Source organism: Ruegeria sp. K3 (assembly GCF_056531845.1).
This window is the reverse complement of sequence record NZ_JBQFMM010000004.1, coordinates 1-340,998: the sequence shown is the minus strand read 5'-3', so window position 1 is coordinate 340,998 and position 340,998 is coordinate 1. Positions and strand designations below refer to the sequence as shown.

The window sequence follows — 340,998 nt, the reverse complement described above, 5'->3', positions numbered from 1 at the left end:
AATGGTTGCCGATAAGCCCGCCAAAGAAGGCGCGGCACCTGCCGGCGGCATGCCCGACATGGGCGGCATGGGCGGCATGATGTAAGCTGCTTAAGCCTTAGTGCTTATTTATGGGGTCGCCTTTGGGCGGCCCCGTTTTTTTGTTCGGAACACCGTTGTGCCTTCGTACCATCGGCGACAGAACGTTCTGATCCGAGGAGGATCGGGATTGGTTTGGCAATCGGGAATGTAGTGTGCAAATCCCTTTGAAACGGCTATGCGGTTGATATGCGACTGTTTCTTCTGACCGCTTTAACCATGTGCGCCTTCGCTGCGAATTCGATCCTGAACCGCCTTGCTATCGACAGTGGCGCAAGTGATCCGGCGGGATTTGCCATCATCCGGGTTTTGGCTGGTGCCTTGGTTTTAACGGTATTGGTGGCGCTTCGGGGCAGCTCGATCCCTGTTTTTAATCGTCGACGTATTGTTGGGGCCGGGTCACTGTCGCTTTATATGATCGGGTTTTCAGTAGCTTATCTGACGCTTGATGCCGGGCTTGGTGCGCTGATCCTGTTCGGGGTTGTGCAAATTACCATGTTTGCGATTGGTGCTATGACCGGTTCTGCACCCACGTTGAGACAGATATTGGGTGCCGGTATTGCGCTTGGTGGACTGGCGTTTGTTCTTTGGCCTGCTGGGACGGTTCAGGTCGACCCGACAGGGGCCGGCTTAATGACGGCTGCCGGGGTCGGGTGGGCCATATATTCCATCGCGGGCCGGTCCGAACCAGATGCATTGTCGGGAACTGCAGCAAATTTCATCATGGCGTTGCCCGTCACGGGATTTGCCCTGTTCCTGCTGGGAAGCAATTGGCAAATGTCTCCGCTTGGCTATGGGCTGGCTGCGCTTTCCGGAGGCGTCACGTCCGGTCTCGGCTATGCGCTATGGTACCGTGTCGTGCCACAGCTTTCACCGGCGGTGGCCGCGATCGTGCAACTCAGCGTTCCAGTTATCGCAATTGCTGCCGGGGTCATCCTGTTAGCCGAGATGGCAAGTCTAAGGCTTCTGCTCGGCGCCGGATTTGTACTCGGCGGCATCGCACTGGCGGTGCTGCGCCGGAACCGTGGCTAGGGGTTCCCTCGGCCTGGGTTAGGCCTTATCTGGCGTGTATGAAATTTCTTGCTGTTCTCCTCTTGTGCCTTATGCCTGCGGTGGCCAATGCGAAATGCGTGGTCCTTCTGCACGGCCTCGCGCGCACAGAGGCCTCGTTTACCGTCATGGAACAGCTTTTTCATGCGCATGGTTACACTGTGGTTCGTCCAGGTTACCCTTCGACAGACCTACCAATACCAGACCTCGCCAACCAGACTTTACCAGCTGCGTTCGCCGCCTGCGGGGAGGATACGGTTAACGTTGTAGCGCATTCGATGGGGGGCATTCTGCTGCGCTATTGGTTGCAGGACAACGACCCCGAGAATCTGGGACGCGTTGTCATGCTCGGACCTCCTAATCAGGGCAGCCAACTGGTAGACGAGCTTGGCGCCTGGGAGGTTTTCGGCTTTCTGAATGGCCCTGCAGGGCTTGCGTTGGGAACCGGACCAGAGGGTATTCCACGCCGCCTGCCGCCCGTGGAGTTCGATTTGGGGGTGATTGCAGGCGAGAACTCATTGAACCCATTGTTCTCGTCTCTGATCGATGGTCCAGATGACGGCAAGGTATCGATAGAGACCACAAAGGTTGAGGGTATGGCTGATCACATCGTCTTGCCGGTGACGCATACGTTCATGATGAACAACCCGCGGGTCATGGCGCAGACCCTGCATTTCATCGAATTCGGACAGTTCGATCCACAAATCACCTGGCTTGACGGGGTGATGGATATCATCGACCAGATCTGTCTTGGGGAAGATTGCTCGGAACCGGACTCGGAGCCCACTCAATGAACTCATTGGAACTGACATTGACCGGCGCGAATGTTCTGTTGCCCGGCGAAGGGGTGTCGCGTGCTGAACTGACGATCGCCGAAGGTACCATTCAAACCGATAGGGCAGGGCGGCAGATTGATTTGTCAGGATACCTCATCCTGCCTGGCATCATTGATTTGCATGGCGACGGTTTTGAACGTCACATCGCGCCCCGGCGCGGTGCCATGAAGCAGATGGCAGAGGGCATTTTATCGGTCGAGGCGGAACTGGCCGCGAATGGAATAACCACAGCTGTTCTGGCGCAGTTCCACAGTTGGGAAGGCGGCGTGCGCGGGCCCGAGTTTGCTGGTCAGGTTTTTGACGCCATCGCTGCGGTTCGGGATGATGTTGTAACCCAACTGATCCCTCAACTGCGCTTCGAAACCCATATGCTGGACGACTATGACGGGCTGCCCGAACGTATCGCGGATTGGCAGGTGCCTTATGTGGTTCTGAATGATCATCTACCTCATGACCGGCTGGCTGAGGGGCGAAAACCACCCCGCTTGACGGGGCAGGCACTGAAGGCGGGACGGAATCCCGAAGTGCATTTTGAGATGCTGAAGGCAATGCACAACCGCAGCGCCGAGGTGCCAGCAGCACTGGACAGCCTTTGCACTGTCCTTGCGAACCGAGGAATTCGGCTCGGCAGCCATGATGATACAACGCCGCAGGATCGTGCTGAGTGGCGCGAGCGCGGGGTGATGATCTCGGAATTTCCGGAAACGCTGGAAGCCGCCGAATGTGCCCGGGCGGGCGGAGATCACATCATCCTCGGCTCACCCAATGTTGTGCGGGGCGGCTCACATAAGGGAAATGCCAGCGCGGTGGATCTGATCTCGATGGGTTTGTGTGATGCATTGGCATCGGATTACCACTACCCCAGCCCGCGCCGCGCTGCGCTGATGTTGGTAAAATCTGGCCTGCTGGATATTGCGAGCGCCTGGGCGCTTGTCTCGTCCGGTCCCGCGCGGGTTTTAGGCCTGAAGGATCGCGGAACGTTACAGCCCGGATATCGTGCTGATCTGGTGATACTCGATGCGACAACCCACAAAGTCGCCGCCACACTATCAGGCGGGTGTGTCAGCTATATGTCCGGTAGTATCGCAACACGTTTCTTGAGCTGATCCCGGCTTCATCTGGCTAAAAATACCTCCGCCGGAGGCATCGCGCTTAAGCGCGATTACCTCATCGCGAAATCCGGTTGAAATGCCCCATCTTGCGGCCGGCATTGACCTCGGCCTTGCCATAGAGATGCAGTGCTACGTCCCGTTCGCGTGAAAGCTCGGGTACGCGGTCCATGTCATGCCCGATCAAATTCTCCATCACGACGTCCGAGTGGCGCTGACCGTCGCCCAAAGGCCAACCGGCCACGGCGCGAATATGTTGTTCAAACTGATCCACGGCGCAGCCGTTCTGGGTCCAGTGACCCGAGTTATGAACGCGCGGCGCGATTTCATTCACGATCAATCCTTGTGGCGTCACAAACAATTCGACACCCATGACGCCGACATAATCCAGCGCGTTGAGAATGTTGGCGGCCAGCAATACCGCATCTGTCCGCTGCGCCGGAGACAGGCGTGCCGGTATTGTGGTCGTGTGCAGGATACCATCGCGATGGACGTTCTCTCCAGGATCGAAACAGGCAACTTGCCCGTCCAGACCGCGTGCTGCGATGACCGAAACCTCGTGGCTGAAGTCCACAAACCCTTCCAGTATGGACGGCGCGCCCGCCATATCGGCCAGTGCCGCCCCGGCATCTTCGGGTGCGCGCAGCCGGGCCTGACCTTTACCGTCATAGCCGAAGCGGCGGGTTTTCAGGATGGCGGGGGTGCCAATGTCATCAATTGCGGCGCGCAAGCTGTCCAAATCGGAGATGTCTGCAAAGGGCGCGGTTTGCAGGCCTAAGCCTTGTAGAAATGTCTTTTCGGTCAAGCGGTCCTGACTGACCCGCAACGCCTCTCGACCCGGGTGAATGGGGCGGTGTGCCTCAAGCAGATCCAGCGCCTGGGTGGGGATGTTTTCAAACTCGTAGGTGATCACGTCCACCGACTCCGCAAAGGCCTTCAATGCGTCGGCGTCATCATAGGCGGCGGTCGTCACCTGATTTGCAACTTGACCGGCCGGAGGATTTGCGCCCGGCTCGAATATGTGGGACTTGAACCCCAACCGTGCAGCCGCGATCGAGAGCATCCTGCCCAGCTGACCGCCCCCCAATATCCCGATTGTCGCACCGGGCGTAAGCATATCTGACATCGTCATGTCTCCAATCTCTTGCCAATCGCACTCAGTGCAGCACGCAAGGCATCATGCGCGCCCTCGGATTGCAAAATATCCGTCATCTGAAGGCTCAGTGTGCCCTCGGTCGCAAGCGCGTCACGCTCGGCTGCCAGTTGGCCCGCATGCTCTTTGTGCATTGATGTCAGAAACCCTGACACAAGCTGCGTGGTGTAGAATTCGGCCCGGTCTTTGTCGCCGGTCTGATCAGCCAACCAGTCGGTGCCTGTTGCCATAAGATCCAGGATACCTGGCACCATGGCGCAGATGGCGAAGTGGGCGTTCAACGCGGCCTCATTGGCAACCTTCACCACAGGATTTTCGGGCTCGAACAAATCTGCCAAGAGGCGATCGTTGCCGTAAGCGGCCAACGGGCAACCTCCTGTCTGAAGGAAACCCAGCGGAATCGTTTGCACAAAATCCGATGCCGGCGCGCACAGGCCGGATAGCTGCTCCTCAGAGACGGCGGCCATCACCGAAACAATCTTCTGATCTGCGCGAAAGCTTAGCGGGGCCAGAACGTCCTCGGCCACATGGGGGCGCAGGCAGAGAAACACGATCTCGGACGCATCAATCACGGCTTGCGGAGTGCCAACTTGGGCCCCAAGCTCGGCCTGCAGAGCCGAGGAGACTTGGGCATTGCGCTCGGTGACGTAAAGATCATGACCTTTAGCAGCCATCAGCCGCGCGATTGGCGCAGCGATGTGGCCTGTGCCGATGAAACCGATACGGCTCATTGCTGAGGTTCTTCCGGGATCGAAGCAGAGAGGGCCTCGCGCCAGGCGTCCAGCCGTTCCGCAAGCGCGGCATCCTGCAGCGCCAGAATGCCCGCGGCCATCAGGCCCGCATTGGCCCCGCCGGCCGAACCGATAGCCATGGTCGCAACCGGAAAACCTTTGGGCATCTGCACAATGGAATAGAGCGAATCTACGCCCGACAACGCGCGGGTTTGCACCGGAACGCCAATCACGGGCACACGTGTTTTCGACGCCATCATTCCGGGCAAATGCGCCGCGCCACCCGCGCCCGCGATAATGACCTGCAAGCCGCGCGACACGGCGGTTTTACCATAATCCCAGAGGCGATCCGGCGTGCGGTGGGCCGAGACGATCCGCGCCTCATAAGCGATGCCCAATTCATCCAGAATATCGGCGGCCTCTTTCATCGTGGGCCAGTCCGACTGACTGCCCATGATGATCCCTACTTTCACATCGCTCATCCGCTTACGTCCCTGCCATCGGAAAGAGCGCGCACTATAGCCAAATCCGCATATGTGGCAATGCGGTACGCGCGTCTCAGGCGATGATATCGGGGGTCAATCTGTCTTCGATCAGACGGATGATGTCTTTCAGGCGCAGTTTCTGCTTTTTTAGCCGCTTGATCGTCAATTGGTCCGAGGTCCCCTTGGCCTGCAAGGCCTCGATCGCTTCGTCCAAATCACGGTGCTGGCGTCGAAAGACCTCTAATTCCACCCGCAGGACTTCATCGGTTTTCATCGAAAGATCGGTGGGTGCGTTCATGGACGACTCAGTGTTTAAAGTGGTGCTTTTAACACAAGATAGTGTGTCAGGGTTTATCCGGCCAGACCTTGTGGACATCCCTGTATCTTCCCATATTCTATTTCAAGCGGTTGCCGACATCGGGACCGCAGAATACGTCGCTTTGACAATGAAGGACGAAAATACGTGTCGAAACTTACCTTAGGCTCATACCCGCATCTTTTGGGGTTCGAGCAGTTGGAACGCCTTCTGGAACGGTCTGCAAAGGCCGGAAATGAAGGATACCCGCCCTATAATATCGAGCAGACCTCGGATTTTTCCTATCGCATCACCTTGGCGGTGGCCGGTTTCGCGGAAGAGGACCTGTCGATTACAATCGAGGATCGCCAGTTGGTGATCCGGGGCCGTCAGCGCGACGACAGCGAGGGGCGCATATTCCTGCACCGTGGCATCGCGGCGCGTCAATTCCAGCGCATGTTTGTGCTGGCTGACGGGGTCGAGGTGGGCGAGGCGATCATGGAAAACGGTCTGCTGCATGTGGACCTGACCCGCGCCGTGCCTGAAACCGTGGTTCAGACAATCAACATCAAGAAGGGGTAAGAGCAATGAATACACCGATTGAGATCAACGCCGAAGGCAATCGGATTGTCTATGTAAAGGCCGTTGATGTGGCAGACCTTCCGCAGGATCTGCGAGAGCAGGCAGGCGATCTGGATCAGCTGTATGCTGTCCACGATTCCGATGGGCAGCAATTGGCACTGGTTGCCGACCGCAAGCTGGCCTTTGTACTGGCACGCGAACATGACCTGTCCCCGGTGGCCGTTCACTAGGCCACCAAACATTCCGCCGAATTGACGTGACATTTTCTGCCTCAGCGGTGATCGTGCCGCTGATTGAAACGCAGGAGTGCGCGATGAGCTGGTATGATTTCGATTGGGTGGATGCGTTCAGCGATCAGGCCTTTGGTGGCAACGGCTGCGCAGTTGTGCATGAGGGTGCAGGGCTGTCGGACGCGGTTTGCATGGCATATGTGCGCGAGACTTCTCTGGTTGAATGCACTTTTACCGGGCCATCCGATATCGCTGATATCCGGGTCCGGTACTTCCTGGCCAGCCGGGAAATCCCATTTGCCGGGCACCCGACCATAGCAACCGTTGCAGCGATGCGATCACGGGGGTTGGTTCAGGGTGATGCTCTGACGCTTGAGACCGGAGCAGGGATTGTATCGATCAAACTGAATGGTGATGACATCGAAATGACGCAGGTCGCCCCGCAATTCGGCGATCATGTGCCCGCAGATCTGGTTGCCGCCGCCATCAGCCTGCCGGAAGAGGTGGTAATTTCTCCACCGCAGTTCGTTTCAACCGGTCTGCCCTTTTGCATTACGGTCCTGCGCGATCACGAGGCGCTGCGCGCTGCCAAGCTGGATGTTGCTTTGCTCAGTCATATTACCGAAAAGGCCGGTTTCTCGGGGTCGGACATGGCTGAACCGTTTCTTGTAACACTGAAAGGCGCAACGACTACGGGCGACACATTCTCGCGCCTGATGATGGCGCCCCCCAGCCCGCCCGAGGACCCGTTCACCGGATCGGCCACCGGTGCGATGGCGGCCTATCTCTGGAAACACGGACTGATGGATAAAGAGACATTCATCGCCGAACAGGGCCATGACATGGGCCGCCCCGGTCAGGCGACCGTGACACGCGTTGGACCTTCGGATGCGATGACGGGGATCAAAGTTGCCGGGCGCGGCCATGTCCTGATGCGCGGGCAGGTGAATTTGCCCGACTGAACCAGACCCGCACCTGCGAAAAAGGCCCTCAGAAATCTGAGGGCCTTTGATGTATTTTTTCGTCTTAAGTGATCAGGATGCTGCAATCAGCCCCATGCTTTCCAGCTTAAGCAGAACCTGATGTGCGCAGTTGTCAACCTCGACATTCTCGGTCTCGACGCGCAGCTCTGGGTCTTCAGGGGCGTCGTAAGGGTCGGAAATCCCCGTGAACTCTTTGATCTTGCCCTCACGTGCCAGTTTGTACAGACCCTTGCGGTCTCGGCGCTCGCATTCTTCAATGCTGGTCGCGACATGCACCTCGCAAAATGCACCGAATTGTTCGATCTCTTCACGCACAGCACGACGGGTAGTTGCGTAAGGCGCGATAGGAGCACAGATGGCAATACCGCCGTTCTTGGTTATCTCAGACGCGACATAACCGATGCGGCGGATGTTCAGATCGCGATGTTCCTTCGAAAAGCCCAGTTCCGAAGACAGGTTCTTACGCACGATATCCCCGTCCAGCAGGGTAACCGGACGATCCCCGGTCTCCATCAGCTTGACCATCAAGGCGTTGGCAATGGTGGATTTGCCCGAGCCTGAAAAACCGGTGAAAAACACGGTGAATCCCTGTTGCGAGCGCGGCGGGAAGCGGTTGCGCAGTTCCTGAACAACTTCGGGGAACGAAAACCATTCCGGAATCTCCAGCCCTTCGCGCAGACGGCGGCGCAGTTCAGTGCCCGAGATGTTGAGGATCGTGACGTTGTCCTTGTCCAGAATCTCGTCATTCGGCTCGTATTGCGCGCGTTCCTGCACGTAGACCATATGTTTGAAATCGACCATCTCGACGCCGATCTCGTCCTGATATTTTCGGAACAAGTCTTGCGCATCATAGGGGCCGTAGAAATCCTCACCGGCAGAGTTTTTGCCTGGACCTGCGTGGTCACGACCGACGATGAAATGGGTGCAGCCGTGGTTTGCGCGGATCAAACCGTGCCAGACTGCCTCGCGCGGGCCAGCCATGCGCATCGCAAGGTTCAGCAGCGACATCGACGTAGTCGAGGCCGGATATTTATCCAACACGGCTTCGTAGCAACGCACGCGGGTGAAATGATCCACATCGCCCGGTTTGGTCATGCCAACCACGGGATGGATCAGCAAGTTGGCCTGTGCTTCTTTTGCGGCACGGAAGGTCAATTCCTGATGCGCACGGTGCAAAGGGTTACGGGTCTGGAACGCAACGATCCGGCGCCAGCCCACTTTGCGGAAATAGGCGCGCAGCTCGTTCGGCGTGTCGCGGCGGGCTTTGAAATCGTAATGCACGGGCTGCTGGATGCCAGTGACCGGGCCGCCCAGATAAACTTTGCCCGCTACATTGTGCAGGTAATTCACAGCCGGGTGCGCATCATCATCAGCGCCAAAGACCTTTTCCGCCTCACGCGCCTTGTCTGGTGTCCAGCGGTCGGTCACGGTCATGGTGCCGAGGATCACGCCTTCCTGATCGCGCAGGGCAATATCCTGGCCCAGCTCGATCGATGCGGCAAAATCTTCGTCAACATCCAGGGTGATCGGCATTGGCCACAGCGTCCCGTCGGCGAGGCGCATGTTTTCGACCACGTTGTCATAGTCTGCCTCGCTCAGGAAACCTTTGAGCGGGTTGAACCCACCGTTCATAAGCAGTTCCAAATCGCAAATCTGCCGGGGCTTAAGATCCCAGCTGGTCAGATCAGATGCTTCGATCTTCAGTTTTTGTGCAGATTCATAGGAAACATACAATTCAGGGATTGGGGCCAGATTGCTTAACATCGTCATCGGAAAACTCTTATTGCGTTACTGTTGGCATTTGTTTCAAGGGCGTGTGCCTCGGCCTGAGGGTGAAGTCCATAGACTCGCAAAAACTAAGGATGAAATGTGTGGTTTTTTCACGAAATGGAACGGTTTTCTGTTTTTTGTTTCAGGTTATTGAAAAAATCCCGCCGCTCAAGCTCATTAGGCACATTCTCAGGCAATCTGTTCCAAAGGCGAAGTCTGCGACTTAAGGTCGGCTGCGTGCCTGACGGGCAGGGCGGGGACAGGTTCAGAGACACCGCGCAGGCTGAATTCCCGTAGATCGCGGGGATCACATTGTAACCCAGCCGCGTCCAAAACCTTGTCCGACACAAGGAGTTCGACCCCCAACGCTTTGGTTTCAGCCTCCAAACGGCTGGCAACGTTTACAGCGTCTCCAATGATGGTGCGTGGCGCGTGTTTAGCTGCTCCGATTTCGCCCAGCACAAGATCACCAAGATGTAGACCCATACCAATGCGCACAGGTTGGCTGCCTTCTGCTTGGAGCTGCTGGTTGAAACGCTCCAATGCGTGTCCGATCCCAGCCGCCGCCCTCAGACCGGCACTTGCCGAACTTGCGGCGTTGGCTGTTTCGAACATCGCCAGCAACCCATCGCCCATGTATTTGTCGACAACCCCGCCTTGTGCCGTGATTGCTGGGACAATTGCGTCAAAGAAACGATTCAACAGAAAAACGATATCATACGGCAATTGCCCCGTTGTGCGGGCGGTGAACCCGCGCATGTCCAGAAACAGAACCGCCAGCTGCCGTTCTTGCCCCTGGCTCGCATGCGCACGATCACGCGCGCCGTCGGGGCGGAAAACACGAAATACAGTGAGCGGGTCGGACGGCCGCATCTGGCAGGCCAGGCGAGTCCCCTCTGGCGCGCTGATCGCTTTCAGGCTGCGGGCTTCAACTTCGGTTGGTGGGTGCAACTGATCGGCGCCATCTTCAACCACAACGCGACAGGTCGTGCAGCGCCCCTTGCCGCCACACAGCGCGGTATGTGGGATGCCGTTTGCGCGCGACATCTCCAAAAGGGTCATGCCTTTCTCCGAAACAACTTCTGGACCGTTGACATAGCGCACCCGCACCGAATGCCGCCGCCGCCAAAGCTTGCGCCCGAGATAGACCAAGCCTGTTAGTGCAAGCGCGGCCCAGAATACCCACTGCGTATAGTCTGTGACGGAAAACAAAGACTGAAACTCTTCTTGCGAAGGCCAGTTATAGTATTCGACATACTGTTCTCGTAGATCGGGGTCGGCAAAATCGGCCCAGATACGCCGCCCCTCGGTCAGAAGGCCTGCGAAGGCGAAGCCCGGTACAAAGACGGCGAGACCGATCAGATATGGAACCATCGCGCGCCACCATGTGGTCAACCGTAACCACATGTGTAGCCCAATACATCCGTGGACCCACACCAGCAGAAGTAATAGGCTTTGGAACCAGATCGCGGTGCTGGGCCACATCAGAATGATGATGTAACCCATTTCATCATTCACCCCAAAAATCTCATGCGCGTATCGGGTCTGAACCAAATGTGAGATAAGCTGCAGCGGGATCAACAGGCCAAGAATAACCTGAAGCGCGACGCTGAAAGGCATTCTGAGCGTCCGGCGCTGCGCGAGTGAGATAAGCGCCAGTCCCATGTGCATCAGCAATGCGCCATATATCACGACGCTGCCGATCTCATTACGGCTGACAGCTTTACGTCCGCCCTGCATCCCGTGCAGCAAATCAGTGTGAAACAGACCAAGGCCGATATTGATGAAATGAAAGAACGCAAAGACAAACAGCACGAGGCCGCTTGCGATTCTGAGCCGGCTCATCCATCCGCCGCGCCAAAGAACGTTTTCCAAAAGCTCACCTGTTCTTCGCGTTACTATGGTTGATCCTGATACGGTGCCGGGTGCCGGTCAAGATAGGCGCGGTCACCTTTCGGGGAACCAGTCGCAGGGGGCACCTGCGGTTTGTATCATCTGGTGTTCTGCGTTGAACAACACCAAATGGCTCAGTTTAGGACGCGAGCGCGAACTGTATAGCAGTCCATCCGCGCCGTATGTGCGGGCCTTGTCCGAAAATCGCCATGTTGGAGAGGGTATGCCGGTTGCCCGCATGTCTTGCCAGACGATCGAGGCAGAAGGTTGCCCCCGCAAATCCAATACTTGCGCCTTGGATATCTTCAAGCGATGGATCGTCCGTGGAGGGTCGCACTGCGAGACATAGCGCCGAATGGCGATCCCGGCCCCTTCAGCGCTAAGCGACGCATAAAGCGCGAATTGGCCAGAATGATGAAACCGTCCTTCGGGGGCACGGGCCGATGAGAGCGGGTCACCCGATTGGGTGCGGAACAAAATTCTCCAGACGAGGCCGGAGAATTCTGTGATCATCTTAGTCGTTCTCCGCCAAGAATCGTTCTGCATCCAGCGCGGCCATGCAGCCCATACCGGCGCTTGTCACAGCCTGACGGTATACGTGGTCGGTCAGGTCTCCGGCAGCGAAAACTCCCGGAACCGAAGTTTGCGTCGTGCCCGGCTTGGTCACGACGTAGCCACCCATGTGGGTTTCCAGCGTATCTTTGACCAGCTCATTTGCCGGAGCGTGGCCGATAGCGACAAATACGCCTTTGCACGGAATCTCCGTGATTTCGCCGGTCTTTACATTCTTGACCTTGACGCCTTCCACACCCAGTGGGGCATCGGTTCCGATCACCTCATCCAGTTCGTGAAACCAAAGCGGCTCGATCTTTTCGTTCTTGAACAGCCGATCCTGAAGGATCTTTTCGGCGCGCAGCTCATCACGGCGGTGGATCAGAGTGACCTTGCTGGCAAAATTGGTCAGGAACAGCGCCTCTTCCACGGCAGTGTTGCCGCCACCAATCACAACGATTTCCTGCCCGCGATAGAAGAAGCCATCGCAGGTGGCGCAGGCCGAAACACCAAAACCTTTGAATTTCTCTTCAGACGGAAGGCCCAGCCATTTGGCACGCGCGCCGGTGGCCAGAATCACCGCGTCGGCGGTGTAAACGGTGCCACTGTCGCCTTTGGCGGTGAAGGGACGCTGGCTCAGATCAAGATCGCTGATGATGTCGCCGATCACTTCGCAGCCCATTGCCTTGGCGTGATCCTGCATCCGAACCATAAGATCGGGGCCTTGAACCTCGGTGTCGCCGGGCCAGTTTTCCACCTCGGTTGTGGTGGTCAATTGCCCGCCCGGCTCGATCCCCTGCACCAGAATCGGTTCCAGCATGGCGCGGCTGGCATAAACGCCCGCAGTGTATCCGGCGGGTCCTGACCCAATGATCAGAACCTTGGTGTGACGTGTTTCGGCCATCGTATCCCCACTCAATTTGCCTCGGCGGACTTATTGTCCAGTGCGGATCGATATAGCGACCAGCGGGCGCGGCTTAAAGCCCCTTCCTATTGCAAGCCCGTGATGCGCGTGATGATTGACTTGGCGATCAAATATCTATCTCAAGTGATGAAAATTGCGCATCTGTGAAATATTATTGCGGCCTCCGGGGCTGCTGTTATAACAACTGAAAAACTCAGGAGCATTCGATGGTCACGACCCGGTTGGATGAAATCGACCGCAAAATCCTTGCGGAACTGCAGGCCGATGGCCGTATGACCAATGTTGAACTTGCCAAGCGCGTGGGAATATCCGCTCCGCCCTGCCTGCGGCGGGTGCGCACGCTGGAAGATTCGGGGTACATCCACGGTTATCATGCCGACGTGAACGCCCGCGAACTGGGGTTCGAAGTGCAGGTCTTTGCCATGGTCGGACTTGAAAGCCAGGCCGAATCCGAACTCAGCGCCTTTGAAGACCGGTGCCGGGAATGGCCACTGGTCCGCGAGTGCCACATGCTGAACGGCGAGGTTGATTTCATCCTGAAATGCGTCGCACCGGATCTCAGCAGTTTTCAGCAATTTCTGACAGGCGAGTTGCTGACCACGCCTAACGTGGCCAGCGTCAAAACTTCGCTTGTTATCCGAGGCGCAAAAGACGAGCCAGGCGTACCATTTGACGTACTGGAAGACCGGATGAACCGGACGGCCTGAACCTACCTTTTGTTTGATCCACAGGACAGGGTGGCAGCATCGCTGCCAGTGCCAGGGTTAAAACCCAACTCAGTAAAATCTGCATAATGCCCCACGCTTGCAGTACAGTAATAGTTAACCAGTTCACGCTGTCATAGCGTCAATTTCACCATCTCCGGCCCTTGGCAAGAGCAACGGACCAAAATCATTCAACGATTCGATATGTGAGAATAGATTCAAATAGATCGAACGCAAAGAGTGACTGATCATTCGGACCGCATTGATGCCCGGATGATAGGTTTCGAACTGCAAGCCATCGACCCGAATCACCGAATGCCGCGCGACGCAGATATGAAACAGCTCAACCGGTGTCGGTGGCAGCGTTTCCACGACACTCATTCCATCCTGAAACTCACTGACGGGTGTCAGCATGGGCTGCCCGCCGTTCAGATGACGCATATGCGTGGGCGTGCCCAGCAGACGTGCGGCGGGGCCGGTGATGACACCCGACATCGGTTTTTGCATCCCGAACGTGTCGGCCATGATCCGCGTCAGCGGCCGGGTTCGTCCGCGCGTATCCTCGCGTCCGGGAATCAGCGTGACAGATCCTTTCCAAAGCACAGTTTCCGATGATCCGTCCTGAGTGAGCACTTCATCACCCGGCAGCAGATCTTCGATGGCCATCTGGCCTTGTGGTGTCTCGACCAACGATCCGCGTGTGAACGCGCAGAACGCATCTTCAAACATTGGCAAGGCTGGTGCGATATGGCGCGTCTGTGAAATATCCCCGTTTTTCAACAGACTGCACACTTCATAACGTCGAAGCTGTGCCTTTTGTTTCGTTCCCGGACGAGGCGCATCGCGCAACAGCGCTGACGTCTCGACCGCGTTTCTGGCAGCGCGGGCCAGAGAATTTGGAATAGTCATGGTATTCCGTCCCCTCTAAATTCCGTCCGACGGCTTGAACCCCCGTGCAACATCGCCGGACGACCTTGTTCTTTGTCTGTAATCAGATGGGTAAACACAGGCTGGTCGCCGCGAATGCACAGCGCCGTAGCAGAATACACCAGTGTTTTGGTCAAGTTCTTGACCCCCCAGACAAACTCGTAAACCGCAGGCTGCAATTGCCTGCACACACACGCTCCGAAACCTGGCCGCAATCTTGACTGCGACCCCACATACCGAACCGGAGCTTCATCCGGTATGCGTTTGCCCGTTGAGACCGGCAGCTGGTCCCATGGGGTTGCTGTGTCAGCGTCGTGCCGCCAGACGGCGCGCAACTCTGACAGAGTGACTTGAAACCCGCTTCCAGGGCATTTCCGGTTCTTGATCCCTGACAGCCGCAAAAACGGCGCTGAGAAAGCGTGATTTCGATTTCATATCCATTGTCCTGCTTCGATAGGGCGATCGCCCTGTTCCCGTTTATGAAGCCAATGTGACGCTGATTTGCGGCGCCTATAAGGCTGATCCGGGTTGAATTGAGGACAAATTGAAGGTTTCAGGTACCTCTTAGTTGCTTCCGCCCATGCCATGACGAACCCACTTGGGGTAACCGTCTGTGCATTGGCGAAAATTTGAGACGATTCTGACTCTGATAAACACAAGAAATGTGGCAGAAACTGGGCAAAGCTGCCTTAATATGGGCCAGATTTACAACCTGATAGCGGAAATCAATCTGCCGTAGTCGGCCTCGTTGGCATGGGTCGATCGCCGGTAGGAATAAAACCTGTCGGGGTCGGAATAAGTGCAGTGACGGACCCACTCGGCCTGGCCGATACCAGCTTCGCGCAGACGATGCAGGCCAAAGGCGGGCAGGTCGAAATGCATCCGGTCACCTTTGCCATTTGCAAAAAAACGCGCGTTCTCTGGCGTGTCAGCAAGGAAGTCGTCCAGAAACTCTGAGCCGACCTCGTAAGCGCGTTGTGAAATCGTGGGGCCGATTACGGCAACTGTGTTATCCCGGTTGGCTCCCAGCGCTTCCATCGCGTCCAGTGTTGATTCCAGCACACCATCCAACGCGCCGCGCCAACCGGCATGTGCGGCCCCGATCACATTTGCGTCAGGGTCCGCGAACAGCACTGGCTGACAATCAGCGGTTAAGATTGTAAGCGCCAAACCCGGCGTTGATGTGACAACCGCGTCAGCTTTGGGTTTGTCACCCGTCATCGGCCCATCGACTGCAATCACGGTCGGCGAATGCACTTGATGCACACCGATCATCGCCTCAGGTGCCACTTCCATCGCGTCGGCGACGCGCCGACGGTTCAAAGCTACGGCCTCAGTCAAATCTGTCGACCCGGTTCCGCAGTTGAGTCCTTCGAAGATACCAGAAGATGCGCCACCGCGGCGGCTGAAGAACCCGTGTCGTACGGGGGACAGCATGTCTGAGGTAATGATTTCCAGTGTCATGGTTCCAGTCCCGGTGGCGGCGTGGCGTTTGGCGGATAAAGGCCCAGTACTTTGAACAGGTTTCCCATTTCGTCGGGGTGCGTCAACCGTCGATGTGCAGAGACCAGCGCCTCAAGCTGTGACCCGCTGAGAGGGGCGGCAAGCGATTGCGCGCGCGCGGTGATCCCGAGCCGCTCAAGAAACACACCCTGCGGGGTCAGTTTTGTATAAGCGCAGCCCGAAGTATGAGACGCCTTCGCCAAGACCTCAAAGTCGACATGTGTGGTCAGATCCGCCTGACCGGGCTGATCCAGGGGATCGACACGTTCATGCGCTTGCAACGCCTGCAATGTGTCGCCAAGCGAGCGCCAGTCACCATAATCGATGATCAGCGCGGCTCCGCCGTTACGAGCGATCTGCCCGGCAACAGAGTACATAATGGAACTGGCAGCAGCGCACAGTTCTACCAGATCTCCGTCCTGCGTATCCTCGACACGTTCGCTGAGCGCAGCTTGTGCCGATTGCGCACCAAGACCGAACGCAAGCGATGCACCATTTTTGCCAACTAACCTCTCGCGCCAACCTTCGCCTTCGCGCAGGAACTGGCGGATGGGCAGGGCATCAAAGAACTCGTTTGCCACCAGAAACAGAGGAAGATCTTCAAAATCAGAAATTGCCTCGATCCACTGAGGTTCATACCCTTGCAGTGCCTTGGCTTGTACGTCGCGCAAAACAGGTGAAGCTTCGAGCAATGCGATCTTGGCTGCTTTGTGAAAGCCAGGCACCCTCTGAGTGGCGCGCAGGATGTCTGCTATCAGGGTGCCACGACCAGGGCCAAGCTCGGCCAGAACAATCCGTTCAGGTTTGCCTTGCTCCAGCCAGGATTGCGCCAAACACAACCCGATAAGCTCCCCGAACATCTGACTGATTTCAGGCGCTGTAATGAAATCGCCCTGAGCGCCCAGCGGATCGCGGGTTGTGTAGTATCCATGTTCCGGATGCATCAGACACTCGGTCATGTAGTCAGCGATGGTCATAGGGCCATCATTCTGGATGCGCAGGAGCAGACGATCCTTCAGGTTCATGATCTGCGTCGTGCCCGAAATGCCAACCAAAGGCCAAGTGCAATCATTGGTAGCGACAAGAGTTGCCCCATCGTCAATCCATATCCGCCAACATGCCACGCCAACCCTAGCGGATTCCCGGGCGATACAAATTGCGCATCGGGTTGACGGAAGAATTCGACAAAAAACCGCGATGCGCCGTAGCCAGCCAGAAATACGCCCATAACCAGACCTGGTTTTTGAAACGCGCCGCGCCGGTAGGCCAGCCATATCAGAATCGCCCCGAGGACCAGACCCTCGAGTGCTGCCTCATACAGTTGCGAAGGGTGGCGGGCGCACATCCCTGCAACAACGCCGGGACAGTCTTGGGCCGTGGTTCCGGGAAAGATCACCGCCCATGGCAATTCACTGGGTCGACCCCAAAGCTCGGCATTAGTGAAATTCGCCAATCGTCCCAGCAACAACCCGGGCGGCACTGTGTAGGCAACCAGATCACCCAGCGAAAGAATCGGTGTAGCGTGGCGCCTGCCGAACAGATACGTGGCGATCACCACGCCCAACAGGCCGCCATGGAAGGCCATGCCACCCTGCCAAACCATCAGAATTTCCAGTGGATACGCAAAATAATATGCGGGTTGATAGAAAAGGACGAACCCCAATCGACCACCAAGAATTACACCCAGTATGATCCAGGTGACCAAATCCTCAAGCTGATCGGGTTGCATCGGTGGTGTGTCATCAGCCCAAAGCACAGGCCGCCTAAGCGCCATCAGCGCCATGCGCCAAGCAATCAGGATGCCGACGATATAGGCCAGCGCATACCACCTGAGCGCAAACTCCATCCCGAACAGAGAGATCGAGAAAATTTCGGGTGACAGATCGGGGAAATTCAAAACAGCCTGCATGTGCGTCTCATTGCCCGGGGTTTGCGTGGCAAGTCAACCTTGAGCCCGGGCCAATCTTTACCCATATAGAGAGCAATCGCGAAATCGGAGAAAGCCCATGCAAACCCGTAACAAGATTCTGGACGATATGTCTCAACTGATGACCAATGCCATGGGTGTGGCGCAGGGGGCACGAGAAGAGGCCGAGAATGCGATGAAATCCATGATGGACCGCTGGCTGGCCGACCGGGATTTCGTAACCCGTGAAGAATTTGATGCTGTGCGTGCCATGGCGCAGAAAGCGCGCGAAGAGAACGGTGCACTTGAACAGCGAATTGCCGCGCTCGAGGCGAAGCTGGACAAGTAACGTCCGCAGGAATTTAAGATTTTGGGTAAAAGCATCCGCCGCGCAATCCGAACTTGGATTGTGCGGTGTTGTGAATTTTGCCGCTCTGCAGAAATTTATCAAGACAAAGCTGCATCCAACGCCAATATTTTGATCGGCGTTGCCAACTGTCCACAACTTATTGCTGTTATCCCCAATAAATAGGGTTGCCAGAGCTGTGCTCACATCGCACCATATTTAGTACAGGCAGACTGGGGAAGCCCGGCTTGTAGAGCAGGCAACTAGCGCTGGGGCGCTGCCAGCCCCAAAATGCTAGAGATTAGTGAGGTGGCATTATGGCCCTTTCCGAGCAGTATCTCGAAGAAGACCTTCATCCGATCGACATTGTTGAACATCTTGCAGAACATCACGACTGGGATTTTGACCGGATCGGGGATGATCAGATTGCCATGGCTGTCGAAGGACAGTGGCGCACATATTCGATAACTTTGGCCTGGTCGAATTACGATGAAACGCTCCGCATGGTGTGTTCCTTTGAGATGGAGCCTCCGGCCGAGCGCGAAACCGAGCTTTATGAGCTACTGAACAAGATGAATGATCAGTGTTGGGCCGGGGCGTTTACCTACTGGGCCAACCAGAAATTGATGGTCTATCGCTATGGCTTGGTGCTGGCCGGTGGTCAGACGGCCAGCCCAGAACAGATCGATACCATGATCACCGCAGCGGTACTGAGCGCCGAGCGCTATTACCCCGCGATCCAACTGGTGACCTGGGGAAACCGAGACCCCGAAGAGGCGATGCAAGTCGCCATTGCAGAGGCCTACGGCCGCGCGTAAAGCTTTGCCCCGAACCATAGGGGAGGGGCAATCATGGATATCTCGCGCGTCGCCGAACAGGGGTTGGTGCTTCTGGGATGCGGCAAGATGGGTTCAGCAATGCTTGCGGGTTGGTTGGAACATGGCCTGCCCGCAGCATCTGTTTGGGTGATTGATCCTTACCCCTCGGATTGGCTGAAGGCGCAGGGCGTCAACATCAACACTCCTCTCCCCGAGGCACCCGCAGTTGTACTCGTAGCGGTCAAACCACAGATGATGGGCGAAGCCCTGCCAGCCATTCAAGCGCTGGGCAATGGTGACAGTCTTTTCATATCGGTCGCAGCGGGTACATCGCTGGCCACTTTCGAGAACGTCATTGGGGCAGATACGCCGATCATCCGTGCGATGCCAAATACGCCTGCGGCGGTTCGGCAGGGGATCACGGCGCTGATTGGGAATGCCAACACCTCGGACGCGGATATCCTACTGGCTGAAGACCTGCTTTCGGCCATTGGTGAGACGGTTCGATTGGATGATGAGACACAGATGGATGCCGTCACCGGGGTCAGCGGTTCGGGCCCGGCCTATGTATTCCACCTGATCGAAACACTGGCGCAAGCTGGCGAAGCGCATGGTCTGCCACCGGAACTGGCAATGAAGTTGGCCAAATCAACCGTCGCCGGGGCAGGGGCGTTGGCGATGGCCGCTGACGAGCATCCGTCGCAATTGCGAGTTAACGTCACCTCTCCCAACGGCACCACTCAGGCCGCACTGGAGGTGTTGATGCATGAAGAAGAGGGTTTCCCAGACCTGCTACATCGTGCCGTCAAAGCTGCAACCGACCGATCTAAGGAGTTGTCTCGTGAGTGAGATTTCATTCGACGAATTTCTCAAAGTCGACATTCGTGTAGGTGAGGTGATACGCGCCGAGCCGTACCCGGAGGCCCGCAAGCCCGCGATCAAGCTGTGGGTCGATTTTGGCGATGAGATCGGTGAGCGCAAAACTTCAGCCCAGATCACCGCGCACTACGATCCGGCGACGCTGGTGGGCAAGCAGGTGATGGCCGTGGTCAACTTTCCCCCGCGCCAAATCGGTAAATTCATGTCCGAGGTTTTGGTGTTGGGTCTTCCCGACGAAAACGGTGAGATCGTGTTGATAGGCCCCGATCGCGCTGTGCCCATCGGTGGAAGGATGCATTGATGAAACTGCTGATTGCCCGACCGATGACATCGGCTGTCCAAGTGCGCGCCCGTGCCGAATTCGATGTGGAAATCCGCAGTGAAACCACGCCTCTGACGCATGAAGAAATGTTGCGGGCGCTGACTGAATTTGACGTCGTGGTCCCGACGTTGGGCGATCAGTTCGTGGCAGAGATCTTTGCTCAGGTGCTAGAGCCTCGCTGTAAACTGCTGGCAAATTTCGGAGTTGGTTACAATCATATCGACGTGGACGCCGCACATGCTGCCGGAGTCGCGGTTACCAACACGCCGGGTGCCGTCACCGATGCCACCGCCGATGTTGCCATGACACTTTTGCTCACGACGGCCCGCCGTTCAGGTGAGGGGGAAAGGTTGGTCAGGTCAGGCCAGTGGCAGGGGTGGCATCCTACACAGATGCTGGGCCAACATGTGACCGGCAAAAAGGTGGGCATCATCGGAATGGGCCGCATAGGTCAGGCCATTGCCCGGAGGTGTCATTTCGGATTCGACATGACCGTTGCCTATCAATCACGCAGTCCAAAACAGCTGGACTTCCAAGCAGAGTACATCCCTGAACTCAATGCATTAGCTGCGGCAGTGGATTTTCTTGTCATAGCAGTCCCCGGAGGAGCTGAAACACAACACTTGGTCAACGCACAGATTTTGGCTTCGATGAAGCCCTCGGGCATTGTGATAAACATTGCGCGCGGTGAAGTTGTGGACGAAGCCGCCTTAATCCAAGCGCTTCATGCGGGTCGGATTGCTGGCGCTGGGCTGGATGTCTACGAGTTCGAGCCCAAGGTGCCGCAGGCCTTGTGTGACATGGGAAATGTGACTCTGCTGCCCCACCTCGGCACCGCGACCGAAGAGGTGCGCACCGATATGGGTCACATGGCGTTGGACAATGTCGCGGCGTTCGTGGCCGGGCGAACGTTACCCAACCCGGTTTAGGAACCCACCGCCTCGCGCCAGTGTTTGCGGCAGAGCGAGACATAAGTCTCGTTCCCTCCAATCTGTACCTGCGCCCCTTCAGTGATGGCGTTCCCGTTTTCATCCTGACGAATCACCATCGTCGCCTTTCGCCCGCATTCGCAGATGGTGCGTACTTCGCGCATCTCATCGGCCAGAGCCAACAATGCTGCCGACCCGGGGAACAGTTTACCCTGAAAATCCACCCGCAACCCGTAGGTCAACACTGGGACCTTCAGATCATCTACGGCGCGCGCAAGTTGCCAGACCTGCTCTTCCGAAAGAAACTGGGCTTCATCAATGAATACGCAGGCGATGCCCCCTTGTGTCAGGCGGTTTTCGATCATGGCAAACACATTGTCGTCGGGACGAAACATGTCCGCTCGTTCCGAGATTCCGATTCTTGATGCGATCCGCCCCTCACCGGCGCGTCCGTCAATGGCGGCTGTCATCAGGTAGGTATCCATGCCGCGTTCGCGATAGTTATGCGAGGCCTGCAGCAACACGGTCGATTTGCCAGCGTTCATAGTCGAATAGTTGAAATAGAGCTTTGCCATGCCGTGGGTCTAATTCGCATGTGCTGCCTGGGCAAGCCGTCTCATGGGGGTAAATCGACGCCACCATCGCTACAGCTGAGGTTGAGCAAATGCTCTTGGGGATGGATTACCTCGCCTTCGCGACAGTGGCGTCGTCGGCCTACAAGTGGCCTATACAATGCAAGGCTAAAATCCTGCCCCGCATACACTCTTTACCGGCTCGAACAGCCGCCACTCACTCACAAAATCCCTGCATATCTGAGGGATAGTCAATTATTGCCATTTCAATTATGAATCGAATATGGGAAATTTCCCTACCCTTTCCCCCAGCATGGACAGGCAGAGGGGGCAGGGCGCAGGTAACAAGGGTAGCAAAATGGCAGATATCGGGGCCTATCTGAAAAAGCATACCGAAGCATTGGTTAAGGATGTCGGAATCGAAGCAGCGTGCGAGATCACCGGGAAATCCAAAGCCACGCTTGGCAGGTACTATTCAGACAACGCAGAACATTCTGACCGGTTCATGCCGGTGGATGCTGTTGCCCGGTTGGAAAACGCGGCTGCCTATCCACACGTGACTGCGGCATTGGCGGATTTGAAGAATATCACGCTTTCTTACGATGGACGAAACTCGGACAGCCCACGTACGGGCGGGGTAAATTCCGATGTCATTGCGCTGAGCCAACGTTTTGCCATGCTGATGACGGAATACCAGTCGGCGATAGAAGATGGCATCATCACGGTGAACGAGGCGAAGCGGCTGCTGAAAGAAACCAGTATGCTGCAACAGGTTCTGATCGAAATGAAGCTGCATCTGGAAGAGGAAAGCGTCAGTTAAGGTGTCATGTCCCTGTACTGAATTGTTGTGAATGCGCAAAATAAAGGCGGCCCATGTGCCGCCTTTTTGTTTGTCTGCTGGGCAGATTAATATTCAGCGTTCATCATTGTTGGCGTTCTTGCCGCGCCCGGGGCTTGCCCCCTCTGGTCCGTTGCCGCCACCGTTATTGCCTTTGGCACCGCCTTTGCCTGGCTTGTCACCACCGTCGTGGCCACCTTTACCACCGACTTTGCCGGGCTTATCACCACCGCCGTGACCGCCTTTACCACCGCCTTTGCCGGGCTTGTCACCACCGCCGTGACCGCCTTTGCCGCCGCCTTTGCCGGGTTTGTCACCACCGCCGTGACCGCCTTTGCCGCCGCCTTTGCCGGGTTTGTCACCTCCGCCGTGGCCACCTTTGCCACCGCCCTTACCGCCGCCATCGCCAGGACTGCTTCCACCATCACCCGGATCACCGTTGCCGCCGGAACTCCCGCCGCCGTTGCCCGAGCTTCCGTTTTCACTCGAGCCAACGGAATTGGAGGATGGATCTCTGCTGCGCTCTTCACCGGCATTGGTGTTGGAAATCGACGCAGTGGGCAGATCGCTCAACAACTGAGTCAGACCGGGGCATTGCGCCGAGGTGTTCTGCAGGATCGAAGCAAAATCAGATCGTTTTTGCAGATGTGATACAAACCCTCGCGTGACCTGCGAACAGCCGCAGAGCGTGTCAAAATCGCCTTCATTGGCGGCAACACGCGCGGTGTTGACCGTGCAGGTTTGCGGTTCTGCGATTGCCGCGCCGGACGCCATGACCCCAATGAAAGGTGCGGCGACCAAGGCGGCCAGTCCAACGCGAGTATTATTTCCCATAACAGCGGGCTCCCATAACTACATCACTCGGATGCACAGGGCATCCGGATCTTGATGTGTCGGTCAGAGATGAAGGAGCGGTTGAGCCCGTCTGAATAATTCTTGAGAAAGCGGTTTGGTCTTGCAGCGATTCCAGCAGCGCAGTTAAGGCGCGCGCTTATTGATGCCGTTTGACGATCACAGAACCCACCGAATACCCGGCTCCGAACGAGCAAATCAGGCCCACATCGCCCGCATCCAGATCATCGGAATGCTTTGAGAAGGCGATAATCGACCCGGCGGATGAGGTATTGGCGTAGTCTTGCAGAATGTTGGGTTGCTCACCCGGTTCTGGCTCACGCCCCAGAACCTTCTTACCGATGAAGTCGTTCATCGTCTTGTTGGCCTGATGCAGCCAGAGGCGTTTTAGATCATCACTACTGATGCCCTCTGCCTCCATATGGTCACTGATATGTTTACTGACCATGGGCAGGACCTCTTTGAACACCTTGCGACCATTCTGCATGAACTGCATGTCGCGGCGATCCACCAGACCATCGGGGCGCGATCGGCGGAGGAAGCCGTTATTGTTGCGGATATTGTTGGAAAACGCAGTTGCGCACCGGGTCGAGACAATCTCGAAATGTGGGCCTTGGGCGTCTTCGATCCGCTCGATCAGCGTCGCGGTCGCGACATCGCCAAATATGAAATGGCAATCCCGGTCGCGCCACTCGAGATGACCCGAGCAGATCTCGGGGTTGACGACCAGCGCCGCCCGGACCGAGCCCGAGCGCACCATATCCGCCGCCGCCTGAATGCCGAATGTGGCCGAGGAACAGGCCACGTTCATGTCAAACCCGAATCCGCTGATCCCCAATGCCTGCTGAATCTCGATCGCAACTGCAGGATAAGCACGTTCATGGTTCGAAGCGGCGCAGATCACCAAATCGACATCCTCGGCGCTGCGCCCCGCTTGTGCTAGCGCCTTAAGGCACGCATCCACCGCCATCTCGGTCATGATCCCAGGCTCGTCGTCGCAACGCTGGCGCAGCGCGGGATGCATGATCTCGGGGTTCAAAACACCGGTCTTGTCCATCACATACCGGTTCTCGATCCCTGAGGCCTTCAGGATGAACTCTTCCGAGGAATGCTGCATCGGTTCCATGTCGCCCGCTGCAATCGCATCCGCGTTTTCGACGTTCATCCGGTCGGCATAGGCATTGAACGCTTCCACCAGTTCAGCGTTGGTGATTATGTTTTCTGGTGTATAGACACCGGTCCCGGTGATGGCAGGAGTGTACATGGCTGGCCCTGAGTTCATGATCTGCACAAAATGCAGTCCCTATTCGTATTGATCAAGACGTGTTGACCTAAGGGAATGCACCGCCTCTCGCTTCATAACTTGAATAGTTCAAAATTCGAAGTATATTTCGCCGCGACTCGCACGGAAAAGATTCATGTCAGACGATATCAGCATGCGGTTAGGACGCCTCAGCCCTGAGATTCAGGCGATGATGGGGGTCTACGCGCTTTATTGGAAACTGGAAGAGAGCTTTGACAGCATCGAAACAGACCTGAGCCATCAGGAATGCCACATGCTAATCAAGCTCGATGCGCCCAAACGTATGGGAGTGCTGGCCGCAGATATGTTGACAGTGCCGTCAACGATTACGGCGACCGCCGATGCACTTGAACTGGCGGGGCACCTGACCCGACAGCGTGATCCCGAAGACCGTCGCGCCTGGCTTTTGGTGCTGACCGAACAGGGCGAAGAGGCCCGCAATATGCTGGTGGCCGTGGCGGGTGAGCTTTTCCACAGCGCATCGGGTCTGAACACCGAAGAAACCGCCGAGTTCGCACGGCTGGCTCACAAAATCCGTGACAACATTCTGAAAACCGGAATTCCCGAGGGATTGACGAAATGAAACTCCTGACCTCTGTTTGCCTCGCACTGTCCTTGTTGACTGCGCCTGCCATGGCGCAAGAGCCTGCCAAGCCTGTGAAACTGATGCAGGTAAGCGAAACCTCTCCCGGCTTTTCGCGCCAATTCTTTGGTCGGATCGCCGCTCGTCAGACAGTTGATCTGGCGTTTCAGGTCGCAGGGCAGATCGTTGAGATGCCTGTGACCGAAGGCTTTGTAATCCCAAAGGGTGAGTTGATTGCCCGCCTCGATCAGGAACCGTTCGAACTGCAGCGCGACCGGACGCGCTTGCAAAAAGATCAGGCGGATCGAACACTCGCCCGCCTGTCGCGTCTGCGTGGAACCGCAGCCAGCCAGGTTGCCGTCGATGATGCCGAAACAGCTGCGCAACTGGCTGCGATTGCGGTTCGAGATGCAGAATATGAGTTGGAGCATGCGACGCTGACCGCTCCGTTCGACGCGCTGGTTTCAAGCCGTGCAGTTGAGGCGTTTACAACTGTTTCTGCGGGTACTCCGATCGTGCGGATTCACGATATGTCTGAACTGCGTATCGAGGTGGATGTGCCCGAAATCCTATTTCAGCGGTCCGGACAGCAGGACGACATCACGATTACTGCCAAGTTCCCTGTCAGCGATGAGATCTTTCCGCTGGAAATAAGGGAATTCGATGCTGAATCCTCAAGCGTGGGCCAGACCTTTCGCATCCAGTTCGGTTTGACACCGCCCGAGGGATTGCAGATTCTTCCCGGTTCCTCCGTGACCGTCACGGTGCAGGTGCAGGATGAACGCACCGGTATCATCATCCCGCCAACGGCTGTAGTTGCTGATGCCAGCGGCGCGCTGGGCGTTCTGGTCTTCTCGCCTGCTGGCGCCGACGAAGGCACCGTCCGCCGGGTTCCCGTGACTGTTGAACCTACGCAGAGCGGTGATGTCCGCGTGCTCACCGGCCTGATGGATGGAGACGAAATCGTCGTCGCCGGTGGGGGTGCATTGTCCGATGGTCAAACTGTCCGCCGCTTTGTCGGCTTCTCGAACTGAGGGCGGTTTCATGAGCATCGCACGCGCTTCGATCGACCGGCCTCTCTATACGTGGCTGTTCATCCTGATTGCCCTGTTCGGCGGCATTTGGGGTTTCACGTCGCTAGGTCGCCTTGAAGACCCGGCCTTCACCATCAAACAGGCGGTGATCGCCACGCAATACCCCGGTGCGACTGCCGAACAGGTAGCGCTGGAGGTTTCAGAACCGCTGGAATCTGCCATTCAGCAGATGGGCGAGGTGGATGTCATCACCTCGGTCAACCAGCCGGGACAGTCGCTGATCGAGGTTGAGATTAAATCCACCTATGACGGCAGTGAGTTGCCCGACATCTGGACCCGTCTGCGCGCCAAGGTGCGCGATGCAGCACGCGGTCTGCCTTCGGGCGTGGGTGCGCCTTATGTGAATGACGGGTTCGGGGATGTGTTCGGCCTGTTCTATGCCGTTACGGCAGAAGGGTTTTCTGACGCCGAGAAGCACGAACTGGCGACCTTCCTTCGCCGCGAATTGCTGACGGTAAGCGGTGTTGCAGATGTCGAGGTTCAGGGCTTGCCGGATGAGGCGATCTTTATTGAGCCGGACCTGTCGATCTCGGTCAATCAGAACGTTCCGCTGCAGGCGATCAACGAAGCTATCGCAAACGCGGACTCGGTCAACGCTTCGGGTTCGCTGCGATCCAATAGTGACCGCACCACGATCTTGACGGCCGAGGGCTCGGACAGCGTGTCGGCGATCGCCGGCCTGTCGGTTGGATCGCAGGGGCAGGTGATCAATCTGTTTGATATGTCAGATGTCTATCGCGGGCGGCAGAACGACCCCGATATCATGATCCGATTCAACGGCGCTGAAGCTTTCACGCTGGGTATCGCTGGGCTGGCCACTGAAAACATCGTCGAAGTCGGGCAGCGTGCAGATGCCAAACTGGCCGAACTGGATTCCGAAATCCCCTTTGGTGTCGAAATCCTGCCCATCTATCAGCAGCATGTTGTTGTCGATGAGGCCTCGAACGCCTTCCTGCTGAACCTCGCCATGTCAGTCAGCATCGTTGTTGCGGTTCTGGGCATTTTCATGGGCTGGCGCGCCGCAATTGTCGTTGGGTCCACCTTGTTGCTGACCGTTGTGGGTACTTTGCTCTTCATGTCGATGTTCTCGATCGAGATGGAACGGATCTCGCTGGGCGCTCTGATCATCGCCATGGGGATGCTGGTCGACAACGCCATCGTGGTGGCCGAAGGGATGCAGATTTCGATGTTGCGGGGAAAATCCTCGCGCGATGCTGCGGAAGAGGTTGCGTCAAAAACGCAGATCCCACTTCTGGGCGCGACGGTGATCGGGATCATGGCTTTTGCCGGGATCGGGCTCAGTCCTGACGCGACCGGGGAGTTCCTGTTCTCGTTATTTGCCGTGATCGGCATTTCACTACTGCTGAGCTGGGTTCTGGCCATCACGGTGACACCTTTGCTTGGGCACTATTTCTTCAAGCAGGGCAAAGAGGGTGAGGTGGATGCCTATGGCGGCATCCTGTTCCGCGTCTACGGTGCAATCCTGAACTGGGCGCTTCGGTTCCGATGGCTGGTAGTGGCCGGGTTGATCGGGGTCACAGTCGTCTGTTTTGCGGGCTTTGGATTGATGAAACAGCAATTCTTCCCAAACTCGAACACGCCGTTGTTCTTCGTGCACTACAAGCTGCCACAAGGTACGCCGATCGCCCGCACGGCGGAAGATATGGCCGTATTCGAGGACTGGCTGGCCGAACGTGATGACGTCGTCTCGGTTGCCACATTCGTCGGGCAGGGTGCCACGCGGTTCATGTTGACCTACGCTGCCGAGAAGCCAAACCCAAGCTATGGACATATGATCATCCGCACCGAGGCTTTGGACGACATTCCTGCCTTGCAAGCCGATCTTGAGGAGTTCGGTTCGGCCCAGTTCCCCGAAGGCGAGTTCCGCACCAAACGCCTGATTTTTGGTCCCGGTGGCGGCGATCCAATCCAGGCTCGGTTCTCGGGTAGTGATCCGGTTGTTCTGCGTCAACTGGCCGAAGAAGCGGTACAGCGCATGTCAGCCGCATCTCCGAATGCGCTACATGTGCATCACGACTGGCGTGAGCAGGAATTGGCCGTGCAGCCGATCTATGCCACGGAGCGCGCCCAAACAGCAGGCGTATCGCGCGAAGACATTGCAGCTACGTTGCAGTTTTCGACCGATGGCATCACGGGCGGCGTTTTGCGCGAGCGCGACCGCCAGATCCCGATCATCTTGCGCCGCCCGGCGGATGGAGACTATTCGATCGTCGATCAGGTAGTTTACTCCGATCAGTCGGAACGGTTCGTTCCAATCGAGCAGATGGTGGACGGCTTCGACTACAAGGCGCTCAATACGCTGGTTCATCGCCGTGACCGGGTGTTGACCATCACTGTTGGAGCAGACATCCCCCCTGACATGACCGCCGCGCAGGTCCACTCCGAAGTACGCAGTGCCATTGAAGCGATGGAACTGCCGATCGGCTATCGTATGGAATGGGGGGGCGAGTTCGAGGATTCAGGCGACGCGCAGGCCAGCCTTGGGCGGCAGTTGCCGCTGAGCTTGCTGATTATGGTGTTGATTTCCGTATTGCTGTTCAATGCAATCCGGCAACCGGTCATTATCTGGCTACTGGTCCCGATGTCCGTAAATGGCGTGGTTATCGGTCTGCTTGGAACAGGTCTGCCCTTCACCTTCACAGCGCTATTGGGGCTGTTAAGTCTCTCAGGCATGCTGATCAAGAACGGCATTGTACTGGTCGAAGAAATCGATCTGGTCCGCGCTACTGGCAAAGCCCTGCGTCCTGCGATTGTTGAAGCCTCTGTCTCGCGTCTGCGCCCGGTAATGTTGGCGGCGATCACGACGATTCTGGGTATGGCACCGCTTCTGACGGATGCGTTCTTTGTGTCCATGGCAGTCACGATCATGGGCGGTCTGGCCTTTGCCACGATCCTGACCATGGTTGCCGCACCTGTCTTCTACATGTTGTTTTTCAACCGTGAGGAAAAGCGACGTCTGGCTGCTGGTTGATCAACCGCCCGCATCCTCCTTTGGATCATAATGGTAGTAAAAACAGGATAGCTTGTTGCCATCAGGATCACGCAGATAGGCCACATAGAATCCGGGCTCGTAATGGGGGCGGACACCAGGTTTGCCTTCATCTGCACCGCCGTTTTTCAAACCCGTGGCATGGAAACGCCGGACCTGATCGGCACTTCTGGCGGGAAAGGCGATCATCGTGCCATTGCCGGTACTGGCGGGGGCTCCATCAAAAGGTTTGCAGATCCAAAACCCGGTGCCGCTGTCGGGGTCGGAACCCCATCCGGCCCAGCCATCAATCCAACCGGGCAGGCGCGGCTGGCCAAGAACCGCGAAGATCGCATCATAAAAGCGGATGGCCCGAGGCAGGTCGTTGCTTCCGTATGTGGTGTAGAGGTCCATGAGCAATCCTTCCCCGCCCATCATGTGGGCGATGGGCAAGGAGGGGAAGAAAAAAGACCCCGGCCGAGGCCGGGGTCCATTCATTCATATCGTTGCCGGGGCTTAGCCCTGCAGCGATTTCACCTCAACATCGCCTTCGGCCTGCGCCTTGATCGCCAGCGCGGCGGCATAGCTTGCTGCGGCTGTGGTGTAATAGGGGATCTTGTCATACAGCGCGATCGACCGGATTGATCGGCTGTCTTCCACCGCCTGTGCGCCTTCGGTCGAGTTCATGACCAGCTGCACGCCGCCGTCCTTCATCAGGTCGGTCACATCCGGGCGGCCTTCGTACACTTTGTTGACCACGCCGCACGGCACACTTTCTTCAGTCAGCCAGGCTTGTGTGCCGCGGGTCGCAACAAGCTCAAAGCCTTGCTCAACCAGAACACGCGCTGCTTCGAGCATATCCGGCCCTTTGTCAGCATCCTTGATCGAGATAAACGCACGACCTGCGCTGGGCAGCACCATACCGGCCCCCATTTGTGCTTTCAGGAAAGCGCGCGGGAAGTCGCGATCCCAGCCCATGACCTCTCCGGTCGAACGCATTTCAGGGCCCAGGATGGTGTCAACGCCGGGGAAGCGGGCGAAAGGCAAAACGGCTTCTTTTACCGAGAACCACGGCATGTCGGGGTCGGCCAGCGTCATCTGGTCGGCGATTTTGGTGTCATCGACCGTTTTGTAAGGGGGGCGTTTCGGGAAGTTCGCCAGTTTCTCACCGGCCATTACACGCGCAGCGATAGAGGCAATGGCGCTGTCAGTGGCTTTAGCCACAAAAGGCACGGTGCGGCTGGCACGAGGGTTGACCTCAATCAGGTAAATCTCGTCATCCTTGATGGCGAACTGCACGTTCATCAGGCCGACGACATTCAGCGCCTTGGCCAGCTTGAACGCCTGATCCTTAATCTGTTCGATGATCTCTTTCGACAGCGAATAAGGCGGCAGCGAACAGGCCGAGTCGCCCGAGTGCACGCCGGCCTCTTCGATGTGCTGCATGATGCCTGCAACATGCACGTCGTTACCGTCGCACAGCGCGTCCACGTCCAGTTCGACCGCACCGGCCAGATAGCTGTCCAGAAGAACCGGGCTGTCGCCGGATACCACTACGGCCTCATTGATGTAGCGGCGTAGCTGATCCATATCGCGCACGATTTCCATCGCGCGGCCGCCCAGAACATAGGAGGGGCGGATGACCAGCGGGAAGCCGATATCTTCGGCAATCTCCAGCGCCTTTTCGTCGGTCGAGGCGATGCCGTTCTTGGGCTGCTTCAGGCCCAGTTCATTGACCAGCGCCTGGAAACGCTCACGATCTTCGGCGAGGTCGATCGCGTCGGGCGTGGTACCGAGGATCGGGATACCTTCAGCCTCCAACGCATTGGCCAGTTTCAGCGGGGTCTGCCCGCCAAACTGAACGATCACTCCATGCAGCGTGCCGGCTTCCTGTTCCTTCGTAAGGATTTCCATGACGTGTTCGAAGGTCAGCGGCTCGAAATACAAACGGTCCGAGGTGTCATAGTCCGTTGAGACCGTCTCGGGGTTGCAGTTGACCATGATGGTCTCATATCCGGCTTCGGTCAGCGCGAAACAGGCGTGGCAGCAGCAGTAATCGAACTCGATGCCCTGGCCGATCCGGTTCGGACCACCACCAAGGATGACGACCTTTTTGCGGTCGCTTGGACGTGCCTCGCATTCGACCTCACCCATCATCGGGGCTTCGTAGGTCGAGTACATATAGGGGGTCTGCGCCTCGAACTCAGCCGCACAGGTGTCGATGCGTTTGAAGACGGCGTTCACACCCAGATTGCGGCGGGCGCGGCGGACGTTGTCTTCGTCACGGCCGGTCAGATTGCCCAGACGCGCGTCGGTGAATCCAAGCATTTTCAGTTTGCGGATACCGTCCTCGCTAACCGGCAGACCATCTTTGCGCACCTGACGCTCGGCCTCGATGATCTCGCGAATGCGGGCCAGGAACCACGGGTCGAACTTGGTGACGCCGAAAATCTCATCGTCGGTCAGGCCGTGACGCATGGCCTGCGCGATTGTGCGCAGACGATCGGGGGTCTGCTGGCTGATCGCCTTGATCACGGCGGCCTTGTCGTCGGCTTCTTCCCAGACTCCGACGTTCAGACCGGGGATTTCGATCTCATCAAAGCCTGTCAGACCCGACTCCATCGAGGCCAGAGCCTTTTGCATCGATTCGTGAATGGTGCGGCCGATGGACATGGCCTCACCCACCGACTTCATCGCGGTGGTCAGGTAGGGTTCGGAACCGGGGAATTTCTCAAAGGCAAATTTCGGGATCTTGGTGACAACATAGTCGATGGTCGGCTCGAACGAGGCCGGGGTGACCTTGGTGATGTCATTGTCTAGCTCGTCCAGCGTGTACCCAACGGCCAGTTTTGCGGCGATCTTGGCAATCGGGAAACCGGTCGCCTTCGAGGCCAGCGCAGAAGAGCGGGACACACGCGGGTTCATCTCGATCACGACCATACGACCATCAACCGGGTTGATCGCCCACTGCACATTTGACCCGCCGGTTTCCACGCCGATCTCGCGTAGCACCGCAATCGAGTGATTGCGCATGATCTGGTATTCTTTGTCGGTCAGCGTCAGGGCAGGGGCCACGGTGATCGAGTCACCGGTATGCACGCCCATCGGGTCGACGTTTTCGATGGAACACACGATGATGGCGTTGTCAGCGGTGTCGCGCACCACCTCCATCTCGTATTCTTTCCACCCCAGAAGACTTTCATCGATCAGGATCTGACCGACGGGGGACGCATCCATACCCGAGCGGCAAATATGGATATAATCCTCGCGGTTATATGCGACACCGCCGCCGGTGCCGCCCAGCGTAAAGGCGGGGCGGATGATGGCGGGCAGACCAACTGTTTCGAGGGTTTCAAGCGCCAGTGCCACACCGGCGTCGAGATCTTTCTTGCCGTTCTCATCCTTGGGGGCCGTCACGATCTCGGCTTTGGGGTTTTCGATGCCCAACCTATCCATCGCCTCGCGGAACAGGGCGCGGTCTTCGGCCATTTCGATCGCGTCTCGCTTGGCGCCGATCATCTCGACGTTGAACTTATCCAGCACGCCCATCTCTTCCAGCGCCAGCGAGGTGTTCAGGCCGGTCTGTCCGCCCATAGTGGGCAGTAGGGCATCGGGGCGTTCTTTTTCGATGATCTTGGCGACAACTTCGGGCGTGATCGGCTCGATATAGGTCGCATCGGCTAGCCCCGGGTCGGTCATGATCGTTGCAGGGTTCGAGTTCACCAGAATGACCCGATAGCCTTCCTCGCGCAGCGCCTTACATGCCTGAGCGCCGGAATAGTCGAACTCGCAGGCCTGACCGATAACAATGGGGCCTGCCCCGATGATCATGATCGACTGGATGTCGGTTCTTCTCGGCATGGCTTGGCCCCTTCAATTGTCCGCGAGTCAGGGCACCGCCCCAGCGCCCAAATTGTCCTGCGTTATAGGGACCGCGCGAAAAGGTGCAAGAGGTATCGGAAACGGGTTTGAAATTGCCGCTTTCCCCTCTTTCCCTTGGCGCGCTATTCTCTATACCGCGCAGCACGGCAAATGAGGATGCAATTGCGTATTCGTTTCGATCAAGGACCAGCTGGGCGCGGAACCCGGTTTGAGCGTCCGTCCCGGATTATCCGCGCGGATAACGCGGCGGAGGTGCCCCAGGCTCTGGCGGCGCTGGATCAGGCGCGCGCGGATGGGGCCTGGCTGGCAGGATACGCAAGTTATGAGCTGGGCTACGTGCTGGAACCACGTCTGGCAGACCGGCTGCCAGAAGGACGACGCCTGCCACTACTGTGTTTCGGTGTGTTTGACGCACCGGATCGCGTTGGACTGCCAAAGGCGTCGGGCAGTGTCACTGCGTTTCAGCCCCGCTGGGACGAGGCGCGATATACGCAGGCCTTTCGTACAGTGCATGAGGCGATTGGTGCGGGTGACATTTATCAGGCAAATCTGACCTTCCCAATTGATCTCGATGTAACCGGAGACAGCGTTGCGCTTTATGCGGCGCTTGCGGCTGGTCAACCCGTCGGCCACGGCGCCTTGGTTGAGCAGGAGGGGCTGCCTGATCTGCTGAGCCGCTCGCCCGAACTGTTTTTCCGAACCGACGCCGAGGGCCGGATCGAAACGCGCCCGATGAAGGGAACTCAACCGCGCAGCGAGGACCCAGTCGAAGACGAGCGTCGACGCGCTTTCCTGTCTTCGGATGAAAAGAACCGGGCCGAAAATCTGATGATCGTCGATCTGCTGCGCAACGATATTAGCCGGGTCGCGCTGGCCGGATCGGTGAAAGTACCCGAGCTGTTCAAGGTTGAGACCTATGCGACTGTCCATCAGATGGTCTCGCTTGTGCAGGCGCAGTTACACCTTGGCGTAGGCCTTTCTGATATTCTGACCGCCTTGTTCCCGTGCGGATCAATCACCGGAGCGCCAAAGATTCGCGCGATGGAGATCCTGTCCGAACTGGAACCTTGGCCTCGCGATGTTTACTGCGGAACCATCGGTTGGGCGGCCCCGGACGGTCGGTCGGAATTCAACGTGGCCATCCGGACCCTCATGGTTGAAGGCGGCAAGGCGACCCTTAACGTAGGCGGCGGGCTGGTCTGGGACAGCACCGCGCCATCGGAATATGAGGAGGCGCTATGGAAAGCCCGCTTCGCCCACCAACTGAGCCTGATTTCCGTCTGATCGAAACTTTGGCCTACAGGCCGGGGCAGGGGTTCGTCAGGCTTGATCGTCATTTGGCCCGCATGGCGCGCACAGCACAGAAGTTCGGCATTGATTTTGACCGAACCGCCGCTTGGACGATTTTGGATGCGAGTTTGGGTGAGATTGCATTGCGCTGCCGTTTGACCTTGGACGCGGATGGCAAATTTGAACTGACGTCCGGAGAATTGGCTGCCAATCCGTCCGTCTGGCGTGTGGATTTGGCCAAACAGAGACTATCATCATCGGATATCTGGCTGGGTTACAAAACGACCCGACGGGCCGTCTATGACATGGCGCGGGCGGGCTTGCCGCTAAGAGTTGATGAGCTTTTGTTTTTGAACGAACGGGATGAGCTTTGCGAGGGCACTATCACGAACCTGTTCCTGACCATGCCCGACGGCAGACGACTGACGCCCTCACTGCGATGCGGATTGCTTCCCGGGGTTTTGCGCGAGGAATTGTTGGATAATAAAGAAGTTACCGAATCCGTTCTGACCTTGACCGATCTAAAAAACGCGCAATCTATCCACTGTGGAAATTCCCTTCGGGGGCTGATCCGTGCGGAGCTTGTGGCACCTTGAGCAAAAATACCGAATGGGTGGAGACCCCTGTTACCAACTCACGCCTCAGGATTGAGTTTGTGCTCTTTTTTGTGGCGGTTCCCATAGCCATCGCGACATTGTTCCCGCCAAACTGGATGTTCCCCTCGCTTTTTGCGTTTACCGGACTGGGCATACTGCTGCTGCAGGATACGCCCGGTTTTTCCTGGGCGGAGCTTCGGTATGGCTGGCGAAACTGGTCGTGGACCGAAGTCTTTGCATTTACCCTGTTCATGGCTGCCTTCTGTTCCGCCCTGGTGCTGTGGGCGCGACCGGATGCAGCCTTTGTTTTGCTGCTGCATCGGCCGGAGATGTTGATATTCATCTGTATCGGCTACCCGTTGTTGTCCGCTCTGCCACAAGAGCTGCTTTTCCGCTCTCTCTTTTTCCGACGCTATCACGCGATCCTACCTGAAGGGCGGGCCGCATACCTTTTGAACGCTGGCCTGTTTTCGCTTGCGCACCTCATGTACTGGAGCTGGGTAGTAGCCATCATGACTTTCGTCGGAGGCCTCCTGTTCACCTGGGCCTACCGCAAGCGCGGATCATTCTTTTATGCAGTTCTTCTGCACGCAATTGCCGGTAATATTATCTTTGCGGCAGGGCTGGGCGTCTATTTCTACTCGGGCAACGTGCAAAGGCCGTTTTGACGGCGCGACCCGCCTTGACTTTCCAAGCCTGACGGGGTGTATCGGCGCGACGAATTCTGCGCCCGAAGGGATATGATCCATGCACGCCTATCGCAGCCACACCTGCGCCGCTCTGACCGCCGCCAATGTCGGTGAAACCGTCCGCCTGTCCGGTTGGGTGCATCGTGTCCGAGATCACGGCGGCGTACTGTTCATCGACCTGCGCGACCATTTCGGTGTGACCCAGGTTTTGTGCGACGGCGATAGTGCGGCATTTGCTGAACTGGAAAAGGTACGGTCCGAGTGGTGCATCCGCATCGACGGCACTGTCAAAGCCCGCGACGCTGATCTCATTAACCCGAAATTGCCGACAGGCGAGATCGAGGTTTATGTGCGTGAGCTGGAGGTTCTTGGTGCTGCCGACGAATTGCCGTTGATGGTGTTCGGCGATCAGGAATACCCCGAGGAAACACGTCTGCGCTATCGCTACCTCGACCTAAGACGCGAGGCGATGCAGCAAAACATGACCCTTCGCTCGGACGTTGTCGCATCTATGCGCCGCCGGATGTGGGATCAGGGATTCCGTGAATATCAGACACCGATCATTACCGCATCGTCGCCCGAAGGCGCACGCGACTTTCTGGTCCCCTCGCGACTACATCCGGGCAAGTTCTACGCCCTACCGCAGGCCCCGCAGCAATTCAAACAGCTGATCATGGTGTCGGGCTTCGACAAATATTTCCAGATTGCACCCTGCTTCCGCGATGAAGACCCGCGTGCAGACCGATCGCCCACCGATTTCTATCAACTCGATCTAGAGATGTCGTTTGTCGAGCAGCAGGATGTGTTCGACACCATCCAGCCCGTGCTGACTGGTGTGTTCGAAGAGTTCGGGGGCGGGCGCAAGGTCGATCAGGAGTGGCCGCAGATTTCCTACAAGGACTCAGCCCTATGGTACGGCACCGACAAGCCTGACCTGCGGAACCCCATTAAGATGCAAGTGGTCTCTGACCACTTCCGCGGTTCTGGCTTCGCGATTTTCGCGAAGCTGTTGGAGCAGGAAGGCACCGAAATCCGCGCTATCCCAGCGCCGAGCGGTGGCAGCCGCAAATTCTGTGACCGTATGAACGCATTTGCCCAGAAAGAAGGTCTGCCCGGTATGGGTTACATTTTCTGGCGTGATCAGGGCGAGGGTATGGAGGCCGCAGGTCCACTGGCCAAGAACATCGGCCCCGAACGAACCGAGGCGATCCGTCAGCAATTGGGTCTGGGCGTCGGTGATGCCGCGTTCTTCCTGGGTGGTAAGCCAAAAGCCTTTGAAAAGGTGGCCGGAAAGGCCCGTGACGTGATCGGAGATGAACTGAATCTCACCGAGAAAGACCGCTTTGCCTTTGCCTGGATCGTCGATTTCCCGATCTACGAGCAGGACGAAGAAACCGGTGCGATTGATTTCGAACACAACCCCTTCTCGATGCCGCAGGGCGGGATGGAAGCTTTGCAGGGCAACCCTCTGGACGTACGCGGGTACCAATATGATCTGGCCTGTAACGGCTACGAATTGGTTTCGGGTGCCATCCGGAACCACAAACCCGAGATCATGCTGAAAGCCTTTGAACTGGCGGGCTATGGTGAAGACGAAGTGAAGTCCCGCTTTGGCGCACTGTTCAATGCCTTCCACTACGGCGCCCCGCCGCACGGCGGCTGTGCCGCAGGTATCGACCGGATCGTGATGCTGCTGGCGGATGAGGCCAACATCCGCGAGGTCATGATGTTCCCGATGAACCAGCGCGCCGAAGACCTGATGATGGATGCGCCATCCGATCCGACCTCGGATCAGTTGATGGAACTGGGTCTCAGGATCATCCCGCAAGACTAAATCTAGCCGCCCGCCCTGAGCGGGCGGTTTACGTTTGGGGCAGTGCAATACAATCGGTGTATTCGCCGCGCCACGCAAATCGGAGTTGCGTGGTGGTCTCAAAACAAGCTCAACTCAATCCAGTGGATTTGCGGCATCCCGACGATTGCGGATGCTCCTGGCCGTCTGTCGTGTCAGGCGGTAGACCCAGATGCAAAGGATCGATGCGGTAATAAAGTACGCGGTCAGCATCTCAGATCGCCTCTTGCCGCTCGAGCCGATCCTGAACCAGACCCGCAATCCGTGCAGCCTGGGCGGTGACCGGTGTCCCCTGCGCACGAGATTGGGCAAGGTCCCGGGCTGCTTCGGCAAGCACAGTATCTTCGGCGTCTCGCGCAACGCTTTGCAGGAATTGTACCGCATAATCCAACGTGCGCTGATCAGTGGGGCCGGTAAGCACGTCGGCGATATGGGCCATGTCGTCCCGATAGGCCAGCGGATCGGGCTGAACGATATTATCCCTGACGGAATCCAGACCTCCTGGGCGGCGATCTTCGGGCAGAAGTTCAAGTATGGAGGTCTGGAAATAAGCGACCGAGGTCAGGGGTTTGGCCAGAAACCCATCTGCACCTGCGCGTCTGGCGATAACCTGCATGCTGTCATCGCCAGACAGCCCGAGAATGACACCGATGCGGGGTACAGCGTGGGTCATTTCGGCTATCAGGTCAGCGCCGGACCCGTCAGGAAGACCCATATCGACGATCAGGACCGAGGGACGATAGATTTGCAGATGGCGCCGCGCTGATTTCAGACAATCCGCACGACGGATACGCGCACCGCTATGCAAGCACATCAATCGTATTGCATCGCATGCATAGCGGCTGTCTTCGACCACAAGGATTGTTTGGCCCAGCAGCGGTCGCATCTTGGTGGCCAGCGCTGGAGAGGCGAAAGGTCCCGAATCGTCCATGGCAGAACTCCTGTTTAGCAGATGCCTCACGCTAGGAACTTCTGGCTAATACAGGGTTAACGACGATTTGGCGCACTTGTCCTTTGGGTATACTGCCCCCATAACCGCTGCAACGCAGAAGGAAGGAGAGTCCCATGATTGGTCGCCTGAACCACGTAGCCATTGCTGTTCCCGACCTGGAGGCTGCATCGTCCCAGTATCGCAATGCGCTTGGCGCTAAAGTCGGCGCTCCACAGGATGAGCCGGATCATGGGGTCACCGTGGTCTTTATTGAACTACCCAACACCAAGATCGAATTGCTGTATCCGCTGGGTGAGAACAGCCCGATCAACGGGTTTCTGGAAAAGAACCCATCAGGCGGCATCCACCATGTCTGCTATGAGGTCGAGGATATCATCGCAGCCCGCGATCATCTGAAAGAGACCGGTGCGCGCGTTCTGGGATCGGGTGAACCCAAGATCGGAGCGCATGGCAAACCGGTGTTGTTCCTGCACCCGAAGGATTTCAACGGATGCCTCGTTGAGCTGGAGCAGGTCTGAAGTCGATGACCATTACCGCCGCTCTGGTTCTTTTCGCTGTAATTTGGTTTCTGACCTTGCTGATTGTTCTGCCTGTGCGCATCAAAACGCAGGGGGATCTTGGGGATATTGTTCCGGGCACTCATGCGGGTGCGCCGGAAGTCCATCACATGAAGAAGAAGCTGTGGATTACCACCGGGATATCGGTGGTGCTGTGGGCGATCATTGCAGGCATCATTATCTCCGGCGTAATCAGCGTGCGCGATTTCGATTGGCTGAACCAACTGGAGCCGCGCGAGTAGCTCAGGTTCGGCTACCCGACAGACCGTGATAAATGTGTGTGAAGGTCGCCGCTCCTAGGATCGGGATCAACAGGTTGACCAATGGCACAGAGAGCGGGACCGCCATAAGAATACCGGCGACCCAAATGGTTGTCGCGTGCTTCGCGCGCAGCTTTCGCGCCCCCTCGCGCCCCAGTCGGCGCATCGCAGCCAGGGTGAAATATTCTCTCCCCAGAAGAAACCCGTTCATACCCCAAAAGATAAACAACGCGAATGGCGTGAAGAGTGCATAGAGGATCAATGCCAACAGGTTGGCAACAATCAGTACACCCAGAAAACTGAGCGTATCCCTTAGCGCATCGCCAAAGGGGATGCGCTGAGCCGGCGGCAGACCGGGGTAATGCTTATCCTCAACCGCCTGTGCGACCTCATCCAGAAACATCGAGGTGATGGCTGACGCAACGGGGACCATCAGAAACACCGACAGCACCATCATCAGCAGGAATGATGACACGCTGAGCAGGTCGTTCAACCATGTCACCTCACCCAGTATTGGCAAGGTGGCCTGATCGCCGACCAGCGCGTTGATCAGCCACAAAAATCCGGCATAGGCAGCCACCAACAACGCGAATGTCAGGCCAACACCCAACAGAAGTACCTTGCGGAATCTTGGGTCGCCGATCTGTCCCAGCGCCTGTAGAAACGACTGGATGATGATCATTCGGAAACCCATTGGGTTAGTGCCTCCACATTGGGGCGCGGTCGTTCGGGAGGGGTCGTACCTTCGGTTGCGATATGGATAAAGCCTGCAATCTTCTCGTTTTCGGCCAAGCCAAGCCCCTGTTCGCAAAACTCGCGATCATGCGATTGCCAGCCGGACAACCAATTGGCCCCCCAACCTGCGGCCAGCGCTGCGTTCAGCAGAGCCAGACATACCGCACCCGCTGAATAGGTCTGTTCAATTGCCGGTATCTTGTCAGAAGGTTTCTGCACCTCAATAACAGCAACCGCCAAATGGCCCATTTCGAATTGGCTGCGCGCCTTGGCGATATCTTCGGGCGATTTTCCCAAGGTGAGACCACAAGTTTCTGTAAGATCTGCAAGGCGTTGCATGGCCCCATGCTCGACAACAACAAAACGCCAGGGTTCCAGCTTTCCATGGTCCGGGCTGCGCGCTGCAGCAGTCAGCAGCGGCCTCAGCTCTTCCCGGGTCGGGGCCGGGGCTACCAGTGTTTTGGCCGGACGAGACCGGCGCGCGTGCAGAAAATCCAGCGCAGCTTGGTTCTTCAGGGTCATATGTTAACTTCCTTCACATGGCAGTCTGTATGTCGGAGGCATACTGTTCTCTTTCAAGGGCAAACTGCTCATCAAAAGGCGACAAATTCAATCTGAATTGCTGCTTGTGATCAGACGCAAGATCCAAAAGGAACCATTAGTCTTTGGTGCTCTCGGACTCACGTATCTGATAAACGCCCTCGGGCAAATCCAGCGCAGCGGCCAGATCGCGTACCTGCTCTGGTGACAGGGTAATCTTCTGAATCTGATCGGTCCGCGGGTCCAACTGCTCAAGTGTGACGCATTCAGCGAAGTTGTTGATGACGACATCCTCTTGCAAAGGCTTTGCGCCTTCGTCCACCAGCGTAATCACCGTCGAGTCGAATTCGTGTTCAATTGAAAACATATGTGCAGAGTGCAGGGCATAAGATCGCAATGCAACCCGTTGCAAGCTGTAATCGGCTGTGGCCCGGCCTTAAATGCCGCGCTATGCTTGTCTGCCGACAGAGTGACCGAAAGGAATGTGAATGCGCCGTCTTGCCCTGTTGCTGGTGATGCTGTTGGCGGCTTGCGATATGTCGCCTGTTATCGCGATCCCGGCCGATCAATGGCGGCCATCGTCATCAGAACAAAAGGACAGGGCGCGCGTATTCGAGCAGGTCAGCCGGGCTGTCGGAACGACCGCAAGCCGGGAATGCCGCCGCCAATCGAGGACTGCCAATTGTGATTTCGTGATTTTGGTTGATCTTTCGTCAAAGGCCCCAGCGAATGCGTTTCAGACCTTGGACAAGGATGGGCGGCCGCTAGTCGTTTTTACACAGCCGATGATCGATGCAACGCAGAACGCGGACGAGATGGCCTTTGTCATGAGCCATGAGGCCGCCCACCATATATTGGGTCACATCGCCCGGCAGGCGCAAAACGCCAAAGAAAGCGCGCGGATATTCGGTGAACTCGCGCGCAATCAGGGCGCGGACGATGCAGGTATTGAGCGCGCACAGGCGCTGGGTGCTGAGGTCGGGGTGCAGAACTACACGCGTGAGTTCGAATTGGAAGCGGATCGTCTGGGGACACAGATCACTTACGCGGCGGGGTATAACCCGCTGGCCGGGATGGCTTTCTTCCAACGCATTCCTGATCCGGGTGATCGTTTCCTTGCCACGCACCCTCCCAATGCCCAGCGGGTCGAAGTTGTGTTGCAAACGGCTCGGGAACTGGGATTACGGTAATGGTCAACTTAACCCGATTGGGTGTCGTTCTCAGTGATCGCGGGTCGAAATATGCTGTGACCGGCGCGGGGGTCACCAGTCGTGCTGATGTCGATGCGGTACTGGCGGAACTGAAATCCGACAAGGCATATGCGAAGGCAACTCACAACACTTGGGCGGCCATCTTGCCAAACGGTGCGCTCAAGGCTGATGACGGAGAGTCTGGCGCGGCAATGGTCATTTTGCGGATGATGGAGCGGGCTGAGCTGACGGATCACGTAATCATCGTGACACGCTGGTACGGTGGCAAGAAGCTGGGCGGGGACCGCTTTCGCCGCGTGCAGGACGCCACGCGGGCCTATCTGGACCAGCTGGCAACCGGGCATTGACCTGAGTCAAGGGCACTGTGCGGGGCATGCGTTACTCTTTCCATAGAGTGACTGGAAAAGGAAACCGCATGTCTGATCGTGAAACGCTGCGACGTCACGCCGACCTTGTAGATCGGATGGCCACGACGCTGGGCGTAGATTTGCAAGAAGTTGCCATCAAAGGGGCCTTACAGTTCGACGAAATCTCGGACGCGGTATTGCGGTGCACGGAATGCCCGAATCCGGGCCATTGCAAGGCGTTTCTGGCCAAGAACCTGACAGCGCCCGACACACCTGAATACTGCCGCAATCACGAGCTGCTGAACAGGCTCAAGCCGTAACGCCAAAGGGGGGGGGGTACCGTGCCACGACTTGGACGGATCATGACCCATCTTCGTCTTGTATTGCGAATGGCACAGGCGACGGGAACCGACCTTGCCACCGCACATCGCGACGGGCACCTGAGCCAACAGGAATGGGCAGATATGGTTCAGCTCTGCCGCGGGTGCGAATGGGCGCGGGCATGCCCAGACTGGTTGAACGAGAACGAAACGGCGGAAAGCGCGCCCTGCACCTGCCCAAACCGGCACAGGTTCGCCACCTTGAGGGTCAGCAAGCAAAGGTGATCAAATGGATCGAACATCTCTGGGCGAGATCGAAAAACACTTTTGGCTGACACGCTCGGTCGCGCGATCCTTAGGGATTTCTCTGACCGAAGCAATGGCCGAAGGGAAACTGACACCTGCCGACTACGCTCAGCTGGTGACCCGATGCCGGGGCGCAATATGCGACGAACGTTGTCAGATATGGCTTGCCGCACAACAAGGATTGGCTGGGGAAGCGCCTGATTTTTGTGCCAATGCTCAGGTTTTGAACGACTTGACCTGACCTTCAGAGCTTATTGTGCGTTCCGTCGCATAACGGCGGGTTGGCGCAATGCTTGCAGCCACAGAAGAAGACCTTCTTGCTGGCATCAGCAGTATATTTTACGGGTTCAAACGACGTATCTTTGTGCGAACCATCGCAAAACGGTTGCCGCTTGGATTTGCCACAGGCGCACCAGAAATAGGTTTTTCCTTCGGTCACTTCGACCGGATAGGGCGATTTCTGGGCGATGATCGGGGCGTCTGACATGTGGCTACTCCGTCTTTGGCTGATGTCGAAGTCAAAGTTTAGGGCTCTTTGTCAAAAAAGGTAGACTGCGAATGAAAACCCGCCTTCCAGCGTGGTTTCGCCTTTATTCACGAATGCGTTATCGATTCGGTTGCCATATGAAATTCTTGGTCCTATTCTGATACCGGCCCCGAAAAACTGGGCAATATCAGAAAAGTAATAGAGGATTGATGGACATGAAACTGAAATTTGCTGCTATCTGCGCCACGGCCGTTGTATTGACTGCGTGCTCGCAGCAAGAGGAACCGACCCCGGTTTACATCCAGCCCGACTATGACAAGTTTGGTACACCCAGTTGCTCGGCAGGCTATGAACTGGCCACAACCGAAGCAGGCCAGACCGTATGTAACCCGGTCACCCAATAAGTATTAAGCAGGCGGTTCTGATCGCAGGGCCGCCTGCACACCTCTAAAAAGAACACCGCCCTCGAGGCGGTTTTTTCTTGCCTTTCTGCTGTGGGTCGCGGACGTCTTCTTGAAGGACGACTGATCGGAAACCCCATGCGCAAATTCTTTGACCACCTAAAGGATCGTACCCGCTGGAGCTGGCAGGGCCTGGCTGCAACCTGGCGGCAAGAGTATTCGTTTCGTGGGTGGGTTTGGGCCAACCTGATTTCGGCTTTATTGGCGCTTGCACTCCCTCTAGGTACGGCAGAACGGGCGCTGATCCTTGCTTTGGGCATTCTGGTCTTGGTGGCCGAGTTATTTAATACGGCCATCGAGCGTGCCGTCGATCACACCTCGACCGAGCACCACGCGTTGGCGGGGCAAGCCAAGGATGCAGCAAGTGCAGCGGTGGCGTTGTCTGCAGTCGCTGCCGGAGTGGCGTGGATCGTGATTTTGATCGGCTTGCTCTAGAGACAGACGCCTTTCGTTACGCCGAGGGGTGCAAACGCCCCCACAAGTCGTATTCTCCGGCTTCATCTACCTCGACCGTGACGATATCACCGGGTTTCAGGCCTTCGAAGCCTTCGTCGATAAACAAGTTGCCGTCGATTTCTGGAGCATCGGCCTTAGTGCGGCAGGTCGCGGCCTCTTCATCCACCTCGTCTACGATGACATCGAGTTTTTGGCCAACCTTTGCTGCCAGCTTGGCCTCAGAAATGGCCTGAGCTTTCTCCATGAAACGCTCCCATCGCTCTTGCTTGACCTCGACCGGGACGTGATCCGGCAGGTCGTTCGAGCGGGCGCCATCGACATTTTCGTACTGGAAACAGCCGACACGATCCAACTGCGCTTCGTCCATCCAGTCCAGGAGCGTCTGGAACTCTGCCTCGGTTTCGCCGGGGTAGCCGACGATGAACGTGGACCGCAAAGTGATATCCGGACAAATAGCGCGCCAGTTGGCAATCTCGTCCAGAGTTTTTGCCCCGGCGGCAGGGCGGGCCATACGTTTCAGAACATCGGGATGCGCATGTTGGAATGGAATGTCGAGATACGGCAGCACATTGCTACCCGCATCTGCCATCAGCGGGATCAAATCGCGCACATGGGGGTAGGGATAGACGTAATGAAGCCTGACCCACGCATCGAATTGGCCGAGTTCCCGTGCCAGATCGGTGATATGGCTGCGCACCTCCCGATCTTTCCATGGGTTCACGTCATACTTACGATCCAGCCCATAGGCCGAGGTATCCTGTGAGATCACAAGCAGTTCGCGCACACCGCTGTCGACAAGTTTCTCAGCCTCGCGCAGCACTGCATGGGCCGGGCGGCTTGCGAGTTTACCGCGCATGTCGGGGATGATGCAAAACTTGCACTTATGATTACAGCCCTCGGAAATCTTGAGATAGCTATAGTGGCGCGGGGTAAGTTTGACGCCCGAAGCGGGCAGCAGATCGACATAAGGGTTTGGATCGGGTGGTACGGCTGCATGTACTGCGTCCAGCACTCGTTCGTACTGATGCGGTCCTGTAACCGCCAGAATGCGCGGATGGTGTTCCCGGATATAGTCAGGCTCAGCCCCCAAACAGCCGGTCACAATGACCTTGCCGTTTTCAACCAATGCCTCGCCAATTGCGTCCAGCGACTCGGCCTTGGCGCTGTCCAGAAACCCGCAGGTATTCACAATAACGGCATCAGCACCCGTGTAGTCCGGCGAAATGCCGTACCCCTCGGCCCGCAACCGGGTCAGGATGCGTTCGCTGTCAACCAGCGCTTTTGGACAACCCAGCGACACCATTCCAAGGGTCGGTTGGCCACGGCGGGGCGTCTCGGCGATCCGGGCCTCTGGGGCTAGATCGGGGCGGAGGTTCGGTGGGTTCGTGCTCATGGCCGGGCATATAGAGGGGAAAGCTTCCCCTTGCAAATCCCGCCCGCTCGGGGCTGACTTGAAACAGAGCAGAAAGGCCGGAAAGGCAGACCCATGAAGTGGCTCATTCGTTTTCTATTTCTCATAGTTGCAGCCTTCGGGCTGATCATTGGTGCCTTGCTGCTGATGCCGGGCGAAAAACTGGCGACAATACTCGCTGAACAAGTCAAGGCGCAAACAGGCCGCGATCTCGAGTTGACCGGTGACGTCAAACTGTCATTTTGGCCGGTATTGGGGATGGAAACCGGCCCTGTGACATTTGGCAATGCGCCTTGGGCCGGGCCGGAACCGATGCTTCGTGCCCAAAGCCTCGCGGTTGGGGTCGATGCCTCGGCGTTGTTGTCTGGGAATATCCGGATCAAACGGGTGTTGGCCGATAGCCCGGTTCTACGCCTTGAACGCGCCGATGGGCGCGGCAACTGGGAGCTGCATCAGCCAGGTAACTCCTCGCAAACGGGCGCTACGGCGCAAGCCGTTGAAAGCCGACCCATCACGCTCGAGCGGTTGGAACTGACCAATGCGCGACTAATCTATCTTGAGAATGGCGCGGTTAGTATGGATTTTGCCGATGTCGATCTTTCGGCCCGCTGGCCTGACCTAACGGCCCCTATGGAAATGCAAGCCAGTATATCCGTCCCCGGAGGCAGCGTCGCAGTGGACCTTACCATCCCCGACTTGCCCGCATTTTCCAGCGGCGCTGTCACGCCGTTGCAGCTGAGCCTAACCGCGCCTGGCGGAGATATTCAGTTCTCGGGCCGGGTGAATCTGGCCGGCGAAATGGATGGCAAGACGACGGTCACGGCCAAGGACACCCAAAGGATGCTGGCCGCGTTTGATCAGGGAGGAGTCACCGTGCCCGAGGGACTAGGACAGGTCGCGAGCGTATCCGGGCAGATGACCTATACCCGGGACGGGCGGATTTCATTGCGCAACATGATCGCGGTTCTGGATCAAAACCGGCTTGAGGGCGAAGCTGACATCCAGATTTCAAATCCGCCCCAGATGACTGCGCGTCTGAACGCGGGCGATCTCGACTTATCGAAGGTAAGCGGAGGCAACGCTTCTGACGGCACCTTAGATACGGAAGGGTGGTCAAAAGCCCCAATTGATGCGTCGTTTCTGGCGCTGGCAAATGGCAAGATCCGCTTGCAAGCCACCTCGATTGCGGTTCCGGGTATGACCTTTGGGAAAAGTGATCTCACACTCAGCCTTGATCGGTCGCGGGCTGTATTGCAGATGCACCCGGCCTCGCTGTTCTCGGGGCAACTGAATGGCCAGGTGGTCGCCAATAATCGCAACGGTCTGTCGGTTGGTGGAAATCTGAAAGCCGCCAATATCGATATCAACGAAGCGCTCGAAACGCTTGCGGATATCAAACGGCTTTCGGGCACCGGTTCAGGCAATCTTGAATTTCTGGGCGTCGGACAGAGCGAAGATCAGATCATGCGATCGCTCAGCGGCAACGGAGATATCGAGGTCGGGCGGGGCGTTATCTCGGGGCTGGATCTTGACCGCCTTATGGGGCGGGGAAAGGGATCGGGTGGTACGACCGTATTCAACAGCCTTACGGCCAGCTTTACGATGAAGAATGGCGACTTGACCAACAAGGACCTGTTGATGCAGCTGGATAATTTCCGGGCGGACGGTACGGGCCGCATTGGCTTAGGAGCTCGCGATATCGATTATCTGTTCACACCGGTCGCCCTGCGCGCCAACTCAGGGCAGGGGATATCGGTACCCGTCCGAATTAAAGGTCCGTGGAGCGACCCGTCGATCAAGCCGGACCTTACCAAAGTCATTGAGGCGGCAGCCGAAGGCAAAGTTAAAGAACTGGAAGACGACGCAAAGAAGAAGGTTTTGGAAAAGGTTGGTAAGGAATTGGATACCACGGTGACGGATTCCGATCACATCGAAGACGCGCTGAAGAACAAGCTTGAGGATGAGGCCAAGAAAGGCCTGCTCAAGCTGTTTGGCGGGGATTGATCTAAGCGCGATAACAAAGGGTGCCGAAATGGGTGCCCTTCATAGTGTCATTTAGATTGTCTGATCGTATTCGCCCACGCCGGGTTCAGTTCGAATGACGGCGTCGATATCTGCGAAGATCGCGCGCATTTCATCCTCGCTTTCGCTGCTTTCGCAGACGACGACCAGATTGGGTGTATTGGATGACGCGCGGACGAGTCCCCAACTGCCATTGTCCAGAATGACCCGGGCTCCATTGACGGTCACGACCTCTTTGATAGCCCGCCCCGCAAAGCGTTCGCCCGCATCGGCTTTGGCGACCAGTCTTTCGACCAAGCGCTGCAGGATTTCGTATTTCTCAGTATCCGCTGCGTAAGGAGACATGGTGGGTGTTGACCACGTCTTGGGCAGCGCCTTGCGCAGGTCCGACATGCTTTGATCCGGGTTACGGTCCATCAGTTTGCAGATTTCCACCGCCACGCGCATTCCGCAGTCGTATCCGCGCCCGACCGGTTCGGCCAAGAAATAGTGTCCCGATTTCTCAAACCCAGCCAGCGCACCGATTTCCTTGACGCGGCGCTTCATATGGCTATGGCCGGTTTTCCAGTAGTCGGCTTTGACCCCAAGCGCTTGCAACTCGGGATCGCTGGCGAACAGCCCAGTGGATTTCACATCGGCTACAAAGGTCGAACCTGGATGCAGCTTGGCCAGATCACGGGCCATGATGACGCCGACCTTATCGGCAAATATCTCTTCGCCTTCGTCATCCACAACACCGCAACGATCGCCATCCCCATCAAACCCTAGCGCCAGGTCCGCGCCGCTGGATTTGACTGTGTCGGCCATGTCATGCAGCATTTCCATGGCTTCCGGGTTCGGATTGTAATTGGGGAAGGTGTAATCCAGCCGTGTATGGCTGGGCACAACCTCAACCCCGATCCTTTCGAAAATCTCGGGCGCGAAGGCGGCGGCGGTGCCGTTTCCGGTGGCGCAGACCACTTTCAGCGGACGTGACATTCTGAAATCACCGACCAGATCGTCGATATAGGCTTCTTTCACACCGTCGACGAATTCATATGACCCGCCCGGGCGCGCGACGCCTTCCCCATTCAAGACGATGTCGCGCAGTTCCGACATTTCGTCAGGGCCGTGGGTCAGTGGGCGGTCAAAGCCCATTTTGACGCCGGTCCAACCGTTCGGGTTATGGCTTGCCGTGACCATCGCAACCGCCGGTACGTCCAGATGGAATTGCGCGAAATACGCCATCGGGCTGAGCGCTGGGCCGATATCTTTCACCTGAATACCCGCCTGCATAAGTCCAACGATCAGAGCGTTTTTGATCGACAGGGAATAATCGCGATAGTCATTTCCCACTGCAATCACGGGTTCGATCCCGCGTCTGAGCATCTGTGTGCCCAGACCCAAACCCAGGGCAGTCATGCCTGGCAGATTGATCTCATCGGGGTATTTCCACCGTGCGTCATATTCGCGAAAGCCCGTGGGCTTGATCATCGGATCGCGTAGAAAGCTCCAGGTGTTTGGGGTCACCTCAGGCAAAGGCTTGGTCATCACAAATCTCAATCGTTAAATCTGAATTGGGTTTTCTTTGGCCAGCGCATCAAATCGCATCAATGTGTCAACCAGATGGCCCATTTGATCCAGAGGGATCATGTTCGGCCCATCTGAGGGGGCGGTGTCGGGATCCTGATGGGTTTCTATGAAAACGGCTCCGACGCCCAGAGATACAGCGGCGCGCGCCATCACTGGCGCAAACTCACGCTGTCCACCCGAGGAACCACCTTGGCCGCCGGGCTGTTGCACCGAGTGGGTCGCGTCCATGACGACCGGATATCCGGTTTGCGCCATCTGCGGCAGCGATCGCATGTCCGCGACCAGCGTATTGTAGCCAAACGAAGTTCCACGCTCGGTCAGCAGGATGTTCTGATTGCCAGTGCTTTCGATCTTTGTGACGATATTCGGCATTTCCCACGGGGCAAGAAACTGCCCTTTTTTTACGTTGACCGCTTTGCCGGTATTGCCCGCCGCCAGCAGCATGTCCGTCTGACGACACAGAAACGCAGGGATTTGCAGAATATCGACGGCCTCAGCCGCAATCGCGCATTGCACTTCGGTATGGACATCGGTCAGTACCGGTATGCCCATGGTCTTGCGGATATCTTCCAGCACCTGCAGCCCGGAATCAATGCCCATGCCGCGCTTGCCGGACAGCGAGGTCCGGTTGGCTTTGTCATACGAAGCCTTGAATACATACTGCGCCCCGGCGGCGTCACATGCTTCTTTCATAGTGCCTGCGATCATCTGGGCGTGATCGGCGGTTTCAAGCTGGCAAGGGCCGGCAATGATGGTCAGCGGAAGGTCGTTGCCAACCGTCAGGTCGGCTATTTTTACATGTTTCATGAGTCTTACGAGGATACCTGTTCACGAAGGACCGACGCGGTAAGCGAGATCATCAGGTAGATACCAGCAAATAACAGGAATGCCAAAATCGTATTTTCGAACTTGCGCGGATAGCTAGGCTCCTGGCTGGCGACCGGGTTCACCGAGACGGTCAGATACCGCACTTTTCGATTGGCCTCGGTCCGCGTAGCTTCCATTTGCTGCATTGCCGTTTGCAGCATCATGTCACGCGCCGCCAGATCGGCCTGAGCCATCTGGATTCGCACGCTCAAACGCGCCAGCGAATTTTCGCCCGCTGACACATCCAGCATCTCGGCATTCAACTCATCAAGGACCGCTTGCAGCCGCGCGATATCTGCCCGTGTACCATCCACCTTGGCCTGGTTGGGGCGCGTATTATCGAGAAGCGCGGCCAATTGTAGTTCTTTGTCCTGCAGCTCGAATTCGAACTGATCGATCCTTCCTCGCAGGCTGGCGATCACACTTTGCGGGTCCAGTATCGCACCTTGTAGCTGCAGTTCGATCAGGTCTTCCTGAGCCTGTCTGCGTGCCTCTTGCGCAGCCTCAAAACTCGCCAAGGCATCGCGCATCTGGTCTTCGCGTTTCAATTCAGTCAGACCATTGATGGTCTCTTCCGCGTAAGAGATAAGCCGCCTGGACAAATCGACCGCTATCTCGGGGCTCGGCGCTGCGACCTCCATTCGGATGACGCCGTCACTAGGATCATATCCGATTGTGATCATACGCTTATAAAGCTTGTAGGTTTCTTCAAGCGTCGCATCAGCCGGCAATCGTTGGATCGGGTCTATCCAATCCTGCCGAAAAAACTCAGTAAATCCGACATCACGCTCAAGCCGTTCCAATGCATCCTTGGATTCCAGAAATTCCTGAGTGGACACGGAATCCTGCGCCGTCGCAAACTGCGTGCCCGCCAGAAATCCACCGAACGAGGCACCGCCGCCATCCGCTTGCAAGATCGAAAACACCGAGTCGCTGGCATACATCGGCGTCGCCACGCGATAGAAATAGTAGCCCACGATAAACGTTGGAATGAATACGAACACCGTCAATCGTGCGAATAGCCCGGCAAGCTTGCGGCGGCGGCGGCGGGCGATGTCTTTCTGGATCTGCCCGATTTCATATTCACGACGTTCGGCCGGGCTGAGTTCGGGTCCTGGCAGGTTCTTCTGCGAGTCCCTGGTCGTTTGCGGCAGGTGAATCTTTATATTGTCTTGCGCGGCGTCATCACCAGTTGGCTTACCTTGGTCAGGAGCTGCCAGATCAAGCAGGTTTGTGCGCTGAAACGGATCAATTCCTTTCTTTCGTAACAGCCGGACCGCATCGTAGTCTGACGTCGCCGCCAGCCCGTTCTTGTGCGCCAAACGCCGCGCGACGCGCAATTGCCGCCCTGTCAGACCTTCGCGTTTGATCGCATCCAACTCGTTGCCCGGTTGCTGAGTGTCGTCAGCCGAGTCTGTGCCTTGGGTCGCCTTTCGGATGCGCGAAATGGCGTCCGAGCGTGCCTCAGCAGTGCCAGAACCGCGTGCCGTGCGGTCGGGATTGTATTTCCTAGCCTTGGGTTTGGTAGTCATAGAGCTGCTTTGCCTCTTCCAAGGTTTCAAACATGTAAAGCTGGCCGTCTACCAAAACCGCAGCCTGCCGCGCGAATTTTTCAAGAAGCGAAGGGTTGTGCGATACGATCACCAAAGTCGTTGTCCGCAGCTTCTCTTTCAGAATGTCGCCCGCCTTCTTGTTGAACTCGACATCGGTTGTCGAGGGCATCCCCTCATCGATCAGATACATATCGAAATCCAGGGCCAGCATCAGTGCAAATGTAAACCGGGCCCGCATTCCGGACGAATAGGTTCCGAGCGGCTGGTCGAAATACTCACCCAAGTTGCACAGCCATTTGCAGTAGGCTTCGACATAGTCGGGATCCATGCCGTAGATCTTCGCGATATAGCGTGCGTTCTCCAGCGCGGACAGGCGCTTGGCCACACCTCCTGCAAAGCCCATGGGGAAGGATACGCGGCAGTCGCGCCGAATCACGCCTTCGTCGGGCTTTTCCAGCCCTGCCATCATGTTGATCAACGTGGTCTTGCCGGTTCCGTTCGGGGCCAGCACGCCAAGAGATGTTCCAAGCTCGACCCGGAACGAGACCCGATCCAGAATCACCTTGCGGCGGGTTCCGGTCCAGAAAGACTTGCTGACATTTTCGAATTCCAGCATGTGCGGCCTGCAGATCGCTCGGGGTTTTGACGGTTTGAGGATCGGTGTGCTACCGATCCATATTGGCCACATTATGTCGAAATATGAAACAAATGATCAATGCGCATCCGCGTTCATGACATTGATGTGTTGCAAGGACGGTTTCATTGGCTCGAGGGTAGATGATGCCTATCTTCATCGATGAACATTGCAAAAGCCTGTTGATCCGATGAATTCGCTGATTGAGGACATCCAAGCCTGCCGTTTGTGTGCGGACAGGTTCGCGCAGACCGCGACTGCGCACCAGCCGCGCCCGGTGGTCTGGTTTCGCCCCGGTGCGCGCATTTTGATCGCAGGTCAGGCACCGGGCGCGCGCGTCCATGCTTCAGGGAAGCCTTTCACCGACCCTTCGGGTGACCGGCTGCGGGATTGGCTGGGACTGGATGAGAACGCATTTTATGACCGTTCGCGCGTATCCATCGTGCCGATGGCGTTTTGCTTCCCCGGATACAATGAGCGCAAGGCCGACCTGCCTCCGCCGCCGATATGCGGGCGCACCTGGCATGACAAAGTGATGGCTACGTTGGGAGAAGTACCGTTGACGATCCTCGTCGGGGGTCATGCCCATAAATACCATCTTGGCGTGAACACACCGGTCACCGAGACTGTTAGTCTTTGGCGAGACCATGCGCCGCGCGTCTTTGCCTTGCCTCACCCGTCCTGGCGCAATACGGCTTGGCTGAAGAAAAATCCCTGGTTCGAGGCCGAGCTGTTGCCGGTGCTACAGAAACGGGTGCACGAGGTTCTGAATGACTGAAGCCACAGCTTTGGATGCTGCACATGACGCCATGCAGGCGGCCCCGGAAGACGACAACGCTCGACTACGCTTTTTCGAAAGACTGGCCGATAGCGAGCTGTTCCTGATGCTGACCGAGGAAGCGAAGGATGAAAACATCTCGCCCGAGCTGTTCGATGTGGCGGATGGTCGTTTTGTTCTGGTGTTTGATCTTGAGGAACGACTGGCGGCATTTGCGGGTCGGCCGGTCCCCTATGTCGCTCTGTCGGGTCGTGTTCTTTCAGGGATGTTGTCGGGGCAGGGGGTCGGGCTGGGTCTGAACCTTGATGTTGCACCCTCGTCGATGTTGATCCCCGCTGAAGCGCTCGGTTGGTTGTCTGACACGCTGCAGCATGGTCCTAAGGAGGTGCAGCAGCGACTTGCCGAATTCTATCCGCCCTCCGGTCTGCCAGATGTTCTGTTGACCGCGCTTGATGCAAAGCTGGCGACGGCTGCAGGTCTGGCTGCGGCGGCGTTTCTGGTTGGGACAAAGACTGAAGATGGGGGGCAGGGCCATTTATTGGGTTTTGTTTCAGCGGTCGAAGGTGCGCAGCCAGCGCTTGCACGCGCCGTATCCGAGGCATTGACCTTTTCGGGGATCGAGGCCGGAGCGCTGGATGTTGGCTTTTTTGAAGTGCAGGATCCGGCTACTTCTGCCTTGGCAAAGGTTGGGCTGCGGTTCGATTTGCCCCAGCCTCAAGCGCCCAAAATGGAAAGGGCCGCGCCGGGCAGTGATCCCGAGCGGCCCCCAATATTGAAGTAGCGCAGGACGTTAGTCTGCCGCTTCCAGTTTATCCTGCGTGCGCGTCTCAAAATCGCTGGCGTCATGGCGTTCGTGCAACTGCGTATGCGGCTCTCCAAACGCACGATTGACCATCCGGCCGCGCTGAACGGCGGGGCGAGCATCGATGGTTTTGGCCCAACGCATCACGTTTTCATAGCTTTCGACATCCAGGAATTCTGCCGCATCATATAGACGGCCCAGAACAAGCTGCCCGTACCACGGCCAGATCGCCATGTCGGCGATGGTATAGTCCTGACCTGCAATATAAGGCTTATCGGCAAGTTCCAGTTCCAGCACATGCAACTGGCGTTTGGCCTCCATCGCGAAACGGTCGATCGGATATTGCCATTTCTCAGGCGCATAAGCGTAGAAGTGGCCAAAGCCACCGCCCAGATATGGCGCGCTGCCCATTTGCCAGAACAACCAGTTCATCACTTCTGTCCGCTCGGCACCGCTGGCGGGCAGAAACTCACCGAATTTCTCAGCGAGATGCAGCAAGATGGAGGCGCTCTCGAAAACGCGCACAGGTGTTTCACCTGAATGATCCCACAGCGCCGGTATCTTCGAGTTAGGATTGGCCCCGACAAAGCCCGAGCTGAACTGATCACCTTCACCGATGTTGATCAGCCACGCATTGTATTCGGCCCCGGAATGGCCCAATGCCAAAAGCTCCTCCAGCATGACCGTAACCTTGACGCCGTTTGGGGTGGCGAGCGAATACAGTTGAAGCGGGTGCTTCCCGACCGGAAGATCCTTTTCGTGGGTCGCACCAGCTATGGGCCGGTTTATATTGGCAAAGCGTCCTCCGCTTTCGCTGTCCCAAGTCCAGACCTTTGGGGGTGTGTAAGTGGATTGTTCGCTCATCTTTTGCCTTTCTGCATCATTTGGCCAAAACGCGCCGCCTTCACAGCTAATATTGCAAAACTCAAAGTCCAACCCCGGATGTGGCGAGATATTTGTAACATTGCGCCTCGTTCACCTCACAAAACCCCTCTGGTTTTCACAGCGGCGCGAGGGGGTCTTCGCGCCGGGCCAAAATTACCTATTGTGTGACCAGACCCGCAGTTCGGGTGACCAGAAACCGTAAGGACATGAGGACCAATCACATGAAACGCTTTGCGCTGACCCTTGCCGCGACGCTGGCTTTTGCCGTGCCCGCGTTCGCCGGAGAACAATATGTTGATGGCACCGGATTTGCCGTATCGGGATACGACGTTGTTGCTTACCGCAGCCTGGATCAGGTTCCTGTAGGCCAGTCGCAACCCGAGGCTGTTCGCGGTCGGGCCGACATCACCGCAGACTATAATGGTGTTACCTGGGCGTTTGCGACCGAAGAGAACCGTGACAAGTTTCTGGAAAACCCGGCCTTTTACGCACCGCAATATGATGGCCATTGTGCATACGGCGTGTCGAAAGGCGGCAAGGTTCCGGGCAACCCAAATCTGTGGCGTATTGTCGATGACAAGCTCTATCTGAACATCACTGATGTTGTTGTTGGTTTCTGGGAAGAGGATGTTCCGGCCAACATCGACCTGGCGGAAGGCAACTGGCCCGGAATCGAAGGGGATGCCGCTTCGACCAGCGTGATCCCGAAATTCACATCAGAAGGCCCGATTTCCAACTGATTCCGATTAATGAAAGAAAGCCCGGCCACTAAGGCCGGGCTTTTTTCGCTGGCGGGTTCTCTCACCCCGCCAACTCGAACATATCCCGCATGTGTTGATCCGCTTCGAACCGTATTGTTACACTCTTGGCACCGGGAAATTTCCTCTCGCGTATCGGGTCAGGAATGACAATCTCACCGGAGCCCGAGCCCTTGGACCGAAAGGTCAGAATCTCTGTTTCTGACTTGCGGTAGCCGGAAAGGACCGAGGTTGGCAATGCAACGCGGTTAGACCCTTCGCAGACTGACGATGCAACGAAGTAGGTAAGATCGCGCCCGAAGCATCCGATTGCATCAGGAACATGGTCCGAAGATTCGCGGGCGCTTTTGTCGGCGTCCGGTTCACCTAGTTCCGATAAATCCTTCAGCGCGCGTTCGGGTTTTAACAGATCGTGACAAGCTTTGATTTCATCTGCGGCCAGTTCGATTACGCGTTTCTTCAGACGAGGACGGCGCGGTGTAGAAGAATCTAAACCGTTTTTGCGTGTCATCCCTTCTTTACGCAAAAAATCATAGGCTGATTTAGCATCCGAAAAACCGGAATAATCACCGTCGGTATGATCAGGATGATCGTGGAACGCGATTTTGCGCCAGGCTTCACGAATCTCGTTTGCGTTTGCATTTGGGGGCAGACCAAGAACCTGCAACGCTTCGGCCCGAGCCTGTACCTTGCTCACTGGCTTCATACTCAAAACACTCATTAAAACTACAACGGGGTCAGATTGCCATTGATCACATTTTTGTCAAATTTTTTCAGGAATTAGACTGAGGTAGGGCAACAGTTGACGGGTGCATATCGAGATTGTCGCCTGCGCAGCGGTTGTCGCAAATGAGCATGGCAGACGACTGCCATGCCCGGCGATACAGGGCAAACGCAAAAACTGTGGGATCAGGCGACGTTCTGCAATTCGGTCTGGGGTGTAATGCCCAGGGCAAAGCAAACATCCCGAGTAAGCTCAGGTCGGTTGAGCGTATAGAAATGCAGTTTGTCCACGCCGCCTTCTATCAGGTCCGAGCAGAGTTCGGTGCATAGCGCCGTCGCAAGAAGATCTTCGCGATCGTCCCGGATTGCTTTGTCAAATGCGTTCTCGATCCAGTCGGGAATGTGGGCGCCACAGCGTTTTGCAAAGTTACGCGCACCCTTCCAGTTCTCGATGGGAAGAATGCCCGGTACGATAGGCTTGTCGATCCCCGCTTTTTCGCAGGCATCGCGAAACCGGAAGAAGGTTTCAGCCTCGAAGAAGAATTGGGTCAACGCCTCGTCCGCGCCCGCATCCAGCTTGGCCTTTAACCAATCCACATCAGCGCGGGCATTGCGTGCTTCTGGATGTTTGTCCGGATAGGCGCCGACACGGATGCTGAACATCTCGGTCTCGGCCAGTGCAGAAATCAGTTCTACCGAGTTGGTGAAACCATCAGGGTGGGGGGCGAACCGGTCTTGACCTTTAGGGGGGTCGCCACGCAGGGCAACGATATCCTGAACGCCTGCGCGCGCGAATGTGTCTGCGATCTCAAGCGTCTCCTGACGCGAGGCATCGACACAGGTCAGATGCGCAGCAACAGGCAGCCCCGAGGATTTGTGCAAGGTTGCAACTGCATCACGCGTCAACTCACGTGTTGTACCACCAGCACCATAGGTCACCGATACAAACCGTGGGTTCAGCGGCGCCAAGGTCTGAACCGTATCCCAAAGGCGAAACGAGGCCTCCAGAGTCTGCGGCGGGAAGAACTCGAATGAAATCTCAGGCTTGGTCATGGTGGCCTCGTAGCTGTCATTTATGCCCTTGTGCCATCAGATGCATTGTGAGACAAACTCATATTGTTCAACAACAACATGAGTTGCGTGAGTAATGCATATCGAATTTCGCCACTTACGGACGATCAAAGCCATCCACGAATGCGGTGGGCTTGCGCGTGCAGCTGATCAGCTAAACATCACGCAATCCGCACTAAGTCACCAGATCAAGGGGTTGGAAGATCAGGCCGGGGTCGAGCTGTTTTTACGTCGATCCAAGCCGATGAAGTTGTCGGCAGCTGGTTTGCGGCTGCTGCGTCTCGCTGAACAAATTCTGCCTCAGGTCGAGGCGATGCAGGATGAGTTTTCATCGCTGCGCGACGGTCGCACCGGTCGGATGCACATTGCGATCGAATGTCACGCTTGTTTCGAGTGGCTGTTTCCGGTGCTTGAAGCTTTCCGTAAATCCTGGTCAGACGTTGATGTGGATATCCGCCCGGGCCTTGCATTCGACGCGTTGCCCGCCTTGCAGAAGGAAGAGGTTGATCTGGTGGTGTCCTCTGACCCCGAAGATCTGCCGGGTGTCGAATTTGTCGAACTCTTTGACTACCAGGCCGTATTTGTCGCGGCGTCTTCGCATCCATTGGCTGAAAAGCCCTATATCGAAGCTGAAGATTTCCGAGGTCAGACACTGATTACCTACCCGGTCGAACGAACCCGTTTAGATGTTTTCAGTCAGTTGCTGATCCCGGCCCGGGTCGAGCCTGCCACCATCCGACAGGTTGAACTGACCGCTGTGATCTTGTTGTTGGTGGCTTCGAATAGGGGCATATCCGTTCTTCCGGACTGGGTGGTGCGCGAGGTAAAGTATAGCTCGGACTACGTCACGCGCCCGCTTACCAAAGATGGGATTACCCGCAGGTTATATGCTGCGGTCCGCAGCGAAGACCTTGAAAAACCCTTTGTGCAAGAGTTGGTGAAACTGGCGCGGACCGAGGCGCGTAAGCTTCAGACTCAATAACACCGGACGCAGATCAGCCATGCGCATCATTCCTCTTGGCAAGGGCGCGTTGCCCCAGTATACGCGCGGCTTGACCGGACAGGAGCCTATGGAAAATGGTTGGCAGTGCAAATCTCAACATCATGATCAAGGCCGCGCGCAAGGCGGGGCGTTCTCTGGTCAAGGATTTTCGTGAAGTCGAGAACCTGCAGGTGTCGATGAAAGGTGCGGGCGACTTTGTGTCGAAGGCCGATATCGCGGCCGAAGCCATCCTGAAAGAGGAATTGCTGGGTGCCCGTCCGACCTATGGTTGGCTGGCCGAAGAGGGCGGCGCGATTGGCGGTGAAGACCCGACTCGTCGCTGGATCGTCGACCCACTGGATGGGACCACCAACTTCCTGCACGGGCTGCCGCACTGGGCCGTTTCAATCGCGTTGGAACATAAGGGCAAGATCGTTTCGGGTGTGATCTATGACCCTGCCAAGGATGAGATGTTCTTTGCCGAAAAAGGCGAAGGTGCGTGGATGAACGACATGCGCATCCGTGTGTCGGGCCGCCATCGCATGATCGAGTCGATCTTCGCGACAGGTCTGCCATTCGGTGGCCGTTCGGACCTGCCTGCGACCTTGCAGGACCTCGCCCGTCTGATGCCTACCTGTGCAGGTGTTCGTCGCTGGGGTGCTGCCGCGCTGGACATGGCCTATGTGGCCGCCGGTCGTTACGAAGGCTTTTGGGAGCGTCGCCTAAACGCCTGGGATCTGGCCGCAGGCATCATCATCGTGAAAGAGGCGGGCGGCTTTGTTCAGGCGCTGAACCCCGAAGGCAGCGTGCTTGAGGATGGCGAAGTGATCTGCGCCAATGAACCGATCTTTGACAATTTCGCAAAGGTAATTCGGGGCTGATACTCAACCCCGGTCTTTTGATCATGGTACGCGCGTCCGGTCCGGGCGCGCGTTTTGGTTTAGAAGTCGACCTCGATCGCGATCCCTTGCTGGACCGCCAGATCAACTGCCGCGCTGGCAACCGCAAGATCTTGCAGCCCCACGCCAGTACCGTCGAACACGGTCACCTCAGCCTCGGACACACGCCCGGGATGGGTCCCGTTAATGACCTCTCCGATCTGCCGGATATCGCCTTCGGCTTTCATTTCGGCAGCCACGGCATGCTGGCTTTCACCCAAGGTCACGGCCTGCGCGACTTCGTCGGTAAAGACGCTTGCGCGCGCGATCAGGTCTGTGGCGACCTCTTGCTTACCGACGGTATCGGTGCCCATACATGCGATGTGTGTGCCGTCGGAGACGTGCTCGGACATCAGTGTTGGCGCGAAGGAGGAGGTGATGGTGATAATCACATCCGCCTGCACCATGACGGGCAGATCCACAGCCTCAAAAGGCAGCCCCGCTTCAGCCGCGACCTTTTCGAGATTTGGCAGCATTTCTGGATGCAAGTTCCAGCCTATGACTTTCTCAAAGTTTCGCTGTTCCAATGCCGCGCGCAATTGGAATGTCGCCTGATGCCCGGCGCCAACCATTCCGATCACCTTGGCATCTTTGCGTGCCAAATGGTTGATCGAAACCGAAGAGGCTGCAGCGGTGCGCAGCGCGGTCAGCAGGTTGCCCCCAACGATGGCCCGAACGCGACCCGTATCTGGATCAAACAAAAACACGGTGGATTGGTGATTGATCAGCCCGTGCGTTTGCAGATTGTTTGGCCAATACCCGCCTGCTTTCAGGCCAAGGTTCATGCCCGCGCGATCAAACCCGCCCTTGAACCCATAGAGCGCATCCGCATGACCTATGGCCTCGCGCACGACCGGGAAGTTGTAGGCATCCCCAGCCGCCATCGCGGCAAACACCTGCTCAACCGCAGTATAGCTTTCCTGTCGGCCTAACAGAGCGCCGATTTCCTTTTCAGGAACGATGATCATCGCGTTTGTCTTTCTTTTTGATGGCATTAGAAAGGGCGGTGCTAAACGTCCGCCCCTGCATTCATCTGTAATTCAATAGGCCTTGCCACGGGCAGAGACCGGCCAAAGGGCTTCAACCTTGCCGCCGCGCACACCGACGTACCAGTCATGAACGTTGCAGGTCGGGTCACAGTGGCCGGGCACCAGCCGCAGCTTGTCGTTGACCTTCAGCACCCCATCCGGATCGCCAATCACCCCGTGTTCGTCCGAGCACTTCAGGTATTCCACATCGTCCCGCCCAAAGATGAAGGGCAGGCCGCTATCGACGGATTGCGCCTTCAGGCCCGCATCGCAGATTGCCTTGTCCGCTTTGGCGTGGCTCATCACGCTGGTCAGAATGAACAAGGCGTTTTCCCATTCACACTGATCGATCCGTTGACCGTCCTTGTCCAGAATTCGACCGTAATCAGCATCCATGAAGGCATAAGAGCCGCACTGCAGCTCGTTATAAACGCCCGAGTTGCTTTCGAAGTAATAAGACCCCGTACCGCCTCCCGAAACCAGCTCGCAGTCGATCCCTTCAGCCTTCAATCCGTCGACGGCATCCTTGACCATGGCGATTGCGGTATCCAGTTTTTCTTTGCGTGCCTCATACGTATCCAGATGCTGCATCGCGCCTTGATAGGCCTGAATGCCGGTAAATTTTAGGTTAGGGGCGGCCTCAACCGCCTTGGCGATTTCGATCACGGCGGGGGTCGTGGTGACACCACAGCGGCCCGCGCCGCAGTCGATTTCGACAAAAACCTCCAATTCAGTGCCATGCTTAGCGGCAGCAGCAGACAGGTCAGCGACGTTGTCCACATCGTCGACGCAAACGATTGTGCGTGCACCAAGCTTAGGCAGGCGCGCCAGTCGGTCGATCTTGGCCGGGTCCCGCACCTGGTTCGAGACCAGAATGTCTTTGATGCCGCCGCGCGCAAAAACCTCGGCCTCGGACACTTTTTGGCAGCAGACGCCGACCGCGCCGCCCAGTTGTTCTTGCAATTTCGCGACGTCCACGGATTTGTGCATCTTGCCATGCACCCGGTGCCGCATCCCATGCGCCTTGGCATAGTCGCCCATCTTCTTGATGTTGCGCTCCAGCGCGTCCAGATCAAGGATCAGGCAAGGCGTCTGGATTTCGGATTCATCCATGCCAATCGCGGCAGGGATGTCATAGCCAACTTCGAATTGATCACTGTTCATCGGTTTGTTCATCCTGTTTCTCCTTACCCTTTCAGCCAGGGCAGCTTGTCCAGATCCACGTTGCCGCCGGTGATGATGACGCCGACGCGCTTGCCCCGGAAGGTGTCGGGGTTCTTAAGAATGGTGGCCAGAGGAACGGCCGAAGACGGCTCCATCACCACGCGCAAGTATTTCCAGGTGAGTTTCATTGCGTCGATGATCTCTTGCTCGGACGCGGTGAAGATGTTGGTCACATTGTTCGACACAAAGTGCCATGTGTTTTCCTTGAGCGGGACCAACAGCCCGTCCGCCACCGTTTTGGGGGCATCGTCCGCAATGATATGACCCGCTTTGAAGGAACGGTACGCATCGTCCGCCTGCTCAGGCTCAGCCGCATAGATCGCGGTTCCTGGTGCCAGGTTCGAGACCGTCAGACAGGTGCCTGATACCATGCCGCCGCCACCGATTGGCGCGATAACTGCATCCAGGCCATCGGTCTGCTCAAGCAATTCAGCCGAACATGTGGCCTGACCAGTGATAACACGAGGGTCGTTGTACGGGTGCACGAACTCTCCGCCTGTTCGGGCCTGCACCTCGGCAAACGTTGCCTCGCGGGAAGAGGTGGATGGCTCACATTCAGTGATCGTACCACCAAAGCGTCGTACCGCGTCTTTCTTGGCCTGCGGCGCGGTTCGCGGCATCACCACATTGCATGGAATGCCCCGGCGACCAGCCGCATATGACAGCGACAGGGCGTGGTTCCCGCTTGAGTGGGTGCAAACACCCTTGGTCGCCATTTCATCGCTTAGGCCGAAGACCGCATTACTGGCACCGCGCACTTTGAATGCACCTGCTTCCTGAAAGTTCTCGCATTTGAAGAACAGCTGTGCGCCGGTCAATTCATTCAGATAGTCCGAGGTCATTACCGGTGTGCGCCGGATGTGCGGCCTGATCCTTTCGTGCGCAGCCTGCACGTCAGCATAGGTCAGTTCGGCGACGGGGATTTGATCCAACATGACTGCCCTCCCTAAGCTGCGGCTTTTGCGTGGCTGGTTGAGCTGGCGCGATAGAATTCCTGCGCCGCAGCGACCCCGCTGCCAAGCTTCACCGGGTAGTTCAGATCGGCCATGGCCATCTCGACCGTGGCCAGCCCCGACAGGACCATAACATCGGTCAGGCTGCCCAAGTGGCCAATACGGAACGCTTTGCCATTCAACTCACCCAGACCAATGCCGAAGGATACCCCATAGGTGTTGAAGGCATGGTCAGTCAGTTCGTTGCTGTCGAAACCTTCGGGCACAAAAATGGCGCTGACGGTATCCGAGTAGAGGTCAGGAGATTGTGCGACCAACTTCAGGCCCCAGGCCGCAGTCGCGTGGCGCACACCTTCGGCAAGGCGAGTGTGGCGGGCATACACATTGTCCAACCCTTCCTCGAACAACATCTTAAGGCTTTCGCGCATGCCGTAGATCAGCTGCAGCGGCGGAGTATAGGGAAAGCCGCCAGACGCATTTGCCGACATCATATCACGGAAATCAAAGAAGGTGCGTGGCAGTTGCGCGGTCTCTATCGACGCCAGTGCCTTGGGGCTAACGCATAGGATTGCCATGCCGGTGGCCAGCATGAACCCCTTTTGCGACCCCGAGACCGCAATATCCACGCCCCACCGGTCAAACTCGAACGGCATTGAGGCCAGAGAGCTCACGCAATCCACAAACATCATGGCCGGGTGATGTGCCGCATCCATCGCATTGCGCACAGCGCTGATATCGGAACGCACACCTGTCGCGGTTTCGTTATGCGTCACCAATACGGCCTTGATTTCATGCGTTTTATCCGCGGACAGGATGGCCTCGAACCTGTCGGCTGGCGCGCCTGCTCCCCATGGGCATTCAACAATCTGAACGTCCAACCCGTGTCTTTCGCACAGATCGATCCAGCGATGGCTGAAGACGCCGTAGCGGGCGACAAGAACCTTGTCACCGGGGCTGAGCGTATTTGTAATAGCTGCCTCCCAACCGCCCGTTCCGCTGGCTGGAAAAGTGACGATCTGGCCTTCGGTGGTTCCAAAGACCTGTTTTGTATCCTCCAGTACCGGGGCGAAGGTTTCAACGAAGTCCGGGGCGCGGTGGTCTTGCGTCTGAACCTGCATGGCAAGGCGCAAACGATCAGGAATATTGGTTGGGCCTGGGATAAAGACCGGGTTTTGATGCGACATAACTCAATCCTCTGCTTTGGACCCAAGTGTCGCTTGAACGGTTGTGTGTTGCAATTTTCTTGAAAAATATTTTCATTTTATCCGTTAAATTGATAAGGTGCTGAAACGGATAGGAATTCAGTTTATCAAAATGATCTCGGAGAATTCCGGACCAGAAAAATTGGTGCGGGTTTTCGGGGGAAAGTCCGAAAGCCAGGTGAGAAATGGAAACGCAAAAGCGGCCGCGCGGCAGACCCAAATCGCTGTTTAAAGAAAGTTCGGCCGGGACTATGCAATCATTGGATCGGGCGCTGGGCGTACTGACCACTGTTGCCCGGCTAGAGCGCGTCGCGCTAAGCGATCTTGCCCGCGAGGTTGATGTTCCGACAGCCACCACGCATCGCATTCTGGTGACACTGCAAAAACATGGGTTCGTATCCTTTGATGAGGAACGGCAGGAATGGCTGGTCGGAATCGAAGCCTATCGGACCGGTGCGTCTTTTCTGCGGCGCAACAGCGTTCTGGAAATCGGCAGGCCGATCCTGCGGCGTCTGATGCAAGACAGCGGTGAGACCGCAAATCTGGCCGTACCCGATGGAGCAGAGGTGGTCTTTGTCGGGCAGGTCGAAACTCAGAACCCCATCCGGGCCTTCTTTCCACCCGGTGCGCGGACGCCCATGTATGCGTCCGGTACAGGAAAGGCAATTCTCGCTGCGTTGAGCGAAGAGAGTTTAGGCAAAGTTCTGGGCCGGATTGATCCGGTTGCTTTCACTGAAAATACGCAGTTGCCCGCTTCGGGCCTGTATGCAGATCTGGCTGAAACTCGTACCCGAGGTTGGTCTTACGATCACGAAGAACGGTATGAAGGTATGTCTTGCATTGGTGCGGCCATCTTCAATGACAGGGCTGAGCCTTGCGCCGGTATCTCGGTATCCGGACCCACCGTAAGGTTCAGCCGAGAACGCGCGCCCGAGTTGGGCGATCTGGTCATGCGCGCGGCGCAAGAGATCACCCACCTGAGCGGCGGTAGGCTACCCAAGAGCTGACGCTTGATTATTTGCGCGGCACTCTGGGGATGCGCGATTGCGAGAGTTTGTACTTGTGTTCCGGATGCGGTGGATGGCCGTGGGTGCGGTTCCAGAACCCAGTCCCTCCGCGCCTGAGCCATAGGGGGATGCACAGGATCAGCCCAACAAAGAACCCTCCGGTATGCGCCCAATAGGCGACGCCTCCTTCATCGGGATTGCTGGAGAGGCTGCCAAGGAATTGCAGGCCCAGCCAGACACCCAGCATGATAAAGGCCGGGATGGTAAAGATCCGGATATAGACGATCAGAATCAACAAGATATCCACGCGCGCTTTTGGGAAAAGCAGAAGATAGCCGCCCATGACACCAGCGATCGCTCCAGACGCGCCAATTGTTGGCACCACCGAATCCGGTGCCGAAATGACGTGAATCAGCCCCGCTCCGATTCCCGCCAGCAGATAGAACACGAGAAACAGCACATGCCCCATTTCGTCTTCGAGGTTATCGCCGAATATCCACAGAAACAGCATGTTTCCCGCCAGATGCATCCAGCCCCCATGCAGGAACATTGACGTCACGAGTGTCTCGAACCCATAGCCGCCAGTTATCCGGGCAGGAATGACCGCGTAGTCAATATAAAGCTGATTGATCAGCCGTGCATTCTCCATGACACCCACATAGCTGAGGAAGATCAGTATGTTCGCAGCCATAAGGGCATAAACAACAAACGGAGTACGCCCCGAAGGGTTATGGTCTCGGATCGGAAACATGGCGCGACGCTGGGCTTTTAGCCGCCCAGCGTCAAGGTCCGGTTATGCCGCACCTCCCAAAAGGGCGGCGTTGCCTCCGGCGGCGGTGGTGTCGACACAGACATGGCGTTCCCCCAGCACCCGCGCACGGTCGGGCTGCCCGGGGATCAGCGGAATGATCGGGCCATCGCGCCGGGCCAAATGCTGCTCGATCTGGCGGGCAGTGTCGTCGTCGCCCCACCACAGAACACCCGAGAAACCGGTCAGGTTTTCAAGCCGGTGCAGATCCAGCATGCCCGTCATACGGATCGCTGTGCCGCCCAACGCTTTGACCGCATCCGCCTGAGCCTTGGCGGCCTCGTCCCCCGGACCCATGCACAAAAGCGGGGAGCGGGAATATTCGGTCAGGCGGTTCGATTCACCGGTGGGGCCAGGCAGCGATTGGGTGCTGGGCGTTGCAGGTTGCCCTTCGGGCGCACCTGGTTCAGCCGAACTGTCCCAGCGTCCCGAAGCATTCTGCCGATCAGGCGCGCAGAACCGTGCCATATAGTTCGGACCGCCCGCCTTGGGGCCGGTGCCGGACAGACCTTCGCCACCGAAGGGTTGCGAGCCGACGATTGCGCCGATCTGGTTGCGGTTGACGTAGATATTACCGGCATGGATCGCCTCGGTCACATGCTGCACCCGGTCGTCGATCCGCGTGTGCAGGCCGAAAGTCAGGCCGTACCCCGTGGCATTGATATCCGCAATGACCTTGTCGATATCTTGCGCCTTGAACCGGGCGACGTGCAGAACCGGACCGAACACCTCGCGCTCCAGCGCCGAGATGCCAGGTATCTCGATCAGGGTCGGTGCGATAAATGTACCCTCAGGAGGCGTTGTCATCTCCTTCAGTACCCGTCCTTCTGAACGGGCCTGGGCCACGTGGTCCGCGATGATTTGCCGGGCTTGCGCGTCGATGACCGGGCCGCAATCAGTTGAAATCAGCCAAGGATCGCCCACATGCAAAGCGTCTATCGCCCCTTGCAACATGGTCAGAACGTCCTCGGCAATGTCCTCTTGCAGATAGAGGCAGCGCAGGGCCGAGCACCGCTGGCCTGCCGATTGGAACGCGCTTTCGATAATCGACTGCACGGCTTGTTCCGGCAACGCGGTGCTGTCTACGATCATCGCGTTCAGGCCGCCGGTCTCAGCGATCAATGGCGTGCCCGGACGCATATGCTGTGCCATGGCGGATCGGATTTTCAACGCGGTCGCGGTCGAGCCGGTAAAGGCCACGCCCGAGACGCGTTCATCCGACGTCAACGCCGCGCCCACTTTCGGCCCACCCGGAAGCAGTTGCAGCGCATCGCGTGGAACACCTGCTTCGTGCATCAGCTGAACTGCGCGATGGGCGATCAGTGGCGTTTGCGGGGCAGGTGCCGCCAGCACGGCATTGCCAGTGGCCAACGCAGCCGATATCTGCCCGGTGAAGATCGCCAGAGGGAAGTTCCACGGGCTGATGCAGGTGAATATTCCGGCGGGTTTGGCGGCAGGAATATTGGCGGCGTAGTAGCGCAGGAAATCAACCGCTTCGCGCAGCTCGGCAACTGCATCGGGCACAGATTTTCCGGCTTCGCGGGCGAGCAGGGCAAACAGCTCTCCAAAATGCGCTTCGTAGAGATCGGCTGCTTTATTTAGAATGTCAGCGCGCTTCTCGGCTGAGGCCTGCCATGGGCAAGCGCTGGCCAACGCCAGTTCCACGTCTTCGGGGCTGGCCGCAGCAACCGAACCGGGGCGATCCTGCGGTTGCGCAGGATTGATCACGGGAGTGTCTGCCAAAGGCTGTGCATCATCCGACAATAAGGGGCGGGCGTACCAATGATGGGCGCGGAAGGCGTCGCGTGCGATGTCAATCTGGTCCAGCGTCGGCGTATGGTGCAGATCAAAGCCTTTCGAGTTTGGGCGTTCCGGTGCGAACAACTCAGGCCCGGTTGGCAGCGGTTTGCCAGGTGTTTGAACGGCCACGAACGGATCTGCGGCAACGGTTTCTGGGGCGACTTCCTCATCAACGATCTGATTGACGAACGAGGAATTTGCCCCGTTTTCCAGAAGGCGACGTACCAGATAGGCCAACAGATCCCGATGCGCGCCGACCGGAGCATAGATACGGCAGCGCGAGGTCCGCTTGTTGCGCACGATCTGATGCAGGGTCTCACCCATCCCGTGCAGGCGCTGGAATTCGAATGGCTGGCCGTCCGCCATATGTAGGATGGCGCTGACCGTATGGGCGTTATGCGTGGCAAATTGCGGATAGATACGGTCGGTCATTCCCAGCAGTTTGCGGGCGTTGGCGATATAGGACACATCCGTCGCCGCCTTATCGGTGAAGACCGGAAAACCATCGACGCCCTCGACTTGCGCGCGCTTGATCTCGGTATCCCAATAAGCGCCCTTTACCAGCCGCACCATCAGCTTGCGGTCGTGCCGCTGGGCCATCTCGTAGAGCGTATCCAGCACCAACCCGGCGCGTGGGCCGTAGGCTTGCACGACGATGCCGAACCCGTCCCAACCGGCCAGTGCAGGCTCTGCCATAACTTCTTCGATCACCTGCAGCGAGAGCGACAGGCGATCGGCCTCTTCCGCGTCAACGTTCAGCCCCATGCCCGCTGCCTTGGCCAGCAAAGCCAGCGCGCGCAGCCGGGGCACCAGTTCGTCCATCACCCGTTGTTCCTGTGCCAGCTCATAACGGGGGTGCAGGGCCGACAGCTTGACCGAGATGCCCGGATTTTCGCGAATGTCTTTATGGGTGCAGGCCTCGGCAATAGCGGCGATCGCGCGCGAGTAAGACAGGTGATAGCGGGCAGCATCGGCCTCGGTACGTGCCGCCTCGCCCAGCATGTCGTACGAGTAGGTATAGCCCTTATCTTCCATTCCTTTGGCGCGCTTCATGGCGGATTGAATGGTTTCGCCCAAAACGAACTGACGCCCCATTTCTTTCATCGCACGACCAACGGCGGTGCGGATCACTGGTTCACCCAGCCGCTTGATGGCCCCTCGCAGCGCGCCGACGGGCGAGGATTTGTCTTCGTCCAGGACCCGGCCTGTTAGCATCAACGCCCATGTCGACGCGTTCACCAGTGACGAGGATGATTGTCCCAGGTGTTTTCCCCAGTCTGACGGGGCGATCTTGTCTTCGATCAGTGCGTCAATGGTATCCGCATCTGGTACACGCAACAGCGCCTCGGCCAAACACATAAGCGCAACGCCTTCATCTGTGGACAGGCCGTATTCAGCCAGAAACACTTCCATCATGCCAGGCGACGTGCTTGAGCGGATGTCGCGCACCAGCTGTGCTGCAGCCTCACAAATGGCCGTTCGGTCGGCCTCTGACAGCTTGGCCTGAGAGATCAGCGCGTCCAGTATAGTGGACTGGTCGGCATAAGTCTGAGTGTCGATTTTGGTGCGTAGGCTGTGTGACATGTGTACTCCGGGGCTTTTGCCTAATATAACCGCCTATAGTCAGGAGAATGGACCGAATTTCCTCGAATTCTGGTCGAATTGACTGAAATATAGGAGCCTGATTATGCAAAACGACTTGTCCAGCCTTGATCGCTTTGACCGTGCGATCCTTACGGCATTAGCTGAAGATGGCCGCATCTCAGTGACGGACCTTGCGCGCAGGATCGGCTTGTCAAAATCGCCGACACAGGCGCGGCTCAAGCGGCTTGAGGCTGACGGGATCATCACAGGCTATCGCGCCATGTTGGACCCGATCCGTCTGGGCCTTGACCATGTGGCCTTTGTCGAGGTGCGTCTCACAGATACTCGTGAAAAAGCACTGGCCGAGTTCAATGCAGCGGTGCGCAGAGTTGCTGAGATTGAACAGGCTCATATGATCGCGTCCAACTTTGACTATCTGCTTAAAATCCGGACCCGATCGATGACAGAATACCGCACGGTGCTAGCCGAGAAAATCTCATCCCTGCCGCATGTTGCCAACACCTCCACCTTCGTTGCGATGGAGGCGGTGAAAGAAACCGGGTTGCTGGCTCCGCTATAAAGCAGTTGACCTAAACGCCTGATGGATCAGGTTAGAGAGGATGAAAAACGTACTTATCGTTGCCATACTCGCTGGTTCTGCCGCTCAGGCTTCTGCAGATTGCCCGGTTGCGCCGGATCATATTTCTGGCGTCGACGCCCTGATTGCGCAAGCCCAAACCGCGTCGTCTGAGCGCGAGGCGCGGGGCATTTCGGGACGGATGTGGCAACTCTGGACCGATGCGCCGGACGCCCGATCTCAAACCCTGTTGGATCGCGGGATGTCGCTGCGCGAGTCTTGGGATTTGACCGGTGCGCTGGCCGAGTTTGACGCTCTGGTCGCTTATTGCCCGGATTATGCCGAGGGGTACAATCAGCGGGCATTCGTCAACTATTTGCAGCAGGATTACGGTGCGGCCCTGATCGATCTGGATCGTGCCATTGAGCTGTCCCCGAACCATGTAGCGGCGCTTAGCGGGCGGGCATTATCGCTGTTGGGTCTCAAGCGGCTGGACGAAGCGCGAACGGCGCTGAACCATGCACTCGAACTGAACCCGTGGCTTTCAGAACGTGCCTTGCTTGCGCCGGGCGGGCTGCTTGATCCACTGGGTGAGGATATTTGAATTGAGACGAAAAAGCGGCCCGGAACCGAAGTTCAGGGGCGCTTTTGATGCAAGGGCTTGATTAGCCGACCAGCCCGTTGTCGGTGCGTTTGATCGCAATCACCGACGAACGCGGCGTACCGCCATCGGGCCAATTGCTGCCCGGATGCTGGATGCCAACAAACATGGTGCGCAGGTCGGTCGACCAGGCCAGACCGGTGACTTCACAGCCATTCGGGCCGGTCATGAAGCGCACAATCTCCCCGGTCACGGGATCGCCAACTAGCATCTGGTTATTGCCGTTTCCTGCGAATTCTTCCTCGTTGTCATCATTCCCGTCTGTCTGAATCCAGACCAGACCGGTCGAATCGATGGCCATGCCGTCGGGTGAGTTGAACAGGTTGCCTTCGTTCACATTTGCCGATCCGCCACGGTTATCCGAATGAACAGTTGGGTTTCCGGCCATGACATAGAGATCCCAATCAAAGCCAGTGGCCGCGTGATCTTCATCCGCTGGACGCCAGCGCACGATCTGGCCGTATTTGTTGGCCTCGCGCGGGTTAGGGCCGTTGACTGCAGTGTCATCACCCCCAGCATTTGGCTTAACTCCACGGTTCTTGTTGTTGGTCAGGCAGCAATATGCCTCGACCGCAACAGGGCTTGAGGCCACCCATTCCGGGCGGTCCATTGTGGTGCCGCCCGCAGCCGATGCGGCCATACGGGTAAAGATCAGAATTTCGGCCGCGTCCATGCCGGTTGTTTCCGGCGTCAGCGGCAGCCATTCGCCACTCATGTCATCATTGAACTTGGCGACATATAGCGTGCCGTCATTCAACAAGCCCTGAGTGTCGACACCGGGCGCATAGGCCGCGTTCGAGACGAACCTGTAAAGATACTCGCCACGTTCATCGTCGCCCATATAGACCACGACACGACCGTCCGCAGCCAGCGCGACCTCAGCATTTTCATGCTTGAAGCGACCAAGGCCGGTGTGCTTGACCGGAGTGCTGTCGGGTTTGGTCGGGTCGATTTCAACGATCCAGCCTGCGCGGTGCGGCTCATTGGGGTTTTTCGAGGTGTCGAAGCGGGGGTCAAACAGTTCGTAGCCATTCCAGCTTTCGGCTTTGATGCCATAGCGTTTCATGCCGTCCGCGACCTTCTGATCGTAGCTGGCATTCTCGTCAGAGGAACCAAAGTAGCCGTTGAAATTTTCTTCGCAGGTCAGGTAGGTGCCCCACGGTGTCTTGCCGGAACCACAGTTGTTCATGGTGCCCAGCGACGCGGTTCCTATCGGATCGGCCTCGGTCTTCAGTAGGTCATGACCAGCGGCGGGGCCGACGATCTTCATCGGAGTGTTATGGTGGATCCGGCGGTTGAAGGGGCTGTCCTTAACGACCGCCCAGCCCGCAGGGCCTTCCTTGATCTCCATTACTGTCACGCCCTGGATGTTCTGCAATTTCAAAACGTCATCGGCACTGGTCGGAACACCTTCTTGCGCGGCAGGCAGGTTGATCTTGCGGTTCGGGTACTCGTGGTTGATCGCAATCAGCTCGTGACCCCGGAACGAGAATGTCTCCATCCCATCCGTATTCTCGCCAAAAACCTTGTCCGAGTTTTCGACCGAACCGCCATCGGTCAAGTCATAGCCAACGGCCTCGGAAAACAGCGGATCGCCCCAGCGCATCAGCATCTTCCACTCATAACCTTCCGGCACGTGGACTGTCCCATCGGTCTGGGCAGGAATCGGCGTGAAGGCAAAGCGTTGTGCATCGACCGCCTGTGCTGAAGTTGAGCCCAACAAACCAGCGCCCATCGCCGCAGCGCCCGATCCAAAAGCCACAACTCCTGACAGGAAACCCCGTCGCGAGATAGCGCTTTCAACCACGCGGTCGAAGTCGTGTTCATCCGGGCGGGGGAAGTGCAACTCATCCCAATCGTCGGCGGAAAGGGTGGTAAGGTCGACGTCTGTCATGGATAGCTCCTGGCTGTCTGAACTAAGAATCGCACCGTGGGTTTAGAGCGATCACATGACAGGAAATTGACAGTCTGAGCAAAGCTTCTTTTGATCTGCGCCGCGTGCAGATTGACGCCGATCTACCTGCGGCGCTGATCAATGTTTAGGCGAATCTATCGCCTAACGACCAGAAGCCTAAGCCGCCTTTGCCTTGCTGCGGCAATAACATGAGGCATGGATAGGCACCGTGGCCCGTGCAGCAGCTTTGTCCAGTTGCAGCTTGATATGACGGGCCTCGGTCGTTTCACCGCGACGGATCAGGCATTCATGCAGGCCATGAAGGCTCCAGATATTGCCGGGATGCTGGCAAGCACGGGCGAGCGTGTCGTCCAGACCCAGATCGGCCCGATAGACGGCCTCGGCCTCATCGAATTGACCGTCTTCCATCAACAAGGCACCCAAAGCGTGCCTTGTTGGCTGCATCCATCCCCAAGGCTCGTCATAAACCAGATTGTCATCCAACTCGACCGAGCGGCGCAGATGATCAAGCCCGCCTTCGCGGTCACCGGATTTGAACGCGATCTCTCCATCCATCATCGCCTCGCCGATCATCAAAACATCCTCGGCGGTGTTATTGAATACCAGTCGACTTTCCGGGACGGCTTTCCTGGCCTGAACGGCCACTTCGCGTGCGTGCGTTGCGTCGTCCATACGACCCAAATTGGCCAGAGCCACAGCGCGCGCCTGATGAATTGCGGCGGTGGTATAGCTGTATAACTCCGCGTCGCCGGGCATGGGTTCATCCAGAATTTCCTGCCACATGCCGAAGCGAACCATGACATGGACCTTTTTGCCATAGAAGGATTCGAACAAATCCGGGAAGTAACGGATCACATTGTCCGGCAATAATCGCATCAATTCCTCGGACGCAGCCAGGGCCAATTCGGGTTGCCCAAGGAACATGGCCCCATAGGCTTCAAAATGTACGTTGTGGACGCGATAGACGGTATAGAAGTTCTCACCCCCGGCCATGGCTTCATATTTCTTGTCGACCGCTGCGGCTCGGTGATTGCGCCAGACCACATTCTGATAGTCGCCGCACAACACGTCGATATGCGTCGCCATGTGAACTAGATGCCCGCTGTCGGGCACCAGATCGACCAGCCGATCCCCGTGTCGCAGCGCCTTTTCCGGAGTGGGCGACATCTCCATCAAGTGGATATACATATGCAGCAGGCCGGGATGATCCCAGGCACCGGGAAGCGTTTCAAAGGCCCTTTCCAGAACGGCTTGTGCCTCGGTGGTGGATGCCCCTTCGGCGGGCACGCCCTTCTTGAGATCCCATAGCTGCCAGGGCGTTCGGTTCATCAAGGATTCGGCAAACACAGATGAGACATCCAGGTCGTCCGGATGATCGGAATAAACCGCGCGCATCGAATCGGCGAACGCGTCGTTCCACGGGGCGTAATCTTCGATCTCGGGGTCCGACGGGATATGTTGTGAGATCGCTTCGATCAGCGCCGCCTCGACCGGGGTAGAGGATGCGCGCAATGCCATCGCCGCTTCGATTGCCTGACGCGACCGATCAAGGGTTGCAACTTTTTCATCGGGCTCGAAGAACTCCCATGGTTTGTTGTAATTTGGACCAATCGCATAGGCGATGCCCCAATGGGCCATACCGCATTTCGGGTCATGAGTAATGGCCTGTTCGAAACAGGCGGCAGCGGCCTCGTGGTTATACCCGAACAACCAGATGAGCCCCTGATCGAACAGTTTCTGAGCTTCGCTTGATGAAGTGGTAACAGCACGGCGATACGTGCCGAGGTCAAATTCGGTCATCATTCAATCCCCCGCTAAAATTCCGCCGAGGACGGGCAAACAGCGCCGGACGACGGATTTTCGAACTATAGCACATTTTCGTGAATGGCGTCGCGGAGCGCGGAAAATGCTCTTTTGAGCGTTTGCAATGATCCAGCCCGCCTGATCAGTTAAGAACACTCGCCGAAAAGCACCCGGCTGTTCGCACGTGTCGATCCTGGCAAAATGGACCTTTCAAATCACAGTGCGAGGCGCATTTGATTGAAACATCCTCTTGACGTCAAATTTCGTATGAAATAGGTGGTGGGCTCGCTGAGCGGGCGTTGTGTAGTGGTAAGACCTTAGCCTTCCAAGCTAATGACGCGGGTTCGATTCCCGCCGCCCGCTCCAGTTGATCCCTCACACAAGTTGCGTCATTTAGCCCTTATCGGGTTGCAAAACTTTGTCTTCAGCTTGACCCCAAACGCCTCTGACGCCAAGAAGCTGGGAATGATGCCTGATCAGGGCGATCGACCAAAATACAAGGGCCAGACATGGCAAGAACCAGCGCCGCCAGTCCAGCGAACAATTCGGCTCCGCGTGCACAGGAAGAGCGTGCGCGGTCAAAGAAAATAGGCGTGCTGCGGTCATTGTGGCCGTTTATGAAGCCCTATCGACTGCTGATGATCGGCGCGACACTGGCGTTGATCCTGACGGCCAGCATGACGCTGACATTGCCCTTGGCTGTGCGGCGTGTGGTCGACAATTTCCGCATCGAAGATGGTGATTTGCTTGAATGGTACTTTCTGGCCGCCCTCGGTATAGCCGGGATTCTCGCCGTGGGTACGGGTATTCGCTATGCTTTGGTGACCCGGTTGGGTGAACGTGTGGTGGCCGATATCCGAAAGGCGGTTTTTGACCGCGTGATCGGGATGAGCCCCGAGTTTTACGAGCGCATCATGACCGGCGAAGTTCTGAGCCGTATCACCACCGACACAACGCTGATCCAATCGGTGCTGGGATCGTCTGTGTCCATCGCGCTCCGCAACCTTCTGATGTTCGTCGGTGGACTGGTGCTGATGCTGCTGACGTCGGCCAAGCTGACCGGAATGGTATTGTTGCTTATCCCGCTGGTGGTTGTGCCAATATTGGTACTGGGCCGCAGGTTACGGGTGATCAGCCGGGAAAATCAGGACTGGATTGCGGCGTCCTCTGGAAATGCCGGCGAGGCGTTGGGTGCGGTGCAAACCGTGCAGGCTTTTACTCATGAGGACGCCAGCAGGACGCAGTTTGGAGAGATGACAGAAACTTCGTACGAAGTTTCTCTGCGCCGGATCCAGACCCGTGCGATTCTGACCGTCATTGTGATCTTTCTCGTCTTCTCGGGCATCGTTGGCGTGCTGTGGATGGGTGCGAATGACGTGCGCAACGGGATCATGACCGAGGGTGTGCTGATCCAGTTTGTGATCTATTCGATCATCATGGCGGGTTCGGTCGCGGCACTGTCGGAAATCTGGAGCGAGTTGCAGCGCGCTGCTGGCGCGACGGAACGGCTGGTCGAGCTGCTGAACGCTGAGGATACCGTCAATGATCCGTCGCAGGCCAAGGCATTGCCTGTGCCCGTACGCGGAGAGATACGTTTCGACGATGTGACATTCCACTATCCCGCGCGCCCGGACGTTGTCGCGCTGGATCATTTGTCACTGCAGATAAAACCCGGGGAGACAGTGGCCTTTGTTGGCCCGTCTGGTGCGGGCAAGACAACAGTCATCCAGATGATTCAGCGGTTCTATGATCCCGATGCGGGACAGGTCAGCCTTGATGGGCTCGACCTGCGCGAGTTGAACCGTGACGACTTCCGCCAGCACATCGCGCTGGTCCCGCAAGACCCCGTGATCTTTGCCGCTTCGGCGCGCGAGAATATCCGCTTTGGCCGTCTGGACGCCTCAGATGCCGAAGTCGAGTCCGCCGCCCGAGCCGCCGCCGCGCATGAGTTCATCTCGGCTTTGCCCGAAGGGTATGACAGCTTTGTGGGCGAACGGGGCGTAATGCTGTCGGGTGGTCAGAAGCAACGTATCGCCATCGCACGTGCCATCCTGCGCGACGCACCGGTGCTGCTGCTGGACGAGGCGACCTCGGCTTTGGACGCAGAAAGCGAACGTGCGGTGCAGGGTGCGGTTGATAACATGAGGGCAGGGCGCACCACTCTGATCGTGGCGCACCGTCTGGCGACCGTTAAGAAGGCAGACCGGATTGTCGTGCTGGAAGCCGGGCGCATTGTGGCGCAGGGTACCCATAACGATCTGGTGGCGCAGGACGGTTTGTATGCCCGCCTCGCACGCTTGCAGTTCACCGACGGGGTGGCTGCAGAATAAAGTGACGCTCCGGCACATCTCGTTTCGCCGTAGCGTCATTCTACATATTCCCGGACCTGATCGCTAAGCCCTTGCTTGCGCATGGTGTGTTTTGCTTCCATCTTGGAGAGGACAAACAAACCTGTGCGCGACACGGGAGACAGATCAGGGGAGGAGCCACATGGCCTTTGTGGGATTGGAAGACAAGGCGCGCATCGAGCAGGAGATGACGTGGGAGGATCGGGATGTACCCGTCACCTTCCACCAGCTGTTGTCGCGGACGGCGGGCAAGTTCCCGAACCACAAAGCGATCAGCTTTCAGTTGTTGTCTGGACCGAGTGACAAGGCTGAGACGCTGACATGGTCCGAACTGCTGGGCAAAATCAACCAAGCGGCCAATCTGTTCCGTTCCCTTGGCATCGGAGAAAACGATGTGGTGGCTTATGTGCTGCCCAACTGTAACGAGACGCTGGTCACCATGATGGGCGGTGCGGTAGCTGGGATCGTGAACCCGATCAACCCATTGCTGGAGCCGGAGCAGATCGCGGCGATCCTGCGTGAGACCAAGGCGAAGGTCGTGGTCACGCTGAAATCCTTCCCCAAAACCGATGTAGCCCAAAAGGTTGAAGAGGCAGTACGCCACGCTCCGGGCGTCAACACGATCCTTGAGATCGACCTGAATCGCTATCTGACGCCGCCCAAATCCTGGCTTGTACCGTTCTTACGCCCAAAGATGGGTGATAAAGAAAAGCTGGCCCATGCGGATTACAAGAACTTCCTTGATGAGCTGAACAAGCAGCCTAAAACGCTGAACTTTGAGGATAGCCAGGAAGATCGGGTGGCGTGCTACTTCCACACGGGCGGCACTACGGGCATGCCGAAAGTAGCGCAGCACAAATACTCGGGCCTTATCTACAATGGCTGGTTGGGCAACACGCTGCTCTTTGACGAAAACGACGTCATCATGTGCCCTCTGCCGATGTTCCATGTCTTTGCGGTGCATGTCATCGTGATGGCGGCGGTGTCGTCTGGTGCACATGTGGTATTCCCGACGCCTGCCGGGTATCGCGGTGATGGCGTATTCGACAATTTCTGGAAACTGATCGAACGCTGGAAGGTTTCGTTCATCATCACAGTGCCGACAGCGATTTCAGCCAAGATGCAGCGACCTGTGGATGCGGATATATCCAGCGTTAAAACAGCATTTTCGGGATCAGCTCCGTTGCCGGTCGAACTGTTCCGTCGGTTTGAAGAAGCGACCGGCGTTACTATCGTCGAGGGCTACGGCCTGACCGAGGCCACTTGTCTGGTGTCATGCAACCCCGTGGATGGGGAAAAGAAGATCGGTTCGATCGGTATCCCGTTCCCTTATACGGATGTCAAAATCCTGCAGGACGGGCCGGATGGACCAACCGAGTGCGGCGTAGATCAGATCGGTGAAATTTGCATCTCGAACCCCGGCGTATACGCGGGCAATACTTATACCGAGACCGACAAGAATACGAACCTCTATCATTTCGATAAATACCTGCGCACGGGCGATCTGGGACGGTTTGATGAGGACGGCTATCTGTGGATCACCGGTCGCGCGAAGGACCTGATCATTCGCGGCGGACACAATATCGATCCTGCAGAAATCGAAGAGGCCTTGCTGGGCCATGATGCCGTCGCCTTTGCAGGGGCCATCGGTCAGCCTGATGCGCATTCGGGTGAGGTGCCTTGTGCCTTTGTTGAACTGGTCGAGGGGGCCTCGGTCACTGAACAGGAGCTGATGGACTATTGCAAGGTCCACGTCCATGAACGTGCGGCACAGCCCAAGCATATGACCATTCTGGATGAATTGCCGAAAACCGCCGTTGGCAAGGTTTTCAAACCCGAACTGCGCAAGCAGGCCATCACTCGCATCTACAACGGTGCTTTGGACGCCGCAGGCATTGAAGCGCGTGTCGTTTCGGTAATCGACGACAAGAAGAGGGGTCTTGTCGCGCAGCTTGACGCGAATGGGTCTTCCGAAGACGATGTCTCAAAAGTGTTGGGTTCGTTTACCCGGCCATGGGAGTGGTCTGAATAATTCGGAGGAACAATGGACTATGAACGTCTGATCGACGAGGAGACCTGGGGTTTCATCCGGCGCACAGCCGAGAGCTATCCGGATGATACAGTAGAGATGTCCATTGCTGACCAACGCCGGGTCTATGACGCGATGTGTCAGGACTTCCGCCAGCCGCGCCCACCTGGCATCGAGGTGCGCGACAGGTCCGCCGATGGCGTACCTGTTCGCATCTATAGTGCCGGTGACCCCACCCGGACTGTCGTCTACATACATGGTGGTGGGTTCGTCGTCGGGGGCTTGGATAGCCACGATGATGTTTGTGCTGAACTCTGCGCCCAGACGGGCTATCGGATCGTTTCGGTCGACTATCGGTTGTGCCCTGAGCACGTGCACCCGGCGCAGTTTCAGGATAGCTGGACCGCCACGAACTGGGTGGTTCAGGAATACGGCGAACCGATCGTGCTGGCCGGTGACAGCGCGGGTGGCAATCTGGCAGCAGCCGTTTCGCACCATGGTCGGGGGCGGTTGGAAAATGTGCTGGGGCAGGTCCTCATATATCCCGGCTTAGGCGGAGATATGTCGCAGGGGTCGTATATCGAACATGCCAATGCCCCGCTGCTGACATTGGACGATATCCGGTTTTATGAGACTGTTCGGTATCAAGGGACCACGCCCCAGAACGATCCTACCTTTGCACCGTTGCATGACGTCGATTTCTCGGGGCTACCGCCGACGGTGGTGGTGACCGCCGATTGCGATCCGCTGCGCGATGACGGGAAAGCTTATTGCGACCGGATCACAGCCGCAGGTGGGCAAGCCCAATGCATCAACGAGGCAGGTTTGGTCCATGGGTACCTACGCGCCAGAACATCTGTCGGGCGCGCAGCGGACAGCTTTGAACGCATTTCCGTGGCCATTGAGGCATTGGGGCAGGGGATTTGGTCCTACGACTGAACCGCGTCAGGTCAGGAACGGCTTGGCTTTCATCGTGTCCGCCACCGGCGCACCCATACGCTTAAGTATGGTTGGGGCTAGCTGAAGCTGGTCGATCACGGTATCCGGTTCAGGGCCTTTGGCCTCACCAAAATAGTAAAGCGCCGTTTCCTGCTGCAACGGGCTGCGACCACCGTGATGGCCGCGTTCGTCCTGACCATGATCAGCCGTCACGATGACGTCATAACCCAACTGCTGCCAACGCGGAATGAATGGGGCCAGCATTTCGTCCATGACGAAACAGGCATGGTCCATCTCGGCGCAATCGTGGAAGAAACGATGCCCCATGCTGTCCAGTGTGCAAGTGTGCAGGATGCCATAATCCAGTCCGAAGCGCAGACACAGGTTGGTGAGCGAGGCAAACAGATCGACATCGCTTGGCGTCATCTGGTTGGCGTTGCCATATCCCGTTATTGAATGAAAGCGACCATGGTTGATTGTCAGGTTGTCGGGCTCGTCATATTCAACATCGCGGACGTAGTCGAACGGGTGGCGATTGAAGAATTGAGACCAATAGCTGTGGGTGACCGCGCCGGTTACACCGCCTGCCTCACGCACCTGACTGAACACGTCCTTGTGGCTTAGTCGGAAGACGTTGCCGTTGCCTGTACAGCCATGCTCTTGCGGTGTGACCCCGGTGTGGATGGAGGCGTAGCAGCTGGCAGAGGTCGAGGGCAGCACAGAGCGGAGTTTCCAAACCCGGGCAGCACCGCTGTCGACCCACCCTTCAAGATTGCCAAACAGTCGACGAAAGTTGCGCCAGGGGACGCCGTCGAGGATGATCAAAAGCAGTTTGCGGTCCATGTTCCGGCCCTTGTTTCTGAGTATTCGTTCCGGCGAACCTATGAGATTCGTCCGGCTATGGCTGCGCATTTGCGCCCCAAATAGCAAAATCCCGACGTCTGCTTGTGTTCACAGCGCCGGGAATTTGAATGGTCTTCGGTGTTTCTATGAGAAGGGCGCGGATCAGTTCCCCGCGCTCTCCATTTTGCGGTGGGCGACAACCTCTTCCAGCCAGCCAAGATGCATCTCAGGCACCGAGCTAAGCAGCAAGTCTGTATAGTCGTCGAACGGAGGGCTTAGCACCTGACTCTTGGGACCGTAGCGAACCACCCGACCCTGGTACATCACCGCGATACTATCGCTGATCGCACGGACTGTCGCCAGATCGTGGGTGATGAACAGGTATGCCACATCCTCGATCTTTTGCAGATCCAGCAGCAGCTTGAGGATACCGTCCGCGACCAACGGGTCGAGCGCCGAGGTGACCTCATCACAGATGATCATCTTTGGCTTGGCTGCCAGCGATCGCGCGATACAGACACGCTGTTTTTGACCACCTGACAGTTCCGCCGGATAACGATCGATGAACTTCTCGCCCAGTTCGATCTCATCCAGCAGCTCAACGATCCGCTTGCGTTTCTCGGCGCCGCGCATGTTGAAGTAGAACTCGAGTGGGCGGCCGATAATCGTACCGACGGTCTGACGCGGGTTCATTGCCACGTCGGCCATCTGGTAGATCATTTGCAGCTCACGCAGGTCTTCACGCGTGCGGCCTTTCAGATCAGAGCTGAGCTTGCGGCCCGCAAAGGTAATCTCACCATCGCGGGGCGGAAGAAGCCCGGTGATGACCCGTGCCAGCGTAGACTTGCCCGACCCGGATTCACCCACAACCGCCAGTGTCTGCCCCGGATGAAGCTCGACGTTGACATTATGCAGCACGTCGAAGTTCAAGCCTTTGTAGCGCGCGGTGATACCATCGACGCTCAGGACGGGTTCAGGAGTTGGTTTTTTCTCTTCGTGCTCGATTGAGCGGACCGAAACCAGCGCCTGTGTGTACTCTTCTTGCGGGCGGTTGATGATCTGATCGGTATTTCCGTATTCGACCGTATCGCCCATCCGCAGCACCATGATGTCATCACTGACCTGGGCCACAACTGCCAGATCATGGGTGATATACAAGGCGGCAACGCCCGAGTCGCGAATGGCGTCTTTGATGGCCATCAGCACATCGATTTGGGTAGTCACGTCCAGTGCCGTGGTAGGTTCGTCAAAAACCACCAGATCAGGCTCAGGGCAAAGCGCCAGCGCCGTCATGCAGCGCTGCAGCTGTCCGCCCGAAACCTGGTGCGGGTAACGATCACCGATATTGTCAGGGTCGGGCAGACCCAGCTTGGCAAAAAGCTCACGCGCGCGGGCTTCAGCCTCTTTGCGCGAAAACTTCTTCTGCTCAACTGCGGCCTCGACCACTTGATCCATGATCTTCTTTGCGGGGTTGAACGATGCGGCGGCGGATTGGGAAACATATGTTACCTCACCACCGCGCAGTTTGCGGATATCCCCATGAGATGTCTTGAGGATATCACGCCCGTTTACCCAAACCTCGCCCCCGGTGATTTTCACACCGCCACGGCCATAGGCCATTGAGGCCAGACCGATGGTAGATTTGCCAGCCCCGGATTCGCCGATCAGACCCAGCACCTTGCCTGGCGCGAGGTCAAAGCTGACCCCGTGCACGATCTCGATGTCATGGGGCTTTTCACCCGGCGGATAGACGGTCGCGCCGATTTTGAGGTCGCGGACCTTGAGAAGGACATCACTCATCCCCGGCCTCCTTTCAGCGATGTGGTACGATTCAGGACCCAGTCAGCCACCAGGTTGACCGAGATTGCCAGCGTCGCAATGGCCACAGCGGGATAAAGCGCTGCGCCGATGCCATAGACGATGCCATCCTTGTTTTCTTTCACGATACCGCCCCAGTCAGCCAGCGGTGGCTGGACGCCCAGTCCCAGGAACGACAGGGTCGAGATGAACAGAACCATGAAGATGAACCGTAGCCCGAATTCGGCCACAAGTGGCGACAGCGCATTGGGCAGGATTTCCCGGAAGATGATCCAGGCGCGCCCTTCGCCGCGCAGCTTGGCGGCTTCAACATAGTCCATCACGTTGATGTCCACCGCTACGGATCGCGATAGACGATACGGGCGAGTGGCATCCAGTAAGCCCATAACAAGGATCAGGATCGGGACGGTCACCGGAACGATGGCCAGAATGACCAGTGCCAGGATCAGAGTCGGGATTGACATGATCAGATCCACCGTACGGCTGAGCGCCTGATCAGCCCATCCGCCCAGTACAGCAGCCAGCAAGCCCAGCGACGTACCGGTCAGAAAGCTGAGCAGCGTCGCCGCTGCCGCGATGAAGATTGTCGTGCGCCCGCCATAGATCATGCGGGTCAGCAGATCGCGGCCGATATTGTCAGTGCCTAGCAGATGTTCGGGGCTGCTCGGCTCCCAGACGTCGCCGACGACTTCTGCCATTCCATAGGGTGCAATCAACGGGGCGGCGATCGCCACAAAGAAATAGGCGAAGGTGAAGATAAGGCCAATCAGAGCCGAAAGAGGAATGTTCTTTATCATTTCGGATGCCTCAGTCTTGGGTTGGCAAGGATCGACACGATATCTGCAACCATGTTCAGACCGATATAAACGGCCGCAAACACCACGCCGCAGGCCAGAACAACCGGCACATCACGTTTGGTCACGGCATCCACAAGGTATTGCCCCATACCTGGATAGACGAACACAACCTCGACCACGACAACACCCACGACCAGATAGGCCAGGTTCAGCATGACGACGTTCACGATCGGTGAAATCGCGTTGGGAAAGGCATGGCGGGCAATAACCTGAAATGTGCTGAGGCCTTTCAATTCAGCGGTTTCGATATAGGCCGATTGCATGAGGTTCAGAATGGCCGCGCGCGTCATGCGCATCATCTGTGCCAGCACGACCAGCGTCAGAACAAAGGCAGGTAGCGCGATTGCATTCAACTTTTGTCCAAACGACATAGAATCATTGATCATCGCAAGCGACGAGAACCATCCCAATTTCACTGAGATATAGTAGATCACCACATAACCGATCAGAAATTCGGGGATCGAAACCGTCGTCAGGGTGATGGCTGAAATCAGTTTGTCGGGCCAGCGATTGCGGAACCGCACGGCAAGCAGCCCCAGAAAGATTGCAAGCGGTACGGAAACTATTGCTGCCACGCAAGCCAGGAACAGAGTGTTCCCAAGGCGTTTTCCAATACTCTCGGAGATATCAAGTTTGTTGGTCAGGGATTGACCCAGGTCACCCTGAAGTATGCCGCCCAACCACTCGAAATAGCGTGTAAGGGCAGGGCGGTTCAGGCCCATTTCTTCGCGTAGGTTTGCCAAGGCCTCTGGAGTTGCGGACTGCCCCAGGACGGCTTGCGCGGCGTCTCCGGGTAGGGCTTCGGTTAGGCCGAAAATCAGGGCCGAAGCGCCGAGCAGCAAAAGGAGTCCCAGCGCCAGGCGCTGGGAAACCAATTTGATGATGGGATGCATTATCCGTAGCCCGTTTTAGACGAACCACATTTTGCGGGATATGTTGCCGTTCATCATCTCTTGCGTCGGGTCAGATTCCCATCCGTCCAGTTGGTTGCTGATGCCCTCGACAAAGTCGTTGAACATCGGACAGATCAGGCCGCCTTCGTTGCGGACCATTTGACCCATCTGGCTGTAGATGGCTTTGCGTTTCTCAGGGTCGAGTTCCGCCTTTGCCGCGAACAATAAGTCGTCAAACGCCTGAACCTTAAACCTCGTGTCATTCCAGTCTGCGGTCGACAGATATGCAGTCGAGTACATCTGGTCCTGAACCGGGCGGCCGCCCCAATAAGACGCACAGAAGGGTTGAACGTTCCAAACCTCGGACCAGTAGCCATCATTGGGCTCACGCTTGATTTCAAGCGGAATTCCAGCCTGTGCTGCAGTCTGCTGGAACAGAGCAGCAGCATCTACAGCACCTGGGAACGCACCATCGGCAACGCGCAAAATAATCGGAGAGCCATCATGTCCAGATTTCTTATAGTGCTCTGCAGCCTTTTCAACGCTGAACTCGCGCTGTTCGATGGTTTCATCAAACAATGGATAGGCTGAATTGATCGGCATATCATTCCCGATCGAGCCATAGCCGCGCAGAACTTTGTCAACCAATTCCGCGCGGTTGATGGCGTACTTCAGTGCGGTGCGCAGTTCATTGTTATCAAACGGAGCCGTGTCGCAATGCATGATGAAGACATAGTGACCGCGACCAGCGGTTGAATGCACCGTCAGGTTAGGCGCACGGCCCAACAGGTCGGCAACTTTGGGTTCAACGCGGTTGACGGCGTGGACCTGTCCGGACTGCAGTGCAGCGGTCCGTGCCGTCGCATCGTTGATCACAACAACTTCTACGCTGTCAAAATTGCCGAAATCGCTGTTCCAGTGGTTTTCGTTCTTGGTGAACAAGTGGCGGACGCCGGGTTCGTCCACTTCTAGTTTGTACGGGCCGGTGCCGATACCTGCCGCCGGATTATCCATGCCGCCATCGGGCTGAATGATGAGGTGATAGTCGGCCATCAGATACGGCAGGTCGGCGTTCGGCTCGGTCAGTGTGACCTGGAAATTATCTCCATCGGCCTTCATCGACTCGATGCCTTTCATGATGCCCAAGGCACCTGATTTGGAATCTTCGTTCGAGTGGCGCTGCATAGTTTTCAGCACGTCTTCGCTGGTCATGGTCTTGCCGTTGTGGAACTCAACCCCTTGACGCAGCTTGAACGTCCAAACTTTCGCGTCTGCACTTCCTTCGACGCTTTCAGCCAGGCGCGGTTCGATGGTTCCGTCGGGCGCCACTTCGACCAGTTGGTCTCCGAACTGCTTGCCGTTCTGGAACGGGACTGAGCTTGCGTAGGTTGCCGGATCAAGTGAGTTGGTCGATTCACCACCCTGCAAACCGAATTTCAGATCGCCGCCCTTTTTCGGACCAGCGGCACGTGCGGCATCGGCAAACATAGTGCTTGCCATTGCGGCCGAGACACCCAGTGCCGCTGCTTTACCCATGAATTCACGGCGGGTCAGCTTTCCAGCTGTGACCTGCTTTGACATGTGAGTGAGTTGTTCGTTCATCCAGATTTCTCCCAGTTGATAGGATGTTCAGCCCGTTGGTGGGCTTTTTATTGACGCATGAGTCAACTTAGGTGCAATTCAGGGCAGCGGGCAAGTGCAAATCTCTTGAAATAATGGGGAGGTTCCGCCTTTGATCGCGCCAGATGATCTTGTTATGAGCCTTTGGAAATCCAAAACCCCTTATTCCTAACTACTTACTCTGACCTGAACAAATTATCCGATAGTTGCCTGGTCAGTTTTGCATGAACTTTCGTTCCACAGATCAAACGCCAGTCCGGCCTCTAAGTGATTCTATCGGGTGGGTTTTTCGGATGGGTGGGGTCAGGGTCCCGGATCAGTTTTTTATTGCAACAATCAGATCCATTACGTTTGTCCCCGTGGGTCCCGTGACCAACAGCGCCCCCGCCTTGTCGAGGAAACTGCCGCTATCTGCATTGTCCAGATACGCTTGCGCCTTATCAGACCAAGTGTCGCCGGTAACGATGGCGCCTGCTGCATCTGTTGGCCCGTCGGTGCCATCTGTTCCTCCGACGATGACGGTCAAATCAGATTGCCCTGCGATTTCGCGCGCGAGTGCTAGAGCAAGGGCCTGATTGCGCCCACCGCGCCCTGGCGCATCAGGTAGGACCACGGTTGGTTCGCCGCCAAATACCATGGCGCCCTTGGGCATATTCCGCAGCCGATCTCCTAATTTAGCTGCAACCGAGAGATAGTCATCGTGCATCGCTTCCTCGTTGTCGAGGACCTTGATGCCTGAGTTCTCGGCCGCAATTGCTGCAGCGTCGCGCGCGTGTGCGTTTGATGCGATTATCGCGGTGTGGGCAGAAAACTCCGGTTCTTCAGGCGACGATCCGATACCGGAGCCAATAACACCCAGATCATCACCCGGGACGTCCGAGATCGCCAGAACGATCACGCTTTTCCCCGAGAATGCCGACAACAAACCGCCACCCTTGATCCGGGACAGCTTGCGCCGTTCCGTGTTCATTGCACCGATGTCGAGGCCTTCACTCAGCAGTCTTTGGTTGAGGGCCTCAAGATCATCCAATGTCGCACCGGCCACGAGGTCCTCGGCAAGCGAAGAAGCCCCTCCCGAAACTAGCAGAAGCAGCTTGCTGTTGGGTTTCATCGCCTCAACCGTTTCGCGCAATGCCTGCCCACCCTTCAGACTGCGGGCATCGGGAACCGGGTGTGCAGCTTCAATCACCACAATATGCTTAGGCAGGTCGTGGCCATGGCCATCCTTGGTAACCACCAGAGTGGGCACTGGGCCAAACCGTTCGACGGCGGCACGGGCCATGGCCCCTGCGGCTTTTCCAACGGCCAATATCTGATCTGGGGCTTCGATCGCCTGAGTGGCCTCCAGCGTTGCGCGATATCCATCAACCGCCGCCACGCCTGCGCGCCAAATGTCCTGTGCCTTTTGCGAACTCTGCATCAGCTTTCCATCCAAATTGTGACTGGTCCGTCATTGACCAACTCTACCGCCATGTCAGCTCCGAACGCACCTGTCTCAACCGGAATGCCCCGCGATGAAAGGTTGTGTACAAACGCCTCGTAGAGGTGTTCGCCCTCAGCCGCCGGGGCGGCCCCGGAAAACCCAGGCCTGTTTCCACGCGATGTGTCAGCTGCCAAGGTGAACTGGCTGACCACCAGGGCCGAGCCCTCAATGTCCAATATCGACCGGTTCATCTTTCCCGCGTCGTCTTTGAAGATACGGAGCTTTGCGATCTTTTCAGCCAATTGATCAGCTTGTTTCTCTCCATCCCCCTGCATCGCACAAACCAGAATCATCAATCCGGGGCCCGATCGCCCGATGACTGTTCCATCGACTTTGACCGAGGCACTGGAAATTCTTTGAAGTAAGGCGCGCATCTGCAGATCCTGTATTTTATTGCTATTCGTGCCAATCGATCACTTCATCCAGCGCGGCACGTTCCGTTCTGAACGCGTTCGCCGGGTGATCCATATCCGCATATCCGAACGAAATCGCGCACAGAATCAAGCGATCTTCTGATATCCCGAAATAACGGTGAAGAAATGCGCCATGTGCCGCTACCGCTGCCTGCGGGATACAAGCCACACCAAGGGCCTGCGCCGCCAGTGAAAATGCGGTCACGAAGCCACCACAATCCATCGCGCCGTAAGGGCCCAGTTCAGCCGGGCTGGACAGTATGGCGCAATGTGGGGCGCCGAACAGAGCATAGTTTTCCATCATCTGTTGCGCCGAGGCCCTGCGATCACCTTTTTCGATACCAACCGCTTTGTAGAGGGCCCAGCCACAGGCGCGACGGCGCTCTTGATAAACACCAGAATAGCCGGTTGGAAAGGGTAGGTCCGGAGCAGGCGCAACGTGCGAGGCTTCGTGTTGCAACGCGTCCCGAAAATGGTCTGTCTCGGCCCCGCTGGTGATGACGACTTGCCAGGGTTGCGCGTTGCACCAGCTTGGAACACGCGCAGCACTGGCGACAATCTGTTCAATCTGTTCGCGAGGCACCAAGTCCGTGCGAAAGGCACGGCAAGAAAAACGATCGGCCAAGAGCGCGTTCAGAGCGTCAAGGTGCAATTCAACATCTCCTTTCAGGCATGCCGAGGAGTAGGTTCCATGAGCGTGCTCTGCTTATCAGCTTTATTGCTGTCCAGTTGCCACCAGATACCCGACGCCGGCCGCAACGAGAAGGCCCAGAACCACGGCGATCGTAATCTTGATTGCGGACCAGGGACGCTCACCCTGAACGCGGCCGGTCCGGCCATTGACCACAAAACGATAGGTCTGGCCGCGGTATTTGTAGGCCGCCATCCAAACCGGCAAAAGGATGTGTTTGAATGTGACATCTCGCACTTCGGTGTCGACAGCGTGAATGCGCTGACGATCACCTCCGATATCGAAGCGCACGTCACGCTCGATCACCCGTGCCATATGTGCGCGGGCCTCTTGATAACCTTCTCGCAGTTCGACCGTGTAAGCCTCGGCGCGGAAACCGGCCAGATATTCCGGCTGGTATGGCTCAAGCGCAGGCAGGTCCCATGGCTCCAGCGCATCGGTATAGGATTTGGGCAGCGATTGAGACGCCAAAACCAGAACATCGTCAAAGAACCTTGCGACCCGTCCGGATTTTGGAGTCCAGCGTACTTTGGGAACCTGTTGCTGCACGCGCTTTCCATCGCGCATCACAGTGCGAGTTTCGTAATACACCACACCGCGTTCCCCACGATAGCTCGACTTGGTATCAGCGTCGAAGGTCCAATACGGGACATAAATGCCCTGCATCTTGCGTCCCTTTCGGGCGTATTCCTTCAACCCGTTGGGTGCAAACCACAGTCGGCCCAGCCAATCCCCCATTGCCTTGTGGGCCGAGCGTTCATCCAGTGCAAAGGGCAACACTCCGCGAGGTTTGATATGGCGGCTGACGCCTGTATCGGTCACTACCGGAGTGGCACAGAACGGGCACTCCGCAGCATGGGTGTTCGGATCAAACTCAACCTGAGCCGCGCAGTTCGGACAGGTCAGAACACGGGTTTCTTCAATCTCGCTGTCAGGCAAGCGATCCGCGATGGCGGCGTCGAAATCCAGCTCTCGCAGACTCGCACCACCCCATGGGCCAGCACCGATCGTTCTGGTGTTGCCACAATGATCGCAGGTCAGCGTTCCGTCACCGGGATTGAACCGATAATCCGCCCCGCATTGGTCACAGGGGAAACGGTGTTCGTCTTTCGCCATGACAGAACCTCGAAATCAGGTTACCAAATGTCAGATCACGCGCCCGGAGGCGGCGGCGGTAAAATCGTGAACAGCTGCGCCAACTCCTGCACGTCGCCTGCCTTCTTCCAGCCGTCCTGTCCGGCGGTCCAAACGTGGGTATCACGCGTGATTTCACCATCGGTTGCCATACGACCCATCTTGGCCTTGGAGAACGGCCCGCTGGTCTGGCCATCCACCGCGATATGCCACACGTGCTCGACGGGTGGCGGGGGTGGCGGTGCCGCAGGCGCTGCGGCTTGCGGGGCAGCGAGGGCGGAACCGCCCCAAGGGCCGCTCGGCTGACCCGCTGCCATGTTCGACATCTGCTGCGCCATCGCCATGCCCATTCCCATGCCAAGACCCGCGCCCATGCCGCCACCCTGGCCAGGGTTGTTGGCTGCCGCAGTCATCGCTTCGGCTGCGGAATACTGCGTGAATTTACCCAGATCGCCCGCCAAGCCCATGGACGTGCGTTTGTCCAGCGCAGCTTCGACCGCAGGCGGCAGTGAGATGTTTTCGATATAGAATTCGGGCATGCTCAAGCCATACCCGTCCAACACCGGGGACACCTCAGCCGCGATCAACTTGCCCAGATCGGCGGTGTTCGCCGCCATATCGAGAACTGGAATGCCCGAGCCTGCGATGACGCGGCTGAATTCCTGCACGATGATGTTTCTGATCTGAAAGCTGATCTCGTCCATGGTGAATTCACCATCGGTGCCTACGATCTCTACTAGGAATTTCGCCGGGTCCTTGACCCGCACTGTATAGGTGCCGAAGGCCCGGATGCGTGTTGGCCCAAACTCGGGATCGCGCAGCATGATCGGGTTCTTGGTGCCCCATTTCAGGTCATTGAACCGGGTCGTGTTAACGAAGTAAATTTCAGACTTGAACGGAGACTGAAAGCCGTGATCCCAATGCTGCAGCGTCGTCATGATCGGCATGTTGTTTGTCTCAAGCATGTAGAGACCTGGGGTGAAGACATCCGCCAACTGCCCTTCATGCACAAAGACCGCCGCTTGACCTTCGCGCACGGTCAGCTTGGCGCCGTATTTGATCTCGTGTCCTTCACGCTCGAACCGCCAGACCATCGTGTCGCGCGTATCGTCGACCCAGTGGATGACGTCGATAAATTCGCCGGTCAGAAAATCAAAAATTCCCATTGGATTTCTCCTGTCTTCGGGGTCAGAGCGACTGCCCCATCAATTCGCGTGCAATGATACGGACCACCGGGCGCGCTTCTTCAGCGGTCATGCCAGCCTTAAGGCGCGGGTCATAAAGGATGGTCAGCAGCTTTTCGTCATGACTTGTCAGCAGGGCGAACTCGTCGTCATCGTTGAAGATTGATGGCCGGGCAGACGGGCTGTCATTCGGCAGCCCCAATCCCTGAGCGATCTCTTCGTGGACGCAACTCAGGCGCACCAGATCGGGATGTTCCGCCCGGATCAGGGCAACAGCCCGGGTATATGTCTGTGGCGCGCTGTTCGACGCCGAAGCGAATACAAAGCAATAGAAAGAGCGCGGCAGTTTGTCGAAGAGGTCAAGTTGTGCCTGCCCTATGCCCGGGATCAGTTGTCGCAGCCGGGCTTGCACATAAGCGGTATCATCTTCACCCGCCACGAAGACGTGGAAATTTGCATTCCGGGTGGTGGTTGAGACCGGGTGTCCAGTGAGCCGCGACAAGCGGTTGGCGTAGGCGCCAATTCGGGCGGTCTCTTGCTGGCGGACTTCAGGTGCAACCGATGGACCAAACTCGGGCTTTATGCGAACCGGCGACGACCAGCGACTAAGCTGTCGGCTGGTGCGGCTGCTGCCGCTGGCAACGCCTTGCCCCGGATATTCATTATAAAACGCTATGGTCTCAAAGTTCCGGGCCAGATCATCGGCATCATAGGGCGTATCAGGGCCACCGCCATCGGTTCTCAGCAACCCGCGCGTCAGCAAGTTGTTTTGTACGCTTTCATAGTATCGCGCGAGATCAAGGCTCGCTGGTGAGGGCGCTTGATATGCATTGCTCAGGCCTTGCGGCTGGGCAGGTTGAGGTTCAGGAGCGATCGTCGTCGTCAATGCCTCATCGCAGCCAGCAAATGCCAGCAGCGACAAGCCCAATACTGCAATCTTAGCGCGATGAAATGGCCGCACGCCCGCTGTTTCCATTATCCGGGAACAGCCGTTCCGGCATTGTCGCCGATCCCGTCCTGTCGCGCCTTGGCCGAGGCGAGCGTGTCGCGCAATTCGGCCTCCATCTTCTTCAGTTCTTCCTCGGCTGCGGCGCGTTTGGCCTTGCCTTCGTCTGCAATGGCGAGGCTTTCGTTGATGGTGCCGATCAGGTCTGCATTGGCTTGTTTGACGGCTTCGATATCGAAGACGCCACGCTCCATCTCTTCGCGGATCATTTTGTTGGATTCGCGCAAGTTGGCGGCGTTCGAGGTCAGCAATTCATTGGTCAGATCATTGGCATCACGTACGGCAGCGGCGGCCTCGGCACTGCGCTGTATGGTGACAGCTTGTGCCAGCTGGGTTTCCCAGAGCGGTACTGTGTTGACGAGGGTCGAGTTGATCTTGGTCACCAGCGACTTGTCATTTTCCTGCACCAGACGGATGGAGGGCAGCGATTGCATCGTCACCTGACGGGTAAGCTTCAGGTCGTGGACCCGGCGTTCCAGATCATCGCGCGCGGCACGCAAGTCGCGCAATTCCTGCGCTTTCATCACCTGTTGGTCTTCGGGCGCGGCCTGAACCTCGGCCTCTTTTTCAGGAATGTCGTGGCTGTCCAGCTCGGTCAGCTTCTCCTCTCCCGCTGCGATGTAAAGTGCGAGTTCGTCGTAGAACTCCAGCGTTTTTTCGTACAGCAGATCCAAAGACTTGATATCTTTCAGCAGTGTATGCTCATGCCCCAGAAGATCATCAGTGATCCGGTCGATCTGGCTTTGAACGTCTTCATACTGCGCTGTGAACTTGGCAAAGGGTGCAGCGCGGCCCAGCAGTTTTTCCCACCAACTGCGTTCGCGACGCACATCCAGTTCGCTGACTGAAAACCCCCGGATCGTTGTTACGATATTGCGAAGGCTGTCACCCGCCGGGCCCACATCCTTGTTGCGCACGTCGGCCAGCATGGCCTGACTGATCTCTTGCAATTCCGCCTGTGCGGATGATCCGAACGAGACGATCGAGTTTGTGTCGCCCATGTCGATCTCACCCATCCGCTTGCGGATCTCGGCACCAACCGGTTCGTCGGCCTCTTCCAACGGGACAATCTCGGCCTGCGGCTCGGGGAGGGCTACGGCGGTGACTTCCTGCACCAGCGTTTCAGCCTCGACTGCCTTGTTTTTAATCTCATCGGACATGGGGTAATCCTCGCTTACATAAAAGCCGGTCAGTCCAACCGGACGCCTTCGCGCTGCAGCCGGTCGCGCAGCACATCAATTTCAACCGTCAGATCACTGCGGTCATCCAATAGCATCTTTCGCGTCCGCGCCGCGAAATTCTGTTCAAGATCGTCCAGCAACGCCGAATAGTCCGCCAACGCCTGCGCATCACGCGTCCGTGCATAGACGTCCGAAAACTTCACCGTCGCATCGCGCGCGCCCTGCAAATAAACCGTCAGGTATTTTCGGGCACCAGCCAGATCGCGCGGGTCTTCCTCGACCGTGCGAAACAGATCGCGGGCTGTATCCTGAAAGCGTTCGACCCGCGCTTCGATCCGGCGGTCACCTGCGCGTTTTATTGCATCTGTCATTTGGGTCAGATGGGTTTCGGCGTCCTCGACCACGCGTGCGACACGGTCCTGCTGGAAGGTGTCGACACCCTCCATTCCTTTGTCCTTCATTGGGTCGAGGCCGAAGGAAACCGAATGTAGAACCGTTGCAGCGGCGCCAAACAGGATGGGGGCCAGCAGGCTTACCTGTGATGCTGTTTCGGCGTCCAGAAATTCGGTCCGGTATGAGGCTAGCGCCGCCCCCAAACCGGTCAGAACGCTGGAAAACACCTTGCGGGGAAACGCAGGTCTGCGTGCGGTGCGGCGGGCGTTGTAAGCGGATTCGGCCCTTAAACCTTCGCGCAGCAGAAACGCGGCAGCGGTCAGTAGCCCTGCCGCAACCAGGCCGATGGTCATTCCGATCGCGCCATCGTTCAGAGACAGAAACACCAGTGGTATCGCCGGGACAAACAGGATGTTCGCGCGTGCACCTGCCGGTTCGACACGGGCACCATCGAATTGGCCACGCGATGGCTGATCCTGCGAGGAAACATCGCCTTCTGGGCTGAATTTGCCGCCGTACCGTTTGGCCATTTCGCTACAGGCCCCCCAACAGACCGGTGCAGACGCCGAACAACAGCACCAACAGGGCCGCATAGGCCAATTTTTGTACTCCGGTCCCGGACATAGCGCCCCCCAACTGTGACCATCAGGGAAAATTTAGGCGATACGAGGGCTTGGCGCTAGGGGGAAGGTTGAATAACCCGCGTCACTTGCGAGGTTTCTTGCCGATTGCTGGTCTTTTGCGCTGCGGTCGAGCAGGGCGTTTGGCCGGGGGTATTCCGCTATCCTCAGCATCCAGCCCCAGTTGGTCGCGCATGACACGGCGGCGGATTTCTTCAACCTCGCCGGGTTTCAGGTTGCCCAGTTGGAATGGGCCGTAAGAAACCCGCAAAAGCCTGTTCACCACATAACCGATATCTTCGATAGCGCGGCGGATTTCGCGATTCTTGCCTTCGCGCAGGCCGATGGTCAGCCAAGCGTTCGCGCCCTGTTGACGGTCCAGTGTCACGGTCATGGGCTGAAACCGTTCACCATCGATTACCAGGCCTTTGCGCAGCGGTTCGAAATCCTCGTCTTTGGGGCGTCCATTTACCCGCACCCGGTATTTGCGCAGCCATCCAGTTGAGGGCAGTTCCAGCTTGCGCTTGATGCCGCCATCATTAGTCAGCAGTAGCAATCCTTCCGAGTTCAGATCGAGTCGCCCGACGCTCATGACCCGGGGCATATCCTCGGGCAGGTCGTCAAAAATCGTCTTGCGGCCTTTTTCGTCACGCGCCGTCGTCACTAGTCCCGGTGGCTTGTGATAGAGCCACAGGCGTGATGGCTCGGGCTCGGATACTGGTTTACCATCGACGGTAATCCTGTCCTTGGCGGTTACGTTCAGCGCAGGGCTGTTGATCGCCTTGCCATTCACGGTCACACGTCCGGCTTCGATCATGCGTTCAGCTTCGCGGCGCGAGGCGACACCGGCGCGGGCCAGCACTTTGGCGATCCGGTCGCCGGGAGGAGGGGTATTGGTCATCCTCCGGCCATAACCCATCCCGGCGGCTTGCGAAAGACGGGTTTCTGAGGCAGTCAGAGGCATGAAGTTCAGATCCCACATGAAACAGGCGCTGGAACAGGCACAGGCGGCAGCAGACCGAGGTGAAGTGCCGGTCGGCGCGGTGATCGTCGCGCCCGGCGGGCAGGTGGTGGCCGCAGATGGGAACCGCACCCGCGAGTTGAATGACCCCACTGCCCATGCTGAGATTCTGGCTCTGCGCGCCGCATGTGCCGCGGCCGGGTCCGAGCGTTTACCCGATCATGACCTTTACGTAACTCTTGAGCCTTGTGCCATGTGCGCCGCAGCGCTGGCCGCAGCCCGCATCCGGCGCATCTACTACGGCGCTTCCGATCCGAAATCTGGCGGTGTCGCGCATGGCGCGCGCGTGTTTTCACACCCACAGGCCCACCATCGACCCGAGGTCTATGACGGCATTGCCGCCGAAGAGGCTGCCGCGCTGCTGAAACGCTTCTTCGCGGCGCAGCGCGGTTAAGTTTTTACGACCATTTCACGTGGGATATCAGCCAGGGGCTTGCCCCCATCTGACGTCACCACAAAGCTTTCGGTAATCGCCAGTCCCCAGTCTGGGGTCCAGAGGCCGGGCATTAGGTGAAAGGTCATATTCTCTTGCAATTCCGTCGTGTCACCGGGTCGCAGGCTCATGGTGCGCTCGCCCCAGTCGGGCGGATAGCTGAGCCCGATGGGATAGCCGGTGCGGTTGGCTTTGACATACCCCGCGCGGGCGAAACTGTCATAGACACAAGCCGCGACCTCTTCGCAGGTGATGCCAGGGCGTGCGGCGGTCATTGTGTCGTCGATAGCGGTTAGAACGGCGGCTTCGGCCCGGCGGATATCATCCGGGGGATCACCCAGAAACAGGCTGCGACTGGCGGGGCAGTGATAGCGTCGATAGCAGCCGGAGATTTCGAAATAGGTCGCCTCATCCCGCGCCAGAGGTCGGTCGTTCCAAGTAATGTGCGAGGCAGAAGCCTCACGACCGGAGGGTGCAATCGGCACGATAGCAGGGTAATCTCCGGCTAGGCCGGGCAGTCCGGCGATGCCTGCCGCCTGCACTTCGGCGACAAGTTGGTTTTTGGGCAATCCTTCGCGATATGCGTCAAGCAGAACACCGTGCATATGTGCGGTCAGCTGACCCGCCTTGCGCATCATTGCGATCTCGGCATCGCTTTTTACGGCGCGCTTCCAATTCACAAGCCCTGTGGCATCAATCAATGCACCGAAGGCGCGTTCGAGGATGCGGTGACTGGCGGCTGAGTAATAATAGTTATCCATCTCCACGCCGATACCAGAGGTCCAGCCGCGATCCCGCAACGCAAGGACGAGCGCGTCGACCGGATGGTGGTCCGGGTGTTGCACATGCTCTTCGGGCCAGTCCAGCAGGTCCATCTGGTCCAGCCAGGTGGTCTGCGCAGCCCCCGCCTTGTCCTGCGTTCTGCCCCACCAAAGGGGCGATCCGCTGGCGGGCAGGATGACCATCTGCGTTACGTAAAAGCTCCAACCGTCATAACCGGTGAGCCACGCCATGTTCGATGGGTCCGTGATCAACAAGGTCTCGATACCCTGTTGATCCATCGCAGAACGGGTCTTGTGAATGCGGTCAGCGTATTCCTGCGCGCTGAAATCCGACGCGGGCATCAGAGAGAAATCGCCTGCATGACCTCGGGCTCGATTACATCGACACCGGGTAACCTGTCAGCCAATTCCTGAGCCGATTGCGCGAGAATCGGAAAGGTCTTGTAATGGCACGGGATCACTGTCTTGAAATTGAAATACCGCTTGGCAGCATAGGCAGTGCCCTTCATGTCCATGGTAAAGTGGCCGCCTGCCGAAAGGATGCCGATATCGGGTTTGTAATAATCACCCATCCACTCCATGTCGGCCATAATGTCGGTATCGCCAGAGAAATAGAGCATACGGTCCTCGGACGCGATCATATAGCCGACCTCGGTTCCACCCGTGCGAAGACCATCAGGCGTCGAGAAGGTCGAGCTGTGCGACGCAGGCACCATCGTTAATTTGACACCGTTTAGGTCAACAGTGCCACCCTTGTTGAATCCGACCGTTTCAATACCTTCAGCCTCGGCCCAGTAGCCCATCAGGTCGTATTGCCCGACCATGGGCACGTTTAGATGTTTGGCCAGCGGCAGCACATCGACGACATGATCGAAATGAGTATGAGTCAGCAGGATATGCGTCGCGCCCGCAACGGCTGCGTCATGCTGATCTTCGGGCAAAGACGGGTTGCCCGTCAGCCAGGGATCGATCAATAGAACTTGTCCTGCTGTTTCGATGCGAAAGCTGCCATGTCCCAGCCAAATGATATCCATAGAGAATCCTCCCATTTTCCGCTTGGAGTTAGCCTAGCATCGGCTATGTAAAAATCTATGGATTGGACGCAGTATGTTGATGGATATTGTGAGAGGCTCTCACCCGCGTATTGGGCCGAGCCGATAAACGCGATTACCAATGCGGCCTTTCTTATTGCTGCATTTGTGATGTGGCAAAGGGCGCGCGGGCGGGGCGCACCTTTGGCGATGGCTTTGGTTGTCATATTGGCGATGATCGGAATTGGCAGCTATCTGTTCCATACCCATGCGCAGGTTTGGGCGGCGATCTTGGATGTGACGCCAATTCTGCTGTACATCCTCGTTTACATCTACGCAGTGAATCGCGATGTCTGGCGGCTGAGCAACAGATACGCGCTGGGTTTGACCGCGATGTTCTTTCCGTACGTGGCGCTGACGATCCCGCTATTCCAGTTGGTGCCTAGGCTTGGTGGCTCGGCGGCATACGCCCCAGTCCCTCTATTGATTCTGATTTATGCGGTCCTGTTGCGCCGGAAAGCCCCGGACACTGCGCGTGGGCTGACAATAGGAGCAACTGTCCTGATCACCTCGATCACCTTTCGGTCACTGGACACTCCAATTTGCGGGTATCTGCCAACGGGGACGCATTTTATGTGGCACATTCTGAATGCAGTTATGCTGGGCTGGATGATTGAGGTTTATCTGCGGGCGATCCGAAATCCACCTGCCGGAGCTGCGGTGGCTGCAGGATCAGGACATTGATCAGAACCACCGAAGCATCATCCTGATTGGTTAATCCCTGAACGCAGCAGCCAAAGCCTCGTGCAGATCAAATTCAGCCAATACGCGCGCGCGGCCTTCGGCTGACATCTTGAAAGCCGTTTTTTCAACAATGCGTTGGATTTTTTCGGCGGAGTGCTTGGCGGCAAAAGGTTCAAAGTACCATTTCAGAAAAACGAAACAGATCACGTCCTCGAGCGCCTGTACCTCGGCATTGCGCTTGATCCCCTGTTTGCGCAGCATTTGCCCGACGGCTTCTATATCGTCCGCGCCATATTCCGCCAGTTCCATGAACCCCTGCACAACATCGGCGTGATAAACGCCCTGCGCCTTACGCCAGGCCAGATACCCTGCGCGTCCTTCGGGGTATTCCGTGCGCTTCAGCTTCCAGCGTTCAACGTGCTGGCCACGTGCAGCAATTTGCAAGGCATCGGATGCATCGGGAAACAGTCGGTTCAACTCTGCGCTCATGCGTTGGCCATAAAGCAGCTCGACCGGCTGGCCGTCCTCCATATTAGGGTCTTGCGCATTTGCTGCGTCAATTGCGTCCAGAACGGTTTGCTTGCGTGTGCTCATTCTCTGCTCCGTTAGCTCGCCTGAACTGCACCTAACGGGTGGTTCGGCGTTTGGTCCAAGACCATGCTAACGAGTTGTTGGAATGGGTGCAGTAGTCAATTGTAAAAAGCGCCGGATCGGGAGGGGGCGTACCGATCCGGCGCGCAGGTCAGGGTTATTTGCCTGCCTGGGTGTGGTCCCTCGTCACGGGCTCCGAAACAGGCGCGGGGAAGCTAAGGTTTCGGGTCAGATTGTTCATATCGATACCCAAAGCCAGGGCGGGCGAGGTCAGAACCAGAGCGGACAATATGAAGGCGGGAAGAAGGGTTTTCATGAGGTGTCTCCGATTTCTCGTTGCGTCACGATATTGAGGTGAACTGTTCGGTTCATTTTTTCAATGACAAAACTGAACTAATCGGTTTACTTATTTGCATATCAGCCATTCAAATATGCATGGCAGCTGGCGATATTGGGTTTGAATCCCCGTCTGCCGCCTGTCGCTCTTGCGAGTGTTGCGGCAGGCAGGTAAACGCCCCCTAACGTAGATGAGGGTTTCCGATGTCGATTGACCAAAGCACCGCCGCCAAGGTGGCCAAACTGGCCCGGATCAAGGTCGAGGATGATGCGCTGCCTGCGCTGGCGTCCGAGTTCAACAATATCCTCGGGTTTATCGAGCAACTGAACGAAGTGGATGTCGAAGGCGTTGAGCCGATGGTCTCGGTCGAGCCGATGCGCCTGAAGCGTCGTCAGGACGTGGTCACCGATGGAAACCAGCAGGACAAGGTCCTATCCAACGCCCCCGATGCGCGTGAAGGGTTCTTCGCTGTTCCAAAGGTTGTGGAGTAAGTCATGAGCGAACTGAACAAACTGGGCCTGGCCGAGGCCCGCGACGCGCTGCGTACCAAAGAAGTGACCTCGGTCGAACTGACCGAGGCCTGCCTGAAGGCCATTGATGAAGCCGACGCGCTGAACGCGTTTGTCCACAAGACGCCCGAGATCGCGTTGGAGCGCGCCAAGGCGGCGGATGAGCGGATCAAAGGCGGCGACGCGCCTTCGATGTGCGGCCTGCCCATCGGTATCAAGGACCTGTTTTGCACTAAGGGCGTGCCCTCGCAAGCGGCCTCGAAAATTCTCGAGGGGTTCAAGCCCGAATACGAATCCACCGTGTCGCAACAATTGGCGGATGCTGGTGCTGTGATGCTGGGCAAGCTGAACATGGACGAGTTCGCGATGGGTTCGTCTAATGAAACATCCGTTTACGGCAATGCGGTCAGCCCGTGGCGGCGCGGCAATGACGATGCACAGCTGACACCCGGCGGCTCGTCCGGTGGCTCAGCCTCGGCTGTCTCGGCTGACCTGTGTCTGGCCGCGACCGGTACCGATACCGGCGGTTCGATCCGCCAGCCTGCTGCTTTTGTCGGCATCACCGGCATCAAGCCAACCTATGGTCGTTGCTCGCGCTGGGGCATTGTGGCCTTCGCCTCTTCTCTGGATCAGGCCGGTCCGATGACCAAGAACGTCCGTGACGCAGCGATCATGCTGGAAACCATGTGCGGTCATGACCCCAAGGATTCCACCAGCGCCGAGCTGGCCGTGCCGAATTTTGAGGCAATGCTGACCGGCGATATCAAAGGTAAGAAAATTGGTATCCCCAAGGAATACCGCATGGACGGCATGCCCGCCGAGATTGAAAAGCTTTGGGCCGATGGCACCGCTATGCTGAAAGACGCAGGCGCCGAAATCGTCGATATCTCGCTGCCGCATACCAAATTCGCGCTGCCTGCCTATTACGTGATTGCTCCTGCCGAGGCGTCGTCGAACCTCGCCCGCTATGACGGTGTCCGGTATGGCCGCCGAGCGCAGTTGGCTCAAGGCGATGGCATCACCGAGATGTACGAAAAGACCCGTGCCGAAGGCTTCGGTCATGAGGTCCAGCGCCGGGTGATGATCGGCACCTACGTGCTGTCTGCAGGCTTCTATGACGCCTACTACAACCGCGCTCGTAAGGTCCGCACCCTGATCAAGAAGGACTTCGAAGATGTCTTTGCCGCAGGCGTTGATGCGATCCTGACCCCGGCAACGCCGTCGGCCTCGTTCGGCCTGGGCGAGATGACCGAGGCTGATCCTGTTCAGATGTACCTGAACGATGTGTTCACCGTGACAGTGAACCTCGCTGGCCTGCCCGGTATTTCGGTGCCTGCTGGTCTGGACAAACAGGGCCTTCCGTTAGGTCTGCAGCTGATCGGCCGTCCGTGGGAGGAAGGCGATCTGCTCAACACCGCCTACGCGCTAGAGAGCGCGGCTGGGTTTGTGGCCAAGCCCGGAAAATGGTGGTAATCCTCAATCCTGACACGGCAATAAGGAACCGGAGCAGCCAAATGCGCAAATTGCTTCTGATCCCGGCCCTTGGGCTGATCGCGGCATGTGATACCGTTACCCCTGTTTCGGGTACCGGTTTCAATACGCCGGAATATCAGGCGCAGCGCGAGGCCGAACTGGCTGGGCAGGGTCTTGCCGGTAATCCGCTTGCGCCACCCGAGGCGGTTTCCGAACAGCCGCTCTCGGCGCAGGGGGCTGTTGGTGCCGCACCGACAGGCGACGCCTCTGACATCGCCAACCAGACGACCATTGCCTTGGCGAATACGTCCGGTCAGGAGACGCGCGTCGCGCCTCTGACTGCAACAAACAACCCAAGTATCTCTGATGAGCAGGATTTTGAGGCTGTCTCAAACCGTCGCAGTATCGATGCCGACGCCGCTCGTATCGAACAGAATCGGCAGTCTTACGAGGTCGTCGCCCCTACTGCCGTGCCCGAGCGTGGCTCTGACGGGCAACCCAATATTGTGCAATACGCTCTGAGCACTTCGAACCCCATCGGTACCCAGTTGTACAGCCGAGCCGGATTTAACCTGCAGGCCAAGGCACAGCGCAACTGCGCTCAGTTCGCCTCTCCTGATCAGGCGCAGATTGAGTTTCTGTCGAATGGAGGCCCCCAGCGCGACCGCAAAGGGCTGGATCCGGACGGCGACGGTTACGCCTGCGGCTGGGACCCCAGCCCGTTCCGCAGTGCCGTCAACAACTAAGCTCTCCCCCATCTGGCACCCATCGCCCAATTTCGGCCCCCGCCGGGATGGGCTGTCACCCGAGCTGATCGTGCTGCACTACACTGCAATGGAGAGCGCTGCTGCGGCGCTTGAACGTCTCTGCGATCCGGGTCCCGAGGTCTCCGCCCACTACCTGATCGGTCGCGACGGTGCGCTCTGGCAGCTTGTCCGAGAGGAAGATCGCGCTTGGCACGCCGGGGCAGGGGAGTGGCAAGGGCAAGCCGACATAAACTCCCGCTCGATCGGGATCGAGCTGGACAATGGCGGAGACCACCCGTTTGCCGAACCCCAAATGCGTGTATTGGAACAGCTTTTGCCCGAACTCATGCAGCGTTGGACCATCGCGCCAGAGGGTGTGATCGGGCATTCCGACATGGCACCGGGCCGCAAGTCCGACCCCGGCCCCCGGTTCGACTGGCAAAGGTTGGAACACCAGCGCCTTGCCGCTCGGCGTGGTACTGCCCTCGAACCGAACGTCAACTTCCGCGAGCTGGCGCAGAACCGGGGCTACACAGCGACAAGCGACGAGAAGACGCTCCTAAATTCCACACGCCTGCGCTATCGCCCGTGGGCCTCAGGCCCCTTGCACCTCGATGATCTCATAGCCCTCTGTCCGCTCCCAAAATCGACCTGATCCGCCCTTCATCTGGCCAAAAATATCTCGGGGATGAATTGGCCGTAGGCCAAGAAGGGGCTGGCCCCTTCACCACCCCAACCCCTCTTGACGCCATCACGCACAGAGCCTACCCAACCCACGCGCGGAGGGCCGGATGGCCGCTGGGGTCGTTAGGCCCGAGAGGAAAGTCCGGACTCCACAAGGCAACGGTGCCGGGTAACGCCCGGGCGGGGAAACCCGACGGAAAGCGCCACAGAAATCAGACCGCCACACACGTGTGGCAAGGGTGAAACGGTGGGGTAAGAGCCCACCGCGCCGCTGGCAACAGTGGCGGCACGGCAAGCCCCACCGGGAGCAATGCCGAATAGGGTCCCCGCGCGGGCCGGTCGGTGCAAACCGATACCGCCGCTAGGCACGCCTTGGCCGAGAGGGACCGGGTTGGCAGCTCGAGCCGCGCAGCAATGCACGGCCTAGAGGAATGGTCATCGAAGGGGGCAACCCTGGAACAGGATCCGGCTTACAGGCCCTCCGCGCATCTCCTGTTACCCGCCCGGAGGTGTGTAGGTGCCGCCAAGTGCTGCAGCTTTTTCGGCGACGGCAACAAATTCCTGCGCCGACCATGCGCGAACGGTCTCGATCCTCGAAACCGCACCCGTGCCCGCGACGGCCATGCCAATTGCCACAGCATCACTGCCTTCAGGCAGTTCGCTGATAACTACGACATCATTGCCTCCAGTGGTTATATAAAATGAGATCAGTCTGCCGCCTGCTTTCTCAAGCAAGGCCTTGACGGGACCGGTGCGATCTTCCGGTTTTGCCAACATTCCTTTGACCCCATCTTGCGAATAAGACGCATAGGTAATGAAAACAGGCATATTTCTCTCCCTTGGTTGCAGTTTATTCGGAGCGCTAAATGCGGCCGACTCCTTGGCCGTGTCGCGTGCAGGATTGCGCGCAAACCGGAAAAGACCCGGCCAAATAGACAGCCGGGCGTTGCTATAGTTGTGAGCGGTGTTGTCTGCCGGAATTTACATCCAGCCCGGTATTACCTAAGTCCGCAAAACGGGCTTCGAAGGTTCCGGCGACACTATCACAGAATCGTGAGCGTTCCAAATCGACTGCTCTTGAAGCCGTGTCAGGAATTGTTCCCCCAACGCGGCGAATCCGGTTGACTTGGGCGCATGAGCGGTTAAAAGCGCACGCTCATAAGGATTCAACCGAAAGGCCCCTGCCTTTTCGGACGCAGGAGATAACCATGGCGAAGCCGACGACAATCAAGATCCGTCTGAACTCGACCGCGGGCACGGGCCACTTCTACGTGACCAAGAAGAACGCGCGCACCATGACCGAGAAAATGACCATTCGTAAATACGATCCGGTCGCTCGGAAGCATGTCGAGTACAAAGAAGGCAAGATCAAGTAATCTGCCCTCTGACATACTTTTTGAAGAAGGACTCTGCCATGCAGGGTCCTTTTTTGTATTGTTTTGGGGTATCTCTTGGTCGGCCTAAACCAAGCGGGGGCGTTGCAGGGGCGCATCAGAGGTTTGGGTGTTCTGAATCTCAGCGGCTTGCTTTTTCTAATCCCCTGCCGCTACGCTTCAGCAACCCTTTCCAAAATGTTGACCGCCATGAAAAAAATCTTGTTGCCCGCTCTTGCTGTTCTGACATTGTCAGCCTGCGAAGACCCCTTTAACCGCGAAGGTGTTGGTTTCACCGGGATTGATGGTGAACCGCGCACAGTGTCGGATGTAAAAGGCGCCGTAGCCTTTTTGCCGCCAGAAACCAACATCCCGGCGGAACTGGCCAAGCTGCCAACGGTCCAGGTTACATCGGACAAAGCCGAGCTTGAAAAGATCGCGGGTGTCGCAATCGATAATGGCGGTCGCTCAGATGCGAATTCAGTTCAGCTCACTGGCAGTGATACCAATCTGTACCTGAGCAATGTCAGTGTAAACGGTCAGTTGTTCGGCGTCCTGCGTACGGAAAACAACTCCACCAAAGTTGATACATCGGTGGGCTCGGCCTTTGGCGCTCAAACAGAACGCTTTACCGGATGCTTGCCCGCGGGTGATGTATACCGCAAAGGTTCGTCCGAGCGCAGTTCGGGTTTTGCAGTGCCACTGAACTGCCGTTAATTTAGCTTACATAATCTAAGTAAAAGCCCCCGCCATTGGCGGGGGCTTTCTAGTTTCAGAGTTTCTGCAAGTCTTACGAGGCGCTGAACAAGGGCCCAAACCCAGCAGCGGTCATTCAATCCATATGACACACCGGACGATGATCACGCGAGTTCAGAGGCCCCCGCCATCCGTAGGCATCCAAGCAAGCGCTATGCGTGTTCTCTATTTCGCCTCACCGCCAAAGAATAATCAGTGGTGAAACTCAGCCCCGATCAGCAGAACTGTTTAACCTCAACTGATAGGAAGCCACGTTCATTGCTCTACCAATGCCTGCCCATTCTCGTCAAAGAAATGAAGTTTGTCGGTGGGGAAATGCAGGCCGATCTTTGCCCCAGGCTTTAGAGCGGTGTCCCCATTCAGGCGCACGGTAACCTTCTCTTCGGCGCCGCAATCCACAATCAGAAAGGTATCTGCCCCCAGATACTCAATCACCTCGATGATGCCATCACATTGCCCATCGCCCGATGATACAACATCGATGTGTTCGGGGCGAATGCCGAGTTTGCTTGCTACACCCGAGCGTGCAAAGCCGCCGCCTCTGCCATGTTCCAGAGTGTAGCCATCATTCTGAGTCGTGCACGGCAATATGTTCATTTTGGGGCTGCCAATGAACTGTGCGACAAACAGGTTGGCAGGGCGTTCGTAAAGTTCGCGGGGTGTGCCGACTTGCGCGATCTTGCCGTACTCAAGCACGACGATGCGGTCGGCCAATGTCATCGCTTCAACCTGATCGTGCGTCACGTAGATCATTGTGCGCTTCAGGTTCTGATGAAGTTTCGCGATTTCGTAACGCATTTCGACACGAAGCGCTGCATCAAGATTCGAGAGCGGTTCATCGAACAGAAACGCCGTCGGGTCGCGCACGATAGAACGACCAATTGCAACGCGCTGCCGCTGTCCACCGGACAGGTCCTTGGGGCGACGTTCCAGAAAAGGTCCCAGCTTGAGAACCTCGGCGGCTTTATTGACCTGCTCTGCTATCTCGGCCTTCGGAACACCCGCGACCTTAAGTGAGAACCCCATATTTTCGGCGACCGTCAGGTGGGGATAAAGCGCATAGGACTGGAACACCATCGTCAGACCCCGCTTGGAGGGTGGGTGATCCGTGACATCATTGCCGTTGATTAGTAGCGATCCGCGCGAGATATCTTCAAGCCCACCGATCATGCGAAGCAGGGTGGATTTTCCACAGCCCGATGGACCGACGAAGACGATGAATTCACCTTCATCAATCATTAGGTCAACGCCTTTGATGACCTGGGCCGAGCCAAACCACTTTTCGACGGATTTTAGTTCGATGCTGCCCATTAGTTCCTCCCTGCCCAATGCAGCCAAACCGCGGCTGTCCAGGTGAATGAATTCCCTCCGGCAGGGCTGCCGGTCAGAGGATCGTAGTATTCAGCGAAGCCGTTCGTTGCGATCAGCTGCGACGTTTTCTGGCGCAGTGCCTCCGCTTCTTCCAGGTGCCCCATATCCGCCAATCCAAACCCGATCAGCATATTCATGAACCCCCAAGTGGGACCCCTCCAGTACCTGCGTTGGTCGAAGTTGGGCATCGCGGGGTCATAGCTGGGAACTGGAAAGGGTACTTTTGCAAGCGTCGCCCGCAGGCGCTCCAGCATGTGCTGTGAATCAAGTCCACCAAACCAGCAAAGATACGACGCGTTAGAGATGCTTCCGGCCCAATCACCAGTCAGCGCATCACGCGAGTCGAACGAGCTCAGCGTTTCGTTCCACAAAGATCGCGCGCCCGCTTCGAGCCTTTGAATGTCACTACTTAGTCCATCCGCAGCAATTCCAAGCCTTTCGCTGATCTCCTGCAGATCGCGTGCGGCGCGCAGAGTGATAAATGTCATCGTCGGATCTGCGACTCGGAAGGGATTCAGGCTCAGCAACTTCTGTTGGTCCCAGTCGGCCTGACAGCCGATCTGAACCAATTTGATATAGCGGTCATAGTCGTATTTGGTCGGTCGGTCTGCACTGTTGACGTGGCTTGTGTCACGGCGCTGGTAGTCTCCGACACCTGTGGGATCTACGCCCTCCATTGCTTTGTCCCAGTCCGGTGCATTGTCGCGACCAGCTTCCCACGGATGCGTGGTGCAGACCGCGCCGTGTTCGTCGAGTCGCCATCTCATGATCCAGCGATGCCACGCCAGCAGAGATGGGAAGAGCGCGCGAACGCGGTCCGCGCCTGCATCGCCATCTTTTTCCCAGATCTTCCGCGCCACAGTTGCAGCCACCGGGGGCTGAATGATGCCTGAGGATGGGATCGGCCCGTGGCCACCCCAGACATCCGGGCCGGGGTAATATCCGTCATCCTGTTTGTGGAACAGGATATGCGGCACCATTCCATCATCCCACTGGCCCGAGAACAGTGTTTCAAGTTCCACCCAGGCTCGATCAATGTCGAACTCGGCAAAACCAAGCGCCGCAATCGCGCTGTCCCAATTCCATTGATAGGGGTAAAGCCCTTCGGTCGGGATGGTGTAGCCGCCGCGATCATTGGCAACCAGAATGTTGCGCGCCTCGCGGTCGGGGTTTGTATGTTGGTTCATCTCAGTCATCCTTTGACGGACCCCGCAGTCAGGCCCTTAGTCATGAAACGTTCAAGTCCCAGGAACAGCGCCATGATCGGAACGGTGGCGATCACCGCACCGGCCATCAGATGCTGTCGGGGAATTTCCGAGGAGTTCAGCATCGTGACGCCTCGGGTCAGGGTAAATTTCGAAGGGTCGTCCAGCAGCATGAAGGCCAGCAGGAACTCGTTCCAAGCGATCATGAAGACGTAGAGCGAGACCGACGCCAGCGCAGGCAGGCTAAGCGGCAGCGTAATCTTCCAAATCACTGCCAGCCGCGAAAGCCCATCCATGAGACCGGCCTCTTCCACCTCAGTCGGCAAGCCACGGAAATAACCTTGCAGCATGTACAGCGCGACAGGGATCGTCGTGACCGGGTAGATCATCACGATGCCAAGTATCGAGTTGCGCAAGCCAGTCAGCGAGAACGCGATATAGATCGGCAGCGCCAGAACGATCATCGGCACCATGTAGATCAGCAGGATCGAGCGTGAGAACGCCTTTTGCCCCGAGAAACGGAACCGCGCCACCGCATAGGCTCCGGGGACGCTGAACAGCAGGGTGATAAAGACCGTCAGGACCGAGACGTAGAGCGAGGTCCAAAGATAGGTGCCGAAGTTGAAATCGCGAAACAGCTCGGTATAGCTGCGAAACAGCGCGGTGCCTTGTGACAGATCTACCGAGAAATCCAGCGGGTTCTGTAACAGGGCCTGTTGCGACTTCAGGCTGGTCATCACCATCACATAGAACGGAATGATCACGATCGCGGTGAAGAAGATGTAGCCAAAGCCCGTGCAGAACCGGATTACCGCCTCTTCGTATTCGTGACGGGTGAGCTCGCCGAACGGTGTCTCTTTCAGGATTGCGGCCATGGATAGGTGCATCACGACCGCCATCGCCACCACTGTGACCAGTATTGCCTGCAAGGATGTGTCAGAGCCGATCAGGACAGGTCCGAATCCGGTCAGGCAAGACAGGCCTAGCAAGGCGGAAACACCCAGTCGGGCCGGCGCGCGTTGCGCCGAGAAGCGGACATACACCAGACCGGCAATAGCCCCCCATATCAAGCAGAGCAAGACCTGTGGCCGGAACGCAGCCCCGGTCGAGAATGACATGGTGATGGCGACAGTAGTGGCGATCACCACCAGCCAGAGCGCGCCTAGAATCGAGGCGGTTATATACCCTTTGCGCATCACAAACCCTCCTCACGGCTGATGAAGCGGAAGAAGACGAAGCTGAAGGCAATCAGGCACATCAGGATCACAACGGCCACCGCTGCGCCAGCGCCGATGTTCGAAACCGCAAAGGCCTGTTCATAGACATTTACGGTCAGAGTACGGGTGCCGGCATTGCCGCCGGTCAGCAGGAAGATGTCGTCGAACTTGTTAAACGTCCAAATGAAACGCAGCAGGAATAGTACCGACAGGATGCCCAGCAGTTGCGGGATGCTCAGTAGCCAGAATTTCTGGAATGGTGAGGCTCCATCCATATCTGCTGCTTCATACATGCTGGAGTCGATTGATTGCATCCGCGCCAGAATGAACAGGAACGACAGCGGGAAATAGCGCCAGATCTCGAACACTGTCACCATGATCAGCGCCAAAGGGCGTTCCCCGAAGAAGTTGATCGGTTCACTGCTTAGTCCCATCTGCACCAACAATGCGTTGGCAGAACCCGAGAACGGGTCGAACAAGGTGACCCATGTGAAGGCCACAGCGATGACTGGCGCCACATAGGGGAACAGATAGAGGCCGCGTATGAACCCTTGTCCCTTGAAGCTTTTATTCAGTAACAATGCTGCAAACAGGCCCATCACCAAAGCTCCAATGGTGCCGACCACGGTGTAGAACAACGTGACCCACAGCACGCCCCAGAACTCGTCTCCATCAAAGACACGGGCGTAGTTTTCCAGACTGAATTCAAGGTTGGTCAGGACGCTGGGTCCGCTCCCGGTCACGCCGGGCTCTGATCCTTCGAGCAGCTCTTCGAAAGCGTCCGGATCTCCGTTCAAAGTGACTGGAATACGGATGCGTTCGCGTTGACCGCCTTCCAGTGTGCCGAAATCGCAGAACAGGTTTTGCCCGTCCAGAACACAGGGACTTGCAACTTCGCGCGCCGTCACGCCGTCCGGTAGAACATCTGTCAGGGTGACGCCGACAACGGCGATGTCCTGACTTGAGTTGCGGACGCGGTATTCAATCCGCAGATCGTCTCCCGATCCGCGCAGGCTTTCACGCACCACAGGTGCAGGCGGACGAAGGTCAGACAGGGTGAAGGGCTTGAAGCTGATCCAGAAGATCGCCAGCAAGGGCAGGATCACCACAAGCGATACACTGATCACTGTCGGAGCCAGCAGCGTCCAGGCCAGACGCGCCTCGCGTTTGGCTAGCGCCCCGGTTCCGGTCGGTGGGGTGGCCGAAGACATGGGATACCTCGAAGGGTTGGGTGCAGCGGCGTAATCGCCGCTGCATGTGTCACAAGGTTACTGAACCTTCGCGAGCTCGTCGTTCATTGCGGCCACTGCAGCGGCGGCATCGATTTCATCGTCGATATATTGGCGCACGACCCGGTTAATTGCCTGGCTGTTGATCATTTTGGACGCCAAAGCCAGCTGGCCTTCAGCAACGCCCCAGCGCTGCGCCACGTCCAGACCGCCGACGATCTCATCGATCATCGCCTGATCATACAGCTCGCCCAACGGGGCTTTGCGGTCCACGCCAACAGGCAGCTCTGCCCATGCTTCCGAGAACGCGGTCGGGTTGTCAGCATTACCGCGACGGACCGGAAACTTGCCCTCGGGTGCGATGGCCAGTGTTTGAGTATAGCCGTCGTCCATGGCGAATTTCACGAACTCCATCGCCGCGTCGGTGTCGGCGTCGTTGGTGATGCCAAAGTAACGAACGTCACCCCAAGCCGCGCCATCCGGGTTCGATGGGCCCGAGAAGTTAGTGACGATACCAGTCTTCGAGGCCAGATCGCGCGAGGTCGGATCATCGTTGATCGTCGGCGGGGCGCTGTCGCGCAGACCGGCCAGTTCGTCAAGGATGAAGGGCGACCAGATGATCATCGCTGCTTTGCCATCAAAATACAGCTCGCGCGATTGTTTCCAGAATAGCTCACCCGGGGGCGAGGCTTTCGAGATCGCCTTGTAGAAATCCAATACCTCTATGGTCTTGGCTTCATCCAGCGGCTGGAAGCCGTCCGCGCCAACAGGGGTCACGCCATTGGCGAGGAACACATGCTCCAAAACCTGACTCATGAAGTTTTCATCAACTTTGGTTGCAGCAACGAAACCGTACATCTCGGGCGGGTTGTGCAACTGCTCCAGCGCAGCAACGACGTTGGCGAATGAGTTCGGGGCCTCAAGGCCAGCTTCATCAAACAGGTCTTTGCGGTAGACAACCATTTGGGTCCATCCATCGACCGGTACCGACGCGGTTTCGTCATTGAACGCCGCCATACCAAGCGCGCCGGGGGCGAAGGTGTCGGCGCCCAGTTCTTCGATCACTTCGGTGGCGGCTTCGGTGTCCAGAATGCCCGCTTCAGCCCATGGCAGGGCATATTGCAGCGGATGATAGACCACATCTGGCAGGTCTCCGGCGGCAAATGCTGCTGTGGCGCGTGTACCCAGATCACTTTCGGTGACCGGGATAACCTCGACCGTGGTGCCGGTTTCAGCCTTGAACTGGTCAGCCATTTCCTGTTGCTTGGCCAGCCGCTCGGGCTGTTCTTCGGTGGTCCAGAAGCGGATCGTATCCGCCTGAGCTGACGTCGCCGCCAATACTAGCGCAAGCGATGTTCCAAGCATCATTCGCGATGCTAAAGGTGCAAGTTTCATAGTCGGTTTCCTCCCCGGTTATGATCTTTTGAAAGTTGAATTTTTCGGGCCAGTTCCTTGGCTGTAACGCTTGGTGGCCCGTCGGAATTGCGTTCGATCAGAACGGCCTCACTAATCTCACGCAGATCTGCGGGCGCTTCACCGCGAGTCTGACTGATCAGCATCGTCGCAAGGCGTTCTCCGGCCCGCTTAGAATCGACGCTGAACGTGGTGAGACCAGGGCTGACATATTGGCATTCAGGGATGCCGTCATATCCCAGAATTGATACATCTTGCCCGACCTCGAGGCCCAGTTCTGTACAGACCGAGTAACACCCCAGCGCAGCCAGATCCGTTGCAAACACTATTGCAGTAGGTGGGTGATTCAGCGTCAAAAGCGCGCGTGCCTCAACCGCACCCTCCTCGCGCGTACGAGCACCTTCCCGGATCAACTCGGGATCGGCAGGCAAGGCCGCGATCTTGAGACCTTCAAGATAACCGTCACGGCGCAGATGGCTGTAGTTGAATTTCGGATCGCTACCGACATAGCCGATACGCGTATGGCCAAAATCGACGAGCCGACCGACCGCATCACGGGTTGCAGATTCACCCGAAATGTCGAACCAGGATGTCTCATCCTGCCAGTCCGCCTGCCCATACCCCGTGCGGCCATACATGATGAAGGGAACCTTCAACTCTTGCAGGTATTTCACCCTCGCATCGTCGACCTCGGTCCGGGGCAGAATGAATCCATCGGCTTTGCGCTCTTCGACAAGCCGCCCCAATACATCAAGCATATCTTTTTCGGACTTCGCCGTAGAAATCGTCATCGTCCAGTCGGATGCGCTCGCCGCTTCGCATGCTCCGGCCAGAAAGTCCTGAAGAAATGGGTTATGCCGGTCTGGTTCTTCGCTGTTGATGACCATGGCAATGGCGCGCACCCGCCCGGTTCGTATCGCCTGCGCATGGCTGAGTGGGCGATAGCCCATCTTTCGCGCGGTGGTTTGAACGCGCTTTCTCGTGGATTCCGAGATGTCGGTATATCCATTCAGGGCGCGGGACACCGTGCTCTTAGAAAGCCCAAGATGATCGGCCAATTGATCCAGTTTTACCCTGCCGGGGCCAGAATGACTCCGGGGGCGAGACTGCGGTTGCTGGAGACTTGGATTCGTCATCATTCTTCTATTTGTTTTCTCCGAAACCGGTTTCGGCAACCAAAATTATGAAATTCTTTGATTGGATCGACCAAGTACACGAACGTACCAATGGCGAAAGGCGCTGATGAACGCACATGCTAACTTGCAAATGCGGCTTTCAGAGTGGTGCAAAATTAGGGTTGCGCCAAGAAGGATGACTGCCAACTGCTACAGTAACTGCACGCTGATCATTGTTCGCCGAGCTTTGATGGGAATCGGTGAGTCGAGCATGAGAACTATGCGTAAATACGGGCGACTATCCGGCTATGAGGGCGTGTAAAATTTGTGGAGGCAAAAGAAACTGGTCGGAACATCATGCGATTTCACCAAGGCTTGGTATGGGCTTTTGAAGAGCAACATAAAAAAACCCCGCTTAGCGGAGTGCCAAGCGGGGCTTTCTGTATTCTGTTGGAAGCGGTTTTATTCTCTGTTGCCCAGAAGTTGCAGCAGGAACATGAACATGTTGATGAAGTCCAGATACAAGTTCAATGCACCCATGATCGCCGCTTTGCCAAGCCATTCCTGATCGCCCGCATGAGCCATCTGCAGATAGGTGGTTTTGATCTTCTGCGTGTCATAGGCGGTCAGGCCGGCAAAGATCAGCACACCCAGGATCGACACTGCGAACATGATCGCAGGCGACTGCAGGAAGATGTTGATAACCATCGCGACGATCAGGCCGATAACGCCCATCATCAGGAAAGTACCCATGCCGGACAGGTCTTTCTTGGTCACATAACCGTACAGCGAAAGACCTGCAAACGCGATCGAAGTCACAAGGAATACCTGCGCGATCGAGATGCCGGTGAATGCTACGAAAATCCAGCTCAGCGACAGGCCCATCACGGCTGCAAATGCATAAAAGAACAGCTGTGCGCCGGACGCCGAGAGGCGGTTGATGGCGGCGCCAAAGCCAAACACCATCGCCAAAGGTGCAAACATCACGATCCAGCCCAGGATATTGGGGCTCAGCGTGACCGGATCACGGAAGATCGACAGCAGTTGCGGGCTCGAGCCCACGGCCCATGCCACGGCAAATGTGATCAGCATGCCTACGGACATCGTGCCGTATACTTTGTTCATATGGGCGCGCAGGCCCTCGTCTATCTCGGCAGCGCGCGCGCCGGACGCCGTCCGGATCGTGTCGAATTGTGCCATATAGGGGTCTCCCTTCAATATTCTGTTCGCAGCCCACGGATGCGAGCCGGTTTCCCGGTAAATATCGGAGAGTGTGGCCCTCGTTTCAAGGGTTTTAAGCCTGAAACTCAGCAAAACTGTCGGCAATTTTTGCAACTGTCGCCAAAAAACCGGCGGCTTGGTCGCCAAATCCCTCAAGCCGCCGGTATTTTCGAATTAATACAGATGTTTGTGCCAGCTGTCGGGCGCGTCCCAGAACGGGCGCTCTGCTTCGTTACGCGCGTCTTTGCGTGAAACGCCGATGTCATTCAGTGCATCATCATCAAGCTGGGCGAGTTCGCGACGCTGACGAGCGAGGCTAAGCAGGTCAAGTATCCGGTCGCCAATTGCCTTACGCTTGATGCGACGAGGGGTTGAGATGGCTATATGGGTCATGAGTATTGCCCTTTCCTGATTGTCTGATGAAACGTGGCGTTTCAATCAATTTCCTTGATCTATATGGAGCAGTCTGACATATTTTGGAAATGAATGTTTATGACGAGTCTCATAAGGAATCTTGAACATGCGAAATCTGGACATCACTACATTGCGGTCTTTCGTAGCTGTTGCTGATCATGGTGGCGTGACGCGTGCCGCTGGATTTCTTCACCTCACGCAATCTGCGGTCTCTATGCAGCTAAAACGGCTGGAAGAGCTTTTGGGCCTGGAATTACTGGATCGATCCGGTCGAACCATCGCGCTAACGGCGTCCGGAGAGCAGTTGCTGGCTTATGCGCGGCGGATAATTGCGTTGAATGATGAGGTAATCGGGCGGCTGACGGATCAGGCGTTTGAGGGCGAGGTCGTGCTAGGCGTACCGCATGACGTCGTTCATCCGTTCATCCCGCGCGTGTTGAAGCGTTTCAATGCCAGCTTTCCTCGGGTCAGCGTAAACTTGGTCACTTCCAACACGCGGCACTTGAAAGAAGAGTTCGCACGCGGAAGCTTCGATCTGATTGTGACTACGGAATCGGGTGCGGGCGAAGGTGCCGAAACCCTGCACCATATGCCTTTGCGTTGGGTTGGCGCGCTGAACGGATCTGCCTGGCGCCAAAAGCCTTTGCGGCTGGGGTTTTGCCGGAATTGCATTTTTCGCCCAGTCGCGACAGCGGCGCTGGATGATGCGGGAATCGAATGGGATATGAGCATCGACAGCGATTCCGACCGCACCGTTGAAGCCACCGTCAGCGCTGATCTGGCTGTGGGAGTTTTGCTGGAAGGCACCCAGCCCAGCCATCAGGAACTGATTGACCATGCCGGGGTTCTGCCGGATCTGCCTGTGCAGTTCATCAACCTCTATGGTGCCGAGCGGGTACGTGAGGAATACGTATCAGAGCTTGCGAACCTACTGCGCCAAAATTTCAATCATCCAACGGCGCAGCCGCTTAAAGTGGCGAGTTGATGCGGATCACCACCTTGCCAGTGGATTTGCGATCGCGCAGCAGTTCCAAACCTTTTGCTGCATCCTGCAAGGGCAGGACGTGGCTGATATGAGGCTTTATCCGGCCCTCAGAATGCCAGCGGAACAAGGTGCTGAAGCTGTCGCGCACGATCTCGGGTCTGAAATTCAGATAGCCGCCGATATATACGCCGATCACGGTCAGGTTCTTGACCAATAGATGGTTGGCCGGGATCTGGGGCACCTCACCTGCCGCAAATCCGATCGGTAACAAGCGGCCTTCCGGGTTGGTCGCGCGGAAGGCGGCCTTGAAGACATCTCCACCAATCGCATCGTAGACCACGTCAGCACCACCCAGAGCGAGAACGCGGTCGCGCAGGTCTTCGCTTGCGTCAAGCAAATGGTCTGCACCAGCTTTTTGTGCCACGGCCAATTTGTCCTGCCCGCGGGCTTGGGCGATGACTGTCGCACCCATCAGTTTTCCGATTTCAACTGCGGTCAATCCCACGCCACCGGCAGCACCGGTGACCAGTAGGGTCTCGCCCGGTTGCAGTCGCGCCCGGTGCGCAAGAGCAATATGGCTGGTGCCATAGGCAATTTGGATTGCGGCCGCGTCTTCGAAACTCATGGAATCTGGAAGGGGAATTGCCCGGTCCGCATCAAAAACGCCTGATTCGGCCAGGCCGCCTTGACCTGAATAGACTGCAACACGATCGCCCAACTTCAAATGCGTAGCATTGTTTCCAATTTCGGTGACAATCCCTGCAATCTCCATGCCCAGCGTAAACGGTGCTTCGGGGGTGTCTTGATACGTTCCTTTCTGCATCAGAAGGTCTGCAAAGTTCAGGCCGCAGGCGCGGATTGCGATACGAACTTGGTTCTCTTGCAGCGGTGCTTCGCGTGTTTCGCATAGCTGAGCGGGTGCCCCTTTGGTCTCGATACGAAATGCCTGCATCATTGGTCTCCGCTCTTTTGTCGCCATAGGCCGTTTGGCTTGACCGTTTGTCAATTCCATTCGCAATCTTAACAGCGTTAAACTGAATAGGGTGGATCAACTGTTTCCCATTTAGAAACTATCAATCTCTATGTTGGCCGTACAACCACAAACCACTGTTCGAATTCTCTGATTCAACCAGCTTGAAAAAATAACGGATTGCGGCAATATTGTACTATGGTGCTGTTCGGGGGGCACGATCCGAATTAGGGAGTTCTTAAGCAGCGACCCGCTAACTAAGCGGCGATGGCTGCTGTCGCGGTTTCCCGGACAGGTGTTTGTGTAAAGGAGACTACCAATGACCCATCACGTCGATGTCCATGTGGGCAAACGCGTCCGGCATCGCCGCTGGCTGATTGGCATGACTCAGCAGCAGTTGGCGCAGCAAGTTGGTATCAAGTTTCAACAAATCCAAAAATACGAAACAGGGGCCAACCGGATAAGCGCATCGCGTTTGTGGGACATTGCCGAAGCTTTGGATGTTCCCGTCAGCTTTTTCTTCGAGGGTCTTGAAGAGGCTCAGAAGTCGGATGCAGACAAGAAATCGGTTCCTGCGGATTTGATGGGTGATAAAGAAGCGCTTGATCTTGTTCGCTCGTATTATGCGATCCCGGAAAACCAGCGTCGCCGCCTGTTTGAACTGGCACGCGTGCTGAGCGACGTCGCCTGATACAAGCGCTTGACTTCGCGGGGTGTGGGGCGCACGGGTAAGCAATGCAAAACACCCTACGAAGCGATCTAGAGATTGCCGAAGAAATGGCCGACGCTGCGCGGGCGGCCATTCTTCCGTTTTTCCGCCAATCTAACCTGAAGACAGACAACAAACTCGATGCCGGTTTTGATCCGGTGACAGCCGCTGATCGCGAAGCAGAAAAAGCAATGCGTAGGGTGCTGGCTGATCACCGGCCTGAGGACGGTATCCTGGGGGAAGAGTTCGGTCATTCCGAGGGAACTACCGGACGAGTTTGGGTGCTGGACCCAATTGATGGCACGCGCGGTTTCATAAGTGGTACGCCCACATGGGGTGTTCTGATCGCCCTAAGCGATGAGACTGGACCGAAGCTTGGTGTGATCGATCAGCCCTATATCGGCGAACGTTTTATCGGAGATAAAGAGCACGCCTTTGTCAAAGGCCCTTTGGGACGCACCGAACTTGGGACGCGTGACACTCGATCTCTGGACCAGGCGATCATCTTCACCACCTTCCCGGAGGTTGGCAGCGCGGTCGAGGCCGCCGCCTTCAAGGCGGTTTCTCAGAAAACGAAGCTGACACGCTATGGGATGGATTGTTATGCCTACGCGTTGCTCGCTGCAGGTCAAACTGATCTTGTGGTCGAGGCTGGATTGAATTCCTACGATATCCAGGCCCCAATCGCGGTGATCAAGGCCGCGGGTGGTATTGTGACGGATTGGCAGGGTAATCCGGCTCACAATGGTGGGCGTGCGCTCGCTGCAGCCAATACTGAGATTCATGCGGCAGCGCTAGAAATTCTGAAGCAATACTAAACGGGTTGCCGACCCTTCTTTGCGACTTTAAACTGATCACGGCTGGTTCTTACGCCCGTTTTCCACCAGCCCATCACTCCATGCATGAGACGGGCAGTATGCGGGAGTGCGAAAATGACAGAATTTCTGATCCGTAACGCCGATATGATCCTGACGATGGATGATGATCGGCAAGAGCTTGCAGGCGCTGATCTGCTGGTTCGGGATGGTAAGATAGCCCAGATTGGCCACCGCCTTACGAGCGATGGCGAAATACATGATGCCACTGGGTGTGTTGTGACCCCCGGTCTGGTGAACACCCATCACCATCTCTACCAAACGCTCACCCGCGCGGTTCCCGGCGGGCAGGACGCTTTGCTGTTTGGTTGGTTGCGAACGCTCTATCCCATCTGGTCCCGCTTTGGTCCTGACGAGATGTTTATATCTGCCCAGATCGGATTGGCCGAGATGGCACTGTCCGGCTGCTCGCTTAGCTCTGACCACCTTTACCTATATCCCAATGGCGCGCGGCTTGAACACACGATCCATGCAGCGTCAGAGCTGGGGCTGCGTTTTCATCCCACGCGTGGAGCTATGAGCATTGGCGAAAGTGATGGTGGACTGCCTCCTGATGCTTTGGTCGAATCCGAGCAGGCTATTCTGGAGGATATGATCCGCGTAGTAGATGCCTATCACGACCCATCTGAGGGTTCGATGTGTCGCGTTGGTTTGGCGCCATGTTCGCCGTTCTCGGTTAGTCGGGACCTGATGCGCGATGCCGCGCTGTTAGCGCGCGACAAAGGTGTGATGCTGCACACCCATCTGGCGGAGAACGATGAGGATATAGCCTATTCTCAAGATCAGTTCGGCTGTAGACCCGGCCAATACGCCGAAGAATTGGGCTGGACCGGTTCGGATGTCTGGCACGCTCATTGTGTCAAGCTGGATGGCGCCGAGATTGACCTGTTTGCACGTAGCCGAACCGGCGTTGCGCACTGTCCATGTTCCAATTGTCGTCTTGGTTCAGGTATCGCGCCAGTCCGAAAAATGCGTGATCAAGGCGTGCCAGTCGGGTTGGGTGTGGATGGATCAGCCAGCAACGACAGCGGCAATCTGATGGCCGAGGCGCGCCAGTCTATGCTGCTGCAACGAGTCGCAAACGGCGCTGACGCCATGTCGGCCCGTGAGGCGCTTGAGATCGCCACCCGAGGCGGGGCGGATGTGTTGAATCGGCCCGATTGCGGCCGGCTTATGCCCGGTAAACGAGCTGATATTGCCATTTGGGACGCGCAAGGAATTGAAAGTGCAGGCAATTGGGACCCCGCTGCGCTCCTTCTGGCCGGACCAACGCGTGTCAAACACCTCTTTGTCGAGGGACGCCAGATTGTTCGTAACAGTCAGATCGCCACGATCGACCTGCCAAGGGTCATAGAAACCCAGAATCGTCTGGCACGCGCGCTGGCAGAATAGCGGATCCGCTCTTCATCTGGCTAAAAATACCTCCGCCGGAGGCATGGGCCATAGGCCCATTCCTATCGACCAGAAACAGCTCGTCCGGCGATCCAGGTATCGGTTACGGCACGGTCATCACCCATCATAATGGTCGGGAACACCGCTTCCCAAAGATCATCAGCATGAGCTTCGCGCTGGGCGATAGCAGGCGTCGATGCGAGGTTCAGCACCGCCAGATCGGCCTCCATGCCCACGGCGATGTTGCCAATACGGTCATCCATCCGCAGGGTACGAGCCGATCCCACCGTTCCAAGCCAAAGCAATTGCGAGGGGTGCAAGGGATGGCCTCGCAATTGACCAATCTCATAGGCCGCAGCCATTGTGCGCAGCATTGAAAAACTTGAGCCGCCTCCGGTGTCGGTGGCCAAGCCCACGCGGTGCCCTGAGTGGATCAGACCATTCATGTCAAACAGGCCAGAGCCGATAAACGTGTTTGATGTGGGGCAGTGGATCAGAGCTGCATCTACCTCGCGCAGACGATCGCGCTCCCGCTCTTCCAGATGGATCACGTGCCCGTAAAGGCCATTTCCACCCAGCAGCCCAAACTGCTCATAGGTGTCCAGATAGTCGCGCGCGTCGGGGAACAGGGATCGGACCCATTCGATCTCATCGGTCTGTTCGCTCAGATGGGTTTGCATCAGGCAGTCGGGATGCTCGGCCCAAAGCGCGCCCATCGCCTCCAGCTGTTCTGGCGTCGATGTCGGCGAAAATCGTGGAGTGATGGCGTAAGATATGCGATCAACCCCATGCCACTTTTCAAGCAGAGCTTTGGACTGGTCGTATCCGGTTTGTGCAGTATCTCGCAGCCCCTCAGGCGCATTGCGATCCATGCAGGTTTTACCCGCGACGACCCGCTGCCCACGCGCCTGCGCGGCGGTAAAGAAGGCATCAACACTCTCTGGATGAATGGTGCAAAAGCTGCACATGGTTGTGGTGCCATGGGCTGCGGTTAGGTCTAGATATCTGTTTGCAATTTCAGCGGCATAGGCGGGGTCGTCAAACTTCATCTCTTCAGGGAACGTGTAGCTGTTCAGCCAATCGATCAGCCGCTTTCCCCAGCTCGCGATCATCGCCGTCTGCGGATAGTGGACATGAGAATCCACAAATCCCGCCATGATCAGCTGATCGCCATAATCCTTAATGTTGGCTTCGGGATGCGCGTCAGACAGGTCGGACGCCTGGCCCAGTGCCGCGATGCGGCCATCTTCGATCAGGACGGCTTGGTGAATTTTGGTCGCATCGGTGGGCTCACCTTCGAACGGTGATCCGTTGAAGCTAAGCACACGTCCCTTCAGAAGCGTCTTTTGCGCCATTTGTTCTGTTCTCCGCCTGTTTTGGACCGCCAACCAGCATAGGGGCGCAAAAGATGCGGGTAAATTGGACCATTGTCATTGTTTTCCGGTAGCTGCTTCTTCTATCTAGGGGCAATCGACAAGATAGAGGGGCAGCGCATGACGACAGGCAACGACGAAGCCAGACCCGATCAGCCCCGTGACGAAGACGCCTATGCGCTGGACCCGCGAACCGTTGCAGCCATCCTGTATGCGGTTGATGTCGAAGATCGCGCCAAGCTGATTGAGCTGATGGAGCCGCTGCACGCGGCCGATATCGCTGACCTTCTGGAACAGATCAATCCTTACGACCGTGCGCGCCTGATCCGGCTGTATGACAAAGAGTTCGACGGCGATATCCTGTCGGAGCTCGACGAGTCAGTTCGGGAAGAAGTAATCAATGTCCTGAAACCGGACGTTCTGGCCGAAGCCGTTCGGGATATGGAAAGTGATGACGTTGTTGACCTTCTGGAAGATCTTGAAGAGCCGCAGCAAGAAACCATCCTGGGCGCGCTTGAAGACTCCGAACGCGTCGCGGCAGAGCAAGCCCTATCTTATCCAGAAAACTCTGCTGGCCGCCTTATGCAGCGCGAGGTGGTCATGGCGCCCGATCACTGGACCGTGGGGCAGGCCATCGATTTCATGCGTGCCACCGACGATTTGCCGGAACAGTTTTATCACGTCATACTTGTTGACCCGCGATTGAAACCGGTTGCTCAGGTCACGCTGGGCAAGTTGATGGCAACCCGGCGCGAGGTGCCGCTGCAGGACATTGCCGAAGATGAATTCTACACCATCCCCGTCGAACAGGATGAAGAGGACGTAGCCTATGCGTTCAATCAGTATCACCTGATTTCGGCTCCCGTCGTGGATGGCGACGGTCGTTTGGTCGGTGTCATCACCATCGACGATGCGATGGTGGTCCTGGACGAAGAATACGAAGAGGATATGCTGCGTCTTGCGGGCGTCTCGGACGAAAGCTCTCTGTCCGATAGTGTAGCGGCAACCAGTAGGCGCCGCTTGCCTTGGCTTGGTGTCAATCTGGTTACGGCGATTTGCGGATCGCTGGTGATTTCTCAGTTTGAGGCCGCGATTGATCAACTGGTGGCGCTCGCGATCCTGATGCCGATCGTCGCCTCGATGGGGGGCAATGCCGGGACCCAATCACTTACCGTTGCAGTGCGGGCGTTGGCAACACGCGACCTGACCGGCTCGAACGTAGGGCGCGTAATCCGGCGAGAACTGCTGGTGGGAATGCTCAACGGGCTGTGTTTCGCTATCGTGTTGGGAACCGTCGGGATGATGTGGTTCGACTCCCCGCTGCTGGGTGTCGTGATCGGATCTGCGCTGGTCGTGAACATGATCATCGCGGGCTTTGCTGGTACGGTAGTACCGGTAGTGCTGGACCGTCTGGGTGTTGACCCGGCGCTGGCGTCAGGAACCTTTGTGACCACGACAACGGATGTCATGGGGTTCTTCATCTTTCTGGGGCTTGCCAGCTTGGTACTACTGTGAACGAGACAACCGATCTGACCGAAATCAAGGCTGCAGCGCGCAAGGCGGCATTCGCGCGACGCAAGGTAGCGTTTGATATGCGCATCCCGGGCGCGGCCGGGCGCTTGTCCGAGGTTCTGGCGGGTCATCGCGGTGTTCCCATGTCTGGCTATATGCCGATCCGCACCGAAATCGACCCGCTGCCTGCAATGGCCGAGGCTTCTGCATATGGCCCAGTGGGCGTGCCTGTCATTCAGGCCGCAGGGCAGGCGTTGCGCTTCTCTCGATGGACGCCTGAGGGCATACTGAAAGATGGACCTTTCGGGGCAAAAGTGCCCGAGGTCGATGATTATTTCGACCCGGAGATCCTGATCGTGCCACTGGTTGCCTTTGATGCGAAGGGTGGCCGCTTGGGGTATGGCGGCGGCTTCTATGATCGCACGCTTGAAGGGTTGCGCGCCAAGCGCCCGACGCTGGCCATAGGATTTGCCTTTGATGCGCAGGAAGCCGAACATCTGCCGCTGGAGCCAACTGATCAACCACTCGATATGGTGATTACTGAAAGCCGGGTGCTAACTTTCTAATTTATCCCTCGCTATGCGCGATCGCGATTTCCTTTACATTGGCAGGCTTCAGGCTGAGTGATTGTTTGCTTCTGCCTTGTTATTGCCACTTCCAGCCCCTAGGACCGCAATCATGAGGATTTTGTTTCTTGGTGACGTAATGGGGCGCTCGGGTCGCGCCGCCATCCAGCAGCATCTGCCACGCCTGCGTGACGAATGGCGGCTGGATTTTGTCGTTGTCAACGGCGAGAACTCCTCGAACGGAATGGGGCTGAGCGGGGACCACGCCAAGCTGCTTTTGGACGCGGGGGCCGATTGTATCACCTTGGGCGATCATGCTTTCGACCAGAAAGACATGCTGCAGTTTATTGAGAAAGAACCTCGCATCGTGCGTCCGTTGAATTATGCCAAAGGGGCACCGGGGCGGGGGCATCGACTGTTCACCGCGCCGGGCGGTCGCAAGGTTCTGGTGGTGCAGGTGTTAGGGCAGGTCTTCATGAAACGCCCCTTTGACGATCCCTTTTCGGCCATTGAACCGATCCTGAAATCGCACCCACGCGGCGGCCAGGCGCAGGCGATCATCGTCGACATGCATTGCGAGGCAACGTCCGAGAAGATGGCGATGGGCCATTATTGCGACAAACGCGCGAGTCTTGTGGTTGGGACGCATACGCACGTTCCAACGGCAGATGCGCAGGTATTGCCGGGCGGTACAGGATATCTGACCGATGCCGGAATGTGCGGCGACTATGACTCGGTCATCGGAATGGACAAACAGGAACCGATGCGCAGGTTCATAACCGGGATGCCCAAGGCGCGGTTTACGCCTGCGACCGGTGAGGCGACCTTGAGCGGAGTTTTTGTCGAAACCGATGACCGCGATGGAAGCGCAAAATCCGTGCAGATGATTCGTGTTGGCGGGCGGTTGCAGCAGTCTACACCCTGAAAAGCACGTCAGACTTGCCCCGCCGCACGCAATACGTGAAACTACCTACTAGGCGCGTATGCCAGATCAGGGTTCGGACAGAATACCAAGAATGCAATTCCTTCAACTGACAGAGATGGGCAGCGCAATTCTGGCGCTGATGATCGTAGCGGGCATGTTCATCATGTTTCTGCGCGAGGTCTATCCGACCGAAGTTGTCGCAATCGGCGGGGCGGCCCTGATGCTGGCAACCGGTATCCTGCCCTATCAAAGTGCGCTTGCAGTCCTTTCGAATCCCGCGCCGTGGACCATCGGCGCGATGTTCATCATCATGGGTGCCTTGGTGCGCACCGGAGCGCTTGATGCCTTCACCTCGCTCGCGCAGAAGCAGGCGCAGGTGAACCCTCGGTTTGCTATCGGGTTATTGATGGCGTTTGTCGTCGTCGCTTCGGCGGTGGTGTCGAACACACCGGTTGTCGTTGTAATGATCCCGGTCTTTATCCAGATCGCCCGCACGCTGAACGTTTCGGCGTCCAAATTGTTGATCCCGCTCAGCTATGCGGCGATCCTTGGGGGTACGCTGACGCTGATTGGCACCTCGACTAACCTGTTGGTCGATGGTGTAGCCCGCGCCCAGGGTATGACGGCGTTTTCAATCTTCGAGGTTACCCCGCTGGGCATCACGCTGGTGATCTACGGTATGGTGTACCTGCGCTTCATTGCGCCACGACTGCTACCCGAGCGTGACAGCATGGCTGAGATGCTCAGCGACCGGTCCAAGATGAAGTTCTTTACTGAGGCGGTTATCCCACCCGACAGCAATCTGATCGACCGCGAAGTGACCGGCGTTCAGCTGTTCAAGCGCCCCGGTGTGCGCCTGATCGACGTCATCCGAGGCGATGACTCGCTGCGGCGGAACCTCAAGGGGGTGACGCTGAAAGTGGGCGACAGGGTAGTTTTGCGCACCGAGATGACCGAATTGCTGAGTCTTCAAAGCAACAAGGAACTCAAGCGCGTGGATCAGGTCTCAGCCGTTGAGACCAAGACAGTTGAGGTTCTGATCACGCCGGGCTGCCGTATGGTCGGTCGAACGCTTGGTGCGATGCGGTTACGTCGCCGATATGGTGTCTACGTCCTGGCGGTTCATCGCAGGAACCAGAATATCGGGCGTCAGTTGGATGCTTTGACCGTGCGTGTCGGGGATACGCTGCTGTTAGAGGGCTCGCCAGCGGATATCCAGAAGCTGGCCGCCGACATGGATATGGTCGATGTCACGCAGCCCTCGGCGCGCGCATTTCGCCGCAGCCATGCGCCGATAGCCATCGGTGCGCTGATCGGGATCGTCGCCCTGGCGGGGTTGGGCGTGGCACCGATCCTGCTGTTGTCGATCATCGCCGTTGCCGTGGTTCTGCTGACCCGATGTATCGACGCGGATGAGGCGTTCTCGTTTGTCGAAGGCCGCTTGTTGGCCCTGATCTTTTCCATGCTCGCTATTGGGGCGGCGCTGGATAAATCGGGCGCGGTTACATTGATCGTCGAAGCGGTTGCACCAGCGCTGGGCATGCTGCCGCCTTTCTTGATCATCTGGGCCGTATACCTGCTGACCTCGGTGCTGACCGAATTGGTTTCGAACAACGCCGTGGCCGTGGTGGTCACGCCGATTGCGATCTCTCTGGCGCAGGCTGTGGGCATCGATCCGCGACCGCTGGTGGTCGCGGTGATGGTGGCGGCATCGGCATCCTTTGCGACGCCCATAGGCTATCAGACCAACATGATGGTGTATGGCCCGGGCGGATATAGATTCACCGATTTTCTGAAGGTGGGCGTACCGCTGAACCTGACCGTGGGTCTGCTGGCGTCGCTGCTTATTCCGTTCATCTGGCCGCTCTGACACTGGCACGGATTCGCCGACCTGGTGTTTCGGGCCTTGTAAATGTCGATATCGTCACAATCTTTTTGCCTAAGATGAATGTGAAAGGATGGGATCATGCCTTTTCCAAAACTCGGGCAGGCCATTGTGGCCGGAGCAATCGTATTGGCCTTGCTGGGCAGCCAAAGCTCGGCAGGAACAGTCACTGGCACGGCAACCTACCGTGAACGGATCGCCCTGCCACCGGATGCGACGCTATTTGTCGAATTGCAGGATATCTCGCGTGCGGATGCTGCTGCGGTCACTCTGGCGGCGCAACGTTATGCGTTAAACGGAGTGCCCTCGGAGTTTGAGCTGACTTTTGACGACGCGCTGATCAGCGAGGGGATGACTTATGCAGTACGTGGGTCGATCTATCGCGAGGGTGAGCTGTTGTTCACGACGGATACGATCCATCCCGTACTGACCAACGGCGAAGGCAATTCGGCTGATCTTGTGCTGGTGCAGACCGGTGGTCAGGGGCCGGCGACGCTGGAAGGGACCGAGTGGACAGCCATCGGCATTGGTGGAACGGTGTTGGACGCGAAACGCCCGCCGCAGATTTCCTTCGCTCAAGGTGGGGCGTTCGGTGGCACAGGTGGTTGCAACCGGTTTTCCGGGCAAGCCGAGATCACGGGAAATAGCCTTGAGTTTCCAGACAATATGGCCGCGACCCTAATGGCGTGCCCGCCGGATTTGGAAGAGGTCGAGGATCAGTTTTTAGCAGCCCTGCAGAAAGTGACGAACTATGCTGTTGCCGGAGATAGCATGGTACTCCTCGACGCCGCAGGTGAGCCGATACTGAAATTCGTGCGCACGCAGTGATCAGGCCACTGCGCGGGACCTTCCTGCGTTGCGACCCGAGAAGATGCAACCGCCCAGGAACGTGCCCTCTAGCGCGTTGTACCCGTGATAGCCACCGCCGCCAAAACCTGCGACCTCTCCGGCTGCAAACAGGCCGGGGACGACCTGACCGTCGGCACCGATCATCTGACTGTCCAGATTGGTCTGTAGCCCGCCAAGTGTCTTGCGGGTCAGCACGTGCAGCTTAACCGCGATCAGCGGGCCGTTTGAGGGATCGAGGAACTTGTGCGGTTTGGCCGTCCGGATCAACTTGTCGCCCCGATAATTGCGTGCAGCAAGGATGGCCATCATCTGGGCATCTTTGGAAAACGGATTGTCGACCTGAGAATCCCGTGCCTCGATCTGGGCGCGTAGATGCGCCTCGTCAATCAGGCCTCCGCCCAACTGGTTCATACCGCTGACTAATTCAGTCAGCGTGTTGGCAACGACAAAGTTCTCACCTTTTTCCTTGAACGCCTCGACCGGGCCGGTTGCCTTGGTGCCTGACAGGATGCGCTGACGGATCACCTCTTTCCATCTGCCCGAAGTGAAATCCGGGTTTTGCTCGGACCCCGACAGTGCAAATTCCTTTTTGATGATCTTCTGGGTCAGAACGAACCAGCTGTATTCATACCCGGTTTTCAGGATCTCTTTCAGCGTTCCCAGCGTATCGAACCCCGGCAGGCAAGGGGGCTGCAGGCGATTGCCGCGCGCATCGAACCACATTGAGCTTGGGCCGGGTAGAATACGTATACCATGCGCGGGCCAGATCGGATCCCAATTGCGCACCCCTTCGGTGTAATGCCACATCCGATCGCCGTTTATGACATGTCCGCCGGCTTTCTCGCTGATCGGGATCATACGGCCATCGACATGAAACGGTACACCCGCCACCATATCCTTGGGCGGTTCACCCAGCCGGTCGCGGGGCCAGCTTTGTCTTACCATCTCAAAATTCCCGCCGATCCCACCAGAGGTGACGATGACCGAAGGCGCATAGACTTCGAACTCGCCCACTTCGTCCCGATTGGTCTTGCCGCCCCTTTGGATGCTGTCATCGGCCAGAATCTCTCCAGACACGCCTTTGGTAGTGCCATTTTGCATAATGATATGGCTGACTTGGTGGCGGAACTTCAATTGGATCAACCCGGCGTCAACATGCGCGCGGACGCGGCGTACAAAATGCTCAAGCACACCCGGGCCGGTTCCCCAAGTAATGTGAAAGCGTGGGACCGAGTTGCCGTGACCGTCCGCGTACGACCCGCCCCGTTCGGCCCAGCCCACGACTGGAAACCAGCGCAGCCCCATGTCATGCAGCCACGGGCGCATTTCACCCGCGGCGAATTCGACATAAGCTTCGGCCCATTTGCGGGGCCAGGCGTCTTCGTCGCGATCAAACTGCGCGCTGCCCATCCAGTCGCGCAGGGCCAGATCGTGGCTATCGCGGATGCCCATGCGGCGCTGTTCGGGAGTGTCGACCATGAACAGGCCGCCAAGGCTCCAAAACGCCTGTCCGCCCAGAAAATGCTCGGGTTCCTGATCCAGCACGATCACGCGCTTGCCCCGGTCGCCCAATTCAGCCGCCGCCGACAGGCCCGCAAGGCCGCCTCCGATCACGATCGCATCTGCAGTATTGTCGGTCATCTGGTGTCCTTTCAGCGGCTGCGGAACCAAAGGATGAAGGGAGTTACGACCACATACATCGTGATACCATAAACGGCGGCGGGAACGGCAAGCGGGCTGAATCCGGTCGTGGTGCCGGTGATCAGGGCCGCCAGCGTGATTCCCATCGCCGAATTTTGAATTCCGGTTTCAACCGAGATCGTTTTTGCCTCGCTCCACGTCAGCTTGGCGATGCGCGCCAGCCCCAGACCGATCAGCAACAGCACAACGTTCAACGTGATCAGAGCTGCCCCAATCGAGCTGAGGTTTTCGATGAAGAACTGCCAGTTTCCAGCCAGTGCCGCCGCAACGATCAGCACGAACAGGATCGATGCGAGCGTCGAAAGCGGGCCGTCGACCCGAATGGCGAACCCCCTTGCAAAGTGACGTATGGCGACGCCAATGGCGACTGGAAGGGTCGTGATTAGGAACAGCGCAGTGGCTAATGCGCTGATCGAAACTTTGGGTGCGGCCTCGCCCATGAAATGATCTATGGACCATGCGGTGAGAATGGGGACGGTCACGATGGACAGCAGGCTGATCACCGCTGTCAGGCTGACCGACAGCGCCACATCACCTTTGGCAAACTTTGCGAGGATGTTGCTGGTGACCCCACCGGGGCAAAAGCTTAAAAGCATGACACCCACGGCGATTTCAGCGGGCAATCCGAACAGAGTGACCGTCGCGAAGGCAGCCATTGGTATCAGCACAACTTGACTGATGGCGCCGATGGCGAAGGGGTACCCCCGCGCCAAAACCCGGCGGAAATCGGCGGCTTCTAGCCCGATCCCCAGTGACAACATGATAATAGCCAGCGAAATGGGCAGGCCAACGTTGATAAGCAGGTCCAAGAACAACTCCTCCCAAAGTCATTCGGGCCAGCGTATGCGAGGGGTCGTAGATCAGGCAACAACGCCGTTGGGTCACCCGTAGCGTTGAGCAAACCGGCGCAGGATTTCACCCGGCTCCGTAACGTCTGCGGCATGGCACATATCGATCAAGCTTTGCGCATCCTCCGGCGGAAAATAGCCGTGGTCCTTGTAGATATTGATCCGCTGCTCAAAATCTTTGGCGTCCGCTTCGGGGTGGAATTGGGTGGCATAGACATTCTGCCCCCAGCGGATCATCTGAAACGGGCAGGGGTCAGACGCTACCAGATGAACGCAGCCATCCGGCAGTAACTGTACGGCTTCCTTATGTCCCACAAACGCTTCGAATTTCGGCTTTAGGCCTTCGGTCAAGGGGTCTTGGGCGCCATCCTCTGTCAGACGGCAGTCGGACGGTCCGACCGGTTCGCCAAATTGCCGTTTGCTGACATCTCCGCCCAAATGTACGGCGAGAATACCCAAGCCATAGCAGCAGCCCATGAACGGGTGATCTTTCGCAGTGATCTGGGGCATCAGTCTCATGATCGCGCCTTCGATCTTTGCATCCAGCGCGGATTTGGTGGTCGGATCGTCACTGACGCAGCCGGGACCCCCACCCACGATGACACCAGCGTAATCGACGACATCCAGCCCTTCGGGCAGGTCTTCGCAATCCAGCCGGATGCGTTGAGTTTGCGCAGGGCTGAGCCCGGTTTTGTCCAGGATCGAGGCATATTCGGCATCCGATGCATCGGTTTCCGGGCGCAGTTGCAGGATCAGAAAGCGTTTCATAGGCAGCCTTTAGCCATCAAAGCGGCCAGAACACAAGGATCGCGGGGATCGAGACCGCGATGATCAGGATTTCCAGCGGCAGTCCCATGCGCCAGTAATCACCAAAACGGTATCCTCCGGGACCAAGCACCAGCGTATTGTTCTTGTGCCCAATGGGCGTCAGAAACGCGGCAGACGCCGCAACGGCCACCGTCATCAGAAACGGATCGGGCGACACCTCAAGCGTGCGCGCCATCTGAATGCCAACCGGGGCGGCGACAATGGCGGTGGCTGTGTTGTTCAACACATCGGACAGGGTCATCGTCACGACCATCAGTACGGTCAGGATTGCCCAGGCGGGCAGGCCGTTGGTCAGCTGAATCAAGGCGTTGGCGATCAACTCGGTTCCGCCCGAGGTTTCAAGCGCGCTGCCCAGTGGGATCATTGACCCCAGCAATACAACCACCGGCCATTCGATGTGGTTGTAGATATCCGCAATCGGCATGATCTTAGTCAGAACATAGGCTACGACCACGAACCCCAGTGCGATCGGCAGATAGATCAGCCCGATACTGGCCGCCAACACGGCAGCCGCAAATAGGCCGATGGCAAGCCAGGCTTTCTCATTCGCGGTTACATTCAAGCCGCGCTCGGCCAAGGGCAGGCAGCCGAGCCACTCAGTGACATCGGGTGCTCGGTCGCGCGGGCACAGCAGCAATAAGATGTCGCCGGGCTCGACCTCGGTTTTGCGAACCTGGCTGGTGATCCGGCGCCCTTGGCGTGAAATGCCCATCAGGACTGTACTCTGTCGCCAGGCCAGTCCTAACGCCTGTGCAGTTCGCCCAGTGATGCGCGCGCTTTCGGGGACAACGACTTCAACCACTTCCAGCCCTTCGCCTTCGGCAGTCAAAACCTCCTGCCGACGGGCGTCCGAGAAATCCAGATTGAGCGCGGCGCGGAACTCATCCAGCGCTTCGGGGCGTGCTTCCAGAACAAGCGCATCGCCTTCATGCAGGGTTGCGTGGGTTGATCGACCATAGCGTCGCTTTCCGTCCCGGATCAGGCCGATGATAGCGACGTCAGATTTCTCGGCGGCCTCATAGAGCTCACTGACCCGTTTCCCGATATGGGGCGATTCAGGCGGGATCGTCAGTTCGGCGATGTATTCGGCCAAAACTTCCGAGGTTTCTTCCTGCGCGCCGCGATTGGGGATGAGGCGCCAGCCGATCAGCGCGACGAACGCCAGCCCTGCAATTGCAGCCAACCCGCCCACCGGTGCGAAATCGAACATATGAAACGGTTCGCCCAGCGTTTCAGCCCTGATCGAGGCGATGATGATATTTGGCGGCGTACCGATCAGCGTGGCCATCCCTCCCAGGATCGTCGCAAAGCTGAGCGGCATCAGGCTAAGGCCGACCGGGCGCCCCGCTTTGCGCGCGGTCTGGATATCGACCGGCATCAGCAGCGCCAGCGCCGCGACGTTGTTCATGAAGGCTGACAGGATCGCCCCGATGCCGCCCATTAGCGCGATATGCGCGCCCAATCCGCGCGATGCATCGACCAGCGTGCGCGTGATCATGAACACTGCACCCGAGCGCACCAGACCGGCAGAAACCACCAGCACCAACGCCACGATGATCGTGGCCGGGTGCCCGAACCCGGCAAAGGCATTGTCAACGGGCACCACACCCAGCGTGACCGCGATCATCAAGGCGGTAAATGCTACAAGGTCATAGCGGAAACGCCCCCAGAGCAGCATTCCGAAAACGGCGATGAAAAGGGAAAAAAGAATGATCTGATCTGTCGTCATACCGCCACCATAGTCACGGGCGAAGACAGGGCAAGCCGCTCTCTTGATCCTTTGCCCCGCAAACGTCTATATGAGCGCCAAACACGCAATCACGATGACGAGGACGCACCATGGCAGGCCACTCCAAATGGGCCAATATCCAACACCGCAAGGGACGTCAGGACGCCGCGCGGTCCAAACTGTTTTCCAAGCTGTCGAAAGAGATCACGGTCGCCGCCAAGATGGGCGACCCCGATCCCGACAAGAACCCGCGCCTGCGTCTGGCGGTGAAAGAGGCCAAGTCGAATTCGGTGCCCAAGGACGTGATCGACCGTGCGATCAAGAAGTCCGTAGCAGGTGAGGGCGATGAATACGAAGAAATCCGGTATGAGGGCTATGGTCCCAACGGTGTGGCCGTGATTGTTGAAACGATGACCGATAATCGCAACCGTACCGCCTCGACTGTACGTTCGACCTTTTCGAAGAATGGTGGAAACTTGGGTGAAACCGGCTCGGTCGGGTTCATGTTCGACCGCAAGGGCGAAGTTGTGTATCAGGCAGACGCAGGCGATGCGGATACGATTTTCGAAGCCGCGATCGAGGCCGGGGCAGAGGATGTCGAAAGCTCGGATGACGGTCACATCATCTGGTGTGCAGATACAGATCTGAACGATGTGTCGAACGCGCTGGAAGAGGCGCTGGGCGAATCCGAATCCACCAAGCTGGTCTGGAAGCCGACAACGACGACCGAGTTGGGTCTGGAAGACATGCAAAAGCTGATGAAACTGGTGGATGCATTGGAAGACGACGACGACGTTCAGCGCGTGACCACTAACTTCGAAGCGACCGACGAGGTTATGGCGCAGCTCTGATGTACCGGACAAACGCCAGATGAACCAAACCCGGCCCAGCGGCCGGGTTTTTCTGTTGCAGTTGCGCGTCTTACACAAGACTTGGTCCTGAAGCCTCTTGCGATTAAACTCAGATCATTGAGGCTGAAGGACCTGAAAGGCAACCGTAGGCACATCATGCAGAGCATCGCAAATGGCGAGTAAATCGACTGATCCGGCCCGACGAAATGTCCCGGTTCTGGCTAGCCAAAGTATCCTTTCCCAGGTGGCGTGGACTTTGGGCAGCCCGTCTATCGTATTGCCATTCCTTGCGGTCTCGCTGGAGTTACCGATGTTCCTTGCCGGTGCATTGGTGTCGATCCGCATGGTTGGCAGCATGATCTCGGACGTGTTTTTCGCCCGCTCCATTGCTGCGCAGGCGCGGAAGAAACGCGGGATTGCCCTGACCGAGATCGGAATTGGTGGTTGCCTTCTGATGGCTCTTTTGATCGCGGCCACCGGCAGTGTCTCATTGACGGCCATTGCCTTTGTGATCGCCTTTTTCATGATTGGGCTTATTGAAGAAAGCCAATCCCTGATGCTGTCTGACTTGTTGGGCGATCATCTGAAATCGAAATCCCGGATGGTTATCCGTTATCTCCAATTGGGCGCGGGAGGTCTTTGTGCCATCGGCTTGGTGTTGCTGATACACGAGATCACGAAAGAGTACCCGCCATTCTCGCGGCATTCCGCGGTGATTGCGGCCTCGGTCGTGTTTTTCTTGTTTTCAGCATTATGCATTCTCGGCATGGCCGAGATCGCCCCCGATGAGTCCGGTAATGGAAAACCTAAAGGTGCAGGACGTCAATCGCTGCAGAACATCATCTCCGGAATCGTAAGTATGTTCGAACAGCCATGGTTCCGGCGCTATATGGCTCTGCGGCTTCCTTTGGTTGTCGTGTCTCTGTCGGTTCCGTTTTTTGCGCTCATCGCTGCCGAGGCACATCACAACTCGGCCAAGGGTTTGACAGCCATGATCATCTCATCCGCGTCCGGCTACCTGGTCTCGGCACCCTTGTGGCAACTGGTGAACATGAAATCACACCGTACCGTGATGGTCGCGGGCAACTTGTTGGTCGCAGTGACAGGGATCGTTTTGTTGGCGTTCCACTATGCCGGTATCGATCACGAAGTTCACTTGCACGCCATTGCCCTTTTTGTCGTCTCGGTGGCGACAACTGGAATTTCCAGTGCGCGCCAGCTTTATTTTTTAGACGTTGCGCCCAAGGAACAACGTATTCAGGGCGCAGCAGCCATCAAATCCATCTGCAGACTCGCTGCCGTTGCACTGTCTGCAATTTTGGCTGCGGTTGCACATATGCACGAGGTTGCAGCTGCCATCGTGTTTATCGTGCTGGCCAGCATCTGGGCGGCATTTAGCTGTTACCGCATCGCGAAACCGCAAAAGGCTGCAGAGTCGCAGGCCTAATGTGCCGCCGGCGCGATCAGTTGCTGCGTTGCCGCGCGGCGTACCGCTTGGGTCAAGGGTGCAAGGGCAGGGGCAAGGACGCGCCCGATCTGCCAGGTCAGTTCGATATCGAGCGGCGCATCGGGGATTACTTCGCAGATCTGCCCATTTGCGATCGCTCTTCTTACAAGGCTTTCGGGGTTCATACCCCATCCTAATCCGGCGATTGCCGCGTCAACAAAGGCATTTGTGGACGGCAGAAAGTGAGACGGTGGCGAAAGACGGCTGCCTGTCTGGGCATATATCCAGGATTTCTGCAGATTATCCTTGCGGTTAAAGGTCAAGCAGGGGGCCTGTGCCAGGGATTTGGCGGAAACCCCATCAGAAAACCACCGTTGCATGAAGCCGGGGCTCGCGGTCGGCAAATAGCGCAAAGTGCCCAACGCAATGGCATCGCATCCGGTAATGTTTTGACCACCCACCGTTATCGCCGCACTTACGTCGCCACGCCGCAGCCAGTCAGCCGAATGGTCCTGATCGTCAATTACAAGGTCGAACAGTATGTCTTCGGCGCGCGCCATCGCGTCGATAAACCATGTGGCCAGACTGTCAGCCGGTAGCGCGACGCGAACCCGCACCGGACCTTCACGCTGATCCAAAGTCAGCTCTCGCGCCAGCTTTGCCTCCAACAGGCCGATATCTTCGGCATGACGGGCGATCCGCAGACCCGCCGGAGTGCCGATGCATGGGGTGCCGCGATGAATAAGGGCCGCACCAACACGATCCTCCAACGCCTTGATCCTCTGCGAAATAGCCGACGGGGTGACGGATAGCTCTGCGGCTGCGGCCTCAAAGCTGCCGTGTCGCAAGATCGCCGCCAATGCTGAGAGCTGATGAGGGTCGAGGAGCATTAGAGTTACTTAATCTGGGTAATCATCATTAATTTGATAGATTCACACTGGCCATGTAGTCAACGAGCATCGACAGGAGGCTGCATGTTCCCATCAATGATTGCCGGGTTTGCCCTGAGTTTTAGCCTTATATTGGCGATAGGCGCTCAGAACGCCTTTGTTCTGCGCCAAGGCCTGCGGCGCGAGCACGTCTTTGCACTGTGTCTGACCTGCGCAGTGTCTGACGCGATACTGATCGGGGCGGGTGTTGCAGGGTTCGGCACCCTGGCTCAGGCCGCGCCGTGGTTTGAAACGGTGATGCGCTATGGTGGGGCGGTGTTTCTGATTTGGTACGCCCTACGAAGTTTTTGGTCTGCCTGGCAGGGAGGGGCGGTGATGGATACCGCAACAGGGCAGCGCACCAGCCTGCGTGCGGCCATGCTAACTGTGCTGGCCTTCACTTGGCTCAACCCCCATGTATATCTGGATACGGTCGTATTGATCGGGTCGATATCGGCCCAATATTCAGATCGCATGGGGTTTGCGATAGGGGCGATGACTTCGAGTTTCGTTTTCTTCTTTTCGCTCGGCTACGGTGCCAGAGTGCTTTCACCGATTTTTGCACGCCCGCGCGCATGGCAGATTCTTGATTTTATCATCGGAATCGCGATGCTTATGATCGCGTTGAAACTTGTTATCATGTGAAGGGTTGTCCCGGATCAGAATTCGGTGTTCAACCGTTTGTATGACCTCACCTAATGATCAGCACCGCCCGCTTGTTGGCATGTTTTGGATGCTTGCGGCCGGGCTGTCCTTTGTGGGCATGAATGCGCTGGTGAAGGTGCTGGGAACCAGCATGAACCCCATTCAAGCGGCATTCTTGCGCTATGTCCTGGGTCTGGTGTTTCTTTTGCCCGCAATCCGGGCGATCCTCGGAACTCCATTGACCCCGCGCAATCTAACGCTGTTTGGACTACGCGGAATGGTCCACGCCATCGCCGTCATGCTTTGGTTTTTTGCGATGACGCGCATCCCCCTCGCCGAGGTGACCGCGATGAATTACATGACACCTATCTACGTCACGGTGGGTGCGGCAGTGTTCTTGGGTGAAAAGCTAGCTTTTCGTCGTATCGCCGCGATTGGTGTTGCTGTGATTGGAGTAGTGATCATCCTGCGCCCGGGCTTTCGCGAGATATTGCCCGGTCACATAGCGATGCTGGGGGCTGCACTAGCGCTTGGTGGTTCCTATCTGCTTGCCAAAGTCATGGTCCGTGATATCCGTCCCTCAGCCGTTGTTGCCCATCTTTCGATATGGGTCACCATCGCGCTTATCCCTTTCGCCGTTGCGGTTTGGGAGCCGCCCAGCCTGCGCGATCTTGGTATACTTTTCATCGTCGCCAGCTTTGCGACTGCGGGGCACTATTTCATGACGCTTGCATTGCAGGCTGCCCCGGTGGCCGTGACCCAGCCGGTGACGTTCTTGCAGCTGATCTGGGCCACTTTGCTCGGCGCTTTGGCCTTCCATGAACGCATCGACATCTGGGTAATTGCAGGAGGCACTCTGATCCTGGCTGCCGTCAGCTTCATCACCTGGCGTGAAGCCGTGCTGAGCCGTGGCGGCACACCGCCGCAAGGTTCTGAGACCCCACCGGCGAAACCAAGAACCGTTATTGATTGACGAGTCAATAAAAACCGCTTAGCCTTCCTTGCACTCAGGTATGGCGAAGAGGCGAAGATGCCAAAACTCGGAATGGAGCCGATCCGGCGGGACGCGATCGTCAAGGCGACGATCGCCGAGCTTGGCGCGCAAAAATCCCTTGATGTCACCGTTAGCCAGATCGCCAAACGCGCAGGTATGTCCAGTGCATTGGCGCATCATTACTTTGGGGGCAAAGAACAGATATTCCTAGCCGCGATGCGGCGTATCCTGACGGATTTTGGATCTGAAGCGCGCGCACAACTCAGCACGGCAGATCCGGAAGAGCGCGCACAGGCCATCATTCGCGCCTGTTTCGCGCCATCATGTTTCACACCGGATGTTATCGCAGCTTGGATGACTTTTTATGTTTTGGCGCAAACCAACGATGATGCGCTGAGGCTCTGGCAAATCTATCAGGCACGCATCCGCTCGAACCTGATCCATGCGTTGCGCCCACATATGAGTGACCCGAGCGAGGCTGCCGAAGGTATGATCGCGCTGATCGATGGTTTGTACATCCACTCTGCACTGAATTCCCCACAAGAGCCGCAGCGGGCAGTCACCCATGCGCTGCGGGTACTGAGAGTTTTCCTAGAGGCCGAAAAATGACAAAGCCGAATATTCTGATCCTGATGGTGGATCAGCTCAACGGGACCCTCTTCCCCGACGGTCCAGCAGAATGGTTGCATGCGCCGAACCTGAAGAAGCTGGCGGCAAGATCAACGCGTTTCGCAAATGCCTACACTGCCTCGCCGCTCTGTGCTCCGGGACGTGCGAGCTTTATGTCGGGTCAACTGCCATCGCGCACTGGCGTCTATGACAACGCCGCCGAGTTCAGCAGCGATATCCCGACCTATGCCCACCACCTTCGTCGTGCAGGATATTACACCTGCTTGTCCGGCAAGATGCACTTTGTTGGCCCAGACCAGTTGCACGGGTTCGAAGATCGTCTGACTACTGATATCTACCCGGCAGATTTCGGTTGGACGCCGGATTATCGTAAACCCGGTGAGCGCATCGACTGGTGGTATCACAATATGGGCTCGGTCACTGGGGCAGGCATTGCCGAGATTTCCAACCAGATGGAATATGATGACGAGGTCGCTTATAACGCCAAGGCCAAGCTATATGACCTTGCACGCGGCAAGGATGATCGCCCCTGGTGTGTGACCGTCAGCTTCACGCACCCACACGATCCTTACGTGGCGCGACGCAAGTACTGGGATCTGTATAAAGATTGTGAGCATCTTGAGCCACAGATCGCGGATCTGGGATATGACAATCAGGACCCGCATTCCAAACGTATTTTCGATGCCAATGACTGGCGCAGCTTCGACATAACGACCGAGGATATTCGCAAATCCCGTCGCGCCTATTTCGCCAATATCTCATATCTGGATGACAAGATCGGTGAGATACTGGAGGTTCTGGAAACGACGCGTCAAGAGGCGATCATACTGTTCGTGTCCGACCACGGCGACATGCTGGGTGAGCGCGGGTTGTGGTTCAAGATGACTTTCTTCGAAGGCTCTTCCCGCGTGCCGCTCATGATTTCGGCCCCCGATCTTCCAGTTGGTCGCATCGATACACCAGTTTCGACGATCGACGTGACACCGACGCTTGGTACGTTGGCGGGCGTCGATATGGCTGAAATCTCACCTTGGACGGATGGTGAGGATCTTGTGCCTTTGGCAAAGGGCACAGACCGAACCGCGCCGGTTGCAATGGAATATGCCGCCGAGGCCTCATACGCTCCTTTAGTCTCTTTGCGTTATGGCAAGTGGAAATACAATCGCTGTACACTGGACCCCGATCAACTGTTCGATCTCGAGGCTGATCCGCATGAGATGGAAAATCTCGCTGGCCTGCCCGAACATGCAGGCACCTTGCAAACACTGCGTGCTAAATCCGAGGCGCGATGGGATTTGGATCGCTTTGATGCCGATGTGAGGGCCAGCCAAGCCCGGCGCTGGGTGGTTTACGAGGCATTACGGCAGGGTGGCTATTATCCTTGGGATTACCAGCCTCTTCAGAAAGCGTCTGAACGGTACATGCGCAATCATATGGACCTGAACGATGTCGAGGATAGCCAGCGTTATCCGCGTGGCGAGTAATCCTTTACATTTTTGAAATTGCACCCGTCGGAAGTGCGGAGATTTTTCGTCGAAAAATCTTGCCCCGAAGGTGAACGGAGACACGAATATGGAAGCAGATTTTGTCATTGTTGGCGCCGGTTCTGCTGGTTGCGCGATGGCTTACCGTCTGAGTGAGGCCGGAGCTTCGGTTCTGGTGATCGAGCATGGCGGCACTGACGCCGGACCCTTCATCCAGATGCCTGCCGCCCTAAGCTATCCGATGAATATGTCGCGATATGACTGGGGCTACAAATCCGAGCCCGAACCGCATCTGAACAATCGTCAACTTGCTTGCCCCAGAGGCAAGGTGATCGGAGGGTCGTCTTCGATCAATGGCATGGTCTATGTGCGCGGTCACGCTCGAGATTTTGACACCTGGGCCGAGATGGGTGCAGATGGATGGTCTTACGCAGATGTGCTGCCGTACTACAAACGCATGGAAACCTGGCATGATGGTGGCCATGGCGGTGATCACACTTGGAGAGGTACGGATGGACCTCTGCACGTGTCGCGAGGGCCTCGTGAAAATCCGCTGTTTAAGGCGTTCGTCGATGCAGGTCAGCAGGCTGGATATGAGGTCACTGGCGACTATAACGGTGAGAAACAAGAAGGTTTTGGGCCGATGGAGCAGACCGTCTGGAAAGGACGGCGCTGGTCGGCGGCGAATGCGTACCTTAGGCCAGCGCTCAAGCGGCAAAACTGCGAAATCATCCGGGGTCTTGCGGCGCGCGTGATTATTGAATCCGGGCGCGCATCCGGGGTCGAATTGATACGGGGTGGTAAACGGGAAGTGATCACAGCGCGGCGCGAGGTTGTATTGGCGGCTTCGTCGATCAATTCGCCTAAACTGCTGATGCTTTCGGGGGTTGGACCTGCGGCGCACCTGGCTGAGCACGGTATCAAAGTGGTCGCCGACCGCCCTGGCGTCGGCGCCAATCTGCAGGATCACCTAGAGCTTTATATTCAGCAGGCCTCGATCCAGCCGATCACGCTTTACAAGCATTGGAACCTGATCAGCAAAGGAATGATCGGAGCGCAATGGCTGTTTACCAAAACAGGCCTTGGTGCATCGAACCAGTTTGAAAGCGCCGCCTTTGTGCGTTCGAAACCGGGTGTGGAATATCCTGACATACAATATCATTTTCTGCCGATGGCGGTTCGCTATGATGGGCAGGCGGCAGCCGAAGGGCACGGATTCCAGGCGCATGTGGGGCCAATGCGGTCGCCCTCGCGCGGCGCTGTGACTCTGCGATCCGCCAAAGCCGAAGACGCGCCGGTGATCCGGTTCAACTACATGAGCCATGATTCGGATTGGGAAGACTTCAGAACCTGCATTCGCTTGACCCGAGAGATCTTTGGACAGCAGGCGTTCAAACCCTTTGCCGGTAAAGAGATCCAACCGGGGGCGGAAGTTCAGTCGGACGATGAGCTAGATGCCTTTATCGCCGAGCATGCCGAAAGCGCTTATCACCCTTGCGGGACTTGCCGTATGGGCCGTGCGGATGACAAGGATGCCGTTGTCGACCCGCAGGGGCGTGTGATTGGGGTGGATGGATTGCGCGTCGCCGATAGCTCGATTTTCCCGCAAATCACCAATGGCAATCTGAACGCACCGTCGATCATGGTGGGTGAAAAGATGTCGGACTATTTGCTGCAGAAAGACCCTTTGCCCAAAGCGAACGACCAACCCTGGATAAGTCCGAGATGGGCAACGGCACAGCGCTGACACATCCAAAACCCACGGCGTGCATTTATCCTGAAAGCTGGTTGATTGCGCTCAGAATTTGATCGGCGTCAAAGCGGAGTGCGACAGTCATGTTTAGCCTTGGGATGTAACGCTGAAACAAGGAGCCAACTGGATGTCTCATACCCCGCATGAACTGGCTGAAGAGTTCCCCGACAAGCTCGAAGTGATGAGCCAGCTCAAGCAAACGGATGCGCATTTTGCCCGACTTGCGGATGAGTATCATGAGGTCAACCGCACCGTGCATCGGGCTGAAACCAATGTTGAGCCGATGGAGGAATTGGCCGAGGTTGATTTGCGCAAGAAACGCGCGGCGCTCAAGGACGAGATCTGGGCGATCTTGTCAAAAAGCTAAGGATTAGGCGGGGGCTCTGCCCCCGGACCCGCAGGATATATATGGCCAGATGAAGATCAGGTGACCTCATAAGGCAGGGTGCCGCGGCTATGGGCGTCGATGGTCAGGCGGCGCTCTAACGGTGGGACCGATCTTTGGTGGCAGGTCTGGCGCTCGCAGATGCGGCAGGATATGCCGATGGGCTCGTAAGCGCTCGCGTTGTTTATGTCGAGATTATCGGCGTAGACCAATGCTTCGGCATGACGAACCTCACATCCCAAGGCGATGGCATAGCGGCGGACAGGAGCACCGAACGAGCCTCCGGATTTTGAAACATCACGAGCCAATGAGATATAGCGGACGCCATCCGGTGTCTCGGCTAGCTGTTGCAGGAAATGACCCGGGGTCTCGAATGCCCGGTGGACATTCCAGAGTGGGCAGGCACCGCCGAAACGGGCAAATTGCAAGCGCGTAGCTGAATGGCGTTTGGTGATCGTTCCGGCCTGATCGACACGGACAAAAAAGAACGGAATCCCCTTTGCGCCGGGGCGCTGTAGCGTGGACAGGCGGTGCGCCACCTGTTCAATCGATGCCCCGAACCGGTTGCTGAGCAGCTCCAAATCATGCCGATAGTCCTGCGCTGCGGATAGGAAAGCGCCGTAAGGCATCAGCGAAGCCCCGGCAAAATAGTTGGCGAGGCCAATCTTGGCGATGGCGCGGGCCTCATCGCTTTGGAAACGGGCGAAATCCAGCGTTGCTTCAAGCAGCTTATCCTGACTGATCAACGCCACCTGCAGCAGCAGTTGGAAGACCTGCGTTTGTGGTGCGGCGCGCGAGGAAAGGCGCAGGGTTTTGTCACCAGCATTGTAGCTGCGTAAGGTTTCTGTGTCGGCGAAAGTGACGTGAATGCCGCGTTCTGACAGGCTGTTCAGGGCGACTTGCCGAATATCGCTGGTTTCATCGGCACGGCTGGCGAAGCGTTCGGCGGCGCGGTCAACGGCGTCAATATAATTGTCGCAGTAGTGAAAGAAATCGCGCACCTCTTCCCATGGGCTGGCCTGAATACGGGCATCCTCGCGGCCCAATGCCTCGTCGAGCGAGGCGAGGCGTTCATGGGTCTGGCGATAGGCGCGGTGTAACTCGATGAACGCGCGTGCAAGCGCGGGCGCATTTGAAGCGGTGAGCCTGAGATCAGCCAGAGGGGGCGCCGTTTCGGCGAACACCGGATCGGCCAGTGCTTCGCGCATATCCGAAACCAATCGTTCGCTATCCCCTGTGCTGAGTTCGGTCACATCCATACCAAACTCTTGCGCCAGTGCCAGAACAACGGTCGTCGAGATCGGCCGGTTGTTATTCTCCATCTGGTTCAAATAGGGCAGTGAAACGCCCAGTTTTGCGGCGAAATCCTTCTGCGTGAGGGTCAGGCGTGTGCGCATTTCGCGCAGCTTGGCGCCAGCGTATAGTTTCTGAGTGGCCATGGCGGTTCTTTGCAGCTTTACTGAATCTGCAGGCTAACTTTGCAAACCCTGTCGCGCAAGCCGTCTACAGACCCAATTGCCGTTCGCGCCAGATAACAACGCTGATCGCGCAGATAGCCAGGGCGGCGGTTGCCAGCATCAGCCAAAGCAGAGGCATCGCGCCTGTCTCATGCGTCAGCAATGCGCCTGCCAATGCGCTGAGTGCCGCGCCGCCGCCCAACATGATCGCACCGCTCAAACCAGAGGCAGTGGCCGCCAGATGCGGGCGGACCGAAAGCGATCCGGCGGTTGCATTTGGGATCGCCATGCCGTTACCCAACCCGACGAAGGTCATCAGGCCAAAGAAGCTGAGCGCCGTTCCCAAATCCACTAGGAACAACAAAGCTGATAGGGCCACGCCAATTGCATTCAGCCAGCATCCCCAGCGCACCATTTGGTTGACGCCGAAGCGAACCGAGAATCGACCGCTGATGAAGTTGCCGAAGAAATAGCCAATCGCAGGCGCACCAAAGTAAATGCCGACCTCGGCGGCTGTCATGCCGAACACTTCGGTCCCGATAAAGGGTGCGCCCCCGAGATAGGCAAAGAACGCACCTGAAGAGAAAGCCGAGGACAGGGAATAGCCCCAGAAGCGGGGCGATTTCAGCAGTTCAGGGTATTCGCGAAATTGCTGCATCAGTGTTTTGCCGCTTGCGGCCGCGGTTTCGCCAAAGTCTTGGTAGGTCAGCACCAGCGCCAGCGCCGCAAGAGCGAAAGGCAGCCAGAAATTGGCTTTCCAGCCAAAAGTTTCTTCGAGAAGCCCGCCGACAGCAGGGCCGATCATCGGAACGACTGCCATCCCCATGGTGACATATCCGAGCATCGAAGCAGCCTGGTCCTGTTCGTACATGTCCCGCACAGCCGCACGACTTAAGACAATACCAACGACAATGACGGCCTGAAACATTCTGAAGGCCAGAAAGGTCTCGACATTTGGGGCGTATATACACCCCAGCGTTGCCAGCAAAAAAAGGGCGAGTCCCCACAGCAGTACAGGCCGACGTCCGGCCTTATCGGCGATGGGTCCTATTAAGATTTGCAGTGCCGCGTTGACCAGAAGATAAAGCGCGATCGAAAGCTGCATCACCTTGTAATCAGTCTGAAAATACGTCGCCATAAAGGGAAGGCTGGGCAGATACAGATTCATGCTCAGCGCCGACAATCCTGACAACAAAACGAGTGTTGTAAGCGTGGGGGGCGTGCGGCTGACAGAGGGTGAACTGAACTGCATGGTTTACCTTTAGACCCTGATCGCGCGAAATGCCATCGGCAGTTTGGCTTGTTGTGTTAATTAACAAATTTGCAGTTATCTCAAATAGTGTTGCCAAATATTTGCAAATTTGCCGAAAACTTCTTTGGCCGCCGATCCCAACTCGTTATGGTCGCGCAAATTCTCTTGGGAGACTACCGACATGAAAGACATCCTTTCCGAGCTCGAAGGCCGTCGCAACAACGCGCGATTGGGTGGTGGGCAAAAACGCATCGACTCACAACACGCCCGCGGAAAGCTGACGGCACGCGAACGGATCGAGTTGCTGGTAGACGAAGGCAGCTTTGAAGAGTTTGACATGTTTGTCAGCCATCGCTGCACTGATTTCGGAATGGAGAAACAAAAGCCTGCTGGTGATGGGGTGGTCACAGGCTGGGGTACGATCAATGGTCGAATGGTCTACGTCTTCAGCCAGGACTTCACCGTATTCGGCGGCTCGCTGTCAGAAACCCATGCGCAGAAGATTTGCAAGATCATGGATATGGCAGTTCAAAACGGAGCGCCGGTGATCGGGATCAACGACTCGGGCGGGGCGCGGATTCAGGAAGGCGTCGCTTCATTGGCCGGATATGCCGAGGTGTTCCAGCGTAATATCATGGCCTCGGGCGTCGTTCCGCAGATCAGCGTGATTATGGGGCCGTGTGCAGGTGGTGCGGTTTACAGTCCTGCGATGACCGACTTCATCTTCATGGTCAAAGACACCTCGTACATGTTCGTGACCGGCCCAGACGTTGTGAAGACCGTCACCAATGAGGTCGTGACGGCGGAGGAACTGGGAGGGGCTTCGACCCACACCAAAAAGTCGTCGGTCGCTGATGGCGCGTTTGAAAACGATGTGGAGGCGCTGGCCGAGGTGCGCCGTCTTGTCGACTTCCTTCCGCTCAACAATCGCGAGAAACCGCCAGTTCGTCCGTTTTTTGACAGCCCTGACCGGGTCGAGACATCGCTGGATACGCTGATCCCGGACAATCCGAACACGCCGTACGACATGAAGGAACTGATCACCAAAGTGGCGGATGAGGGTGATTTTTACGAGATTCAGGAAGACTACGCTAAGAACATCATCACCGGTTTTATCCGGCTTGAAGGGCAGACCGTGGGCGTCGTGGCCAACCAACCCATGGTATTGGCAGGATGTTTGGACATCGATAGTTCCCGAAAAGCGGCCCGGTTCGTGCGGTTTTGTGATTGCTTTGAAATCCCGATCCTGACGCTTGTTGATGTTCCGGGCTTTCTGCCGGGCACTTCGCAGGAGTATGGCGGCGTGATCAAGCACGGCGCGAAACTGCTATTTGCTTATGGCGAAGCGACCGTGCCAAAGGTCACCGTAATCACGCGTAAGGCCTACGGTGGCGCGTATGACGTTATGGCCTCCAAACACCTGCGCGGCGACTTCAATTATGCGTGGCCCACGGCTGAGATCGCGGTGATGGGTGCAAAGGGCGCGACCGAAATCATCCACCGCGCCGATCTCGGCGATTCCGATAAGATCGCACAACACACTCAGGACTATGAGGACCGGTTCGCAAATCCCTTCGTTGCGGCCGAGCGCGGCTTCATTGATGAGGTGATCATGCCACAATCGACCCGCCGCCGTGTATCACGTGCATTTGCGAGCCTGCGCGGCAAGCAACTGAAGAACCCTTGGAAAAAGCACGACAATATCCCGCTGTAAATGCCCGCCGAGGAGGCCCGAGCCGTAAATGCCCCGATTGACCGGACATAAGACCGTGCAGGTTGCAACCACTCTGCACGCTCCCCCGGAGGAAGGAAGCCGCCGCTGGCGGATCCGGGGATGCGCCGGGGTTTTTACGTTGCTGGTCGGAGTAGGTTCGGCGCTGGCCTCAAACCTGCTGCCCGTGCCGTCGGGTCAACCGGTCGAGCTTAGCGATGTGCTTCTGGACACCAATCCGGGTGAGCTTTGGGTGCGGTTTCGGTTCATTGCACCCAAGATCGGATCGACTGCAGGTCGTATCACATATGATGTCGCCGTAGTCGACATGGAGCATTTGTGTGAAACACTGGCGGTGCCTTACGTGGCCCAGCACGAATTGCAGCCTGCCCGGATTGTGATTTCGTTTTCGGACAGACCGGTAGCGTTCGGCACCTCCGAACCTGACGCAACGCAGTTCTTCGAAGCCTACCGGCTGGATCAATCCCGGTGTATCTGGGAGGGGCTCTGACCATGAACCAACAATGTCACGGTCTCAGAGTGTCCCGATACAGTGATGCAGCTCTGGAGGTTCGCATGATCACTTCAATCCCGCAGGCATGTCCGATGGCCTGCCATATCTGGAACTTGTCCGTTGAGGTTTCGCAATGCTGAAACATCGCGGTTTCCCCGGACGTTTGCCCGGAACAGACTTCCAGTTCACCATTCGGCGGGCCAATCCCAAGGGCGTTACGCCGCTGACCCAGCGAGAACGCTTTCGCGATCGCAAACCCGCCGACAAGCGCGCAGATGTCGCGTTTATCGAGGCGTTATGGGCGCATTTTGGTGATCAGCCCTTTGAGCGAGGCAATCTGGACGCGGGCCGTCTAAGTTGGCTGTTCGGGCGTGAGGTTGTCGCCGCCGAAGACCCGTTTGATCCTGCAAGCTATGATGCTCTGCTGGTGATCAATCTGGACGCCGCGCGCCAATCTTTCCCTGACGTGTTCGACGGAGTGCGCTGATTGTGACCGGGGCTGCCGCACATAACACTCAGATGATCAGTGACACTGGAACCCTGCCCGCTAATGGGCAGGGTAGGCTGTTTTCATCAGAAGTTGAGTTGCGCGGCCAACTGGACACGATTGCCGTCGAATGTGTCGCCGGAAATTGTGTCGTTCCGCTCTCCATAGATGTATTCGGCGCTGAGCGTCAGGTTGTCTGTCGCCTTGTAAAAGGCATTGACGTGGATCGTCTCAAGCTCGGTGAACGACAAAGTACCGGTCGATGTAGGCAGGTCGTAGTCTTCCTTGCCATAGGCGATGCCGACGTTCCATTTGGAACTCAGGTCCTGACGGAATTCGATGGTGTAGCCATCAACATCGTTGGCCTGACCCCCGACGACTGCGTCGCCCAAGCCGATCAGGTAGGGGCCAAGTGCCTCGCCGTTGACATAGTTGACCTGGAACAACCCACCTTCCCACGGTCGGATCGAGCCCGACAAAGAGAAACCGGTCTGATCGACCTCGACGTCGCCGGATTGCGCCTTGCCGTAGAGCGCCGAGGCACGAGCGATGTATTTGCCATCGTTGTATTCGACCGAACCAGTCAGCACGGGATCATCCGAATCCGAGCCGCCGACGTTTTCTTCAACGGAAACGGCGAAGGTGGTATTCGATCCGATATTGTTGGTGTAGCGCACCTGCGGAACGCGCGCGAAAGCGATCCCGACCGGCCCGTTAAATTCCACCGAGGTCGGGTAGGTGTCCAGAGGTTGGAAATTGGTCCAGTATTGTCCGATCAGCCATTGTTCCCCAATTCGGATATTGGCATGACGAATTCGGAATTCGGCGGTTCCGTCCGAGCCGAAGGCATCGACTTCGATCTGGCCCTGAATGTCACCGATTCCCGAAGGCGTGCTGGTGCGCAGGCCGATACGAGACTGACGGACTGTGGCGCCAAACGTACCATCTGTCTCGGCCGAGGGTTCACCTATCACGTTTACGAATGCGGTGTCGCCCTGATCGTATTCGAAGTCATAGAAGAAGTCGGCTTTGACATAACCGTAGATGTCCAGAGTGGTGTTTCCGATCTGCAGATCCCCAGTGCCAGACCCGGGATTGGACGCCTCCAGCGCTTCGACCCGGGCGCGCAGTGCATCCAGTTCTGCCTGAGTTTGTGCATCTTGCGCCAAGGCTTGTATACCGGTCACGGAAAGCGCGCTGGCAGCAAACAGGCTAGCAGTTTTACCCTTTGTTATCATATGGATAGTTCCTTGTGTGCGAGTGTGCAGGGGCACCGTTCCACGCAACTGAATTCTTGGGAAATCACCAAGTTGAGAGAAAATGCTCTCAATTTTTCAAGCAAAATTGTCGGTAAATATGCGGCGTTTCACGCTGCGGTGAAACCGGCAACTAAGTTGCTGTCGCCGGAAGGTTTTTTCCGTGAGTTTGCGACGTTGTTGCGTGAGGGGCCTCGCGCGCTGCCTCGCTACAAGTCTTCGATCTGTAACAGGAACGTGACGGATTTCAGACGTAGTAGCCGCTGTCTCGGCGATTACGATGTCGGCGCAAATCTGCGCGGAGTTTCGCTGGATGGGCAGGTTTCAGCCGGAATCTCAGATGGAAACAATAACCGGTTGGCGGCCAGAATTGTGCTGTGCACAGTGAGCGAGCCGTGCGGCTCTACTTTGCCTGCGTCGCACAAGCACCTACTATTCCGTACCCCTTCCTTCCGCGGGCAGGCTTGTGTTCCCCACAGAGTTCTGTCCGCGGTTTTCTTTTTGTCTGGTCCAGACAAAAAGCGGCAAAAACCTGCGCAATTCGCAGGTTTGCCATCTGTGTTATTGCATAACAACGCGCGAAATCGGCATCTGCTCTCAAAGACTGCAATAAATCCAGAAGGGCAGAAACCATGCGAATCAAACGAGCTTTCCTTGCGTTGGCAACCTGTGCGGGCCTGGCGGCCTGCGGTGGTTCGACCGGCGAACAGGCGATCCTTGGAGGCGGTGCGGGCGCTTTGGGGGCGGCGGTCCTCAGCGCGGATCCGTTGCTTGGGGCGGCTGTCGGGGCTGCGGGCAACGTGCTGTACTGCAAGACCCAGCACAACTGTAACTAAATCTGAAATTTGCGGGGCTGAAAAAGTCCCGTCCGTCATTGCGCATCACGCCGTCGTGGGGTCAACGCCCCGCGGCGGCGTTTTGCGTTTCCAGAACATCAAGCCAAAGGACGTTCCATGTTCGACAAGATCCTGATCGCAAACCGGGGCGAGATTGCCTGCCGGGTCATCAAGACCGCCCGCAAGATGGGTATTGAAACGGTTGCCATCTATTCAGATGCTGACAAGAACGCTCTGCATGTCTCGATGGCGGATGAGGCGGTGCATATCGGCCCGCCGCCCGCCAACCAGTCATACATTGTCATCGACAAGGTGATGGATGCCATCCGACAAAGCGGCGCGCAGGCGGTCCACCCCGGCTATGGCTTTCTGTCCGAGAACTCGAAATTCGCCGAGGCGCTGGATGCCGAAGGCATCGCCTTTGTCGGCCCCCCGGTCGGTGCGATCGAAAGCATGGGGGACAAGATCACCTCGAAGAAGATCGCACAGGAGGCCGGGGTTTCGACGGTGCCCGGTTACATGGGTCTGATCGAAGACGCTGATGAGGCGGTGAAGATTTCGAACGACATTGGCTATCCGGTGATGATCAAGGCCAGCGCTGGCGGTGGTGGTAAGGGCATGCGGATTGCATGGAATGACGAAGAAGCACGAGAAGGCTTCCAATCTTCTAAGAACGAGGCAGCGAACTCCTTCGGCGACGACCGGATTTTCATCGAGAAATTCGTGACTCAGCCGCGCCATATCGAAATTCAGGTTCTGTGCGACAGCCACGGCAACGGCATCTATCTGGGCGAGCGTGAGTGTTCGATCCAGCGCCGCAACCAGAAAGTTGTGGAAGAGGCGCCATCGCCTTTCCTTGATCCCGAAACCCGCAAGGCGATGGGCGAACAAGCGGTCGCGCTGGCCAAGGCGGTGGACTATGCAAGCGCAGGTACGGTGGAATTCATCGTGGATGGGGAAAAGAACTTTTACTTCCTCGAAATGAACACACGCCTGCAAGTGGAGCACCCGGTGACCGAACTGATCACCGGTGTTGATCTGGTGGAACAGATGATCCGCGTGGCGGCTGGTGAAAAGCTGACCATAACGCAGGATGACGTGACCCTGACAGGTTGGGCCATCGAAAACCGTCTTTATGCAGAAGACCCGTATCGCGGCTTTTTGCCCTCGATTGGCCGCCTTACCCGTTATCGCCCGCCGCAGGAGGTCGCAGCCGGCCCGCTGCTTGTGAATGACAAATGGCAAGGTGATGCGCCTAAAGGGGATAGCGCTGTGCGTAACGATACCGGCGTCTATGAGGGCGGCGAGATCAGCATGTATTACGACCCGATGATCGCCAAGCTGTGTACCTGGGCACCGACCCGCGAACAGGCGATTGAAGCCATGCGCGTGGCGCTGGACAGTTTCGAAGTCGAAGGCATCGGTCACAACTTGCCATTCCTTTCGGCAGTTATGGATCACCCGAAATTTGTAAGTGGTGAAATGACGACCGCTTTCATCGCCGAGGAGTATCCGGACGGGTTTGAAGGCGTCGACCTTCCCGAAGAAGATCTGCGTCGCATCGCAGCCTCCTGCGCTGCCATGCACCGGGTTGCCGAAATCCGTCGCACCCGCGTATCGGGCCGGATGGACAACCATGAACGGAAAGTCGGCAAACGTTGGAATGTCGCTCTGCAAGGGCAGGATTTCAGCGTCAAGGTTAAGGCTGACAAACAGGGCGCGACTGTCAAATTCAAAGACGGGTCAGCTCTGCGTGTGTCCTCTGACTGGACGCCGGGTGACCAACTTGCGGTGTTGGACGTGGATGGCAGTCCGTTGGTCTTGAAGGTTGGAAAGATATCGGGCGGGTTCCGTATCCGAAACCGAGGGGCTGACCTGAAGGTACATGTGCGCACCCCGCGTCAGGCCGAACTGGCCCGCCTGATGCCCGAGAAGCTGCCGCCAGACACGTCGAAAATGCTGCTCTGCCCAATGCCGGGTCTGATCGTGAAGATCGATGTCGAAGTGGGGCAGGAGGTGCAGGAAGGCCAAGCGCTTTGCACTGTTGAAGCGATGAAGATGGAGAACATCCTCCGCGCCGAGAAAAAAGGCGTGGTCTCCAAGATCAACGCAGGCCCGGGCGACAGCCTTGCCGTCGATGATGTGATTATCGAGTTCGAATGATCATGTGCGTACCTGCTTCATATTTCTCATGGATCTCGGCGGTTTCCGCTGGGTCTTTGAAGTGTGTTGCAGGTGCTCAGCCGCCCTCGCGCCGTTCGCGGATTTCGCGCTCGCGCAAAGGCGTCTTGTCAATGGACCGGCCAATCTCACGCACGCTCCATGGGCTGGGTTTGCGCAGTTTGACGACACCGTCCTTGTCAACAAACACCATCTGGAAACCACGCGGTCGCAGTTTTGATCGGATCGATGATCGCGCCGCCGGATCAGTATCGGTCAAGACAATCACGTCGCGATCCCGCATTGCGTCCTCGCCTTCGAGCAACATGTCAATCTGTTGCTGGAATCTTGGGTCTGCCGGGGTATCGGCAAAAACGACGATCGGGCGATGCGTCCAGAGAAAATCGCTTAGATCGCTGTCAGCTACTGGACGAACAAAGCTGTCATCCGCAGGGGCAGTCGCGTCGGCGGCCAAGGCGGCCAACGGGAATAGTGCCGAGAAAACAAAGGCAAGCGTGCGTGTCATAAGGCCTCCTGTTGTGATGAATATAGCCTCTGCTGGGGCGAATGCGACTGACGAAATGCGTGTGATCACCAAAAATTTGCTTCGTGGACGCCGCACCCACCCATGCGTACTTATCAATTTGCCTACAAAACGCGCCGTTCCCGCGGCCTTCGCGTTGGGAGAGTAGGCCGATGGAAGTGATCCTGCATTGTGGCGCACATCGATGTGCAAGCACCAGTTTCCAGAACTATCTGAGCCGGAACGTGCAGGTCCTTGCAGATCAAGGGCTGGCGTATTGGGGGCCGGAGCGAACACGTTCCAATGGCCTCAACAGCTTGAACAAATTGACGACTGAGGTCTGTGATGGATTACGCCGCGAGTTAGACGTATGTCAGCAAGACGGCGCGACGCAGCTATTGGTCAGCCAAGAGAATTTCGTGGGCTCGATGGAGCGCAATATCGCCTTTGCCTCGCTTTATCCCGGCATGCAGGAACGCGGGCAGCTTTTGGCAAAGGCCTTCGATGGCGGAGTCAGCAAAATTGCACTGAATATCCGCGCGTTGGATATGTATTGGTCTTCCGTGGCCGCCTATAAGTTCAAACGTGGCAGCGCCCCAATCGAGCCCACAAAGTGGACCCGCATCGCGCAAAGCAAGCGGAGCTGGCGCGACGTCATCACTGACATTAGCCTCGCCTTCCCGGGCGTCCCATTGCTCGTTTTGCCGTTTGAGGAATTTGCGGGTCATCAACAGGCGCAGCTTCAGGCGCTGACGGGTCGCACCGCGCCCGAATTCAGCGATGGCCTTGCGTTGAATGCTGCGCCCAAAGCCACGCCCCATGGTCTGACCGCTGAACAGGCGATGCAGCTTTGGGCTGATTATGCCGATGATCTGGAATGGCTTGCCTCGGGCGCCGATGGGAGGGCTGAACTGATCTGCCGGACAGATAGCAATGCACGCGGGGTCGCCCCCGCCGAAACCAGAATTGAACAGAGGAAATCGACATGACCGACACCAACGACTGGCAGGTGCTGGCTGAAAAAGAGCTGCGCGGCCGACCTTTGGGCGATCTGACCAAAGAGACGCTGGAAGGCATCGACGTCAAACCGCTTTATACTCAGGAAGACACGGCTGATCTGCCGCATATGGGCTCGCTTCCGGGCTTCGGGCCGTTTACGCGCGGCGTTAAAGCGACGATGTATGCAGGGCGTCCTTGGACGATCCGTCAATATGCAGGCTTCTCGACGGCTGAAGAATCGAATGCATTTTACCGCCGCAATCTGGCGGCCGGCCAGCAAGGTGTCTCGGTCGCCTTCGATCTGGCGACTCACCGGGGTTATGACAGTGACCATCCCCGCGTGGTGGGCGATGTCGGCAAAGCCGGTGTGGCCATCGACAGCGTTGAGGATATGAAAATCCTGTTCGACGGTATCCCGCTGGACAAGGTTTCGGTCTCAATGACGATGAACGGGGCGGTGATCCCGGTTCTGGCCAGCTTCATCGTTGCAGGTGAAGAGCAGGGGCATGACAAGGCCGTGCTCTCGGGCACCATTCAGAACGACATTCTGAAAGAGTTTATGGTGCGTAACACCTATATCTACCCGCCCGAGCCTTCGATGAAGATCATCTCGGACATAATCGATTACACTTCGAATGAGATGCCCAAGTTCAACTCGATCTCGATCTCGGGCTATCACATGCAAGAGGCCGGGGCGAACCTGGTGCAGGAACTGGCTTATACGCTGGCCGACGGGCGCGAATATGTGCGCGCAGCGACGGAATCAGGCATGGACGTGGACAAGTTCGCGGGTCGTCTGTCGTTCTTCTTTGCCATCGGCATGAATTTCTTCATGGAGATCGCCAAACTACGCGCTGCGCGCACCCTTTGGCATCGGGTAATGACCGAGTTCGGGGCGAAATCCGAACGGTCGAAAATGCTGCGAACTCATTGCCAGACCTCGGGCGTGTCGCTGCAGGAACAGGACCCCTATAACAACGTGGTCCGCACTGCCTATGAGGCCATGAGCGCGGTTCTGGGCGGCACACAGTCACTGCATACCAACGCACTGGACGAGGCGATCGCGCTGCCAACCGATTTCTCAGCACGTATCGCGCGAAACACGCAGCTGGTGTTGCAAGAGGAAACCGGCGTGACCGATGTGGTCGATCCGCTGGCGGGCTCTTACTACGTCGAAAGCCTGACCAACGAGTTGGTCGAAAAAGCCTGGGCTCTTATGGAAGAGGTCGAGGAAATGGGCGGTATGACCAAGGCCGTTGCCAGTGGCATGCCCAAGCTGCGGATCGAGGAAAGCGCTGCGCGCCGTCAGGCTATGATCGACCGGGGCGAAGAGGTCATCGTTGGTGTCAACAAGTATCGCAAAGAGCAAGAAGACCCGATCGATATTCTGGACGTCGATAACGTGGCCGTGCGCGAAGCTCAGGTCGCGCGGCTGGAGCGTATCCGTGCAACGCGCGACGAGGCGGCTTGCCAACAGACACTGGACGCCCTGACAACAACCGCCCGCGAGGGAGGCAACCTGCTGGCCGCCGCCGTCGAGGCCGCCCGAGCCCGCGCATCCGTAGGAGAGATCAGCATGGCAATGGAGAAAGAGTTCGGTCGTCACCGCGCCGAAGTGAAGACCCTGGCCGGTGTTTATGGGGCGGCCTATGAGGGTGACGAAGGTTTTGCCGCGATTCAGAATTCCATAGAAAAGTTCGCCGAGGCCGAGGGCCGCCGCCCGCGTCTGCTGGTGGTCAAGATGGGGCAGGACGGCCACGACCGGGGCGCCAAGGTGATTGCCACCGCCTTTGCCGATATCGGGTTTGACGTGGATGTCGGCCCTCTGTTCCAGACGCCTGCAGAAGCCGCACAGGACGCGGTGGACAATGATGTGCATGTGATTGGGATCTCTTCGCAGGCTGCGGGGCATAAGACATTGGCGCCTCAGTTGGTTGAGGAACTGAAAAAGGCGGGGGCTGAGGACATCATAGTCATCTGCGGTGGGGTCATTCCGCAACAGGATTACCAGTTCCTTTACGATCACGGTGTGAAGGCGATCTTTGGTCCGGGAACGAACATCCCTGAAGCGGCACAAGACATCTTGCGTTTGATCGGCGAAGCCAAAACCTGACGCCGGCGCCAAGATTTTTCGTACGAAAAATCTTGTGATTTCGCCCCTTTGCGGAAAACATGCGACCAGACCCAAATGGTCTGGTCGTTTGTCATCAGGAGGCGTCTTCATGTTACTGGATCATCTGGCTGTTGCGGGCGAAACGCTTGAAGAAGCTTCTGACTATATCGAACAGGCGCTGGGCGTGCGGCTTCAGGACGGCGGCAAGCACGAAAAATTCGGAACGTATAATCGACTTCTGGGCTTGCGGGATGGGCTCTATCTGGAGGCGATTGCGATCGACCCCGAAGCCTCCAAACCGCAAAGGACGCGCTGGTTCGATCTGGACCGGTTCACCGGATCACCCCGCCTGACCAACTGGATTTGCCGGGTTCCGGATATCGAAGCGTCACTGACCGTTTTCCCCGACGGCGTCGGACAACCTATCGATCTGAACCGAGGCGCGCTTCGCTGGCGTATGGCAGTCCCCCCAAATGGACGTCTGCCATTTGACAACCTCTTTCCGGCGCTTATCGAGTGGAAGGGTGATCTGCATCCGGCACAAATGCTTCAGGACAGTGGCTGCCGGTTACGCCGCCTGATTGTGTGCCATCCGGATGCAATCGACTTAGCCAAAGGTCTGGGGGCGTTGGAGTATGTCGCGTTTGACAGCGGCCCGGCTGCATTGCGCGCTGAAATCGAAACACCGCACGGGTTGCGCGTGCTGGAATGAACATCCGGCAGGCCAGTGCCCAAGATGCACCTGCGATTGCGGCGATAGCAAACGTGATTATCCGTGATACGCTGGTCACTTTCACCACCGATGAACGCAGCGTTGAAAGCGTGGTGGCAGAGATCGAAACCAGAGGTCCCGCCTTCTTGGTCGCCGAGCGCAGTGGTGCCGTCGAGGGGTTTGCGACCTATGGCACCTTCCGCTCGGGACCGGGATATGCGCAGTGCCGCGAACATTCGATACAGTTGGCACCCGAAGCCAGAGGCCAGCATGTTGGCCGTTCGTTGATGGAGGCTCTTGAAGCCAACGCGCGGGAGGATAACGTGCATGTCTTGGTGGCGGGCATTTCATCGGCCAACCCTGCAGCCATCGCCTTCCATAAGGCAATTGGCTTCAAGCAGGTGGGACGCATGCCTGAAGTGGGGTTCAAATGGGGGCAGCGGCTGGATCTTGTCCTGATGCAGAAAATACTCGGCCCGCAGTCATCTGTCGCACCTGACAGTCGTGACAAGGCACGCTAGGGTGCGCCCATGTCGATCTGGTCCAGAATAGCCGACGCGCTGAACGCGCTTGCCCAGGGCGAAAGCCTGACTGCGGTGTTTGAGAAACTGCGCACGCCGCCAGAACGTTCGGTGGCCTTTGCGATTGCTGTCGTGGCGCTTGGCGCCAAGATGGCCAAGGCCGACGGTCAGGTGACGCGGGATGAGGTGACGGCTTTTCGTGAAGTGTTCCAGATCGCGCCCGAAGATGAAGACGGGGCGGCCAAGGTCTTTGACATGGCACGGACAGACGTTGCTGGATATCAGGACTATGCCCGCCGGATTGCCCGCATGTTCGCCGAAGATAGCACCACCCTGTGCGATTTGATGGAAGGGCTGTTTCACATTGCTATGGCGGACGGGTTCTACCATCCGAACGAAAACGAGTTTTTGGAAGAAGTCAGCCGCATTTTCGGCCAGACCGACGCTCAGTTCATGGCCCTGCGCGCGCGTTTCGTACCGGATGCGCCGAAAGACCCCTATACGGTTCTGGGCGTTCCCCGCGACGCTCCTCTGACCGAAATTCGCAAGGTTTGGCGGCAACTGGTGCGAGAAACTCACCCCGATGCGATGCTGGCACGCGGCGTTCCGGAAGAGGCGGTGCGGCTGGCCGAGAAAAAGATGATCGATATCAACCGCGCCTGGGATGAAATCAACGGCGCCCGGGTCTGATCCGTGCGGTTGGCGACCTACAATATCGAATGGTTAGCCAACCTGTTTGATCGCAATGACAGCCTGATTGTCGATGACAGCTGGTCAGGGCGTCACGATGTGACCAAGGCCCGGCAGGTTGAGGCGATCGCAAAGGTGCTGACAGCGATTGATGCCGATGCGATGCTGATCGTCGAAGCCCCCAACACAGGCAAGTCTCAGAATACCGTCCGTGCCTTGCAGCGATTTGCCGAGGCGTTCGGTCTGCGTACAAGCCATGCAATCATGGGATTTCCCAATGATACACATCAGGAATTGGCCCTGCTTTATGATCCCGAAATTCTTACAGCCAAACACGACGCAAGGGAGGCTGAGAACGCGCCGCGTTTCGATGCCGAGTTCCGGATCGACCTGGATGTGGATGCGACCGAGGATCTTGTTCGGTTTTCAAAGCCTCCGATGGAATTGGCGATCCAAACAACCTCAGGGCAGGAGTTTCGACTGATCGGGGCGCATCTGAAGTCCAAAGCGCCCCATGGCGCTGCATCGCGGGATGAGATGATACGAATTTCGATTGCCAATCGCCGTAAGCAGTTGGCGCAGGCGGTATGGCTGGGTCGACGGGTCCAACATCATTTGACGGAGCAAGAGCCGGTGATTTTGCTGGGCGATCTCAATGACGGACCCGGACTGGACGAGTTCGAACACCTCTTCGGTCGATCGTCGGTCGAGATATTGTTGCAGGCGGGGCTCTATGATCCTCATGCAGCAAGGGCATTGGAACTGCGCCCCGGTTCTGTCCCAGCAACTGCACGATTTGCGCGGCCTAATGAGGGACGGTATCTTGAGGCGTTGTTGGACTACATCATGATTAGCGAGGATTTGCGCGCCCACCACCCGAACTGGCGCATCTGGCATCCGTTTCGCGATGCCGCCTGCTGGGGCAACCCTGAGCTGAGGGATGCCTTGCTAACCGCATCCGACCACTTCCCGGTGACGTTGGATATCGACCTCTGACCTTTCAACACTCGGCACGCTCGCTTATATTCAAGCTATGCTACGTCTCATGCTGATCAGCGCTGTTTGTACCGCCTTGGCCCTGCCTGCCCAGGCACAGGACGCTTCAGGTAAGTCGCTGATGGAGCGGGGTGCCGAGTTGTTTCTGGAAGGCTTGCGGCAGGAGATGGAGCCAACGATCGAAGACCTGCGTGGATTTGCGGACCAATTTGGCCCGGCTTTACAGTCTTTCATGCGGGAAATGGGTCCAGCGCTGGCTGATTTGGCTGCTCAGGTGCAGGATTGGAGCGCGTATGAAGCGCCCGAGATGTTACCAAACGGCGACATTATCATCCGCAAGAAGCCCAAAGATCAGCCCGAAGAAGTTGTGCCGGAAGAAGAGACTTCTAACGGTTATACCGATATCTGATTATCCCCGAATGATCACTTTGGGTTCTGATTTCAGCGCGCCGGCCAACGAGTTAAAACGGGCCTCGGCGACTTCGTTGAACAATGCGCCTGCCGATTTGGGCAGACGCAGTTCGAGCTTTTGTTTTTTGGGATAGTAACGCATCTTGCCCATGGCTGCGTCGTGCTGCATCCAAAGCATCGCTCCGAACCGTAGTGCTTTGCCCAGGATTTCGGCTTGTTCCTGGCCGCGTTCGTCGAGCAGTTCGTAAAGCTCGGTAAAGCGGCTCCCTTCACGTTTGTTGCGATATCGGTGTTGCAAAGCGAGCCCGATAAAGATCCGCTCGGAGTGTTTGATCCCGCTCATGTTGGCGCGGGTGACATATTCGAAACAGGCCTCGGCCCGGTAATCTGGATGCGCACGCCAACTGACGTCATGCAGCAGACAAGCTGCCTTGATCAGGCGCAGCATCGGTTCCGGCGCCGAACGGAACAAGGGCATGACAAAATCGAACAGGTGTTTGCCGAAACCGGGCAAGCGCGCGTCTTTCGCTTCGGCAAACCGGCAGGCTTCGATCAAAGGATCCCGGTCGCGCAGGCGTTGCGGCATCTGTTCATACAGCAATCCTTCGCGGATGCCGTAGCTTGAAATCGCGATGTCCTTTGGTTTGAACGTGCGGATCAGGCGTGAAAGCACATCCATTGCATAGGGGATCAATGCCATACGCGAGCCCGACACACCGGCCAATGCGCGCAATTCATCAGGATCATTCTGTTCGATGAACTTGATGGTCTCGCGTACCTGACTTTGTGTCATGCGGTATTCGTGCAGCACGTTCAGCGGATAGCCTCGGCGCAGCATGTCCAGACGTGCGAAGGCGCGCCAGCTGCCGCCGACCAGAAACAGCCGATCACGTTGAGGGCCCATCCGGTCGCGCATCTCTTCCAGCGTCTTCTTGATATGCTCCTTACGCGCCCGGCGACCGCCTTTGATATCGCGCAGTTTGAGCGGCCCCAGGGGCGAAGTCATGCGACGTCCGACCTTGCCGCCTCCGATCTCAGCGAGTTCGACGGACGAGCCACCGATGTCGCAGATCAGCCCATAAGCTCCGGGCCAACCCAGCAGCACGCCCTGAGCTGAGAGCCGTGCTTCTTCCTCGCCATCGACAACGTTGATGATCAGGCCGGTTTCGGCTTTTGCCTGCGCACAGAAATCCGGTCCATCGCTGGCCTCGCGCACCGCAGCGGTGGCGACCGCGTGCAGGGCGGGCAGGCCGAGGTCTCTGGCAAGATGCTGAAACCTGTGCAAGGCAGCCAGCGCCCGTTTGCGACCTTCAGGGTTCAATCGGCCGGTCTCTGACAGGCCGGCGCCCAGTTCGCACATCACCTTTTCATTGTAGAAATAGGCCGGTGAGCGCGCCGCGCCGTCAAAGATCACCATCCGGACCGAGTTCGATCCGATATCGACAACCCCGACCCGGGAAAGTGCACGGGCGCCCGGATCTTCGAACAGCGGCCTTCCGAACAGCCCGTGATCCGGGAAATCAGTCTCGGCAATCTTGGTCATGGTGTCCCCAGGTCTTTTGCGCGACAGGATGCGAGATCACCCTTGTCCGGTCAATTACAGGCATCCGATTGTTCGGCCTCTGTGTTCAATAGACGCACCGCCAGCGCACGGGTGATGTCGCGTTTTTCAGTCAGCGCAATTTCGTCAAGCTGCTCGACCACGCGGGCGGCGGTTTCAAAGCTTCGATTCATGTGCTTGACCAGATATGCCATGACATCCGGCCCCGGATTGAGCTGCCGGTCGGTGAATAGCTTCGCCAGCACTGCGCCCAGCAGCGCATCGTCTGGCCCTTCAAGCGACACATGATGCGCACCTTCGGCCCGGCTTTGCAGATCGGCCAGCGGCAGATGCCACAGTTTCGGCGTCGTGCGCCCGGTCATCAGCAAGGCGTGGCCCTCGGCCAGAACCAGATTGTGCAAATGGAACAGAGTTTTCTGCTGCTCGACGTCCGCCGCGATTACTGGCACATCTTCGACCGCCACCGGACCGCGCGCCAGGTCCGGCACGTCGTCATATCGAAGCGCGGCGGCTTGTACGATTCGACCGCCGGTCTCGCCGGCCCAGACATGCGCCAGATGGGTCTTGCCCGATCCTGCAGGGCCGCTCAGCACCAGTTTGTTGCCAGGCCATGAGGTGGCAGAGATCATCGCAACAGCTAGCGCATTAGCAGGCGAGACGAAAAAGTCTTCGCGGCCCAAGGCAGTCTTGGACGGCAGATCAAAGCTGAGCTGCATGGCCATTTATTCGTCTTCCTGATTGAGCCCTTCAAGCCCGGTATATAGGCGGCTGTGCAGATACTGCTCGGTCGCAAACCGTGCCAGCACGCCCAAGGCAGCCGCTACAGGTACTGCGATCAGCATTCCGACAAAGCCGAACAGCGCGCCGAAGACCGACAAAGCCAGCAGCAGCCAGACCGGGTGCAGGCCCACCGAACTACCGACGAGTTTGGGCGTCAGGAAGTTGCCCTCGGTCACCTGTCCGATAGCAAAAATACCGGCGACCAAACCGATATGTGCCCAATCCCCCCAGAACTGAAACAGGGCCAGGCCTATGGCTAGGGTGCCTCCGATCAGGGCGCCCAAATAGGGGATGAAGGTTACCAGTCCTGCAATGAAGCCGACGATCAGGCCGAATTGCAGGCCGACCAGCATCAATGCGACAGCATAGTAGGTGCCGAGGATCAGGCAGACGGTACCCATTCCACGCACGAATGAGGCAAGAACGGCGTCGATTTCACCAGCAAGTCGTTTGATCGTGGGGGCGTGATCACGGGGCAAGAGCTCTCCGATCCGGGTGATCATGCGATCCCAATCCATCAGCAGATAAACCGCGACAACCGGTACGATAACCAGCAGGACGACGACATTTATTGCTGAACCCAATGAGGCCAGAACGGTTTGCAGCACATCGCCGGTTTTTGATTTCAGCGTCTCGCCAAATGACACCAGCATCTGGTGGGTATTTGATTCGCGATCGAGCAAAGCCGGGAATTGTTTCTCAATAAAGGCGCGCAGTTCTTTAAAAAGGCTTGGCAAAACATCAATCAGATCCAGTAGCTGTGTGATCAACGCGGGCACAACCATAAGAATCATCAAAACAAAACCAAACACGCCGACAACGGTAATGATCCCGGTCGCAGCCATGCGCGAAAGGCCGAGTGTTTCCAGGCGGTCCGCAACGGGATCAAGGAAATATGCAATCGCACCACCGATCACAAAGGGCAGCAAGACATCGCCCAACAGGTACAAAAGCAGCACGAAAACAGCGGCGGCAATGCCCCAGTATCTAAGCTGATCCTTCACCGGCAAGGCCATGGCGCAATCCCTCGTTTGCACAGCATTGCCGTGTTCTTGGCCCATGACGCCCGGCGATGCAAGCGGTTCATGGCGCGCGATTTTTATACCCTAGTCTGTCAGAGTACCCAGTTCCGGTGTCTCATCTGTGGCCATTTCATCAGGCCAGTTGGTGCGCCAGATTTCCGCCGACCAGTGTCCGCAATGTACCTTCGGGCGATCAAAGCCGGGCAGGGCAGGCAGCAGTGGCGCAACCACCACATCGTGGCGCGGAACGGCGAAATAAGGGAAGGAATAGCGTTCACGCCCGGATCGATTAACCACGCGATGCGGGGTCGATTTCAACCGCCCGCCCGACCACAGTTCCAGCATGTCGCCGATATTGACCACGAAGCCGCCGGGCGGGCAGTCCGGTGTGATCTAGCCGCCGGTGCGGGTCTGCACCTCAAGCCCTCCGACCGGATCGGGAGCGATTATTGTCAGCGCGTCGGTGTCCTTATGCGGATGAATACCATAGCCACGCTCATCCGGGGATTGTGGCGGATAGTGTAGCAGGGTCATGTTGGTCATCGGGTCGCGGAAGGCGTCGCGTAGTGTGTTGGGCGGGATTTTTAACCCCACTTCCAATGCACCCAGCAAAAGATCTGCCACGCCATCAAGCTGTAGCCAGTAATCCAGTATTACCGCGCGGGCCTGGGGCACTTCTCGGGGCCAGATATTCGGGCCGTAAAGTGCGCATTCAACCCGGATCGGCGCATCTTCGGCTGCTTCGAAATGCAGCTTGTACCCTTCGTACTTATCCGCCGCGCCCGAGCCGTCATTGGGCGTGAAGAACCCCATCGGAATGTACCCACGATAGTTTTCGCGGGTGATGGCCTGATCCCATTTTCGGGCCTCGTCGATATCAAAGATCGCACTGACACACTCGCGCACCTGCTCGATGTGCTCAGGCGCGATGCCTGTCCCTGTGATCGATAGAAACCCGATGCTGGTGCAGGCATCCATGATCTGCGCGACCGTTGCCTGATACAGCGGACCAGAAGGATCAGTCAGCGGGCTGATATCTATGGTTGGAATACGCTCCATCAGTTAATTCTCACGCCTTGTCGTTCCAGTTCCTGGTGCACAGGAACAAGGTTCATGCTGTCGAGATCTTGATTGCTTTTCAAGGATAACGCCGCAGCGATCCCTGCGCCCTGACCCATCACCGCGCAGCAGGACATGTTGCGCGTCGCGGCGTGAGCGACCCGATCCGCGCCATGGGACCGGCCCGCAACCAACAGGCCCTTGATCCCTTTGGGCAGCATCGAGCGATACGGAATCTGCATATATCGCCCCGTGGTCGGCAAGATCAGAATGCCGTAGCCATCGATGAATTCAGGGTAGATACCGATGGAATCCTCGAACCGGCCCTGATGACGCGCGTCATTTTCGGTCATGTTGTAGACAGCATCGATCTTGCGCGTATCCCGAATGCCTATGGTCATGCCGAAATTGCGTAGACGTGCGTTTTCGCACCCCGGCATGAAACGGCGAAGGGCATCAATGGCCAGCATTGCCTGTCGGCGGCCTTCGATTTCACCAAAGGTCAGGCTGTCGGGGTCGGTTCCATCGATCTGGTCCATATGAATCAGGTTCATATAGGTCAGTTCTCCGGTATCGTGCATCGCCCCCCAGGTCCCCGCGATCGTGTTCAAATGAGCCGGTATCAGGCCCTCATCAATCGCCTGCTGGAAGGGTTTCTTGACGAAGGGCGAGAACATGTCGTCCTCTTTGCCCGAGGTTTCGATATTCCATTCGCCACCGCCACCCCAGTCTTTATAGGTCTGCGGGTCGGCTTTGACACCTTCAATAAAGGCCCGTTTGTCGACACCGGCCAGATGGAACATGACCGAGGCTGCCATCATGTCCTCACGCGGCGTCTTGTGCGTCGGGGCGCCCGCGCGATGCGCTACATCTGCATCCCCTGTGGCGTCGATGACAACCTTGGCCAAGATCGCCTCACGCCCCGCTTTGGATTCGGTAATCACCCCAGTGATGCGATCCCCTTCCATGATTGGGGCAACGAATTGACGGTGCAGCATCGGGTGAACGCCGGCCTCTTCGACCAGCTTGTCGGCCACCAGCTTGAAACCCTCGCTGTCCAGTTCGTAGCTGAGCGATTGGCTTTCAGGCACTGCTGCACCCATCTCTTTGGCGCGGGTTTCGAATTCCATGCCGATGCCTCCGGCCTCGACAGTTTGTTCGTGGCGATACCAGGCAAAGCCTTCGACGCCGACTGCCGTAATATTCCCACCCATGCAACCGAATCTATCCATCAAGGAAACTTCGGCCCCAGCGCGTGCGGCAGCCAGCGCTGCTGACAATCCAGCGGGGCCCGAGCCGACAACCAATACGTCTGTCTGATGAACAACGGGGATCTGGCGGGCGGGTTCGGTGATTGTTTGCATTGCTGCCTCGCGGTTTAACGTTTGCGCCAACATTGAAAACCCCAACGCTCGGGTCAATCAAAAAACCGACTGCGCATGGGTCGCAAAACACCGATGTGCGATTGCCCCCGGCTAGGCTTTGGAATAATCACCTTGCAGCGAAATTCTCACCCGTAAGGTTACGTTATGCGCCTCAGCCGTTACTTTCTGCCCGTTCTTAAGGAAAACCCCTCGGAGGCTCAGATCGTCAGCCACCGGCTGATGCTGCGTGCCGGGATGATCAAACAGGCCGCCGCCGGGATTTATTCTTGGTTGCCATTGGGCTTCAAGGTTCTGCGCAAGCTGGAGAACATTGTGCATGAAGAACAGGCGCGGGCTGGGCACATCGCGATCCAGATGCCGATTCTGCAATCAGCCGACCTGTGGCGCGAATCCGGTCGTTATGACGATTATGGCCAGGAAATGCTGCGCATGCAGGACCGCCACGGTCGCGATATGCTGTACACGCCAACCGCCGAGGAACTGGTGACCGACATCTTCCGCGGCCACGTGAGCAGCTACAAAGACCTTCCGCTGACGCTCTATCAGATTCAGTGGAAGTTCCGCGATGAAATCCGCCCACGTTTCGGCGTGATGCGGGGGCGCGAGTTCTACATGAAGGACGGATACAATTTCGATCTGACCAAAGAAGACGCGCTGCACGCCTATAACCGCCACTTGGTCAGCTATCTGCGTACTTATGAGCGGATGGGTCTGCAAGCCATCCCGATGCGCGCTGATTCTGGACCTATCGGCGGTGACTACACGCATGAGTTTCTCGTACTGGCCGATACTGGCGAATCCGAGGTCTTTTATGACAGCGCGGTCACCGATCTGACCTTCGGCGATCGCGAGATCGACTATGATAACCGCGAACAGTGTCAGGCGATCCTCGAAGAGTTCACTTCTAAATACGCCCGAACGGACGAAACCCACGACGAAGCCCTGTTTGACCAAATCCCCGAAAACCGCCGCCGCGTGGCGCGTGGTATCGAAGTGGGGCAGATCTTTTATTTTGGCACCCAGTATTCCGAAGCTCTTGGAGCGACTGTGCAAGGCCCCGATGGCAAGCCGGTTCCGGTGCATATGGGCAGCCACGGCATCGGCGTTAGCCGCCTGATCGGTGCGATCATCGAAGCCAGCCATGACGATAAGGGCATCATTTGGCCCGAAGGCGTGACTCCATTCCATTGCGGCATTGTGAACTTGAAGCAAGGTGATGAAGAGGCGGACGCGGCGTGCGATAAACTCTACAGCGCGTTGACTGCGTTGGGGCTTGAGCCGCTTTATGATGATCGGAATGAACGGGCAGGGGGCAAGTTTGCCACCATGGACCTGATCGGTCTGCCGTGGCGCATCACAGTGGGCCCGCGTGGTCTGAAGAACGGTGTGGTCGAACTCACCAGCCGCCGTACCGGCGAAAGTGAGGAACTCAGCCCCGAAGCGGCCGTCACCAAGATCGCAGAAATCTTTGAGGGCATCGCCTGAACAAGGCGGTGCAACCTTCGGCGGTTTAGCTCAGGAAGCTGAGGTCGGACGTGCGGTCAGGAAATCGCCGTCCGCTTCGCTGCCGCGTGCGACCACGATCGGGCGACCAAAGCGGCGTACAAGTTCCGCCAGTTCGAAGCCCAGAAACCGCAATCCACAGACGCGTTCGTCAGTGGCGCGATCCGTGATGCACAGCCGCCCCTGCCGGAAAGCAAGGCGATAGCCTTTGTCCCGCAGTATGTCGGCCAAACCGGCCCAGCTTGCTGCGCTTGTGAAAACTGGCCTGATCGCTGCCCGCAACAATGCGGCGCTTTCGCAATCCAGTTCTGTTGCTGCTGAACGGGCAGTAATCGGGCCCGTGCCTTCCATATGTTCTTGAATACCCATGAGCGTGCCTCCGCCCTTAAACTCTTAAAATGTGTCCCCCACACAAGTAGGGTGACAAAGTTTCTCACACTAATCAATTTGTGAAACAATATTTCGCACCTGAATGTTGCGATTGTGACTCAGTCGGGTGCTGATATCTCACATTGACTTCATAACTGAAACAATAAGCCCTTGTCTGTGAAGGGGTTCACAACCATTGGTATAATTTGCGGCCAGTGATTTCTCGCGTTGCCGGTGATGATTTGGCGCTTGGGGCAAATGATTCGTTTCAAACTGTTCTTTTCGCCCCTTTATCGGGCGCAGTAACGCCGAACCGGTGTCCGCACGATAACTGGCTTGACCATCCGGCGAAATGTCGAAAGGGTCGCGAAAAATCTGAACCCGAGGCAGAAATGGCCAAATCTCCCCCGCCCTTTGCCCCTTTCGAATGGAAAATCGCCTGGCGATACCTCCGTGCCCGTAGGGCCGAAGGGGGCGTTAGCGTGATGACCTGGATCTCGCTGATCGGGATTACGCTCGCTGTGTTCGCTCTGATCGCGACGCTGGCTGTTCGGTCCGGATTCCGGTCAGAATTCGTGGGCACTATTCTTGGGGCCAACGCACATGTCACGGTGTATTCCGCCGGAGAAATCGATGCGCAGGGGCGGCTAGACCGCACCATCACGGAATTCGATGAAATGGCCGAGCGGATCGCGCAGGTGCCGGGGGTCGAACGGGCAGCACCGCTTGTCAAAGGGCAGGTGCTGATCACCAATGCGGACCGCAGTTCAGGCGTGCAGGTCTTTGGCATTCGTCCCGACGATCTGGCCGAGTTGCCCGGTATTGCAGAAAGCGAAGAGGCCTATGGTGACCTGTCCCGGTTCCCGGACGGCATCGCCATCGGCTCGGGCGTGGCGCGGGCCATCGGGGCGACGGTGGGGGATCGGGTCAAACTGACCTCGCCCAACGGTGTCAAAACCGCATTTGGCACATCTCCCCGCGTGAACGCTTATGAGGTGGTCTATGTCTTTTCTGCCGGGCGCTATGACATCGACCGCACGCGCGTCTACATGCCGTTTGCCGAGGCGCAAAGCTTCTTCAACCGTGAAGGCGTGGCGGACGAGATCGAAGTGATGGTCGAGCGTCCCGAAGAGCTGACCCCGATCCTGATTCCGATACTTGAGGCCGCAGGTGAGCGCAGCCAGATATGGACTTGGCAGGATGCCTCTGGAGGATTCCTGCGGGCGCTGGAGGTCGAAGACAATGTGATGTTCATCATCCTGTCGATCCTCGTGCTGATTGCAGCAATGAACATCGTCTCGGGGTTGATCATGCTGGTGAAGAACAAAGGGCGCGACATCGGTATCTTACGCACCATCGGGCTCAGCGAAGGATCAGTGCTGCGGGTGTTCTTCATTTGCGGGGCCTTTACGGGAATCATCGGAACAGCGATGGGCGTCGTACTGGGCTGCCTCTTCGCTATCTATATCGATCCGATTTTTTCCTTCGTGAACTACGTCATGGGTGGCGGCGTCTGGGACCCGTCCATTCGCGGCATCTACGCATTGCCCGCCGAATTGCACCTGTCTGACGTCATGAAAGCGATAGGGCTGTCACTTGGCCTGTCTTTCCTTGTCACCTATTTCCCGGCTCGTCGCGCAGCGCGGCTGAACCCGGTTGAGGCGCTGCGCTATGAGTGATGTGACTTTGAGGCTCAGCGGTCTGACCAAGACCTATCTGCAAGGCACCCCAGGAGAGGTGCAGGTTCTGCGCGGTGCCGATCTGGAGCTGCGCGCGGGTGAGGCTGTGGCACTGGTTGCGCCATCCGGGGCGGGCAAGTCGACCCTACTGCATATCGCGGGCCTGCTGGATACCCCGGATACAGGCGAAGTCGAAGTCGCGGGGCAGGGCGCGACGGGCAAAGGGGATCGCACGCGCACAGCGATCCGTCGGCGCGATGTTGGCTTCGTCTATCAGTTCCACCATCTGTTGCCTGAGTTTACGGCGCTGGAGAACATCGTGTTGCCGCAACTGGCAAACGGTGCTTCCGAGAAAGCAGCGCAAGCCCGTGCGATGCAGTTGCTTGATCGCGTTGGCGTCGCTCCGCGCGCAGATCACCGGCCAGCAGCCTTGTCGGGCGGAGAGCAACAGCGCGTGGCCTTCTGCCGGGCACTGGCAAATCAGCCACGTGTGCTGCTGGCGGATGAGCCAACCGGCAATCTGGACCCCGATACCTCGGATCAGGTTTTTGCGGCCCTTATGGCGCTGGTCCGGGATGAAGGGCTTTCGGCGCTGATCGCGACGCATAACCTTGATCTGGCGGCGCGGATGGACCGGATGTTGCGGCTGGAGGGCGGCGTGCTCAGGCCAGCTGAGTGATTGCGACCCCGATTGCCATCACCGTAATGCCTCCGGCCCGCATTAATGTCAGCGGCGTAACCTGCGCGCCGAACAAGCCAAAATGGTCAATTGCGGCTGTGCTGATCAACTGGCCGAGTAAGACGAAAAACACCGCATTGCCCACGCCAAAATGTGGGGCCACATGGGTGATTGATAGCACATAGAAGGCGATTAATACGCCGCCCAGCAGCAGATGTTTGGGGGCTTGGGTGAGTTTGGCAAAGGCATCCGATCCACCGAGTACCAACAGCGCCAGCGCTGAAGCGACAAAGGCGATCGCGAACAGGATGACGGCGGCCGCATTGGGTGAGCCGATCAATTTGCCTAATGCGGCGTTCAGCGCGGCGAGGATGGGAACGCCGATTCCGGCGGCCAGCATGATGGCTGCGTATTGTGTCATTGCCTTTTGTCCCTGCGCCTATTTCGTTGATCTGGATCATTGCGCCAGCGCGACCTCCCGGCAAGTCTCGATTTGCCAGGCAGGAGGGAGAAAAGTGATGATCCGATCAATACTTGGCGCGGGCGCGCTGACTGTACTTACCATGATACCACAGGCCTCTTCAGCTCAGGAGGTGGAGACCGGGGCCGAGCTGTATCAGCACTATTGCGCTACCTGTCATGGGTTGGATGCAACGGGGCATGGGCCAATGGCCGGGGTGCTGGTGATCCAGCCGACAAACCTGAGAACGCTGGCCGATGCAAATGGTGTATTTCCGACGGCGCGCGTCGTGGCGCGGATTGACGGGCGCGAACCGTTGGTCAGCCATGGCAGCCCGATGCCGGTTTATGGCCCCTATTTCGAAGGTAACGACACCGCGATCAAAACGCCGGAAGGGCAGCCAATCCTGACCAGCAAGCCAATCGTGGATCTAGTGGCTTACCTGAAGACCCTGCAAGTGAACTAAAAAGCTCAGCGACAGATGCCATTAATCTCTGCGCCCGCCCAGGGTATCAGGACGGAGCTTTCGCGCCTGTTACCGGGCAATTTCGAGACTTCGAATTGGGCGCTTAGCATATCGTGCAGACGCTTGGTTCGAGGTGCGTCGGGGTCGAGCGCCCGGCAGCAAATATATTCCTCGACGATGGCGCCCTGCTGTTCGTAGCCATAGGCCAGAAAATCGGGCGAAGTATCAAGGTCGAACAGGTAAGGATCGTCCTTCCGGCCATGCTCTGCCGCAGCGCGGAACGGGTGATAACCAGTTGTCTTGCGATTTTGCCACTGCCAGACATGGGTTAATTCATGCGCAAGCAACATTGCCCCGATCAGGTTCACCTGATCGGGGTACTGGCTCATGTAGTCGTCCAGATACCAGTCCTTCGTGAAGTATACATGATTGAACAGCGCAACGCCCGCGGGTTTGCCGGTCACGGTTTCCTCTTTGACAGGTGGTAAGATTCGTTCACGGCAGGCAACCCGAGGGCGGGCTTTGCGGGTAAATGTAACCGCTGCGACGGGGGCACCCTCTACCAATCGCACACGATCCAAATTCAATGTGTCTCCGTGGATTTTACTGACAAATGCGCGCTCGTGATCGGTTAGAGGTCGACCACAGGCTACAAATAGAAACAGCAATGAAATCAACAGGGGGCGGATCATGGCATTAAGCCTAATGCGGCAGCTCGGCGCTGCAAGTCGTTTTCAAAGGCTCATCGCCAGAACCCGGCTGATTTCCGTCAGCGATCGCCCGGATTGTCCCATCCATGTATTGAACGCGGCCTGCACCGCGGCCATTGCTTTTTTGGAGGTTGCAGGTTTGTCGATAACGCCCTCAGCGATCAGACGAGCTGTTACATCTTGGGACAGAATAAAGCTGTCCCGACCGGCAAACCGCATAGCATACTGCGCCGAAGCACCGCCAAGCCGCGATCCGCGCTTGGCGAGCATCTGTAGCAAGCCGACATAATCCTGTGATGGCCACCCGCCCAGAATTTGCCCGACGCCACCTTCCGCGCGGAGTTCCAGCAGAAACGCGGCATTGTCGCGCACTGTGGCAATCTTGGTTCCGTTGCGGACAATGCGGGTGTCCTGCAGCAGTGCGTCGAATTTCTCGTCATCCATGAATGCGCAGCGTCCAATGTCGAAGCCGTCAAATGCCGTTTCGAATCCGTCCCACTTCGATTCGATCACTTTCCAGTTAAACCCTGCCTGGAACACGGTTTTCGTAATAAGCGATAACCAGCGATCATCTGACATCGCCACCAATTCGGCGATTGGTTTAGGCTTGCTTAGCTTGCTTTCCAGTTCGGCGGGGCCGCCGTGGCGATCAGCCGATATCTGGTAGATCTTTTCAAAGTGACGCATCTCCTAGACCCTCCCTTATCCAGATGCTGCCTTATTAAGAAGATTTGACAAGGCAAATCAGATCTTGAGATGAAGCGCGTGTTTTATATTGACTAGTCAATCAATATCTTTGACGGTTCCGAACTGACGGTGTTAAGTGTGTGTATTGCCGAGTGGAGCAGCAGGGATGGGTCGTGGTTTAACGCTAGATGAAGCGCGTCGGACCCGGAACAACTGTTCCCTTTCCTTTTTCGGCTAAACTTGTGCATGTTGCGAAATGTGCTGTGACCACAAATGATCCTGGGCGGGCTCGATATCGCCATGGGGCAAACGTAAAAAACAGGGAGTTGTTGTTATGAAAAAGCTAAGCGTAAGCTTTTTGGCTATCGCAGTGGCCGGGGCGGCCCATGCCGCAGATATGGGCGCGGTCGATGAACCGATCAAGCTGGCGATCAACGAATGGACCGGTCAACATGTGACCACCCATGTGGCAGGTGAGATGCTGAAGGCCGCCGGTTATAACGTAGAATACGTGACCGCCGGGATGATGAATCAGTTCCAGGCGTTGGCCGATGGGGACATTGACGCGACATTGGAAATCTGGTCGTCCAACGTGTCCGACGAATACGCCAAGAAGATCGACGAAGGCACCGTTGTTGAAATCGGCGATCTGGGGCTTGATGCCAAGGAAGGCATTGCCTACCCGGCACATGTAGCGGAGCTGTGCCCGGGCCTGCCTGCGTGGGAAGCGCTGAAAGAGTGTGCGCAAGTTTTTGCTACGGCTGAAACTCTGCCCGGTGGCCGTCTGGTCGATTACCCAGCGGATTGGGGTACGCCCGGCGCGGATCGTATGACCGGTCTTGAATTGCCGTTCAAAGCGGTCCCCGCGGGTTCCGAGGGCGCTTTGATCGCCGAATTGCGCGCCTCGACCGAGCGCAAGTCGCCGTTGCTGATCACCTTCTGGCAGCCACATTGGGCGATGTCGGCATATGACGTACAGTTTGTCGAACTGCCTGCAGGCGAAGAGGCGTGCTTTAACGATCCGTCTTGGGGCCCGAACCCCAACGCAGTGAATGATTGCGATTTCTCGCCGTCACGTATCTTCAAGGCCGGTTGGAGCGGCATGGCAGACAAGTGGCCCGCTGCCTATGAAATCCTGACTAACTATCAGCTGTCGGTCGAAGACCAGCAGCCAATGATGGGGGCGATCGACGTAGATGGTGGCGCGGTCGAAGAAGTCGTCGCGGCATGGATGGCCGAGAATGAAGACAAATGGCGCCCCGTCGTTGACGCGGCAACGCAGTGAGTCCGCTTAAGTGACTGAAGCGAATACGCCAGCCATCGCCTGCCAGAATCTCTGGCAGGTGTTTGGCCAAGGTGCCGACAAAGCTCTGACCGACGCGCTGTCTCGGTCAGGGAGTGACGCTGACAAAGCCGCCGCCGATTTGCGCGAACTGGGGTTTATCCCTGCTGTTCAGGATGCCAATTTCGAGGTCAAAGAAGGCGAGCTTTTTGTCATCATGGGTCTGTCCGGCTCGGGCAAATCGACGCTGATTCGTTGCATTTCGCAACTTCTGCCCGGTACGGGCGGCGAGATCCGTGTGGATGGCGAGAATGTCATCGGTGCATCGAAGAAAACCCTGACTGAACTAAGGCGCAAGAAGCTGGGCATGGTTTTCCAGCATTTTGGCCTGTTCCCTCATATGACCGTGGCTGAAAACGTGGCTTATCCGCTGCGTGTGCAAGGCGTCGGTAAAAAGGAACGTTTGGCACGTGCGCAGGAAGTAATCTCGCTGGTCGGCCTGGAAGGCCGCGAAGATAGCTTTCCCCGGCAGCTTTCGGGTGGTCAACGCCAACGCGTGGGGATCGCGCGCAGCCTTGCGGTGAATCCCGATATCTGGTTTCTGGACGAGCCGTTCTCGGCCCTTGATCCTTTGATCCGCCGCCAGCTGCAGGATGAATTCCTACGCATCCAGGCGACGTTGAAAAAATCCATTGTCTTTATCACTCACGACATTCAAGAGGCGCTGAAACTGGCCGACCGCATCGCCATTATGCGCGACGGCAAGATCGTTCAGATCGGCACGCCGACGGATATCGTGCTGCGTCCGGTAGACGACTACGTGCGCGAATTTTCTAAGGACGTGGCCAAAGGCCAGCATGCCAAGGTTGCTTCGGTCATGCGTGATGATGCTGAGCGTGGGCCGGATGATCCGGGCTTGACCACATCCATGACGCTCGACGCGGCGCTCGCACATTGCATGGAGCTGTATGAACCCGTGCCCGTCCGCGATGCAGACGGCAATATTGTCGGTACGGTTCATCCGTCCGATCTCGCCGCAGCTTTGCAGGTGGATGAAGCATGACCGCTGTGACGGATATCCCCGCGCGGCAGGCCCGCCTGACGGCTGGGGCGCAGGCCGCGCTGATTACCCTTGTCGTTGGTGCGGTTTGCCTTGCGCTGGAAGGCGTTGCGCCATGGCTGATCACATGGCCCAAAGAATGGGAACTGCCTGCAACGCAATGGGTTGGTGCGTTTCTCGACTGGTTTCTGAATGGCATTAAACCGGCGATGCGGTTGTTTTCGGACCTGATGACTTATCCGATGAATGCTGCAAACTACGTGCTTGGCAGCACGCCCTGGCCGATCTTGATTGGGGTCGTCACTGCGCTGGGTTGGTATCTGGGCGGTCTGCCGATGGCGGCGCTGGGGTTCTTTGGCCTCAGCTTCGTTCTGGCTTCAGGCTATTGGGCCGAGAGCATGAATACGCTGGCCCTTGTCGCCGTATCTGTCCCCGTGGCGCTGATTATGGGCGGGGCTATCGGTATTCTTGCCAATGAAGTGCCACGTGTGAAGGCCTTTGTTCAGGCAGTACTAGACATCATGCAAACGGTGCCGACCTTTGCCTATCTGACGCCGCTGCTGCTTCTGTTTGGCTTCGGTCCGGTGGTCGGCCTGATCGCTTCGGCCATCTACGCCGCGCCACCTATGGCTCGCAACGTTATGCTGGGGCTGGAACGGGTAGAGCCCGAAATCAAAGAAGCTGCGATCATGTCCGGCGGGACGCGCTGGCAGCAGCTCTTTCAGGTCGAAATTCCTGCTGCCACGACTCAGATCATGGTTGGTGTGAACCAATGCCTGATGGCCGCCCTGTCGATGGTGATCATCGCCGCGGTCATCGGCGGCTTCAACGACATTGGCTGGGAAGTCCTTTTGACCATGCGCAAGGCGCAGTTCGGTGAATCCCTCATGGCCGGTCTGGTCATCGTTGTCTTCGCAGTGATCATCGACAGGATGAGCGGCACTTTGGCGACCGAGCGCAAGCGATATGACAGCCGCGTTGTCTGGGCGATGCTGGGCTTTGCAGTGCTATTTACCGCTGCCTTCTGGTCCCGGTTGCCGAACCCGTCTGACCTTACAGTTCTGGACCCGATGGCCGAGGCGATTGACACCGGCCTGACCTCATTTACGCAGGCTAACGGGCCTTGGCTGGACGCACTCAAGAACAACTCTCTGTTTTATGTGTTGTTGCCCTTGCGGATCGGTCTGGACCAGGCTGTACTACCGTTCACCTGGGGGTTCCAGTGGACCCCGAGCATGAGCTGGGGTCTGTTCGCCGCTGGTGCGGCTATCGCTCTGCTGATGACATGGCGCGGGCATCTGACCGGTGGACTGATCGTTCTTATCCTGATCGGAATGCTGGAAACCGGCATATCAAACCTGCCTTGGCCGTTTGTCCTGACGGGCGCGGCTGCGCTGGGTTGGGTCGCGGGTGGCTGGCGTCTTGCGGCGCTGTCGGTTGGGCTGCTGTGTACCATCCTCGTTTCAGGCCTGTGGGAGCGGGCACTCCTGTCGCTCTACCTCAGCGGTGCCGCAGTGTTTTCCTGCGCAGTAGTCGGAGGGCTGATCGGTCTTGCCAGCGCAGTTTGGGGGCCGGTCTGGAAAGTGGTTCGCCCGATCTGTGATATGCTGCAGACGATCCCACTGTTTGTGTTCCTGATCCCGGTTCTGATGGTGTTTCAGATCGGTGAGTTCTCGGCCTTCTTGGCGATCTGTGCCTACGCCATCGTCCCGATGATCCGCTACACGCGACACGGGCTGGTCAACACACCCGAGGAAATGATGGAAGCCGCAATCTCCAGCGGCGCGACCGAGTGGCAGATCATGCGCGACGTCCGCGCGCCCTATGCCGCACCGACCATCCTACTGGGGCTGAACCAGACCATCCTCTATGCCTTCGCCATGCTGGTGATAGCGGCACTGATCGGGACAACCGGTCTGGGCCAGTCGATTTATCTGGCGCTGGGGCAGGCCGATGTGGGGCTTGGCATCTCGGCCGGTGCCGCCATGGCTATTTTAGCACTGATCGCTGATCGTATGGTGCAGGGTTTTGCCGAGGAACGCCGCAAGGCGCTGGGCCTGTAAGACAGGGCAGGGGCGGGTAACCGCCCCTTTGCCCTCACTTGATTTCGGACAAAGACCAGCGCGCTGTCACGGCCTAAACCGGGCGCAACACGTTCGGAGATTACGATGACTGGTTGGGGCCTCTTCCTCGCAGCACTTGCCACATTCCTTCTTAGCCACATGATTCCAGCACGCCCAGCAGTGCGCGGCTGGCTGATCGGTACGATGGGAAAGCGCGCATATTTCGCCAGCTATTCAATGATTTCTCTAGCAGTTTTGGCCTGGTTGATCATCGCCGCCGCAAATGCACCCTATGTCGAAGTGATCCCGCCGCTTCCAATCTTTCGCTGGGTGCCTTTGCTGGTCATGCCTATAGTCTGCTGGTTGGCCATTGCGGGCCTGTCGATCCGGAACCCGTTCTCATTCGGAGGGCTGGGGCACCGTCCGTTCAATCCCGAAAACCCTGGAATCCTGCGCACGACGCGTCATCCGATACTTGTGGCGTTGATGCTATGGGCTTTGGCACATCTCTTGGCCAATGGAAGCCTGTCGCATGTCATCCTGTTCGGCTTGTTTGCTGGCTTTGCGTTGATGGGCATGGCGCTCATTGATCACCGCACCGCGCGCAATTTGGGGACGGAATGGGTACGCCTTTCCCGCAATACCGCGCGCCTGTCACTCAGCGCGCCCCGCCCTTGGCCCAGCCTTTGGGTCTGGTTGACTGCTTTGGCTTCTTACGCGGTTCTCCTCCACCTGCACGCATCGGTGATCGGGCTTTCTCCGTTGCCTTGATGGATGAAGGTGGTCGGACAAGCCGACGCGTGCTATCTGAAACGTCATCGACTGAAATCTGAGGTCCAAAAAAAAATGCATCTGGCCTATGTAACGACAACCGATCGCGGTGCGACTGACCGCCTGCTTAGCGAATTTGCGGATGGTCTTGTGCAGGCCGGAACACCGATTGCCGGGGTTGTGCAGACCAACACCGAATGTGCCGACGGATATAAATGCGATATGGATCTGAAAGTCATTCCGACCGGGGAAACCATTCGCATCTCACAATCCCTTGGCAAGAACGCTCGGGGTTGCCGTCTGGATCCGGCTGAATTGGAACGGGCCGTCGGCCTCGTGACGCGGTCGCTTGAGGATGGCCCTCAATTGCTGATCATCAACAAGTTCGGAAAGCACGAGGCGGACGGGCGGGGCTTTCGCCCTATTGTCGCCGACGCACTAGAGCGTGAAATTCCCGTCTTGGTGGGCGTCAATCAGTTGAATATTGAAAAGTTTCAGGAATTCGCCGGCGGCATAGCCGAGGCGCTTGGCCCCGATGTCAGCAGCCTGACTGAGTGGTTTGACAAAATATCCCAAACTGACGTTCAACCCGCCGCGGCATCTGGCGGCTGAAGCCCAGGCATCCATCTGCTGAGCTGCGCGCATTGTTTCACGCGCCCAACTGCCGCAAAAATGGTGGACTTGAGCCCACACATCGGGTCTAGCTTCGGTCAAAGTTGCAATCCGGCGGCCAGATATCCTGGGCGAGTGCCGACGAAATGGGCTTATCCATGATCGAAGATCAGTGCGTCTCAGATGAGCGATCTCTGGAAGCCGCTTGCGGGGTCGATGACCCGGCAGCGAAGCAATCCCGTCTCGATGGGTTGATGTCGACAGATCGCTTCTGGTTAAGCATAGTCACGGCTTACTTTCTGCTTCATGTCGTATTGCGAGTTGCAACCGGCGGCGCGCTTGGTCTGGATGAGGCTGAGATACTTCTTGATGCGCGCCGCCTGGAATGGGGCTACGGCCCGCAACTGCCACTTTATGCCTGGCTGCAATGGGGCATCTTTCAGATAACCGGTCCCGGCATATTAGGGCTGTCACTGCTGAAGAACGGGATGCTGCTGGCGACGGTTGTCGCGCTGTACCTGACCATACGAACCCGTCATGCGCCACTGTGGGCAGGGCTGTCGGTCCTGTCACTTCTGATGCTCTATCAGTTTAGTTGGGAGGCGCAACGCGCGCTGACGCATACCGTTCTGGCCAATCTCTGCTCGGTTCTGACCTTCGCGGTGATTTGGTGGCTAATTCGCAAACCGACGACTTGGGGATTCGTCTTGCTGGGCGTAGTCGTGGCAATGGGAAGTTTGTCAAAATACAACTATGCGATCGCGCTGCTGGCCATGTTGCTGGCGGCTTTCAGTGCATCTGAGACGCGCAAGCCTCTCTGGTCGCCTCGACTGCTGCTTTCGTTGGGTGTCGCCGCATTGCTTGTCACACCACCGATGCTATGGGTTCTGAACAATCCCGAACACGCATTTGCAAGCGCGCGCAAGTTGGACATGAGCAGCGATGGCCCAACCACATTGATCGCGCTGCAAGGCTTGGTTGAGTTGGCCTTGGCGTCGGCTGGGTTTGTATCGCTCTTGCTAATCGTCCTGGGTGTTCTCTGGTTGGTCTACCTCAGACAAGGGGTGGCCGCCAAAGGCGATGATCTGAGGCGATTGATGACGCGTACTCTGGTCTGGGCGTTGTTACTTATGGCGGCTGTAGTGCTTGTGAGCGGAAGCACCAACGTAAAGGATCGCTGGCTGCAACCGATATTGATTTATGCCGGCCCCGTGCTGTGTTTGTGGCTACTACCCAGAACAGGTCGTAAAGGCGTAAACCGATTTGCTCAGGTCAGCGCCGTTCTAGCGGTGTTTATCGGACTGGCGATGCTGCATCACAATCTGGCAGGGGATGCCAAACGTGCGGCCCCTTTCGCTACTTTGACCTCTGAGATAATCGCGCAAACAACGCCCGAAAGTGCAATTGTTGCTGACAATTGGATTTCCGGAAACATGGCCTATTTTGCGCCCGATCATCCTGTTTACAGCGATCGGGACCCGCGCGCGCCAAATGCTGCTCTTCGGGTTTGGGAATCGGCTCGAAATGTCCCGAAGGACGTCGACCCAGCACAGGTGAAAACCTTGGTTGCGCCATACCGCTTTGACAACAACGACGAGATGACGCTGTCATTTGGACCTGTGTCGCAATAGCGCGGGGACCATGGCAACTGACAGCGCGCGGTGCAATCAAACAGTTATCGGCCTGAACGAATGGGCCAAATTTATCGGTGAGTAAGTGGTGGGCGACCCTGGAATCGAACCAGGCGTGCGTCTCCGCGAGGGAGTTACAGTCCCCTGCCACACCTTGCGGCCTGTCGCCCACTGTCAGGCGTTGCACCTGACGTGGAGGCGTGATTACTAGCGCGTCTAAAGGGCGTCAACAGGAAAATACCGCTTTGACGCAGGAAACCGAATTCCCGGCCCGGAGGCCCGTATCATGAAGAAACCAAAGTGGGTCGTTGAGAAGGAACAGGCGCGCAAAGCGGCTGCGGCAGAAACCGTCTGGCTGTTCGGTTTACACGCTGTACGCGACGCGCTGATGAACCCGAAACGGCAGAAGCTGCGCCTGATTGTGACGCGCAATGCCCGCGACAAACTGCTGGAAGCTATTGAATTTGCGGAGATTGTACCCGAGATGGTTGATCCGCGAAAATTCACCGCACCGATTGATCCGGGATCGGTTCATCAGGGTGCGGCACTTGAGGTCAAGCCGCTGGAATGGGGTGGGCTTGCCGAGAATTGTATCGGGCAGGAAAACCCACGTGTGCTTCTGCTGGACCGGGTGACAGACCCACATAACGTCGGGGCGATTCTACGCTCGGCAGAAGTGCTGGGCGCCAGCGCCGTCATTGGCACCCGCCACCATTCAGCGCCCGAGACCGGCGCTTTGGCAAAAACTGCCAGCGGCGCGTTGGAACGACAGCCCTATCTACGCGTGCGCAATTTGGCGGATACGATCATCGAGCTGCAGAACATGGGGTATTTAGTCCTGGGTCTGGATGGTGAGGCCGAACAGACGATAGAAGCCACGCTGGGCGACAAGCGTGATCGCCCGGTGGCGCTGGTGCTGGGGGCTGAGGGGCCCGGGTTGCGTCAGAAAACCAAGGAAACTGTCGATCATTTGGTAAAAATTGACGCGGCGGGGGGATTTGGTTCTCTAAACGTCTCAAATGCCGCGGCTATCGCACTATATGCATCCAAACCCAGATGACAGGAGGCCCCCATATCCACTCCACATAAAATTGCCACCTGCTGCTATTGCGGTACCCGTGCCGCATTGGTTCTTCGGGGAAAGCAACAGCACGAGCTGAGTTGCGCAAGCTGCGGCGCACCCCTGCATAATCTCAAGATGGTGCCGAAAGCCAAACTGGCAGATCGGCCGATCAAAAGTTACCAGCCGGCACAGAAGCACAAAAAATACAAAAAGAAGAAAAAGCGGGGCCTGTTCTCAAAGGTGTTGGACGAAGCCTGGGACGTGATCGAAGACGTTTTCGATTAACAACCGCACGCCAGTTCACATCGGCGTCATGGGGGTTTCAGATACGGTTTGAAATATGCATCTTGAAGCCCTCTAACCGCAATCCAGTGAATCACCTATGTTGTCTCGACGTTCCTTCTTGATCAGTCTCTCTTGTACCCCGTTTGCCTCTGTCGTCGGTGCGCAGGAAATGCCCATGTTCTACGTGGACGATGGGATGGCGGTCTCAGGCTATGATGCGGTTTCTTATTTCAAGGCTGGAGCACCAGAGTTGGGTCAGCCCGACATAGCGCTGATGTGGAAGGGTGCGATTTGGCGGTTTGCGTCAGAGGAAAATCGCGATCGATTTGAACGCAATCCGCGCGCCTATGCCCCGCAGTTTGGTGGTTACTGCGCCTATGCGATGGCGAAAGGTCTGCTAAGCAGTACCGATCCCATGGCATGGCAGATTGTGGATGGGCGGTTATATCTGACCCACTCGGAAGCGATCGAACGTATCTGGGAACGCGATGTCACCAATTACATCCGCGAGGCCGAGGGGCATTGGCCTGCGGTTCTTTACCAATAAAGCCTATTGCTCTTGGCTTAAGATCGGCGCGCGGCTTATGTAACGAGCCGTTCTGACCATGATCGCCGAAGGAAATGCGCACGGTTTCATTCGGCGGCATTCCGCCTTTTGTGATGTGTCATCACAAAAATGCGCGCGACCTCTTTTTTTTAGAAAACTCATGCTTAAATGTCACAGTGACCGCGGAATGGAACTGCCGCGGGTCATTTCACTGTCCCTCGTTCCAACAACTGGCGCTCAGGAGTTTCCTGGGCGCTTTTTTCTTTGCATGCGCTTGCTTATGGTGTGCTCATGAATGACTACTCCGACGATGTTCTGACCCAAATCCTTAGGCGCACCAAAGTGGTTGCGGTGGTTGGGGTTTCTATGAACCCGGTGCGGCCCAGCTATTACGTAGCGCGTTATCTGTCGCTCAAGGGATATCGGGTGATACCGGTCAATCCGGGCCATGCAGGCAAGATGCTGTTTGGCCAGACGGTGCAGGCTTCGCTGTCCGACATTCCCGAGCCCGTCGATATGGTTGACATCTTTCGCCGCTCCGACGCTGTGCCGCCCATTGTCGACGAGGCGCTGGATGCGTTTCCCGACTTGCGCACCATCTGGATGCAGATCGGAGTTGAACATGCCGAGGCCGCTGCTAAGGCGCAGGCCCGCGATATCGACGTAGTCATGAACCGCTGCCCCAAGATCGAATATCAGCGCCTGTTTGGCGAACTGCGTATGGGTGGGTTTGCGACTGGAGTGATTTCGTCCAAGCTGTGACGGCCCTGACGTTTGTGTCTACGTCCCGGCCTGAATTGAACAGAAATGGTGCATTTGTTGAGGGGGAGGTCCAATTGGCCTATACCCATTCAGCAAACCAATAAGACAGGACCATGCGGAATGATTGCTTATGTGACCGTTGGTGTTGACGATATCACGCGTGCTGAGCGGTTTTATTCGGCGTTCCTGCCCGCCCTTGGTTATGCGTTGGAGCGGTATCACGGAGACTTGAGCTATGCGCTGCCAGTGCCGCCGGGGCAATCCCCGGTTCAGCCCGAGTTCTATGTAAAATCACCCTTTGATGGAGGCGCGGCTTCGGCTGGCAACGGGGCCATGGTGGCGTTTGAGGCGCGCACCCAACAGCAGGTTCGCGACCTTCACGCCGCTGCGCTTGCCGCAGGCGGGTCTGACGAAGGCCAGCCGGGCTTTCGCGCCTCGTATGGTCCGAATTTCTATGTCGGCTATCTGCGCGATCCTCAGGGCAACAAAATCGCGCTATTTTCCAGCAATCCAAACGAGCCGGGGCGCGACGGGTAACGCTTTCGTCGGGTCGCTATGGCGCTTCGATCACTGCCCGCAGAAGCTCAGTCTCACGGGCTGGATGCTTGTTCCTGTCGCCGCTTTTCCAGAACCACTTCGCGTGGAACCCACTCGTAACGGGTGTCCTCAACCAGGGGCGACCAGAATAGCACTCCGCCATAGCGCCAGGGATCCAAGACAACGCCTTCGTACATGCTCTCTCCCTTGCGGCTGATAATGGCAGTGCTGTGGTCGATGCGGAACGGGTTATCCGCGTTGGCGATGGCGCGGTGCATTTCCAGAGTGCGGAACTGCTCCTGATCCAGTCGCCGCTCAATATCTTCAGCCCAGTGCCAGCACAGACCACGCGGACGCAGACCCTTGTTGACCTTGGCGTTGTGGATAAGCGGAGGGTCGGTGATCTCGTATTCCTGCGCCAGTTGCGCGGTATAGGCATAGGCGATGCGGGCGGCGCGGGAGGCCTCTTCCGGGTCGATATCGGGGCCGAGGCTTTGGATTTCAGCCGCCAGCCGCTGGACCTCATCTCCGGAAGACGGGGGAGGGGTGGCACAGGCGGCGAGGGTGGCAAGCGCTGCCGCGAACACCAAAGCTCTGATCATCTGCGCGTCCTTTGCCTCAATGCACCCGAAGCCGCAGTATAGCGGGCCGGGTCATCGCACGAAACCCGCTTAGTCTTTTGGTCGGGATGCCTTTTCCGTGATGCCGCTGGTGCCCTGTCGACGGGCCAGTTCGCCCAGCACATCATCCAGCGCAACATCGCGCGCGGCCAGCATCACTAGCAGGTGATAAAGCACATCAGCCGCCTCGGAGGTCAGTTTTCCCCTGTCCCCTTTGGCGGCTTCGATGATTGCTTCAATGGCTTCTTCGCCGAATTTCTCGGCACATTTCTCGGGACCTTTGGCCAAAAGCTTGGCGGTCCAGCTGCTGTCTGGTTCTGCCCCTTTACGGGCCTCAATCGTAGCCGCCAGATCGTGCAAAATACTCATGTCAGCCTCATCGGTATGCCGGCGGCGGCCATATGCTCTTTGGCCTCGTGGATGGTGTATTCGCCGAAATGGAAGATCGAGGCGGCAAGCACCGCGCTGGCCCCACCTTTGGTCACACCTTCGACAAGATGGTCCAGATTGCCTACGCCCCCGCTGGCGATGACCGGCACTTCCACCGCGTCACTGATCGCTCGGGTCAGGGGCAGGTTGAACCCGGCCTTGGTGCCATCGCGATCCATCGAGGTTAGCAGGATTTCACCTGCGCCCTTTGAAACGACGGTTTTGGCAAATTCAACGGCGTCGATGCCTGTTGGTTTGCGTCCGCCATGGGTGAAAATCTCCCACTTGCCGGGGCTGACCGTCTTGGCGTCAATGGCGCAGACAATGCACTGGCTGCCGAACTGGTCCGCTGCTTCGGCGATGACGTCCGGATTCGCGACGGCGGCCGAGTTAAAGCTGACCTTATCAGCCCCCGCCAGCAACAGGGCCCGCACGTCATCTTTGGTGCGCACGCCACCACCTACAGTCAGAGGCACAAAGCACTGCTCTGCCGTGCGTTGGACCACATCGAACATCGTGCCGCGGTTCTCATGCGTCGCATGGATGTCCAGAAAGCAGATCTCATCCGCTCCGGCGGCGTCGTATGCCTTGGCCGATTCCACGGGGTCACCAGCATCGCGCAGGCCAACGAAATTCACACCTTTGACCACACGGCCATCGGCGACATCCAAACAGGGAATGATGCGGGTTTTCAGCATGGGCTTTCCTTTGCTCGGGGCACCTGTACCGGCAAAGCCCCGCCGATGCCAGACTTGTGATTGTGATCTGTCGCGAAGCCATGGAAATTAGGGGTGAAATTTATGAAAAGGATTACCCAGATGCGACAACTTCTTTTGGCTTCAATTCTCACATTCGGAGGCGCCCTGTCCGCCATGGCTGACGACATCATCAAAGTGGAAACCAACAAATCCGTGGCCGAGGCGCTGGACGCGCTGGAAGCCGCCGTGGGCAATGCGGGCGCCACCGTGTTTGCCCGCGTGGATCACGCGGCGGGGGCGGAAAAGGTCGGAACGCCGATCCCGGCCAATCAGGTGCTGATATTCGGCAACCCGGCTCTGGGCACTCCCGCCATGCAGATCGACCCGCGCGCGGGGCTGTTCTTGCCGCTGAAGGTGCAGGCCTACGAAGACGCAAATGGACAGGTCTGGCTGGCTTATGAAGATCCGAAAGAGACGATGGACGAGCTCGACGAAGTAGAGAAATCCCCCGTCATCGAAAAGATGCGCGGCGCTTTGGCGAAACTGACCGCCGCCGCTGCTCAATAACTCAGTTCAGGGCGCGAATGGCCTCTTTCAGGTCAATCGCGCCATCATATAGCGCGCGGCCAGAGATCGCGCCGTTCAACTCGACGCCACAATCGCGCAGGGCGATCAGGTCGTCCAGTGAGCTGACGCCGCCCGAGGCAATCACCGGAATCGAAACCGCCTGCGCGAGCGCCGCCGTGGCTTCGATATTCGGACCCTGCATCGCACCGTCGCGGTTGATGTCTGTATAGATGATCGCTGCCACGCCCGCGTCCTCGAAACTGTGCGCCAGATCGGTGACCTGTACGTCGGTCTCTTCGGCCCAGCCCTTGGTGGCAACCATGCCGTTTCGGGCATCTATACCGACGGCTACCTTGCCCGGGAAGGCTTTGGCAGCTTCGCGCACCAGATCTGGGTTTTCGACTGCAACGGTGCCCAGAATCACCCGCGCCAGACCTTTTTCGATCCAGGTCTCGATTGTGGCCATGTCCCGGATACCACCACCCAGCTGAGCGGGCACATCACAGGCTTTCAGAATTGCCTCAACGGGTGCCGCATTAACAGGCTCCCCGGCAAAAGCACCATTCAGATCAACCAGATGTAGCCACTCGCAACCAGCCTCGACAAAGGCACGGGCCTGCGCAGCAGGGTCTTCGTTAAAGACCGTCGCCTTATCCATTTCACCACGCAGCAGGCGCACGGCGTTGCCGTCTTTCAGATCGATGGCGGGGTAGAGGATCATGTCGGGCGGCCCTATATCACTGTTACACGCGCGGGATATCGCACAGGCAGGGCAGGGGCGCAACGCGACGCTAAGTCATTCTTGCCCGGTGCCGAACGGCAGGTCAGACTGACCGGAAAGACAGGGAGATAACCATGAAGACATATTCTCTTGCAGCGGTCTTCGCTGCGATGGCCACCACCGCCTTTGCTGCCGATCCGGTAGACGGGCTGTGGAAGACCGCTCCGGGCGATACGGGCGGCTATTTGCATGTGTCGATTTCGGAATGTGGCAGCGCCATCTGCGGAACTATCGACAGCGCATTTGATGCCCAAGGCAACCAACAGCTGGAGTACGAAAACCTTGGCAAGCAAATCATCTGGGACATGATCCCCGAGGGTGACGGCAGCTATGACGACGGCAAAATCTGGGCCCCGGATCGCGACAAAACCTATAGTTCGAAAATGACACTGGACAGCCAGAACAAGCTGACCGTCAAGGGGTGTGCCGTGGGTGGTCTGGTCTGCCGGGGGCAGGTCTGGACGCGGGTGCAGTAAACCTCAGGGCTTCCAGGTCAGGAAATTGCCGATCATACGCAGGCCGACGTCCTGGCTTTTCTCAGGGTGGAACTGCATCCCAACCATCGTGTCGCGGCCAATCACGGCCGTGACCTCTTGCCCGTAGTCCACATAGGCCAGCCGTTGCGCCGGATCCATCACCCGGAAGTGGTAGGAGTGCACAAAATAGGCGTGATCGCCTGATTTTATCCCGTCAAAGACCGGATGGTCGCTTTCCAGAATCAGATCGTTCCAGCCCATATGTGGCACCTTGAGCGCGCTGTCCGAGGGCTCGATCTTCACAACATCACCTGCGACCCAGCCCAGACCGTCGGTCTCAGCATATTCATGGCCCTTGGTCGCCATCAGCTGCATTCCGACGCAGATGCCCAGAAACGGGCGGCCTTTCTGCTCGACGGCTTCTACCATAGCGTCATAGATGCCTTTGTGGCCGCGCAACTCGGCGGCGCATGCCGGGAAAGCGCCATCACCGGGCAGAACCAATCGATCAGCCCGCGCGACAACATCTGCATCCGATGTCACGACGACCTCGCCCGCATCCAGTTCGCGGGCCATCCGTTGAAACGCCTTCTCCGCCGAGTGCAGGTTACCGCTCTCGTAGTCAATGATGGCTGTCAGCATCTACAGCGCGCCCTTAGTCGAGGGAATCGCATCCGCCTTGCGTGGGTCGGTTTCGACCGCATCGCGCAAAGCACGGGCAACGGCCTTGAAGGCGGCCTCGGCAATGTGGTGGCTGTTGAAGCCATGCAACTGATCAATATGCAGGGTGATCCCGCCATGGGTGCTGAGCGCCTGAAAGAACTCGCGCACCAGCTCGGTGTCGAACGTGCCGATCTTTTGCGTCGGCAGGTCCACATTCCAGATCAGGAACGGACGAGCCGACAAGTCCAGCGCACAGCGTACTTGTGCGTCATCCATGGGCAGATGGCACTCGCCATAGCGGCGAATACCCTTCTTGTCCCCTAGCGCCTGCGTCAGTGCCTGACCCAGCGCAATCCCGGTGTCTTCGACCGTGTGGTGGTCGTCGATGTGGTAATCACCCTTGGCACGGATCGTCATGTTGATCAGCGAATGCCGCGCCAATTGATCCAGCATGTGGTCAAAGAACCCGACGCCGGTCTGGTTGTCATACTGGCCGGTGCCGTCCAGATTGACCTCGACCGAAATCTCGGTTTCGGCGGTCTGACGGCTGATCTTAGCGCTGCGCATGGGCGAATTCCTTTTGCTACAGGCGCGCTTATAGACCCGGATGAACGGCCTATCCAGACCGCTTTAAGCCTTCGTCGCAAACTGTTGCAGGGGATTGCACCCGGACGCGGCCCGTGCCAGCCTGCGGGCAACACGAACCAACAAGGCCCGGCCCATGTCCACCTGCGTTTTCATTCAGATCCGTTGCAAACCCGGTACCACTTACAAAGTCGCCGAAGAGATCGCGCTGCGTGAAATCCATTCCGAACTGTATTCCACAAGCGGCGAATACGACCTGCTGCTGAAGCTCTACATCCCCGAAACCGAGGATGTGGGCCATTTCATCAACGAAAACCTGCTGGTGATTCCCAATATCGAACGCTCGCTGACCACGATGACGTTCAAGGCGTTCTAGCCCAGTTCAAACGTCGTGATGCCGTATATCCGGTCAAGGTCGATGTCTGGCGCGTGACTGGAATACATGCGCCCCGTTTCAAATACCTTGGTCAGCCCCAACTGTTTGGCCAATTCCATGGCTTGTGCGTTTGGATTAGGCTTGTCGATGAATACCTCGGCCTTTGCCTGATCGGCGGGGAGCGTCGTCAGAAGGGAAACCAAAAGCGCCTGCGCGATTTGCGGATTGTCGGCAAACAGCGGCCCAACCTTGTACCCGCTCAAGCAACGCCGCAACGTCGCATAGCCTTTGATCTGCCCATTTTCCTCAAACACCCGCGAAATGTGGCTGGGTGCACCCAACCAGCCGCGCAAGAACGTGTCGCGCGCGGCGGGGAACAGGCCTCGGTCATACGACTTTAGATCATCGGTTAATGCGTTGATTGGACGAACCCGAGTGTCCTCCACGCGACCCAGGGCATCCAGGATGCCGCCGACGGTGCCCGCGAATCGATAATTGTCATACGCCAGTTCAAAACCGAATTTCCGATAGTTGTCCTGCTGTTCGACAACACCATCCATGCCCATGTTACGATCCTGGCAATGTGCCTTGACCGCTTCGGCGACCTGCAATCCGTATCCCGAGCCGCGAAACTCGGGACGCACGATGTAGAAGCCAAGAAATGCGTAGGCATCATCGTAGTTCACGGCGGATGCGGACGCGATCATCTGGCCGTCCAGGAAACCGCCCTTGAATCCTTCGGGGTCCGAACTGCGAAAACAGACCGCGTCGTGCAGCCCGGGGTTCCAGCCTTCCTGACCCGCCCAGTCAACGGCGGTTTGAAGTTCGTCTGCTGTTAAGGCGCGAATGACGTAATCGGGCATATCCGCATCTCCGTCGGAATTTCATGTAAATCAAAGATGCCGCAGCAATCGCGAAAGGACCAGCATGTTCGGAGAGTTTGGTATCTGGAGCGGGCGAGGCGATTCGAACGCCCGACCCTAACCTTGGCAAGGTTATGCTCTACCCCTGAGCTACGCCCGCATCAGATACTTATATGGTCCGTAGACCTCTCAATGGAGCGGGCGAGGCGATTCGAACGCCCGACCCTAACCTTGGCAAGGTTATGCTCTACCCCTGAGCTACGCCCGCGCCGTTGAGTGAGGAGGGATGTATAAATTCCCACACGAGGCTGCAAGCGGAAAAACACAAAAAACAGCAAAAAATCTTTCGACGGAAATTCGGGGCTGCGGTGTTCAAGAGATATAGCAGTGAACGAAATAAGGGATTGGGCAGAGGAAATGAAAGATATTGCAGATATTAAGATGGCGGCATTGGCGGCGCTGATTGTTCTTACCACCGTGATCTACAGTCAGAGCGATGAAACACTGGCAGAGGCGCAGCCTAGCCTCCCGCATGCTCCTTTGATCGAAACGCAGGTTTTGACGGGCTAAATCGCGCGCTCAAACAGCCAATGCGAGGTTCGCGATCGCGGCAATCAGAATTGCAGTGAAGGTCAGACCCATTCCGATCTGGCGCAGGATGATGACCTGTGGGGTCTTGCCAAAACCATAAGCGTGCAGAAGCCTGCCCGCCAAAAGTAACATCCCCAGCAGGTTCACAAGCCAGCCGCCAGCATCTTGCAGTTCGACCATGGCGATAAGCAGCAAAGCAAAGGGAGCGTATTCTGCGCAGTTCGCATGCGTTCGCATTGCCTTGATCATGGCTTTGTCGCCATGATCCCCGACCGATATTTTGCCCGCCCGGCGTTGCCGAATGACATTCACGCTGAGTGCGACGTACAGAAATGCGATCAACGCGGCGTAGATCGGGGTGATGGTCAGCATGCGGCCTCCTGATGTTGAAAGGGCCGCCCGGTTCCCCGAACGGCCCTTATTAGCTTAGAAGGCTAAACCGGTTATTCCAGTTCGACCAGCAGATCCTTGGCGTCGATTTGACCTCCAGGCTGGACGTGAACGGCCTTGACCACCGCGTCGCGCTCGGCGTGGATACCTGTTTCCATCTTCATCGCTTCGATGGTCAGCAGTAGATCGCCTTCTTTGACTTCTTGACCTGTGACAGCGGCAACAGTTGCAACGACACCCGGCATTGGCGCGCCGATATGGTTGGGGTTACCAACTTCGGCCTTTGGCCGCTGAGCGGTTGATGCTTTCACCAAACGGTTCGGCACGCGGATCACGCGGGGCTGACCGTTGAGTTCGAAGAACACGCGAACCTCGCCATTCTCGTCCGTCTCGCCGATGGCCTGACAGCGAATCTCCAGCGTCTTGCCGGGATCGATCTCGGCGGTGATCTCCTCGCCCGGCTCCATGCCGTAAAAGAAGGTACGCGTGGGGAGGGTACGGACCGGGCCATAGGTGCGGTGACGGCCCATATAGTCGAGGAACACCTTGGGATACATCAGATATCCATTCAGGTCCTCGTCATCGATCTCTTTGCCCTCAAGCTGTTTGGACAAATCGGCGCGGGTGGCCTCGAGATCGACCGCTTCGACATGCTTGCCGGGGCGTTCGGTGTTGGGGGCCTCGTCCTTCAGGACCTTCTGGATGATTGTATCGGGGAACCCGCCCGGAGGCTGACCCAGATTGCCGCGCATCATGTCCACCACCGAGTCGGGGAAGGCGACATCAGTGTTCGGGTCTTCGACCTGCGCACGGGTCATGTTCTGACTGACCATCATCAGCGCCATGTCACCGACCACCTTGGACGACGGCGTCACCTTGACGATATCGCCGAACATCTGGTTCACGTCCGCATACATCTGAGCGACCTCATGCCAGCGCTCTTCCAGTCCAAGCGAACGCGCCTGTGCCTTGAGGTTGGTAAACTGACCACCAGGCATTTCGTGCAGATATACCTCGGAGGCCGGGGCCTGCAGGCTGGACTCGAAGGCCGCGTACTGGCCGCGCACTGCCTCGAAGTAATCGCTGATTTCACGGATGGCTTTGATGTCTAGTCCGGTGTCACGCTCGGTATGGCGCAACGCCTCGACCACGGTGCCGAGCGTTGCCTGAGAGGTGTTGCCGCTGAAGCTGTCCATCGCGCAATCCACCGCGTCCACGCCGGCCTCGGAGGCGGCCAGAATGGTGGCGCTTGCAATGCCAGCGGTGTCGTGCGTGTGGAAATGGATCGGCAGCCCGACCTCTTCCTTCAGCGCCCGGATCAGGATCTTGGCGGAGGCCGGTTTCAGAAGCCCCGCCATATCCTTTAAGCCCAGCACATGTGCGCCCGCGTCACGCAGTTCCTTGGCCATGCCGACATAGTATTTGAGGTCATACTTGGCGCGGTCCGGGTCCAGAATATCGCCGGTATAGCAAACAGTGCCTTCACAGATCTTGTTGTTTTCGATCACCGCGTCCATGGCGACGCGCATGTTCTCGACCCAGTTCAGCGAGTCGAACACGCGGAACACGTCGACACCCTTGGCCGCCTGACGCACAAACTCCTGCACCACGTTGTCGGGATAGTTGGTATAGCCAACCCCGTTCGCCCCGCGCAGCAGCATCTGGGTCATCAGGTTCGGCATCGCCTCACGCAGATCACGCAGGCGCTGCCAAGGGCATTCCTGCAGGAAGCGATAGGCGACATCGAAGGTTGCACCGCCCCAGCATTCGACGCTGAATAGCTGCGGCAAGTTCGCAGCATAGCTGGGTGCTACTTTGATCATATCGATCGAACGCATCCGGGTTGCCAGCAGCGACTGGTGCCCGTCGCGCATGGTGGTGTCGGTGATCAGCAGCTGACGCTGCGCCTTCATCCAGTCAGCAACCGCCTGCGGGCCTTTTTGCTCCAGCAGGTTGCGGGTGCCCATCTGCGGTTCGGCCTTGGGCGCGGGGGGCCTGGCCTCTTTCAGGTCGGGGCGCGGCATCGGGCGATCCTTGGTTTCGGGATGCCCGTTCACAGTGATGTCGGCGATATAGTTCAGAACCTTGGTGCCCCGGTCGCGGCGCTTCTTGAACTGGAACAGGTCCGGTGTCTCATCGATGAACTTGGTGGTGTATTCATTCGACAGGAAAGTCGGGTGCTTTAGCAGGTTTTCGACAAATGCGATGTTGGTGGAAACACCGCGCACACGGAATTCCCGCAGCGCACGGTCCATCCGCGCAATCGCCTTTTCTGGCGTTGGGGCCCAAGCGGTCACCTTGGTCAGCAGAGAGTCATAATACCGCGTGATCACCCCGCCTGCATAAGCGGTGCCGCCATCCAGGCGAATGCCCATGCCGGTGGCCGAGCGATAGGCGGTGATGCGGCCATAGTCGGGGATGAAGTTGTTTAGTGGGTCCTCGGTGGTCACGCGGGTCTGCAGCGCGTGGCCGTTCAGGCGAATGTCGGACTGCGTGGCCTTGCCGGTGGCCTCGGTCAGGGTCTTGCCTTCGGCGATCAGGATCTGAGCCTGCACGATGTCGATGCCGGTGACTTCCTCGGTGACGGTGTGTTCCACCTGCACGCGCGGGTTCACTTCGATGAAGTAGAACTTGCTGGTGTTCATATCCATCAGGAACTCGACGGTGCCCGCGCATTCATAGTTCACATGGGCGCAGATACGGCGGCCCAGCTCGCAGATTTCGGCGCGCTGTTCTTCGGTCAGGTACGGGGCAGGCGCGCGTTCCACGACCTTCTGGTTGCGGCGCTGGACCGAACAATCGCGTTCATAGAGGTGGTAGATCTCACCATGCTTGTCGCCCAGAATCTGCACTTCGACGTGACGGGCGCGGGTGATCATCTTTTCCAGATAACCCTCGCCATTGCCGAACGCCGCCTCGGCCTCGCGGCGGCCTTCCAGAACCTTTTCCTCCAGCTCATCCTCGGACAGGATCGGGCGCATACCACGGCCACCGCCGCCCCAAGACGCTTTCAGCATCAGCGGATAGCCGATCTCGGCTGCCTCGGCCTTGATGGCTGCCATGTCGTCGCCCAACACCTCGGTCGCCGGGATAACCGGAACGTCGGCGGCAATCGCCACTTTCCGAGCGCTGGCCTTGTCGCCAAGCGCGCGCATGGTCTCGGCCTTGGGTCCGATGAAGGTGATGCCGTTCTGAACGCAGGCATCCACGAAATCCGGGTTTTCGGACAGCAAACCGTAACCAGGGTGGATCGCATCTGCGCCGCTTTCTTTGGCCACCCGGATGATCTCGTCAATCGACAGATACGCCGCAACCGGTCCCAGATCTGCGCCAATGCGATAGGCCTCATCCGCCTTGAACCGGTGCAGGCCCAACTTGTCCTCCTCGGCGAAGACCGCGACGGTGCGCTTGCCCATCTCGTTGGCTGCCCGCATCACACGGATGGCAATCTCGCCGCGATTGGCAATCAGGATTTTCTTGAAGTCTGTCATTTCAGGTCCCGGTCTTAATGGCTGTGGCCTTGTGCATAGGCGGACAATACGGCCTCGTACATATGTAGTTCTGGGTAGAACCGGCATGTTAACGCTCGCAAACGCCGCCCTTTTGCGCAAACTTATTGCACATGCTGCATTGCGGCATCAATCCCCCGTGGGAAAGAGCAAATAATGCCCGTTTCTCCGAATATCCTCGCTGCGCCCTTTGGAGGGATGATTCTATTTGATTTGAGCGAACAAGCCGTGAACAAACCCTTTCCCTCCGCGCCCATCCGACGTAGTTTACCGGCATGAGCAGTTTTAACGAAATGGACGCCTTCGAAGGCGCATCGCTGTCGGCGCGGGCGATGCCTGCGACCTCGGCTGAGTACCTCAACGATCTCAACCCGGCGCAGCGCGAAGCGGTTGAGCGGCTGGATGGTCCGGTGCTGATGTTGGCTGGTGCGGGCACAGGCAAAACAAAAGCTCTGACCGCTCGGATCACCCATCTGCTCAGGACACATAGGGTGCGCGAGAATGAGATTCTGGCGGTGACCTTCACCAATAAGGCCGCGCGAGAGATGAAAGAGCGAGTAGGGCGGATGCTGGGCCGACCCGCTGAGGGGATGCCGTGGCTTGGCACCTTCCACGCAATCTGCGTCAAGCTGCTGCGTCGTCATGCGGAACTGGTCGATCTGAAATCGAACTTCACAATTTTGGACACTGACGATCAGAAACGGCTGCTGAAACAGCTTACTCAAGCCGCCAACATTGACGACAAGCGCTGGCCCGCTCGGATGCTGGCCGGGATCATCGATGACTGGAAAAACCGAGCCCTGACGCCCGACAAGGTGCCTGCTGCGGATGCGGGGGCCTATAATCACAAGGGCATCGAGCTTTATGCCCAATACCAGACCCGCCTACGCGAGCTGAATGCGGTGGATTTCGGCGACCTGTTGCTGCACATGGTCACGATTTTCCAAACCCACCCGGATGTGCTGGAACAATATCAACGCTGGTTCCGCTACATCCTTGTGGACGAGTATCAGGATACCAACGTCGCTCAGTATCTCTGGCTGCGCCTGCTGGCCGGGGGGCACAAGAACATCTGCTGCGTTGGTGATGATGACCAGTCGATCTATGGCTGGCGCGGGGCCGAGGTGGGCAACATTCTGCGGTTCGAAAAGGACTTCCCTGGCGCCTTCGTGGTCCGGCTGGAACAGAACTACCGCTCGACCCCGCATATTCTGGCCGCTGCGTCCAACGTCATTCGTGGCAATGAAAGCCGCTTGGGCAAAGAGCTTTGGACCGACCGCGAAGAGGGTGAAAAGGTCCGTCTGATCGGCCATTGGGATGGCGAGGAAGAAGCGCGTTGGATCGGGGAAGAGATCGACGCGATGCAAGGTGGCACGCGCGGTGTGCGGCCGATGAACCTTGATGAGATCGCGATCCTCGTACGCGCTTCGCACCAGATGCGGGCGTTTGAGGATCGGTTTTTGACCATTGGTCTGCCTTACAAGGTGATTGGCGGCCCTCGATTCTATGAGCGGATGGAGATTCGCGATGCCATGGCCTATTTCCGGCTGGTGGTCAGCCCCGAGGATGATCTGGCCTTCGAGCGTATCGTAAACACGCCCAAACGCGGCCTCGGCGACAAGGCGCAGCAGACGATTCAGATGACGGCGCGCGAGAATGGCATGTCTTTGGTCGAGGGCGCGCGGATTGCGGTCGATAACGGCCTGATCAAGGGCAAGGGCGGCAAGGCGCTGCGTGAATTGATCGACGGTTTGGCGCGGTGGAATGCAATGACGCGCGGGCCTCGGATCGAGGTGGACGATGATACGGTGATTGATGACGGTGTTTCACCGATCCGATACGGCGCGCCCGAGCATACGCATATCGAGCTGGCGCAGATCGTCTTGGACGAATCCGGCTATACCGCGCATTGGCAGAACGAAAAGACGCCCGAGGCGCCGGGGCGGCTGGAAAACCTTAAGGAACTGGTCAACCAGCTGGACAATTTCGAGAACCTGCAGGGGTTTCTGGAGCATGTCAGTCTGGTGATGGATAACGAGCAGGACAGCGACGGGGCCAAAGTCTCGATCATGACGCTGCACGCGGCCAAGGGGCTGGAGTTTCCCGCGGTTTTCCTTCCGGGGTGGGAGGATGGATTGTTCCCCTCTCAGCGTTCGATGGACGAATCCGGTCTCAAAGGCCTCGAAGAAGAACGAAGGCTGGCCTATGTCGGTATTACCCGCGCAGAAGAAGTCTGTACGATTTCCTTTGCAGCCAACCGACGGGTGTTTGGACAATGGCAGAATTCGATGCCGTCCCGGTTCATTGATGAGTTGCCCGAAGATCACGTGGAAGTGCTGACACCTCCGGGGCTCTATGGTGGTGGTCAGCAGGCAGCTGGGATCGAAACCCGCGCAGCCGAGGCGAATGTCTATAGCTCTCCGGGCTGGAAGCGGATGCAGGCGCGGCAGGGTCAATATGGCATGTCTCAGCCAAAAGAAAGCCGGAATACTGTGATTGATGCGACAGCCGTGGCCAGCTTTACGCTGGGCGAGCGAGTGTTTCACCAGAAATTCGGCTATGGCGCAGTGATCGGCATCGAAGGTGATAAAGTCGAGGTCGATTTCGACAAGGCAGGGGTCAAGAAAGTGGTCTCGCGCTTTCTGACCAACAAGGATGACGTGCCGTTCTGAAGCTTACAACCCTTCGACCAGCACAAGATTCGCCGTCGCCGTTTTTTGCCTGATCTTGGCCAATTCGACATAGTCCGGATCGTCCTTCCACGCGTTTGCGGCAGCCATATCCGGAAACTCCATCAGGACGATCCCATCTTCTTCCCAACTGCCTTCGATCACTTCAACGGGTTTTGAGGATACGGTTAGAAGCCTTCCGCCATGCCGGTCAAAGATCGGCATGAATCCTTCGAGGTATTTCTGGTACCCATCCGGGTCATGAATGGAAATCTGGGCGATGAAATAAGCGGCCATGGGAGACTCCTGACAAATCGTTCACGACCCCAGCCTACATCTTGTGTGCAAAAAACGAAAAACGGCGGTTCCCAGGGAGGAGGAGGGGAACCGCCGTTCTTTTCTACATCAGGGCAGGGAGGAGGAAGCCCCGATGTATCCGTACCCGGGTTTGATCCCGGTATGAGGAAGACGCGGCGACGTCAGGGAGGAGGAAGACGTCGCCGCGCGCTTTCAACATCGAGGCAGGGAGGAGGAGAGCCCCGATGTATCAGGTTCCGGCGGTCAGGGCCGGTATTAGGTGCGGCAACGTCAGGGAGGAGGAGAGACGCTGCCGCTGAAATACAGGTCCGAAAGGGAGGAGGACGGACCTGATCTCGGTGTTCTTGTTGCGCTTACCGCGCGATCTGCTCTTCGGTGGCCTGTTGGGCCAGCCGGCGGATCATCGAGCGGTGCAAGCCCAGATCAGCCAATTCCCGATCTGACAGTCCCGACAATTCGTTGACTGTCTGACGGTACAGGCGATAACGAGCAACCCGGGTTTTCACGGTCTCAACCAGCGTTGAGATTCCATTTGCCGGTGTGCCTTTCAGAGCTGTTTGTGTGCTTGCGACTGCCATCTTCAAGATCCGTTCATTCTTACTGTTGCCGGCATCGACCGGCGTTTGCTTGAGACTGAAGATAGGCAAATGCTGCGATCGCACAATAGTTCGCGTCGTCAATGCTGCTATGCAGCAAATGCATGGATTGGCAGGATAATCCGGTACGCCCCAATAATTGCCTTTAAAATACTGGTTTTCACGTGTGGTTGACGTTTCGTGTGTCCAGACCCTGTGATGGTGACCGCTTATCTATTGAGCGGAATTGGTGTTTGTTTGGGCATGTTGTGTCAACTCAAGAGGGGCAAATCTTCTCACCGCAGGTCCGGCGCCTGGGGTGATGGTGCTATGGGAAAGCATGGGTCGCCTATGGGAATGGCCTGTAAAGGGACCGCGATTCGCCCTCTTCGGCTGTCATTCATGGGTGTCTGCGCCAAATAGTGCGTAATTCTAAAAATTATTGGGAATTCATGGGAGGAATAATCTAGGCGTCAATTCTTACATATTTAGTGTTAGTAAGCATTTGGAGCACAATTTGTGGCATATTTGATCCGAGTTTCGATTGCATTGGTCTTGATCTGAAGCCTGCATCAGGCCTCCATATGCAATTTTCCTATTGATTTCCATGAATTCCCATGGCATCCCTTGTGTACCCGATGAGGGCGAGGACAGTTGAGGGGCACCAAACGACCCCGAACCAAAAATACAAAAACAGGTTTCATACAGGCATCTCGCTTTCATCACTTAACAGATCCGGCGCGCGGGCGAGCAGACATCCCCCCAGGTGGCGCGCGCAGCTGGACATCCCGCAAAGCGGGTCAATGCGGCGGGTTGATCAGTGGCAGCAGATCAACCCGCCGTTTTACTTCCGGGGGGAACGTGAATTTTGAGGTGGGGCGCAAGCGAAAGGGACAGTCGTCTTGGCGCGCAGGTTTAGAGGCGAAAGCCAGCATAAGGTGGATACGAAGGGCAGGGTCTCGATCCCGGCCTCGTTTCGTCGTGTGCTTGAGGCCTCGGACCCCAGCTGGCAACCCGGTGACAATCCTGAACTCGTGATTGTCTATGGCGACCACCGCCGCAAATACCTTGAATGTTACACCATGGAAGCGATCGACGAGGTGGATGCCAAGATCGATGCGCTGCCACGTGGCTCGATGCAGCGTCGGATGCTTCAGCGGATGTTCCATGGTCAGTCCTTCCCGACCAATGTGGACGAAACGGGTCGTTTGGTGCTGCCCGCAAAGCTGCGCAACAAGATCGACCTTGAGAACGAGGCGTTCTTTATCGCTGCCGGTGATACCTTCCAGATCTGGAAGCCCGAGACATACGAGGCCGAGGAACTGGCCACGACCGAGGAATGGCTTGACGATCTGCCGGATGATTTCGATCCGATGCAGTATCTCGATGGCATCGGGGATGGGTGACGGCATGGCCGGCGCTCAGACCTCATCGGACAAACCTCATATCCCCGTTCTTCTGCGCCCGTTGTTGGCCGCCGTGGCGCCGGTATCCGGTGCCTGGCTGGACGGCACATTCGGCGCAGGCGGCTATACTCGTGCGTTGCTGGAGGCCGGGGCCGAGAAGGTCATTGGCGTCGATCGCGACCCACTGGCATTTGAAATGGCCGCTGACTGGGCTGGGGAATACGGTGACCGGCTGGTGATGCAGCAGGGCGTGTTCTCTCGCATGGATGAATATGCACAGGATCTGGACGGCGTGGTGCTGGATCTTGGTGTCTCATCCATGCAGTTGGATCAGGCTGAACGCGGTTTTTCCTTCATGAAAGACGGTCCGTTGGACATGCGGATGAGCCAAGATGGTGAAAGCGCAGCTGATCTGGTGAATACGGCAACCGAGACGCAATTGGCCGACATCCTGTTCCATTTCGGTGAGGAACGCGCCAGTCGTCGTATAGCAAAGGCCATCGTCAAGGCGCGGGCCGAAGAACCGATCACAACAACTCTGCGGCTGGTCGAGATTATCGAATCCTGCCTGCCGCGCCCCAAACCGGGCCAATCGCACCCGGCGACGCGCAGTTTTCAAGGGCTACGGATCGCGGTGAACGCAGAATACGAAGAACTGTTTCAGGGGCTTATGGCCGCCGAGCGCGCTTTGAAGCCGGGCGGGCAACTGGCCGTTGTGACTTTCCATTCCATAGAAGACCGGATGGTGAAGCGGTTCTTCCAATCGCGCGCGGGCAAAACCGGACGCGCCAACCGTTATGCGCCTGAGATGGAGCAGGAGAAGCCGCAATTCATACTCAAGACCCGCAAGGCCGTAGGGCCGGATGAGCAGGAACTTGAAGAAAACCCACGTGCACGCTCGGCAAAATTGCGTGTCGCGATAAGAACGGATGCCCCGGCAGGGGAAATTGAGGCCCGGGCCATCGGCATGCCGCAATTGGGGGGAAGGGCAAGATGAAGAGTATTCTGTATGTGTTGACTGCACTGTCCGTATTCGGGCTGGCGCTTTGGGCTTATCAAGAGAACTATCGCACGCAGCAGGTGCTGAAGGAAACGCAGTTGCTGCAAGGCCAGATCGGGATGGCGCAGGCGCGACTCGCCGTGCTGAATGCCGAATGGGCCTATCTAAACCGGCCTGATCGTTTGCGTGAGCTGGCGGACTTGAATTTCGAACGTCTCAGCTTGCTGCCTCTGCGGGCTGAGCAGTTTGGTCGCGCCGATCAGATTTCCTATGGCGAGGACCCGGATCTGCCCATCGTCGACCCGCTTGAAATACAGGACGTCACTGACATTCAGGCACTGATCGAGGTGCAGGTTCCATGACCCGCACACCACTTCGCCCTCTGGCCCGTATCCTCGACGCCCGTGCAAAGGGTGAAAACCCCAAGGCGATTGAGCGAGAGAACATCCGCAAACGCCACGAAGACATGAAAGACCGCGCCCGCGCGCGCGCCGAGGGCCGCCTGTTGGTGTTGGGTCTTTTCTTCTTTTGCGCCTTTTCGGTCGTAGGCTTTCGTATGGGCGTTCTGGCGACATCCGAGGCGCAAGAACCATTGGCAAGTGCGCCGGGGGCCTCCATCGCCATGCAACGCGCCAATATCGTGGATCGCGAAGGCCGTATTCTGGCGACCAATCTGGACACCTATTCTGTCTATGCGCAGCCACCGCTGATGATTGACCCGATCGCCGCAGCCGAGCAACTGGTCGCTATTTTCCCTGATCTGGAAAAAGAGCGTTTGGTCAAAGACTTCACCGGTAAGCGAAAATTCCTGTGGATCAAGAAGCGCATCTCGCCCGAGCAGAAGCAGGCGGTGCATGACATCGGTGATCCCGGCATCCTGTTCGGCCCGCGCGAAATGCGGCTATATCCCAATGGCAGACTCGCGGCGCATATTCTGGGCGGCTCGGGCTTTGGCCGCGAAGGTGTCAGCGCAGCCGAGGTGATCGGCGTAGCTGGCGTCGAAAAACAGTTCGACGGCTATCTGCGCGACCCGGCCAACGGCAACAAGCCACTGCAACTGTCGCTGGATCTGACCGTTCAAGCGGCGGTGGAACAGGTGCTTTATGGCGGCATGAAGATCATGAACGCCAAAGGAGCCTCGGCGGTTCTGATGAACGCCCATACGGGCGAGGTCGTCTCGGCCGCGTCGTTGCCGTCTTTTGACCCCAATGACCGTCCGCGCCCGCCGACCTCGGGCTTCGATCCCTCGGACAGCCCGCTGTTCAATCGCTATGTACAGGGTGTCTATGAGCTGGGTTCGGTGTTCAAAATCTTCACCGCCGCGCAGGCGGTGCAGCTAGGTCTGGTGAACTCCAACACCATCATTGACACTTCCGGCCCAATGAAAATCGGGCGCTTCCCGATTGGCGAGTTTAACGGCAAGAATTATGGTGAGATCAGTGTCTCGGATGTAATCAAGTACAGCTCGAACCGAGGCACCGGGCGGCTGGCCTTGCAAATCGGGGCCGACCGGCAACAGGATTTTCTGAACGCGCTAGGCATGTTCGACCCAACCCCATTCGAGATTGTCGAGGCCAAGGGCGGGCAACCGCTCAAGCCCAAGAAATGGGGTGAGTTGAGCACCGTGACGATTTCTTATGGCCACGGCCTTTCGACCAGCCCCATGCATCTGGCCGCTGGTTACGCAGCGATTGCCAATGGCGGGTACTATGTCAGCCCCACGATCTTGCGCCGCAATGGCCCGCAATACGGCCCTCGCGTGATGTCCGAAAACACCGCCAAGCAGGCGCAAAATATGTTACGCAAAGTGGTCACGGATGGCACCGCCAGCTTTGGCGATGTCAAAGGGTACGACGTGGCGGGAAAAACCGGTACTGCCGATAAACCCAAGCCGCGTGGCGGGTACTATGAGGACAAGGTGATTGCCACCTTCGCCACCATCTTCCCGGCTTATGATCCGAAATATGTGCTAATCGTCACGCTGGATGAACCGTCCATCGTAGCCTATGGCGAAAAGCGCCGTACGGCGGGTTGGACTGCCGTTCCCGTTGCTGCCGAACTGATTGGACGGGTGGCGCCGCTAATGGGTCTCAGACCCCGGCTTGAGCCTGAGGCGCGCGCTGCTATAACGCTGACCTCAAATTAGGCTGTCCAGCGAAAGGTGGGTCATGGGCAATCGGTCAAAGAAACTCAGCGAACTGGCCCTGACCGCACGGGGAGGGGCCAATCCCGAAATCACCGGTCTGGCTGTCGACAGCCGCGAGGTCAAAGACGGTTTCCTCTTTGCAGCCCTTCCCGGCACCCGAGTCCATGGTGGAGACTTCATCCAATACGCCTTGCGCATGGGGGCCACCGCGATCCTGACGGACGCGAAAGGGGCCGAGATCGCCACCGACGAACTGGCCGCATCCGATGCTGCGCTGATCGTCACGGAAGACCCCCGTCAGGCACTGGCAGGGGCCGCCGCCCTATGGTTTGGCGCGCAACCGCAGACCATCGTGGCGGTCACCGGCACCAATGGAAAAACCTCGGTCGCCAGTTTCGTCCGCCAGATCTGGACCGAGCTTGGACTTGCCGCCGTCAACCTGGGCACCACCGGGGTCGAAGGCGCATGGACTGCGCCGCTGGCCCATACCACACCCGAGCCGATCACTCTGCACCGTTGTCTCGCCGAAGCTGCCGAAAATGGCGTGACCCATGCGGCGATGGAGGCCTCCTCGCACGGGCTTGAACAGCGTCGCTTGGACGGGGTGCATCTGACCGCTGCCGGGTTCTCGAATTTCACGCAGGATCATCTGGACTATCACGACACGTTCGAGGCCTATTTCGCAGCCAAGGCGGGTCTGTTTGATCGTGTGCTGCCCGAAGACGGGGTCGCTGTGGTCAACCTTGGTGATCCCAAGGGTGCCGAGATGCGCAAGATCGCCGAGGCACGCGGCCAGAATATCATCACCGTAGGCCCTGAGGGTTCTGATCTTTGTCTTCTGAATCAACGCTTTGACGCGACCGGGCAGGATTTGCGCTTTTCATGGAAAGGCAAGGCCTATCAAACCCGCCTGAATCTGATCGGCGGCTTTCAGGCCGAGAACGTTTTGCTGGCTTGCGGATTGGTCATCGCGGCGGGCGAGGACCCCGACCGCGTGTTTGAAACCTTGCCGCACCTGATCACCGTGCGCGGACGGATGCAGCTGGCTGCAACCCGCGACAACGGCGCGGCGGTGTTTGTCGATTACGCTCATACGCCGGATGCCGTGGCCACTGCACTGAAGGCGATGCGCCCGCATGTCATGGGACGTCTGATCGCCATTGTTGGTGCAGGCGGTGACCGAGACGCCACTAAACGCCCATTGATGGGGCGGGCCGCTGCTGAAAACGCCGATGTGGTCTTTGTTACCGATGACAACCCACGCAGCGAAGACCCGGCCACCATCCGCGGTGCTGTCATGTTGGGCGCACCCGAAGCCACGGAAGTCGGCGACCGAGCCGAGGCCATCCTGCGCGGCGTCGACGCGCTGCAACCGGGCGACGCTCTGCTGATTGCGGGCAAGGGACACGAAACCGGCCAGATCGTCGGAGATCAGGTCCTGCCCTTTGACGATGTGGAACAGGCCAGTATCAGCGTTGCCGCGCTGGACGGGAGGGTCGCATGACGCTCTGGACTGCAGCCGAGGCCGCAGAGGCCACCAACGGGCGCGCCACCACCGATTGGCAGGTGAACGGCGTCTCCATCGACACGCGCACCCTGCAGCCGGGTGACCTGTTCGTTGCGTTGAAGGCTGCCCGCGACGGCCATGATTTCATCGCCCAAGCGCTTGAAAAAGGCGCAGGCGCAGCGCTTGTGTCGCATATTCCCGAAGGCGTGCCCGAAGATGCACCGCTGTTGATCGTCGACGATGTGCAGACGGGTCTAGAGGCGTTGGGGCAGGCGGCTCGCGCCCGGACAGGTGCGCGCGTGGTGGGGGTGACTGGCAGCGTGGGTAAAACCTCGACCAAGGAAATGCTGGCCAGCATTCTGGAGACGCAAGGCAAAACTCATGCCAGCGTCGCCAGCTACAATAACCATTGGGGCGTGCCTTTGACGCTGGCGCGAATGCCGCGCGACACCGAGTTCGCGGTGATCGAGATCGGCATGAATCATCCGGGCGAAATCGCTCCGCTGGCGCGTCAGGCGCAACCGCATGTGGGGCTGGTGACCACAGTAGCCGCCGTCCACCTCGAAGCCTTCGACTCGGTTGCGGGTATTGCTTTTGAAAAGGCTGCGATCTTCGACGGGCTGGCCGAGGGCGGCACCGCTATCGTCAACGCCGATATCGAACACGCGGGCATCTTGCGCGACTGCGCCGCTGCGCATGGTGCAAGGATCGTCGAATTTGGCCACAAGGCGCGGGACTATGCCCTGACCAACGTGCTCCAAGGCCCTGACTCGGTGCGGGGACACGGTATTGTCGGCGGCGCAGACATCACATTCGATGTCCAATCCGCGGGAACTCACTTTGCTATGAATGCGCTGGGCGCTCTGGCGGCCTGTGTCGCGCTGGGGGTCGATCTGGATCAGGCGATTGCCGGTCTGCGCGGCTGGTCTCCGGTCAAAGGGCGCGGTGTGCGCGAGGTGATCGCGCTGCCAGATGGCGGGCAGATTGAACTGCTCGATGACAGCTACAACGCCAATCCAACCTCGATGGAGGCCGCTCTCGACGTGCTGTCTACGTCGGCGGGCAAACGCAAGATCGCGTTTCTGGGCGACATGAAAGAGCTTGGTGCGCAAGAGCAGGCGATGCACGCCGCCATGGCCGAGGTGCCTGCGATGGCGCATGTCGATCATGTTCATTGCATCGGCCCTTTGATGCAAGCGCTGCATCAGGCTCTGCCCGAGGGCAAGCGCGGGTTGTGGACGGAAACCAGCGATGAGATGGCTGCCCATCTGCCGGAATTGATCCGTAGCGGCGATGTAGTGATGGCCAAGGGCTCTCTCAGCATGGCTCTGGCGCAGATCGTTGACGGTCTGCGGCAAATGGGGCATGGCAGCGCGCCAGAGAGCCGCCGTATTGTGAGAAAGGTTTTGTAATGCTCTATTGGTTAACCGCCCTGTCGGATGGAGGGGATTTCTGGAACCTCTTCCGCTATATCACCTTCCGGGCGGGGGGCGCCTTTCTGACTGCGCTGATCTTTGGGTTTTTGTTCGGAAAACCCTTGATCAACGTATTGCGCAAACGGCAAGGCAAAGGTCAACCGATCCGCGATGACGGCCCCGAGGCGCATCTGTCCAAGGCTGGAACCCCTACCATGGGCGGTCTGCTGATCGTGGGCGCTCTGGTCACGTCGACCCTGATCTGGGCGCGCTGGGACAATCCATATGTCTGGATGGTACTGTTCGTGACGCTGGCCTATGCGGCCATCGGCTTTGCGGACGATTATGCCAAGGTCTCAAAGCAGAACACCAAGGGCGTTTCCGGTAAGATGCGGTTGGCGCTGGGGATCATCATCGCCGTGCTGGCGTCACTCTGGGCGACGCTGCACCATCCCAGCGATTTGCAAAACCAGCTGGCTCTGCCGGTGTTCAAGGATACGCTGATCAATCTTGGCCTTTTCTATATCCCCTTTGCGGTGATCGTAATTGTGGGTGCGGCCAACGCGGTGAACCTGACAGATGGTCTGGACGGGCTGGCGATCATGCCCGCGATGATCGCGGCCTCGACCCTTGGTGTAATTGCCTATGCGGTTGGGCGGGTCGACTTTACCGAGTATCTTGATGTTCACTATGTACCTGGGACCGGTGAAATCTTCATCTTCACTTCAGCGCTGTTTGGCGCGGGGCTGGGATTCCTGTGGTACAACGCCCCTCCGGCGGCGGTTTTCATGGGTGATACCGGATCACTGGCTCTGGGTGGTGCGCTGGGCGCGATTGCCGTGGCTACCAAACACGAGTTGGTATTGGCAGTCGTGGGCGGGCTGTTCGTGGTTGAAGCTTTAAGTGTGATCATCCAGGTTCTTTATTTCAAACGGACCGGAAAGCGGGTGTTCCTGATGGCGCCGATCCATCACCATTATGAGAAAAAGGGCTGGGCTGAACCCACCATCGTGATCCGGTTCTGGATCATTTCACTGATCTTAGCGATGATCGGGCTGGCGACGCTGAAAGTCAGATGAGCCCGCGTTGCGTCGTGCTTTCTGGATGCTCCGGTGGTGGCAAATCAACACTGCTGGAGGAGATGGCCCGACGCGGATATTCAACAGTTTCCGAGCCGGGTCGTCGTGTCATTGCCGAGGAAAGACAAGGTGGTGGTCGCGCTCTGCCTTGGGTCAACTCCGAGGTATTCTGCCGCCGGATCATTGAACTTGCGATATCAGACTTCAACAATGCCAAAGATGATCTTGTGCTATTTGATCGTTCGGCATTGGACGCGCTGATTTGGTTTGATCGAACCGTTACACCGTTGGAGACCAAAGTGCGTGAACAGATACTGCACTTGGGCTACGACCCATGCGTGTTTCTCTTTCCTCCTTGGCCTGAGATATTCGAACAGGATGATGACCGGCGGCACAACTTGGCCGCAGCTATTGCGGAATACGATGCTTTGTGCGACCGGTTACCAGACTATGGGTTCGTAATAGAAAACGTTCCAAAAGGGCCGGTCTCTTGGCGGGCGGACTGGCTGGAAGAGCGGCTCGGATAGAAGGTGTATGGCAATGATCCCGGTCAAAGGGTTTTCAGGGCAGAAAGTAGCGGTTCTGGGGCTAGGTCGGTCGGGTCTGACCACCGCACGAGCGCTGCGCGCTGGCAGGGCTGAGCCGATCTGCTGGGATGACAACCCCGCCGCGCGTGAAGCGGCAGAGGTCGAGGGATTCTCGTGTGTCGATCTGCGCCGCCACGGGGCGTTTGACGATATTGCCGCACTAATTGTCTCGCCCGGCATCCCTCATCTCTACCCCGCGCCGAACCCGGTTGTGGCCGCTGCGTTGGAAGCCGGAGTTCCGGTCGACAATGATATAGGTCTGTTCTTTCGCTCTTTCGCAGGCCCTGAATGGAACAACTACGACATCCCACCGCGCGTCATCGCGGTGACGGGATCGAATGGCAAATCAACCACCGCTGCGTTGATCCAACATATCCTGACCGAGGCCGGGCGCGACTCGCAACTGGCGGGTAACATTGGGCGCGGCGTGCTGGACATCGACCCAGGTGGCGATGGATCGGTCGTGGTACTGGAGCTATCGAGCTACCAGACCGAACTGGCCCGCGCACTGACGCCGGATGTGGCGGTTTTCACCAATCTTTCACCTGATCACTTGGATCGACATGGTGGAATGGGTGGTTACTTTGCCGCCAAACGTCGCCTGTTCGCCGAAGGAGGTCCAGACCGCGCCGTGATCGGGATAGATGAGGCCGAGGGCGCGTTTCTAGCCGGGCAACTGGCCGAGGGGCCGTCGGATGACCGGGTGATCCGCGTCTCGGTGGCGCGCAAGCTGACCGGGTCGGGTTGGCAGGTCTTTGCCCGCAAGGGTTTCCTGTCGGAATACCGCAAGGGCCGTCAGGCCGGATCGATCGACCTGCGTGAGATCAAGGGCCTGCCCGGTGCGCATAATCACCAGAACGCCTGCGCCGCCTATGCCGCCTGCCGTTCGCTGGGCCTTGCTCCGCGCGTGATCGAAGACGCGCTGCACAGCTTCCCGGGTCTGCCGCACCGCAGTCAGATCATCGCCGAGGCGGACGGCGTGACCTATGTGAATGACTCGAAAGCCACCAACGTAGATAGCGCCCTCAAAGCCTTGAGCGCGTTCAAGAAGATACGTTGGATCTGTGGCGGGCTTGAGAAAGAAGGCGGGCTTGAGGCGCTGAACGGGGCAGGGGACCACGTAATCAAGGCCTACGTCATCGGGCGTGAGGCGGCGAGCTTTGCAATGCAGTTGCAGGCCGATGCGCAAGTCTGCACCACTATGGAAGCGGCGGTTATGCAGGCCATGGCCGATGCGCAGCCCGGTGAAACCGTTCTATTGGCACCTGCTGCGGCCAGTTTCGACCAGTATGACAACTTCGAACAACGTGGCGATGACTTCGTGGATCAGGTTAAAAAACGCCTCTGAAAGCAATGCGTTTGCAATAGATCGCCGGTTCGGCGAAGCTGTGGGCCTATCTGCTTGACGCACTGCCTGCATTGGTTTTTGCCTTCAGGAAATTCAACACGAGGTCATGAATATGCCAAACCGTAAACTTCTTCTGGTCGTTCCAGCGCTGCTGGCTGCTGCGGCTTGCACCAATACCGGGGCCAACTATCAGCCCGTGATCGATGGCCCTGTAGGCCCGAACTACAATTCGGACCTGTATCAGTGCCAGCAACTTGCAGCCTCGCAGGCCAGCGTTGACGGATCGACCGCAGGTAATGCCGCAATCGGCGCTGCAGGTGCTGCAGCCGTCACCGGCATCGTTCAGGACAGCAGCGACAACCTGGGTCGCGCCGCCGTTGCCGGTGCGTTGGTTGGTGCAGGTGCTGACGTGATCAACAAGAACCAGAACAAGGAAGTCATTGTGCGCAACTGTATGCGCGGACGGGGTTACAACGTCGTAGGCTAACGGCTTGCGATGGCACTTCCGGCGGCGTGGCCCGAGGACCACGCCCATTGGAAGTTGTAACCGCCAAGCCAGCCGGTGACATCCACCGCTTCACCAATGACATAGAGGCCGGGGACATCCCTGGCCTCCATCGTTTTAGACGACAGCCCGTCAGTGTCGATCCCGCCCAGAGTGACCTCGGCGGTGCGATAGCCCTCGGTGCCCGACGGCGTAAGCCGCCAGTTGGACAATGCGGCGATCAGTTCCGACAGCGCCGTGTCGGACTGATCCGCAAGATTGCCCTTCATCGGGATATGGTGTGCGAGGTATTCCACCAGACGCGTGGGCAGGTGGCGTGCCAATTCGGTGGTCAGCGCCTTGCGCCCAACAGCCTGCCGCTGATCGCGAAGCAGATCGTATAAAGGCAAATCGGGGATCAGGTTGACCCAAATTGCCTCACCCTCGCGCCAGTACGAAGACAATTGCAGCACCGAAGGACCGCTCAACCCGCGATGGGTGAACAACAAAGCCTCGTCGAAACTGGTGCGCTCGTTTGATAGTCGAGCGGGCAGGGAGACGCCGGACAAATCCTTGAACCGACCGTCCGAGAAGGTGAACGGCACCAGCGCCGCTCGTGTCTCGGTTATCTGCAGCCCGAATTGCTGCGCGATGTCATAGGCCAACCCCGTCGCGCCCATTTTGGGGATCGATTTGCCACCCGTGGCCAGAACCAGATTACGACAGGTCAGAGGGATGTGCTTGCCATCGCGTTCGACATCCAAAGCGAAACCGCTTTCGGTTTTGCGCAAGTTGCGCAGCGACGTCTGCACCCAGAGCTCGGCCTCGGCCTTGACCATTTCATTCAGCAGCATCTGGACGATCTGTTTCGAAGACCCGTCGCAGAATAATTGCCCAAGCGTTTTTTCATGCCATGCAATGCCATGGCGATCGACCAGTTCGATGAAGTCCCACTGTGTATATCGCGCCAGCGCTGATTTGCTGAAATGCGGATTCTGAGACAGGAAATTGCCCGGTCCCGCATACATATTGGTGAAATTGCATCGTCCACCACCCGAGATGCGGATCTTTTCTCCGGGAGCTTTTGCATGGTCGATCACCAGCGCCTGGCCACCGCAATGGGCTGCGCACATCATGCCGGCCGCGCCAGCACCGAGGATGATCGTCTCGAAATCCATATGCTGCGCATGGCGTGGATTGTGAGCGATGGCAAGAGCGCAGACCAAAAACGGTGTGGGTTTGGCCCACGGAATTTCTCAGCAGCACTTGGGTTTGTGCCATATGGTATGTGGATTTTTACTCGTAGTGCATTCTGACATGCTAGGCTCTGTGCTAATGCTTGCCGGTTAAATCCATTTAAAGGGATAAAAATATGCGCTTTCCAAACTTCATTACCGACTTTCCAAGACTAGACGTGCCATTTCCCGAAGACGTCGTGCAGACGGCAGTCATTCGATCTGATGCTGGTTTGGTCGCCTTTTTTACTTTTCTTAAAGAAATGGAACTCCCACTACATTCACATGGTGCCCAATGGGGTATGGTGGTGGAAGGAGAAATTGAACTCACCATTGGCGGAGAGACGAAAGTTTATCTGCCCGGCGACAGCTATTCTATCCCAGCCGGAGTGGAGCATGGCGGGCGCATCAAGGCGGGTTCCCGAGTGATCGATGTGTTTGAAGAGCCTGACAGATACCCCATCAAAGACTGACGATTTACTTTTTGAACAATGACGTTGGGCGCGGTTGATAGTTGGATGAACTCAAACCGAGCCTCAACGGGCCGTCGATCAGAACAGGCAGCATGCGCTGCTTGAATGCATGCGCGTTTGTCAACGGCGGCTCATTGTTCCGGAATTCCAGTTCTGCCTGTCATTCTGCTAGCCCAAATGTAAAAATCCCTGTAGACTCTCAATCAGATCCCGAAAAACGGGACGTTAACGAGGCAGATAGTGGCGGTATCTCATGACTGAGATGGTGTATGGCGCGGTCCAGGACCAGCGCGGAGAACCGATTCTTCCGAAGTGGTGGCGAACGATTGATCGCTGGACGATGTCCTGCGTCCTGATCCTGTTTGTCATCGGGCTTTTGCTGGGGCTAGCCTCGTCGCCGCCACTAGCGGGGCGTAACGGGTTCGATCCTTTCCACTATGTAGAACGTCAGGCGATCTTTGGCGGGCTGGCGCTGGTCGCGATGCTGCTGACCTCAATGATGTCGCCGACACTGGTGCGGCGGCTGGCGATTCTGGGCTTTCTGGCCTCGTTCGTGGCGCTGGCCTTCCTGCCGGTCTTCGGTACAGACTTTGGCAAAGGCGCGGTGCGCTGGTATTCGCTGGGTTTTGCCTCGTTGCAGCCATCCGAGTTCCTCAAGCCCGGTTTTGTCGTGGTGGCCGCATGGCTGTTGGCCGCATCACAGGAAATCAACGGCCCGCCGGGGCGGTTGTGGTCCTTTGCACTGTGTATGTCCATCGTGGCAATGCTGGTGATGCAGCCCGATTTCGGGCAGGCCTGCCTTATCCTTTTTGGTTGGGGTGTGATGTATTTTGTTGCCGGAGCCCCGATGCTATTGCTGGTCGGCATGGCCGGGGCGGTCGTTCTGGGCGGCATGTTTGCCTATTCCAATTCCGAGCACTTTGCCCGTCGTATCGATGGTTTCCTTAATCAGGAACTCGATCCGACCACTCAGCTTGGGTATGCCACCAATGCTATCCGCGAAGGCGGCCTGTTCGGCGTCGGCGTGGGTGAGGGGCAGGTCAAGTGGTCTCTGCCTGATGCGCATACGGATTTCATCATCGCGGTCGCGGCCGAAGAATACGGGCTGATTCTGGTGCTGATTATCATCGCGCTGTACTCGCTGATCGTTGTGCGTTCGCTGCTGCGGCTGATGCGCGAACGCGACATGTTCATCCGTCTGGCTGGCACTGGTCTGGCCTGCATGTTCGGCGTGCAGGCTATGATCAACATGGGCGTCGCTGTGCGTCTTCTGCCCGCCAAGGGCATGACGCTGCCGTTTGTCAGTTATGGCGGATCGTCCCTGATTGCAGGCGGCATCGCGGTTGGCATGTTGCTGGCCTTCACCCGAACCCGCCCGCAGGGCGAGCTAGGCGACATTCTGCGCGGACGAGGCTGATGGGCAAACCTTATCTACTAATCGCAGCAGGTGGCACCGGGGGCCACATGTTCCCTGCGCAGGCGTTGGCCGAGGCGATGCTGCAGAAAGGCTGGCGTGTGCGCCTGTCCACCGACCCGCGCGGAGCGCGCTATACCGGCGCGTTCCCCGCAGACGTCGAGATTGTCGAGGCATCCTCGGCCACCTTCGCCCGAGGCGGATTAGCGGCCAAGATGTTGGTTGGACCCAAGATTGCTGCTGGAGTCACTAGCATGGCTGCGCAGATGATGCGTGACAAGCCGGATGTGGTGGTGGGCTTTGGCGGCTATCCGTCGATACCGGCGCTGGGCGCGGCCATCCTGCTGAAGCTGCCGCGTATGATCCATGAACAAAATGGCGTTCTGGGCCGGGTAAACCAACTGTTTGCCACGCGTGTGGCTCAAGTGGCCTGTGGTGTCTGGCCCACCGATCTGCCTGAAGGGTCCAAGGGCATACACACTGGTAACCCGGTTCGCGCCTCCGTTCTTGAACGCGCTGCTGCCCCCTATATCCCGCCTGGGGAGTACCCGATGTCCGTCCTGGTGATGGGCGGCTCACAGGGCGCACGTATCCTCAGTGACGTGGTGCCGGGGGCCATCGCTGCGCTGCCTGAATATCTGCGCGGGGACATCCGAGTCTCGCATCAGGCCCGCGATGAGGATCGTGAACGGGTCAAGGCCTTTTACGCCGATCACGGCATACGCGCCGATGTACAGCCTTTCTTTGATGACGTACCTCGCCGCATGTCCGACGCGCAGCTGGTTGTCAGCCGGTCGGGTGCCTCCAGTATTGCCGACATTTCCGTGATTGGCCGTCCGTCGATTTTGATCCCGCTTGCCACGGCTGCCGGAGATCATCAAACAGCCAACGCGCGTGGGTTGGTTCAGGCAGGTGGGGCGATCATGATCCCCGAAAACGCCCTTGACGTTCCCGCGCTGACACAGCAAATGACCACGGTTCTCACCAACCCCGAAGCCGCACAGCAAATGGCCCATGCCGCGCTATCGGTCGGGGCACCGGACGCCACCGAGCGTCTGGTCGCCCTTGTCGAGCAACTGGCGCAGAAGGAGACCTCATGAATCCAGCAACCAAACTGCCGCAGGACGTTGGACCGATCCACTTCGTGGGCATCGGTGGGATCGGGATGTCGGGTATCGCAGAGGTGCTTTTGAATCTTGGCTACCGTGTACAAGGTTCGGACTTGAAAACCTCGAAGATTACTGACCGGCTGGCTGGGCTGGGTGCTGAGGTTTTCGAAGGCCAGCGTTCGGAGAACTTGCAGAACGCCGCCGTAGTCGTGGTCTCAACCGCGATCAAACCGGGGAACCCGGAACTGGACGAAGCACGCGCGCAGGGCCTGCCGGTTGTCCGCCGCGCCGATATGCTGGCCGAACTGATGCGGCTGCGCTCGAATATTGCCATCGCCGGAACCCACGGAAAAACGACCACGACCACAATGATGGCCGAACTGATGGTTGCCGGCGATTTCGACCCCACAGTCATCAATGGCGGCATCATCCACGCCTATGGCAGCAACGCCCGCATGGGGCAGGGCGAATGGATGGTGGTTGAAGCGGATGAGAGCGACGGCTCATTCAATCGCCTGCCTGCAACCATCGCCATCGTCACCAATATCGACCCCGAGCATATGGAGCACTGGGGCGATTTCGACCAACTGCGCGACGGGTTTTACGAGTTCGTCTCGAACCTGCCGTTTTATGGCTTGGCCGTCTGCTGCACAGATCATGCCGAGGTGCAGGCGCTTGTTGGCCGCATCTCCGACCGCCGCGTGCGCACCTATGGTTTCAACGCACAGGCCGATGTGCGGGCCGAAAACCTGACCTATAAGGGCGGCGTTGCCCATTTCGACATCCATTTGCGCCACGAAGACAAGGTGATTGAGGGCTGTACCCTGCCGATGCCCGGCGATCACAACGTCTCGAATGCGTTGTCTGCCGTGGCCGTGGCCCGTCATCTGGGCATGAAAGCTTCGGAAATTCGCGACGCGCTGGCCAATTTCGGCGGCGTCAATCGCCGCTTCACGAAGGTTGGAGAAATTGACGGCGTCACCATCATCGACGATTACGGCCACCATCCGGTCGAAATCGCCGCCGTTCTCAAGGCCGCACGTCAGGCCACCGAGGGCCGCGTTATCGCCGTCCACCAGCCTCACCGCTATTCCCGCCTGTCCGACCTGTTCGACGATTTCTGCACCTGCTTCAACGACGCCGACGTGGTCGCTATTGCCGAGGTCTTTGCCGCAGGCGAAGATCCGATCGAAGGTGCCAGCCGTGACGATCTTGTGCAGGGCCTGATCCGCCACGGCCACCGCCACGCGCGCGCGATCTTGAACGAAGAAGACCTCGCCCGCCTTGTCCGTGAACAGGCCCGCCCGGGCGATATGGTTGTCTGCCTCGGCGCAGGTACGATCAGTACCTGGGCCAACGGTTTGCCTGACCGGTTAATCGCCAAAGCGAGCTAACCTCGTGGCGTTGTCGCTCATACTCGCCTGCGTCTGGGTCTTCGCTTCCACCATTGTGGCGATGCTGCCGATGCACCTGCAATTCCCACCGGGTGTTGTACTGTTTGCCAGCGCGCCTGCTCTGATTCTTTGGCTGAGTTTAGACTATGGCTGGTTCGTCGGAGTCCTGGCTGCTGGCGGTTTTGTTTCGATGTACCGCAACCCGATCCGCTACTACTGGCGCAAGTGGACGGGTAAAGAGGTGTCGGAATGAACTGGTCGATTGCGCTTGCCGGTCTGTGGGGTGTTGTCGCCAACGTGTTGGCGATGTTGCCCAGCAAGGACAACCATTGGCGGCGCGCCTATTTCCTGATCGCCGTTGGCGTCCCCATCCTAGGCTATGTCACCTATGAAAATGGTCCATGGATCGGGCTGCTGGTTCTGGCGGCAGGTATGTCAGTTCTGCGTTGGCCGGTGATTTACCTCACCCGTTGGACAAAGGCGAAAATGCAGGGCATGAAGGCGGCGAACAAGTAACTGGCCATTTTCAGGAGGCCCCCATGGTCGACATCGCCACTTTCGCCTATTTGCCGCTGATTACCCTGATCCTCGGGACGCTTGCGGGTTTTGTCGCCGCGCGCTGGATCGGCCTCAAGGCACTGCTGTGGCTGATCGGGCTGACCTCGGCCCTTGGTCTGGTACTGATCATAGTGCTGGCCGGTGTCGGAACAGGAGAAGAAGAACAGGCGTTCGGACCCTTCGTCTGGCTGACCGGTGCGGTCCTGCCCTTCCTGTTTGCGGTGATCATGGGTGGAGTAGGCGGGCGCAGCCTTGCATCGCGGGAAGGCGCATGAGCGAACTGCCCGACGTCCGTGGCCGCCTGTCCGCGGCGCGTTCTCTTTCCGAACTCACCTGGCTGCGCGTCGGCGGACCAGCGGATTATCTGTTTCAACCCGCCGATACCGAAGACCTTCAGTCGTTTCTGCGTGATCTGCCTGCGGATGTTCCCATCTTTCCTATGGGTGTCGGATCCAATCTGATCGTCCGTGATGGTGGTCTGCGGGCGGTGGTGATCCGATTGGGGCGCGGGTTCAATGGCATCTCGGTCGAGGGCAATACCGTCAGCGCGGGTGCCGCCGCGCTGGATGCGCATGTGGCGCGTAAAGCAGCGGATGGAGGTGTGGACCTGACTTTCCTGCGCACGATACCAGGCTCGATCGGCGGGGCCGTGCGCATGAACGCGGGCTGTTACGGCAGCTATACGGCGGATGTGTTGCAAAAGGCTACCGTCGTCACCCGCGCCGGAGAGATCGTGGACCTGACCCCGCAAGACCTCAGCTTCCGCTATCGCCAGTCCGACCTGCCCGAAGGCGCGGTGCTGATCTCGGCGACGCTTCAAGGCCCCTCGGGCGATCCAGCTGAGCTGCACGCTCGCATGGAGGCGCAGCTAAAAAAGCGCGACGAAACTCAACCCACCAAGGACCGCAGCGCCGGGTCGACCTTCCGTAATCCAGCCGGGTTCTCGTCGACTGGGCGCGCGGACGATGTGCATGACCTCAAGGCGTGGAAAGTGATCGATGACGCGGGTATGCGCGGGGCCACAAAAGGTGGCGCGCAGATGAGTCCCAAACACTCGAATTTCATGATCAATACAGGCGACGCCACCGCCGCAGACCTCGAAGGTCTGGGCGAAGAGGTGCGAAAAAAGGTTTACGAAACAAGCGGCATCACGCTAGAGTGGGAAATCATGCGGGTCGGTGATCCGCTGGAAGAATAAGGCCCCGACCGTCAGACCATAACAGGCAAATTAGGACGACGGATCAAAGGCATAAACGCAGTACGGACCACCACATAAGGTCCGGGGACATTGAGGCGCACATTGGGTATGTCGAGCAGGACAAACCCCAAAGTGGCGGTGTTGATGGGCGGCCCCTCGGCGGAACGCGAGGTGTCTCTCAGCTCTGGGCGCGAATGCGCAGCCGCCCTTGTGGGAGAAGGCTTTGAAGTGGTCGAACTGGACGCAGGTCCGGACCTTGCTGCTCGCCTTACCGATATCAAACCCGATGTGGTGTTCAACGCCCTGCATGGACGCTGGGGCGAGGATGGCTGTGTGCAGGGGCTACTGGAATGGATGCGCATTCCTTACACGCATTCCGGCGTGCTGGCTTCGGCCCTTGCGATGGACAAACAGCGCAGCAAAGAGGTCTACGCCGCCGAAGGATTACCTATCGTACCCAGCCTGATCGTTCCCAAGGTCGAGGTGGTCGAGGTCCATGTGATGGAGCCGCCCTATGTGGCCAAGCCCAACAACGAAGGTTCCAGCGTCGGCATCTACATCGTGCATGAAAATGCCAACGGCCCGCCGCAACTGGACGAGGCGATGCCTGATCAGGTGATGGTCGAGAAATACGTCGCGGGCCGTGAACTGACCGTGACCGTGATGGGCGATCGCGCCCTGACGGTGACCGAGATCATGACCGATGGCGGTTGGTACGATTATGATGCCAAGTACAAGCCCGGCGGCTCGTGGCATGTGCTGCCCGCTGACATTCCGCAGGACATCTTTGACCGCTGCATGGACTATGCGGTGAAGGCGCATAATGCGCTGGGGTGTCGCGGCGTGTCCCGCACCGATTACCGCTGGGATGACAGCAAGGGTGCCGACGGGCTGTTCCTGCTGGAAACCAACACCCAGCCCGGCATGACGCCGACTTCGCTGGTGCCCGAACAGGCCGAGCATCTTGGCATCAGTTTCGGCCAGCTCTGCGCCTGGATGGTGGAGGACGCCTCATGCGACCGCTGACCGCCACCCGCGCGCCGGTGATTCACCGGACCAAACCGTTGGCGGGGCCGGATGCCGATTTCACCGCCGCGCCAAGGCCCGAGCCCAAAACCGAACCTAAGCTGCATTTGCGCGGGGCGCGTCTTTTTGGCCGCGCGCGCAACGTGGACCCCGCGCCCTCGCGCCTCAGCTACCGCTTTCAGCGCTGGATGCTCACCCCCGGCATCCGGCGCGGGCTAAAAATTGGCCTGCCGGTTCTGACCGTCGTTGGTTTGGTGGGTGGCTTCTTTGCCGCCGAAGAACGTCGTGAGGCGGTCAGCACCTATATCGCCGACATCAAGACCTCGATCCAGGAGCGCCCCGAATTCATGGTCAACCTGATGGCCATCGACGGGGCAGGAACCGCACTGTCTGAGGATATCCGCGAGATCGTGCCGCTCGATTTCCCGCTCAGTTCGTGGGATCTGGATGTGGAGTTGATCCGCGACACCATCACCGGGCTTGACCCGGTGAAATCGGCAACCGTACGCATTCGCCCTGGCGGGATTCTTCAGGTTGATGTGGTCGAACGCCAGCCGGTCATCGTCTGGCGCACCCGAGACGGGATCGAGCTATTGGATGAAACCGGAGCTCATGTTGACCGTGTTTCAGCACGCGCCGATCACGCAGCCCTGCCACTGATCGCAGGGAAGGGCGCGAACAAACATGTCCCCGAGGCGCTGCAAATCCTGACCACTGCCCGCAGCTTGGGCGACCGCGTTCGCGGTTTGGTGCGCGTTGGCGAACGGCGCTGGGATCTGGTGCTGGATCGCAACCAGCGCATCATGTTGCCGACCGAACGTCCGGCGCGCGCGCTGGAACGCGTGTTGGCGGTGAACGAGGTGCAGGACCTTCTAGAACGTGACGTGGCCGTGGTCGACATGCGACTGGGGCAGCGACCAACCATCCGAATGAACAAAACGGCCAGCGAAGACTGGTGGAACACAAAAGTAGATGTGAGTAGCGGGCAGTAACGACCATGATGACCGATCTTTATCAGTCCCAAAGGGCTATGCGGCAGATGCGCCGACAGGCAATGCAACGCGGTGTAGTTGCTATCCTGGATGTCGGCAGCTCCAAAATCGCTTGCCTTGTATTGCGCTTCGACGGGACGGGGCGGTTGTCAGAGGATAACTCGATCGGCTCGATGGCCGGACAAACCGGTTTCCGGGTCATTGGCGCTGCGACCACCCGTTCGCGCGGGGTGCAGTTCGGCGAGGTTACCGCGATGCAGGAAACCGAGCGCGCCATCCGCACCGCGCTGCAGGCGGCGCAGAAGATGGCCGATATCCGCGTCGATCACGTGATTGCATCCTTCTCAGGGGCGAACCCGCGTTCCTACGGGCTGGATGCGCAGGTTGATCTGGAAGGCCAATTGGTTACCGAAGCCGAGGTCGGTCGTGTCCTGAACGCCTGCGACGTGCCCGATTACGGCGAAGGGCGCGAGGTACTGCATGCGCAACCGGTGAATTTCGCGCTCGACAACCGCTCGGGACTAATCGATCCGCGTGGACAGTTGGGGCAGAGCCTTGCAGTGGATATGCACATGCTAACCGTCGATGCGGTGGCGATCCAGAACATCGTCCGCTGCATCAAGCGCTGCGATCTGGAGCTGGCAGGGATTGCGAACTCAGCCTATGTCTCGGGCATTTCCGCATTGGTCGAGGACGAACAGGAGTTGGGCGCGGCCTGTATCGATTTGGGCGGCGGCACCACCAGCATCTCGATCTTCATGAAGAAACACATGATCTATGCCGATTGCGTGCGCATGGGCGGGGATCACGTGACCAGCGACATTTCGATGGGCCTCGGCGTGCCCGCAGCGGTGGCCGAACGGATCAAGACCTTTAACGGTGGCGTTCACGCGACCGGAGCCGATGATCGCGACCTGATCGACATCGGTGGCGATACTGGCGATTGGGAGCATGACCGCCGTACCGTCAGCCGTGCCGAGTTGATCGGCATCATGCGCCCCCGCGTCGAGGAGATTCTCGAAGAGGTGCGTACTCGTCTGGACGCTGCCGGTTTCGACCACCTGCCAAGCCAGCAGATCGTTCTGACTGGTGGTGGCAGCCAGATCATGGGGCTAGACGGGCTTGCCAGCCGGATTCTGGGTCAGCGTGTTCGTTTGGGCCGCCCGCTGCGCGTTCATGGCCTGCCGCAATCCGCGACCGGGCCCGGTTTTTCTTCGGCAGTGGGGCTTAGCCTGTTTGCGGCGCATCCTCAGGACGAATGGTGGGATTTTGAGATCCCGGTCGACACCTATGCCGCGCGCCCGTTCAAGCGCGCCGTGCGCTGGTTCCGTGACAATTGGTAATGCCCTGCGTGGTGCAGCCGTTGGCGCGGCCCTTGGGCCCGCTGCGGCCCCGGCTCAAACCCTTATTACGCCAGAGGCGTTTCTGAGCGCCGTCGTTGGCAAAACGATCACCTTCCATGAAATCCGAAGCGGTATGTTGGTCGGGACCGAGGAATTCCTCAGCCCGACTCTCTCGGTCTGGCGGATGGAGGGGCGGGGCTGTGTCTATGGCCAGATCACCACGCCAAATGGCCAGATCTGTTTTCTGTACGATGATGCGCCCGATGGCCTGCCAGTCTGCTGGTGGCCCTACCTGTACAATGACCGGTTGATGGTGCGGCTGGCGCGCTTCGTCGGCAGCGAAACGCAAGAGGTCCGTAGCATCTCTGAAGATGGCCTGAATTGCCCAAGTGCCCCGGTAGGCTAAAGAAATCAGTTGCGGCAACTGCCAAATTGCCGCAAAATAAGGCTCAAGGCCCGGCAGAGGCCCAGCGGCAGGACATTGAGCAGTTTTCCGCGACCAAACGAGTGACTAAAAGTTTTACACCCCCCTCAAGGTGGGCGGGGTCTTTCCGTGTGTAGTAGCGCATGAGTCTTTCGCCGCAACATGTCGCGGTAACAGCGAAATGCCGCTGTTTGCTGCCTTATTTCCTCCATATTTTGTGGATTCGTGCGATTTTTCTGGTGACGTTTCCGAAATGACACAGTAAAATCGACTGTGGATAGGTCAGAAAAACCGCATTTTGCGGCAACATAAAAAACAGGCGGACAGAGCATGACATTAAATCTTTCGATGCCCGGGCACGACGAACTCAAGCCTCGGATTACCGTATTTGGCGTTGGCGGCGCTGGGGGCAATGCTGTCGACAACATGATTGAAAAACAGTTGGACGGCGTAGAATTTGTCGTCGCCAACACAGACGCACAGGCGCTGCAGCAAAGCCGTTCGTCGGCGCGGGTGCAGCTGGGCGTCAAAGTCACCGAAGGGTTAGGTGCAGGTGCGCGTCCGACCGTGGGTGCTGCAGCAGCTGAAGAAAGCATCGAACAGATCGTCGATCACCTAGCGGGTGCGCATATGTGCTTTATCACCGCCGGCATGGGTGGCGGCACAGGCACCGGCGCAGCCCCGATCATCGCGCAAGCAGCGCGGGAGCTGGGTGTCCTGACCGTTGGGGTTGTCACCAAACCCTTCCAGTTCGAAGGCGCCAAGCGTATGCGTCAGGCCGAAGACGGCGTTGATGCGCTGCAGAAAGTCGTTGATACGCTGATCATCATTCCGAACCAGAACCTGTTCCGTCTGGCCAACGAAAAGACAACGTTTACCGAGGCGTTCTCGATGGCCGACGATGTCCTGTATCAGGGCGTCAAAGGCGTAACCGACCTGATGGTGCGTCCGGGTCTGATCAACCTCGACTTCGCCGACGTTCGAGCCGTGATGGACGAGATGGGCAAGGCGATGATGGGCACAGGCGAAGCGACCGGTGAAGATCGCGCCATTCAGGCAGCCGAGAAGGCCATTGCCAACCCGCTGTTGGACGAAATCAGCCTCAAGGGTGCCAAGGGTGTGCTAATCAACATCACCGGTGCGCACGACCTGACCTTGTTCGAACTGGACGAGGCCGCCAACCGCATCCGCGAGGAAGTGGACCCGGAGGCCAATATCATTGTCGGTTCGACCCTCGACACCGAGATGGAAGGCGGAATGCGCGTTTCAGTCGTTGCCACCGGTATCGATGCCAGCGAGAAAAGCGAAGATGTACCGGTCGCCCGCCGTTCGATGTCGGCTCCGCTGACACGCACGGTTTCGGCAGAAGACTCCACGCCTGAACAAATCGCTGCAGATGAGGCCCCGGCTGAGGACAACATTGCGCCCACGCTCTTCGAGTCCATCGAAGATGTCGAGTTCAATGAAGGCTGGCAAGACGAACAACCCGCTGCCGAGCAGGACGATGACGGGCTGCCTCCGCCCGCCTATCAGCCTCAGGTGGCGCAGTTCGAACCGCAACCCGAAGTCGAAGAGACAGTCGACACCTACGACGCACCGCGTGCCCAGACCCCCGGCACACCGTCTCCAGAAGCGATGCAGCGGTTGCAGGCCGCAGTTCAGAAAGTACCTTCGAACCGGCTGCGTCCGACGCCTGAGGCACCTCGCGAACCGGCCCCTCAGCCGCAGCAAGCGACCGAGGATCGCCCGCGTTTTGGCTTCAACCGATTGATTGACCGGATGACCGGCCATGCGGCCGATACGCCCGCTCAACCGGTACGCCAACAGCCTGCGATGCGGTCGGTTGACGCAACGGCGCCTGTTCAGGATGAAGCCGATCCTGATCAGGAGCGCATCGAAATTCCCGCCTTCCTACGGCGTCAGGCCAACTGATCGCGGTAACAAAATCATCCCGAAGGGCCGCCATAGCGCGGCCCTTTTTTGTGGAAACACAAAGTGTTGAGCTGGTGTAAGCAGGGATTTGCCGATGTGTCACATTCATGTTTCATTCGGTTGCAAAAGGTGAGTTGAGCCTTAACGCCCCCTTCCTTAGTTGAGGGTGCAACACAGCCCCTGATAGGCTGGACACAACTCACCGAGGCTCACATTGCAACATACGCTCAAATCTTCAGTCACGTTTGTGGGCACTGGGCTGCATAGCGGCAAGCCTGCGACGATGGTTCTGAAGCCTGCAGCGGCAGGTCATGGAATCTGGTTCAAACGGACTGATATCGAGCTGGGCAATGCGTTGATCCCCGCAATCTATGACGTTGTTGAGCGGACGCCTCTTTGCACACGATTGGTTAACGATGCGAATGTGTCGGTATCGACTGTGGAACACATCATGGCGGCACTTGCCGGATGTGGTGTGCATAATGCACTGATTGAAATCGATGGTCCCGAAGTCCCGATCATGGATGGCTCGTCCGTGGCCTTTGTTCAGGGCATCATGGCCAAAGGCGTTCGCCGTCAGGCTAGTCCGGTACTAGCTTATGAGGTGCTTAAGCCCGTCTCTGTTGAACGAGAGGGCGCAAAGGCATCGATCGCGCCTGCGGAAGGTCTGGAGATCGAGTTTCACATCGATTTCGAAGATGACGCCATTGGAAGCCAGACAAAGGTTTTGGACATGCGCAATGGTTCGTTTGCGCGTGAACTCTGCGACAGTCGCACGTTTTGCCGCCGCACAGATGTCGAAGCGATGCGTGAAAACGGATTGGCCTTGGGCGGCACATTGGACAATGCCGTAGTCGTACAGGGCGACGAAGTCCTGACCCCGGGTGGCTTCCGTCACACGGATGAAGCGGTGCGCCACAAAATGCTGGACGCTCTGGGTGATCTCTATCTTGCAGGCGGTCCGATTCTGGGGCGCTTTGTCGGCGAGAAGTCGGGGCATTCGATGACCAACACATTGCTGCGCAAACTGTTCGAAACACCGGGCGCTGTGCGACCGATCCTTTGTACCCCTGAACAAGCCGCGCGTCTGCCCGGCCAGGGCCTTGTGCGAAGCGAAATCCCGCAGGTTGCGTGATCTGATCAACTCTGACGACATTTGCGCCATGAGGGTGGATAAGGCGTTTTGCACTGGAATTTTATGTGCTAGACCGAGGCCCGATCAGGGGTAATTCCCGCTAAGTAGACGACAAGGATGGGCGGAATGGTTGGCAGCAAAGCGGCAGTCAGAATCGCAGGTGCGCTTCTTCTGGCAGCAACTTTGACGGCATGTGGCAATGCCGGAGGTCTGTTTGGTAACCGTGGGGCAGACCGCAGCCAAAACCTCGAAGGTTTCACGCCTGAACAGATTTACACCCGCGGTGAATACGAGCTGTCGCAGAATCGCTCGGACGACGCGGCTTGGTATTTCTCTGAAGTAGAGCGGCTTTATCCTTATTCCGATTGGGCGAAACGTGCGCTGATCATGCAGGCGTTCTCATTCCATTCGGACCAGAACTATGAAGAAAGCCGCGCCGCCGCGCAGCGATATATCGATTTCTATCCCACTGACGAAGACGCCGCCTATGCCCAGTATCTTCTGGCGCTCAGCTACTATGATCAGATCGACGAAGTTGGCCGTGATCAGGGGCTGACCTTTCAGGCACTGCAGGCCCTGCGCACGGTGATCGAAGTCTACCCAGACAGTGAGTATGCCACATCTGCCGTACTGAAGTTCGACCTTGCCTTCGACCATCTGGCTGGCAAAGAGATGGAGATCGGGCGCTATTATCTGCGTCAGGATCACTTCACTGCGGCGATCAACCGATTCCGCGTGGTGGTCGAAGATTTTCAGACCACATCTCATACCGCCGAGGCGCTCTATCGCCTGATCGAGGCGTATCTGGCGCTGGGACTGGTGGACGAGGCGCAGACCGCGGGTGCGATTCTGGGTTACAACTATCAGTCCTCGGAATGGTACGACGCGGGGTACACGTTGCTGACGTCGCGTGGTCTCGATCTAAAGAGCCGAGGTAACAATTGGCTCAGCACGATCTATCGCCAGACCGTCAAGGGTGAGTGGTTGTAACGGCCATGGCTAAAGGCTTGGGACGCTAAAGACCCGATGCTGCGCGCCCTTGATATCCGCGACATGCTGATCATCGACCGGCTGGAGCTGACGTTTCAGCCGGGCTTGAATGCTTTGACCGGTGAAACCGGCGCGGGCAAGTCGATCTTGCTGGATTCGCTGGGCTTTGTGCTGGGCTGGCGCGGGCGCGCCGAGCTGGTTCGTCAGGGGGCCGCACAGGGCGAAGTTGTGGCCGAGTTTGAACTGCCTGACGATCACCCTGCCCATTCGATTCTGGCCGAGGCGGGTCTGCCCGGTGGCGAGGAGCTGATCCTGCGCCGCGTCAACACGGCCGAGGGACGTAAGACTGCATGGGTCAATGACCGCCGTTGTTCGGGCGAAGTGTTACGGGCGCTGTCGGAAACTCTGATCGAACTGCACGGCCAACATGATGACCGAGGCCTGCTGAACCCGCGCGGGCATCGCGCAATGCTGGATGCCTATGCCGGGGCAGGGGATCAGTTGGCCGCCGTGCGTGCCGCGTGGGGCCAGATGTCCATCGCCCGCAAAGCTCTGGCGCAGACTGAGGCAGCGCTGGAGGCTATGCGTGCCGAAGAAGATTTCCTGCGTCATTCCGTTGCCGAGTTGGATCAGCTTGACCCGCAGCCGGGCGAGGATGCAGATCTCGACGCCCGCCGCCGCATGATGCAAGGGGCCGAACGGATTCGCGACGACGTGGCCCGTGCCTTTGCCTTGCTGGGCGGCGACGGGGCCGAGGGCGCGATGGCCGATGCCGTGCGCTGGCTGGAAGGCGTGTCGGACAATGCGGGTGGCCAGTTGGAAGGCCCCATTGCAGCGCTGGGTCGCGCCCTGATCGAACTGGGCGAGGCGCAGGATGGGGTCAACGCCTGTCTGCAAGCGCTCGATTTTAACCCAGCGGAACTGGAACAGGCCGAGGAACGCCTCTTTGCCATTCGCGCGCTGGCACGGAAACACGATGTGGCCCCCGATGATCTGGGCACCTTCGCCGATACCTTGCGCGACCGCCTGAACCGGCTGGATGCAGGTGACGCCGACCTCAGCAACAAACGCGCTGCTGTGGACGCGGCACAAGCTGCGTATGACAACGTGGCCACCGCACTCGGCGAAACGCGCCGTAAGGCCGCCAGTGCGTTGGACACCGCAGTAATGGCTGAACTCGCGCCCCTGAAAATGGAACGCGCCGTGTTCCGGACCGAGGTCACCGCGACCGACGCAGGCCCCGAAGGCATCGACGCGGTGGCCTTCACCGTCGCCACCAACCCGGGGGCGCCGTCAGGGCCGCTCAACAAAATCGCCTCGGGCGGCGAGCTCAGCCGCTTTCTGCTGGCGCTTAAGGTCTGCCTAACGGGTGAAGACAGTGCCCGCACGATGATCTTTGACGAGATTGACCGCGGTGTCGGCGGTGCCACGGCGGACGCGGTGGGCCGCCGTCTGGCCGCACTCGCGCAGGGCGGGCAGGTGCTGGTCGTCACCCACTCGCCGCAAGTGGCCGCACGGGCGGCGCATCACTGGCGGGTGCAGAAACAGGTCACCGGCGATCAGACCCTGTCCACCGTGATCCCGCTGGCCGACCCCGACCGCGTCGACGAAATCGCCCGGATGGTCGCAGGCGACACCATTACGGATGAGGCACGCGCCGCTGCCCGTGCCCTGTTGGATGCATGACGCGCATTCTGTGAGCATCTTGTCGTGAACCGACTTTTCTACGGCGCGCGCGTGGCTTACTAAGGGTCAGGCGACCACCCCAACGAGGGCCAATGACCCAATCGACCCGCACCGTGCTGCGCAATCAGCTCAATCAAGCCCTCTCGGCGCTGCGGGATGCATGGCGGGTAATGCTTCATCGTGGCCCCAGCCAGATTCAGTTCTGGTTTATCGCCCTGGTCATCGGGATCGCTGCAGGCTTCATGGCGCTGGGATTCCGGATGGCGATCTCGTCGTTGCAGGCTTATCTCTACAACACCGAAGATATCCTATTCCTGCACAGCCATGCTGAGAAGCTGCATTGGCTCTGGATTTTCCTTACACCTGTGGTCGGCGGGTTGGTCGTCGGGATCATCCTGAACAGGTACACCGATGATGGCCGTGTGCGTTCGGTAGCTGATGTGATCGAGGGTGCGGCCATCACTGATGGACGGGTCGAAAAGAAGGCCGGTATCGCATCTTTTTTCGCTTCGCTGATCACGCTCAGCTCAGGCGGATCCACGGGGCGGGAAGGACCTGTTGTGCATATGGCCGGGGTCATCTCGACTTGGGTCAGCGACCGTATCCACGCCGACGGCATCACCGGGCGCGACCTATTGGGTTGTGCTGTGGCCGCTGCTGTTTCGGCCAGTTTCAACGCCCCTATCGCCGGGGCCTTGTTTGCGCTTGAGGTTGTGTTGCGCCACTTCGCCGTTCATGCCTTTGCGCCCATTGTCATCGCCTCGGTCGCGGGGACCGTGATCAACCGGCTGGCTTATGGTGACGTGACCGAATTCACGCTGGATACGCCCGGGTCGTTGCAATTCTATGTCGAGCTGCCCGCCTTCCTGATCCTAGGCCTGATTTGCGGGCTGGTCTCGCTGCTGCTGATGCGATCGATCTTCTTCGCCGAGGATATCGGCACGCATATTCAAAACCGTTTGTCTCTGCCGCGCTGGCTGCGCCCCGGTGTTTCGGGCGCGATGCTCGGCCTGTTGGCGGTCTGGTTTCCGCACATCATCGGCGTGGGATACGAAACCACGATCCGTGCCTTGACCGGGGACCTCGTGCTGACGACCGCGATCCTGTTCGCGGTCATCAAGACCGTCGCAGTGGCGATTACCATGGGCGGTCGCATGGGTGGTGGTGTGTTTTCCCCTTCATTGATGATCGGAGCGCTGACCGGGTTGGCCTTCGGCCTGATCGCCACCGGATTGCTGCCAGATGTGTCAGGCACCCATACGCTCTATGCCTTTGCCGGGATGGGCGCGGTGGCGGCGGCGGTGCTGGGCGCGCCGATCTCGACCACGCTCATCGTGTTTGAATTGACCGGAGACTGGCAGATCGGCCTCGCCGTGATGGTTTCGGTCTCGATGTCCACTGCGCTGGCCTCGCGCCTTGTGGACCGGTCCTTCTTCCTGACCCAGCTGGAACGACGCAATGTGCACCTTGCCGCCGGGCCGCAGGCCTACTTGCTGGCAATGCTGCGCGCAGGCGCGGTGATGCGCCCGCTGGGGGACGCGCGTTCGATCTCCAAGGAAGACGCGCAGGCATTGATCGAACAAGGCCTATGCGTCAAGGCCAGCGCCACGCTTGAGGCTGCGATGCCATATTTCGACCGCGATGACATCCCTTGCATCCCGGTAGTGATCATCGACAAGGACGGCTGTGAAAACCCCGTTGGCGCGCTCTATCACATCGACGCGCTGAAAGCTTACAACCGCGCGCTGGCCGCCACAGCGGCCGAGGAACATTCTTGATCAGCGTCCGTAAACGCTGGCTGCGTCGCCCAGATAATTGTCCCAGGCAAACCAATACGAGATATGTCCCGCGACGCGCGGCAACTCTGCGCCATCCGGGCCAATCAGTGCCTCTTCGGTGACGCGCCACTTGTTGCCCGTTTCGTCCAGCAGCCCGCCATCGGAGGTCGCGCGGAACTGGCGCGATCCACGCTCGTAGGCGCGCACGCTGCGCTTGTCCGGGTCGCCCATCAGCATCAGTGCCCGCCCGCCAATCGCATCGTTGATCACCGGCTTGCCCTTGAACGCGTCCAACGGCCACGCCCGCGCCGCGCCGAACTGGCGCACGGCGAACACGTAGTCCTTCTGGCGATGCCGACTTTGATCGACCAAGGCCGGGAACATCAGATCGGGTGAGGCAAAATAATCGCGATACACAACGCCCGAGCCATAGTTGCGCCGATGACCGGTGCTGAGCGACAGCACCTGCGTATCTGGATGCGACGCCTTCCAGCTGTCCCAGCGGGTGATCACCACAGGACGCTGCTTCAGCTCGATCCCACTGTTGAACAGCGGTCCGACCACGGGCTTACCTGTGTACTGGTTCCATAACGAATGCGTCTCACGGTCGAACATCAATTTGTTCGACCGATACAGGAACCCGGACGAGCCAAATACAAACGGCTTCCGCCGCCCCTCGACCTGCGTTTCAAACAAAATCCCCGATCCGCACAGCGTACAATAGGCCAGTGCTACCGAAACGCCTCCGATCACCTCGTTGAACATCTCGTGCCAGCCCATGATGCGCAGCGGATAAGCGCGTACATCGCCGTTGATCGAGACGCCAAAGACCAGATCGTCGTCTTTCATGTAGTCCGCCCGCGCCGCAGGGATCAGCTTGGGATTGTCCAGCGAAGGGATACCGTCCTTGAGCACACCACCCCAACTGATCTCTTCCAGCCGAATCTTCATGTTGTCGCGTTGCAAATATTCGGGTTTCAGGAACACATCGAAGTTCTGATCGATGCCCAAAAGAACTTCGCGTTTGAACGGTATCAAAGATGGATGAGGTACAATCTGAGCGTTCCGTTCTTGCCATAGCATCCATTCGAACCAGTCTGTGCCGTGGCGCGCGCCGCTCAACGCTTCCATGACTTTGGCAATGTCTCGCTCTCGCCTTCTGCCATAGCGCATCGCCGTCAAAAGCGCGGGCACAACGTCCGGGTTGCCGCGCTCGGTCAGGAACGCCATCCCGGCTTCGAAATCGGTCCGACTGCCATACAAAGTTGAACGTACGGCATCGTAGACAGGGTCATCCTGCGCCCAAAGAGCGCGAGGTGCTACAGCGCTTGCCCCCAACAGGCCGACAAAGCTGCGACGTGGAATCGACATGGCATCCTCCGATCGGGTTCATATTCGATCTTGCCCGCAAAGCAGATCACATACACGCAACACTCGCGTGAGTGGCTCGAATTTCTGAAGCTGCACGCCGGGCATCTCGACATTGGTCCATCCTGAGCACAAGATGCTGCTGCGATTGATGTCATCGAACGTGACAGTGGCAATGAAAAAGGAAATACCCATGCAAGACCATGGTTATAAGGCGGGGCGACTAAACCTGCCTTTTGTCGGCATCTCAACCTTCGCCAAATCTCCATATGTTGAGAATTGGGATGAGATAGAGGCGGATATCGCCGTTCTCGGCGCGCCCTTCGATTTCGGGACACAATGGCGACCGGGGGCGCGGTTTGGACCTCGGGCCGTGCGCGAAGCCTCGACCCTGTTCAGTTTCGGCCACGCCGGGGCTTATGATCACGAAGATGACGCAACCTATCTGGATGGCTCGGTGCGGATCGTTGATCTGGGGGATGCGGATATTATCCATACCAAGACCGACGAGAGCCATGCGAATATCGCCTTGGGGGTGGGCAAGATCCTGAAAGCAGGGGCCTTGCCGGTGACAATTGGCGGGGACCATTCGATCAACATCCCCTGTATCAACGCCTTTGCCGAGGATTGCGCGCAGAACGGCCCGATCCATGTGGTGCAGATCGACGCGCATCTGGATTTTGTCGATGAACGCCACGGAGTGACCGCCGGACATGGCAACCCGATGCGGCGGGCGATTGAGAAAGACTATGTCTCAGGCATGACGCAGTTGGGCATCCGCAATGTCTCATCCACTGCGAAAGAGGGCTACGAGGACGCCCGCGCGCGGGGCTCGGATATCCTGTCGGTGCGGCAGGTGCGCAAACTGGGGGCCGAGGCAGTGCTGGCGCGTATCCCGCAGGGGGCACGGTATTACGTAACGATAGATATCGACGCTTTTTGCCCTTCAATCGCGGCGGGCACAGGTACGCCCAGCCATGGCGGGTTTCTCTACTACGATGTACTGGAAATTCTACAGGGTCTGGCCAAACGCGGGGATGTTGTGGGCATCGATCTGGTCGAGGTCGCGCCTGCGTATGACCCGACCGAGAGCACCCAGATTCTGGCAGCGCAGCTGTTGCTGAACTTTCTCGGCTTCATCTTTCACGAACGCAACCAGCGGTAGTAGGTGGGGCCATCAGCCCCACCCGTTTTCTTATGCCCCGATGATGTTGTGGCCGGGACCATAGGGGAAGCCGGTGATGTTCTCGGCGCCGTCTTCACCAACCACAAGGATGTCGTGTTCACGATAGCCGCCCGCGCCGGGCTGGCCTTCGGGGATCCACAGCATCGGCTCGATGGAAACGACCATGCCGGGTTCCAGCACCGTATCGATATCCTCGCGCAGCTCCAGACCCGCCTCGCGCCCGTAGTAATGGCTGAGGATGCCGAAGGAATGGCCGTAGCCGAACGAGCGGTATTGCAGCAGGCCCTCATCCTCGAAGAAGCGGTTGATCTCAGCCGTGATGCCCGAACAGGTCGCGCCGGGTTTGATCAGGCTCAGGCCCAGCTCATGCGCGGCAACGTTGGCCTTCCACAGGCGCAGGCTGTCTGCGTCGGGCTCGCCCAGGAACAGGGTGCGTTCCAGCGCGGTGTAATAGCCCGAGATCATTGGGAAGGTGTTCAGCGACAGGATATCGCCCTTTTGCAGCGCGCGTTTGGTCACCGGGTTGTGCGCACCATCGGTGTTGAGCGCCGACTGGAACCAGACCCAGGTGTCGCGGTATTCGGCATCCGGGTAGGCGCGGGCGATTTCCTCTTCCATCGCGTCGCGGCCGGCCATGGCGATCTCGATCTCGGTTGCGCCTTCGCGGATGGCGGCGTGGATGGCGGCCCCACCCACGTCAGCGGTGCGCGCGCCGCCTTTGATCAGCTCGATCTCTTCTGCGGATTTCACCATGCGGGCAAACATCGTGTCAGGTGCGATATCGATCAGTTCCGGTCCGCCCAGCATGTCCAGCGCCGTGTTGCGCGCCGCCAATGTCATGTGGTCGCCTTCGATCCCGATCCGTTTGGCCCCGCCGATCAGGCTGGCCACTGCGCGCCAGTAATTGTCGCGCTTCCAGTCGGTGTAGATGACGTTGTCCTCAACCGAGCGCCGCCACGGTTGGCCCGCGTCGATGTTTGCCGAGACAGTGGTGCAAGCGTCCTGTGTTACAACGCAGCCGTAGGGGCGGCCGAAAGAGCAGTACAGAAAGCCGGAATAGTAGGCGATGTTCTGCATCGAGGTCAGCAGGACGGCGGGGACGTCATGCTTGGCCATGATTGCGCGCAGGGCGCCAAGGCGGCGGTCGTATTCGCCCTTGCTGAACGGCAGGGGCGCTTTGTCGCCATTGTGGCAGGTGAAGAATTCGGGGCGTTTTGTTGTGTCTGTCATGACTTGGTCTCTCATCATTGCCGGGCGGCAAACCCGGCCACTTGTCCCGGCGTTCAGGACAGGCGGTCTCGGGGTCCGAGAGCCGATCATCCCAGTGCGTCCGCGACGCCATCGCGGCTGGGATGAACAGGTGAATCGTTAGATCAGACCTAGGCCTGCGTCAAGCGGGGGAAAGGCCTCGCAGGCGCTCGGACCGACGGCGCAGCAGCTCGACCGTGGTCAGCAGCGCAATCGAGATCACCACGAGGATCGTGGCCACCGCCAGAATGGTCGGGCTGATCTGTTCGCGCAGGCCGGTGAACATCTGCCATGGCAGCGTTTTTTGGCTAGCCGAGCCGACAAACAGTACCACGACCACCTCGTCGAATGAGGTGATGAAGGCAAACAAGCCGCCTGAGATCACACCCGGCAGGATCAAGGGCATCTGAATCTTGAAGAATGTCCGCACCGGACCCGCGCCCATATTCGCAGCCGCCCGCGTCAGCGAGCGGTCAAAGCCCACTAGCGTTGCGGTCACGGTGATGATGACGAATGGAATACCCAGAACGGCGTGAGCGAGGATTACTTTCACATAGCCCACAAAATTCTTGTTCATGCCCAGTGTTCCCTCCATGAAGCGGCCGATATCGCTGTAGAAGAAGAACATGCCTGTGGCTGAAATGATCAGCGGCACGATCATTGGCGAGATTAGGATGCCCATGATGGCGCGGCGGCCTGGAACGTGGCTCTGGCTGAGGCCAATGGCCGCCAGCGTGCCCAGCGAGACCGAGATGATCGTCGCAATCGGCGCAATGATGAGCGAGTTCTTGAAGCTGCGCTGCCATTCATTGTTGGTGAAGAAATCGCGGTAGTGCTTGAGCGAGTACCCTTCCGGGTCCAGACGCAGCATTTCTGGCGTGAAGGTAAAGAAGTCCTGCGCGTTGAACGAGAGCGGCAAAACCACGAGGATCGGGGTGATCAGGAACACGAAGATCGCGCCGCAGATCACCCGGAACAAGTAGTGATAGAACACTTGTTTCGCGGTCAGATAGGGCAACAGTTTTTGGCGATATCGACCTTCGTACAGCCAAAAGATAAACCAGACGAAGAACCATCCACCCAACAGGCCCAGAACGCCGCCCATTGGGCCAGAGAACAGAAAACCGACGATGCCAAAGCCAAGGATATTGATCCATCGGGCCAGTTTTTCGTTCTTGAGTATCGTGATGTAAACCCAGGCCACAGCGGCGATCAAGGCTGCCCCGCCAATGATGCCGAGGAAGACCGAGCCATTGCCCGCGCCGACGAAGATACCGGCGAAGGCGCCTGCCAGCGCAACGCTTGGCAAAACCATGGACAAAGGTTTGCGGGATATCGGAGTAAGTGCGGCCATGTCGATTATCCCAGCTTCACGTTATCAATGCCGACAATCTTGTCGTAGCACCAGTAGAGCAGCAGTACGACGCCCAGAAGGATCGTTCCCAATGCCGCGGCCAGCCCCCAGTTCAGCGAGGACGAGATGTGATAGGCAATCCGGTTCGAAATAAAGACACCCTTGGTGCCGCCAACGATTTCAGGCGTGATGTAGTAGCCGATCGCCAGAATGAACACGAGGATTGAGCCCGCGCCAATGCCAGGAATGGATTGCGGGAAGTAGATGCGCCAGAATGTCGTCCAGTTGGTCGCGCCCATGGATTTTGCGGCGCGGGTATACGAGGGCGGTATGGTCTGCATCACCGAATACATGGGCAGGATCATGAACGGCAGCAGGATATGCGTCATAGCTATGATCGTGCCGATCTGGTTGTTGATGATCACCAGCCTGGCGTCGTCGGCGACCAGTCCCAGCCAGACCAATGTTTCATTGATCACGCCCTGTTGCTGCAACATCACCTTCCACGCCGAGGTTCGCACCAACAATGACGTCCAGAAGGGCAACAACACGAGGATCATCAGCAGGTTCGACACCCGCATCGGAAGTGTCGCCAGCAAATAACTGACCGGATAGGCCAGCAGGATACAGGACGCGGTGATCACCAGCGACATGAACAAAGTGCGCCCGAACAGCTTGATCAGGATCTGCTTGTCCTCGGGCTGCGCCTGCGCGCCCTCGGGCGTGCGGCGCATGTCCACAGCGTTCAGAAAATAGCCATTGGTGACAGCGGGCGAATGCGTCTTGATAACCGCCCAAGTCTGCGGTTCACCCCAGCCGTCGTGAATCTCGATGACCTGGTCTTTGAACGGCCCATCGGTCTCGGGGTCCAGCTTACCCATTTTCCGACCCGAGCGGCGGAACATCGAAGACATGCCTGTCTCTTCGTAGTTCAGACGCGAACCCAGCCGGGTGTGTGTCTTGTTATCGACGGCCACGACCATATCGCGGACAAAGGCGTCATAAACGGCCTCGTCGGGCAACTCGCCGCTGGTTTCATCCCAGCTTTGCAATGCTTCAACCGTCAGGGGCAGTGTCTCTTGTACGATGCTGTTTTCCACAGATCGGAACAGCATCGCCGCAATAGGCACGATGAAAGAGAACATAACGAACAGCAGCAGTGGGGCGACCAGCATCAGGGCCCGCAGCTTTTGCCGTCGCAGAGACCGGGCCAGCGATTGCTTGAGTGGCGTGCCGTCCGCGGCCAGCATGGGACCAGTATTTTGGGTGGCGTCAGTCATCGGTACCCCTTGGGTATTTTTGGGGTCGGGGGCGATAGCCGCCCCCGACAATCTCAGGAAATCAGACGCTTATTGCGCCAGCCAAGCCTGGAATTTGGCGTCGATATCGTCGCGGTAATCCGCCCAGAACTCGTAGTTGTACAGGAACGTGTTCTTGGCGTTTTCCGGATCGGTCGGCATGTGTGGTGCCATGTCGATGCCCAGATCGGCGTGCTGACCCACCAGCGGTGCAGAGGAGGCACGAGCCGGGCCGTACGAGATGTACTTGGCCTGATCTGCCAGACGCTGCGTGTCAGTTGCGAACATGATGTAGTCCAGTGCGCGCTGTTGACGCTCCTCGCTCAGACCAGCCGGAATGATCCAGCCATCAAGATCGAATACCTGAGCATCCCACAGCATCGCAACCGGCTGCTTTTGCTCTTCGATCACGCTGAACAGACGGCCGTTATAGGTCGAACCCATGACAACTTCTCCATCAGCCAGCAATTGTGGCGTGTCGGCACCGGCAGACCACCAGACGACACTGTCCTTGATGGTGTCCAGTTTGGCCAGGGCCTGGTCCTGACCTTCAGCAGTGGCCAGAACGTCGTAGACGTCGTCTTTTGCAACGCCGTCACACAGCAACGCCCATTCCATGTTGTTGATCGGGCGCTTTTCCAGCGAGCGCTTGCCGGGATAGGCTTCAAGATCGAATACTGCGCAGATGTCGGTTGGCGGAGTATCACCGACCAGATCTGTGCGATAACCGAAAGTGGTTGAATAGACGATCTGCGGGATAAAGCAGTCGCTGACCAGAAGGTCACCGAAATCTTCGGAGGCAGGCGTGCCATCGGGGGCAGGGGCCAGTTGAGTGTCGAAATCGATCTCAAGTGCCAGACCTTCGTCGCAGAGGCGGATCGCGTCCGCCGCAACCACATCAACCACGTCCCATGTGATGTTGCCCGCTTCGTTCATCGCGCGCAGTTTGGCGACGGCCTCGTTCGAGCTGTCATCATTCAGGATGGTGACGCCGGTCTTCTCCGAATAGGGCTCGTGATAAGCCTTGAGCTGCGATTTGGAATAGGCGCCGCCCCACGAGACGATGGTCATCTCTTCGGCGGAAACGCCGCCAGCCGCTGTCGCAATAGCAGCTGCTGTCAGCAGTGTTTTGGTAGTTTTCATGTGTTACTCCCAGTACTTCCCGTTTGTTGTTTGGTCAGCTGACGCACGGGTTTTCGCCAGCTGGTCCCTCGGTAAGCCACGTTTGTACCGCGCGGCTTGGTCTATGCGTCGAGCGCACGACAATCCTTTGCAAGCCAGCCGATCTCGATTTCCTGTCCGGGATTCAGACGGATGGCGTCGGGGGCATTCCGTGTTTTGACGATGAACTCGTCATTGCCCGCCACCGACATGCGGAAGCGGAACACGTCGCCCATATAGATGAATTCCTTGACCGTTGCTTTCAGCGTATGTGCATCGGCATGCAGTCGGTCTTTATTGAATTCTACGCGCTCGGGCCGGATCGAGACCTTGGTACGTTCGCCCGGATTGTGCACGTTGATCGGCACCGCATCGATTTCCGAGCCGTCATCCAATTGCACAAGGCAGGTATCTCCATCGATGGATTTAACAACACCTTCCAGGGTATTGTTTTCACCGATGAATTGCGCCACGAAACTGTTGTCGGGTTCTTCATACAGCTGATCCGGCGGGGCCAGTTGCTGAATGCGGCCATCGTCAAACACCGCAACACGGTCGGACATGGTCAATGCCTCGGTCTGGTCGTGGGTCACGTAGACGGTGGTAATGCCCAGTTCATGCGCCAGACGGGTGATTTCGAACTGCATATGCTCGCGTAGTTGTTTGTCCAACGCACCCAGCGGTTCGTCCATCAAAACCAGTTCGGGCTCGAACACCAGCGCACGTGCCAGTGCGATCCGTTGCTGCTGACCACCCGACAACTGCGCGGGGCGACGATTGCCGAAGGCACCCATCTGCACCATGTCCAGCGCGCGTTTGACTTTCTCCTCGCGCTCGGACTTACCCAGCTTGCGGACTTCCAGCGGGAATGAAAGATTCTCGGCCACAGTCATATGCGGGAACAGAGCATAATTCTGGAACACCATCCCGATGCCACGTTTGTGCGGAGGGATATTGTTGATGGGTTTTCCATCCAGAAGAATCTCGCCATGTGTGGCGGTTTCGAATCCGGCAAGCATCATCAGGCAGGTCGTCTTACCTGATCCGGACGGCCCGAGCATGGTCAGGAATTCGCCCTTTGGCATTGCCAGGTTGAGATCTTTGACGACGAGGTTCTCGCCATCATAAGACTTTTGAACGCGTTGAAATTCAACAAACGCGGCGTCGCTATTTGTGTCGGTCACAAGACCCCCTGTTGCGTCAAATGATTACCCGGTTGGTCCGGGCCTCATTGATCTTCTCGTGCATTGATGACGAGGCTAACAAATGGTCGCAAGCCCGTAAAGCAATTGGAGTCGCGTAAACGCCGCATTTGCCTAATTTTGCGACACGTTCAGTTGTTTCATATGCCAGGCCAAACTCTGGTTGCTTGACAGGACAGGTTTGCCGATCTGCGCTTCGATCCTTGGGATAGCCGTCAGTGTCCGAAGGTTCGTACAACTAAGGAATACGGCGTCGACTGTTGAATCTCTTCCGAGTCGCACGGCGGCATCGACCACGGAATCGGTTGAGATCCGCACAACTTTGGCTTCTTCGGATTCGCCGAAAGTGCCAAACACATCCATCGAGATGCCTTGTTCTGCAAACGCGCGTCGCAACGGAGTGTTTACTTCTTCAATGTAGGGCGACAGCAGTGCAAATTTTGAGACGCCCAAATGTCTCGCGCAGGCAGAGGCTGCCCGCAACGGGTTGGTGACGGTCGATGTATTACAGGTCTGCATGACCATCTGCTCAACCCGATCCGAGCCGATAACCGAACTGGCTGACGTACATCCATAGCCAACAACTCGATAGGGCCGCGCCTTTGGCAGCAAATCAGCCGCTGCAGGCAAGTCGGTCTCCATCTGCGCCAGCGTGTCGGTGTTAACCTCGGCCCCGCTGGGAATGCGGCTGACATAAAGCGGGCTTTTGTCATCGATAAAAAGGCTACGAAACTCAGGTTCGATTGTCTCGTCAGTCTGTAAAACGATCAGCCCCATTGGTACAGCCGAGGGATCGTCAGGATCCAGTGTGTACGGCAACGTGCTCATATCTCGGCAATCTCCGGTCCTATCCGGGGGCTGAGGAATTCGGGCGCGCCTTCGGTGATCAGAATGTTTTCTTCGTGCACGAGAATTTTGCCATCGACCGCAATACCCGGTTCAAGCGTCAAAACCATTCCCGGTTGCAGTTCAGTATGATCATCGGGAATAAGCGAAGGCCATTCGGTCAACGACATTCCTAACCCGTGGCCCAGTCTCCCGGCATCGGTACCCGCGCTGCCATCGGTAAGTATTGTGTTCATCGTATGAAAAAGCTGAGAAGCCGTCACGCCTGGGCGGGCTTGATCAAACGCTGCATCCGAAGCCTCGACCAATCTGGCATGTGCATCGCGTACCGCCTTGCTCGCTGGGCCGACGGACCAATTGCGATCATAGTCGCAAAAATAGCCATCGTGGACGAGGCCAGTGTCGAGCATCAGCACATCGCCTATACGAAGCGGGGTCTGTGTCGCGGGTGAGATTACATCCGAGTACCCGCCTTGCTCGGCCCCTCCGGCCAGATAGGGCACCCAGTCGGCACCCTCTTCAAGGCAGAGTCTCTGAAAGTTTCGAAATATCTGATCCAGCGGTGTCCCTGCTGAGGCAACCTCGGGCACTCGTGCAAAGGCGTGGGCACCAATCTGACAGGCAGTTCGAATCTTTGCGATCTCGGCGTCAGATTTCACCATCCGCAGCGCCCGCAGGATGCCATGGTCACCCGTAATTTGGCGCGCTCCAATTGCGGATTCGAGATGCCTTAGATCGGCCAGTGGCATCCTTACATGGGTCTCATGCCCGTCGGGGCAGCCGATTGAGGCGTTTTCAGGCGTCAACCCTCTCAGTGTATCGGCCAGCAGGGATACCCCATCATCTTCAAGGTCGGGTGCACTCCAGGTTCGAATGTCGTCGATCCATGTCTGTGCCATCAATGCAGCACCGATGGATGGGATTACTGCAACCGGCTTGCCAGAAATCGGAACGATCAGAAACCAAGGCCGCGTTGGGCTTTCCCAGAAACGGGTGAGATAACCGGTGAAATAGCGAAGCTGGGGCTCAGTCGTAAGCAACAGGGCCGATAGACCGGTTTCTTGCATCCGATGCTGGGCGCGCGCAACGCGGGTCGCGAATTCCTCTGGTGCGAAACCTCTCATGCAGGTTGCTCGCTCAAGATGCAGAGCACTTTGGAATTCGGTCCAATACCCAGTTCACTACGGATCGCGTCGTTCAGAACGGCCGCAATGCCAGCACCGCCCGAGGCGCTGGTTTCCAACCCGGCCTTCGCCATGGCCGGAAGCTGTGCTTCGACAGTGTCATCCTCGATTGTCACAAACAGATCGGCATCTCGGGCCAAGCCGTTCAAGGCGATCAGCGAGGGCTCTTTGCAATCCAGTCGCCCCATGATGCTGTCGGGCCCGTCAGCAAACACACAATGCCCCGCTTCGATACTGGCCTGCAGCGCCGGGGCAGAGGTTGGCTCGACAACGATGATCTGCGGAGCATCTCCCCAAACGACCCGCGCATAGGCAGCGACGGCACCGGCCATGCCGCCAACACCGGCTTGCAGAAGAACGTGCGTTGGTGCCTCAGTACATTGCTCGGCGGCTTCGACCGCCATTTGCAGATACCCTTCCATCAGCAAGTACGGTAGTTCAGTATACCCCTCCCAGGAACTGTCCGAGAGCAAAGTCCAGCCATTGTCCTGCGCCGCCTGACTGGCTGCTTCCATGCTGGCGGCGTAATCCGCACCCGCCCGGACCACTTGTGCGTTTTGAGCGCGCAGGCGATCTGCAAAGCTTTCTGGAACTGTTTCTGCGATGTAGACAACTGCATCAGCTCCGAAAGTGCGCGCGCCCGCGGCCATGCTCATCCCGTGATTGCCCGCGCTTGCTGTAACATAGGTGTGCCCTTTGAGCGTGTTACCATCTGGCGTGACCGAGATGTCATTCGCTTCGCAGGCGATCACATAAGCCGCACCCAGCGCTTTGAACGATCCCAGGCCCATACGGCTTCGCTCATCTTTAACCCAGAGATTCGCGACGGGTGCCAGCGCCGATGCATTCACAAGGGGCGTTTCGGCAAAGTCAGGGCAGAAGAATCGATGCCGGCCCAACCCATCTGTCTCTACGGAGGGATAAGGGGCCTGATCCGAAAGCTTAGAACCACCTCGAAACGGGTTACTGACTAGTTTCATCGCTCGCTCCCTGATCTTGTGTTGCGCCGACGTGAACGAATTGGCCGAAGGCTGTCAAGCTCGGCCTTGATTCAGCAGGATTGTGTTCGTGTTCTGCCTGCATCCCTGGATCTGATGAATGAGTATCTTTTCAATCGTTTTGGTTGGTTGTAAGTGTCTGCACACGACATCGGCGCGGTGAGACAAAACTTCGACGATGATGTGCGGGCGTGATGGAATGGTAGACATATCGGACTTAAAATCCGAAGGCCTTAGTGCCGTGTGGGTTCGAGTCCCACCGCCCGCACCAGTACCATCTCAGACAGGGAAACCCATTTGGGTGATCAATTTCCAGATATCCCTGTTGGCATTCGAGAGCTGAGTGACAACATCCTCGATTTCTTTCATTGCTTTGTCGTCGACTGTGTCTTCACGACCAAGTTTGATGTCAGTCTTGCGATCAGCAATGCGCATCAGGATGGTCTTTGGATTTCCGCTTTCCTGATCGAAAGAATAGATGCAGTGATTGTACTTGTTTCGAATAGAGGACAGGCGCGACAACCGCTGGGTGTGTTCGAGAATCGGATCGCGGATTTCAGGGGGGCGACCCTCCATCTTGGCGAGACGTTCGACCAGATCGATACGGGCACGTGTGGTGTTAAGCGTCAGGAATATGATGACCGCAACATCTTTATTGGCCCCGGTCAGACCTGCGATCAGGTGGATCAGCAGGCTTTCCGTGTTCGTCCACATATAGTTGAGCCGACCCACCAACAGAATGAGCCGGTCGAACCGGGTTTCGAATGCCTCATCCAACGGGCGCGTTGCGCGCTTCGTTCGGCGCGACCTCAAAGTAAAAATGCGCAGCTTCAGTCCGGTTGCTCACATCGATCTTGCCCGAGACATTGTGCATATGCAGTTTGACGGTGTGTTCGGTGATGCCCAGATTCGACGCAATGGTCTTGTTGCTCTTGCCTTGCGATACCAGCCTCAGGACTTGCTTTTCGCGGCGCGTCAGCTTTGAGTATCGCAACAGTTTGTCGGGCGACCGGGTTCTGGTTGCAGGCTGTTTTTCGATAGGTGTGCCTGGCGCACTTTGTGTTGCGGTCATGCTGTCGGCCAGAAAGCAGGGCAGGTGCAGCTCTTCGTGCATCAGAAGGCGCAATATTGCGCGCCAAACATCCGGCGCCACGTTCATTGGCAAATACCCGACACTGCCGAAACGGGTACGATCCCAGCGTTCGAACAGAACCCGGGCCGGACTTTTCTTGCGATAGGCGAAGGCCAGACATCCTGTCTCGGCGAGCCGGGAGTAATCAGCGGGCCGCGCCAACAGATCTTCGAGCATCATCTGATCCACGACAATGATGCGCTCGGAGGGAACAGAGTTCCCACTCTCAGCCAGCAGGTCGTCAAGGCTTTCATATCTTGATGCACGAACGCCGAATTCGCTTTGAACACTTCTCAGGGTTTGGTTCGAGTAGAACAGTTCCTTGCCGATAAAAATAATCGACAGCTCTTCGGGATATTCAATCTGATCACGGGCGTCTTCTTGCAATGAAATATTCATTGACTTTCCCCCACTAATACAAACGCCGCCCTCTGAATCTTTAAATCGGGTACAGAGCTGGGTGGCGCGAAACATTAACTTTGAACTCAAATAGTACCTTATCATAGCTGAAAGTACGTGTTTCAGCAACCAAAGGCGGGTTCTGCAATACCGCTTACTAGAACCTTTGATCAGGTTCTTCGCATCTGGTTTTAGCGTAACTCCATGAAATATCAGGGTTAATAATCCTATATGTTTGCGCATGATTGTTTCCGGGTAAAATCTGGCGCGAAATAAGGCGAATTTCAAAAAAATATATATTAAACAGTGATTTGCAAAAAAATAATGCTTTCGGCCAGCTATGCATACCCCTTTATCGCTGCGACCATTCCTAGGCTTCTATTTGTGAAGTGAACTTGAACCTGACGTGTCTGCGGTCCGCGTATTTCAGCGAATTTCTCGTGGTCATGGAATCGGCTTAGCCGAGAAAGGGGGGCAAACCAAACAGAAGACTTTCACTGCCGCGCGAGTGTCCAGTTTGACACCTTGTGCGCGTACTCTGTTTTCAACCGCGCCTGTAGCCGCTTTGTAGATGAATGGCGGCCCGGTGCTTCAGTAAAAGTGGAAAATTTTATGAGACGCCAACCCAACCAAACAACAACCGTGACCACAATTGATGACGTCCAAATCGATAATCTGGACGCCGATTTCGAAACAGATATAGCGGTAGACGAAGCCTATATCGAAGCTGACATCAACGCTCAGAAGCAAAAGCAAGATCAGGACGTTGAAAACTCTGCGAACAACTCTGATTCACAAGGACAAGATCAGTCACAGCGTTCTAAAAATGATAACGACAATGACAACGCGCAAGATCAGGATCAAAATCAGAAGCAGCAGCAGCAAAACACCAATGGTGGTGAAGACAATAATGATAATGACAACTCTAACAATAATGCGGTCAACATTGACTTCGGTGGCGGCGAATGGATTCCCCGCGATGACGATCAGGTAGACTTGGATCTGGGCGACAACGCCAGCGTTGGTGATGTAATCACCGCCGGTCGCGACCTGAATTATGATCCCGGTGATGATCTGAACCTTGATATTTCGCTGGATGGTCCTGGCAACGATATGTCGTCGATCAACAATCAGCTGGCAAGCTTGGAAGACAACGATCAGTTGGATAATGCCGAAGTTGGTAACTACGGAGAATTCAAGCAAAACGGTGATGCCAATGGTGGCGAAGCCAACGCTGCGGAAGGTATTAGTTCCAATGCAAATGGTGCAGCTTCCGGAAAAGGTGGAACCAGTTATGGCGGTGAAGCTGTAGGCGGCAAGACCATTGGTAGCGACGCTTACGGTGAAGGCGGAGACACTGGTGACGCTGATGCCCATGCCAAAGGTGGTAGCGGTGGCGATTCAGGTAATGCTGACAATGCAAGCACCGGCAAAGCCAAATCCAATTCGAACGCTGATGGTGAGAGCATTGGCGGGTACGGTGGTGACAGCACCAGCGACTCGAATGCTGACAACAACACCGACAGCGATAACACGACTGATGGCGAAGGCGGAGATGGCGGCTATGCCGATTCCGAAGGTGTAGGCAAAGGCTATGGTAAGGCGTACAGCGAGTCCGATGCCGATGCTGACGGTGGTGATGCTGACTCAGAGTCCAGCGCCAAAGGCAAGGGTGTAGCGGATAACGACGCAGATGCATCTGGTGCAGATGGTGGCGACGGCGACTCGAATGCGGATGGCAACGCTGATAACGACAGCGACAACAACACCGACGCCAACGACAATGACGGCGGTGACAACACAGCTGACGGAACAGGAACTGGTACTACCGATAGCGACGCTTCAGGCGACGGCGGCGATGGCTCGGGTGGATTCTCGCGCCTAGTCGAAGAAGCAATCGCGCGCCTCCAGCAGGAAATCTCTGAAAGCGGCCGTGGTGATGCAGATGCCGACACCGGTAATTCCAGAGCTGATTCTGGCAGTGGTTCATCCACCGGTGGAGACGGAGACGGCGGAGACAACAACGGAAGTTCAGCAGCTGATGCCGATGTTCAAGGTTTAGGTGATCAAGACGCTGAAGGCCCAAGTGTCGATCAGACATCTGGTGATGTTGACGGATCGGCTGCCAACGCAAGTGATGCGGACGCTGATGGTGGTGATGGTGGTTCGAACGCTGCCAACGGTTCCGGTGATGGCACGGGCACAGGTACTTCAACGGCTGATGGTGATGGTGGTGCAGGTGGAACTGGTTCTGCTGCATCGGATTCAAACGCCAGTGCTGCTGGATCTGGTGCTTCCGAGGCCACAGGTGGTCTGGGTGGTGCATCAGATGTATTCTCAGAGACCGACACTGATGGTTCTGCAGATAGCCTCGCTGAGGCGATTGCCGGATACGGCGGTGCATCTGCATCGGACAATGACTCGGATTCGTCCGCAACGGGCAATGCCACTGGTACCGCATACAGCGGTGATGGCGGTGCAGGTGCTGCTGGTACTGCAGCAGGTGGAACTAGCGGCGCGTCAATGGTTGACGTCATGTCTGGTGACACAATGGGCGGCAACACGACAGGCGGAAGCGCAGCCGGTGCCTATTCGGGTGACGGCGGTGCCGGAGGCCATGGCGGTGATTGGGGTTCGAATAACGGTGGCGATGGCATCGTGACCGGTGAATCCTACGCCTCGGCCGCTGCCGTAGTCGATACGAACGCCTTCAACCAATCGATCGTACAGGGTGCCAATGTGCTAGGTAACTCAGTCGATACGACCATGGTTGGTGGTTCGATGACCTCGTCCTACGCAAGCGACGACACTGACGTCTAAGACAAAAAATCGGGGGCCGCATTATCGGCCCCCGTTCAATGAAATCGCCGGGGCCACGCAATGTGGCCTCGGCCCAGAAAATCCCGAACCGGAAATTTAAGTCGGCAAGGGGGTAAGGGATCATCGAAATGTCATTCGATAGTGTTACCGAAAAGATTGCACACTTTATTGGATCTTTTGATCTTACGATTGAAAAAGCCCGGTTGAGGGATCAGTACGAAGAGTTCACCGCCATGCGGCGCAAGGCGGAACTGGACGAACTGGAAGAACCCGCAAAGATCCGGATCAAGGCAGATCTTGAATTGGACCCAGGCAAATATGGTCCGCTTTCCTATCGGTTTGACACCCCCCCCGCCACTCCTGAACTTCCACCCCCAACCGACGGCCCTGAATTTGAAACGGTCGTTGTACTTGAACCACCACTCTCAGACGGTCTGCCGTTACCCGAAGCGACAACCGGCCTAGGTGCAACGTTTGTGATCGAGCAGCAGCTGGAGATTGTGACAGAGCTTATCGGGTCTGCTGTGACCTACACGTTCCAGACGATTTTCCTGCGCGACAATGACGTTGTCGGCGAGGGAGATTTCCGCGATGTCGATCAGTTGATCGCATTGGCCGAGGCGGCTGCGCAGGTCGCAGCATCGATGCACGCGTTTGCCGTGCCCTCGTTCTCGATCTCGGACTACTTGTCGGTTGAATACGTCGAGTCTTTGGCCGAAGCGATGTTGGCCCCGATCAATGTCGAAGTTGAAGGCGCAGTTGTTTATCAGTTCCACGGCGAAGACGCGATGGGCGTGATCGTCAATGGTGAGTATGTGGACGAAGCCCCGGAATGGGAAGATCTTCTGCCTGCGCATCATAGACCGGACGAGGAAGAAGAAGACGAAACGCCCGATATGATGCCCGCCGAATGGGATCAGGACGAGGAAGACGAATTTGCCGAAGGTCACACGGTGATCGCAGGCGGCAACCTTGCGATCAACGAGATGAACGCAACTGTGGCTTGGGTCGATGCGCCTTATATTGCGGTCGGTGGAAAAGCAATCGAACTGGCCATGGTGAGCCAGGTCGCCGCTGTATCTGACACCGACAAGGGCACGAATGGCGGCTCGGGCACCAATGTGGTGCACTCGTCGACGATCGAGGTCGAAGGCAACTCAGCCCCTTGGCTTAAGAAAGGCTCAAGTGGAGACGATGCCCCGGCATATGTGCATGTTGATTGGATTACGACCGATCTGATCGTAGCAAATTTTGTCAAGCAGGACATCGATGCAACGGATATCGATCATATTGATGCCGAGATTAGCGCGACGACCACGCTGTATGCGTTGGGTGACAACGAGTTGATTGATGTCACCAATATTCTTCAACTTGGCAGTTATTATGACCTGATCATGATCGAAGGCGACATGATATCGGTCGATGCGTTTGTCCAGACGCACGTATTATTGGATGACGATGTGGTGATGGGCGGATTGCCCGGACCCATCGATGGATCGGACGAAAACCTGGTTATGAACGAGGTTTCTCTCAAGAAAGAAGGCGAAGATACGTATCAGGCGATGCACGACTCCATGGCCGACGCCATGACCATGGGCGAGGACGACATGGCAGCGCTGGAAGAGGCGCTAATGAACGATCCGATGTTTGCTGGCATGGAGCAGATGCGGGTCCTCAAGATCGATGGATCGCTGGTTCAGGTCAACGTAGCCGAGCAATCGACGATGCTTGCCGATCAGGATGACGTATATCTGAATGGTCCCCACGCGGACGAGACCGAGGTTCTGGCAGGCAGCAATGCGATGCTGAACGCCGCCAATGTAACCAAGGCCGGCGTGGATTCGGTTGTTATGGCTCAGGATGGGGCATTTTCTGACCTGCTATTGCATCAGGCAAGCCTGCTTGACATGCCCACGAATGAGGACATCGCCGAGTTGACCAACGAGGCAATCGCCGCCATCATGGAAGAGGCGGGTATGCCAGGTCACGACAATGGCATTGGACCTAACGGTAACGATCTCACGCCAAGCGAAATGGCGAATTCCTCTGATGGCCTGCAGACCATGCTGGCCTAATATTTCCTGATTTACGAGTGACCGGAAGGTTAGTTTATGTCGATCGTTTTTTCGTCGCGCCGCACCCGTTTTGCAAGTCCATTGGACCGGCACGGAGGCGGAGGCCCATTGACCCTGGAACCCCGAAATCGGGTAGCAAAACCAAATGAAAGTAAACTTGCAAAAACAGCGTCCCGCCTGCGTTTGACAAGTGATATGCAACTGGCGGAACCCGAAACCAAACCAGAGACCCCGGAAGCAAGTGACACTCCGGTTGCCGGGCCCGCGAAACGATCGCGGCAATTAGAAGCGCCTCAGGCGACGACACAACCGGATGATCCGGGGCAGACCCAGGCAGAGCAGTTGGATCAAACATCACAACCGCGCGCTGGTTCTCCCCTTCGGCGCGCGTCGTCGCGGCCCGCGCAAGATAAGGATCCTGCGGGTGGCGACACTGGGGTGGCCGATACCGAAGCCCCCGATTGTGAAACCGCCGACCAATCGACTGCACGCATGACCCCCTCTGCGCCGTCGGATGGTAAAGACCGCATGGGCACCACGATCGAGGCCAAGGCCAACCAACCCTTGCTGCGCCCGGGGACGGGTGGTGGCGATGGCAAGGGGCCACCCCAAACATTCCACAAACGCACGCCGCCTGAGGATTTCCAGAAGACGCTGCGTACCTCACTGCGCGCCATCTGGCGCAATCTGGCTTTTGTGCTGGTACTGACCTGCGCGACCAACGTCCTGATCCTAGCGATCCCGATCTACCTGTTTCAGATCAGTGACCGGGTTCTGACTAGTCGCTCGCTGGATACGTTGATCATGCTGACGGCAATCGTTGCCGGAGCAGTCATTTTTCAAGCCGCATTTGATGCCGTTCGTCGGTTCATGCTGATGCGTACAGCGGTCGAGGTCGCCGCCCGTCTTGGGGCCCCGGTTCTTAGCGCTGCGGCCCATGCCTCGCTGCACGGCAACGGACGCGAATATCAGACACTTGGGGATCTGCAACAGGTGCGGGGCTTTCTGGTCTCGGGCACTCTGATCTCATTTCTGGATGTACCATTTGCACCGCTGTTCATCCTGATGATCTTTCTGGTGCATCCGCAACTTGGGATGATTGTGGTGACGACCGCTGTGATCCTGATGATTATCGCGCTGATCAACCAGAAAATGACTGCCAAGCCCTTCGCCAAGGCCAACCAGGCGCAATCCCTGGCGAACCAGCATCTGGATTCAATGTCGCGCAACAGTCAGATCATCAACGCTTTGGCGATGATCCCCGAGGCAGTGCGCATCTGGGGGCGTGACACCGCACAATCGCTGACATGGCAGGTCAAGGCGCAGGATCGCAACGTGATCTTCGCGGCCATTTCGCGTGCCGTCCGTCTTTTGACGCAGATCGGCATTCTGGGCTGGGGCGCCTTTCTGGCCCTTCAAGGTGAAATTACCGGCGGTATGGTCATCGCCGCCTCGATCATCGCGGGGCGGGCTTTCGCGCCGATCGAAGGCTCGATTGAGGGTTGGAATACCTTCCTGCTGACGCGCGGCGCTTTTGGGCGGATCAAGGCTCTGCTGTCGAACTCGGCCCTGCAATATGAAAAACTGCGCCTACCACGGCCTGAGGGGCGGTTGGATGTCGAACGCCTGCTATATGTCCCAGGCGGCACCAAGCGGGTGGTTCTGAACGGAATCACCTTTGCGCTGAACCCGGGTGAAACTCTGGCGATCATCGGGAATTCAGGCGCGGGGAAAACGACGCTTGGCAAAACGCTGGTGGGTTCGATCCTGCCGACCTCGGGCAGTGTGCGGCTGGACCTGATGGATATCCGCAACTGGGATCCCCGCCAGTTTGGCGAAAATATTGGCTATCTGCCGCAAGACGTACAGCTGTTCCCCGGCAGCATCAAAGACAATATTGGCCGGATGCGTGCCGATGCCACGGATGAGCAGATTCACGATGCCGCCGTTTTGGCCGACGTGCACAACATGATCGCAACGCTGCCGCAGGGGTATGAGACTGTTGTGGCCGCCGACGGCTCACCTCTCTCAGGTGGCCAGAAGCAGCGTATTGCTTTGGCGCGTGCCTTCTTCGGCAACCCGCGTTTGGTTGTTCTGGATGAGCCGAACTCGAACCTCGACGTGGCGGGTGACAAGGCGCTTGCGCGTGCGATTGAGCAAGCAAAGGAAAGCAAGATCACCGTTGTGGTGATTACGCAAAAGCCGACTCTGTTGAATGTTGTCGACAAGATCATGCTGCTGACCGATGGGCGCGTGGCGCTGTTCGGGCAGCGCGAACAGGTGCTGGAACAGCTCAACGGGCCGCGCCAGCAACCGCCCGAAATACAGGGCAAGGGGGATTAAGCGATGAACGACGTGGCACGCACCGATGAAGGCGGTCTTTGGTACTCTGAGGTTCCGCGCTCGATCACCAAATTCATCGTGATTGGCTTTATCATGCTTATTGTCTGTTTTGGCGGCTTTGGCGTCTGGTCCTTCCGTGCACCTCTGGCCGCTGCAGTCATCGCGCAAGGCAGCTTTGTCGCGACCGGTCGCAACAAGATCGTGCAGCATTTGGAAGGCGGTATCATCGAGAACATACTGGTCTCGGAAGGTGAATCTGTTCAAGCCGGACAGATCATGATGACTTTGGATCAGACCTCGGCCGAGGCGAGTGAACGCGAATTGTTCATTCGCAAACTTCGCCTTCAGGCCATGACCGAACGGTTGCTGGCTGAGCATAGCGAACAGGAAACCCTCGTGTTTTCGCCCGGATTGATCGAAGCATCGGACGACGTCGAGGTCATGACGATCCTCGACAATCAGAAACTCAGCTTTGATGTATCGCGAAAGACGCTGCTGAACGATATTGCTTTGCTGCAGCGCAACATGGAGGCGTTGAAAATTCGTGCGTCAGGATTTGAAGCACAATTGGTCAGCATGGAAAGGCGATCAGAGATTCTCGAGGAAGAATACGAGACCAAATATTCGTTGTTTGAAAAAGGATTAGTGCGCAAAGGTGATCTGAATACGATCCGCCGGGTGCAGGCCGAAGCCGAAGGTCAACTGGCGCGTTTGCGCGCAGAAACGGCTGAGGTAAACCAGATGCTGCTGAAGTATGAAGAGCAGATTCTGCGCACCCGCTCAGCCTACCGCGAGGCTGCGCTGGACGAGTTGGGCGTTATTGAAGCCGATCTTGAAAGTGTGCGTGAAAAAGCCCGTCAGGCCCGTAGCGTTCTGGCCCGTGCCGTTGTGCGTGCACCGGTGACAGGCACAGTGGTGCGACTTCATCACCACACGCCGGGCGGGGTGATCGAAACTGGCGAACAGATTGCTGAGATTCTGCCCGCCGATGCGCCATTGATCATCGAAGCGCAGATCCCGCGTACCGAGATCGACAGCGTGGTCACCGGGCAGATCGCGACGGTGCGCCTAGTCGCGCTCAATCAACGGACAACCCCAGTGCTTGAGGGCGAGGTCTATTACGTCTCGGCTGACTCGCTTGTCGAGGATTCTGCCGGTATGCCGCAAGAGGTCTATCTGGCGCGCATTTCTCTGACCACGGAAGAGATGGGTCGCGTGCGGGGCTTCGTGCCGACACCCGGAATGCCCGCCGAGATCATGATCCAGACCGAGGAACGCACCTTTGCGGCCTATATCGCCAAGCCGGTGGTTGACAGTATGTCGCGTGCTTTCCGCGAACATTAAGCGCCTGAGTCTCTACACCTTCAATTTTCTGCATGTTAGCCTTTCACGGATTCATTTCCTGGAGGGGCGCAAATGCCATTGACGGTCAAAGACATGATGCAAGCTGCAAACGCGGTGGTTGAGCGTATCGATGCCAGCCGGGCCAAAGAACTGATCGGGCAGGGTGCCCTGTTGTTGGATATTCGCGATGCGCCTGAACTTGAAAGGACAGGGCGCGCGGTCGGCTCGCATCATATCCCGCGCGGGATGTTGGAGTTTCGGGCCGATCCCGAGCTGCCTTCCCATGACGCGGAACTGCGCAAGGACCGGGTGATCATCCTGCATTGTGCATCGGGTGGCAGGGCGGCGCTGGCTGGGAAACTGCTTAAGGATATGGGGTATTTACACGTCTACAATCTGGGCGGCTTTGCGGATTGGGTGAATGGCGGCGGCGAGGCGACCGGGCCAATGGATCGCGGGATGTAGCTACATATCTGACCCAAATCAAAGTCACACATATTCCGTTGCTGTAATGTAAAGGCCAGAAGCTTAAACACAGGATACTGGCCATGATACGCCTAGCAGCCACGCTTTATTCTTTGATCGCCACAGCCATCGCGGGTTCTGCCGTGATTGCGGTCCTAGCGGTTGGAATGGTGACCTGGATGGCCATCGTTTCCGCCGCAGCAGCAGGGGCGGTTGTTGCCGCGCCGGTGTCGTGGCTGGTGGCAAAACGCCTGTATCAAGGCGCTTGATTAAGCGTTAAAGAAGGTCCTGACTGCAGCTTCGAATTCGCGGGGTTTCTCGGCGTGCAGCCAGTGCCCCGCACCGGGAATTTTGGCGAAGCGAGCTGCAGGAAACAGGGTGCGAATCTGCTCTCGGTGTTCGGGCTGCACATAATCTGATGCTGCGCCGGACAGGAACAGAGCAGGGCCGTCCCAATGGGTCGAAATCTCGGGGAAGCCCATGATCTTTGGCATTTCGCTGGCCAGTACATCTAGGTTCAGCCGCCAGCGGCCTCCCTCAACATCCAAAGACTGCGTAAAAAAGCTCTGCAGCGCCTTTTCGACGCCCAGATCGGCCAGCTGTGCTTCGGCATCTGAACGACGCTGAACGCGGGACATATCGACCGCCCGCATTGCCTCGATGAATTGAATCTGGCTGTGGCTGTATGCCACTGGTGCGATGTCTGCGACGACCAGCTTGCGCACCAGATCGCCATATTCCAGCGCCAGCACCATCGAAGCTTTTCCACCCATGGAATGCCCGACGATATCGGCGATGCCGCCAACGCTGTCGATGACCTTTGCCAGATCATGCGCCAAATCCGGGTAGCCATGCTGAGCATCCCAAAAGCTGTAGGCGTGATTGCGCATATCGACCGCGATCACCTGTCTTTCGTCCGACAGTCGCCGCGCAATGACTCCCCAGTTGCGCGCCGAACCATAGAGGCCATGCGCTATCAGCAGGGGCGGATGATCGGTCGGGTCGCCATGGATGATCGTATTCAGCATGCTCCTGTGATACGCGTCACCGCGCGGAACAACCAGCCCCATTGTCGCCGGTGTGACGCGCGGCTACATTGTCCCGTCAGGAGGCGCCAATGACGCAGGAAATCGATATCCAGACCCGGATCGCAGAGACCATTCGGTTGCTGCGTAAAAAGCTTGGCGTGAAAGACAAGACCCTGATTGCCTCGGTCCGGCGCGCAAAGCGGCGTTTGCCGCGCAAGGTCTATAAACAGGCCTTGGTTCTGGCAGAGGCCGAGCAGATGGCCGAGCATCCCAAACTGCGGATGGTTTTGGATATGCCCCGGCTCGAAAAAGCGTCGGACGAGGTGCAAGGCCACCTAAACGCGATCAATCTGGCAGATCGACGTTGGGGATGGTTCCTGAGCTTTCTTGGTTCGCTTGCGTTGGGCCTGATCGTGTTGGCGGCGTTGGCTGTGTTCGTACTACGATGGCGCGGGTATATCTGACCGCTGCACGCCTCAAAGAAAAACGGCGCCGATCAGGGCGCCGTTTTCTGTTCTAAGATCCGTATTGGATCAGAGATTCGGATAAAGCGGGTAGCGCGCGCAAAGTTCGGCGACTTCGGCTTTGACTTTGGCTTCGACCGCACCGTTTCCGTCTTCGCCATTTGCGGCCAGACCGTCGACCACTTCGATGATCCAGTCTGCGATTTGGCGGAACTCGGCCTCACCAAAACCGCGGGTGGTTCCGGCAGGCGAGCCCAGACGGATACCGCTGGTGATCGTCGGCTTTTCGGGGTCGAACGGCACACCGTTCTTGTTGCAGGTGATATGTGCCCGGCCCAAAGCTTTCTCGGTTGCGTTGCCTTTAACGCCTTTGGGGCGCAGGTCGACAAGAACCACATGGGTATCGGTGCCGTGGGTCACAGTGTCCAGGCCACCCTTGATCAGCTGATCTGAAAGGGCCTGCGCATTCACAACGACCTGCTTGATATAGTCCTTGAACTCAGGACGCAGTGCCTCGCCAAAGGCAACGGCCTTGCCAGCAATCACATGCATCAGCGGACCACCCTGAATGCCCGGGAAGATCGCCGAGTTTACCTTTTTGGCAATCGCTTCATCATTGGTCAGGATCATGCCGCCGCGCGGGCCGCGCAGGGTTTTATGCGTGGTGGTGGTGGCCACATGCGCATGCGGGAAGGGCGAAGGGTGCGCGCCTGCGGCAACCAGACCGGCGATATGGGCCATATCCACATGCAGATAGGCGCCGACCATATCGGCGATTTCACGCATGCGGGCAAAATCGATGACGCGCGGGATGGCCGAGCCTCCGGCGATGATCAGCTTGGGGTTATGTTCCTTTGCCAGCGCTTCGATCTGATCATAGTCGATCAGGTTGTCCTGCTTGCGCACGCCATAATGTACCGCGTTGAACCACTTGCCTGACTGGTTCGGTGCCGCACCATGGGTCAGGTGACCACCTGCATCCAGCGACATTCCCAGAATGGTGTCACCGGGCTTGATCAGCGCCTGAAATACACCTTGGTTCGCCTGCGATCCCGAATTCGGTTGGACGTTGGCAAACTCACACCCAAACAACTGCTTGGCACGGTCGATAGCCAGGTTCTCGGCAATGTCGACGAACTGACAACCGCCATAGTACCGGCGGCCCGGATAACCTTCGGCATATTTGTTGGTCATGACCGAGCCCTGCGCCTCCATCACGGCGGCAGAGACGATGTTCTCCGAGGCGATCAGTTCGATCTCGTCGCGCTGGCGGCCCAATTCAGATGTGATCGAGCCGAACAGCTCGGGGTCACGATCCGCGAGGGACTGGGTGAAAAATCCGTTGTCACGAAGATTGGCGTTCATGTGCGCTCCGCATGGCTGGGGTGTATCTGGCGGATTTCCTATCGGAAACGACGTGTGTCAGAAAGGTTGTAAAGCGACGAAATGGCCCTCTATGGCGTCAACTCTGGCCTATTGCGGAAAGGTATGTTTGTTTCGGAACCAAATGTGCAGCACTGGAAACTATAAAACATGACAAAGAGAATCGCCTTTCTGGCCAGCGATGCCAAGGTTGCGCAGACCGCCCGGGATGCGCTTGTGGCGCGCTACGGAAATGCAGCGCCGAGAGACGCAGATGTTGTGGTGGCGCTGGGTGGTGATGGCTTCATGCTTCAGACGTTGCAGGGCGTCCAGCACTTGGACAAGCCGGTTTACGGAATGAATCGCGGTACCATCGGGTTTCTGATGAACGAATATGCCGAAGTTGATCTGATGGCCCGGCTAGCAGAAGCAGAGGAAGAAGTCATCAATCCACTGGCGATGACTGCAATGGACCAGGCGGGCCAAAAGCACCAAGCACTTGCAATCAACGAGATTTCGCTGCTTCGCGCAGGGCCGCAGGCAGCGCGGCTGCGGATCAGCGTGGATGGGCGGGTACGTATGGCCGAACTCGTGTGTGATGGTGCATTGCTTGCCACGCCGGCGGGTTCAACCGCATATAACTATTCCGCTCACGGACCCATTGTACCCATTGGCGCGGACGTTCTGGCATTGACGCCAATCGCCGCGTTTCGCCCCCGGCGGTGGCGTGGCGCCTTGCTGCCGAAAGTTGCGAAAGTCAGATTCGATGTGATCGAGGCTGACAAACGCCCGGTTATCGTTGCGGCCGATTCCATATCGTTTCCGGATATCGATTGGGTCGAGATCAGGTCTGAGATTGCGATCCAGCATCGTATTCTATTTGACCCTGGCCACGGCCTGGAAGAACGATTGATCTCCGAACAATTTACTTAAATCTCAGCGTGTTGATCATTTTTCCACCGCTTGTGTGAACCAGTTCACATGCAACGCGATAAGGGTTTGTTAACTTCAAGTTGCCCGGAGAACACGCCGAGGTGGAAGTGAGTGGCCATCTAAAGGTGTTTTCGAATGGTTGCGCAGTTTTCGCGCTGGCGAGGGTGGGTGGTGCTACGCTCGTCATCTTAATCCGGGCATATTTTAGTATGCGGACCCCGGGACAAAATCCCGGGGTCTATTTCATTTGTGAGGCCTGAGTGAAGATGTCTCAGGTTTGCGTGCTCATTCGATCCCACAGAATCGGAGCCATCTGCCCCACACGCGCTTCGATCGCGACCGCTGCATCCACCGCCATATCCTCACGCCAGCGTCGAGCAGCAATCTGAACATTGATCGGTTGCGGCCCATTCGGCAATTCGGCCAAGCGTGCGGGAACGCTGGCGGCGGGCAGCCCGAGGAAATTCATCGCATAAGAATAGACTGCGCATCCTAACACCTCATGAACGCCTTCGGCGCCTTCGGTATCACGATCGGGTCTGAAGAACGGTTGCGGCAGGAATGGAGACAGGACCAAAGGATATTCCTGCATGAATAGCGACCATTGGCGCGCATAATGGCTGCGTTGCGCCAACGCCTGAATCAGTTCGTCGCCTACGATCGGAGGAAACTCCTGAAAATAAACCTCGAAAATATCACGAATGGTTTGAGACCCGGCTGCCTCGATATCGTTTTTCATCAACGTCAGCACTTCACCCATCAGCGCGCGATAGCCGATGCGCCCGCATTCGAACACATCCGGCGGATCAATGTCTTCAACTATATATCCGGCATCTACCAGCGCCTCCCGAGCAGTACTTAGCGCTTTGTCCACTTCGGGATGCAAAGCGTATTCGAACGTATTTTTGGTGAACGCAACTTTGATTGGGACGTCCGGCCCCGCGCCGCGCCAAGGCATTGGCACATGGAAGGGGTCGCGGGCGTCCGGGGCGATCAGGCTGGGCATCGAAAGGTGCAGGTCCTTTGCGCTTCTTGTGATCAAGCCCTGTACCGACATCGATTGTGCCAGCATCCCGCGTTCCACCTTCTGGCTGGGGTTCCAGGCCGGTACGCGGCCCAGCCCCGGTTTCACTGTAACCGCACCATTGGCTGCAGCAGGGAACCGCAAGCTACCTCCGATATCGTTGCCATGAGCCAGTGCGCCGATGCCCGCCATGACCGCAGCCCCCGCGCCCCCGGACGACCCACCGGGCGAGATATGGCGGCCCCAAGGATTGTGCGTGCGCCCATGAAGTGGATTATCCGTGTCAGCGCGGAACGAGAATTCGGGCGTGTTGGTCCGCCCGATGACAATGGCCCCCGCATTGTGCAAGTTTAAAACCACCGGGGCGTCATCAGGGGCAATGACATCCTTCAAGGCAACCACACCATTTGTAGTGGCATGGTTCTTCTGGTCGACATTCACTTTTATGGTCACGGGGACCCCGTGCAGCGGCCCAACCGAGGCACTATTGCGGCGCGCCTTATCAAGCGCAGATGCACGCTCTAACGCTTCTGTGCCCAGATCGTCCACGACAGCATTCAGCGAGGGATTTACCTGATGCATCCGCTCCAATGCATCACTGATCACCTCTTCTGCGCTCAACTCGCCAGCTTGGGTCAGCGCAGCCAATTCTGTTGCATCAAAACGCCAGATATCGCCCTGTGTCATGCTCGTCCTCCTCACCTCAAACTGAGGTGAGGAGGACCCAATGACAAGCCCCGCAATCGCAAAACGGATCCAACCTTCATCTGGCCAAAAACATCTCGGAGCGCGAGGCAGAGCCTCGCACACGCGCGACAGCGCAAATCGATTGCGCCGTAAGGCGCTCCGCTTGATCGTACCGTGAAATTACTGCGCGTAGCCGATAGTTTGCAGGGCCACCGTGATCTCGTCCAGAATTGCTGGGTCATCGATTGTGGCAGGCATTTTATACGCCTTCCCATCCGCGATCGACACCATCGTACCACGCAGGATCTTGCCCGAGCGTGTCTTGGGCAGACGATCCACCACCACTGCTTTCTTGAACGCAGCGACTGGGCCGATTTTGTCACGAACCATCTGGACCACATCGGTTACCACCTCCGCGTGATTCCGGTCGGATCCGGCATTCAGGCACAGGAAACCTACGGGCATCTGGCCTTTCAGTTGATCAGAAACCCCAATCACGGCGCATTCTGCCACATCGGGGTGGGCGGCCAACACCTCTTCCATCCCGCCCGTCGAAAGTCGGTGCCCGGCGACGTTGATCACGTCATCGGTACGGGCCATGATATAGAGATACCCATCTTCGTCGATCATGCCCGCATCACCGGTTTCGTAATAGCCGGGAAAATGCTCAAGGTAGGATTTTCTGAAGCGCGCCTCAGCATTCCATAGGTTTGGCAATGTGCCTGGCGGAAGCGGAAGTTTGACTGCGATCGCGCCCAACTCGCCCGGTTTCATAGGATGGCCGCCTTCGTCCAGAATCTGAACGTCATAGCCCGGCATAGGCTTGGCAGGTGATCCCAGCTTGACCGGAAGCTCTTCGATTCCGAGCGGGTTGCCAGCGATGGTCCAGCCAGTTTCGGTTTGCCACCAATGGTCGATGACCGGAACTTTCAGCGCATCCTGCGCCCAGATGATCGTATCTGGATCAGCCCTCTCTCCTGCAAGATACAGAGCCTTAAGGCAGGATAGATCGTAATTCGCCATCAATTCTGCATTTGGGTCTTCGCGTTTTACGGCACGAATGGCAGTTGGGGCAGTGAAGAAGCTTTTGACCTTGTGTTCGGATATCACGCGCCAGAAAGTTCCGGCGTCAGGTGTTCCGACGGGCTTGCCCTCAAAAACAATCGTCGTGTTGCCGTGGATCAGCGGGGCATAACAGATATAGGAATGGCCAACGACCCAGCCGACATCCGAAGCCGCCCAGAACACATCTCCCGGATCGACATTGTAGATGTTTTTCATCGTCCAGTTCAGCGCGACCAGATGGCCGGCAGTCGGGCGCACGACGCCTTTGGGCGCACCAGTGGTGCCGGATGTATAGAGGATATAGGCTGGATCATTGCCGCTGACTGGTACACATTCTGCGGGCTCCGTACCGTATTGGAATCCGTGCCAGTTGACGTCGCGACCCTCGATTAGTTGTGCGACTTCCTGCTCGCGCTGGAATATTACGCAAAACTCGGGTTTGTGGGTGGCCAGATCGATCGCGCCATCCAGCAGAGGTTTGTAGTGCACAACGCGTCCCGGCTCCATCCCGCATGAGGCAGCGATGATCGCCTTGGGTTTCGCATCGTCGATACGTACGGCCAGTTCGTTGCTGGCAAAGCCGCCGAATACCACTGAATGCACTGCTCCTAGCCGGGCGCAAGCCAGCATTGCCTCCAGCGCTTCGGGGATCATAGGCATGTAGATGATGACGCGGTCACCTTTCTCAATACCTTTTGCACGGAGCGCGCCAGCCAGATTAGCAACCCGATTGCGCAACTCGACGTATGAGATTTCGCGTTTGGTATGAGTAATGGGGCTGTCATAGATGATCGCGGTTTGCTCACCACGACCATTTTCCACATGGCGATCAACCGCGTTCCAGCACGTATTTACCTTGGCATCACTGAACCATTCGTAAAGAGGCGCATTGTCGTCAAACAGAGCTTTTCTGGGCGCTTGAACCCAATCGATCCCCTTGGCTGCATCCATCCAGAATGCTTCGGGGTCGTTCTTCCAGCTCTCGTAGACGTCCTGATATGCCATAATGGCCTCCTCCCAAATTCCTTGTGCTATGTGTTAGGCATCGTGGATGTTTCGAGCAAGCGATGCGCATAACGGCGCGTCAGTTTATCGCAAAATCTTTGCAGAACCTTGCAGTTTGGCTTGCAAATTTTTGCAAATCCTCTGATCTGAGCAGACTTCTGAGCGTCATATGTAAGGATTTGCAAATCTGCAAATTTATTGCTGCAAATGTGCTGGCGCTAAAAGAATCAAACCGGGCACCTAATCTGGTGCCCGGTCATGTATACGTAATGATATTGGCGCTGGGCTTATCCGTAGTGCGCGACTGGCGTACCTGCGATGGCCGCCATGTTCAGCAGTCCCCTGGCCGTAATCGAGGGCGTTACGATATGCGCCTTGTTTCCCATTCCCATGAGGATTGGACCTACCTCAAGCCCGTCCGCTTTCATCTTCAGGATATTGCGCACACCGCTTGCCGCATCCGCATGGGCGAAGATCAGGACATTTGCAGAGCCTTCCAAACGCGAGTTCGGGAAGATACGTGCACGCAATTCAGGATCCAAAGCCAGATCAAGGTTCATCTCGCCTTCATAGCTGAAGTCGCGTGGCTCGGAATCGAGAATTTCAAGCGCAGCCCGCAGCCGCTTGCCTGATCCCTCGGCCTGATTGCCGAATTGCGATTGCGAACAAAATGCGATCTTGGGTTCCAACCCGAACCGCCGCACGTGACGAGCAGCTCCAATGGTGGATTCGGCAAGTTCTTCTGGTGTTGGCAATTGTCTTACATGCGTGTCTGCAATGAACAGAGGGCCATCTTCCAGAATCATCAGCGAAAGCGCGCCATGCGGGCGCAAATCGCCATCATCCAGAACCTGTTCGACATAGTTAAGATGCCAGCGATACTCACCAAAAGTGCCACAGATCATGCTGTCTGCCTCACCGCGATGCACCATGATTGCTGCAATGGCGGTGTTGTTGGTGCGCATGATGGCTTTGGCCAGATCCGGAGTGACCCCCCGACGCTGCATTATTTGATGGTACGAATTCCAATAATCGTAGTAACGGGGATCGTCCTGAGGGTTCACGATTTGAAAATCCTGCCCCGGTCGTACTGTCAGGCCTAGCCTTTCGCAACGTGCGCTGATCACGTCCGGTCGCCCGATCAGGATCGGGGTTTCCGTGGTTTCTTCCAATATCGCTTGCGCAGCCCTTAAAACACGCTCGTCCTCCCCTTCTGCGAAGACAATTCTACGCGATGCGACGGCTGCGGCTTCGAACACTGGCCGCATCAACAGTGCAGATTTGAACACGGTCTGGTTCAGGCGCTCTTTGTAGGCCTCGAGGTCATCAATGGGTCGTTTTGCGACCCCGCTCTTCATAGCAGCCTGTGCAACCGATGACGAAACGACCCCCACTAGGCGCGGGTCAAAGGGTTTTGGGATCAGGTAATCTGGACCAAAAGTCAGCTGCTCACCCTTATAGGCCGCCGCGGCTTCGGCGCTGGTCGTCGCGCGGGCCATGTCGGCGATGCCGTCGACGCAGGCGATCTGCATCTCGTCGTTGATTTCAGTCGCGCCCACGTCCAGGGCACCTCGGAAGATAAACGGGAAGCACAACACGTTGTTCACTTGGTTCGGAAAGTCGCTGCGACCGGTCGCAATGATCGCGTCAGGGGCAACTTCGCGCGCCGCCTGTGGCAGGATTTCCGGAGTGGGGTTGGCCAGCGCAAAGATGATCGGGGTCTTGGCCATCTTCTCGACCATCTCAGGCTTGAGCACATTTGGTCCGCTCAAACCCAGAAACAGATCGGCACCTCCGATCACATCATCCAGAGTGCGCAGATCGGTTTTCTGTGCAAACTGGTCTTTGTGGGGGTTCATATCCTCGGCGCGGCCTTCATAGACCAGCCCGTGAATGTCGCACAGCCAGATATTCTCACGTTTAACGCCGAGCTTAACCAACATGCTGAGGCAGGCGATCCCGGCAGCACCGCCGCCGGTCGAAACTACTTTGATATCCTCGAAGCTCTTTCCTGCCACATACAGGGCGTTTTTAGCTGCGGCACCAACAACGATTGCCGTGCCGTGCTGATCGTCATGAAACACCGGGATGTTCATCCGTTCCCGGCACAGTTTTTCGACAATAAAACAATCCGGTGCCTTGATATCTTCAAGGTTGATCGCGCCAAATGTGGGCTCCAGAGCACAGACGATATCTGCCAGCTTTTCTGGGTCAGGCTGATCCACCTCGATATCAAAGCAATCGATGCCTGCGAACTTTTTGAACAGGACGGCCTTGCCTTCCATCACCGGTTTCGAGGCCAATGCGCCTATATTCCCAAGGCCCAGAACTGCGGTGCCGTTTGACACAACTGCAACAAGATTGCCGCGGGCCGTGTATTTCTCAGCATTGGCGGCGTTGTCCTTTATCTCAAGACTGGCTTCGGCGACGCCTGGCGAATATGCCCGCGCAAGGTCCCGACCATTTGCCATTGGTTTGGTTGCCTTGATCTCAAGCTTTCCGGGCTTTGGATGCGCATGATAGTCAAGCGCGGCCTGTCTCAGGTTCGGTGTGTCAGACATCGGTAATACAACTCCGTTCCAATATTCGTTTGATGGTTAAACTATTTCTCAGCGCTTGGCTATGTCGCCTCGGACCGCAGTCAGAGACAGGCCTCACGGATACGTTAACGAAACGTTGGTTGAGAGTTGCTGCATCGTTTTTATGTACAGCCAATTCCGGGGAACCTGACGGACACCAGAAGCGGCGGACCTTATCATGCGTCATGAAGACAAAGCTTGTGCTAGTGCGCAATTTGCCAACCCTTCAATCAGGATTGGTGCCAATCGGAATGTCTTCTTTGTTGTGCTTGTTTCGGCGGTTTCATTTCTTTGCGTCGTTGTGACTTGGCACCAACCGGCAGCAACTTTCATCCAAGAAGGCGGGTTGATTGAGACGATATCGGCCACTGCGTTACTGGCTGCCGGTTTGGTCGCGTTGGTACGCTTCCGAGGCGTCTTGCGGCTTTACATCGCGGTGGTCTGCCTGCTGTTGGCCGAGCGCGAATTGGAGGCGGAGGTGTACACAGAAGGCAGCGCGCCTTTCGTGGTGCTAAACTGGGTTGATTTATTGCTTGATGTGACTGCAGTAAGGATCGTTTTGGCTGCGATCGTCATTGGTGGTTTGCTCTGGCATGGGATACCCTACGGAATTAAGGCACTGAAGATCCGCGCGCCTTTTTTGATGATTTTTTTCCTGGCTGGAAGTGTTGCGGTGCTGGCTCAGCTTCTTGAGGAAATCAGCGGATTGTTCGAAGAATACCTTTCGGTTGCGATGGCTGCACGTTTGTTCGTGATGGAAGAAACGCTGGAGATGTACTTTTCGATTGGTATTTTGGCTGCTGTTCTGATCGGATGGCCAAAACCAAAATCCGAAGAGAAACAGAATGACCAGCAATACCGGAGACTCCCTCACGCGCGCTGAAATCCGACTGCCGACGCAGGAACTGCGCAACGATATCCCGTTTTATACCAAGGTACTGGGGATGCGGATGGATATGATCTATCCGGCAGATGACCCTCGGGTTGCCGTGTTCTCTGGTCACGGTCTGCGCTTGCGGATCGAGAAAGATGCAGCTGAAGCGGCGGGAACGTTGCGCATTCTGACAAACGATCCAGATGGTTTTGCCGAGGGGCAGCGCAGCCTTGTCGCGCCGAACGGCACCCGGATCGAGATTGACGAGTTGAACCCGCCGCTTGTCATGCCGAACACGGTGCACTCATTTGTAGTCCGTAGGCTCAAGGATCAGGCGCCGTGGATCATAGGGCGGGCAGGGATGCACTATCGCGATCTCGTGCCGGACCGGCTGGGCGGATCGATTATCGCCAGCCATATACGTATCCCAGATGGCGGTCCTGTGCCTGATATGGTGCATTTCCACAAAGTCGGATTTCAGCTGATATTCTGCATCCACGGCTGGGTCGATGTGGTCTACGAGGATCAGGGCGACAAGATGCGCCTGACGGCAGGCGATTGCTTTATTCAGCCGCCTGAAATCCGCCACCGCGTGCTGGAAGCGTCAGACAACGTTCAGGTGATCGAGATTGGTGTTCCAGCCGAGCATGTCACGGAGATTGATCATGAGATGGAACTGCCCACCCCGCATTTCCGTCCGGATCGGGAATGGGATGGGCAGCGGTTCGTTTACAATCAAGCCAATGATGCCGACTGGGTGCCATTCCGCTTGCCCGGTTACATCTGCCGTGACACGACGATTGCCGAGAATACCAAAGGCGTGGCGGGCGTTCAGGTCGTGCGCCGGGGCGAGGGTAACCCTCAATGGGCCAGCCACGACACCGACATACACTTTACCTTCGTGATGACCGGCGAGGTGACTCTTGAGGGTGAAGGGCGCGAGCCCTATCGGTTGGAACAAGGCGATGCCTTCGTCATCCCGCCGGGAATGCGAACACGGCTGTCAGACCCCTCGCAGGATGTGGAACTGCTTGAGGTGACTTTACCGGGGACCTTCAATACGACGTTGGGTTAGGTCCAAGAAGAAGTGGATAATGGCGTCAAGGGGGCTTCAATTCCCCCGTCGCTTTCCAGTAGGGTATGATATTCTGACCAGATGATCAAAAATTGGGATTCGCCATGTCTTTGAAAGATGCAGCTTTGGCCGTTCGGGAAAATGCCCACGCGCCTTATTCGAATTTCAAGGTCGGGGCGGCGATCCGGTCCAGTTCAGGTGTGATCTATTTTGGCTGCAATGTCGAAAATATTGCTTACCCCGAAGGTACGTGCGCCGAGGCCGGGGCAATCGCGGCAATGGTCGCCGCTGGTGAAAAAGAACTGACCGAGGTCTACGTGGTCGCCAGCAGCCCGCAGCCGGTGCCCCCATGTGGTGGATGCCGTCAGAAACTGGCCGAATTCGGCAATGGGGATGTGGTCGTTACGATGGCGACGGTTGATGGTCTGGAAACCAAAACCACGATTGCCGATCTATTGCCCGGTGCGTTCGACGCGTCGCATATGGAGGATGTCTGACTTCATGGATGCGCGCTCGATCATCGCCAAACTTCGCCGTCAGGAGGTGCCAACTGGTGACGAACTAATGTGGTTCGCGCAAGGCCTTGCCGATGGTGGCGTCAGTGACGCGCAGGCCGGGGCCTTTGCGATGGCTGTCTGTATGGGCGGTCTGGGGGCCAATGGGCGGGCTGATCTGACTGTCGCCATGCGCGACAGCGGCGAGGTGCTGACGTGGGATTTGGACGGGCCGGTGGTCGATAAGCATTCGACCGGTGGGGTCGGCGATTGCGTCAGCCTGCTGCTTGCCCCGGCTTTGGCGGAATGCGGGGCGTATGTGCCGATGATCTCGGGGCGTGGTCTGGGCCATACCGGGGGCACTCTGGACAAGCTCGAGGCCATACCGGGAGTGACCACTCAGATCGGGCAGGCGCGACTGACGCAAGTGCTGAAAGACACCGGGGCAGCCATCGTGGGGGCAACGGACCAGATCGCCCCTGCGGACAAGCGGCTGTATGCGGTGCGCGATGTGACGGCGACGGTGGAGAGCCTTGACCTGATTACGGCATCAATCCTGTCCAAGAAGCTGGCGGCTAGCCCGGATGCGTTGGTTCTGGACGTTAAGGTGGGCAGCGGCGCGTTCATGAAGACGCTGGATGAGGCACGCAATTTGGCACAGGCCTTGACCGAAACGGCTAATGCCGCTGGATGCCGTACATCCGCAGTGATCACCGACATGAGCCAGCCCCTCGCTTCCGCACTTGGCAATGCGCTGGAAGTGGCCGAGGTGATGAAAGCTTTGACCAGCGGGCAGGGATCACCTTTGGCGGAAATCTCGGCCGAGTTGGGGGGCGTTCTCATGGCGGATGCCGGTATGTGCGCTTCGGCAGAGGAAGGGAACGCCAGAATAACCCAAGTGATCCGCGATGGCCGTGCAGCCGAACGGTTCGGACGCATGATGGCTGCCGTGGGTGGACCGGTGCATTTCGTTGACACATGGGATCGGTTTTTGCCGGAGGCCAATGTGATCCGGGAAGTTCACGCTCCGCATGGCGGATATGTCTCGTCTATTGATGGCGAGGCGCTGGGCCTCGCAGTCGTGGCCCTAGGCGGTGGGCGCCAGATCGAGAGCGATGAGATTGATCCGGCGGTTGGCCTGTCGGGCATTCTGAGGGTCGGAGATAAGGTGACCAAAGGCGCTCCGTTGGCGGTTGTTCATGCGGGGCGCGAAGATGCAGCGCAACGGGCTGCCGCGGTGGTGCTAGATGCCATCGCGCTGAGTGACGAACCGGTAGCACAGCCGCCTCAAATCCATGAAAGGATCAGCGCATGAGCCGCGCTTTCCTTGTGGTAATGGACTCGGTTGGTATCGGCGGCGCGCCGGATGCCGATCAGTTTTACAACGGCACCAAACCCGATACAGGCGCGAATACATTGGCCCACATAGCACAAGCTTGTGCCGAGGGGCGCGCGGAAGAAGGGCGGAGCGGACCGTTGCAACTGCCCAACCTGGATGCCTTGGGGCTGGGGGCGGCGACCCGTCTGGCCTCGGGCGCACCGACGCCGGGGCTTGAGGCTGCGCCCACGGGGCTTTGGGGTTGCGCCCGTGAACACTCACCCGGCAAGGATACGCCTTCGGGGCATTGGGAACTGGCAGGTTTGCCAGTGCCATGGGATTGGCACTATTTCCCGGACACCCGACCCGCTTTTCCCGAAACCCTAAGTATAGCCGCTGCCAAGGCCGCAGGGACCGACGGTATTTTGGGCAATCGCCATGCCTCGGGGACGACGATCATCTCGGAACTGGGGGCCGAGCATATACGTACCGGCTGGCCGATCTGCTACACGTCTGCCGATAGCGTATTCCAGATTGCTGCGCATGAAGACAGCTTTGGGCTCGACCGCCTGCTGGATATGTGCCGCACCCTTGCGCCGCGCTTGCACGAGATGAAAGTGGGCCGCGTTATCGCCCGACCGTTTGTCGGAACGCCCGAAAAGGGGTTCACCCGGACAACCAACCGCAAGGATTTTGCCATCGTTCCACCAGAACCCGTTCTGACGAATTGGGCACAGGATGCCGGTCGCCGTGTGCATGCGGTGGGCAAGATTGGCGATATATTTTCAATGCAGGGGATCGACACGCTGCGAAAGGGTTCGGACGCAGAGTTGATGCACCACCTTTCGGACCTCGTTGATGAGGCGGAAGAGGGTAGTCTGACATTTGCAAACTTTGTCGAGTTCGACAGTCTGTATGGCCATCGGCGTGATATCAGCGGCTATGCCCGCGCGCTGGAATGGTTCGATCGTGAAATCGGAGTGATTGCGCAAAAACTGCGCCCCGGTGATCTGATGCTATTGACCGCAGACCACGGCAACGACCCCAGCTGGAGCGGCACTGACCACACCCGTGAACAAGTGCCCGTGCTGATCGCAGGGCAGGGCACGGGCGAGATCGGTCCCGTGAACTTTGCCGATATCGCCGCCAGTATCGCGCACCATCTGAACATACCGGCGCAAGGGCCGGGAAGGACTTTTATATGACAGTCGCTGACCTGCCTAAGATCGAATTACATTTGCACCATGAAGGCGCCGCTCCGCCTAGCTTCATACGCCAACTGGCCCATGAGAAACGAGTGGACCTGAGCGGGATATTCAAACCCGACGGCTCTTATGATTTCCGCGACTTTGCCCATTTCCTTAGCGTTTATGAGGCTGCGTGCGAGGTGCTGAAAACACCTGAAGATTTCCGCCGCCTGACGCTGGCCATTCTGGAAGAGAGCGCCGCGAATGGTGTGGTGTATTCCGAAACATTCCTTAGCCCGGATTTCTGCGGCGGTGGCGATTTGCATGCATGGAAGGATTACCTGACTGCGATTCAGGACGCCGCAGACGAGGCCGAGCGCAAATTCGGGATCACCCTGCGTGGTGTCATCACTTGCGTGCGCCATTTTGGACCCGAGCAAGCCAAGGCCAGCGCCCATTGTGCGGCTGAAACCGCAGGTGACTGGATTACCGGATTTGGTATGGGCGGCAACGAATCCGTCGGAACGCAGGGCGATTTCAAATGGGCCTTTGACTGCGCGCGCGAGGCTGGGTTGCGATTGACGACCCATGCCGGTGAATTTGGCGGTCCAGAGAGTGTTCGGGATGCTGTCCGTGATTTGGGGGTCGAGCGCATAGGCCATGGCGTTCGCGCCATCGAAGACCCGGATCTTGTGTACGAGTTAGTTGACCGGGGCATAACGCTTGAGGTCTGCCCGGGTTCAAACGTGGTACTGGGCCTGTTTCCTGATTTTGCCGCCCATCCCATCGCGAAATTGCGTGATGCAGGCGTCAACGTCACGGTATCCACTGACGATCCTCCGTTTTTTCATACCACGATGCGGCGCGAGTATGAGATGCTGAATGCAGCGTTCGGCTGGCAAGCCGAAGATTTTGCTGCCCTGAATGAAACAGCCCTGAACGCGGCCTTTTGCGATGAAGAGACCCGCGCGCGGGTCAAGAAAAGACTGGAGACATCATGAGCGATCACCTGACCGTCGTCGACCACCCACTGGTGCAGCACAAATTGACGCTCATGCGGGACAAAGGCACCTCAACCGCTGTGTTCCGGCAGTTGCTGCGCGAAATCACGCTTTTGCTGGCTTATGAGGTCACCCGCGAGATGCCGCTGACCACCCGCCATATCGAAACCCCGATGGAAGAAATGGACGCTCCCATTCTGGCGGGCAAGAAATTGGCGCTGGTATCGATCCTGCGGGCCGGAAATGGGATGCTGGACGGCGTGCTGGAGCTTATTCCCTCTGCCCGAGTGGGGTTCGTGGGGCTTTATCGGGATGAAGAGACGCTGAAGCCGGTCCAATACTATTTCAAAGCTCCCGAGGGTTTGACGGACCGTTTGGTCATTGCTGTTGATCCGATGCTGGCAACCGGCAACAGCTCGGCTGCGGCCATTGATTTGCTGAAAGAGCAGGGGGCGAAAGATATCCGCTTTCTATGCCTGCTGGCTGCCCCCGAGGGCGTCGCGCGCATGAAAGAGGCGCACCCAGATGTCAAAATCGTCACGGCCGCGCTGGATCGTGAGCTGAACTCAAAGGGTTACATTATGCCTGGACTAGGTGACGCTGGCGACCGGATGTTCGGGACCAAATAGGTGCTATTGCCCGCAAATATTCTGTAGCCGGACCCAATCGCGGTCGGGCAGTACCTGTTCCAAAGTACGACCCGCCATCGGATCGGCTTCTATCAATCCAAGCACGGACTCGCCTGTGATATCAAGCGCATAGGCGTATGGGGTCGAGGGCAGTGCGGTCTGTGCAAAAACCGCGAGCAGCACGTCATCGCTTAGCTGCGGCTGTGGACCGGATAGAACCTGCTCAGTGTAGGTGTCCACGATCTCGGGCGTCAATTCGCCGGTGGTCAGCAACCGAAATGCGGCACTCGGGCCTGTACGGTCCAACAGATCGTCCAGCGGTTCCTGCTGAGTTGCCCGCGCGCGCGCGGCTATGATGTATCCGGCGGCAACGGCTGGGTCTTCGTGATCTTCGACCAGTGCCCGGTTTAGCAGTACGGTTCCACCCGGCAGGCTCCGGCTGTCAGGCAGACCTGCTGGAAGGATCACGATTTGGCGGACACCGGTGCGGCGCGCCAGCTGATCCAGCGACGCTTGCGCATCAGGCGAAGAGCAAGCCTTGCCTGACACCCTTTCGATCCGCTGCAGGATTGCATCGCCGATTTCTTGTTGCTTGACCTCTGGCACTACCGAAACAACATGGCGCTGCAGTGCTCTGGGTAGCCAAAACAAAAGCACTGCCAAGACCGCCAGAACAACCCCTGCAACGCTGAGCCAACGCAGCCGTCCGGGATGTGGTCTGGCACGGTCGATGGCGCGCTGCAGCCGGTCAATTGCTTCGATCATTGTGGTTTCAGATTCTGCAAGCTCCAGTGTTTCGCCGGGATCGCCGTCGGGATTGAATATTGCAGGGTAGGTTCCGGGGTTTTGTCGCTCTAGCGCCGCCAGCGACCAATGGGTCAGCGCGCTGTCATTGAAGTCAGAAATCGTCAGAGTGGCTTCACCAATCGATACGACTACTTCGCGCCGTTGCTCATCGGGCGAGGGACGCCACAGACCGGTGGCTTCGATCCGCTGGTACTGTTTGAGTGCGGTCATCGGGTAATGCTGCTCGAATATTATTTTGCGCCAAGCTTAGCATGGCGAAAACCAGCGGCGCAAACCTGTTGCGCAGTGTTTGTGAAATGTGCTGAGTGTGCCGGGTAAGTTTCGGCCAGAACGGGCTGATTAAGGGCAGAGGCGCGGATGCAGTCACAACAACAAACCCATTCAATCATGGCGTCGTTGCTGATGGTTGCGGCCATGTCCATTATCGGCGTGATCGACAATTTCGTGATCCGCGTGGCCGAGAGCGTGGGGCTTTGGCAGTTTCACCTAAGTCGCGCCTTACTGATGCTGCCGCTGATCGCGGTGTTGTCGATGTTGGGTTTGGGCACCTTGAGGCCCCGGCGGATTGGTGTCGTCGCGGTGCGCAGCGTGTTGATCACGCTGGCGATGCTCTTCTATTTCAGCGCGCTGGCATTGATGCCCATCGCTCAGGCGCTTGCCGGGTTATTCACATCGCCGATATTCGTGCTGTTGATTTCGGCCCTTTTGTTGAAACAGCGCATAGGTCCCTGGCGGATCGTGGCTGTTTTATTGGGGTTTTCGGGAATTCTGTGCGTATTGCAACCGGACCCGACATCGTTTGATGTAAAGACGCTGCTGCCAGTCGCTGGTGGCTTCTTTTACGCACTCAGCGCTGTTGTAACGCGCACCCACTGTTCCGATGAAAGCACTGTTGCGCTGCTGGCGGCGATGGTAGTCACACTGGGGCTTGCGGGGGCGATCGGACTGATCTGGCTTGCCCTGTTTCCGGTTGGCGTGCCAGTCGGGCCGGATGGCTTCGCGATGCGCGGTTGGGTTTGGCCGATGCAAGAGGCGTTGCCTTGGGTTGTGGTTCAGGCCGTGGGCTCAACAATTGCCGTTTTTATGCTGATCAAAGCCTATCAACTGGGTGAGCCATCATATGTCGCAGTCTTTGAATACTCGGTCATGATATTTGGCCCGCTCTTTGCCTGGGTGGCGTTTGGGCAGTCCGTCGGGCAGATGCAAATCATCGGCATTGGCATGATCGCCTCTGCCGGAGTGCTGCTTGGGTGGCGGGAGCGGCGGTTATCCTCACTACAGCATGCGGCGCAGTAAGAACGGAATAGAATCGGCTTGTATCCCTCTTAGCATCGTTTCGAAATGCATATCAAAGCTCGCTCGGAATACTGATTTGTTTATTCAAAACCAGTAAATTGCGGCGAAACTGACCTAATTTGGCCTCAAATGTGGCAAAACTAAGTCCAATTGAGGCACAACTCTAAGACCTTCTGAGTTGTGTGAAGGTGCCAACAGGGGGACGGCACGTGTTAGAGTTAGTGAGTGTTTCGGGGTATTCGAAACGTGAAGTTAAAGGCCGACAGGCCTTTGTGAGACAGGCCGCATCAGCGCGTCGTGGGGGATTGCTGCACGGAACCAAAGTGTCCACAACAGGGGGCTGGAAACGGGTCGAAAGACTAGTTGCAGGCGATCTGGTGCGGACCCGGGACCATGGGTTCAAAGAACTGAGGCGCGTTTGCGTCGACCGGATCGTGGTGCCGGGAGACGAACGCAGGCCCGAGCATCTGCCGATCCTTGTGCCATCCCGAGCAGCTTATAATGGGCGCCCAGTCTGGCTGATGCCGGAACAGGGTATGGCATTGGATCAAGGCAAGCTTGGCGTTGGAATCGAGGGGATTTCGATTATTCCAGCTCGAACGCTCAGCGGGGTGGGGCGTATTGAGTCCAGCACGCCTGCGCAGTCATTCGATGTCACGTCATTATTCTTTGACGAGGATGAGCTGGTTTTTATCGAGGGCGGATTTCAGGCTTATTGCCCGTCCGGTCGCATGAATACCGGGTCAAGTCGAAACCCTGAGGCCTATGAAGTCGCGGATGCTGAACACGCCGATCTTCTGATCGAGGCCGTGACCGGCAAAGGGAACCTTTCGGCTTTAACCAATCCGTTGGCTGCGTTACCTGCACCCATTCCGCAAGAGCCAATTTTCCCGATCCGACCGGCATTGGGCGTACGTCGACCCGGGCGACCGGGGCGGCCCAATATGCCTGCGCTGTTCCTGCGGCCTGAATGGCAGCTGCAATAGTAGGTGTTTGAGTATGAAGCAGGCGCATGGGCTCATGCGCCTGCTGTCTTTGTTCAGGCGGCCTGTGCTTCGGGGTTGAAGCGGCCATAGAAGCTCTGACCTTTTTCCGCCATCTCGCGTAGCAGCGGCGGGCAGGTAAAGCGCTCACCATAGGCTTCGGTAAGTTGATCGCAGCGTTCGGCGGCGTAGGGCGTACCAATGATGTCCAACCAGCTGAGCGGGCCACCGGACCACGGCGCAAAGCCCCAGCCAAGTATCGCACCCACGTCGCCCTCGCGGATATCTTCCAGAACACCTTCTTCCAGCGCACGGACGGCTTCCAGAACCTGCGCGAACATCAGACGTTCCTGCACTTCGATCAGGTCGGGCTGGTTTGCGGCATGTGGGTATTTGTCCTGCAGGCCCTTCCAATACTCGACGCGTTTGCCCTTGTCGTCATAGTCGAAGAATCCTGCATTGGCCTTGCGACCCAGACGACCTTGTTCTTCCATCCAAAAGATCAGATCATCGCCCGGATTTTCCGGGTAAGCGTTGCCCATAGCTGCCTTAGTAGCGCGGGCGATCTTGGCCCCCAGGTCAATCGAGGTTTCGTCGTTCAGCTGAATGGGTCCTACGGGGAAGCCCAACTGACGAGCCGCATTGTCGATCAGAACAGGGCTGACGCCTTCGGTGATCATCCGCAGACCTTCGTTGATGTACGGAATAATGCAGCGGTTGGCGTAGAAGAAGCGCGCGTCATTGACCACGATCGGTGTCTTGCGGATTTGGCGCACATAGTCCAGCGCCTTGGCGACAGCACGATCACCGGTTTCCTTGCCTTTGATGATTTCGACCAGGAACATCTTCTCGACCGGTGAGAAGAAGTGGATGCCAATGAATTGCTCGGGCCGTATGCTGGCCCTGGCCAGATCTGTGATCGGTAGGGTCGAGGTGTTCGACGCAAAGATGCAATCCTCGGGGATGATCGCCTCGACTTTCTTGGTCATTTCAGCCTTGACGCCGGGGTCTTCGAACACGGCTTCGATGATCAGGTCGCAGCCTTTCAGGTGCTCCAGATCGGGCGTGGCGGTGATACGGGCCAACAGGGCTTCTTTCTTCTCAGCCGTCGCTTTGCCGCGCTTGATCCCTTTATCCATGTAGCTTTCGCTATAGGCTTTGCCCTTGTCGGCGGCCTCTTGATCGCGGTCGATCAGAACGACCTCCATCCCGGCCTGTGCCGAGACTAGCGCGATACCAGCCCCCATCATGCCGGCACCCAGAACGCCGATCTTCTTGACCCGCTGATCGGGTACATCCTTGGGTCGCACTGCGCCTTTCTCCAGCGCCTCCTTGTTCAGAAACAGCGACCGGATCATCGCTGACGAAGACGGGTTCATGAGCACGTTGGTGAACCAGCGCGCCTCAATCTTCAAGGCGGTGTCAAAGTCAACCAATGCGCCTTCATAGATCGAACTCAGCAGAGCCTTGGCCGCCGGGAAGGCACCTTGGGTCTTGCCGTTCACCATGGCGCTTGCGCCCACGAAGGTCATGAAACCGGCGGGGTGGTAGGGAGCGCCGCCGGGCATCTTGTAGCCCTTGGCATCCCACGGCTTTACCAGATCGGCTTCCTTGGCGTTCAGTACCCATTCCTTGGCTGACGCAACCGGATCATCCGCCACCGCGTCGATCAATTGCGCGCCTTTGGCCTTCTTCGGGTCCATCATCTTGCCTTCAAGCAAGACGGGTGCCGCCGCCATTGCGCCGACCATACGGCTGTAGCGCATGGTGCCGCCTCCACCGGGGAAGATACCCAGCAGAATCTCAGGCAGGCCGATCTTGGATTTCGGATTGCTGGTCATCACACGGTGATGACAGGCCAATGCGATCTCGGTCCCGATCCCTGCGCAGGTGCCGTTGATGGCACAGGCGACCGGCTTGCCGCCTTTTTTGGACTTGGGGTCCATGCCTGCCAGTTCCAGCCGACGCAGGATGTTGTGGCCACTCATGACGAAATCGAACAGTGCCTGCGCGGGTTCGTCGCCGGCCTCCTGTCGGATCGTGGCGAGCGTGCTCAAGTCCATGCCGCCTGCAAACGACCCTTCTTTTCCACTGGTGATAACGATGCCCTTGATCTCATCATCCGCCAGCGCCTGATCGATCAGATCACCGACCAGAGTGAAGGCCTCGCGCGACAGGACGTTCATGGATTTGCCGGGAACGTCCCAGGTGATGAAGGCGACGCCATCGGCGTCTTTGCTGAGGGTGAAATCAGTCATTGTCATCTCCAATCTGGTCAGCCGTCAGCGGGCTGCCATCCTTGCGAGTGAAAGAGAATCCGTTCTCATCATCTTTCACCATCATATCTAAATCGCTGTAATAGCCGGTCTCTGTCGGGGTCCGGGTGCCCACCACCAGAAAGGTTGCGGGCGCGTCGGTTTTGTTCACAAGGTGATGGCCATTGGCCTCACCTGCAGGCCAAGCAGCGCAGTCACCGGGCAGCATCTCATGCTCGCCATCATCATCGATCAACACGCATTTGCCGCTGAGCATGATGGCAAACTCGTCCTGCTCCATGTGGTAATGGCGCAGCGAGGATAGCCCTGCGGGCTCCAGCCGTACGATGTTGACTCCGTATTGGGTCAGCCCGCCTGCATCTCCGACGCGTTGGACAAAACGACCGGCCGTCGCTTCTGCCAGTATGCCGGGGTAGGAGGAGCCGCCTTTGAACGGTATCTGAGAAAGATCCAGCTTAGGCATCAGACGCGCTCGATAATTGTTGCCGCACCCATACCGGATGCGATGCAGAGTGTAGCCAGACCAGTTTCTTTATCCTGACGCTCAAGCTCATCCAGCAGCGTGCCAATGATCATCGCGCCGGTCGCGCCCAAGGGGTGACCCATCGCGATTGAGCCGCCGTTCACGTTCACCAGAGTCGGGTCCACATCGAACGCCTGCTGGAAGCGCAGTACGACCGAGGCGAAGGCTTCGTTCACTTCGAAAAGATCCAGATCGCCGATTTTCATTCCGTTGTCGGCCAGAATTTTCTCGGTTACCGGAACCGGACCGGTCAGCATGATGGTTGGGTCGGTGCCAATCTTGGCCGTTGCCTTGATGCGCGCGCGCGGCTTCAGGCCGTATTTATCGCCGAACTCCTTATTGCCGATCAGCACAGCCGCCGCACCGTCGACGATGCCCGAGCTGTTGCCCGCGTGGTGGATGTGGTTGATCCGCTCAAGATGCGGGTATTTGATCATCGCAACCTTGTCGAAGCCCGGCATTTGTTCACCCATCATGGCAAAGGACGGGTTCAGCGCGCCGAGGCTCTGCATATCTGTTCCGGGGCGCATATATTCGTCGCGGTCCAGAATGGTCAGGCCGTTTTGATCTTTGATTGTGATGACCGATTTCTCGAACCGGTTGTCCTCCCACGCCGCTGCAGCGCGTTTCTGAGATTCAACGGCCAGCGCATCCGCGTCATCGCGGCTGAAACCATATTCGGTCGCGATAATATCTGCCGAGATACCCTGCGGCACAAAATAGGTTTCCATCGCCAAAGACGGGTCAACGGCAATCGCCGCACCGTCGCTACCCATGGCCACGCGGCCCATCATCTCGACACCGCCAGCGATATAGGCTTCTCCAGCGCCGCCTTTGACCTGGTTTGCAGCCAAGTTCACGGCTTCCATGCCCGAGGCGCAGAAACGGTTGATCGCCAGACCGGGGATCGATTCATCTAGATCCGAAGCCAGAACTGCCGAGCGCGCCAGACAGCCGCCTTGCTCCATCACCTGCGTGACGTTGCCCCAGATCACATCCTCGACGGCGTGGCCTTCCAGATTATTGCGCTCTTTCATTGCGTTCAGGGTCAGGGCGGACAGGCGCACCGAGGTTACCTCGTGCAGGCTGCCATCCTTGCGGCCCTTGCCGCGCGGAGTGCGCAGGGCGTCATAGATATAGGCTTCGGTCATGGGGTCTTCTCCTTAAGCTCGATCCGACGGGTTGCCGGGCATCAGGTCGTAGGGGTGTTTCCAACCGGGCTGTTCGCTAAGGCGCGTCAGCCAGGCATCGATGTTGGGCCAGTCGGCGCGATCAAAGCCAAATGGTTCGGGATAATAGAGGTAGCCGCAGCAGCTGATATCAGCATTGGTCACGCCGTCACCAACGATCCAGTCGCGGCCTTCAAGATGGGCGTTCAGTGTCTGATAAGCAGCCTTGAGGCGACCCTGATTGAACGCGATCACATCCAGGTTGCGGTGCTTTTCGGGCAGGAAGTTAATCAGGAAACGGGTCAGCCCAGCCATTGAGCTAAGCTTGTGATTGTCCCACAGAACCCATCTGAAAATCTCATAGTTCTCATCCCGATCCTTGCCGCCGAATTTGCCGGACTTCTCGGTGACATAGGCCTGAATTGCGCCAGACTGACTGGTGCGAAAATCGCCATCGACCAGTACGGGTGCTTCGCCCATTTCGTTCACTTCGGCCCGGAATTCAGGGGTGCGCGTTGCGCCGTTGAAAAAGTCGACAAAGACCGTCTCCCACTCCAGACCCGACATCTCAAGCGCCAGAGCGGCTTTGTAGCTGTTTCCGCTTTCACCGAAGCAATGCAGTTTGATGGTCATTTGGGCGCCCCTCCCAAGGCGTATTGCGCGTTCAGCGCTTTCTTGCGTCCAGCTCGGAGTTGAAGATGCGCAATCTGTGCGTCAGGTTCTCGTGATCAATCACGCTATTGAAATTCTCGAACAGGAACGACAAAGCCTCACCTTCATCCAATCCCGCCTCTCGCGCGAATCCGCGGAGTTTGCGATAGCCATCCTCGGTCATGGCGACGGGAAAGCGGCGGGTCAGGCGAAAGCGTTTTGGCATCTTGTCTCCTCCAAGGGTGGGTTCGGGCTACGACGCCCGAGCCCACACTGAGATCAGAAGTTCGCTGCGTCCAGCGCCATTACCGTGTCCGCTCCGGTTTGGATGCGCGCCAAATGCATGGCTGTCGCGGGCAGGCGACGGGCCATGTAGAAGCGACCGGTATTGATCTTGGTCTCGTAGAACTCTTTGTCCGAGGCGCCACCATCCAGCGCTTCGCGAGCGGCTTTCGCCATCTGAGCCCACATCATGCCCAGGCAAACATGACCAAACATGTGCATGAAGTCATACGAACCGGACAGCGCGTTGTTAGGGTTCTTTATGCCTTCCTGCATGAAATACATGCCAGCAGCCTGCAGGTCCTTGGACGCGGCCTTCAGCGGTTCGATGAACGCTTTGTCATAAGCTTCATCCTTGCCGGCATTTTCCTTGCAGAAGGTTTTAACCATCTCAAAGAACGCCATGACATGCTTGCCGCCATCCTGCGCCAGCTTCCGGCCAACAAGATCCAACGCCTGAACGCCGTTTGCCCCTTCGTAGATCATCGCGATGCGGGCGTCGCGGGTGTATTGCGACATGCCCCATTCTTCGATGTAGCCATGGCCGCCATAGACCTGCTGCGCCTGAACGGTCATGTCGTAGCCTTCATCCGTCAGGAAGCCCTTGATGACCGGCGTCAGCAGCGAGATCAGCCCGTCCGCATCCTTGTCACCCGAGCGGTGCGCCTTGTCGATCATGGTTGCGCCCCACAGGATGAATGCGCGTGCGCCCTCGGTGAAGCTTTTCTGATCCATCAGGTTGCGGCGAATGTCGGGGTGTACGATCAGCGGATCGGCGGGGCCGTCCGGGTTCTTCACACCTGTTACGTCGCGGCCCTGCAGGCGGTCTTTGGCGTATTCGACGGCGTTTTGATACGCTGCCTCGGCCTGAGACAGTCCTTGCATGCCCACACCCAGACGCGCTTCGTTCATCATCGTGAACATGGCGCGCATGCCTTTGTGTTCGTCGCCCAGCAGCCAGCCGGTGGCCTCGTCATAGTTCATGACGCAGGTCGAATTGCCGTGGATGCCCATCTTTTCCTCGATCTTGCCGACCGAAACACCATTACGCTCGCCAGGAGTACCGTCTTCGTTCACGATAAACTTCGGGACAATAAACAGCGACACACCTTTGATGCCCTCGGGTCCGCCTGGAATTTTGGCCAGCACCAGGTGAATGATGTTGTCGGCCATGTCGTGATCGCCCGCCGAGATAAAGATTTTCTGACCGGAAATCTTGTAGCTACCGTCGCCCTGAGGTTCCGCCTTGGTGCGCATCAGGCCCAGATCGGTACCGCAATGCGGTTCGGTCAGGTTCATGGTGCCGGTCCATTCGCAGCTGACCATGTTGGGCAGGTACGTGTTCTTTTGCTCATCCGAACCATGCGCGAGGATTGCCGAGGCTGCGCCGTGGGTCAGGCCCTGATACATCACAAACGCCTGGTTCGCGCCCGAGAACATTTCGCCTACCGCAGTACCCATCACATAAGGCATGTTCTGGCCGCCATACTCTTCCGGCATGTCGAGGCCAGTCCAGCCGCCTTCTTTCATCTGCTCGAAGGCATCTTTGAAACCTGTTGGGGTGTACACAATCCCGTTTTCCAACCGGCACCCTTCGATGTCCCCAACCACGTTCAGCGGGTGCAACACATTGGTGGCAACTTTGCCCGCTTCTTCCAGAACCGCGCCGGTAAACTCGGCCTCCAGTTCATCATAGCCGGGGATATCCGACTGCGAGACTTTCAGAACATCGTGCAGGATGAACTGCGTATCTTTGGTTGGCGCGTTATAGACGGGCATGTGAAGCTCCCTTAATTCATATGTCCGAAAGGCCGGGCTTATTCGGCGGCCTTCTTTTCCTGTTTCATCGAGGCGATAACCTTTTCGCCCCAGCGCAACTGCTCTTTCAGTTCGTCAATGGCCTGCGTCAGCTCTTCGCGGCGCGATTCCATGTCAGCAAGGCGTTCGCACGCGATTTCATAAGTGCGGGACATCTGGGTCAGCTGCTGGTCACCCACGTGGTACAGGTCCAGAAGCTGGCGGATCTCTTCGAGGCTGAAGCCAAAGCGCTTGCCGCGCAGGATCAGTTTCAGGCGTGCACGATCCCGTTTGGTGAACAAGCGCTTTTGGCCCTCGCGGATCGGAAACAAAAGCTCTTTGGCCTCGTAGAACCGCAATGTGCGGGGCGTGACATCATAGGTCTCGCACATTTCGCGGATGGTCAGCAGATCTTCGGTCATGGTTCAAACTCTCATCACTGGCGTCATGCAATCTGAGTTGCGCAGTCGATGAGCGTTTTACAACACACAAGTGACGTTTACGTAATGCGGACGCTGCGTCACAAAATAGTTGACGTAACATCCAGTCGCGTAAGCAGGGGTTTCGGCAATTTTCTTGCCGTAGGGGAAGGGGCTATTTCAGCAGGCCGACGGTCTGATCGCGCAATTGCTGAAGCGCATCCATTGCTTCATCCAACTGCGCGCGCTGCTGGCGCAGCTCTTCCATTTGACGATCGGCCATCTCGATAAAGGTCGCCATCTGCGCCTGATTGCCCTGATCTTCGTAGATCAGCAGCCACTGGCGAATCTCTTCCAATGGAAATCCAAACTTTCGACCACGCATGATCAGTTTCATCCGGGCGCATTCACGAGGCCCGTAAAACCGCGATCTGCCTTCACGATCAGGCTGCAGCAATTCGATGTATTCGTAATAGCGCAGGGTGCGTGGGGTCACGTCGAACTCGGCGCACATTTCTTTGAATGACAAACGGGTGTCGGACATTCCGGGTCTCCTTGGCAGCAACCTAGGGCGTCGTTGCGGCAAGCGCAACAGGTGGGCTTGCCCTTGGTGTAAACGCAGGCCCATAAAGGGGCAGGTACAAGGACAGGACCCAACCCCATGGTCGATAAGACAGTTTTAGCGCGCCAGTTCATCGAGGCGATTCCGCACGCCAAGGCCTTGGGGCTTGATCTGACCCACATCGGAGAGGGTGAGGCTGAAATCTCGATGCCCTATAACGAGCAACTGATCGGCGACCCTCGGACTGGCGTGATCCATGGCGGGGCTGTGTCGGCCATGCTGGATACCTGTTGCGGTGCCGCAGTGATGAGCCACCCCTCGGCCCCGGGAGGAACCGCCACCATCGATCTGCGTATTGATTACATGCGGGCCGCAACGCCGGGTCAAAGTATCCGGACCCGCGCGACCTGCTATCACATCACGCGCAACGTGGCTTTTGTGCGGGCGACGGCGACGGATGATGACAGCGACCGTCCCGTTGCCACCGCTTCAGGTGCCTTCACCGTGGAGGGTCGCTAAGATGGCAAGACCTCGCCCCGAACCCATGCAGGTGGTCAAGCAACGCCGTGATGCCGCTCTGACCGCGCTGGTCGAAGGTGTGCCGTATGTACAGTTCCTCAATATAACATTCGACCGGCGGGGGGACGAACTGACAGGCGTTCTGAATTTCGATGAGAAGTTGATCGGTAATCCTTTTCTGCCCGCTATCCACGGTGGGGTGACAGCGGCGTTTCTGGAAGTCACTGCCGTAATCACGCTGAGTTGGGAACATATGTTTCCCAGGATTGAAAGCGGTGAGATCGGTGCGGAAGACATCTTGACTGACGTGAATATCCGCTTTCCCAAAACCATCGACTTCACGGTCGACTACCTGCGGTCGGGCCTGCCGCGAGACGCCTATGCGCGCGCTTTCATCAACCGCTCGGGTCGACGTTATGCCTCTGTCCGGGTCGAAGCCTGGCAAGACAATCACGCCAAACTCTTTGCGCAAGGTACGGGGCACTTCCTGATGCCGCAATCTCCGACATCGAAAGACTAAAGATGGAGGACGCCTCAGCGCCCATTACCCATAGGCGCGTCCTGAAAATCGCGTTGCCGATCGTGCTGTCGAACGCGACCGTACCGATCCTCGGGGCAGTGGATACCGGCGTTGTCGGTCAGATGGGGCAGGCCGCCCCCATCGGGGCTGTGGGTATGGGTGCGGTGATCCTGTCGGCGATCTACTGGATATTCGGCTTTCTGCGGATGGGCACCACCGGGCTGGCGGCACAGGCGCGCGGTGCAGGTGACACTGCAGAAACCGGAGCGTTGCTCATGCGAGGCTTGCTGCTGGGCGGAACAGCAGGATTGGTCTTCATTGCCGCGCAGGTTTGGGTATTCCTTGGAGCTTTTGCACTGTCGCCCGCCAGCGCCGAAGTCGAGTCTCTGACGCGCGCCTATCTGGAGATTCGCATCTGGGGCGCTCCGGCCACGATTGCCCTTTACGCGGTGACAGGCTGGCTGATCGCAGTCGAACGCACGCGCGGCGTGTTCATCCTGCAGATTTGGATGAACGGGCTGAATATTGTGCTCGACCTGTGGTTTGTGCTTGGCTTTGGCTGGGGTGTCGAAGGCGTTGCAATTGCGACACTGATCGCCGAGTGGACGGGGCTTGCGTTGGGCTTGTGGCTCTGTGGTGATGCGTTTGGTGGAAATCAATGGCGGGATTGGCCGCGTATCTTTGATGCCGCCCGGCTGCGCCGGATGATGCAGGTGAATGGCGATATCATGGTGCGCTCGGTTCTATTGACCGGGGCATTCACCACGTTTTTGTTTGTCGGTTCCGACCTGGGCGACGTGAATTTGGCGGCCAATCAGGTGCTGTTGCAGTTTCTCGAAATCACTGCCTTTGCTTTGGACGGCTTTGCCTTTTCGGCTGAAGCGCTTGTCGGTGGAGCCGTCGGCGCGCGCGACCGCCGCAAGGTCCGGCGCGCATCAGTCATGGCCTCGCAATGGGGCGTTGGCGGAGCCATCGGGCTAGGGCTGGTGTTTTATCTGGCAGGGCCGGCGCTGATCGATCTGATGTCAACATCGCCCGAGGTTCGGGCGACGGCACGCGAATATCTGATCTGGGCCGCTCTGGCACCGGTCATCGGAGTGGCAAGCTGGATGTTCGACGGCATCTATATCGGGGCCACCTGGACCCGCGATATGCGCAACGCGATGATCCAGTCGGTCGCGCTATATGTGGTGGCGTTGTTCGTGCTGGTGCCGATGATGGGCAATCATGGGCTTTGGGCCGCGCTGATGGTCTTGAACATCGCGCGGGGCCTTACGCTTGGTTGGCGCTATCCTCGACTTGAGGCACAGATCGCTTAAAGCAAGTCCAGCAGGTTTTCTGGCGGGCGTCCGATGGCGGCTTTGTCGCCCGCGATGGCCAGCGGACGCTCGATCAGGATCGGGTGGTTGGCCATGGCCTGAATAAGCTCCTCATCGGGCGTGGTTTTGGTCAAACCCAGCTCTTTGAACGTCTTCTCTCCGGTGCGCATCATGCTGATCGCCGGGATATTCAGCTTGGCCAGAACCGTCCGGATTTCATCAGCCGAGGGCGCGTCTTCAAGATATTTGCGCACCTCAGGCTGTGCACCGTTTTCCCGCAGCAATGCCAACCCCGAGCGGGACTTGGAGCAGCGCGGGTTGTGCCAATATTCGATCATAGCCAGTCCTCTCGTTTGCTGCCCACGGCCTGCGCGACCGAATCGAAGCCGTCGCGTGCCAGTAGGGTGTCCAACCCCTGCGCGATTTCAGCGGCCAGAGAAATCCCTCCATAGACCATCGCCGTGTAGAACTGCACTGCGGACGCTCCGGCGCAGATCTTGGCATAGGCCTGTTCTGCCGTGCTGATGCCGCCGACCCCGATCAGCGGGATATCTGCGCCCGTCAACTGGCTGAGCTGCGCCAGCACCCGCGTCGATTTCTCGAATAACGGCGCGCCGGACAGGCCTCCGGCCTGATCCTTGTGCGCACTGCGCAGGCCATCGCGCGACAGCGTGGTGTTGGTGGCGATCACCGCGTCCACGCCGGTTTCACGGGCGACAGCGGCGATATCCTGCAATTCGTGCTCAGTTAGATCCGGGGCGATCTTCAGGAAGATCGGGATCGGGCGGGGCAGGGCGTTTCGGGTTTCGATCACACCGCTCAGCAACGCGCTCAGCGCCGCTTTGCCCTGCAGGTCCCGCAGCTTTTCGGTATTAGGAGAGGACACGTTGACGGTGGCAAAGTCCAAATGCGCAGCGCAATGGGCAAGCACTTTTGCGAAGTCTCCGGGGCGATCATCACTGTCTTTGTTGGCCCCAAGGTTCAACCCGATCACCGCGTCCTTTGGACGCCGCGCCAGACGCGCGGCCATGACCTCCATTCCCTCGTTGTTGAAGCCAAAGCGGTTGATGGCGGCGCGATCTTCGGTCAGGCGGAACAAGCGCGGTTTAGGATTGCCGGGCTGCGGACGGGGTGTCACCGCCCCGACTTCGATAAACCCGAACCCGGCACGCGAAAGCGGCAACAGTGATTCACCATTTTTGTCAAACCCTGCGGCCAGTCCGACGGGGTTGGGCAAATCCAGACCCGCGACTCGGGTCTTCAGCCGGTCCGATGTGACCGCCCCAGGCGTCGGTGCAAGTCCCGAGGTCAGGGCCTTGATCGAAAGCCCATGCGCGGTTTCCGGGTCAAGACGGTGCAGCGCAGCGAGCCCAAGTTTTTCGGTCAGTTTCATCCGAAGGAATCTCCACCCTCTGTCGGTGCACAACGTATCAGGCGCGAGGTTTCAACGGCGGCCTGTCGGTGTATCACCGCGGCGCGATAGGCAGGGTCGGTCACCATCTCAAGAAATGCGTGGGCGGTGGGGTAGCGGGCGATGAATACAGCATCCCAAGCCTCATCCTGTGGACCGATCAGCATTGTCTGAAATGCGCCGCGCCAAAGGATCGACGCTCCTATGCGGGCGACGATAGGCGCGGTTTCAGACCCGTAGTTGCCATAGGCCTGTGCGCCGGTCAGATGTGCGCCGGCCAGTGCGTGATCGGACGGATACTGAGCTGTTTCGCGAAACTTCACCAGATTGAGCATCTCGATAGGATGGTCTCGATCGAGGGCCTTAAACGCCTCGAACTGTTCGCGTTCGGGATCGATGAAGCGTGTCATTCCATCTCCTGCGGGAACTGGTGCGCCCGACCGTCAAAGGGCAGTTCGCGTGACCAGACCACATCCGACATTTTAATCTGGCGGTAGAGATGGGGGAACAATGCGCCACCACGCGAGACCTCCCATTTCAGATCATCGCCCATTGCTTGGCTATCACAGGCCAAGAGGGTCAGGCCCTCGACCCCGGCAAAGTGCTTGGCAGCGGTTTCAGCGGCCTGTTCTGCGGTTGAGAAATGAACATATCCATCCGACACATCAATCGGTGCACCATCCGAAGCCCCTTGCGCCTGCAGGATCGCCCATTCGTCGGCGCGGAAAATCTTGTAAATCAGCATGAAGCCCTGATGCCCCGCGCGACGGGTAGAATCAAGCCGGATTTCCCCCTTTGACTCTTCGCCACGCAACGCGCACCATCGCGCAAAACAATCATAGGGAGTTTCACGATGTTCACCCGTTTTCTGGCTTCGGCTGCGGTATTGGCACTCAGCGCCGGTATGGCGGCTGCCGAATACAAGCTTACGATTCTGCATACAAACGATTTCCACTCGCGCTTTGAGCCGATCAACAAGTACGACAGCGCCTGTGGCGACGAAGACAATGCCGAAGGCAAGTGCTTTGGTGGATCGGCGCGCCTTGTGACGGCAGTCGAAGAGGCCCGCGGACGGGCCGATAACTCGATCCTCGTTGATGGGGGCGACCAGTTCCAGGGCTCGCTGTTCTATACCTACTACAAGGGTAAGGTTGCGGCTGAGTTCATGAACAAGCTGGGCTATGACGCCATGACTGTGGGCAACCATGAATTCGACGATGGCCCTGAGGTGCTGCGCGGCTTCATCGACTCGGTCGATTTCCCGGTGCTGATGTCCAACGCCGATTATGCGGATGAGGAACTGCTGACCGACAAGATCAAGAAATCGGCTGTGATCGAAGTGGGCGGCGAAAAGATCGGTCTGATCGGACTGACGCCGGAAGACACGCACGATATCGCGTCACCTGGTCCAAACATCACCTTCTCTGATCCAGTTCCTGCCGTTCAGGCTGAGGTCGACAAGCTGACCGGCGAAGGTGTGAACAAGATCATCGTTCTCAGCCACTCAGGCTATGGCGTCGATCAGCGCGTGGCGCAGGAGACCACGGGCGTTGACGTGATCGTGGGTGGGCATTCGAACACATATCTTTCGAACACATCCGACAAGGCCGCCGGACCGTACCCTACCGTCGTAAACGGGGTGCAGATCGTTCAGGCCTATGCCTATGGCAAGTTTCTGGGTGAATTGAATGTGACATTCGATGATGACGGAAATGTTGTATCCGCAGAGGGTGAGCCGCTGATCATGGACAATGCGGTGACCGAGGATCAGGCCGCGCTGGACCGCATCGCCGAGCTGGCCGTTCCGCTGGATGAAATTCGCAACAAGGTTGTCGCGGAAGCGTCAGCTTCGATTGAAGGCGACCGGTCCGTTTGTCGCGTGCAGGAATGTGAGATGGGCAATCTTGTTGCGGATGCCATGCTGGCGCGGGTTGCCGATCAGGGCGCCCAGATTGCGATTGCGAACTCGGGTGGGCTGCGCGCCTCGATCGATCCGGGTGAGGTGACCATGGGTGAGGTGCTGACAGTTCTGCCGTTCCAGAACACGCTCTCGACCTTCGAGATCAGCGGTCAGGGTGTGATCGATGCGCTTGAAAATGGGGTGAGCCAAGTTGAAGAGGTCAAAGGCCGCTTCCCTCAGGTGGCAGGAATGACATTTACCTGGGATCCATCGGTTGCCCCGAATGAGGGCCGGATTGTTGAGGTCATGGTCGCCAAGGATGGCGGTTTCGAAGCTATTGATCCAGCTGCGACATATCTGGTGGTGACAAACAACTATGTCCGCAATGGCGGCGATGGTTATTCTGTGTTCTCGGGTGATGACAAGAACGCCTATGATTTCGGGCCTGATCTGGCGGATGTTACGGCGGAATATCTAGCCGAGAACGCCCCGTATCAGCCTTATCTGGACGGGCGCATCAAACAGAAGTGATGTGACCGGAGAAGCAAAAAAAGGCCGTCTCTCGGGGCGGCCTTTTTTTGGTCAATCGAACCTGTATTCGGGCCACAACACCTGATCCAGCCCATCCAACATCGGCTGAATTTGATCCGCAACCTCTTGCCAGCCACCAATTGACCCGGTTGAGATTTTCTTGCGCACCTGATCGGTGCTGGCGGTGCGGACTTTCCTAGTATTTTTCTCAGGGGTCATCATCCGCTCATCCCAGTCGATACCGCAGAAGGCGGCGACTTGCTGGATACAGGTTTTGGGGTCGACTACCAGGTCCTCATATCGAACCGTCAGAATACGATCACCGAACAGCTTTTCCCAATGAGATAGATAGCACCGGTACAGGTTGGCCGAGTGGGCAATCGATTCAAGATTGGATGCATAGCGCATACCCGGTGAATGAAAACGCCTGATCCATTTTGATAGCCCCACATCCCTTGGATCGCGCAACATGTTGATCGCGCGGGCATTCGGGAACGCTGACAATATGAAGCCGAGCCGCTGATAGTTATGTGGCATCTTGTCAACGAATGCGGTCGAACTTTCGGGTAAGGGTGGCATCAGCCTGCGAAACTCTGCTGCACATTCAGCAGCTGCGTCTGCGTCAAATGGTTTGCCGCTCTCTCTGACCTTCTGGGATAATTCACCTGCAATCGTCAGCTCTCCGCAGCCGGCGATATCCGGTGCCGAACTAAGCATCATTTCCATCAGTGTTGTGCCTGATCGTGGCTGTCCGACCACGAATATCGGCTTGGGCCCATCGCTTACGCCTGCTGTCGCAGGGGGTACATTCAGGGGAAAAAACGCGCTGATTTCTTTGAACCGTTTCTCTTCTTGCGTACTGTCATAGGGATTCACGTTGTGTTGAATGGCATTGGCCCGCGCAAAGTGGGGGAGCGCCGAAAACAGCCCATCACGTTTGGAGATCAAGTGCGCCTTTGCGAATTCAAGCACCGAGTTGGCGTGATCACTTTCTGAAATTGCGGTGTCGACAGCACGCGCAAGGCTCTCGGCATGGTCATTGTCCACCATTAGAGACATTTGGTAGAGTGCCGCCGCGCAAAACTTGTTTCTCTCGAGTACAGCGCGCAAAATGGTTTTTGAGCCCTCTTTGTCGCCCGATTGATACAAGTCTACGGCTTTTGACAATGCGATTTTTTCATTTTCAGGTGCGATCCCATAAGCGCGGGCAATGTCCTGAGAGCTGTGATCGGAGAATCCGACCTCTCCGTAGGCGCGGGCCCGCAACCAAAGCAAATCTGCATTGTCAGGGTCTTTTTCCAGTTTTTTCGTCGTATGGTCGATGATCAGGCGCCAATTCTGTCCCTTGAGTTGAATTTCATCAATCACGCGGACCAGTTCTTTGTTATTCGGGAAGCGTTCAAGTTTCTGCTCGGCATAAGACAGCGCACGCGGAATTTGACCTGTCTGCATTAACGCGTTGGCGAGGTTTTCGACAAATTGAGCATCGTCCGGTTTCATTCGCGATGCTTCAGCGAAGTGTGGAATGGATTGCTTGTACCGCTTCATCTCGGTCAGGACAAAGCCTGCGATTGCTTGGTAATCGGCATCCTTGGGGTGTTTCTTGATGCCAAGCTGCGCTTTTTTCAAGGCCTGCGGCAACTTCCCTGTCTCCAGATCGGCCAATGCTTTGCTCTTGAGGGAATTTGCGGTCTGCTGTGCCATTTGTGCGCACGTCCCATGTCAATAAGAAACCAGTATCGATGGTTCATTACCCAAGCGAAGATGGTTTGCAATGGCTGTTCCGTATTATGGTCTGGTACCTTCAACAGCGGCTTGGGTTTTCTTCCGGCACCATGCGGGATAGACCGTTGATATGGTTTTGAAAGTCTCCAGCCTGCAGCAATTCTACAACCACACGTTTGATACGATTATCGACGTGCGTAGCCCGGCTGAGTTCGCCGAAGACCATATGCCGGGCGCTATCAATCTGCCGGTTCTGAACAATGAAGAACGGGCACGGGTCGGTACTATCTACGTCCAGCAAAGCCCGTTTCTGGCCCGCAAGCTGGGTGCTGCGCTGGTGTTTCGAAACGCGGCAGGCCATATCGAGGATCACCTGAGCCATCATGAGGGCGACTGGAAACCGCTGGTCTATTGCTGGCGTGGCGGGCAGCGATCAGGATCATTTACCTGGATGTTGCAACAAATCGGCTGGCGCGCCGAGGTGGTTGAAGGCGGCTATCGCAGCTATCGCCGACTGGTAAAGCAGTTCCTCTATGATGAAGTGTTGCCATATCGATTGGTCGCGCTGGATGGTTATACCGGGACGGCCAAGACAGACCTGTTGGGCCATCTAAAGGCGCAAGGCGCGCAAGTGCTGGACCTTGAAGGGCTGGCCAATCACCGAGGCTCATTGTTGGGCGAAATGCCGGGTGGGCAACCCAGTCAGAAAGCCTTTGAATCCGCGCTTGCCGCTTCCTTGGGCGAGCTGGATGCAGCGCGTCCGGTGGTTGTTGAAGCAGAATCATCCAAGATCGGAAACCTGATGCTCCCGCCCAGCCTGTGGTCGGCCTTGTGTTCTGCACCTCGCATCCAGATCACAGCTCCGATTGCTGCGCGCACCGCGTATCTGGTGTCTGCCTACGATGACATTCTGTCGGATAGCGAACGGCTACGTGATCGATTGTCTCCACTGCGCATTCATCGCGGTCATGAGGTTGTGGATGGTTGGCTGGAATTGATCAATGCCGGCGACAAGCGTGGACTGACACAGGCATTGATGGAACAGCATTACGACCCGGCCTATGCCAAATCGCGTAAGGCGCAGCGTGCCGAAGTGATCGCGCAGATTGAGGCACCGTCACTTGATGATACCGGGCTGTCGGCGACGGTGGCTCGGATCAAGAATGTTCTGGATCAGCTTTGAACACGCAGGCCTGGTGCCGCGTCGATGTGTCCAATCAAGGCGGCAGGGTAACCGGCGGCGCGTAGTCCCGAGCATACTTGCTCGGCTTCGTTGGCATCGACGGCCGCCAAGAGACCTCCCGCAGTCTGAGGATCGAATAACAAATCCGCCTTGCCGCCGGTCGGAAGGCCTGGGGCGATGGCACGGTTGTCGGTGTAGATTGTAGATCGAATGCCCTGATCACTGAGCTCTGCCGCACCTTCCAGAGCTGGAACCGCGTCCAAAGACAGCGTTGCCCCGCAGCCTGACGCTTCACATATCCCATGCAAATGACCCGCCAGACCAAAACCGGTGACATCCGTCATCGCATGGGCATTTTTCAGGATGCGGGACGCCTCACCCTGCGGCTGTATCATTTGCGCGAAAGCTGCCACGACCCAGGCGCCTTCCGCCTTGCCCGCCATTTCGGCCGCCATCAAAACACCGCTGCCCAACGGCTTTGTCAGGATCAAAGCGTCATTAGGTTTTGCGCCACCCAGCGTGATCGGTTCAGCATCACAGAGCCCGGTCAGAGTGAACCCGATGGTCATTTCGTCACCCATTGAGCTATGGCCGCCGACGATCTCAGCCCCGGCTTGGTGCATGACGTCGCTGGCAATATGCATGATCTCAGCCATTGTGCGCTGCTGCAACTCAGCTGACATGCGCGGCAGGATGATCGTTGCTGTCGCAGCCTGCGGACGAGCGCCCATTGCCCAGATATCACCAAGCGCGTGGACAGCGGCGATACGCGTCATCAAGGCGGGATCGTTGGTGAAGCTGCGTAAGTGATCCGATGTCATAACCTGTCGCGTGCCACCGGTTAGCAGCACCGCCGCATCGTCACCGGGCAGGGGTGTAATGTCGGGCCTGTCGAGCTGCGGCAACTCCTGCAATGCGGCCTGCAAAGCGCCTCGACCCACCTTTGCACCACACCCGCCGCACATTGGTTTTTCTCCCAACGCCTCTTGCAGCCCTGCTGCGTGATGACGGGGCAATGCGGTGGTGGGCATTTGGGGCAGTTCACGGAACCGGTACATGAACTTCTGATCGATATGGTTTTTCCATTGCCACATGAGCGGCCCGCTGAATGATGTTCCCAATCGCTCGGCCAGTGCGGATTTTCCACCCAGAGAGATGAGTTTCAGGTAATCCTTCTGCGGCACGTAACGCCGCATATTCCCAGACCCTAGCGCGGCGCGCAAATTGTCATACAATATTGGTGCCTCGCGCACTGCGTAGACCCCTGCCTTGGGGCGCGGGTTCTCGGACAGATGGGCGCAATCTCCCGCGGCGAAAATCGCCGGATCGCTGGATTGCAAGGACGCGTTCACTTTGATGAAACCGTCATGCAGCGCGAGGCCGGTATTGGATATCCACTCATAGGGCCGCGCGCCTGCAGCACCGGTGATGAAATCGGCTGGTATCTGGCGACCGTCCGTTAGCTCGATTTCGCCCGCAGAAATCTTCTGGATTGATGTGTTTTCCAGAACTTCGATCCCCAGGTGCGCCATCGCCTGCCGGATGGTGGCGGATGCCTTCGGGACAGTCGCTGTCAGGGCCGTTGCACTGTCGATCAAAGTAACCTGCGCTTCACGTCCTTTGGAACGCAGTGCATGGGCCATCGCCATGACTAGCTCTACTCCCGCAACGCCACCACCGATCACGGCGACCGAGGCGCGGCCCGTCCCTGAAAGATAGCTTTGCCATTGCGCGGCGAAGAGGCCGAGCGGCTTGGCCGGAACGGCATGCTCGGCGAATCCCGGCAATGCTGGCATATCCGAGGTGATCCCGACATTGACCGAGGCCACATCAAACGCCACCGGCGGGCGTCCGGGCACATGGATTTGGCGTGTGTCCGGGTCGATACCTTCAACTGCGCCCAGTATCACCCGCGCACCGGCAAAGCGGGCCAGACGCACCAAATCAATATCAAGCTCCCACCGCTGATAGTGACCAGCGACAAATCCTGGCAACATGCCCGAATAGGGTGCGGTGGGACCGGGGTTTATCACCGTAACCCGCGCGCCGGACAGTGGTTTCATACCCCATTTGCGCAGCAGTAGCGCGTGCGTGTGTCCTCCGCCTATCAGAACCAGATCGCGGGTTAGGGGCAGCAGAGGTTTGTGCATAGGTCTCAGTTCGTACTGTGGTCCGGGACGTCCTCGACCTGTTCGACCGCGTGGGTGGCCCAAAGCTCATCCTCGCCTGCGTCTGGTAGATCACTGGGTTTTTCATGGCGATGAATGTGCCATTTGGCAATGAACAGGGCCGTGATCGGGGCCGTCAGGAACAGAAAGAGCGTGATCAACAACTCGTGCATCGACAGTTTGCCCTCAAGCAAAACCGAATGCGCGATCGAGGCCAGTAGGACGCCGCCCACGCCCAGCGTAGTTGCCTTGGTGGGTGCGTGCAGGCGGGACATGGGGTCTTTCAGCTTGATCATGCCGAATGATCCGACAAAGCCGAAAATGCCCGATACGATCAGGAAGAATGCGATGAGCAGTTCGAAGATAAAGGTCATGCCACGCTCATTCGATGATATTGCCACGCAGCATAAAGCGCGCATAAGCCACGGTTGAGACAAAGCCGAGCATGGCGATGATCATGGCGGATTCAAAGAAGATTTCGGTCTCGATACTCAAGCCGTAAAGGATAAGCAGAGCGATGGTGTTGATCACCATTGTATCTAGGGCCAGAACACGGGTACCGACACCGTCGGCAGTAATGATACGCCACAAGCACATCATGATCGCAGCGCCGAAGCAGGCAAAAGCAAAGTAGATCGCATAGGTGATCATTCGAAAATCTCCTTCAGGCGGCGCTCATAGCGTTGTTTGATCTGGTCGCGCACCTCTTCGGGGTTCGGTGCATCCAGACAATGAACCAGCAGGTAGTGCCCTTGTGCGGACAAATCGCAGCTGACGGTGCCGGGGGTCATGGTGATGGTTCCGGCCAGAACTGTGATGGCCTCGGGCGTGCGCAGTTCCAGCGGGACGCTGACAAAGCTTGGCTGGCGGTCTGCGTCGCGTTTGAACAGGATGATCCGGGCCACCGCGATATTGGCCATCACGATATCCCATAAGACAACCAACATGTATTCCGCCACCATCGGCCAATTGCGCAGTTTCGGGCGATCCGGCCAATAGGGCTGAGTGATAAACGGAATGATGATGCCCAGTAGCAGGCCAAAGACCACCGAGTTCAAAGACCCGGTGTTTGCCAGAAACACCCACACCAGTGTAAGTAGTGCGGTCAGATGGGGATGCGGAAATATACGGTGCAGAAGCTTCATCATTCTTCCCCTCCCAGCACGGCCGAAATGTAATCTTCCGGCGCGAACAGTTGCACGGCCGTGTTGCTGGCATATTGCAGCGCCGGACCTGCAAACAGTGTCAGCAGCACAAGTCCCAGAACCGCCCCGAACACCGAAGTAAAGGCGAGGCCCGGATAGGGCTCGGGCGCGGTTGGTAGGCCGGCTTCTTCGGTTGGCTCAGGCGTCACATTATGTTGGGCGTCGTGACTTTTCCAGAAGATCAGCGTTCCCGCGCGGGCCAGACCCACGATTGTGACGAACGACCCGATCAAGATCACGGCCCAGACCGCATTTGCATCGGGCGCGCCACGTGAGGCGTCCAGTACCAGCAGCTTGCCCACAAAGCCCGATAGTGGCGGCATGCCAGCCATCGCGATGGCGCCGACAAAGAACAGGGCTGAGATCAGACCGGATTGCGGCATCGGCCTCGAAGGGGCTATGGTTCCGCCACGGCGCTCCATTACCATGTCCGCGACAAGGAACAGCAGGGCCGTCGCCAGAGTCGAATGGAAGATATAGTAGAGCGCTGCCGCCGTCGCGGCCTCGCTAAACAACGAGATCGCAATCAGCAATGTGCCCATCGATGCGATGGCGCAAAAGGCCACCATTCGCGCGATATGTTGCGAGCCCAGAATGCCAATAGCGCCAACGGCCAATGTCAGCAGTGCTGCAGGTTGTAGCCAACTACCGACTAGCCCTTCGGTTGCGGCTACATCGGGCCCAAAGACCAGCGTATAGACCCGCAGGATCGAATAAGCACCGACTTTGGTCATGATCGCGAACAGCGCCGCAACGGGCAGCGGTGCATTTGCGTAGCTTGCAGGAAGCCAGAAATGCAGTGGCAACACTGCAGCCTTGATACAGAAAACCAGTAATAGCAAGACTGCTCCAACCCGCAGCAAGGCGGTGTCTTCGGGTGGGATATCGGCCACGCGAACGGCCAGATCAGCCATGTTGAGCGTGCCGGTCACAGCATAGATCGTGCCCAAGGCAAACAGGAACAAGGTCGAGCCGAGCAGGTTATAGGCGACGTACTGAACACCGGCCTTCAACCGCACTGCGCCACCTGCATGCGTCATGAGGCCGTAAGAGGCAATCAGCAGGACCTCGAAAAACACAAAGAGGTTGAAGGCGTCGCCGGTCAGAAAAGCACCGCAGACACCCATTAGCTGAAAATGGAGTAGAGCATGGAAGTGTTTGCCTCTCTCATCCCAGCCAGAGCCGATGGCATAAAGGACAACCGGCAGGGCCAGCAGGGCCGTCAACAACACCATCATGGCCGAAAGTTTGTCCAACACCATTACGATGCCGAACGGTGCGGGCCAGTTGCCGAGCTCATAGACCTGAACCTCGCCACCCGATGCCTGGGCGGTAATGGTCAAGGCGATACCCAGCAATCCCACGACGCCGGCGACCGAGAAGATGCGTTGAAGGTCCAAATGATATCGCAACACCATAATGATAAACGGGGCCAGGATCGCGGGCAGGACGATCGGCGCGACGATCCAATGGTTCATGCGTCTTCTCCCGGTGCGTCCACGCTATCGCTTGCGCTCATATCGATATGGTCATCCTTCGAGGACAGATAGGCGGACAGCGAAATCATCACGATCACCGCCGTCATCCCGAATGAGATCACGATGGCCGTCAACACCAGCGCCTGCGGTAGCGGGTCGGTATAGGGGACATCTTCATATTTGTTCAGAACGGCAGGTGCGTTCAGCGCCAGCCGCCCGGTGGCGAATAGGAACACGTTCACCGCATAGGTGATCAGGGACAGGCCCAGAATGACTGGGAATGTACGACGGCGCAGGATCAGAAATATCCCGGCGGCGGTCATCACGCCGACTGCAGAGGCTACGAGCGCTTCCATCAGGCCTGTTCCTTCTCGTTATCTTCATCCTGAGGGCTATCCCGCAGCGGGTTGATATCCATCGGGAATTCTTGTGCCATTCCCGGCTGCCACGCGAAGCGCGACAGGCTGTCGAGCGCCAGCATCACAGCGCCCAGTACCGCAAGGAAGACGCCGGTATCGAACAGAATCGCGGTGGCCCATTCGAATTCTTCCAGCGGGGGCCAGTGGATATAACCGAAATCGCTGGTCAGGAACGGGCGTTCATTGAACCATGCACCCAGACCAGTGGCAGCGGCGATCAGAACGCCCCAACCGATGGTGCCGTGATAATAGAATCTCTGCCGTTCAATCGCCCAGGTATAGCCGCTGGCCATGTACTGCATCAGGAAGGCGATCGCGACGATGAGGCCTGCGATGAAGCCGCCGCCGGGCTGGTTGTGGCCTCGGAAGAAGATATAGGCCCCGACCATTAATGCGATGGGCATCATCACGCGGGTGACGACCACCATCATCAATGGGTGAGAGTCACCCGACTGCGGCCAATGTGGTTTACGGTTTAGCAGGTAACTGCGCACGTTGGTGCTCAGCACTGCTTCGGTCAGGGCGTAGATGATCAGGGCTGCGATGCCCAGCACGATGATCTCGCCAAAGGTATCAAAACCCCGGAAGTCGACGAGGATCACGTTCACGACGTTGGTGCCACCGCCACCTTTGTACGAATTGGCCAGATGGAATTCCGAGATCGTTGGGAAAGCAAAATCCCGCATCATCAGCGCATAGATCAAAGCGCCTGAGCCGATCCCGGCAACCACCGAAATTGCCGCATCACGCCAACGCCGTGCCGCGCTGCTGTCCCAGGGTGTGTCGGTCGGCAGAAAGTTCAGCGACAACAACAGCAGGATCATCGTCACCACTTCGACCGAAATCTGTGTCAGCGCCAGATCGGGGGCAGAAAGGTAGTTGAATGCCATCGAAACGATCAGGCCAACCACCCCGATCAACACCAGTGACAGCAGACGGTTGCGGTGGAACCACATGATCGCCAGCGTCGCACCCACCAGACAGATCCAGCCGATGATCGGGATGACCTGAGCCTCAAGCGGTACGCGTGTTTCAACGCCAATGGTGCCGGTGGTGTAGGCGTAGTAGCCAAGCCCAACGACAAAAGCCACGAAGATGATCGCATACCGGCTGAGCACACCATTATGCAGCTCGTCCGTAATCCAGCGGCTGAGACGGGTCAGCGCGTCGATGATTGCCTCGAAGATCACCTTTGCCTCGGGCCGGGGCAGGGCGTTCCATATCTGGTCGCCGCGTTTGTGCAACGACAGCAGGAACAGGCCTCCCAGCGTCGCGACCACCGACATGTAAAGCGCAGGTGTAAAGCCGTGCCACAGTTTCAGCGAGTAATAAGGCAGCTTCTCGCCCCCGATCACCGCGCTGGAGACAACCGCGACAAGCGGGCCAACAATGGCTGCGGAATAAAGACCGATCAGGACGACCAGCACCACAAGGAACGCCGGCGCCAACCAAAGACCGACAGGCGGGTCATGTGGATGCGCGGGGTAATCGTCCCGCTCGGGCCCAAGGAAGACATGGCTGACAAAGCGAAAGGAGTAGGCCGCTGAAAATAGCGCAGCCAGAAGCGCCAATCCGGGTACCAAGTAAGGCGAGTTCAGCCAAGTCGTGTGGACCGTCTCTTCCAGCATCATCTCTTTCGAGAGGAAGCCATTCAGCGGTGGCAGACCGGCCATCGACAGGGCAGCGATGGTGCCGATAGTAAACGTGATCGGCATCAGATGCCGCAAACCACCCAGCCGTTTGACATCGCGTGTGCCGGTCTCGTGGTCCACGATCCCGGCGGTCATGAACAAGGCCGCCTTGAACGTCGCGTGGTTGATGATGTGGAAGACGGCTGCAACAGCGGCGATCGTCGTGCCAAAGCCCAGTAGCATCGTCACGAGACCCAGATGGGACACCGTCGAAAACGCCAACAGCGCCTTTAGGTCATCCTTGAACAGCGCAATCACGGCACCCAGCAGCATGGTGATCAAACCGGTAGTGGCGACGATGTAGAACCACGCATCCGTACCCGCCAGAACCGGCCACATCCGGGCCATCAGGAACAGGCCTGCCTTCACCATTGTGGCCGAGTGCAGATAGGCCGACACTGGCGTCGGAGCCGCCATCGCGTGCGGCAGCCAGAAATGGAACGGGAATTGCGCCGATTTGGTGAAACAGCCAAGCAAGATCAGGATCAGCGCAGGAAGGTAGTACGGCGAGGACTGGATCAGCTCTTTGTTCTGCAGAATGACACTCAGGTCATAAGATCCCACGATATTGCCGAGGATAAGCATCCCTGCGATCATCGCCAGCCCGCCCGAACCGGTCACGGCCAAAGCCATACGCGCGCCTTGACGACCCTCGGGCAAGTGCTTCCAGTAACCGATCAGCAAGAATGAACTGAGCGAAGTAAGTTCCCAGAATATTAGCAGAAGCAGGATATTGTCAGACAGAACAATTCCCACCATCGCGCCCTGAAACAGCAGCAGGTAGGTATAGAACTGCCCCATCGGATCCTCGCGCGACAAGTAGAATCGTGCGTAGAGGATGATCAGAAGACCGATGCCCAGGATCAGCAGGGCGAACAAAAAACCCAGACCGTCCAGCATGAAGTTCGCGTTTAGTCCAAGCCCGGGTATCCAGTCGAACCGCGCGGTCACAACATCACCGCGCATGACGCTGGGAATGTGGATCAGCAATCCCATCAACGCGAGGAAGGTGGTCAACCCAGCCGCTGATGCTGCTGCGTTTCGTCCTGCCCGGATCAGGAGGGCCGGAAAGACAGCTCCGAGGAAGGGAAGGGCCGCGATAAGGAATAGGGACAAGTGCGATACTCCGGTCTGTGCGGTCAATATGACTGAATTACTAGGGATAATTTATTGACTGTCCGGAAATTGCAAGGTTCCGAAAGGTCCTAAAGCGCACATATTGGACGTGATCCACCTGTGTAACTATGACGCGAACTTGATCTGAGGGTTGGATTTCCTGAAAGCGTCGCGAATTGCCATATGATAATACCGATCTGACAATGCAGGAGAGTGCCGCATGGCGGAAGGGAAACGCCGAACCCGCAGATGGGTCCTATTGGGCGGAGGGGCCGCCATTGCAGCGGGTTTCGCAATCCGCGAATACCGGCTGATCCCGCAGGCCTATGCTGGTGGTCAGATTGCGGCGGCCACAGCCCATCAACAGGCTCTCGACGGCGCGATCCATCTTATCGATATCCGAACTCCACGCGAATGGCGGGCGACCGGGGTCGCCGAAGCGGCCCACCCGCTCGACATGCGCCGTGAGGATTTCGTGCAGGCCTTGGATCACCTGCTCGGGGGGGACCGATCTGCACCTGTCGCACTGATCTGTGCACGCGGGGTGCGCTCGGCACGATTAAGCAATCGACTGACCGAGGCTGGATTTACCAATATCATCGACGTGCCCGAGGGCATGCTGGGTTCGGCGGCCGGGCCCGGTTGGGTGCGGGCTGGGTTGCCTGTCAACGATTATGAAGAGGAAACGGGATGAGTGTCAGACACTGGTTGGCCGCGTGCTTTGTTTTTGCCGGGCAACCCGGCCTTGCGGCTTGTGGCGATACCGAGGGGATGTGCGAAACCGCATCAGGCGGATATTACATCGAACTGCCGAAAGCGGAGAACCCTCCGCTGGTTGTGTTCCTGCACGGCTATGGCGGCAGCGCCACCGGTACGCTCAAGAACCGATCCATGGTCGAGCCACTGCTGGCGCGCGGCTACGCGGTGATGGCACCGGAAGGGTCCGAGAGAAACGGCCGAAAAAGCTGGAACTTCTTTCCCGGTTGGGAAGGTCGGGATGAACCCGCGTTTCTTCGTGAAGTAGTGCAGGACGCTGCCGACCGGTTTGATATCGACCCGGATCGCGTGGTGCTGGGCGGCTTCTCGGCTGGCGCGTTCATGGTTTATTACCTCGCCTGCGCTGCGCCGGATTCATTTTCTGCTTATGTCCCGGTTTCAGGCGGGTTCTGGCGGCCACATCCCGAAAGCTGTGATGGTCCGGTACGCATGTTCCACACCCATGGTTGGACGGACAATGTGGTGCCGCTGGAGGGCCGCCTTTTGGGCGGAGGCCGTTTCCACCAGGGCGATATCTTTGCCGGATTGGAAATCTGGCGGGTCGCCAATGAGTGTGCCGATACCAAGCCCAGCGGGTTTTCTACCACGCGCCAGTTTATGCGTCGCAACTGGATGGGATGTGCCGAAGGTAGCGCCTTGGAATTTGCTCTGTTCCCGGGCGGCCATACGGTGCCAAACGGCTGGGCCGATATGATGGTAGACTGGTACGAGGGCCTGCCCGGCGGGTGATCATTCCGCCGGTGTGACCACGCCCTTGCCTTCGATCAATCGCTTCAACTCATCGCGATAGCGCCGGGCCGAGCGCGTAATTGCAGGCTCACTGACATCTTCGCGCATACCAACCATACGGCGCGCGGTGCCTGCCGATACGCCGCTGAGCGCAGACAGTGGGATCGCCAGTGCCAGGCTGATCGCAATCGGGGCCAGCCAGACCGAGACCAGACCGGCGAGTATGCCAACGCTAAGCGCACCGCCAATGATAGTCTCTAGGCTATGGCACAGGATCAGCGTGCGCAGCCCGTAGCTGCCACCATCGCGCGCTTGCGGGGACCAGCCCTTTTGAATGCCCAACGCGGTGCGGAACACTGCAATCATCTGCTGCACCATCAGAATCGGGGCATAGAGGATCGACAGGATGACTTCAGACAGAAATGAAGTGAAGAATTTCCGCGTTCCGCCGAAATCGGAATAGCGCACACCGCTGAGGGGCAGGGCAGCGACGCCCAAAACCTTGGGTGCCAATAGCATCGCATACATCACCAGAATGATCAGCACATGGCGTGTTTCGGACATTTCTGGCCATTGCGGGAACAGCGGATTGTCCGGGCTGAAGTAATGCAGGACCGAGGCGTCCTTGCCCTGACCGATCAAGGCCCACATCACCAAAAGTGCGAACCATAGCGGCGACATCAGATATCCGACCGCTCCGTGGAACATATGGAACCGCGAGACTGCGCGGAAGCCGGTTGAACCCAGCAGTTTCAGGTGCTGCAGGTTGCCCTGACACCAGCGGCGATCGCGCATTGCGTGGTCAATGAGGGTGGGGGGCGTTTCTTCATATGATCCTCGTATGCGCGGCAGAAAGCGCACGGCCCATCCGGCGCGGCGCAGCAATCCGGCCTCGACGAAATCGTGGCTCATGATCAGCTTGTCTTGTCCGTTGAGCGACCGCAACTTGGGCAGACCTGCGCTAGAAGCAAATGCACAGGTGCGAATGATGGCGTTGTGGCCCCAATAATTGCCTTCTTGCCCGCACCAGCGCGCGAGGCCTTCGGCAAAGGCGATACCATAGACGCCGTTGGCAAACTGCTGCATCCGGGCAAAGACCGATTGCGCGCCAATCAGCTGCGGATAGCTTTGGATAAGGCCTGCACCGGGATCGCGCGCCAGCGCATCTGTCAGGCGCGAGATCGCGCGACCCGTCATCAGGCTGTCGGCATCCAACACCAACATCGCATCCCAGTCCGCGCCCCAGCGGCTGACCCAATCGGCAATATTACCGACCTTGCGATCCGTATTCTGGGGGCGGCGGCGGTAATAGAGTTCAAGCCCCGGTGCCAGCGTGGTCCGCAACGCCTCAACGCTGGCCTGTTCCTGCGCGGCGATCTCGGGGTCGCGCGTGTCGGATAAAATGAACATGGCATAGTGGTGCTGACCACCGCGTTTCTGCAGGTCTTCCAGCATCGTACGGGCGTTCCCCAGCACGTTCCACGGCACCTCGTTATAGACAGGCGTCAACAGCGCCACGCGCAACGGTTGCGAGCCTCCTTCACGCTTTGGCTGCTCTTGCCGGGACAGCGAGACCATGCCAAGCAGTACGGTACAGACCGTGAAGGAAATCCAGAAGAAATTGAACGAGATTAGCGTCAGCAGGATACCTTCGACCAGATTGATCCCTTCGGCGCTGAACCAGTCGGACATGACCCAGAGCAGACCCAAAGCCGCCGCCATGGCAGGTGAGAAGACCAGCGCGCGCCAGAACCCGACAGAGGGATTTCGACCCCCGGCAGGTACCTGCGCATCGCGGAATCCCTGCGCAAAGTTCTGCGCTGGCATCGCCAGAGGGGCCTCGGGCGGCATGATATGAAGATCGCGGTTCATATGGTCCAACGGTAAAGCCAGACTTCAGAGGCTGGTTGTTTGTCTTTCAGCAACTGCGCGCGCAGTTCCACGTGGTTGCGTTCGCCTGGTTCGAATGAGAACGCCAGCCGCAACCCGCCCGTGTCTGGGTTACGCTGCAGAACGCCTTCTGAAGTTTCGGCATGGGGCGAGTCGACAAACACCGTGATGGCCTCGGGATCGTCAAGCAGCTCACTGGCTTCGAAATCAATCACAGCCAAACGGCCCTCGCCGAACGTGTTGTCGCCCATCGCAGTGTTGATCACGCGGGCCATAGGGGTGTGCTGCGGTTCCTCGCCCCAGATCAGGCGATAGGACAGATCAATCTGGCTGCCTGCGGCGTAGGGTTCCATCGGGCGCCAATAGGCGACGATGTTGTCATAAATCTCCTGATCCGCCGGGATTTCAACAAGCGTGACGGTGCCTTTACCCCAGTCTTCGCTGGGTTCGACCCACAAGCTTGGGCGTTTGTGATAATTGGCTTCAAGATCCGCATAGTCCGAGAACTTGCGCTTGCGTTGCATCAGACCAAAGCCGCGGGGGTTTGTGTCGACAAAAGACGAGATCTGCAGGCGAGTCGGGTTCGCAAGCGGGCGCCACAGAACCTCTCCTGCGCCGTTGCGGATCATCAACCCGTCACTGTCGTGCACTGCGGGGCGAAAATCATCGAAACGGCTGTGATTGGTCTGATCGAACAGGAACATAGATGTGCCGGGCGCGATGCCGACATGGGGCAGTTCGGTACGTGGGAACAGGGTGGCTTCAATATCCATCACGCAATCTGAACCGGCAGTAACGTGGAAGCGGTAGGCCCCTGTAACGCTTGGGCTGTCCAGGAGCGCATGAACGACCATGTTACGTTGATCCGGTTCTGGACGCTCCAACCAGAAACGAATGAATTCGGGGAATTCCTCGCCATCCGGATCGCCGGTCTTCAAGGCGAGCCCTCTGGCCGAAAGGCCATAGACTTCGTGCAAACCGATGGCGCGGAAATAGCTGGCCCCTTGCCAAACGCAGAACTCGTCTGTCTCGCCAGGGCGGTGCATCTCAGTACGCAGCCGTAGACCTGAAAAGCCCAGCGTGTCGTCAATGGGCAGCTCAGGTACGTCTTCAGACTTGTCGAACATGGCCAGATCAAAGGCGACCGGCTTGGTCATACCGTCCTCGACGGTCGACACTTTCACTGTGCGTGGAAAATACAGGCCCGGCGTGAAAAAATCGACGTTGAAGGGCGTCTCGGTCTCGTACCAGAGCGCGCGATCCAGCCGGAACCGGATTGAACGGTATTGCTGATACGTCAGGTCCTGCCACTCCTGCGGAACCATCTCACGCTCGGCATAATCACGGCTGGCCAGGTCGCGGGCCATTGCGATGACGTCGTCTCGGCTGAACGGGGTCTCTCCACCTGTGGCATATGCCGCTGGGGCGAAGGCCAGAGCGGTTGATGAGGCGAGAAAAGCGCGACGTGTAAAGTTCATTTCTTTGATTTCCAAGGTTGTGACTTGAACCAGGCGGCCAGATAAGCCACGCCGATGATCATGGCAAAGCCAATCATGTTGGCGATGAACACACTGGCAACATCCCGCCCACTCAGGTCCAGTCCGACGCCGATAAGTCGTGCTGCTGCCATAGAAAATACGAACACCGCGAGCGATTGCTGACCCACTTTGGTGATGATGGTCAACAGGAACTGCCAGACCTTTGCGGCTGCCCCATGACCGGTCGCTATCAGGCGACGGCCATGCTCACCGGCGATAACCCAACCCAGATAGGCAAGCGACAGAAAATGCAGATATCGGAATAGACCAAAGTCGGTCTTGTCGCGAAATTCTTTGGTCACTGGCCAGACCTTGCGAATCTCATCAGCCAGATCAGGGGCTGCTGCATTGATCCAAGTGAATACCTTCCACGAGCCGAACGGCATCGAGAAGATCAAAAACAATGCTGCCGCCCAGATCAGAGTTTTCGACACCGGCGGCGCTGGAATCCAACCTCGCATGAACGCAAAGCCGGTGAAGAACAGCAATTGCCACCCGAATGGGTTGAAGAACCACTGGCGCTCTGACCAGGGCTCGGCTGGCAGGTCAAGGTAGTCGAATTGTGCAACGAGCCAGATCGTGACCGAGGCCATGGCGACCGCCCAGAATCCGATACGATATAGCCCCATAAACAGGGGCATCATCGCCAGTACCACCAGATACATCGGTAGAATATCGAAGTAGTTCGGCACATAGGTCAGGGTGAACAGTCCGACGATCTGTGACGCCGGATCGTTGAAGAAATGCTGTAGATTGAGAGAGGAGATATAGTTTTTCTCGAACAGCCCACTCTGGTTCAGGGCCGCCATTGTCATCGCGACAAAGAAGAACAGGCAGATATGCGCCCAGTAGACCTGCCAGATGCGAAAGCTCACGCGTGCGGTGCCCATCCACCAGCCTTTGCGCATGAACGCCCCCCCAAAAGCAATTGCCGAAGCCATGCCTGAACAGAATACGAAGATCTCGGTTGCGTCCGAAAAGCCAAAGCGGGCAGGTATCCATTTGGCCCACGGATCGTTCGGAATATGGGCAATCAGGATGATGAACATCGCGATGCCGCGATAGAAATCCAACCGCGGATCGCGCATAGCGGCGGGGGCGGCGACCTGAGACGCCACCGGAGCAAAATCAGAAGCGGGCGATGCGGTCGCCATACGGTTTCTGTCCTTCTTGGTCTTTTATTGTTGTTATTCGGCGGGGACGCTTTGTGCGTCGCCGCTGTCGCGTGCGGCCTCGATCAATTCTCGGCGGGCGAGGGCGTAATTGTCCTCTCCCCCGGCACGTTTGGCGCGGCGGTCGTCCAAGATGCGCTCGACAGCATCCAAGCGGCCAGCGCGCAGGCCGGAATCAATGGTGATGCGCTCGAATACATCACGTTGGGCGTGGCTGCCACCCGCCAGTTGCATCCCACCCCGGGCATTTGAAAGAAAATCAAAGGCTTGGCCGTAAAGGCCTTCTCCAAAGGCCTCAAGCCCCTTGGCGGCGGCAATGCCCGGGTCGGACATGCGGATCGGCGTGTCACCCTGATTGCGCTGGGCGTCATTTTGAATACGCTGCAGCATATTTGCTGTAGCCTCCGAACGATTGTCCCCGGTCAATGCCAGCAAGTAGTGAAGATCGGCGAAGATCAAGCATCCGTCTTCGGTTCGGGCTGCGCTGAGATCGGCCAGTTCTTCCCAGCGGTTGCCAACATCAACGCCCTCAAGCTCTAGCCGGGACAGCAGCGAGGTTGCATTCGAGATATCGCGATAGTCGTCGGTTTTGTCCTGGCGGATGTGATGATCGTAAAGCGCCATAACTTGATCGACTTGCCCCAAATCCAGATGCATCAGCGCCTTGTGCCACCAGACATGATAGCGGAAATTGTTGCAATGCGCCCAAGCGTCCTCACGTCCCGCGAGCCAGTCCAGTCCCAGCTGCGCGTTGCCCGTCATCTCGTGCACGTGCGCTACAGCGTGCAATCCCCAGGCGTCGTCCGAAACCATCCATAGGGCCTGACGACCGGCGATTTCGGCTTTCTCGTAGGCGCCGGTTTCCTCCAGCGCGAACGAGTGGCATCCCAGCAAGTATCCACGTCCGGCGTGGTCGGGTTCATACGCTGGCATCACCCGTTCGATCGACCGACGCATCCCCGCCGCATCGCCCAGAACGAAACGCGTCGCATGACTGAGCTTCATGGCCAGAGTATCCGTTGGGTGCGCCCGCAGAATCTCTTCAAATTTCTGAACGGCCTGTGATGGAAGGTCGGCCATATACAAACCAAGGGCCTCGACATATAGCCTTTCCCGGGCTGAAACTGGCTGACGCTCCATCGCTGCATTCGCGGCACTCAGCGCTTCGGCAGCGACCGCGATCATCTCACGCCGGCCCAGCAGAACCATGAACAGCCCCTTGACCGCATGGCCCAGCGCAAAGTCCGGCTCAAGCTCCAGAACCTTGCCCAGATGTTGCGGTGTGACAGCGGCATGCGCCATGAACCCAAGGAGAACACCATCCCATGCCTCGACGCTTGCGGGCTGGTTCAGGGTGTTCATCTGTCCAAAGACGTCTTGTTTCATACTCGGGTCCAATCTGATTGCGACGTTCTACACTGTTCGATGTAACAGAGTGTGCAGCCGGGTCGTAACAGTATCGACCCTGCTCTCGAATTGGTGAAATCCCGTGTGTGAGAAACGCGAAAAAAACCGCCGATTCAAGGGCATGTTTCAGCAACTTGCCGCCTAAACGGGCAGAGTGTTTCAATCTTCGAAGGGGTTTTCCGCGTTCAGAACAGCCTGTGTGTCAGCCCCACAGACCGGTGGTGCGCTGCGATATGTTACAGGCGTGCGTGACAGGTTCAGGGGATTCCCGATCAGTTGCACCTCGCCAGGCTCAGCTTGCATCGAGATCTGCATCTGGCGGGCAGCGACCTGATCCGAGGCAAAAACCTGATCGAGCGTCCGCACCGGGCCAACAGGGACTTTCAGGTCTTCAAGCCCCGCGATGACGCTGCCTGTATCCAGCGCCTGAACTGCCGGGCGCAGGATCGCATTCAACGCATCCCTATTTTCAAGACGGGCCGGGTTGGTGGCAAATCGGGGATCGTCGGCTAGCTCTGGCTTTTCGATGAAGCTGCAAAATCTTTTGTACTGACTGTCATTTCCAACGGCCAGAATCACGTGCCCATCCGCCGTCTGATAGACCTCGTAAGGCACAATATTGGGATGCCCGTTGCCGCGCCGCTGAGGCACTTCGCCCGAGGTCAGATAATTCACGCCCTCATTTATCAGCCAAGCGATCTGTGCATCCACCAGCGCCAGATCGATCTGCTGACCCTCGCCAGTCATGTCGCGATGACGCAGCGCAGCCAGAATACCAACGCAGGCATACATACCACACATCACGTCAGCAATTCCGACGCCTACTTTCATCGGCGCGCCGTCGGCGTCTCCGGTCAGAGACATGATCCCGCCATATCCTTGCGCCATAAGATCATATCCGGGCTTCGATGAGTTGGGGCCTGTCTGCCCGTAGCCTGAGATTGAACAGTAGACGAGGTCGGGAAACTCATTGGACAAGGTTGCGTAGTCGAGCCCGTATTTCGCCAGTCCACCGGGTTTGAAATTCTCGATCAGTATATCAGCGTGCGAGGCTAGGCGTCGGACTTCTGCCTGTCCTTCGGGTGTTGCGATATCCAAGGCGACCGATTTCTTGTTGCGGTTGGAGGACATGAAATATGCGCTCAGGTCTGAGCGGTTGCCATCCGCATCCTCGGCGTAAGGAGGGCCCCATTGCCGCGTATCATCACCACCGGTCGCCGGGTTTTCGACTTTGATGACGGTAGCGCCAAGGTCGCCCAACAACTGCGTACAAGTGGGTCCTGCCAGAATGCGAGACAGGTCCAGTACCTTGACGCCTTTCAGCGGTCCTTCAGATGCGGCCATCATATCCTCCACGGTCAATTTCCGCAGCAATGACAGTGAATTTGTCTGCTTTCAACGCCTGATCCAATGCAGCCCGCAAATCGTCGCGGCTACGAACTGTGTGACCATAACCGCCGAATGCGCGGCCTAAAGCCGCAAAGTCATGGCGGTCAAAGTCCACTCCGCGATTGCCCATCTGGCGCTGGCGCTGTTTCAGTTCGATCAGCGCAAGGCTGGCATCGACAAAGACCAGAAAAATTGGGTTGCCACCCAATTCGGCGGCAGTCGACAGCTCTCCGGCAACCATCAGAAAGCCGGCATCGCCAGAAAAGCTGATCACGGGGCGATCCGGTTCGGCCAATTTCAGACCGATCGCCATCGGAACGGCACACCCCATGGTGCAGAGCGCCGAGGACTGGATCAACCCTCGTGCCTCCGAACACTCCCACATCTGACTGAGCAGAATGCGATGCGCGCCGCTGTCGGCCGTGGCGAGGGTCTCGGGTGGCAGAACGGCACGAGTTTCTGCGATGATCGCCGCCGGTCCCCAGTCTTCATCTATCGGAAAAGCATTCGCCAGCGCAGCCTTGACCTGTTCAGGCTCACCATTCGGCCAAGTCTTGCCGGCAGGGTTGCCCTTGGCAATGGCCTCAAGCGTTGCGCCGGTGTCGGCGACCAGATTTAGCCCAGCCTGATGCATGTAATGATCGTTCACCACGGCTGATATGTCGATCACGCGCTTGGTTTCTGGGTTCCATATCTCGCGCCAGCCGGGGCGCATCTCGATAGGGTCATATCCCAAACACAGTACCAGATCAGCCTGTTCCACCAGCGGGACTAGGTGCTTATCGGCCAGCGGAGACAAACCCGCCCCGCCCAGGCAGAGTGGATGATCCTCGGGCACCACCCCCTTGGCCTTGTAGGTGGTGAGAAAGGGAATGTTGAAATGCTCTAGAAATGCTCGCACCACACAGCGCGAGTCGTCGTAAAGAACATCAAGACCGATGATCGCCAAAGGTCGCTCAGCCTCGGCCACCCAGCGGCGGGCCTTTTCCAGACATTCCGCGCCAGGCGCGACAGGAGCAACTTTTGCCAGTCGACGACGTTTAACCCCTGATACGCGCGTATCGGCCACCGAGATAGGCACATCGATGTGTACCGGGCCGGGGCGCGCTTGGTTGGCAAGCGATACCGCCTTGTCGGCGATGATATCGGCCCCGTCGGCCGTCAGCATGAAGCTGCCTTTGGTGATCGAGCGATAGACTTGCGCGTGATCCATCACCTGATGGGTGTAGGTCAACGCCTCATCCGCGTCGACACATCCGGTCAGCACGATCATCGGCACCCGATCCTGCAGGGCGTTGGCGACAACATTGATCCCGTTCATCGCTCCGGGTCCGAGTGTGGCCACGAGGATTGCAGGTGCACCATCGCGATGGTGGACCGCTTCGGCCATGAAACCTGCTGAGTTTTCGTGTTTTGCAAGGTGGAAAGCAATGCCCGCGCGTTCCAGCGCATCCACCAATGTCAGAACCTCGCCGCCGGGCATTCCGAACGCATGGCGGCATCCGGCCTCGAAAAGGCGTTGTGCCAACAAATCCGCAGCGCGGGGAGACAGGTCCTGCATTAATCAAGCTCCGACAAAGTTATCTGTCAGCAGATTGCGGAGGACGCGTCCGGACGCAAGCAGGTTCACGTCAGTGTGACTATTTGACGGCGTTTTCCGCTACGGCCTGAAACTTTGCGTCCAATTCTATGGCAATCTCGCGCAGAGCGTCTCCGCCCTCGTCTGCGTAAGGGGCAAAGACGAAGCTTGGTGTCTTGTAAGAAAGGGTTGCAGTGCCGTCCTCGTTCTCGGTTACGTAGAAGCGGATGGGCGCTTCGATCATCGCGTTGGTCGAGGTTTCAAGAACACGAACCGCGTAATCGTTGTTGAATGCGCCAATCACCCGGTTGCCCGGAATGGTGATACCGCGCGAGGCCGCCGCTTTGGTCGGCCCGGCCTGTGTCACAACGATCAGGCCGTTTTCCTTTACCGCGGCCTTTGTGTCATCCACGAGGGTCTCATAGCTTTTTCCGCTGGAGTAAACCGCCCATCCAGTAAGAGGTTCGATGCCGTCGGCCCAAGCAGGCATCGCCAGCAGGCAGATCGCAGCCCAAAGCGCCCTCATGTTCTTTCCCTTCCTGTTGACTGGGGAATTGATGACAGAAAAGCGCTGAAACGGGGCTCACAATCCTGTGCGCGCGTCAGGCCGCACGTTTCTTCAGCAGATAGATATCCATGATCCAGCCGTGATCAGAACGGGCCTGCGCGCGGGTATCCAGAATGTCTTGCGCCACATCCGCCAATGGGCCTTTGATCAGAATCTCTTCTTTCATGCCCACATATGCCCCCCACCAGATGTCATAATCGGTCATCTTCAGGCTCTGGAACGAGCATTCGCCATCCAGCATTACGGCCACTTTCGACGCCGTTTCAGGCCATCCATCATCGCGGATGCGACGGCCTGTGGTCACGACATAGGGCGCGCCCAGATCATTGATCGGGATCGCATGGGCTGCAGTCAACGCCTGTAACGCTGTGATTCCCGGCATAACCTGGACTCGCGGTTGCGGGTCCAGCCGCGCTGCAATTCTTAGCGAACTGTCATACAGCGACGGATCACCCCAGATCAGCAACGCCACCTTCTGCGCGTCCGGGTAGGCTGAAATCGACTCGTGCCAGCGCAGGGCAATTGCGTCGTGCCATTCATCGACGCCTCGGAGATAACCGTCATCTGCCCGGCGTTTGGGAACGTCGAAATAGGCGATCCGTGCAGGTTTGTCGGTGACCTGCGTGATGATGTCTTCGCGCAAACCGGCCAGATCGGCTTTGTTCTCTCCTTTTCGCGGAATCAGGATCAGGTCCGCTGATCTGATCGCCTTCGCCCCCTGAAAGGTCAGGTGGTCGGGATTACCCGTTCCGATTCCGATCAGGATCAGTTCAAACATCTTCGAACTCTGCCAGCGGGCCATACAGGATCAGGGCCGGGGCGGTTCCAACCTCGGATCGCAGCTTGTCGGACAGGTCTCCGATTGTGGAGCGCTCCAAGGATTGCTCTGGAGTTGAAACAGATTCGGCCATCAATGCAGGCGTCTCCAACGGCAAGCCATGCGCGCTCAGGGCTTCGACCAGCAAGGGAAAAGTGCGCTTGCCCATAAATACGACCGTTGTCGCGCTAGCATCAGCCAGGGCGGGAAGGTTCAGATCGGTCGGCAATTTGCCACTTACGTCATGCCCGGTGACGAATTGAACACGACGTGCAGTCAGGCGTCGGGTCAGAGGAATACCAGCGGCAGCTGCCGCCGCGACGGCAGAGGGGATGCCGGGAATGATCTCATATTTGATGCCAGCTGCCTGCAACGCGACCAGTTCTTCTTCCAGTCGACCGAACAATCCTCCGTCACCGGATTTCAGGCGTACCACCTGCTGACCGGTCTGCGCATACTCCACCAACAATCGGCTGACGTGATCCTGCTTGGGCGAAGGGCGACCGGCGCGTTTGCCAACACCAACCAGATCAGCATCGTCACGCGCATGGGTCAGGATCGGGCCGCTGCTGAGATCATCAAACAGCACCGCATCGGCCTTCTGCATCCGGTCTACGGCCTTGAGCGTTAGTAGCTCTGGATCACCCGGACCGGAGCCAATGAAAGAGACAAAACCGGTCATGCCGAGGCCTCTGCAATAAGATGGAAAAATGTGCCGGTGACATTGCCACGTCGCGATCCTGTCTGAGGGCCTTCGGCCCCCTCGGCATCAAAGACTCGCGCAAGAGGAGCGTCAGGTTGTTCGATGATCGAGGAATAGTGGAACTCATGTCCGCGCAAGGCTGTACCCTTGGCAAAGCCCGGCATCGACGCCAAAAGCTCAGCCCTGCGATAACCAAGGTTGAATTTGCGCTTTTGGTATGAGGTTTGCAGACCCAACAACCCCGCCATCTGATGTGGGGCGCCTTCCTTGTCGACCAGAACTTCCCCCAATGCCATGTACCCCCCGCATTCACCATGCACGGGCCGCGTTTCCGCGTGTTTCCGTAGGCCGGTCAAGAAGATATCTGCCGCGGCTAATGTTCCCGCATGCAGCTCAGGATATCCCCCGGGTAACCAGACCAGATCGGCATCTGCAGCTGGCGCTTCGTTTGCCAGAGGTGAAAAGGGCAGTATCTCTGCACCCGCGCTGCGCCACCCTTCCAGAAGATGCGGATAGGTAAATGAAAACGCTGCATCACGGGCCAGTGCGATCCTCTGCGCCGGGGGTCGCGGCAACGCGGCTGACGATGGTCCAGCAGGGCCTGAGGAGGCCGCCTGTTTGATCGCATCCAAATCGACATGTTCACGCAGGAATGCGGCGTATCCGGCGATTGCCGTTTCCAGATCCGGATGCTCAACCGCCTGGATCAGGCCTAGATGTCTTTCGGGCAGAGTCAGATCACCTCGGCGCGGAAGAACGCCCAGAACCGGCAATCCAGCCCGTTCCATGCCCAGCCGCGTCAGCCGCTCATGTCTTGGGCTGGCACAGCGGTTCAGGATCACCCCGGCAAAAGGTAGATCGGGGTTATACATCCGAAAGCCAAGCGCGGTCGCCGCCGCCGATTGCGCCTGTCCTCCGACATCCAGGACCAGAACGACCGGCCATCCCATGCGCAGCGCCGTTTCAGCGCTCGACCCATGCCCCAGCTCTCCGGGTTTGGCGACACCATCAAACAGACCCATCGAGCCCTCGGCCACTACAATATCCGCGCCCGTCGCCTGCTCAGAGATCGCGCTTAGCAGCGTCTCCCCCATCGCCCAGCTATCCAGATTGAACGAGGCACGGCCTGCCGCAGCCCGGTGAAAAGCCGGGTCGATGTAGTCCGGTCCGCTTTTGAACGGTTGTACGGTCAAGCCGTCCTCGGCCAGCGCCCGGAGCAATCCTAGCATTACTGTGGTCTTGCCTGTACCCGAAGACGGAGCGGAAATCAGTATTCCCGGTGGGTTAGTCATCACCATGGCTCCAGCTCGACCACGGACTGTCGGCGCTTTGAGGGCGATAGCGGCGGTCATATGTCTTGGAATACAGGCAGCTTTCGTCAAACCCTTCACCTGCAAGCGCCGGACCAACCATGATCAGTGCGGTGCGCGAGATGCTGTTGTCCAGCGCCTCCTTCAATGTGGCAAGCGTTGCGCGGATGATCTTCTCATCCGGCCAACTAGCGCGGTAGACCACGGCGACCGGGCAGTCTGCCCCATAGGCAGGTGTCAGGTCGGCGATGACGTTATCCAGATTTCCGATCGAAAGGTGGATAGCCAATGTCGCACCTGTTTTAGCGAAGTTTTTCAGTGTCTCGCCTTCCGGCATCGAAGACGCACGCCCGGGCGTGCGGGTCAAGACCACTGATTGCGCCAGACCGGGCAGTGTCAGCTCGGTCCCGAGCGCTGCAGCCGCAGCCGCAAACGAGGGTACACCGGGCGTGACGCTGACCGGGACACCCATCTCTTTCAGACGTCTGATTTGCTCACCCATCGCCGACCAGACCGAGAGGTCCCCGGAATGCAGCCGCGCCACGTCCTGTCCAGCTTTATGCGCTGCTTCGATTTCGGCCATGATCTGATCCAGATCCATGGGTGCGGTGTTTACGATCTTCGCGCCTTTGGGGCAGTGGCCCAGAATCTCCTCGGGTACCAATGAACCCGCATAAAGGCACACCGGGCAGGAGGCGATGATATCGCGCCCGCGCAGGGTCAGCAGGTCGGCGGCGCCCGGTCCGGCGCCGATGAAATGAACGGTCATGTCTGTCCTCCGATGGCGACGGCGCAGGTTGCAAGCCGGTCGTCCGAGATTTGTCTGGGTGAAATCAGCCGCGCGCCATGTCCGGCGGCAGCAAGAGCGGATGCTTCGGCCACGCTGCCGGTGCCATATGTGGCGCGACTGCGGGTTGAGCAAGTAAGTGTGCGTTGTTCGGCAAGATCATTTGCCGGAATGAAATGTATCGGCAGCTCAGTTGCTTCTGCAAGCGCGGCAAGTGCGGCGTGTCCGTCCTTGTCCGCAACGGTCGCAAGGGCATCGACAGTTTTTCCTGTCGAGGCAAGCTCGAAAGCGGCACGAAGACTGGCCAGCGTAGCAGAGGATGAGAAACCTAACCCCGCGACGATCATAACGTGAGGCTCCACTGCACCACTGGGTAGGCAGATTTCCAGGCTCGCCGTGGACCAAGCGCAGCTGCCTGCGCCAGTTCGATGCGCAGCAGGTCTCCGCCGAGCTTGTCGTGCCATTCAGCTAGTAACGCTTCGCTTTCCAATGTCACCGCGTTGGCGATCAGCCGCGTGCCGGCCTGAAGATTAGCGTGTAGCCAGTTCAGCAGATCCGCTCTCAGACCTCCACCGATGAACACCACATCGGGTCGGTCAAGATCAGCCAACGACTCTGGTGCAGAACCGTGCACAACGCACAACCGATCCTGCCCTAACGTATTGGCATTGCGGCGAATACGTTCGGCCCGATCAGCACGCGGCTCGATAGTCGTTGCAGTTAGCGTCGGATCGCACATCAGCCATTCGATGCTGATCGAACCGGTGCCACCACCGATATCCCACAGATGCTCACCCCGCTGAGGAGCAAGCGCCGACAGGGTTAGCGCGCGAATGGGGCGCTTGGTGATCTGGCCGTCGGTTTCAAAGATGTCATCGGGCTTTCCCGAGGCTTTGGGAAAGGCACGCCCAGTACCCGCGACATCAAGACCGACACAAACCGGATGTTCGAATGTACCAAGCAACGCCTCGGTCAGCGACACGCTGCGCGCGCGTTCACGGGGGCCACCGAGCGCTTCCATGACGTGCAGAGTACAATCCGCAAAATCGGTTTTGCCCAGATAGGTCGCAAGCTCGGCTACGGCTTTGCCGTCGCGCAGCAAGAGAATCGCGCGCAGGCCGGGTGCCAAGTGAGGGCGAAGGCGCGTCAGAGGCGCGGCATGTAGCCCGAAGGTCAACGTGTTTTCAAGCGGCCAACCAAGCCGCGCAGCAGCAAGCGAAAAGGTCGACTGGCCGGGTAGGGCAATCCATTCGTTCGTTTCGAAATTACGCGCGATAACGGACCCGGCCCCGAACCAGAACGGATCACCCGAGGCCAGCACAACGGTTTGCCGACCGCGCAATGCGGTCAGAATTGGCAGGCCATCGGCAAATGGGACCGGCCATTCAATCCGTTCCGCCGCGCTGTCTGGGATCAACGACAGGTGGCGTGTCGGACCCATGACAATCTCAGCGCGGTCCAGCACTTGACGGCTTGCAGGGGACAGGCCATCCAGTCCATCTTCGCCCAAACCCAGAACGGTCAACCACGGAGTTTCAGACATGCCCAACCTCCTGATTCTTGGTGGCACGACCGAGGCGAATGCTCTGGCAAAATCGGTTGCCGATCAAGGCATTCCCGCTACATATTCCTACGCTGGACGTGTCGATAACCCGCGCTCGCAACCCGTGCCGATGCGCGTGGGCGGGTTTGGTGGTGCAGCGGGACTGGCGCGGTACATTCACGAGCACGGCGTCAGCCATGTTGTCGATGCGACTCATCCCTTTGCCGCGCAGATGAGCCGAAATGCGGTGGATGCCTGTGCGAGGGCTGCAACGCCCTTGGCCGCTCTGACCCGGCCTGCCTGGGTCGCGCAAGACGGAGATAACTGGCAGCACGTACCGGATATTGAAGCTGCGGTTGAAGCTTTGGCTGGTCCAGCCCGCCGCGTCTTCCTGGCAGTTGGCCGCATGCATCTTCATGACTTCGCAGCCCAACCTCAGCATCACTATCTTTTGCGGCTTGTAGACGATCCGGACGCATTGCCGCTTCCGAAAAGCGATGTGATCGTTTCGCGGGGCCCGTTTTCTGTTGAAGAGGACCGGGCCTTGATGGAACGTCACCATACGCAATTGATTGTGTCCAAGAATGCGGGTGGCACCGGCGCGCGGGCCAAACTGGATGCCGCAAGGGCGCTGGGCTTGCCGGTTCTGATGATAGACCGTCCGACCCTGCCGAAGCGGACCGAGTTGGCAAATGTCACGCAGGTCTTGGACTGGCTGGCGCATACTTAATCCTTGGCCAGCGTGAATCTCGGGGTGTAGACGATCGGGGCGCTGTTGCGCTCGACTATGCGGGTCAGGGACGAGCCGACGATGACGACGGTCTGCATGTCCGCCATATCTGCCGTGGCTTCTTCCAGAGTTGAAATCCGCAAAGCCTCATTCTCGCGGGATACAGCGCGTGCAAACAGGATCAGGCGTTCCGGCTCACATTCTTCCCGCAGGATTTCCAGCGTTTTTTCAAACCCTTCCGGTCGAGACTTCGAGCGAGGGTTATAGAACGCCATGGCGAAATCGCCCTGCGCGGCAAGTCGGAGGCGCTTTTCGATCAGTGGCCATGGCTTCAGGTTGTCGCTCAGGTTGATGGCGCAGAAATCATGCCCTAACGGTGCCCCAGCGCGGGCCGAAGCCGCCAGCATCGCAGTGATCCCCGGCAGCACGTCGATCTGTATGTCACGCCAGTCGTTCGGCCCGTTTTCAAGCGCTTCAAACACCGCAGCGGCCATTGCAAACACGCCGGGATCCCCTGACGAGACTACAACGACGCGCTTACCGTCGGCCGCCATTTGCAAAGCGTGCTGAGAGCGGTCGATCTCGACCCGGTTATCGCTGGCGTGCAGGGTCAACCCCTCTCGCTCGGCCACCCGAGCAACATAAGGGATGTAGCCAACCACGTCCGTCGCTTCTGCCAGAGCGGCAGTGACTTCGGGAGTGACCAGTGCTTCGTTTCCAGGCCCAAGGCCAGCGATCTTGACCCAACCGCTCATGGTCGGCGTCCCTGTCCATGAACCAGTATGATTGAGAAATAGGGCGTGATTCCTTCGCAATTATCAGACAGTTTGCAGACCCGTTGGTTCGGCATCTGAGCGTATTCGACGATCCACGCGCGGTCATACAGCCCGGCCTGTTTCAGCGCGCGCTTTACCTTGTCGAAGTTCCGCCCGATCTTCATGACAACCAGCGCGTCGGTCTGGGTCATGCGTTCAGTCAGCGTATCCTCGGGCAAGGTTCCAACAAGAACCGTGAGGACATCGTCGCCCCAAGTTATCGGGTCACCGGTTGCGGTCCAAGCGCCGGACATGCCGGTTATGGCAGGTACGACTTCGACTTCAGATATGTCTCGTAGTCGATTGTAAAGGTGCATAAATGATCCATAGAAGAACGGATCGCCTTCGCACAGAACCACTACATCCTCACCATTTTCGGTAAGCGACTTCAGATGTGCGGCACAGTCTTCGTAAAACACCGAAAGGAGTTCATTATACCTTGGATCCGTCACCGGGATTTCGGTGGTTACCGGGTACTCCATTGGAAACTCGATGGCGTCGCCGGGGATCATTCCATTGACGATCTTGCGGGCCTGACCTGTGCGGCCAGGTTTGCGAAAAAACGCCACATGGCGGGCATTGCGCAGCAGGCGGTCCGCACGGACACTCATCAGGTCCGGATCGCCGGGGCCGAGGCCCACGCCGTATATTTTACCCCCGCTCATTCCGTGCGGCTCGCGATAGCATTGATGGCAGCAACTGTGATCGCACTGCCTCCCAAACGGCCTTTGACGATACAGGATGGTACGGGCTGCGCTTCCCACAAGGCATCCTTGGACTCGACCGCTCCGACGAAGCCCACCGGGCAGCCGATAATGGCAGCGGGGCGTGGGCAGTCGGGATCTTCCAACATGTTCAGAAGGTGGAAAAGCGCGGTAGGGGCGTTACCGATCGCGACCAGTGCTCCTTCCAGATGCGGACGCCACAGCTCTAGCGCGGCGGCAGAGCGCGTGTTGCTCATTTCGGCAGCCAGAGGGCGAACACGCTCGTCATGCAGGGTGCAGATCACTTCGTTGTCAGCGGGCAGGCGAAAGCGCGTGACGCCTTCGCTGACCATGCGGGCGTCACACAGGATCGGTGCGCCATTTTCCAGCGCGGTGCGGGCGGCGGCGACGAAACCGGGCGAGAAATGGACGAATTCTTCCAGCCCGACCATCCCTGCGGCGTGGATCATCCGAACGGCGACCTGTTCTTCATCGGTATCGAACCGGGCCAGATCAGCCTCGGATCGGATGGTGGCAAAGCTCTGCTTGTAGATCGCCGCGCCGTCGGTTTCGTATTCATAGGGCATCAGGTGAAGTCCATGGTCATGAGTGTTTCTTCGGTCAGGCCGCGTTGGCAGGGCTCATCCCCCGCGCGGCCTTGTTTGACAAGGTCAAATCGTCCGGAATTACCAACCAAAGTGACATCGGCCGGACCCATTCGGGCGCATCCCTTGGCGCAGCCCGACACATGCAGGCTGCCTGCAACGCGCGCGGCCAGGGCGCACGCCACACCGCGGGTTTCGACCTGCGCCTGCGGGCAGTATGGCGCGCCGGGGCAGGCGTCGGTTGTTCTCAGCGGGTCGGTGCCATCTGTGACAAAGTCAGGGGCGGGTATCGCCGCCCCGCCTTCCAACAGGAACAGCCGCCATGGTGTGACCCGCAGGGCAGTGGCGTTGCTGTTTTCAATCAGCGAATGGAGTTGCCGCGCCGGTAGCTGCCCAAAGGCAGCGCCATAGAGTGTCCCCCGCGCGCAGGCTCCCGGTTGAAGAGGCACGCCAATGGGGCCGGGCGCGCTGCGTTGCCACTCGCTGGGCAAACCATATGTGGCAACGGTCCGCGCCATGCGGCGGGTCTCGGTTGTGTGGGTTTGCGCAAACCACTTCGCCAACGCGATCACTTGGTCGATTGCTTGGGCTTCGCTCACCGCTCGCCCGGTTTCGGCCCCGTCCGCGCGCAGGATCAGGCTGCCCGAACCGAGTTCAAGCCGGATATCCGCCGAGTCATCGGCCAATAAACGCTCGGAACCTGTGTCGATGGCAAAGCCGAACTTGGCAGGTAAATCCGGAAGCTCGGCCAGACGCTGGATCAATTCCTGTGTCAGCCGAGCGGTCAGATCACCGGCTTCATAGAGTGGCGAGACCAGAATGTTGCGGCGAATTTCGATTCCGGGTTCGGCGTCCAGCAGGTTCAGCGAGGAAAGCGCGGCCAACAAGGATTGATGGTCGGTTTCCTTTACTCCACGCAGCTGAAGGTTGGCGCGGTTGGTAAGGTCGATCGTGCCATTGCCGAACCGTTCCGCCAATTCGCACAGCCCTATCGCCTGTTGGGCATCCAGGCGCGCCAGCCGAGGGCGCACACGCACGACCAGCCCATCACCGGACATCATCGGGCGATGGGCACCGGGGCACCAGCCCTGCACGATGGGCGCACTCATCCCAACCCCTCCAGGTCGGCGCGGATCGAGTTCCGGCGGGTATGCCATAGCCCTGCCTCCAGCAGTGCCCGGAACCGATCCTGCATGGCCTGATGTGCTTGCGGGTTTGCCTGTTGCAGGAAGGCGTCGACCTCTTCATTGCCCAGCGTGGCGTCGTGGTACAGATCGAACAGATGCGGTGCGACTGTGCCGGACAGATGCGCAAAAGATGCCATATGATCCAGCGTCACCGCGATTTCAGCGGCACCCCGAAACCCGTGCCGCTGCATTCCGGCAATCCATCCCGGGTTGGCGGCGCGGGCATAGACGACGCGGCTGATTTCCTCGGGCAGGGTGCGGGCGCGCGGGTTGTCCGGGTTGGTATTGTCCAGATGATAAAGCTGCGCAGTACCACCAGTGATTTTCTTGGCGGCAGCAAATCCGGCCTCGTGCGTTGCATAATCATTGGCCAGCAACAAGTCCGTCTCGGTCAGGTCCTGTAGGTGCACAAAGCTGTCGGCGTTGGCGACGCGTTGCGAGATACCGTCCTTATCTTGCGCTATATGCTCGCCTTCCAAAGCGAAGGAACTGGCATCAAGCCAAGCCTCACCCGCTTGCACGCGTGCCTCATCCGTATAGGTTTCGGACAGATGAGTCATGTTCAGACCATAGCTGCCGGGGGCTGGCCCATAGACCCGCGCCGCAGGCTCCTGACCGGCGTAAGGATTCCAGTCGGGTGCTTCATCTCGTTTGGTCAATGCGCGGACAGCCTGACCGTACAGCGCTGAAAGCGTCGGGAACACGTCCCGGAACAGGCCAGAGACGCGCAGTGTTACGTCCAGACGCGGGCGGCTGAGATCGGTGATCGGCAAAACTTCGATGCCCGAGACCCGCTCAGACCCTTTATCCCAAACCGGCTTCACTCCCAGCAGGTGTAGCGCCATGGCGAATTCCTCGCCCGCTGTGCGCATAGTGGCCGAACCCCATAGATCGACGATCAAGCCCTTGGGGTAGTCGCCTTCTTCCTGCAGATGCCGCCGAACCAGCTCTTCGGCGAGCTTGACGCCTTGTGTGTAGGCCGCGCGCGTGGGAACCGAGCGTGGGTCGGTCGTATATAGATTCCGCCCGGTCGGCAAAACTTCCGTACGCCCGCGATAGGGGGATCCGGACGGCCCGGCCTCGATCCGTTTGCCCGCTAAAGCGTCAATCAGGGCAGAGCGTTCAGCTTGGGCTGAGGGGGCAGCGTCGAATTTGCCCGTCTCATCGGGGACGCGCCCATAGATATGCAGCCCATCACCGAACTGGCTTTCCTTGATGTCGCAGACAAATCGGTCAATGCGCGTGATCGCCTCGGCGGTACAGGTGGCCTGATCGAGGCCAAGATCGCTTTCCAGCCCGATGGCCTGCGCCTCGTCCCGGATATCTTCCTGCAGGCGGTCACGGCGTTTGGGGTCGAGGCCATCCGCATTCGAGAACTCGTCCAACAGCGATTCCAGCCGCACCATGCGATCTGGTGTGCCGCTTTCCTTCATCGGGGGTGGGATATGGCCCAACGTAACCGCCCCGATCCGACGCTTGGCCTGCGCGGCCTCGCCGGGGTCGTTGACTATGAAGGGGTAGATCACCGGCAGATCGCCGATTAACGCCTCGGGCCAACATTCGTTGCACAAGGCGACTGATTTTCCCGGCAACCATTCCAGCGTGCCATGTGCGCCGATATGGATCAGCGCATCCGCGACCAATCCTTTGCGCAGCCACAAGTAAAAGGCGACGTAGGCGTGGCGCGGTGTGCGCGACAGATCGTGATAGTCGTCATCGCGCAGTTCGGGTGTGCCGCGCTCGGGCTGCAGCGCGATCAGAGCCTTTCCGCGACGCAGCGCAGTGAAGTGGAACGCGCCATTTGTGAAAGCAGGGTCGTCTTCGGGAGTGCCCCAAACCTTATTGAGATCGGCGCGGAGTGTTTCCGGCAGCGCCGCCAGCGCCGCCTGATAATCCTCTAGCGGCCATGAAATCCGGGCATCAAGAAGAGTTTCAGCAATCGGCTCGGTAGGCGCGGTGTCATACCCTTCGCCTTGCAGATCGAGCAACATTGCCTCAGCCGAGGCCAGCGCATCCAGACCCACTGCATGTGCCATCTGCCAGTCTTTGCCGGGATAGGTCGATAGTACCAGCGCCGGAACCTGCTCCGCTTTGGGTTTGTCGTGAAGGTTCAGCCAGCCGGAGACGCGGTTGATGATGGCTTCGATCCGTTCGGGTTCAGCCCGATGAGCGAAGCGAGAATACTCGAGATGCGGGTCGCGTTTGCCCGGCTCTTTGAAGGATACGATGCCCGCGTTGATCCGCCCGTCCACTTCCGGAAGGACCACATGCATGGCAAGATCAGCTGGTGAAAGGCCACGTTCCGCTTCGGCCCACGCTTTGCGGCGTGAGGTGGCCAGCGCCACCTGAAAGACCGGCACCTCTGCCACATCGAGAGGTGAGGTGCCTGATGCGCCCTTGCCTGAGAATGAGGTGGCGTTGACGATCGCCGAAGGCTTCAGCGCTACAATAGTCTCGCGCAGCCAATCGGCGGCATTTGGTGCTTTGAGCGACGGGGCAAACAGGCCGACGGTCTCAAAACCTCGCGCGCGCAAGCTGCGGATCAGCGCTGCGATTGGGGCTGTGTCCGCCGAGGTCAGATAAGCACGATAGAAGGTTACGATGATACGTTTCGCATCACCGGGCAGAGCGTTTTCTGCAGGGATCACGCCGTGATCTGGGCACCAGGCACCGCATTCGGGGATGGTCTTGGCGCCCATGACCGGACCTGCATACAACCCCGCAGCCAGTGCCATCTGCGCCAGAGCGGCCTGCGCCGCGACCTCACCGCCGGTGTCGCACAGATGCGCCAGCCGCCGCAGGGTCGAGACAGGCAGGGTAGAGTAATCATCCAGCCGCGTATCCTCGCGACCGTCTGCGGGCAGTACGGCCAGTGCAATCCCTTTGGCCTGCGCCAGCGCCAGAACCTGCTGCAAGCCGTAGGCCCAATAGGGCACTCCACCGATCAGACGGATCAGGATGCCCTTTGCGCCCTCCAGTGTCTGCTCGACATAGGTGTCGACTGAGAGGGGATGCTTCAGCGCCGTCAGATTGGCCAGCCGCATCGTTGGCATGCGTCCTTCAGGCCCACCTCCACGATGCCATCCCGCCGCGAAAGCGCCAAGGTCACTGTCGGAAAAGGACAGCACCACCAGATCAGCCGGGCTTTGGCCCAGATCGGTCGGGGTCTCGGTTTCTTCGAGCCCATGGCTTTCGCGGAAGACGACGTGCATAGGTCTTACTCGGCAGCCTCGGTTACACCCACGAGGATATCCCGGATCTCGGCCTCTTTGATATCGTCATGCTCGGCAATGACCACAAGGCGCGAGCGACGGTCTTCGCCGGGCTCCCACGGGCGGTCATATTGGTGACGCACGCGCGCACCGACGGCCTGAACCAGTAGGCGCATGGGCTTGCCCTGAACGGCGGCATAGCCTTTGACGCGCAGGATATTCAACTCGTTGGCCAATCGTTCAATCTTGGCGACCAGATCAATCGGATCGGTTTGCTCGGGCAGTTCAACGATGATGCTTTCGAAATCGTCATGCTCGTGATCGTGATGGCCGTCGTGATGGCTGGGACGCGCGTCCATGTCATCCTCGGCCGCGGCTTCTAGACCCAGCACGACGCGGACGTCCACGGCACCCTCAGCCACTTCGACTACGGGTAGGGGGCGGGGCGCTTCGGCGGCGATGATCTCTTTCGCTTTCGCAACGCCTTCCGGGCCAGCCAGATCGGGCTTGGTCAGCAGAATGATGTCGGCGCAGGAAATCTGGTCCTCGAACACCTCGGACAAGGGAGTTTCATGATCAATCGAGTCATCTGCCATGCGTTGCGCATCCACCGCCTCGACATTCGGTGCAAACCGACCAGCGGCCACAGCCTCGGCATCGGCCAGAGCAATCACGCCATCGACGGTGATTTTCGAGCGGATATCGGGCCAGTCGAACGCCTTCAGCAGGGGTTTTGGCAGGGCAAGACCGGAGGTTTCGATCAGGATGTGATCGGGGCGCGGCTCTAGTGCCATCAGGGCTTCAATGGTCGGGATGAAATCATCGGCCACGGTGCAGCAGATGCAACCATTGGCCAGTTCCATGATGTTTTCTGCGGGGCAATCAGGAATGGCGCAGGACTTCAGGATATCGCCATCGACGCCGACATCGCCGAATTCGTTGACGACCACCGCCAGACGCTTGCCCTGCGGGTTCTGCATCAGGTGTTGCACCAAAGTGGTTTTGCCCGAGCCCAAAAAGCCGGTGATCACAGTGACGGGGAGTTTCTCAAGATTGCTCATTTCAGGGCTCCAATCGGGGGAATGCGGGCCGCACAGTTTTTGCGGAAATGTTCAGGACGTTCGCGCCATTTGACCAAACCGTCCTCGGTGGCGAGGTATTTGGCTGCGCCTTCGACGATGGTTTCGACATGGTCGATCTCGTTCAGATGTTCATACACGAAAGTCCAGCGATCCGGTCCTCCGCGTAGCACGATCGAGCAGCCTTCATCGCAATTCGACAGGCATTCCACAGCTTTCAAGGTAATGCCTTCGGGCAGGCCCGCCTGTTCAAGCGCCTTGTGCAGCAACGTGCCGGGGCGCTGGGCGTCATCCTCGACAGGCAGCCCGCGACGGCAGGTAGTGCAAACCAGCAGTTCGACCGGTGCGGTCTCGGTCATGTCTCTCATCCCCCCAAATCCTCTTCGTGGGGGACGGGGTTTCATGCGGGCCGATCACAGCCCCACACCGGAACACCCCGTCCGGTTTCATCTTCGGGCGTTGGCAGGTCTCCCGGCTTGCGGATGTCAGAGGAGGCCTCTGTCGGATGTCCCGCCTTCCCGGCCATACTGCCAGTGGCTTTGGGCACCCTCTCCGGTCACGGTCGCGGGGGCGGCTGCGTTTGACGGCAAAAACCGCTGACGCATTCCCTTTTCATCTGCTCTCGCAGACACCAACGAAAGGGACATGCGGCAGGGCAGGGTTGCTTGTCAAGCGAGTCGCGCCGATCCGTGAAAAAGCGGATAAAAAGCGACCTGTCGGGGTCGCTGGGCGGCATGATACTTCTGCAACGACGTGCTGGCATGGCAGCAAGATGCGAACAGGAGGATACCGCGCATGAAAGTAGGGTTTATCGGGCTGGGGAATGTAGGGGGCAAGCTATCTGGATCGCTGCTACGAAACGGTATCGATCTGACGGTTCATGACCTGAACCCGGATCTGGTGACCGAATTCGTCGCCAAGGGTGCCAAAGCCGCCAAAAGCCCGGCGCAACTGATGCGCAATTGCGATGCTGTTATAACCTGTTTGCCTTCTCCTGCGGCCTCGGATGCGGTGATGCAGGAAATGTTGCCAGAGGTCGGCCCTGGCAAAATCTGGATGGAAATGTCGACCACCGATGAAGCCGAAGTCAAACGCCTTGGCGCAATGGTCATTGAACGAGGTGGGGCTGCAGTGGATTGCCCGGTTTCCGGCGGATGTCACCGGGCAGCGACGGGTAATATCTCGATCTTCGCAGGCTGTGATCGTGAGACTTTTGAACGTATCCTGCCATTCCTGACCACCATGGGGCGGCGCATTTTGCACACGGGCGATCTGGGCTCGGCCTCTGTTCTGAAGGTGTTGACCAATTATCTGGCTACCGCCAACCTGATCACCTGCGCCGAGGCTTTGGTGACAGCCAAGGCCGCCGGTATGGACCTTGGAACCACCTATGAAGCGATCAAGATATCGTCAGGCACATCCTTCGTGCACGAGACCGAAAGTCAGGTCATCCTGAACGGCTCGCGCGATATTTCCTTCACCATGGACCTGGTGAAAAAAGATATCGGTCTGTTTCAGGAGGTCGCCGACCGTGCCGGAGTTCCCCTTGAGATAAACCCATTGATGATCAAGATTTTCGAAGATGGTATCGCGCGATATGGTGAGCGTGAACTGTCCCCGAACATCATCAGGCGGCTAGAGGACGCGACCGGACTGGAGATCCAGGCGCCAGGGTTCCCAACCGAGATGCTGGACGACGAGCCAGAAGAACCGGGTTACGAGGTGATCCCGCAGAATCGGTAGATCAAATAATCGGCAAGCGTTGCGGCTGTCTGGCGACCTGGTTGGACAAAATTCTGGGGCTATTCTAAATAGGTCAACAGGAATCCGTCACCGGCACAGGCAAGAGAACAACTTATGACCAATGAGACCTTTCTCATCGTAACAACGATGAAAAACGAAGGGCCTTTCATGATCGATTGGGTGGCCTACAACCACGCAATCGGCTTTGATGACATTCTGATTTATACCAATGATTGCGCTGATGGTACCGATGCCATGGGCAAACGGTTGCAAGCGCTTGGCTGGGCTCACCACGAACGAAACAGGCTGGGTCCGCGCGCCGCGCCGCAGGTTCGTGCATTTTCGCTTGCGCGGAATCACCCAAGCTATCTGTCATCGGATTGGATTCTCAGTTTGGATGTGGACGAGTATATCAATATCCGTTTGCCCAATAGTGATATAAGAAGCCTCGTTGAGGCCAGCGGCGTGGCGGACGCGATCTCGATCTGCTGGCGCATGTTCGGAAACGCGGGTCAGAACGATTTCGTTGATCGACCCGTACCTGAGACTTTCTTTCAGGCCGCCACGGAAGACGGCTATCCGCATCACCGGACCAAAGGGTTCAAAACGCTGTTCCGCAACAACGGAAAATTCAGCCGTTTTCGCGCCCACCGTCCCAGGATCAATCCAGAAGATGCACCGAACCCTGACGCGCCATACGAAGGCGTGTTGTGGCGGGATTCGGGCGGGAACCTGTACCCAGCAGACCAAGTGAAATGGAAAGCATGGCGTGGTTTCAGCCATGAATTCGCGCGCATTCATCATTATGCTGTGCGCAGCACTGATAGCTTTTTGGTCAAGCGCGACCGTGGGCGCACCAATCATGTGGGGCAGGATCAAGGGCTCAAATACTGGCTCATGATGAACCACAATGATGTTGAGGATCGCTCAATTCTGGAACACATGCCGGCTATGCACGACATCAAATCTGAGATGATGGCAGATCCGCAATTGGCAGACCTCCATCACCAAGCATGTGAGTGGCACAGGTCGAAAGCCGAAGAATTGAGAGCCAGACCGGACTGGGTTGATCTGGTTGAAGCGTTGCAAAATTCCTCTACCGGAGAAGACGTCTATGGGTGAAGCTGTATCTGCTGAGGATCGCCGCAAGAAGCAAGCTGAGCAGCGCGAGCGGAAGGATTCCCTGCGGCGCGAAATGCTCAAGACCATGCCGCATGGACGGCTGAGCGTTGAAATTGGCGTTTGGAAGGGCGAGTTTTCGCGGATTCTGCTGGAAGAGCTGCAGCCCTCGAAATTGTGCCTCATCGATCCCTGGCAAGTACAGCAAGACCCGGATGGCGGTGCTTCGCTTGCCGGAGCGCGCACGCAAAAGGATATGGATCGAATTTACGAGGCAGTGACGGGCAAATACAGCACCGAGATTGCCAAGGGGCAAATTTCGATCATTCGCGACTATTCGCGACCAGCGCTGCGTTTGTTTGAAGATCAAAGCATCGGGTTCGCCTATCTGGACGGCGACCATTCCTACGAGGGCGTAAAAACGGATCTGAGTGCTTTGCTGCCCAAGATGATCGAAGGCGGCGTAATCATGCTTGACGATTATCACAGGCGCGGTTGGTGGAAAGATGACGTGATGCGTGCGTTCCACGAATTCCTCGGGGCACATTCTGCGGGGCTGCGGCTCAAGGCCATCATGGGGGCGCAAGTGGCCGTCGAGAAACTTTGAGCCGAGATCATTTTCTGATTATAGATTCGTGCGACGTAATCTGGGCTGGCTGATGTCTTCCAGCGTCAACAGTGTTAAGCAACAAGTTCAGCGATGACGGATAGGGTTGTTGTCTAAGTCCGATCATTTTTGAATAGCGGCACTTTCCCAGGCAGACAGGAACTTTCTGCGCTTCAGCGTATCGAGGAACGTCAACAGCGCAGGGTCCAGCGCTATCGCTGCGCTTTCGGTCGTGGAGTCCTGCGTGTCCAGAAGTGGCAGTGCTGCCATTGATTCCGGATTCAGCGTGGTCAGGTGCCGGACAAAGGTCTCCGCTTCCTCCGGCAAGCGGCTTTTGCCAGTTACCATGGCGGTTCGCATCATCGTCGTCTGAAAATCCGAAGGCAGAATGATCTGAAGGGCATCCTTTCCTTCTGTTCGTACCGCCGCATAACTGCCAAGCACGTTGTAGGCCACCGCGATCGTACCATCCGCCAGGTCGTTAATCATGTCGCCCGAACAACAATACAGCCGCACGTCCAGGCCGCCCAAAACCTCCATCAAGCGCCAATAGGTTTCCGAGGCGCGGGCGTCCTGCGTGGCGAACAAATAGCCCAATCCCGACTGGCGCACGTCATAAGTGCCGACTTTGCCCCGAAAATCATCCGGGCGGGCGCGCAGCGCTTCGATCAGTTCCTGCCGCGTTTGCGGCATTGGTTGTCCTTCGAACGCGGTGCGGTTGACAACGATGGTTGCGGGTTCCGAAGTGAAGGCGAACAGGCTTTGATGCCATTGCGCCCAAGGGGGGTGCGGAAGATCGTTAAGCGCCAGCGCATATCCGTCATTCGCGAGCTTCAGTTGCAGGTCCATCGCGCTGGAAACGACAACGTCGAACGCTTCTGGCGTGGCTCGGACGCGTCGGTCGATATCGGCCGTGCCGGTCACCAGATATTCGACCGATATCGCTGGATTCTGGGCGACGAAATCCTCGATCAGCGGCGCAAACAGGGCGGTATCGGTGCTGGAAATGACCCGCAGTCGGGGGCCGTCGGCACTTTCGTTGAATATTTGTCGGTCTTCCCAATCCTGAGCCCCTGCGCCGCTGGCGAACAGGCACAGGATCAGAGTGACAAGATAACGCATGCGCCGCCCTCCGCTTTGTTTGACAGTACCAGCGTGCCGCCATGGGCGACCGCGACGTCCTGGGCAATGGTTAGCCCGAGGCCCGATCCGATGGTTCCCGCCGCGTTCTGACCACGTTCGAAACGTCTTGTGAGCGTTTCGATTTCATCTGGCGGAAAGCCTGGCCCCTGGTCACTGACCGTGATCCGGGCTGTGGGTGACCCTGCGACATCGATGACTACGATACTGTCCGCTGGCGCATATTTAAGCGCATTGTCTACCATGTTCCGCACCGCATTTTGGATGAGGATGGGGTCGCCCGAATACATGACCTGCGGTTCGCCGCTCAAAGCAAGCGAAAGGTCTTTCATTTCAGCGATGGGCGTCAAGCGCTGGACAAGCTCACGGATCAGAGTCACCAGATCGATATCCTCGCGCTCCAGATGGTCGGCGCGGAATGTGATCATGGCGTGATCCAGTAGTTGCCCCGCAGCCCGAGAGCTTTCGTCGATGGCGCGCATCATTGATCGTAACGCCTCGCGGTTGTCTTCTCTCTCGACCCGTTGCAGCGTCGCCTCGGCATAAGACCTGACCGTTGCCAGCGGGGTGCGGACCCTATGGGCGGCCTCGGCGATAAAGTCCTCGGATTGGCTGAGAGACTGGTCCAGGCGTCCCATCAGCGAATTCAGCGATGACACCAAAGGCGCCATTTCACGCGGTACTGGTTTTTTGAATGGGCTGAGATCTTGCGGTCCCCGACGGGTGACGGATGTCGTTAATCTGTCGAGCTGGCCGATGGTGGCCGAACTCACCCAGAAGGACAATACAGCCGCAAGCACAAAGAACCCCAATCCCAAAAGGCCGGCATTGCGTGAGATTTGATCCAGCGTCTCCGACAGCGCATCTTGGGTCTGTCCCAAGGCCACTTCGATTTCTGTCTGATTTCCCAGCCCAACCAGTGTGCGGCTGGCACTGACCTGACGAACGTTTTCACCGCGCACCTCACCGAAGCGAAAGGTCCACTTTCCATCAGCGGGTCCTTGAGTTGGGGTCAGGTCTTCGTAGCCGGACAGGAACTCGCCATCCTGAAAGATCGCATAAAACACCCGGTCGTCCGACGGCGTGCTCAGCATTGAAAAGGCAGCATAGGGGATATCGACTTCAAGCTCGCCTCCGCGCAGCGCCGCGGCGTCGAGGATCGAGGTGACTGAGGCACCCAGAATGTTGTCCTGACCTTGCTGGGCAACCTGAACTGCATAGTCGCGGACAGCAAAGAACAGCACAAGGGCCAGAATCGCGGCACCGCCGATTAGCGTTAGCGCAAGACGGTTTCGCAGTGATCCGGAAACGTTTGGATTAGTTGCCATGATCCAGCCTGTAGCCCAAACCGCGCAACGTTGTGATCCTGAGCTCCGATTTTTCCAGATGCTTGCGCAGTCGGCCGACATAGACCTCGATGGCATTGTCCGAAACATTGTCGTCGTAGGAGAACAACCGGTCCGCCAGCTTCTGCTTAGAAAACACCTGACCGGGGGCGTTGATCAGCAGTTCCAACAAGCGCAGTTCGCGGTTGCGAAGCGAGACGATATCGTCGCCGACCGTCAAATGACCTGCAACCGGATCAAAGACGACGCCGCCAATTTCAATCGTCGTTTTGGTCTTGCCGGATTTGCGTCTCAGCACTGCGCGGCAGCGCGCCTCAAGTTCGGCATGGTCGAAGGGTTTGGTGACATAATCGTCCGCCCCAAGATCGAGTGAGCCGATTCGATCCGACACTTGACTGCGGGCGGTCAGAACGATGACAGGTGTGTCCAGATGGCTGGCGCGATGCCGTTTGAGGAAATCCCGCCCGTCCCCGTCGGGAAGCATGATGTCCAGCAGGATCAGGTCATACTCATCGATTTCAACAAAGGCCACAGCATCTTCTATTTTCTCTACGTGATCAACCACATGCCCGTCCAGTCGCATGCGCGAACTTATGGCATTGGCGAGGTCCAGATTGTCTTCGACCAAGAGGAATTTCATCGGGATCCAATAGTAATTTCACCCATGACAGGTTGATGTCAGGTTGATGTGTTTAGGTTTCGAATAATCTGAGCCGCACTGCGGCCGGTTGTCAAACGGGAGGAATTCATGACGACAATCAAACTGGGCCGTCGCGCCCTAATCGCGGCTGTGACCGCTATTGGTCTGGCTGGACCGACTTTCGCTGAAGAGGTCGTAGATAGCATCCACTTTCTGATCCCCGGTGGCGCAGGAGGCGGCTGGGACGGCACGGCCCGTGGCACCGGTGAGGCGCTGACGAATGCGGGTCTCGTGGGAACTGCATCCTACGAAAACATGTCGGGCGGCGGCGGTGGTAAAGCCATCGGATATCTGATCGAAAACGCCGACAGCAACCACGGCACGCTTATGGTCAACTCGACCCCGATCGTGATCCGCTCTCTGACCGGAGTGTTCCCGCACAATTTCCGCGACCTGACACTGGTCTCGGGCACGATTGGCGATTACGCCGCGATTGTTGTGGGCAAAGACAGCCCCATCAATTCAATGGCGGACCTGCTAGCCGCGTATGACGCCGATCCAAGTACAACGGCCATTGGCGGCGGTTCTGTGCCGGGTGGGATGGACCATCTGGTCGCGGCCATGGTTATGGAAGCGGCAGGCAAGGACGCTTTGGGCGTGAAATACATCCCCTATGATGCAGGTGGCAAAGCGATGGCCGCGCTCCTGTCCGGTGAGATCGCCGCGCTATCGACCGGTTTCTCGGAGGCTGTCGATCTGGCGAATGCGGGTGAGGTGAAGATCATTGGCGTCACCGCAGAAGAGCGAGTGGATGCAGCCCCTGATGCGCAGACCATGAAAGAGCAGGGCATCGACACAACTTTCGTGAACTGGCGTGGGTTCTTTGCTGCTCCTGGTCTGCCCGACGACAAGCTGGTCGCTTATCAAGAAGCCATCGCCAAGATGTATGACACACCTGAGTGGGAAGAGGTCCGCGCCCGTAACGGTTGGGTGAACATCCACAACTCGGGTGCTGATTTCCAATCGTTCCTGGAACAGCAGGAAAAGCAGATCGGCGATCTGATGAAAAAGTTGGGTTTCCTGTAAGGATACCTCGGGCAGAGCGGGCAACCGCTCTGCCTCAACCAACAATAAATCAAAGGAGGGGGAAACATGGCGCTGGATCGCTGGATCGCGCTCGTTTTGCTGGGCATATGCCTGACATATGGCTACACCGCCTGGTTCACGATGGATGGCAGTCTGCCCCCCTTCATGCAGCGCAACCCCATTTGGCCGAGCACCTTTCCCAAGGTGCTGTCGATTTTGGGGATAATTGCCACAACGATTATTTTGCTGGGATTTGAAAAGGCTGAGCCCAAAGAGGCTGATATCGATTATAGGAGGCTGGGCGAATATCATCTGGGCCAGGCGTTGCTGTTGTTGGCTTTGATGGTTGCCTATGCGCTGTGCCTGCGTCCGGTTGGATTTCTGATCTCGACATCCGGGTTCCTGATCCTCGGTTCTTTCATTCTGGGCGAACGCAAATGGCACGTCATGCTGCCGGTTGCCGTAATCGCTACAGGTTCAGTCTGGTACCTCGTGCAAGAGGTTCTTGGCATCTACATGCGACCCTTGCCGGGCGTTTTCGGAGGCTGACATGCTTGAAGGATTGTTGATCGGCCTACAAACGGCATTCTCCATCCAAAACTTGTTGATGGTCATAGCGGGCTGTCTGATTGGTACATTCATCGGCATGCTGCCCGGTCTTGGGCCGATGTCGATCATCGCCATTATGATTCCGGTCGCCATTTCGATGGGCGATCCGTCCGCCGCATTGATCCTGCTTGCCGGTGTCTATTACGGCGCGATCTTTGGTGGCTCGACATCTTCCATTCTTCTGAACGCGCCGGGGGTCGCGGGAACCGTGGCCTCAAGCTTCGACGGCTATCCGATGGCTCGTCAGGGCAAAGCCGGGAAGGCGCTCACAGTTGCCGCTATCGCCAGTTTCGCCGGGGGTACGATAGGCGCGCTGCTGCTGATGGTCTTTGCGCCTGCATTATCCTCGGTCGCACTGCTGTTCCACTCGGCTGAGTACTTTGCCTTGATGGTAGTGGGTCTGTCCGCCATCGCCGCTTTTGCGGGAACCGGGCAGGTGGCCAAGGCAATTGTCATGACCATTCTCGGGCTGATCATGGCCACCGTCGGCGAGGGCGCGCTGTTCAACTTGCCGCGTTTCACGATGGGGATCATGGATCTGCAGTCCGGCTTTGGTTTCATCACGCTTGCAATGGCGATGTTTGCCCTGCCCGAAGCGCTGTTTCTGGTTCTCAAACCCAAGGACCTGCAAGGCGACGAAGGCGAAATCAAGGACCTGCGCATCACAGGATCCGAGGCAAAGGCCATCGCTCCGGTGGTTGGTCGCCAATCTGTGCAGGGTTTCTTTATCGGTGTGCTTCCGGGGGCAGGGGCAACGATTGCCAGTTTCCTTGGCTATGCGGTTGAACGCAATATTGCCCCGAAAGAAGAGCAGGAGGAGTTCGGCAAAGGCTCGATCAAAGGTCTGGCAGCACCCGAGACAGCTAACAATGCTGCCTGTACCGGTTCCTTTGTTCCGTTGCTGACGCTCGGCATTCCAGGTTCCGGAACTACGGCCATTTTGTTGGGCGCCCTGATCGCGCTGAATGTGACACCGGGTCCGCGCCTGATGATCGACGAGCCACAGGTATTCTGGGCTGTCATCATGTCGATGTTCATTGGCAATCTGGTGCTGCTGATCCTGAACCTGCCGTTGATCCCCTATATCGCCAAGGTGCTTGCAGTACCGCGCAACTATCTGATCCCGTTCATTTTGTTCTTCACCCTCATGGGGGCCTATATCGGGCAGAACAATGCCACGGAACTGCTGATATTGGTCGGCTTCGGCGTCTGCGCCACAGCACTGAAATTTGCCGATTACCCTCTGGCACCGCTGCTGATCGGTTTCATCCTTGGCGGCATGATGGAGGATAACTTCGCCCGTTCCATGCAGCTGTATGACGGCATCGCCTTTATCTGGGAACGTCCGATGACGCTGGGCCTGTTGGTGATTGCCCTCCTTCTGGTGCTGTTGCCCAGTTACCGCGCACGTCGCGCCAAGGCGCGAGCGGCAGGCGTGGCCGATGGCGACTGAGCCACTTTCAGGCATCCGGGTTCTTGACCTGACTAATGTCCTGGCCGGGCCGTATTGTTGCTACCAACTGGCCCTGATGGGGGCCGAAGTGATCAAGGTCGAACGCCCCGGCAGCGGAGATCTGGCCCGTGTGCTGGGGGCGGATCCTGATCGGAACAAGGCCGGCATGGGCATCAGCTTTCTGGCGCAGAATGCAGACAAGAAATCCGTGACTTTGGATATGAAGGCTGATCGGGGAAAGGCTCTGCTCAAGCGGCTGGTCAAGACTGCCGATGTGCTGGTCGAGAACTTCCGGCCCGGCGTGATGGACCGGCTTGGGCTGGGGTATCAGGTTCTGCGCGCCGAGAACCCCAGACTGATTTATTGTGCCATCAGCGGGTTTGGTCAGGATGGACCACGCCGGGATGACCCGGCCTATGACCAGATCGTGCAGGGGATCAGCGGTGTCATGTCAATCACAGGTGCGTCGGATACCGCGCCTTACCGGGTCGGCTATCCTCTGGCAGATACCGTCGGCGGGATGACGGCGGCCTTTGCCATAAGCGCGGCCTTGAATGCCAACCCGCGCGGGGCATTCCTTGATGTCGCAATGAACGAGGCGGTGGTTTCGACCATGGGGTGGGTGGTGTCCAACTATCTGGTCGGTGGCGTGACTCCTGCGCCGCATGGGAACGAAAACACAACCTCGGCCCCGTCCGGAACTTTTGCCACATCCGACAACCCTATTAATATCGCCGCCAATCGCGACGAACAATGGCATGCGCTCGCCCAACATCTGGGCCGCGCCGACCTTTTGACGCATCCGGACTACCTAACCCGCGAGGATCGCAAGACCAACCGGCATGAATTGCGTCAAGAGCTGGAACGCACGCTTTCTACCCGTCCATCCAGTGATTGGGTCCAAGAGTTGAATGCGTTGGGTGTACCGGCCGGGCCGGTTATGACGGTGCCGCAGGCTTTGTCCGACGATCAACTCTCAGGTCGCGGGCTGATTGGAACTCTGTCGGCGCACGGAGAGAGGTTACGCCTTGCGGGCAGCCCAGTGGTCATTGATGGCGCACGCCGCATGCCACGATCCGCGCCACCGGATCTTGGGGCCGACAACCTCTCGATTTGGGCCGAGCTTGGACTGTCGGACGCAGAGATCGAAACGTTGCGACATGAGAGGGTGATATGAGCGATGTTGCCGATTGGTGGCGCACCGCCATCATCGATATGGAGCCCGGGCGCATTGAACTGCGTGGCCAGCCGATTCAAGACCTGATCGGCAATCTGGGTTTCGCTGAAATGATTTGGTTGATGGTGCGGGGTGACAGACCGACACCTGCGCAGGCTCGATTGTTCGAGGCCGCTTTGGTCGCCGCCGTGGATCACGGCCCGCAAGCCCCCTCGATCGCGGCTGCACGAATGGCGGTGACCTGCGGGCTGTCTCTTAACAACGCGATGGCGAGTGCTGTTAACATGCTGGGTGACATCCATGGTGGTGCCGGCGAGCAGGCGATGGAGCTTTATCACTTTGTAGACGCCCATGCCGAAGGCCCAGAACAGGCATTGGACGACTGGATCGCCGAACGCGGGAAGATACTGCCGGGTTTCGGGCATCGGTTCCATACACCGACGGACCCGCGCGCACCCCGGCTGATGGCCCTGGTTGCTGATGCAGTCGAACAGGACGCCTGCGAAGGTCGGTTCATGAAAGTCGGGCAAGCCGTGGAAACCGACCTGATGCGCCGGAAAGGCAAGCCGGTGCCGATGAATATCGATGGTGTCACGGCAGTGATCTATGCAGAGCTAGGCTTTGCCCCGCCATTGGCACGAGGCTTATTTTGCCTTTCGCGGTCGGTCGGCATTCTGGCCCATGCCTGGGAGCAGACCCAGCAAGGCGGACGCAACAAAGGCCCTACGCCGCCCCACTATCGCTGGACATATCTAGGCGATGGAAGTTGAGGTATGCCGCCTGTCGTTTCTCATGGCTTCGGATGCCTTTTATCCAGATTCTGAAACACAGCGACATAGTTTGTGGCTAGAGCCTTCGCCTTGCGGCCAACACCGTCCAGAACTGCGTAGTACAGGAGCTGGATAATTTGGGTGAAGTGACGTCGCAGCTGACACAGGTAGGACTGGCGTAGCGAGTTGTCGTTTTCCAGGAAAATGCGCACAAGGCGGACAACGTACTCGCCCTAAGTCAATGATCTAGAGTGAATTGGAGGCGAGTACCGGAATCGAACCGGTGTACACGGATTTGCAATCCGCTGCGTCACCACTCCGCCAACTCGCCTTTTTAAGCAATATCAATAACTTGCCGTGGTGTGAGCGGCGTTCTATCAGCTTTCAGGATGAACGTCCATAGCCTTGAGGGCGATTATTTCTGTCTTGTTTGGAAATTTGACAATACCCCAATGGTACGTTTTTGCCGCGCCCGGAAATGCAATCTGGCCCGTTGCTGCAGGCAGGCGGATGTGGCAAAAGCCAGATAACAGTCTGATAAGGAATGAGCGATCACATGACAGATTTCGCAGCCCGGCGCCTTACGATGGTTGATACTCAGGTCAGGCCCTCGGATGTGACCAAGTTCCCTATCATTGATGCGATGCTGAGCGTTGCGCGCGAAAATTTCGTGCCGGATGCGCAACGTGAGGCAGCCTATGTTGGTGATCTGGTCGAGTTGGGTGATGGACGTTGTCTGCTTGAGCCCAGGACGCTGGCTAAGATGTTGGACGCAGTCAACATTTCCAATGATGAAGTGGTGCTGGATATCGCTCCGGGGCTGGGTTACTCAACCGCAATTGCCGCACGAATGGCAGAGTTGGTTGTGGCCGTGGAATCCGACCCGGCATTGGCGGCTGAAGCTCAGACGCTTCTGATGGAAGCTGACGTAGACAACGCTATTGTTCATGAAGGACCGCTTGAACAAGGCGCGGTTGAGCATGGACCCTACGATGTGATCATGATTCAGGGTGGGGTCGAGCAGCTTTCAGACACTTTGCTGGATCAACTCAAGGATGGGGGCCGGATCATTTGCCTGTTCATGGAGGGTGATCTTGGCACGGTTCGTATGGGTCTCAAGTCCTCAGGCCGTGTCTCGTGGCGATTTGCGTTCAATGCTAGCGCACCGATTTTGCCCGCATTTTGCGCTGAGTGTGCATTTTCGCTATAGTTGGCAATAGAAGTATTTTGATGCCTTGATTACTTGAAAACACCGGCGCAAACTGCGCTGGTGGTTGCGTAATTTCGATTTGAGAGGACTTAGTTATGCGCGGGACGACGACAGGAAAGCTGGTCAAAGGCCTGACTTTGGCTGCTGGTGTTGCATTAAGTGTGATGCCCGGAAGGTCGGTTTGGGCAGATAATCTGACCGATGCATTCATCGGCGCGTATAACACCAGCGGCCTGCTTGAGCAGAACCGTGCCTTGTTACGCGCAGCGGATGAAGATGTCGCCATTGCGCTCTCAGCGCTGCGTCCGATCATCAACTGGACCGTGCGGGTGAGCCGGGATTACACGCGCACCAACACGAGCAGCTTGATCACGACGCGCGAGCCTTCGAGCTTTTTTTCCGGTCTCACGCTGAGCCAGTTGATCTATGACGGTGGCGCTTCCATCCTTGGCAAGCAATCGGCGCAGGAAACTGTGCTATCCACCCGTCAGTCTCTTATTGATATTGAACAACAAATCCTGATCAGAGCCGCGAACGCCTATCTGGGTGTTCTGCTGCAGGAAGAGACGGTTGCGATCCGCCAGAACAACGTGGAAGTGTCGGCGGAAGAACTGCGCGCATCGCAGGATCGCTTTGAAGTAGGTGAGGTTACACGTACAGACGTTGCCCTGTCCGAGGCACAATTGGCCAGCTCTCAGGCTGATTTGGCGGTCGCACGTGGTAACCTGAGCATTGCTCAGGCTGAATACGTAAACGCCGTTGGCAAGACACCTGGGCGGACGGCTGGCCAGCCAAGGCTGCCCAACCTGCCGCGTTCAGAGGCGGATGCGGTGAATTTGGCTCAGCGTAACCACCCTGCGATTCTTTCCGCACAGCATCAGGTGCGTGCGCTGGACCTGATCGTGCAGCAGCAGCGTGCAAATCTGGGTCCGAATGTTAGCCTGAATGCGGATGCGGGCATTACCGAGAGCTACGACAATGACGATTACATCAACGATGCGACGATCTCACTGAACTTCAATCAGCCGATCTATTCTGGTGGCGGTCTGGCAGCAGCGGTGCGTCGTGCGATGGCAACTCGTGATGCGTCGCGTGCCAACCTTCTGAACGTTCAGAAAGACATCACACAAGGTGTTGCCGATCGCTATGCTGCGTTTCAGGCGGCAACTGCAAGCCTGCGGGCGTCAACGGAACGGGTTCGTGCTTCGCAGGTGGCGTTTGACGGTATTCGTGAAGAAGCAACGTTGGGTGCACGGACGACCTTGGACGTCCTGAATGCCCAGCAGGATTTGCTGGACGCGCAATTGGCCGAGGTAGCATCCCGAACCGAGCGGTCGCGGGCTGCATATGAACTGCTGCAAGCCCAGGGGCTGTTGACGGCAGAGCGTTTGGGTCTTGCAGTGCAGATCTATGATCCGACCCTGTATTACAACCTCGTGAAAAAGGCGCCGTCGCAGGTCAGTAAGCAAAGCCGCGATCTGGATCGAGTGCTCAAGGCATTGCGCCGCGACTAAAGGGCATCGCTACCTGTTGTGGCGCTGGCTCAGATTGGCTACAATCGGGCCTAGGTTAGAGCGGTAGAAAATAATGTCAGATCGTGTTGTAAGCGCCAATATTCAGGACGTTCTTTCGTCGGTTAAGCGAATGGTCGACGAGGACGCGCATGACGAATCAGAATTCATCTTTGTTCCGACGGCCCCGGCTGCCAAGCCGGGCCGATTGGTTTTAACGGATGCGCTGCGCGTCAGCAATGAACCGCTGATCGCCAAGAAGGCCGCGCCCTTGAAACTGATGCCCCAGCATAGCGCGGGTGACAGTACCCCAAAGCAGGCCGCAAATGCGCCAAGCAACCCTGCCGAACCGATGCGGCTGCAACCCAGCGATATTGTGCGCGCTGGTGATGTCGACGCCAAGGCAGACGCACCAAAGCGCGACCTAGCGGGAAGCCTCAGCGCCAAGATTGAAGCTTTGGAAGCTGCTATCGCGCGCACCGAGGATCAGTGGGAGCCCGATGGCGAGAGCGATGACGACTACTCTGGCACCAAGACGCAGGCTGTTGAATGGCCGGCAGACAGAGCTTTTGCGCAGTCTCAGGCGGCTGAACCAAAATCCGAAGCCACATTTATTCGCGACCCGGAGGTGGTGGAAGATATGGCACAGAAGCCGACCGATGTGACAATCGGAGAAGAGGAATTGCGCGAACTCGTCGCCCAGATCGTCCGGGAAGAGCTGCAGGGCGCGCTGGGCGAACGGATCACGAAAAACCTGCGCAAGATGGTTCGGCGTGAGATCACGCGGGCGATCGCCGCAGCGGATATTGACTGAGGCTTAACTGGTGCGTGGCGTCTGCGCCATCGCGAGAAGCAGATCCAGATCCATATGCTGTTCCAGATGGTCGGCAAGGTCGTCCAGCACTTGTTCGACGCCGTCTTCGTAAGCTGTTTCCGATGTCACGCCCAGCTCTGCCAGATAGCTGGCGCGAAACGTGTCCGAGGTGAAAATCCCATGCAGATAGCTGCCGCGTATGCGCCCATTGGCGCTGGCGGCACCTTCCGGGCGACCTTCGATCTGCAGCCAGGCCCGAGCGCAATCCGGGCCATCAGTACGGCCCATGTGGATCTCATATCCGCTGACGGGTTCATGACCGGGCAGGGCGGTTGCTGAGCGCAGGATAACCTGCTTTTCTCCGGCCATTGTCGTGCTGACATCCAGCAATCCCAACCCTTCGACCTGACCGGGGCGTCCATCGACGCCATCGGGGTCCGAGATGGTTTTGCCCAGCATCTGATAACCCCCGCACAGGCCCAGAACATGACCCCCGCGGCGGACATGGGCATAAAGGTCGATATCCCAGCCCTGCGCGCGGAAATAGGCCAGATCGCCGATTGTAGACTTGCTGCCCGGCAACAGCACCAGATCGGCATCTCCGGGCAGGGGGCGGCCTGCTGGGATGATCTCGACCGTAACGCCCGGTTCGGCGGAAAGCGGGTCGAGATCGTCGAAATTGGCCATCCGCTCAAGCTGAGGCACAGCGATCTTGCATGCCCCTCCGGTATGAGAGCGGATGTCCATCATATCTTCTGCCGGCAGCTTCCATGCATCATGGAACCAGGGCACCACGCCCATACAGGGCCAGCCGGTCCGGGATGCGATATCGTCGCGCCCTTCATCGAACAGGGAGACATCGCCCTTGAAGCGGTTAATTGCAAAGCCCCGGATCATCGCAAGGTCCCCGGCCTCCAAGACGGCTTGCGTCCCCACGATCTGAGCGATCACGCCACCCCGATGAATGTCGCCCACCAGAACCACCGGAACCTGTGCGGCACAGGCAAATCCCATATTGGCGATGTCACCCTTGCGCAGATTAGTTTCTGCCGGACTACCCGCGCCTTCGATCAACACCAGATCAGCGTCGCTGCAAAGCCTTTCAAAGCTTTCCAGAGCTGCCCCCAGCAGCTTGGACTTGTCCTTGCGATAATCGCCCGCTTTCATCGTGCCTGCGCGCTGGCCCTGAAGAATGATCTGCGCGCCGGTATCGGTTTCGGGTTTGAGCAGGATTGGGTTCATATCCGTATGCGTCGGTCGTTTGGCCGCCCGCGCCTGCAGGGCTTGCGCGCGCCCGATTTCGCCGCCGTTTTCCGTAACAGCGGCATTGTTCGACATGTTCTGCGGCTTGAACGGAGCCACGCGCAACCCGCGTCGCGTATAGGCACGGGCCAACCCGGCCACCAAAACCGATTTGCCGACATTGCTGCCGGTGCCTTGAATCATGATGGACCGCGCCATGGCCTGTCTCCTATGCTCGGGCGCAGATGACCTGATTTAAGGCCAAAGGAAAAGCCCCATATGAATACGCCTGCGCATCTTTTGATCGGTGCTGCTGTTTTTGCCCGCCCGGCCCGGGGCGCGACGCTATGGGCAGCTCTGTTTGGTTCCTTGTTGCCGGATTTGTCGCTATACTTGATGGCCGGCGTTTCGCTGCACATCCTGAACATCCCGGCACAGGTGGTGTTTGATCAGCTTTACTTTTCAGCCGCGTGGCAAACCGTATTCGCCATCGATAACTCGTTCATTTTGTGGGGAGTGGCACTTGCACTCGGGCTGTGGCGCGGCTGGCACCTGCTGACCATTGGCGCATCCGCAGGGATACTTCATTTGGTGATGGATTTCCTATTGCACGCAGGCGATGGCCGACCGCAGTTCTGGCCGATCAGTTCATGGGTCTTTCACAGTCCGATCAGCTATTGGGACAGCACACATCATGCAGCTTGGATCGCGCCGATCTCAGTGACGATTTGCATTGCCGCCTATGTGGTGCTTTGGCAGCGCGGCCTGTCGGTTTCGGCAAAACTGTTCTTTGCGCTGTTACTGACGGCCGAGCTTTGGGTGGCGTGGCAATGGATCATGTATTTTTGATCTGACCAATCAGCCCAAAGAAAAACGCGCCCCGATGTCAGGGCGCGTTTTTTCAATCGGATGCGGGGAACAATCAGGCAGCTTCGGCCTGCTGAGCCGCATTCCGGCGTTCGCTTTCTTCGCGGGACAGGGCGACGGACGTCCGTACGCCGCGACCAACAAATTCCATCAGCCCGCCTACAACCCGCTCATTGGGGTCGATGCCGGCGCACGATAGTACTTCGCGCCCATCGCGCGAACGTGCCCAACGGGCAATTTGTTCCGGTCCGTTGCCATACTTCTTGTCGTCGGCGATGGCATCATCCAGAGCAGCCAGTACAACGGCTGCGAAAAGTTTGCGTGCACGATTGCCTTGTTCGTTGTTAAAGGCAGTGCCGTCAACGAAATCTCTCATCTCGTCTTTCCTGTTTTTCTTGCTCTTGCAATTTTCGGCGTGACGGTCCTTATGACCTATTACATGCGATTCGGATACACCTAAAATGCATAGTTGCGTTGCGTCATTTGCATGGCTCGCTGCAGGTGCAGCACTAGGTTTCGTTGTCTTGTCAGGTGTGGTCACGCCAGATATAGGGACGAGAACTGACGCATCAACCGTTTGTGAAGGATTTAAGTCATGCCCAAGATAAATGGGAACGAAATTCGCCCCGGCAATGTGCTTGAGCATAATGACGGACTGTGGGCGGCGGTCAAAGTGGATCACGTAAAGCCCGGCAAAGGCGGCGCTTTTGCCCAGGTCGAGCTGCGCAACCTGCGCAACGGCTCAAAGCTGAACGAACGGTTCCGTTCGGCCGACAAAGTCGAACGCGTGCGCCTTGAGCAGAAGGATCAGCAGTTCCTGTACGAATCCGATGGCATGCTGGTGTTCATGGATTCCGAGACCTACGAACAGATCGAACTGCCTTCGGATTTGCTGGGTGAGCGCCGCCCGTTTCTGCAGGACGGCATGACCATCGTGGTGGAATTTTACGAAAGCGAGGCGCTGAACGCCACGCTGCCTCAAAAAGTGACCTGCAAGATCGTCGAGACCGAGCCGGTTGTGAAGGGGCAGACTGCGGCGAACTCGTTCAAGCCTGCGGTTCTGGACAATGGCGTCAAGGTCATGGTGCCGCCCTTTGTCGGGCAGGATGAAATGATCGTGGTGAATACCGAGACCATGGAATATTCCGAACGCGCTTAAGCAAGCGACTATTCGGTGCAAAAGGGTCGCTCTGCGGCCCTTTTTTTATGTGCGAATGCGATAGCGCTCGGGGTGATCGCCAAACAGCTCCAGCATAAGTTCGTATTTGATGCGATTGGCGCTGACCTGTCGGTAGAATGCGATCAGGAACGCCGTTGGTCCTTGAATGCGGCCAAGACCGCTTATCGCGGCCACAACGGTGCCGACGTCGGTTTTACCCTGCAGCACCAGCCAGCCGCCCAGCATCAGAATCCCAACAGTCCCTGCGCCATTGATGACACTCAGCAGGAACTTGGCCGAGAGTTTCCAGATGAACATCTTGCGGCGGGTCTCGAATATCTCGTCGAACTGTTTCTCAATCGCTCGCGATGCCGCCTCGATATCCTCGTGCGTCAAGCGGTCGGTCGCGCTGCGCAGGATTCGAACACGCTCGGCCACGAAGATGTTCACTTTTCGCTGAGAGGCCAGCACGATAATGATTTGGGGTGCGATCATGGAAAGCGCGATCAAGCCCAGCCCCGGTTGGGTGGATGAGATATAGCCGATCACGCTGATCAATGTGCCGATTTGCACCACCGGGTCAGAAAACGCACCGCCTGCGAACTTGCCCAGCTCTTCCGCCTCAGCGGATATGGCCGTTGTCATCGTACCCGAACGGAGGTCGTTCCCCTCTTCGCTGATGTCGATTGAACGGACAAGCAAGCGCCCCCGGATCAGACGGATGAGGTCCTCGCCCAGCGTTCCGGCGCGATACCCGAGTATCCATTTCAACACGAGGCTCAGCAGGATGACACCCATCATCCCGGCACCCAGCAAAAGCAGGTGATCCACTTCGATACTGTCAGACGTCAGGTGATTGACGATGTCGCGCTGAAATTCCAACGGCGCAGCCGCCAGCGCAGCCACCGCCAATGACAGCAGAATAAGAATGATCTGCCGTCCGGCGCTGACACGCCATATCGCGGTATAGAGGCGAAACATGCACGTATCCCGTATGGCCAATTGCAGCCAGTGATACCGCGCGGCCCGGCAGCGTCAAATACGCAAACAGTTTCAAAAGAATGGGCGTGCCGGTTCGGCAACAAACTCAACCTGGCAATTTTAGCGTCGCGTCACCTGCCTGCATGTCGTTGCCTGCGCGATCCAATCGAAGATATGCGATCGCCTTACCGCCCGATTGCGTGAACAATACGCCTGCAGGTTTGCCACCCGATTGGATTTCGGCCCCGACCGGCGCGGCACCTGCAATCTCGACAACGCGCAGACCTTTGCGCAACTCGGTCTTGTGCTTCATGCGCGCAGTGACTTCTTGACCGACATAGCAGCCTTTCTTGAAGTCCAAGCCATTCAGCGCTTCGAAACCGGACTCAAGGATATAGCTGTCTGGCGTCAGCTCGATGCCGGTTTCGGGGATGCAATGACGGACGCGGATCGCATCCCAGTCCGTTCCGTCATCACTTTCCGGCGCGGCGGAATAGGCGCGCCATCCCAGATCGGGGTGCCGGGGGTCGGGCAGGGCGCCCTCGGGTGCGGGGCCGGTGCCGCGTTGCAGGTTCAGGTCGGTCTGGTCGATGGCCAAATCTGCACGCAGCTTGTACATCGTCAGTCGTTTGGCCAGCCCGTCGGCCAGCGTTTCGGCCACATCCAGCAGAACCGACTCATCGTCTCGTTTGAGAAAGAAATCGGCCAGATATTTGCCCTGCGGGGTCAGAAGGGCGGCATAGACCAGCCCGTCATCCAGCCGCCGCACATCATTTGTGATCAGCCCCTGCAGAAAGCTGTCGGTATCCTTGCCGGACAGTCGCAGAATGCGGCGATTGGACATGGGTTGATCCTCGTCAATTCGTCTGGCCTCGTGATATAGGAGATCGCGCCGCCATGACCAGAGGGTTTCAGACATGTCCGCCCCGATCAGTATCGTGATTCCGACCCTGAACGCGGCGCAAAACTTGCCGGGTACGCTGCAGGCGTTGATGGAAGGGCTTCATTCAGGCCTGATCCGAGAGTTGATCGTAAGCGATGGTGGCTCGGAAGACCCGACGCTTGAGATAGCTGATGAAGCAGGCGCGCGGATCGTTACGGGCCCGGCGTCGCGCGGCGGGCAGTTGCAGCGTGGATGTACCGAGGCATTGGGCGCTTGGCTATTGATCCTGCATGCCGACACGGAGCTGCAACAAGGTTGGAGCGCTGTGGTGGCAGAACATCTGAGTTCGGACCGACCCGCAGCCTTCCGATTACGATTTCGCGCCAGCGGGTTTGCTGCCCGCTGGGTTGCCAGTTGGGCCAACCTGCGTAGCCGTGTGTTCGGATTGCCCTATGGGGATCAAGGGCTGTTGGTGCGTCGCAAGGACTACAACGCCGTGGGGGGCTTTCAAGATCAGCCACTGATGGAGGACGTCGCCTTGATCCGCGCGTTGCAACGTCCGGTTCTATTGAAGGCGGACGCGGTTACGAGTGCGGAACGCTATATCCGTCAGGGTTGGTTTCGGCGGGGCGCGCGGAACCTTTGGACTCTGGCGCGGTACTTTCTGGGGGCTGATCCGCATCTTCTGGCGCAGTCGTATCGGCGTTGAAGGCGGTGCGTAGCTCAACGATGGATTTGCCCAGACGGAACGGTGCCGCAAAGCTAACCAGACACAGAGCAATGATCTGCAGCACCAGAATATGCGCGTTCGCCTGTAGATATTCCCATTCATCCTTGAGCTTGCCGACCTGTTCGATCAGATCGTCATAGCTTTGGGCCAGGATCAGATAATCTCCGGCAATCGCAGGCACCTTGCGCCGCATGTTGTCGATAGCGGTTTGTGTATCGTCGTCCAGAGATGTGAAGACGAGGAATTGATCGATGCTGAAGGCATCCGCTTTCGCGGCCATTTCGCGGGCCTCATCCATGTCATCTTTGGACGTGCGGCCGAACAGAAAATGTAACCCCTGTAGCGGGGCCACTTCGTTCGTGACCGCGATAAACAACGGTAAATCGGCGTTGCTGGCGGTCGAGGCGGACAGGAACTCTACCTTTTCGCACAATACAGCCGTATCCGGGTCATACGCGGGGTCACAAAACCGCAGCCGAAACCGCGCGGCATCACGGTCGAATGCAAGCGTGGCGGCATAGGCAACGTCGATCTGCCGGTCCAGCCGCGAACTGTCCGAGGTGTAAAGCCCGGCCAACACGGCGACCAGCGCACCGATCCCACCCAATACGACCCAGACCAGATCCGCCAGTTTCCACGCCCGATGCCCTGCAGGTTTGCGGAACAGAAATCCTGTGCCAAACAGGCCGATCATAAAGGCCAGTATCAGCAGAGGTAATTGGTTTTCAGCGATGAATGTCATAGGCTGGAGTGTACGGTCTGCGCAGCGTCTGACAACAGGGCTCACGCGCAGTTGTACCTTATGAAACGTCGCTACCTGACGTCAGGACCCCGAGCTTTGGCCGAACTTGCGAAACAGCTTCGTCCGGTCAAAGGCCTGCTCTAACTCGTCCGTGCGCTGCTTGACACTGTCCCAGAGACGTTCCTGCATTTCGGCAATGGCGCATTCCAATAGCACCATTAGCGAAGTCATGGAATCCCATGCCGAAGGCACTGCGATCCTTACCGCAAAGGTGTGTTTCGCCAGCCGGTGGATGGGGGATCGCCATTGATCCGTCAGCAGGACAACCTCGGCCCCGCGTTCATGGCAAAGCTGCCCGATCAACAAAGTAGTGTTCTCATAACGCCGCACATCCAAGGCCACCAGCACGTCGCCTTCGCGCACTTCGAGCAGATCGTGAGTCCACGACGCTGCATCTGACAGCAGCTTCACATCAGGACGGATCATCTGCAGGTGGAGGTAGAGATATTGCGCCAGGGTCCCGGTTATGCGTCCGCCGGTGATGAAAACACGCCGTTTGGGATCGCAAAGCATACGGCAGAAACTGTCAAACTCATCCGGGTCGACCTCATCAATCGAACGCCGCTGGTTCTCAAGCGCTTGGCGGGAGTAGCGGTTGAGAATGTGTTCTTCAGGTAAGTCATTCTGCCAGACATCCCGTTTGGCGACGGGCCCCGAGATCATCTCTTTCACTTCGCTACGTATCGCGGACTGAAACTGCGGATAGCCATCAAAGCCGGTTTTCTGAAGCATCCGCGCAACCGTGGCGGTGGAAACCGAGGCGATACTGGCCAGCTCGGTAATGCTGCCAAGCCCTGCCATGGGGTAATCATCCAGCAGCACGTTGACCAACTGCCGCTCGGTCGGTGTCATCATTTCGCGATGCGCAAGGAGCCTTTCTGTCACTCGCACGGAATACTCCTTTCCCTTTCTACCCATGTTTATGTGGAAAATTTGACAATGCAATCTGACTTGGGGAATTTTATACAGGAAATTTATTGACAGGTTAAGAACCTCTGTGGAATTTTTTCCAAATGGAATCACGTAGCGCCACTCTCACCTCTGCTCAGCCTGATTTCGGTCCCGTCGTTCACATCGACGACGCGCCGGAAGAGCCTTCGGTTGTGGTGGTGTGCGAACACGCCTCGCATCGTATCCCGGACGGACTGGGGGACATGGGGCTAAGTGTCGAGGCACTGCGCAGCCATATCGCGTGGGACCCGGGCGCGCTGCCGGTTGCACAGGCACTGGCGCAGCAGTTGAACGGCGTGCTGGTGCATGGCGGGGTGTCGAGGCTGGTTTATGACTGCAACCGCCCTCCTGAAGCCCCCGATGCTATGCCGGAATGCAGTGAAGACACACCGATCCCGGCGAACCTTGAACTGAGCGCCAATGCGCGTCAGCAGCGGATTGAAGGCGTATATGTGCCGTTTTGCCAAGGGCTAGAGGATGTTCTGATCCGTCATCACCGCACGCTAAAACTCATGGTGACGGTTCATAGTTTCACGCCGATATACCGCGGAACACCGCGCGATGTTGAGCTTGGTTTGCTGCATGGCCAGGACGCCCGCTTTGCCAAGGCGATGTTGGCCAGCGCCGCGCACGAGCTGCCCCTGGTTACTCGATTGAACGAACCCTATTCGGCGGCAGACGGGGTGGCGCACACTTTGGATCTTCACGCAGCGCCCAACCGATTGTTGAACGTCATGATCGAGATCCGGAATGATCTGATTCAGACGGCCGAGCAGCAGCGGGTCATGGCCGATTGTCTGGCCCCGTGGATCAATCGTACCATTGCTCCGTTCTGTAGCGGGGTGGGCGAATGATCAAGGCAATGTCAGCATATGTGCGTGTAGTCGATGCGGTGAACTACCGGATCGGGCGGGTCATGATGTGGGGCCTGTTCGTGATGATGGGCATCCTGCTGTGGTCCTCGATCTCGAAGACCTTCTTTCTGCCTTCGCTCTGGACGCTAGAAATGGCGCAGTTTGCGATGGTGACTTATTACATCATGGGGGGGCCGTATTCGATCCAACTGGGTTCGAACGTGCGAATGGATCTGTTTTATCATAATTGGAGCCATCGCCGGAAAGCCTGGTTCGATGCCTTCACGGTACTGCTGCTGATCCTTTATCTGGGTGTACTGTTCTACGGTGGGCTTGGATCCACGGCGTACAGCCTGGGCTATTGGGGTGATGAGCCTGTCGCCTATTTCACAGGCCTTCTGACCGGCAGCGAAGAGGTCGGACGGCTAGAACGATCCTCCACCGCGTGGCGGCCATACATCTGGCCGGTCAAGGCGATCATGGTCTTCGGCTTCTTCCTGATGCTGCTGCAGGCGATATCAGAATTTTTCAAAGACATTGCGCGGATCAACGGGCAAGAGATCGGGGCAGCGCGGGCATGAGCCAGGAATTTATCGCAATCTTCATGTTCGCTTCGATGATGCTGATGCTGTTCACAGGGCAGCGCGTCTTTGGTGCCATTGGTGCCGTCGCAGCCATTGCGGCACTGGCGCTCTGGGGGACAGGCGGGCAGGACATTCCGTTTTCGGCGGCGATGAAGCTGATGAAATGGTACCCGCTGCTGACCCTGCCGATGTTCATCTTCATGGGCTATGTCCTGAGCGAAAGTCGTCTGGCCGATGACCTCTATCGCATGTTCCACGTCTGGATGGGGCCGGTGAACGGTGGGCTTGCCATCGGCACCATCGGCCTGATGGTGCTGGTCTCGGCCATGAACGGGCTTAGCGTGGCCGGTATGGCCATCGGGGCGACGATTGCGCTGCCTGAACTGCTGCGGCGCGGATACGACAAGACCATGGTGACGGGGGTCATTCAGGCCGGGTCGAGCTTGGGAATTCTTGTGCCGCCCTCGGTAGTTCTGGTGCTTTATGCCATGATCGCGCGGCAACCCGTCGGTCAACTTTGGCTGGCAGGCATTGTGCCGGGGCTGCTGATGGCGTCTTTGTTCATCCTCTACATCTGGATTCGTTGCCGGCTTCAACCGCATCTGGGACCAGCGATGGAAGACGCGCACGAGGTCCCGAGGTCCGAGAAACTCCGTCTGCTCTGGGCCGGGGCACTGCCATTGATGATTTTCGCTGCGATGATGCTGCCGTTCGTGAACGGTTGGACCTCATTGGTAGAAAGTTCGGCCATCGGAGCGTTGGCGGCGCTTGTGGCGTCAGTCCTCAAACGTCGGATGACGTGGAAGATTTTCGAGGACTGTACCAAGCAAACCTTGGCCATCTCGTGCATGTTCATGTGGATCATCCTTGCGGCGCTAGGCTTCGGCGCGGTGTTTGACGGGCTGGGCGCGGTCAAGGCCATCGAGAACCTGTTCACCGAGCAGTTGGGGCTGTCACCGTGGCTGATCCTGATCCTGATGCAGCTCAGCTTTATCATCATGGGCACGTTCCTGGACGACACCGCAATGCTCGTCATCGTGGCGCCGCTCTATGTGCCGCTCGTGGGGGCGCTTGGCTTCGATCTGATCTGGTACGGTGTACTTTACACCATCACCACCCAGATCGCGTATATGACGCCGCCATTCGGCTACAACCTGTTCCTGATGCGCGCAATGGCTCCGCCAGAAATCAGCCTGCGGGACATTTACCGCTCAATCGTGCCCTTTGTCGGGGTGATGATCCTGGCGCTCGCAATAATCATGATATTTCCCGAGATCGCCTTGTGGCTGCCCGGGTATGTTTACGGAAATTAACCAGAAGGCCCGACACACGGGCACCCAAACTTAAACGGAGAGGAAATTGACATGACGACAAGACGTAAGTTTCTGAAAACTGCGGGGATAGGGGTTGCGGCGGCACCTTTGGCAACGCCTGCACTGGCGCAAAGCACGATCACATGGCGGATGCAGACATATGCCGGTCCTGCACTGGCCGAGCATGTGATCGACCCGGCTATCAAGATGTTCAACCAGATCGCCGGTGACCGTATGCAGATCGAGCTGTTCTACGCCGATCAACTGGTCCCGACCGGAGAGCTGTTCCGCGCTATGCAGAAGGGAACCATCGACGCGGTTCAATCGGATGATGACTCGATGGCTTCGCCCACCGAAGTCACTGTTTTCGGCGGCTACTTCCCGTTCGCTTCGCGCTATTCGCTGGACGTACCGGTGCTGTTCAACCAGTGGGGCTTGAACGAAATCTGGGACGAAGAGTATTCGAAGGTTGGCGTTAAACACATCAGCGCCGGCGCGTGGGACCCGTGTCACTTTGCGACCAAGGATCCGATCAATTCGCTGGAGGATATGAAGGGCAAACGCATCTTCACCTTCCCGACAGCAGGCCGGTTCCTCAGCCAGTTTGGCGTGGTACCCGTCACACTGCCGTGGGAAGACATCGAAGTTGCAGTTCAAACCGGCGAGTTGGACGGTATTGCCTGGTCGGGCATCACCGAAGACTACACCGTGGGTTGGGCGGATGTGACTAACTACTTCCTAACCAACAATATTTCGGGGGCCTGGGCCGGCCACTTCTTTGCCAATATGGATCGCTGGAATGAGCTGCCGGAAGATCTGCAAACTCTGTTCAAGGTCTGCTGTGACCAGTCGCACTACTACCGCCAGTGGTGGTATTGGGGCGGCGAGGCCAACCTACGGGTTAACGGTACCAAGATGCAATTGACGACCATCCCGGATGAAGAGTGGGCGACGGTTGAAGAAGCTGCTGTTAAGTTCTGGGACGAAATTGCTGCGGAATCCGATACCAAGGCAAAGGTCGTGGATATCTTCAAGCGCTACAACGCCGAAATGCTCAAGGCCGGGCGGCCCTATCGTTACGGATAAAATACTGGACCGGCCCGTTCTTTCGCGGGCCGGTCGTTACAGGGACAAAGAATTTTCGTCGAAAATTCTCGCATATCACAGAGGTATTGTATGCTGACATTCGAGCATCTTAAGGCGCAGATTTCTGCCGGGGAAATCGACACCGTATTGGTATGCATGGTCGATATGCAGGGCCGTTTGATGG

Annotated in this window: 330 protein-coding genes, 6 tRNA genes, 1 other RNA gene, 1 pseudogene and 1 riboswitch; of the genes and pseudogenes, 172 read left to right on the top strand and 166 right to left on the bottom strand. The window is 57.7% G+C overall.

Going from position 1 to position 340,998, the window contains the following annotated elements:
- Window positions 1-267: 267 nt before the first annotated feature.
- Genes ACR0MP_RS10235 through ACR0MP_RS10225 form a run of 3 tightly spaced genes read left to right on the top strand, consistent with a single transcriptional unit; the run spans window position 268 to window position 3,070 of the window.
- On the top strand, window positions 268-1,110 hold the full coding sequence (locus ACR0MP_RS10235) for a DMT family transporter (RefSeq protein ID WP_480886517.1): 843 nt from the start codon (window positions 268-270) through the stop codon (window positions 1,108-1,110).
- Window positions 1,111-1,148: 38 nt separating this feature from the next.
- On the top strand, window positions 1,149-1,922 hold the full coding sequence (locus ACR0MP_RS10230) for an alpha/beta fold hydrolase (RefSeq protein WP_170401841.1): 774 nt from the start codon (window positions 1,149-1,151) through the stop codon (window positions 1,920-1,922).
- Window positions 1,919-3,070, top strand: coding sequence for an alpha-D-ribose 1-methylphosphonate 5-triphosphate diphosphatase (locus tag ACR0MP_RS10225; protein WP_480886516.1), 1,152 nt, complete (start codon window positions 1,919-1,921; stop codon window positions 3,068-3,070). The genes ACR0MP_RS10230 and ACR0MP_RS10225 overlap by 4 nt, the downstream gene beginning before the upstream one ends.
- Before the next feature lie 61 nt (window positions 3,071-3,131).
- On the opposite strand, the gene ACR0MP_RS10220 is transcribed toward ACR0MP_RS10225, so the two are convergent.
- The 4 genes from ACR0MP_RS10220 to ACR0MP_RS10205 all read right to left on the bottom strand — a co-directional run bounded on the left by ACR0MP_RS10220 (window position 3,132) and on the right by ACR0MP_RS10205 (window position 5,740).
- Window positions 3,132-4,199, bottom strand: a complete 1,068-nt coding sequence (locus tag ACR0MP_RS10220; protein WP_480886514.1) for a 5-(carboxyamino)imidazole ribonucleotide synthase — start codon at window positions 4,197-4,199, stop codon at window positions 3,132-3,134.
- Window positions 4,200-4,201: 2 nt separating this feature from the next.
- Complete coding sequence (locus ACR0MP_RS10215) at window positions 4,202-4,957, bottom strand: NAD(P)-binding domain-containing protein (RefSeq protein ID WP_480886512.1); 756 nt, start codon at window positions 4,955-4,957, stop codon at window positions 4,202-4,204.
- Complete coding sequence (gene purE / locus ACR0MP_RS10210; RefSeq protein WP_170392399.1) at window positions 4,954-5,439, bottom strand: 5-(carboxyamino)imidazole ribonucleotide mutase; 486 nt, start codon at window positions 5,437-5,439, stop codon at window positions 4,954-4,956. Before purE ends, ACR0MP_RS10215 begins: the two co-directional genes overlap by 4 nt.
- Window positions 5,440-5,515: 76 nt before the next feature.
- A complete protein-coding gene (locus tag ACR0MP_RS10205) occupies window positions 5,516-5,740 on the bottom strand; it encodes a YdcH family protein (protein ID WP_010441787.1) in 225 nt (74 codons plus the stop codon).
- A 165-nt stretch (window positions 5,741-5,905) separates the two neighbouring features.
- Between ACR0MP_RS10205 and ACR0MP_RS10200 the strand changes: the two genes are divergently transcribed.
- From ACR0MP_RS10200 to ACR0MP_RS10190, 3 genes are all read left to right on the top strand, one after another.
- Complete coding sequence (locus ACR0MP_RS10200; RefSeq protein WP_010441788.1) at window positions 5,906-6,319, top strand: Hsp20 family protein; 414 nt, start codon at window positions 5,906-5,908, stop codon at window positions 6,317-6,319.
- Window positions 6,320-6,324: 5 nt separating this feature from the next.
- Complete coding sequence (locus ACR0MP_RS10195; protein ID WP_170392397.1) at window positions 6,325-6,549, top strand: DUF1150 family protein; 225 nt, start codon at window positions 6,325-6,327, stop codon at window positions 6,547-6,549.
- Window positions 6,550-6,632: 83 nt separating this feature from the next.
- The gene (locus ACR0MP_RS10190) at window positions 6,633-7,511 is read left to right on the top strand and encodes a PhzF family phenazine biosynthesis protein (RefSeq protein ID WP_480592007.1); all 879 of its coding nucleotides are present in this window, start codon (window positions 6,633-6,635) and stop codon (window positions 7,509-7,511) included.
- Between the two features lie 72 nt (window positions 7,512-7,583).
- Here ACR0MP_RS10190 and ACR0MP_RS10185 read toward each other — a convergent pair whose 3' ends face one another.
- From ACR0MP_RS10185 to trxB, 4 genes are all read right to left on the bottom strand, one after another.
- Window positions 7,584-9,302 carry a bifunctional sulfate adenylyltransferase/adenylylsulfate kinase gene (locus ACR0MP_RS10185; protein WP_170636065.1) on the bottom strand — a complete coding sequence of 573 codons (1,719 nt, stop codon included), beginning with the start codon at window positions 9,300-9,302 and terminating at the stop codon, window positions 7,584-7,586.
- A gap of 189 nt (window positions 9,303-9,491) precedes the next feature.
- Window positions 9,492-11,147, bottom strand: coding sequence for an adenylate/guanylate cyclase domain-containing protein (locus tag ACR0MP_RS10180; RefSeq protein WP_480886510.1), 1,656 nt, complete (start codon window positions 11,145-11,147; stop codon window positions 9,492-9,494).
- Window positions 11,148-11,249: 102 nt separating this feature from the next.
- On the bottom strand, window positions 11,250-11,708 hold the full coding sequence (locus ACR0MP_RS10175) for an RES family NAD+ phosphorylase (RefSeq protein ID WP_170392389.1): 459 nt from the start codon (window positions 11,706-11,708) through the stop codon (window positions 11,250-11,252).
- A gap of 1 nt (window position 11,709) precedes the next feature.
- The gene (gene trxB, locus ACR0MP_RS10170; RefSeq protein ID WP_480886508.1) at window positions 11,710-12,651 is read right to left on the bottom strand and encodes a thioredoxin-disulfide reductase; all 942 of its coding nucleotides are present in this window, start codon (window positions 12,649-12,651) and stop codon (window positions 11,710-11,712) included.
- Window positions 12,652-12,878: 227 nt separating this feature from the next.
- Here trxB and ACR0MP_RS10165 point away from each other — a divergent pair, with 227 nt between their 5' ends.
- Window positions 12,879-13,379, top strand: a complete 501-nt coding sequence (locus ACR0MP_RS10165) for an Lrp/AsnC family transcriptional regulator (protein ID WP_170588683.1) — start codon at window positions 12,879-12,881, stop codon at window positions 13,377-13,379.
- Window positions 13,380-13,502: 123 nt separating this feature from the next.
- Here the strand turns inward: ACR0MP_RS10165 and ACR0MP_RS10160 are convergent, their stop codons facing one another.
- From ACR0MP_RS10160 to lgt, 4 genes are all read right to left on the bottom strand, one after another.
- Window positions 13,503-14,285 (bottom strand): Hint domain-containing protein, encoded by a 783-nt coding sequence (locus tag ACR0MP_RS10160; RefSeq protein WP_480886507.1) that lies wholly within the window; start codon window positions 14,283-14,285, stop codon window positions 13,503-13,505.
- Window positions 14,286-15,008: 723 nt separating this feature from the next.
- Entirely contained in the window at window positions 15,009-15,767 is a 759-nt protein-coding gene (gene pgeF, locus ACR0MP_RS10155) for a peptidoglycan editing factor PgeF (RefSeq protein ID WP_170401812.1), read from the bottom strand.
- Window positions 15,764-16,831: an SAM-dependent methyltransferase gene (locus ACR0MP_RS10150; RefSeq protein ID WP_170735575.1), complete on the bottom strand. Its 1,068-nt coding sequence runs from the start codon at window positions 16,829-16,831 to the stop codon at window positions 15,764-15,766. The genes pgeF and ACR0MP_RS10150 overlap by 4 nt, the downstream gene beginning before the upstream one ends.
- Entirely contained in the window at window positions 16,828-17,715 is an 888-nt protein-coding gene (gene lgt / locus ACR0MP_RS10145; protein WP_170401806.1) for a prolipoprotein diacylglyceryl transferase, read from the bottom strand. The genes ACR0MP_RS10150 and lgt overlap by 4 nt, the downstream gene beginning before the upstream one ends.
- 97 nt (window positions 17,716-17,812) lie before the next feature.
- On the opposite strand from lgt, the gene ACR0MP_RS10140 reads away from it, so the two are divergent.
- The 5 genes from ACR0MP_RS10140 (at window position 17,813) to ACR0MP_RS10120 (ending at window position 21,006) form a co-directional block, all read left to right on the top strand.
- Complete coding sequence (locus tag ACR0MP_RS10140) at window positions 17,813-18,061, top strand: accessory factor UbiK family protein (RefSeq protein ID WP_170512483.1); 249 nt, start codon at window positions 17,813-17,815, stop codon at window positions 18,059-18,061.
- Window positions 18,062-18,375: 314 nt separating this feature from the next.
- Window positions 18,376-18,876: a type III secretion system chaperone family protein gene (locus ACR0MP_RS10135; protein ID WP_010441802.1), complete on the top strand. Its 501-nt coding sequence runs from the start codon at window positions 18,376-18,378 to the stop codon at window positions 18,874-18,876.
- 33 nt (window positions 18,877-18,909) lie between these two features.
- Window positions 18,910-19,725, top strand: a complete 816-nt coding sequence (gene proC / locus ACR0MP_RS10130) for a pyrroline-5-carboxylate reductase (protein WP_170735573.1) — start codon at window positions 18,910-18,912, stop codon at window positions 19,723-19,725.
- Complete coding sequence (locus ACR0MP_RS10125) at window positions 19,718-20,056, top strand: tRNA-binding protein (protein ID WP_170401796.1); 339 nt, start codon at window positions 19,718-19,720, stop codon at window positions 20,054-20,056. The genes proC and ACR0MP_RS10125 overlap by 8 nt, the downstream gene beginning before the upstream one ends.
- Window positions 20,056-21,006 (top strand): 2-hydroxyacid dehydrogenase, encoded by a 951-nt coding sequence (locus ACR0MP_RS10120; protein ID WP_170401793.1) that lies wholly within the window; start codon window positions 20,056-20,058, stop codon window positions 21,004-21,006. The genes ACR0MP_RS10125 and ACR0MP_RS10120 overlap by 1 nt, the downstream gene beginning before the upstream one ends.
- Here the strand turns inward: ACR0MP_RS10120 and ACR0MP_RS10115 are convergent.
- Window positions 21,003-21,581 carry a thymidine kinase gene (locus ACR0MP_RS10115; protein WP_170401790.1) on the bottom strand — a complete coding sequence of 193 codons (579 nt, stop codon included), beginning with the start codon at window positions 21,579-21,581 and terminating at the stop codon, window positions 21,003-21,005. The genes ACR0MP_RS10120 and ACR0MP_RS10115 overlap by 4 nt on opposite strands.
- A 355-nt stretch (window positions 21,582-21,936) precedes the next feature.
- Between ACR0MP_RS10115 and ACR0MP_RS10110 the strand changes: the two genes are divergently transcribed.
- Window positions 21,937-22,398, top strand: a complete 462-nt coding sequence (locus ACR0MP_RS10110; RefSeq protein ID WP_170392365.1) for a hypothetical protein — start codon at window positions 21,937-21,939, stop codon at window positions 22,396-22,398.
- 93 nt (window positions 22,399-22,491) lie between these two features.
- Here ACR0MP_RS10110 and ACR0MP_RS10105 read toward each other — a convergent pair whose 3' ends face one another.
- Window positions 22,492-23,250 (bottom strand): hypothetical protein, encoded by a 759-nt coding sequence (locus ACR0MP_RS10105; RefSeq protein WP_480886503.1) that lies wholly within the window; start codon window positions 23,248-23,250, stop codon window positions 22,492-22,494.
- 157 nt (window positions 23,251-23,407) lie between these two features.
- Window positions 23,408-24,532 carry a beta-ketoacyl-ACP synthase III gene (locus ACR0MP_RS10100; RefSeq protein ID WP_170401784.1) on the bottom strand — a complete coding sequence of 375 codons (1,125 nt, stop codon included), beginning with the start codon at window positions 24,530-24,532 and terminating at the stop codon, window positions 23,408-23,410.
- 154 nt (window positions 24,533-24,686) lie between these two features.
- Between ACR0MP_RS10100 and ACR0MP_RS10095 the strand changes: the two genes are divergently transcribed.
- Genes ACR0MP_RS10095 through ACR0MP_RS10085 form a run of 3 tightly spaced genes read left to right on the top strand, consistent with a single transcriptional unit; the run spans window position 24,687 to window position 29,240 of the window.
- On the top strand, window positions 24,687-25,154 hold the full coding sequence (locus ACR0MP_RS10095; protein WP_170392361.1) for a MarR family transcriptional regulator: 468 nt from the start codon (window positions 24,687-24,689) through the stop codon (window positions 25,152-25,154).
- Window positions 25,151-26,188 (top strand): efflux RND transporter periplasmic adaptor subunit, encoded by a 1,038-nt coding sequence (locus ACR0MP_RS10090; RefSeq protein WP_170392359.1) that lies wholly within the window; start codon window positions 25,151-25,153, stop codon window positions 26,186-26,188. Before ACR0MP_RS10095 ends, ACR0MP_RS10090 begins: the two co-directional genes overlap by 4 nt.
- Before the next feature lie 10 nt (window positions 26,189-26,198).
- On the top strand, window positions 26,199-29,240 hold the full coding sequence (locus tag ACR0MP_RS10085; RefSeq protein ID WP_170392357.1) for an efflux RND transporter permease subunit: 3,042 nt from the start codon (window positions 26,199-26,201) through the stop codon (window positions 29,238-29,240).
- On the opposite strand, the gene ACR0MP_RS10080 is transcribed toward ACR0MP_RS10085, so the two are convergent.
- Together ACR0MP_RS10080 and carB are read right to left on the bottom strand one after the other, a co-directional pair.
- Window positions 29,241-29,651 (bottom strand): VOC family protein, encoded by a 411-nt coding sequence (locus ACR0MP_RS10080; protein WP_170636053.1) that lies wholly within the window; start codon window positions 29,649-29,651, stop codon window positions 29,241-29,243.
- Window positions 29,652-29,753: 102 nt separating this feature from the next.
- Window positions 29,754-33,098 carry a carbamoyl-phosphate synthase large subunit gene (carB, locus tag ACR0MP_RS10075; RefSeq protein WP_480886501.1) on the bottom strand — a complete coding sequence of 1,115 codons (3,345 nt, stop codon included), beginning with the start codon at window positions 33,096-33,098 and terminating at the stop codon, window positions 29,754-29,756.
- 177 nt (window positions 33,099-33,275) lie between these two features.
- Here carB and ACR0MP_RS10070 point away from each other — a divergent pair, with 177 nt between their 5' ends.
- From ACR0MP_RS10070 to aspS, 4 genes are all read left to right on the top strand, one after another.
- Window positions 33,276-34,403, top strand: coding sequence for an aminodeoxychorismate synthase component I (locus tag ACR0MP_RS10070; RefSeq protein ID WP_170401766.1), 1,128 nt, complete (start codon window positions 33,276-33,278; stop codon window positions 34,401-34,403).
- Window positions 34,358-35,005, top strand: a complete 648-nt coding sequence (locus ACR0MP_RS10065; protein WP_170392351.1) for an aminotransferase class IV family protein — start codon at window positions 34,358-34,360, stop codon at window positions 35,003-35,005. The genes ACR0MP_RS10070 and ACR0MP_RS10065 overlap by 46 nt, the downstream gene beginning before the upstream one ends.
- A complete protein-coding gene (locus ACR0MP_RS10060) occupies window positions 35,002-35,673 on the top strand; it encodes a type II CAAX endopeptidase family protein (protein ID WP_170392349.1) in 672 nt (223 codons plus the stop codon). The genes ACR0MP_RS10065 and ACR0MP_RS10060 overlap by 4 nt, the downstream gene beginning before the upstream one ends.
- Window positions 35,674-35,752: 79 nt before the next feature.
- Window positions 35,753-37,528: an aspartate--tRNA ligase gene (gene aspS / locus ACR0MP_RS10055; RefSeq protein ID WP_170392347.1), complete on the top strand. Its 1,776-nt coding sequence runs from the start codon at window positions 35,753-35,755 to the stop codon at window positions 37,526-37,528.
- A 232-nt stretch (window positions 37,529-37,760) separates the two neighbouring features.
- On the opposite strand, the gene ACR0MP_RS10050 is transcribed toward aspS, so the two are convergent.
- Entirely contained in the window at window positions 37,761-38,477 is a 717-nt protein-coding gene (locus ACR0MP_RS10050) for a response regulator (RefSeq protein ID WP_170401760.1), read from the bottom strand.
- A 134-nt stretch (window positions 38,478-38,611) separates the two neighbouring features.
- On the opposite strand from ACR0MP_RS10050, the gene mce reads away from it, so the two are divergent.
- Together mce and ACR0MP_RS10040 are read left to right on the top strand one after the other, a co-directional pair.
- Window positions 38,612-39,016 carry a methylmalonyl-CoA epimerase gene (mce, locus tag ACR0MP_RS10045; RefSeq protein ID WP_170401757.1) on the top strand — a complete coding sequence of 135 codons (405 nt, stop codon included), beginning with the start codon at window positions 38,612-38,614 and terminating at the stop codon, window positions 39,014-39,016.
- Window positions 39,017-39,021: 5 nt separating this feature from the next.
- Complete coding sequence (locus tag ACR0MP_RS10040) at window positions 39,022-39,297, top strand: DUF1467 family protein (protein WP_170392343.1); 276 nt, start codon at window positions 39,022-39,024, stop codon at window positions 39,295-39,297.
- A gap of 1 nt (window position 39,298) precedes the next feature.
- Here ACR0MP_RS10040 and ACR0MP_RS10035 read toward each other — a convergent pair whose 3' ends face one another.
- The 3 genes from ACR0MP_RS10035 to ACR0MP_RS10025 form a co-directional block, all read right to left on the bottom strand.
- Window positions 39,299-39,997, bottom strand: a complete 699-nt coding sequence (locus ACR0MP_RS10035) for an EI24 domain-containing protein (RefSeq protein WP_170401754.1) — start codon at window positions 39,995-39,997, stop codon at window positions 39,299-39,301.
- Complete coding sequence (locus tag ACR0MP_RS10030) at window positions 39,994-40,572, bottom strand: nitroreductase family protein (protein ID WP_170401751.1); 579 nt, start codon at window positions 40,570-40,572, stop codon at window positions 39,994-39,996. Before ACR0MP_RS10030 ends, ACR0MP_RS10035 begins: the two co-directional genes overlap by 4 nt.
- A gap of 136 nt (window positions 40,573-40,708) precedes the next feature.
- Window positions 40,709-40,957: a hypothetical protein gene (locus tag ACR0MP_RS10025; protein ID WP_170392337.1), complete on the bottom strand. Its 249-nt coding sequence runs from the start codon at window positions 40,955-40,957 to the stop codon at window positions 40,709-40,711.
- Between the two features lie 121 nt (window positions 40,958-41,078).
- Here ACR0MP_RS10025 and ACR0MP_RS10020 point away from each other — a divergent pair, with 121 nt between their 5' ends.
- The 5 genes from ACR0MP_RS10020 to ACR0MP_RS10000 all read left to right on the top strand — a co-directional run bounded on the left by ACR0MP_RS10020 (window position 41,079) and on the right by ACR0MP_RS10000 (window position 43,015).
- Entirely contained in the window at window positions 41,079-41,780 is a 702-nt protein-coding gene (locus tag ACR0MP_RS10020) for a M48 family metallopeptidase (RefSeq protein WP_170401748.1), read from the top strand.
- Window positions 41,780-42,148 carry a YigZ family protein gene (locus ACR0MP_RS10015; protein ID WP_170392333.1) on the top strand — a complete coding sequence of 123 codons (369 nt, stop codon included), beginning with the start codon at window positions 41,780-41,782 and terminating at the stop codon, window positions 42,146-42,148. Before ACR0MP_RS10020 ends, ACR0MP_RS10015 begins: the two co-directional genes overlap by 1 nt.
- Before the next feature lie 68 nt (window positions 42,149-42,216).
- Window positions 42,217-42,468 carry a DUF6455 family protein gene (locus ACR0MP_RS10010; protein WP_170401746.1) on the top strand — a complete coding sequence of 84 codons (252 nt, stop codon included), beginning with the start codon at window positions 42,217-42,219 and terminating at the stop codon, window positions 42,466-42,468.
- A 21-nt stretch (window positions 42,469-42,489) separates the two neighbouring features.
- A complete protein-coding gene (locus ACR0MP_RS10005) occupies window positions 42,490-42,753 on the top strand; it encodes a DUF6455 family protein (protein ID WP_480439149.1) in 264 nt (87 codons plus the stop codon).
- Between the two features lie 4 nt (window positions 42,754-42,757).
- The gene (locus tag ACR0MP_RS10000; RefSeq protein ID WP_170420627.1) at window positions 42,758-43,015 is read left to right on the top strand and encodes a DUF6455 family protein; all 258 of its coding nucleotides are present in this window, start codon (window positions 42,758-42,760) and stop codon (window positions 43,013-43,015) included.
- A gap of 3 nt (window positions 43,016-43,018) precedes the next feature.
- Here ACR0MP_RS10000 and ACR0MP_RS09995 read toward each other — a convergent pair whose 3' ends face one another.
- On the bottom strand, window positions 43,019-43,261 hold the full coding sequence (locus ACR0MP_RS09995) for a CDGSH iron-sulfur domain-containing protein (RefSeq protein WP_170401738.1): 243 nt from the start codon (window positions 43,259-43,261) through the stop codon (window positions 43,019-43,021).
- A gap of 215 nt (window positions 43,262-43,476) precedes the next feature.
- Between ACR0MP_RS09995 and ACR0MP_RS09990 the strand changes: the two genes are divergently transcribed.
- Together ACR0MP_RS09990 and ACR0MP_RS09985 are read left to right on the top strand one after the other, a co-directional pair.
- Window positions 43,477-43,665 carry a hypothetical protein gene (locus ACR0MP_RS09990; protein ID WP_255611743.1) on the top strand — a complete coding sequence of 63 codons (189 nt, stop codon included), beginning with the start codon at window positions 43,477-43,479 and terminating at the stop codon, window positions 43,663-43,665.
- A 135-nt stretch (window positions 43,666-43,800) separates the two neighbouring features.
- The gene (locus ACR0MP_RS09985; RefSeq protein ID WP_170401735.1) at window positions 43,801-44,157 is read left to right on the top strand and encodes a diacylglycerol kinase; all 357 of its coding nucleotides are present in this window, start codon (window positions 43,801-43,803) and stop codon (window positions 44,155-44,157) included.
- Between the two features lie 16 nt (window positions 44,158-44,173).
- Here ACR0MP_RS09985 and rimO read toward each other — a convergent pair whose 3' ends face one another.
- Window positions 44,174-45,571 (bottom strand): 30S ribosomal protein S12 methylthiotransferase RimO, encoded by a 1,398-nt coding sequence (rimO, locus tag ACR0MP_RS09980; RefSeq protein ID WP_480761246.1) that lies wholly within the window; start codon window positions 45,569-45,571, stop codon window positions 44,174-44,176.
- 93 nt (window positions 45,572-45,664) lie between these two features.
- Between rimO and ACR0MP_RS09975 the strand changes: the two genes are divergently transcribed.
- Window positions 45,665-47,593, top strand: coding sequence for an AsmA family protein (locus ACR0MP_RS09975; protein ID WP_170401729.1), 1,929 nt, complete (start codon window positions 45,665-45,667; stop codon window positions 47,591-47,593).
- Window positions 47,594-47,644: 51 nt separating this feature from the next.
- Here the strand turns inward: ACR0MP_RS09975 and ACR0MP_RS09970 are convergent, their stop codons facing one another.
- The 4 genes from ACR0MP_RS09970 to ACR0MP_RS09955 are packed head-to-tail and all read right to left on the bottom strand — an operon-like array spanning window position 47,645 to window position 52,219.
- Window positions 47,645-49,141, bottom strand: coding sequence for a phosphomannomutase/phosphoglucomutase (locus tag ACR0MP_RS09970; protein WP_170401726.1), 1,497 nt, complete (start codon window positions 49,139-49,141; stop codon window positions 47,645-47,647).
- 15 nt (window positions 49,142-49,156) lie between these two features.
- Window positions 49,157-49,990 carry a 3-deoxy-8-phosphooctulonate synthase gene (gene kdsA, locus ACR0MP_RS09965; RefSeq protein ID WP_170401723.1) on the bottom strand — a complete coding sequence of 278 codons (834 nt, stop codon included), beginning with the start codon at window positions 49,988-49,990 and terminating at the stop codon, window positions 49,157-49,159.
- A 5-nt stretch (window positions 49,991-49,995) separates the two neighbouring features.
- Complete coding sequence (locus ACR0MP_RS09960; RefSeq protein ID WP_170392313.1) at window positions 49,996-51,582, bottom strand: capsule biosynthesis protein; 1,587 nt, start codon at window positions 51,580-51,582, stop codon at window positions 49,996-49,998.
- Window positions 51,560-52,219, bottom strand: coding sequence for an ABC transporter ATP-binding protein (locus tag ACR0MP_RS09955; protein WP_170392311.1), 660 nt, complete (start codon window positions 52,217-52,219; stop codon window positions 51,560-51,562). The genes ACR0MP_RS09960 and ACR0MP_RS09955 overlap by 23 nt, the downstream gene beginning before the upstream one ends.
- A 208-nt stretch (window positions 52,220-52,427) precedes the next feature.
- On the opposite strand from ACR0MP_RS09955, the gene ACR0MP_RS09950 reads away from it, so the two are divergent.
- Window positions 52,428-53,015: a uracil-DNA glycosylase family protein gene (locus tag ACR0MP_RS09950; protein ID WP_170401718.1), complete on the top strand. Its 588-nt coding sequence runs from the start codon at window positions 52,428-52,430 to the stop codon at window positions 53,013-53,015.
- A complete protein-coding gene (locus ACR0MP_RS09945; RefSeq protein WP_170401714.1) occupies window positions 53,008-53,796 on the top strand; it encodes an SseB family protein in 789 nt (262 codons plus the stop codon). Before ACR0MP_RS09950 ends, ACR0MP_RS09945 begins: the two co-directional genes overlap by 8 nt.
- Window positions 53,797-53,805: 9 nt before the next feature.
- Here the strand turns inward: ACR0MP_RS09945 and yghU are convergent, their stop codons facing one another.
- Window positions 53,806-54,681 (bottom strand): glutathione-dependent disulfide-bond oxidoreductase, encoded by an 876-nt coding sequence (gene yghU, locus ACR0MP_RS09940; RefSeq protein WP_170401711.1) that lies wholly within the window; start codon window positions 54,679-54,681, stop codon window positions 53,806-53,808.
- 242 nt (window positions 54,682-54,923) lie between these two features.
- On the opposite strand from yghU, the gene ACR0MP_RS09935 reads away from it, so the two are divergent.
- Window positions 54,924-55,442, top strand: coding sequence for a YHS domain-containing (seleno)protein (locus ACR0MP_RS09935; RefSeq protein ID WP_170401708.1), 519 nt, complete (start codon window positions 54,924-54,926; stop codon window positions 55,440-55,442).
- A 61-nt stretch (window positions 55,443-55,503) separates the two neighbouring features.
- Here ACR0MP_RS09935 and ACR0MP_RS09930 read toward each other — a convergent pair whose 3' ends face one another.
- A complete protein-coding gene (locus ACR0MP_RS09930; RefSeq protein WP_480886492.1) occupies window positions 55,504-56,166 on the bottom strand; it encodes a J domain-containing protein in 663 nt (220 codons plus the stop codon).
- Window positions 56,167-56,369: 203 nt separating this feature from the next.
- Window positions 56,370-57,236, bottom strand: a complete 867-nt coding sequence (gene metF / locus ACR0MP_RS09925; protein WP_170401700.1) for a methylenetetrahydrofolate reductase [NAD(P)H] — start codon at window positions 57,234-57,236, stop codon at window positions 56,370-56,372.
- A 94-nt stretch (window positions 57,237-57,330) separates the two neighbouring features.
- On the opposite strand from metF, the gene ACR0MP_RS09920 reads away from it, so the two are divergent.
- Together ACR0MP_RS09920 and ACR0MP_RS09915 are read left to right on the top strand one after the other, a co-directional pair.
- Window positions 57,331-58,236: a LysR family transcriptional regulator gene (locus tag ACR0MP_RS09920; protein ID WP_170564044.1), complete on the top strand. Its 906-nt coding sequence runs from the start codon at window positions 57,331-57,333 to the stop codon at window positions 58,234-58,236.
- Between the two features lie 95 nt (window positions 58,237-58,331).
- Complete coding sequence (locus ACR0MP_RS09915) at window positions 58,332-59,117, top strand: inositol monophosphatase family protein (RefSeq protein WP_170401694.1); 786 nt, start codon at window positions 58,332-58,334, stop codon at window positions 59,115-59,117.
- Between the two features lie 59 nt (window positions 59,118-59,176).
- Here ACR0MP_RS09915 and bhcD read toward each other — a convergent pair whose 3' ends face one another.
- From bhcD to bhcA, 4 genes are all read right to left on the bottom strand, one after another.
- Entirely contained in the window at window positions 59,177-60,142 is a 966-nt protein-coding gene (gene bhcD / locus ACR0MP_RS09910) for an iminosuccinate reductase BhcD (protein ID WP_170401691.1), read from the bottom strand.
- 72 nt (window positions 60,143-60,214) lie between these two features.
- Window positions 60,215-61,378, bottom strand: coding sequence for a 3-hydroxy-D-aspartate aldolase BhcC (gene bhcC, locus ACR0MP_RS09905; protein ID WP_170735554.1), 1,164 nt, complete (start codon window positions 61,376-61,378; stop codon window positions 60,215-60,217).
- Between the two features lie 11 nt (window positions 61,379-61,389).
- Window positions 61,390-62,361 (bottom strand): beta-hydroxyaspartate dehydratase BhcB, encoded by a 972-nt coding sequence (gene bhcB, locus ACR0MP_RS09900; protein ID WP_170401684.1) that lies wholly within the window; start codon window positions 62,359-62,361, stop codon window positions 61,390-61,392.
- Between the two features lie 11 nt (window positions 62,362-62,372).
- Window positions 62,373-63,563 carry an L-aspartate--glyoxylate aminotransferase BhcA gene (gene bhcA / locus ACR0MP_RS09895; protein ID WP_170735549.1) on the bottom strand — a complete coding sequence of 397 codons (1,191 nt, stop codon included), beginning with the start codon at window positions 63,561-63,563 and terminating at the stop codon, window positions 62,373-62,375.
- A gap of 203 nt (window positions 63,564-63,766) precedes the next feature.
- On the opposite strand from bhcA, the gene ACR0MP_RS09890 reads away from it, so the two are divergent.
- Window positions 63,767-64,588 carry an IclR family transcriptional regulator gene (locus tag ACR0MP_RS09890; RefSeq protein ID WP_170401678.1) on the top strand — a complete coding sequence of 274 codons (822 nt, stop codon included), beginning with the start codon at window positions 63,767-63,769 and terminating at the stop codon, window positions 64,586-64,588.
- 7 nt (window positions 64,589-64,595) lie between these two features.
- Here ACR0MP_RS09890 and ACR0MP_RS09885 read toward each other — a convergent pair whose 3' ends face one another.
- Window positions 64,596-65,339, bottom strand: coding sequence for a rhomboid family intramembrane serine protease (locus tag ACR0MP_RS09885; protein WP_480886488.1), 744 nt, complete (start codon window positions 65,337-65,339; stop codon window positions 64,596-64,598).
- A 42-nt stretch (window positions 65,340-65,381) separates the two neighbouring features.
- A complete protein-coding gene (gene putA, locus ACR0MP_RS09880; RefSeq protein WP_480886486.1) occupies window positions 65,382-68,780 on the bottom strand; it encodes a bifunctional proline dehydrogenase/L-glutamate gamma-semialdehyde dehydrogenase PutA in 3,399 nt (1,132 codons plus the stop codon).
- 103 nt (window positions 68,781-68,883) lie between these two features.
- Between putA and ACR0MP_RS09875 the strand changes: the two genes are divergently transcribed.
- Both ACR0MP_RS09875 and ACR0MP_RS09870 read left to right on the top strand, forming a co-directional pair.
- Window positions 68,884-69,360 (top strand): winged helix-turn-helix transcriptional regulator, encoded by a 477-nt coding sequence (locus ACR0MP_RS09875; protein WP_170401672.1) that lies wholly within the window; start codon window positions 68,884-68,886, stop codon window positions 69,358-69,360.
- Window positions 69,361-69,400: 40 nt separating this feature from the next.
- Window positions 69,401-69,961 carry a tetratricopeptide repeat protein gene (locus tag ACR0MP_RS09870; protein WP_480886485.1) on the top strand — a complete coding sequence of 187 codons (561 nt, stop codon included), beginning with the start codon at window positions 69,401-69,403 and terminating at the stop codon, window positions 69,959-69,961.
- Between the two features lie 61 nt (window positions 69,962-70,022).
- Here the strand turns inward: ACR0MP_RS09870 and ACR0MP_RS09865 are convergent, their stop codons facing one another.
- Both ACR0MP_RS09865 and ACR0MP_RS09860 read right to left on the bottom strand, forming a co-directional pair.
- Window positions 70,023-71,912 carry a PhoX family protein gene (locus ACR0MP_RS09865; protein ID WP_480886484.1) on the bottom strand — a complete coding sequence of 630 codons (1,890 nt, stop codon included), beginning with the start codon at window positions 71,910-71,912 and terminating at the stop codon, window positions 70,023-70,025.
- A gap of 177 nt (window positions 71,913-72,089) precedes the next feature.
- Window positions 72,090-73,733, bottom strand: a complete 1,644-nt coding sequence (locus ACR0MP_RS09860; RefSeq protein WP_170735547.1) for a tetratricopeptide repeat protein — start codon at window positions 73,731-73,733, stop codon at window positions 72,090-72,092.
- 295 nt (window positions 73,734-74,028) lie between these two features.
- Between ACR0MP_RS09860 and ACR0MP_RS09855 the strand changes: the two genes are divergently transcribed.
- The 4 genes from ACR0MP_RS09855 (at window position 74,029) to ACR0MP_RS09840 (ending at window position 79,052) form a co-directional block, all read left to right on the top strand.
- Window positions 74,029-74,102 (top strand) — tRNA-Gly (locus tag ACR0MP_RS09855).
- A 143-nt stretch (window positions 74,103-74,245) separates the two neighbouring features.
- Window positions 74,246-76,066, top strand: coding sequence for an ABC transporter transmembrane domain-containing protein (locus tag ACR0MP_RS09850; protein WP_170588574.1), 1,821 nt, complete (start codon window positions 74,246-74,248; stop codon window positions 76,064-76,066).
- A 160-nt stretch (window positions 76,067-76,226) separates the two neighbouring features.
- Entirely contained in the window at window positions 76,227-78,116 is a 1,890-nt protein-coding gene (locus ACR0MP_RS09845; protein ID WP_480886482.1) for an acyl-CoA synthetase, read from the top strand.
- A 12-nt stretch (window positions 78,117-78,128) separates the two neighbouring features.
- Window positions 78,129-79,052: an alpha/beta hydrolase gene (locus ACR0MP_RS09840; protein WP_170420683.1), complete on the top strand. Its 924-nt coding sequence runs from the start codon at window positions 78,129-78,131 to the stop codon at window positions 79,050-79,052.
- Window positions 79,053-79,058: 6 nt separating this feature from the next.
- Here ACR0MP_RS09840 and ACR0MP_RS09835 read toward each other — a convergent pair whose 3' ends face one another.
- From ACR0MP_RS09835 to ACR0MP_RS09770, 14 genes are all read right to left on the bottom strand, one after another.
- Window positions 79,059-79,895, bottom strand: coding sequence for an alkaline phosphatase family protein (locus ACR0MP_RS09835; RefSeq protein WP_480886480.1), 837 nt, complete (start codon window positions 79,893-79,895; stop codon window positions 79,059-79,061).
- A gap of 162 nt (window positions 79,896-80,057) precedes the next feature.
- On the bottom strand, window positions 80,058-81,695 hold the full coding sequence (locus ACR0MP_RS09830; RefSeq protein ID WP_170392262.1) for an ABC transporter ATP-binding protein: 1,638 nt from the start codon (window positions 81,693-81,695) through the stop codon (window positions 80,058-80,060).
- Window positions 81,692-82,507 (bottom strand): ABC transporter permease, encoded by an 816-nt coding sequence (locus ACR0MP_RS09825; protein ID WP_170402849.1) that lies wholly within the window; start codon window positions 82,505-82,507, stop codon window positions 81,692-81,694. Before ACR0MP_RS09825 ends, ACR0MP_RS09830 begins: the two co-directional genes overlap by 4 nt.
- Window positions 82,507-83,463, bottom strand: a complete 957-nt coding sequence (locus tag ACR0MP_RS09820) for an ABC transporter permease (protein WP_170392259.1) — start codon at window positions 83,461-83,463, stop codon at window positions 82,507-82,509. Before ACR0MP_RS09820 ends, ACR0MP_RS09825 begins: the two co-directional genes overlap by 1 nt.
- A 15-nt stretch (window positions 83,464-83,478) precedes the next feature.
- Window positions 83,479-85,065 (bottom strand): ABC transporter substrate-binding protein, encoded by a 1,587-nt coding sequence (locus ACR0MP_RS09815; RefSeq protein ID WP_170401652.1) that lies wholly within the window; start codon window positions 85,063-85,065, stop codon window positions 83,479-83,481.
- Window positions 85,066-85,399: 334 nt separating this feature from the next.
- Window positions 85,400-86,503, bottom strand: a complete 1,104-nt coding sequence (locus ACR0MP_RS09810; RefSeq protein WP_170401649.1) for a DUF4147 domain-containing protein — start codon at window positions 86,501-86,503, stop codon at window positions 85,400-85,402.
- Window positions 86,503-86,940 carry a D-aminoacyl-tRNA deacylase gene (gene dtd / locus ACR0MP_RS09805; RefSeq protein ID WP_170594645.1) on the bottom strand — a complete coding sequence of 146 codons (438 nt, stop codon included), beginning with the start codon at window positions 86,938-86,940 and terminating at the stop codon, window positions 86,503-86,505. The genes ACR0MP_RS09810 and dtd overlap by 1 nt, the downstream gene beginning before the upstream one ends.
- A 22-nt stretch (window positions 86,941-86,962) precedes the next feature.
- Window positions 86,963-87,631: a nitroreductase gene (locus tag ACR0MP_RS09800; protein ID WP_170401643.1), complete on the bottom strand. Its 669-nt coding sequence runs from the start codon at window positions 87,629-87,631 to the stop codon at window positions 86,963-86,965.
- Between the two features lie 63 nt (window positions 87,632-87,694).
- The gene (locus ACR0MP_RS09795) at window positions 87,695-88,786 is read right to left on the bottom strand and encodes a TFIIB-type zinc finger domain-containing protein (protein ID WP_170392249.1); all 1,092 of its coding nucleotides are present in this window, start codon (window positions 88,784-88,786) and stop codon (window positions 87,695-87,697) included.
- Between the two features lie 35 nt (window positions 88,787-88,821).
- Window positions 88,822-89,970 carry an SPFH domain-containing protein gene (locus ACR0MP_RS09790; protein WP_480886478.1) on the bottom strand — a complete coding sequence of 383 codons (1,149 nt, stop codon included), beginning with the start codon at window positions 89,968-89,970 and terminating at the stop codon, window positions 88,822-88,824.
- A gap of 22 nt (window positions 89,971-89,992) precedes the next feature.
- Window positions 89,993-90,964 (bottom strand): DUF2927 domain-containing protein, encoded by a 972-nt coding sequence (locus ACR0MP_RS09785; protein ID WP_170401636.1) that lies wholly within the window; start codon window positions 90,962-90,964, stop codon window positions 89,993-89,995.
- Entirely contained in the window at window positions 90,964-92,154 is a 1,191-nt protein-coding gene (locus tag ACR0MP_RS09780; protein ID WP_170392243.1) for a toxic anion resistance protein, read from the bottom strand. Before ACR0MP_RS09780 ends, ACR0MP_RS09785 begins: the two co-directional genes overlap by 1 nt.
- Window positions 92,155-92,183: 29 nt before the next feature.
- Window positions 92,184-93,098: a 5-bromo-4-chloroindolyl phosphate hydrolysis family protein gene (locus ACR0MP_RS09775; protein WP_480591938.1), complete on the bottom strand. Its 915-nt coding sequence runs from the start codon at window positions 93,096-93,098 to the stop codon at window positions 92,184-92,186.
- A 175-nt stretch (window positions 93,099-93,273) separates the two neighbouring features.
- On the bottom strand, window positions 93,274-94,152 hold the full coding sequence (locus tag ACR0MP_RS09770; protein ID WP_170401625.1) for a pseudouridine synthase: 879 nt from the start codon (window positions 94,150-94,152) through the stop codon (window positions 93,274-93,276).
- Here ACR0MP_RS09770 and ACR0MP_RS09765 point away from each other — a divergent pair.
- Complete coding sequence (locus ACR0MP_RS09765; protein WP_170401621.1) at window positions 94,151-94,603, top strand: nucleoside deaminase; 453 nt, start codon at window positions 94,151-94,153, stop codon at window positions 94,601-94,603. The two genes, ACR0MP_RS09770 and ACR0MP_RS09765, sit on opposite strands and share 2 nt — an antisense overlap.
- Here the strand turns inward: ACR0MP_RS09765 and ACR0MP_RS09760 are convergent.
- Together ACR0MP_RS09760 and ACR0MP_RS09755 are read right to left on the bottom strand one after the other, a co-directional pair.
- A complete protein-coding gene (locus ACR0MP_RS09760) occupies window positions 94,600-95,766 on the bottom strand; it encodes a M24 family metallopeptidase (RefSeq protein WP_480886476.1) in 1,167 nt (388 codons plus the stop codon). The two genes, ACR0MP_RS09765 and ACR0MP_RS09760, sit on opposite strands and share 4 nt — an antisense overlap.
- Window positions 95,766-96,458: a metal-dependent hydrolase gene (locus tag ACR0MP_RS09755; protein WP_480886475.1), complete on the bottom strand. Its 693-nt coding sequence runs from the start codon at window positions 96,456-96,458 to the stop codon at window positions 95,766-95,768. Before ACR0MP_RS09755 ends, ACR0MP_RS09760 begins: the two co-directional genes overlap by 1 nt.
- A gap of 57 nt (window positions 96,459-96,515) precedes the next feature.
- Between ACR0MP_RS09755 and ACR0MP_RS09750 the strand changes: the two genes are divergently transcribed.
- A complete protein-coding gene (locus ACR0MP_RS09750; protein WP_170735529.1) occupies window positions 96,516-97,199 on the top strand; it encodes a ceramidase domain-containing protein in 684 nt (227 codons plus the stop codon).
- 30 nt (window positions 97,200-97,229) lie between these two features.
- Here ACR0MP_RS09750 and ACR0MP_RS09745 read toward each other — a convergent pair whose 3' ends face one another.
- Together ACR0MP_RS09745 and ACR0MP_RS09740 are read right to left on the bottom strand one after the other, a co-directional pair.
- A complete protein-coding gene (locus ACR0MP_RS09745; protein ID WP_170735527.1) occupies window positions 97,230-97,793 on the bottom strand; it encodes a DUF4202 domain-containing protein in 564 nt (187 codons plus the stop codon).
- Between the two features lie 154 nt (window positions 97,794-97,947).
- Window positions 97,948-98,106, bottom strand: a complete 159-nt coding sequence (locus tag ACR0MP_RS09740; protein ID WP_170401611.1) for a hypothetical protein — start codon at window positions 98,104-98,106, stop codon at window positions 97,948-97,950.
- Between the two features lie 224 nt (window positions 98,107-98,330).
- Here ACR0MP_RS09740 and gatC point away from each other — a divergent pair, with 224 nt between their 5' ends.
- From gatC to rnpB, 5 genes are all read left to right on the top strand, one after another.
- The gene (gene gatC / locus ACR0MP_RS09735) at window positions 98,331-98,618 is read left to right on the top strand and encodes an Asp-tRNA(Asn)/Glu-tRNA(Gln) amidotransferase subunit GatC (RefSeq protein WP_170392224.1); all 288 of its coding nucleotides are present in this window, start codon (window positions 98,331-98,333) and stop codon (window positions 98,616-98,618) included.
- 3 nt (window positions 98,619-98,621) lie between these two features.
- The gene (gatA, locus tag ACR0MP_RS09730; protein ID WP_170401608.1) at window positions 98,622-100,109 is read left to right on the top strand and encodes an Asp-tRNA(Asn)/Glu-tRNA(Gln) amidotransferase subunit GatA; all 1,488 of its coding nucleotides are present in this window, start codon (window positions 98,622-98,624) and stop codon (window positions 100,107-100,109) included.
- A 41-nt stretch (window positions 100,110-100,150) separates the two neighbouring features.
- Window positions 100,151-100,855: a hypothetical protein gene (locus ACR0MP_RS09725; protein WP_480886473.1), complete on the top strand. Its 705-nt coding sequence runs from the start codon at window positions 100,151-100,153 to the stop codon at window positions 100,853-100,855.
- Complete coding sequence (locus ACR0MP_RS09720; protein ID WP_480614877.1) at window positions 100,839-101,510, top strand: N-acetylmuramoyl-L-alanine amidase; 672 nt, start codon at window positions 100,839-100,841, stop codon at window positions 101,508-101,510. The genes ACR0MP_RS09725 and ACR0MP_RS09720 overlap by 17 nt, the downstream gene beginning before the upstream one ends.
- Before the next feature lie 124 nt (window positions 101,511-101,634).
- An RNA gene (gene rnpB, locus ACR0MP_RS09715) (RNase P RNA component class A) lies at window positions 101,635-102,028 on the top strand.
- A 6-nt stretch (window positions 102,029-102,034) separates the two neighbouring features.
- Here rnpB and ACR0MP_RS09710 read toward each other — a convergent pair.
- The gene (locus ACR0MP_RS09710; protein WP_170392216.1) at window positions 102,035-102,367 is read right to left on the bottom strand and encodes a GYD domain-containing protein; all 333 of its coding nucleotides are present in this window, start codon (window positions 102,365-102,367) and stop codon (window positions 102,035-102,037) included.
- Between the two features lie 380 nt (window positions 102,368-102,747).
- Here ACR0MP_RS09710 and rpmG point away from each other — a divergent pair, with 380 nt between their 5' ends.
- The gene (gene rpmG, locus ACR0MP_RS09705; RefSeq protein ID WP_010441901.1) at window positions 102,748-102,915 is read left to right on the top strand and encodes a 50S ribosomal protein L33; all 168 of its coding nucleotides are present in this window, start codon (window positions 102,748-102,750) and stop codon (window positions 102,913-102,915) included.
- 207 nt (window positions 102,916-103,122) lie between these two features.
- Window positions 103,123-103,629, top strand: a complete 507-nt coding sequence (locus ACR0MP_RS09700; protein WP_170392214.1) for a membrane lipoprotein lipid attachment site-containing protein — start codon at window positions 103,123-103,125, stop codon at window positions 103,627-103,629.
- A gap of 294 nt (window positions 103,630-103,923) precedes the next feature.
- Here ACR0MP_RS09700 and ACR0MP_RS09695 read toward each other — a convergent pair whose 3' ends face one another.
- From ACR0MP_RS09695 to ACR0MP_RS09660, 8 genes are all read right to left on the bottom strand, one after another.
- Window positions 103,924-104,979 (bottom strand): sn-glycerol-3-phosphate ABC transporter ATP-binding protein UgpC, encoded by a 1,056-nt coding sequence (locus tag ACR0MP_RS09695; RefSeq protein ID WP_170401600.1) that lies wholly within the window; start codon window positions 104,977-104,979, stop codon window positions 103,924-103,926.
- Window positions 104,979-106,226: an MGH1-like glycoside hydrolase domain-containing protein gene (locus ACR0MP_RS09690; RefSeq protein ID WP_480459619.1), complete on the bottom strand. Its 1,248-nt coding sequence runs from the start codon at window positions 106,224-106,226 to the stop codon at window positions 104,979-104,981. Before ACR0MP_RS09690 ends, ACR0MP_RS09695 begins: the two co-directional genes overlap by 1 nt.
- 5 nt (window positions 106,227-106,231) lie before the next feature.
- Entirely contained in the window at window positions 106,232-107,440 is a 1,209-nt protein-coding gene (locus ACR0MP_RS09685) for a carbohydrate ABC transporter permease (RefSeq protein ID WP_170401594.1), read from the bottom strand.
- Window positions 107,440-108,672, bottom strand: a complete 1,233-nt coding sequence (locus ACR0MP_RS09680) for a carbohydrate ABC transporter permease (protein ID WP_170401591.1) — start codon at window positions 108,670-108,672, stop codon at window positions 107,440-107,442. The genes ACR0MP_RS09685 and ACR0MP_RS09680 overlap by 1 nt, the downstream gene beginning before the upstream one ends.
- A 57-nt stretch (window positions 108,673-108,729) precedes the next feature.
- The gene (locus ACR0MP_RS09675; protein ID WP_170392204.1) at window positions 108,730-110,085 is read right to left on the bottom strand and encodes an extracellular solute-binding protein; all 1,356 of its coding nucleotides are present in this window, start codon (window positions 110,083-110,085) and stop codon (window positions 108,730-108,732) included.
- Window positions 110,082-111,161: a LacI family DNA-binding transcriptional regulator gene (locus tag ACR0MP_RS09670; RefSeq protein ID WP_480893736.1), complete on the bottom strand. Its 1,080-nt coding sequence runs from the start codon at window positions 111,159-111,161 to the stop codon at window positions 110,082-110,084. Before ACR0MP_RS09670 ends, ACR0MP_RS09675 begins: the two co-directional genes overlap by 4 nt.
- A 519-nt stretch (window positions 111,162-111,680) precedes the next feature.
- A complete protein-coding gene (locus tag ACR0MP_RS09665; protein WP_010441904.1) occupies window positions 111,681-112,418 on the bottom strand; it encodes a Bax inhibitor-1/YccA family protein in 738 nt (245 codons plus the stop codon).
- Between the two features lie 195 nt (window positions 112,419-112,613).
- Window positions 112,614-112,832, bottom strand: a complete 219-nt coding sequence (locus ACR0MP_RS09660) for a YjiS-like domain-containing protein (protein WP_170401585.1) — start codon at window positions 112,830-112,832, stop codon at window positions 112,614-112,616.
- 127 nt (window positions 112,833-112,959) lie between these two features.
- On the opposite strand from ACR0MP_RS09660, the gene ACR0MP_RS09655 reads away from it, so the two are divergent.
- Window positions 112,960-113,838, top strand: a complete 879-nt coding sequence (locus ACR0MP_RS09655) for a LysR family transcriptional regulator (protein WP_170401582.1) — start codon at window positions 112,960-112,962, stop codon at window positions 113,836-113,838.
- Here ACR0MP_RS09655 and ACR0MP_RS09650 read toward each other — a convergent pair.
- A complete protein-coding gene (locus ACR0MP_RS09650) occupies window positions 113,822-114,790 on the bottom strand; it encodes an NADPH:quinone oxidoreductase family protein (RefSeq protein ID WP_170401579.1) in 969 nt (322 codons plus the stop codon). The two genes, ACR0MP_RS09655 and ACR0MP_RS09650, sit on opposite strands and share 17 nt — an antisense overlap.
- Window positions 114,791-115,127: 337 nt before the next feature.
- Here ACR0MP_RS09650 and ACR0MP_RS09645 point away from each other — a divergent pair, with 337 nt between their 5' ends.
- The 3 genes from ACR0MP_RS09645 to ACR0MP_RS09635 all read left to right on the top strand — a co-directional run bounded on the left by ACR0MP_RS09645 (window position 115,128) and on the right by ACR0MP_RS09635 (window position 117,784).
- Window positions 115,128-115,499 carry a helix-turn-helix domain-containing protein gene (locus tag ACR0MP_RS09645; RefSeq protein ID WP_170343628.1) on the top strand — a complete coding sequence of 124 codons (372 nt, stop codon included), beginning with the start codon at window positions 115,128-115,130 and terminating at the stop codon, window positions 115,497-115,499.
- A gap of 44 nt (window positions 115,500-115,543) precedes the next feature.
- Window positions 115,544-116,335, top strand: a complete 792-nt coding sequence (hisN, locus tag ACR0MP_RS09640; RefSeq protein WP_480886471.1) for a histidinol-phosphatase — start codon at window positions 115,544-115,546, stop codon at window positions 116,333-116,335.
- 114 nt (window positions 116,336-116,449) lie between these two features.
- Entirely contained in the window at window positions 116,450-117,784 is a 1,335-nt protein-coding gene (locus ACR0MP_RS09635; protein WP_480886469.1) for an 8-oxoguanine deaminase, read from the top strand.
- Window positions 117,785-117,846: 62 nt separating this feature from the next.
- Here ACR0MP_RS09635 and guaD read toward each other — a convergent pair whose 3' ends face one another.
- Window positions 117,847-119,139, bottom strand: coding sequence for a guanine deaminase (guaD, locus tag ACR0MP_RS09630; protein ID WP_170392193.1), 1,293 nt, complete (start codon window positions 119,137-119,139; stop codon window positions 117,847-117,849).
- Between the two features lie 138 nt (window positions 119,140-119,277).
- Here guaD and mgtE point away from each other — a divergent pair, with 138 nt between their 5' ends.
- The 5 genes from mgtE (at window position 119,278) to ACR0MP_RS09605 (ending at window position 124,873) form a co-directional block, all read left to right on the top strand.
- A complete protein-coding gene (mgtE, locus tag ACR0MP_RS09625) occupies window positions 119,278-120,672 on the top strand; it encodes a magnesium transporter (protein ID WP_480886467.1) in 1,395 nt (464 codons plus the stop codon).
- The gene (locus ACR0MP_RS09620; RefSeq protein WP_480706777.1) at window positions 120,669-121,235 is read left to right on the top strand and encodes a 5-formyltetrahydrofolate cyclo-ligase; all 567 of its coding nucleotides are present in this window, start codon (window positions 120,669-120,671) and stop codon (window positions 121,233-121,235) included. Before mgtE ends, ACR0MP_RS09620 begins: the two co-directional genes overlap by 4 nt.
- Before the next feature lie 112 nt (window positions 121,236-121,347).
- Window positions 121,348-122,160 carry a TIGR00282 family metallophosphoesterase gene (locus ACR0MP_RS09615; RefSeq protein ID WP_170512362.1) on the top strand — a complete coding sequence of 271 codons (813 nt, stop codon included), beginning with the start codon at window positions 121,348-121,350 and terminating at the stop codon, window positions 122,158-122,160.
- A 91-nt stretch (window positions 122,161-122,251) separates the two neighbouring features.
- On the top strand, window positions 122,252-124,030 hold the full coding sequence (locus ACR0MP_RS09610; protein ID WP_480886464.1) for an SLC13 family permease: 1,779 nt from the start codon (window positions 122,252-122,254) through the stop codon (window positions 124,028-124,030).
- A 96-nt stretch (window positions 124,031-124,126) separates the two neighbouring features.
- Window positions 124,127-124,873 carry a YbaY family lipoprotein gene (locus ACR0MP_RS09605; protein ID WP_480886463.1) on the top strand — a complete coding sequence of 249 codons (747 nt, stop codon included), beginning with the start codon at window positions 124,127-124,129 and terminating at the stop codon, window positions 124,871-124,873.
- Here ACR0MP_RS09605 and ACR0MP_RS09600 read toward each other — a convergent pair whose 3' ends face one another.
- The 4 genes from ACR0MP_RS09600 to ACR0MP_RS09585 form a co-directional block, all read right to left on the bottom strand.
- A complete protein-coding gene (locus ACR0MP_RS09600; RefSeq protein ID WP_480886461.1) occupies window positions 124,874-126,535 on the bottom strand; it encodes an FAD-binding dehydrogenase in 1,662 nt (553 codons plus the stop codon).
- Between the two features lie 11 nt (window positions 126,536-126,546).
- A complete protein-coding gene (locus tag ACR0MP_RS09595) occupies window positions 126,547-127,404 on the bottom strand; it encodes a bile acid:sodium symporter family protein (RefSeq protein WP_480886460.1) in 858 nt (285 codons plus the stop codon).
- 72 nt (window positions 127,405-127,476) lie between these two features.
- Window positions 127,477-128,211: a glutamine amidotransferase gene (locus tag ACR0MP_RS09590; RefSeq protein ID WP_170401551.1), complete on the bottom strand. Its 735-nt coding sequence runs from the start codon at window positions 128,209-128,211 to the stop codon at window positions 127,477-127,479.
- 16 nt (window positions 128,212-128,227) lie between these two features.
- Entirely contained in the window at window positions 128,228-130,000 is a 1,773-nt protein-coding gene (locus ACR0MP_RS09585) for an SLC13 family permease (RefSeq protein ID WP_170401548.1), read from the bottom strand.
- Window positions 130,001-130,110: 110 nt separating this feature from the next.
- Here ACR0MP_RS09585 and ACR0MP_RS09580 point away from each other — a divergent pair, with 110 nt between their 5' ends.
- Entirely contained in the window at window positions 130,111-130,851 is a 741-nt protein-coding gene (locus ACR0MP_RS09580) for a YebC/PmpR family DNA-binding transcriptional regulator (protein WP_170392173.1), read from the top strand.
- A gap of 172 nt (window positions 130,852-131,023) precedes the next feature.
- Window positions 131,024-132,298, top strand: a complete 1,275-nt coding sequence (locus ACR0MP_RS09575) for an MFS transporter (RefSeq protein ID WP_170392172.1) — start codon at window positions 131,024-131,026, stop codon at window positions 132,296-132,298.
- Here ACR0MP_RS09575 and ACR0MP_RS09570 read toward each other — a convergent pair.
- Entirely contained in the window at window positions 132,295-133,188 is an 894-nt protein-coding gene (locus ACR0MP_RS09570; protein ID WP_170392170.1) for a LysR family transcriptional regulator ArgP, read from the bottom strand. The genes ACR0MP_RS09575 and ACR0MP_RS09570 overlap by 4 nt on opposite strands.
- Before the next feature lie 84 nt (window positions 133,189-133,272).
- On the opposite strand from ACR0MP_RS09570, the gene ACR0MP_RS09565 reads away from it, so the two are divergent.
- From ACR0MP_RS09565 to ACR0MP_RS09540, 6 genes are all read left to right on the top strand, one after another.
- Window positions 133,273-133,872, top strand: a complete 600-nt coding sequence (locus ACR0MP_RS09565) for a LysE/ArgO family amino acid transporter (RefSeq protein WP_170401545.1) — start codon at window positions 133,273-133,275, stop codon at window positions 133,870-133,872.
- A 40-nt stretch (window positions 133,873-133,912) separates the two neighbouring features.
- Window positions 133,913-134,845, top strand: coding sequence for a DMT family transporter (locus ACR0MP_RS09560; protein WP_170401542.1), 933 nt, complete (start codon window positions 133,913-133,915; stop codon window positions 134,843-134,845).
- Between the two features lie 57 nt (window positions 134,846-134,902).
- A complete protein-coding gene (betI, locus tag ACR0MP_RS09555; protein WP_170392164.1) occupies window positions 134,903-135,475 on the top strand; it encodes a choline-binding transcriptional repressor BetI in 573 nt (190 codons plus the stop codon).
- Window positions 135,472-136,980, top strand: coding sequence for a choline-sulfatase (gene betC, locus ACR0MP_RS09550; protein WP_170401539.1), 1,509 nt, complete (start codon window positions 135,472-135,474; stop codon window positions 136,978-136,980). The genes betI and betC overlap by 4 nt, the downstream gene beginning before the upstream one ends.
- 88 nt (window positions 136,981-137,068) lie before the next feature.
- Window positions 137,069-138,727 carry a choline dehydrogenase gene (betA, locus tag ACR0MP_RS09545; protein WP_170401536.1) on the top strand — a complete coding sequence of 553 codons (1,659 nt, stop codon included), beginning with the start codon at window positions 137,069-137,071 and terminating at the stop codon, window positions 138,725-138,727.
- Window positions 138,728-138,860: 133 nt separating this feature from the next.
- Window positions 138,861-139,100, top strand: a complete 240-nt coding sequence (locus ACR0MP_RS09540) for an HP1242/YdcH family protein (RefSeq protein WP_170392158.1) — start codon at window positions 138,861-138,863, stop codon at window positions 139,098-139,100.
- Window positions 139,101-139,156: 56 nt separating this feature from the next.
- Here ACR0MP_RS09540 and ACR0MP_RS09535 read toward each other — a convergent pair whose 3' ends face one another.
- Window positions 139,157-140,557 carry a helix-turn-helix transcriptional regulator gene (locus ACR0MP_RS09535; RefSeq protein ID WP_170392156.1) on the bottom strand — a complete coding sequence of 467 codons (1,401 nt, stop codon included), beginning with the start codon at window positions 140,555-140,557 and terminating at the stop codon, window positions 139,157-139,159.
- Window positions 140,558-140,621: 64 nt separating this feature from the next.
- A complete protein-coding gene (locus ACR0MP_RS09530) occupies window positions 140,622-141,827 on the bottom strand; it encodes a multidrug effflux MFS transporter (RefSeq protein ID WP_170401533.1) in 1,206 nt (401 codons plus the stop codon).
- A 181-nt stretch (window positions 141,828-142,008) separates the two neighbouring features.
- Here ACR0MP_RS09530 and ACR0MP_RS09525 point away from each other — a divergent pair, with 181 nt between their 5' ends.
- The 3 genes from ACR0MP_RS09525 (at window position 142,009) to ACR0MP_RS09515 (ending at window position 144,539) form a co-directional block, all read left to right on the top strand.
- Window positions 142,009-143,541, top strand: coding sequence for an acyl-CoA carboxylase subunit beta (locus ACR0MP_RS09525; RefSeq protein WP_170392153.1), 1,533 nt, complete (start codon window positions 142,009-142,011; stop codon window positions 143,539-143,541).
- A gap of 28 nt (window positions 143,542-143,569) precedes the next feature.
- Window positions 143,570-144,049, top strand: a complete 480-nt coding sequence (locus ACR0MP_RS09520) for a DUF6497 family protein (protein ID WP_480439172.1) — start codon at window positions 143,570-143,572, stop codon at window positions 144,047-144,049.
- 136 nt (window positions 144,050-144,185) lie between these two features.
- On the top strand, window positions 144,186-144,539 hold the full coding sequence (locus tag ACR0MP_RS09515) for a hypothetical protein (protein WP_170392151.1): 354 nt from the start codon (window positions 144,186-144,188) through the stop codon (window positions 144,537-144,539).
- An 86-nt stretch (window positions 144,540-144,625) separates the two neighbouring features.
- On the opposite strand, the gene ACR0MP_RS09510 is transcribed toward ACR0MP_RS09515, so the two are convergent.
- On the bottom strand, window positions 144,626-145,777 hold the full coding sequence (locus ACR0MP_RS09510) for a DcaP family trimeric outer membrane transporter (protein ID WP_480886456.1): 1,152 nt from the start codon (window positions 145,775-145,777) through the stop codon (window positions 144,626-144,628).
- Between the two features lie 650 nt (window positions 145,778-146,427).
- Here ACR0MP_RS09510 and ACR0MP_RS09505 point away from each other — a divergent pair.
- Together ACR0MP_RS09505 and ACR0MP_RS09500 are read left to right on the top strand one after the other, a co-directional pair.
- Entirely contained in the window at window positions 146,428-146,631 is a 204-nt protein-coding gene (locus tag ACR0MP_RS09505) for a hypothetical protein (RefSeq protein ID WP_170588462.1), read from the top strand.
- Between the two features lie 117 nt (window positions 146,632-146,748).
- Window positions 146,749-148,794 carry an ATP-binding protein gene (locus ACR0MP_RS09500; protein WP_480886454.1) on the top strand — a complete coding sequence of 682 codons (2,046 nt, stop codon included), beginning with the start codon at window positions 146,749-146,751 and terminating at the stop codon, window positions 148,792-148,794.
- A gap of 76 nt (window positions 148,795-148,870) precedes the next feature.
- Here ACR0MP_RS09500 and ACR0MP_RS09495 read toward each other — a convergent pair whose 3' ends face one another.
- The gene (locus ACR0MP_RS09495) at window positions 148,871-149,317 is read right to left on the bottom strand and encodes a DUF4174 domain-containing protein (protein WP_170392143.1); all 447 of its coding nucleotides are present in this window, start codon (window positions 149,315-149,317) and stop codon (window positions 148,871-148,873) included.
- A 170-nt stretch (window positions 149,318-149,487) separates the two neighbouring features.
- Between ACR0MP_RS09495 and ACR0MP_RS09490 the strand changes: the two genes are divergently transcribed.
- The 7 genes from ACR0MP_RS09490 to ACR0MP_RS09460 all read left to right on the top strand — a co-directional run bounded on the left by ACR0MP_RS09490 (window position 149,488) and on the right by ACR0MP_RS09460 (window position 155,754).
- Entirely contained in the window at window positions 149,488-150,303 is an 816-nt protein-coding gene (locus ACR0MP_RS09490; protein ID WP_170625255.1) for a hypothetical protein, read from the top strand.
- Window positions 150,300-152,426 (top strand): methylmalonyl-CoA mutase, encoded by a 2,127-nt coding sequence (gene scpA / locus ACR0MP_RS09485; RefSeq protein ID WP_170401522.1) that lies wholly within the window; start codon window positions 150,300-150,302, stop codon window positions 152,424-152,426. Before ACR0MP_RS09490 ends, scpA begins: the two co-directional genes overlap by 4 nt.
- 109 nt (window positions 152,427-152,535) lie before the next feature.
- Window positions 152,536-153,138: a VOC family protein gene (locus ACR0MP_RS09480; RefSeq protein ID WP_480886453.1), complete on the top strand. Its 603-nt coding sequence runs from the start codon at window positions 152,536-152,538 to the stop codon at window positions 153,136-153,138.
- Entirely contained in the window at window positions 153,135-153,659 is a 525-nt protein-coding gene (locus tag ACR0MP_RS09475) for an N-acetyltransferase family protein (protein WP_480886452.1), read from the top strand. The genes ACR0MP_RS09480 and ACR0MP_RS09475 overlap by 4 nt, the downstream gene beginning before the upstream one ends.
- Window positions 153,660-153,668: 9 nt before the next feature.
- The gene (locus ACR0MP_RS09470; protein WP_170392133.1) at window positions 153,669-154,349 is read left to right on the top strand and encodes a molecular chaperone DjiA; all 681 of its coding nucleotides are present in this window, start codon (window positions 153,669-153,671) and stop codon (window positions 154,347-154,349) included.
- Between the two features lie 3 nt (window positions 154,350-154,352).
- Window positions 154,353-155,345 (top strand): endonuclease/exonuclease/phosphatase family protein, encoded by a 993-nt coding sequence (locus tag ACR0MP_RS09465; RefSeq protein ID WP_170636002.1) that lies wholly within the window; start codon window positions 154,353-154,355, stop codon window positions 155,343-155,345.
- 49 nt (window positions 155,346-155,394) lie between these two features.
- On the top strand, window positions 155,395-155,754 hold the full coding sequence (locus ACR0MP_RS09460; protein ID WP_480503492.1) for a hypothetical protein: 360 nt from the start codon (window positions 155,395-155,397) through the stop codon (window positions 155,752-155,754).
- On the opposite strand, the gene ACR0MP_RS09455 is transcribed toward ACR0MP_RS09460, so the two are convergent.
- The 5 genes and pseudogenes from ACR0MP_RS09455 to ACR0MP_RS09435 form a co-directional block, all read right to left on the bottom strand.
- On the bottom strand, window positions 155,755-157,299 hold the full coding sequence (locus tag ACR0MP_RS09455; RefSeq protein WP_170401504.1) for a Ppx/GppA family phosphatase: 1,545 nt from the start codon (window positions 157,297-157,299) through the stop codon (window positions 155,755-155,757).
- Window positions 157,300-157,349: 50 nt separating this feature from the next.
- Window positions 157,350-158,039: an HdaA/DnaA family protein gene (locus ACR0MP_RS09450; protein ID WP_170401502.1), complete on the bottom strand. Its 690-nt coding sequence runs from the start codon at window positions 158,037-158,039 to the stop codon at window positions 157,350-157,352.
- Window positions 158,040-159,113 carry an AI-2E family transporter gene (locus tag ACR0MP_RS09445; RefSeq protein ID WP_170392915.1) on the bottom strand — a complete coding sequence of 358 codons (1,074 nt, stop codon included), beginning with the start codon at window positions 159,111-159,113 and terminating at the stop codon, window positions 158,040-158,042. It abuts the gene before it with no gap.
- 90 nt (window positions 159,114-159,203) lie between these two features.
- Window positions 159,204-160,178, bottom strand: a pseudogene (locus tag ACR0MP_RS09440) (isopenicillin N synthase family dioxygenase).
- Complete coding sequence (locus ACR0MP_RS09435; protein ID WP_170818850.1) at window positions 160,178-161,575, bottom strand: FAD-dependent oxidoreductase; 1,398 nt, start codon at window positions 161,573-161,575, stop codon at window positions 160,178-160,180. The pseudogene ACR0MP_RS09440 and the gene ACR0MP_RS09435 overlap by 1 nt, the downstream one beginning before the upstream one ends.
- A gap of 132 nt (window positions 161,576-161,707) precedes the next feature.
- On the opposite strand from ACR0MP_RS09435, the gene proS reads away from it, so the two are divergent.
- Window positions 161,708-163,048, top strand: coding sequence for a proline--tRNA ligase (proS, locus tag ACR0MP_RS09430; RefSeq protein WP_170401493.1), 1,341 nt, complete (start codon window positions 161,708-161,710; stop codon window positions 163,046-163,048).
- Window positions 163,049-163,078: 30 nt separating this feature from the next.
- Here the strand turns inward: proS and ACR0MP_RS09425 are convergent, their stop codons facing one another.
- Window positions 163,079-163,435, bottom strand: a complete 357-nt coding sequence (locus ACR0MP_RS09425) for a hypothetical protein (protein ID WP_170401488.1) — start codon at window positions 163,433-163,435, stop codon at window positions 163,079-163,081.
- 392 nt (window positions 163,436-163,827) lie between these two features.
- On the opposite strand from ACR0MP_RS09425, the gene ACR0MP_RS09420 reads away from it, so the two are divergent.
- Together ACR0MP_RS09420 and ACR0MP_RS09415 are read left to right on the top strand one after the other, a co-directional pair.
- Complete coding sequence (locus ACR0MP_RS09420) at window positions 163,828-165,114, top strand: lipoprotein-releasing ABC transporter permease subunit (protein ID WP_170401484.1); 1,287 nt, start codon at window positions 163,828-163,830, stop codon at window positions 165,112-165,114.
- Entirely contained in the window at window positions 165,107-165,793 is a 687-nt protein-coding gene (locus ACR0MP_RS09415; protein ID WP_170401481.1) for an ABC transporter ATP-binding protein, read from the top strand. Before ACR0MP_RS09420 ends, ACR0MP_RS09415 begins: the two co-directional genes overlap by 8 nt.
- On the opposite strand, the gene ACR0MP_RS09410 is transcribed toward ACR0MP_RS09415, so the two are convergent.
- Window positions 165,777-166,214 (bottom strand): DMT family transporter, encoded by a 438-nt coding sequence (locus ACR0MP_RS09410; protein ID WP_170401478.1) that lies wholly within the window; start codon window positions 166,212-166,214, stop codon window positions 165,777-165,779. The genes ACR0MP_RS09415 and ACR0MP_RS09410 overlap by 17 nt on opposite strands.
- A gap of 97 nt (window positions 166,215-166,311) precedes the next feature.
- Between ACR0MP_RS09410 and ACR0MP_RS09405 the strand changes: the two genes are divergently transcribed.
- Window positions 166,312-166,719: a c-type cytochrome gene (locus ACR0MP_RS09405; protein ID WP_170401475.1), complete on the top strand. Its 408-nt coding sequence runs from the start codon at window positions 166,312-166,314 to the stop codon at window positions 166,717-166,719.
- A 5-nt stretch (window positions 166,720-166,724) separates the two neighbouring features.
- Here the strand turns inward: ACR0MP_RS09405 and ACR0MP_RS09400 are convergent, their stop codons facing one another.
- Entirely contained in the window at window positions 166,725-167,411 is a 687-nt protein-coding gene (locus tag ACR0MP_RS09400) for a hypothetical protein (protein WP_170401472.1), read from the bottom strand.
- A 42-nt stretch (window positions 167,412-167,453) separates the two neighbouring features.
- Window positions 167,454-168,116, bottom strand: a complete 663-nt coding sequence (locus ACR0MP_RS09395) for a DNA-3-methyladenine glycosylase I (protein ID WP_170635993.1) — start codon at window positions 168,114-168,116, stop codon at window positions 167,454-167,456.
- A gap of 334 nt (window positions 168,117-168,450) precedes the next feature.
- Here ACR0MP_RS09395 and ACR0MP_RS09390 point away from each other — a divergent pair, with 334 nt between their 5' ends.
- The 6 genes from ACR0MP_RS09390 (at window position 168,451) to ACR0MP_RS09365 (ending at window position 175,535) form a co-directional block, all read left to right on the top strand.
- On the top strand, window positions 168,451-169,401 hold the full coding sequence (locus ACR0MP_RS09390; protein WP_170392106.1) for an ABC transporter substrate-binding protein: 951 nt from the start codon (window positions 168,451-168,453) through the stop codon (window positions 169,399-169,401).
- A gap of 10 nt (window positions 169,402-169,411) precedes the next feature.
- Window positions 169,412-170,461, top strand: a complete 1,050-nt coding sequence (locus ACR0MP_RS09385) for a betaine/proline/choline family ABC transporter ATP-binding protein (RefSeq protein ID WP_170401466.1) — start codon at window positions 169,412-169,414, stop codon at window positions 170,459-170,461.
- Window positions 170,458-172,521, top strand: coding sequence for an ABC transporter permease subunit (locus tag ACR0MP_RS09380; RefSeq protein WP_170401463.1), 2,064 nt, complete (start codon window positions 170,458-170,460; stop codon window positions 172,519-172,521). Before ACR0MP_RS09385 ends, ACR0MP_RS09380 begins: the two co-directional genes overlap by 4 nt.
- A 105-nt stretch (window positions 172,522-172,626) precedes the next feature.
- Complete coding sequence (locus ACR0MP_RS09375) at window positions 172,627-173,292, top strand: NnrU family protein (protein WP_170401460.1); 666 nt, start codon at window positions 172,627-172,629, stop codon at window positions 173,290-173,292.
- Between the two features lie 75 nt (window positions 173,293-173,367).
- Window positions 173,368-173,904: a DUF2478 domain-containing protein gene (locus ACR0MP_RS09370; protein WP_170401457.1), complete on the top strand. Its 537-nt coding sequence runs from the start codon at window positions 173,368-173,370 to the stop codon at window positions 173,902-173,904.
- Window positions 173,905-174,062: 158 nt separating this feature from the next.
- Window positions 174,063-175,535 carry an ArnT family glycosyltransferase gene (locus ACR0MP_RS09365; protein WP_480886449.1) on the top strand — a complete coding sequence of 491 codons (1,473 nt, stop codon included), beginning with the start codon at window positions 174,063-174,065 and terminating at the stop codon, window positions 175,533-175,535.
- Window positions 175,536-175,621: 86 nt separating this feature from the next.
- On the opposite strand, the gene ACR0MP_RS09360 is transcribed toward ACR0MP_RS09365, so the two are convergent.
- Window positions 175,622-175,705 (bottom strand) — tRNA-Tyr (locus tag ACR0MP_RS09360).
- Between the two features lie 116 nt (window positions 175,706-175,821).
- Here ACR0MP_RS09360 and rlmB point away from each other — a divergent pair.
- The 5 genes from rlmB to ACR0MP_RS09335 all read left to right on the top strand — a co-directional run bounded on the left by rlmB (window position 175,822) and on the right by ACR0MP_RS09335 (window position 178,729).
- Window positions 175,822-176,595 (top strand): 23S rRNA (guanosine(2251)-2'-O)-methyltransferase RlmB, encoded by a 774-nt coding sequence (gene rlmB, locus ACR0MP_RS09355; RefSeq protein ID WP_170401451.1) that lies wholly within the window; start codon window positions 175,822-175,824, stop codon window positions 176,593-176,595.
- 12 nt (window positions 176,596-176,607) lie between these two features.
- Window positions 176,608-176,883 carry a hypothetical protein gene (locus tag ACR0MP_RS09350; RefSeq protein WP_255612144.1) on the top strand — a complete coding sequence of 92 codons (276 nt, stop codon included), beginning with the start codon at window positions 176,608-176,610 and terminating at the stop codon, window positions 176,881-176,883.
- 175 nt (window positions 176,884-177,058) lie between these two features.
- Complete coding sequence (locus ACR0MP_RS09345; RefSeq protein ID WP_255611718.1) at window positions 177,059-177,430, top strand: YHS domain-containing (seleno)protein; 372 nt, start codon at window positions 177,059-177,061, stop codon at window positions 177,428-177,430.
- 291 nt (window positions 177,431-177,721) lie between these two features.
- A complete protein-coding gene (locus ACR0MP_RS09340; RefSeq protein WP_170401448.1) occupies window positions 177,722-178,192 on the top strand; it encodes a CoA-binding protein in 471 nt (156 codons plus the stop codon).
- Window positions 178,193-178,312: 120 nt separating this feature from the next.
- On the top strand, window positions 178,313-178,729 hold the full coding sequence (locus ACR0MP_RS09335) for a VOC family protein (protein ID WP_170401445.1): 417 nt from the start codon (window positions 178,313-178,315) through the stop codon (window positions 178,727-178,729).
- 53 nt (window positions 178,730-178,782) lie between these two features.
- Here the strand turns inward: ACR0MP_RS09335 and ACR0MP_RS09330 are convergent, their stop codons facing one another.
- The 3 genes from ACR0MP_RS09330 to hisF all read right to left on the bottom strand — a co-directional run bounded on the left by ACR0MP_RS09330 (window position 178,783) and on the right by hisF (window position 180,476).
- Entirely contained in the window at window positions 178,783-179,331 is a 549-nt protein-coding gene (locus tag ACR0MP_RS09330; RefSeq protein WP_480886446.1) for a hypothetical protein, read from the bottom strand.
- 69 nt (window positions 179,332-179,400) lie between these two features.
- On the bottom strand, window positions 179,401-179,718 hold the full coding sequence (locus ACR0MP_RS09325) for a phosphoribosyl-ATP diphosphatase (RefSeq protein ID WP_170401439.1): 318 nt from the start codon (window positions 179,716-179,718) through the stop codon (window positions 179,401-179,403).
- Window positions 179,715-180,476 (bottom strand): imidazole glycerol phosphate synthase subunit HisF, encoded by a 762-nt coding sequence (hisF, locus tag ACR0MP_RS09320; RefSeq protein WP_170420800.1) that lies wholly within the window; start codon window positions 180,474-180,476, stop codon window positions 179,715-179,717. The genes ACR0MP_RS09325 and hisF overlap by 4 nt, the downstream gene beginning before the upstream one ends.
- A 120-nt stretch (window positions 180,477-180,596) precedes the next feature.
- Between hisF and ACR0MP_RS09315 the strand changes: the two genes are divergently transcribed.
- Window positions 180,597-181,043, top strand: a complete 447-nt coding sequence (locus ACR0MP_RS09315) for a DUF302 domain-containing protein (RefSeq protein ID WP_480439179.1) — start codon at window positions 180,597-180,599, stop codon at window positions 181,041-181,043.
- Window position 181,044: 1 nt separating this feature from the next.
- On the opposite strand, the gene hisA is transcribed toward ACR0MP_RS09315, so the two are convergent.
- Window positions 181,045-181,764, bottom strand: coding sequence for a 1-(5-phosphoribosyl)-5-[(5-phosphoribosylamino)methylideneamino]imidazole-4-carboxamide isomerase (hisA, locus tag ACR0MP_RS09310; protein WP_170401433.1), 720 nt, complete (start codon window positions 181,762-181,764; stop codon window positions 181,045-181,047).
- Between the two features lie 134 nt (window positions 181,765-181,898).
- Here hisA and ACR0MP_RS09305 point away from each other — a divergent pair, with 134 nt between their 5' ends.
- Entirely contained in the window at window positions 181,899-182,300 is a 402-nt protein-coding gene (locus tag ACR0MP_RS09305) for a DUF2147 domain-containing protein (RefSeq protein WP_170392077.1), read from the top strand.
- A 3-nt stretch (window positions 182,301-182,303) separates the two neighbouring features.
- Here ACR0MP_RS09305 and hisH read toward each other — a convergent pair whose 3' ends face one another.
- Together hisH and hisB are read right to left on the bottom strand one after the other, a co-directional pair.
- On the bottom strand, window positions 182,304-182,942 hold the full coding sequence (gene hisH / locus ACR0MP_RS09300) for an imidazole glycerol phosphate synthase subunit HisH (RefSeq protein WP_170401427.1): 639 nt from the start codon (window positions 182,940-182,942) through the stop codon (window positions 182,304-182,306).
- Entirely contained in the window at window positions 182,943-183,530 is a 588-nt protein-coding gene (hisB, locus tag ACR0MP_RS09295) for an imidazoleglycerol-phosphate dehydratase HisB (protein WP_170401424.1), read from the bottom strand.
- Between the two features lie 154 nt (window positions 183,531-183,684).
- Here hisB and ACR0MP_RS09290 point away from each other — a divergent pair, with 154 nt between their 5' ends.
- A complete protein-coding gene (locus ACR0MP_RS09290) occupies window positions 183,685-183,924 on the top strand; it encodes an Lrp/AsnC family transcriptional regulator (RefSeq protein WP_170325761.1) in 240 nt (79 codons plus the stop codon).
- On the opposite strand, the gene ACR0MP_RS09285 is transcribed toward ACR0MP_RS09290, so the two are convergent.
- From ACR0MP_RS09285 to ACR0MP_RS09275, 3 genes are all read right to left on the bottom strand, one after another.
- Window positions 183,921-184,787, bottom strand: a complete 867-nt coding sequence (locus ACR0MP_RS09285; protein WP_480886444.1) for a GNAT family N-acetyltransferase — start codon at window positions 184,785-184,787, stop codon at window positions 183,921-183,923. The two genes, ACR0MP_RS09290 and ACR0MP_RS09285, sit on opposite strands and share 4 nt — an antisense overlap.
- A gap of 85 nt (window positions 184,788-184,872) precedes the next feature.
- Window positions 184,873-184,947 (bottom strand) — tRNA-Gly (locus tag ACR0MP_RS09280).
- A gap of 33 nt (window positions 184,948-184,980) precedes the next feature.
- Window positions 184,981-185,055, bottom strand: a tRNA-Gly gene (locus ACR0MP_RS09275).
- Window positions 185,056-185,204: 149 nt separating this feature from the next.
- Here ACR0MP_RS09275 and ACR0MP_RS09270 point away from each other — a divergent pair.
- Window positions 185,205-185,357 (top strand): hypothetical protein, encoded by a 153-nt coding sequence (locus ACR0MP_RS09270; RefSeq protein WP_170609401.1) that lies wholly within the window; start codon window positions 185,205-185,207, stop codon window positions 185,355-185,357.
- 9 nt (window positions 185,358-185,366) lie between these two features.
- Here the strand turns inward: ACR0MP_RS09270 and ACR0MP_RS09265 are convergent, their stop codons facing one another.
- On the bottom strand, window positions 185,367-185,750 hold the full coding sequence (locus ACR0MP_RS09265; protein WP_170594746.1) for an MAPEG family protein: 384 nt from the start codon (window positions 185,748-185,750) through the stop codon (window positions 185,367-185,369).
- Between the two features lie 71 nt (window positions 185,751-185,821).
- A complete protein-coding gene (locus ACR0MP_RS09260) occupies window positions 185,822-189,259 on the bottom strand; it encodes a pyruvate carboxylase (RefSeq protein WP_170401412.1) in 3,438 nt (1,145 codons plus the stop codon).
- A gap of 293 nt (window positions 189,260-189,552) precedes the next feature.
- Here ACR0MP_RS09260 and ACR0MP_RS09255 point away from each other — a divergent pair, with 293 nt between their 5' ends.
- Entirely contained in the window at window positions 189,553-191,949 is a 2,397-nt protein-coding gene (locus ACR0MP_RS09255; RefSeq protein ID WP_480886441.1) for an ATP-dependent helicase, read from the top strand.
- 3 nt (window positions 191,950-191,952) lie between these two features.
- On the opposite strand, the gene ACR0MP_RS09250 is transcribed toward ACR0MP_RS09255, so the two are convergent.
- Both ACR0MP_RS09250 and ACR0MP_RS09245 read right to left on the bottom strand, forming a co-directional pair.
- A complete protein-coding gene (locus ACR0MP_RS09250; protein WP_170401405.1) occupies window positions 191,953-192,243 on the bottom strand; it encodes a DUF1330 domain-containing protein in 291 nt (96 codons plus the stop codon).
- 374 nt (window positions 192,244-192,617) lie between these two features.
- Window positions 192,618-192,842 carry a DUF1127 domain-containing protein gene (locus ACR0MP_RS09245; protein ID WP_170392061.1) on the bottom strand — a complete coding sequence of 75 codons (225 nt, stop codon included), beginning with the start codon at window positions 192,840-192,842 and terminating at the stop codon, window positions 192,618-192,620.
- An 899-nt stretch (window positions 192,843-193,741) separates the two neighbouring features.
- Between ACR0MP_RS09245 and mraZ the strand changes: the two genes are divergently transcribed.
- The 10 genes from mraZ (at window position 193,742) to ACR0MP_RS09195 (ending at window position 203,814) form a co-directional block, all read left to right on the top strand.
- Complete coding sequence (mraZ, locus tag ACR0MP_RS09240) at window positions 193,742-194,245, top strand: division/cell wall cluster transcriptional repressor MraZ (RefSeq protein ID WP_170401403.1); 504 nt, start codon at window positions 193,742-193,744, stop codon at window positions 194,243-194,245.
- A gap of 4 nt (window positions 194,246-194,249) precedes the next feature.
- Complete coding sequence (rsmH, locus tag ACR0MP_RS09235; RefSeq protein WP_170512617.1) at window positions 194,250-195,242, top strand: 16S rRNA (cytosine(1402)-N(4))-methyltransferase RsmH; 993 nt, start codon at window positions 194,250-194,252, stop codon at window positions 195,240-195,242.
- Window positions 195,239-195,607 carry a cell division protein FtsL gene (gene ftsL / locus ACR0MP_RS09230; RefSeq protein ID WP_170401400.1) on the top strand — a complete coding sequence of 123 codons (369 nt, stop codon included), beginning with the start codon at window positions 195,239-195,241 and terminating at the stop codon, window positions 195,605-195,607. Before rsmH ends, ftsL begins: the two co-directional genes overlap by 4 nt.
- Complete coding sequence (locus ACR0MP_RS09225; protein WP_480886439.1) at window positions 195,604-197,391, top strand: peptidoglycan D,D-transpeptidase FtsI family protein; 1,788 nt, start codon at window positions 195,604-195,606, stop codon at window positions 197,389-197,391. The genes ftsL and ACR0MP_RS09225 overlap by 4 nt, the downstream gene beginning before the upstream one ends.
- Before the next feature lie 22 nt (window positions 197,392-197,413).
- Window positions 197,414-198,895 carry a UDP-N-acetylmuramoyl-L-alanyl-D-glutamate--2,6-diaminopimelate ligase gene (locus ACR0MP_RS09220; RefSeq protein ID WP_480886437.1) on the top strand — a complete coding sequence of 494 codons (1,482 nt, stop codon included), beginning with the start codon at window positions 197,414-197,416 and terminating at the stop codon, window positions 198,893-198,895.
- Complete coding sequence (locus ACR0MP_RS09215) at window positions 198,892-200,310, top strand: UDP-N-acetylmuramoyl-tripeptide--D-alanyl-D-alanine ligase (RefSeq protein ID WP_480886436.1); 1,419 nt, start codon at window positions 198,892-198,894, stop codon at window positions 200,308-200,310. Before ACR0MP_RS09220 ends, ACR0MP_RS09215 begins: the two co-directional genes overlap by 4 nt.
- Window positions 200,310-201,392 carry a phospho-N-acetylmuramoyl-pentapeptide-transferase gene (gene mraY, locus ACR0MP_RS09210; protein WP_170392049.1) on the top strand — a complete coding sequence of 361 codons (1,083 nt, stop codon included), beginning with the start codon at window positions 200,310-200,312 and terminating at the stop codon, window positions 201,390-201,392. The genes ACR0MP_RS09215 and mraY overlap by 1 nt, the downstream gene beginning before the upstream one ends.
- Window positions 201,389-201,919 (top strand): AAA family ATPase, encoded by a 531-nt coding sequence (locus tag ACR0MP_RS09205; protein WP_170512270.1) that lies wholly within the window; start codon window positions 201,389-201,391, stop codon window positions 201,917-201,919. Before mraY ends, ACR0MP_RS09205 begins: the two co-directional genes overlap by 4 nt.
- A gap of 13 nt (window positions 201,920-201,932) precedes the next feature.
- A complete protein-coding gene (gene murD / locus ACR0MP_RS09200; RefSeq protein WP_480706981.1) occupies window positions 201,933-203,327 on the top strand; it encodes a UDP-N-acetylmuramoyl-L-alanine--D-glutamate ligase in 1,395 nt (464 codons plus the stop codon).
- Between the two features lie 112 nt (window positions 203,328-203,439).
- On the top strand, window positions 203,440-203,814 hold the full coding sequence (locus tag ACR0MP_RS09195; RefSeq protein ID WP_255611713.1) for a glycine zipper family protein: 375 nt from the start codon (window positions 203,440-203,442) through the stop codon (window positions 203,812-203,814).
- Here ACR0MP_RS09195 and ACR0MP_RS09190 read toward each other — a convergent pair.
- Entirely contained in the window at window positions 203,811-204,989 is a 1,179-nt protein-coding gene (locus ACR0MP_RS09190) for a BaiN/RdsA family NAD(P)/FAD-dependent oxidoreductase (protein WP_170401383.1), read from the bottom strand. The genes ACR0MP_RS09195 and ACR0MP_RS09190 overlap by 4 nt on opposite strands.
- A 194-nt stretch (window positions 204,990-205,183) precedes the next feature.
- Between ACR0MP_RS09190 and ACR0MP_RS09185 the strand changes: the two genes are divergently transcribed.
- The 17 genes from ACR0MP_RS09185 (at window position 205,184) to ACR0MP_RS09105 (ending at window position 222,498) form a co-directional block, all read left to right on the top strand.
- Entirely contained in the window at window positions 205,184-205,519 is a 336-nt protein-coding gene (locus ACR0MP_RS09185; protein ID WP_480886434.1) for a cupin domain-containing protein, read from the top strand.
- Window positions 205,520-205,772: 253 nt separating this feature from the next.
- The gene (ftsW, locus tag ACR0MP_RS09180) at window positions 205,773-206,936 is read left to right on the top strand and encodes a putative lipid II flippase FtsW (protein WP_170392040.1); all 1,164 of its coding nucleotides are present in this window, start codon (window positions 205,773-205,775) and stop codon (window positions 206,934-206,936) included.
- Complete coding sequence (locus ACR0MP_RS09175; RefSeq protein WP_480886432.1) at window positions 206,936-208,033, top strand: UDP-N-acetylglucosamine--N-acetylmuramyl-(pentapeptide) pyrophosphoryl-undecaprenol N-acetylglucosamine transferase; 1,098 nt, start codon at window positions 206,936-206,938, stop codon at window positions 208,031-208,033. The genes ftsW and ACR0MP_RS09175 overlap by 1 nt, the downstream gene beginning before the upstream one ends.
- Window positions 208,030-209,436 (top strand): UDP-N-acetylmuramate--L-alanine ligase, encoded by a 1,407-nt coding sequence (gene murC / locus ACR0MP_RS09170; protein ID WP_480886430.1) that lies wholly within the window; start codon window positions 208,030-208,032, stop codon window positions 209,434-209,436. The genes ACR0MP_RS09175 and murC overlap by 4 nt, the downstream gene beginning before the upstream one ends.
- Window positions 209,437-209,440: 4 nt before the next feature.
- Window positions 209,441-209,689, top strand: coding sequence for a DUF2484 family protein (locus tag ACR0MP_RS09165; RefSeq protein WP_170401374.1), 249 nt, complete (start codon window positions 209,441-209,443; stop codon window positions 209,687-209,689).
- Window positions 209,686-209,952, top strand: a complete 267-nt coding sequence (locus tag ACR0MP_RS09160; protein WP_170392032.1) for a DUF2484 family protein — start codon at window positions 209,686-209,688, stop codon at window positions 209,950-209,952. Before ACR0MP_RS09165 ends, ACR0MP_RS09160 begins: the two co-directional genes overlap by 4 nt.
- A 23-nt stretch (window positions 209,953-209,975) precedes the next feature.
- Complete coding sequence (locus ACR0MP_RS09155) at window positions 209,976-210,269, top strand: hypothetical protein (protein ID WP_170401372.1); 294 nt, start codon at window positions 209,976-209,978, stop codon at window positions 210,267-210,269.
- Window positions 210,266-211,192: a UDP-N-acetylmuramate dehydrogenase gene (gene murB / locus ACR0MP_RS09150; protein ID WP_170401370.1), complete on the top strand. Its 927-nt coding sequence runs from the start codon at window positions 210,266-210,268 to the stop codon at window positions 211,190-211,192. Before ACR0MP_RS09155 ends, murB begins: the two co-directional genes overlap by 4 nt.
- A gap of 108 nt (window positions 211,193-211,300) precedes the next feature.
- Complete coding sequence (locus tag ACR0MP_RS09145; protein ID WP_170512292.1) at window positions 211,301-212,218, top strand: D-alanine--D-alanine ligase; 918 nt, start codon at window positions 211,301-211,303, stop codon at window positions 212,216-212,218.
- Window positions 212,206-213,210: a cell division protein FtsQ/DivIB gene (locus ACR0MP_RS09140; protein ID WP_170401363.1), complete on the top strand. Its 1,005-nt coding sequence runs from the start codon at window positions 212,206-212,208 to the stop codon at window positions 213,208-213,210. Before ACR0MP_RS09145 ends, ACR0MP_RS09140 begins: the two co-directional genes overlap by 13 nt.
- Before the next feature lie 8 nt (window positions 213,211-213,218).
- Entirely contained in the window at window positions 213,219-214,553 is a 1,335-nt protein-coding gene (ftsA, locus tag ACR0MP_RS09135) for a cell division protein FtsA (RefSeq protein ID WP_170392023.1), read from the top strand.
- On the top strand, window positions 214,540-214,959 hold the full coding sequence (locus tag ACR0MP_RS09130; protein ID WP_170401361.1) for a hypothetical protein: 420 nt from the start codon (window positions 214,540-214,542) through the stop codon (window positions 214,957-214,959). Before ftsA ends, ACR0MP_RS09130 begins: the two co-directional genes overlap by 14 nt.
- A 348-nt stretch (window positions 214,960-215,307) precedes the next feature.
- Window positions 215,308-216,909 (top strand): cell division protein FtsZ, encoded by a 1,602-nt coding sequence (gene ftsZ, locus ACR0MP_RS09125; protein WP_170594770.1) that lies wholly within the window; start codon window positions 215,308-215,310, stop codon window positions 216,907-216,909.
- A 214-nt stretch (window positions 216,910-217,123) separates the two neighbouring features.
- The gene (lpxC, locus tag ACR0MP_RS09120) at window positions 217,124-218,044 is read left to right on the top strand and encodes a UDP-3-O-acyl-N-acetylglucosamine deacetylase (RefSeq protein WP_170401357.1); all 921 of its coding nucleotides are present in this window, start codon (window positions 217,124-217,126) and stop codon (window positions 218,042-218,044) included.
- 126 nt (window positions 218,045-218,170) lie between these two features.
- A complete protein-coding gene (locus ACR0MP_RS09115; RefSeq protein ID WP_170392015.1) occupies window positions 218,171-219,034 on the top strand; it encodes an outer membrane protein assembly factor BamD in 864 nt (287 codons plus the stop codon).
- 36 nt (window positions 219,035-219,070) lie between these two features.
- Window positions 219,071-220,720 (top strand): DNA repair protein RecN, encoded by a 1,650-nt coding sequence (gene recN, locus ACR0MP_RS09110; RefSeq protein ID WP_480886427.1) that lies wholly within the window; start codon window positions 219,071-219,073, stop codon window positions 220,718-220,720.
- Between the two features lie 92 nt (window positions 220,721-220,812).
- Window positions 220,813-222,498: a chloride channel protein gene (locus ACR0MP_RS09105; protein WP_170392011.1), complete on the top strand. Its 1,686-nt coding sequence runs from the start codon at window positions 220,813-220,815 to the stop codon at window positions 222,496-222,498.
- On the opposite strand, the gene ACR0MP_RS09100 is transcribed toward ACR0MP_RS09105, so the two are convergent.
- Window positions 222,499-223,869 carry a DUF3179 domain-containing protein gene (locus ACR0MP_RS09100; RefSeq protein WP_480886425.1) on the bottom strand — a complete coding sequence of 457 codons (1,371 nt, stop codon included), beginning with the start codon at window positions 223,867-223,869 and terminating at the stop codon, window positions 222,499-222,501.
- Window positions 223,870-224,059: 190 nt separating this feature from the next.
- Between ACR0MP_RS09100 and speB the strand changes: the two genes are divergently transcribed.
- The gene (speB, locus tag ACR0MP_RS09095; RefSeq protein WP_480763083.1) at window positions 224,060-225,031 is read left to right on the top strand and encodes an agmatinase; all 972 of its coding nucleotides are present in this window, start codon (window positions 224,060-224,062) and stop codon (window positions 225,029-225,031) included.
- Between the two features lie 30 nt (window positions 225,032-225,061).
- Here speB and ACR0MP_RS09090 read toward each other — a convergent pair whose 3' ends face one another.
- The 8 genes from ACR0MP_RS09090 to ACR0MP_RS09055 all read right to left on the bottom strand — a co-directional run bounded on the left by ACR0MP_RS09090 (window position 225,062) and on the right by ACR0MP_RS09055 (window position 234,325).
- Window positions 225,062-226,282: an aminopeptidase P family protein gene (locus ACR0MP_RS09090; protein ID WP_480886423.1), complete on the bottom strand. Its 1,221-nt coding sequence runs from the start codon at window positions 226,280-226,282 to the stop codon at window positions 225,062-225,064.
- Window positions 226,283-226,442: 160 nt separating this feature from the next.
- On the bottom strand, window positions 226,443-227,654 hold the full coding sequence (locus tag ACR0MP_RS09085; protein WP_170392003.1) for an ABC transporter permease: 1,212 nt from the start codon (window positions 227,652-227,654) through the stop codon (window positions 226,443-226,445).
- 5 nt (window positions 227,655-227,659) lie between these two features.
- Window positions 227,660-228,934, bottom strand: a complete 1,275-nt coding sequence (locus ACR0MP_RS09080; protein WP_170392001.1) for an ABC transporter permease — start codon at window positions 228,932-228,934, stop codon at window positions 227,660-227,662.
- Window positions 228,935-229,003: 69 nt separating this feature from the next.
- Window positions 229,004-230,095, bottom strand: coding sequence for an extracellular solute-binding protein (locus ACR0MP_RS09075; protein ID WP_170391999.1), 1,092 nt, complete (start codon window positions 230,093-230,095; stop codon window positions 229,004-229,006).
- A gap of 101 nt (window positions 230,096-230,196) precedes the next feature.
- Window positions 230,197-231,297: an ABC transporter ATP-binding protein gene (locus ACR0MP_RS09070; RefSeq protein WP_170401347.1), complete on the bottom strand. Its 1,101-nt coding sequence runs from the start codon at window positions 231,295-231,297 to the stop codon at window positions 230,197-230,199.
- A gap of 132 nt (window positions 231,298-231,429) precedes the next feature.
- A complete protein-coding gene (locus tag ACR0MP_RS09065) occupies window positions 231,430-232,143 on the bottom strand; it encodes an aspartate racemase/maleate isomerase family protein (protein WP_170401345.1) in 714 nt (237 codons plus the stop codon).
- The gene (locus tag ACR0MP_RS09060; RefSeq protein WP_480886420.1) at window positions 232,140-233,285 is read right to left on the bottom strand and encodes a M24 family metallopeptidase; all 1,146 of its coding nucleotides are present in this window, start codon (window positions 233,283-233,285) and stop codon (window positions 232,140-232,142) included. Before ACR0MP_RS09060 ends, ACR0MP_RS09065 begins: the two co-directional genes overlap by 4 nt.
- Window positions 233,282-234,325 (bottom strand): pyridoxal-phosphate dependent enzyme, encoded by a 1,044-nt coding sequence (locus tag ACR0MP_RS09055; protein WP_170401340.1) that lies wholly within the window; start codon window positions 234,323-234,325, stop codon window positions 233,282-233,284. The genes ACR0MP_RS09060 and ACR0MP_RS09055 overlap by 4 nt, the downstream gene beginning before the upstream one ends.
- 203 nt (window positions 234,326-234,528) lie before the next feature.
- Between ACR0MP_RS09055 and ACR0MP_RS09050 the strand changes: the two genes are divergently transcribed.
- A tRNA-Leu gene (locus ACR0MP_RS09050) sits at window positions 234,529-234,614 on the top strand.
- A gap of 8 nt (window positions 234,615-234,622) precedes the next feature.
- On the opposite strand, the gene ACR0MP_RS09045 is transcribed toward ACR0MP_RS09050, so the two are convergent.
- Together ACR0MP_RS09045 and ACR0MP_RS09040 are read right to left on the bottom strand one after the other, a co-directional pair.
- Window positions 234,623-235,120 (bottom strand): hypothetical protein, encoded by a 498-nt coding sequence (locus tag ACR0MP_RS09045; protein ID WP_480761130.1) that lies wholly within the window; start codon window positions 235,118-235,120, stop codon window positions 234,623-234,625.
- Entirely contained in the window at window positions 235,113-235,874 is a 762-nt protein-coding gene (locus ACR0MP_RS09040; protein ID WP_170401338.1) for a helix-turn-helix transcriptional regulator, read from the bottom strand. Before ACR0MP_RS09040 ends, ACR0MP_RS09045 begins: the two co-directional genes overlap by 8 nt.
- A gap of 612 nt (window positions 235,875-236,486) precedes the next feature.
- Here ACR0MP_RS09040 and ACR0MP_RS09035 point away from each other — a divergent pair.
- The 6 genes from ACR0MP_RS09035 to ACR0MP_RS09010 all read left to right on the top strand — a co-directional run bounded on the left by ACR0MP_RS09035 (window position 236,487) and on the right by ACR0MP_RS09010 (window position 245,190).
- Entirely contained in the window at window positions 236,487-238,694 is a 2,208-nt protein-coding gene (locus ACR0MP_RS09035; RefSeq protein WP_170401336.1) for an MSCRAMM family adhesin, read from the top strand.
- A 128-nt stretch (window positions 238,695-238,822) separates the two neighbouring features.
- Window positions 238,823-240,769, top strand: a complete 1,947-nt coding sequence (locus ACR0MP_RS09030) for a type I secretion protein (protein WP_480886415.1) — start codon at window positions 238,823-238,825, stop codon at window positions 240,767-240,769.
- A gap of 36 nt (window positions 240,770-240,805) precedes the next feature.
- Window positions 240,806-243,112: a type I secretion system permease/ATPase gene (locus ACR0MP_RS09025; RefSeq protein WP_170401332.1), complete on the top strand. Its 2,307-nt coding sequence runs from the start codon at window positions 240,806-240,808 to the stop codon at window positions 243,110-243,112.
- Window positions 243,113-243,115: 3 nt separating this feature from the next.
- A complete protein-coding gene (locus tag ACR0MP_RS09020; protein ID WP_170391969.1) occupies window positions 243,116-244,456 on the top strand; it encodes an HlyD family type I secretion periplasmic adaptor subunit in 1,341 nt (446 codons plus the stop codon).
- Window positions 244,457-244,528: 72 nt separating this feature from the next.
- Complete coding sequence (locus tag ACR0MP_RS09015) at window positions 244,529-244,921, top strand: rhodanese-like domain-containing protein (RefSeq protein WP_170420870.1); 393 nt, start codon at window positions 244,529-244,531, stop codon at window positions 244,919-244,921.
- Window positions 244,922-245,004: 83 nt separating this feature from the next.
- Window positions 245,005-245,190, top strand: coding sequence for a hypothetical protein (locus ACR0MP_RS09010; RefSeq protein WP_170391965.1), 186 nt, complete (start codon window positions 245,005-245,007; stop codon window positions 245,188-245,190).
- Here ACR0MP_RS09010 and ACR0MP_RS09005 read toward each other — a convergent pair whose 3' ends face one another.
- Window positions 245,191-245,949: an alpha/beta fold hydrolase gene (locus ACR0MP_RS09005; protein WP_170401328.1), complete on the bottom strand. Its 759-nt coding sequence runs from the start codon at window positions 245,947-245,949 to the stop codon at window positions 245,191-245,193. It abuts the gene before it with no gap.
- A gap of 89 nt (window positions 245,950-246,038) precedes the next feature.
- On the opposite strand from ACR0MP_RS09005, the gene ACR0MP_RS09000 reads away from it, so the two are divergent.
- A complete protein-coding gene (locus tag ACR0MP_RS09000; RefSeq protein WP_170391953.1) occupies window positions 246,039-246,413 on the top strand; it encodes a hypothetical protein in 375 nt (124 codons plus the stop codon).
- Between the two features lie 69 nt (window positions 246,414-246,482).
- Here the strand turns inward: ACR0MP_RS09000 and glyA are convergent, their stop codons facing one another.
- A complete protein-coding gene (gene glyA / locus ACR0MP_RS08995; protein ID WP_170391950.1) occupies window positions 246,483-247,778 on the bottom strand; it encodes a serine hydroxymethyltransferase in 1,296 nt (431 codons plus the stop codon).
- A gap of 168 nt (window positions 247,779-247,946) precedes the next feature.
- Between glyA and ACR0MP_RS08990 the strand changes: the two genes are divergently transcribed.
- Window positions 247,947-248,708 carry an NAD kinase gene (locus tag ACR0MP_RS08990; RefSeq protein WP_170391948.1) on the top strand — a complete coding sequence of 254 codons (762 nt, stop codon included), beginning with the start codon at window positions 247,947-247,949 and terminating at the stop codon, window positions 248,706-248,708.
- A gap of 271 nt (window positions 248,709-248,979) precedes the next feature.
- Here ACR0MP_RS08990 and ACR0MP_RS08985 read toward each other — a convergent pair whose 3' ends face one another.
- The 3 genes from ACR0MP_RS08985 to ACR0MP_RS08975 form a co-directional block, all read right to left on the bottom strand.
- The gene (locus ACR0MP_RS08985; RefSeq protein WP_170735448.1) at window positions 248,980-250,419 is read right to left on the bottom strand and encodes an amidase family protein; all 1,440 of its coding nucleotides are present in this window, start codon (window positions 250,417-250,419) and stop codon (window positions 248,980-248,982) included.
- 180 nt (window positions 250,420-250,599) lie between these two features.
- On the bottom strand, window positions 250,600-252,489 hold the full coding sequence (prpE, locus tag ACR0MP_RS08980; protein WP_170732896.1) for a propionate-CoA ligase PrpE: 1,890 nt from the start codon (window positions 252,487-252,489) through the stop codon (window positions 250,600-250,602).
- Between the two features lie 287 nt (window positions 252,490-252,776).
- The gene (locus ACR0MP_RS08975; protein WP_170401318.1) at window positions 252,777-255,050 is read right to left on the bottom strand and encodes an NADP-dependent malic enzyme; all 2,274 of its coding nucleotides are present in this window, start codon (window positions 255,048-255,050) and stop codon (window positions 252,777-252,779) included.
- Between the two features lie 196 nt (window positions 255,051-255,246).
- Here ACR0MP_RS08975 and ACR0MP_RS08970 point away from each other — a divergent pair, with 196 nt between their 5' ends.
- From ACR0MP_RS08970 to upp, 7 genes are all read left to right on the top strand, one after another.
- Window positions 255,247-255,951, top strand: coding sequence for a hypothetical protein (locus tag ACR0MP_RS08970; protein ID WP_480893731.1), 705 nt, complete (start codon window positions 255,247-255,249; stop codon window positions 255,949-255,951).
- On the top strand, window positions 255,914-257,017 hold the full coding sequence (locus ACR0MP_RS08965) for a cupin domain-containing protein (protein WP_480886410.1): 1,104 nt from the start codon (window positions 255,914-255,916) through the stop codon (window positions 257,015-257,017). Before ACR0MP_RS08970 ends, ACR0MP_RS08965 begins: the two co-directional genes overlap by 38 nt.
- Before the next feature lie 104 nt (window positions 257,018-257,121).
- Complete coding sequence (locus ACR0MP_RS08960) at window positions 257,122-257,514, top strand: cytidine deaminase (RefSeq protein ID WP_170391936.1); 393 nt, start codon at window positions 257,122-257,124, stop codon at window positions 257,512-257,514.
- A 4-nt stretch (window positions 257,515-257,518) separates the two neighbouring features.
- Window positions 257,519-258,826 carry a thymidine phosphorylase gene (locus ACR0MP_RS08955; protein WP_480886522.1) on the top strand — a complete coding sequence of 436 codons (1,308 nt, stop codon included), beginning with the start codon at window positions 257,519-257,521 and terminating at the stop codon, window positions 258,824-258,826.
- Window positions 258,823-260,034, top strand: a complete 1,212-nt coding sequence (locus ACR0MP_RS08950) for a phosphopentomutase (protein ID WP_170401312.1) — start codon at window positions 258,823-258,825, stop codon at window positions 260,032-260,034. Before ACR0MP_RS08955 ends, ACR0MP_RS08950 begins: the two co-directional genes overlap by 4 nt.
- Window positions 260,031-261,017, top strand: a complete 987-nt coding sequence (locus ACR0MP_RS08945) for an adenosine deaminase (protein ID WP_170401310.1) — start codon at window positions 260,031-260,033, stop codon at window positions 261,015-261,017. Before ACR0MP_RS08950 ends, ACR0MP_RS08945 begins: the two co-directional genes overlap by 4 nt.
- Entirely contained in the window at window positions 261,014-261,646 is a 633-nt protein-coding gene (gene upp, locus ACR0MP_RS08940) for a uracil phosphoribosyltransferase (RefSeq protein WP_170391930.1), read from the top strand. The genes ACR0MP_RS08945 and upp overlap by 4 nt, the downstream gene beginning before the upstream one ends.
- 3 nt (window positions 261,647-261,649) lie before the next feature.
- On the opposite strand, the gene ACR0MP_RS08935 is transcribed toward upp, so the two are convergent.
- On the bottom strand, window positions 261,650-262,663 hold the full coding sequence (locus ACR0MP_RS08935) for a hypothetical protein (RefSeq protein ID WP_480886408.1): 1,014 nt from the start codon (window positions 262,661-262,663) through the stop codon (window positions 261,650-261,652).
- 147 nt (window positions 262,664-262,810) lie between these two features.
- Here ACR0MP_RS08935 and ACR0MP_RS08930 point away from each other — a divergent pair, with 147 nt between their 5' ends.
- Complete coding sequence (locus tag ACR0MP_RS08930) at window positions 262,811-263,749, top strand: DMT family transporter (protein ID WP_480886406.1); 939 nt, start codon at window positions 262,811-262,813, stop codon at window positions 263,747-263,749.
- A 209-nt stretch (window positions 263,750-263,958) separates the two neighbouring features.
- On the top strand, window positions 263,959-264,735 hold the full coding sequence (locus ACR0MP_RS08925) for a Hint domain-containing protein (protein WP_480886405.1): 777 nt from the start codon (window positions 263,959-263,961) through the stop codon (window positions 264,733-264,735).
- Window positions 264,736-264,788: 53 nt separating this feature from the next.
- Here the strand turns inward: ACR0MP_RS08925 and ACR0MP_RS08920 are convergent, their stop codons facing one another.
- The 8 genes from ACR0MP_RS08920 to ACR0MP_RS08885 all read right to left on the bottom strand — a co-directional run bounded on the left by ACR0MP_RS08920 (window position 264,789) and on the right by ACR0MP_RS08885 (window position 272,393).
- Window positions 264,789-266,990: a 3-hydroxyacyl-CoA dehydrogenase NAD-binding domain-containing protein gene (locus ACR0MP_RS08920; protein WP_480886403.1), complete on the bottom strand. Its 2,202-nt coding sequence runs from the start codon at window positions 266,988-266,990 to the stop codon at window positions 264,789-264,791.
- Complete coding sequence (locus ACR0MP_RS08915) at window positions 266,983-267,471, bottom strand: cupin domain-containing protein (RefSeq protein ID WP_170401302.1); 489 nt, start codon at window positions 267,469-267,471, stop codon at window positions 266,983-266,985. Before ACR0MP_RS08915 ends, ACR0MP_RS08920 begins: the two co-directional genes overlap by 8 nt.
- Complete coding sequence (locus ACR0MP_RS08910; protein ID WP_170401300.1) at window positions 267,471-268,682, bottom strand: acetyl-CoA C-acetyltransferase; 1,212 nt, start codon at window positions 268,680-268,682, stop codon at window positions 267,471-267,473. The genes ACR0MP_RS08915 and ACR0MP_RS08910 overlap by 1 nt, the downstream gene beginning before the upstream one ends.
- Window positions 268,683-268,694: 12 nt before the next feature.
- Window positions 268,695-269,333, bottom strand: a complete 639-nt coding sequence (locus tag ACR0MP_RS08905) for a glutathione S-transferase family protein (protein WP_480886401.1) — start codon at window positions 269,331-269,333, stop codon at window positions 268,695-268,697.
- 31 nt (window positions 269,334-269,364) lie between these two features.
- Window positions 269,365-269,577 carry a hypothetical protein gene (locus tag ACR0MP_RS08900; RefSeq protein ID WP_170391916.1) on the bottom strand — a complete coding sequence of 71 codons (213 nt, stop codon included), beginning with the start codon at window positions 269,575-269,577 and terminating at the stop codon, window positions 269,365-269,367.
- Between the two features lie 53 nt (window positions 269,578-269,630).
- Window positions 269,631-271,412 carry an acyl-CoA dehydrogenase C-terminal domain-containing protein gene (locus tag ACR0MP_RS08895; RefSeq protein ID WP_480886399.1) on the bottom strand — a complete coding sequence of 594 codons (1,782 nt, stop codon included), beginning with the start codon at window positions 271,410-271,412 and terminating at the stop codon, window positions 269,631-269,633.
- Window positions 271,413-271,450: 38 nt separating this feature from the next.
- Entirely contained in the window at window positions 271,451-271,852 is a 402-nt protein-coding gene (locus tag ACR0MP_RS08890) for a MerR family transcriptional regulator (RefSeq protein WP_039536426.1), read from the bottom strand.
- 172 nt (window positions 271,853-272,024) lie between these two features.
- Window positions 272,025-272,393: a MerR family transcriptional regulator gene (locus tag ACR0MP_RS08885; protein ID WP_170391912.1), complete on the bottom strand. Its 369-nt coding sequence runs from the start codon at window positions 272,391-272,393 to the stop codon at window positions 272,025-272,027.
- 117 nt (window positions 272,394-272,510) lie between these two features.
- Between ACR0MP_RS08885 and ACR0MP_RS08880 the strand changes: the two genes are divergently transcribed.
- From ACR0MP_RS08880 to ACR0MP_RS08870, 3 genes are read left to right on the top strand one after another with little or no spacing between them, the layout of a single operon-like run.
- Window positions 272,511-272,930, top strand: a complete 420-nt coding sequence (locus tag ACR0MP_RS08880; RefSeq protein ID WP_010438901.1) for a PaaI family thioesterase — start codon at window positions 272,511-272,513, stop codon at window positions 272,928-272,930.
- A gap of 1 nt (window position 272,931) precedes the next feature.
- On the top strand, window positions 272,932-273,450 hold the full coding sequence (locus ACR0MP_RS08875; protein ID WP_170401296.1) for a PaaI family thioesterase: 519 nt from the start codon (window positions 272,932-272,934) through the stop codon (window positions 273,448-273,450).
- A 2-nt stretch (window positions 273,451-273,452) separates the two neighbouring features.
- Window positions 273,453-274,769 carry an MATE family efflux transporter gene (locus ACR0MP_RS08870; RefSeq protein ID WP_170401294.1) on the top strand — a complete coding sequence of 439 codons (1,317 nt, stop codon included), beginning with the start codon at window positions 273,453-273,455 and terminating at the stop codon, window positions 274,767-274,769.
- On the opposite strand, the gene arsC is transcribed toward ACR0MP_RS08870, so the two are convergent.
- From arsC to ACR0MP_RS08850, 4 genes are read right to left on the bottom strand one after another with little or no spacing between them, the layout of a single operon-like run.
- Window positions 274,766-275,107, bottom strand: coding sequence for an arsenate reductase (glutaredoxin) (gene arsC, locus ACR0MP_RS08865; protein ID WP_170401292.1), 342 nt, complete (start codon window positions 275,105-275,107; stop codon window positions 274,766-274,768). The two genes, ACR0MP_RS08870 and arsC, sit on opposite strands and share 4 nt — an antisense overlap.
- Entirely contained in the window at window positions 275,104-276,162 is a 1,059-nt protein-coding gene (locus tag ACR0MP_RS08860) for a quinone-dependent dihydroorotate dehydrogenase (RefSeq protein ID WP_480886397.1), read from the bottom strand. Before ACR0MP_RS08860 ends, arsC begins: the two co-directional genes overlap by 4 nt.
- On the bottom strand, window positions 276,159-276,590 hold the full coding sequence (locus ACR0MP_RS08855) for a DUF1330 domain-containing protein (RefSeq protein ID WP_480886395.1): 432 nt from the start codon (window positions 276,588-276,590) through the stop codon (window positions 276,159-276,161). Before ACR0MP_RS08855 ends, ACR0MP_RS08860 begins: the two co-directional genes overlap by 4 nt.
- Complete coding sequence (locus ACR0MP_RS08850) at window positions 276,587-276,925, bottom strand: DUF952 domain-containing protein (RefSeq protein ID WP_480886393.1); 339 nt, start codon at window positions 276,923-276,925, stop codon at window positions 276,587-276,589. The genes ACR0MP_RS08855 and ACR0MP_RS08850 overlap by 4 nt, the downstream gene beginning before the upstream one ends.
- 108 nt (window positions 276,926-277,033) lie before the next feature.
- Here ACR0MP_RS08850 and ACR0MP_RS08845 point away from each other — a divergent pair, with 108 nt between their 5' ends.
- Window positions 277,034-278,611, top strand: coding sequence for a bifunctional metallophosphatase/5'-nucleotidase (locus tag ACR0MP_RS08845; RefSeq protein ID WP_170625323.1), 1,578 nt, complete (start codon window positions 277,034-277,036; stop codon window positions 278,609-278,611).
- A gap of 51 nt (window positions 278,612-278,662) precedes the next feature.
- On the opposite strand, the gene ACR0MP_RS08840 is transcribed toward ACR0MP_RS08845, so the two are convergent.
- On the bottom strand, window positions 278,663-280,315 hold the full coding sequence (locus ACR0MP_RS08840; protein WP_480886391.1) for a tetratricopeptide repeat-containing sulfotransferase family protein: 1,653 nt from the start codon (window positions 280,313-280,315) through the stop codon (window positions 278,663-278,665).
- Window positions 280,316-280,466: 151 nt separating this feature from the next.
- Between ACR0MP_RS08840 and mnmH the strand changes: the two genes are divergently transcribed.
- On the top strand, window positions 280,467-281,519 hold the full coding sequence (gene mnmH / locus ACR0MP_RS08835; protein ID WP_170401280.1) for a tRNA 2-selenouridine(34) synthase MnmH: 1,053 nt from the start codon (window positions 280,467-280,469) through the stop codon (window positions 281,517-281,519).
- Here the strand turns inward: mnmH and selD are convergent.
- Genes selD through ACR0MP_RS08800 form a run of 7 tightly spaced genes read right to left on the bottom strand, consistent with a single transcriptional unit; the run spans window position 281,510 to window position 289,596 of the window.
- Complete coding sequence (selD, locus tag ACR0MP_RS08830; RefSeq protein WP_170401278.1) at window positions 281,510-283,669, bottom strand: selenide, water dikinase SelD; 2,160 nt, start codon at window positions 283,667-283,669, stop codon at window positions 281,510-281,512. The genes mnmH and selD overlap by 10 nt on opposite strands.
- 5 nt (window positions 283,670-283,674) lie before the next feature.
- Window positions 283,675-284,061 (bottom strand): Na+/H+ antiporter subunit G, encoded by a 387-nt coding sequence (locus tag ACR0MP_RS08825; protein ID WP_170401276.1) that lies wholly within the window; start codon window positions 284,059-284,061, stop codon window positions 283,675-283,677.
- A 7-nt stretch (window positions 284,062-284,068) separates the two neighbouring features.
- On the bottom strand, window positions 284,069-284,338 hold the full coding sequence (locus ACR0MP_RS08820; protein WP_170391889.1) for a K+/H+ antiporter subunit F: 270 nt from the start codon (window positions 284,336-284,338) through the stop codon (window positions 284,069-284,071).
- The gene (locus ACR0MP_RS08815; RefSeq protein ID WP_170392908.1) at window positions 284,335-284,832 is read right to left on the bottom strand and encodes a Na+/H+ antiporter subunit E; all 498 of its coding nucleotides are present in this window, start codon (window positions 284,830-284,832) and stop codon (window positions 284,335-284,337) included. The genes ACR0MP_RS08820 and ACR0MP_RS08815 overlap by 4 nt, the downstream gene beginning before the upstream one ends.
- Window positions 284,832-286,370: a monovalent cation/H+ antiporter subunit D gene (locus ACR0MP_RS08810; RefSeq protein ID WP_480886388.1), complete on the bottom strand. Its 1,539-nt coding sequence runs from the start codon at window positions 286,368-286,370 to the stop codon at window positions 284,832-284,834. The genes ACR0MP_RS08815 and ACR0MP_RS08810 overlap by 1 nt, the downstream gene beginning before the upstream one ends.
- A complete protein-coding gene (locus ACR0MP_RS08805; RefSeq protein WP_170391885.1) occupies window positions 286,367-286,726 on the bottom strand; it encodes a Na+/H+ antiporter subunit C in 360 nt (119 codons plus the stop codon). Before ACR0MP_RS08805 ends, ACR0MP_RS08810 begins: the two co-directional genes overlap by 4 nt.
- Window positions 286,726-289,596, bottom strand: coding sequence for a monovalent cation/H+ antiporter subunit A (locus ACR0MP_RS08800; RefSeq protein ID WP_170401275.1), 2,871 nt, complete (start codon window positions 289,594-289,596; stop codon window positions 286,726-286,728). Before ACR0MP_RS08800 ends, ACR0MP_RS08805 begins: the two co-directional genes overlap by 1 nt.
- 220 nt (window positions 289,597-289,816) lie before the next feature.
- Here ACR0MP_RS08800 and ACR0MP_RS08795 point away from each other — a divergent pair, with 220 nt between their 5' ends.
- Both ACR0MP_RS08795 and ACR0MP_RS08790 read left to right on the top strand, forming a co-directional pair.
- Window positions 289,817-290,290, top strand: a complete 474-nt coding sequence (locus tag ACR0MP_RS08795) for a rhodanese-like domain-containing protein (RefSeq protein WP_170401273.1) — start codon at window positions 289,817-289,819, stop codon at window positions 290,288-290,290.
- Window positions 290,287-291,102: a PHB depolymerase family esterase gene (locus ACR0MP_RS08790; protein WP_170735418.1), complete on the top strand. Its 816-nt coding sequence runs from the start codon at window positions 290,287-290,289 to the stop codon at window positions 291,100-291,102. The genes ACR0MP_RS08795 and ACR0MP_RS08790 overlap by 4 nt, the downstream gene beginning before the upstream one ends.
- Here the strand turns inward: ACR0MP_RS08790 and mdoH are convergent, their stop codons facing one another.
- From mdoH to cbiE, 13 genes are all read right to left on the bottom strand, one after another.
- Window positions 291,103-292,974 (bottom strand): glucans biosynthesis glucosyltransferase MdoH, encoded by a 1,872-nt coding sequence (gene mdoH, locus ACR0MP_RS08785; RefSeq protein ID WP_170401269.1) that lies wholly within the window; start codon window positions 292,972-292,974, stop codon window positions 291,103-291,105.
- On the bottom strand, window positions 292,971-294,470 hold the full coding sequence (locus ACR0MP_RS08780; RefSeq protein WP_170735416.1) for a glucan biosynthesis protein G: 1,500 nt from the start codon (window positions 294,468-294,470) through the stop codon (window positions 292,971-292,973). Before ACR0MP_RS08780 ends, mdoH begins: the two co-directional genes overlap by 4 nt.
- Window positions 294,467-295,684, bottom strand: coding sequence for an OpgC domain-containing protein (locus ACR0MP_RS08775; RefSeq protein WP_170512206.1), 1,218 nt, complete (start codon window positions 295,682-295,684; stop codon window positions 294,467-294,469). The genes ACR0MP_RS08780 and ACR0MP_RS08775 overlap by 4 nt, the downstream gene beginning before the upstream one ends.
- A 33-nt stretch (window positions 295,685-295,717) precedes the next feature.
- A complete protein-coding gene (locus ACR0MP_RS08770; RefSeq protein WP_170512182.1) occupies window positions 295,718-297,088 on the bottom strand; it encodes a tetratricopeptide repeat protein in 1,371 nt (456 codons plus the stop codon).
- A 180-nt stretch (window positions 297,089-297,268) separates the two neighbouring features.
- Window positions 297,269-298,453 carry a CoA transferase gene (locus ACR0MP_RS08765; RefSeq protein ID WP_170735411.1) on the bottom strand — a complete coding sequence of 395 codons (1,185 nt, stop codon included), beginning with the start codon at window positions 298,451-298,453 and terminating at the stop codon, window positions 297,269-297,271.
- Window positions 298,440-300,059: a thiamine pyrophosphate-binding protein gene (locus ACR0MP_RS08760; protein WP_170391867.1), complete on the bottom strand. Its 1,620-nt coding sequence runs from the start codon at window positions 300,057-300,059 to the stop codon at window positions 298,440-298,442. The genes ACR0MP_RS08765 and ACR0MP_RS08760 overlap by 14 nt, the downstream gene beginning before the upstream one ends.
- Window positions 300,060-300,138: 79 nt before the next feature.
- Complete coding sequence (locus tag ACR0MP_RS08755; RefSeq protein ID WP_170401258.1) at window positions 300,139-300,603, bottom strand: DUF302 domain-containing protein; 465 nt, start codon at window positions 300,601-300,603, stop codon at window positions 300,139-300,141.
- A gap of 76 nt (window positions 300,604-300,679) precedes the next feature.
- Entirely contained in the window at window positions 300,680-301,423 is a 744-nt protein-coding gene (cobF, locus tag ACR0MP_RS08750) for a precorrin-6A synthase (deacetylating) (protein ID WP_170401255.1), read from the bottom strand.
- On the bottom strand, window positions 301,416-302,144 hold the full coding sequence (gene cobA, locus ACR0MP_RS08745; protein WP_170563620.1) for a uroporphyrinogen-III C-methyltransferase: 729 nt from the start codon (window positions 302,142-302,144) through the stop codon (window positions 301,416-301,418). The genes cobF and cobA overlap by 8 nt, the downstream gene beginning before the upstream one ends.
- On the bottom strand, window positions 302,141-303,463 hold the full coding sequence (locus tag ACR0MP_RS08740) for a cobyrinic acid a,c-diamide synthase CobB (protein WP_480886521.1): 1,323 nt from the start codon (window positions 303,461-303,463) through the stop codon (window positions 302,141-302,143). Before ACR0MP_RS08740 ends, cobA begins: the two co-directional genes overlap by 4 nt.
- Window positions 303,450-304,244 (bottom strand): precorrin-4 C(11)-methyltransferase, encoded by a 795-nt coding sequence (cobM, locus tag ACR0MP_RS08735; RefSeq protein ID WP_170401250.1) that lies wholly within the window; start codon window positions 304,242-304,244, stop codon window positions 303,450-303,452. The genes ACR0MP_RS08740 and cobM overlap by 14 nt, the downstream gene beginning before the upstream one ends.
- Window positions 304,241-304,609, bottom strand: a complete 369-nt coding sequence (locus tag ACR0MP_RS08730) for a cobalamin biosynthesis protein (RefSeq protein WP_170401248.1) — start codon at window positions 304,607-304,609, stop codon at window positions 304,241-304,243. Before ACR0MP_RS08730 ends, cobM begins: the two co-directional genes overlap by 4 nt.
- On the bottom strand, window positions 304,606-305,805 hold the full coding sequence (cbiE, locus tag ACR0MP_RS08725; protein ID WP_170401246.1) for a precorrin-6y C5,15-methyltransferase (decarboxylating) subunit CbiE: 1,200 nt from the start codon (window positions 305,803-305,805) through the stop codon (window positions 304,606-304,608). Before cbiE ends, ACR0MP_RS08730 begins: the two co-directional genes overlap by 4 nt.
- Between cbiE and ACR0MP_RS08720 the strand changes: the two genes are divergently transcribed.
- Window positions 305,804-306,535, top strand: a complete 732-nt coding sequence (locus ACR0MP_RS08720; protein ID WP_170401244.1) for a cobalt-precorrin-6A reductase — start codon at window positions 305,804-305,806, stop codon at window positions 306,533-306,535. The two genes, cbiE and ACR0MP_RS08720, sit on opposite strands and share 2 nt — an antisense overlap.
- Here ACR0MP_RS08720 and cobJ read toward each other — a convergent pair.
- The 7 genes from cobJ to ACR0MP_RS08685 are packed head-to-tail and all read right to left on the bottom strand — an operon-like array spanning window position 306,532 to window position 314,496.
- Complete coding sequence (cobJ, locus tag ACR0MP_RS08715) at window positions 306,532-307,290, bottom strand: precorrin-3B C(17)-methyltransferase (protein ID WP_480886383.1); 759 nt, start codon at window positions 307,288-307,290, stop codon at window positions 306,532-306,534. The two genes, ACR0MP_RS08720 and cobJ, sit on opposite strands and share 4 nt — an antisense overlap.
- Entirely contained in the window at window positions 307,287-308,015 is a 729-nt protein-coding gene (locus ACR0MP_RS08710) for a precorrin-2 C(20)-methyltransferase (RefSeq protein ID WP_170401239.1), read from the bottom strand. Before ACR0MP_RS08710 ends, cobJ begins: the two co-directional genes overlap by 4 nt.
- Window positions 308,012-308,641, bottom strand: coding sequence for a precorrin-8X methylmutase (locus ACR0MP_RS08705; protein ID WP_170401236.1), 630 nt, complete (start codon window positions 308,639-308,641; stop codon window positions 308,012-308,014). Before ACR0MP_RS08705 ends, ACR0MP_RS08710 begins: the two co-directional genes overlap by 4 nt.
- Window positions 308,641-309,768 (bottom strand): precorrin-3B synthase, encoded by a 1,128-nt coding sequence (cobG, locus tag ACR0MP_RS08700; protein ID WP_170735388.1) that lies wholly within the window; start codon window positions 309,766-309,768, stop codon window positions 308,641-308,643. The genes ACR0MP_RS08705 and cobG overlap by 1 nt, the downstream gene beginning before the upstream one ends.
- Window positions 309,765-313,058: a cobaltochelatase subunit CobN gene (cobN, locus tag ACR0MP_RS08695; protein WP_480886381.1), complete on the bottom strand. Its 3,294-nt coding sequence runs from the start codon at window positions 313,056-313,058 to the stop codon at window positions 309,765-309,767. Before cobN ends, cobG begins: the two co-directional genes overlap by 4 nt.
- Window positions 313,059-313,063: 5 nt before the next feature.
- Window positions 313,064-314,119: a cobalamin biosynthesis protein CobW gene (gene cobW / locus ACR0MP_RS08690; protein WP_170401230.1), complete on the bottom strand. Its 1,056-nt coding sequence runs from the start codon at window positions 314,117-314,119 to the stop codon at window positions 313,064-313,066.
- A complete protein-coding gene (locus tag ACR0MP_RS08685; protein ID WP_170391837.1) occupies window positions 314,116-314,496 on the bottom strand; it encodes a DUF1636 family protein in 381 nt (126 codons plus the stop codon). The genes cobW and ACR0MP_RS08685 overlap by 4 nt, the downstream gene beginning before the upstream one ends.
- Window positions 314,497-314,581: 85 nt before the next feature.
- Window positions 314,582-314,788: riboswitch (cobalamin riboswitch) on the bottom strand.
- Window positions 314,789-314,893: 105 nt separating this feature from the next.
- On the opposite strand from ACR0MP_RS08685, the gene ACR0MP_RS08680 reads away from it, so the two are divergent.
- From ACR0MP_RS08680 to ACR0MP_RS08670, 3 genes are all read left to right on the top strand, one after another.
- Complete coding sequence (locus tag ACR0MP_RS08680) at window positions 314,894-315,880, top strand: NAD(P)-dependent oxidoreductase (RefSeq protein WP_370644452.1); 987 nt, start codon at window positions 314,894-314,896, stop codon at window positions 315,878-315,880.
- 114 nt (window positions 315,881-315,994) lie between these two features.
- Entirely contained in the window at window positions 315,995-317,002 is a 1,008-nt protein-coding gene (locus tag ACR0MP_RS08675) for a glycosyltransferase family 2 protein (RefSeq protein ID WP_480886379.1), read from the top strand.
- Window positions 316,995-317,606 (top strand): class I SAM-dependent methyltransferase, encoded by a 612-nt coding sequence (locus ACR0MP_RS08670; protein WP_170648128.1) that lies wholly within the window; start codon window positions 316,995-316,997, stop codon window positions 317,604-317,606. The genes ACR0MP_RS08675 and ACR0MP_RS08670 overlap by 8 nt, the downstream gene beginning before the upstream one ends.
- A 123-nt stretch (window positions 317,607-317,729) precedes the next feature.
- Here the strand turns inward: ACR0MP_RS08670 and ACR0MP_RS08665 are convergent, their stop codons facing one another.
- From ACR0MP_RS08665 to ACR0MP_RS08655, 3 genes are read right to left on the bottom strand one after another with little or no spacing between them, the layout of a single operon-like run.
- Window positions 317,730-318,728, bottom strand: coding sequence for an ABC transporter substrate-binding protein (locus tag ACR0MP_RS08665; RefSeq protein ID WP_170401224.1), 999 nt, complete (start codon window positions 318,726-318,728; stop codon window positions 317,730-317,732).
- Window positions 318,707-320,074: a sensor histidine kinase gene (locus tag ACR0MP_RS08660; RefSeq protein ID WP_480886377.1), complete on the bottom strand. Its 1,368-nt coding sequence runs from the start codon at window positions 320,072-320,074 to the stop codon at window positions 318,707-318,709. The genes ACR0MP_RS08665 and ACR0MP_RS08660 overlap by 22 nt, the downstream gene beginning before the upstream one ends.
- Window positions 320,064-320,732, bottom strand: a complete 669-nt coding sequence (locus ACR0MP_RS08655; RefSeq protein ID WP_170401221.1) for a response regulator transcription factor — start codon at window positions 320,730-320,732, stop codon at window positions 320,064-320,066. Before ACR0MP_RS08655 ends, ACR0MP_RS08660 begins: the two co-directional genes overlap by 11 nt.
- 108 nt (window positions 320,733-320,840) lie before the next feature.
- On the opposite strand from ACR0MP_RS08655, the gene ACR0MP_RS08650 reads away from it, so the two are divergent.
- From ACR0MP_RS08650 to ACR0MP_RS08630, 5 genes are all read left to right on the top strand, one after another.
- The gene (locus ACR0MP_RS08650) at window positions 320,841-321,818 is read left to right on the top strand and encodes a tripartite tricarboxylate transporter substrate-binding protein (RefSeq protein WP_170401219.1); all 978 of its coding nucleotides are present in this window, start codon (window positions 320,841-320,843) and stop codon (window positions 321,816-321,818) included.
- A gap of 66 nt (window positions 321,819-321,884) precedes the next feature.
- Window positions 321,885-322,367 (top strand): tripartite tricarboxylate transporter TctB family protein, encoded by a 483-nt coding sequence (locus ACR0MP_RS08645; protein WP_170401217.1) that lies wholly within the window; start codon window positions 321,885-321,887, stop codon window positions 322,365-322,367.
- A 1-nt stretch (window position 322,368) separates the two neighbouring features.
- Complete coding sequence (locus ACR0MP_RS08640) at window positions 322,369-323,880, top strand: tripartite tricarboxylate transporter permease (protein WP_170391820.1); 1,512 nt, start codon at window positions 322,369-322,371, stop codon at window positions 323,878-323,880.
- Complete coding sequence (locus tag ACR0MP_RS08635; RefSeq protein ID WP_170401215.1) at window positions 323,870-325,057, top strand: CoA transferase; 1,188 nt, start codon at window positions 323,870-323,872, stop codon at window positions 325,055-325,057. Before ACR0MP_RS08640 ends, ACR0MP_RS08635 begins: the two co-directional genes overlap by 11 nt.
- A complete protein-coding gene (locus ACR0MP_RS08630) occupies window positions 325,054-325,827 on the top strand; it encodes a citryl-CoA lyase (RefSeq protein ID WP_170609333.1) in 774 nt (257 codons plus the stop codon). Before ACR0MP_RS08635 ends, ACR0MP_RS08630 begins: the two co-directional genes overlap by 4 nt.
- Before the next feature lie 257 nt (window positions 325,828-326,084).
- Here ACR0MP_RS08630 and ACR0MP_RS08625 read toward each other — a convergent pair.
- Window positions 326,085-326,158: transfer RNA gene (locus ACR0MP_RS08625), tRNA-Cys, on the bottom strand.
- A 225-nt stretch (window positions 326,159-326,383) separates the two neighbouring features.
- Between ACR0MP_RS08625 and ACR0MP_RS08620 the strand changes: the two genes are divergently transcribed.
- The 3 genes from ACR0MP_RS08620 (at window position 326,384) to ACR0MP_RS08610 (ending at window position 329,362) form a co-directional block, all read left to right on the top strand.
- Entirely contained in the window at window positions 326,384-327,037 is a 654-nt protein-coding gene (locus ACR0MP_RS08620) for a protein-L-isoaspartate O-methyltransferase family protein (RefSeq protein ID WP_170401191.1), read from the top strand.
- A gap of 95 nt (window positions 327,038-327,132) precedes the next feature.
- Complete coding sequence (locus tag ACR0MP_RS08615) at window positions 327,133-328,551, top strand: TolC family outer membrane protein (protein WP_170391809.1); 1,419 nt, start codon at window positions 327,133-327,135, stop codon at window positions 328,549-328,551.
- A gap of 73 nt (window positions 328,552-328,624) precedes the next feature.
- The gene (locus tag ACR0MP_RS08610; RefSeq protein ID WP_170401189.1) at window positions 328,625-329,362 is read left to right on the top strand and encodes a hypothetical protein; all 738 of its coding nucleotides are present in this window, start codon (window positions 328,625-328,627) and stop codon (window positions 329,360-329,362) included.
- Between the two features lie 3 nt (window positions 329,363-329,365).
- On the opposite strand, the gene ACR0MP_RS08605 is transcribed toward ACR0MP_RS08610, so the two are convergent.
- The gene (locus ACR0MP_RS08605; protein ID WP_170401187.1) at window positions 329,366-330,823 is read right to left on the bottom strand and encodes a cobyric acid synthase; all 1,458 of its coding nucleotides are present in this window, start codon (window positions 330,821-330,823) and stop codon (window positions 329,366-329,368) included.
- 60 nt (window positions 330,824-330,883) lie between these two features.
- Here ACR0MP_RS08605 and ACR0MP_RS08600 point away from each other — a divergent pair, with 60 nt between their 5' ends.
- On the top strand, window positions 330,884-331,453 hold the full coding sequence (locus tag ACR0MP_RS08600; protein ID WP_170401185.1) for a cobalamin biosynthesis protein CobQ: 570 nt from the start codon (window positions 330,884-330,886) through the stop codon (window positions 331,451-331,453).
- 73 nt (window positions 331,454-331,526) lie between these two features.
- Here the strand turns inward: ACR0MP_RS08600 and ACR0MP_RS08595 are convergent, their stop codons facing one another.
- Window positions 331,527-331,847, bottom strand: a complete 321-nt coding sequence (locus ACR0MP_RS08595) for a DUF6280 family protein (protein ID WP_008757056.1) — start codon at window positions 331,845-331,847, stop codon at window positions 331,527-331,529.
- 219 nt (window positions 331,848-332,066) lie between these two features.
- On the opposite strand from ACR0MP_RS08595, the gene efp reads away from it, so the two are divergent.
- A complete protein-coding gene (gene efp, locus ACR0MP_RS08590; protein WP_170591483.1) occupies window positions 332,067-332,630 on the top strand; it encodes an elongation factor P in 564 nt (187 codons plus the stop codon).
- A gap of 45 nt (window positions 332,631-332,675) precedes the next feature.
- On the opposite strand, the gene ACR0MP_RS08585 is transcribed toward efp, so the two are convergent.
- On the bottom strand, window positions 332,676-333,611 hold the full coding sequence (locus ACR0MP_RS08585) for an ABC transporter transmembrane domain-containing protein (RefSeq protein ID WP_480886374.1): 936 nt from the start codon (window positions 333,609-333,611) through the stop codon (window positions 332,676-332,678).
- Between the two features lie 106 nt (window positions 333,612-333,717).
- A complete protein-coding gene (gene ygfZ, locus ACR0MP_RS08580) occupies window positions 333,718-334,455 on the bottom strand; it encodes a CAF17-like 4Fe-4S cluster assembly/insertion protein YgfZ (protein ID WP_480886519.1) in 738 nt (245 codons plus the stop codon).
- 73 nt (window positions 334,456-334,528) lie between these two features.
- On the opposite strand from ygfZ, the gene ACR0MP_RS08575 reads away from it, so the two are divergent.
- Entirely contained in the window at window positions 334,529-335,203 is a 675-nt protein-coding gene (locus ACR0MP_RS08575) for a TIGR04283 family arsenosugar biosynthesis glycosyltransferase (RefSeq protein ID WP_480886373.1), read from the top strand.
- Window positions 335,204-336,047: 844 nt separating this feature from the next.
- Here the strand turns inward: ACR0MP_RS08575 and ACR0MP_RS08570 are convergent.
- The gene (locus ACR0MP_RS08570) at window positions 336,048-336,911 is read right to left on the bottom strand and encodes a MurR/RpiR family transcriptional regulator (RefSeq protein WP_255611699.1); all 864 of its coding nucleotides are present in this window, start codon (window positions 336,909-336,911) and stop codon (window positions 336,048-336,050) included.
- Between the two features lie 128 nt (window positions 336,912-337,039).
- On the opposite strand from ACR0MP_RS08570, the gene ACR0MP_RS08565 reads away from it, so the two are divergent.
- The 4 genes from ACR0MP_RS08565 to ACR0MP_RS08550 are packed head-to-tail and all read left to right on the top strand — an operon-like array spanning window position 337,040 to window position 340,814.
- Window positions 337,040-337,831, top strand: a complete 792-nt coding sequence (locus tag ACR0MP_RS08565) for an N-formylglutamate amidohydrolase (protein WP_170401177.1) — start codon at window positions 337,040-337,042, stop codon at window positions 337,829-337,831.
- On the top strand, window positions 337,828-338,412 hold the full coding sequence (locus ACR0MP_RS08560; protein ID WP_170420973.1) for a TRAP transporter small permease subunit: 585 nt from the start codon (window positions 337,828-337,830) through the stop codon (window positions 338,410-338,412). Before ACR0MP_RS08565 ends, ACR0MP_RS08560 begins: the two co-directional genes overlap by 4 nt.
- Window positions 338,409-339,728, top strand: coding sequence for a TRAP transporter large permease (locus ACR0MP_RS08555; protein ID WP_170391787.1), 1,320 nt, complete (start codon window positions 338,409-338,411; stop codon window positions 339,726-339,728). The genes ACR0MP_RS08560 and ACR0MP_RS08555 overlap by 4 nt, the downstream gene beginning before the upstream one ends.
- 51 nt (window positions 339,729-339,779) lie before the next feature.
- On the top strand, window positions 339,780-340,814 hold the full coding sequence (locus tag ACR0MP_RS08550; protein ID WP_170401173.1) for a TRAP transporter substrate-binding protein: 1,035 nt from the start codon (window positions 339,780-339,782) through the stop codon (window positions 340,812-340,814).
- Window positions 340,815-340,998 lie beyond the last annotated feature (184 nt).

What these genes read in the sequence shown, in the direction of transcription:
- ACR0MP_RS10235 (WP_480886517.1), top strand. Translation starts at nt 268, where the DNA reads ATGCGACTGTTTCTTCTGACCGCTTTAACCATGTGCGCCTTCGCTGCG.
- ACR0MP_RS10230 (WP_170401841.1), top strand. Translation starts at nt 1,149, where the DNA reads ATGAAATTTCTTGCTGTTCTCCTCTTGTGCCTTATGCCTGCGGTGGCC.
- ACR0MP_RS10225 (WP_480886516.1), top strand. Translation starts at nt 1,919, where the DNA reads ATGAACTCATTGGAACTGACATTGACCGGCGCGAATGTTCTGTTGCCC.
- ACR0MP_RS10220 (WP_480886514.1), bottom strand. Translation starts at nt 4,199, where the DNA reads ATGTCAGATATGCTTACGCCCGGTGCGACAATCGGGATATTGGGGGGC.
- ACR0MP_RS10215 (WP_480886512.1), bottom strand. Translation starts at nt 4,957, where the DNA reads ATGAGCCGTATCGGTTTCATCGGCACAGGCCACATCGCTGCGCCAATC.
- purE (WP_170392399.1), bottom strand. Translation starts at nt 5,439, where the DNA reads ATGAGCGATGTGAAAGTAGGGATCATCATGGGCAGTCAGTCGGACTGG.
- ACR0MP_RS10205 (WP_010441787.1), bottom strand. Translation starts at nt 5,740, where the DNA reads ATGAACGCACCCACCGATCTTTCGATGAAAACCGATGAAGTCCTGCGG.
- ACR0MP_RS10195 (WP_170392397.1), top strand. Translation starts at nt 6,325, where the DNA reads ATGAATACACCGATTGAGATCAACGCCGAAGGCAATCGGATTGTCTAT.
- ACR0MP_RS10190 (WP_480592007.1), top strand. Translation starts at nt 6,633, where the DNA reads ATGAGCTGGTATGATTTCGATTGGGTGGATGCGTTCAGCGATCAGGCC.
- ACR0MP_RS10185 (WP_170636065.1), bottom strand. Translation starts at nt 9,302, where the DNA reads ATGACGATGTTAAGCAATCTGGCCCCAATCCCTGAATTGTATGTTTCC.
- ACR0MP_RS10180 (WP_480886510.1), bottom strand. Translation starts at nt 11,147, where the DNA reads ATGAGCCGGCTCAGAATCGCAAGCGGCCTCGTGCTGTTTGTCTTTGCG.
- ACR0MP_RS10175 (WP_170392389.1), bottom strand. Translation starts at nt 11,708, where the DNA reads ATGATCACAGAATTCTCCGGCCTCGTCTGGAGAATTTTGTTCCGCACC.
- trxB (WP_480886508.1), bottom strand. Translation starts at nt 12,651, where the DNA reads ATGGCCGAAACACGTCACACCAAGGTTCTGATCATTGGGTCAGGACCC.
- ACR0MP_RS10165 (WP_170588683.1), top strand. Translation starts at nt 12,879, where the DNA reads ATGGTCACGACCCGGTTGGATGAAATCGACCGCAAAATCCTTGCGGAA.
- ACR0MP_RS10160 (WP_480886507.1), bottom strand. Translation starts at nt 14,285, where the DNA reads ATGACTATTCCAAATTCTCTGGCCCGCGCTGCCAGAAACGCGGTCGAG.
- pgeF (WP_170401812.1), bottom strand. Translation starts at nt 15,767, where the DNA reads ATGACACTGGAAATCATTACCTCAGACATGCTGTCCCCCGTACGACAC.
- ACR0MP_RS10150 (WP_170735575.1), bottom strand. Translation starts at nt 16,831, where the DNA reads ATGAACCTGAAGGATCGTCTGCTCCTGCGCATCCAGAATGATGGCCCT.
- lgt (WP_170401806.1), bottom strand. Translation starts at nt 17,715, where the DNA reads ATGCAGGCTGTTTTGAATTTCCCCGATCTGTCACCCGAAATTTTCTCG.
- ACR0MP_RS10140 (WP_170512483.1), top strand. Translation starts at nt 17,813, where the DNA reads ATGCAAACCCGTAACAAGATTCTGGACGATATGTCTCAACTGATGACC.
- ACR0MP_RS10135 (WP_010441802.1), top strand. Translation starts at nt 18,376, where the DNA reads ATGGCCCTTTCCGAGCAGTATCTCGAAGAAGACCTTCATCCGATCGAC.
- proC (WP_170735573.1), top strand. Translation starts at nt 18,910, where the DNA reads ATGGATATCTCGCGCGTCGCCGAACAGGGGTTGGTGCTTCTGGGATGC.
- ACR0MP_RS10120 (WP_170401793.1), top strand. Translation starts at nt 20,056, where the DNA reads ATGAAACTGCTGATTGCCCGACCGATGACATCGGCTGTCCAAGTGCGC.
- ACR0MP_RS10115 (WP_170401790.1), bottom strand. Translation starts at nt 21,581, where the DNA reads ATGGCAAAGCTCTATTTCAACTATTCGACTATGAACGCTGGCAAATCG.
- ACR0MP_RS10110 (WP_170392365.1), top strand. Translation starts at nt 21,937, where the DNA reads ATGGCAGATATCGGGGCCTATCTGAAAAAGCATACCGAAGCATTGGTT.
- ACR0MP_RS10105 (WP_480886503.1), bottom strand. Translation starts at nt 23,250, where the DNA reads ATGGGAAATAATACTCGCGTTGGACTGGCCGCCTTGGTCGCCGCACCT.
- ACR0MP_RS10100 (WP_170401784.1), bottom strand. Translation starts at nt 24,532, where the DNA reads ATGTACACTCCTGCCATCACCGGGACCGGTGTCTATACACCAGAAAAC.
- ACR0MP_RS10095 (WP_170392361.1), top strand. Translation starts at nt 24,687, where the DNA reads ATGTCAGACGATATCAGCATGCGGTTAGGACGCCTCAGCCCTGAGATT.
- ACR0MP_RS10090 (WP_170392359.1), top strand. Translation starts at nt 25,151, where the DNA reads ATGAAACTCCTGACCTCTGTTTGCCTCGCACTGTCCTTGTTGACTGCG.
- ACR0MP_RS10085 (WP_170392357.1), top strand. Translation starts at nt 26,199, where the DNA reads ATGAGCATCGCACGCGCTTCGATCGACCGGCCTCTCTATACGTGGCTG.
- ACR0MP_RS10080 (WP_170636053.1), bottom strand. Translation starts at nt 29,651, where the DNA reads ATGGACCTCTACACCACATACGGAAGCAACGACCTGCCTCGGGCCATC.
- carB (WP_480886501.1), bottom strand. Translation starts at nt 33,098, where the DNA reads ATGCCGAGAAGAACCGACATCCAGTCGATCATGATCATCGGGGCAGGC.
- ACR0MP_RS10070 (WP_170401766.1), top strand. Translation starts at nt 33,276, where the DNA reads ATGCAATTGCGTATTCGTTTCGATCAAGGACCAGCTGGGCGCGGAACC.
- ACR0MP_RS10065 (WP_170392351.1), top strand. Translation starts at nt 34,358, where the DNA reads ATGGAAAGCCCGCTTCGCCCACCAACTGAGCCTGATTTCCGTCTGATC.
- aspS (WP_170392347.1), top strand. Translation starts at nt 35,753, where the DNA reads ATGCACGCCTATCGCAGCCACACCTGCGCCGCTCTGACCGCCGCCAAT.
- ACR0MP_RS10050 (WP_170401760.1), bottom strand. Translation starts at nt 38,477, where the DNA reads ATGGACGATTCGGGACCTTTCGCCTCTCCAGCGCTGGCCACCAAGATG.
- mce (WP_170401757.1), top strand. Translation starts at nt 38,612, where the DNA reads ATGATTGGTCGCCTGAACCACGTAGCCATTGCTGTTCCCGACCTGGAG.
- ACR0MP_RS10040 (WP_170392343.1), top strand. Translation starts at nt 39,022, where the DNA reads ATGACCATTACCGCCGCTCTGGTTCTTTTCGCTGTAATTTGGTTTCTG.
- ACR0MP_RS10035 (WP_170401754.1), bottom strand. Translation starts at nt 39,997, where the DNA reads ATGATCATCATCCAGTCGTTTCTACAGGCGCTGGGACAGATCGGCGAC.
- ACR0MP_RS10030 (WP_170401751.1), bottom strand. Translation starts at nt 40,572, where the DNA reads ATGACCCTGAAGAACCAAGCTGCGCTGGATTTTCTGCACGCGCGCCGG.
- ACR0MP_RS10025 (WP_170392337.1), bottom strand. Translation starts at nt 40,957, where the DNA reads ATGTTTTCAATTGAACACGAATTCGACTCGACGGTGATTACGCTGGTG.
- ACR0MP_RS10020 (WP_170401748.1), top strand. Translation starts at nt 41,079, where the DNA reads ATGCGCCGTCTTGCCCTGTTGCTGGTGATGCTGTTGGCGGCTTGCGAT.
- ACR0MP_RS10015 (WP_170392333.1), top strand. Translation starts at nt 41,780, where the DNA reads ATGGTCAACTTAACCCGATTGGGTGTCGTTCTCAGTGATCGCGGGTCG.
- ACR0MP_RS10010 (WP_170401746.1), top strand. Translation starts at nt 42,217, where the DNA reads ATGTCTGATCGTGAAACGCTGCGACGTCACGCCGACCTTGTAGATCGG.
- ACR0MP_RS10000 (WP_170420627.1), top strand. Translation starts at nt 42,758, where the DNA reads ATGGATCGAACATCTCTGGGCGAGATCGAAAAACACTTTTGGCTGACA.
- ACR0MP_RS09995 (WP_170401738.1), bottom strand. Translation starts at nt 43,261, where the DNA reads ATGTCAGACGCCCCGATCATCGCCCAGAAATCGCCCTATCCGGTCGAA.
- ACR0MP_RS09990 (WP_255611743.1), top strand. Translation starts at nt 43,477, where the DNA reads ATGAAACTGAAATTTGCTGCTATCTGCGCCACGGCCGTTGTATTGACT.
- ACR0MP_RS09985 (WP_170401735.1), top strand. Translation starts at nt 43,801, where the DNA reads ATGCGCAAATTCTTTGACCACCTAAAGGATCGTACCCGCTGGAGCTGG.
- rimO (WP_480761246.1), bottom strand. Translation starts at nt 45,571, where the DNA reads ATGAGCACGAACCCACCGAACCTCCGCCCCGATCTAGCCCCAGAGGCC.
- ACR0MP_RS09975 (WP_170401729.1), top strand. Translation starts at nt 45,665, where the DNA reads ATGAAGTGGCTCATTCGTTTTCTATTTCTCATAGTTGCAGCCTTCGGG.
- ACR0MP_RS09970 (WP_170401726.1), bottom strand. Translation starts at nt 49,141, where the DNA reads ATGACCAAGCCTTTGCCTGAGGTGACCCCAAACACCTGGAGCTTTCTA.
- kdsA (WP_170401723.1), bottom strand. Translation starts at nt 49,990, where the DNA reads ATGAAACATGTAAAAATAGCCGACCTGACGGTTGGCAACGACCTTCCG.
- ACR0MP_RS09960 (WP_170392313.1), bottom strand. Translation starts at nt 51,582, where the DNA reads ATGACTACCAAACCCAAGGCTAGGAAATACAATCCCGACCGCACGGCA.
- ACR0MP_RS09955 (WP_170392311.1), bottom strand. Translation starts at nt 52,219, where the DNA reads ATGCTGGAATTCGAAAATGTCAGCAAGTCTTTCTGGACCGGAACCCGC.
- ACR0MP_RS09950 (WP_170401718.1), top strand. Translation starts at nt 52,428, where the DNA reads ATGAATTCGCTGATTGAGGACATCCAAGCCTGCCGTTTGTGTGCGGAC.
- ACR0MP_RS09945 (WP_170401714.1), top strand. Translation starts at nt 53,008, where the DNA reads ATGACTGAAGCCACAGCTTTGGATGCTGCACATGACGCCATGCAGGCG.
- yghU (WP_170401711.1), bottom strand. Translation starts at nt 54,681, where the DNA reads ATGAGCGAACAATCCACTTACACACCCCCAAAGGTCTGGACTTGGGAC.
- ACR0MP_RS09935 (WP_170401708.1), top strand. Translation starts at nt 54,924, where the DNA reads ATGAAACGCTTTGCGCTGACCCTTGCCGCGACGCTGGCTTTTGCCGTG.
- ACR0MP_RS09930 (WP_480886492.1), bottom strand. Translation starts at nt 56,166, where the DNA reads ATGAAGCCAGTGAGCAAGGTACAGGCTCGGGCCGAAGCGTTGCAGGTT.
- metF (WP_170401700.1), bottom strand. Translation starts at nt 57,236, where the DNA reads ATGACCAAGCCTGAGATTTCATTCGAGTTCTTCCCGCCGCAGACTCTG.
- ACR0MP_RS09920 (WP_170564044.1), top strand. Translation starts at nt 57,331, where the DNA reads ATGCATATCGAATTTCGCCACTTACGGACGATCAAAGCCATCCACGAA.
- ACR0MP_RS09915 (WP_170401694.1), top strand. Translation starts at nt 58,332, where the DNA reads ATGGTTGGCAGTGCAAATCTCAACATCATGATCAAGGCCGCGCGCAAG.
- bhcD (WP_170401691.1), bottom strand. Translation starts at nt 60,142, where the DNA reads ATGATCATCGTTCCTGAAAAGGAAATCGGCGCTCTGTTAGGCCGACAG.
- bhcC (WP_170735554.1), bottom strand. Translation starts at nt 61,378, where the DNA reads ATGAACAAACCGATGAACAGTGATCAATTCGAAGTTGGCTATGACATC.
- bhcB (WP_170401684.1), bottom strand. Translation starts at nt 62,361, where the DNA reads ATGTTGGATCAAATCCCCGTCGCCGAACTGACCTATGCTGACGTGCAG.
- bhcA (WP_170735549.1), bottom strand. Translation starts at nt 63,563, where the DNA reads ATGTCGCATCAAAACCCGGTCTTTATCCCAGGCCCAACCAATATTCCT.
- ACR0MP_RS09890 (WP_170401678.1), top strand. Translation starts at nt 63,767, where the DNA reads ATGGAAACGCAAAAGCGGCCGCGCGGCAGACCCAAATCGCTGTTTAAA.
- ACR0MP_RS09885 (WP_480886488.1), bottom strand. Translation starts at nt 65,339, where the DNA reads ATGTTTCCGATCCGAGACCATAACCCTTCGGGGCGTACTCCGTTTGTT.
- putA (WP_480886486.1), bottom strand. Translation starts at nt 68,780, where the DNA reads ATGTCACACAGCCTACGCACCAAAATCGACACTCAGACTTATGCCGAC.
- ACR0MP_RS09875 (WP_170401672.1), top strand. Translation starts at nt 68,884, where the DNA reads ATGCAAAACGACTTGTCCAGCCTTGATCGCTTTGACCGTGCGATCCTT.
- ACR0MP_RS09870 (WP_480886485.1), top strand. Translation starts at nt 69,401, where the DNA reads ATGAAAAACGTACTTATCGTTGCCATACTCGCTGGTTCTGCCGCTCAG.
- ACR0MP_RS09865 (WP_480886484.1), bottom strand. Translation starts at nt 71,912, where the DNA reads ATGACAGACGTCGACCTTACCACCCTTTCCGCCGACGATTGGGATGAG.
- ACR0MP_RS09860 (WP_170735547.1), bottom strand. Translation starts at nt 73,733, where the DNA reads ATGACCGAATTTGACCTCGGCACGTATCGCCGTGCTGTTACCACTTCA.
- ACR0MP_RS09850 (WP_170588574.1), top strand. Translation starts at nt 74,246, where the DNA reads ATGGCAAGAACCAGCGCCGCCAGTCCAGCGAACAATTCGGCTCCGCGT.
- ACR0MP_RS09845 (WP_480886482.1), top strand. Translation starts at nt 76,227, where the DNA reads ATGGCCTTTGTGGGATTGGAAGACAAGGCGCGCATCGAGCAGGAGATG.
- ACR0MP_RS09840 (WP_170420683.1), top strand. Translation starts at nt 78,129, where the DNA reads ATGGACTATGAACGTCTGATCGACGAGGAGACCTGGGGTTTCATCCGG.
- ACR0MP_RS09835 (WP_480886480.1), bottom strand. Translation starts at nt 79,895, where the DNA reads ATGGACCGCAAACTGCTTTTGATCATCCTCGACGGCGTCCCCTGGCGC.
- ACR0MP_RS09830 (WP_170392262.1), bottom strand. Translation starts at nt 81,695, where the DNA reads ATGAGTGATGTCCTTCTCAAGGTCCGCGACCTCAAAATCGGCGCGACC.
- ACR0MP_RS09820 (WP_170392259.1), bottom strand. Translation starts at nt 83,463, where the DNA reads ATGCATCCCATCATCAAATTGGTTTCCCAGCGCCTGGCGCTGGGACTC.
- ACR0MP_RS09815 (WP_170401652.1), bottom strand. Translation starts at nt 85,065, where the DNA reads ATGAACGAACAACTCACTCACATGTCAAAGCAGGTCACAGCTGGAAAG.
- ACR0MP_RS09810 (WP_170401649.1), bottom strand. Translation starts at nt 86,503, where the DNA reads ATGCAGAGTTCGCAAAAGGCACAGGACATTTGGCGCGCAGGCGTGGCG.
- dtd (WP_170594645.1), bottom strand. Translation starts at nt 86,940, where the DNA reads ATGCGCGCCTTACTTCAAAGAATTTCCAGTGCCTCGGTCAAAGTCGAT.
- ACR0MP_RS09795 (WP_170392249.1), bottom strand. Translation starts at nt 88,786, where the DNA reads ATGGCGAAAGACGAACACCGTTTCCCCTGTGACCAATGCGGGGCGGAT.
- ACR0MP_RS09790 (WP_480886478.1), bottom strand. Translation starts at nt 89,970, where the DNA reads ATGGGAATTTTTGATTTTCTGACCGGCGAATTTATCGACGTCATCCAC.
- ACR0MP_RS09785 (WP_170401636.1), bottom strand. Translation starts at nt 90,964, where the DNA reads ATGGAAACAGCGGGCGTGCGGCCATTTCATCGCGCTAAGATTGCAGTA.
- ACR0MP_RS09780 (WP_170392243.1), bottom strand. Translation starts at nt 92,154, where the DNA reads ATGTCCGATGAGATTAAAAACAAGGCAGTCGAGGCTGAAACGCTGGTG.
- ACR0MP_RS09775 (WP_480591938.1), bottom strand. Translation starts at nt 93,098, where the DNA reads ATGGCCAAACGGTACGGCGGCAAATTCAGCCCAGAAGGCGATGTTTCC.
- ACR0MP_RS09765 (WP_170401621.1), top strand. Translation starts at nt 94,151, where the DNA reads ATGAAGTTCAGATCCCACATGAAACAGGCGCTGGAACAGGCACAGGCG.
- ACR0MP_RS09770 (WP_170401625.1), bottom strand. Translation starts at nt 94,152, where the DNA reads ATGCCTCTGACTGCCTCAGAAACCCGTCTTTCGCAAGCCGCCGGGATG.
- ACR0MP_RS09760 (WP_480886476.1), bottom strand. Translation starts at nt 95,766, where the DNA reads ATGCCCGCGTCGGATTTCAGCGCGCAGGAATACGCTGACCGCATTCAC.
- ACR0MP_RS09755 (WP_480886475.1), bottom strand. Translation starts at nt 96,458, where the DNA reads ATGGATATCATTTGGCTGGGACATGGCAGCTTTCGCATCGAAACAGCA.
- ACR0MP_RS09750 (WP_170735529.1), top strand. Translation starts at nt 96,516, where the DNA reads ATGGATTGGACGCAGTATGTTGATGGATATTGTGAGAGGCTCTCACCC.
- ACR0MP_RS09745 (WP_170735527.1), bottom strand. Translation starts at nt 97,793, where the DNA reads ATGAGCACACGCAAGCAAACCGTTCTGGACGCAATTGACGCAGCAAAT.
- ACR0MP_RS09740 (WP_170401611.1), bottom strand. Translation starts at nt 98,106, where the DNA reads ATGAAAACCCTTCTTCCCGCCTTCATATTGTCCGCTCTGGTTCTGACC.
- gatC (WP_170392224.1), top strand. Translation starts at nt 98,331, where the DNA reads ATGTCGATTGACCAAAGCACCGCCGCCAAGGTGGCCAAACTGGCCCGG.
- gatA (WP_170401608.1), top strand. Translation starts at nt 98,622, where the DNA reads ATGAGCGAACTGAACAAACTGGGCCTGGCCGAGGCCCGCGACGCGCTG.
- ACR0MP_RS09725 (WP_480886473.1), top strand. Translation starts at nt 100,151, where the DNA reads ATGCGCAAATTGCTTCTGATCCCGGCCCTTGGGCTGATCGCGGCATGT.
- ACR0MP_RS09710 (WP_170392216.1), bottom strand. Translation starts at nt 102,367, where the DNA reads ATGCCTGTTTTCATTACCTATGCGTCTTATTCGCAAGATGGGGTCAAA.
- rpmG (WP_010441901.1), top strand. Translation starts at nt 102,748, where the DNA reads ATGGCGAAGCCGACGACAATCAAGATCCGTCTGAACTCGACCGCGGGC.
- ACR0MP_RS09700 (WP_170392214.1), top strand. Translation starts at nt 103,123, where the DNA reads ATGAAAAAAATCTTGTTGCCCGCTCTTGCTGTTCTGACATTGTCAGCC.
- ACR0MP_RS09695 (WP_170401600.1), bottom strand. Translation starts at nt 104,979, where the DNA reads ATGGGCAGCATCGAACTAAAATCCGTCGAAAAGTGGTTTGGCTCGGCC.
- ACR0MP_RS09690 (WP_480459619.1), bottom strand. Translation starts at nt 106,226, where the DNA reads ATGAACCAACATACAAACCCCGACCGCGAGGCGCGCAACATTCTGGTT.
- ACR0MP_RS09685 (WP_170401594.1), bottom strand. Translation starts at nt 107,440, where the DNA reads ATGCGCAAAGGGTATATAACCGCCTCGATTCTAGGCGCGCTCTGGCTG.
- ACR0MP_RS09680 (WP_170401591.1), bottom strand. Translation starts at nt 108,672, where the DNA reads ATGTCTTCGGCCACCCCACCGACCGGAACCGGGGCGCTAGCCAAACGC.
- ACR0MP_RS09675 (WP_170392204.1), bottom strand. Translation starts at nt 110,085, where the DNA reads ATGAAACTTGCACCTTTAGCATCGCGAATGATGCTTGGAACATCGCTT.
- ACR0MP_RS09665 (WP_010441904.1), bottom strand. Translation starts at nt 112,418, where the DNA reads ATGGCACAATTCGACACGATCCGGACGGCGTCCGGCGCGCGCGCTGCC.
- ACR0MP_RS09660 (WP_170401585.1), bottom strand. Translation starts at nt 112,832, where the DNA reads ATGACCCATATAGCCATCTCAACCCCTCGTCGCATCAAGCGTAAGGCA.
- ACR0MP_RS09655 (WP_170401582.1), top strand. Translation starts at nt 112,960, where the DNA reads ATGCGAAATCTGGACATCACTACATTGCGGTCTTTCGTAGCTGTTGCT.
- ACR0MP_RS09650 (WP_170401579.1), bottom strand. Translation starts at nt 114,790, where the DNA reads ATGCAGGCATTTCGTATCGAGACCAAAGGGGCACCCGCTCAGCTATGC.
- ACR0MP_RS09645 (WP_170343628.1), top strand. Translation starts at nt 115,128, where the DNA reads ATGACCCATCACGTCGATGTCCATGTGGGCAAACGCGTCCGGCATCGC.
- hisN (WP_480886471.1), top strand. Translation starts at nt 115,544, where the DNA reads ATGCAAAACACCCTACGAAGCGATCTAGAGATTGCCGAAGAAATGGCC.
- ACR0MP_RS09635 (WP_480886469.1), top strand. Translation starts at nt 116,450, where the DNA reads ATGACAGAATTTCTGATCCGTAACGCCGATATGATCCTGACGATGGAT.
- guaD (WP_170392193.1), bottom strand. Translation starts at nt 119,139, where the DNA reads ATGGCGCAAAAGACGCTTCTGAAGGGACGTGTGCTTAGCTTCAACGGA.
- mgtE (WP_480886467.1), top strand. Translation starts at nt 119,278, where the DNA reads ATGACGACAGGCAACGACGAAGCCAGACCCGATCAGCCCCGTGACGAA.
- ACR0MP_RS09615 (WP_170512362.1), top strand. Translation starts at nt 121,348, where the DNA reads ATGAGGATTTTGTTTCTTGGTGACGTAATGGGGCGCTCGGGTCGCGCC.
- ACR0MP_RS09610 (WP_480886464.1), top strand. Translation starts at nt 122,252, where the DNA reads ATGCAATTCCTTCAACTGACAGAGATGGGCAGCGCAATTCTGGCGCTG.
- ACR0MP_RS09605 (WP_480886463.1), top strand. Translation starts at nt 124,127, where the DNA reads ATGCCTTTTCCAAAACTCGGGCAGGCCATTGTGGCCGGAGCAATCGTA.
- ACR0MP_RS09600 (WP_480886461.1), bottom strand. Translation starts at nt 126,535, where the DNA reads ATGACCGACAATACTGCAGATGCGATCGTGATCGGAGGCGGCCTTGCG.
- ACR0MP_RS09590 (WP_170401551.1), bottom strand. Translation starts at nt 128,211, where the DNA reads ATGAAACGCTTTCTGATCCTGCAACTGCGCCCGGAAACCGATGCATCG.
- ACR0MP_RS09585 (WP_170401548.1), bottom strand. Translation starts at nt 130,000, where the DNA reads ATGACGACAGATCAGATCATTCTTTTTTCCCTTTTCATCGCCGTTTTC.
- ACR0MP_RS09580 (WP_170392173.1), top strand. Translation starts at nt 130,111, where the DNA reads ATGGCAGGCCACTCCAAATGGGCCAATATCCAACACCGCAAGGGACGT.
- ACR0MP_RS09575 (WP_170392172.1), top strand. Translation starts at nt 131,024, where the DNA reads ATGGCGAGTAAATCGACTGATCCGGCCCGACGAAATGTCCCGGTTCTG.
- ACR0MP_RS09570 (WP_170392170.1), bottom strand. Translation starts at nt 133,188, where the DNA reads ATGCTCCTCGACCCTCATCAGCTCTCAGCATTGGCGGCGATCTTGCGA.
- ACR0MP_RS09565 (WP_170401545.1), top strand. Translation starts at nt 133,273, where the DNA reads ATGTTCCCATCAATGATTGCCGGGTTTGCCCTGAGTTTTAGCCTTATA.
- ACR0MP_RS09560 (WP_170401542.1), top strand. Translation starts at nt 133,913, where the DNA reads ATGACCTCACCTAATGATCAGCACCGCCCGCTTGTTGGCATGTTTTGG.
- betI (WP_170392164.1), top strand. Translation starts at nt 134,903, where the DNA reads ATGCCAAAACTCGGAATGGAGCCGATCCGGCGGGACGCGATCGTCAAG.
- betC (WP_170401539.1), top strand. Translation starts at nt 135,472, where the DNA reads ATGACAAAGCCGAATATTCTGATCCTGATGGTGGATCAGCTCAACGGG.
- betA (WP_170401536.1), top strand. Translation starts at nt 137,069, where the DNA reads ATGGAAGCAGATTTTGTCATTGTTGGCGCCGGTTCTGCTGGTTGCGCG.
- ACR0MP_RS09540 (WP_170392158.1), top strand. Translation starts at nt 138,861, where the DNA reads ATGTCTCATACCCCGCATGAACTGGCTGAAGAGTTCCCCGACAAGCTC.
- ACR0MP_RS09535 (WP_170392156.1), bottom strand. Translation starts at nt 140,557, where the DNA reads ATGGCCACTCAGAAACTATACGCTGGCGCCAAGCTGCGCGAAATGCGC.
- ACR0MP_RS09530 (WP_170401533.1), bottom strand. Translation starts at nt 141,827, where the DNA reads ATGCAGTTCAGTTCACCCTCTGTCAGCCGCACGCCCCCCACGCTTACA.
- ACR0MP_RS09525 (WP_170392153.1), top strand. Translation starts at nt 142,009, where the DNA reads ATGAAAGACATCCTTTCCGAGCTCGAAGGCCGTCGCAACAACGCGCGA.
- ACR0MP_RS09520 (WP_480439172.1), top strand. Translation starts at nt 143,570, where the DNA reads ATGCCCCGATTGACCGGACATAAGACCGTGCAGGTTGCAACCACTCTG.
- ACR0MP_RS09515 (WP_170392151.1), top strand. Translation starts at nt 144,186, where the DNA reads ATGCTGAAACATCGCGGTTTCCCCGGACGTTTGCCCGGAACAGACTTC.
- ACR0MP_RS09510 (WP_480886456.1), bottom strand. Translation starts at nt 145,777, where the DNA reads ATGATAACAAAGGGTAAAACTGCTAGCCTGTTTGCTGCCAGCGCGCTT.
- ACR0MP_RS09505 (WP_170588462.1), top strand. Translation starts at nt 146,428, where the DNA reads ATGCGAATCAAACGAGCTTTCCTTGCGTTGGCAACCTGTGCGGGCCTG.
- ACR0MP_RS09500 (WP_480886454.1), top strand. Translation starts at nt 146,749, where the DNA reads ATGTTCGACAAGATCCTGATCGCAAACCGGGGCGAGATTGCCTGCCGG.
- ACR0MP_RS09495 (WP_170392143.1), bottom strand. Translation starts at nt 149,317, where the DNA reads ATGACACGCACGCTTGCCTTTGTTTTCTCGGCACTATTCCCGTTGGCC.
- ACR0MP_RS09490 (WP_170625255.1), top strand. Translation starts at nt 149,488, where the DNA reads ATGGAAGTGATCCTGCATTGTGGCGCACATCGATGTGCAAGCACCAGT.
- scpA (WP_170401522.1), top strand. Translation starts at nt 150,300, where the DNA reads ATGACCGACACCAACGACTGGCAGGTGCTGGCTGAAAAAGAGCTGCGC.
- ACR0MP_RS09480 (WP_480886453.1), top strand. Translation starts at nt 152,536, where the DNA reads ATGTTACTGGATCATCTGGCTGTTGCGGGCGAAACGCTTGAAGAAGCT.
- ACR0MP_RS09475 (WP_480886452.1), top strand. Translation starts at nt 153,135, where the DNA reads ATGAACATCCGGCAGGCCAGTGCCCAAGATGCACCTGCGATTGCGGCG.
- ACR0MP_RS09470 (WP_170392133.1), top strand. Translation starts at nt 153,669, where the DNA reads ATGTCGATCTGGTCCAGAATAGCCGACGCGCTGAACGCGCTTGCCCAG.
- ACR0MP_RS09460 (WP_480503492.1), top strand. Translation starts at nt 155,395, where the DNA reads ATGCTGATCAGCGCTGTTTGTACCGCCTTGGCCCTGCCTGCCCAGGCA.
- ACR0MP_RS09455 (WP_170401504.1), bottom strand. Translation starts at nt 157,299, where the DNA reads ATGACCAAGATTGCCGAGACTGATTTCCCGGATCACGGGCTGTTCGGA.
- ACR0MP_RS09450 (WP_170401502.1), bottom strand. Translation starts at nt 158,039, where the DNA reads ATGGCCATGCAGCTCAGCTTTGATCTGCCGTCCAAGACTGCCTTGGGC.
- ACR0MP_RS09445 (WP_170392915.1), bottom strand. Translation starts at nt 159,113, where the DNA reads ATGGCCTTGCCGGTGAAGGATCAGCTTAGATACTGGGGCATTGCCGCC.
- ACR0MP_RS09435 (WP_170818850.1), bottom strand. Translation starts at nt 161,575, where the DNA reads ATGTTGGCGCAAACGTTAAACCGCGAGGCAGCAATGCAAACAATCACC.
- proS (WP_170401493.1), top strand. Translation starts at nt 161,708, where the DNA reads ATGCGCCTCAGCCGTTACTTTCTGCCCGTTCTTAAGGAAAACCCCTCG.
- ACR0MP_RS09425 (WP_170401488.1), bottom strand. Translation starts at nt 163,435, where the DNA reads ATGGGTATTCAAGAACATATGGAAGGCACGGGCCCGATTACTGCCCGT.
- ACR0MP_RS09420 (WP_170401484.1), top strand. Translation starts at nt 163,828, where the DNA reads ATGGCCAAATCTCCCCCGCCCTTTGCCCCTTTCGAATGGAAAATCGCC.
- ACR0MP_RS09415 (WP_170401481.1), top strand. Translation starts at nt 165,107, where the DNA reads ATGAGTGATGTGACTTTGAGGCTCAGCGGTCTGACCAAGACCTATCTG.
- ACR0MP_RS09410 (WP_170401478.1), bottom strand. Translation starts at nt 166,214, where the DNA reads ATGACACAATACGCAGCCATCATGCTGGCCGCCGGAATCGGCGTTCCC.
- ACR0MP_RS09405 (WP_170401475.1), top strand. Translation starts at nt 166,312, where the DNA reads ATGATCCGATCAATACTTGGCGCGGGCGCGCTGACTGTACTTACCATG.
- ACR0MP_RS09400 (WP_170401472.1), bottom strand. Translation starts at nt 167,411, where the DNA reads ATGATCCGCCCCCTGTTGATTTCATTGCTGTTTCTATTTGTAGCCTGT.
- ACR0MP_RS09395 (WP_170635993.1), bottom strand. Translation starts at nt 168,116, where the DNA reads ATGCGTCACTTTGAAAAGATCTACCAGATATCGGCTGATCGCCACGGC.
- ACR0MP_RS09390 (WP_170392106.1), top strand. Translation starts at nt 168,451, where the DNA reads ATGAAAAAGCTAAGCGTAAGCTTTTTGGCTATCGCAGTGGCCGGGGCG.
- ACR0MP_RS09380 (WP_170401463.1), top strand. Translation starts at nt 170,458, where the DNA reads ATGACCGCTGTGACGGATATCCCCGCGCGGCAGGCCCGCCTGACGGCT.
- ACR0MP_RS09375 (WP_170401460.1), top strand. Translation starts at nt 172,627, where the DNA reads ATGACTGGTTGGGGCCTCTTCCTCGCAGCACTTGCCACATTCCTTCTT.
- ACR0MP_RS09370 (WP_170401457.1), top strand. Translation starts at nt 173,368, where the DNA reads ATGCATCTGGCCTATGTAACGACAACCGATCGCGGTGCGACTGACCGC.
- ACR0MP_RS09365 (WP_480886449.1), top strand. Translation starts at nt 174,063, where the DNA reads ATGATCGAAGATCAGTGCGTCTCAGATGAGCGATCTCTGGAAGCCGCT.
- rlmB (WP_170401451.1), top strand. Translation starts at nt 175,822, where the DNA reads ATGAAGAAACCAAAGTGGGTCGTTGAGAAGGAACAGGCGCGCAAAGCG.
- ACR0MP_RS09345 (WP_255611718.1), top strand. Translation starts at nt 177,059, where the DNA reads ATGTTCTACGTGGACGATGGGATGGCGGTCTCAGGCTATGATGCGGTT.
- ACR0MP_RS09340 (WP_170401448.1), top strand. Translation starts at nt 177,722, where the DNA reads ATGAATGACTACTCCGACGATGTTCTGACCCAAATCCTTAGGCGCACC.
- ACR0MP_RS09335 (WP_170401445.1), top strand. Translation starts at nt 178,313, where the DNA reads ATGATTGCTTATGTGACCGTTGGTGTTGACGATATCACGCGTGCTGAG.
- ACR0MP_RS09330 (WP_480886446.1), bottom strand. Translation starts at nt 179,331, where the DNA reads ATGATCAGAGCTTTGGTGTTCGCGGCAGCGCTTGCCACCCTCGCCGCC.
- ACR0MP_RS09325 (WP_170401439.1), bottom strand. Translation starts at nt 179,718, where the DNA reads ATGAGTATTTTGCACGATCTGGCGGCTACGATTGAGGCCCGTAAAGGG.
- hisF (WP_170420800.1), bottom strand. Translation starts at nt 180,476, where the DNA reads ATGCTGAAAACCCGCATCATTCCCTGTTTGGATGTCGCCGATGGCCGT.
- ACR0MP_RS09315 (WP_480439179.1), top strand. Translation starts at nt 180,597, where the DNA reads ATGCGACAACTTCTTTTGGCTTCAATTCTCACATTCGGAGGCGCCCTG.
- hisA (WP_170401433.1), bottom strand. Translation starts at nt 181,764, where the DNA reads ATGATCCTCTACCCCGCCATCGATCTGAAAGACGGCAACGCCGTGCGC.
- ACR0MP_RS09305 (WP_170392077.1), top strand. Translation starts at nt 181,899, where the DNA reads ATGAAGACATATTCTCTTGCAGCGGTCTTCGCTGCGATGGCCACCACC.
- hisH (WP_170401427.1), bottom strand. Translation starts at nt 182,942, where the DNA reads ATGCTGACAGCCATCATTGACTACGAGAGCGGTAACCTGCACTCGGCG.
- hisB (WP_170401424.1), bottom strand. Translation starts at nt 183,530, where the DNA reads ATGCGCAGCGCTAAGATCAGCCGTCAGACCGCCGAAACCGAGATTTCG.
- ACR0MP_RS09290 (WP_170325761.1), top strand. Translation starts at nt 183,685, where the DNA reads ATGTCCACCTGCGTTTTCATTCAGATCCGTTGCAAACCCGGTACCACT.
- ACR0MP_RS09285 (WP_480886444.1), bottom strand. Translation starts at nt 184,787, where the DNA reads ATGCCCGATTACGTCATTCGCGCCTTAACAGCAGACGAACTTCAAACC.
- ACR0MP_RS09270 (WP_170609401.1), top strand. Translation starts at nt 185,205, where the DNA reads ATGAAAGATATTGCAGATATTAAGATGGCGGCATTGGCGGCGCTGATT.
- ACR0MP_RS09265 (WP_170594746.1), bottom strand. Translation starts at nt 185,750, where the DNA reads ATGCTGACCATCACCCCGATCTACGCCGCGTTGATCGCATTTCTGTAC.
- ACR0MP_RS09260 (WP_170401412.1), bottom strand. Translation starts at nt 189,259, where the DNA reads ATGACAGACTTCAAGAAAATCCTGATTGCCAATCGCGGCGAGATTGCC.
- ACR0MP_RS09255 (WP_480886441.1), top strand. Translation starts at nt 189,553, where the DNA reads ATGAGCAGTTTTAACGAAATGGACGCCTTCGAAGGCGCATCGCTGTCG.
- ACR0MP_RS09250 (WP_170401405.1), bottom strand. Translation starts at nt 192,243, where the DNA reads ATGGCCGCTTATTTCATCGCCCAGATTTCCATTCATGACCCGGATGGG.
- ACR0MP_RS09245 (WP_170392061.1), bottom strand. Translation starts at nt 192,842, where the DNA reads ATGGCAGTCGCAAGCACACAAACAGCTCTGAAAGGCACACCGGCAAAT.
- rsmH (WP_170512617.1), top strand. Translation starts at nt 194,250, where the DNA reads ATGGCCGGCGCTCAGACCTCATCGGACAAACCTCATATCCCCGTTCTT.
- ftsL (WP_170401400.1), top strand. Translation starts at nt 195,239, where the DNA reads ATGAAGAGTATTCTGTATGTGTTGACTGCACTGTCCGTATTCGGGCTG.
- ACR0MP_RS09225 (WP_480886439.1), top strand. Translation starts at nt 195,604, where the DNA reads ATGACCCGCACACCACTTCGCCCTCTGGCCCGTATCCTCGACGCCCGT.
- ACR0MP_RS09220 (WP_480886437.1), top strand. Translation starts at nt 197,414, where the DNA reads ATGGGCAATCGGTCAAAGAAACTCAGCGAACTGGCCCTGACCGCACGG.
- ACR0MP_RS09215 (WP_480886436.1), top strand. Translation starts at nt 198,892, where the DNA reads ATGACGCTCTGGACTGCAGCCGAGGCCGCAGAGGCCACCAACGGGCGC.
- mraY (WP_170392049.1), top strand. Translation starts at nt 200,310, where the DNA reads ATGCTCTATTGGTTAACCGCCCTGTCGGATGGAGGGGATTTCTGGAAC.
- ACR0MP_RS09205 (WP_170512270.1), top strand. Translation starts at nt 201,389, where the DNA reads ATGAGCCCGCGTTGCGTCGTGCTTTCTGGATGCTCCGGTGGTGGCAAA.
- murD (WP_480706981.1), top strand. Translation starts at nt 201,933, where the DNA reads ATGATCCCGGTCAAAGGGTTTTCAGGGCAGAAAGTAGCGGTTCTGGGG.
- ACR0MP_RS09195 (WP_255611713.1), top strand. Translation starts at nt 203,440, where the DNA reads ATGCCAAACCGTAAACTTCTTCTGGTCGTTCCAGCGCTGCTGGCTGCT.
- ACR0MP_RS09190 (WP_170401383.1), bottom strand. Translation starts at nt 204,989, where the DNA reads ATGGATTTCGAGACGATCATCCTCGGTGCTGGCGCGGCCGGCATGATG.
- ACR0MP_RS09185 (WP_480886434.1), top strand. Translation starts at nt 205,184, where the DNA reads ATGCGCTTTCCAAACTTCATTACCGACTTTCCAAGACTAGACGTGCCA.
- ftsW (WP_170392040.1), top strand. Translation starts at nt 205,773, where the DNA reads ATGACTGAGATGGTGTATGGCGCGGTCCAGGACCAGCGCGGAGAACCG.
- ACR0MP_RS09175 (WP_480886432.1), top strand. Translation starts at nt 206,936, where the DNA reads ATGGGCAAACCTTATCTACTAATCGCAGCAGGTGGCACCGGGGGCCAC.
- murC (WP_480886430.1), top strand. Translation starts at nt 208,030, where the DNA reads ATGAATCCAGCAACCAAACTGCCGCAGGACGTTGGACCGATCCACTTC.
- ACR0MP_RS09160 (WP_170392032.1), top strand. Translation starts at nt 209,686, where the DNA reads ATGAACTGGTCGATTGCGCTTGCCGGTCTGTGGGGTGTTGTCGCCAAC.
- ACR0MP_RS09155 (WP_170401372.1), top strand. Translation starts at nt 209,976, where the DNA reads ATGGTCGACATCGCCACTTTCGCCTATTTGCCGCTGATTACCCTGATC.
- murB (WP_170401370.1), top strand. Translation starts at nt 210,266, where the DNA reads ATGAGCGAACTGCCCGACGTCCGTGGCCGCCTGTCCGCGGCGCGTTCT.
- ACR0MP_RS09145 (WP_170512292.1), top strand. Translation starts at nt 211,301, where the DNA reads ATGTCGAGCAGGACAAACCCCAAAGTGGCGGTGTTGATGGGCGGCCCC.
- ACR0MP_RS09140 (WP_170401363.1), top strand. Translation starts at nt 212,206, where the DNA reads ATGCGACCGCTGACCGCCACCCGCGCGCCGGTGATTCACCGGACCAAA.
- ftsA (WP_170392023.1), top strand. Translation starts at nt 213,219, where the DNA reads ATGACCGATCTTTATCAGTCCCAAAGGGCTATGCGGCAGATGCGCCGA.
- ftsZ (WP_170594770.1), top strand. Translation starts at nt 215,308, where the DNA reads ATGACATTAAATCTTTCGATGCCCGGGCACGACGAACTCAAGCCTCGG.
- ACR0MP_RS09115 (WP_170392015.1), top strand. Translation starts at nt 218,171, where the DNA reads ATGGTTGGCAGCAAAGCGGCAGTCAGAATCGCAGGTGCGCTTCTTCTG.
- recN (WP_480886427.1), top strand. Translation starts at nt 219,071, where the DNA reads ATGCTGCGCGCCCTTGATATCCGCGACATGCTGATCATCGACCGGCTG.
- ACR0MP_RS09105 (WP_170392011.1), top strand. Translation starts at nt 220,813, where the DNA reads ATGACCCAATCGACCCGCACCGTGCTGCGCAATCAGCTCAATCAAGCC.
- ACR0MP_RS09100 (WP_480886425.1), bottom strand. Translation starts at nt 223,869, where the DNA reads ATGTCGATTCCACGTCGCAGCTTTGTCGGCCTGTTGGGGGCAAGCGCT.
- speB (WP_480763083.1), top strand. Translation starts at nt 224,060, where the DNA reads ATGCAAGACCATGGTTATAAGGCGGGGCGACTAAACCTGCCTTTTGTC.
- ACR0MP_RS09090 (WP_480886423.1), bottom strand. Translation starts at nt 226,282, where the DNA reads ATGACAGACACAACAAAACGCCCCGAATTCTTCACCTGCCACAATGGC.
- ACR0MP_RS09085 (WP_170392003.1), bottom strand. Translation starts at nt 227,654, where the DNA reads ATGGCCGCACTTACTCCGATATCCCGCAAACCTTTGTCCATGGTTTTG.
- ACR0MP_RS09080 (WP_170392001.1), bottom strand. Translation starts at nt 228,934, where the DNA reads ATGACTGACGCCACCCAAAATACTGGTCCCATGCTGGCCGCGGACGGC.
- ACR0MP_RS09075 (WP_170391999.1), bottom strand. Translation starts at nt 230,095, where the DNA reads ATGAAAACTACCAAAACACTGCTGACAGCAGCTGCTATTGCGACAGCG.
- ACR0MP_RS09065 (WP_170401345.1), bottom strand. Translation starts at nt 232,143, where the DNA reads ATGAGCACGTTGCCGTACACACTGGATCCTGACGATCCCTCGGCTGTA.
- ACR0MP_RS09060 (WP_480886420.1), bottom strand. Translation starts at nt 233,285, where the DNA reads ATGAGAGGTTTCGCACCAGAGGAATTCGCGACCCGCGTTGCGCGCGCC.
- ACR0MP_RS09055 (WP_170401340.1), bottom strand. Translation starts at nt 234,325, where the DNA reads ATGAAACTAGTCAGTAACCCGTTTCGAGGTGGTTCTAAGCTTTCGGAT.
- ACR0MP_RS09040 (WP_170401338.1), bottom strand. Translation starts at nt 235,874, where the DNA reads ATGAATATTTCATTGCAAGAAGACGCCCGTGATCAGATTGAATATCCC.
- ACR0MP_RS09035 (WP_170401336.1), top strand. Translation starts at nt 236,487, where the DNA reads ATGAGACGCCAACCCAACCAAACAACAACCGTGACCACAATTGATGAC.
- ACR0MP_RS09030 (WP_480886415.1), top strand. Translation starts at nt 238,823, where the DNA reads ATGTCATTCGATAGTGTTACCGAAAAGATTGCACACTTTATTGGATCT.
- ACR0MP_RS09025 (WP_170401332.1), top strand. Translation starts at nt 240,806, where the DNA reads ATGTCGATCGTTTTTTCGTCGCGCCGCACCCGTTTTGCAAGTCCATTG.
- ACR0MP_RS09020 (WP_170391969.1), top strand. Translation starts at nt 243,116, where the DNA reads ATGAACGACGTGGCACGCACCGATGAAGGCGGTCTTTGGTACTCTGAG.
- ACR0MP_RS09015 (WP_170420870.1), top strand. Translation starts at nt 244,529, where the DNA reads ATGCCATTGACGGTCAAAGACATGATGCAAGCTGCAAACGCGGTGGTT.
- ACR0MP_RS09010 (WP_170391965.1), top strand. Translation starts at nt 245,005, where the DNA reads ATGATACGCCTAGCAGCCACGCTTTATTCTTTGATCGCCACAGCCATC.
- ACR0MP_RS09005 (WP_170401328.1), bottom strand. Translation starts at nt 245,949, where the DNA reads ATGCTGAATACGATCATCCATGGCGACCCGACCGATCATCCGCCCCTG.
- ACR0MP_RS09000 (WP_170391953.1), top strand. Translation starts at nt 246,039, where the DNA reads ATGACGCAGGAAATCGATATCCAGACCCGGATCGCAGAGACCATTCGG.
- glyA (WP_170391950.1), bottom strand. Translation starts at nt 247,778, where the DNA reads ATGAACGCCAATCTTCGTGACAACGGATTTTTCACCCAGTCCCTCGCG.
- ACR0MP_RS08990 (WP_170391948.1), top strand. Translation starts at nt 247,947, where the DNA reads ATGACAAAGAGAATCGCCTTTCTGGCCAGCGATGCCAAGGTTGCGCAG.
- ACR0MP_RS08985 (WP_170735448.1), bottom strand. Translation starts at nt 250,419, where the DNA reads ATGACACAGGGCGATATCTGGCGTTTTGATGCAACAGAATTGGCTGCG.
- prpE (WP_170732896.1), bottom strand. Translation starts at nt 252,489, where the DNA reads ATGGCATATCAGGACGTCTACGAGAGCTGGAAGAACGACCCCGAAGCA.
- ACR0MP_RS08975 (WP_170401318.1), bottom strand. Translation starts at nt 255,050, where the DNA reads ATGTCTGACACACCGAACCTGAGACAGGCCGCGCTTGACTATCATGCG.
- ACR0MP_RS08970 (WP_480893731.1), top strand. Translation starts at nt 255,247, where the DNA reads ATGCGTCATGAAGACAAAGCTTGTGCTAGTGCGCAATTTGCCAACCCT.
- ACR0MP_RS08965 (WP_480886410.1), top strand. Translation starts at nt 255,914, where the DNA reads ATGACCAGCAATACCGGAGACTCCCTCACGCGCGCTGAAATCCGACTG.
- ACR0MP_RS08960 (WP_170391936.1), top strand. Translation starts at nt 257,122, where the DNA reads ATGTCTTTGAAAGATGCAGCTTTGGCCGTTCGGGAAAATGCCCACGCG.
- ACR0MP_RS08955 (WP_480886522.1), top strand. Translation starts at nt 257,519, where the DNA reads ATGGATGCGCGCTCGATCATCGCCAAACTTCGCCGTCAGGAGGTGCCA.
- ACR0MP_RS08950 (WP_170401312.1), top strand. Translation starts at nt 258,823, where the DNA reads ATGAGCCGCGCTTTCCTTGTGGTAATGGACTCGGTTGGTATCGGCGGC.
- ACR0MP_RS08945 (WP_170401310.1), top strand. Translation starts at nt 260,031, where the DNA reads ATGACAGTCGCTGACCTGCCTAAGATCGAATTACATTTGCACCATGAA.
- upp (WP_170391930.1), top strand. Translation starts at nt 261,014, where the DNA reads ATGAGCGATCACCTGACCGTCGTCGACCACCCACTGGTGCAGCACAAA.
- ACR0MP_RS08935 (WP_480886408.1), bottom strand. Translation starts at nt 262,663, where the DNA reads ATGACCGCACTCAAACAGTACCAGCGGATCGAAGCCACCGGTCTGTGG.
- ACR0MP_RS08930 (WP_480886406.1), top strand. Translation starts at nt 262,811, where the DNA reads ATGCAGTCACAACAACAAACCCATTCAATCATGGCGTCGTTGCTGATG.
- ACR0MP_RS08920 (WP_480886403.1), bottom strand. Translation starts at nt 266,990, where the DNA reads ATGACTGATTTCACCCTCAGCAAAGACGCCGATGGCGTCGCCTTCATC.
- ACR0MP_RS08915 (WP_170401302.1), bottom strand. Translation starts at nt 267,471, where the DNA reads ATGCCTAAGCTGGATCTTTCTCAGATACCGTTCAAAGGCGGCTCCTCC.
- ACR0MP_RS08910 (WP_170401300.1), bottom strand. Translation starts at nt 268,682, where the DNA reads ATGACCGAAGCCTATATCTATGACGCCCTGCGCACTCCGCGCGGCAAG.
- ACR0MP_RS08905 (WP_480886401.1), bottom strand. Translation starts at nt 269,333, where the DNA reads ATGACCATCAAACTGCATTGCTTCGGTGAAAGCGGAAACAGCTACAAA.
- ACR0MP_RS08900 (WP_170391916.1), bottom strand. Translation starts at nt 269,577, where the DNA reads ATGCCAAAACGCTTTCGCCTGACCCGCCGCTTTCCCGTCGCCATGACC.
- ACR0MP_RS08895 (WP_480886399.1), bottom strand. Translation starts at nt 271,412, where the DNA reads ATGCCCGTCTATAACGCGCCAACCAAAGATACGCAGTTCATCCTGCAC.
- ACR0MP_RS08890 (WP_039536426.1), bottom strand. Translation starts at nt 271,852, where the DNA reads ATGACCGAAGATCTGCTGACCATCCGCGAAATGTGCGAGACCTATGAT.
- ACR0MP_RS08885 (WP_170391912.1), bottom strand. Translation starts at nt 272,393, where the DNA reads ATGTCCGACACCCGTTTGTCATTCAAAGAAATGTGCGCCGAGTTCGAC.
- ACR0MP_RS08880 (WP_010438901.1), top strand. Translation starts at nt 272,511, where the DNA reads ATGGTCGATAAGACAGTTTTAGCGCGCCAGTTCATCGAGGCGATTCCG.
- ACR0MP_RS08875 (WP_170401296.1), top strand. Translation starts at nt 272,932, where the DNA reads ATGGCAAGACCTCGCCCCGAACCCATGCAGGTGGTCAAGCAACGCCGT.
- ACR0MP_RS08870 (WP_170401294.1), top strand. Translation starts at nt 273,453, where the DNA reads ATGGAGGACGCCTCAGCGCCCATTACCCATAGGCGCGTCCTGAAAATC.
- arsC (WP_170401292.1), bottom strand. Translation starts at nt 275,107, where the DNA reads ATGATCGAATATTGGCACAACCCGCGCTGCTCCAAGTCCCGCTCGGGG.
- ACR0MP_RS08860 (WP_480886397.1), bottom strand. Translation starts at nt 276,162, where the DNA reads ATGAAACTGACCGAAAAACTTGGGCTCGCTGCGCTGCACCGTCTTGAC.
- ACR0MP_RS08855 (WP_480886395.1), bottom strand. Translation starts at nt 276,590, where the DNA reads ATGACACGCTTCATCGATCCCGAACGCGAACAGTTCGAGGCGTTTAAG.
- ACR0MP_RS08850 (WP_480886393.1), bottom strand. Translation starts at nt 276,925, where the DNA reads ATGCTGATTTACAAGATTTTCCGCGCCGACGAATGGGCGATCCTGCAG.
- ACR0MP_RS08845 (WP_170625323.1), top strand. Translation starts at nt 277,034, where the DNA reads ATGTTCACCCGTTTTCTGGCTTCGGCTGCGGTATTGGCACTCAGCGCC.
- ACR0MP_RS08840 (WP_480886391.1), bottom strand. Translation starts at nt 280,315, where the DNA reads ATGGCACAGCAGACCGCAAATTCCCTCAAGAGCAAAGCATTGGCCGAT.
- mnmH (WP_170401280.1), top strand. Translation starts at nt 280,467, where the DNA reads ATGGTTTTGAAAGTCTCCAGCCTGCAGCAATTCTACAACCACACGTTT.
- selD (WP_170401278.1), bottom strand. Translation starts at nt 283,669, where the DNA reads ATGCACAAACCTCTGCTGCCCCTAACCCGCGATCTGGTTCTGATAGGC.
- ACR0MP_RS08825 (WP_170401276.1), bottom strand. Translation starts at nt 284,061, where the DNA reads ATGACCTTTATCTTCGAACTGCTCATCGCATTCTTCCTGATCGTATCG.
- ACR0MP_RS08820 (WP_170391889.1), bottom strand. Translation starts at nt 284,338, where the DNA reads ATGATCACCTATGCGATCTACTTTGCTTTTGCCTGCTTCGGCGCTGCG.
- ACR0MP_RS08815 (WP_170392908.1), bottom strand. Translation starts at nt 284,832, where the DNA reads ATGAAGCTTCTGCACCGTATATTTCCGCATCCCCATCTGACCGCACTA.
- ACR0MP_RS08810 (WP_480886388.1), bottom strand. Translation starts at nt 286,370, where the DNA reads ATGAACCATTGGATCGTCGCGCCGATCGTCCTGCCCGCGATCCTGGCC.
- ACR0MP_RS08805 (WP_170391885.1), bottom strand. Translation starts at nt 286,726, where the DNA reads ATGGAAGCGCTCGTAGCCTCTGCAGTCGGCGTGATGACCGCCGCCGGG.
- ACR0MP_RS08795 (WP_170401273.1), top strand. Translation starts at nt 289,817, where the DNA reads ATGGCGGAAGGGAAACGCCGAACCCGCAGATGGGTCCTATTGGGCGGA.
- ACR0MP_RS08790 (WP_170735418.1), top strand. Translation starts at nt 290,287, where the DNA reads ATGAGTGTCAGACACTGGTTGGCCGCGTGCTTTGTTTTTGCCGGGCAA.
- mdoH (WP_170401269.1), bottom strand. Translation starts at nt 292,974, where the DNA reads ATGAACCGCGATCTTCATATCATGCCGCCCGAGGCCCCTCTGGCGATG.
- ACR0MP_RS08780 (WP_170735416.1), bottom strand. Translation starts at nt 294,470, where the DNA reads ATGAACTTTACACGTCGCGCTTTTCTCGCCTCATCAACCGCTCTGGCC.
- ACR0MP_RS08775 (WP_170512206.1), bottom strand. Translation starts at nt 295,684, where the DNA reads ATGGCGACCGCATCGCCCGCTTCTGATTTTGCTCCGGTGGCGTCTCAG.
- ACR0MP_RS08770 (WP_170512182.1), bottom strand. Translation starts at nt 297,088, where the DNA reads ATGAAACAAGACGTCTTTGGACAGATGAACACCCTGAACCAGCCCGCA.
- ACR0MP_RS08765 (WP_170735411.1), bottom strand. Translation starts at nt 298,453, where the DNA reads ATGGCCGCATCTGAAGGACCGCTGAAAGGCGTCAAGGTACTGGACCTG.
- ACR0MP_RS08760 (WP_170391867.1), bottom strand. Translation starts at nt 300,059, where the DNA reads ATGCAGGACCTGTCTCCCCGCGCTGCGGATTTGTTGGCACAACGCCTT.
- ACR0MP_RS08755 (WP_170401258.1), bottom strand. Translation starts at nt 300,603, where the DNA reads ATGAGGGCGCTTTGGGCTGCGATCTGCCTGCTGGCGATGCCTGCTTGG.
- cobF (WP_170401255.1), bottom strand. Translation starts at nt 301,423, where the DNA reads ATGTTTGAACTGATCCTGATCGGAATCGGAACGGGTAATCCCGACCAC.
- cobA (WP_170563620.1), bottom strand. Translation starts at nt 302,144, where the DNA reads ATGACCGGTTTTGTCTCTTTCATTGGCTCCGGTCCGGGTGATCCAGAG.
- ACR0MP_RS08740 (WP_480886521.1), bottom strand. Translation starts at nt 303,463, where the DNA reads ATGGTGATGACTAACCCACCGGGAATACTGATTTCCGCTCCGTCTTCG.
- cobM (WP_170401250.1), bottom strand. Translation starts at nt 304,244, where the DNA reads ATGACCGTTCATTTCATCGGCGCCGGACCGGGCGCCGCCGACCTGCTG.
- ACR0MP_RS08730 (WP_170401248.1), bottom strand. Translation starts at nt 304,609, where the DNA reads ATGATCGTCGCGGGGTTAGGTTTCTCATCCTCTGCTACGCTGGCCAGT.
- ACR0MP_RS08720 (WP_170401244.1), top strand. Translation starts at nt 305,804, where the DNA reads ATGCCCAACCTCCTGATTCTTGGTGGCACGACCGAGGCGAATGCTCTG.
- cbiE (WP_170401246.1), bottom strand. Translation starts at nt 305,805, where the DNA reads ATGTCTGAAACTCCGTGGTTGACCGTTCTGGGTTTGGGCGAAGATGGA.
- cobJ (WP_480886383.1), bottom strand. Translation starts at nt 307,290, where the DNA reads ATGAGCGGTTGGGTCAAGATCGCTGGCCTTGGGCCTGGAAACGAAGCA.
- ACR0MP_RS08710 (WP_170401239.1), bottom strand. Translation starts at nt 308,015, where the DNA reads ATGAGCGGGGGTAAAATATACGGCGTGGGCCTCGGCCCCGGCGATCCG.
- ACR0MP_RS08705 (WP_170401236.1), bottom strand. Translation starts at nt 308,641, where the DNA reads ATGCCCTATGAATACGAAACCGACGGCGCGGCGATCTACAAGCAGAGC.
- cobG (WP_170735388.1), bottom strand. Translation starts at nt 309,768, where the DNA reads ATGAGTGCGCCCATCGTGCAGGGCTGGTGCCCCGGTGCCCATCGCCCG.
- cobN (WP_480886381.1), bottom strand. Translation starts at nt 313,058, where the DNA reads ATGCACGTCGTCTTCCGCGAAAGCCATGGGCTCGAAGAAACCGAGACC.
- cobW (WP_170401230.1), bottom strand. Translation starts at nt 314,119, where the DNA reads ATGAGCAATCTTGAGAAACTCCCCGTCACTGTGATCACCGGCTTTTTG.
- ACR0MP_RS08685 (WP_170391837.1), bottom strand. Translation starts at nt 314,496, where the DNA reads ATGACCGAGACCGCACCGGTCGAACTGCTGGTTTGCACTACCTGCCGT.
- ACR0MP_RS08675 (WP_480886379.1), top strand. Translation starts at nt 315,995, where the DNA reads ATGACCAATGAGACCTTTCTCATCGTAACAACGATGAAAAACGAAGGG.
- ACR0MP_RS08670 (WP_170648128.1), top strand. Translation starts at nt 316,995, where the DNA reads ATGGGTGAAGCTGTATCTGCTGAGGATCGCCGCAAGAAGCAAGCTGAG.
- ACR0MP_RS08665 (WP_170401224.1), bottom strand. Translation starts at nt 318,728, where the DNA reads ATGCGTTATCTTGTCACTCTGATCCTGTGCCTGTTCGCCAGCGGCGCA.
- ACR0MP_RS08660 (WP_480886377.1), bottom strand. Translation starts at nt 320,074, where the DNA reads ATGGCAACTAATCCAAACGTTTCCGGATCACTGCGAAACCGTCTTGCG.
- ACR0MP_RS08655 (WP_170401221.1), bottom strand. Translation starts at nt 320,732, where the DNA reads ATGAAATTCCTCTTGGTCGAAGACAATCTGGACCTCGCCAATGCCATA.
- ACR0MP_RS08650 (WP_170401219.1), top strand. Translation starts at nt 320,841, where the DNA reads ATGACGACAATCAAACTGGGCCGTCGCGCCCTAATCGCGGCTGTGACC.
- ACR0MP_RS08645 (WP_170401217.1), top strand. Translation starts at nt 321,885, where the DNA reads ATGGCGCTGGATCGCTGGATCGCGCTCGTTTTGCTGGGCATATGCCTG.
- ACR0MP_RS08640 (WP_170391820.1), top strand. Translation starts at nt 322,369, where the DNA reads ATGCTTGAAGGATTGTTGATCGGCCTACAAACGGCATTCTCCATCCAA.
- ACR0MP_RS08635 (WP_170401215.1), top strand. Translation starts at nt 323,870, where the DNA reads ATGGCGACTGAGCCACTTTCAGGCATCCGGGTTCTTGACCTGACTAAT.
- ACR0MP_RS08630 (WP_170609333.1), top strand. Translation starts at nt 325,054, where the DNA reads ATGAGCGATGTTGCCGATTGGTGGCGCACCGCCATCATCGATATGGAG.
- ACR0MP_RS08620 (WP_170401191.1), top strand. Translation starts at nt 326,384, where the DNA reads ATGACAGATTTCGCAGCCCGGCGCCTTACGATGGTTGATACTCAGGTC.
- ACR0MP_RS08615 (WP_170391809.1), top strand. Translation starts at nt 327,133, where the DNA reads ATGCGCGGGACGACGACAGGAAAGCTGGTCAAAGGCCTGACTTTGGCT.
- ACR0MP_RS08610 (WP_170401189.1), top strand. Translation starts at nt 328,625, where the DNA reads ATGTCAGATCGTGTTGTAAGCGCCAATATTCAGGACGTTCTTTCGTCG.
- ACR0MP_RS08605 (WP_170401187.1), bottom strand. Translation starts at nt 330,823, where the DNA reads ATGGCGCGGTCCATCATGATTCAAGGCACCGGCAGCAATGTCGGCAAA.
- ACR0MP_RS08600 (WP_170401185.1), top strand. Translation starts at nt 330,884, where the DNA reads ATGAATACGCCTGCGCATCTTTTGATCGGTGCTGCTGTTTTTGCCCGC.
- ACR0MP_RS08595 (WP_008757056.1), bottom strand. Translation starts at nt 331,847, where the DNA reads ATGAGAGATTTCGTTGACGGCACTGCCTTTAACAACGAACAAGGCAAT.
- efp (WP_170591483.1), top strand. Translation starts at nt 332,067, where the DNA reads ATGCCCAAGATAAATGGGAACGAAATTCGCCCCGGCAATGTGCTTGAG.
- ACR0MP_RS08585 (WP_480886374.1), bottom strand. Translation starts at nt 333,611, where the DNA reads ATGTTTCGCCTCTATACCGCGATATGGCGTGTCAGCGCCGGACGGCAG.
- ygfZ (WP_480886519.1), bottom strand. Translation starts at nt 334,455, where the DNA reads ATGTCCAATCGCCGCATTCTGCGACTGTCCGGCAAGGATACCGACAGC.
- ACR0MP_RS08575 (WP_480886373.1), top strand. Translation starts at nt 334,529, where the DNA reads ATGTCCGCCCCGATCAGTATCGTGATTCCGACCCTGAACGCGGCGCAA.
- ACR0MP_RS08565 (WP_170401177.1), top strand. Translation starts at nt 337,040, where the DNA reads ATGGAATCACGTAGCGCCACTCTCACCTCTGCTCAGCCTGATTTCGGT.
- ACR0MP_RS08560 (WP_170420973.1), top strand. Translation starts at nt 337,828, where the DNA reads ATGATCAAGGCAATGTCAGCATATGTGCGTGTAGTCGATGCGGTGAAC.
- ACR0MP_RS08555 (WP_170391787.1), top strand. Translation starts at nt 338,409, where the DNA reads ATGAGCCAGGAATTTATCGCAATCTTCATGTTCGCTTCGATGATGCTG.
- ACR0MP_RS08550 (WP_170401173.1), top strand. Translation starts at nt 339,780, where the DNA reads ATGACGACAAGACGTAAGTTTCTGAAAACTGCGGGGATAGGGGTTGCG.